General features: G+C 67.8%; 344 protein-coding genes, 4 tRNA genes, 2 rRNA genes and 2 pseudogenes (2 of these 352 running past the window's edge). 220 read left to right on the top strand and 132 right to left on the bottom strand.

Features of this window, described 5'->3' with window-relative positions; genetic code table 11:
- From J2S53_RS09610 to J2S53_RS09585, 6 genes are all read left to right on the top strand, one after another.
- Window positions 1-841: ribosomal RNA gene (locus J2S53_RS09610) — 23S ribosomal RNA — on the top strand; it begins 2,263 nt to the left of the window's first position.
- Between the two features lie 138 nt (window positions 842-979).
- Window positions 980-1,097: ribosomal RNA gene (rrf, locus tag J2S53_RS09605) — 5S ribosomal RNA — on the top strand.
- 102 nt (window positions 1,098-1,199) lie between these two features.
- The gene (locus tag J2S53_RS09600) at window positions 1,200-2,045 is read left to right on the top strand and encodes a GNAT family N-acetyltransferase (RefSeq protein WP_456240689.1); all 846 of its coding nucleotides are present in this window, start codon (window positions 1,200-1,202) and stop codon (window positions 2,043-2,045) included.
- 32 nt (window positions 2,046-2,077) lie between these two features.
- Window positions 2,078-2,830, top strand: a complete 753-nt coding sequence (locus tag J2S53_RS09595; RefSeq protein ID WP_456240688.1) for a type 1 glutamine amidotransferase — start codon at window positions 2,078-2,080, stop codon at window positions 2,828-2,830.
- Window positions 2,831-2,884: 54 nt separating this feature from the next.
- A complete protein-coding gene (locus J2S53_RS09590) occupies window positions 2,885-5,965 on the top strand; it encodes a bifunctional [glutamine synthetase] adenylyltransferase/[glutamine synthetase]-adenylyl-L-tyrosine phosphorylase (RefSeq protein ID WP_456240687.1) in 3,081 nt (1,026 codons plus the stop codon).
- Between the two features lie 151 nt (window positions 5,966-6,116).
- The gene (locus J2S53_RS09585; protein WP_456240686.1) at window positions 6,117-7,052 is read left to right on the top strand and encodes an NADP-dependent oxidoreductase; all 936 of its coding nucleotides are present in this window, start codon (window positions 6,117-6,119) and stop codon (window positions 7,050-7,052) included.
- Window positions 7,053-7,300: 248 nt separating this feature from the next.
- On the opposite strand, the gene J2S53_RS09580 is transcribed toward J2S53_RS09585, so the two are convergent.
- On the bottom strand, window positions 7,301-7,810 hold the full coding sequence (locus J2S53_RS09580; protein ID WP_456240685.1) for a DUF6194 family protein: 510 nt from the start codon (window positions 7,808-7,810) through the stop codon (window positions 7,301-7,303).
- 44 nt (window positions 7,811-7,854) lie between these two features.
- Between J2S53_RS09580 and J2S53_RS09575 the strand changes: the two genes are divergently transcribed.
- A complete protein-coding gene (locus J2S53_RS09575) occupies window positions 7,855-8,580 on the top strand; it encodes a MerR family transcriptional regulator (protein WP_456240684.1) in 726 nt (241 codons plus the stop codon).
- 115 nt (window positions 8,581-8,695) lie between these two features.
- On the opposite strand, the gene glnA is transcribed toward J2S53_RS09575, so the two are convergent.
- Window positions 8,696-10,120, bottom strand: coding sequence for a type I glutamate--ammonia ligase (glnA, locus tag J2S53_RS09570; protein ID WP_456240683.1), 1,425 nt, complete (start codon window positions 10,118-10,120; stop codon window positions 8,696-8,698).
- 193 nt (window positions 10,121-10,313) lie between these two features.
- Here glnA and J2S53_RS09565 point away from each other — a divergent pair, with 193 nt between their 5' ends.
- Window positions 10,314-10,769, top strand: a complete 456-nt coding sequence (locus J2S53_RS09565; RefSeq protein ID WP_456240682.1) for an RDD family protein — start codon at window positions 10,314-10,316, stop codon at window positions 10,767-10,769.
- 263 nt (window positions 10,770-11,032) lie between these two features.
- Here J2S53_RS09565 and J2S53_RS09560 read toward each other — a convergent pair whose 3' ends face one another.
- Window positions 11,033-11,758 (bottom strand): DUF4191 domain-containing protein, encoded by a 726-nt coding sequence (locus J2S53_RS09560; protein ID WP_130467934.1) that lies wholly within the window; start codon window positions 11,756-11,758, stop codon window positions 11,033-11,035.
- Between the two features lie 334 nt (window positions 11,759-12,092).
- Here J2S53_RS09560 and J2S53_RS09555 point away from each other — a divergent pair, with 334 nt between their 5' ends.
- Together J2S53_RS09555 and J2S53_RS09550 are read left to right on the top strand one after the other, a co-directional pair.
- A complete protein-coding gene (locus tag J2S53_RS09555) occupies window positions 12,093-13,319 on the top strand; it encodes a molybdopterin-dependent oxidoreductase (protein ID WP_456242757.1) in 1,227 nt (408 codons plus the stop codon).
- 1 nt (window position 13,320) lies between these two features.
- Window positions 13,321-13,806 carry a hypothetical protein gene (locus tag J2S53_RS09550; protein ID WP_456240681.1) on the top strand — a complete coding sequence of 162 codons (486 nt, stop codon included), beginning with the start codon at window positions 13,321-13,323 and terminating at the stop codon, window positions 13,804-13,806.
- A gap of 73 nt (window positions 13,807-13,879) precedes the next feature.
- Here the strand turns inward: J2S53_RS09550 and lipA are convergent, their stop codons facing one another.
- The 3 genes from lipA to J2S53_RS09535 all read right to left on the bottom strand — a co-directional run bounded on the left by lipA (window position 13,880) and on the right by J2S53_RS09535 (window position 16,555).
- The gene (gene lipA, locus J2S53_RS09545; protein ID WP_092979432.1) at window positions 13,880-14,881 is read right to left on the bottom strand and encodes a lipoyl synthase; all 1,002 of its coding nucleotides are present in this window, start codon (window positions 14,879-14,881) and stop codon (window positions 13,880-13,882) included.
- A 194-nt stretch (window positions 14,882-15,075) separates the two neighbouring features.
- Window positions 15,076-16,011 (bottom strand): oxidoreductase, encoded by a 936-nt coding sequence (locus J2S53_RS09540; RefSeq protein ID WP_456240680.1) that lies wholly within the window; start codon window positions 16,009-16,011, stop codon window positions 15,076-15,078.
- Between the two features lie 52 nt (window positions 16,012-16,063).
- A complete protein-coding gene (locus tag J2S53_RS09535) occupies window positions 16,064-16,555 on the bottom strand; it encodes a hypothetical protein (protein ID WP_456240679.1) in 492 nt (163 codons plus the stop codon).
- A gap of 105 nt (window positions 16,556-16,660) precedes the next feature.
- Between J2S53_RS09535 and J2S53_RS09530 the strand changes: the two genes are divergently transcribed.
- Window positions 16,661-17,269, top strand: coding sequence for a TetR/AcrR family transcriptional regulator (locus J2S53_RS09530; RefSeq protein WP_092979333.1), 609 nt, complete (start codon window positions 16,661-16,663; stop codon window positions 17,267-17,269).
- Between the two features lie 56 nt (window positions 17,270-17,325).
- On the top strand, window positions 17,326-18,273 hold the full coding sequence (locus J2S53_RS09525) for an LLM class F420-dependent oxidoreductase (RefSeq protein ID WP_456240678.1): 948 nt from the start codon (window positions 17,326-17,328) through the stop codon (window positions 18,271-18,273).
- Window positions 18,274-18,376: 103 nt separating this feature from the next.
- On the opposite strand, the gene lipB is transcribed toward J2S53_RS09525, so the two are convergent.
- The 4 genes from lipB to lpdA all read right to left on the bottom strand — a co-directional run bounded on the left by lipB (window position 18,377) and on the right by lpdA (window position 23,582).
- Complete coding sequence (lipB, locus tag J2S53_RS09520) at window positions 18,377-19,123, bottom strand: lipoyl(octanoyl) transferase LipB (protein WP_092979326.1); 747 nt, start codon at window positions 19,121-19,123, stop codon at window positions 18,377-18,379.
- Between the two features lie 112 nt (window positions 19,124-19,235).
- A complete protein-coding gene (locus J2S53_RS09515) occupies window positions 19,236-20,120 on the bottom strand; it encodes a TIGR01777 family oxidoreductase (RefSeq protein ID WP_456240677.1) in 885 nt (294 codons plus the stop codon).
- Window positions 20,121-20,339: 219 nt separating this feature from the next.
- Complete coding sequence (sucB, locus tag J2S53_RS09510; RefSeq protein ID WP_456240676.1) at window positions 20,340-22,145, bottom strand: 2-oxoglutarate dehydrogenase, E2 component, dihydrolipoamide succinyltransferase; 1,806 nt, start codon at window positions 22,143-22,145, stop codon at window positions 20,340-20,342.
- Window positions 22,146-22,211: 66 nt separating this feature from the next.
- A complete protein-coding gene (gene lpdA, locus J2S53_RS09505; RefSeq protein WP_456240675.1) occupies window positions 22,212-23,582 on the bottom strand; it encodes a dihydrolipoyl dehydrogenase in 1,371 nt (456 codons plus the stop codon).
- Window positions 23,583-23,813: 231 nt separating this feature from the next.
- Here lpdA and J2S53_RS09500 point away from each other — a divergent pair, with 231 nt between their 5' ends.
- A complete protein-coding gene (locus tag J2S53_RS09500; protein WP_092927014.1) occupies window positions 23,814-24,164 on the top strand; it encodes an oxidoreductase in 351 nt (116 codons plus the stop codon).
- A 47-nt stretch (window positions 24,165-24,211) separates the two neighbouring features.
- On the opposite strand, the gene J2S53_RS09495 is transcribed toward J2S53_RS09500, so the two are convergent.
- Entirely contained in the window at window positions 24,212-25,705 is a 1,494-nt protein-coding gene (locus J2S53_RS09495; protein WP_456240674.1) for a leucyl aminopeptidase, read from the bottom strand.
- Between the two features lie 413 nt (window positions 25,706-26,118).
- Between J2S53_RS09495 and J2S53_RS09490 the strand changes: the two genes are divergently transcribed.
- The 4 genes from J2S53_RS09490 to J2S53_RS09475 all read left to right on the top strand — a co-directional run bounded on the left by J2S53_RS09490 (window position 26,119) and on the right by J2S53_RS09475 (window position 30,139).
- Window positions 26,119-27,366: an amino acid permease gene (locus J2S53_RS09490; RefSeq protein ID WP_456240673.1), complete on the top strand. Its 1,248-nt coding sequence runs from the start codon at window positions 26,119-26,121 to the stop codon at window positions 27,364-27,366.
- Between the two features lie 155 nt (window positions 27,367-27,521).
- Complete coding sequence (locus J2S53_RS09485) at window positions 27,522-28,625, top strand: branched-chain amino acid aminotransferase (RefSeq protein ID WP_456240672.1); 1,104 nt, start codon at window positions 27,522-27,524, stop codon at window positions 28,623-28,625.
- Between the two features lie 96 nt (window positions 28,626-28,721).
- Window positions 28,722-29,807 (top strand): exo-alpha-sialidase, encoded by a 1,086-nt coding sequence (locus J2S53_RS09480; RefSeq protein ID WP_456240671.1) that lies wholly within the window; start codon window positions 28,722-28,724, stop codon window positions 29,805-29,807.
- A 47-nt stretch (window positions 29,808-29,854) separates the two neighbouring features.
- The gene (locus J2S53_RS09475) at window positions 29,855-30,139 is read left to right on the top strand and encodes a MoaD/ThiS family protein (RefSeq protein WP_456240670.1); all 285 of its coding nucleotides are present in this window, start codon (window positions 29,855-29,857) and stop codon (window positions 30,137-30,139) included.
- Window positions 30,140-30,279: 140 nt separating this feature from the next.
- Here the strand turns inward: J2S53_RS09475 and J2S53_RS09470 are convergent, their stop codons facing one another.
- The 5 genes from J2S53_RS09470 to J2S53_RS09450 form a co-directional block, all read right to left on the bottom strand.
- Window positions 30,280-31,023 (bottom strand): adenosylcobinamide-GDP ribazoletransferase, encoded by a 744-nt coding sequence (locus J2S53_RS09470; RefSeq protein WP_456240669.1) that lies wholly within the window; start codon window positions 31,021-31,023, stop codon window positions 30,280-30,282.
- A gap of 5 nt (window positions 31,024-31,028) precedes the next feature.
- Entirely contained in the window at window positions 31,029-32,183 is a 1,155-nt protein-coding gene (gene cobT / locus J2S53_RS09465) for a nicotinate-nucleotide--dimethylbenzimidazole phosphoribosyltransferase (RefSeq protein ID WP_456240668.1), read from the bottom strand.
- A 132-nt stretch (window positions 32,184-32,315) separates the two neighbouring features.
- On the bottom strand, window positions 32,316-32,873 hold the full coding sequence (locus J2S53_RS09460) for a bifunctional adenosylcobinamide kinase/adenosylcobinamide-phosphate guanylyltransferase (protein ID WP_456240667.1): 558 nt from the start codon (window positions 32,871-32,873) through the stop codon (window positions 32,316-32,318).
- The gene (locus J2S53_RS09455) at window positions 32,870-33,856 is read right to left on the bottom strand and encodes an aldo/keto reductase family protein (RefSeq protein ID WP_092927028.1); all 987 of its coding nucleotides are present in this window, start codon (window positions 33,854-33,856) and stop codon (window positions 32,870-32,872) included. The genes J2S53_RS09460 and J2S53_RS09455 overlap by 4 nt, the downstream gene beginning before the upstream one ends.
- A 57-nt stretch (window positions 33,857-33,913) precedes the next feature.
- Window positions 33,914-34,552 carry a DUF3043 domain-containing protein gene (locus J2S53_RS09450; protein WP_092927030.1) on the bottom strand — a complete coding sequence of 213 codons (639 nt, stop codon included), beginning with the start codon at window positions 34,550-34,552 and terminating at the stop codon, window positions 33,914-33,916.
- Between the two features lie 299 nt (window positions 34,553-34,851).
- On the opposite strand from J2S53_RS09450, the gene J2S53_RS09445 reads away from it, so the two are divergent.
- Entirely contained in the window at window positions 34,852-35,217 is a 366-nt protein-coding gene (locus tag J2S53_RS09445; protein WP_092979295.1) for a HesB/IscA family protein, read from the top strand.
- Window positions 35,218-35,302: 85 nt separating this feature from the next.
- On the opposite strand, the gene J2S53_RS09440 is transcribed toward J2S53_RS09445, so the two are convergent.
- The gene (locus J2S53_RS09440; protein ID WP_456242756.1) at window positions 35,303-36,607 is read right to left on the bottom strand and encodes a glutamate-5-semialdehyde dehydrogenase; all 1,305 of its coding nucleotides are present in this window, start codon (window positions 36,605-36,607) and stop codon (window positions 35,303-35,305) included.
- 80 nt (window positions 36,608-36,687) lie between these two features.
- Here J2S53_RS09440 and J2S53_RS09435 point away from each other — a divergent pair, with 80 nt between their 5' ends.
- Together J2S53_RS09435 and J2S53_RS09430 are read left to right on the top strand one after the other, a co-directional pair.
- A complete protein-coding gene (locus J2S53_RS09435; protein ID WP_456242863.1) occupies window positions 36,688-37,167 on the top strand; it encodes a hypothetical protein in 480 nt (159 codons plus the stop codon).
- Between the two features lie 213 nt (window positions 37,168-37,380).
- The gene (locus tag J2S53_RS09430; protein ID WP_456240666.1) at window positions 37,381-38,808 is read left to right on the top strand and encodes an FAD-binding oxidoreductase; all 1,428 of its coding nucleotides are present in this window, start codon (window positions 37,381-37,383) and stop codon (window positions 38,806-38,808) included.
- Between the two features lie 325 nt (window positions 38,809-39,133).
- Here the strand turns inward: J2S53_RS09430 and asnB are convergent, their stop codons facing one another.
- The gene (gene asnB / locus J2S53_RS09425; protein WP_456240665.1) at window positions 39,134-41,062 is read right to left on the bottom strand and encodes an asparagine synthase (glutamine-hydrolyzing); all 1,929 of its coding nucleotides are present in this window, start codon (window positions 41,060-41,062) and stop codon (window positions 39,134-39,136) included.
- 364 nt (window positions 41,063-41,426) lie between these two features.
- Here asnB and ctaC point away from each other — a divergent pair, with 364 nt between their 5' ends.
- From ctaC to J2S53_RS09410, 3 genes are all read left to right on the top strand, one after another.
- Window positions 41,427-42,368 (top strand): aa3-type cytochrome oxidase subunit II, encoded by a 942-nt coding sequence (gene ctaC, locus J2S53_RS09420; RefSeq protein ID WP_456240664.1) that lies wholly within the window; start codon window positions 41,427-41,429, stop codon window positions 42,366-42,368.
- Window positions 42,369-42,437: 69 nt separating this feature from the next.
- Complete coding sequence (locus J2S53_RS09415; RefSeq protein WP_092628695.1) at window positions 42,438-42,836, top strand: cytochrome c oxidase subunit 4; 399 nt, start codon at window positions 42,438-42,440, stop codon at window positions 42,834-42,836.
- Between the two features lie 70 nt (window positions 42,837-42,906).
- On the top strand, window positions 42,907-43,188 hold the full coding sequence (locus J2S53_RS09410; protein ID WP_456240663.1) for an Lrp/AsnC family transcriptional regulator: 282 nt from the start codon (window positions 42,907-42,909) through the stop codon (window positions 43,186-43,188).
- 302 nt (window positions 43,189-43,490) lie between these two features.
- Here J2S53_RS09410 and trpD read toward each other — a convergent pair whose 3' ends face one another.
- The 3 genes from trpD to J2S53_RS09395 form a co-directional block, all read right to left on the bottom strand.
- Window positions 43,491-44,543, bottom strand: a complete 1,053-nt coding sequence (gene trpD, locus J2S53_RS09405; protein ID WP_456240662.1) for an anthranilate phosphoribosyltransferase — start codon at window positions 44,541-44,543, stop codon at window positions 43,491-43,493.
- Between the two features lie 22 nt (window positions 44,544-44,565).
- Complete coding sequence (locus J2S53_RS09400; protein WP_092979279.1) at window positions 44,566-44,976, bottom strand: hypothetical protein; 411 nt, start codon at window positions 44,974-44,976, stop codon at window positions 44,566-44,568.
- Window positions 44,977-45,087: 111 nt separating this feature from the next.
- Entirely contained in the window at window positions 45,088-45,549 is a 462-nt protein-coding gene (locus J2S53_RS09395; protein ID WP_456240661.1) for a hypothetical protein, read from the bottom strand.
- 85 nt (window positions 45,550-45,634) lie between these two features.
- On the opposite strand from J2S53_RS09395, the gene ctaE reads away from it, so the two are divergent.
- The 5 genes from ctaE to J2S53_RS09370 all read left to right on the top strand — a co-directional run bounded on the left by ctaE (window position 45,635) and on the right by J2S53_RS09370 (window position 50,648).
- Window positions 45,635-46,246 (top strand): aa3-type cytochrome oxidase subunit III, encoded by a 612-nt coding sequence (gene ctaE, locus J2S53_RS09390; RefSeq protein ID WP_130467919.1) that lies wholly within the window; start codon window positions 45,635-45,637, stop codon window positions 46,244-46,246.
- A 115-nt stretch (window positions 46,247-46,361) separates the two neighbouring features.
- Window positions 46,362-47,168, top strand: coding sequence for a cytochrome bc1 complex diheme cytochrome c subunit (gene qcrC, locus J2S53_RS09385; protein WP_092979275.1), 807 nt, complete (start codon window positions 46,362-46,364; stop codon window positions 47,166-47,168).
- Window positions 47,169-47,179: 11 nt separating this feature from the next.
- The gene (qcrA, locus tag J2S53_RS09380) at window positions 47,180-48,364 is read left to right on the top strand and encodes a cytochrome bc1 complex Rieske iron-sulfur subunit (RefSeq protein ID WP_092979273.1); all 1,185 of its coding nucleotides are present in this window, start codon (window positions 47,180-47,182) and stop codon (window positions 48,362-48,364) included.
- Window positions 48,361-50,046 (top strand): cytochrome bc1 complex cytochrome b subunit, encoded by a 1,686-nt coding sequence (qcrB, locus tag J2S53_RS09375; protein ID WP_456240660.1) that lies wholly within the window; start codon window positions 48,361-48,363, stop codon window positions 50,044-50,046. Before qcrA ends, qcrB begins: the two co-directional genes overlap by 4 nt.
- Window positions 50,047-50,216: 170 nt before the next feature.
- A complete protein-coding gene (locus J2S53_RS09370; protein ID WP_456240659.1) occupies window positions 50,217-50,648 on the top strand; it encodes a PPOX class F420-dependent oxidoreductase in 432 nt (143 codons plus the stop codon).
- A 7-nt stretch (window positions 50,649-50,655) separates the two neighbouring features.
- Here the strand turns inward: J2S53_RS09370 and J2S53_RS09365 are convergent, their stop codons facing one another.
- Window positions 50,656-52,371 carry a DEDD exonuclease domain-containing protein gene (locus J2S53_RS09365; RefSeq protein WP_456240658.1) on the bottom strand — a complete coding sequence of 572 codons (1,716 nt, stop codon included), beginning with the start codon at window positions 52,369-52,371 and terminating at the stop codon, window positions 50,656-50,658.
- Between the two features lie 227 nt (window positions 52,372-52,598).
- Between J2S53_RS09365 and J2S53_RS09360 the strand changes: the two genes are divergently transcribed.
- Window positions 52,599-53,993 (top strand): NYN domain-containing protein, encoded by a 1,395-nt coding sequence (locus J2S53_RS09360; protein WP_456240657.1) that lies wholly within the window; start codon window positions 52,599-52,601, stop codon window positions 53,991-53,993.
- 444 nt (window positions 53,994-54,437) lie between these two features.
- Window positions 54,438-55,490, top strand: coding sequence for an NlpC/P60 family protein (locus J2S53_RS09355; protein ID WP_456240656.1), 1,053 nt, complete (start codon window positions 54,438-54,440; stop codon window positions 55,488-55,490).
- 104 nt (window positions 55,491-55,594) lie between these two features.
- Here J2S53_RS09355 and J2S53_RS09350 read toward each other — a convergent pair whose 3' ends face one another.
- Window positions 55,595-57,409 carry an AMP-dependent synthetase/ligase gene (locus J2S53_RS09350; protein ID WP_456240655.1) on the bottom strand — a complete coding sequence of 605 codons (1,815 nt, stop codon included), beginning with the start codon at window positions 57,407-57,409 and terminating at the stop codon, window positions 55,595-55,597.
- A gap of 236 nt (window positions 57,410-57,645) precedes the next feature.
- Here J2S53_RS09350 and J2S53_RS09345 point away from each other — a divergent pair, with 236 nt between their 5' ends.
- From J2S53_RS09345 to J2S53_RS09330, 4 genes are read left to right on the top strand one after another with little or no spacing between them, the layout of a single operon-like run.
- Complete coding sequence (locus J2S53_RS09345) at window positions 57,646-58,434, top strand: metallophosphoesterase family protein (protein ID WP_175530120.1); 789 nt, start codon at window positions 57,646-57,648, stop codon at window positions 58,432-58,434.
- Window positions 58,435-58,493: 59 nt separating this feature from the next.
- A complete protein-coding gene (locus J2S53_RS09340) occupies window positions 58,494-58,937 on the top strand; it encodes an SRPBCC family protein (RefSeq protein WP_092979251.1) in 444 nt (147 codons plus the stop codon).
- 53 nt (window positions 58,938-58,990) lie between these two features.
- Complete coding sequence (locus J2S53_RS09335; protein WP_456240654.1) at window positions 58,991-60,217, top strand: ArsA family ATPase; 1,227 nt, start codon at window positions 58,991-58,993, stop codon at window positions 60,215-60,217.
- Window positions 60,218-60,223: 6 nt separating this feature from the next.
- The gene (locus J2S53_RS09330; RefSeq protein ID WP_456240653.1) at window positions 60,224-60,742 is read left to right on the top strand and encodes a hypothetical protein; all 519 of its coding nucleotides are present in this window, start codon (window positions 60,224-60,226) and stop codon (window positions 60,740-60,742) included.
- Window positions 60,743-60,834: 92 nt separating this feature from the next.
- On the opposite strand, the gene J2S53_RS09325 is transcribed toward J2S53_RS09330, so the two are convergent.
- Complete coding sequence (locus J2S53_RS09325; protein WP_456240652.1) at window positions 60,835-61,326, bottom strand: DUF308 domain-containing protein; 492 nt, start codon at window positions 61,324-61,326, stop codon at window positions 60,835-60,837.
- A gap of 426 nt (window positions 61,327-61,752) precedes the next feature.
- Here J2S53_RS09325 and J2S53_RS09320 point away from each other — a divergent pair, with 426 nt between their 5' ends.
- The 4 genes from J2S53_RS09320 (at window position 61,753) to J2S53_RS09305 (ending at window position 66,095) form a co-directional block, all read left to right on the top strand.
- The gene (locus J2S53_RS09320) at window positions 61,753-62,520 is read left to right on the top strand and encodes a lysophospholipid acyltransferase family protein (RefSeq protein WP_092979243.1); all 768 of its coding nucleotides are present in this window, start codon (window positions 61,753-61,755) and stop codon (window positions 62,518-62,520) included.
- A 58-nt stretch (window positions 62,521-62,578) separates the two neighbouring features.
- The gene (locus J2S53_RS09315; protein ID WP_456240651.1) at window positions 62,579-63,082 is read left to right on the top strand and encodes a polyadenylate-specific 3'-exoribonuclease AS; all 504 of its coding nucleotides are present in this window, start codon (window positions 62,579-62,581) and stop codon (window positions 63,080-63,082) included.
- Window positions 63,083-63,337: 255 nt separating this feature from the next.
- On the top strand, window positions 63,338-64,375 hold the full coding sequence (locus tag J2S53_RS09310) for a 6-phosphofructokinase (protein ID WP_456240650.1): 1,038 nt from the start codon (window positions 63,338-63,340) through the stop codon (window positions 64,373-64,375).
- Between the two features lie 280 nt (window positions 64,376-64,655).
- Window positions 64,656-66,095, top strand: coding sequence for a class II 3-deoxy-7-phosphoheptulonate synthase (locus J2S53_RS09305; RefSeq protein ID WP_456242755.1), 1,440 nt, complete (start codon window positions 64,656-64,658; stop codon window positions 66,093-66,095).
- Window positions 66,096-66,231: 136 nt separating this feature from the next.
- Here J2S53_RS09305 and pknB read toward each other — a convergent pair whose 3' ends face one another.
- Entirely contained in the window at window positions 66,232-68,256 is a 2,025-nt protein-coding gene (gene pknB / locus J2S53_RS09300; RefSeq protein WP_456240649.1) for a Stk1 family PASTA domain-containing Ser/Thr kinase, read from the bottom strand.
- Between the two features lie 200 nt (window positions 68,257-68,456).
- On the opposite strand from pknB, the gene J2S53_RS09295 reads away from it, so the two are divergent.
- Window positions 68,457-68,822: an Rv2175c family DNA-binding protein gene (locus J2S53_RS09295; protein WP_217641598.1), complete on the top strand. Its 366-nt coding sequence runs from the start codon at window positions 68,457-68,459 to the stop codon at window positions 68,820-68,822.
- A gap of 172 nt (window positions 68,823-68,994) precedes the next feature.
- On the opposite strand, the gene J2S53_RS09290 is transcribed toward J2S53_RS09295, so the two are convergent.
- Together J2S53_RS09290 and J2S53_RS09285 are read right to left on the bottom strand one after the other, a co-directional pair.
- Window positions 68,995-70,116, bottom strand: a complete 1,122-nt coding sequence (locus tag J2S53_RS09290; RefSeq protein WP_456240648.1) for a polyprenyl synthetase family protein — start codon at window positions 70,114-70,116, stop codon at window positions 68,995-68,997.
- 176 nt (window positions 70,117-70,292) lie between these two features.
- On the bottom strand, window positions 70,293-70,919 hold the full coding sequence (locus J2S53_RS09285) for a DUF3153 domain-containing protein (RefSeq protein WP_456240647.1): 627 nt from the start codon (window positions 70,917-70,919) through the stop codon (window positions 70,293-70,295).
- Window positions 70,920-71,088: 169 nt separating this feature from the next.
- On the opposite strand from J2S53_RS09285, the gene J2S53_RS09280 reads away from it, so the two are divergent.
- Window positions 71,089-72,771: a DUF885 domain-containing protein gene (locus tag J2S53_RS09280; RefSeq protein ID WP_456240646.1), complete on the top strand. Its 1,683-nt coding sequence runs from the start codon at window positions 71,089-71,091 to the stop codon at window positions 72,769-72,771.
- Window positions 72,772-72,822: 51 nt separating this feature from the next.
- Here J2S53_RS09280 and J2S53_RS09275 read toward each other — a convergent pair whose 3' ends face one another.
- Both J2S53_RS09275 and J2S53_RS09270 read right to left on the bottom strand, forming a co-directional pair.
- The gene (locus J2S53_RS09275) at window positions 72,823-73,395 is read right to left on the bottom strand and encodes a GNAT family N-acetyltransferase (protein ID WP_092979228.1); all 573 of its coding nucleotides are present in this window, start codon (window positions 73,393-73,395) and stop codon (window positions 72,823-72,825) included.
- Between the two features lie 102 nt (window positions 73,396-73,497).
- Window positions 73,498-78,114 (bottom strand): ATP-dependent helicase, encoded by a 4,617-nt coding sequence (locus J2S53_RS09270; RefSeq protein WP_456242754.1) that lies wholly within the window; start codon window positions 78,112-78,114, stop codon window positions 73,498-73,500.
- A gap of 275 nt (window positions 78,115-78,389) precedes the next feature.
- Between J2S53_RS09270 and J2S53_RS09265 the strand changes: the two genes are divergently transcribed.
- Window positions 78,390-78,584 carry a DUF3046 domain-containing protein gene (locus tag J2S53_RS09265; RefSeq protein ID WP_092979224.1) on the top strand — a complete coding sequence of 65 codons (195 nt, stop codon included), beginning with the start codon at window positions 78,390-78,392 and terminating at the stop codon, window positions 78,582-78,584.
- Window positions 78,585-78,711: 127 nt separating this feature from the next.
- On the opposite strand, the gene J2S53_RS09260 is transcribed toward J2S53_RS09265, so the two are convergent.
- On the bottom strand, window positions 78,712-79,434 hold the full coding sequence (locus tag J2S53_RS09260) for a DUF4383 domain-containing protein (RefSeq protein WP_456240645.1): 723 nt from the start codon (window positions 79,432-79,434) through the stop codon (window positions 78,712-78,714).
- A gap of 320 nt (window positions 79,435-79,754) precedes the next feature.
- Between J2S53_RS09260 and recA the strand changes: the two genes are divergently transcribed.
- The 4 genes from recA to J2S53_RS09240 all read left to right on the top strand — a co-directional run bounded on the left by recA (window position 79,755) and on the right by J2S53_RS09240 (window position 84,497).
- Window positions 79,755-80,831: a recombinase RecA gene (recA, locus tag J2S53_RS09255; RefSeq protein ID WP_092927101.1), complete on the top strand. Its 1,077-nt coding sequence runs from the start codon at window positions 79,755-79,757 to the stop codon at window positions 80,829-80,831.
- Window positions 80,832-80,848: 17 nt separating this feature from the next.
- Window positions 80,849-81,505, top strand: a complete 657-nt coding sequence (locus J2S53_RS09250) for a regulatory protein RecX (RefSeq protein ID WP_456240644.1) — start codon at window positions 80,849-80,851, stop codon at window positions 81,503-81,505.
- Between the two features lie 1,165 nt (window positions 81,506-82,670).
- Window positions 82,671-83,351: an HAD family hydrolase gene (locus tag J2S53_RS09245; RefSeq protein ID WP_456240643.1), complete on the top strand. Its 681-nt coding sequence runs from the start codon at window positions 82,671-82,673 to the stop codon at window positions 83,349-83,351.
- A gap of 90 nt (window positions 83,352-83,441) precedes the next feature.
- Entirely contained in the window at window positions 83,442-84,497 is a 1,056-nt protein-coding gene (locus tag J2S53_RS09240) for an ABC transporter substrate-binding protein (RefSeq protein ID WP_456240642.1), read from the top strand.
- A gap of 123 nt (window positions 84,498-84,620) precedes the next feature.
- Here the strand turns inward: J2S53_RS09240 and eda are convergent, their stop codons facing one another.
- A complete protein-coding gene (eda, locus tag J2S53_RS09235) occupies window positions 84,621-85,244 on the bottom strand; it encodes a bifunctional 4-hydroxy-2-oxoglutarate aldolase/2-dehydro-3-deoxy-phosphogluconate aldolase (RefSeq protein ID WP_456240641.1) in 624 nt (207 codons plus the stop codon).
- 22 nt (window positions 85,245-85,266) lie between these two features.
- Window positions 85,267-87,138, bottom strand: coding sequence for a phosphogluconate dehydratase (gene edd / locus J2S53_RS09230; RefSeq protein ID WP_456240640.1), 1,872 nt, complete (start codon window positions 87,136-87,138; stop codon window positions 85,267-85,269).
- A gap of 182 nt (window positions 87,139-87,320) precedes the next feature.
- Here edd and J2S53_RS09225 point away from each other — a divergent pair, with 182 nt between their 5' ends.
- Window positions 87,321-87,989 (top strand): transporter substrate-binding domain-containing protein, encoded by a 669-nt coding sequence (locus J2S53_RS09225; RefSeq protein WP_245780226.1) that lies wholly within the window; start codon window positions 87,321-87,323, stop codon window positions 87,987-87,989.
- Window positions 87,990-88,143: 154 nt separating this feature from the next.
- Here the strand turns inward: J2S53_RS09225 and J2S53_RS09220 are convergent, their stop codons facing one another.
- The 4 genes from J2S53_RS09220 to J2S53_RS09205 form a co-directional block, all read right to left on the bottom strand.
- Window positions 88,144-89,010 (bottom strand): amino acid ABC transporter permease, encoded by an 867-nt coding sequence (locus J2S53_RS09220; RefSeq protein WP_092979197.1) that lies wholly within the window; start codon window positions 89,008-89,010, stop codon window positions 88,144-88,146.
- Window positions 89,007-89,657: an amino acid ABC transporter permease gene (locus tag J2S53_RS09215; protein WP_092628642.1), complete on the bottom strand. Its 651-nt coding sequence runs from the start codon at window positions 89,655-89,657 to the stop codon at window positions 89,007-89,009. The genes J2S53_RS09220 and J2S53_RS09215 overlap by 4 nt, the downstream gene beginning before the upstream one ends.
- Window positions 89,658-89,725: 68 nt before the next feature.
- The gene (locus tag J2S53_RS09210) at window positions 89,726-90,613 is read right to left on the bottom strand and encodes a glutamate ABC transporter substrate-binding protein (protein WP_456240639.1); all 888 of its coding nucleotides are present in this window, start codon (window positions 90,611-90,613) and stop codon (window positions 89,726-89,728) included.
- Between the two features lie 57 nt (window positions 90,614-90,670).
- Window positions 90,671-91,399 (bottom strand): amino acid ABC transporter ATP-binding protein, encoded by a 729-nt coding sequence (locus J2S53_RS09205; RefSeq protein ID WP_175496803.1) that lies wholly within the window; start codon window positions 91,397-91,399, stop codon window positions 90,671-90,673.
- A 538-nt stretch (window positions 91,400-91,937) separates the two neighbouring features.
- Between J2S53_RS09205 and miaB the strand changes: the two genes are divergently transcribed.
- Both miaB and J2S53_RS09195 read left to right on the top strand, forming a co-directional pair.
- On the top strand, window positions 91,938-93,422 hold the full coding sequence (gene miaB, locus J2S53_RS09200) for a tRNA (N6-isopentenyl adenosine(37)-C2)-methylthiotransferase MiaB (RefSeq protein WP_456242753.1): 1,485 nt from the start codon (window positions 91,938-91,940) through the stop codon (window positions 93,420-93,422).
- Between the two features lie 47 nt (window positions 93,423-93,469).
- Window positions 93,470-93,940 (top strand): Rv2732c family membrane protein, encoded by a 471-nt coding sequence (locus J2S53_RS09195; protein WP_456240638.1) that lies wholly within the window; start codon window positions 93,470-93,472, stop codon window positions 93,938-93,940.
- Window positions 93,941-94,068: 128 nt separating this feature from the next.
- Here the strand turns inward: J2S53_RS09195 and J2S53_RS09190 are convergent, their stop codons facing one another.
- On the bottom strand, window positions 94,069-95,391 hold the full coding sequence (locus tag J2S53_RS09190) for a DUF349 domain-containing protein (protein ID WP_456240637.1): 1,323 nt from the start codon (window positions 95,389-95,391) through the stop codon (window positions 94,069-94,071).
- A 418-nt stretch (window positions 95,392-95,809) separates the two neighbouring features.
- On the opposite strand from J2S53_RS09190, the gene miaA reads away from it, so the two are divergent.
- From miaA to J2S53_RS09170, 4 genes are all read left to right on the top strand, one after another.
- Complete coding sequence (gene miaA, locus J2S53_RS09185; RefSeq protein ID WP_456240636.1) at window positions 95,810-96,736, top strand: tRNA (adenosine(37)-N6)-dimethylallyltransferase MiaA; 927 nt, start codon at window positions 95,810-95,812, stop codon at window positions 96,734-96,736.
- A 92-nt stretch (window positions 96,737-96,828) separates the two neighbouring features.
- Window positions 96,829-97,707: a diaminopimelate epimerase gene (gene dapF / locus J2S53_RS09180; protein ID WP_092979405.1), complete on the top strand. Its 879-nt coding sequence runs from the start codon at window positions 96,829-96,831 to the stop codon at window positions 97,705-97,707.
- A 335-nt stretch (window positions 97,708-98,042) separates the two neighbouring features.
- On the top strand, window positions 98,043-99,413 hold the full coding sequence (gene hflX, locus J2S53_RS09175; protein ID WP_456242752.1) for a GTPase HflX: 1,371 nt from the start codon (window positions 98,043-98,045) through the stop codon (window positions 99,411-99,413).
- Between the two features lie 146 nt (window positions 99,414-99,559).
- On the top strand, window positions 99,560-100,054 hold the full coding sequence (locus J2S53_RS09170; protein WP_456240635.1) for a hypothetical protein: 495 nt from the start codon (window positions 99,560-99,562) through the stop codon (window positions 100,052-100,054).
- A gap of 124 nt (window positions 100,055-100,178) precedes the next feature.
- Here J2S53_RS09170 and J2S53_RS09165 read toward each other — a convergent pair whose 3' ends face one another.
- Both J2S53_RS09165 and lexA read right to left on the bottom strand, forming a co-directional pair.
- Entirely contained in the window at window positions 100,179-101,384 is a 1,206-nt protein-coding gene (locus J2S53_RS09165) for an MFS transporter (RefSeq protein ID WP_456240634.1), read from the bottom strand.
- Between the two features lie 1,144 nt (window positions 101,385-102,528).
- Window positions 102,529-103,260 (bottom strand): transcriptional repressor LexA, encoded by a 732-nt coding sequence (gene lexA, locus J2S53_RS09160; protein WP_456242751.1) that lies wholly within the window; start codon window positions 103,258-103,260, stop codon window positions 102,529-102,531.
- A gap of 1,114 nt (window positions 103,261-104,374) precedes the next feature.
- Here lexA and nrdR point away from each other — a divergent pair.
- The 6 genes from nrdR to J2S53_RS09130 all read left to right on the top strand — a co-directional run bounded on the left by nrdR (window position 104,375) and on the right by J2S53_RS09130 (window position 112,963).
- Window positions 104,375-104,917, top strand: a complete 543-nt coding sequence (gene nrdR, locus J2S53_RS09155; protein ID WP_456240633.1) for a transcriptional regulator NrdR — start codon at window positions 104,375-104,377, stop codon at window positions 104,915-104,917.
- A 157-nt stretch (window positions 104,918-105,074) separates the two neighbouring features.
- Window positions 105,075-107,918 (top strand): vitamin B12-dependent ribonucleotide reductase, encoded by a 2,844-nt coding sequence (locus tag J2S53_RS09150; protein ID WP_456240632.1) that lies wholly within the window; start codon window positions 105,075-105,077, stop codon window positions 107,916-107,918.
- A gap of 155 nt (window positions 107,919-108,073) precedes the next feature.
- Window positions 108,074-108,802, top strand: coding sequence for a hypothetical protein (locus J2S53_RS09145; RefSeq protein WP_456240631.1), 729 nt, complete (start codon window positions 108,074-108,076; stop codon window positions 108,800-108,802).
- A 173-nt stretch (window positions 108,803-108,975) separates the two neighbouring features.
- Window positions 108,976-110,778, top strand: a complete 1,803-nt coding sequence (locus J2S53_RS09140) for a Xaa-Pro dipeptidyl-peptidase (RefSeq protein ID WP_456240630.1) — start codon at window positions 108,976-108,978, stop codon at window positions 110,776-110,778.
- A 157-nt stretch (window positions 110,779-110,935) separates the two neighbouring features.
- Window positions 110,936-112,105 carry a DUF4192 family protein gene (locus J2S53_RS09135; RefSeq protein ID WP_456240629.1) on the top strand — a complete coding sequence of 390 codons (1,170 nt, stop codon included), beginning with the start codon at window positions 110,936-110,938 and terminating at the stop codon, window positions 112,103-112,105.
- 279 nt (window positions 112,106-112,384) lie between these two features.
- On the top strand, window positions 112,385-112,963 hold the full coding sequence (locus J2S53_RS09130; protein ID WP_456242750.1) for a dihydrofolate reductase family protein: 579 nt from the start codon (window positions 112,385-112,387) through the stop codon (window positions 112,961-112,963).
- A gap of 156 nt (window positions 112,964-113,119) precedes the next feature.
- Here the strand turns inward: J2S53_RS09130 and galE are convergent, their stop codons facing one another.
- From galE to J2S53_RS09115, 3 genes are all read right to left on the bottom strand, one after another.
- Window positions 113,120-114,079, bottom strand: coding sequence for a UDP-glucose 4-epimerase GalE (gene galE, locus J2S53_RS09125; protein ID WP_456240628.1), 960 nt, complete (start codon window positions 114,077-114,079; stop codon window positions 113,120-113,122).
- A 120-nt stretch (window positions 114,080-114,199) separates the two neighbouring features.
- Entirely contained in the window at window positions 114,200-115,381 is a 1,182-nt protein-coding gene (gene galK, locus J2S53_RS09120) for a galactokinase (protein ID WP_456240627.1), read from the bottom strand.
- A complete protein-coding gene (locus tag J2S53_RS09115; RefSeq protein ID WP_456240626.1) occupies window positions 115,378-116,073 on the bottom strand; it encodes a metal-dependent transcriptional regulator in 696 nt (231 codons plus the stop codon). Before J2S53_RS09115 ends, galK begins: the two co-directional genes overlap by 4 nt.
- Window positions 116,074-116,419: 346 nt before the next feature.
- Here J2S53_RS09115 and J2S53_RS09110 point away from each other — a divergent pair, with 346 nt between their 5' ends.
- The 5 genes from J2S53_RS09110 (at window position 116,420) to J2S53_RS09090 (ending at window position 122,884) form a co-directional block, all read left to right on the top strand.
- Complete coding sequence (locus J2S53_RS09110; protein ID WP_456240625.1) at window positions 116,420-117,277, top strand: sulfurtransferase; 858 nt, start codon at window positions 116,420-116,422, stop codon at window positions 117,275-117,277.
- Between the two features lie 44 nt (window positions 117,278-117,321).
- Entirely contained in the window at window positions 117,322-118,497 is a 1,176-nt protein-coding gene (locus J2S53_RS09105) for an acetoin utilization protein AcuC (RefSeq protein ID WP_456240624.1), read from the top strand.
- Between the two features lie 133 nt (window positions 118,498-118,630).
- Entirely contained in the window at window positions 118,631-121,318 is a 2,688-nt protein-coding gene (locus J2S53_RS09100; RefSeq protein ID WP_456240623.1) for a bifunctional acetate--CoA ligase family protein/GNAT family N-acetyltransferase, read from the top strand.
- A gap of 86 nt (window positions 121,319-121,404) precedes the next feature.
- Window positions 121,405-121,902, top strand: coding sequence for a hypothetical protein (locus J2S53_RS09095; protein ID WP_456240622.1), 498 nt, complete (start codon window positions 121,405-121,407; stop codon window positions 121,900-121,902).
- Window positions 121,903-122,155: 253 nt separating this feature from the next.
- Window positions 122,156-122,884 carry a tyrosine-protein phosphatase gene (locus tag J2S53_RS09090; RefSeq protein WP_456240621.1) on the top strand — a complete coding sequence of 243 codons (729 nt, stop codon included), beginning with the start codon at window positions 122,156-122,158 and terminating at the stop codon, window positions 122,882-122,884.
- Between the two features lie 124 nt (window positions 122,885-123,008).
- Here J2S53_RS09090 and J2S53_RS09085 read toward each other — a convergent pair whose 3' ends face one another.
- The 4 genes from J2S53_RS09085 to J2S53_RS09070 form a co-directional block, all read right to left on the bottom strand.
- Window positions 123,009-123,980, bottom strand: coding sequence for a sigma-70 family RNA polymerase sigma factor (locus J2S53_RS09085; RefSeq protein ID WP_456240620.1), 972 nt, complete (start codon window positions 123,978-123,980; stop codon window positions 123,009-123,011).
- Window positions 123,981-124,533: 553 nt separating this feature from the next.
- Entirely contained in the window at window positions 124,534-125,958 is a 1,425-nt protein-coding gene (gene rox / locus J2S53_RS09080) for a rifampin monooxygenase (RefSeq protein WP_456240619.1), read from the bottom strand.
- A 198-nt stretch (window positions 125,959-126,156) separates the two neighbouring features.
- On the bottom strand, window positions 126,157-126,582 hold the full coding sequence (gene dtd, locus J2S53_RS09075) for a D-aminoacyl-tRNA deacylase (RefSeq protein ID WP_092979153.1): 426 nt from the start codon (window positions 126,580-126,582) through the stop codon (window positions 126,157-126,159).
- Window positions 126,579-128,096, bottom strand: a complete 1,518-nt coding sequence (locus J2S53_RS09070; RefSeq protein ID WP_456240618.1) for a DUF7782 domain-containing protein — start codon at window positions 128,094-128,096, stop codon at window positions 126,579-126,581. Before J2S53_RS09070 ends, dtd begins: the two co-directional genes overlap by 4 nt.
- A gap of 171 nt (window positions 128,097-128,267) precedes the next feature.
- Between J2S53_RS09070 and J2S53_RS09065 the strand changes: the two genes are divergently transcribed.
- Window positions 128,268-128,594, top strand: coding sequence for a DUF3099 domain-containing protein (locus J2S53_RS09065; RefSeq protein ID WP_092979151.1), 327 nt, complete (start codon window positions 128,268-128,270; stop codon window positions 128,592-128,594).
- An 85-nt stretch (window positions 128,595-128,679) separates the two neighbouring features.
- Window positions 128,680-128,934 (top strand): DUF3039 domain-containing protein, encoded by a 255-nt coding sequence (locus tag J2S53_RS09060; protein WP_092628608.1) that lies wholly within the window; start codon window positions 128,680-128,682, stop codon window positions 128,932-128,934.
- A 20-nt stretch (window positions 128,935-128,954) separates the two neighbouring features.
- Here J2S53_RS09060 and J2S53_RS09055 read toward each other — a convergent pair whose 3' ends face one another.
- Window positions 128,955-130,181, bottom strand: a complete 1,227-nt coding sequence (locus tag J2S53_RS09055) for a YihY/virulence factor BrkB family protein (protein ID WP_456240617.1) — start codon at window positions 130,179-130,181, stop codon at window positions 128,955-128,957.
- A 226-nt stretch (window positions 130,182-130,407) separates the two neighbouring features.
- On the opposite strand from J2S53_RS09055, the gene J2S53_RS09050 reads away from it, so the two are divergent.
- Window positions 130,408-132,222 (top strand): DEAD/DEAH box helicase, encoded by a 1,815-nt coding sequence (locus tag J2S53_RS09050; RefSeq protein WP_456240616.1) that lies wholly within the window; start codon window positions 130,408-130,410, stop codon window positions 132,220-132,222.
- Window positions 132,223-132,545: 323 nt separating this feature from the next.
- On the opposite strand, the gene J2S53_RS09045 is transcribed toward J2S53_RS09050, so the two are convergent.
- From J2S53_RS09045 to ppgK, 3 genes are all read right to left on the bottom strand, one after another.
- Entirely contained in the window at window positions 132,546-132,740 is a 195-nt protein-coding gene (locus J2S53_RS09045) for a DUF7455 domain-containing protein (RefSeq protein ID WP_092628606.1), read from the bottom strand.
- An 848-nt stretch (window positions 132,741-133,588) separates the two neighbouring features.
- Entirely contained in the window at window positions 133,589-135,082 is a 1,494-nt protein-coding gene (locus J2S53_RS09040; RefSeq protein WP_456242749.1) for an RNA polymerase sigma factor, read from the bottom strand.
- Between the two features lie 327 nt (window positions 135,083-135,409).
- A complete protein-coding gene (gene ppgK / locus J2S53_RS09035) occupies window positions 135,410-136,168 on the bottom strand; it encodes a polyphosphate--glucose phosphotransferase (RefSeq protein WP_092979147.1) in 759 nt (252 codons plus the stop codon).
- Window positions 136,169-136,231: 63 nt separating this feature from the next.
- On the opposite strand from ppgK, the gene J2S53_RS09030 reads away from it, so the two are divergent.
- Entirely contained in the window at window positions 136,232-137,062 is an 831-nt protein-coding gene (locus J2S53_RS09030; protein WP_456242748.1) for an inositol monophosphatase family protein, read from the top strand.
- A gap of 129 nt (window positions 137,063-137,191) precedes the next feature.
- Here J2S53_RS09030 and cei read toward each other — a convergent pair whose 3' ends face one another.
- Window positions 137,192-137,899 carry an envelope integrity protein Cei gene (cei, locus tag J2S53_RS09025; RefSeq protein WP_456240615.1) on the bottom strand — a complete coding sequence of 236 codons (708 nt, stop codon included), beginning with the start codon at window positions 137,897-137,899 and terminating at the stop codon, window positions 137,192-137,194.
- 556 nt (window positions 137,900-138,455) lie between these two features.
- On the opposite strand from cei, the gene J2S53_RS09020 reads away from it, so the two are divergent.
- A complete protein-coding gene (locus tag J2S53_RS09020) occupies window positions 138,456-138,758 on the top strand; it encodes a DUF4193 domain-containing protein (RefSeq protein ID WP_092628599.1) in 303 nt (100 codons plus the stop codon).
- A gap of 203 nt (window positions 138,759-138,961) precedes the next feature.
- Here J2S53_RS09020 and J2S53_RS09015 read toward each other — a convergent pair whose 3' ends face one another.
- Window positions 138,962-139,501, bottom strand: a complete 540-nt coding sequence (locus J2S53_RS09015) for a DUF3093 domain-containing protein (protein WP_456240614.1) — start codon at window positions 139,499-139,501, stop codon at window positions 138,962-138,964.
- A 24-nt stretch (window positions 139,502-139,525) separates the two neighbouring features.
- On the opposite strand from J2S53_RS09015, the gene dut reads away from it, so the two are divergent.
- From dut to J2S53_RS08995, 4 genes are all read left to right on the top strand, one after another.
- Window positions 139,526-140,032: a dUTP diphosphatase gene (gene dut, locus J2S53_RS09010; protein WP_456240613.1), complete on the top strand. Its 507-nt coding sequence runs from the start codon at window positions 139,526-139,528 to the stop codon at window positions 140,030-140,032.
- A 4-nt stretch (window positions 140,033-140,036) separates the two neighbouring features.
- Window positions 140,037-140,672: a DUF3710 domain-containing protein gene (locus tag J2S53_RS09005; RefSeq protein WP_456240612.1), complete on the top strand. Its 636-nt coding sequence runs from the start codon at window positions 140,037-140,039 to the stop codon at window positions 140,670-140,672.
- A 150-nt stretch (window positions 140,673-140,822) separates the two neighbouring features.
- Complete coding sequence (locus J2S53_RS09000; RefSeq protein WP_456240611.1) at window positions 140,823-141,200, top strand: OB-fold nucleic acid binding domain-containing protein; 378 nt, start codon at window positions 140,823-140,825, stop codon at window positions 141,198-141,200.
- Between the two features lie 110 nt (window positions 141,201-141,310).
- Window positions 141,311-142,021, top strand: coding sequence for a DUF3159 domain-containing protein (locus J2S53_RS08995; protein ID WP_456242747.1), 711 nt, complete (start codon window positions 141,311-141,313; stop codon window positions 142,019-142,021).
- 130 nt (window positions 142,022-142,151) lie between these two features.
- On the opposite strand, the gene J2S53_RS08990 is transcribed toward J2S53_RS08995, so the two are convergent.
- Together J2S53_RS08990 and J2S53_RS08985 are read right to left on the bottom strand one after the other, a co-directional pair.
- Window positions 142,152-142,823 carry a potassium channel family protein gene (locus J2S53_RS08990; RefSeq protein WP_456240610.1) on the bottom strand — a complete coding sequence of 224 codons (672 nt, stop codon included), beginning with the start codon at window positions 142,821-142,823 and terminating at the stop codon, window positions 142,152-142,154.
- Window positions 142,823-143,488, bottom strand: a complete 666-nt coding sequence (locus J2S53_RS08985) for a potassium channel family protein (protein ID WP_092927184.1) — start codon at window positions 143,486-143,488, stop codon at window positions 142,823-142,825. Before J2S53_RS08985 ends, J2S53_RS08990 begins: the two co-directional genes overlap by 1 nt.
- Window positions 143,489-143,900: 412 nt before the next feature.
- Between J2S53_RS08985 and J2S53_RS08980 the strand changes: the two genes are divergently transcribed.
- The 5 genes from J2S53_RS08980 (at window position 143,901) to J2S53_RS08960 (ending at window position 151,531) form a co-directional block, all read left to right on the top strand.
- Window positions 143,901-145,937 carry an APC family permease gene (locus J2S53_RS08980; RefSeq protein ID WP_456240609.1) on the top strand — a complete coding sequence of 679 codons (2,037 nt, stop codon included), beginning with the start codon at window positions 143,901-143,903 and terminating at the stop codon, window positions 145,935-145,937.
- 172 nt (window positions 145,938-146,109) lie between these two features.
- Window positions 146,110-147,369, top strand: coding sequence for a class I SAM-dependent RNA methyltransferase (locus J2S53_RS08975; RefSeq protein WP_456240608.1), 1,260 nt, complete (start codon window positions 146,110-146,112; stop codon window positions 147,367-147,369).
- Window positions 147,370-147,647: 278 nt separating this feature from the next.
- Entirely contained in the window at window positions 147,648-149,591 is a 1,944-nt protein-coding gene (gene dxs / locus J2S53_RS08970) for a 1-deoxy-D-xylulose-5-phosphate synthase (RefSeq protein ID WP_456240607.1), read from the top strand.
- Window positions 149,592-149,642: 51 nt separating this feature from the next.
- A complete protein-coding gene (locus tag J2S53_RS08965; RefSeq protein WP_130467867.1) occupies window positions 149,643-150,359 on the top strand; it encodes a response regulator transcription factor in 717 nt (238 codons plus the stop codon).
- Between the two features lie 32 nt (window positions 150,360-150,391).
- On the top strand, window positions 150,392-151,531 hold the full coding sequence (locus J2S53_RS08960) for a HAMP domain-containing sensor histidine kinase (RefSeq protein ID WP_456240606.1): 1,140 nt from the start codon (window positions 150,392-150,394) through the stop codon (window positions 151,529-151,531).
- 55 nt (window positions 151,532-151,586) lie between these two features.
- Here J2S53_RS08960 and J2S53_RS08955 read toward each other — a convergent pair whose 3' ends face one another.
- From J2S53_RS08955 to J2S53_RS08930, 6 genes are all read right to left on the bottom strand, one after another.
- Entirely contained in the window at window positions 151,587-152,168 is a 582-nt protein-coding gene (locus J2S53_RS08955; RefSeq protein ID WP_456240605.1) for a Uma2 family endonuclease, read from the bottom strand.
- Window positions 152,169-152,453: 285 nt separating this feature from the next.
- A complete protein-coding gene (locus tag J2S53_RS08950; RefSeq protein WP_456240604.1) occupies window positions 152,454-154,562 on the bottom strand; it encodes a 3-hydroxyacyl-CoA dehydrogenase NAD-binding domain-containing protein in 2,109 nt (702 codons plus the stop codon).
- On the bottom strand, window positions 154,559-155,752 hold the full coding sequence (locus J2S53_RS08945) for an acetyl-CoA C-acyltransferase (RefSeq protein ID WP_092979126.1): 1,194 nt from the start codon (window positions 155,750-155,752) through the stop codon (window positions 154,559-154,561). Before J2S53_RS08945 ends, J2S53_RS08950 begins: the two co-directional genes overlap by 4 nt.
- Before the next feature lie 282 nt (window positions 155,753-156,034).
- Window positions 156,035-157,300 carry an HRDC domain-containing protein gene (locus J2S53_RS08940; protein WP_456240603.1) on the bottom strand — a complete coding sequence of 422 codons (1,266 nt, stop codon included), beginning with the start codon at window positions 157,298-157,300 and terminating at the stop codon, window positions 156,035-156,037.
- An 89-nt stretch (window positions 157,301-157,389) separates the two neighbouring features.
- Window positions 157,390-158,043 carry a response regulator gene (locus J2S53_RS08935; protein ID WP_017976119.1) on the bottom strand — a complete coding sequence of 218 codons (654 nt, stop codon included), beginning with the start codon at window positions 158,041-158,043 and terminating at the stop codon, window positions 157,390-157,392.
- A 532-nt stretch (window positions 158,044-158,575) separates the two neighbouring features.
- The gene (locus J2S53_RS08930; protein ID WP_456240602.1) at window positions 158,576-159,154 is read right to left on the bottom strand and encodes a DUF3000 domain-containing protein; all 579 of its coding nucleotides are present in this window, start codon (window positions 159,152-159,154) and stop codon (window positions 158,576-158,578) included.
- Between the two features lie 350 nt (window positions 159,155-159,504).
- Here J2S53_RS08930 and hemE point away from each other — a divergent pair, with 350 nt between their 5' ends.
- From hemE to J2S53_RS08910, 4 genes are all read left to right on the top strand, one after another.
- Window positions 159,505-160,584, top strand: coding sequence for a uroporphyrinogen decarboxylase (gene hemE, locus J2S53_RS08925; protein ID WP_456240601.1), 1,080 nt, complete (start codon window positions 159,505-159,507; stop codon window positions 160,582-160,584).
- 13 nt (window positions 160,585-160,597) lie between these two features.
- Window positions 160,598-162,007 (top strand): protoporphyrinogen oxidase, encoded by a 1,410-nt coding sequence (hemG, locus tag J2S53_RS08920; RefSeq protein WP_456240600.1) that lies wholly within the window; start codon window positions 160,598-160,600, stop codon window positions 162,005-162,007.
- A 59-nt stretch (window positions 162,008-162,066) separates the two neighbouring features.
- Complete coding sequence (gene hemQ, locus J2S53_RS08915) at window positions 162,067-162,765, top strand: hydrogen peroxide-dependent heme synthase (RefSeq protein WP_456240599.1); 699 nt, start codon at window positions 162,067-162,069, stop codon at window positions 162,763-162,765.
- 111 nt (window positions 162,766-162,876) lie between these two features.
- Window positions 162,877-163,029 (top strand): hypothetical protein, encoded by a 153-nt coding sequence (locus tag J2S53_RS08910; protein WP_456240598.1) that lies wholly within the window; start codon window positions 162,877-162,879, stop codon window positions 163,027-163,029.
- A gap of 40 nt (window positions 163,030-163,069) precedes the next feature.
- Here J2S53_RS08910 and msrB read toward each other — a convergent pair whose 3' ends face one another.
- The 3 genes from msrB to J2S53_RS08895 form a co-directional block, all read right to left on the bottom strand.
- Complete coding sequence (msrB, locus tag J2S53_RS08905; RefSeq protein ID WP_456240597.1) at window positions 163,070-163,498, bottom strand: peptide-methionine (R)-S-oxide reductase MsrB; 429 nt, start codon at window positions 163,496-163,498, stop codon at window positions 163,070-163,072.
- An 85-nt stretch (window positions 163,499-163,583) separates the two neighbouring features.
- Window positions 163,584-163,892, bottom strand: coding sequence for a hypothetical protein (locus tag J2S53_RS08900; protein WP_456240596.1), 309 nt, complete (start codon window positions 163,890-163,892; stop codon window positions 163,584-163,586).
- Between the two features lie 580 nt (window positions 163,893-164,472).
- Complete coding sequence (locus J2S53_RS08895) at window positions 164,473-166,020, bottom strand: alpha/beta hydrolase (RefSeq protein ID WP_456240595.1); 1,548 nt, start codon at window positions 166,018-166,020, stop codon at window positions 164,473-164,475.
- A gap of 306 nt (window positions 166,021-166,326) precedes the next feature.
- Between J2S53_RS08895 and J2S53_RS08890 the strand changes: the two genes are divergently transcribed.
- From J2S53_RS08890 to J2S53_RS08880, 3 genes are all read left to right on the top strand, one after another.
- Window positions 166,327-166,899 (top strand): IS607 family transposase, encoded by a 573-nt coding sequence (locus J2S53_RS08890; RefSeq protein ID WP_456240594.1) that lies wholly within the window; start codon window positions 166,327-166,329, stop codon window positions 166,897-166,899.
- Window positions 166,896-168,248, top strand: a complete 1,353-nt coding sequence (gene tnpB / locus J2S53_RS08885; protein ID WP_456240593.1) for an IS607 family element RNA-guided endonuclease TnpB — start codon at window positions 166,896-166,898, stop codon at window positions 168,246-168,248. The genes J2S53_RS08890 and tnpB overlap by 4 nt, the downstream gene beginning before the upstream one ends.
- Before the next feature lie 135 nt (window positions 168,249-168,383).
- A complete protein-coding gene (locus tag J2S53_RS08880) occupies window positions 168,384-169,280 on the top strand; it encodes an EamA family transporter (protein WP_456242746.1) in 897 nt (298 codons plus the stop codon).
- Window positions 169,281-169,293: 13 nt separating this feature from the next.
- Here the strand turns inward: J2S53_RS08880 and J2S53_RS08875 are convergent, their stop codons facing one another.
- The 10 genes from J2S53_RS08875 to J2S53_RS08830 form a co-directional block, all read right to left on the bottom strand.
- Window positions 169,294-169,920: an alkaline shock response membrane anchor protein AmaP gene (locus tag J2S53_RS08875; RefSeq protein WP_456240592.1), complete on the bottom strand. Its 627-nt coding sequence runs from the start codon at window positions 169,918-169,920 to the stop codon at window positions 169,294-169,296.
- A gap of 24 nt (window positions 169,921-169,944) precedes the next feature.
- Window positions 169,945-170,478: a DUF6286 domain-containing protein gene (locus J2S53_RS08870; protein WP_456240591.1), complete on the bottom strand. Its 534-nt coding sequence runs from the start codon at window positions 170,476-170,478 to the stop codon at window positions 169,945-169,947.
- A 28-nt stretch (window positions 170,479-170,506) separates the two neighbouring features.
- On the bottom strand, window positions 170,507-170,917 hold the full coding sequence (locus tag J2S53_RS08865) for an Asp23/Gls24 family envelope stress response protein (RefSeq protein WP_456240590.1): 411 nt from the start codon (window positions 170,915-170,917) through the stop codon (window positions 170,507-170,509).
- Window positions 170,914-171,093, bottom strand: a complete 180-nt coding sequence (locus J2S53_RS08860; protein WP_092979099.1) for a DUF2273 domain-containing protein — start codon at window positions 171,091-171,093, stop codon at window positions 170,914-170,916. The genes J2S53_RS08865 and J2S53_RS08860 overlap by 4 nt, the downstream gene beginning before the upstream one ends.
- A gap of 63 nt (window positions 171,094-171,156) precedes the next feature.
- Window positions 171,157-171,489 (bottom strand): hypothetical protein, encoded by a 333-nt coding sequence (locus tag J2S53_RS08855; protein WP_456240589.1) that lies wholly within the window; start codon window positions 171,487-171,489, stop codon window positions 171,157-171,159.
- Window positions 171,486-171,839 (bottom strand): hypothetical protein, encoded by a 354-nt coding sequence (locus J2S53_RS08850; protein WP_456240588.1) that lies wholly within the window; start codon window positions 171,837-171,839, stop codon window positions 171,486-171,488. The genes J2S53_RS08855 and J2S53_RS08850 overlap by 4 nt, the downstream gene beginning before the upstream one ends.
- Before the next feature lie 86 nt (window positions 171,840-171,925).
- Complete coding sequence (locus J2S53_RS08845) at window positions 171,926-172,465, bottom strand: Asp23/Gls24 family envelope stress response protein (protein WP_092979092.1); 540 nt, start codon at window positions 172,463-172,465, stop codon at window positions 171,926-171,928.
- A gap of 123 nt (window positions 172,466-172,588) precedes the next feature.
- Window positions 172,589-173,188: an anti-sigma factor family protein gene (locus J2S53_RS08840; protein ID WP_456240587.1), complete on the bottom strand. Its 600-nt coding sequence runs from the start codon at window positions 173,186-173,188 to the stop codon at window positions 172,589-172,591.
- Window positions 173,185-173,703: an RNA polymerase sigma factor gene (locus J2S53_RS08835; protein ID WP_456242745.1), complete on the bottom strand. Its 519-nt coding sequence runs from the start codon at window positions 173,701-173,703 to the stop codon at window positions 173,185-173,187. The genes J2S53_RS08840 and J2S53_RS08835 overlap by 4 nt, the downstream gene beginning before the upstream one ends.
- Before the next feature lie 62 nt (window positions 173,704-173,765).
- Window positions 173,766-174,536 carry a pyrimidine reductase family protein gene (locus J2S53_RS08830; RefSeq protein ID WP_456240586.1) on the bottom strand — a complete coding sequence of 257 codons (771 nt, stop codon included), beginning with the start codon at window positions 174,534-174,536 and terminating at the stop codon, window positions 173,766-173,768.
- Window positions 174,537-174,591: 55 nt separating this feature from the next.
- Between J2S53_RS08830 and zapE the strand changes: the two genes are divergently transcribed.
- Window positions 174,592-175,629: a cell division protein ZapE gene (gene zapE, locus J2S53_RS08825; RefSeq protein WP_456240585.1), complete on the top strand. Its 1,038-nt coding sequence runs from the start codon at window positions 174,592-174,594 to the stop codon at window positions 175,627-175,629.
- A gap of 79 nt (window positions 175,630-175,708) precedes the next feature.
- Here the strand turns inward: zapE and rocD are convergent, their stop codons facing one another.
- A complete protein-coding gene (gene rocD, locus J2S53_RS08820) occupies window positions 175,709-176,950 on the bottom strand; it encodes an ornithine--oxo-acid transaminase (RefSeq protein ID WP_456240584.1) in 1,242 nt (413 codons plus the stop codon).
- 317 nt (window positions 176,951-177,267) lie between these two features.
- Here rocD and J2S53_RS08815 point away from each other — a divergent pair, with 317 nt between their 5' ends.
- Window positions 177,268-178,095, top strand: coding sequence for an SGNH/GDSL hydrolase family protein (locus J2S53_RS08815; protein WP_456240583.1), 828 nt, complete (start codon window positions 177,268-177,270; stop codon window positions 178,093-178,095).
- Between the two features lie 36 nt (window positions 178,096-178,131).
- On the opposite strand, the gene J2S53_RS08810 is transcribed toward J2S53_RS08815, so the two are convergent.
- The 3 genes from J2S53_RS08810 to J2S53_RS08800 all read right to left on the bottom strand — a co-directional run bounded on the left by J2S53_RS08810 (window position 178,132) and on the right by J2S53_RS08800 (window position 181,726).
- Window positions 178,132-179,769 carry a serine/threonine-protein kinase gene (locus J2S53_RS08810; RefSeq protein ID WP_456240582.1) on the bottom strand — a complete coding sequence of 546 codons (1,638 nt, stop codon included), beginning with the start codon at window positions 179,767-179,769 and terminating at the stop codon, window positions 178,132-178,134.
- 168 nt (window positions 179,770-179,937) lie between these two features.
- The gene (gene lhgO / locus J2S53_RS08805; RefSeq protein ID WP_456240581.1) at window positions 179,938-181,134 is read right to left on the bottom strand and encodes an L-2-hydroxyglutarate oxidase; all 1,197 of its coding nucleotides are present in this window, start codon (window positions 181,132-181,134) and stop codon (window positions 179,938-179,940) included.
- Window positions 181,135-181,273: 139 nt separating this feature from the next.
- Window positions 181,274-181,726 carry a peroxiredoxin gene (locus J2S53_RS08800; protein WP_456240580.1) on the bottom strand — a complete coding sequence of 151 codons (453 nt, stop codon included), beginning with the start codon at window positions 181,724-181,726 and terminating at the stop codon, window positions 181,274-181,276.
- Between the two features lie 219 nt (window positions 181,727-181,945).
- Between J2S53_RS08800 and J2S53_RS08795 the strand changes: the two genes are divergently transcribed.
- Window positions 181,946-182,536 carry a type 1 glutamine amidotransferase domain-containing protein gene (locus J2S53_RS08795; RefSeq protein WP_456240579.1) on the top strand — a complete coding sequence of 197 codons (591 nt, stop codon included), beginning with the start codon at window positions 181,946-181,948 and terminating at the stop codon, window positions 182,534-182,536.
- Window positions 182,537-182,727: 191 nt separating this feature from the next.
- On the top strand, window positions 182,728-183,057 hold the full coding sequence (locus tag J2S53_RS08790) for a DUF2795 domain-containing protein (RefSeq protein ID WP_456240578.1): 330 nt from the start codon (window positions 182,728-182,730) through the stop codon (window positions 183,055-183,057).
- Between the two features lie 141 nt (window positions 183,058-183,198).
- Here the strand turns inward: J2S53_RS08790 and J2S53_RS08785 are convergent, their stop codons facing one another.
- Entirely contained in the window at window positions 183,199-184,431 is a 1,233-nt protein-coding gene (locus J2S53_RS08785) for a serine hydrolase domain-containing protein (RefSeq protein ID WP_092979066.1), read from the bottom strand.
- Window positions 184,432-184,740: 309 nt separating this feature from the next.
- Here J2S53_RS08785 and J2S53_RS08780 point away from each other — a divergent pair, with 309 nt between their 5' ends.
- From J2S53_RS08780 to J2S53_RS08770, 3 genes are all read left to right on the top strand, one after another.
- A complete protein-coding gene (locus tag J2S53_RS08780) occupies window positions 184,741-185,277 on the top strand; it encodes a hypothetical protein (RefSeq protein WP_456240577.1) in 537 nt (178 codons plus the stop codon).
- Window positions 185,267-185,971: a dienelactone hydrolase family protein gene (locus tag J2S53_RS08775; RefSeq protein ID WP_456240576.1), complete on the top strand. Its 705-nt coding sequence runs from the start codon at window positions 185,267-185,269 to the stop codon at window positions 185,969-185,971. The genes J2S53_RS08780 and J2S53_RS08775 overlap by 11 nt, the downstream gene beginning before the upstream one ends.
- Before the next feature lie 240 nt (window positions 185,972-186,211).
- Window positions 186,212-187,069 carry a 3-hydroxybutyryl-CoA dehydrogenase gene (locus tag J2S53_RS08770; RefSeq protein WP_092979369.1) on the top strand — a complete coding sequence of 286 codons (858 nt, stop codon included), beginning with the start codon at window positions 186,212-186,214 and terminating at the stop codon, window positions 187,067-187,069.
- Window positions 187,070-187,147: 78 nt separating this feature from the next.
- On the opposite strand, the gene J2S53_RS08765 is transcribed toward J2S53_RS08770, so the two are convergent.
- Window positions 187,148-187,804 (bottom strand): GntR family transcriptional regulator, encoded by a 657-nt coding sequence (locus tag J2S53_RS08765; protein WP_456240575.1) that lies wholly within the window; start codon window positions 187,802-187,804, stop codon window positions 187,148-187,150.
- A 316-nt stretch (window positions 187,805-188,120) separates the two neighbouring features.
- Here J2S53_RS08765 and J2S53_RS08760 point away from each other — a divergent pair, with 316 nt between their 5' ends.
- From J2S53_RS08760 to J2S53_RS08750, 3 genes are all read left to right on the top strand, one after another.
- Complete coding sequence (locus tag J2S53_RS08760; protein WP_456240574.1) at window positions 188,121-189,341, top strand: CaiB/BaiF CoA transferase family protein; 1,221 nt, start codon at window positions 188,121-188,123, stop codon at window positions 189,339-189,341.
- A 23-nt stretch (window positions 189,342-189,364) separates the two neighbouring features.
- Entirely contained in the window at window positions 189,365-190,555 is a 1,191-nt protein-coding gene (locus tag J2S53_RS08755) for an acyl-CoA dehydrogenase family protein (RefSeq protein ID WP_456240573.1), read from the top strand.
- A 134-nt stretch (window positions 190,556-190,689) separates the two neighbouring features.
- The gene (locus J2S53_RS08750; RefSeq protein WP_456240572.1) at window positions 190,690-191,883 is read left to right on the top strand and encodes an MFS transporter; all 1,194 of its coding nucleotides are present in this window, start codon (window positions 190,690-190,692) and stop codon (window positions 191,881-191,883) included.
- A 48-nt stretch (window positions 191,884-191,931) separates the two neighbouring features.
- On the opposite strand, the pseudogene J2S53_RS08745 reads toward J2S53_RS08750, so the two are convergent.
- Window positions 191,932-192,720: pseudogene (locus J2S53_RS08745) on the bottom strand (SAM-dependent methyltransferase); the annotation flags it as partial.
- Window positions 192,721-193,020: 300 nt separating this feature from the next.
- Here J2S53_RS08745 and J2S53_RS08740 point away from each other — a divergent pair.
- From J2S53_RS08740 to J2S53_RS08720, 5 genes are all read left to right on the top strand, one after another.
- Entirely contained in the window at window positions 193,021-194,106 is a 1,086-nt protein-coding gene (locus J2S53_RS08740; RefSeq protein ID WP_456240571.1) for an S-(hydroxymethyl)mycothiol dehydrogenase, read from the top strand.
- Window positions 194,103-194,735 (top strand): MBL fold metallo-hydrolase, encoded by a 633-nt coding sequence (locus J2S53_RS08735; protein ID WP_456240570.1) that lies wholly within the window; start codon window positions 194,103-194,105, stop codon window positions 194,733-194,735. The genes J2S53_RS08740 and J2S53_RS08735 overlap by 4 nt, the downstream gene beginning before the upstream one ends.
- Before the next feature lie 152 nt (window positions 194,736-194,887).
- Entirely contained in the window at window positions 194,888-196,207 is a 1,320-nt protein-coding gene (locus J2S53_RS08730; RefSeq protein WP_456240569.1) for a sensor histidine kinase, read from the top strand.
- A 20-nt stretch (window positions 196,208-196,227) separates the two neighbouring features.
- On the top strand, window positions 196,228-196,995 hold the full coding sequence (locus J2S53_RS08725) for a response regulator (protein WP_456240568.1): 768 nt from the start codon (window positions 196,228-196,230) through the stop codon (window positions 196,993-196,995).
- Between the two features lie 12 nt (window positions 196,996-197,007).
- Window positions 197,008-198,078, top strand: coding sequence for a Gfo/Idh/MocA family oxidoreductase (locus tag J2S53_RS08720; RefSeq protein WP_456240567.1), 1,071 nt, complete (start codon window positions 197,008-197,010; stop codon window positions 198,076-198,078).
- Between the two features lie 92 nt (window positions 198,079-198,170).
- Here the strand turns inward: J2S53_RS08720 and J2S53_RS08715 are convergent, their stop codons facing one another.
- Together J2S53_RS08715 and J2S53_RS08710 are read right to left on the bottom strand one after the other, a co-directional pair.
- Window positions 198,171-198,428: a hypothetical protein gene (locus J2S53_RS08715; RefSeq protein WP_456240566.1), complete on the bottom strand. Its 258-nt coding sequence runs from the start codon at window positions 198,426-198,428 to the stop codon at window positions 198,171-198,173.
- Window positions 198,429-199,101: 673 nt separating this feature from the next.
- Entirely contained in the window at window positions 199,102-199,890 is a 789-nt protein-coding gene (locus tag J2S53_RS08710; RefSeq protein ID WP_456240565.1) for a cupin domain-containing protein, read from the bottom strand.
- Window positions 199,891-200,095: 205 nt separating this feature from the next.
- Here J2S53_RS08710 and J2S53_RS08705 point away from each other — a divergent pair, with 205 nt between their 5' ends.
- Window positions 200,096-201,139, top strand: coding sequence for a D-2-hydroxyacid dehydrogenase family protein (locus J2S53_RS08705; RefSeq protein ID WP_456240564.1), 1,044 nt, complete (start codon window positions 200,096-200,098; stop codon window positions 201,137-201,139).
- Window positions 201,140-201,196: 57 nt separating this feature from the next.
- On the opposite strand, the gene J2S53_RS08700 is transcribed toward J2S53_RS08705, so the two are convergent.
- Together J2S53_RS08700 and J2S53_RS08695 are read right to left on the bottom strand one after the other, a co-directional pair.
- Complete coding sequence (locus J2S53_RS08700; RefSeq protein ID WP_092979037.1) at window positions 201,197-202,243, bottom strand: LLM class F420-dependent oxidoreductase; 1,047 nt, start codon at window positions 202,241-202,243, stop codon at window positions 201,197-201,199.
- Between the two features lie 265 nt (window positions 202,244-202,508).
- Entirely contained in the window at window positions 202,509-202,670 is a 162-nt protein-coding gene (locus J2S53_RS08695) for a DinB family protein (RefSeq protein ID WP_165400663.1), read from the bottom strand.
- Between the two features lies 1 nt (window position 202,671).
- Between J2S53_RS08695 and J2S53_RS08690 the strand changes: the two genes are divergently transcribed.
- Window positions 202,672-203,070, top strand: coding sequence for a phage holin family protein (locus J2S53_RS08690; protein ID WP_092979035.1), 399 nt, complete (start codon window positions 202,672-202,674; stop codon window positions 203,068-203,070).
- Between the two features lie 705 nt (window positions 203,071-203,775).
- On the opposite strand, the gene J2S53_RS08685 is transcribed toward J2S53_RS08690, so the two are convergent.
- A tRNA-Val gene (locus tag J2S53_RS08685) sits at window positions 203,776-203,847 on the bottom strand.
- 46 nt (window positions 203,848-203,893) lie between these two features.
- On the bottom strand, window positions 203,894-204,304 hold the full coding sequence (locus tag J2S53_RS08680; protein ID WP_456240563.1) for a TIGR02611 family protein: 411 nt from the start codon (window positions 204,302-204,304) through the stop codon (window positions 203,894-203,896).
- An 861-nt stretch (window positions 204,305-205,165) separates the two neighbouring features.
- Here J2S53_RS08680 and J2S53_RS08675 point away from each other — a divergent pair.
- The 4 genes from J2S53_RS08675 (at window position 205,166) to J2S53_RS08660 (ending at window position 206,035) form a co-directional block, all read left to right on the top strand.
- Window positions 205,166-205,591 (top strand): SsgA family sporulation/cell division regulator, encoded by a 426-nt coding sequence (locus tag J2S53_RS08675; RefSeq protein WP_092628535.1) that lies wholly within the window; start codon window positions 205,166-205,168, stop codon window positions 205,589-205,591.
- Window positions 205,592-205,772: 181 nt separating this feature from the next.
- Window positions 205,773-205,844, top strand: a tRNA-Gly gene (locus J2S53_RS08670).
- 46 nt (window positions 205,845-205,890) lie between these two features.
- A tRNA-Cys gene (locus J2S53_RS08665) sits at window positions 205,891-205,962 on the top strand.
- Between the two features lies 1 nt (window position 205,963).
- A tRNA-Val gene (locus tag J2S53_RS08660) sits at window positions 205,964-206,035 on the top strand.
- A 138-nt stretch (window positions 206,036-206,173) separates the two neighbouring features.
- Here J2S53_RS08660 and J2S53_RS08655 read toward each other — a convergent pair.
- Entirely contained in the window at window positions 206,174-206,734 is a 561-nt protein-coding gene (locus tag J2S53_RS08655) for a helix-turn-helix domain-containing protein (protein ID WP_092979031.1), read from the bottom strand.
- Window positions 206,735-206,803: 69 nt separating this feature from the next.
- On the opposite strand from J2S53_RS08655, the gene J2S53_RS08650 reads away from it, so the two are divergent.
- Complete coding sequence (locus tag J2S53_RS08650) at window positions 206,804-208,027, top strand: benzoate/H(+) symporter BenE family transporter (RefSeq protein ID WP_456240562.1); 1,224 nt, start codon at window positions 206,804-206,806, stop codon at window positions 208,025-208,027.
- A 211-nt stretch (window positions 208,028-208,238) separates the two neighbouring features.
- Here the strand turns inward: J2S53_RS08650 and J2S53_RS08645 are convergent, their stop codons facing one another.
- Window positions 208,239-209,165, bottom strand: coding sequence for a proline dehydrogenase family protein (locus J2S53_RS08645; protein ID WP_456240561.1), 927 nt, complete (start codon window positions 209,163-209,165; stop codon window positions 208,239-208,241).
- A 30-nt stretch (window positions 209,166-209,195) separates the two neighbouring features.
- Window positions 209,196-210,824 (bottom strand): L-glutamate gamma-semialdehyde dehydrogenase, encoded by a 1,629-nt coding sequence (gene pruA / locus J2S53_RS08640; protein WP_456240560.1) that lies wholly within the window; start codon window positions 210,822-210,824, stop codon window positions 209,196-209,198.
- Between the two features lie 130 nt (window positions 210,825-210,954).
- On the opposite strand from pruA, the gene J2S53_RS08635 reads away from it, so the two are divergent.
- From J2S53_RS08635 to J2S53_RS08615, 5 genes are all read left to right on the top strand, one after another.
- Window positions 210,955-212,664 (top strand): PucR family transcriptional regulator, encoded by a 1,710-nt coding sequence (locus J2S53_RS08635; RefSeq protein WP_456240559.1) that lies wholly within the window; start codon window positions 210,955-210,957, stop codon window positions 212,662-212,664.
- Between the two features lie 278 nt (window positions 212,665-212,942).
- Window positions 212,943-213,392 (top strand): universal stress protein, encoded by a 450-nt coding sequence (locus J2S53_RS08630; protein WP_092979023.1) that lies wholly within the window; start codon window positions 212,943-212,945, stop codon window positions 213,390-213,392.
- Window positions 213,393-213,396: 4 nt separating this feature from the next.
- A complete protein-coding gene (locus tag J2S53_RS08625; protein ID WP_245755459.1) occupies window positions 213,397-214,350 on the top strand; it encodes an adenylate/guanylate cyclase domain-containing protein in 954 nt (317 codons plus the stop codon).
- A gap of 116 nt (window positions 214,351-214,466) precedes the next feature.
- Window positions 214,467-215,852 (top strand): FAD-binding oxidoreductase, encoded by a 1,386-nt coding sequence (locus tag J2S53_RS08620; protein WP_456240558.1) that lies wholly within the window; start codon window positions 214,467-214,469, stop codon window positions 215,850-215,852.
- A 75-nt stretch (window positions 215,853-215,927) separates the two neighbouring features.
- The gene (locus J2S53_RS08615) at window positions 215,928-217,160 is read left to right on the top strand and encodes a class I SAM-dependent methyltransferase (protein WP_456240557.1); all 1,233 of its coding nucleotides are present in this window, start codon (window positions 215,928-215,930) and stop codon (window positions 217,158-217,160) included.
- 373 nt (window positions 217,161-217,533) lie between these two features.
- Here J2S53_RS08615 and J2S53_RS08610 read toward each other — a convergent pair whose 3' ends face one another.
- Both J2S53_RS08610 and J2S53_RS08605 read right to left on the bottom strand, forming a co-directional pair.
- A complete protein-coding gene (locus J2S53_RS08610) occupies window positions 217,534-218,976 on the bottom strand; it encodes a lipase maturation factor family protein (RefSeq protein ID WP_456240556.1) in 1,443 nt (480 codons plus the stop codon).
- A 149-nt stretch (window positions 218,977-219,125) separates the two neighbouring features.
- Window positions 219,126-220,472 carry an FAD-dependent oxidoreductase gene (locus tag J2S53_RS08605; protein WP_456240555.1) on the bottom strand — a complete coding sequence of 449 codons (1,347 nt, stop codon included), beginning with the start codon at window positions 220,470-220,472 and terminating at the stop codon, window positions 219,126-219,128.
- Window positions 220,473-220,881: 409 nt separating this feature from the next.
- Between J2S53_RS08605 and J2S53_RS08600 the strand changes: the two genes are divergently transcribed.
- From J2S53_RS08600 to J2S53_RS08585, 4 genes are all read left to right on the top strand, one after another.
- Entirely contained in the window at window positions 220,882-221,688 is an 807-nt protein-coding gene (locus J2S53_RS08600; protein ID WP_456240554.1) for an SAM-dependent methyltransferase, read from the top strand.
- A 4-nt stretch (window positions 221,689-221,692) separates the two neighbouring features.
- Window positions 221,693-223,882, top strand: coding sequence for a putative bifunctional diguanylate cyclase/phosphodiesterase (locus J2S53_RS08595; RefSeq protein ID WP_456240553.1), 2,190 nt, complete (start codon window positions 221,693-221,695; stop codon window positions 223,880-223,882).
- A 204-nt stretch (window positions 223,883-224,086) separates the two neighbouring features.
- The gene (gene thrS, locus J2S53_RS08590; protein ID WP_456240552.1) at window positions 224,087-226,150 is read left to right on the top strand and encodes a threonine--tRNA ligase; all 2,064 of its coding nucleotides are present in this window, start codon (window positions 224,087-224,089) and stop codon (window positions 226,148-226,150) included.
- A gap of 122 nt (window positions 226,151-226,272) precedes the next feature.
- Entirely contained in the window at window positions 226,273-226,797 is a 525-nt protein-coding gene (locus tag J2S53_RS08585) for an HIT domain-containing protein (RefSeq protein WP_207227656.1), read from the top strand.
- A gap of 119 nt (window positions 226,798-226,916) precedes the next feature.
- Here J2S53_RS08585 and J2S53_RS08580 read toward each other — a convergent pair whose 3' ends face one another.
- Window positions 226,917-227,456, bottom strand: a complete 540-nt coding sequence (locus J2S53_RS08580) for a YceI family protein (RefSeq protein WP_456240551.1) — start codon at window positions 227,454-227,456, stop codon at window positions 226,917-226,919.
- A 196-nt stretch (window positions 227,457-227,652) separates the two neighbouring features.
- Here J2S53_RS08580 and pgsA point away from each other — a divergent pair, with 196 nt between their 5' ends.
- Window positions 227,653-228,255, top strand: coding sequence for a phosphatidylinositol phosphate synthase (pgsA, locus tag J2S53_RS08575; protein WP_456240550.1), 603 nt, complete (start codon window positions 227,653-227,655; stop codon window positions 228,253-228,255).
- A gap of 317 nt (window positions 228,256-228,572) precedes the next feature.
- On the opposite strand, the gene J2S53_RS08570 is transcribed toward pgsA, so the two are convergent.
- Complete coding sequence (locus J2S53_RS08570) at window positions 228,573-228,893, bottom strand: hypothetical protein (RefSeq protein WP_456240549.1); 321 nt, start codon at window positions 228,891-228,893, stop codon at window positions 228,573-228,575.
- Between the two features lie 139 nt (window positions 228,894-229,032).
- Between J2S53_RS08570 and J2S53_RS08565 the strand changes: the two genes are divergently transcribed.
- From J2S53_RS08565 to J2S53_RS08555, 3 genes are all read left to right on the top strand, one after another.
- Entirely contained in the window at window positions 229,033-229,908 is an 876-nt protein-coding gene (locus J2S53_RS08565) for a helix-turn-helix domain-containing protein (protein WP_456240548.1), read from the top strand.
- Window positions 229,908-230,120, top strand: a complete 213-nt coding sequence (locus J2S53_RS08560; RefSeq protein ID WP_456240547.1) for a DUF397 domain-containing protein — start codon at window positions 229,908-229,910, stop codon at window positions 230,118-230,120. The genes J2S53_RS08565 and J2S53_RS08560 overlap by 1 nt, the downstream gene beginning before the upstream one ends.
- A gap of 65 nt (window positions 230,121-230,185) precedes the next feature.
- Entirely contained in the window at window positions 230,186-230,377 is a 192-nt protein-coding gene (locus J2S53_RS08555) for a DUF397 domain-containing protein (RefSeq protein ID WP_456240546.1), read from the top strand.
- Between the two features lie 110 nt (window positions 230,378-230,487).
- Here the strand turns inward: J2S53_RS08555 and J2S53_RS08550 are convergent, their stop codons facing one another.
- From J2S53_RS08550 to J2S53_RS08540, 3 genes are all read right to left on the bottom strand, one after another.
- Window positions 230,488-231,027 (bottom strand): DUF3558 domain-containing protein, encoded by a 540-nt coding sequence (locus J2S53_RS08550; protein WP_456242744.1) that lies wholly within the window; start codon window positions 231,025-231,027, stop codon window positions 230,488-230,490.
- A 2-nt stretch (window positions 231,028-231,029) separates the two neighbouring features.
- On the bottom strand, window positions 231,030-231,449 hold the full coding sequence (locus tag J2S53_RS08545) for a hypothetical protein (protein WP_456240545.1): 420 nt from the start codon (window positions 231,447-231,449) through the stop codon (window positions 231,030-231,032).
- A 655-nt stretch (window positions 231,450-232,104) separates the two neighbouring features.
- Window positions 232,105-232,320, bottom strand: a complete 216-nt coding sequence (locus J2S53_RS08540; RefSeq protein WP_456240544.1) for a hypothetical protein — start codon at window positions 232,318-232,320, stop codon at window positions 232,105-232,107.
- A 144-nt stretch (window positions 232,321-232,464) separates the two neighbouring features.
- On the opposite strand from J2S53_RS08540, the gene J2S53_RS08535 reads away from it, so the two are divergent.
- Complete coding sequence (locus tag J2S53_RS08535) at window positions 232,465-233,424, top strand: GlxA family transcriptional regulator (protein ID WP_456240543.1); 960 nt, start codon at window positions 232,465-232,467, stop codon at window positions 233,422-233,424.
- A gap of 20 nt (window positions 233,425-233,444) precedes the next feature.
- Here the strand turns inward: J2S53_RS08535 and J2S53_RS08530 are convergent, their stop codons facing one another.
- Window positions 233,445-235,547 carry an elongation factor G-like protein EF-G2 gene (locus tag J2S53_RS08530; protein WP_456240542.1) on the bottom strand — a complete coding sequence of 701 codons (2,103 nt, stop codon included), beginning with the start codon at window positions 235,545-235,547 and terminating at the stop codon, window positions 233,445-233,447.
- A 358-nt stretch (window positions 235,548-235,905) separates the two neighbouring features.
- Here J2S53_RS08530 and pdxS point away from each other — a divergent pair, with 358 nt between their 5' ends.
- Window positions 235,906-236,826 (top strand): pyridoxal 5'-phosphate synthase lyase subunit PdxS, encoded by a 921-nt coding sequence (pdxS, locus tag J2S53_RS08525; RefSeq protein ID WP_456240541.1) that lies wholly within the window; start codon window positions 235,906-235,908, stop codon window positions 236,824-236,826.
- A 102-nt stretch (window positions 236,827-236,928) separates the two neighbouring features.
- On the opposite strand, the gene J2S53_RS08520 is transcribed toward pdxS, so the two are convergent.
- On the bottom strand, window positions 236,929-237,489 hold the full coding sequence (locus tag J2S53_RS08520; protein ID WP_456240540.1) for a helix-turn-helix domain-containing protein: 561 nt from the start codon (window positions 237,487-237,489) through the stop codon (window positions 236,929-236,931).
- Between the two features lie 70 nt (window positions 237,490-237,559).
- On the opposite strand from J2S53_RS08520, the gene J2S53_RS08515 reads away from it, so the two are divergent.
- From J2S53_RS08515 to J2S53_RS08500, 4 genes are all read left to right on the top strand, one after another.
- The gene (locus J2S53_RS08515; protein ID WP_456240539.1) at window positions 237,560-238,285 is read left to right on the top strand and encodes an AzlC family ABC transporter permease; all 726 of its coding nucleotides are present in this window, start codon (window positions 237,560-237,562) and stop codon (window positions 238,283-238,285) included.
- Window positions 238,282-238,581, top strand: coding sequence for an AzlD domain-containing protein (locus J2S53_RS08510; RefSeq protein WP_456240538.1), 300 nt, complete (start codon window positions 238,282-238,284; stop codon window positions 238,579-238,581). Before J2S53_RS08515 ends, J2S53_RS08510 begins: the two co-directional genes overlap by 4 nt.
- A gap of 92 nt (window positions 238,582-238,673) precedes the next feature.
- Window positions 238,674-239,378: a pyridoxal 5'-phosphate synthase glutaminase subunit PdxT gene (pdxT, locus tag J2S53_RS08505; protein WP_456240537.1), complete on the top strand. Its 705-nt coding sequence runs from the start codon at window positions 238,674-238,676 to the stop codon at window positions 239,376-239,378.
- The gene (locus J2S53_RS08500; protein WP_456240536.1) at window positions 239,375-240,127 is read left to right on the top strand and encodes a YebC/PmpR family DNA-binding transcriptional regulator; all 753 of its coding nucleotides are present in this window, start codon (window positions 239,375-239,377) and stop codon (window positions 240,125-240,127) included. The genes pdxT and J2S53_RS08500 overlap by 4 nt, the downstream gene beginning before the upstream one ends.
- Before the next feature lie 132 nt (window positions 240,128-240,259).
- On the opposite strand, the gene J2S53_RS08495 is transcribed toward J2S53_RS08500, so the two are convergent.
- Entirely contained in the window at window positions 240,260-240,889 is a 630-nt protein-coding gene (locus J2S53_RS08495) for an SAM-dependent methyltransferase (RefSeq protein ID WP_456240535.1), read from the bottom strand.
- A gap of 304 nt (window positions 240,890-241,193) precedes the next feature.
- Between J2S53_RS08495 and J2S53_RS08490 the strand changes: the two genes are divergently transcribed.
- From J2S53_RS08490 to J2S53_RS08450, 9 genes are all read left to right on the top strand, one after another.
- Complete coding sequence (locus J2S53_RS08490) at window positions 241,194-241,703, top strand: DUF4262 domain-containing protein (RefSeq protein WP_456240534.1); 510 nt, start codon at window positions 241,194-241,196, stop codon at window positions 241,701-241,703.
- A gap of 76 nt (window positions 241,704-241,779) precedes the next feature.
- Window positions 241,780-241,944 carry a hypothetical protein gene (locus J2S53_RS08485; protein WP_456240533.1) on the top strand — a complete coding sequence of 55 codons (165 nt, stop codon included), beginning with the start codon at window positions 241,780-241,782 and terminating at the stop codon, window positions 241,942-241,944.
- Between the two features lie 142 nt (window positions 241,945-242,086).
- Entirely contained in the window at window positions 242,087-242,674 is a 588-nt protein-coding gene (ruvC, locus tag J2S53_RS08480; RefSeq protein ID WP_092927351.1) for a crossover junction endodeoxyribonuclease RuvC, read from the top strand.
- Window positions 242,671-243,309 carry a Holliday junction branch migration protein RuvA gene (gene ruvA / locus J2S53_RS08475; RefSeq protein WP_456240532.1) on the top strand — a complete coding sequence of 213 codons (639 nt, stop codon included), beginning with the start codon at window positions 242,671-242,673 and terminating at the stop codon, window positions 243,307-243,309. The genes ruvC and ruvA overlap by 4 nt, the downstream gene beginning before the upstream one ends.
- A 63-nt stretch (window positions 243,310-243,372) precedes the next feature.
- A complete protein-coding gene (gene ruvB / locus J2S53_RS08470; RefSeq protein WP_456240531.1) occupies window positions 243,373-244,488 on the top strand; it encodes a Holliday junction branch migration DNA helicase RuvB in 1,116 nt (371 codons plus the stop codon).
- A gap of 327 nt (window positions 244,489-244,815) precedes the next feature.
- Window positions 244,816-245,160 carry a preprotein translocase subunit YajC gene (gene yajC / locus J2S53_RS08465; protein WP_456242743.1) on the top strand — a complete coding sequence of 115 codons (345 nt, stop codon included), beginning with the start codon at window positions 244,816-244,818 and terminating at the stop codon, window positions 245,158-245,160.
- 607 nt (window positions 245,161-245,767) lie between these two features.
- The gene (secD, locus tag J2S53_RS08460; protein WP_456240530.1) at window positions 245,768-247,576 is read left to right on the top strand and encodes a protein translocase subunit SecD; all 1,809 of its coding nucleotides are present in this window, start codon (window positions 245,768-245,770) and stop codon (window positions 247,574-247,576) included.
- Between the two features lie 3 nt (window positions 247,577-247,579).
- The gene (gene secF, locus J2S53_RS08455; protein ID WP_456240529.1) at window positions 247,580-248,860 is read left to right on the top strand and encodes a protein translocase subunit SecF; all 1,281 of its coding nucleotides are present in this window, start codon (window positions 247,580-247,582) and stop codon (window positions 248,858-248,860) included.
- A 316-nt stretch (window positions 248,861-249,176) separates the two neighbouring features.
- Window positions 249,177-251,492, top strand: coding sequence for a RelA/SpoT family protein (locus J2S53_RS08450; RefSeq protein ID WP_456240528.1), 2,316 nt, complete (start codon window positions 249,177-249,179; stop codon window positions 251,490-251,492).
- A 302-nt stretch (window positions 251,493-251,794) separates the two neighbouring features.
- Here J2S53_RS08450 and J2S53_RS08445 read toward each other — a convergent pair whose 3' ends face one another.
- Window positions 251,795-252,655 carry a peptidylprolyl isomerase gene (locus tag J2S53_RS08445; RefSeq protein WP_456240527.1) on the bottom strand — a complete coding sequence of 287 codons (861 nt, stop codon included), beginning with the start codon at window positions 252,653-252,655 and terminating at the stop codon, window positions 251,795-251,797.
- Between the two features lie 228 nt (window positions 252,656-252,883).
- Between J2S53_RS08445 and J2S53_RS08440 the strand changes: the two genes are divergently transcribed.
- The 3 genes from J2S53_RS08440 to J2S53_RS08430 are packed head-to-tail and all read left to right on the top strand — an operon-like array spanning window position 252,884 to window position 255,521.
- Window positions 252,884-253,567 (top strand): MBL fold metallo-hydrolase, encoded by a 684-nt coding sequence (locus J2S53_RS08440; protein ID WP_456240526.1) that lies wholly within the window; start codon window positions 252,884-252,886, stop codon window positions 253,565-253,567.
- A gap of 50 nt (window positions 253,568-253,617) precedes the next feature.
- Window positions 253,618-254,880: a histidine--tRNA ligase gene (hisS, locus tag J2S53_RS08435; protein ID WP_456240525.1), complete on the top strand. Its 1,263-nt coding sequence runs from the start codon at window positions 253,618-253,620 to the stop codon at window positions 254,878-254,880.
- Window positions 254,877-255,521 (top strand): hypothetical protein, encoded by a 645-nt coding sequence (locus tag J2S53_RS08430; RefSeq protein WP_092981478.1) that lies wholly within the window; start codon window positions 254,877-254,879, stop codon window positions 255,519-255,521. Before hisS ends, J2S53_RS08430 begins: the two co-directional genes overlap by 4 nt.
- A 52-nt stretch (window positions 255,522-255,573) precedes the next feature.
- On the opposite strand, the gene J2S53_RS08425 is transcribed toward J2S53_RS08430, so the two are convergent.
- Window positions 255,574-256,971 (bottom strand): YibE/F family protein, encoded by a 1,398-nt coding sequence (locus J2S53_RS08425; RefSeq protein ID WP_456240524.1) that lies wholly within the window; start codon window positions 256,969-256,971, stop codon window positions 255,574-255,576.
- A gap of 823 nt (window positions 256,972-257,794) precedes the next feature.
- On the opposite strand from J2S53_RS08425, the gene J2S53_RS08420 reads away from it, so the two are divergent.
- Together J2S53_RS08420 and J2S53_RS08415 are read left to right on the top strand one after the other, a co-directional pair.
- Window positions 257,795-258,886 (top strand): Rv2578c family radical SAM protein, encoded by a 1,092-nt coding sequence (locus J2S53_RS08420; protein ID WP_456242742.1) that lies wholly within the window; start codon window positions 257,795-257,797, stop codon window positions 258,884-258,886.
- Between the two features lie 456 nt (window positions 258,887-259,342).
- Window positions 259,343-260,140: an AfsR/SARP family transcriptional regulator gene (locus J2S53_RS08415; RefSeq protein ID WP_456240523.1), complete on the top strand. Its 798-nt coding sequence runs from the start codon at window positions 259,343-259,345 to the stop codon at window positions 260,138-260,140.
- Window positions 260,141-260,270: 130 nt separating this feature from the next.
- Here the strand turns inward: J2S53_RS08415 and J2S53_RS08410 are convergent, their stop codons facing one another.
- Window positions 260,271-261,341, bottom strand: a complete 1,071-nt coding sequence (locus tag J2S53_RS08410) for a hypothetical protein (protein ID WP_092981474.1) — start codon at window positions 261,339-261,341, stop codon at window positions 260,271-260,273.
- A 369-nt stretch (window positions 261,342-261,710) separates the two neighbouring features.
- Between J2S53_RS08410 and aspS the strand changes: the two genes are divergently transcribed.
- The gene (gene aspS / locus J2S53_RS08405; protein WP_456240522.1) at window positions 261,711-263,519 is read left to right on the top strand and encodes an aspartate--tRNA ligase; all 1,809 of its coding nucleotides are present in this window, start codon (window positions 261,711-261,713) and stop codon (window positions 263,517-263,519) included.
- Window positions 263,520-263,871: 352 nt separating this feature from the next.
- Here aspS and J2S53_RS08400 read toward each other — a convergent pair whose 3' ends face one another.
- Entirely contained in the window at window positions 263,872-264,087 is a 216-nt protein-coding gene (locus tag J2S53_RS08400) for a hypothetical protein (RefSeq protein ID WP_456240521.1), read from the bottom strand.
- Window positions 264,088-264,165: 78 nt separating this feature from the next.
- Here J2S53_RS08400 and J2S53_RS08395 point away from each other — a divergent pair, with 78 nt between their 5' ends.
- From J2S53_RS08395 to J2S53_RS08375, 5 genes are all read left to right on the top strand, one after another.
- Complete coding sequence (locus J2S53_RS08395) at window positions 264,166-265,371, top strand: phosphotransferase family protein (RefSeq protein WP_456240520.1); 1,206 nt, start codon at window positions 264,166-264,168, stop codon at window positions 265,369-265,371.
- Window positions 265,372-265,927: 556 nt separating this feature from the next.
- Complete coding sequence (locus J2S53_RS08390) at window positions 265,928-266,311, top strand: hypothetical protein (RefSeq protein WP_456240519.1); 384 nt, start codon at window positions 265,928-265,930, stop codon at window positions 266,309-266,311.
- A 440-nt stretch (window positions 266,312-266,751) separates the two neighbouring features.
- A complete protein-coding gene (locus J2S53_RS08385) occupies window positions 266,752-268,269 on the top strand; it encodes a SulP family inorganic anion transporter (protein ID WP_456240518.1) in 1,518 nt (505 codons plus the stop codon).
- Between the two features lie 148 nt (window positions 268,270-268,417).
- Complete coding sequence (locus J2S53_RS08380; RefSeq protein WP_130467800.1) at window positions 268,418-269,806, top strand: replication-associated recombination protein A; 1,389 nt, start codon at window positions 268,418-268,420, stop codon at window positions 269,804-269,806.
- A gap of 156 nt (window positions 269,807-269,962) precedes the next feature.
- Complete coding sequence (locus J2S53_RS08375; protein ID WP_456240517.1) at window positions 269,963-270,928, top strand: 2-hydroxyacid dehydrogenase; 966 nt, start codon at window positions 269,963-269,965, stop codon at window positions 270,926-270,928.
- Window positions 270,929-271,003: 75 nt separating this feature from the next.
- On the opposite strand, the gene J2S53_RS08370 is transcribed toward J2S53_RS08375, so the two are convergent.
- Window positions 271,004-272,179: a hypothetical protein gene (locus J2S53_RS08370; RefSeq protein WP_456240516.1), complete on the bottom strand. Its 1,176-nt coding sequence runs from the start codon at window positions 272,177-272,179 to the stop codon at window positions 271,004-271,006.
- A gap of 231 nt (window positions 272,180-272,410) precedes the next feature.
- Here J2S53_RS08370 and J2S53_RS08365 point away from each other — a divergent pair, with 231 nt between their 5' ends.
- The 6 genes from J2S53_RS08365 (at window position 272,411) to J2S53_RS08340 (ending at window position 278,610) form a co-directional block, all read left to right on the top strand.
- The gene (locus J2S53_RS08365; protein ID WP_092927392.1) at window positions 272,411-272,815 is read left to right on the top strand and encodes a DUF948 domain-containing protein; all 405 of its coding nucleotides are present in this window, start codon (window positions 272,411-272,413) and stop codon (window positions 272,813-272,815) included.
- Window positions 272,812-273,168 (top strand): hypothetical protein, encoded by a 357-nt coding sequence (locus J2S53_RS08360; protein WP_092981444.1) that lies wholly within the window; start codon window positions 272,812-272,814, stop codon window positions 273,166-273,168. Before J2S53_RS08365 ends, J2S53_RS08360 begins: the two co-directional genes overlap by 4 nt.
- A gap of 85 nt (window positions 273,169-273,253) precedes the next feature.
- The gene (gene alaS, locus J2S53_RS08355) at window positions 273,254-275,932 is read left to right on the top strand and encodes an alanine--tRNA ligase (RefSeq protein ID WP_456240515.1); all 2,679 of its coding nucleotides are present in this window, start codon (window positions 273,254-273,256) and stop codon (window positions 275,930-275,932) included.
- Window positions 275,929-276,426 carry a Holliday junction resolvase RuvX gene (gene ruvX, locus J2S53_RS08350; RefSeq protein WP_456240514.1) on the top strand — a complete coding sequence of 166 codons (498 nt, stop codon included), beginning with the start codon at window positions 275,929-275,931 and terminating at the stop codon, window positions 276,424-276,426. Before alaS ends, ruvX begins: the two co-directional genes overlap by 4 nt.
- Before the next feature lie 12 nt (window positions 276,427-276,438).
- Window positions 276,439-277,650: an endolytic transglycosylase MltG gene (locus J2S53_RS08345; protein ID WP_456240513.1), complete on the top strand. Its 1,212-nt coding sequence runs from the start codon at window positions 276,439-276,441 to the stop codon at window positions 277,648-277,650.
- A gap of 66 nt (window positions 277,651-277,716) precedes the next feature.
- Window positions 277,717-278,610 (top strand): shikimate dehydrogenase, encoded by an 894-nt coding sequence (locus J2S53_RS08340; protein ID WP_456240512.1) that lies wholly within the window; start codon window positions 277,717-277,719, stop codon window positions 278,608-278,610.
- Between the two features lie 376 nt (window positions 278,611-278,986).
- Here the strand turns inward: J2S53_RS08340 and J2S53_RS08335 are convergent, their stop codons facing one another.
- Together J2S53_RS08335 and J2S53_RS08330 are read right to left on the bottom strand one after the other, a co-directional pair.
- On the bottom strand, window positions 278,987-279,256 hold the full coding sequence (locus J2S53_RS08335; protein ID WP_456240511.1) for an HPr family phosphocarrier protein: 270 nt from the start codon (window positions 279,254-279,256) through the stop codon (window positions 278,987-278,989).
- A 51-nt stretch (window positions 279,257-279,307) separates the two neighbouring features.
- A complete protein-coding gene (locus J2S53_RS08330; protein ID WP_456240510.1) occupies window positions 279,308-280,576 on the bottom strand; it encodes a PTS transporter subunit EIIC in 1,269 nt (422 codons plus the stop codon).
- A 306-nt stretch (window positions 280,577-280,882) separates the two neighbouring features.
- Here J2S53_RS08330 and J2S53_RS08325 point away from each other — a divergent pair, with 306 nt between their 5' ends.
- From J2S53_RS08325 to aroQ, 8 genes are all read left to right on the top strand, one after another.
- Window positions 280,883-281,119, top strand: coding sequence for a glucose PTS transporter subunit EIIB (locus tag J2S53_RS08325; RefSeq protein WP_092628458.1), 237 nt, complete (start codon window positions 280,883-280,885; stop codon window positions 281,117-281,119).
- Window positions 281,116-281,571, top strand: a complete 456-nt coding sequence (locus J2S53_RS08320; protein ID WP_130467792.1) for a PTS sugar transporter subunit IIA — start codon at window positions 281,116-281,118, stop codon at window positions 281,569-281,571. Before J2S53_RS08325 ends, J2S53_RS08320 begins: the two co-directional genes overlap by 4 nt.
- Window positions 281,572-281,700: 129 nt before the next feature.
- Window positions 281,701-282,390: a prepilin peptidase gene (locus tag J2S53_RS08315; RefSeq protein ID WP_456240509.1), complete on the top strand. Its 690-nt coding sequence runs from the start codon at window positions 281,701-281,703 to the stop codon at window positions 282,388-282,390.
- A 103-nt stretch (window positions 282,391-282,493) separates the two neighbouring features.
- The gene (gene aroC, locus J2S53_RS08310) at window positions 282,494-283,702 is read left to right on the top strand and encodes a chorismate synthase (RefSeq protein ID WP_092981415.1); all 1,209 of its coding nucleotides are present in this window, start codon (window positions 282,494-282,496) and stop codon (window positions 283,700-283,702) included.
- A complete protein-coding gene (locus tag J2S53_RS08305; RefSeq protein ID WP_456240508.1) occupies window positions 283,699-284,214 on the top strand; it encodes a shikimate kinase in 516 nt (171 codons plus the stop codon). Before aroC ends, J2S53_RS08305 begins: the two co-directional genes overlap by 4 nt.
- 251 nt (window positions 284,215-284,465) lie before the next feature.
- Window positions 284,466-285,020 carry an Abi family protein gene (locus J2S53_RS08300; protein WP_456240507.1) on the top strand — a complete coding sequence of 185 codons (555 nt, stop codon included), beginning with the start codon at window positions 284,466-284,468 and terminating at the stop codon, window positions 285,018-285,020.
- Between the two features lie 104 nt (window positions 285,021-285,124).
- A complete protein-coding gene (aroB, locus tag J2S53_RS08295; RefSeq protein WP_456240506.1) occupies window positions 285,125-286,234 on the top strand; it encodes a 3-dehydroquinate synthase in 1,110 nt (369 codons plus the stop codon).
- Window positions 286,231-286,662 (top strand): type II 3-dehydroquinate dehydratase, encoded by a 432-nt coding sequence (aroQ, locus tag J2S53_RS08290; RefSeq protein ID WP_456240505.1) that lies wholly within the window; start codon window positions 286,231-286,233, stop codon window positions 286,660-286,662. The genes aroB and aroQ overlap by 4 nt, the downstream gene beginning before the upstream one ends.
- A gap of 77 nt (window positions 286,663-286,739) precedes the next feature.
- On the opposite strand, the gene J2S53_RS08285 is transcribed toward aroQ, so the two are convergent.
- The gene (locus J2S53_RS08285; protein WP_456240504.1) at window positions 286,740-287,597 is read right to left on the bottom strand and encodes an alpha/beta fold hydrolase; all 858 of its coding nucleotides are present in this window, start codon (window positions 287,595-287,597) and stop codon (window positions 286,740-286,742) included.
- A 74-nt stretch (window positions 287,598-287,671) separates the two neighbouring features.
- Here J2S53_RS08285 and J2S53_RS08280 point away from each other — a divergent pair, with 74 nt between their 5' ends.
- The 10 genes from J2S53_RS08280 to J2S53_RS08235 all read left to right on the top strand — a co-directional run bounded on the left by J2S53_RS08280 (window position 287,672) and on the right by J2S53_RS08235 (window position 298,509).
- Window positions 287,672-288,304 (top strand): TetR/AcrR family transcriptional regulator, encoded by a 633-nt coding sequence (locus J2S53_RS08280; RefSeq protein WP_456240503.1) that lies wholly within the window; start codon window positions 287,672-287,674, stop codon window positions 288,302-288,304.
- Between the two features lie 269 nt (window positions 288,305-288,573).
- On the top strand, window positions 288,574-290,043 hold the full coding sequence (locus tag J2S53_RS08275) for an extracellular solute-binding protein (protein ID WP_456240502.1): 1,470 nt from the start codon (window positions 288,574-288,576) through the stop codon (window positions 290,041-290,043).
- On the top strand, window positions 290,040-290,966 hold the full coding sequence (locus J2S53_RS08270; RefSeq protein WP_456240501.1) for a carbohydrate ABC transporter permease: 927 nt from the start codon (window positions 290,040-290,042) through the stop codon (window positions 290,964-290,966). The genes J2S53_RS08275 and J2S53_RS08270 overlap by 4 nt, the downstream gene beginning before the upstream one ends.
- Complete coding sequence (locus J2S53_RS08265) at window positions 290,963-291,904, top strand: carbohydrate ABC transporter permease (protein ID WP_456240500.1); 942 nt, start codon at window positions 290,963-290,965, stop codon at window positions 291,902-291,904. Before J2S53_RS08270 ends, J2S53_RS08265 begins: the two co-directional genes overlap by 4 nt.
- Window positions 291,901-292,935, top strand: coding sequence for an NAD(P)-dependent alcohol dehydrogenase (locus J2S53_RS08260; RefSeq protein ID WP_456240499.1), 1,035 nt, complete (start codon window positions 291,901-291,903; stop codon window positions 292,933-292,935). Before J2S53_RS08265 ends, J2S53_RS08260 begins: the two co-directional genes overlap by 4 nt.
- A gap of 187 nt (window positions 292,936-293,122) precedes the next feature.
- Window positions 293,123-293,947: a DeoR/GlpR family DNA-binding transcription regulator gene (locus tag J2S53_RS08255; RefSeq protein WP_456240498.1), complete on the top strand. Its 825-nt coding sequence runs from the start codon at window positions 293,123-293,125 to the stop codon at window positions 293,945-293,947.
- A 16-nt stretch (window positions 293,948-293,963) separates the two neighbouring features.
- Window positions 293,964-294,989 (top strand): zinc-dependent alcohol dehydrogenase family protein, encoded by a 1,026-nt coding sequence (locus tag J2S53_RS08250; protein WP_456240497.1) that lies wholly within the window; start codon window positions 293,964-293,966, stop codon window positions 294,987-294,989.
- Complete coding sequence (gene xylB, locus J2S53_RS08245) at window positions 294,986-296,419, top strand: xylulokinase (RefSeq protein ID WP_456240496.1); 1,434 nt, start codon at window positions 294,986-294,988, stop codon at window positions 296,417-296,419. Before J2S53_RS08250 ends, xylB begins: the two co-directional genes overlap by 4 nt.
- Before the next feature lie 76 nt (window positions 296,420-296,495).
- A complete protein-coding gene (locus J2S53_RS08240; RefSeq protein ID WP_456240495.1) occupies window positions 296,496-297,590 on the top strand; it encodes an ABC transporter ATP-binding protein in 1,095 nt (364 codons plus the stop codon).
- Between the two features lie 205 nt (window positions 297,591-297,795).
- Window positions 297,796-298,509 (top strand): formylglycine-generating enzyme family protein, encoded by a 714-nt coding sequence (locus J2S53_RS08235; protein WP_456240494.1) that lies wholly within the window; start codon window positions 297,796-297,798, stop codon window positions 298,507-298,509.
- 116 nt (window positions 298,510-298,625) lie between these two features.
- On the opposite strand, the gene J2S53_RS08230 is transcribed toward J2S53_RS08235, so the two are convergent.
- The 8 genes from J2S53_RS08230 to J2S53_RS08195 all read right to left on the bottom strand — a co-directional run bounded on the left by J2S53_RS08230 (window position 298,626) and on the right by J2S53_RS08195 (window position 304,234).
- Window positions 298,626-298,934: a PTS transporter subunit EIIB gene (locus J2S53_RS08230; protein WP_165400659.1), complete on the bottom strand. Its 309-nt coding sequence runs from the start codon at window positions 298,932-298,934 to the stop codon at window positions 298,626-298,628.
- On the bottom strand, window positions 298,931-299,323 hold the full coding sequence (locus J2S53_RS08225; RefSeq protein ID WP_165400658.1) for a hypothetical protein: 393 nt from the start codon (window positions 299,321-299,323) through the stop codon (window positions 298,931-298,933). The genes J2S53_RS08230 and J2S53_RS08225 overlap by 4 nt, the downstream gene beginning before the upstream one ends.
- On the bottom strand, window positions 299,265-300,086 hold the full coding sequence (locus tag J2S53_RS08220; protein ID WP_092927432.1) for a hypothetical protein: 822 nt from the start codon (window positions 300,084-300,086) through the stop codon (window positions 299,265-299,267). The genes J2S53_RS08225 and J2S53_RS08220 overlap by 59 nt, the downstream gene beginning before the upstream one ends.
- A 1-nt stretch (window position 300,087) precedes the next feature.
- Entirely contained in the window at window positions 300,088-301,002 is a 915-nt protein-coding gene (locus J2S53_RS08215) for a phosphotransferase family protein (RefSeq protein ID WP_456240493.1), read from the bottom strand.
- Window positions 301,003-301,011: 9 nt separating this feature from the next.
- A complete protein-coding gene (locus J2S53_RS08210) occupies window positions 301,012-302,244 on the bottom strand; it encodes a glycosyltransferase (RefSeq protein WP_456240492.1) in 1,233 nt (410 codons plus the stop codon).
- On the bottom strand, window positions 302,241-303,140 hold the full coding sequence (locus tag J2S53_RS08205; RefSeq protein ID WP_456240491.1) for a glycosyltransferase: 900 nt from the start codon (window positions 303,138-303,140) through the stop codon (window positions 302,241-302,243). Before J2S53_RS08205 ends, J2S53_RS08210 begins: the two co-directional genes overlap by 4 nt.
- Before the next feature lie 3 nt (window positions 303,141-303,143).
- On the bottom strand, window positions 303,144-303,506 hold the full coding sequence (locus tag J2S53_RS08200; RefSeq protein WP_456240490.1) for a hypothetical protein: 363 nt from the start codon (window positions 303,504-303,506) through the stop codon (window positions 303,144-303,146).
- 326 nt (window positions 303,507-303,832) lie between these two features.
- Entirely contained in the window at window positions 303,833-304,234 is a 402-nt protein-coding gene (locus tag J2S53_RS08195) for a hypothetical protein (protein WP_456240489.1), read from the bottom strand.
- A gap of 294 nt (window positions 304,235-304,528) precedes the next feature.
- Between J2S53_RS08195 and J2S53_RS08190 the strand changes: the two genes are divergently transcribed.
- From J2S53_RS08190 to nusB, 5 genes and pseudogenes are all read left to right on the top strand, one after another.
- Entirely contained in the window at window positions 304,529-305,395 is an 867-nt protein-coding gene (locus J2S53_RS08190) for a helix-turn-helix domain-containing protein (RefSeq protein WP_456240488.1), read from the top strand.
- Entirely contained in the window at window positions 305,392-305,604 is a 213-nt protein-coding gene (locus tag J2S53_RS08185; protein ID WP_092927446.1) for a DUF397 domain-containing protein, read from the top strand. Before J2S53_RS08190 ends, J2S53_RS08185 begins: the two co-directional genes overlap by 4 nt.
- Window positions 305,605-305,801: 197 nt before the next feature.
- Entirely contained in the window at window positions 305,802-306,911 is a 1,110-nt protein-coding gene (locus tag J2S53_RS08180) for a M24 family metallopeptidase (RefSeq protein ID WP_456240487.1), read from the top strand.
- Window positions 306,912-307,003: 92 nt separating this feature from the next.
- The gene (efp, locus tag J2S53_RS08175; protein ID WP_092927456.1) at window positions 307,004-307,564 is read left to right on the top strand and encodes an elongation factor P; all 561 of its coding nucleotides are present in this window, start codon (window positions 307,004-307,006) and stop codon (window positions 307,562-307,564) included.
- Window positions 307,565-307,639: 75 nt separating this feature from the next.
- Window positions 307,640-308,059: pseudogene (gene nusB / locus J2S53_RS08170) on the top strand (transcription antitermination factor NusB); the annotation flags it as partial.
- Window positions 308,060-308,395: 336 nt separating this feature from the next.
- Here nusB and tnpA read toward each other — a convergent pair.
- Complete coding sequence (gene tnpA, locus J2S53_RS08165; protein WP_092974726.1) at window positions 308,396-308,815, bottom strand: IS200/IS605 family transposase; 420 nt, start codon at window positions 308,813-308,815, stop codon at window positions 308,396-308,398.
- A gap of 24 nt (window positions 308,816-308,839) precedes the next feature.
- Here tnpA and J2S53_RS08160 point away from each other — a divergent pair, with 24 nt between their 5' ends.
- Both J2S53_RS08160 and J2S53_RS08155 read left to right on the top strand, forming a co-directional pair.
- Window positions 308,840-309,082: a helix-turn-helix domain-containing protein gene (locus tag J2S53_RS08160; RefSeq protein ID WP_456240486.1), complete on the top strand. Its 243-nt coding sequence runs from the start codon at window positions 308,840-308,842 to the stop codon at window positions 309,080-309,082.
- Window positions 309,083-310,060 carry an RNA-guided endonuclease InsQ/TnpB family protein gene (locus tag J2S53_RS08155; RefSeq protein ID WP_456242741.1) on the top strand — a complete coding sequence of 326 codons (978 nt, stop codon included), beginning with the start codon at window positions 309,083-309,085 and terminating at the stop codon, window positions 310,058-310,060.
- Window positions 310,061-310,247: 187 nt separating this feature from the next.
- Here the strand turns inward: J2S53_RS08155 and bldD are convergent, their stop codons facing one another.
- The gene (gene bldD, locus J2S53_RS08150) at window positions 310,248-310,736 is read right to left on the bottom strand and encodes a transcriptional regulator BldD (RefSeq protein ID WP_043574581.1); all 489 of its coding nucleotides are present in this window, start codon (window positions 310,734-310,736) and stop codon (window positions 310,248-310,250) included.
- Window positions 310,737-310,999: 263 nt separating this feature from the next.
- On the opposite strand from bldD, the gene pyrR reads away from it, so the two are divergent.
- The 12 genes from pyrR to metK all read left to right on the top strand — a co-directional run bounded on the left by pyrR (window position 311,000) and on the right by metK (window position 324,804).
- Entirely contained in the window at window positions 311,000-311,677 is a 678-nt protein-coding gene (gene pyrR, locus J2S53_RS08145) for a bifunctional pyr operon transcriptional regulator/uracil phosphoribosyltransferase PyrR (RefSeq protein WP_456240485.1), read from the top strand.
- Window positions 311,677-312,609: an aspartate carbamoyltransferase catalytic subunit gene (locus J2S53_RS08140; protein WP_456242740.1), complete on the top strand. Its 933-nt coding sequence runs from the start codon at window positions 311,677-311,679 to the stop codon at window positions 312,607-312,609. Before pyrR ends, J2S53_RS08140 begins: the two co-directional genes overlap by 1 nt.
- Window positions 312,606-313,952 carry a dihydroorotase gene (locus J2S53_RS08135; protein ID WP_456240484.1) on the top strand — a complete coding sequence of 449 codons (1,347 nt, stop codon included), beginning with the start codon at window positions 312,606-312,608 and terminating at the stop codon, window positions 313,950-313,952. The genes J2S53_RS08140 and J2S53_RS08135 overlap by 4 nt, the downstream gene beginning before the upstream one ends.
- A complete protein-coding gene (locus J2S53_RS08130) occupies window positions 313,952-314,530 on the top strand; it encodes a PH-like domain-containing protein (RefSeq protein WP_456240483.1) in 579 nt (192 codons plus the stop codon). Before J2S53_RS08135 ends, J2S53_RS08130 begins: the two co-directional genes overlap by 1 nt.
- On the top strand, window positions 314,527-315,648 hold the full coding sequence (gene carA, locus J2S53_RS08125; protein ID WP_456240482.1) for a glutamine-hydrolyzing carbamoyl-phosphate synthase small subunit: 1,122 nt from the start codon (window positions 314,527-314,529) through the stop codon (window positions 315,646-315,648). Before J2S53_RS08130 ends, carA begins: the two co-directional genes overlap by 4 nt.
- On the top strand, window positions 315,648-319,025 hold the full coding sequence (carB, locus tag J2S53_RS08120) for a carbamoyl-phosphate synthase large subunit (protein ID WP_456240481.1): 3,378 nt from the start codon (window positions 315,648-315,650) through the stop codon (window positions 319,023-319,025). Before carA ends, carB begins: the two co-directional genes overlap by 1 nt.
- The gene (pyrF, locus tag J2S53_RS08115) at window positions 319,022-319,867 is read left to right on the top strand and encodes an orotidine-5'-phosphate decarboxylase (RefSeq protein WP_456240480.1); all 846 of its coding nucleotides are present in this window, start codon (window positions 319,022-319,024) and stop codon (window positions 319,865-319,867) included. The genes carB and pyrF overlap by 4 nt, the downstream gene beginning before the upstream one ends.
- A 936-nt stretch (window positions 319,868-320,803) precedes the next feature.
- Window positions 320,804-321,121: an integration host factor, actinobacterial type gene (gene mihF / locus J2S53_RS08110; protein ID WP_092628730.1), complete on the top strand. Its 318-nt coding sequence runs from the start codon at window positions 320,804-320,806 to the stop codon at window positions 321,119-321,121.
- A 38-nt stretch (window positions 321,122-321,159) separates the two neighbouring features.
- Window positions 321,160-321,747, top strand: a complete 588-nt coding sequence (gene gmk / locus J2S53_RS08105; RefSeq protein WP_092981539.1) for a guanylate kinase — start codon at window positions 321,160-321,162, stop codon at window positions 321,745-321,747.
- Window positions 321,748-321,962: 215 nt separating this feature from the next.
- Window positions 321,963-322,229, top strand: coding sequence for a DNA-directed RNA polymerase subunit omega (rpoZ, locus tag J2S53_RS08100; protein WP_342752576.1), 267 nt, complete (start codon window positions 321,963-321,965; stop codon window positions 322,227-322,229).
- Complete coding sequence (coaBC, locus tag J2S53_RS08095; protein ID WP_456240479.1) at window positions 322,226-323,494, top strand: bifunctional phosphopantothenoylcysteine decarboxylase/phosphopantothenate--cysteine ligase CoaBC; 1,269 nt, start codon at window positions 322,226-322,228, stop codon at window positions 323,492-323,494. The genes rpoZ and coaBC overlap by 4 nt, the downstream gene beginning before the upstream one ends.
- A 107-nt stretch (window positions 323,495-323,601) precedes the next feature.
- Window positions 323,602-324,804, top strand: a complete 1,203-nt coding sequence (gene metK / locus J2S53_RS08090; RefSeq protein WP_456240478.1) for a methionine adenosyltransferase — start codon at window positions 323,602-323,604, stop codon at window positions 324,802-324,804.
- 70 nt (window positions 324,805-324,874) lie between these two features.
- Here the strand turns inward: metK and J2S53_RS08085 are convergent, their stop codons facing one another.
- The gene (locus J2S53_RS08085; protein ID WP_456240477.1) at window positions 324,875-326,164 is read right to left on the bottom strand and encodes a serine hydrolase domain-containing protein; all 1,290 of its coding nucleotides are present in this window, start codon (window positions 326,162-326,164) and stop codon (window positions 324,875-324,877) included.
- A 541-nt stretch (window positions 326,165-326,705) separates the two neighbouring features.
- Window positions 326,706-327,161, bottom strand: coding sequence for a tRNA (cytidine(34)-2'-O)-methyltransferase (locus J2S53_RS08080; RefSeq protein WP_456240476.1), 456 nt, complete (start codon window positions 327,159-327,161; stop codon window positions 326,706-326,708).
- A gap of 260 nt (window positions 327,162-327,421) precedes the next feature.
- Between J2S53_RS08080 and J2S53_RS08075 the strand changes: the two genes are divergently transcribed.
- Complete coding sequence (locus tag J2S53_RS08075; protein WP_456240475.1) at window positions 327,422-329,473, top strand: primosomal protein N'; 2,052 nt, start codon at window positions 327,422-327,424, stop codon at window positions 329,471-329,473.
- Window positions 329,474-329,517: 44 nt separating this feature from the next.
- Here J2S53_RS08075 and J2S53_RS08070 read toward each other — a convergent pair whose 3' ends face one another.
- Window positions 329,518-330,609, bottom strand: coding sequence for a polysaccharide deacetylase family protein (locus J2S53_RS08070; RefSeq protein ID WP_456240474.1), 1,092 nt, complete (start codon window positions 330,607-330,609; stop codon window positions 329,518-329,520).
- Window positions 330,610-330,794: 185 nt separating this feature from the next.
- On the opposite strand from J2S53_RS08070, the gene J2S53_RS08065 reads away from it, so the two are divergent.
- The 7 genes from J2S53_RS08065 to J2S53_RS08035 all read left to right on the top strand — a co-directional run bounded on the left by J2S53_RS08065 (window position 330,795) and on the right by J2S53_RS08035 (window position 338,273).
- Window positions 330,795-332,453 (top strand): putative glycoside hydrolase, encoded by a 1,659-nt coding sequence (locus J2S53_RS08065; protein ID WP_456240473.1) that lies wholly within the window; start codon window positions 330,795-330,797, stop codon window positions 332,451-332,453.
- 172 nt (window positions 332,454-332,625) lie between these two features.
- Window positions 332,626-333,216 (top strand): peptide deformylase, encoded by a 591-nt coding sequence (def, locus tag J2S53_RS08060; RefSeq protein ID WP_456240472.1) that lies wholly within the window; start codon window positions 332,626-332,628, stop codon window positions 333,214-333,216.
- A 2-nt stretch (window positions 333,217-333,218) separates the two neighbouring features.
- Window positions 333,219-334,157, top strand: a complete 939-nt coding sequence (gene fmt / locus J2S53_RS08055; protein ID WP_456240471.1) for a methionyl-tRNA formyltransferase — start codon at window positions 333,219-333,221, stop codon at window positions 334,155-334,157.
- Complete coding sequence (locus tag J2S53_RS08050; RefSeq protein WP_456240470.1) at window positions 334,154-335,575, top strand: RsmB/NOP family class I SAM-dependent RNA methyltransferase; 1,422 nt, start codon at window positions 334,154-334,156, stop codon at window positions 335,573-335,575. The genes fmt and J2S53_RS08050 overlap by 4 nt, the downstream gene beginning before the upstream one ends.
- A gap of 45 nt (window positions 335,576-335,620) precedes the next feature.
- The gene (locus J2S53_RS08045) at window positions 335,621-336,037 is read left to right on the top strand and encodes an OsmC family protein (RefSeq protein WP_092981581.1); all 417 of its coding nucleotides are present in this window, start codon (window positions 335,621-335,623) and stop codon (window positions 336,035-336,037) included.
- Between the two features lie 118 nt (window positions 336,038-336,155).
- The gene (locus tag J2S53_RS08040; RefSeq protein ID WP_456240469.1) at window positions 336,156-336,608 is read left to right on the top strand and encodes a nucleoside deaminase; all 453 of its coding nucleotides are present in this window, start codon (window positions 336,156-336,158) and stop codon (window positions 336,606-336,608) included.
- A 255-nt stretch (window positions 336,609-336,863) separates the two neighbouring features.
- The gene (locus J2S53_RS08035; RefSeq protein ID WP_456240468.1) at window positions 336,864-338,273 is read left to right on the top strand and encodes an amino acid permease; all 1,410 of its coding nucleotides are present in this window, start codon (window positions 336,864-336,866) and stop codon (window positions 338,271-338,273) included.
- A 102-nt stretch (window positions 338,274-338,375) separates the two neighbouring features.
- Here J2S53_RS08035 and J2S53_RS08030 read toward each other — a convergent pair whose 3' ends face one another.
- The gene (locus J2S53_RS08030) at window positions 338,376-338,864 is read right to left on the bottom strand and encodes a nitroreductase family deazaflavin-dependent oxidoreductase (RefSeq protein ID WP_456240467.1); all 489 of its coding nucleotides are present in this window, start codon (window positions 338,862-338,864) and stop codon (window positions 338,376-338,378) included.
- 174 nt (window positions 338,865-339,038) lie between these two features.
- Between J2S53_RS08030 and rpe the strand changes: the two genes are divergently transcribed.
- The 7 genes from rpe to J2S53_RS07995 all read left to right on the top strand — a co-directional run bounded on the left by rpe (window position 339,039) and on the right by J2S53_RS07995 (window position 345,179).
- Window positions 339,039-339,716 carry a ribulose-phosphate 3-epimerase gene (rpe, locus tag J2S53_RS08025; protein WP_456242739.1) on the top strand — a complete coding sequence of 226 codons (678 nt, stop codon included), beginning with the start codon at window positions 339,039-339,041 and terminating at the stop codon, window positions 339,714-339,716.
- Complete coding sequence (gene ribD / locus J2S53_RS08020; RefSeq protein ID WP_456240466.1) at window positions 339,713-340,753, top strand: bifunctional diaminohydroxyphosphoribosylaminopyrimidine deaminase/5-amino-6-(5-phosphoribosylamino)uracil reductase RibD; 1,041 nt, start codon at window positions 339,713-339,715, stop codon at window positions 340,751-340,753. The genes rpe and ribD overlap by 4 nt, the downstream gene beginning before the upstream one ends.
- 143 nt (window positions 340,754-340,896) lie before the next feature.
- Window positions 340,897-341,547: a riboflavin synthase gene (locus J2S53_RS08015; RefSeq protein ID WP_456240465.1), complete on the top strand. Its 651-nt coding sequence runs from the start codon at window positions 340,897-340,899 to the stop codon at window positions 341,545-341,547.
- On the top strand, window positions 341,544-342,869 hold the full coding sequence (locus J2S53_RS08010) for a bifunctional 3,4-dihydroxy-2-butanone-4-phosphate synthase/GTP cyclohydrolase II (protein ID WP_456240464.1): 1,326 nt from the start codon (window positions 341,544-341,546) through the stop codon (window positions 342,867-342,869). The genes J2S53_RS08015 and J2S53_RS08010 overlap by 4 nt, the downstream gene beginning before the upstream one ends.
- On the top strand, window positions 342,866-343,366 hold the full coding sequence (gene ribH, locus J2S53_RS08005) for a 6,7-dimethyl-8-ribityllumazine synthase (RefSeq protein ID WP_092927825.1): 501 nt from the start codon (window positions 342,866-342,868) through the stop codon (window positions 343,364-343,366). Before J2S53_RS08010 ends, ribH begins: the two co-directional genes overlap by 4 nt.
- The gene (locus tag J2S53_RS08000) at window positions 343,363-343,824 is read left to right on the top strand and encodes a PH domain-containing protein (protein ID WP_456240463.1); all 462 of its coding nucleotides are present in this window, start codon (window positions 343,363-343,365) and stop codon (window positions 343,822-343,824) included. The genes ribH and J2S53_RS08000 overlap by 4 nt, the downstream gene beginning before the upstream one ends.
- Window positions 343,825-344,153: 329 nt before the next feature.
- Window positions 344,154-345,179: a dihydroorotate dehydrogenase gene (locus tag J2S53_RS07995; protein ID WP_456240462.1), complete on the top strand. Its 1,026-nt coding sequence runs from the start codon at window positions 344,154-344,156 to the stop codon at window positions 345,177-345,179.
- An 87-nt stretch (window positions 345,180-345,266) separates the two neighbouring features.
- Here J2S53_RS07995 and J2S53_RS07990 read toward each other — a convergent pair whose 3' ends face one another.
- Both J2S53_RS07990 and J2S53_RS07985 read right to left on the bottom strand, forming a co-directional pair.
- Entirely contained in the window at window positions 345,267-345,806 is a 540-nt protein-coding gene (locus tag J2S53_RS07990) for a hypothetical protein (protein ID WP_456240461.1), read from the bottom strand.
- Between the two features lie 531 nt (window positions 345,807-346,337).
- The gene (locus J2S53_RS07985) at window positions 346,338-347,168 is read right to left on the bottom strand and encodes a nucleoside-diphosphate sugar epimerase (protein WP_456240460.1); all 831 of its coding nucleotides are present in this window, start codon (window positions 347,166-347,168) and stop codon (window positions 346,338-346,340) included.
- A gap of 110 nt (window positions 347,169-347,278) precedes the next feature.
- Here J2S53_RS07985 and J2S53_RS07980 point away from each other — a divergent pair, with 110 nt between their 5' ends.
- From J2S53_RS07980 to J2S53_RS07935, 10 genes are all read left to right on the top strand, one after another.
- Window positions 347,279-347,704 carry a MarR family winged helix-turn-helix transcriptional regulator gene (locus tag J2S53_RS07980; protein ID WP_456240459.1) on the top strand — a complete coding sequence of 142 codons (426 nt, stop codon included), beginning with the start codon at window positions 347,279-347,281 and terminating at the stop codon, window positions 347,702-347,704.
- A gap of 508 nt (window positions 347,705-348,212) precedes the next feature.
- Window positions 348,213-350,549, top strand: a complete 2,337-nt coding sequence (uvrC, locus tag J2S53_RS07975; RefSeq protein WP_456240458.1) for an excinuclease ABC subunit UvrC — start codon at window positions 348,213-348,215, stop codon at window positions 350,547-350,549.
- A 3-nt stretch (window positions 350,550-350,552) separates the two neighbouring features.
- Complete coding sequence (rapZ, locus tag J2S53_RS07970) at window positions 350,553-351,431, top strand: RNase adapter RapZ (RefSeq protein ID WP_092927828.1); 879 nt, start codon at window positions 350,553-350,555, stop codon at window positions 351,429-351,431.
- Window positions 351,432-351,657: 226 nt separating this feature from the next.
- The gene (locus tag J2S53_RS07965; RefSeq protein ID WP_456240457.1) at window positions 351,658-352,656 is read left to right on the top strand and encodes a gluconeogenesis factor YvcK family protein; all 999 of its coding nucleotides are present in this window, start codon (window positions 351,658-351,660) and stop codon (window positions 352,654-352,656) included.
- The gene (gene whiA, locus J2S53_RS07960; RefSeq protein ID WP_092627633.1) at window positions 352,647-353,663 is read left to right on the top strand and encodes a DNA-binding protein WhiA; all 1,017 of its coding nucleotides are present in this window, start codon (window positions 352,647-352,649) and stop codon (window positions 353,661-353,663) included. The genes J2S53_RS07965 and whiA overlap by 10 nt, the downstream gene beginning before the upstream one ends.
- Window positions 353,664-354,229: 566 nt before the next feature.
- Complete coding sequence (gene gap, locus J2S53_RS07955; RefSeq protein ID WP_456240456.1) at window positions 354,230-355,240, top strand: type I glyceraldehyde-3-phosphate dehydrogenase; 1,011 nt, start codon at window positions 354,230-354,232, stop codon at window positions 355,238-355,240.
- A 99-nt stretch (window positions 355,241-355,339) separates the two neighbouring features.
- Entirely contained in the window at window positions 355,340-356,542 is a 1,203-nt protein-coding gene (locus tag J2S53_RS07950) for a phosphoglycerate kinase (RefSeq protein WP_456240455.1), read from the top strand.
- Window positions 356,539-357,330 (top strand): triose-phosphate isomerase, encoded by a 792-nt coding sequence (tpiA, locus tag J2S53_RS07945; RefSeq protein WP_456240454.1) that lies wholly within the window; start codon window positions 356,539-356,541, stop codon window positions 357,328-357,330. The genes J2S53_RS07950 and tpiA overlap by 4 nt, the downstream gene beginning before the upstream one ends.
- 163 nt (window positions 357,331-357,493) lie before the next feature.
- Window positions 357,494-357,733, top strand: a complete 240-nt coding sequence (gene secG / locus J2S53_RS07940) for a preprotein translocase subunit SecG (protein WP_092627637.1) — start codon at window positions 357,494-357,496, stop codon at window positions 357,731-357,733.
- Window positions 357,734-357,832: 99 nt separating this feature from the next.
- Window positions 357,833-358,186 carry an RNA polymerase-binding protein RbpA gene (locus tag J2S53_RS07935; protein WP_092981617.1) on the top strand — a complete coding sequence of 118 codons (354 nt, stop codon included), beginning with the start codon at window positions 357,833-357,835 and terminating at the stop codon, window positions 358,184-358,186.
- Between the two features lie 138 nt (window positions 358,187-358,324).
- Here J2S53_RS07935 and J2S53_RS07930 read toward each other — a convergent pair whose 3' ends face one another.
- From J2S53_RS07930 to J2S53_RS07905, 6 genes are all read right to left on the bottom strand, one after another.
- Entirely contained in the window at window positions 358,325-358,855 is a 531-nt protein-coding gene (locus tag J2S53_RS07930; protein WP_456242738.1) for an NADAR family protein, read from the bottom strand.
- A gap of 103 nt (window positions 358,856-358,958) precedes the next feature.
- A complete protein-coding gene (locus J2S53_RS07925; RefSeq protein WP_456240453.1) occupies window positions 358,959-360,533 on the bottom strand; it encodes a sigma-70 family RNA polymerase sigma factor in 1,575 nt (524 codons plus the stop codon).
- Window positions 360,534-360,540: 7 nt separating this feature from the next.
- A complete protein-coding gene (locus tag J2S53_RS07920) occupies window positions 360,541-365,361 on the bottom strand; it encodes a DEAD/DEAH box helicase (RefSeq protein ID WP_456240452.1) in 4,821 nt (1,606 codons plus the stop codon).
- Window positions 365,358-368,279, bottom strand: coding sequence for a hypothetical protein (locus J2S53_RS07915; RefSeq protein WP_456240451.1), 2,922 nt, complete (start codon window positions 368,277-368,279; stop codon window positions 365,358-365,360). Before J2S53_RS07915 ends, J2S53_RS07920 begins: the two co-directional genes overlap by 4 nt.
- A gap of 803 nt (window positions 368,280-369,082) precedes the next feature.
- On the bottom strand, window positions 369,083-369,880 hold the full coding sequence (locus J2S53_RS07910; protein WP_456240450.1) for a DUF4352 domain-containing protein: 798 nt from the start codon (window positions 369,878-369,880) through the stop codon (window positions 369,083-369,085).
- 464 nt (window positions 369,881-370,344) lie between these two features.
- Window positions 370,345-371,571 carry a DNA sulfur modification protein DndB gene (locus J2S53_RS07905; RefSeq protein WP_456240449.1) on the bottom strand — a complete coding sequence of 409 codons (1,227 nt, stop codon included), beginning with the start codon at window positions 371,569-371,571 and terminating at the stop codon, window positions 370,345-370,347.
- Between the two features lie 217 nt (window positions 371,572-371,788).
- Here J2S53_RS07905 and J2S53_RS07900 point away from each other — a divergent pair, with 217 nt between their 5' ends.
- From J2S53_RS07900 to J2S53_RS07875, 6 genes are all read left to right on the top strand, one after another.
- Window positions 371,789-373,945, top strand: coding sequence for an N-6 DNA methylase (locus J2S53_RS07900; RefSeq protein WP_456240448.1), 2,157 nt, complete (start codon window positions 371,789-371,791; stop codon window positions 373,943-373,945).
- A 163-nt stretch (window positions 373,946-374,108) separates the two neighbouring features.
- On the top strand, window positions 374,109-377,255 hold the full coding sequence (gene drmD, locus J2S53_RS07895; RefSeq protein ID WP_456240447.1) for a DISARM system SNF2-like helicase DrmD: 3,147 nt from the start codon (window positions 374,109-374,111) through the stop codon (window positions 377,253-377,255).
- Window positions 377,252-381,460, top strand: coding sequence for an Eco57I restriction-modification methylase domain-containing protein (locus J2S53_RS07890; protein WP_456240446.1), 4,209 nt, complete (start codon window positions 377,252-377,254; stop codon window positions 381,458-381,460). The genes drmD and J2S53_RS07890 overlap by 4 nt, the downstream gene beginning before the upstream one ends.
- Before the next feature lie 38 nt (window positions 381,461-381,498).
- Window positions 381,499-383,049: a 3'-5' exonuclease gene (locus tag J2S53_RS07885; protein WP_456240445.1), complete on the top strand. Its 1,551-nt coding sequence runs from the start codon at window positions 381,499-381,501 to the stop codon at window positions 383,047-383,049.
- Between the two features lie 121 nt (window positions 383,050-383,170).
- Complete coding sequence (locus J2S53_RS07880) at window positions 383,171-383,590, top strand: hypothetical protein (RefSeq protein ID WP_456240444.1); 420 nt, start codon at window positions 383,171-383,173, stop codon at window positions 383,588-383,590.
- A gap of 38 nt (window positions 383,591-383,628) precedes the next feature.
- Complete coding sequence (locus J2S53_RS07875) at window positions 383,629-384,132, top strand: DUF3558 family protein (RefSeq protein ID WP_456242737.1); 504 nt, start codon at window positions 383,629-383,631, stop codon at window positions 384,130-384,132.
- Between the two features lie 110 nt (window positions 384,133-384,242).
- Here the strand turns inward: J2S53_RS07875 and J2S53_RS07870 are convergent, their stop codons facing one another.
- Window positions 384,243-384,434 (bottom strand): DUF397 domain-containing protein, encoded by a 192-nt coding sequence (locus J2S53_RS07870; protein WP_456240443.1) that lies wholly within the window; start codon window positions 384,432-384,434, stop codon window positions 384,243-384,245.
- A 353-nt stretch (window positions 384,435-384,787) separates the two neighbouring features.
- On the opposite strand from J2S53_RS07870, the gene J2S53_RS07865 reads away from it, so the two are divergent.
- The gene (locus J2S53_RS07865; RefSeq protein WP_456240442.1) at window positions 384,788-385,333 is read left to right on the top strand and encodes a DUF3558 family protein; all 546 of its coding nucleotides are present in this window, start codon (window positions 384,788-384,790) and stop codon (window positions 385,331-385,333) included.
- Between the two features lie 110 nt (window positions 385,334-385,443).
- On the opposite strand, the gene J2S53_RS07860 is transcribed toward J2S53_RS07865, so the two are convergent.
- Window positions 385,444-385,635, bottom strand: a complete 192-nt coding sequence (locus tag J2S53_RS07860; RefSeq protein WP_456240441.1) for a DUF397 domain-containing protein — start codon at window positions 385,633-385,635, stop codon at window positions 385,444-385,446.
- Window positions 385,632-386,165, bottom strand: the 3' portion of a protein-coding gene (locus J2S53_RS07855) for a helix-turn-helix domain-containing protein (RefSeq protein ID WP_456240440.1). It continues 318 nt past the right edge of the window; 534 of the gene's 852 nt are visible here — the last part of the coding sequence; the start codon falls outside the window, past its right edge; the stop codon is at window positions 385,632-385,634. Before J2S53_RS07855 ends, J2S53_RS07860 begins: the two co-directional genes overlap by 4 nt.

Below are 386,165 nucleotides of genomic sequence, written 5' to 3'. Positions count from 1 at the left end.
CCCGGGACCTTTACTACAGCTTGGTATGGGCGTCTGGTTCGGCTTGTGTAGGATAGGTGGGAAACGGTGAACCACGCACGCCAGTGTGTGGGGAGTTGCTGGTGAAATACCACTCTGGTCGTTCCGGGCGTCTAACCTCGGTCCGTGACCCGGATCAGGGACAGTGCCTGGTGGGTAGTTTAACTGGGGCGGTTGCCTCCTAAAAGGTAACGGAGGCGCCCAATGGTTCCCTCAGCCTGGACGGAAACCAGGTGGCGCGTGTAAGTGCACAAGGGAGCTTGACTGTGAGACCGACGGGTCGAGCAGGTGCGAAAGCAGGGACTAGTGATCCGGCACCGGCATGCGGATGCGGTGTCGCTCAACGGATAAAAGGTACCCCGGGGATAACAGGCTGATCTTGCCCAAGAGTCCATATCGACGGCATGGTTTGGCACCTCGATGTCGGCTCGTCGCATCCTGGGGCTGGAGTGGGTCCCAAGGGTTGGGCTGTTCGCCCATTAAAGCGGCACGCGAGCTGGGTTTAGAACGTCGTGAGACAGTTCGGTCCCTATCCGCCGCGCGCGTGTGGAGACGTGCGGGGAGCTGTCCCTAGTACGAGAGGACCGGGACGGACGAACCTCTAGTGTGCCAGTTGTCCCGCCAGGGGCACGGCTGGTTGGCCATGTTCGGCACGGATAACCGCTGAAAGCATCTAAGCGGGAAGCCCACCCCAAGATGACGTCTCCCACCCCCCGTAAGGGGGGATAAGGCACCCAGCAGATGACTGGGTTGATAGGCCCGACATGTACGCACAGCGATGTGTTCAGTGGACGGGTACTAACCCGCCGAACGGCGACACCCCCCCAACACACCGCCCACACACGCACCAACCCGCAAGCACCCGCGATCTCGCCACCACTATACGGCTCCCAACACAGCCACCACCCCCACCAACTAACTACATACCGGCTGAACCCAAACAGCCCCCATAGTTCTTTGGGTCGGTGGCCACAGCGGAGGAGACACGCCCGGCATCCATCCCGAACCCGGCAGCTAAGCCCTCCAGCGCCCCAGGTACTGCACCCCCACGGGTGTGGGAGACACGGACACCGCCGACCCAACCCCCCAAAACCGGCCCCACCCACCAGGGTGGGGCCGGACTACTCTCTGCCCCGAAAAACCCGATTGCCCAGGGGCCGGATACCGACGATCATGCCGGTATGCACGTCGAACGCCACGACTCGTTCGCTTCCTTCCGGGAAACCGCCGAGCGGCTCTACCGGGCTGATCCCGTACGGCACACCATTCCCGCGACGGTTCTGGCCGCGGCACGTAGTTACGAAGCCGGCCCCGCTCCCGTACTGCTCACCCTGCACGAGGAACGAACCGTGCTGGGTGCTTATCTCCGCACGCCACCTTTTCCCGCGCATGTCGGTGCACTCCCCGAAACGGACGCCGCGGAACTCGTTGCCGCGCTGTGCGAACACGATCCGGATCCCGGAGCCCTGCTCGGCCCCACCGAACAGGTCGATCGGTTGGCGGCTGAATGGTGTCGCGTTACCGGAGCGACCCGCGAACTCCGGATACGACAGCGACTCTACGAATTGCACACCCCGGAATTCCCCACCGAAGTAGTGGGTGAAGAACGTGCTTTCTTCCACTCCGATCTTCCCTGGCTGGCGAACTGGCGAGCGGAATACGCCCGTGACGCCGGGGACGTCGGAGTCGGTACCGACGCATCGGAGCGGGAACTGCGGTCCTTCTTGGACAGCGGTCGGATTCCGGTGCTCTGGTCCGCCGGTGGCCGCCCGGTGGCGATGGCCTTCCACAGCACGCCGAAGTACGGGATGTCCCGGATCGGACACGTCTACACCCCCGCGCGGTTCCGCCGTAACGGATACGGAGCGGCTGTCACGTTGGCGGCTGCCCGGCGAGCCGTCGCGGCGGGCGCGGAGCGGGTCGTGCTGTTCGCGGACCTGGCCAATCCCACCTCGAACTCCGTATACCGGCGCATCGGTTTCCGGCCGGTGCACGACACCGACGAGATCGTGCTGCACCGGCTGTGACTCGGATCGCTCCCGTTCGTATCCTGGCAGCTATGACCGGAGTGCGGATTCTCGTGGTGCAACCGTCCGAAAACCTCCCGCTCGGCATGCTGGGGGACTGGTTCGTCGAACTCGGAGCCGAGCTGGAGGTGCGCGATCCGTATCGGGAGGAACTCCCGGAGACGGCGGAGGACTACGCCGGGCTGGTGGTACTCGGTGGTGAGACGAACGCCGGAGCCGATCTCGAACATCCCTGGCTGAGTTCGGTGCGGAAACTGCTCAGCACCGCCACGTCGGCCGGGAGCCCGGTGCTGGCGCTCGGTCTCGGGGCACAGCTGCTGGCGATGGCGACCGGTGGTCGGATCGCCACCCGCCGCGACGGCCCTGAAGCGGGGACGTTGCTGGTGGCGAAGCGGGACACCGCGGCCGAGGACGTACTCGTCGGGCCGCTGCCGCTCACCCCGGATGTGTTCCAGTTCCACCGGGACGAGATCAGTACCCTGCCCCCGACCGCTCAGCTGCTGGCCGCCTCACCCAAGGGCGAGAACCAGGCGTTTCGAGTCGGGGCGCGGGCCTACGGCTTCCAGTTCCACGTCGAGACCACCCCCGAAGTGGTACGTGGTCTCGTCGACGCGGATCCGGAGTTGGCGGGAGCGGCTCGGGCCGGTCAGTTCGACGCCGAGCATCTCCGTGAGTTCCACGCCGATCTCGCGGAGACCTGGCAGCCGGTGGCGCGGCGGTTCTACGAGCTCGCCGCCACTCCCCCGGAGGAACGAACCACCACACGTTCCCTGCCGCTGGCCTGAGCGAAGTCCACCACCGGGATCCCGCCGACCGTCGTTTCGGACTACGGTACGGACATGGCCCAAGCCAACTGGCAACGCTCCGGGGCGGTGCCGTCGCCCGCGCGGTACGGATTCAGCGACGTCGAACGAGCCGAGGCCCAGCTCCGCGCGGCGGGCTGGTGGGGGGACAGCGGTCCGCTGCCCGGGACTGAACCGGTGCTGGAGACCCTCTCCCGCACGCCCGATCCCGATCTCGCCCTGCACTCCGTGGATCGGCTGCGTGAGTCGTCCGCGGCGGAATGGACGGAACTCGAAGGTCGGTTGTCGGCCGACTCGGATCTGCGAGCCAGGCTCCTTGCCACCATCGGCTATTCGAGCGCGCTGGCCGACCACCTGGTCGCGCACCCCGCCGACTGGCGTCGCCTGGCGGGTGACGACATCCGGCAGCGCGGTGTCCGGGAATTCAGCGCCGAGCTGTTGCACAGCGTCGGCGCGATGACCACCTCCTCACCGGGAGGCGGAATCCCGGAACTGCCGGTGGCCACAGTGGATAGCAGTACCGCGGTGACCCCGCTTCGTGCCGCCTATCGCGGACTGCTGCTGGAGATCGCCGCCGCCGATCTGGCCGGATCCGTCGATCCGAGCATCACCGCTCCCCCGTACGAGGAGATCACCGGCAGGCTCTCCGACGCGGCGGTCGCGGCGTTGCGCGCGGCGTGGGCGGTGGCCGCCTCCGAGCTGCCCGGGCAGCACACGCCGCGTCTCTCGGTGATCGCGATGGGCAAGTGCGGCGGCGGGGAACTGAACTACGTCAGCGATGTCGACGTCGTGTTCGTGGCCGACTCGGAGGAGGACGTCGCACCTGCCACACGGCTGGCGAGCACGCTCATGCGCGTCGCGGGTGCCGCCTTCTTCGACGTGGATGCCGCCCTCCGGCCGGAGGGCAAGGCCGGGGCGCTGGTGCGGACTCTGGATGGACATCTGAGCTACTACCGTCGCTGGGCCCGTACCTGGGAGTTCCAGGCGCTGCTCAAGGCGCGCCCGGTGGCGGGCGACACCGAGCTGGGCGAGCGTTACTCGGAGGCGGTTCGGCCGTTGATCTGGACGGCCGCGGAGCGGGAGGACTTCGTCACCGACGTGCGCTCCATGCGGCAACGTGTCGAACAGCACGTCCCCGCCGAGCAGACCGATCGCGAACTCAAGCTCGGCAGGGGTGGACTGCGCGACGTGGAGTTCGCGGTGCAGCTGTTGCAGCTGGTGCACGGCAGGGGGGACGAAGACATCCGGTCTCGTTCCACCATGACGGCGCTTCGCTCGTTGGGCGAACGTGGGTACGTGGCCCGCAGTGACGCCGGTGCGATGGCCGATTCCTACGCCTTTCTGCGTGGCGTGGAACACCGGTTGCAGCTGCGCAGGTTGCGACGCACCCACCTGTTCCCACCTTCGACGGAGCGGGCCACGCTCCACCACCTGGCGCGTGCGTTGGGGATGCGTTCGCAGGGCAGCCAGGAGGCGGCCGACGTGCTGCTCGGTGAGTACCGCAGACAGGGCAACCGGGTGCGCAGGTTGCACGAGAAGTTGTTCTACCGGCCGTTGCTGGAGTCGGTCGCGAAGGTGCCCACCGAGGCGTTGCGGCTGACCACCGGGGCAGCGGTTGACCGGTTGGCAGCGTTGGGTTACACCTCCCCGGAAGGGGCGTTGCGCCACATCGCGGCGCTGACCTCGGGGATGACGCGTCGTGCGAGCATCCAGGGCACCCTGCTGCCGGTGCTGCTGGATCTGCTGGGCCGAACTCCCGATCCGGACGGGGGGCTGTTGGCGTACCGCAACGTTTCCGAGGCGCTCGCGGACACCCCGTGGTATCTGCGGTTGTTGCGGGACGAGGCAGTGGTTGCCGAACGGCTCGCCTTCCTGCTGGGCACTTCGAAGCTGGTTCCCGAGTTGCTGGTACGCGCTCCCGAAGTGCTGCGGCTGTTGGCCGACACCGCGGAACTGTCCGAACGGGATCCGGCGGAGGTGGCCGGTTCGCTGTGCAGCGCGGTGGCGCGGCACAGCGAACCGGAGCGGGCTGCATCGGCGGCACGTTCGCTGCGCAGGCACGAGTTGCTGCGGGTGGCGGCGGGAGATCTGCTCGGGGTGATCCAGCCGCACGACGTGTTCGCCGCGCTCTCCACGGTGTGGGTGGCGGTGTTGCAGGCCACGTTGGACGCCGCTGTCCGTGACGTGGCGGCCAGGTCGGAGTGGTCGGCTCCCAACGGTGGGGTCGACGGTGCCGCGCGGCCCGCCAGGATCGCCGTGATCGGGATGGGCAGGCTGGGAGGTGCCGAACTCGGCTACGGTTCCGACGCCGACGTGATGTTCGTCTGCGAGCCGCTCGGGGGAGCGGACGACAGTACCGCCGTGCGGTTCGCGACCGCTGTGGTCGAGCAGGTGCGCAGGCTGTTGGGCAAGCCGAGTCAGGACCCGCCGTTGGAGGTGGACACCGATCTACGGCCGGAGGGGAGGTCGGGGCCGCTGGTCCGGACGCTGGACTCCTATCTGAACTACTACCGGAGGTGGGCCCAGATCTGGGAGGCCCAGGCGTTGTTGCGGGCGCGTCCGGTGGCGGGGGATGCCGAGCTGGGGGAGAGGTTCCGCTCCGCCGTGGACCCGATCCGTTATCCGGAGGGTGGGCCGGACGCGGGCAGGGTACGTGAGATTCGACGTATCAAGGCGCGGGTCGATGCCGAGCGGTTGCCGCGCGGTGCCGATCCGACCACCCACACCAAGCTGGGGCGCGGCGGACTGGCCGATGTGGAGTGGACGCTACAGCTGTTGCAGCTGCGTTTCGCCCACGAGTTCCCCGAACTGCGCACCACCTCGACGGTCGGTGGGTTGCGCGCCGCTGCCGGTGCCGGACTGCTGACCGAAGAGGACGCGGCGACCCTGGAGAGCGCATGGACGCTGGCCATGCGGGCGCGCAATGCCGTGATGCTGGTGCGGGGCAAGGGGAGTGATCAGCTTCCCAAACACTCCAGGGAGCTCAACGGGGTGGCCGCGGCGTTGGGTTATCCGAGCGGCTCGGACTCCGGTCAGGTGATGGACGACTACCTGCGCGCGACCCGGCGTGCCAGGAGCGTGGTCGAACGGGTCTTCTACGAGGACGTGCTGAGTTGACCGGGGTTTCCGGGGGCGGGAGCCCGACAGGCGCGACCTCCCACGGGTTCTCGTCACCATCGAGCGGGCGGGCGGAAAGCTCGGCCGGCGGGCCGGACGCGCTGCTCCGAATGTCGGAATAAGATCGCGACGAAACGTCGTTGCAGGGACCATGAAGGCTATCGCGCTCACCGAATTCGGCGAACCCGACGTTCTTTCGTACCAGGAGTTGGACGATCCGCTGGTCGGTCCCGACCGAGTGCTCGTCGAGACCAGGGCGGCGGGGGTGAACCCGGTGGACTGGAAGATCCGCTGCGGTTACCTGCGCGGTCTCTTCCCGCACCACACGCCGTTGATCTCCGGTTGGGACCTCGCGGGCGTGGTCCGTGCCGTCGGGCCCGCCGTGACCGAGTACAAACCCGGGGACGAGGTCGTGGGCTACGTGCGCGAGGACCACGTGCAGCACGGCACCTATGCCGAGCTGGTCGCCGCTCCGGTGCGGACCCTGGCCCACAAACCGGGCGCGGCGGACTTCACGCAGGCCGCGGGACTACCGCTGGCCGGACTCACCGCGCTGCAGATGCTGCAGGCGGTGGAGACCGGCACCGACGATTCCGTGCTGGTGCACGCCGCGGCAGGCGGTGTCGGGCACCTCGCGGTGCAGATCGCGTTCGCGCTGGGGGCCTCCCGGGTGATCGGGACCGCCTCGGAACGCAATCATGACTTCCTGCGCGAGCTGGGAGCCGAGCCGGTCACCTACGGCCCGGGGTTGCAGGGGCGGGTCGCCGAGCTCGTCGGTGGTGACGGCAAGGTCGACACCGCGATCGACATGGCCGGTGGAACCGCGCTGCGCGAAACCCCGGAGATCCTGCGGGACAGCTCGCGGCACGCCTCGGTGGAGGATCCCGAGACCGTGCTGCAGCAGGGCGGGCACTACGTGTTCGTCCGACCGGACACCGAGGACCTGACCTGGTTGAGCAAGCTGATCGATCGCGGTCAGCTGCGGGTGGAGGTGCAGCGCACCTTCCCGCTGCGCGACGCGGCCCAGGCGCACGAACTGCTGGAGCAGGGCCACGTGCGGGGCAAGCTGGTACTCACCGTCGACTGAACCGAAGCCACCCACCCGTGAGAGTGCGTCGGGCGCGGTGCCGTGCTCGTGAAGCCCGCGCCGCGCCCGTCGTGGACGAATCCTGCCGCTCGGTTGTCCTCCGTGGGTGGGCTGCTGGGCCGAGCCCGGTGATGACGCTGCTTGTTCGGCGCCTGCCGCACGCGTTCAGCGGCAGGCCGAGCACCAGCGCTCGACATCACGGATGCCGAGCCGTTCCCCGATACCGTGGCAGCGGCTCACGCGGTGTCTCACTGCTCCGGTCCGCTGCTGTGATTGTGCTCGCTCTCGCGCGCTCGGCGGTCGACGTGGCGCCGTTGTTTTTCGTACGCGCCGTGCAGGAGATCAACCAGGGTGGCCACGGTCCGTTCCGCCGGGTTCACGACAGCCACCCAGCCGCGAGCACCGTACACGGGATGGGGCATGAACACGTCCGATTCACCGAATTCCCGCGATTTCTTGTCGCTCGAGTCGAAGTCGCGGGGGGTTTCGCCGGTGAGCTCGGTGAATGTCGACCGGCCGACATCGACATTCACGCGGTATCGGTCCGCTGCCCTCAGGTTCGACGGCGGCTCGCCGGGATAGTCCTTCGTGACGATCGTGGCGAACGGCTGGTGGTGCCGCGGGATTCGCCCGTCCGGTGAGTAGTAGAAGAAGTGATCACCCCAGGCGATCTCGGGAAACTCGCTTCCCGCGCCGGGTGCGAGCTCGAGGATTCCTTCGAATTCGCGGACCGCGCCGAGGATGTGGTGCATACTCATGGTTCGAGCGTGGCATTGAAGTGCTTGTGGAGGGTTCGACCGCTGTGAATGATTCGGGGGCACACCGGGGGAGTCTCAACACCTCCGCCGTTGCCGCGGCCGCGGGCTACTCACCCCAACAGGTCCGTGATCTCGAACGGCTGGGAGTCATCCCGGCTGTCCCTCGAGCCGTGAACGGATACCGTGAGTTCTCCAGCGTCCATCTGCTCGCGCTGCGCACCTACCGCAACCTGGCCGTCGCCATCGGCCCGGTGGAGGCGAGAGATGTTCTTCGGCGAGTGCCAACCCTTCCCACCGACGAGGCGGTGACGCTGATCAGTTCGTTGCACGGCAAGCTCGTCCGTGCGCGGGAGGACGCCCTCGAAGCCCAACGAGCGCTGCTGTCGATACGCGACGAAGCCGTGTACGACTCCGAAACCGGTGCGGCGGACACCATGACGATCTCGGAACTGGCCACGGCCCTCGGCGTCCGCACATCGACGCTGCGGTTCTGGGAACAAGCCGGATTGGTGGCCCCGGAACGCGTGACCAGTCGCAGCGTTCGCCGATATCCCTTGTCCGCGATTCGAGAGGCTCGCATCACCGCCGCGCTACGCGCAGCGAGTTACCGGATCCCCGATATCCGTAAAACCATGCACGACATCCGAGAGCTCCACGAGATCGACGATCCGATCGCGGCACTACGAGCCAGAATCGACGTCATCGCGCAGCGCACACTCGCCCTTCTCACAGCAGGAACCGATCTCACGGAAATCATCCGGAACGGCTAGCCCGGTACTTCCCTGGTACGACTTCCGCACCGAACAGGCGGCGAGCGGAACAGCACACGACAGAGTGGGCCCCGCCGCGGCGGGGCCCACTCGTGTCACGCGGTGCGTCGGTCGATCACACGTCGAAGTACAGCGCGAACTCGTGCGGGTGCGGACGTAGCCGGATCGGGTCGATCTCGTTCTCCCGCTTGAGCGAGATGAAGTTCTCCAGCAGGTCCTCGGTGAACACGCCGCCTTCCAGCAGGTACTCGTGGTCGGACTCGAGGTTGTCCACCGCCTCGCTGAGGCTGGAGGGAACCTGCGGCACGTTCCTGGCCTCTTCCGGCGGCAGCTCGTAGAGGTCCTTGTCGATCGGGTCCGCGGGCTCGATCTTGTTGCGGATGCCGTCCAGGCCCGCCATCAGCATCGAGGCGAAGCCGAGGTAGGGGTTACCGGACGGGTCAGGGCAGCGGAACTCGACGCGCTTGGCCTTCGGGTTCGTCCCGGTGATCGGGATGCGCATGCAGGCCGAGCGGTTCCGCTGCGAGTAGACCAGGTTCACCGGTGCCTCGAAGCCGGGTACCAGGCGGTGGTAGGAGTTCACCGTCGGGTTGGTCAGCGCCAGCAGGCTCGGGGCGTGGTGCAGGATGCCGCCGATGTAGTACCGCGCCGTGTCCGACAGTCCCGCGTATCCGGACTCGTCGTGGAACAGCGGCGAACCGCCCTGCCACAGCGACATGTGGCAGTGCATACCGGAGCCGTTGTCACCGAACAGCGGCTTCGGCATGAAGGTCACGGTCTTGCCGTGCCGCCAAGCGGTGTTCTTGATGATGTACTTGAACAGCTGCAGGTCGTCGGCGGCGTGCAGCATCGTGTTGAACTTGTAGTTGATCTCGGCCTGGCCGCCGGTCCCCACCTCGTGGTGGGCCCGCTCCACGTCGAACCCGGCCTTGGCGAGCTCGGTGGTCATCTCGTTGCGCAGGTCGGCGAAGTGGTCGTACGGCGAGACCGGGAAGTAACCGCCCTTGTAGCGGGTCTTGTAACCCAGGTTTCCGCCGTCCTCGGCGCGGCCGGTGTTCCACCAGCCCTCGATCGAGTCGACCTCGTGGAACGAGGAGTTCGCGTCCTCGGAATAACGCACCGAGTCGAAGATGTAGAACTCGGCCTCGGAGGCGAAGAAGGCCGTGTCGGCGATGCCGGACTCGTTCAGATACTGCTCCGCCTTGCGGGCGATGTTGCGCGGGTCGCGGCTGTAGGGCTCCAACGTGAACGGGTCGTGCACGAAGAAGTTGAGGATCAGCGTCTTCTCGATCCGGAACGGGTCGATACGAGCCGTGTACGGGTCGGGCAGCAGCAGCATGTCCGACTCGTGGATCGACTGGAAACCACGCACCGACGAACCATCGAAGGCCAGCCCCTCGGTGAAGGTGTCGTGGTCGAACGCCGAAGCGGGAACGGTGAAGTGCTGCATGACGCCCGGCAGGTCGCAGAACCGGACATCGACGAACTTCACGCCCTCGTCGGAGATGAAGCGTAGGACCTCGTCTGGATTCTTGAACACCCTCGCTGGCTCCTTCACGCATTGGTGCCGCTCACCGGCCATTCCTCGTCGCCGGCTCGTGAATGAGGCTAGGGGGGCGGTGTTGCCCGGTCGTCACCCGCGTGTTTCGCCGACGTTAACGAAACGGTCCGTTGTCCCCGGGGTGGAGCGGGCGTCGGTTCGGAGCGCTCGAACGCCCCCGTATGCTGGTCACGTGGGTAGAATACTCGGTTCCTGGCTCTCCGGCCCCGCATCCGTGCGGGAGTCGGGGCAACCGGAGCAACGCTGGCGGGGCGAACGTCTGGGACTGCCCGAGCAGGGCTCCGGATCGGTGGCGCCCACGGGGCGGCGAGCACTGGGTTTTCTGGTGGACATCGTGCTCGCGGCGCTCGTGGCAGGGCTGTTCACGGCTCCGGAGCTGCCCGGAAACTGGAGTCTGGTCTCGTGGGCGCTGATCACGGCGTTGCCGGTCGCGTTCTTCGGGTTCACACCCGGAATGGCGGTGACGCGGATCTGGGTGGCACGCGTCGACGCGACCCCGAGCGTGGGGTTGCCGCGTGCGCTGCTTCGCTGCGTGCTGACTGCCGTGCTGGTACCCGCCGTGCTGTGGAACCTCGACGGGCGTTCCTGGCACGACCGGCTCAGCGGCACCGTGGTGCTGTGTCGCTGACCTCGAACGGGTCGCTGACCTCGGAGGGGTCGCTGACTTCGGACGGGTCGCTGATCTCGGACGGCGTCGACTCGGCCGTGACAGCCGGTGTGCCGCTGAAACCGTGCAGCCGACAACCGCCGTGCGATCCCGACAGCCGCCGTGTAACCGTGTAACACCGCGGCGAATCGGTTCACTCCTTCGGAGGAGCTGAGTAATCCGCCCTTCATCGGTTGGAAAAGCGGGCGGAAAGCGCGGCACACGCCGCGCTCTGCCGTACTCGGTTACTTCCTGCGGCTCGCGCGCTGCATGTTGCGCATCTTCGCACCCTGCGGCGCGGGACCCTTCGGCATCGGGTTGGCCCTGTTGCCCAGCGCTTCGAGCTGCTTCTCCAACGAGTCGATCTGACCGGCGTTGATGTTGCGGGGCAACTTCATGATGTTGGACTGCAGTTTCCGCAGCGGAACCTGCTCCTGCCCGTCACCGACCATGATCTCGTAGATCGGTGTCTCGCCGACCAGCCGCGAGATGCGCTTCTTCTCCTGGGCCATCAGGCTCTTGACCCGGTGCGGTTCACCCTCGCCGACGAGGACGATTCCGGGCTTGCCCACGAGCCGGTGCACCGCGTCCAGCTGGCTGTTGCCGGTGATGCCCTGGGTCAGTTCCCACTTGCCGCGCATGTTCTCCAGCGCCCAGCCCGCCGCGCCCGGTTGGCCGCTGGCCTTGCTGTAGACGTTGCGCTGTACGCGCCTGCCGAACACGATCACCGCGCCCAACGCGCCGAGGGCCACACCCACGGGCAGGAAGAACCATTCCAACCCCCAGACGAGGCCGAGCAGAAACGCGACGACCGCCGCACCGAGCAGTACCGCCAGCATCAGCGGTACCAGCAGCCGGTCCTCTCGGCGTTGCATCTTGAACGCCTCGAACAGCTGTTTAAAACGACCGCTCGACGCCTGTCGTCTCTGTTTGGCCGCTTCTTTCTTCGCGGCTCGGTCCTGCTTGGCCATAGCTCCAGGATACGGCGCGGTCCCTCGGACGCGTCCATACGGTCCGGGGCGTTTCCCGCCGCGAAACGCGCCGGAGGGAGGCATCGCCGTCGTACACTGCCCGTCAGAATCGTCGCTCACGGAGGTGCTGCAGGTGTGCCGGGCTGCCGTGTTCCAACTGGACGTCACTTACCGGGCCGTCGGCTCGTCCCCACCGCCGGAGCTCGGGAGTATCCGGCCCGCTCCGCGTGAGGAGACACGTCGTGATCCGTGGGAGGAACTACCGTTCGGTTCTCCGGCCGGTGCGTGGCGATCGTTGGCCCGGCTCCGTCCCGCCGGGGTGCATCGGAACCGGATGTGGCGCAGTCCGCTGCGCGGGCCCTGGCTGACCTCGATGCTCGGTGCCGTGCTGCTGGTGACGCTACCGCTGGTGACCATCACCGGGCTGCTTTCCTACATCGCCTACGGCCCGCGGTTCGGCCAGGCGTTTCCCCGCGAGGTCGGTTGGTTGCGGCTGCCCGACTTCGACTGGCCGACCAGCCCGGCCTGGTTGTACGTGCTCAACCAGGGGACGCACGTGATTCTCGGGCTGGTGCTCATCCCGGTCGTGCTGGCGAAGCTCTGGTCGGTGGTGCCGAAACTGTTCGAATGGCCCCCTGCCCGCTCGCCGGCCAAGGTCCTGGAACGCCTCGCGCTGCTGCTGTTGGTCGGGGGCGTCCTCTTCGAGATCGTCACCGGTGTCCTCAACATCCAGTACGACTACGTGTTCGGTTTCAGCTTCTACACCGCGCACTACTACGGCGCCTGGGTGTTCATCGCGGGATTCGTCGTGCACGTGGCGCTCAAGATCCCCCGCATGCTCGCCGCGCTGCGATCACGCTCGCCGCGTTCCGTACTGCGAACCACGCGGGCCGAAACCCGCCCCGAACCGTTGGACAGCACCGGCCTGGTGGCCGCCGAGCCCGCCGCGCCCACCATGAGCCGTCGTGGCGCGCTCGGTCTGGTGGGAGCCGGATCCCTGCTGCTGGGGGTGCTCAGCATCGGCCAGGTGGTGGGAGGCCCCGCTCGTCGCGTGGCCCTGTTGTTGCCCCGCGGCAGAAGCTACGGTTCCGGTCCCAACGATTTCCAGGTCAACCGCACTGCCGAGGCCGCGCGGATAGATCCCGCCGATACGGGGGAGAGCTGGCGGCTGGTGCTGCGCTCCCGGAACGGGACCACCCGGTTCTCCCGAGGGGAGCTGCTGGGAATGCCGCAGCACACCGCGACCCTGCCGATCGCCTGTGTGGAGGGGTGGGCCACGACCCAACGCTGGAGCGGGGTACGGCTGCGTGAGCTGGCGGTGCTGGCCGGGATTCCCGATCCGACCTGGGCCAGGGTGAGTTCGATCGAGACCGTCGGTGCGTTCCGGGCGGCCACGCTGCAGTCCAACCAGGTGCTCGATCCCGACGCGCTGTTGGCGCTGCGGGTCAACGACGTCGACCTAGCCATGGACCACGGTTACCCGGCCAGAGTGATAGTTCCCGCGTTGCCGGGGGTGCACAACACCAAATGGGTACGTGACATCGAATTCGGGAGCGATTGAGATGCGCGTGTTGCTCCGCCGGTTCTCGCGGGCCTACGGTGCCGCTCCGTACCAGCTGCTACTGGTACTGGGGGCTTTCGCGCTGACCGCCTACGTGGTGGTGCTGCTCGTGCCCGGCCCGAGCTTCACTCGGATGTTGGTCTGGTTCCTGGGCGCGGTGGTGCTGCACGACCTGGTGCTGTTTCCCGTCTACGCGGGGGCGGATCGGCTGCTCCGCGCCGGTGCCCGTCGCGGGAGGACGGCCGTGGGGTGGATCAACCACGTACGCGTGCCGGTGCTCGGATCCGCGTTGCTGCTGCTGGTGTTCCTGCCCGGCATCATCGAGCAGGGGGAGTTCACCTACTACGCGGCGACCGGACAGACCCAGCAGCCCTTCCTGGGACGCTGGTTACTGCTCACCGCCGCGATGTTCGCGCTTTCCGCGCTGTGGTACCTGGTTCGCGTCATGCGCTCCCGGTACCTCGGCGTCGGCCGGGACGGGAATTGATCCACCAGCCACGAATCGCCGATGCCGTCCCCCGGAGCGCGTGGGGGACGCCCACGCGCTCCGGGGGAGCGGTTCAGCGGGAGAGCAGGTTGCTGGCCTCCTGGGCGGCGGTTCCCGCCTGCGCCAGGTGCGCGAGGTTCTCCGACAGCGGCATGCCGCGGTGCTCGGTCGCCTTGGCGTACAGCCGCCCCGCCCGGTAGCTGGAGCGGACCAGCGGACCCGCCATGACGCCCGGGAAACCGATGCGCTCCGCCGCCTTGGTGTGCTCGACGAACTCCTCGGGCTTGACCCAGCGGTCCACCGGGTGATGCCGGGGGCTGGGACGCAGGTACTGCGTGATGGTGATGATGTCGCAGCCCGCCTCGTGCAGGTCCCGCAGGGTGGGCTCGACCTCCTCGGGCGTCTCGCCCATACCGAGGATCAGGTTCGACTTGGTCACCAGACCCGCCTCACGCGCGAGGGTGAGGACCTTCAGCGAGCGGTCGTACCGGAACGCGGGGCGCATCCGCTTGAACACGCTCGGCACGGTCTCGATGTTGTGCGCGAGCACCTCGGGGCGCGACCCGAACACCTCGGCGAGCTGGTCCGGCTCGGCGTTGAAGTCGGGGATCAGCAGTTCGACACCCGTACCGGGGTTGAGCTCGTGGATCCGGCGCACCGTCTCCGCGTACAGCCACGCGCCGCCGTCGTCGAGGTCGTCGCGGGCCACACCGGTCACCGTCGAATAGCGCAGCCCCATGGCCTGCACCGACTCGGCGACCTTGCGTGGTTCGGTGGTGTCGAGCTCGGCGGGTTTGCCCGTGTCGATCTGGCAGAAGTCGCATCGGCGGGTGCACTGGTCACCGCCGATGAGGAACGTGGCCTCCCGGTCCTCCCAACACTCGAAGATATTGGGACAACCCGCCTCCTCGCAGACGGTGTTGAGGCCCTCGCGTCGCACCAGCCCCTTGAGTTCCTGGTACTCCGGACCCATGCGAGCGCGCGTTTTGATCCAGGACGGCTTCTTCTCGATCGGCGTCTGACTGTTGCGGGCTTCGAGCCGCAACAACTTCCGCCCCTCCGGCGCCACAGTCACGACCACAGGCTACGCCCCGACCACCGGTGCTCGACAATGACCGAACTCACCCGATCCCGCTCTTCACCGAAACAGCGTGCCGCCCCGGCGCGGCTGTTCGGCGGGTCCTTACCCGAGGTGTCCGTGCCGGAGCGAGAGCCGGTGGGAGGTTCCGCCAGGCGGGTAGCTCGCCAACCCGTCCGGAAAAACTTCGATCAGAACGGTTCGGGCGAGATCCCGGTCAGCTCCGCGGTGATATCCCACAGCCATCCCGCGCTCGTGTCGTTCCGCGCGGCCGGATTGAGCCGGGCCCGTTTGGGATGGCCGCGGACCTCGGCCAGTCGTGCCGGCCCGAAGTAGTCGCCGCCTGCCACGTTCGGTGCGGTGGCCGCGTACAGCTGTGGCAGTGCTCCGAGTTCCACCCGTTGGGTGATCAGTGTGTTGCCCTTGCTCACCGCGGCACTGACGACGCCGGGGAGCGCGCGGTGCCGTGCGGAGTTGGGGGCCAGTTCCGTGGCGGTCATACCGGGGTGGGCCGCGGTGCTGGTGATGTCGAGTCCGGCCGATCGGAGTCTGGAGTCGAGTTCCCTGGTGAACAACAGGTTCGCCAGTTTCGACTGGGAGTAGGCCCGCAGCGGCGAGTAACGGCGGCGCCGGAAGTTCGGATCAGTCGTGTCCAGCCCGCTGCCGTGGTGGGCGAGGCTGGAAAGCGTCACCACCCGGGAGTGCCGTCCACCGCGCAACGCTGGCATCAGCAGCCAGGTCAACGCGGCGTGCCCGAGGTGGTTGGTCCCGAACTGCAGCTCGAAACCGTCCGCGGTGTGCCGGAACGGTGTTGCCATCACGCCCGCGTTGTTCATCAGCACCTCGAGGCGGTCACCGGTGCGTTCCCTGATTCGCGAAGCCGCCTCGCGTACCGAGCTCAGGTCGGCCAGGTCGAGCTCGACGACCTCGGGGAGCACGTGCGCCGATCCCTCGATTCGCTCCGCGGCCTGCTTGCCGCGTTCGGGGTCCCGGCAGCCGAGCAGCACCCGTGCTCCCCGGGAGGCCAGCACCTGTGCGCTTCGCAGTCCCAGCCCCGAGTTGGCGCCGGTGATCAGCACCGTCCGCCCCGACTGGTCCGGTACGGCGGTCTCGTCCCATTTGGTCATGGCCGCATTTCTATATCCCGCCGAGGTTTCGAACAACTCTCGCGTTTCGGTTTCAGACCATGACCGGCGCCGGGGTGTGCGGTTCGGTGTGCTCAGCGGCGTGCAGCAGGCGCGACAACGCCGCTCCGGAGCGGCTTATCTCGGCATCCGGCTCGGAATGCTCGGCCACGCCGGCTGTCAGCGCCAGCAGGCGTCGCTCCCGTTCCACGGCTTCCCGCAGTTCGCCCTTCGGGGCAGTGGCGTGTCGGTCCAGCGCCGCGCGCAGCACGGGATTCTCGGCCGCGGTGTCCTGCCAGGCCAGCCGAGCGGCCTCCAGCCTGTCACCGCTGCTGCCGTCGCACTCGCTCAGTCGCGTGTCGAGTCGACCGGTCAGCTGCTGCGTCCATTTGTGCTGCAGCGCGCACAGCAGTCGCTGCCTGTCGGCGAACACGTCCGACAGTTCGTCGTGACTTCGGGGGTCCGGAAGCCGGTCCGGCGTTCGCGCCAGCCGCTCCAGCAGGAATCCGATCGCTTGTTGCCTGCGGTGGAACCGTTGCCAGGACATGCCTACCTCGCAAGTTGGCCGTACCTGTGGTGTGTGGCATACCGACGGTATGTCGCTTGTGGCGACGTTATCAGCCCGTACGTACCGACGGTATGGTGAAGCGATGTGAGTAGGGCGACAGAGCAACCACGCCGGGTCGAGTACTCGGAATCCACCCGTGCCGCGCTGGTGGAGTCCGCCGTGGCGCTGTTCACCGAACGCGGATACGCCCAGGCCTCGTTGGACGAGATCACCGGGCGTGCCCGCGTGACGAAGGGAGCCCTCTACCACCACTTCGGGGGCAAGCGTGCGCTGTTCGAGGCCGCCTTCGAGGAGGTAGAGATCGGTGTCGTCGCCCGGTTGGCCGACGTGATGCCCGGTGAACGCGATCCCTGGGAGGAGCTGCGTGCCGGTCTGGAGGCGTTCCTGCGGGTCTGTCTGGAGCCTGCCTTCCAGCGCATCGTCGCCCAGGAGGGACCGGTGGTGCTGGGATACCAGCGTTGGTACGACCTCGGTGAGCGCTACACGTTCGGCCTGGTGCGCGGAAGCGTCCAGCGGTTGGTGCACACCGGCCGTATCGAGGACTCGGTGTCGGTGGACGTGCTCGCCCGGGTGATCTTCGGTGGGCTTTCGTCCGGGGCCGCCACCATCGCCGGATCGGATGATCCCAATCGGACCAGTGTCGAGGTGGGGGAGGCGCTGGAACGGCTGCTGCGTGGCCTGCGCGACGGTTGACCGCCACCCCCGCACGTGTGACTCCCGAACTCGCACGGGCCGGTTAGCCTCGGGATGTGACCGAGGAATTCAAACTCAGAATCTTCACCGAGCCCCAGCAGGGCGCCACCTACGACGATCTGCTCCGCGTCGCCCGCACCACCGAGTCGGCGGGCTACGACGCCTTCTTCCGCTCCGACCACTATCTGCGGATGGGCGATTCGAGCGGCCTGCCGGGGCCGACCGACGCGTGGCTGACCCTGGCAGGACTCGCGCGGGAGACCTCCCGGTTGCGACTGGGGACGCTGATGAGCGCGGCGACGTTCCGCCTTCCCGGGCCGCTGGCCGTCTCGGTGGCCCAGGCCGATCAGATGTCGGGTGGGCGCATCGAGTTCGGAATCGGCAGCGGTTGGTACGAGGAGGAGCACACCGCCTACGGCATCCCGTTCCCCTCGCTGCGGGAGCGTTTCCAGCGTTACGCCGAGCAGCTGGAGATCGTCACGGGGCTGTGGTCCACGCCCTCGGGCGAGACCTTCGACTACTCGGGAACGTACTACCGGCTCGATGACTCGCCCGCGTTGCCCAAGCCGGTGCAACAGCCACGTCCTCCGGTGCTCATCGGAGGTGCCGGCAAGAAGAGGACCCCGGAACTGGCGGCGAGGTTCGCCGACGAGTTCAACCTGCCGTTCGTCGACCAGGAGACCGCGGCGGCGCAGTTCGACAGGGTGGGTCAGGCGTGCACCGCGATCGGCAGGAACCCCGACGAGATCGTGCGTTCCGCCGCGCTCGTTCTCTGCGTCGGCAAGGACGAGGCCCAACTGGCGCGGCGTGCCGAGGCGATCGGTCGTGACCCGGTCGAACTCCGCGCCAACGGCCTCGCCGGCACTCCCGAGGAGGTGGTCGACAAAATCGGCCAGTGGCGACGGAACACCGGCATCACCAGGCTGTACTTGCAGGTGCTGGATCTGTCGGACCTGGACCACATCGAGCTGGTCGCCGCCGAGGTCGCGAACCGGCTCGAATGATCGGACCCTCCCGTCCCGCATCCCGGTCGCGGGGAGGGACAACGGCGTGGTGGGTGAGCCGCTCGCCCACCACGCCGCGAGTGCTCGGCCGGAGCGGCGTCGGTCAGCGCAGCTCCGGATCCAGTGCGAACGTCACGCCCGCCGGGGCCTCCGACTGCTTCCTGACGTCGCGGTCGGTGACCGGAAGGGCACCGTCCAGGGCCTCCGGGACGGCCTGCTTCACCAGGGGCAACGCTTCGGCCACCGTGACGTCCCTGCCCAGCTCCGCCGACAGCGAGGTGACCCCGGCATCGCTGATTCCGCAGGGAACGATCCGGTCGAACTCGGCCATGTCGGAATCACAGTTCAATTCCAGGCCGTGCATGGTCACCCCACCCTGCACCCGGATGCCGATCGCCGCGATCTTTCGTTCGGGCCGATCGCCGTCAGCGGCGAGCCACACGCCGCTGCGCCCCTCGACCCGGCCGGTTCGCAGCCCGAACCGTTCGCACACCCGGATCAGTGCCTGCTCCAGCCTGCGCACGTAGTCGACCACGTCGATCGGATCGGACAGCCGCACGATCGGATAGCCGACCAGCTGGCCGGGGCCGTGCCAGGTGATCTTGCCACCGCGATCGACGTCGATCACCGGCGTGCCGTCCCGCGGGCGGTCCTCCGGTTCGGTTCGCTTGCCCGCCGTGTACACGGAAGGGTGTTCCAGCAGCAGCAGCGTGTCCGGTCCGGTTCCCGCCGCGCGGGCCGTGGCCAGTTCCTGCTGACGTTGCCAAGCCGTCAGATAGTCGATCGTGCCCAGCTCGAGTCTCTCGATCGGCTGATCCGAGGCCCTGCACGAGTTCTCACCGTGACTCACGGGCGCCACCCTACCGCTGTCGGTTTCGATCGCGATATCGCGCTTCGTGCTCGTCGCGGCACCGCGGCTCGTACATTTCGCGCGAAATCGTCGACCGCGGTGCGGTAGCCGGTCAGGCCGAGACCGCCGCTCCGAGCGCGGAACGAACCGTCGGGTGCTGGAAGGTGAAGCCGTGTTCCTCCAGCACGGCGGGCACCGCGCGTTGTCCGGTCAGCGCGACCTCCTGGGCGAACTCCCCGAGTACCCCTCGCATCGCGAAACCGGGAATGACCCACGGTGCCGGACGGCCGAGCGCCTCGCCCAGAGCTCTGGTGAACTCCGCGTTGGTCACCGGCTCGGGCCCCGTCATGTTGACCGGTCCCGAGATCTCCCGGTTCTCCAGTACGAACCGGATGGCGGCTATCTCGTCGTCCAGCGATATCCAGGGCATGTACTGGGTACCGTCGCCGAGCCTGCCGCCGAGCATCAGCGAGAACAGCGGTTTGAGCTGGCCGAGCAGTCCGCCGGAGGGGGAGAGCACCGGACCGGTACGCAACCGCACCACCCGGGCGGGACGGGCGGCGTCGGCCGCGGCTTCCCAGCGTTGACACAGATCGGCGAGGAAACCGCTGCCGGGACCGGCCGTTTCGGTGATCAGCCTGCCACCGGTGTCGCCGTAGAAATCCACCCCGGAAGCGTTGATCAGGGTGGGGATGCCGCGTTCCCCGATGGCCTCGGCGAGTACGGCGGTGGGTCTGGTGCGGGAGCGCAGTAGCTCCCGCTTGCGCTCGGCGGTCCACCTCTTGCCGCCGAGCGGGGCGCCGCAGAGATTGATCACGGCGTCGACGCCGTCCAGGGCGCCCGCCTCGATCTCACCGGACTCGGGGTCCCAGCCGCGCTCATCCGGGGCCTGTGCGGCGCGTCTGACCAGGCGAATCACTTCGTGGCGGGCGTGCCGGAGCGCCGGCACCAGATGGCTTCCGAGCAGGCCGGAGGATCCGGCGATAACCACACGCATGCCCCGATCTTGTCGCAATGATCGCCACAGTGCGAGACCGTCGCCCGATCGAGTGGGTAGCGCTTCGTTGTGGCGCGTTCTCCGGGATCGTCGCCACGGGGCTCGGGACGGTTCGCGCTTGGTCACCGGCCACGAGAACCGGGGCCGCCCACCGAGAGTGGACGGCCCCGGAAAGTCGAGCGGCACCGCCGCCTCACCGGTTGTGTTCGACCGGCGAACTCACAACCCGAGGTCGGCGTCGAAGGAGCCCTCCTCCAGCCGCTGCTTGACGGTGTTGAGGAAACGAGCGGCATCGGCACCGTCGACGAGGCGGTGGTCGTAGGACAGCGCGAGGTAGACCATCGAGCGAATGGCGATGGTGTCACCGCCCGCTTCGTCGGAGACGACCACGGGACGTTTGACGACCGTGCCGGTACCCAGCATTCCCACCTGCGGCGGGTTCAGGATCGGCGTGTCGAACAGGGCACCCCGGCTGCCGGTGTTGGTCAGCGTGAACGTGCCGCCGGACAGCTCGTCGGGTTTGACCTTGTTGTCGCGGGTGCGATCGGCCACGTCGCCGATCTTGCGGGCGAGCCCGCCGAGATTGAGGTCACCGGCGTCGTGGATGACCGGGCTCAGCAGCCCCCGGTCGGTGTCCACGGCGATCGCCAGGTGCTCGGCACCGTGGTAGGTGATCTCGTTGGCCTGCTCGTCGATCGAGGCGTTGAGCTTGGGGTGCAGCTTGAGCGCTTCCACCGTGGCCTTGGCGAAGAACGGCAGGAAGGAGAGCTTGACGCCCTCCGACGCCTCGAAGTCGTCCTTGGCGCGCTGCCGCAGTCGTGCGATGCGGGTGACGTCGACCTCGATGACGGTGGTCAGCTGCGCCGCGGTCTGCAGTGAGTCCACCATCCGCTGGGCGAGCACCTGTCGCAGCCGCGACATCTTCTGGGTGGTGCCGCGAAGCGCCCTCGCCTCGGCGGAGGGCTCCTCCTGTCCCGCGGTCGAAGCGGCCGGTTCGGCGGGGGCCGCTCCGGCGGGCTGCCCGTCGGGATGCGAGCCGGCGGCCGCGTCGGTCGACCGCTGCGTGATGGCCGCCTGCACGTCCTGCTTGCGGATGCGTCCGCCGACGCCGGTTCCCCGCAACGAGTGCAGGTCGATACCGTGTTCGTTCGCCAGCTTGCGTACCAGCGGAGTCACGTAGGGCGCCGATCCCTCCGCGTTCTGCTCGGCCGGGGCCTGCTGTGCCGGTGTGGCCTGGGCCGGGGCTGCCTGGGCCGGAGCCGGCTGTGCCGGTGTGGCCTGGGCCGGCGGAGCGCTCGGCGCGGGCTGCGGTGCGGCTTCCTGCCGCGGTGGCTCCGGGGCCGGCTCGGGGGAGGGGGTTGCCGCGGGCTGTGGCGTGGGCTCTGGCACGGCTGCCGGTTCCGCCGACTGGTCGCCGACCACCGCGAGTTTGGCACCGACCTCGACGGTGTCGTCCTCACTGGCCGACAGTTCCAGGATCGTGCCTGCCACGGGGGAGGGAACCTCGGTGTCGACCTTGTCGGTGGAGACTTCCAGCAGGGGCTCGTCGACCTCGACAGTGTCGCCGACCTGCTTGAGCCATCGGGTGATGGTGCCCTCGCTGACGCTTTCACCCAGCGCGGGCATGTGCACGTCGGTGCCCTGGGCCGCGGACGCCCGGGGCGGCTGTGCCGCGGGCTCAGGTTCGGGGGCGGGCTCCGAGGCTGGCTGTGGCGCGGCCGCCGGTTCCGCCGGTGTCTGCGAGGACTGTTCGCTCGCGGCCGGTTGCTGCGGTGCGGCCTGCTCACCGCTGTCGCCGATCAGCGCGAGTTCGCCGCCGACCTCGACGGTGTCGTCCTCGCTGGCGATGAGTTGCTGTACCACCCCGGCCGCGGGGGAGGGGATCTCGGTGTCGACCTTGTCGGTGGAGACTTCCAGCAGGGGCTCGTCGACCTCGACAGTGTCGCCGACCTGCTTGAGCCATCGGGTGATGGTGCCCTCGCTGACGCTTTCACCGAGTGCCGGCATCTGGACGGAGAAGGCCATCTGTTGCTGACTCCTCGTACTCGTGGCGTGTGATGGGCTCTGACGTGACCGGTTGAGCGGAATGCGTCAGCCGTGTACGTGGAGCGGTTTGCCCGCCAGGGCGAGATGCGCTTCGCCGAGCGCCTCGGACTGGGTCGGGTGGGCGTGCACCAGCGGAGCGACGTCCTCCGGCAGGGCCTCCCAGTTGTAGATGAGTTGGGCTTCGCTGATCAGTTCGCCCACCCGGTCACCGATCAGGTGCAGCCCCAGCACCGGCCCGTCCGCGGCACGAACGACCTTGGCGGCTCCCGCCGTCTTGAGGATCTGGCTCTTGCCGTTGCCCGCGAGGTCGTAGGTGAAGGTCTCCACCTTGTCGTACTGCTCCCGGGCGGCGCTCTCGGTCAGTCCGACCGAGGCGACCTCGGGGTGGCTGTAGGTCACTCGCGGGATGCCGGCCTCGTCGATGACCGGTGGGTTCAGCCCCGCGATGTCCTCGGCGATGAACACGCCCTGCTGGAACCCGCGGTGCGCCAACTGCAGCCCGGGGACGATATCGCCCACCGCGTACACGCCGGGGAGGTTGGTGCGCAACCGCTCGTCGGTGCGCACGAAACCGCGCTCCAAGGACACGCCCGCCTCTTCGTAGCCGTGCCCGGCTGTGTTGGGTCCGCGTCCCACGGCGACCAACAGCAGATCGGCGTCGATGGTCTCGCCGTTCTCCAGGCTGACTGTCACGCCGGACTCGCTCTGCTCCGCGCCGGTGAACTTCACGCCGGTGGAGAACTTGATCCCCCGCTTGCGGAAGGCGCGTTCGAGCTGCTTGGAGCAGTACTCGTCCTCGTTCGGCACCAGGTGGGGCAGCGCCTCGACGACGTTGACCTCCGCACCGAAGGAGCGCCACACGCTGGCGAACTCCACACCGATGACGCCGCCGCCGAGCACGACGACCTTGTCCGGTACGTAGTCGAGGTTGAGTGCCTGTTCACTGGCGATGATCCGGCCGCCGAACTCCAGACCGGGCAGCGTCTTGGAGTAGGATCCGGTGGCGAGCACCACATTGGTGCCCGTGTAGCGGGTGCCGTCGACCTCCACCGTGTTGGCGTCGACGAGGGTGCCCGCACCCTCAACGTAGTTGATCTCGTGGGCCTTGGCGAGCCCCTGCAGACCCTTGTGCAGTTTGGTGACGATGCCGTCCTTGTACGAGTTGACGCCATCGATGTCGATGCCCTCGAGGGAGGCCTTCACGCCGAACTGCTCGCTCTCGCGGGCCGAATCCGCGACCTCCGCGGCGTGCAACAGCGCTTTGGTGGGGATGCACCCTCGGTGCAGACAGGTCCCACCGAGCTTGTCCTTTTCGATGAGGGTGACGGAAAGGCCCAGCTCCGCCGCGCGGAAAGCGCAGGCGTAGCCGCCGGAGCCGCCACCGAGAATGACTAGATCGGCGGACGTGTCGGTCACTTCGCACTCCTCGACAGGCATCATTTCTTCAACTCGTTACCGGAGCCCGCGCGGAGCTCCGGCACCGGAAGCCATCTTGTCACCACGCGAGTCACGGGCGCGAGACGGGCTGCCCGTGTTTCCGGGACAAATGGCGTGAAGATCACACTCGCTACCGGGTGCAACGTCACGAAAGGTGGTTTTTATGCCCCGACTGGCAATATCGTGGTAACCGGTCAAGGAGGTAGAACCGTGGGCCTGTTCGAGCGTCTACGCCGTCGTGGTCGGTCGCGACGCACCCGCCCCGAGCGGAACCAGGACACCGAACACCTCCGGCAGTGGGCTGCGCAACGTCGCGGTGTCGAGGGGTTCCTGGAACCACCGACTCCGGTGACCGAGACGACGATCGTCTTCGTCGCCCACGACGGGGAGTGGACGCGGCGTCGGATCGAGGGACGGGACGCCGCGATCCGTTTCACGCATCGGCTGGGTGTCCCGTTCTACGAGGTCAACAAGGTCGGTTACCCGCAGCGGATGCGCGACTACCAGCGCAGGCAGCGCGTGCTGCGCCGTCGCGAGTACCGCCGCGGGCTCGAGAAGTGATCCCACGGCGGCACCCGCGCCCGGGTGAGCTCCACTGCTGGGCGCTCTCAGTTTCGTTCGGCGATATCCGCCAGCACCGCGGCCATCGTCCGCACCGGAACACCGGTTCCCCCCTTGGGGGTGTAGCCCCACGGGGAGTTCGAGTTGTACGCCGGACCGGCCACGTCGATGTGTGCCCAGGCGACGTCCTCCGCCACGAACTCGCTGAGGAAACGTCCGGCCACCAGCATGCCCGCCCAGCGCTGGCCGGTGACATTGGCGATGTCGGCCAGCTTCGAGTCGAGGTCGGCCCGCAACTCGTCCGGCAACGGCATAGCCCAACCGGCCTCACCGGTCGCCCTGGACAGTTCGGCCACGCGGTCCCGGAAATCTTCGCTTCCCATGACACCCGGTGTCCGCTTGCCCAACGCGACCAGCTGCGCACCGGTCAGGGTCGATGCCTCGATCAGGTACTCGGGCTCGTCCTCGCAGGCGCGGGTGATCGCGTCCGCCAGGATCAGCCTGCCCTCGGCGTCGGTGTTGAGAACCTCGACGGTCTTGCCGCCGTACATGCTCAACACGTCACCCGGCCGGTAAGCGGTGCCGGACGGCATGTTCTCCGCCATCGGGACGGTGGCGGTGATGTCGAGCGGGTAGTTGAGTTTGGCCGCCAGCACCATGGTGGCGATGACCGCGGCCGCACCGGACATGTCCGAGGTCATCTCGTCCATTCCCGCGGCGGGCTTGAGGGAGATGCCGCCGGTGTCGAAGGTCACGCCCTTGCCGACCAGCGCCACCTTCCGGGCACCCTTCTGCCCTTTGTGCCGCATCCGGACCAACCGCGGCGGCCGGGAGGATCCCTCGCCGACGCCCAGGATTCCGCCGTAGCCGTGTTTGCGCAGATCGTCGGCGTCGAGCACTTCGACGTCCAGCCCGGCCGAACGGCCCAGTTCGGAGGCGCGCTCTGCCATCGCGGCAGGTGGCAGGTCGTTCGGCGGGGTGTTGATCAGATCCCGGGCGGTGTTGACCGCCTCGCCGATCGCCGTGGCTCCCTTCAGCGCGGATTTCGCGGAGTCGTCCTTGGCCTCGGAGACCACCAGGTCCACTTTGCTCACCGGGTCGTCACCGGGCGAGGACTTGTACCGGGTGAACGCGTAGGAACCCATCACCGTTCCCTGCACCGCCGCTGAAACGTCCAGTTCGGACAGCGTGGTGGCCGCGTGCGAGACCCCGGTCATCGCGCGCGCCGCCGCGCCCGCGGCGCGGCGCACCGACTCGCTCGGGATCTCCTCATTGGGATCGCGCTTGCCGAGTCCGACAGCGAGCAGGACTTCCGCCCGCAACGACCCACTCGCCGCGAGTTTGACGACCTCCTCGGCCTTGCCGGTGGCGCCCAGCAGGGTCAGCGTCTCGGTCAGGTTGCCGTCGAACGCCGCGGCGATCTCGTTCGTTCCCGGTGCGAGTTCGAGGCCGTCCGCGCCTTCCACGGTTCCGATGACGAGGGTTTCCACCGTCAGCTTCGCCGCGGCGCCGTCGACCAGGGCGAGTTTGGGGGTTGTCACCTGTGGCTCCTCCCGGAGTTGTGTGCCGTCGGCCCGATGCTTCCAGCACCTGCCCACCGCATATCGCTTCCGCGGGCACTGTAGAACGGTGCCTCCGTCGGTGCGCGTACCAGCCCGTGTTCGTGTCGCCGTGTCGTCGGGAGATCACTCACGGCACACGGTTTCGCCCCGAGTCCCCGACTTCGCGGTTTCGTTCCCGAGTACCGTTTCGGTGAGCGTTCGATGCCGTCAGTGCGTTGTCCGGTGGTGACGTGCTCGTCGTGGCTTCCGTGTGCCCGCGGTGCGGCCCGCACCGAGCGGGAGCCGCGGCGTGGAGAACCGGCGGGACGTTCCTCGGGGCGAGTACGAGGTCTCATTACACGAGGATGGTTTGCTTGGCCGAACGATCAGGGCCCTCGGTTGGTTCGACAGTCGTGAGGCAAGCTGTTCCGCTCGCGCTCGGTGCCATGCTGGGTGCCGGGGTGTTCCTCGGCGTGGCACCGGCCGTGTCGATCGCGGGACCGTGGACGCCGTTCGCCGTGCCGGTGGCGGTCGTCACCGCCTGGTGCGCCGCGAGCGCCACTAGGCACCAGGCCGATTCCTACGGGCCTACAGGTGCCGGATACGCGTGTGTGCGGGACAAGCTGGGAGTGGTTCCCGGCCGAATCGCCGCCGGTACGGGATTGTTCGGTCATGTCGCGGCACTGACGGCCGTGGCGGGCGCGGCCGCCCGCTATCTACCGACCCCACAGCCGTTGGCCGCGGTCTCGCTCCCGCTGCTCGCGGTACTCGCCTCCACCGCCGGACTTCGGATCAGGGGATTGGCCGGTTGGCTCTGGCTGGCGCTGACGATCGCGGTGCTCGGTGTGGTGACCGCCGCGTGCCTGGCGATCACTCCGGTGGACTCCCCGTCGGTCTCGCCCCAGGGGCCGTTGGCGGTTTCCGGAGCGGCGGGAGTGCTGTTCTTCGGCCTCGTCGGTTTCGAGCGGCTGACCGCCGCCGCGGACAGGACGGATCGGTATCCGGCGGCCGTGCTGGACCGTGCCCTGCCCGCTGTGCTGCTCGCCGCCGGTGCGGTGCTGACGGTGGTGCTGGTGGCGGTGTCGTACCAGCTCGGCTCCGCGCGGCTGGCGTTGTCGCCGGCACCGCTGCTCGACGCGTTGCGTGCGGCCGACGCGGCAGCGCTGACCTCGGGAGTGGGGACGGCGGCCGCGCTGGCCATGTCGCCGGTGCTGCTCGCGGTGCTGGAATCGGCGCGTTCCACCGGTGCGGCTCTGGTCTCCGACGGTGAGCTGCCGGTGCTGTCGCGTCGTGCCGGTCCCGCCGGGACCCCCTACCCGTTCGACCTGGTGCTGGCCGTGGCGGCCGCGTCGCTGACGTTGTTCCTCGGGCCGGAACAGGCCGTCCCGATCGCCGCGTGCTGTCTGCTGGTCCACTACGCGCTGGTCAACGCGGCGGCGAGAGTTCTGTTGCTCGACGGCGGAAAACTGCCCAGGCGGACGGCCTGCCTGGGGATGGGCCTGTCGGTGATTCTGGCCATGAGCATGCCCGTGCCCGCGATGGCGGTCACGCTGGCGGTGGTGGTCCTGGTGCCGGTGACGGCGGGTTCGGTTCGCCGGTCGCGGGGTTCCGGGCGGAGCTCGCGCCACGAGCGCCCTCCCGAGGAACACGACGTCCGGTAACTCCGCGAACACCCGACGCCGACGAGCTCTCACGGTGCGTTCCGCGAGGTGCTTACGACTGTCGTACGACCGACCATAAGGGACGCTGATACTCGGTCGCCCAATCGTTACCGGTCAGGTTTCCACTGCTCTCGGGCGCGCGATACGGTACGTTCATGAGCCAACCCGTCGTTTTCACCCGGACCGAGACCCCGCGACCCGCGAGTGCGGAACATCGTTCGAAGGTACTCGCCGATCCCGGGTTCGGGAATTACTTCACCGATCACATGGTCACCGCACGGTGGAGCACCGAGCAGGGTTGGCACGACGCCAGGCTGGAGCCCTATCACCCTGTCGAGTTGGATCCCGCCACTACGGTGCTGCACTACGGACAGGCCATCTTCGAGGGGCTGAAGGCCTACCACCAGCCCGACGGCTCGATCGCCTCGTTCCGCCCGTGGGCCAATGCCGCCCGCTTCCAGGACTCGGCACGCAGGCTGGCCATGCCGGAACTGCCCGAGGAGGTCTTCCTCGACTCGCTGCGTGAACTGGTCTCGGTGGACAACCAGTGGGTGCCTACGGAAGGCGAGAGCTCGCTGTACCTGCGACCGTTCATGATCTCCACCGAGCGCACCCTCGGGGTCAACCGCCCGGCGAGCAGCTATCTGTACACGCTGATCGCCTCGCCCGCCGGTTCCTACTTCGCGAGCGGCGTCAAGCCGGTCACCGTGTGGCTCAGCAGGGAGTACGTCCGCGCCAGCCCGGGTGGCACCGGAGCCGCGAAGTTCGCGGGTAACTACGCCGCCTCGTTCGTGGCGCAGGCCCAGGCCGCCGAACAGGGCTGCGACCAGGTCGTCTGGCTGGATGCCGTGGAACGGCGTGCCGTCGAGGAGATGGGCGGAATGAACCTGTTCTTCGTGCTCGGTTCGGGTGCGGAGGCACGGTTGGTGACCCCGGAACTGACCGGCAGCCTGCTGCCCGGTATCACCAGGTCCTCGTTGCTGCGGATGGGCGAGCGGCTCGGGCTCGAAGTCGAGGAACGCCGCATCACCACCGACGAATGGGAACAGAAGGCCCTCTCCGGCGAGATCACCGAGGTGTTCGCCTGCGGGACCGCCGCCGTCATCACCCCGGTGGGCAAGGTCAGGCACAGCGGCGGCGAATTCACGATCGGGGACGGTGGGCCCGGAGAGCTGACGATGAAGCTCCGTGAGCAGCTGACGGGCATCCAGTACGGTGAACTGCCCGACCCCGAGGGCTGGATGACGAAGCTGGCCTGATCACCTCCTTTCGCTCCGGTTACCGCGACACGGCGATTGTCGGGGGTTCGGCGTACCTTCCCGATGAGAGTCCACTCACACCCACGGGAGGCAGTCGTGTCCTCGTCCGTATTGCTCGTGATCGGTACCCGGAAGGGGTTGTGGCTGGCACGCCGGAACGGTGGGCGCTGGCACCTCACCGGCCCCTGGTTGCCGATGACCGAGGTCTACTCGGTGGCCGTCGACACCAGGGGCAAACCGCGGGTGTTGGCCGGTACCGAGAGTCCGCACTTCGGCCCAACCCTGGTGACCAGTGACGATCTGGGGGACAGCTGGCAGGAGCCCGAGCACGCCCCGGTGGCCTTTCCCACCGACACCGGAACCTCGTTGCGGCGCGTGTGGCAGATCGTGCCCGGACCTTCCGGCGAGCCCGGAGTGGTGTACGCGGGGACGGAGCCGTCCGCGCTGTTCCGCTCCGAGGACGGCGGCAGCAACTACGAACTCGTGCGTGGGCTCTGGGACCACCCGCATCGCGCGGAGTGGTTCCCGGGGTTCGGGGGACAGGCGGTGCACACGGTCCTGCCCGACCCCCGGCACCCGAACCGGGTCCTGGTCGGTATGTCCACCGGCGGCGTTTACCGCACCACCGACGGCGGTGCCGAGTGGACCCCCGCCAACCACGGCATCCGTGCCTACTTCATGCCGGAGAACGAATACCCGGAATTCGGGCAGTGCGTACACCGGATGGCCCGGAACACCGCCACGCCCGACCGGATCTACCTGCAGAACCACCACGGCGTCTACCGCAGCGACGACGGCGCCGACACCTGGGAGTCCATCGCCGAAGGACTACCCGCTGACTTCGGTTTCCCCGTCGCGGTGGATCCCGCCGATCCCGACACGGTCTACACCTTCCCACTGGTCGCCGATGCGCACCGGTTCCCACCGGAGGGAGACTGCCGGATCTACCGCAGCAGGGACGCCGGCGCGTCCTGGGAAGGTCTGGGTGAAGGACTCCCCCGGCAGGGGTTCTGGTCCGCCGTCATGCGTGACGCGCTCTGCCTCGACGACGGTGACCCCGCCGGAGTGTACTTCGGATCCCGGTCCGGCGAGGTCTACGCGAGTTCCGACCGGGGGGAGAGCTGGACCCGGATCGCCGAGCACCTGCCGGACGTGCTGTCGCTGCGCGCGGCCGTGGTCTGACCACCAGCCGCGAACCGCTGCCCGCCCACTGCCATCGGGAGACGATCATGCGAATCACCCTGGTAATCCCGCAGATGCTTCGTTCCACGGTCGATGGGGCGGGCACTCTGCGGCTGTCCCTCGAAGAGGAGGCCACGCTGCGGCAGCTGCTCGACGAGCTTGCCCTCACCCATCCCGCCCTGGAACGCAGACTTCGGGACGAGACCCGAACGTTGCGCCGCTACGTCAACTTCTACGTCGACGGCACGGAGTGCCGTGCGCTGGACGGCGCCGCCACCGCGCTCGGCGACGGTGTCGAGGTCCGGATCGTGCCCTCCGTCGCGGGCGGATAGCTGCGTCGCGGGGCGTCGGCGATTTCGCGAGAAATCGACGACCCTTCTAACTACCCGATGTCGGGGCACCCGCAGCGAGGCACCCCCGGAGGTTCCGCCAAGCGACCGGCTACGCGAACCGAGTTGATAATCTCCAACGCTCAGCCGAGGGCGCATATGGCGAGCAGGAGGGTGGTCCCGAGTTCGCAACAGGCGCCGAGAACGTCGCCGGTGACTCCGCCGAACCTGCGTAGCACGTGCCTGCTCAGCACCCACAGCGAGCAGAAGGTCAGTACCACGGCGGCGAGACCGACCCACCACGTTCCCGGTGTGGCGAAACCACCGGCGAGCAGCAGCGCCGCCCACCAGGCGAACACGGTGCCGCGGGGTTGCGTGCCCGCCACCAGCGCGCCCATGCCCTCTTGCCGCGCCGCCGGGATCCCCCTGCGACAGCACAACGGAAAAGCGGCTCTCCCACCGGCGCAGGCGAGTACGACGACTCCCCACTCGCCGTGGGAGGCGGCAGCGGCGAATCCCGTGGCCTGCACTCCGATCGTCAGCACGAGTCCGGCCACCGCGAACGGGCCGGTGCTGCCGTCGCGCATCACCGAAAGCGCCCGTTCGGCAGGGCCGTAGCAACCCAACCCGTCCACGGTGTCGGCCAGCCCGTCGATGTGCATCCCTCTGGTGGCCAGTGCCAGCGCGGCCACGGTGAGCAGTCCCGCCAGCAGTGCGGGGGCTCCCAGCGCGAGCAACGTCCGGAGGAGGAGAGCGGCGAACACCCCGAGAGCGGCTCCCACCAGCGGAGCGAACGAGATGGCACGTCTGCCGGTGCGATCGTCGACGGTGTCGACCCGCACCGGCAGTACGCTCAACCAGGCGAACGCCAGTCGAAGCCCTTGCACGCCGCTCAGTCCGCGGCGTCGGTCGGGGAGACTCCCGCCGCCTCGTCGGCAGTGGGGCCCGCTATACCCGCTTCGGCGAAGCTCGCCATCTCGGCCAGCACCCTGATCGCGGCGTTGACCACCGGCAGGGCCGAGACGGCTCCGGAACCCTCGCCCAGTCGCATGTCGAGATCCAGCACCGGCCGCAGGTCCAGGTGCTCCAGCACCAGGGTCGCCCCCGGCTCGACCGAACGATGCCCCGCCATCCACCACTGAGTCGCTCCCGGAGCGAGCTCCTCGGCGACCATCGCCGCGGAGCCGACCACCACACCGTCGAGGATCACGGGAGTGCGGCGCACCGACGCCTGCGCGAGGAAGCCCGCCATGGCGGCGATGTCGGCACCACCCGCCGTGCGCAGCAGCGCCAACGGATCGTCCACCACTTTGCGCGCACGGCGCAGCGCATCCCGGATGGCCGCGGTCTTGCGCATCCACGCCGCGTCGTCGATCCCGGTGCCACGTCCGACCACCGCCACCGGCTCGTTCTCGGTCAGGGCCGCGATGAGGGTGGCGGCGGGGGTGGTGTTCCCGATACCCATGTCACCGGCGATCAGCAGATCGGCTCCGCTGTCGACCTCCTCGTCGGCCAGTGCCCTGCCCGCGGCGACAGCCTCGTGTGCCTGCTGGGCGGTGAGTGCGTCCTCGACGTTGAGCGAACCGGACGACTTGCGGACCTTGTGCGCCGAGATCGTCCGGTTCGTCTCGCCGTCCACGGCCATGTCGACGACGCGTACCCCAGCTCCGGCGTTGGCGGCCAGCGCGTTCACCGCGGCTCCGCCGGTGAGGATGTTCTCGACCATCTGTCCGGTGACCTCGCTGGGGTAGGCCGAGACGCCGTTGGTGGCGATCCCGTGGTCACCCGCGAAAACCACCACGCGGGGCCGGTCGAACGGCCTGGGTGGGCAGGTGCCCTGCCTGGCCGCCACCCAGACGCCCAGTTCCTCCAGCCTGCCGAGCGACCCGGCGGGTTTGGTGAGCCCGTCGTGCCGCGCCACCGCCTGCCGGTGTGCCTGTTCGTCGGGTGGCCGGACCACGCCGAATTCGATACCCGGCCGGTCCGTGCCGTCCGCCGGTTCTGCCGATGGGGTGTGCACCGGTTGTGGATCGGGCACCGTGGACAAGCCTTACCTCCGTAGTCGTTCGGCCGGAGTCGTGCTTGGTAACACCGCGCTCGGCTACGCACCGCCGTCGAGCTCCCACGTCGGGGTGTGCTCGCGGTGACCGACTCCGGGGCTTCAGCGTAGGTCAGCCACTCAGCGTAGTCGCAATGGTAGTCCCGCGACCAGCAGCAGCACGCCGTCGCAGACTTCGGCTAACCCGGCGTTGAGCGCACCCAGCTCGTCCCGGAACAGCCGACCCGCCCTGCTCTCCGGGACCACACCCAGGCCGACCTCGGCCGAGACGAGGAGCAGTCGTGCCGAACACGATTCGCTCGCGCGTCTCAGTTCGTCACGCTGTCCTCGCACGATTGTCAGCGCCGAGGTGTCACGCTCCCATGCCCCCGCGTCGTCCAGTGCGCCCGTCAACCAGGTCGCCAGATCGTCGACGAGGATCGGTGGATCCGTCGCCCTGGCGTTGTCCAGCAGGTCGACCAGCTCGTGCGGACGCGGAGCCTCCACGGTGTTCCAGTTCGCCGGACGGCGCGCGACGTGGTCGGCGATACGCCGGTTCCACTCCTCGTCGCGGGGGTCCCGCCGTGCGGTGGCGACGTAGGTGGCGGCACCCTCCCGAGGCAGCAGTCCCTCGGCATGGGCGGACTTGCCGGAGCGCGCTCCGCCCAGTACCAGGGTGCGGTGCTCGGAGCCGGTCACGGCGTGGTGGTGTGGCGGGGGTCGGTCTCTGCCACGTGCCCGATGACCTCGTCGATCTTGTCGAGCACGTCCTGGTCGAGTTTCACCCCTGCGGCCCGCACGTTGTCGGTGACCTGCTCCGGACGGGACGCGCCGATGATCGCGGCGGAGACGTTCGAGTTCTGCAGCACCCAGGCCACGGCCAACTGGGCCATGGACAGCCCCAGGTCCTCGGCGATCGGCTTGAGCTGCTGCACCGGTTCCAGCACCTCGTCCCGCATCCAACGCGAGATCATGTTCGCGCCGCCCGCCTCGTCGGTCGCCCGCGAACCGGTGGGAGCCTCCTGCCCGGGCAGGTACTTGCCGGTCAGCGCGCCCTGCGCGATCGGCGACCACACGATCTGGCCGAGGCCCTCCCGCTCCGAGGTCGGGATCACCTGGGACTCGATCACCCGCCACAGCATCGAGTACTGCGGCTGGTTGGACACCAGCGGTACGCGCAGTTCCCGTGCCAGCTCGGCGGCCCGGCTGATCTGCTCGGCGTTCCACTCCGAAACGCCGATGTAGAGCGCCTTGCCCTGGCGCACCAGATCGGCGAACGCGGTCATGGTCTCTTCCAGCGGAACGGTCCGGTCGAACCGGTGCGCCTGGTAGAGATCCACGTAGTCGGTCTGCAGCCTGCGCAGCGAGGCCTCACAGGACTCCATGATGTGCTTGCGGCCCAGACCGCGGTCGTTGGGCCCCTGCCCGGTGGGGAAGTAGACCTTGGTGAACAGCTCGATGCTCTCCCGGCGCACCCCCGACAGCGCGCGCCCGAGTACCGCCTCGGCCCGGGTGGCCGCGTAGACGTCCGCCGTGTCGAAGGTGGTGATTCCCTCGTCGAGAGCGGTCAGCACGCACGCCTGCGCCTGTTCCTCCTCGACCTGCGAACCGTGGGTGAGCCAGTTTCCGTAAGCGATCTCGCTGATGTTCAGGCCGCTGCGGCCGAGCCGACGAAACTCCATGGCATCCAGCCTAGATCCACAGCCCGGCGTGCGCCCAGCACTGTGACCGAGCCGTGCTCACCGGACCTCGTTGATGTCCTTCGGAGTGACCCGGGGGCGGGGAACACGCAGTTTGCGCAGCTGCATCGCACGGGTGAAGGCGTACCACCCCATGCTGATCCCCTTGTCCTTGGCGTCGGGGAACTTGGCGCGCACCTGTTTCGTGACGATCCGACCGAGCATGGTGCCCTCGAAGATCATCGTTATCAGCAGCGCCAGGCAGAACACCGTGGCGATCTGGACGACCATCTGGATCTGCACCAGCGTGGCCAGGAATATCACCAGCACCAGCGGCATGAACAGCCCCATCAGGTGCCTGCGGGAGTCCACGATGTCGCGAACGTGTGCCCGGACCGGTCCGCGGTCGCGCGGCATGAGGTAACGGTCGTCACCCGCCATCATCCGTTCGCGCCGTTCGGCCGCGGCCTTGCGCCGTTCCGGCTTGTTGCGACGCATCCGCTTGAACGCCTCGCGCTGGGTGCGCGGCGGCGGCGGAACCGGGCCCCGACGTTTGCTCTCGGACTCGCGACGTTTCGGGGTCGGCCTGCCCTTGGCCTGGCTCGAATCGTTCGCGTTCTCCCGCGTCGCCTCGCCACCGTGCTCGTCGCTGTCGACGGTGGCGGTTTGCTCGGCGGTGTTGCGACGGAGGAACTTCACACCACCAGCGTAAGTGACACCGTCCGTGTCACGAATACCGACTCCGCGGGTGGGTGCCGATCGTGGAAATCGCTCGTGGTGCGGTGGGCCGCTCCGGCAGCGGCACGTCGCGGCGTACCTCCCGTGCCGGGCCCTGGTCTCGTTCGCGACGCGCACCGTTTTCCGTGCGTATCATGTGCGGTGCTACCCGCGGGTGTCACAATCGGCGTGCGCGGGTTGGACCGCGGGAATACTCGCACTTACCGTGACCGTTGAGGTCGCGGGAACCTGCCAGCAGCCGCTAACCGCAAGGGAGAGCCATGACCGCCCAGGAAACAGCCGTGGAGACCGAAGCGCCCGCTCATGGCGTCACGTTGACCGACCCGGCGGCCAGCAAGGCCAAGACCCTGCTGGACCAGGAGGGGCGCGATGACATGCATCTTCGCATCGCGGTCCAGCCGGGTGGGTGTGCCGGATTGCGCTACCAGCTGTTCTTCGACGAGCGCACGCTCGACGGGGACGCGGTGCGCGACTTCAACGGCCTGGACGTGGTCGTCGACCGGATGAGCGCCCCCTACCTGCAGGGCGCCGTGATCGACTTCGTGGATTCGATCGAGAAGCAGGGCTTCACGATCGACAACCCGAACGCCGGCGGCTCGTGCGCCTGCGGTGACTCGTTCCACTGAGCGGACGCGATCGGCTTTTTCCGGGGATGGTGCGGCGAGGGATCTCGTCGCACCATCCCCGTTTTCGTGCGTCGCACGTCGCTGTTCAGGGGCGGGTGTGTCCGTCACCCCAGACGAGCCACTTCGTCGTGGTCAGTTCCGGCAGCGCCATCGGGCCGCGGGCGTGCAGCTTCTGCGTCGAGATCCCGATCTCGGCTCCCATGCCGAACTGGCCGCCATCGGTGAAAGCGGTGGACGCGTTGACCACGACCGCGGCTGAGTCGACCCGCGTGGTGAATCGGCGGACGGTGGAGACGTCCTCGCTGACGATGGCCTCGGTGTGCCCCGTGCCGTGTCGTGCGATGTGCGCCATCGCCTCGTCCGGGGAGTCGACCACCGCCACCGCCAGGTCCATCGACAGGTACTCGGTGTCCCAGTCCTGCTCGGTGGCGGGAGTGACCGGTGCCGCGTTCCCGATCGCCTCGGCAGCACGCTCGTCCGCGTGCAACGTCACCCCGGCCTCGACCAGTTCCCGGGCCAGCCCCGGCAGCAGCGTCTCGGCGACCTCCCGGTGCACCAGCAGCGTCTCCGCCGCGTTGCACACGCTGACCCGGCGCGTCTTGGCGTTGCGGACCACTTGCCGTGTCTTTTCCGCGTCGGCGGCGCGGTCCACGTAGACGTGACAGTTACCCACGCCGGTCTCGATGACCGGCACCGTCGCCTCCTCGACCACCGCGTTGATCAGTCCGGCACCACCGCGTGGGATCACCAGGTCCACGAGGCCACGCGCGGTGACCAGGTGCCCCACCGAGGAACGGTCCGCACACGGCAACAGCGTCACCAGATTCGGGGAGAAGCCGGATTCGACCAGCACGTCCCGCAGGATCGACACCAGCGCGGTGTTGGAACGTACCGCCGAGGAGGAGCCGCGCAACAACACGGCGTTACCCGATTTCAGGGTCAGTCCGGCCGCGTCCACGGTGACGTTCGGACGCCCCTCGTAGACGATGCCGACCACCCCGAGCGGCACCCGCACCTGTCGCAACTCCAGCCCGTTCGGCAGCATGCTGCCGCGCACCGTCTCCCCGACCGGATCCGGCAGCCCCGCCACCGTACGCAGCCCGGAGGCGACCTCCGCCACGCGTGATTCGGTCAGTTTCAGGCGATCCAGCATCGCCTCCGGCATCCCGGAGTCGCGTGCCGCCGTGAGGTCGAGCTCGTTGGCGTCGAGAACCTCTCCGGAGCGGCGTGCCAACGCGTCGGCCATCGCGTTCAGCAGGGTGTCCTTGGTGTCCCGGGTCGCGGCGGCGAACTCGGCGGCGGCCTCGCGGGCACCGCGCGCCGCGGCCAGGATCTCCTCCCGGCCGGTGTCCGCTCCGGCGGCGGAACCCGTGGGTGACTTTTCCGGCATAGTGGTGCTCACACCGCCCAGGGTAGAAGATTCACATTCGGCAGCGGGAGCGTGGTGAGGCGACTACCTCGCGTGATCCGGTGGTTCGCGGCGGCGCTCGGAATGCCCTTTTCGGAGTATCGCGGAAAAGCGCGGAAACCCTCTCGGCGTCTCCTTTTGGCGGTTCCGGTTCCTCCGGGGGTTTCTCGGACGGCGTTCCCGAAATTCTGAACAGCCGCAAGATGTCGTTTTCCAGGGGACTCTTCTTTATCGATTGCGCAAGTCCTGTTGCGTATGTAGAACACCGTCGCGGACGAATCGTCGGCCGGGCGTTGTGCGATGCCCGGGAAATGTTTCGCCGACCTTTCGAGCACTGGAAAGGAATCGATGATGGGATTACCGCCGAAGCGGGGAACGAGGAGGGCGGGCCGTTCGAAAACGGCTTCGTGTTCGGGGAGGGAACCGGATCGGCCACTCCGCTCGCGTGGTCCATGACCCAGTTCGTCCAGCTGGCGAACAACATGGACGCGGGCAGGAATCTGGAGACACCGGACGTGGTGGCCCGGCGCTACACCGACTGAACGGTGCGGTGGCGACCGACCGTGAGAGCCCGGTGCCCCGGTGGAGTTCCGGGCACCGGGCGGTGGCGGTCGAAGCCGGAGTACCTGCCGGGTGCTATGGACTTCGTGCTCTGTCCTCACCCGCCCGCACTCCTTAGTGTCCGTATAACGGGCGGCTCGATGCGGCCCGCCCGCGTCCCAGACGTAGTTCCCCGGGATCCGAGGTGACCGGACATGACAGTGCGGGATGTGGACCCGGCGACTGTCGATCGACTCCGCGGCGGTTTCCACGGTGTGATTCACACACCGCGCGACGCGGACTACGAGAGACAGCGTGAGATCTTCAACGCGATGATCGAATCGCGGCCCGCCGTGATCGCGGCCTGCGCCGACATCGACGACATCCGCCGGGCCCTGGACTTCGCCAGGGAACACGACCTCGAGCTCGCGGTGCGCGGCGGCGGGCACAGCGTCGCCGGTGCGGGTCTTGTCGACGGTGGGCTGGTCATCGACATGCGCCGGTTCAACCGGGTGACGGTGGAGCCGCAGAGCCGGTTGGCCACGGTGGGCGGCGGCACGCTCTGGGGAGAGTTCGACGGGGCGGGACGCCCCTACAAGCTCGCCACCACCGGAGGCCGGGTCTCCACGACCGGAGTGGCCGGACTGACCCTCGGCGGCGGTTCCGGCTGGATGGAACGGAAATGGGGACTGGCCTGCGACAGCCTGGTGTCGGTCGAGCTCGTCACCGCTTCGGGAGATCGGGTGACAGCCGACGCGGAACGGAATCCGGAACTGTTCTGGGCACTGCACGGCGGGGGAGGCAATTTCGGGATCGCCACCTCGTTGACATTCCGGTTGCACGAGATTCCGGAATTCTCGATGGCGTTGTTGCTCTGGCCCGCGGCACGGGGTCGCGCCGTGGCGGGCGAGTATCGCGATTTCATCGCGGGAGCACCGGACGAGATCAGCGGTGGGCTGATCTACCTGACCGGGCCGCCGGAGGATTTCGTGCCGCCCGAACTCGTCGACACGCTGTGCTGTGCCGTCCTGGTCACTTTCATGGGCAACGAATCTGAGCTGCGCGAGCGGATCCGGCCGCTGCTGGGGATGCGCCCCGCCGGACAACTGATCACCGACATCGACTACGCCGACCTGCAGTCACTGCTGGACGATCCACCCGGATACCGCAACTACTGGTCGGCCGAACACATGGCCGAGCTGCCCGACGAGGCGCTGGACCGGTTCTGCGCCCGGGCGAACGACATGCCGGTGCCGTCCCCGGCGCAGCACGCGCTGTTGCCGTGGGGTGGCGCGGTCTCGGCCAACGGGGTGGGTGCGGCGATGTCCGACCGCGCGGTTCCGTGGGTGGTCCACCCGCTCGGGCTGTGGTCGGACGCCGCCACCGACGAGCAGGCCATCCGCTGGGTGCGCGAGCTCCGTGCGGACATGCGGCCGTGGACCACCGGAGCCGTCTACCTCAACTTCATCGGTGACGAGGGGCACGAGCGGGTGGTGGCCGGTTACGGCGACGACAACTACCGGCGACTCGCACGGGTCAAGGCGGAGTACGACCCGGACAACGTCTTCAACCGCTGGCACGACATTGTTCCCGCTGCCGCGCCGGACCGGAGCACCGCGACGCCGACCCCGACCGCCGGCTGAACACCGCCACTCGACCGCCGCTGCGGCGTCGATTTCTCGCGAAATCGCCGCGCCGCTGGGAGAGCGAGCCCGGTGCGTGAGGTGGTCCGGCCCGGGTGGGCGTCGATTTCTCGCGAAATCGCCGCGCCGGTGCGACGTGGTGCCGAACTCCGACCACTCCCGCAGTCGGCACCGCCGCGGGTTCTCCGGTGCGGCTCTCGCGAGGACGGCCCCGACGTTGTGTAGTGACTACCCGATGTCGGGGCACCCTGCAGCGAGAGCCGTGCCAGAGGTTCCGCTGTCCGCACCGTCGCGCAAACCGAGCCGAGAGGAATCTAGAGATCCACTAGAGCTTCACGGGGTAGTGGGGCTCCGGCACCTGGGGCGTGAGCCGGTTCTCCACGAATATCCCGTGCCAGATCATGAACACCAGCAGCGCCCACAGCCTGCGACTGTGGTCCAGCACTCCGGAACGGTGCTCCTCCAGCAGCTGCAGCACCGCCGGTTTGTTCAGCAGGGCGTCGGTCTGGGACTCCTTGATGATGTCGCGTGCCCAGTCGTGCATCTCGTCCCGCAACCAGTGGCGGATCGGCACGGGGAAACCGAGCTTGCGCCGGTTGAGCACGTGGCCGGGAACCACCTTGGCCAGCGCACGGCGCAGCGCGTACTTGGTGGTGTCCTTGGTGATCTTCTGTTCCAGCGGGATCGTGCTCGCCGTCCGGAACACCTCGTTGTCGAGGAACGGGACCCGCAGTTCCAGGGAATTGGCCATGGTCACCTTGTCGGCCTTGACGAGGATGTCTCCCCGCAGCCAGGTGAACAGGTCCACGTGCTGCATCCGGGTCACCGGGTCCCAGCCCTGCGAGGTCCGGTAGGCCGCCGCCGTCACGTCGGTGTGCGAAACATGCGGGTCGTAGTCCGGCAGCAGGTTCCGCAACTCGTCGTCGCGGAAGATCCGCGCGTTGCCGTAGTAGCGTTCCTCCAACGGCAGCGCACCCCGCCGGAGCAGGTCCTTGCCGCGCACCCCTTCCGGAATCGCGGTCGAGACCCGACCCATCACCTTGCGCACGGATCCGGGGACCCGCTCGAACGGGGCCAACGAGAGCGGTTCCCGGTAGATCGAGTACCCGCCGAACAGTTCGTCGGCGCCCTCGCCGGAGAGCACGACCTTGACGTGCTTGCGCGCCTCCCTGGCGATGAACCACAGCGGAACGAGCGCGGGGTCCGCCACCGGATCGTCCAGGTACCAGATGATCAGCGGCAGCGTCCGCATCATCTCCTCGGCGGAGACCGTACGCACGACGTGCTTCACCCCGATGGCCGCCGCCGATTCCGCGGCCACGTCCACTTCCGAGTAGCCCTGCCGCTCGAACCCGGTGGTGAACGTGATCAGGTCCGGATTGTGCTCCTTGGCAAGCGCGGCGATCGCCGTCGAGTCGATTCCGCCGGAGAGGAAGGCACCGACGGTGACATCGGCACGCATGTGCTTGGCCACCGAGTCGCGCATCACGTCGACGATCTCGTTGTGCAGCCGGTTGGCCTCGCCGTCGTTGTGAATCTCACGTGAGGTGAAGTTGGGGGAGAAGTACCGCTCGGTGACCAGTTGCCCACCCGGGGCCACGGTGAACGAGGTGCCCGACTCGATCCGCCTGATCGAACGGTGCAGCGATTCCGGCTCCGGTACGTACTGCAGCAGCAGGTAGTGCTGCAGCGAACGCCGGTCGACGTCCTCGTTGATCCCCAGCGTCGCCGCGAGGTGCAGCAGACTCTTCTTCTCACTGGCGAAACCGACCCCGTTGGGGCCGGTCGCGTAGTACATCGGCTTGATCCCGAAGGGATCCCTGGCGCCGAACACCATGTGCCGGTCGTTGTCCCAGATCAGGAACGCGAACATCCCGCGCAGCCGCCCCACCATCGAAGTCCCGAGGTAGTGGTAGGCGACGATGATCGTCTCGCTGTCCCCGTCGGTGTTGAACGCGGCGCCGTACTGCTCGGTCAGTTCGGCCCGCAGTTCGAGGTAGTTGTAGATCTCACCGTTGAACAGGATCGTGTACCTGCCCGGTGATTCCGGCGGCCCCCAGCTCAGCGGCTGGTGCGAATGCTCGACGTCGATGACCGACAGGCGGTTGAAACCGAAGACGACCTCGCCGCCCTGCCACGTGTCACTCTCGTCCGGTCCTCGGTGCCGCTGACACGGCAGCGCGTTGGCCACCGCGTTCGTTGCGTTGCTTGCGTTCTCTTCGGTGGGACAAACCAGTCCAAGCAGGCCGCACACGCGTCTCGCGCACCTCTCGTGTCGCGGGTTGTCGGGTTTCGCTCAAGCCCAATAGGGGTGATCCGGTTCTACAGTATGCCGTGCGCCTGCGGGCGAACCGCACGCACGGGTTCATTGTGCCGGTGCTCCGGTCGACGGCGCCCGGTGTTCACCGCGCGTCGTACGGCGGAGTGACTGACTGGTGATCTTCGGTCACGGGCACGACCATGATTCGGGCGGTGTCGTGACCCCGGAGCAGTATCGCGGCTACTACTGGGCTAGGGTCGCTACAGTATTCCGGCGGCCGATCTTCCGTCCCGAACGCGAGGCGGGGATCAACGCCAGCGCCGTGCCGGTGAGTTTCACATGGAGGAGGCGTCGCGCAGTGGCCCTGAAGGACGGGACCCGAGTGCCACGGCTGGTCAAGGTCGGTGGACTGGTCGGCTTGGTGTGTGTCGTGGCCACGGGCTGCTCCCCTGACCAGGTCCTGCGGTTCGGCTGGCCCACCGGTGTCACCAGTGACGCCGAGTCGATGCGCCAGCTCTGGACCTGGTCGGTGATCGCGGCTCTCGCGGTTGGTGTGCTCGTATGGGGACTGATCTTCTGGACGGTGGCCTTCCACCGCAAGAAGAGTGACGAGCTGCCTCGTCAGTTCCAGTACAACAACCCGCTCGAGATCATATACACGGTCATCCCCTTCGTGATGGTCGTCGTGCTGTTCTACTTCACTGCCACGACGCAGCAGGAGGTGCAGGCCGAGGAGGAGCCGGACGTCGCCGTCGACGTGATCTCGTTCCAGTGGAACTGGGAGTTCCGCTACCCGGGTTACACCACCCCGGACGGTGAAGCGGTCAACACCGTCGGCACCACCGACTGGACGCCGCTGTTGGTGTTGCCGACCGACTCCAACGTCGAGTACCGGCTCAGCTCCAAGGACGTCATCCACTCGTTCTTCGTCCCCAAGTTCCACTTCAAGCGGGACACTTTCCCGCACCCGGACAAGAACAACCAGGACAACGTCTTCCAGAACGCGATCGACCGTGAGGGATCGTTCGTCGGACGCTGCGCCGAACTGTGCGGTACCTACCACTCGATGATGAACTTCGAGGTGCGTGCGCTCTCACCGGACAAGTTCGAGCGCTTCATGGACCTGCGTACGCAGGTGAACCCGAGCACGGGCCAGCCCTACACCACGGCCGAGGCGTTGACCGAGATGGACTGCGGTGAGCTCTGCAACCCGAACTCGGTGACGACTATCCCGTTCGATCCGGACCGGCAGAGCTCGAGTCCGCGGCAGGATGGTCAGGCCGTCGGCGCGGGTAACTGACGGTGTCGACGGGAAACCAGGTCACACGAGTGCGCCGGACGCGGCGTACGGGGTGAGAGTGAGGACTCCATGAGGGTCGAAGCCAAGATCTTCAACATCATTACCTTCTTCTTCTTCCTGTCGGCCCTGGTCTACGGGCTCTGGGCCAAGGAACCCGTGGGGACGGTGGCGCTGATCCTGGTCGGTGCGCTGTCACTGCTGATCGGCAGCTACTTCCAGTTCGTCGCTCGTCGCATCGAGTTGCGTCCGGAGGACCGTGAGGAGGCCGAGATCAGTGACGGTGCCGGTGACCTCGGGTTCTTCAGTCCCGGCAGCTACTGGCCCTTCGGGCTGGCGGCGGCCTCGGCCCTGACCGGTGTGGCCCTGGCCTTCGGCCACGTCTGGATGATCGTGCTCAGCGCGGGCGCGGTACTGATCACCGTCTCCGGGCTCGTCTTCGAGTACCACACCGGCCCCAACCACGAGTGAGCCCGAGTACGCTCCCTCACGTCCGGCCGACGCGAGGGAGCCGAGCCGCCGCCGCAGGAGGTCCGCAACCGTGATTACCGCGTTCGTGCTGATCCAAACCGCCGCTGATCGCCTGACGGAGGCCGCGCAGGAGATCGCCGACATCGACGGTGTCACCGAGGTCTACTCCTGTGCGGGCGACGTGGATCTGATCGCCGTGATCCGTGCGTCCGAGCACGAGCGGATCGCCGAGATCGTGCCGGGCGCGATCAACAAGGTCGACGGAGTGGTGGACACCGACACCCACATCGCGTTCCGGTCGTACTCGAAGCAGGACTCCGAGGCCGCCTTTTCCATCGGCCTGGAGTCCTGACGCCGAACTCTTCCGGTCGGTTTGCCGGCTCGATCGCGTGGCGGAACCTTTCGTGCGGCTCTCGTCGCGGGGGCCCGGCATCGGGTGGGGCGCGTCGATTTCGCGAGAAATCGACGCCGTACCGAGGTGTGCGCGTGCCCGCACAGCACCGCCGCTATCGCGGAGAACCGTGGAGTCACAGAGCACGAACAGCGCTCCGCCCGCCGCGGTCCAGGTGTGGATCGCTCAACTGTGCCACGACCAGCCGATCGGAGCAGCCGGTCTCGTCGGGGTAGTGCTGCCGGGGACGGATTCGTTCGTGCTTAGCCGTGCTCCCGCAGTTTTCCGGAGAGTTCCGCCCAGGAGTCGAGCAGCCGTGCGGCGGCGCCGGAGTCGATGGCCTCGGCAGCGCGCTCGATGCCGTCGGCCAGTTTTCCGTTCAGATCGGTGATGGGTCCCTCGTAGGCCGCGATCGCCCCCGCGGTGTTCAGCAGGACCGCGTCCCGCACCGGGCCTCGGGTTCCGTTCAGCAGATCGCGGACCACTCCGGCGTTCACCGTCGCGTCGCCCCCCTGCAGCTGTTCGGGTTCGGTCAACGACAGGCCCAACGCGGTGGGGTCGATCCGCTCTCCCCGGACGGCGCCCTCACCGATGACCCAGGCAGTGCTGGTCGTCGTCGTGGTGATCTCGTCCATCCCGTCGTCCCCGCTGACCAGCAGTACCGAGTGGCCCCGTCGGGCGAACACCTCGGCCATGACCGGTGCCAGCCTGCGGTCCGCGCACCCGATCAGACCACTGGTCGGGCGAGCCGGATTGGTCAGCGGGCCGAGCACGTTGAACGCGGTGGGAATGCCGATCTCCCGCCGGGGAGCGGAGGTGTGCTTGAAGGCGGGGTGGAACAGCCCCGCGAAGCAGAATCCGATCCCCAGTTCCGTCACACATCGCTCGACACCCTCGGGCGGCAGGTCGATCGCCACTCCGAGCTCTTCGAGCACGTCGGCGGTGCCGCACTTCGACGAGGCCGCGCGATTACCGTGCTTGACCACAGGGCCGCCGCACGCGGCCAGCACGATCGAGGTCATCGTGGAGATGTTCACCGTACCGGCACGATCGCCGCCGGTTCCCACCACGTCGACGGCACGAGTGGAGATGTCGAGCTGCCGTGCGTGCGAGAGCATCGTGTCGGCCATTCCGATGATCTCGGAAGAGCTCTCGCCCTTGGCGCGCAGCGCGACCGCGAACGCCGCGACCCTGGCTGGAGTGGCTTCGCCGGTCATGACCTGGTCCATGGCCCAGGAGGTCTCGGCGACCGAGAGATCCTCGTGGGAGACGAGCCGGTTCAGCAGGTCGGGCCAGGTCGTTGTCGCTGTCTGCACGTGGCGTCCTCGAAAGTCCGTATCAGCCGCCGGCGGTGGGCAGGGCGTGGGCGCGCAGCACCTCGGCCACCGACTCGGCCGCCGTCAACGGGTCGAGCGGGTGGACCAGTACCGCGTCAGCCTGGGACCAGGTTGCCAGCCACCGGTCGTCCTTGCGTCGTACGGTGACCACCGTCGGCGGGCAGGAGGCGAGCTCGTTCTTCAGCTGCCGCGACACTCCCATACCTCCGGTGGGCTGCGCCTCACCGTCGAGAATCAGGAGATCCACGTTGCCCGCGTCCACCTCGCCGATCACTTCGGCCACCGTCGATACCTCAATGTAGTGCACGCTTCGGATATCGGGGGAGGGGCGACGCCCGATGGCTGTGATGATCGCCTCACGGACTTCCTGGCGGTGGCTGAACACGAGGACGTTGCTCGTCGATGTGCTCATGGACACTCCTTGGCTGCCGGTGCGGCCCGCACGGACGGGGAGGTTCGTGTCGGGTGGTCACGAGTGCTCGTATCGTATCCGTAACGTCGCTCCGGAGGGTAATACACCTCACTAACGTGATCGATCACTCTCGTCCGGCAGCTGCAGCGCCTGCCATCCGGCCAGGTGGCCGCCGTGCCGCTGCGCCAGCCCCACCATCCGGGAGCTCTCTCTGGCGCATGTCATCGTGTCTATCCGGCGAACACACTGCGCGACGAGAACCGTGGACTCCGAGGTGGACGCGTCGCCCGAACCCGGGGTCATCGTTTCGGTGCGCAGTAGCCAGCCCTCGGCCTCGAGGGGCTCGCGGAGTTCGGGCACGGCGGCGGAACCGACCGCGATCCGGTAGCGCAGCACGGCGGGATATTCCGGGGTCCATGCAGGTGAACGGGCCAATACCGTGGAGACCGACTCCGTCTCGTCGGTCGCTTCCACCACCACCGTCAGCTCCGGATCGTCCGGAGTGGGCCATGCCGGTTCCCGGCTGCCGCGCCACGGGCGCAACAGTCGGGACAGACCACCGCGGATGCTCACGCGCGGTAACCTCCCGTCGATCTCGTAGTAGGCGAACGGGGCTGCGGCGGACCCGACCGGGCGTCCCGAAATCGTCCGCGACATAATGCGTCGCGTGACAACGGCAGCGCCCTCAATCAGTCAACGCGTGCACTCGCTGAACCGACCGAACATGGTCAGCGTGGGCACCATCGTTTGGTTGGCCAGCGAGCTGATGTTCTTCGCCGGGCTCTTCGCCATGTTCTTCACGGTGAAGGCCCAGCACGAGGGACCCTGGCCGCCGCCGCCCTCCGAACTCAACGTGGCCTACGCCCTACCCTTCACTGTGATTCTGGTGCTCTCCTCGTTCACCTGCCAGTGGGGTGTGTTCGCGGCGGAGCGCGGTGACGTCTACGGCCTTCGCCGCTGGTACATGCTCACGCTCGCCATGGGCACCATCTTCGTGCTGGGCCAGGCGGGTGAGTACCACACGCTGATCACCGAGCACCACACCACGATGGCCAGCTCGGCGTTCGGCACGGTGTTCTACATGACCACGGGCTTCCACGGTCTGCACGTGATCGGCGGACTGGTCGCCTTCGTGATCCTGATGATCCGTACCAGGATGAGCAAGTTCACACCGGCCCAGGCGGTGGCATCGATCGTCGTGTCGTACTACTGGCACTTCGTCGACATCGTGTGGATCGGCCTGTTCATGGTCATCTATCTGGTGCCGTGACGCGGCGGCGAGTATGTCGCGACAGAGCCATGGGTAGGCAGCTAGGCGAGAAGTCAAGCGTGATGTTGTTGCCGCTGAACCACCCCGAACATGACAGCAAGGGTTTTGCGCACTCATGACCACCAACAAGAAACGCAACCGCGCGGGTTCCAAGTTCCGGCGACGGCTTTCGGGTGTGCTGGCGCTCGGGATCGCCTTGGTGGCTGCGGGCGGCCTGTACAGCCTGCTGCTCCCCGAGCCGCAGACCGCCACCGCGGCCGAGGACCCGGCACTGATCAGGCAGGGTAAGGAGCTCTACAACAATGCCTGCATCACTTGCCACGGCGAGAACCTGCAGGGCGTTGAGGATCGGGGCCCCAGCCTGATCGGTGTCGGTGGTGCGGCCGTGCACTTCCAGGTCTCCAGTGGTCGGATGCCGCTGATGCGGCAGGAGGCACAGGCACAGCGCAAGCCTCCGAAGTACTCCGAGCAGGAGATCCAGGCACTGGCCGCGTACGCGCAGTCCGTCGGCGGCGGGCCCGAGCAACCGGCGGAAACGGGCGAGCAGCTCCAGGGGGACGACCCCGCACGCGGTGCGGAGTTGTTCCGGCTGAACTGCGCTTCCTGTCACAACTTCACCGGACGCGGTATCGCGCTTTCATCGGGCAAGTACGCCCCGAACCTGGATGCCGCGTCCGAGCAGCAGATCTACGAGGCGATGGAGACCGGTCCGGAGAACATGCCCAAGTTCTCCGAGCGCCAGCTCACACCCGACGAGAAGAAGGACATCATCGCCTATGTGAAGTCGGTGACCGACGGCAACAACAACCCCGGCGGCAACGCGCTCGGCGGTTACGGGCCCGGCCCGGAGACGGTCGTGGTCTGGGTCATCGGGCTGGGTAGTCTCGTCGGCCTCACGCTGTGGATCGGAGCCAGGGCATGAGTGAGCGGGATATGAGCGAACACAGCAGCGGACAGCACGACGAGGAACACACCTCCGGCGAGCAAGCGGCCGGGAACCGGGGCGCCAACCCGACGGACGCCGAGCTCGCGGAGATGAGCAGGGACGAGAAGGTCCGGCTCGGGCTGGCCCAGGACGACGTCGAGCTCGTCGAGTACCCGGACCCGTGGCCGGTCAAGGGAACCCGCGCCGAGCGGCGCGCCGAGCGCGCCGTGGCGGCCTGGTTCTCCCTGGCCGGACTGTCGGCACTGGCCTTCATCGGCGTGTTCATCTTCTGGCCCTGGCGCTACGTCAATCCGCTGGTCGACGAGCGGGGACACTTCCTGTACTCGCTGTACAACCCGTTGATCGGTTTCTTCCTCGGGTTGTCGATCCTGGCGGTGGGGATCGGCGCCATCCTGTACTCCAAGAAGTTCATGCCGCACGAAACTGCGGTGCAGCAGCGACACGACGGGCACGGTTCCTCGGAACTGGACCGGCAGACCACCGTCGCGGAGCTCGCGGACGCGGGAAACCGCAGCACCATCGCGCGTCGTTCCATGATCAAGCGGACCGCGGGTTTCGGCGCGGGTGCCTTCGGACTGGGAACCGGGGTGCTCGTGCTCGGCGGCATGGTCAAGAACCCCTGGGCGGAGACCGGTGCGGACTCGCTGCAACACACCGGCTGGTTGCAGACCAACGACGAGAAGGTGTACCTGCGGCGCAACACCGGCGATCCGCACGACATCTCCCTGGTGCGCCCGCAGGACCTCTCGCCGGGCGGTTTCGAGACGGTCTTCCCGTTCCGCGAGTCCGAACGGCACAATGAGGAAGCGCTGCTGCACGCGTTGCGTCGTTCCGACAACCCGACCATGTTGATCCGGTTGCGGCCGGGTGACTCGCCGGTGGAGCGCAAGGGCCAGGAAGACTTCAACTACGGCGACTACTACGCCTACTCGAAGATCTGTACCCACCTGGGCTGCCCCACCTCGTTGTACGAGGCGCAAACCGGCCGGCTGCTCTGCCCCTGCCACCAGTCGCAGTTCGACGTGGCCAACAGCTACGCCAAGCCTGTTTTCGGGCCGGCGACACGGGCGCTGCCGCAGCTGCCGATCACCGTGGACGAGGAAGGGTACTTCGTGGCGCGAAGCGACTTCATCGAGCCGATCGGCCCGGCTTACTGGGAGCGGAATTCATGAGTTCGATCACTACCCCGACCAAGTCGGAAGGTGCGTTGCAGCGTGCCGCCGGTCAGCAGGCCGACGAGGTCGACAAACGGTTCCAGGCAGCGCCGGGCCTTCGTCGGCAGATCAACAAGGTGTTCCCGACGCACTGGTCGTTCCTGCTCGGCGAGGTGGCGCTCTACACCTTCATCCTGCTGCTGCTGACCGGTACCTACCTGGCGTTCTTCTTCGACCCGTCGATGGCCGAGGTGCAGTACCAGGGGGCCTACACCAACCTGCGCGGCATCGAGATGTCCCGGGCGTTCGCCAGCACACTGGACATCTCCTTCGAGGTGCGTGGCGGAATGTTCGCCAGGCAGGTGCACCACTGGGCCGCACTGCTGTTCATGGCCTCGATCGTGGCCCACATGCTGCGGATCTTCTTCACCGGCGCTTTCCGGCGTCCCAGGGAGACCAACTGGATGATCGGCATCCTGCTGTTCATCCTCGGCATGTTCGAGGGCTTCACCGGCTACTCGCTGCCGGACGACCTGCTGTCCGGCACCGGTGTGCGGATCGCCTCGGGGATCACCATGTCCATCCCCGTCATCGGTACCTGGATCCACTGGGTCCTGTTCGGCGGGGAGTTCCCCGGCACCGAGCTGATCCCGCGCTTCTACATGATGCACATCTTCCTGCTGCCCGGGATCATCCTCGGGTTGATCGCGGTGCACCTGGCGCTGGTCTGGTACCAGAAGCACACCCAGTTCCCCGGGGTGCGCCGCAAGGAGACCAACGTCGTCGGCGTGCGGATCCTGCCGGTGTTCGCGACCAAGGCGGGCAGCTTCTTCGCCGTCGTCACCGGTGTGACCGCCATCATGGGTGGCATTTTCCAGATCAACCCGATCTGGCACCTGGGGCCGTACAACGCCTCGCAGGTCTCGGCGGCCTCGCAGCCCGACTGGTACATGATCTGGACCGACGGTTCCAGCCGACTGTGGCCGGCCTGGGAGGTCTATCTGTGGGGCGAGTACACGATCCCCGCGGTGTTCTTCCCGACGGTGCTGTTCATGGGGATGATATTCACCGTGGCGCTCGCCTATCCGCTCATCGAGCGCAAGCTCAGCGGGGATGAGGCGCACCACAACCTGTTGCAGCGTCCCCGTGACGTTCCGGTGCGTACCAGCCTGGGCATGATGGCGCTGACGTTCTTCTCGGTCCTGATGATCTCGGGTGTCAACGACATCGTCGCGTTCATGTTCGACATCTCGTTGAACGCGATGACCTGGATCGGCAGGATCGGGCTGTTGATCGCTCCACCCATCGTCTACTTCATCACCTACCGCATCTGTATCGGGCTGCAGAAGTCCGACCGCCAAGTGCTGGAGCACGGCATCGAGACCGGGATCATCAAGCGGCTGCCACACGGTGAGTTCGTCGAGGTGCACCAGCCGCTCGGTCCGGTGGACGACCACGGCCACCCGGAGGAGCTGGAGTACCAGGGTGCGCCGGTGCCGAAGAAGATGAACAAGCTCGGCGCCGCGGGCAAGCCCGTCGAGGGCGGTTGGCTCAAGCCGGACCCCTCGGTCGAGACCGCCGCACTGGAGCACGCTCGGGCCAAGGAACACGCGGTCACCTCGGAGGAGGAGTCCGTGGAGTCCGAGGAATCCGAGCGGGGCGAGCTCGTCGGTGGCAAGGCTCGCGAACCGGAGGAGTGAGCTCGCGGCGTTGAATCCGTGAGTACCCGTCCCGGGGGTGGTTCCCACACCCCCGGGACGTTTCTCGTTCGGACCCGTCTTCTCCGACCCCGTCTTCTCCGGACCCGCCTTGCCCGGACCCGCCGCCGTGCGGCGTGCCCGAGTCGTGCCGCGGCACTACCGTGGGAATCATGACGACGATCACTTCGGGCAGGGTTCGTTCCTTCCTCGACGAAGGGGGACGTACCGGCAAGGTCGGTTACCTGGGTGCCGACGGCAGGCCGCTGGTGGTGCCGGTGTGGTTCGCCGTGGACGGCGACCGGATCGTGTTCAACACCGCCGCCGACAGCGCCAAGGGGACGGCCATAGCGCGGGATCCGCGGCTGACGATGTGCGTCGACGAGCAGAGCGGCCGTACCTTCGTGCAGGTTCAGGGCATCACCGAGACCACGGCGGAGCACGGTGAGGTACTCCGGGTCGCCACCGCTGTCGCCGCACGTTACGTGGCCGAGGGCAAAGTGGACCGAGTGGCGGGCAAGATCGCGGGACCCGGCCAGCTGGCGGTCTCCCTGCGTCCGACGCGAGTGGTCACCAGCGGTGATCTGTCCGAACAGGACGCCTGAGCTCGGGTCAGTCCGCACCCTCGTAGGGGGTACGCGCCGTCGCTGCTGCTTTCGCCCACTCACGCCAGCTTCCCGCGGCACCGGCGGGTTCGGCCCAGGGGAGCTCGCAGCGCACCATGCGGGAGTCCTCGGCGGTGAGCCAGCGGTACACCGCCCCCAGCTCGTCCACCGGGGCGTCGCGCAGCGGGCCCGGCCCCGGCAACACCGTCTGGGCCGCGGCCTGGAGTCGGTCCACGACCGGCATGGGCGCGGTCCCGCGCGGAGCCGTTCCGGCCGAGGCCAGCCTGCCGTGCCGCACCACCGCGAACAGCCAGCCACCGGAGCCGTCCGGCCGTGCCGCCACGAGTTCCGGTATCGCCGCCAGCGCGGCCAGTCGTTGCCCGCGGTCCAGGGCCCGGACGAGCTCGACCAACCTGTCCCGATGCGTCGCCGCGTCCTCGAAGCGCTGTTCCTCGGCTAGGTCCCCGATCGTCGCCCGCAGCCGTCGCAGCGCGGAGTCGCCGCTGCCGGACAGCACCTCCCGTACCGGCACCACGTGTGCTTCGTACTCGGCCACCCCCTCGTGGCCGACGCACGGAGCCCCGCAGCGCCCCATCTCGTATGCGGCACAGGGGTGCTGCCGGGATCCCGCCACCGGAATGCGGTCGGTGCAGCCGCGCAACCGTGTGGCGTCCTGCAGTGCCTCCACCGCGTTCTTGGCCGTGTTCCTGCCGCGGAACGGACCCAGCGCGGCGGGCCTCGGTTTTCGGGTGATGGTCAGTCGTGGGAACATCTCATCGGTCAGCGAGACCCACCAGACCGCTCGTGGGAACTTGGACCGCCGGTTGTAGCGCGGCTGGTGCGCCTCCAGCAGCCGCAGCTCCCGAACCTCGGCTTCCAGCGCGTGCGCGCACTCCACGTGCTCGACCCGGTGTGCCAGCGCGACCATTTCGCGGATCCGGCCGCGTCGTTCTCCCGCCGTGAAGTACTGGCGCACTCGTCTGCGCAGGTTCGTGGCGGTGCCGATGTAGAGCACCTCCTCATTCGGGCCGCGGAAGAGGTAAACACCGGGTGTGTCCGGCAGCCCCTCGGCCAGCGTGCGGTTGCGCCGCTGCCGCGCGGTCACTTCCGGTAGGAAGTCGAGCAGGTCCTCGAGTGAGTACACGTGGTGTGTGCCGACCCGCTCCAGCAGGGCGTGCAACACGTCCACCGTGGCCCGCGCGTCGTCCAGTGCGCGGTGTCGCGGCGCGGTTCGCGCGCCGAGCACGTGGGCGAGCGTCGCGAGCTTGTGATTCGGTGTCTCCTCGCGGGAGAGCACCCGACGGGACAACCGGACCGTGCACACCACCGGTGGTTTGGGCCAGTGCAGTTCAGCGCGTTCGCACGCGGCCCGGAGGAATCCGGTGTCGAAGCTCGCGTTGTGGGCCACGAGTGTGCTTCCCGCGCAGAACTCCAGAAAGGAGGGAAGCACCGAGGTGACAGCGGGTGCCTCGGCGACCATCTCGTCGGTGATGCCCGTGATGGACACGATGCCGGGCGGGATCGGCCGCCCGGGATTGACCAGGGTGGAGAACTCGCCGACGGTTTCCCCACCACGCACCTTGACCGCCGCGATCTCGGTGATCTCGTCCGAGGAACCGCGACCGCCCGTGGTCTCCAGGTCCAGTACCACGAAACTGACGTCCCGCAGCGGCTGTCCCAGCTCCTCGAAGGACAGCTGCGGGTCCTGCGGCAACCGGCTCATCGACTACGACGGTATGCCCTCCCACGTGGGGGCCGGTGGGCAGGCCGTTCCCGGGGTTCGAGGAACGGCGTGGTTTCGAGGACCGGGAGTGGCTGAGGGTTGTGGCCGTGTTCCGTTCCCGCCGAGTGGAATCCGGAGTGCGTGCCGGGAACCTAGGCAGCAGCGGAACACGACACGGGAAACCGCCGGATGCGGGCATCCGCACGGGCAGCACTTAGCCTGGAAGAGTGATACCGCCGACATCGGGCGACAACGTCGACCCCCAAGCAGCCAACGAGGGTCCCGAGACGGCGAGCGACCTCACCGTGAGTCACGAGGAGCAGTCCGTCGACTGGGACGAGCTCCCCGGGCCGTTGCGGGGTCGGATAGCCGAGCTGGCCGCTGCCGCGCTGGGCGGCATGCGCCCCGGTGACGTCCCGATGCGGTTGCGTCCCGTCATGCGGTTCGCCGCCGCGAAACGCGCCAAACTCGGCCAGTCGGATCTGCTGGTGGCGATGCGGGACTCGTCGGTGTTCCGCGCGGCGGTACTGGACTGGTGCCGCAGGAAACAGCCCGCGGCGCTGGAACAGCAGCAGGCGGACCCGCTGGGGGCGGCCACGGCGGCCGTGCTGCTCAACAGCGTCACCGCCGCCCACTACGTCGAGCTCATCGGTCACCGCGTGGAACACGGGAAGTTGCGCGAGCAGCACGACGCCGCGGTGTCGCGCGCGGAGAGACTAGCCACCGACAACGAGCGGCTGCGTGGCGAGCTCGACGAGGCCAACCGGCTCGCGCGCTCGGCCGAACAGCACAACAGCTCCGATGCCGACCGGTTGCGCAACCGGCTGCGCCAGCAGGGCGTTCGGCTGAAGGAGCAGAAGGACGAGGTGGCGCGGCTCACCGCCGAATTGGAGCGGGTGGTCGAGGAGAAGGACCGCGAACTGGCCGACCTCGCCGCGGAACGGGACCGGGACCGGGCCAGGGCGGCCGACGAGCGTGCCAGGGCCGAGCGTTCCGACCACGAGGCCGCGACCGCACAGCAGTCCGCCCGTGAGGCCAGGCGAGGGGACGAGGTCAGGTTGTCCTTGTTGTTGGACACGTTGGAGGGATCGATCGCCGGTCTGCGGCGTGAACTGGGGCCCACCAGACGCGGGCAAGCCGGTGGCGGCCCACTGCCCGCGGAAACCGTGGGTGGGGTTCGGGCCCACACCGCCGTCACGGCGGACGTGCCGGATGCCGCCGCGCTGGACCGGTTGCTGGCGCTGCCCGCGGTGCATCTCGTCGTGGACGGTTACAACGTCACCAAGACCGGTTATCCGGACATCCCGCTGGCCGAGCAGCGTGACCGGCTGGCGCACCAGCTGGCCGTGCTGGCGGCCAGATCGGGCGCCGAGGTGACCGTCGTCTTCGACGGTGCCAACGTCGTCTCGGTCCCCAGGACGGGGCCGCGCGGGGTGCGGGTGCTGTTCAGCGAGCCCGAGGTCCAGGCCGACGACGTGATTCGCGATTTGGTCGACGCCGAACCCGCCGGGCGGCAGATCGTGGTGGCCACCTCCGATCGTGAAGTGGTCACCTCGGTGCGGAGGAGGGGGGCTTACGCCGTGGCGTCCGCCACGCTCCTGGAGCGCGTCAATCCACTCTGATACCGCATGATGGTGATTCCTTTAGCTTGGAGCGGTTCGCCGGGTGGTGAGCCGGTGCCGCTGGCATCGGCGGCGCGGCGATTTCGCGAGAAATTGACGCCGCCCGGAAGTTCAGCGACGTAAAATCTCACTCGGTCAGATGAATCGATCACATTCTGTCGTATTACGCCCCCCCGCTCTGGACTGTGCGGGCGACCTCTCGTAACCTAACCGAGACTTCGCGGCGATCAGTTGCCCAAACCGGGTGGCTCCGCGGAGTTGTCGCCTGATCGGCTCGTCGGGGGAGCCGGCCCGGGAACCCTCCCGGACGCGCCGTCGGCTCGAACGGCCCGCACCGTGGTGGTGCGCCGGTACGTCGTTCTCGCGTGCCCGCCGTCGCCGATGGATTCCAGCGTTCGCCGTGGAAGCGTTCTCCCGGAGGGCGACCGAGTGGACGAAGGAGCAATGCGCGACGTGGCCTCGCACGCACTCAAACGCTCTATGCGGGGAGCACTGACGGCCACGGCGGTTGCCACCGCCGTCACCGTGAGCTCCGCACCCGCCATGGCGGACCCCGAGCTTCCCGACAACAGTTCCGAGGCGCTCCAACAGCTGCAGGATCTCTCCCACAAGGCGGAGAAGCTCACCGAGAAGTACAAGCGGGCCAAGGACGACCACGAGGCTCGCCTCGCCGATCTGGAGAAGGCGAAGAAAAAGGCCGCCGAAGCGGAAAAGACTCTCCAGCAGGCCCACACCAAGGAGGAGCAGTTCCGCGGCAAGGTGGACGAACTGACCAAGTCCGTCTACCAGGGATCCAGGATGAACCAGATCTCGGCGCTGCTGTCGAGCGAGTCGCCGGACGCCTTCCTCGACCGCGCGTCCATCCTGGATGAACTGGCCCGCGACAAGCAGAACGCGGTCTCGGAACTCTCCGAGGCCACCCAGCAGGCCGAGGCCGCCAAGAAGAGTGCCCAGCAGGCCAAGGAACAAGCGGCCAAGGCAGAGGCCGACGCGAAGAAACTCCAGGACGAGATCGCCGAGAAGAAGGCGGCGATGGAGGATCGGATCGCCGAGGTCGAGGAGCAGCTCGCGGAGCTGACCGCCGAGGAGGAGCAGTCCTACACCGGCGGTGGGGAGACGAACTACGAGTACGCGGGTGGTGCCGGCTCGGCTTCCGGCGCCGTACAGGCGGCGCTGGGCAAGCAGGGCTCGCCCTATGTGTACGGGGCCGAGGGCCCCAGCCAGTTCGACTGCTCGGGCCTGATGTACTGGGCCTACGCTCAGGCAGGGGTGGATCTGCCGCGTTCCAGCAGCGCCCAGGCACAGGTGGGGCAGCCGATCTCCGCATCACAGCTACAGCCGGGCGATCTCATCTTCTACTACAGCCCGGTCAGCCACGTCTCCATGTACGTGGGCAACGGAAAGGCCGTGCACGCACCCACCAGCGGCCAGGTGGTCAAGGTGGTTCCCTACGGCGACATCGCTCCGATCAACCGGATGCGTCGCGTGGTGGGCTGATCCGGGCACACTCACCCGGAAGCCGCCCCTTCGGTGACGGACGAAGCGGGGCGGGGCACGTCATCGAAGTGCCCCGCCCCGCCGATCCGATCGGGAAACTTCAATCAGGAGTAGATGGCGGCTATCTCCGAGGCGTAGTTCTCGGCGACCTTGTTGCGCTTGACCTTCAGGCTCGGGGTCATCTCTCCCCGGTCCTCGGCGAAGTCCCTCGGCAGGATCCGGAACTGCTTGATCCGCTCCGCCTTGGAAACCGCCTGGTTGGCCTCGTCGACAGCCCGCTGTACCTCGGCACGCATCTCGGGGTCCTCGGCGAGGTCGCTCGCCGGGGTGTCCGTGGGACGCCCCCGCTCGGCCAGCCAGGAGGGCAGGAACTCCGGATCCAGCGTCACCAGCACACCGATGAACGGTTTCTGGTCACCCACCACCATGCACTGACTGATCAGCGGGTGGGCGCGGATGTGGTCCTCCAGCACGGCCGGTGCCACGTTCTTGCCACCCGCGGTGACGATGATCTCCTTCTTGCGGCCGGTGATGCGCAGGAAGCCGTCCTCGTCCAGTGAGCCGAGATCTCCGGTGTGGAACCAGCCGTCCTCGAGGGAGTTCTCGGTGGCCGCCTCGTTGTTCCAGTAGCGCCGGAAGACCACGTCGCCCTTGACCAGCACCTCACCGTCCTCGGCGATGCGGATCGTGGTTCCGGCGATGGGCTTGCCGACCGTGCCGATCCGGTAGTCCTCCTCCACGTTGACCGCCGCCGCCGCGGTGGTCTCGGTCAGGCCGTAGCCCTCCAGGATCGGGACTCCCACACCGAAGTAGAAGTGGGTCAGCCGCTCGCCGAGCGGGGCACCCCCCGAGACCGCGGCGACGCAGCGGCCTCCCAGTGAGGCACGCAGCTTGCTGTAGACCAGCTTGTCGAACACGAAGTGCTTGGCCCGCAGCACCAGTCCCGGACCGCCGCTGGATTCGGCCTTGGCGCGACTGTAGGCCACCGCGGTGGCCTCGGCGGCATCGAAGATCTTGCCCTTGCCCTCGCTGTGCGCCTTCTGCTTGGCAGTGTTGTAGACCTTCTCGAAGACCCGCGGCACCGCCAGCACGAAGGTAGGCCGGAACGAGCCCAGGTCGTTGACCAGATCCTTCACGTCGCTGGTGTGCCCCAGGGTCAGCCGGGCGTAGACGCTGGATATGGTGATCGCCCTGGCGAGCACGTGCGCCATCGGCAGGAACATCAACATCGAGTTCCCGGGCCGCATCAGCTGCGGGAACGCGTCGAGATCCCCACGGACCTCGGCGAGCATGTTGCGGTGCGTCAGCACGCAGCCCTTCGGCCTGCCGGTCGTGCCCGAGGTGTAGATCAGGGTGGCGGTGTCCTCGGCGCCGACCGAGCGCCTGCGTTCGTGGACTCGTTCGTCCTCGATCTCCGCGCCGGAGGAGGTGAGTTCCGCCACCGCCGTGGAACGGTCCTCCTCGACCGGCCCGTCGATCTGCCAGACGTGTTCCACGCCCGTGACGTTGCCGATGATCGTGTTCACCTCGGCGCGGTGCTCGGGCGTCTCCACGATCAGGGCGCGAGCCTCGGAATCGCCCAGGATCCACTCGATCTGGTCCGCCGAGGAGGTCTCGTAGATGGGCACGGTCACACAACCGGCCGACCAGATCGCGAAGTCGAACAGGGTCCATTCGTACCGCGTTCGTGACATCAAGCCCACTCGGTCGCCCTGTCGCAGACCCGCCGCGATGAGCCCCTTGGACACCGCGAGCACCTGCGCGGCGAACTCGGCCGTGGTCACATCCACCCAGGTGCCGTCCACCCTGCGGCGGAAGCCGACCGCGTCGCCGAATCGCTCGGCGTTGGCCCACACCATGTCGGTGAGGTTCTCCTCGGCGGCCACCGTGACAGTGGCGGGGGCGCTGAACTCTCGCACGTTACATCCTCCGAAAGCACGCCAAATTGTGATGGACAACCTAACCCCGAGCGCTACTGGGCGGTAGCCCCCCGTGCCCTCGACATTGTGCCGGGAGGCCGGAATGTGTCGTATCCCGCATTGTTGCCGCAAGCGTCGCGCCGCGCGCGTCCGGCTCCTCCCGGGTTGGTTCGTTCGAGCACACCTCGGGCGGTTAGGTTGGTCGGGTAGCGGACTCAGCGGCGAACGGAGACAACTTGCGGGTGCACGTGGTCTCGGATGTGCACGGGAACGTCGAGGACCTCAAACGGGCCGGAGAGGGTGCCGACGCGCTGATCGTACTCGGTGATCTGATCGACTTCGTGGACTATCTCGACCATGACAAGGGCATACTCGGTGCCGTGTTCGGGCGGGAGAAGGTCGGGCACTTCGCGTGGTTGCGTCGGAACAACCGGGGACCGGAGATCGGTGCTTATCTGCGTTCGTTGTGGGAGAGCCTTTCCGAGCCGGCCACCGTGGTGCGCCAAGCGGTCCGCGAGCAGTACGCCGAGCTGTTCGCCGCGATGACGGCTCCGACCTACGCCACGGCGGGAAACGTGGACGATCCGACCCTCTGGCCCGAGTTCACCGGGGACGGCGTCCGGGCGTTCGACGGCGAGAGCGTCGAGATCGGCGGGTTGCGGTTCGGATTCGCGGGCGGTGCCCTGCTGCCACCGGGCGGTACGCTGCGGCGCGATCTGCCGTGGGTGCCGAACCTGCGTACCGAGGCGGAGTTCGACGAGGTGCTGGACCGGATGGGTCCGGTCGACGTGCTCTGCACCCACGTGCCGCCGCGGATCCCCGAACTGGTTTACGACGTGGTGGCGCGCAGACCGGAGCACGGCTCCTCCGGTGCGTTGCGGCGGATCCGACACGACCGTCCCCGCTGGTCGCTGTTCGGTCACGTGCACCAGCCACTGGCCACTCGCACGCGTGTCGGGCCCACCGAGTGCGTCAACGTGGGGCACTTCAAGCAGCGGGGGCAGCCCTATGTGCTGCGGTGGTGAACCTTTCACCGCTCCCGCCAGTGCCGGTGCCCGCACGGTCGACATGTAATCTGCGCGGCATGGTCGACCAGTCCACCCAGTCCATCGTGATCGAGGCCCCGGCCACTGAGATCATGGCCGTGATCGCCGACTTCGGCGCCTACCCCGAATGGGCGGAGGCGGTCAAGGAGACCGAGGTGCTCTCACGGACGGACGAGGGGGTCGCCGAGCGGGTTCGCTTCGTGCTGGACGCCGGTGTGGTCAAGGACACCTACAAGCTCGCCTACCAGTGGAGTGCCGACGGTCTGTCGGTGAGCTGGGACCTGGTCGAGGGGCAGGTCCAGAAGGCGCAACGCGGTAGTTACACGCTGCGGCCGCTGGAGGCGGCACGTACCGAGGTGACCTACAGTCTCGCGGTGGACCTGTCCATCCCCATGATCGGGATGTTCAAGCGCAAGGCGGAAAAAATGATCATGGATACGGCGCTGAAGGAACTCAAACGTCGGGTGGAGTCCGTCGAATAGTTTTCCCGTGGGCGCGTGCCGCACGCCCGAGCTCGGTGGAGCGAGGCCCTGAGTTGCGAATTCTGATGTTCACCGGAAAAGGCGGGGTCGGCAAGACCACGCTCGCGGCGGCCACCGCCGCGCGTGCCGCCGCGCACGGACGCGAGGTTCTGGTGATCTCGACGGATCCCGCCCATTCGCTCGCCGACTGCCTGGACGCGGAACTCGACGACACACCTCGGCCACTGCGGCTGTCGGACGACTCCGACTCCGATCCGCTCCGGCTGCACGCCGCCGAGATACGAACTCGCGGACTGCTCGACCGAGCCTGGTCCGAGCTGCGGGAACATCTGCACACCGTGCTCGCCGGCGCGGGTGTTTCCGAAGTCGACGCCGCCGAACTCACCAGGCTGCCCGCGGTGGAGGAGCTGCTCGCGCTCACCGAGGTGCGGCGCATGGCCACCGACGGTCCGTGGGACACCGTCGTCGTGGACTGCGGCCCCACCGCGGACACCCTGCGCCTGTTGACCATGCCGGAAGCGCTGTCCGGGTATCTGGAGCGGTTGTTCCCCACCCACCGTCGGGTCGTGCGCGGCATGCTCGCGGGAATGGCGGGCAGTGATCTCACCGAGCGCTGGGACGCCGCCGCCGAGGCCCTCGGTGGACTCGCCGAGCGGTTGAACTCGCTGGCGGAACTGCTCGTTTCCCCGGCGACCAGTGTCCGGTTGGTCGCGACACCGGAGTCGTTGGTGGCGGCCGAGACCCGCCGTATCCTCACCTCGCTCGCACTGCAGCAGGTTCACGTCGACGGTGTGCTCGCCAACCGCGTGGTGCCGGATCCCGGCTCCGCCCGTGGCGCGGCGGCGGCGTGGCTGCGCACCCGCGCCGGGCAGCAACGTGAGGTGCTGCGTGAGCTGGCACAACTGGGGCTGCCGCTGCACACCGTCGAGCACCGCGCGACGGAGCCCCGCGGGGGCGACTCACTGCTGCGCCTGGGTGACGAGATCTACGGCGAAACCGACCCGACGTCGGGAGCCGAGCGCGCCCCGGTGATCGAGCTCGACGGGAGCGGAAGCGACTCGGAAGCTCGCTACACCCTGCGTATCGCCATGCCGCTGAGCAGACAGGCGGAGTTCGACCTCGCCCGGATCGGCGACGAACTGGCCGTGACCGTGGACGGACACCGACGGCTGATCACACTCCCCTCGGTGTTGCGGCGCTGCGTGGCGGTGGAGGCGGACGCGGGCGACGACGGTGTGACCGTGACCTTTCGGCCAGACCCGGCGCAATGGATGCGGTGATCGGTTTTGCACGAGGAACACACCGGTTCACGGACCGAGGGCGAGCACGAGCGGCTCGTCGAGGAGCTGCGTTCGTTGTTGCCCGCCCTCGCGGCGCGGGCGGAGGAGCTCCTGCTGGCGCTTTCCCGCGTTGAGAACCCCACCCGGCCGGTCGGTGGTGAGTTCGTCACGGGTGACTCCGCTGTCGGTGAGCCCGCGGCCGGGGACTCCGCGGCCGGGGACTCCGCGCGAGGGGCGGTGGGGTGTCCGTTCTGCACCCTCGCGGCGGTGCTGCGCGAGGCGAACGCGAAACGTCCGGCGGGTGGGCTGTACGAGTGGCTCCTCGTGCTGTTGACCTCGTTGCGTCAAGCGTTCACCGCCCCTGGCTGGGAAACCGGCGCGACCGACGCGGCGCACCGAGACGGAACGGGCGAGGCCGCCGAACGGCCGACGGACGAGCCGCGGGTTCGACCGATCACCGTCAACCGCGTGCGTGGCGACGTACTCGGCGGGAACTCCGCCCGTGGTCGGAACTCGGCGAGCTAGGGGCGGTGCCGGTCATCCGCTCCGGGCGGCCGTACCTGCGGACGAGCGAACCGCCCACCCAACGGTGGCGGGGCCGAACGAAGAAACCTCGGTCAGACCTGCGCCCCGTCGTCCCAGCCGGAGTCCTCGTCCTCCGGGGAGCCCTGCCGCAGCCGCAGCAGCAACCAGCCGATGCCGCAGCTGATCGCGATCAGTCCGACCGGCAGCGTCAGCGGCCCCAGCGAGCTCGCCGCGAAGGGCACGAACAGCGTCAGCAGACCCAGCACGATGAGCACGACACCACCCACGGTGCTCGCTCCGGGTTTGGGCAGCGGCGGTGGTTCCGGAGGCTCGTAGTGCCCCTCGTCCTCCTCCGCCTCGGTGGGAGCCCAGTCGCGGGGACCACTGTCCGGATCGGCTTCGGACGGTGGTTCGGTACTCGCGTCCCCCGTGGTCGCGGTGCCCCCCGAAGTCGTCGGGGAGGCGGTTCCGGACTCGCCGGGCCACTGCGGCAGTGAGGAATCGCGCTCCAACTCGGCCACGATTTCCGCGAAAGCCTTGTCGATGTCTTCGGGGCCGTCTGCGTTCTCATGGCGCGTGTTCATACGCATTCCCTGACGCGCTGGCGGTGGATGGTGGACTCGTCAGCGATCGGTACCGCCCCCGCGGTGCTCCGATCGTTCGGTGCGCCTGTGCTTGCAACGATTCGGTCGAACGCCGCACCGCCGAAGTGCGCCGCTCGCCCCCAGGGTCGCTGTTCGACGCCGAGTGGGCAAGGTCGTGTTCGGGGTGTGGCCCGAACCGACGCCGCGAATCCTCCCGGAATTCGTCCGCCCACTTCGTTCGCGTGTTCATGCACAATCACACTCTGCCATGCTCACCCGCGCGTACGTTCCGCCGTGGTGCGCCGGTTCCGTGATGTGCTCGTGTCCTCGTGTTCCCCGATCGTGAATGCCGCCCCGCGATTGTGTGGTGCATGGCGGCTCCGTACCCTGACAACGTAATCCGGCCGTGAGGGAGGCAGCGACGCGGTGCTGTACTGGGTGATGAAGTACGTTCTTCTGGGGCCCCTCATGAGGTTGTGGTGCCGTCCCAAAATCGAGGGCGCACACCATGTTCCGGAGTCCGGTGGGGCGATTCTGGTCAGCAATCACCTCGCGGTGGCCGACTCCTTCCTGATGCCGTTGATGCTGCCCCGCCGGGTGACCTTCCTCGCCAAACGCGAGTACTTCACCGGCAAGGGACTCACCGGCGCGTTGAAGCGAATCTTCTTCAGCGGCGTCGGACAGGTTCCGCTCGACCGCTCCAGTGGCGCGGCGGCCCAGGCCGCGTTGGACACCGGTATCCGCCTGCTGCGCGAGGGACAGTTGCTGGGGCTGTACCCGGAGGGCACACGTTCCCCGGACGGCCGCCTCTACAAGGGCAAGACCGGCGTGGCGCGCATGGCGTTGGAAGCCGATGTGCCCGTGATTCCGGTCGTGACCATCGGAACCGAGAAGGTCAATCCGATCGGCTCCAAGATGTGGCGCCCCTACAGCGTGCGGATCCGGGTCGGTCAGCCGCTCGACTTCTCCCGTTACGAGGGTCTGGCCGGTGACCGGTTCGCGGAGCGTTCCATCACTGACGAGATCATGTACTCGCTGATGGAACTTTCCGGGCAGGAGTACGTGGACATCTACGCCGACCGGGCCAAGGACGACATCGCCGAGAGTGGGCGCGTGATCAGCAAGCGCGAGCGGCAGGCGGCCAAGGAAGCCGGGAAGTCCGAGAAGCGGATGCCGGACTCGAAGGCCGGTTAGACCCCGCGGACTCGCGGGGTGTCTCCACCGGCGATCCGGGGACGCATACCCTTTTCCAGTGCGGTTTTTCTATGACTGCGAGTTCATCGAGGACGGTCACACCATCGATCTGGTGTCGATCGGTGTGGTCGACGAGACGGGTAGGGAGTTCTACGCAGTCTCCACCGAGTTCGCGGCGGAACGCGCCGGGCCGTGGGTGCGCCAGCACGTGTTACCGCAGCTGCCGTCCCCGGGATCCGGTGCCTGGCGTTCCCGGGCCACCATTCGTGACGAGCTCTACGGGTTTCTGACCGCCCACAGGTCCGACATCGAACTGTGGGCCTGGTACGCCGCCTACGATCACGTCGCGTTGGCGCAGTTGTGGGGGGCGATGCCGGCGCTGCCGCCGAAGATCCCCAAGTTCACCCGGGATCTGCGCCAGCAGTGGGAGGCCGTCGGAAAGCCCAGGCTTCCCTCGCCACCGGCCAACGCCCACGACGCACTGGCCGACGCCAAGCACAATCTGCGGCGCTGGCAGGTGATCGAACAGCGAATGCGGGAACTGGGCCATCCGGCTCGGTAGCGTGACCCGCTCGAACGCGTGAGGGGGGCAGGATCCGTGGTCGGCTCCCGTGGCTCTCGTGGTGGGGCCCGCGGCGGTGATCGACGTGAACCACGCGTCGTCCGAATCGGTTCGACCCGGGTGACCCCTTGCGTCGTTACCGCTGGTTACCTGGTGCGCCCGATCGGATACTTGCTGCACCGATTTAGTCCGTGAAAGGCTCTTCCGCTGAGATCAATATCACGCCTACGGCGTGACGTGTTTCGAGGAGGCGGGATGTCGGCTGCCGAACGTATCGGGGTGCTGACCGGTGGTGGGGACTGCCCCGGTCTCAATGCTGTGATCCGTGCGGTCACCCGGAAAGGGATCGAGGTGCACGGCAAGGAGATCGTCGGTTTCCGCAGCGGCTGGCGTGGACCACTGGAAGGGCTGACCATGCCGCTCGGGCTCGAGGAGGTCGAGCGGATACTGGATCGTGGTGGCACGATTCTGGGCTCCTCCCGGACCAATCCCTACAAGGAGGCCGACGGTGTCGCCCGGATAAAGCGAACCATGGCGGAGCAGCGGATCGACGCGCTCGTCGCCATCGGCGGGGAGGACACGCTGGGCGTCGCGAACGGGCTGCACGAGGAGGGCGTCCCGGTGGTGGGGGTGCCCAAGACCATCGACAACGACCTGGACGCCACCGACTACACGTTCGGGTTCGACACCGCCGTGCACATCGCCACCGAGGCCATCGACCGGCTGCGAACCACGGCCGAGTCGCACCACCGTGCGTTGGTGGTGGAGGTCATGGGAAGGCACGCGGGGTGGATAGCCCTGCACTCCGGCCTGGCCGGGGGAGCGAACGTGATCCTCGGTCCGGAGCAGCGCTTCAGCGTCGACTGGGTCTGCGACTGGGTCACCCGGCGGTTCGAGCGGCAGTACGCCCCGATCATCGTGGTCGCGGAGGGGGCTGTTCCCGAGGACGGTGCCGAGGTGCTGCAGGGGGGCGAGCGGGACGCCTTCGGACACGTGCGGCTCGGCGGTGTCGGCACCTGGCTCGCGGAGGAGATCTCGCAGCGGACCGGTAACGAGTCGCGTGCCGTGGTACTCGGCCACACCCAGCGCGGCGGGACCCCCACAGCCTACGACCGGGTGTTGGCCACCCGGTTCGGGCTGCACGCGATGGACGCGTTGACCGAGCGGGACTTCGGCTCCATGGTCGCGCTGCGCGGTACGGAGATCGTGCGTGTTCCGCTGGCGGAGGCCACCGCCCAGCTCAAGACCGTGCCGCTGCACCGCTACACCGAGGCCCAGGCGCTGTTCGGCTGAGGAGCGGTGCCTCGGCGAGAGCCCGTGGCAGCGTGCCTCAACCGCTCGGGCGTCGCCCGGCTGGGCGACGCCCTGCGGTTGTAGCTACAGCGGTCCCGGCAAAGCGGTCCCGGCAAAGCGGTCCCGGCAAAGCGGTCCCGGCCCGGCGGTTCGGGCACCGCGGGGCGGTAGATCGCCCAGGACCACCTGTCGCCGGTGTCCGCCCGCTCGCATCGAGCGTGCCGTTCAGCACTCGGGACAGCATCACAGCATGCGGGACGGAACCGCTACGCTGGGCAACATGCCCGTTGACCCCGAAACAGCAGCTCAGGGCGCGCCTTCGGACGGTCTCAAATCCTGGACCGTCGACGTGCCGGTGGACACGCTTCCCGAACTCCCGCCGCTACCGGCCGACCTGCGTACCCGTCTCGACGATGCACTGTCCCGCCCGGCAGCTCAGCAGCCGCGGTGGCCGGACCCGGAACAAGTGCGCAACGTGCGCTCGGTACTGGAGAGCGTACCGCCGGTGACCGTCCCCTCCGAGGTCCAGCAGCTGCGCAGCAATCTGGCCGCCGTGGCGCGCGGTGAAGCGTTTCTGTTGCAGGGCGGGGACTGCGCGGAGACCTTCGCGGACAACACCGAACCGCACATCCGCGCCGGTATCCGCACCTTGTTGCAGATGGCCGTGGTGCTGACCTACGGCGCGAGCACCCCGGTCGTCAAGGTCGGCCGGATGGCAGGCCAGTACTCCAAACCTCGTTCCAAGGACACCGACTCCCTCGGGCTGCCCGCTTACCGCGGCGACATGGTCAACTCGCTGGTGGCCAACGAGCAGGCCCGTGCGCACGATCCCTCCCGGATGATCCGCGCCTACGCCAACGCGAGCGCGACGATGAATCTCTCGCGCGCGCTGACCAACGGTGGTATGGCCGCGTTGGAGCAGGTGCACGACTGGAACAAGGACTTCGTCCTCAACTCCCCGGCGGGCGAGCGCTACGAATCCATCGCCGCCGAGATCGATCGTGCGCTTCGGTTCATGTCCGCCTGCGGCGTGGACGACACCAGCCTGCACGGCGTGGACTTCTACTCCAGCCACGAGGCTCTGGTGCTGGATTACGAGCGCGCGATGCTGCGGCTGGACACCAGTGGTCCGGAGCCGAGGTTGTTCGATCTCTCCGGGCACTTCCTCTGGGTGGGGGAGCGGACCCGGCAGCCGGAGGGCGCGCACATCGCCTTCGCCGAGCTGATCGCCAATCCGATCGGCCTCAAGATCGGACCGTCGACCACGCCGGAACAGGCGGTGGAGTACGTCGAACGGCTCGATCCGCACAACGAACCCGGCAGGCTCACCCTGATCAGCAGGATGGGCAATGACAAGGTCCGCGACACGCTCGGACCCATCGTCGAGAAGGTCACCGCTTCGGGACACCAGGTCATCTGGCAGTGCGACCCGATGCACGGCAACACCCACGAGTCCAGCACCGGTTACAAGACCCGTCACTTCGACCGGGTGGTCGACGAGGTGCAGGGCTTCTTCGAGGTGCATCACCGGCTGGGAACGCATCCCGGCGGCATTCACATCGAGCACACCGGTGAGGACGTCACGGAGTGCCTCGGAGGAGCGCAGGACATCTCGGACACCGACCTGGCCGGACGTTACGAGACCGCGTGCGATCCGCGGCTCAACACCCAGCAGTCGCTGGAACTGGCGTTCTTGATCGCCGAGATGCTGCGCGACTGAGGAGGTCCGCGGGGTGCCGAGCCGTCTCGGCACCCTCCCGTGCCGTCGTAGTCGGGGGTCGACGCGGACCGGTCCCCGACCTCGAAGAACCGGGTTCGGGTCGGTTCCCGACCCGGTTCCACCGCCGGGCGAGCCCTCAGAAGGCCGTGATCTTGACCTGCGATCCGCGTTTGACGGTGCTTCCCGGGCTCGGTTGTTGCCGCACCACCCGACCGTTGTCCCTGCCGAACAACGAGTCCACCCGCAGCGTCAGTCCGGCCTCCGCCGCTTGCTGTCGCGCCTGTTCCACGGTCTTCCCCCTGAATTCGGGCACCTCGACCGCGCTGGAGAGCACCACACCGACCCGCGGTTCACCGCTCATCGGCACTTCGCTGCCCGCCGAGGGGTCGGTCCGCACCACGTGGCCGTTCGCCACTCCTTCGGCGAACTCCCGCCCGGCCTCGTAGGGGTCGAAACCGGCCTCGCCGAGTGCGGTGAACGCCTGGTCGCGGTCCATGCCCTTCACATCGGGCACGGGTTCGGGAGCGGGGCCCCTGCTGACGATGATCGTGACCGAACCGCTCGTTTTCACCCTGCTCCCCGGTTCCGGTGCGACTCCGATCACCCGCCCTTTCGGCACGCTGTCGTGGTAACGGTTGGCCGAGGAGTCCAGTTCCGGGGACAACTTCGCGTTGCGGAGCTTGCTCTGCACCTCGCTGACCCGGCTGCCCGATTCGATCTCCGGAACGGTGGGGCGCCCCCGCGAGACACGCAACTCCACCTGGTCACCGCTGCGGATCCGGGTTCCCCCCTGCGGGGCGGCACTGATCACGGTGTCTTCGGGGACCGTGTTGTGATACGACTTCGAGACGTCGGCCCCCAACTCGTTGGCGCGCAGCGCTTCCTTCGCCTCGGAGAGGGAGGAGCCGGCCAGTTCCGGTACCCGCACGTACGAGTTTCCGCCCAGCAGCCAAGCACCCCCGGCGATCAGAGCGCCCAGCAGCACCACGACTCCGACCACGGCCGCCAGGCGGCTTCGACGGCGGGAACCGTCCCGGGAATCGTCGTCGTCCGGGACCGAGGCGAACTCGTTGGTGGTTTCGGAGGCTTCCGGGGTTGGTGCGGAGGTGGGGCGTCGCAAGGCGCGGGTTCCCCGTGGCCCGGGGTCGCTCGTCGTGCCGTTGCCGACAGCGGCGGGAGGTACCGGAGGGATCTGTTCGGTGGGCGGCCCGTCGGCTTCGGACGACTCGGTGCTGCCGGGGTGCGGCACCGGTACCGGAACACCGGCCAGCCCGATCCCGTCCCGGGTCTGCCGCAACTCGCGAAGCGCGGCTGCCCCGTCCGCGGGACGCCACGCGGGGTCACGACGGGTGAACCGCAGCACCAGCTCGTCCACGGCGGGCGGTAGCTCGGGAACCAGTTCGCTCGGCGGGCGGACATCGTCGTTGACGTGTCGATACGCCACCGAGAGCGCCGTGTCACCGGTGTAGGGGGGACGTCCGGTCAGCAGTTCGTAGAGCACGATCCCCGCCGCGTACACGTCCGACCGGGTGTCCGCGGCCCCGCTGGTCACCTGCTCCGGAGCGAGATAGGCCACGGTGCCCAGAATCACGTCCCCGCTGGTCGAGCCCGCGCCCGCGGCCGCTCGCACCAGTCCGAAGTCGGCCACCTGCACCGAGCCGTCGCGGCCGATCAGCACGTTCTCCGGCTTGATGTCCCGGTGCACCATGCCCGCGTGATGCGCCGCCGAGAGAGCGGCCAGCACGGCCTCCAGCACGCTCAGCGCCACCGACAGCGGCAGTGAACCCCGAGCACGCAATAGGTCCCGCAGCGTGCCGCCCTCGACCAGCCGCATGACCAGGTAGAGCCGGTCCTCGCCCGGTATCCCCCTGTCCACACCCTGGTCGTAGACGGAGACGATGTTGGGATGGTGCAGGCGCGCCGCCGACCTCGCCTCACGCTCGAACCGTTCGGTGAACGACTGGTCACCGGCGTAGCGGGTGTCCATCACCTTCAGGGCCACCGGCCGGTCCAGCCTGGTGTCCAGTCCGCGGTAAACCGTGGACATGCCGCCGTGGGCGAGCACGTCGTCCACGCGGTAGCGTCGTTCCAACAGGTGCCCGAGCGGCCCGTTGGCCCCGTTGTGCGGATCGGCCCCGTGGTTCGGATCGACCGGGCTCATCGTCTCGCCTCCGCCCGGGCGGAGCCCGTTCGGATCGGCTCGGTCTCGGTTGCCTGGACGGAAGTCATCACGTCGCAACTCGTGCGGATCCTCCCGAACTCACCCTCCAACACGCTACCGATGGTAGGCGAGGTCGCGGTGTCGTCGTGGACGGCATACCGAGGTGGAAATCTGATCGGCGTACTGGCAAGCTGGGTGGTGTGAGTTCGGTTCCTTCCGCTCCGGATGTGCTTTCCACCGACGTGGACGTGGTTTCCATCTCCGCCGTCGCGGAGCGTCTCGGTTATCCGTTGACGAGAGTGCACCAGCTGATCCGTGACGGTCAGTTGGTCGCGATGCGCCGGGAACGTGAGTTGGTGATTCCCGAGGCGTTCCTGACGATGGGCTCCGTCGTCAAGGGGCTTCCCGGCACCATCACGTTGCTGCGGGACAACGGCTACACCGAGGACGAGATTCTCGAGTGGCTGTTCACCCCCGACGACACGCTCCCCGGCACCCCGATCGACGCGTTGCGTGGTGACCGTGGCCGTGAGGTCAAACGGCGTGCGCAGGCCATGGCATTGTGATCGACAGGCCGGTGCGAACCGGCCGTGCGGGACTTCCGCGGCGGGATGACCCGCTTCGGGAGGGGCTCCGCTTCGTGTGAGTACCGGCTCCGGGGAGAGCTCCGACCGGGGTTCGACCGCGTTCGTGCCGGCGGCTCCCATACCAGTGGTGCCCATACCGGCGGCTGCGATGTCAGCGGTTGCGGTCGGTCACCGTGATCGCGAGTTCCTTGAGCCGGGTCGCGGCCGGTTCCGCGAGTTCGTCGGTGTGCAGCGCCGACATCGCGGACTCCGTCAGCTCGTCGATGCGTCGCTCCACGGCTTCGACCGCACCGATCCGGGTCAGTGCCTCCTGGACCAGTTCCACGCGGGGCCGGGTCAGCTCTGAATCGCCCAGTGCGGAACTCAGCAGCCGTGCGGCCGCCTCGTCGTGCTGCTGCCGGGCCCGTAGCATCCCCTCGGCCACCAGCACCGTGCGCTTGCCCTCGCGCAGATCGTCACCCGCCGGTTTGCCGGTGATCTCGGGGTCGCCGAACATGCCGAGCAGGTCGTCGCGCAGTTGGAACGCGATTCCGATGTCCGCGCCGAAGCCGCGCAGCGTCGACACCGTGGCCGGGTCGGCGCCCCCCACGCGTGCTCCGAACTGCAACGGACGTTCCACCGTGTAGGAAGCGGATTTGAGCTGGTCGATCCGCAGTGCCGAATCCGGGGACTCGTCCGCGCGGGCCTGCCCGAGCATGTCCAGGTACTGACCCGCGAGTACCTCGGTACGCATCGATCGCCAGGGCTCCAGGGCTCGCTGCAGTGCGTCCTGCGCCAGCCCCGCGGCGTGCAGCATGTCATCGGCCCAACTCAGCGCCAGGTCGCCCAACAACACGGCCGCCGCGAGCCCGAAGTGCTCCGGGGTTCCCGTGTAGCCGTTCTCCCGGTGCGTCGCCGCGAACCGCACGTGCACGGTCGGGCTGCCCCGCCTGGTGGCCGAGCCGTCGATGAGGTCGTCGTGGATCAGCGCGCATGCCTGGATCAGCTCCAGCGCGCTGGCCGCGCGCAGCATGCTCGCGGCGTCCCGGTCCCGCGCCTCTCCTCCGGCGGCGCGCCAACCCCACCACGCGAAGGTGGGGCGGATCCGTTTGCCGCCGCGCAGCACGAATTCCGACACTTCCTCGGCGGCTTCGGAGATGGCGGGATCCAGCTCGGCACACTCCCGGACCCGCACGCGAAGGTAGTCGGTCAGTTCCCGGCGTACGTGCTCCGCGACATCGTGATCCACGTCCGGTGTCGTCTCGTCTCCTGCCGGCGGGTTCTCCAGGGACATGTCCCAATCCTCCGTGACGAGCGGGTATGTCCGCACTACGGGGTGCGTCCGCGTCGCACGGGCACACCGCTGCGTACCGGCTCGGCGCACGTCGCCGCTCACCAGGGCCCACCGGCCGGCAGTACCGATTCACTCGTCGGGGGAACCGGTCACACGGGCGAGCTCCGTCCCGCTACTCAGCGTCTCCCGGAGTCGGCGCGGGCGCGTTGGCGGGTGACGAGTGCCAGTACCGCCACCAGCAGTGCCGTTCCGAACGTCACGCCGCCCAGTACCAACGACCAGCCGAACAGGCCCGCGCTCCTGGCATCGGTGAACTGGAAGGTCGCCGACATCTCGGTGACCTCCCCGGGCTGGGGTCGCCAGCTCACCATCCCCGCGTTCGTCTCGCCGTTGGTGGTGGTCACCTCGCCCGGCGCGCTGATTTCCACCAGCACCTCCGAATCGGTTTCCGCCAGCGGAGTCAGATCCGCCGAGCCCCTCACCTCGACGAGCGAGCCGGACCTGGAGATCGACAGTTTGTACCGTGAATCCGACCGGTTCAGCTCGGTCGCCAGCCGTTCCACCTCGTCGAAGCTCAGTTCGTCGAACTCCAGCTTGGAACCACGGGCCTCCCCCTCCCGGTACGGACTCAGCCGGACCTTGTCGGAAAGCTCCTCCGGTACCCGCAGTCGGAAGTCGTGCCGGTCCGAAGTCGGTGGGACGGCGACCATCACCTCACCGGAAACCTCGTCCTTGCCGTTGATACTCAGTGACACGGTCGCGTTCAGACACCCCGAGACGAGGATGCCCACAAGCATGATCATCAGCGACGCGCCCCATCGGGAACGAGTCGCGTTACCGGAACACCGCACACCCCGCACCTTTGTGATCGTGCCACGTCACAGCGTTTTTCACCGGCTGCGCGCGGTGGTGTGCCGTCCGAGGTGGCGGATCCGTGTTCGGTGCCGCGGCTCGGCGAGGTAGCGTGCTGCCATGTCAACCGAGGCCCGGGGCGTGCACGAGATCAGCAACCGTTACGTGGAGGAGCTCGCGGCGCTCGATCCCATAGCCGCGACCATGCTGGGGTTTTCCGTGGGGCAGCAGGAGCTGCCCGACTACTCGCCGGACGGCCATCGTGCGCGGGGTGACCTGGCCCGGCGTGCCCTGGCGGAGATCGCGGCCGCCGAGCCCGTCGACGAGTCGGAGCGGATCGCCAAGGCGGTGTTCACCGAACGGGTCGGTCTGGACGTCGAACTGCACGAGGCCGGTGCCGACATGTCGGCGCTGAACGTCATAGCGAGCCCGGTCCAGGAGCTGCGACAGGTCTTCGACCTGATGCCGGGCGAGACCGAGGGACACTGGGACGACATCGCCAAACGGATGTCCGCCATGCCCGCGGCCGTCAAGGGGCTGACCGCTGGCCTGTCCGAAGCGGCCGCCAACGGTGACGTCGCCGCGGCACGACAGGTCAAGCGCGTCGCGGAACAGTGCGACACCTGGTCCGGCAGGACCGACGGCAAGTCCTTCTTCGGGGACATGGTCACGCGTGCCGAAAACCTTTCCCCGGGACTGCGCGACGAGCTCAACGCCGCTGCCAACGTCGCCTCGGAGGCCTACGCCGGACTCGCGGACTTCCTGCGAGGTGAGCTGTTGCCGCAGGCTCCGGCCGAGGACGCCGTGGGGGAGGAACGCTACCGTCTCTGGTCGAGGTACTTCACCGGCGCGAAGCTGGACCTGCACGAGGCTTACGAGTGGGGCTGGCAGGAGTTCGCGGCGATCGAGGCGGACATGAAACGTGTCGCCGATCGGATCAAGCCCTCGGCCACGCTCGCGGAGGCGGCCGCGGCACTGGACGCCGATCCGCGTTATCGGGTGCACGGTCAGCGGGCTCTCGCGCAGTGGATGCAGCGGTTGTCCGATCAGGCGTTGCGGGATCTGAGCCGAACGCAGTTTGACATTCCCGAGCCGTTGCTGAACCTGGAGTGCCTCATCGCCCCGCCCGGTGGTGGAACGGGTGCCTACTACACGCCGCCGAACGACGACTTCAGCAGGCCCGGTCGGATGTGGTGGTCCGTTCCACCGGACAAGGACGAGTACTCCACCTGGCGTGAGGTTTCCACCGTGTACCACGAAGGTGTGCCGGGGCATCACCTGCAGGTGGCAACGGCGGTGCACCAGGCGGACAGGCTGAACAAGTTCCAGCGATTGGGCTGCTTCGTCTCCGCTCACGGCGAGGGATGGGCGCTGTACGCCGAGCGGCTGATGCGCGAGCTGGGCTACTTCGCGGACGACGGCAATCTGCTCGGCATGCTCAACGAGCAGTTGTTCCGAGCCGCCCGCGTGATCGTGGACATCGGTATGCACCTGCGGCTCCGCATTCCGGAGGGGACCGGCTTCCACGAGGGGCGGACCTGGACCCCCGAACTCGGGCTGGAGTTCATGCTCACCCGCACCATCACCGACACCGCTCTCGTGCGGGACGAGATAGACCGTTACCTGGGGTGGCCGGGGCAGGCCCCGTCCTACAAACTCGGTGAGCGGCTTTGGCTGTCCGCGCGGGACGAGGCACGACAGCGCCACGGCGAGGACTTCGACCTCAAGCGGTTCCACCGCGACGCGCTGGAGATGGGGCCCATGGGGCTGGACACCCTGCGGGAGCAGCTCTCCTACCTGTGAGTGGTTTCCGAGGGGCTGCCACGCCGAATCCGAGGGGCAGCCCCTCGGATGTCACGCCTCCAGCGGCAGGTCGCGCCCCAGCACGGCGAACGGGCGAGGGTCACCGCTGAATCGGTAGTCGCGCAGCACGTCGACGAAACCGAGCCGGCGGTAGAGTCGCCACGCCCTGGTGGGACCTTCCGGGGTGGACAGCAGTACCTTCGCGCCCGGCGCGGACGCCAGCAGGGTGCGCAGGATGCTTTCCCCCAGTCCGTGTCCCTGTGTGTCCGGGTGGACGTGCAGCTCGGTCAGCTCGAAGTAGTCGTCCAGCCACTCGTGTGCCCGTTGTTGGGGCAGGCGTTCCAGCATCCCGCGACGCACCTGCTCGTGCCACCACTGGCCGGTGGCCCCCGAGTAGCCGTAACCGACGCCGCTCACCTCGTCCCGGTCGTTGAACGCCACCACGCAGCGCCATCCGGCGCGTGACATGTGCGCCGACCAGATCGGAATACGCTGCTGCGTGGCCCAGGTGGGATAACCCATGGCCGTGACGTATACCCGCACGGCTTCGGGCAGTCTGGCACGCAGCTCGTCGGCGGAGAGTTCCACCACTCGTTCGCAACGCGGAGACGGTGCAGCGGTCACAGCCTCGCACCCTAGAGGATTCACCGCCGACCACGCTTCCCGGTGGGGTGTTCAGCGGGACGCGACGCCGCGGTGGCGCTGTGCGCGCGGCTCGCCGCCGCTTCAATTCCGCAGGCGCAGTCCCTGCGGAGTGGGCCGGAACCCGGCCGCGACGAGGATTCCCGCCAGCTCGCCGCCGATCGCGCTTTCCCCGTCGGCACGGCGGAACACCAACTGCTCCAGTTCTCCCTCCGTCACCGCCTCGGCCAGCCGTCCCGCGGCGGCACGCAGCGGCCGTTCCCGTTCGGTGAACGACAGCAACGACTTGCCGCCCCGCTCGATGTAGAACACCGGTTCCCCGTCGACGAGCACCACCAGCGCACCGGCTTTACGCCCCGGCCGGTGCCGGGTGTTCCCGGCCACCTCCGGCCAGGGCAGCGCAGCACCGTAGGGCTGGGCCGGGTCGGTCGCGGCGAGCAGCACCGCCCGATCGGGGTCCTGCTGTCGGGTCGAGCCGTCGAAGTCGCGCAATCGGTCGATGGCCCCGGGCGCAGCGAACTGCGCGGGGCCCAACCCGGCCACCACGTAGCCGCGCCCGCAGCCGCCCGCCTCCTCCACGATCCGCAGTACCCGGTAGACGGCCGCGAACCCACCCGTGACCCGTTCGATCTCCAGTGAGCCGCGGGTGAGCACGCCGTGGCGCTGTAGGAAGGTCTCGGTGCGCGCGCTCGCGCGGCTGGTGGTCTCCTCCGAGGGCGTCGGCGCCAGTGACCAGCGGCCCGTCACGCCGGGTGGCCCGGAGCCCGCCGTGGACACCGCCCTGACCGAAGTCGGTCTGGCGTAGCGCCCCCGTGGCACGCGTCGGGGACGACGGTTGGCGCGTCGGCCGGACAGCAGGGCGCGCAGCGGCGCCAGGGTGTCGTTGGTGACCTCACCGGACCACACCAGATCCCACAGCGCCGATACCAGCGTGGCCTCGCTCGTTCCCGTCCTCCCACGTCGGTCGAGCAGTTCGGTGGCGCGGTCGGCCAGCTGTCGGAAGAACAGCGCGCCGTCCTCCAGGGACTCCCGGACGGCGTCGTGGGTGTCCGAGTTCTCGTGGCCGCTCACCCGGTCCGGTAGCACCAGCTCGGCGATGTCGGACGGCGCCAGCGCCACCCAACCGTCGTCGTGCGCCAACGCGCCGGCTCCGACCCATACCACCTCGCCGCCGGTGGTGAGTTCGTCCAGCATGGCCGGTTGATAGCCGGGAACTCGGGCGGGCAGGACCAGTGATTCCAGCGAACCAGCGGTCAGCGGGACTCCCGCCAGCTGTTCGACCACCGCGAGCACGTCGGCCGCGGAACCGTTCCGCTGGGAGCCGACACCTCGCGAGCCGACACCGTTCGAGACCACGCCCTGCCAGACCGGCAGGAACCTGCCCAGCGCCGCCGGTTCGGCCGGTTCGATCTCGGAGCGGAGCTTGGCCAGCGAAGCACGTCGTAGCCTGCGCAGCACCTCGGCGTCGCAGTACTCCGCACCGCCGTCGCCGCCTACCTCGGCCGGACGCAGTTCGCCGCGCACCAACCGTCCGGAGCCCCGCAGTCGCTCCAGTACCTCCGTGACCACCGCCGCACCGAGCCCGAACCGCTCCGCGAGCGTGTCGGCGTGGAACGGTCCACGGCACCTCGCGAACCGTGAGACCAGTTCGCCCAGCGGGTCCTCGACCCGTTCGGTGAACACCTCGGGAACACGTTCGGGCAGGGCGACGCCCAGCCCGTCCCGGACCCTGCCCGCGTCCTCGACGGCGATCCACCTCGCTTCGCCCGCGACGTGTACCAACAGCGCACGCTGCTGTCGCGCCAGGTCCGCGAGCCACTCCCGCCGGATGCCCCGTGCCGCGGCCTCGTCCTCGGTGAGGTCCCCCAGCACCCGAAGCATGTCCGCCGTGTCCTCCGGACCGCGGGCGTGCCGTCGCCGCTCCAGCCGTTGCAGCCCGTTCTCCACCTCGACGACGACCTCGGCGTCCAGCAGCTGCCGCATCTCCTCCGAGCCGAGCAGTTCGGCCAGCAGCGCGGTGTCCAGACTCAGCGCCGCCGATCTGCGTTCGGCGAGCGGAGCGTCCGACTCGTACAGGAACATCCCGGCATAGCCGAACAGCAGGCTCCGCGCGAAGGGGGACGGGCCGGTGGTGGACACCTCGACCACCCGGATGCGGTGGCGGACTATCTCCGACATCAGCTCACGCAGCCCGGCGACGTCGTAGGCGTCGCGCAGGCACTCCCGCATCGCCTCCAGCACGATCGGGAAGCGTTCGTAACGCGCGGCCACCTCCAACAGCCGGGTGGCACGTTGCCGCTGCTGCCACAGCGGAGCGCGCCGTCCCGGGTCCCTGCGGGGCAGCAGCAGCGCCCGCCCCGCGCACTCCCGGAACCGGGAGGCGAACAGTGCCGAACCGGCTATCGAGTCGGTTACCAGCTGTTCCACCTCCTCCGGGGAGAGCACGACATCCTCGGCGTTCGGCACCACCTCGGCCCCGGAGTCGTCGAGTGCGTCACTGACGCGCAGCACGATCCCCTCGTCGGCGGAAACCGGTCGGACGTCCGCGCCCCCGCGTTCGCGCAGCCGCGTGCCGAGCGCCAGTGCCCACGGCGCGTTGACCCGCTCGCCGAACGGGGAGTGCACCACTATCCGCCAGTCGCCGAGCTCGTCCCTGAATCGCTCCACCACGATCGTGTGATCGTCCGGTACGTGGCCGGTAGCCGCCCGCTGCTCCGCCAGGTAAGCCAGCAGGTTCTCCCGCGCGGGGCGGTCCAGCCCGGCCTCGTGGGTGCGCTCGCGGGCCCCTTCGGAAGTGGCGGAGGAGATCTCGCGCAGAAACCCACCAACCGCGCGCCCCAGCTCCAGGGGACGGCCCGTCGAGTCCCCCTTCCAGAACGGCATCCTCGCCGGAGTCCCCGGAGCCGGTGTCACGATCACCTGGTCGTGAGTGATCTCGGAGATCCGCCAGGAGGAGGTGCCCAGCAGAAAAGTGTCCCCGACCCGGGACTCGTGGACCATTTCCTCGTCCAGCTCGCCGACCCGTTTCCGGCCGGAACCCCTCGCCGCGTCGGAGACCCGCGTGACCACGGTGAACAGTCCCCGGTCCGGTATTGTGCCACCGGAGGTCACGGCCAGTCGCCGCGTGCCGGGACGGGGACGCAGTTCGTCGGTGGTCCTGTTCCACACGATCCTGGCTCGCAGCTCGCCGAACTCCTCGCTCGGATAGCGCCCAGCGAGCATGTCCAGCACCGACCGGAACGCCGATTCGGGCAGTGCGGCGAACGGTGCCGACCGTCGCAGCAGCGTGGCGAGCTCTTCCACCCCGCGGACATCCACGGCCACCGCGGCCACGATCTGCTGTGCCAGTACGTCCAGCGGGTTGCGAGGTATCGACAGCGCCTCGATCGCTCCCGAACGCATCCGTTCCGCCACCACCGCACATCCGACGAGGTCCCCTCGGAACTTGGGGAAAACGACTCCGCGCGAGGGCTCGCCGACCCGATGACCGCCCCGCCCGATCCGTTGCGTCCCCGAGGCGACGCTGGGTGGTGTCTCGAGCTGTACGACCAGGTCCACGGCCCCCATGTCGATGCCCAGTTCCAGCGACGAAGTCGCCACCACGCACGGCAGCTCGCCCGATTTGAGCTCCTCCTCCACCGAAGCGCGCTGCTGCTTGGACATCGAACCGTGATGCGCACGCGCCACGACCGCTGCCACACCGCTGGTGACGCCCGAGGCCCCGACCGCCTCGGCGGGAAACGACCACGGTCCGTCCCGGGGCGTCGTGCTCGCCCCGTCCGCCTCGTCCGGACCGCCCTCCGTGGCGAGCTCGTTGAGGCCGGATGTCAGCCGCTCGGCCAGCCGTCGCGAATTGGTGAACACGATCGTGGAGCGATGCCGGCGCACCAGTTCCAGGATCCGTTCCCGCAGCGCGGGCCAGACGGAGGCCGCACGTCCGCCCGTGCCGTCCCCTTCGGCGGTCCCCGACTCGGGGCGCGCCATGTCCTCCACCGGAGCCCGCACCGAAACGTCGACCTGTTTCGGATCGGGCGGGCGGACCACCCGGACCGGCCTGCCCCCTGCCAGGAACTCGCTCACCTCGTCGACGGGGCGCACCGTCGCGGAGAGCCCGATCCGCTGTGCCGGACCGGGCAACAACTCGTCCAACCTGTCCAGTGATACCGCCAGATGCGCGCCGCGCTTGTCGCCGGCCATCGCGTGCACCTCGTCCACGATGACCGTCTCCACTCCGCGCAACGCCTCCCGAGCGGTCGAGGTCAGCAGCAGGAAAAGCGATTCCGGGGTGGTGACCAGGATGTCGCTCGGACGCCGTCCGAAAGCTCGCCGTTCGTCGGTGGGGGTGTCACCGGTCCGGGTGGCCACGCCGACCTCCGTGATCTCCTCACCCAGCCGGTGGGCCTCCCGCTCGATCCCCGCGAGCGGGGTGCGCAGGTTGCGGCGCACGTCCGCGACGAGTGCTTTCATCGGCGAGACGTAGAGCACCCGGCACCGCCGTTTCGGGTCTTCCGGCACGGCGGTGTGGGTCAGCCGGTCCAGGGCGGTCAGGAACGCGGCCAGCGTCTTGCCCGAACCGGTCGGTGCGATCACCAGGGTGTGCTGCCCGGAGGTGATCTCCCGCCATGCCTCCTCCTGCGAGGGGGTGGGAGCCTCGAACGTCTCGCGGAACCACCCCCGCGTAGGCGGCGAGAACCGTTCCATTGGATCCGTCACGGTTCCATGCTGAAGTCAATGTCCGACACGCGCGCTCGATGGACAACGACTCGCTCGGTGCGCGGGCACCACTTCCGTCGTCAGCGCCCCCGCTGGTTCCACAGCCTGCGCAGCAGCAGGATCACTATGATCAGCAGCATGGCGGCCAGCGCCGCCTGCCCCCACGCCGAGGACAATCCGGTCAATTCGGCCTGCGACATGGCACCAGCCTATCCGGCGGGCGCGGATCTCCTCATCCGTGCGGTACACGTAGCCTGGTCAGGATGCGTTACACGGTTTTGCGGCGGCGAATGGCCGAGGAGTTCGGCGATGTCCGGGCCGACACGTTGGCCAGGGACCACGTACTGGCCGCGTTGGGTGAGCGCACCGTCAATCAGGCACTGGAAGCGGGTTGGGAACCCAAGCGCGTCTGGTCGGTACTCTGCGACAGCTTCGAGGTGCCCAGCGGCAGGCGCTGAGCGGGCTCGCTGTTCGAATGGGCCCGCTGTCGCACCGGAGGCACCTACTCGATGTCTCCGGACCCGCTCACCAGGCGTGCGAGAGGTCTCGCCGAGCGAGCCGCCAAACCCGATCGGAAGACTTCAATCAGCCGCCGGAGCCGGTCTCTCCCGTTCCCGTCCCGGAGGGTTTCCGTTCGTTCCGCAGCGCCTGCTGGATGTGGGCGTAGTGCTCGTAGGCGCGTTGCCGTTCCGCCCTGGCCAGGCGCAGCGCTTCCGAGCGAACCAGCTGCTCCTGCTCCGGAGTGGCGTGTCCCTCTCCCAACGCGACTTCCGCGTCGGCCAGTGGTTTCAGCTCGTCGGCCCGCTGTTCCTCCGCGCCGCGTTGTTCGGGGACCTCGCCCTCCGGCGGCTCCCGGTGTCGGTAGCGCACGAACGGATTGTCCTCGGGCAATCCGCCACTGACCCGGCCGTAGAGCCCGACGAACAACAGCAGCATGCCCGCTATCAGACTGAACACCACGTTCTGCATCTCGAACGCGAGCAGGTTCCACCCGGTTTCGAGCACAGCCAGGTTGGCCAGGCCGGACAGCAGGAACAACGCGCCGATCGTCGTGGTGACCGTCGATGCCAACGGCCCTCCGATCGCGGCCGCCGCGATCAGCAACGCCCCCACCACGACGGAGATCAGCGAAAGCAGCCCGTTGCTGGAAAGCCCCAGGATCTGCTGACCACTGGTCGAGAAGAACCCGAGGTTGTTGGTGAATCCGAGCACGCCGAAGGCGATCAGCGCGCCGCCGAAGGCGGCGGCCCCGCCCCGGTAGACCTTGCTCAACCAGTGTGTCGGCGGCAGATAACGATCGATGCGCATCCGGCCACCTCCTGACGCCCGTCGCGCGGGCCGTAGTGGTCGTTCGTCCGGCCGAGCGGGCCCGGTGCGAGCTCCTGGGGCTTGCCCGGTGGAATGGCTCCAGTGTCCCCCGGGGGAACGACAGATCGCACCTGATCAGCAGGGGAGACGCGGCGGCCGTGGCGGTGTGTCGACAAGCTCTCGAACATTAGTTCGGTTAGAATGGGTCCACAGCCGGGCAGGTTGTCCACGGATCCGTGGACCCGGAGCCGGAATGTCGGCCCTGACCCGTAGCGTCGGCCCTGAGACCACGACCTTCGAACCGACCGAGGTGGACCCCGATGGCAGCAGCATCCGACAAGGGTGGCGACAAGAGCAACGACAAGAACAAGGCTCTTGAACTGGCCATTGCCCAGATCGACAAGCAGTTCGGCAAGGGATCGGTGATGCGGCTGGGCGAGGACAACCGCCCGGCGGTGGAGGCGATCCCCAGCGGCTCGATCGCGCTGGACGTCGCGCTCGGCATCGGTGGGTTGCCGCGCGGACGCGTGGTCGAGATCTACGGCCCCGAGAGCAGTGGTAAGACCTCGGTCGCCCTGCACGCGGTGGCCAACGCCCAGCGGGGTGGCGGTACGGCCGCGTTCATCGACGCCGAGCACGCCCTGGACCCCGAGTACGCCAAGGCGATCGGTGTGGACACCGACTCGCTGCTGGTTTCCCAGCCCGACACGGGTGAGCAGGCGCTGGAGATCGCCGACATGCTGATCCGCTCCGGTGCGCTGGACATAATCGCCATCGACTCGGTCGCCGCACTGGTGCCCAAGGCCGAGATCGAGGGCGAGATGGGCGACAGTCACGTGGGCCTGCAGGCGCGGTTGATGAGTCAGGCACTGCGCAAGCTGACCTCCGCGCTGTACACCTCGCAGACCACAGCGGTGTTCATCAACCAGCTCCGCGAGAAGGTCGGCGTCATGTTCGGCTCGCCGGAGACCACCACCGGTGGCAAGGCGCTGAAGTTCTACGCCTCGGTGCGGCTGGACGTGCGGCGCATCGAGACGCTCAAGGACGGTTCCGACGCGGTCGGGAACCGCACCAGGGTCAAGGTGGTCAAGAACAAGGTCAGCCCGCCGTTCAAGCAGGCCGAGTTCGACATCATCTACGGGCACGGCATCAGCCGCGAGGGCTCGTTGATCGACATGGGAGTCGAGCACGGCTTCGTACGCAAGTCCGGCGCCTGGTACACCTACGAGGGCGACCAGCTCGGCCAGGGCAAGGAGAACGCGCGCAAGTTCCTGCGGGACAACCCGGACGTGGCGAACGAGATCGAGAAGCGGATCAAGGAGAAGATGGGCATCGGCTCCGGTGCCGGTGCGGACACCGCCGAGCAGCAGAGCGAACCCGCGCCCGTCGAGTTCTGATCGGAGGAGTGACTTCCTTGGCCGAGACCGAATCCGTCGCGGACGACACCGCGCCTCGCCCCGAGGAGGTGTCGACTTCGGATCCGACTTCGTCCGCCGAGATCCCCGAAGCGGTGCCGGGCGACACCGCGGCGGACTCGGGCGACACCGCCGGCAAGTCCGCTGACGAGCGGACGGCACGCGAGACCGTCTATCGGTTGCTCGCGGTCCGGGCGCGCAGCCGTGCGGAGCTGCTGCGTGCCCTGCTGCGTGGCGGGGTTGCCCCGGAAACGGCCGAGGACGTGCTCGACAAGTTCGTGGCGGCCGGGTTGGTCGACGACGCCGCCTTCGCCGCGGAGTGGGTACGCGGCCGCCACCGGCAGCGGGGCCTGGGGCGCGGTGCGCTCCGGGAGGAACTCCGGGACAAGGGGATCGAGGAGGAGACCGCCGCCGAGGCGCTGCACGAGGTGGACACCGATTCCGAGGTGGAACGTGCCCGCGAGCTGGTGCGGCGCAAATCGCGCGGTATGAGCGGTGTCGAGCCGCGAGCCAGGATGCGTCGCCTGCTGGGAATGCTCGCGCGGAAGGGGTACGGTCAGGCGTTGGCCTTCCGAGTGGTGCGGGAGGAAATGGAGGCGATCGAGGCGGGAGAGTCCGTATCGGACGACGAGCCGTGGTTCGAGCCGGATGACTGATCCGGCCGCACGGGGTCGATCGTCGGTCCGGAGTCGTCGTTCCGCGGCGGGATCGTTGGTGCTGTTCAGCCTGGCGCGCGAGCTTTCCGGGATCGGTTGTTCCGGATGGATCGGTCCAATTTCCAAGTGTTCCGGTTTTCGGGAAAAAACTTCGCGTTCTCTCACGCGTTTGTGGGAAGGGTAGTACCCTTTCAGGGTATGCACGAATTGGCTCGGGTTTTGTTAATGTCTTTTCGTGTGAGGGTGGGCGGTCGCTGGGGTTCTGCGGTTCGGGGTGACTCGGTGACCACTCCGAATTTCTTTCGTGAGGAGATCGGCGTTGCGTTCCAAATTCTTCGTTTCAGCTTTTCTGGCCGCGGCGATGGTGGGTGGTTCCCTGGCTGCTTCCGTTCCTTCCTGGGGTGATTCCTCGGAGAGTGAGGCCACGGCGAAAGCCTGCCGACTAACAGTGTGGGAACCTTCGCAGAACGGTGCCTGGGTCGGTGGTAGAGGAGGAAGATCCGGTTGCGGAAATGTCGTCGGCTGGCTGGAGGTCCAAGTGTGGAAGGACGTCAACAACGGGTTCGACGAAAAGATAGGTTCTACTAGGTACAGCAATCATCACAACGGTAGTTTCGTGGCTAAGGGAAAGTGTCGTGGAGCTTCCGCTTACTACACGGTAGTGGTGACTTCCAAGGGCTACCGCAAGGAATCCGCACATCCCGCGATGTGCTGAAGTGGTGACTTGGTGACTCCGTTGTCACGGTTCCGGGCTATCACGATTCCGGAGTCACCACGGTGCATCCGTGGTGCTTCCGGCACGACTGAAACAGCGGCTATGAAATTCATTTCCGGCCAGAGGTGATTCGTCACGGGTCTTCGGGCGGTTCTGGGCTCCGATCGTCTCGGCGGTGATCTTCGTCGTGACACTGGCTGTCACCTGGTCATGCTCCACTGGCCTCATCCGAACTGGGCACTGACCTCGGCGCAGTTCCACCAGCGGTTCACTCCGGCCGGGCCCACGGCTGGAGTGTCTCCACCCGCTGTGCCGCGCTGCTGTCGCGACGACTCGTCAGATCCGTCGCCGCATGCGAGATCGGGCGCGAGGAACTGCCGAACCGCCAACGCTTCGCGGCGAGGACTTCGGCGCACGAACGCAGTCGGTGGACAACGATAGGATCCGCCGGTGAGCGTATCGAGTGAGCGGCCGCCGACGCGGCACATCGTCTGGGACTGGAACGGCACACTGCTCGCGGACAACGAGGCCGTGGTGGCCTCGGTCAACGCGGTGTGCGCGGCCTATGACGCCGAACCGGTCGATCTCCCCGGTTGGCGCGCCGTTTTCGGCAGGCCGTTGCGCGACTCCTACGAGCGAGTGCTCGGACGCGAGATCGACCAACGGGACTGGCGTGCCATCGATCGCATCTACCACGACGCCTACCGGCGGTTGCTGCACACCTGCGAACTCGATCCCGAGGCGCCGCACGCGCTGCGGGAATGGCGGGAGCGGGGTGGCAGCCAGTCGTTGTTGTCCATGTTCTTCCACGACGAGCTGGTGCCGCTGGTGGAGCGTTTCGGGCTGAGTTCGATGTTCGGTCGGATCGACGGGCTGCGCGATTCCGAGGTCGGCGGTTCCAAGGCCGCGTATCTGGACGCGCACCTGCGTTCGCTGCGACTGGAACCCTCCGAGGCGGTGGTCATCGGCGACGTCACCGACGACGCCCGTGCCGCGGCGGAGGTCGGGGCGGAGTGCGTGTTGGTGAGTACCGGCGTCATGTCGCGCGCGGCGCTGGAAAGCACGGGGCGTCCCGTGGCGGACTCGCTGCGTGTCGCTGTGTCCCGAATCACTCCGGCGATGGTGCGGTGAGTCCGCTCGCCGGGGTGGGGCGGTCTTGAACCGGGCATTTCGTTTTGTTTAGGCTAACCTAAACATCGACTCCGGTAGTTGAGGTACGCAATGCCACGCGACAAGTTCGGCCCCATCCGCTCCGAGATCAGCCGCAGAGGTCTGCTCGGTGGTGCGGGATTGTTACTGCTCACGGCCTGTGCTCCCGGCAACGGCGGCGGTTCCGGACCGGGCTCCGGTTCCGGTTCGGGTGCCTTCCCGGTAAGCGTCGAACACAAGCACGGCACCACCGAGATCACCAAGCGCCCCGAGCGTGTCGTCACGGTGGGACTGACCGATCAGGACACCGTTCTCGCGCTCGGTACCGCCCCGGTGGCCACCCGTGAGTGGTTCGGTGGACAGGACGGCGCGCTGTGGCCCTGGGCCCGGGAGAAACTGGGCGATCGCGAGATGCCCGAGGTGCTGGCGCGACAGGAGCTGGAGTTCGAACGGATCGCGGCACTGGAACCGGACGTGATCATCGGGGTCAACTCCGGACTGAAGAAGCAGGAGTACGACAAGCTCTCCGCGATCGCTCCCACGGTCGCCCAGCCCGGTGAGTACGCCGATTACGGTGTGCCCTGGCAGGACATGACCAAGATCATCGGTAAGGCTCTCGGCGAGAGCCGGAAGGCCGATCAACTCGTTACCGACATCGAGGGTGAGTTCGAAGCGGCCCGTTCGCGTAATCCGGCGTTCGACGGTGCCACCGGGCTGCTGGCCACATCGATCAGCGGGCAGGCATGGGTCTACGCCGAAGGTCCCGCCCCCAGGCTGTTGCGTTCCCTGGGGCTCCGGCTTCCCTCCGCCACCGAGAAACTGTTCTCCGGTGAGAACCGGGAGCCCAAGCAGCTCAGCAAGGAGCGCCTCGGACTGCTCGAAGCCGACGTGCTGCTGCTGGGTGTTTACGGTGCCCCGGAGGACAGCATCGCTCGTAAGCAGGTCTACAAGCAGCTCGACGTCGTCAAGCAGGGCCGGGATATCACCATGCAGCGTCAGACCACGCTCAACGGGGCGGTCTCCTTCTCCAGTCCGCTCAGCCTGCCCATAGCGCTCGACGGTCTGGTGCCGCGCATGGCGGCGGCGATCGACGGCGATCCGAGCACCAAGGTGCAGCCGGTGAAGTGATCCCGGTCCGCTCGGGCTCGGAACGGACACGGCCGGTGCGTGCGGTGACGCCTCGGAAAGCACCCGCCCACGCACCGGCGTACATTTCGCGAGAAATCGACGCCTCCCGCACCGAGCTCTCGGTCAGCCCAGCGCGACCGCCTGACGTGCCAACGCCTCGATGTGGCCCCAGTCGCCCTTGGCCAGTGCCTCCTTCGGGGCGAGCCAGGAGCCACCGACACAGCGCACATTGGGCAGCGCCAGGTAACGCCCGGCGTTGTCCGGGGTGATTCCTCCGGTCGGGCAGAAGGACAGCTCGGGCAGCGGGCTGCTCAGCGACTTGAGGTACGGCACCCCGCCCGCGGGCTCGGCCGGGAAGAACTTCAGCGCCCGCATGCCGCGTTCGGCCAGTCGCAGCGCTTCCGAGACGGTGCTTACTCCCGGCAGCGCGGGCAGTTCGGTGTCGGCCACCTCGTCCAGCAGCCGGTCGGTGGTACCCGGTGTCACCAGGTAACCCGCTCCCGCCCGGGCCGCCTCCTTGGCCTGTCCCGGCTGGGTGATCGTCCCGGCCCCGACCGTGATGCCCTCGACCTCGTCGTTGATCCGCTCGATCGCCTCCAGCGCGACCGGGGTGCGGAGGGTGACTTCGATGGTGCGGATACCGCCCCGCTGCAGCGCTTGGGCGAGTGGGGCGGCGTGGGTCGCGTCGTCGAGTACGACGACCGGGATGACCGGGCTGATATCGAGGATGTCGGTTGCGGCTCGCATCGTGGAATCCGTTCGTACTGGCTCAGGCGGAGATTTCGTCGCGGGACTGCTGTTGTGCCTGCGTCTGCTGTTCCGGTGTGGGGAAGACGCTGGCACCCTGGTCGGCCCTGCCGACCGCCTGCCGGAAGGTGGCGAACAGTTCGCGTCCCGTGCCGAACTGGTGCAGTGCCGCCGGTGCGGCGGGCTCCCGTGCGGCGAGCTCGTCGTCGGGAACGAGCGCCTCCAGGGTGCCCTGCTCGCCGTCGACCCGGAGCACGTCACCGTCGCGGAGTCTCGCCAGCCGGCCCCCCGCACTGGCCTCGGGAGTCACCTGGATCGCGGAGGGAATCTTGCCGGATGCTCCGGACATGCGCCCGTCGGTGACCAGCGCCACCTGGTAACCCCGGTCCTGCAGCACACCGAGGCCGGGACTGAGCCCGTGCAGCTCGGGCATCCCGTTGGCCTGCGGCCCCTGGTTGCGCACGACCACCACGACGTCGCGGTTGAGTTCGTCGGCCTGGAACGCGGCCTTGAACTGCTCCTGGTCGTCGAATATCCGAGCCTGGGCCGTCACGGAACGGTGCTGCTGCTTGACCGCCGAGACCTTCATGACCGAACGTCCCAGGTTGCCCTCCAGCACTCGCAGGCCGCCCTCGGTGTCGAACGGCTCGGAGACACCGCGCAACACGCTGGTGTCCAGGCTCCGGGCGGGGCCTTCCCGCCAGACCAGTTCGCCGTCCTCAAGGAAGGGCTGTTGGCGGTAGCGCTCCAACCCGTCACCGGCGACGGTTCGCACGTCCGGGTGCACCAGCCCCGCCTCGAGCAGTTCGGAGACCAGGGTCTGTACCCCGCCCGCGGCGGTGAAGTGGTTGATGTCGGCGGAACCGTTGGGGTAGACGCTGCCGAGCAGCGGCACCACCGAGGAAAGGTCGGAGAAGTCGTCCCAGGTCAGCTGGATCCCCGCGGCCGATGCCACCGCGGGCAGGTGCATCGTGTGGTTGGTGGAACCGCCGGTGGCCAGCAGCGCGACGACACCGTTGACGATGGCGCGTTCGTCGATGATCTCCCCGATCGAGGGGGCTTCCTCGGACTTCGCGGCCCGTACCGCGTTTCGGCCCGCCTCCTCGGTCAGTGCCCTGCGCAGCGGTGTTCCCGGCGGCACGAAGGTGGAGCCCGGCAGGTGCAGCCCCATCATCTCCACGACGAGCTGGTTGGAGTTCGCCGTGCCGTAGAACGTGCAGGTGCCGGGGGAGTGGTAGGAGGCGGACTCGGCCTCCAGCAGTTCCTCCCGAGTGGCCTTGCCCTCGGCGAACAGCTGCCTGATCCGGCTCTTCTCCCCGTTGGGGAGTCCGGAGGGCATCGGACCTGCCGGTACCAGTGTGATCGGCAGGTGCCCGAAGGTCAGTCCGCCGATCAGCAAGCCGGGTACGATCTTGTCGCAGATCCCCAGCAGCAGCGCGGAGTCGAACATCTCGTGCGACAGCGCCACACCGGTCGCCATCGCGATCACGTCCCGGGAGAACATGGAGAGTTCCATCCCGTCACGTCCCTGCGTGATGCCGTCGCACATGGCGGGAACGCCGCCCGCGAACTGCGCGACGCCGCCCTCGTGGCGGGCGGCCTCCTTGATCCAGTCCGGGAACTCCGCGTAGGGCTTGTGTGCGGAGAGCATGTCGTTGTACGCCGAAACGATCGCCACGCCCGGACGCACGAGTCCCTTCACGGACTCGCGATCGGTACCGCTGATGGCGGCGAAACCGTGGGCGAGGTTGCTGCAGGCCATGTTCGCCCTGGCCGGTTCGGTGCGTTTCGCGGCGCGAACCCGTTCCAGGTATTCGCGGCGCGTCGCGGAGCTGCGCTCGGCGATACGTTCGGTAATTTCGCGGACTACTGGATGCACGCTTGTCGGTGTCACTCATCGCCTCCCGGTGCGTACGGGGGTGCGGTACGGACGGGCGACGACATTGGCGCCTCGATTGGTATGAACCGGTTGCGGACCCTATCCGGTGTTAACCGTGTATCACAACCGATCCAGTCGGCCACGAGCCTACAGCAATGTTCTCCGAGGCAGGTGGACACCGAGTGACGAGCGGGACGATGATTACGTGCATGTGGCTACGAGCGGTACCCCGTGCGGTGCTCGGACTGGTTCTCGTGTCGCTGCTCTCGGCCTGTGCGGCCACCGACGGTGAGCGGGGAGCGGCGGTGCTCCCGCCCGAGCAACGCAGTGCCGAGCCGTCCGCCGGGACCGGGACCTCGGCGACGACGCCGACCGGGGGCGCGCGGCTGCCGGGCTCGCCCGCCCTCTCCGAGATCCGGCGACGCGGCGAACTGCTCGTGGGCGTGCCCAACGACTCAGCGGACTTCCTGCGCCGGACCGACGGGGAATACCGCGGTTTCGACGTCCGGCTGGCCGGTCTGCTGGCCGAGGGAGTGGGGCTGGATTCCGCGTCCGACGTCGCGTTCCGCAGACTGCCCGCCTCGCTGCGGAGCGGAGCCCTCGCACGCGGCAGCGTGGATGTGCTGCTCGGCGGGTTCGACCGGAAGGCGGACGGAGTGACCGTGGTGGCCCCCTACGTCGTCACCGGCCCCGAGTCACGGCCCGCGGAACGGCTGGTCGGAATCGCCGAGGGCGACGCGAGGTTCCGCGATCGGTTGCGTGCGGTCCTCGACGCCGCGATCGCCGACGGGCGCTGGGCCGAGGCGGCGGACGAGACGCTGCGCGAGAGGCGCCCCGAAGCGCGGGCCCCCGAGCTCTCCGGCTGAAACGTTCGTCGGCGGTCTCCCGCCCCGTGGTTCTTCCGGGGCGGGAGACCGGGCGTATTCCGCCACCTCGCCGGTGCCGCGGAGCGATTGTCGACGGTGGGGCACGTTCGCGGCCGTCGCGACGTGCCCCACCGGTCCTCCGCCCGGAATCGGCTCAGTCCCCGGTGGTGGCGGCGCTTTCCGGCTCCGCGGTCGCCGATGACTTGCGACCACGGCTCAACCTGCGCTCGGTGTACACCGCGAGCTTGCTCAGCGTGTAGTTGATGACGATGAAGATCAACGCGATGAACAGGTACAGCTGGATGGGATTGCCAAGGTTCTCGATGGCCGTCTCGCCCCGCTGCACGAACTCGGGATAGCTGATCGTGAAACCGAGCGAGGTGTCCTTGAGAACCACCACCAGCTGGCTGATCAACGCGGGCAGCATGGCCCGGAACGCCTGCGGCAGCAGCACGTTGAACATGACCTGGCCGCGGCGCATCCCCACGGCGTAGGCCGCCTCGCTCTGCCCCTTGGGCAGCGAGTCGATCCCCGCACGCACGATCTCGGCGATGATCACGCAGTTGTACGCGGTCAGCCCGATGACCAGTGACCACATCACCGGCAGGTCCAGGCCCATCACCGGCAGTGCCTGGTAGGCGAAGAAGATCAGCACGACCACCGGGGTGCCGCGCAGCAGCTCGATCACCCCGACCACGGCCCAGCGGTACCAAGCCGCTGCCGTAACCCTGGTCAGCGCGAGGATCGTGCCGATCACCAGTGAGAACAGGATGGACCAACCGGCCGCCAGCAGGGTGTTGCCCAACCCCTTGCCGAGCAGCGTCCACAGTGGGGTGAAGCTCTCGTTGGTGGGGTCGATCAGCGGACCCCACTTCTCGTAGGTGAACTCACCGCCCTGAGCCAGTCGGTAGATCACCCAGCCGAAGACGGCGAGCAGCACGAGACCGGTGATCACGCTCGCGTATCGGGCGCGGAGCCTGGCACGCGGTCCGGGAGCCTCGTAGAGCACGGAGTCGCTCATCGTGCGATCGCCACCTTCCGTTCCACGTAACCCAGCAGTAGTCCGGCCGGGATGGTGATGATCAGATAGCCCAGCGCCACACCCAGCAACACCGGGATGATCTCCTCACCCTGAGCGGAGGACTGCCGGATCCCCACCGCGTAGAGATCGCCACCGATTCCGAACGCCCCAGCGATCGCGGAGTTCTTGATCATCGCGATCATCACGCTGCCCAGCGGGGGGATGATGCTGCGCACCGCCTGCGGCAGGATCACCAGCCGCAGGGTCTGCCCGAAGCCGAGTCCCACGGATCGAGCGGCCTCCGCCTGGCCCGGTGAGACGGCGTTGATACCGCTGCGGATCGCCTCGCAGACGAATGCCGAGGTGTACAGCGCGAGTCCGATGGTGCCGAACACGAAGTACGAGGCGTTGATCCCCAGCGCCGGGATGCCGAACGCCATGAAGAACAGCACCACGGCCAGCGGACAGTTCCGGAACACCGTCACCCAGGCGGTGCCGAACGCACGCAGCGGGGTGAGCGGGGCGACGCGGCAACCCGCGATGAACGTGCCCACCACCAGGGTCAGCAGTCCCGCGTAGAGGCAGATCTGCAGCGTCGTGCCCAGCCCCCGCAGATACAGATGATAGTTGTCGATAAGGACTTGCACGTTTCACTCCAGCGAGCTGAAAGGGGGCACCGGGATCGCCGGTGCCCCCTCACACAGACGGATGAGGCTCAGCCGCAGGACTGCAGCTCGGGCAGTTCCGGTGTCTTATCCGAAACCTGGCCCGCGCTGGAGTTCCAGGCCTCCTGGTAGGTGTCGTTCTCGGCGGCGGTCCGCAGGCTGTCGTTGATGAACTGGCAGAAGTCCACGTCGCCCTTGACGATCCCGACGCCGTAGGGCTCCTCGCTGAAGGTGTTGCCGACCACCTTGAACTGGTTCTCGTTCTCGCTGACCAGGCCCATCAGGATCGAGTTGTCCGTGGTGACCGCCTGCGCCTGGCCGTTGCGCAGCGCGTCCGCGCACTTCGAGTAGGTGTCGAACAACACCAGCCGGGAGGAGTCGACGTACTCGCGGATCCGCTCGGAAGGCGTGGAGCCCCTGGCCGAGCACACCTTGGCGTCGCTGTCGCGCAGCGACTCCGGACCGGTGATCGAGTTGTTGTCCTGCTTGACCATCAGGTCCTGACCGGCCTCGTAGTACGGCCCGGCGAAGGTGACCCGCTCGGCGCGTTTGTCGTTGATCGTGTAAGTGGCCACGACCATGTCGACCTTGCCCTGTTCGAGATACAGCTCGCGGTTCTTGCTCGGGGTTTCCTTCCAGTTGATCTTGTCAGCCGGAATGCCGAGCTTGCCCGCGATGATCTCGCCGATGGCGACGTCGAAACCCTGCATCTCGCCGTTGAGGTTCTCCAGCCCGAACAACGGCTGGTCCTTCTTGGTCCCGATGGTGATCTCGCCGGAGTCGGCGTATTCGGCCATCGTGGTGCCCTGCTCGAACGAGGGGTTCTCGGCGACGGGAGCGGAGAAGCCCTCTTCGGAGCTCGAACCGCTGCCACAGGCGCTGAGCAGCAGGCCCGTCGCCGCCGCGATCGCCGCGGCGGTCAGCTTGCCGTTACGCATGGGTGTCCCTTCCAGTGGTGGTCGTGGAACCGATCGACGTCCGGGTGCGAACCGGATCTAGTGAGTGAGGATCTTGCCCAGGAAGTCCTTGGCGCGTTCCGACTCGGGCGAGTCGAAGAAGGTCTCGGGGGAGGTGTCCTCGACGACCTCACCGTCGGCCATGAACAGCACCCGGTGTGCGGCGCGGCGGGCGAATCCCATCTCGTGACTGACCACCAGCATCGTCATGCCCTCTTCGGCGAGCCCCGCCATCACCTCGAGCACCTCGTTGACCATCTCCGGGTCCAGTGCCGAGGTCGGCTCGTCGAAGAGCATCACCTTGGGCCGCATGGCCAGTGCCCGTGCGATCGCCGCGCGCTGTTGTTGCCCGCCGGAGAGCTGCGCGGGGTACTTCTCCGCCTGGTCGGCGATCCCCACCCGGCGCAGCAGCCGCATGCCCTCTTCGCGTGCCTCGTCCTTGCCGAGCTTTCGGACCTTGATCGGTCCCAGCGTGACGTTGTCGATGATGCTCTTGTGCGCGAACAGGTTGAACTGCTGAAACACCATTCCGACATCCGCCCTGAGCTCGGCGAGCGCGCGCCCCTCCTCGGGGAGCGGCACTCCGTCGACGGCGACGGCGCCCGAATCGATCGTTTCCAGCCGGTTGAGTACTCGGCAGAGGGTGGACTTGCCCGAACCGGAGGGTCCGAGAACCACCACGACCTGACCACGGGGGATTTCAAGGTTGATGTCCTTGAGCACGTGCAGTGACCCGAAGTACTTGTCGACCGCGGACACCCGGATCATCGGCGTATCCGTGGAAACTTCGGTCATTCGATCTCCAGATCGGTCGGAAACGGCGGACACGATGAAGGCAACCTAAGGCGCATGAAGCCGCTGAGTCCAGCACCGATCGGTCGACTGATGTTGCGACTCGATTACATTCACCGTTTTCGGGGTGTTGTGCGGGCGTCGAACGCGTCGACGGCTCGACCCGCCACGGACTGTGTCCGAGCCTCGTGGCCGGCAGGTGGCCGGTCCGGCACCGTACGAGGTTCACCCGATGGGTTCGATGCCGGCCGGTTCCAGCCGCCGTGCCGCTTCACCGGCACCGCTTCACCGGTGCCGATACGGCTGTCGGTCGCGGGCCGCGGTTGTTCCTGCCGACCGGGGCAGAGCGCGTTTCCGAGCTCGCCACCACTGTCCGACGAGTCCGACGAGCAGGACAGCGGACCCGGTGACCTGGACCGTGACCTCGGCTCGCCCCGGTCGACGCCCTCGGTTCCCGTACCACGAATGAGTGCTTTCCACCAGGGGATATGGTGGGAGCGTGACGGACAAGCGGGTGCCTCAGTCATTCGAAGTGCGCACGTATGGCTGCCAGATGAACGTGCACGACTCCGAGCGGTTGTCCGGGGTGCTGGAAGAGGCCGGTTACGTGCGAGAGGCGGGCGACGACACCGCCGACCTGGTCGTGTTCAACACGTGCGCGGTGCGGGAGAACGCCGACAATCGGCTCTACGGAAACCTCGGGCGGTTGCGTGCCGCCAAGCGGGAGAACCCCGGTATGCAGATCGCGGTGGGGGGTTGCCTGGCGCAGAAGGATCGCGGCGAGATCGTTCGGCGTGCGCCCTGGGTGGACGTCGTCTTCGGCACGCACAACCTGGGATCGCTGCCGACGTTGCTCGAACGTGCCAGGCACAACCAGGAAGCCGAAGTGGAGATCCTGGAATCGCTGGACCAGTTCCCCTCCACGCTGCCCGCGCGTCGCGAGTCCGCCTACTCCGGGTGGGTCTCGGTCTCGGTCGGCTGTAACAACACCTGCACCTTCTGCATCGTTCCCTCGCTGCGCGGCAAGGAGAAGGACCGTCGTCCCGGCGACGTGCTGGCCGAGGTGGGCGCGCTCGCCTCCGAGGGGGTTCTCGAGGTCACCCTGCTCGGGCAGAACGTCAACGCCTACGGCGTCGAGTTCGGTGACCGCTACGCCTTCGGGAAACTGCTGCGCTCCTGCGGCGACATCGAGGGGCTGGAGCGGGTGCGTTTCACCTCACCGCACCCCCGGGACTTCACCGACGACGTCATCGACGCGATGGCCGAGACCCCCAACGTGTGCCCCCAGCTGCACATGCCGCTGCAGTCCGGCTCCGACCGCATGCTCAAGGCGATGCGTCGCTCCTATCGCGCCGAGCGCTTCCTCAACATCGTGCACAAGGTGCGCGAGGCCATGCCGCACGCGGCGATCACCACCGACATAATCGTCGGTTTCCCCGGGGAGACCGAGGAGGACTTCGAAGCGACGCTCGACGTGGTGCGCAGGGCACGATTCGCCAGCGCCTTCACCTTCCAGTACTCCAAGCGTCCCGGCACTCCCGCCGCCGAGATGGACGGACAGCTGCCCAAGGAGGTCGTGCAGCAGCGCTACGACCGATTGATCGAGCTGCAGAACGAGATCTCGCTGGAGGCCAACCAGCAACTGGTGGGAAGCGAGGTCGAGCTGCTGGTCGCCGAGGGCGAGGGGCGCAAGAACGCGCACACCGAGCGTCGCTCGGGCCGCGCCAGGGACGGGCGGCTGGTGCACTTCACGCCCGAGGGGGAGACGGACGGGGAGCTCCGTCCCGGTGATCTCGTGCACACCACGATCAGCAGGGCAGCGCCCCACCATCTGCTCGCGGACGGTGGCGTGCACCGACACCGTCGCACCGTGGCCGGTGATCGCTGGGAGGCCGGACAACGTCCCAAGACCTCGGGAGTCGGTCTCGGCCTGCCCTCGTTCGGCGCTCCGAGCGACGCGAGCACCGAGAGCACCGCCGAGCAGGGGTGCGGATGTTGAGCGAGAATTCCGGTGCCGGGCGACCGCTTTCGGATGGAGACGAACAAGTGGACCAGGGCGACCAGCAGCGGTTCCGTACCGATTTGTCCCGTGCCGAGCGGGACATCGGTCGTGTGATCGATCCGGGGGTGCGGGCGCTGGTCATCACCGGGATCATGCTGGTTCTCGTGTTGACCGCGGTGCTGCCGTGGGTCGGCGGTGCTCCGGGGTGGCAGGTCCTGGCCGGGCAGGCGGATCCGGCGCTGGGTATCGGGCTGCTGCCCCGGCTGTTCTCCATCAACTCCGCCATAGCGGGAGTGCTGCTCGGGGCCCTGGCCCTGGTCACGCGTCGGTGGGCGATCGCGTGGCTGGCGGCGATGCTCTGCTGCGTGGTCACGGTGGAGGGAGTCATCGCCATCTGGTCCAGGCAGACGGCTGAGGCCGGAGAGCCTGGTCCCGCGTTCGGACTGTTCATCGCGGTGATCGCGATGGGGGTACTGGCTGGTCAGTGGCTGCGGATCGTCTGGTCCCGCGCCTGACCGAGCCGTTCGGAGCGCGGGTGCCGCGGTGATCGCTCGGCGGCACCGATCGGCGGGCACCGGCGTCGTCCGCTTCCCGGTTCGGGAGCGGTCGACCAGCTGCGCCCGCCGATCGGTTCACCCGACGCTCAGCGGTCCGTCAGGGCGTTCTGCGCGGCGGTGAGCCACTCCTGCCACTGCCGCGCCTGTTGCTCGGCCTCCTTGGCACGTTTCTCGTTGCCCGCAGAGCGTGCCTTGGCGGCCTGCTGCTCGTACTGCTCCACCCGCTCGCGGAACTGTTCGACCCTGGCCTGGGCCTCCGGGTCGGTGCGACGCCACTCGTGCTGGGCCGCCGAGCGCACCCGATCGTTGACCGCACGCAGCCTGCCCTCGAGCTCGCGGATGCGTTCCCGGGGGACCTTGCCGATCTCGTCCCAGCGTCGCTGAATGCGCTGCAACTGCGCCTGGGCCGCGTTCGGGTCCGTGTCGGCGTCGATTCGCTCCGCCTCCGCCAACAGCTCCTCCTTGAGCCTGGCGTTCTCGGCGAACTCGGCGTCGCGCTCGGCGAACGCCTCGGAACGGCGGGAGAAGAACTTGTCCTGCGCGGCACGGAAGCGCTTCCACAACGCTTCGTCGCTGTCCTTGGGCGCGCGCCCCACCGACTTCCACTCGCTCATCAACTGCTTGTAGCGGTCCGCGGTGGGACCCCAGTCGGTGGATTCGGTCAGCGATTCGGCCTCGTCGACCAGCTCCTGTTTGCGTTCCTTGGCGGCGTTGCGCTGCCGGTCCAGTTCCGCGAAGTGCGACCCCCGGCGGCGGTTGAAAGCGTCACGGGCCTTGGTGAACCGCTTCCAGAGCTGCTCGTCGGTCTTTCGGTCGACGCCCCGGACGCTCTTCCACTCCTCGAAGATGGCACGCAGCCTGTCTCCCGCGGCTTTCCAGTTGGTGGCTTCCGCCCCGATCTGTTCCGCCTCTTCGACCAGCGCTTCCTTGCGCGCCACCGCATCGGCGCGTGCCTTCTCCCGCTCGGCCTTGGCCTGCTCCACCGCGTGCTCGGCGCGCGTCACGATGTGTTCCAGCCGTGTGGCCAGCGAGTCGACATCGCCGACCACGGAGGCCTCGGGGAGCCCGTCACGCAGATGTTTGGCGCTGGACAACGCCTGTTTCGGATCTCCCGAACCCGAGGAGAGCCGCGTCTCCAGCAGCTCGGCCTCGGTGCGGAGATCGTCGAACCTCCGAGCGAAATGAGCCAGTCCTTCGTCGGCGTCTCCCGCCTGCCACGATCCGACGAACCGTTCTCCCTCGGAGGTTCGTACGTAAACCTCCCCCTCGGAGTCGACCCGGCCCCAGCGCGCCGGATCGCCGGAAGCGATCGGTACCGCGGGCGCGGCGCCACGTCCCGAACCGCTCGTTGTCGAGTCCGCGGCCGCCGACGCGTCGGCGGTGTTCGGCGTCGTGTCCTGGTCTGTCATGGCCGGCTTCCTCCTTCTGCCCGCTCAGTGCTCGTGCGGAGCACGAGCGCCCCGTCGTCGGACGGGGCCGAAGCACCCGGCGACACCTCGTCGGATGTGTCGCCGTCGGCGCATTCAAACAGCCCGGGCGCGTGTCGACCAGCCCGAGACGGCCGAAACTCCCGGTTCCCGGTGCCGACACTGCCGGTGCGGACCGGGTGGAATGCACACCGGTCGTAGAAACCCCTGGTCCGCACGGGCCGACAGCGCCCGCTGGCAGCTTCCGTCATGAATGTGCCTCTACCACGATATTGGACGGCACCACCCTGTTGGCGGTAGGAAGGCTTTTTCGTGACTACCGCGTGTCGGCCGCGCGTGCGCGGTAGGCGGGTCGGGTGTGCCGCTGCTCCGGCCGTGAAACACACCCTAGGCTGGAGGGATGCCCGCCACCACGCCACGCCCGGTGGCCGTTCTCGGTCCCACCGCCACGGGCAAGTCCGAACTGGCGCTGCGACTGGCCGAACGGCTGGGCGGCGAGATAGTCAACGTCGACGCGATGCAGCTGTACCGCGGGATGGACATCGGCACCGCCAAGCTCCCACCGGAGCGGCGACGCGGCGTACCGCACCATCAGCTCGACGTCCTCGAGGTCACCGAGACGGCCTCGGTAGCCGCTTATCAGCGGCACGCCAGATCCGATGTGGAACGGCTGCTGGACTCCGGGGTCCCGCCGATCCTGGTCGGCGGTTCCGGGCTCTACGCACAGGCGGTGCTGGACGAGCTGAACTTCCCCGGAACCGACCCGGTCGTACGGCAGCGCTGGCGACAGCGGCTGAACCTGATCGGCCCCGAAGCGCTGCACCGCGAACTCGCCGAGCTCGATCCGCCCGCGGCGGAGTCGATATCGCCGTCCAACGGCAGGCGAGTGGTTAGAGCGATGGAGGTGATCGAGATCACCGGACGTCGGTTCTCCGCCAATCTCCCCGAACCCGGCCCGCCTCGTTACGGCACCCTGCTCGTGGGGCTTGACCGTTCCGTGCCCGAACTCGACACCAGGGTCAACGCGCGAGTCGCCGAGATGTTCGACGAGGGACTGGTCGAAGAGGTTCGTGCGTTGGAGGATCGCGGGCTGCGGCAGGGCCGCACAGCTTCCAGAGCGCTGGGATACCAGCAGGTGCTGGCCGAGCTGGACGAGGCGGCGGACATGACGGCCGCCGCCGCCGAGACCGCGCGAGCCACCCGACGGTTCGTGCGGCGACAGCGTTCCTGGTTCCGCAGGGACAAGCGCATCCACTGGTTCGACGCGGCGCGGACCGACACCGTGCAGGAGGTCTTCCGGCTCCTGGGCCGCGCCGGTGCGGAATGAGTGACCGTTGGCGTGCCGTTTCGCCGACGAACGAGGTTCGGATTCCGCGGTGTGTCCCGGATGGGTGCGTACCCGGCGGCTAGACTGTGGCGGTGCAGTCTTACGCGGGACCGGAATTTCTCAAGGGGCACGGAACCGAGAACGACTTCGTCGTGTTGCCCGACCCCCGGGGCGAACTCGACCTGACGGCGGCACGGGTACGCGCGTTGTGCGACCGCAGGATCGGCCTGGGCGCCGACGGCGTGCTGCGGGTCGTTCCGGGCGGTCTGCTGGGCGAGGAACTCCCCTCCGACGTCCCCACCGACGCGTGGTTCATGGACTACCGCAACGCCGATGGTTCCGTGGCCGAGATGTGCGGCAACGGGGTGCGCGTCTTCGCGCGTTACCTGCTCGAATCGGGGCTCGCCGCGTCGGGGAACGTTCCGGTGGGCACGCGTGCGGGGCTGCGTGGAGTCCTCGTCGGCGAGGACGGACGCGTGACCGTTGACATGGGCGGTGCTGCCGTCACCGGGCACTCCAGCGTCACCGTCGCGGGTTACGCGATGTCCGCGCTGGCGGTGGACCTGGGCAATCCGCACCTGGTCTGCGTCACGTCCGGAATCGGTGACCTCGACCTGTCGGTACAGCCCGGTTACGACCCGGAGCTGTTCCCCCACGGCGTGAACATCGAACTGGTGGAGCCGCTCGACGAGCGGGAGCTGCGGATGCGGGTGTACGAGCGAGGCGTTGGTGAAACCCGTTCGTGTGGCACCGGGACCGTAGCCGCCGCCGTGGCCGCGCTGCGCGCCGACGGCGGTGAGAACGGTGTCCGTCTGGTGCACGTTCCGGGGGGAACGGTGGAGGTCGAGGTCACTCCGGAGACCACTACGCTGACCGGGCCGGCGGAACTCCTCGCCCGGGGTGAGCTCGACGCCGACTGGTGGCGGCGTATCGGCGAGCCCGTACTGGTCACTTCGGGTACGAACCGGTGAAAACCAGTGGACGGTCGTGCCATAATACAGGGTGGCAGGACCGAACCGACCACCCCCGAGGGGCGACCCCGAGTGGCGCCTCCCGAGAGCGGGGCCGACCGGGTCAGGGCCGCCCGCGGTTTCGCCGTGGGCCTTGCCCAGCCGCGGTTCGTTCGGAGCGGTCGGGCCACAACCGGATACCCCACTAGTGACTGAGTAAGGATTACTTGAGAAGCCGTTATCACACCGATGAGCGCCCCGAAGCGGCCGAGTGGAACACCGGCGCGGACGGCGCTGACGTACGGACGGCCGGTGAACACCTGAGCACGGACTCCCGGGAGCCCTCCATCGGCGAGATGGAGCGCGCGGAGCGTGCTTCGCTGCGCCGCGTTTCCGGTCTTTCCACCGAGCTGTCCGACATTACCGAGGTCGAGTACCGCCAGTTGCGACTCGAACGGGTCGTACTGGTCGGCGTATGGACGGAAGGTACCGCCGTACAGGCGGAGAGTTCACTCGCCGAACTCGGCAGACTGGCCGAAACCGCAGGCTCGGAAGTGCTGGACGGTGTGGTCCAACGCAGGGACCGCCCGGACCCCGCGACCTACGTCGGCCCGGGCAAGGTGCGCGAACTGCGGGACATGGCACTGGCGGCCGGAGCCGACACCGTCATCTGCGACGGTGAGCTCGCACCGGGTCAGCTCAGGCAGCTGGAGGAGAAACTCAAGATCAAGGTCGTGGACCGCACGGCCCTGATCCTGGACATCTTCGCCCAGCACGCCAGTTCCAAGGAGGGCAAGGCCCAGGTCGAGCTCGCCCAGTTGCAGTACTACCTGCCACGGCTGCGTGGTTGGGGTGACAAGATGTCCCGGCAGGCCGGTGGGCGCGCCGGTGGCGGCAACGGTGGTGTGGGTACCCGTGGTCCCGGTGAGACCAAGATGGAGACGGACCGTCGGCGGATCCACAAGCGCATCAGCAAGCTCCGCAAGGAGCTCGCCTCGATGAGCACCATCCGTGAGACCAAGCGCTCGCGCCGTGTCGCCAACGCCGTTCCCGGGGTGACCATCGCGGGTTACACCAACGCGGGCAAGTCCAGTCTGCTCAACGCACTCACGGGCAACGGGCTGCTGGTGGAGGACTCGCTGTTCGCGACGCTCGATCCGGCCACCCGCAGTGCCCGTACGCCGGACGGCAGGCCCTACACCCTCAGCGACACCGTGGGGTTCGTGCGGCACCTGCCGCACCAACTGGTCGAGGCGTTCCGTTCCACGCTGGAAGAGGTAACCAGGGCTGATCTGCTGTTGCACGTGGTGGACGGCACCGATCCCGCGCCACAGGAGCAGGTCAGCGCGGTGCGTGAGGTCGTCACCGAGATCAGTGCCGAGCAGGGCGGTACGGTCCCACCGGAGCTGGTCGTGGTGAACAAGGCCGACGCCATGGACAACACGAAGGTCGTCGAGCTACGCAGGCTACTTCCCGAGGCGATCTTCGTCTCGGCCCGTTCCGGAACGGGAGTCGAGGAGCTCAAGCGCGCTGTCGCCGACTGGATGCCCCAACCGGATGTCTACGTGGACGCGCTGGTGCCCTACACCAGGGGTGAGCTCGTTTCCCGCGTGCACACCGAGGGTGAGCTCGTCGCACGTGAGCACACCGCGGAGGGAACCAGAGTGCGTGCCAAGGTCCGGACGGATCTGGCCAACGCGCTCGAACCGTTCGCCACGACGGGATGAGCCGGTCCCGGCGCGTCGCCGCGTACTGCCGGTGACCGCCGGCCGGCTCCGCGTTGACCGGTGGGTACGCCTCCGGGCAGCCGAGCATCGGTGCGCCACCCGCGCCACGGGTTCGGTGCACGCCCGGGCAGGAGCGGCTCGCCGAGTTGTCGAGACCGGCGGTCGGGGACCGGAACTGGTTCGCCGTGGGAGACGCTGGTAGTCGGGTGCGCGTCTACGAACTCGACTCGTCTGACTGCTCGGTGGTCCGCTTCCACTCCGTCGAGACGGATACCTACGACGTGGTGAATCTCGGACGGCGGGCCGACGGCACGCTGTGGCTGGCCGACACCGGGGACAACAGCTCGCGCAGGGACACTGTGGCGCTGCACGTGATCGATCCCTCCGGCGCGACCGAGCTCTACCGGATGAAGTGCCCGGATGGCCCGCACGACGCCGAGGCGCTGCTGTTGGGCAGGGAGGGAAATGTCCACCTCGTCACCAAGAACCCGCTGGGTGCCGTCCCCGCCCCGGCTCGGGAGACCTCTTCCTCACGACTTCAGCGGCCCCCACCACCTCACTCTCCGAGTGGCGGTCCCCGCCAGGGCGGCGCGTCCTGCTCGGCCTCGGGGGAACAGTCCTCGTGCTGCTGCTCGTCGTGAGGGGCGATCCGGTATCTGGGCAGCCATCCAGCGGTTCCGATTGAGCGGGGGAGTCGTCACCACTGATGGTGACAGCGGCGATCACCAGATCAGCCGACTTTCCATGACCGCTGTTTACAGCCGCTCAGCTGACCGGGGTCCTGTATCCCGCTTCTTCCGTCGGTGTCGCGGCTGCGTGCTGCCGCACTCGTGGTGTCAACGAGAAGGCGACGAGCATCAGTGCCGCCCCTACGAAGGGAACGTAGCTGGCTCCCAGGGTGCCGACGACGACACCACCGATGGCGCCGCCCACACCGGTACCCAGGTACAGCCCCGATATGTTCAGAGCCATCGCCGTCATGCCGGCCTGTGGCGCCGCCGCGAGCACACTTCCCTGCATGGGCGGGTTGAGACTCCAGGCGAAAGTGGACCACAGTGCCACCAGGATTCCCAGCACAATCGCGCTCGTCACGCCGGAGACGCCGAACAGCCCGGCCAGGAGCAGCGCGGCCAGGTGGCCTCCGACCACCAGTTTCAGCGTGCGGTGGGGGCCGAGGGCGTCACTGACCCTGCCACCGAACAGCGCTCCCACGAGACCGAGCAGTCCCACGATGAGCAACATTCCCGCGCGCAGATCAGCACCGCCACCCACTGTCGCGGTGGTGAACGGACCGATGTAGTTGTAGAACATCAGACCGCCTGTTCCGCACAAGAACGTCACGGTCACCAGCCGTGCCACCGGTAGGCTGCGCAGTGGACTGAGCCGTTCGGCCAGCGGTGCGGCGGGACTGCCCGCGATCCTGGGAGCGGTGGCGAAAACACCGAGCGCCGAGAGTGCTCCCACGGCCGCGATGAGCCAGAACGTGGCGCGCCACCCGTAGAGCCCGCCGAGTAGCGTTCCCAGCGGAACACCGGTGAAAAGTGCCACGGTCATCCCCGCGGTGACCACGGACAGATAACTGCCCTGTCGACCTTCGGGTGCGCCGGAAGCCGCTGTGGCGAAAGCGGCCGAGGTGACGCTCGCCGCTGCCAGCGCGGCGACGATGCGAGAAGCCATCAGCGTCCAGTACTCGGGCGCGAGAGCGGCGGCAGCGTTGGCCACCGTGAAGACCGCGAGCCCTCCGCCCAGGACGAGTCGTCGCGGCAGCCTGTCGAGCACGACGGCCAGCGTGGGTGCTCCCAGGGCGTAGACCACTGCGAAAGCGGTCACCAGTTGCCCGGCCACACTCACGGTGACATCCAGGCTTTCGGCCACTTCGGGGAGAACCCCCGCGATGACGAACTCGTCGGTGCCCGTTGCCAGCAGCGCCGCAAACAGCACCAGCAACCAGGGCGGTATCCGGTGGGACACGGCGAACCTCCTTGCGTATCGCTCGTTAAGTCGAAGCTGGTGTCATGACGAGTGGCTGTGGGGGCCACCCCGGCACTTCGATCAGCTGTATTCGTCGAACGTCGGGTTCGAGTACTGTCATTCGCTGCTGCGTCAGGTGTTCGTGGTGCCTGACGAATTCCGTTCGTTGCCAGTCGGGGAGCACCGTTTTCGCGTTCGGACCCGATTCGGTTCGTCGGTCGCGATCCCGGTATTCCGTGTGGTCGTCGCGGGCACGGTCGCCGCGCGAGACGGCCGGGCCCGCGCGTGATCCCCGGACGGTTCGAGTCGTGCGAAGTGTTCGAAGGGCGCTCCTCCTCCGTCGTGCCGCTCGCGAAGTCCGGTCGAACCTTGCTCCGACATTAAAAAACCAACTGTCCCGTTTTGTCAAAGCGGATATATCGTGGTCCGAGTTACTCTTCGTGTTGGGTATCGATGACAGTATGTCGTTTTCGGAGGCCATGAGACAGCTGGGTGTTCGCGCTGGAACTGGGAGTTTTTCCGAGTTTTACCTGATGGTCCCGATGTTGGTCGTGGCTTGCGGGGTGAGCCGATCGTCATGTGTTCGGGGGTCGAACAGCTTGGCAACTAAGAGGGTAAATGGTCGGTTTTTGTCGCCGTAGGGGCGGTGGAACGGAGGAGGACATCCGAGCGGAGGGGAGATTCGAACGGAGAGTACGGACCGCCCTCGTCGAACAGGCCGTTCCGCGATGGTCACTCGCGGGGGATGTTCGTCCGCGTCCCTGGGGAATGGCGGAGCCGGGATCTCGTCCTACTGCCGAAGTTCGTGGCGGGCCCGCGGGAACGGCGTCTCCCGGGAGACGGAGGTAGGGCTCGGGTGATTCGAGCGGAGGAAGTAGTGGTGCCCGCTGTCGCGGGCAGGGGCATTGTCGCGGGCAGGGGCATTACGGATGGGGCTGCTACGGATGGGGCCGCTGCACCTTGAGTCGGGAAATCCGAGCGCCCCGGGAAATACGAGCGCCCCGGGAAATACGAGCGGAACTCGTCAACTGGTCCGACAGCGGGTACTTGAGCCAGCGCTGTTGTCGCTTTCCCGCCCCGATGAAACGGCTTCCGTGTCGAAGCGCTACGGCCGGGCCAGGCGCTACGATTCTCCGCCGAAGAGTCACATCTTGCGCAGCACAGCGACCACCTTGCCGAGCACGGTGGCCTGATCGGCGATGATCGGCTCGTACTCGTCGTTGTGCGGTATCAGCCACAGGTGTTCCGCCGTACGTTTGAAGGTCTTCACCGTGGCTTCCCCGTCGAGCATCGCGGCCACGACGTCGCCGTTCTCCGCGTCGGGCTGTTGCCGGACCGCCACCCAGTCACCATCCGTGATGGCCAGGTCCACCATGGAGTCGCCCACCACGCTCAGCAGGAACAGGGAACCCTCTCCGACGACCTCCCGCGGCAGCGGGAACACCTCGTCCACGGACTGCTCGGCGAGGATGGGCTCGCCCGCCGCGATACGTCCCACCACCGGCACGTAAGCGGGGTTCGATCCGTCGGGGAAAGTCGGGGATTCCGAGTCGTCATTGGTGACCACGCCGACCGTGCGGGGGCGATGCGGATCACGCTTCAGGTACCCGCGTCCTTCGAGTACACGCAGCTGGTATGCCACCGAGGAAGTGGACGTCAACCCCACGGTGTCGCCGATCTCGCGCACACTGGGCGGATAGCCGTAGTCCCGCATCCACTGTCGGATCGTGTCCAGCACGCTTCGCTGGCGCGAAGTGAGCTCGTCGTTCGGCTCCGAGGCGGTCTCGCCGTTGTTCTCGGAGTCGGTCGCCCGGGGTGTCGTGTCGGCTTCGCCGGACGTCCCGCCGTCGAACCGGTCGGAAGCGTAGCCGTCCACCACGCCCTCCTGTTCATCGCCGCTCGCGCGTGCACGCACATCTCCAGATTAGACGGCGCGCGGACTCGGATCAAACACTAGTTCGAGTGAATTCGTCGTGTTCTCGCCTCGAAAACGCGGTCGATCGGGCGGTTCCTCGGCCGCCGCGACCACGTGCGGGTGGATGGAGCCGTCAGGTGTGGCCGAGGCGCGCGAGGGCGTCCCAGCCCTCCAGCTCTCGCTGTTGCCGGAGGCGAGCGGGCCCGCCGGTGTCGATCACGGTGAACCTCTCGCGCTCGGACCGATTTGGTGCTAGACCGTTCGTACAGCAGTTCGATCGAACTCGTGTTCGATCGCGCTCGGATGTGTTGCGGACGGGTCGGTCGTCCCAGCGGGGAAGGCGTGCGGTTCCCGGTGATGGGGCTCCTGTGCCGGGCCGTGGATACCGAAGATTCGTACGGGGAGTCGCGATGCCGGTGTTTCGTGTTGCCAGGAGGCTCGAGGACCGCGAGTGCCGGACGGTGGTGGGACGCCGCGCTGCTTATGATCGCGGGGCGCGGTATCTTGCCGCTGCGTCCTCGCGCGCTCCCGCGGGCCCGCGCGCGTCGAGTACTGGGCCGCCAAGCGGCCACGAGAGTTGTCGTGGTGACTCGCGATGCTCGGTTGCCCGCTTCGAAGCGTCGTGCTCCGTTGTCGGGTGCCGGGGCGGCGCGCCCGGTGGTGAGTCGCTCTCCGGTCCGCCGCGCTCGCCTGTCGTCGAGATCGCCTTGCTCGTCGCGGCGGCCCTGGGGGCGGGTGCGTTCGTCTTGCTCGTGGGAGTGGCGCTTTCGCTCGGGTGAGGCGGGAGCCGGCGTGCTCCGTGGCGGCGTCCGTCCCCGAGCAGCCGGAGCGGCGTTGTGATCGCTGTCCGGGGGGTGGTCGACATCCTGCTTCCCGAGTTGCTTATGATTCGGGCCAGGATTAGGCTCAACCACAACATCTAGTAGTTGCATCGTTGTGATTAATCCATAGCTTGGGTGTGGCCGTCTTGTCGACGGCTGCTCACCCCCAGCGGTGTCAACCGTCCGCGAGGTACCGGGCGTCGCGTCGTGCGCGCCCTTGGACCATTGGGCTGTGTCGAGGGGATGACTGGCGATTGCGCTGTCCGTTCTGTCGAGGTGACGATTCGCGTGTCGTCGACTCCCGTGAGGTGGAGGAAGGGCAGTCGATCCGGCGCAGGCGGTCGTGTGCGGGCTGTGGACGCAGGTTCACCACTGTCGAGGAGCTGGTGCTCACGGTGGTGAAACGTTCGGGGGTGACCGAGCCCTTCAGCAGGGACAAGGTCGTGCGTGGGGTTCGCCGCGCGTGTCAGGGGCGCCCTGTGGCGGAGGACGACCTGCAGCAGCTCGCCCATCGAGTCGAGGAGACGATCAGGTCGCTCGGTGTTCCGGAGGTGCCCAGCCACGAGGTGGGGCTGGGGATCCTCGGCCCGCTGCGTGAGTTGGACGAGGTCGCCTACCTGCGGTTCGCCAGTGTCTATCGTTCGTTCACCTCGGTGGAGGACTTTGAACGTGAGATAGCCGAACTGCGCAGGGCGGAGGGGCCGGATCCGGAGAACTCCGGAGCCGGGGAGACCCCCGCGGACGGCGAGGAGAACGAATCCGCCGGTCAACAGGACGAGGCGAGTGCGAATGCCTAAACCGGGCAAGGGGGCGGCGCGCCGCCGAAAGGGCGGTGCGGAACGCGAGCGGGGCGCCCGTTCGGGCGATAACTCGCAGCGTGAGAAACCACCGGGACGGACGGGGAGCCCGGACGGTGGAAGTAGGAGAGCGAGCGACAAGGGAGAGGCCCGAATCATGACAGAAACCGTCGGTAACCCGACCGCCGTAGGGGAGTCGGAGTCGGGTAGCCGTGAGGCGGGCATCCGGGTGGAGCGTGTCTACACGACCGAGGGTGTGCATCCCTACGACGAGGTGAACTGGGAACGACGCGACGTCGTCATGACCAACTGGCGTGACGGCTCGGTCAACTTCGAGCAGCGTGACGTCGAGTTCCCCGACTTCTGGTCGCTGAACGCGGTCAACATCGTCACCAGCAAGTACTTCCGCGGCGCGCTCGGCACCCCGGAGCGGGAGAGCAGCCTGCGGGAACTGATCGACCGAGTGGTCAAGACCTACGCACGCAACGGTGCCGAGCACGGCTACTTCGCCACCGAGCTGGATGCCGAGGTTTTCGAGCACGAGCTGACCTACATGCTGCTGCACCAGGTGTTCAGCTTCAACTCGCCGGTCTGGTTCAACGTGGGGACCACCTCGAAGCAGCAGGTGTCGGCCTGTTTCATTCTTTCGGTGGACGACACGATGGAGTCGATCCTCGACTGGTACAAGGAGGAGGGGCTCATCTTCAAGGGAGGCTCGGGCGCGGGACTGAACCTCTCGCGTATCCGCTCCTCCAAGGAGCTGCTCTCCTCCGGCGGCACCGCGTCCGGGCCGGTGTCGTTCATGCGGGGAGCCGACGCCTCGGCCGGGACCATAAAGTCCGGCGGTGCCACTCGCCGTGCCGCGAAGATGGTCGTGCTCGACGTCGATCACCCCGACGTCGAGGAGTTCGTCGAGACCAAGTCCAAGGAGGAGCACAAGATCCGCGCGTTGCGTGACGCGGGATTCGACGTGGACCTCGGCGGCTCCGACATGGTCTCGGTGCAGTACCAGAACGCGAACAACTCGGTGCGGGTGAGCGACGAGTTCATGCGTGCCGTCGAAAGCGACGGCCAGTTCGGGCTGCGGGCCCGTACCGACGGCTCGACCACCGACAGTGTGCAGGCCAGGGATCTGTTCAACCGGATGGCTAGGGCCGCCTGGGAGTGCGCGGACCCGGGAATCCAGTACGACGACACGATCAACGACTGGCACACCAGCCCGGAGTCGGGCCGTATCACTGCCTCGAACCCGTGCTCGGAGTACCTGCACCTGGACAACTCCAGCTGCAACCTGGCCTCGCTGAACCTCATGAAGTTCCTCCGCGAGGACCTCACCTTCGACGCGGACCTGTTCCGGCGCACGGTCGAGCTCGTGATCACCGCCATGGACATCTCGATCAGCTTCGCCGATTTCCCCACGGAATCGATCGGGCGGACCACCCGTGACTTCCGGCAGCTCGGCATCGGTTACGCCAACCTGGGCGCGTTGCTGATGGCCACCGGACACGCCTACGACTCCGACGGTGGGCGGGCGCTGGCCGCCTCGATCACCTCGTTGATGACCGGTACCGCTTACAAACGTTCCGCCGAGCTGGCCGGAGCGGTCGGACCGTACGCGGGCTACGCCCGCAACGCCGAGTCACACCAGCGTGTGATGCGTAAGCACGCGGCCGCCAACGATCTGGTGCGGACGTACCACCACAACGACGTCGCCGTGCACGACCTGGCGACCCAGGTCTGGCAGCGCGGGCTGGAGATCGGCGGGCGCAACGGCTGGCGCAACGCCCAGGCGTCCGTGCTGGCACCCACCGGGACCATCGGTCTGATGATGGATTGCGACACCACCGGTGTCGAACCGGATCTGGCGCTGGTCAAGTTCAAGAAGCTGGTCGGCGGCGGCTCCATGCAGATCGTCAACCGGACCGTGCCCCGCGCGTTGCGTGCGCTGGGATATCCGGACGAGCAGGCCGAGGCGATCATCGAGTACATCTCCGAGCACGGTCACGTCGTCGACGCTCCCGGGCTGCGCCCGGAGCACTACGACGTATTCGACTGCGCGATGGGCCAGCGCTCCATCGCCCCGATGGGGCACGTGCGCATGATGGCCGCCGTGCAGCCGTTCCTGTCCGGATCGATCTCCAAGACCGTCAACATGCCGGAGCACGCCACGGTCGAGGACGTGCAGGAGATCTACTTCGAAGGATGGCGACTGGGACTGAAGGCCCTGGCCATCTACCGGGACAACTGCAAGGTCGGCCAGCCGCTGTCCGCGGGCAGCGGCGGCAAGGGCCAGAACGAGGACAAGGAGCAGGCCGAGAAACGGGTCGAGAAGGAGATCGAGTACCGGCCGGTCCGCAAGCGGCTGCCCAAGAAACGTCCCAGCCAGACCGTGTCGTTCACGGTCGGCGGGGCCGAGGGTTACCTGCACGCCGGGTCCTACCCGGACGACGGTCTCGGTGAGATCTTCATCAAGCTCGGCAAGCAGGGCTCCACGCTCGCCGGTGTGATGGACGCGTTCGCGATGTCCATCTCGGTCGGCCTGCAGTACGGGATTCCGCTGGAGTTCTACGTATCCAAGTTCCAGAACGTGCGTTTCGAGCCCGCGGGGATGACCGACGATCCGGACGTGCGGATGGCCAGCAGCGTGCTCGACTACCTGTTCCGTAGGCTGGCGCTGGATCACCTGTCCTACGAGAAGCGGGCGCAGCTGGGCATCTTCACCGCTCAGGAGCGCACCGAGCAGGTCAACGGCGCGGCGGAGGCGGAGACCACCAACCAGGTGGAGTCGATGCGCGAATCGGTCGACTACTCCCAGCAGCCCACCCCGTTGGTGCAGAATCACTCCGACGATTCCGAAGCGGGAAGTTCCACCGAGCTGTTGGAACTGAAGCTGGGCAAGGCGGCCGACGCTCCACTGTGCATGACGTGCGGCACCAAGATGCGGCCGTCGGGCTCCTGCTACCTCTGCGAGGGGTGCGGCGCCACCTCGGGATGCAGCTGACAGCCGCTCAGCGCCAGTAGGATTTCGTCGACTCGGGGTGAGTTCGGGGAGCCGGTCCGCCGACCGGCTCCCGATTCCTCGTTCGAACTCCGGGGCGGGACGGAGGTCGGGAAAACCGGTGGCGGCGACCGTGGTGCGGGCGTCACGCTTGATCGGTGACCGAGGAAACGAATTGTCTTGCCCTGCGAGTGATCGTTCCCGATCCGCCGGAGGTCGGAGCGACGGTCGAGGTGCGGCCATTGGTCGACGGCACGGACGTCGTCGCCACTGGGCTGCCCGGCGAACCGGCCGAACCCCCGTTCCGGTTGTTGGCGCCCGAGACTCCGCTGCTCGCGAGCAGCGAACCGCACGAGGTGCGGTTGGCCGAGGCTGTCTGCACCGAGGAGTGCTGCGGCGCGCTGTACGTGACGATCCGCCGCGACGGTGACCAGGTCGTCTGGTACGGCTGGCGCGATCCGGACAGTTCGGACCCCGAGCTGCCCGACTTCCGGTTCGACGCGCGGCAGTACCGGGCGGAGATCGATCGGGCCCGCTCCGATCGAAGCTGGGAGTGGACCGCGTACACCGTGGCTCGGCTGTTGTGGCGAGACCTCGAGCAGCGGCCGCAACCGTTCGAACGATGGAGCTGCCTACTCAGCGGAGCACATTCCTACCCCTGGGAGAGGGATCGGATCAACATCTTCTTCATGTATCCGTGTCGACCCTCTTCCGCCGAGCCGTGGCTGCAGTTCAGGATCGTGTGGCCCGTTACCGAGACCGACCCGTTGACCCAGGCGGCCGAGTTCGCCGAGCGAATTCGCACCGCGGATCCACGGGAGCTCGGTGAGATCTGCGGTGGATCTCCAGAGAACGCGAGGCAGCTAGGGTACTCCTGGCCCCGCTGACGCCGGTGCCGCGGACTCCCGCTCGGGAGGATGCCCCGTTTTCGCGCGGCCGGGAGAAAGCACTCCGATTCCTCGGCTACACATTGGCGCAAATCCGCCGCGCTTCGTGATTGACATTCCATCGGTGGGTGGCAAGCTGCTGGTTGACCTTGCAACCTGATCGTGGAGTTCGCATGTGGCGAGCGCGAGCGGCCGTTGTCTCCGCCCTGGTGGTCCTGCCGTTGACCGGTGCCCCCGCGAGCGCGGGAGAGGTCACACGACCACCGGAGCCAGTGATCGAGGACGGCGCGGCGCAACCGGTGTTCGACGCCTCGAACGCCGTGCGTGAGGACCTGTTCGTAACGGCCGATGTGGACAGTGACGGCGACGGGCGTGACGACCGGGTACACGTGCAGGTCGTCCGTCCGGAGGAGACCGAGCACGGGATGCGTGCTCCGGTTGTCTACCGGGCCAGCCCCTACTTCGCGGGCGGCAACCCGGTCACCAACCACGACGTCGATCGTGAGCTCTACGTTCCGGATCGGGCCGCGGCACGCGCCGCGGGAGTCGGAGCCTCCTCCGCCAGATCCGCATCCGCCGAGATCGACTGGGCTTACCAGGATTTCCTGCTGGAACGGGGATACGCGGTCGTCTACGCCGAGTCACTGGGAAGCGGGGCCTCCGAAGGGTGCCCGACCTCCGGTGGACGCAACGAGACCATCGGCGCCAAGTCGGTCATCGACTGGCTGAACGGGCGGGCCCCCGCGCACGATTCCTCCGGCGAGCAGGTTACGGCCGACTGGTCCACCGGGCAGGTCGCCATGATGGGTGTCTCCTACAACGGAACACTGCCCAACGCGGTGGCCACGACCGGTGTGGAGGGCCTGGAGACGATCGTGCCGATCGGCGCGATATCCAGCTGGTACGACTACTACCGCGCGGACGGGGCGGTGGTGGCGCCCGGCGGTTACCAGGGTGAGGACACCGATGTGCTCGCCGAGTACGTGCACACCAACGACCGGGACTGCTCGGCAGCCATCGACCGGTTGCGCGGAGAGCAGGACCGGCTGACCGGTGACTACAACGAGTTCTGGAACGAACGCGACTATCTCGACGGGGTCTCGAACATCGACGCCTCCGTGCTGACGGTGCACGGTCTCAACGACTGGAACGTCAAGACCAAGCAGGCGGCACAGTGGTACGAGGCGCTGCGTGAGAACGGCGTCGAGCACCGGATCTGGTGGCACCGGGGTGGGCATCTCGACCCCATCGGAGTACGCCGGGACGAGTGGCTGCGTACGCTGAACCACTGGTTCACGCACTATCTGCACGGTGTGAACAACGGAGTTCGCTTCGAACCCCGGGCGACCATCCAGCGCGCCGACGGCAGCTGGCATCGCGAGTGGGAGTGGCCCGCTCCCGCCGCCCGCGAGATCTCGCTGAGCCCGACTCCCGGTGGTTCCGAGCGCGGTGGTCTGCGGTTGTTCCGCCACGGTTCGACGGACGTCGTCGAGAGTCTGCGCGACGACGCGGGCGAGACGGCCGAGGAACTCGCGAGTGTGGAGAGCTCACCGCACCGGCTGGCCTACTTCACGCGTGACCTACCGCGCGGTGTCCGGATCAGCGGCACGGCGCGGGCCGAACTCGCGCTGTCGTTCGACCGTCCCGCCGCCAACGTCACGGCCGTGCTCGTCGATCGTGCTCCCGACGGCACCGTCACCCCCATCACCCGTGGCTGGACCGATCCGCAGAATCGTCGTTCCGTGGCGAGGACAACCCCGATCGAACCGGGTGAGCAGTACCGGATCGAGGTGAGCATGATGCCCGACGACTACGTCCTCCGGCGGGGGCACAGCCTCGGAATGGTCGTGCTCTCCAGCGATCACGACTACACGCTGCGCCCGTCCGCCGGAACCGGGCTGCGCCTGGACCTGTCGGACAGCGAGCTCCGTGTTCCCGTGGTGGTCGCTCGTGGTGAGCGCGATCGTTTCTTCTGAACCCGCGTAGCGGCACCGCTCGGTGCGGCTCGGTGACGCCACCACCGGGCTACACCGGGCGGCCTGCCGTCCGCTAGCCGTCCACATCTCCTCGAACCCTGCACAAGCAGCGGAATCCGGGTTTTCGCGTCAGCTCCGTGACGTCGACTTTGGAGGTATGGGTTCTACCGCGAAGCAACGCACTGTCCGACTCTCGGCCCCGGCGGAGTACCTGGCTGCGATTCCGCACCTGCTCGGCTTCTACCCGAGGGATTCACTGGTACTGACCACGCTGCACGGCGGTCCGGAGGTGGCGAGGCTGGGGATGACCGCCCGGGTGGATCTCCCCGAACCGAGCTGCCGTCGTGAACTGGCGGCGGAACTGGTGCGGGGGCCGGTTTCGCACGACGCTCCCGACGGTCTGCTGGCCGCCGTCGTCGCGACCCCGGCCGCCGATTCCGCCCCGGAGACCGATCCGGCCCCGGACATCGATCCGGCCCCGGACATCGATCCGGCCCCGGACATCGATCCGGCGGAGTCCGGAAGCGACGTTCCCGCAACCGTACGGCCGCCGGATCCCGTCACGGGGGATCCACCGCACTCCGGACTGGTGGAGTCACTGCGGCACGAGCTGCGCACGGCCGACATACCGCTCGTCCGAGCACTCTGGACGCCCGAGATCCGACCGGACGGGATCTGGCGGTGCTACGGCGAGCGTTGGGACGGAACGGTATCCGATCCGAGGTCCTCCCCGCTGGCGGCCGAGCTGGCCGTGGCGGGGGCGATCACGTTCTCCAGCAGGGAGGAACTCGCGGCGAGTATCGGTCCGGAGTCCCCGGAGACCACGGCCAGGTGGTCGGCACGGCTGAACCTGATGCAGGACGAGGCGGAGCCGCACCGGGGTGACGCGACGATGTGCGCCGCCGACACCGAGGCGGTGTTCGCCGCGATCCGCCGTACCGCGCGGGGCAGTCCGCTGACCGAGGAGGACCTGTTGCGAGTGCTGGTGGCGTTGTCCGATTACCGGGTGCGGGACCTGGCCATGGGAATCGCGCTGACCGTCTGGTCCCGTGCCGCCGAACAGCTGTGGTTCGCGCTGGTCAGAAAAGCGCCCGAACCCGAGGTCGCCGATGTGGCCGCACTGCTGGCGTTCTCCGCGTATCTGCGGGGTGACGGTGCCCTCGCGAGCGTGGCGCTGGACCGGGTCGAACGGACCAGGCCCGCGCACCGTCTCGGTGAGCTGTTGCGGCGAGCGCTGGACAGCGGGATAGGTCCGGAGGAACTCGCCGTCGTGGTGCGCGACACCGCGGTGGACGCGCGGTTGATGATCGAACAGGAGGAAACCTGAGTCCGGCCACCGGACTGTCCCCGGGCGGTGAACTCGAATGTGGGTGAGTTCCGCCGTACGAGCTTCGTTGAACGCAGGACACTTCCGCACACACGTGACCCGAGTGGGGCGTGCTCCCGGGAGCGACGAGGGAGCGGCTGGTCCGACATGTTGGGTCGTCACGTCGGCACGGTGTCTGCAGCGACCGTATGCTTACTCGTATCACGGCTCGATACGGCGAATTTCCCCTCATCGGCTGTCACTACCGCGACACCACACGATTCGGACGGGAAAAGCATCATGTCAAGTTTGATGGTGGACTTCATCGTTTCGCTCGACGGTTATGCGTCCGCGGACGGGTGGCCGGGTTACTGGGGCATGGCGGGACCCGAATACCTCGCCTGGATAGCGGAAGGAGCCGAACAAGAGCACACCGTGCTCATGGGTGCGACCACGTACAGGCTGATGTCCGATTTCGCGCCCGAGATTCCTGATGATCCCGGCATAGCCGCATTGACCGCGATGCCCAAAGTGGTGTTCTCCTCCACCTTGGAGACACCACTGTCATGGGCCAATACCGAGTTGGCCGAAGGGGACGCCGTTGAAGCCGTGCGGAACATGAAGCGGCGCGGTTCGCTGCCCATGCGCACCATCGGCAGCCTCAACCTGAGCAGGTCATTACTCGAAGCCGGTGTGGTGGACCGTTTCCGTCTCGTTGTTTTCCCGGTCATCACGGGCGCTACCGGGAAGGAGCGTATCTTCGACGGGTACCCCGATCTCGCCCTCGACCTGGTCGAAAGCCGTACGTTCGACGGTCGGATCCAGTTGCTCGAGTACGTTCCCACTGTGCTCGACGGCCCGCTCGGCGTTGGTGGCTGAGTGCGGCGTTCCGGGTGGAGCCGCTGCCGGGTGTCGTTCTCGGCTTATCGACCGAACCGGGGCCGCGTCCTTCACCATGGAGCGAACCGTTCCGAAGGGTAAGCACCGGACCATCGTCGAGTGGAAAAGCTCGGTCCGGTCCGCTGCCGTACTCGGTCAGTTCCTGTCGTCGCGGACGAAGTCCCACGCGTCGCGTACGATCTCCTCGATCTCGCGGCGCTGTGGGTACCAGCCCAACTCCTGCTGGGCCCGCTCGCTCGAGGCCACCAGCGTGGCGGGATCCCCCGGACGCCGTTCCGCCACTTCCGCGGGAATCTCCCTGCCGGTCACCGCACGGCACGCGTCGATGACCTGCTTGACCGAGAAGCCCGTGCCGTTACCGAGGTTGTAGATCCGGTGGTTGCCCGGCAGCGATTTCTCCAGGGCCAGTACGTGCGCTTCCGCCAGGTCCCGCACGTGGATGTAGTCCCGCAGACAGGTGCCGTCCGGCGTGGGCCAGTCGTCCCCGGCGATGTGGACGCGGTCGCGCAGACCGCGTGCCACTTCGAGAACGATCGGAATCAGGTGCGTCTCCACCGTGTGCCGCTCTCCCAGCCCCCCGTGGGCACCGGCCACGTTGAAGTACCGCAGGCTCGTGGCCGCGATGCCGTACGCGGTCGCGTAGGAGGTGATGGCGTGATCGATGGCCAGCTTGGTGGCCCCGTAGGGGTTGGTGGGCCGAGTCGGGGCCTCTTCGGTGATCGGAACCGAGTCGGGCTGCCCGTAGACCGCCGCGGTCGAGGAGAACACGATTCGCTCGACAGCGTGCTCGCGCATCGCGTCCAACAGTCGTACGGAGGTCAGCACGTTGCCGTGCCAGTAACGCGCCGGATCCTTAGTCGATTCCGCCACCAGCGACTTGGCGGCGAAGTGCAGCACCCCGTCGAAACCCTCCGCGAGAACCTCCGAGGCGTGTTCGGCGACGTCGCCCGTCACCAGCCGACAACCCTCGGGAACGGAGTCCGCGTGCCCGGTGGACAGATCGTCGAGTACCACCACCTGATGCCCCGCTTCGAGTAGCCGGGCGGCACAGACGCTACCCACATATCCGGCGCCTCCGGTTACCAGCAGTTTCACGTTGCATTACCTCCCGACAGTATCGATTCACAGCGTGGGCCGATCCCGGGCGCGCTCCACGATGAACCTCCGAGCGGCCATCCGCTCGTGCCACGGCGAGTGCGCCGGCCCTCGACGCGACTAGCGATCCCGTGCCGCTCCGGTGGAGGGAACGGCGGTGAACAGCCGAGGCGAGGCGAAACCGTGCCGCTCGAACGCTTCGGTGACGGCCTGCTCCGTCCGGGGACGCAGCTCGGTGGAGACCAATGCGATCGCCGACCCTCCGAAACCACCGCCGGTCATCCGGGCACCCGAGGCGCCCGATTCCAGCGCCGCCTCGACGGCGACGTCGAGCTCCGCGCAGGAGACCCGGTAGTCGTCGCGCAGGCTCGTGTGCGAGGCGGTCAACAGCTCACCGACCTCGGCGAGTTCGTCGCGCCGCAGCCGCCGCAACGTTTCCAGCACCCTGTCGTTCTCGGTCACCACGTGCCGAACCAGTGGACGCAACTCCTCGGGCAGCCGTCGCAGCGCATCGTCCAGCTCCGCCGCCGAGATGTCCCGCAGCGCGGAGAGCCCGAGCAGTTCGGCCGCCTGTTCGCACCCCTTCCGCCGGTCCCCGTAGCCGGACTCGCTGTGCGAGTGGTTCGCGCGGGTATCGACGACCAGCACTTCCAGCCCACTGCCCGCGGCGTCGAACGGGATCTGCTCGGTCTCTCCCGAGCGTACGTCGAAGAACAACGCGTGAGCCCGTTCGCAGCGCAACGAGGCCGTCTGGTCCAGCAGTCCAGTCGGGGCCCCGACGAACTCGTTCTCGGCCCGACGGGTCCAGTGCGCGACGTCCATGACGTCCGGTGCGTTCGGACCGTCCAGCGCTCGCCCCGCCGCGTCCAGCAGCGCCAACGCGGTGGCGCACTCCAGCGCGGCGGAAGAGGAGAGCCCCGCGCCGGTGGGCACCTCGCCGGAGATGACCAGATCCGCGCCGGGCAGCGAGATACCGGACTCCCGGAGAGCCCAGGCGGCTCCCGCCGGGTAGCTCGCCCAGCCGCTCGGCTCGCCCGCTTCGAGGTCGTCGATCCGGAACGTTCCGGCGCGCTGCAGCGTGTTGTCCGAACCGTGCGTGGCCAACGACAGCAAACCGTCGTCCCGCCGCCGCACGGCGACCGCGGTGCGGTGCGGCAACGCGAACGGAAAGACGTAGCCGTCGTTGTAGTCGGTGTGCTCGCCGATGAGGTTGACCCTGCCGGGTGCGGACCAGACCGAATCCGGTTCCACCTCGTGTTCCGCCACGAAAGCCTTCGTGGCTCGCTCCGCCGCCCCGCTCAACGCGGCCGAACCAGGACGGCGTGTGCGACGGACGGGGGCAGTTGGGTCGCACCGGAGCTTCCCCGCACGTCGATCGGCTTGTTGCTGCCGACCACGGAAACTATCTCGATGTCGTTACCCGGGACCACGTCCACCGTTTTCAGCGAGTTCATCAGCTCCGGGTCGAGTTGTACGTGTTCGGCGATCCTGCACACCAACGCGCGGCCACCACCGTTGCGGGCGATCTCGTCCACACGTTGCAGTTCGGTGTCCACCTCGGGAGCACCGTCGCCGACCCCCAGATCGTCCAGTCCGGGGATCGGATTTCCGTACGGCGAAGTGCTGGGGGTGCCGAGCAGGTTGACGAGCTTGCGCTCCACGGCCTCGCTCATCACGTGCTCCCAACGGCACGCCTCGCTGTGCACGTGCTCCCATTCCAGACCGATGACGTCGACCAGCAGTCGCTCGGCCAAGCGGTGCTTGCGCATCACACCGATGGCCCGTTCCCGGCCTGCCCTGGTCAGTTCCAGGTGCCGATCCTCGGCGACCGACAGCAGCCCGTCCCGCTCCATGCGGGCGACGGTCTGGCTGACGGTCGGCCCGCTCTGTTCCAACCGTTCCGCGATGCGGGCTCGGAGCGGGACGAGCCCTTCTTCCTCAAGCTCGTAGATCGTCTTGAGATACATCTCGGTGGTGTCGATGAGATCGTTCACGCCAGCTCCCCATTCGGTCCACCATCAATGCTAGCCCGAACGCGAGCCCCTGACTGGTGCCCGGTCGGAGTCTCGTTTCTCCGCCCGTTCCCTGCCGGGAGGGGCGGGCGGTCGCCCGGGAGCCAACGGCCTTCGGGAGAGGGGCGGACCGGTCCGTGACGATGTCGATACGGTGCTCCGACAGCCGCTGCCGAAGCGGCTGCGCTGCCGGTGGCTCGGCTTCCGAGCTGGGCTCGAGTCCTGCTCCGGCCGGATCACCGGGCCGCGGTGACGTTCGGCGGGCACGCAGTCGAACATCGGCACGTTCAACGTGATGAAGTCACCCGGACCGAGACCGGAGGTCGCGATGAGTCCGCTGATCAACCCCCGACAACTCGAGTCCGCGCTCGGCGGTACCGAGCCGCCCGTAGTGCTGGACGTTCGTTGGAATCTGCTCGGGCCTCCCGGGGAGCGGGAGTACGCCGAGGGGCACCTGCCCGGGGCGGTGTTCGTCGACACCGAGACCGAGCTGGCCGCCCCACCAGCCGGGGAGGCCGGTGGTAGGCATCCGCTGCCGGATCCCGAGGTGCTGCAGCGAGCGCTTCGTCGTGCCGGCGTGAACTCCGACCGGCGAGTGGTCGTCTACGACTCCGCGGACGGTTCGGTGGCCGCGCGCGCCTGGTGGTTGCTGCGTTGGGCGGGACACCCCGATGTCCACGTGCTCGACGGCGGATTCGCCGCGTGGTCCGCCGCCGGGTTGCCCGTCACCAGGGAGGTGCCGCGACCGGAACCGGGGGAATTCGTGGTCTCTCCCGGGAACATGCCGGTTACCGACGCGGAGGGGGCGCGGCGACTGGCTCGCACCGGGATTCTGCTGGATGCCAGGGCGGGCCAGCGGTACCGGGGTGAGACCGAACCCGTGGATCCGCGAGCCGGACACATTCCGGGGGCCTACAACGCTCCCGCCGGGGAACACGTCACCGCTGCCGGCACCTGGCGTTCTCCGACCGAACTGTCGACGCGGTTCACCGAGTTCGGCCTCACCGCGACGGGGGTCGCAGGAGCCTACTGCGGTTCCGGGATCAATGCCTGTTCGGTGGTTCTCGCGTTGGAGCACGCCGGGCTGCGCACTCCGGAGAACCCGGCGGTGCTCTACCCGGGGTCCTGGTCCGAGTGGTCCGCCGATCCCCACCGACCCACTGCCACCGGTGCCTGGCCGGGATGAGTCAACGGGTGTGTCACGTCCCTCCTGGCGGGTAGCTTCCCACCATGAGCAACGAGTGCGCCGTTGTCTGGGACGAGTCACTGCTCTCCTACGACCTGGGCGGTAACCATCCGCTGCACCCCGTTCGGCTGGACCTGACGATGCGACTGGCGCGCTCGTTGGGGGTACTCGACGGGGTGGTTCCACTGGTCCCCGGACAGGCGGCCGACGCCGAACTCGAACGGGTTCACACGCCCGGGTATCTGGCGGCCGTTCGAGCCGCTCCAACGGAGGGCCCCGACGTGGGACACGGGCTGGGCACCGATGACAACCCGATATTCGACCGAATGCACGAGTCGGCCTCGCTCGTCGCGGGAGGCTCCCTTACCGCGGCCGAACAGATCGTGTCCGGTCGTGCCAATCGTGCCGTCAACCTGGCGGGCGGCCTGCACCACGCGATGGCGGACAACGCGGCCGGATTCTGCGTCTACAACGACTGCGCGGTCGCCATCGCCTGGATGTTGGCCAACGGGATCGACCGGATCGCCTACCTGGACATCGATGTGCATCACGGTGACGGGGTGCAGACGGCGTTCCGGGAGGATCCCCGGGTGATGACGATCTCGCTGCACCAGCACCCCCACACCCTGTGGCCGGGTACCGGTTTCCCCACCGAGGTCGGCGAGGGTGCCGCGAAGGGCGAGTCGGTGAACGTGGCACTGCCCCCGGGGACGGGGGACGCGGGGTGGCTCCGGGCGCTGCACGCCGTGGTCCCCTCGTTGCTGGATACGTTCGCCCCGCAGGTGCTGGTTACCCAGTGCGGTGCTGATCCGCACCGGGAGGACCCGTTGGCCGACCTCGCGCTGTCCGTGGACGGGCAACGCGCCGCCCACCGTTCGTTGCGGAGCTTCGCCGATCGTTACGCGATGGGGAACTGGTTGATCCTCGGCGGGGGTGGTTACGCGCTGCACAGGGTCGTCCCCCGCGCCTGGACCCATCTGCTGGCCACGGCGCTCGATCGGGACGTCGCGGCCGAGCGCAACGTTCCCGCCGACTGGATCGCCCACGCGAGCAAGGTAGCGGGCAACGTGGCCCTGCCGACGTCGATGACCGACGGAGGTGAGACGGCATTCACTCCCTGGGACGGCACGGTCGAGTACGCGGTGGATCCGGCGATCCGGGACACCAGGAACGCGGTTTTTCCGCTGCACGGTCTGGAACCGCTGGACGGCCGCGACTGATCGAAGCCATCCGGTCGGTGGTGCCGCGCGGGGAACACCACCACTTGCGGGCGACAACACGACCGGGAAAGCTCTACGAGTTCCTTCGGTCGATAGTTCGGACAAGCGCACGGCAGTCGCTGAGAGGTTCACGGTGGACGATTCCGCGAGCGAACAGCAGCAGTGGGAACCGGAAGCCCACTACCCGCGCCACTGGGAGGCCGACGTCGTCCTCTCGGACGGCGGCACGGTTCATCTGCGGCCGATCCTGCCCGCCGACGCCGATCAACTCGTGGCATTCCACGGCAGGCTCAGCGATCGCACCCGTTACTACCGCTACTTCTCGCCCTATCCGCGGATGCCGCAGCGCGACGTCGACCGCTTCAGCCGTGTGGACTACGTCAACCGGGTGGCGCTGGTGGCGCTGCTCGGTGACGACATAGTCGCGGTGGGGCGTTTCGATCGGCTGCGTGAACCGGAGGAGTCGGCCGAGGTGGCGTTCGTGGTGCAGGACGGGCACCAGGGCAGAGGGCTCGGATCGATCCTGCTCGAACACCTCGCGGCCGCGGCGCGGGAGTGCGGCCTCAGCCGGTTCGTCGCCGAGGTCCTCGCCGAGAACTCCCAGATGGTCCGCGTTTTCCGTGACGCCGGTTACGAGGTCAAACGGGCCATGGAGGAGGGACTGGTCCACCTGGAGTTCCCGCTCGACCCGACCGAGGAGTCACTGGCGGTCGCACGCGCCAGGGAACAGGCCGCCGAAGCCCGCAGCGTGCACAACCTGCTGCACCCGCGTTCGGTAGCGGTGATCGGCGCCTCCATCGCCCCGGACAAGATCGGCCACACCGTGCTGGCTAACCTGCTCGGGGCCGATTCCGCCGCACCGATATACCCGGTCAATCCGGAGCACCGGGCGGTCCGGGGAGTGCGTTCCTACGCCTCGGTGCTCGACATCCCCGACGACATAGACCTGGCTGTGATCGCCATCCCCGCGGGCGGTGTCGCCGAGGTGCTGGACGCCTGCCTGACCAAGGGCGTCAAAGCGCTGCTGATCGTCAGCTCGGGTTTCAGCGAGGTCGGTCCCAGCGGTCGGGAGGCCGAGAGCAGCATGGTGCACCAGGCGCGGGTCTACGGCATGCGCGTGGTCGGCCCCAACGCGTTGGGTGTGGTCAACACCGACCCGGCTCAGCGGCTGAACGCCAGTCTGGCCCCGCGCCTGCCCGGACGCGGCAGGACCGGGTTCTTCTGCCAGTCCGGGGCGCTGGGAGTGGCGATCCTGGCCGCGGCCACCGAGCGCGGCCTCGGGGTCTCCACATTCGTCTCCGCGGGCAACCGTGCCGACCTTTCCGGCAACGACCTGCTGCAGTACTGGCAGACCGACACCGCCACCGACGTGGTGCTGCTGTACCTGGAGTCGTTCGGCAATCCGCGCAAGTTCGCTCGCCTGGCACGACGCCTGGGGCGCAGCAAACCGATAATCGCGGTCAAGTCGGGACGTCACGCCGTGCGTCCGGGACTGGCCGCCACTTCGGTACGGATCGACGAGACCAGTGTGCAGGCGCTGTTCGATCAGGCGGGCGTCATTCGGGTCGAGTCCGTGGCGCAGATGTTCGACGCCGCGCTGTTGTTGGCACACCAGCCACTGCCCGGCGGTGAGCGGGTGGCGATCGTTGGTAATTCGAGCGCACTGGGGATGCTGGCCGCCGACGCCGCCCTGGAGCAGGGGCTGCGTCCGGTTGTGGACCCGGTGGACGTCGGGGCCGCCGCCGGCCCCGAGGAGTTCGCCGCGGCGGTACGCTCCGCTGCCGAGAACAGCGAGGTGGACGCGTTGGTCACGGTGTTCGCCCCGCCCGTGGCCGTTCCGGGCACGGCTTACGCCAGGCAGCTGCGCACCGCGCTGCACGAGGCGGGAACGCTGCGAACCAAACCGGTGGTGAGCACCTTCCTCGCAGCCGAAGGAGTGCCCGACGAACTGGCGGTTCCGGGGCCGGACGGAACTCCCGGCCCCGGCTCGGTGCCCTCCTATCCCAGCCCGGAGCGGGCGGTGCTGGCGCTGGCCCGTGCGGTGCGGTACGCGAACTGGCGTGCCGCGCCGCAGGGTGAGTTCGTCCGTCCGGAAGGAGTCGACGTCGAACGGGCACGCCGGTTGGTCGAGGAATGGACAGGAACGGGGATCGGCAGGCTGTCCGACGAGCAGATGGTGCTGCTGCTGGAGTGCTACGGGATCGACGTGGTGGCGTTCCGACTGGTCACCGATGCCGATTCGGCGGTGGCAGCCGCCGAGGAGGTCGGGTTTCCCGTGGCGTTGAAGTCGGCCAGCGAACGACTTCGGCATCGTACGGATCTGGCCGGGGTGCGTCTCGACCTCGGTGGGCCCGACGCGGTGCGAACCGCTTACCGGGACCTGTACGACCTTTCCGGAACGGCCGAGCTCTACGTGCAGCGGATGGCCCCCAAGGGAACGTCGTGCGTGATACGGCTGATGGACGATCCCTCCTTCGGTACCCTCGTTTCCTTCGGCCTGGCCGGTCCCGCCAACGACCTCATCGGTGATCGTGCCTATCGGGCGGTGCCGCTGACCGACACCGATGTGGCGGAGCTGATCAGGGAGCCGCGCGCCGCGCCGATGCTCACCGGCTATCGCGGGGGCCAGGCGGCGGATCTCGACTCGATGGCGGACCTCGTGCTGCGGGTGGCCAGCCTGGCCGAGGATCTGCCCGAAGTGCGTGAGCTGGTGCTGGAGCCGGTGTTGGCCGCCCCGTCGGGTGCCTGGGTCACGGGTGCGGTGCTCGGGTTGGGGCCGACACCCGATTCTCCCGACTCCGGACCGCGCAGGCTCCGGTGAACTCCGCGCGGCGGTTCGGTGTGTCGCGTTGTCGCCAATCCGACACGCGGCGCAACCGGCGAATGGGGTGGCCACGTCCAGGTGGTATGAGACGACTGCCAACCCTGCTGGGTGCCGGTGTGATGCTGTTCGCGTTGACCGCCTGTGGTGAAGGGCGGTCCGATGTCGGGTTCGGTGCCCAGCCACCACCGCCGCCCTCCGAACAACAGCGGTCCAGGATCGCGCCCGACGACGGTGACGCGGGACCCCCAGGGCGAAAGCCGAAGGGCACCGAGGTTCCCGCCGAGCAGGTCGATGCCTCCGCGTTGCCCGAGGGCTACCCCAGTGAGCTCTGGACCAGGAATTCGGGCAGGAAACTCGTCGCGATCGGCCAGGAGGGAGGATGTGGCAGCGTGCGCGCCCAGGTGACCGGTCAGAGTGCCGAACGGGTGGAGTTGGTTCTCGTCGAGGAGAACCCGAATCCGTCCGGTCCGTGCACCATGGATCTGCGTTATCCACCCGTGGTCGCCCCGATCGACGAACCCCTCGGTGACCGGACCGTGGTTCTCACCGAGCGGGAGGTCGACGTCCCGAGCGACCAGTAGCGCTCGCGGGAGCCGCACCGAATACGAGGGCATCGCGCTCCGCTTCGCCGGATCACTCGTTCGCAGGGAATACGTGAGTCTTCGTAGGGGACACGCGAGTCCCGGCAGGGGAGACCCGAGTCACTGCGACGGGACTTCGTGTCTTCTCGGGACGAGCGAAGCCTTCAGGCTTGCCGGAGAACCTGCGATCCTGTCCATGATTACGTGCGCGGAAGGCTTCCGCGCACGGCTTGGAGGGAAAGGGCGCATTCCAATGGCAGAGCGGAGCGACGGTGTTCCGAACGGACTGGTCAACTTTCGGGATCTGGGGGGACTGCCCGTCGAGGACGGGGTGACCACCAGTCCCGGTGTGCTGTTACGCAGTGATGCGCCTTATCACGGGGACCAGGATCCCCCGGAGACTCCCCACTGGCCGCCCCGAGCGGTGATAGACCTTCGCGACACCGGTACGGAATCCGACGCGGTGCACCCGTTGGAAAACGTCAGCACGGTTCACCGGATCCCGCTGCTCGAAGGGCTGCGCGGGGAGTCGGGGCATGACCCCTGGCTGACGTTGCCGGAGCTGTACGGCTACATCCTGGACTTCGCCGCGAAACCGCTGCTGGAGGTCTTCCGGATCGCGGTGGAAACCGACGGTCCGGTGCTGGTGCACTGTGCCGCGGGCAAGGACCGTACCGGTGTGGCCTGCGCGATGCTGTTGCGTACGGCGGGAGTTCGCTACGACGCGGTGGTGGCCGACTACGTGCACACCGACCGCAACATGCGTCAGGTGCTGCGGCGGCTCCGGATAGAACCCGAGCTACCACCGGGAGTCGACGAATCCGATGTCGACGAGTTCGTTTCCGCGCCGGCGCACGCCATCGAACACGCGCTCGAACGCCTGGAGTCGCACGAGGAGGGGGTGGCCGGCTGGCTGATGCGGCACGGTGCCGCTCCCGAGGACGTCCGACGCTGGCGAGAGCGTCTGCTGGGCCCGCGGTGACCTTCTCCACCTGAAGGCCCCGTTCCACCTGAAGGACTCGCTCCACGTGGAGTGTTTCCCGCGAGGCCTTCGTGTCGCCGGGGTGAACGGGTTCACCCCGGCGACACGGCGTGCGAGTTCCGGCTCAGCTCGCGTAGGAGCGCAGCTTGTTCGCCCGGTCACCCTGCCGCAGCTTCGACATGACCTCACGCTCGATCTGGCGAACACGTTCCCGGGAGAGACCGAACGCCTTGCCGATCTGGTCCAGCGTGCGTGGCTGGCCGTCGTCCAGGCCGTAACGCATGCGGATCACCTGCTGCTCCCGACCTTCCAACGTGTCCAGCACGCGACGCAGATCGTCCTGCAGGAACCCGGAGATCACGGCGTTCTCGGCATCGGCGTTCTCGGAGTCCTCGATGAAGTCCCCGAGCGGGGCGTCCTCCTCCGACCCGACCGGCATGTCCAGGCTGACCGGATCCTTGGAGTGATCCATGAGGTCGATCACCTTTTCCACCGACATGTCCGCCTCGCCGGCGATCTCCTCCTCGGTGGCCTCCCTGCCGAGCTTCTGGTGCAGGTCCCGCTTGATCCGGGCGAGCTTGTTGACCTGCTCCACCAGGTGGACGGGTAGGCGGATCGTACGGCTCTGATCGGCCATTCCCCGTGTGATCGCCTGTCGGATCCACCAGGTGGCGTAGGTGGAGAACTTGTAGCCCTTGGTGTAGTCGAACTTCTCGACCGCACGGATCAGGCCCAGGTTTCCCTCCTGGATCAGGTCCAGCAGTGGCATTCCCCGCCCGGTGTAGCGCTTGGCCAGGCTCACCACCAGCCGCAGGTTGGCTTCCATCAGGTGGTTCTTCGCGTCACGGCCGTCGCGCACGACCGTCTTGAGGTCGCTACGACGCTCCCTGGTCATGTCCTCCGAAGTGTCCAGCAGGTGCTTGGCGAACACTCCGGCCTCGATTCGCTTGGCGAGGTCCACCTCGTCCTGGGCGCTGAGCAGTGCGGTACGCCCGATACCATTGAGGTAGACCCGCACCAGATCGGCCGATGGCCCCTGGTTGTCGAGGTCGGCCTCGTTGGTGACGTCCGGGGCTGTGGTCTGCGGGACGGTCATAGAGCTACCTCCCTGACGGGCTGGTTGTCGGGTGCCGGGGTACCGGCACGCCACCGCGCCACACGAAGGACGGGTACGCTCGGTGTGGTGGTAATGATTCGTCCTTCTTCGGTATCGTCGGTGGCGGATGGTGCCGGTGGTTGAGTCGGTTCGGTTCTGGTTCCTCGTCGGATCGACCGTGGGGTCGGATCGGCGGTACGAGATGTGGGGCTTCTCGTCTGGCTGATCGGAAGCGGCTGTTTCACGGCCTGTGGCATCTCGGTCGGCTGGTTCGCCGCCCTCCCGGCGGGTCCAACCTCCACCTGGGCGGTGGTTCGAGGGACGGCCGGTGACCGGCTGTGGAACCGGTGCTCGGGCGTTGTGTTGTGGTTTGGTTACCTGGAAAACGCACACGTTGCCGAAATCGTTCCCGAAATCGTCGGATGAGCGACGTCAGCGTCGTCACACTCGACGTGGCCGATGCCCGTGTGGGAGAAGATGCCAGGGGAGAGGCGGAAGCCGCGAGCGCGGTGTTCCGAGCGAGCTCCCCTCGGCGTTCGAACGAGCCGTGCGCTCAGCACGCGGCGCCGAACCAGGTGGGCAGCCGCTCGACCAGCTCCGGTTGGTCGTCGCCGACCCAGGCCACGTGGCCGTCCGGCCGCAGCAGCATCGCGGGCACGTCCGGTTCCTCGAAGTCGTCCACCACGTGTTCCACCCGGTCCGCCCAGCCCGCCACCGAGAGCCGACCGGTTCGGTCGAGCAACAGCCCGCGACCGTGGTGCATCAGTTCGTAGAGCCGTCCCCGTCCCAGCTTCACGTCCCGCATCCGACGGCCGAGCAGCTCGTGGCCCCCGCCGAAGTCGTAGCGGATCCCGGTAGCGGTGATCTTCTCGATCAGATACCGGTTGACCTCCTCGAAGTCCATCAGTTCCGACACCAGCTCGCGTACCGAGCGGGGGCCCGGCCCGGCGGACAGCAATTCCATCTGCGCGCGAGTGCTGTTCAGCACATCCACGGCCACGGGGTGCCGCTCGGTTTGGTAGCTGTCCAGCAGCCCCTCCGGCGCCCAGCCGTTGATCTCGGCCGCGAGCTTCCAGCCGAGGTTGAACGCGTCCTGGATGCCGAGGTTGAGTCCCTGCCCGCCGGTGGGCGGGTGCACGTGCGCCGCATCGCCCGCCAGCAGCGCCCTGCCGACCCGGTAGCGCTCGGCGAGCCGTGTGGCGTCGCCGAAGCGGGAGAGCCAGCGCGGTGAGTGCGCGCCGAAGTCGGTGCCCGCGAAGGTCCGCAACCGCTGCTTGAACTCCTCGAGGGTTGGTGGGACAGAGCGGTCCTCGGATACCCCCGCCGCGGGGACGACGACGCGGTACACCCCGTCCTCAAGGGGCCCGAGGCCGAACCGCGGTTGGGTCTTGCGGACTTCCGCGACGGTTGCGGCAACCGTCGCCGCATCCTCGGTCACTTCCATCTCACCCAACAGCGTCTCGGTGCTGGCGGGTTCACCGGGGAAGCCGACGCCGAGCAGTTTGCGCACCGTGCTTCGCCCGCCGTCGCAGCCGACGAGGTAGCGCGAGCGCAGCAGCGTGCCGTCCGCCACTTCGGCGGTGATCCCCGCTTCGTCCTGCTCCACCCCCACCAGTTCGCGGCCACGGGCGAGTTCGGCGCCCATCTCGGTGGCGTGCTCGGTGAGTAGGCGGTCGGTGATCGGCTGCGGGATTCCGAGGACGTACGGATGTGCGGTGTCCAACCGCTCCGGTGACGGTTTGCTGAGGCCCGCGAAGAAGCCGCCGACCGGATACTGCCTGCCGTGCCTCAGGAACCGCTCCAACAGACCGCGCTGGTCCATCACCTCCACGCTGCGCGCGTGCAGACCGAGTGCGCGGACCACCGGGGTCGGCTCCACCTCCCGTTCCAGCACGATCACGCGCAGGCCGTGCAACCGCAGCTCACCTGCCAGCATCAGGCCGGTCGGCCCGCCACCCGCGATGATCACGTCGATCACTGAAATCCCCCGTCTCCGTAGGCTCGGCGGACAAGCCTGCGCCACGACCCGGGTCTTGCCACAAGTCCCCGGGCGCGCTATACGTTGAGAACGGCGGGGTGGACGCTCTACCTACTCGATGTCTCCGGAACCGCTCACGAGCCGTGCGAGAGGTTCCGCCGAGCGGAGCGACCCACCGACCCGACCGGAAAACTTCAATCAGGTCTCCACGAGCAGTGTGAACGGGCCGTCGTTGGTGCTCTCCACCGCCATTTCCGCTCCGAACACTCCTGTCGACACCCGTGCGCCGCGGTCGCGCAGCCGCTCGACCACCGACTCCACCAGCGGTTCGGCCTGTTCGGGCGCCGCCGCGGCGCTCCAGGACGGTCGCCGCCCCTTCCGAGTGCTCCCGTAGAGGGTGAACTGGCTGATCACCAACAACGGTGCGTCAGCGGTGGCACAGGACCGCTCGTCCCGCAGCGCCCGCAGCTCGTGAAGCTTGCGCGCCATGACCTCCGCCTGTTCGGACGTGTCCGAGTGGGTCGCCGCCACCAGCACCAGCAGCCCCGGCTCGGTGATGCTTCCCACCACCTCGCCGTCCACGCGCACCGCCGCTTCCGAGACTCGCGTCACCACCGCTCTCATCGCTGTGCTCCCCACTCGGCGGGAAGCAGCATGCCGTGCCGGATCAACTCACGCAGCACCGGTTCGGCCGAACGGGCCAGCTCGGCGGAATCGGCCCCGTGTCCGGCGGCAAGCAGCTCCAGCAGTTCGTCGGTGGCGAGCGCGCCCTGGCAACCCGCGATCAGGTTGGCCCCGATCTCGTCGACCTCGTGCTGCCAGCCGGGTCCGTCGGTTCGGTGCAGCCGGTGTACGAAGGTGCTCCAGCCGTCCTGCTCGTGCGAGCTGACCTGCTCCAGCACCAGCCCCGGTGCGGTCACCAACGGACTGCGCAGCAGCTCCTCCCGGGTCGGGCGCTGCCGCAGCCACTCGATCCTGCGCAGCCACTCGTCGGCCTCGGCGCCGAGTGGGTCGTCGAAAGCCTGCCTGAGGTCCTCGCACACCACCTCACCTGGCTGTTGCCCCGGATTGCGGCGCAGCGTGACGAAGCCGAAACCGACGGCCGTGACACCGTTTGTCTCGAACCACTCCAGCCATTCGGCCGATTTGGTCCTGCCGGTTTCCGACTTCGGGTCGATCCCGGCGTCGCGCAGCCACGTGCCGACGTACAACTCCGGCTCGGCCACGTCGCGCTGCACGAACCAGGCGTCCACGTCGCTGTGGCGCAACCAGCCGGCGACCCGTTCCCGCCAGTCCTCGTCCTCCAGGTGCAACCACGAGGCGAGCACGTGTGCGGTGCCGCCCTCGTTGAGCAGTTCCGGAACCCTGCCCACCACGAGAGCGCTCGCGTCGTCGCCGGACAGTCCGGAGTCGCGATAGACGAAATCGGTTCGTGCGGGGCCGACCACGAACGGCGGGTTGCACACCACCTGGTCGAAGCGTCGTCCTGCCACGGGGTCGAACCAGTCGCCGTGGAGCGCCTCCACATCGATGCGGTTCAGTCGGAACGTGGCCTTCGCGAGCGACAGCGCCCGCTCGGAGACGTCGGTGACTGTCACCCGTTCCGCGTGCGTGCCGGCGTGCAGCGCCTGCACGCCGCATCCCGTCCCCAGGTCGAGCAACGATCCCACCTGCCTGGTCGGGGTGGCGCGTATCAGACTCAGCGAGGCGTGGCCGACTCCGAGCACGTGCTCGCGGGAAACCGGCAGGTTCGAGGGACGCGTGTCCGCGTCCAGGTCGGAGATGATCCACCACGAGTTGCCCGTGGCGGCGTGCGGTCGGATGTCCAGTCCCGCACGTACCGAGTCACCGTCGTGCACGAGGACGCCTGCCGCGACGGCCTCTTCCACGGTCAGCGGGTGCAGTGCCTGTTCCGCCGCGGCTTGGTCGACCGGGTGCCCGAGCAGGAATACGCGGATGAGCGTGTTGAGCGCGCCCGCTTCGGAAGTGGCCCGAATCGCCGGTTCGGGTTCCCCTCTTCCCAGGGCGGCGTGGGCCTGCGGCCCCAACGTGTCGAGCACGCCGTCGGCCGTGTAGTTCGCCGCGAGCAACGCCTCGCGCAGCCGGTCGATGCGATCGTGCGATAGTTCGGGAGTCACGTCCTCGATCCTCACACGTCGGTGTCCTCCGGATTCGGGCACACCCGTGATCCGGCGGCGTCGTCCGGGGTCGCCGGTACCGCGCGCTCGCCAGCGTCCTCCGGGACGAATCACGCCGGGGATGTGCGGTGGGACGGTCGAGTGGGACGATGTGAGTGTGGAGGTGGTGTCGTGAGTGGCTCCCAGCGTAGTGACGACACCCCGGTGCTCATCACCGAGGCAGAGCCGTCGTACGACGATCAGCAAGCGGCCAGGCGCAAGAAGTACGCGCTGATGATGTCCTTGCGCATCCCCTGTCTGGTGGCGGCCGTCATGGTTTACCCGATCTGGTGGCTGTCCCTGATCATCATCGCCGTCTCCATCCCGTTGCCCTGGATAGCGGTGTTGGTGGCCAATGACCGGCCTCCTCGTAAGAGCGAGCACGTCAACCGGTACCACCGCGATTCCCGGAAGCGTGAGCTGGAGGACACGGAGCACCGGGTGATCGACGGGGAATGACGGTCGTGGCCCTTCCGGGGCGGTTCCTCGGCTCGGCCGCTACCGGACGGCGTCGCGGTCCCACGTGGTGGGGCATCATGGTGTTATGACTACGACTACTCTTCCGGAGACCGATACCCGGCCGGAGAACACCGAGCAGACCAGTGACGACCGGCCCGAGGTTTTTCACTACGTCCAGAAGGACAAGATCGCCGAGAGTGCCGTGATGGGGAGCCACGTGGTCGCCCTGTGCGGCGAGGTGTTCCCGGTCACCAAATCGGCCAAGCCCGGCTCCCCGGTGTGCCCGGAGTGCAAGGAGATCTTCGAGGGGCTCCCGCCCGGTGGTGGCGACGACGAGTAGGGCCGATCTCGTTCCGTGCCTCATTCCGAATTCGGTTCGGTCGGCGGTCGCCCGCGGTGCGGAGGTTCGGTACCCGGTCCCGCGCCGGGTGAATCCGGCCCGCGGGCACCGTCGGAGTCCCCGGTTGTGGGAGCGGAATTCGTCGTGGCGCCGCAGTCCTCGGACGTGGTGTCGTGCTCCCGGTCCTGCGCTGTCCTGTCGTGCTCTGTCCTGTCCCGCCCTGTCCGCTCGTACTCCGTCCTGTCGTGCCCCGTACCGCCACGCCAGGCTTCGTAGCCACGTTCGGTGCGCAACCGCTGGGCGGCACGTTGCATCTCCAGGCGCCGCCAGCGCCGCCGTTCCCGTCGCGTCATCCCGGCGGGCCAGGTGCGTTGAATCGCGTTGTTGAACTGCGCTCCGCCCACCACCGCGAATCCGATGAAGAAGGCGAACAGCAGGAAGGCTATCGGAGTGGCCAACGCACCGTAGGTGTATCCGGTGCTGGTCACCCAGGTGATGTAGAGGCGCAGCCCCACGCTGGAGCACAGGAACACCACCATCGCCAGCAGCGCGCCGGGCAACCCGCGATGCCAGGGAAGCTTGCGGGGCAGCGCGAGTTTGTACAGCGTCGCCAGCGCCAGTACCAGCAGTACCCCGGTGACCGGGAAGTACAACAGCCGGATGAGCACGGTCACGTCCGCACGGAGCCACTCGGGCAGCACGTCGAGCAGCCAGCGCGGCCCCAGCGCGGTCAGCGGCAGGATGAGCATCGCGGCGACCAGGCTGACCAGGTACAGCAACAGTGCCAGTACCCGTTGCCAGATCGCGTTACGCACCATGTACTGGTCGTAGGCCAGCGTGATCGAGTCGATCAACGAGGCCAGGGCCGAGGAACCGGCCCACAGCGACAGCAGGAACGCCACCGAGACGACCCTCGTCCGCCCGCTGGTCAGGATGTCGGCGACCGTGGGATGGATGATCTGGTCGACGACGTTGTCGCTGAAGATCGTTCCGGCGAATCCCACGACTCTGCGCTGCATGGTCTCGACCACTTCGGGGCCCAGCCACTCACCCACGAACCCCAGGCTGCCCAGCAGTCCCAGCAGCAGCGGCGGCAGGGAGAGCGTTTGCCAGAACGCGGCGGCCGCCGACTCCGAGAAGATGTCGTCGTTCCACGACTTGCGCAGGGTTTGGACCACCAGGCGTCTCGGTCCGCTCGCTCGGCTGCGGGAGCGTTCCCGCCCGTCGCGGTTCGAACTCGGATTCATACCACCTCCAGTATGTCGTCGCCGGTGTCCGTAGTGCGCCCGGTAGTCGTCGCGGGGTTTCATTCTCCGGCGCCCCCGCCCCTGCGGGCTCGTTGGCGAGTGGTCGAGCGGTAGGCTCCCGGAGGTTCTTGGTGCCGCGCGGAAGTATCGTTGCCGAGGGTTTCGGCCGATCGGAGGCGGATGACTCCGGCCGCGGGTGTTGATCGGAAAGGAGTGGCAGACGAGCGTGTCCGAGGCGCAAGTTGACCAATCCGTTCGTTCGGTGCTCAGCGACCCGTCACAGGCCAACGAGAAGCCGCTGCGTGCGTGGCAGCGCAGAGCGTTGACGAGGTACCTGGCGAGCAAACCACGCGACTTCATGGCGGTGGCGACGCCGGGAGCGGGTAAGACCACTTTCGGGCTGCGCGTCGCCGCCGAGTTGTTGGCCGACCGGACGGTGGAGGCTGTGACGGTGGTTACCCCCACCGAGCACCTCAAGCATCAGTGGGCGCTCGCCGCGGGCGGCGCCGGGATCCCGATCGACTCCGAGTTCAGCAACTCCGACGGTACGACCTCCCGTGACTATCGTGGTGTCGCGCTCACTTACGCACAGGTCGCCTCGCATCCCAATCTGCACCGGGTGCGAACCGAGCGCAGAAAAACCCTGGTGATTCTGGACGAGGTCCACCACGCGGGCGATGCCAAATCCTGGGGCGACGCGGTTCGGGAGGCATTCACCCCCGCAGAGCGCAGGCTCAGCCTCACCGGTACACCGTTCCGTTCCGACGACAACCCCATCCCGTTCATCACCTACGAGCCCGACTCCGACGGGGCGCAGCGCAGCAAGGCCGATCATCTGTACGGCTATTCCGACGCGCTGCGGGACGGTGTGGTCCGGCCGGTCATTTTCCTCGCCTACTCGGGCGAGGCCCGCTGGCGCACCAGCGCCGGTGACGAGTTCACCGCCAGGTTGGGCGAGCCCATGACCGCCGAGCAGACCGCGCGCGCCTGGCGCACCGCGCTCGATCCCGGTGGGGAATGGATTCCCTCCGTCCTGCAGGCCGCCGACACCAGACTCACCCACCTCCGCCGCGACGGGATGCCGGACGCGGGCGGGTTGGTGATCGCCTCGGACCAGAAGAGCGCCCGTTCCTACGCCAAGACGCTGCGACGCATCAGTGGAACGGAACCGGTCGTGGTGGTTTCCGACGATCCGCAGGCCTCCGAGCGAATCGCCGCCTTCGCCGAGTCCGACGACCGTTGGATGGTGGCGGTGCGCATGGTCAGCGAGGGAGTGGACGTGCCGCGGCTCGCGGTGGGGGTCTACGCCACGAGTGCCTCCACCCCGCTGTTCTTCGCACAGGTCATCGGCCGGTTCGTACGTGCCCGCCGCTCCGGCGAGACCGCCAGTATTTTCCTGCCCAGCGTGCCCGTGCTGCTCGAACTCGCCAGCCAGCTGGAGGCCGATCGCGACCACGTGCTCGGCAAGCCGCACCGGGAGAAGGAGGGCTGGAACGACGAGGAACTGGTCGAGGCCAACCGGCAGCGCGACGAGCCGGGGGAGAACGAGCAGCCCTACACCTCGCTGGGTGCCGAGGCCGAGCTGGACCAGGTGATTTACGACGGCTCCTCGTTCGGTACCGCTGCCTTCGCCACCACCGAGGAGGAGCAGGACTACATCGGGTTGCCCGGTCTGCTGGAGCCGGACCAGGTGCGAGCGCTGTTGCAGCAGCGCCAGCAGGATCAGCTGCGCGAGGTTGACAAGCGCGAGAAGCAGTACAAGGCGGAGCAGGCCACGCCACCGAGGGGCGCTTCGCAGCAGGGTGGATCGTCCGGTGACGGGCAGTCCGGCGCCGACAAGCAGCGTTCGCAGAGTGTCCAGGAGCGCCTCAAGGAGCTGCGCAAGGAACTCAACAAGGTGGTTTCACTGCATCACCAGCGGACCGGCAAGCCCTACGGGGCGATTCACAAGGAGTTGCGTCGCGTCTGTGGCGGGCCGGCCACCGCCAGCGCCAGCATCGAACAGCTGGAGGAGCGCATCGCCACCCTTCGTTCCTGGTGACGTGCTCGGGCTTCCGGTTACGTGCCCGGGTTCCTGACGACGTCTCGGCATCCGGGCCGGTATCGGGGTGGCCGCCGGTGCCTCCCGCCGCTTCCGGTCCGGAGCCGTCCGGCTCCGGTGGGGCAAGGCCAGTGGGGCAAGGGCAGTGGGGCAGGGGAGCCAGCGGGGTGAGAAGGAACGAAACACGAAGTGCCCGGCCGGAGGAATCCGACCGGGCACTCGTTGTGGTTCCATCCCCGGAACCGGCTCCGGAGTTCGCCGGGTGGCCGGATTCACCGACTGCTCGGCTCGTCCGGCGTCCCGAGGGTCCGGTAACCGTGATCTCAGAGTTCGATCTGTTCGTCTTCCTGCAGATCCGCCTCGATCTCGCTGAGTCCCGACTTGAACTCACGGGCGTGGTGTCCGCAGAACAGCAGTTCTCCGCCGGACTGGAGAACTGCCCTGAGCTTTGCGGCGGCCCCGCAGCGGTCACAGCGGTCGGCGGCGGTCAACTCGGGGCGGGTGAGTGTGTCAGGCATCGGAATCTCCCTCCGTCCCGGCGTCGGGGGTACCCGACGCCTCGATCCTGCTGCAACCACCGGTAGCCCGCTGGCGACGGGGCCGGTGTCGCAAGTTCCACTCTTACAGACACTTGGGCTCGCGTCACTGTTCCAACCTCGATCAGCGACTTGCGTCACCCGGAAATGCCCGAATGGCGGAGTGAGCGGGAGCACACTGTAGCCCTGCCTGCCATTGGCATGCTGACCAGCGAAAACAATACTGTTGGTCGATCACGATCTGTGATGTGAATCAAAAAGCAATAGCTCTTCAGTATGTTTTTCGGCATATTTTCGCTTGCTGCGACGCCAAGGGTTCCGCTGTGGGCGAACGGGCTGAGTCGTCCTGTTCCCGACCTGTGGCACGAAAAATGTGTCCCCGATCACTTTTCGCGAGGGGTGTATCGCTCGGAGGCCTCTCCGGAACGGGTGGACGGACCGAACGACCCGGCCGAGGCCATTCACGATCAGGCTCCCGGCCTCGTGGCCGCGGTGTGGCCGCGGCGAGTGGCGCCCCGCCGTCCGTCACCCATGGGCGAGCGGCGGGACTTCGCTTCGGGCGGGTTCGGAGCCGACACGAAAAAGCGCCCGGCCCCGTTCGGGGCGGGCGCGGTTCCGGGGCTGCCGGAGTGAGTGTGATTTCGGGTGTTGGAACACGTTCACCCGGCCGCACGATCCCATTGGCCAGCCCCGTTCGGAAGACGGTGAACCGGAAGTACTGCCGGGCCGCGGGGCACACGGTGTGGTTCCCACGAAGTGCCCCGCCACGCCTGGCGGGAACCGCCCCACCCGGGAGAACCCCGAGCGGGCACGGGCCCGTAACGGATCACTCAGTCCAGGTAGTCGCGCAGTACCTGGGACCGCGAAGGGTGCCGGAGTTTCGACATCGTCTTGGACTCGATCTGGCGAATGCGTTCCCTGGTGACGCCGTAAACCTGTCCGATCTCGTCCAGCGTGCGTGGCTGTCCGTCGGTGAGTCCGAACCGGAGGCGGACCACACCGGCCTCCCGTTCCGAGAGCGTTTGCAGCACCGACTGCAGCTGGTCCTGCAACAGGGTGAACGAGACCGCGTCCACGGCCACCACGGCTTCGGAGTCCTCGATGAAGTCACCGAGCTGGCTGTCGCCCTCGTCACCGATGGTCTGGTCGAGCGAGATGGGTTCCCTGGCGTACTGCTGGATCTCCAGTACCTTCTCGGGGGAGATGTCCATCTCCTTGGCGAGCTCTTCCGGAGTGGGCTCGCGCCCCAGATCCTGCAGCAGTTCACGCTGGATACGGCCGAGTTTGTTGATGACCTCGACCATGTGGACCGGAATACGGATCGTGCGGGCCTGGTCCGCCATGGCGCGTGTGATCGCCTGTCGGATCCACCAGGTGGCGTAGGTGGAGAACTTGTAGCCCTTGGTGTAGTCGAACTTCTCGACCGCACGGATCAGGCCCAGGTTTCCCTCCTGGATCAGGTCCAGAAAGGCCATTCCCCGCCCGGTGTAGCGCTTGGCCAGGCTCACCACCAACCGCAGGTTGGCTTCCAGCAGGTGGCTCTTCGCACGCTCACCGTCGCGCACGATCCAGCGCAGGTCCCGCCGCAGCTGCAAGGGGGGCATCTCGCCCGCTTCCTCCGCCTGCCGCAGTCGCTCGGCGGCGTAGAGGCCCGCCTCGATTCGCTTGGCGAGTTCGACCTCCTCCTCCGCGTTGAGCAGCGCGACCTTGCCGATCTGCTTGAGATAGGCACGCACTGAGTCGGCCGAAGCTGTCAGCTCGGCATCCTTGCGGGCCTGCCGGAGAGCTTCGGACTCCTCCTCGTCCCAGACGAAGTCCGGGTCGGTCTTGCCTTCCTCGTCCTCGACGACCTCCGGCTCCTCGGGGATGTCGACCTCGATGTCGTCGAGCTCGCCGTCTCCGATGTTGGCCGAACTCAGATCGGTCTCGATCGGTTCGTCGATCTCCAGGTTCTCGCCGTTGGCCTGGTCCGGAGTCGACTCGCCCGTCGATTGGGACGCGGTGTCGTCACCGGCCGACTTGGCCGTCTTCTTCGTCGTCGACTTCGCCGACGACTTGGAAGCGCTCTTGCGGCCGGTCGATTTCGTCCCGCTCGACTTGGTTCCGCTCGACTTTGTCGTGGTCGATCCCTTGGAGCTCTTCTTGCCGGTGGACGAGGATTTCGGTGCTTCGTCGGTCTCGGCCTCGGGAGCCGTGTCCGCGTTCGAAGCGGTCTTCGTCTTGTTGGGCTCGGACCGGGCCCCGCCTGATGCTGCAGCGGAGCCGGAGCGTCGGGTTGCGGTTTCTGCGGCTGCCACGTACGCCCTTTCGCGACGGTCTGTCAGGGCTGGCCGGGGGCGCGAAACCTCGGCCGCCAGGGGTCGGGGACAACCCACCGTTCGAGCCCTACGAGGCGTGCCGGAAGGCCGTGAATTCGGTGGGACGTGTTCCATTGTAACTGCGTCAGGTGAGTGTGGTTCCGCTGCAAGGCTGATCAGAACACCGTGTCGTGTGCACGGGTCTCCGACGCCCCGAGTTCGTCGCGCTCGGAAGCCACATTCCCCATTCGGCGCACCAACCCCCGGGCCCGCGCCGCACGCTCCCGTCGCGGGAACGCCCGGTGCACGGCTCGGGAAGTCGCGGTGCGGTTGTCTTCGCACCGTAGCCGGATACTACGCGCGTCGCGCGGCGGCTGATGCCGCACCGACTATACCCGCGTCGTTCTTCAGCGACGCCGCCACGATCGGAGTTCTGTTCTGCAGCAGCGGCAGCCACTTGTGCGACTTCTTGCTGACACCACCCCCTGCGATGATCAGATCCGGCCACAGGAACTTCTCCAGACCCTGGATGTACCTGCTCACCCTGGGAGCCCACTCCTCGTAGCTGAGTCCGAGGTTGTCCTTGACCGAGGCCGCTGCCTCAGCCTCGGCGTCCTTCCCGGCGACCTCGATGTGCCCGAGTTCGGTGTTGGGCAGCAGACGCCCGTCCAGGAACGCCGAGCTGCCTATGCCGGTGCCGAATGTGAGGACGACTACGAGACCGGATTCGCGCTCCACTCCGGCGCCGAAGCGCATCTCGGCCAGCCCCGCGGCGTCGGCGTCGTTGAGCATTACGATTTGCTCACGAGCTCGCCCGAGCCGCTTGGCGAACAGCCCCTGAGCGTCTGTATCGATCCAGTCTTCGTCGATGTTGGCGGCCGTCAACGCCGTGCCGTTCTTGATCACGCACGGTAGTGTGATGCCCACCGGGCCGTCCCAGCCGAACTTGCCGACGATCTCGGCGACCACATCGGCCACGGCTTCCGGGGTGGAGGGGTGGGGAGTCGAGATGCGCAGCCGTTCGTCGGCCAGGACTCCACCCTCGACATCGACCGGGCATCCCTTGATGCCGGAGCCGCCGATGTCAATGCCGAATCCGCGGGCAGTGCCCATGCCTGATCCTTCCTATTCGATTCAGGACGAGGTGTGCAGACTTTAACCGCGCTGTGTTGCGATGTGAACGTGGGTTTGACACATCAGTATGACGCCGTGGGGCTGCGGGACACTTCGGTGCTCGTCGCGCGGGAGGCCGCCGACCTGGCGATGACCATGCGGAACGAGATCGTCACCACGGGTGCGGTGGACACGAAGAGTACCGAGACGGACGTGGTGACGGCCGCGGACCGGGCGGTAGAGAAGCTGATCAGGCGGCGACTCGCCGAACTCCGGCCTGGCGAGTCGGTACTCGGCGAGGAGGAGGGGGGTGAGGCCGAACAGGCGGGGCTGCGTTGGGTGGTCGATCCCATCGACGGAACCGTCAACTATCTCTACGGCTACCCCGCGTACGCCGTTTCGATCGCCGCGCAGCTGGACGGCGTCTCGTTGGCGGGTGCCGTGGTGGAACCCCCGTCGGGGCGTGTCTGGAGCGCCGCGGTGGGCCACGGTGCCGAGCTCGACGGTGAGCCCCTCCGGGTCGCCGATTCACATCGCCTCGACCTGGCGTTGCTCGGTACCGGATTCAGTTATCTCCGGCAACGTCGTGTCCGACAGGCTTCGCTGTTGTTGGAGCTGGCCGGTGAGATACGCGACATCAGGCGCGGTGGTGCGGCTTCCCTCGAACTGTGTGCTGTCGCCGCCGGATGGCTGGACGGTTACTACGAACACGGCCTGTCGCGATGGGACTGGGCCGCCGGTTCGCTGATAGCCGCGGAGGCGGGCGCGCGGCTGCGACTGCCCGCCACGGGAACCACCGACGGTCTGGGGGACGAGGCCATCGTCTGCGCTGCGCCCGGGATCGTCGACGGGCTCACCGGCAAGTTGTTCGAGCACGGGGCCGCCGATATCTGAGAACTTCGCGTGCCGCGCCATTCGCCCGGAGCCCGGGCGTGAACCGAGTCCGACGCCGTACCCGTGTCGCGGCCGATACGGGACCGGGAACATCCCCGGTCCCGTGTGGGGCCCGGGGAAGGGCAACGGTTAGCAGTGCACGTCACGGGCGGCGTCGAGCAGTTCCTCGGAGACGTTCGGTTGGTCCACCCGCTGCTGGTCGGCTCCGCTCCGGCGGTTCTCCTTGGCCCAGTTCTTGAGTTGTTGCAGTACCTGGTGTGCCTGCTGGGTGGCGCGCACCCCGTCGAACTCCGATCCCAGCGCCAGATCCACCGTCGTGCCGGGGCGTTGGTCACGGACCAACTGCGCGCAGGGGGCGATCAGACTCAGCGTGCGGGCGGCTCCGGCACCCGCACGGCCGTAGCGTATCTGGCCGTGGCATTTCAGGTTCAGATCCGTGTAGACCGGATCGTTGGCCGGGTCGCCCCCCTTGGCGAATCCGAGATTGTTCAGCTCCTCGGTGACCAGAGTGGCCTGATTGGCCTCACCGTTGGCGTTGAACACGTGCACCGAGACGTCCTGTGGGGGGCTCGGCGTGGTGTCGTCCAACGCGTCGCGGGACAGCATCGTGCCCGCCGGCGTCTTCGTAGGAGGTTCGCCGGGCTTCGTCGCCGAGGCGCCGGCTTCCGGCAAGTTGCAGCGAGTCGCCATTTCCACCGACTCGGTCGATTCGAACACCCTGGTCCAGACGAAACCCGACAACAGGGCGAGTACGGCGAGCAGGATCAACGCGGGCAATGGACGCCGGCGCCGATACCGCGGACCCCGCAGCCCTTTTCCTGTGCTCGCGGTGGACACGTTCTGCCACCCTCCCCTGATCGAGCCGTCATTCGTCCCGGTGAGTTAGATCGAAACGGTTTCATGCCGAATCGACTGTCCGCCCCAATCAGCTTAGGTGTTGATACGCGACTACGCGGCCTCGTGCGGACAGTCGTGTCGAAGTTGTTGCCCGGTGTGTCTTCGTCGTTGCCAGGTGTGCCGTTACGTCGCTGGGACAGATCGTGACAACGGTGGAGCGCCCCACCGTCTCCGCGGCCGACCGATGTCGTTCTTCGTGCCCGTTCGACCGTGTCCACCCTGCCATGTCGTTGCCCGGGTCACAGGATTCACCGGCGGCAGGGTGAAGCACATACCACACCTATGGGTGACCCGGTGCGTATCACGCTCCGGGATGAGCTACCCTTCCCGCGCTCCACGCTGTGAGGTTGAGGTCGGTCGCTCGTTTCGGGGGAACTTGGAGCGCAGGACAAACGGAGACCTCCGCCACTCTCGCGTGCGGGCACAAATTGGAGCCCTGGAACGTTGACCAGCGGCACACCATTGCAAATCTCCACAAATGCAGGGGTGAAACGAGATGGCCACCGACTACGACGCTCCGCGGCGCAACGAGTCCGAGGATCTTCCCGAGGACTCGCTGGAAGAGCTCAAGGCCAAACGCAACGATGCTCAGTCCGGGTCCGTGGACACGGACGAGGGTGAGATCGCGGACAATTTCGAGCTTCCGGGTGCTGACCTCTCCGGTGAGGAGATGACCGTCAAGGTGCTCCCGAAGCAGGCCGACGAGTTCACCTGCTCCAGCTGTTTCCTAGTGCACCACCGCAATCGACTGGCGGGGGAGCGGAACGGGAAATACGTCTGCCGCGACTGCGCGGCCTGAAACGCGTGGGTCGAGGACCCGATGGCGGGCTGGATGTGATGAATCGCACGTCCAGTCCGCTGTTCACGTTCGACGCGTGCCGCGGCGGACGCATCGCTCTCACCGTGGCGCACTTCTCGCCGGCCCGTTCGGCGCCGAGCCGATCCACTATCGCCACGGGCTGTCCGGATGCGGTGCGCGTACCCCGAGCACGTGTCCCCGGGCTACTCCTCTCGTAGGTCTCCGCCGGACTGCCGTTCGCCACGCCGCAGCACCTCGGCCAGTCGTTCCGGGTGCCGCGTGCTGATCACCCAGTAGGGGGTCGGGTCGTCGGGATCGTCCAACCAGATTCGTGCGGCGGTTGGTGCCCAGGGGCTGTGCATCATGAAAGCCGCCGGATCCAGCTCCGGGCCGAGCGCTCGTCGTTTCCGTTCCCGTGGGATCACCTCGACGTCGGAGACGAATCGCAGCGGTAGCCGCGCGTTGCCCGCCCGTAGTTCCCGCTCGGTGACCACGAGGCGCGTTCGGCTCAGCCAGACCGGCAGGGCTATCGACAACGGCAACAGCACCGCGTAGGGCAGCCACGCCCGAATACCCGGATACCCCATGTGCACCTCGGCGGCCAGCAGAGCGGCCGCTACGAGCGGCAACGGCCAACTCCACCAGGAGACGTGCAGCCGTTCCCGATAGCGGATTTCTCCGGTCGTGTCATTCAACCCGGTTGTGGGACCGCTTTCGGGGGCCGCTTCTGAACTATCCGACACGTCCTCAGGGTAGTCTTGCGCCCCGTGCCAAGCGTGAAGGTCCTGCTTACTCGTGTCGATCCCGAAATACAACCCCCGTCCTACGCCCGGACCGGTGATGCCGGTGCGGATCTCGTCACAGCGGAGGACCTGGTGCTCCATCCCGGGCGTCGTGCTGTGGTCGGAACCGGGATCGCCATAGCTCTCCCGGAGGGGTTCGCCGGTTTCGTGCACCCGCGTTCCGGGATGGCCGCCCGGTCGGGGCTCAGCGTGGTCAACGCCCCGGGAACCGTTGACGCGGGCTACCGGGGTGAGATCAAAGTGTGCTTGATCAATCATGATCCGGACCGGGAGATCGTACTGCGGCGCGGGGACCGAATAGCCCAGTTGGTGGTGCAGCGTGTCGAACACGCCGTTTTCGAGGAGGTCGTCCAACTGCCGGAGTCGGTACGCGGTTCCGACGGTTATGGTTCGACCGGAGTTCACAGTGCGTTGACGGGTTCGGCCGAGGTTGGCGACACAGGCAATACGACCGGTAGTACGGAGGTCTGACGGGATGTTCGGATGGCGCCGTCGCGACGGACGCGAGAATGACGCGGATGGTTCCGACGTCAGCGAGGACTATCACGACGGGGCGGATTCCGCGCCCGACGGCGGACCCTATGACAAGCACGAGGCGCCGCATGACGAGGTCGAACGGCTCGATCTCGGATCGGTGCGGTTGCCTGTGCCGGAGAACAGCCAGTTGCAGGTGGAGGTCGATCCCGAGGGGCCGGTGCGGGCCGTGCACCTGCTCACTCCCTCCGGGCGGCTCACCGTCAGCGCGTTCGCCGCTCCGCGAACCGGTGACCTCTGGCAGGAGGTGCGCCAGGAACTGATCGAGCAGTTGCGTTCCGACGGGGCCGACGTGCGTCACGAGCAGGGAATCTGGGACACCGAACTCGTGGCCGACACGGACAGGACCTCGTTGCGGTTCGTCGGCGTGGACGGGCCTCGTTGGTTGCTGCGCGGTGTGGCGGCCAGCCCGTCCGAGGACCTCGATGCGTGCACGAAGCTACTGTACGCGGTCATCGACGAGACGGTCGTCGATCGCGGTTCGGATCCCATGCCGGTCCGCACTCCGTTGCCGATCGAGCTTCCCGAGGAGATCGCACAGCACATTCAGCAGCAGCAGGAGCAGGCGGGAGCCTGAGAACGCTCGTACTCCGGCTGTGGTTCGAAGCCGGAAGTCGTTCGCTCGAACCGTCGTTACCCTCACGAGGCTGGACTACGAGACTAGGCTGAACTCGCACGGGTGAGAACCCGCGCGGGCACACTGGCCCACTGCGCACAGGAGCGCGAGATGAGCAACACCGGAGACGGCTACCTCCGCCGCCTCGTACGTCGCCTCACCAGCGACGTCGCCGAACTCGACGCCGACGACCTCTCCGAGAGGTCGCGGGCGAGCGGAGCCAGGCGGGCGTGCGACTGCAAGTGCGGTGAACAAGCGGAGGTGCTGGGCCGAGTCCGCTGCGTCGGTATGGCGCCCAAGGCTTCGGTCCCCACGTTGGAAGCCGAGCTGTACGACGGCACCGACGGGGTGACATTGGTTTGGCTCGGCAGGCGTCAGATCACCGGTATCGAACCCGGCAGAACTATAAAGGCCCGCGGTCGGATTGCCGATCGTGATGGTCACAAGGTTCTTTACAATCCCTACTACGAGTTGCAGAACATCGCATGACTGAATCCAGTTCATCCACTCCGGACGGGGCCGACCCCGTCCGGAGTTACGACGAGGCGTCCGACGGCGGGTCCGACGGGTCCGCCGGTTCGCCCAAGGCGCCGTTCGGGATGCGTGGTGCCCCCGCCGAGGGGGCAGACGGGGCCGAGCAGACACTGCTGCAGCAGATGGGCGGTGTCAGCGGTCTCGCCTATTCCGCAGTTCCCATCGTCGTGTTCGTCGTCGTCAACTCGTTGGTCGGGATGGTTCCGGCCATTTGGATCGCCATCGCGAGCTCCCTCGTGCTCGCCCTGGTGCGGATCGTCCGCAGGGAACCCCTGCAACCGGCTGTCTCGGGTGTGCTCGGGGTGGCGATTTGTTCCTTCATCGCCTACCGCACTGGGGATGCCAAGGGGTTCTTTCTGCTCGGGATCTGGACCAGCCTGATCTATGGTGGCGTCTTCCTCGTTTCGATGCTCGTGCGCTGGCCGCTGATCGGCGTCGCCTGGTCCGTGCTCAACGGGCACGGGTTCCGGTGGCGAGAGCAGCGAAAGGCCTTGACCGGTTACGATCTGGCTACGCTTGCCTGGACGATCGTTTTCGTCGCCAAGTTCGTGGTGCAGCAGTGGCTTTACGCCGCTGACGAGACGGGCTGGCTGGCCGTGGCGCGTATCGCCATGGGGTATCCGCTCACCGCGTTGGCACTGCTGGTGACGGTCTGGGCCATTCGACGCGCGGGCAAGGTCGCCGAACAGGCGCGCGAAGCCGATTCCGGGGGCTCCGACGGTGGTGCCGGTACCGGCGAGGTGACTCCGGCGCGTCCCCGGCACGAAATGGGATGACTCCGGAAATGGAATGACTCCGGCTGCCGGGAGGGCGGCCCCGCCGCGTGTTCCTCCCGGCCGTTCCTCCCGGCCGTTCCGCTCGGAGCTCCGACCGCTACGGGAGTGTCCCGCTCGCGGCCGGCACATCTCAGTCCAGGCCCGGCGGGTCGTGCACCAGTTCGCTGATCCGCCGTTCCACGTCGCCCGAGGCGACGAAGAGCATCTCGTCACCCACCTCCAGCGGGTCGTCGGACTGCGGAACGATGACCCGTCCTCCGCGAAGGATCGTGACCAGTGCGGCGTCTGCCGGGAGCGTCAGGTCACGGACCCTGCGGCCCGCCAGCGGAGCCCCTTCGGGCAGGGTCATCTCCACCAGGTTGGCCTGGCCCTGACGCAGTGTCATGAGTCGGACGATGTCACCGACACTGACCGCTTCCTCCACCATCGCGGCCAGCATGCGTGGGGTCGACACCGCCACATCGACTCCCCACGCCTCGTTGAACAACCACTCGTTGTGCGGATCGTTCACCCGTGCCGCGACTCGCCTGACCGCGAACTCCGTCTTGGTCAGCAGCGAGACCACCAGGTTGACCTTGTCGTCACCGGTGGCCGCTATCACCACGTCGCAGGTCTCGATGCCGGTCTCCTCCAGCGAGGAGAGCTCGCAGGCGTCCGCGTGCACCCACTGGGCTCCCGGAATGGCCCTGGGCTGGTAGTTCTGCGCCGAGCGCTCGATGAGCATGACCTGGTGCCCGCCGTCGAGGAGTTCGCCGGCTATGGACTGCCCGACCGCGCCTGCTCCGGCTATGGCGATGCGCATCACTGGGTCTCCTCGGGTGGGCGCTGCGCCGTCGCGGTTATCTCGGTGATCGTTCCCGACAGGGCCGCCACGTAGACGGTGTCGTCGGCCTGCACCACCGTGTCCGACTTCGGCAGCACACCGTTGCCGAACCGCATGATGAACGCGACCCGGCATCCGGTCGCGGTTTCCAAGTCACGGGTGCGCCTGCCCACCCAGCTCTCGTGCAACGGCAGGCGCAGCACGGCCACGCTCCCGGACGGATCCCGCCAATCCGTCGCGACCCCCTCCGGGAGCAGCATCCGCAGGAACCGGTCGGTGGTCCACGGCACCGTGGCCACCGTCGGAATCCCCAACCGCTGGTAGACCTCGGCCCGTTTCGGGTCGTAGATCCGTGCCACCACGTGATCCACCCCGAAGGTCTCCCGGGCCACCCGTGCCGAGACGATGTTGGAGTTGTCCCCGTTGGACACGGCGGCGAAGGAGCCGGCCCGTTCTATCCCGGCTTCGATCAGTACGTCCCGGTCGAAACCGTTCCCGGTCACACACTGGCCGTGGAACTGCTTGCTCAACCGGTGGAAGGACTCACCGTTCTTGTCCACGACTGCCACGGTGTGATCGAGCCGTTGCAGTGCGGCCGCGAGGGAAGCCCCCACTCGGCCACAGCCCATGATCACGACATGCACGACCGGTTTCCTCGCTCTCGGCTGGTTGCCGGACCCACTGTGTCGGGATCCGTGACCCTTCCCACAGCTCTGACAGTACCCGTCGGTGTGCCGAGTCTCCGTGTCTCGAAAGGGCCCGATCCGGTGAGGACGACGGAGCGGATCGACACGACGCGCTGAGTCGACGCGGGCCGGTGCACCGTATCGAGTGAGGCAGGGGTCGCTCATCCAGGGGGCCCATTGCGAACCCGGTGTTCGGTTTCCCGTGCGCAACGAGTTCGTGGTCACCGGTTCCGGCCCGGAGATCCCGGTAACGCCGCCGTCGCCGAGGGGCCATCGGCGGGTGCCGCGACGACCCGTCCCGGTGCGGGATGCGGTTCGGGCACGCGATCCCGCGGAAGCGGTTCGTGGGCGGCCTCCTACGCTCTTGGCCGTGTCCAAGCTCGCGACCGTGACCAAGCGTCTGCTGGTGGGCCGACCGTTCCGCAGTGACCGGTTGTCGCACACGCTGCTGCCCAAGCGCATCGCCCTACCGGTGTTCGCGTCGGACCCGATGTCCAGCGTGGCCTACGCGCCGCAGGAGATCCTGCTCACGCTGTCCGTGGCCGGTATATCGGCGTACGCGATAAGCCCGTGGATCGGCCTCGTCGTCGTCGCGGTGATGCTGGTGGTGGTGGCTTCCTACCGCCAGAACGTTCGCGCCTACACCTCGGGGGGTGGTGACTACGAGGTAGCCACCACCAACCACGGTCCCCGTTGGGGCCTCGTGGTCGCCAGCGCGCTGCTGGTCGACTACGTGCTCACCGTCGCCGTGTCCATCTCCTCGGCCGCCGCCAACATAGGCTCGGTCGTGCCGTTCGTGGCCACGCACAAGGTCGCCTTCGCGGTGGGCGCCATCGCCCTGCTCACGGCAGTGAACCTGCGGGGCGCCCGCGAGTCCGGCACCACGTTCGCCGTGCCCACCTACGCGTTCGTGCTGGGTATCCTGGGAATGATCGGTTTCGGGCTCTACCGCGCCTACGTGCGCGGTGACGAGTTGCGGGCTGAGAGCGCCGGCTTCGAACTGGCCCAGGAGCCCTCCCAGATCGCCGGACTCGGTTTCGTCTTCCTCGTGCTGCGCGCCTTCTCCTCCGGCAGCGCCGCGTTGACCGGCGTGGAGGCCATCAGCAACGGTGTTCCCGCCTTCCGCAAGCCCAAACCACGCAATGCCGCCACGACCCTGTTGTGGATGGGTCTGATCGCCGTGACCATGTTCATGGGGCTGCTCATGCTGGCTCGCATCACCGGTGTGGTCATCGCGGAGGACCCGCGGCACCAGCTCATCGGGGTACCGGAGGGCTACGAGCAGAAGACGCTGATCGCGCAGCTGGCTCACGCGGTGTTCGGCGGGTTCACACCCGCCGTGTACTACCTGATCTTCTGCACGGGGCTGATCCTGGTGCTGGCTGCCAACACCGCCTTCAACGGTTTCCCGTTGCTGGGCTCCGTCTTGGCACAGGACCGGTACCTGCCGCGGCAGCTGCACACCCGGGGCGACAGACTCGCCTTCTCCAACGGCATCCTGTTCCTGGCCGGGTTCGCCACCGTGCTGGTCCTCGTGTTCGAGGCCGAGGTGACCAAGCTGATCCAGCTCTACATCGTCGGTGTGTTCGTCTCGTTCGTCCTGAGTCAGAGCGGCATGATCAGACACTGGAACCGGCGGTTACGTACCGAGGAGGACCCCTCCGCCCGGGCCAGCATGCGCAGGGCTCGCGTGATCAACTCGATCGGGCTCGCGATGACCGCCACGGTCCTCGTCATCGTGCTGATCACGAAGTTCCTGCACGGTGCCTGGATCGCGATCGCCGCGATGGTCGCGGGCTACCTGCTGATGCGTGGTATCCGCAAGCACTACGACCGGGTCAGTGCGGAGCTGAGCCGCACCGACGGGCCGACGGTACTGCCCTCCCGAAACTACGGGCTGGTGCTGGTTTCGCAGTTGCACCTGCCGAGCATGCGGGCACTGGCCTACGCACGCGCCACCCGGCCCGACGAGCTGGAGGCCATCACGGTCAACGTCGACGACTCGGACACCAGGCAGCTGGTGGCGGCTTGGGAGGAACGTGACATCACGGTCCCGCTCAAGGTGCTCGAATCCCCTTACCGTGAGATCACTCGACCGATCGTGGACTATGTGAAGCGCATCCGGCGGGACAGTCCGCGCGATGTGGTGACCGTTTTCATCCCGGAGTACGTGGTCGGACGTTGGTGGGAGCAGTTGCTGCACAATCAGAGTGCGCTTCGCCTCAAGAGCAGGTTGTTGTTCGAGCCGGGTGTGATGGTCACCAGTGTTCCGTGGCAGCTGGAGTCCTCCACCAGGGTCGATCTGCGCGCGCCCACGCCCCGCCGTTCGGTGCGCTGGGGAGCCGGAAACGGGAACAAGGGCAACGGGGAGCGGAGCAGCGGGGGGAGGAGCAACGGGCAGCGTTGATCCTCTCCTGACGCACGTCCGTGCCGGGACGGTGCTACCGACCGGTGTGCACTGCCCGGTGTTCCCGACCCCACGCGCCGCGCTTCACGGGAAACCGTCGCTACCGTCGCCGCATCGGTTTCCGTGCCGGTCGTCCGCCGGAAGCCACCTTTGATTGGAGCCGTGAGACCTGGTGAATGACAAACCGGACTGGACGGGGCGACGGCTTCGTCTCGAGGTCGGTGCGGTGGCCCACGGCGGGCACTGTGTCGCCCGGTACGAGGGTCGGGTCGTGTTCGTGCGGCACACCCTGCCCGGAGAGACCGTGGACGCACTGGTTACCGAGGACCGTGGCGGTGGGTTCTGCCGCGCCGATGCCGTGGCGGTGGTCGAAGCCGCTCCCGGCAGGGTGGAACCGTCCTGCCCGCTGGCCGACATCGCACGCGGGACCGATCGTTGCGGTGGCTGTGACTGGCAGCACGTCGACCCAGCCGTCCAGCGGGAGCTGAAGGCCGCCGTGGTGGCCGAGCAACTCACCAGACTGGCGGGGGTCGAGTACCCGGTCGAGGTGTCGCCGCTGCCCGGTGGTCCGCTGCGCTGGCGCAGCCGTGTCCGGTTGGCGGTGGACGACGACGGCGCGGTCGGTTTTCGGGCGCACCGCAGTCACCGTGTGATACCGGTTCGGGACTGCCCGATCACGATGGAGGGCACGCTCGACGAGGTCGCTTCCCGTTCCTGGACGCCAGGGGCCGAGGTGGCCGTCACCCGGGACGGTTCGGGAGAGGTGCACGTCACCGAGCACTCGGTTCGGCCCCGGCGCTCCGGTCGTGGCGGTGGCCGTCCCATCCGGTCCGCCCGGAAGGTACGGGGAACGGGGATCGCTCACGAGGCCGCGGTGGGGCGGGAGTGGGGCGTCCGTTCGGAGGGCTTCTGGCAGGTGCACCCCGAGGCCGCCGATCGGTTCGCCGAAGTCGTCGCCCGGATGGCCGATGTCCCTTCCGGTGGCCGGGCATGGGACCTCTACGGCGGTGTCGGACTGTTCGCGGCCGTGCTCGGGCAGCAGGCCGGACCGAGCGGTGACGTACTGCTCGTCGAGTCCGGTGAGTCGGCGGTACGCGACGCCGAGGCCAACCTGGCCGATCTGCCGCAGGTTCGGGTGCGATCCGGCCGTGTGGAACGCGTGGTGACCGAACCGACCGTTCCCGCTCCCCACGTGGTGGTGCTCGATCCGCCGCGCAAGGGGGCGGGCAGCGAGGTGGTGGACGCGATCAGCCGTGCACGGCCGAGCCGGGTCGTCCACGTCGCCTGCGATCCCGCCTCCCTGGCACGCGACATCGGGCTCTTCCGGGAGCGGGGTTACCGGTTGAGCCGGCTGGAGTCCTTCGACGCCTTTCCGATGACGCAGCACGTGGAATGCATCGCTCTGTTGGAGGATACTGAACGGAACTCGTGAGTCAGCGCGTCGCTACGCCTTGTGGAATCACGTCGTTCGTGGCTCCGTAGACTGGCGAAGTCACGTGGTGACCCTGTATTACATAACCCCGTAGTGCATGATCCCGAAACACATGACGATGTAATGCATCACGGCAGGCACGTGATGTGCGAAGTGAGAGTTCGAAGCGCGGTTCCCGTGACGGGAACCGCGTGCCGTGGGCAGCGGGCCGCTCCGCGAACCGGAGCCGTGTCCGTGCCCCGAGACCTGTAGTCGGTCACGACGAGCGAGGTGGAGCGGTGACGCTGCTGGAGTCCGTGCACGATCCGGCCGATGTCCAGCGCCTGGAGCACGGTGAGTTGGTCGAGCTCGCCGCCGAGATCAGATCCTTCTTGATCGAGAAGGTGTCGCGTACCGGTGGTCATCTCGGTCCGAATCTCGGTGCGGTCGAGCTGACCCTGGCGTTGCACCGTGCGTTCGACTCACCGCGCGACCCCATCGTGTTTGACACGGGGCACCAGTCCTACGTGCACAAGATGCTCACCGGCAGGCAGCGGGGCTTCGACCGGCTGCGAAAACGCGACGGGCTGTCCGGTTACCCCTCGAGGGCCGAGAGTGAGCACGACCTGGTGGAGAACAGCCACGCCTCCACCTCGTTGTCCTACGCCGACGGCCTGGCGCGGGCGATCCAGCTGAGCGACTCCGGTCGCCACGTCGTCGCCGTGGTCGGCGACGGGGCACTGACCGGAGGCATGTGCTGGGAGGCCCTCAACAACATCGCGGCCGACCAGGAACGCCCGCTGGTGATCGTGGTCAACGACAACGGGCGTTCCTACGCCCCCACGATCGGTGGCCTGGCCGAGCACCTTGCCTCGCTGCGGTTGCGTCCCGGCTACGAGCGGGCGTTGGAGAACGGTCGTCGTACCGTGCGCAGTCTTCCGGTGGTGGGGCGGCCGCTCTACACCGGCCTGCACGCGGCCAAGCGGGGTATCAAGGACGCGCTGAGCCCACAGGTGATGTTCTCCGATCTCGGGATCAAGTACTTGGGGCCGGTGGACGGGCACGACCTCAAGGCACTGGACTACGCGCTGGGGATGGCCAAGACGTTCGGTGGCCCGGTGATCGTGCACGCTGTCACTCAGAAGGGCAACGGCTTCGCGCCCGCCGAGAACCACGAGGCCGACCAGATGCACCAGGTCAAGGTGATGGACCCGGCCACGGGCGCCCCCACCGGACCCACCGCGACCAGCTGGACCAACGTGTTCTCGGACGAGCTCGTCCGTATCGGTGGGGAACGCGACGACATCGTCGCGATCACCGGTGCCATGCTGGGCCCCACCGGTCTGGACAAGTTCGCCCGGAACTACCCCGATCGCTGCGTGGACGTGGGTATCGCCGAGCAGCACGCCATGACCTCGGCCGCGGGTATGGCGATGGGCGGGTTGCACCCGGTGTTCGCGGTGTACTCGACGTTTCTCAACCGCGCGTTCGACCAGTTGCTCATGGATGTGGCGCTGCACCGGCAGCCGGTGACGGTGACCCTGGACCGCTCCGGCGTCACCGGTGACGACGGGCCGAGCCACAACGGCATGTGGGACCTGTCCGTCCTGGGGATGATCCCCGGGATTCGGGTCGCCGCCCCGCGCGATGCGGCGACGCTGCGTGAGGAGCTGCGGGAAGCGGTCGCGGTGGAGGACGGCCCCACCGTGGTGCGGTTCTCGAAGGGAACGGTCATCGACGAGGTGCCCGCGCTCGAGCGGGTCGACGGCGTCGACGTGCTGCGCCGCCCCGCTGAAAACGAGGAACGGGACGTGCTGTTGAGCGCGGTCGGCGCGTTCGGCGAGCTCGCGGTCGCCGCCGCCGAGCGACTCGCCGCGCAGGGGATCGGCGTGACCGTGGTGGATCCGCGCTGGGTGGTGCCCGTTCCGGGTGCCGTGCTCGACATGGCCCGGCGCCACCGTCTCGTCGTCACGCTCGAGGACTGCGGTCGGCACGGTGGTTTCGGGTGGTCGTTGGCGGCCGCCATGCGTGACGCGGACATCGACGTTCCGCTGCGGGATCTCGCGATTCCGAATCGTTTTCTGGAACATGCCTCGCGCGGGGAGCTGCTCGCCGAACTCGGGCTCACCGAGCAGGACGTGGCCCGCAGGATCACCGAGTGGGTGGCCGACCGGCTCGAAGGGCAGTTGGACGAGGAGGAGACCGGTATCGCCACCGATCTGGACACACCGCGCGCCGAGTGATCCCGCGCTCCCTGATCGTCCGGAACGGCCGTGCTGTGGCACGGTGAACGCGTGCGGATCCTTGTGGTGGAGGACGAACAGCCGCTCGCCGACGCGATCGCGCGTGGGCTGAGACGGGAAGGGCTTGCCGTGGACGTGACCTACGACGGTCTCGATGCTCAGGAGAAGGTCGCGGTCACTCGCTACGACGTGGTGGTGCTGGACCGTGATCTGCCCTCGTTGTCCGGTGACCGGTTGTGCGCCGAGTTGGTCGCGTCCGAGGAGCTCACCAGGGTCCTGATGCTCACCGCGAGCGGCACGGTGGCCGACCGCGTCGAGGGGCTCTCGCTGGGTGCCGACGACTACCTCGCGAAGCCGTTCGCGTTCGACGAGCTCGTGGCCAGGGTTCGTGCGCTGGGTAGACGTTCCACACCTGCCACGCCACCGTTGCTGACCGCGCACGATCTCGAGCTGGACTCCGCCAGGATGCGGGTCAGCAGGAGCGGTGGCGAGGTCGATCTGACCCGCAAGGAGTTCGGGGTGCTGCAGGTGCTGCTGGCCGCACGGGGCGCCGTGGTCAGTTCCGAGGAACTGCTGGAACGGGTGTGGGACGAGTACGCCGACCCGTTCACCACCACCGTGCGAGTGACCGTTATGACGTTGCGGAAGAAGCTCGGTGACCCGAGCGTCATAGACACGGTGGTCGGTTCCGGTTACCGTGTGCCCTCCGCCGGTTCAGGGACCTCGTCCGACACGGACGCCGAAGTCTCCGGTGCCGGCGAGAAGTGATGCTGTTCCGGGCTCGTTCGGTGGAACGTCCCGTGCCCGCCGAATCCCCCGCGCGGCGCGGTCCCGGCCTGCGACTGCGGCTGACGCTGCTGTCGACCGTGCTGGTCGCCCTGGTCAGCGGTCTGCTGTTGTGGCTCGGCTGGTTGTTGGTCGGCGACGTGGTGGCCGCCGTGCCGCGCATGCCTCCCGGAACCACGGTGCGGGTGGACGGCGTGCCGGTCTCCGCGGGTGAACTCGCCGAGGCGCTGCGCGGCCGGGCGCGGGAGCGGGTGCTGCTGATCGGTGGTGTCGCCTTCGTGGCCGTCGTGCTGGCGGCCGCGGTGTCGGCGTGGACCGTGTGCGGCAGGGTGCTACGACCGCTGCACTCGGTCACCGGCACCGCGCGGAGGCTTTCCGCACGATCGCTGGGGGAGCGGATCGGGCTGTACGGCCCCAGGGACGAGGTCGCGGAGCTGGCCGACACCTTCGACGGGATGCTGGACCGACTCCAAACCGCTTTCGAATCCCAGCACCGTTTCGTGGCCAATGCCAGTCACGAGCTGCGCACGCCGCTGTCGGTGATCCGTACCGAGCTCGACGTCACCCTGTCCGATCCGAACGCCGACGCGGCCGAGCTGCGCCGGATGGCCGGAGTGGTGCGCGATGCGACGGCCAAATCGCAGCGACTCGTCGAATCGTTGTTGCTGCTCGCCCGTACCGAGGGGGCCGAGCTGCCGAGTCGTGAGCCGGTCGACCTAACCGAGCTGGCGCGTGCTGCGTTGCGGCCAATGGAGGAGCAGACGTGCGCGTCCGGGCTGCGTACGGAGGTCAGCCCCGCTCCGGCCTTCGCGATGGGGGATCCGGCGTTGCTGGAACGGGTTGCGGGGAACCTGCTGGAGAACGCGGTGCGCTACAACGTCGAGGGCGGCTGGATCGCCGTCGTCACCGCTGTTTCGGGGGAGTGGAGCTCGTTGACGGTTTCCTCTTCCGGGGCCGAGGTCTCCTCGGAGCGGGTGGACGGGCTGTTCGAACCGTTCCGCCGGGCGGGCGCGGAACGCACCGCGCGCACGGGCGCGGGGCTCGGCCTGTCCATCGTGCGGGCCGCGGCGAGCGCGCACGGTGGCACCGTCTCGGCGTGTCCGGTTCCGGGTGGCGGGCTGTCGGTGACCGTGTGGCTGCCCGCCGCGCGGTGAGCTCCGCGGGATCGCCCCCCGGAACTTCCCACCGGCGAGCCGCCGCGCGGATTTCTCAGAGCCGCAGGGTGGCGATGTCCAGTTCCAGCGGTGCGGGTGATTCCTCGATGTGTACCGGTCCGTCGCCCAGACGCACCGATGTGGCGGGGGTGTACCGTTCCCCGTCCAACCGGTATGCCACCAGCTCGGTCGGCCCGCGCCCGTCCTGGGCCACGCTCCAGAAGAACGGGATGCCCGCCTCGGCGCAGGCGTCCAGCTTGTCGCGCTGTTCCCGTGAGGTGTTGCCGGGTGACCAGATCTCCCCGGCGAGCCGTACGTGCTCGGCGCCGAACGAGTTGCCGAGGGGAGCGGTGTCCAGCACCACGAAGTCCGGGATCAGTGCCGTTCGCCGCGCGGTGCCGATCTCCACACCGATGCCGCCCACCGCGAACAGATCCATTCGTTCCGCAGCGCGGAGTGCGGTTTTGAGCAGGATGAGAAATTCGTTCTCGGCCCACTGATGCGGGCCGCTCGGTGGTGGCGTCACCAGCCAGTACCCCTCGAGCAGTTCCAGGCGCGACCCGTCGTCACGGGCGGGCAGCGCGTGCCAGTCGTCGATCGTGAACGGGCCGATCTCGTGCTGTACAAGCGCGGTCACCGAGCATCACCTCACCTCGTTCGTGATCCATCATGCCACGACCGGCGAGCCGCCGTGCGTGCGATTCGCCGTGCTCCGGGGACGGCTGTGCTCCGAGGATACCCACGCGGGCGCCGTCACCGGGAGCGAATCGGCACGGGCTCCGAGGGATCCGTGCGGAACGCCTTCCCCGCTCGGGGCGTCGCGGACCACTCCACACCAAAAGGGCCGGGACGGTGGGTACCGTCCCGGCCCTCGAACGCCGGTCATTCCGTGACTCCCGGCCGGAGTCTCCGGAGGGATCGCTCAGCTGCTGGGCAGGCTGGCCACTCCGGGTTGGTGGAAGCGCTTGCCGTTGACCAGCTCGGAGTAGCCCGAGCGGTCCAGGTACGGGGTGATGCCGCCCAGCCAGAACGGCCATCCCGCCCCGAGGAGCATGCACAGGTCGAGATCCGCGGCCTCGACGACCACGTCCTCGTCCAGCATGATCCGCGCCTCCTCCGCCAACGCGCGCAGCGCGCGGTCACGGACCTGTTCCTCGGAGAGCGGCTCGTCACCCTGCTGCCACAGCTCGGCGACCTCGGGGTCGACGATCTGGTTGCCCGCCTCGTCGGTGGTCCACACGCCCGTCTTCCCCGCGTCGACGAACCGCCGCAGGTTGTCGCTGAGACCGAACCGGTCCGGGTAGGCGGCGTGCATGGTCTCGTTGACGTGCTGGGCGATCGCGGGACCGACCAGCTGTAGCAGCACCATCGGACTCATCGGCAGCCCCAGCGGGTTCAGCGCCCGGTCGGCCACCTCGAAGGGGGTCCCCTCGTCGACCGAGGCGATGACCTCGCCGAGGAAACGGGTCAGCAGCCGGTTGACCACGAAGGCGGGTGTGTCGGCGGTCAGCACGCAGGACTTCTTGAGCTTCTTGCCGACCGCGAAGGCCGTGGCCAACGCGGTGTCGTCGGTCCGCTCGCCGCGCACGATCTCCAGCAGCGGCAGTACCGCGACGGGGTTGAAGAAGTGGAAGCCGACCACCCGTTCCGGATGGGCGAGCTTCGCCCCCATCTCGCCGACCGAGAGCGAGGAGGTGTTGGTGGCCAGCACCGTCTCCGGCGAGACGTGCTGCTCCAACTCGCCGAACACCTGCTGCTTGACCGACATCTCCTCGAACACGGCCTCGATGACGAAGTCGGCGTCGGCGAAGGCGCTCTTGTCCAGCGAACCGGTGACCAGCGCCTTGAGTCGGTTCACTCCGTCCGAGGAGAGCCGTCCCTTCGCACCGAGCTTGTCGATCTCGCCGTGTACGTAGGCCACGCCCTTGTCGATGCGTCCCTGGTCGATGTCGGTGAGTACCACCGGCACCTCCAGGCGGCGTGCGAACAGCAGCGCCAGTTGCCCGGCCATCAGCCCCGCGCCGACGACGCCCACCTTGTTGACGTCGTTGGCCAGGGACTTGTCCGGTGCTCCGGCCGGCTTCTTCGCCCGCTTCTGCGTGAGGTCGAAGGCGTAGAGCCCGGCACGCAGCTCGTCGGTCATCAGCGCGTCGGCGAGTGCTTCGGTCTCGGCCGCGTAACCGGCGTCGAGGTCGTTGTTCCTGGCGAGTTCGATCAGCTCGACGGCCTTGTTCACACCCGGCGAGGCGCCGTGCGTCTTGCTCGCCGCGATCTCCTTCGCCCGACTGATCGCCTCGTCCCAGCCCTGACCGCGGTCGATCTCGGCGCGCTGCACGGTGCTGGACCCGTTGATCACCCGCGCGGCCCAGCGCAGCGATTCCTCCAGGAAGTCGGGGGACTCGAGCTGGATGTCGAAGATGCCCATGCCGGTGGCCTTACCGGGGTTGAGCATCTTGTTCTGGTTGAGCGAGTTCTCCAGGATCACGGTCACCGCCTGGTCCGCGCCGACCAGGTTGGGCAGCAGCTGGGTGCCGCCCCAGCCCGGGAACAGGCCCAGGAAGCACTCGGGGAACGCGATCGCACCCGCGTTGTCGGCCACGGTGCGGTAGTGGCACGACAGGGCCAGTTCCAGCCCGCCTCCCAGGGCCGCACCGTTGACGAAGGCGAAGGTGGGGATCTCGGACTCGGTCAGCCGTCGGAACACGTCGTGTCCCGCCTTGGCGATCCGGTGGGCGTACTCCCGTTCGCTGAGCTGGCCCATCCCGGACAGGTCGGCCCCGACGGCGAACACGAACGGCTTACCGGTCACCGCGATGGCGGCAGGCTCCGCCGCGAACGCCTCGTCCAGCGCGGAGTCCAGCGAGGCGAGTCCGGCCGGGCCGAAGGTGGACGGCTTGGTGTGGTCGTGGCCGTTGTCGATGGTGACGAGCGCGACCCTGCCGTCCACTCCCGGAACCTCGACGAGCCGGGTGTGGGCGCGGGTCACGACCTCGTCGGGAAACAGTGCTGCGGAATCGCTGTCGATGCTCACTTGGCGCCCCCGGCGGTCTTGTCGTGGTTCGGGTTCTCCCAGATCACCGTGCCGCCCATGCCGAAGCCGACGCACATGGTGGTGATGCCGTAGCGAACCTCCGGATGCTCGGCGAACTGCCTGGACAGCTGGGTCATCAGCCGTACCCCCGAGGAGGCCAGCGGGTGTCCGCAGGCGATCGCTCCGCCCCACTTGTTGACCCTGGGGTCGTCGTCGGCCATTCCGAAGTGTTCGAGGAAGGCCAGCACCTGGACCGCGAACGCCTCGTTGATCTCGAAGAGTCCGATGTCGTCGATGGACAGCCCCGCCCGGTGCAGCGCCTTCTCGGTGGCCGGCACCGGTCCCACTCCCATGACCTCGGGCTCCACACCGGCGAAGGAGTAGCCGACCATGCGCATCCCGACGGGAAGCCCCAGTTCACGGGCGGTGTCCTCGTCGGCGACGACACAGCCGGTCGCGCCGTCGTTGAGTCCCGCGGAGTTGCCCGGAGTCACCCGGCCGTGCGGCCGGAAGGGGGTCTTGAGTCCTGCCAGGGACTCCGCGGTGGTTCCGGGGCGGGGAGGTTCGTCGGCGGTGGCCAGTCCCCAGCCGGACTCGCTGGAGCGGGTGGCCACCGGGACCAGGTCCGCGCCGATCCTGCCCGCGTTCGCCGCCGCCTCGTATCGCTGCTGGCTGAGCGCGGCGTAGGCGTCGGTGCGCTGCTTGGTCAGGTTCGGGTACCGGTCGTGCAGGTTCTCGGCGGTGGAACCCATCACCAGCGCGGAGGAGTCGACCAGGTTGTCGGACACGAATCGCGGATTGGGATCCACCCCCTCGCCCATGGGGTGATTGCCCATGTGCTCGACCCCGCCCGCCACGGCGATGTCGTAGCCGCCGAATCCGATGCCGCCCGCGACGTTGGTGACCGCCGTCATCGCACCGGCGCACATCCGGTCGATCGCGAAGCCGGGTACGGATTTGGGCAGTCCGGCGAGCAGGGCCGCGTTCCTGCCGATCGTCAGTCCCTGGTCGCCGATCTGGGTGGTGGCCGCGATGGCGACCTCGTCGATCCGTTCCGGTGGAAGATCGGGCTGCCGCCGCAACAGTTCCCGAATGACCTTGACGATGAGATCGTCAGCTCGGGTCTCGGCGTAGATGCCCTTGGTTCCTGCCTTGCCGAACGGCGTGCGGACGCCGTCGACGAAGACCACGTTCCTGAGGGCACGCGGCGTTCCCGCCGGTGCGGGGCCGCTGCTCTTGTCGGCTGCTGCCGACGCAGGTGCTGCCACGGCGTGCTCCTTGTCGATGTGGGTACGCGCCAGGCCGGGCGGCTCCGTTGCCCGACGGCGGGCTCTGCCGCTACCGGCCGGTAACGTGCACTCTAGCGCTCATTACCGGACGGTAACCAGTGGGATCGATGTCTGCTGAACCACAGCCGTGACACCGCCGTCGGACCAGTACGGACCGAAGCCGCGGACCGTGAATCGAGCGGATTATTTCACCTGGTCGGAAGCCTCGCCGCCGGACTCGCCCATCGCTTTCGCGATCGGTTCCGCCGTCAGTTCCACCTGCCAGGGCCGGGCGCCGCGTTCGTGCAGCTGTGCTGCTATCGATGCCACGCCGCCATCCGAGGGAGGTTGCCAGCAGAGCCTGCGCACCAGATCCGGCAGCAACAGGTTCTCCACCGGCAGGTTGTTCCGCTCGGCGATACCGGAGAGCACGTTCCGGACCGCGCTCAGCCGGGACGCAGCGGCCGTGTCCCGCTCCGCCCACCTGTTCGTTGGTGGTGGTCCGTCGTTCGGTGCGGTGATGGCGGGCAGTTCCTCCTTGTCCAGCTCGCGTGCGTCCCGCAGCGCCTCGAACCACTGCTCGGATCGTCTGCGCTGCTGCTTGCCGCCGAATACCGGCAGCGCGACGAGGTCCTCCCTGGTGGCCGGATTCTCCCGCGCCGCCCGGATGATCGAGCTGTCCGGCAGGATCCGTCCCGGCGCGATGTCCCGGCGGCGGGCGATGTCATCCCGCAGTTGCCACAGCGCGCGCACGATCGCCAGCTGTATCGGGGTCCGCAGCCGGTGGATTCCCGAGGTTCGACGCCACGGTTCCGGTCTTGCGGGTGGCGGCGGAGCCGTGCGAACCGCTTCGAACTCCTGCATCGCCCAGTCGAGCTTGCCCTGCCTGTCGAGCTCCGCGCGTAGCGCGGCACGTAGTTCGACCAACAGCTCCACGTCGAGCGCCGCGTACACCAGCCATTCGCGGGGTAGCGGTCTACGTGACCAGTCGGCCGCACCGTGTCCCTTCTCCAGCCGGTACGACAGCAGTCGCTCCGCGAGTGCGCCGAGTGACACTCGTTCGTAGCCGGCCAGTCGGCCCGCCAGTTCCGTGTCGAAGAGCCGGTCCGGACGTAGGCCGAGTTCGGCCAGACACGGCAGGTCCTGCGAGGCCGCGTGTAGTACCCACTCCGTGTCACCGAGTGCGGCGACGAGCGGCCCCGGATCCCCGTTCAGCGCGATCGGGTCGATCAGTACCGTGCCCGTGCCCTCGCGGCGTAACTGCAGCAGATACGCCCGCTGCGAGTAGCGGTACCCGGAGGCGCGCTCGGTATCGATCGCGATCGGCCCACTGCCCGCGGCGAGTGCCGCGGCAGCGAGACGCAGGGATCGGGGCTGCTCGACCACCGGTGGGACACCACCGGAGGGACGTGTCAGCAACACTGGTTCGGAGTGGTCCGGTTCGGCGGATTCGGGGTGAACAGCATCCACGGCTCACAGACGATACGTCCCTCTATCGGCTGAGGGGACCGAACGGTCCGATTCACCGTCCGCCGACCGGCTCGATGGTTGTTGTCAGATCATCGAATCACTCCGGCCCGCATTGCCAACGCGACCATCTGGGCCCGGTCTCCGGTGCCCAATTTGCGTCCGATCCGTGACAGGTGACTCTTCACCGTCAAAGCGGACAAATTGAGCGTTTCGCCGATCTCTTTGTTGGATCGGCCGTCCGCCACCAGTTGCAACACTTCGATCTCACGAGCGGAGAGCTCGCGCGGAGTGTTGTCGGTACCCGGAACCCGGGTACCGGCGGCCAACACCGGAGCCACGTTCGGATCGGCGTACACACCACCGTCCAGCACGCGGCGCACACCGTCCGTGACCACGGTCGGTGAGGCCGATTTCAGCAGGTATGCCTGTGCTCCCGCTTGAAACGCGGCCCGGACCGCATAGGGGTCATCGGACGAGGCGAGCACCACGATCCGTGGCCAGCCCTGGGTACGTAATTCCGTAACCAGGTCTACACCTGTCCCATCGGGCAGTCCCAGATCGAGGACTGCCAGGTCGCACGGACCGGTGGCCAAGGCGCGTGCCTTGGCCTCGGCCATCGATGCGGCTTCGTGCACCGTGCCGGCCCCCATCTGCAGCAGCCGGGAGGATATGGCCTCCCGGAGCAGCGGATGGTCGTCCACCACGAGCACCGTGAACAGCTCTTCCCGCGGGTGCGGAACCATGTTAGCCGGCAATGCACCGGCTGGCGTGGTACGAGCGGCCTGACCTAAGCCGACGGCAGCCACGTCACTACCTCCCTGGAGTCGGTCGTGCCCCCCGACCGGCACCGGGACTCTCGACCGATCAGCCGCGCCACTGATCGACCGAAAGTGGTGTCGTTCAGGTTGTAGCGTAACCGTCCGAGCGGATTATTGGGACGATCAAACGGGTATGTATCCCGATCGAGTTGCTCTCGATGTGACGCTGCCTACTTCTTTCGGGTGATATTAAAAAACAGTGTTAACGCCGAAACGTAGTGATTCGATACAGATCTTTCGATCTTCGCGTCTCCGACGACATCGGAAGGGTGCGAGACGGCCACCCCGTCGTTCCGCGTCCCCGGCCGCCACGACGGCCACTCGTCCCGACGGACGCCCTGCCGAGGTCTCCGGAGCTCACTCGATGGGAGCCCGTCCGGCAGATCCCGTTGGGCAGATCCCGTTCGGCGGCCCTCAGCCGACAGGCCCCGGCGGCAGCGATTCACTCGCCGAGGGGTCAGCCGTGCCTGCGACGCTCCGCCGTCCGGTTGCCCAACACGCTCACGCCGACCGGCGGCAGCCCGGCCGCGGTACCGATCACTTCCTGGAACGCGCGTGCGTGCGCGGTCAGTTCGCTGTCCGAAGGAGTCCAGGAACCCCGCAGCTCCAGTTCGTGCTCGCGCGCCGGTTCCGCTATGTCACCGAACCTGGCCGAGCAGGTCGCGGTAACCGTTCCACCCAGCGCCGTGTGGTTGGCGCGGCACGAGTGCAGCGCTCCCGTCAGCCACGACCAACCGAGCTCGGCCAACCCGGGGTCACCGGCCAGTTCGCTTCCCACGTCGGCCCGCAGGTATAGGACCAACCGCAGCACACCTTCCCACGAGGGCTGTCCCTCCGGGTCGTGCAGCAGTACGAGTCGGGCCGTGACGGCCGTGCCCTCGGGACCGCTCGTCTCGGCCGCCAGCGCGTAGGTCCACGGAGCGAGCCGTTTCGGTGGGCGTATCTCGCTGAGCTCTATCTCCCTGCGGGGAGGTGGGGCCTGCAGTGTTGCCACCGCGTCCCGAAAAACCATGGGAACAGCCGACATCTCGGTCACAGCAGGTGACTGTATGACCTGTTCGCAACCACGTGGCGACGCCACGCCGGAGATCACGGACAGTGGACCGGACGCTCGGCTTCCTCACACGGCGTGCGAACATGTGGTCGGATCCGTCCCAGGCGGATCCGACCACCCGGGTGTAGGGGCTCCGGCGTGCCCGAGACGTCGGTTGGCGTGCCGTTACCCGGCCACCCGCTCAAGCCGTTCCGCGAGGACTTCCGAGGAGCTCCATTGCGCTTGTCCGGACGTGGTCCTTCCGGCTCCGCGACAGTTCGTCACGTCGGCGGCCGGGGCCCGGAGTCGGCCCTACGGCGCCCCTGACCCCTTCGAATCGGCGGAGGATTCCGATGACCCATCCCACGCACGTCTCCAACCGACGCGGGCTCGACGATGCCCCGTTGCTGGTGGCCGCGAACGGCGGAACTCCCGAACACACCCCCGTGTGGTTCATGCGCCAGGCGGGGCGTTCGCTGCCGGAGTACCGCCGGGTCCGGGAAGGCGTTCCCATGCTGCGGGCCTGTCTCACGCCCGAACTGGTCTGTGAGATCACGATGCAACCCGTCCGCAGGCACGGTGTGGACGCCGCGATCCTGTTCAGCGACATCGTGCTTCCGCTCTACGCCGCCGGAGTGGGGCTGGACATCGTCTCCGGCACCGGGCCGGTGGTCAATCAGCCGGTGCGCGGTGCCGCCGACGTGGCTGCCCTGCCCGAGCTGGAGACCGAACACGTCGAAGGGGTTTCCGAGGCGATCCGGCTGTTGCTCGGCGAGCTGGGGAGCACACCGCTCATCGGGTTCGCGGGGGCCCCGTTCACACTGGCGTCCTACCTCGTCGAGGGCGGTCCGAGTCGCAACCACGAACGCACCAAGGCGCTCATGCACTCCGACCCGGAAACCTGGCACGCGCTGCTCGGCAAGCTCGCCGAGACCACGCTGAAATTCCTTCGGGTGCAGGTCGACGCCGGAGTCGACGCGATCCAGCTGTTCGATTCCTGGGCAGGCGCGCTTTCCCCCCGTGACTACGTCACCTACGTGCAGCCGCACACCAGCCGGATCCTGCGGGGCATAGCGGAGTACACCGGCGGCGAGGTGCCGCGGATCCATTTCGGGGTCGGGACGGGTGAACTGCTCGGAGCGATGCACGAGGCCGGCGCCAGCGTGACGGGGGTCGACTGGCGGGTCCCGTTGGACACGGCCGCGTCGCGGATCGATCCGTTGCAGCCCTCGCGCCCGGTGTTGCAGGGAAATCTCGACCCGGCGGTGCTGTTCTCGGACTGGGAGTCCGTGCGCGGCGAGACGGAACGGATACTCGCCGAGGGTGAGTCGGCCGGTGGGCACATCTTCAACCTCGGCCACGGCGTACTGCCCGACACCGATCCCGAAGTGCTGACCAGGCTCGTCGAGTTCGTGCACTCCCGCCGAGACTGACCGGAGCGGAAGCATGTCCAGAGTCGCTGTGATCGGCGGCGGTATCGCCGGGATGACCGCCGCGCACCGGTTGCGGAAGCTGCTGGGTGAGCACGCCGAGATCGTGGTGTTCGACCAGGCCGAGCGAACCGGCGGCAAGCTCTACACCGCTCGGCTCGCCGATCGCGGCTACGACCTCGGCGCCGAGGCGTTCCTGGCGCGGCGTCCGGAAGTCACCCGACTGGCCGCTGAGCTCGGGCTGGACGACGAGCTGGTTCATCCCGGTCCCGCCTCGGCGACGGTGCGCGCCGGGGGAGGGAATCGTTCGCTGCCCGCGGGGATGCTCATGGGGGTACCCGCCTCCGGACGGGCCGCCAGCGGGGTCCTCTCGGAGAGCGGGGTGCGTGCCGTCGAGCGGGAGGAGTCACTCGAACCGCTGCGGTTGTCCGGCGGCGATGCCTCGGTCGGTGCTCTGGTGCGGGAGCGACTCGGCCACGAGGCCGTCGAACGACTCGTGGAGCCGCTGCTCGGCGGGGTCTACGGGGGATCGGCCGACGCCCTGGGGCTGCGCGCCACCATGCCCGCGCTGGCGAACGCGCTGGACGCGGGCGCCGAGTCGCTGACGGCCGCCGTCAACGCGGCCATGCCCGAACCGCCGCCACCCGGTACGGACAGACCGCCCGTGTTCGGGGCGTTCCGGCAGGGCTACGACACGCTGCTCGACGAACTGCGGAAGCGCTCGCGAGCGAGTTTCGAGCTCGGCCTGCCGGTCCGTGCCCTGCGTCCGTTGTCCCGGGGCTGGAACCTGGCCATCGGTTCCGCCCCGAGTCCCCGGACGCTCGATGTGGACGCGGTCGTGCTGGCCGTGCCCGCTCCCGCCGCCCGCAAGCTGCTCGCCGACCCCGTTCCGGACGCCGCCGACTGCTTCGGTCGCCTCCGGCTCGCCTCCATGGCCGTGATCGGACTGGCGCTGCCGTCCCACGTCGAGCTGCCCGCGGCCTCCGGAGTGCTCATCGCCCGTGGCGAGCGCCACACGGACGGGACTCCGTTCACCGCGAAGGCGTTCACCTTCTCCAGTCGCAAGTGGCCGCACCTGCGTGGCGGCGAGGGCGAGTCGCTGGTCCGGGCCTCGGTGGGCAGGGGAGACCCCGCCGAACTGCGGCCGGACGACGAGGAACTGCTCCGCCGGGTACGCGCCGATCTGGCCGAACTCACCGGCGTGACCGCCCCGCCCTCGCAGAGCAGCGTCGTTCGTTGGGGCGGTGGGCTGCCGCAGTACGGCGTGGGGCACTCCGAGATCGTCGCCGGTATCGAGGACGCCGTCTCGCGGACACCGCGACTGGCAGTGGCGGGCGCCGCGCTGCACGGCGTCGGGGTCCCCGCGTGCGTCGGCACCGGCGAGTCGGCCGCGTCCACGATCGCGGAACAGCTGGCCGCGACCTGAGGCACACACCCGCCCACCTGTCCGCCTCGGGGCGGAAGAACGGTGGCAGACTGGTCGGCATGGCCCGCCTGAACTACGCCGAGTTGAACGATACGATCCGCTACACCATGTGGTCGGTGTTCCGCGTCCGCGCCGGGGAACTTCCCGAGGACAGGGAGAAGGCCGGGGCGAGCACCAGGCAGTTCCTGGAAGGGCTCGAGGACTCCTCGGATCTCGTGGTGCGTGGCGTCTACGACGTCTCCGGCATGCGCGCCGACGCCGACTTCCTCATCTGGTGGCACGCCTCCCGGATCGAGGACCTGCAGGCGGCCTACTCGGACTTCCGGCGCGAGACTCCGCTCGGCCGGGCCAGCGAGCCGGTGTGGAGCAATGTGGCCGTGCACCGTCCCGCCGAGTTCAACAAGAGCCACGTGCCCGCGTTCATCGCCGGCGAGGATCCGCGTGCCTACGTGTGCGTCTACCCGTTCGTGCGCTCCTACGAGTGGTACCTGCTCCCGGACGAGGAGCGGCGGGACATGCTCGTCGAGCACGGCAAGGAGGCCAGGGACTACCCGGACGTGCGGGCCAACACCGTTCCCGCCTTCGCGCTGGGCGACTACGAGTGGATCCTGTCCTTCGAGGCGGACGAGCTCCACCGGCTCGTCGATCTGATGCGTCACCTGCGTGGCACCCAGGCCCGGCTGCACGTGCGCGAGGAGACCCCGTTCTACACCGGGCCGCGTGTGGGGTCGGAGGACCTGGTCGCGCGGCTGCCATGAGCTCCGACGCCGTGTCGAATGCCTCGCCGTCGGAAAAGCTCCCCGAACCGGATGTTTTCGCTGAGCCGCACCGAGCGCTCGAGACGAGTACGGGAACCGGCGTGACCGTTGATGGCATCCTCGAGGACCTGGACGCGGATCGTCGGTGACGCCGCTGCTGCGAGTCGAGGTTTCGGTTGGCCCGCGCGGGTGGAAACTCTGGCCGAGACCGCGATCACCGGAAGCGGGGGCAGCGCCCGCTACTTCACCTTCCGGATGCGTTGATCCCGACCGGAGTTCCGCCCCGCCTGCTCGATCGCCTCGGTCAAGCGTTCTCGTCCGGCTCCAGCCGCAGCGCGATGGAGTTGATGCAGTAGCGCTGGTCGGTCGGGGTGGGGTAGCCCTCTCCCTCGAACACGTGGCCGAGGTGGCTGTGGCAGGACGCGCAAAGCACCTCCACGCGCACCATGCCGTGCGAGCGGTCCTCCCGGAGCAGGACCGCTTCCGAGTCGCTGGGGTCCCAGAACGAGGGCCAGCCGCAGTGCGACTCGAACTTGGTGCCGCTGCGGAACAGTTCGGCGCCACAAGCGCGGCACTCGTAGACGCCCTGGGTCTTCTCCTCCACGTAGTCACCGCTGTACGGCGCTTCGGTGGCTCCCTGTCGCAGCACGGCGTACTCGTTCTGGCCGAGTCGCTCCCGCCACTGTTGTTCCGACTTGACGACCTTGGGGGTGCTTCCCACTACCGGATCCATACCTCCACGATAATTCCGCGCGAGTGCGGCGGCACCGCAGGAGGCGCGGGCCCACCGAACGGCGAGCCCCACCGGACGGCGGGAGTCATCCGGAGAAAGCCGCCACCATGAAGACCAGGGCGTTCCATATCGTGAAGGCCACTCCCAGCAGGATCAGCGTGACCACGACGACGGCGAGCAGTCTCCGCTCACCCCGCAGTCGGTTCGCGCTCTGCGCGAAGTCGCCGACCCCCTGCAACATGCCCTCGACGGTCGCTCGGGAACCGCAGTGCTGCATCCGGTCCAGATGCGCGGCGAACGCCTGCGCCTCCGGGTCTTGCGGGTCCAGTCCGATCAGGTCGTCGGCGAAACGGCCGGCCGGCTCGTCCGGTTCGCCGTGCTCGGCGCGTGACATGTTTCCACGGTAACCCTCCGTGCCCTTCCACGCGCCCGTATCGAACGTTCACCGGAGCCACCTGATCGGTTCGGAAAGCGGCTGGTGGGGCTTCGTTCGAGCGGTTCCCTCGTTCCGGTCCGGGCGGAACCTCCCGCGGCTGGTCGAGTAGGGCGCGGCTGATCGCGGCCGGGGCGGACACCGACGAAGCGCCGGTACCGAACCGGAAATGGTTTTCGATCGCGGGTGTCGCCCGTCCAGCGGTATCCGTGGCGCGGACGGCGGGGCAGCATCGACGTGTCGATATTCCTGCGATCAGGAGGCCGTCATGGAGCAAGCCGTGGCACAGACCGCGACGGAAACACAGTTCGGTGGGTGCAGCTGCTGCGCCAGTTGCAGTGGTCCCTCCTGCGGGTGCTGCAGCAGCTGCTGACGGGACCCCGCGGACCCGGGTTCCGCATGTGCTCGCGGAACTGAGCCCCGCCGTCCGCCCTGGCTACGGGAAGGCCCGACGTCGAGTGGTCGGATACGCCACGTCGGGCCTTGTTCGCGAGGGCACCGCGAGCGAATCCGCGGGGGATTCCGCTCCCCGGGCGCGGCATCACGCCGGACAGGCCGCGTCGCGGGGCGGAACCTCGCCCTCGACCAGGAATCCGCTGACGAGTTCCGTGACGCAGTCGGACCGCCCCAGCGCACCGTGCCCGCTTCCCAGCCAGCTCACCTTGCTGCCGTTGGGCAGCGTGGCGGCCATGTTCTCACTGCCGGTCGCGGGGGTCAGGGGATCGTTCTCGGTGGCTATCACCGGTATGCGCGGCAGTCGGCCGTTGCCTGGCGAAGGCATCGCCTGTTGCGGTCTGGGCCATGTCGAGCACCTGATCAGTCGTTGTGCGAACACGCCGCCGAACAGTGGTCTGCTGTCGACCCATTCCTCGGCGATGTCGCGCGCTCGCTCCGGCGGGAGCCGTGACATCGTGTCGTTGCAGCGTGTCACCATGCGCTGTCCCAGCCGGTCGGCCCCGACCTCGGAGTCCCGGACGAAGCCCGCCAGCGCGCTGCCGTCGCCGTCCTCGGCCGCCGCGATGGCCCGCGTCAACCGGGGCCAGTCGTCCCGGTTCCCCAGACCGTGCAGCACCGCTCTGGTCAGTTCTCCCGAGGTGAGCGGCGCTCCGTCCGTCGGAAGGGCCTGTCCGCGGGTGCGTTCGATGAGCGAGTCCAGCCGTTGCCTCGGCGAGTCCCCCAGCGCGCACTCCTCGGAGTCGCGGCACCTCGCGGCGAACACGTCGAAGGTCCGCTCGGCGCCGTCGGCGCGCCGTTTCAGTTGCGCCAGGGTTTTCAGCGCCGGATCCGGGGCACCGTCGAAGACCATCCTGCCCACGTTGCTCGGACGGTCACGCGCGTAGACGCTCAACACGCGCGAGCCCTCGCCACGTCCGATGGCGTGCAGCCGGGGAACGCCGAGTTGCAGCCGCAGTTCCTCCAGGTCGTTCGAAGCGTGGCGCGTGTCGTAGGTCTGGGCTCGTCGCTCCAGTTCCAACAGGCACTTCTGGCTGGCCGTACGCACCGATTCCAACAACCTGTCCAACGCCGTGTCATCGGTCGCTCGCGAGTCGAACCGGGTGATGGCCTCGCGTTCCCGTTCGGGCACGCAGTTCGCCGGATCGGAATCCCCGGTGCCCCGGCGGTCCATTCCGATGATCCTGAACTCGCGCAGCATCCGATCGGGCAGCCGCGTGGCGAGGCGCGCGGCGAAGGTTGTTCCCGGTGCGCCGCGGATGTCGTTGACCACCACCAGTGGGACATCACCGGACCCGGCGGTCAGCAGCGCGATCCGCGTGGTGCCACCGCGCACGGCCCCGGGGGGATCGGTGTTGGTCAGCAGGTTCGCGCACGAGAACCGCATGTCTCCGGGGGAGTGGCTCGAATCCAGCTCACTTTTGGTAGCGGCGGTGCAGTCCGACCAGTCCAGCGCGTTGTGGCTCGACGGCCCCAGCGGCGGCACGGTTCGTGGCTCGGAGTTCCGCGGGGTTCGCGCACCGGAGTTCCCGTCGTCCCGATAGGCCACGGCCGGACGGTCGGACGGTCCCGCGGAACACGCCGTGAGCACCAGAAGCAGCAGGATGACACCGACTCTGCCGATGACGCGCGGCACGTGAACTCCTTCTCGGCGCGGTGTGCTGACTCGGACGGGCGCCTTCCCTCCCCTGTGCACTCCGGGAATCATCGCACGGTCGGTGTGAGAAGCGGGTGAACGGTCGCGGCGGTCATGTCGGTGGTACCGGTAAGGCGGTGTTGCAGTAGTCTGCCGTCCGGCCGGTCCTCCGGCAGTACCGACGGCCCCACCGCTCGTGGCGCTTCTTACTTCCCGGCAGCGGGACAGCACCACCGAGGCGGAACGGGGTATTCCGCTGTTCCAGGTTATGAGTAGATCCGCGTCAATGTGTGCTAAACTGTACGCATGAAGCTGAAGGAGTGGGCGCGCGAGCAGGGTGTCTCGTATCGAACCGCGCTGAACTGGTTCCACGCGGGCACTCTGCCGGTTGCCGCTCGTCAGCTTCCTACCGGCACGATCCTGGTCGAGCCGCCGAAGGAATCGACTGGCCGTACCGTCGCGTACTGCCGCGTGTCCAGCGCCGACCAGAAAGACGACCTGCATCGGCAGGCTGGCCGTGTCGCGGAAGAATGCAGCAAGCGCGGCATCACCCTGAACGCGACCATCACCGAGGTCGGGTCCGGCATGAACGGCGGTCGCGCCAAGCTCGCGAAACTCCTCGCCGACGCCGAGGTCTCCTGCATCGTGGTCGAGCACCGCGATCGGTTGGCCCGATTCGGCGTCGAGCACCTGGAAGCCGCACTGTCCGCGACCGGGCGCACCATTGTCGTGCTCAACAACGAAGAGGTCGCCGAGGATGTGGTGCGCGACATCACCGAGGTATTGACCTCGATGTGCGCCCGGTTGTACGGGCGCCGGTCGGCGAAGAAACGCGCTCAGAACGGTCTTGCCGCGTGCGCTGCGGAGCCGCGATCGTGACCGAGGTGATCCAGGCGTACCGGTTTGCGCTCGACCCGGACTCACAGCAGGAAGACCAGCTGCGGTCGCACTGCGGTGCTCAGCGATTCGCCTACAACTGGGGGCTCGCCCGCGTGAAAGCGGTCATGGACCAGCGCAAGGCCGAAGCGTCCTACGGCATCCCGGCCGAGGAGCTGACGCCGTCGATCTCGTGGTCGGCGTGCTCGCTGCGCAGAGACTGGAACGCGGCCAAGGACGAGGTGGCCCCGTGGTGGGGCGAGAACTCCAAGGAAGCCTACGCCACCGGGCTGGCCAATCTGGCTGACGCGCTGGGTAACTGGCATCAGTCCCGCACCGGCAAGCGCGCCGGGAAAACGGTGGGGTTCCCCCGGTTCAAGGGCAAGCGCCACACTTGGTCGTGTCGGTTCACCACCGGCTCGTTCGGTCTCGCCGATTCGGACCGTCGGCATGTGACGCTGCCGCGTATCGGTACGGTGCGCACCCACGAGTCCACCCGCACACTCGCCCGGCACGTGGAGCGCGGGTCCGCGACGATCCGGTCCGCCACGGTGAGCTTCCGGGGCGGCCGGTGGTTCGTGTCGTTCTCAGTGAAAATCCAGCGCAACGATCCTCCACCCGCCGACCCGGACAGCGCCGTGGGTGTCGACCTGGGCATCAAGTCCCTCGCGGTGCTGTCGACCGGCGAGGTTGTGCCGAACCCACGCCACCTCGAAGCCGCGCAGAAAGAACTACGCAGGCTGCAACGCCAGGCGTCCCGCCGCACCGGTCCGGATCGGCGCACTCGGCAGAAGCCGTCGAACCGGTGGCGTGCAACGCAAGCCCGCATCACCAAGCTGCACGCGTTCGTCGCGAACGCCCGCCGAGACGGGCTGCACAAGCTCTCCAGCCGATTCGTGCGCGAGCACGGTGCGATCGTGCTGGAAGACCTCAACGTCACAGGAATGATGTCCAACCGGCGCTTGTCCCGGCACGTTGCCGGGGTCGGCATGGGCGAGTTCCGGCGTCAGATCGAGTACAAGGCAGCCTGGTCCGGCGTGCACACCCACGTCGCGTCCAGGTGGCACCCCAGCTCGAAGACCTGCAACGACTGCGGCGCGGTGAAAGCCAAACTGCGCCTGTCCGAACGGGTCTACCGCTGCGAACATTGCGGCCTGGTCCTCGACCGGGACCTCAACGCAGCGCGTAACCTCGCTGCTCTTGTTGAGCACGACACCTCTTCGGCGAGTTGCGCCGTGAGGCTAAACGAGCCCGCTGGAAACCCGCTTAAGCCCACCCTCGGTGGCAATGGGTATCGCCACGGGAAGGCCCACGCGGGTCAACGTCAGCGCGGCAACGCGTTGACTCGGTGAACGTTCTTACACGTTTTCCGAACGGAGTTCCCCGTGTCCCGCGAGACGGGCACCCGCGCGGACACCGGTGGTGGCGAACGTCGTCGACCCGTGCAGCATCGATTCGGACAGGAATGGAACGCGACCGTGGCACAACTGGACGAGGCATCGTCAGCCGGGCGGCATCCCGACGGGCGGTTCGGCGCGCTGGCCACCCGTGCTTTCGGGGCCGTGCCACCTCCCGTGCTCGTGGTCACCGGCATGATCAGTCTGCAGGTTGGTGCCGCCTTCGCCAAGCAGCTGTTCGCCATGGCCGGTGCGTTCGGCGTGAGCGCGATCCGACTCACCTTCGCCGCGCTGGTGCTGCTGCTGGTGTGGCGTCCCGCGTTGCGGATGGACCGCAGGACCTTTTTCGTCGTCGCCGGATACGGCGCGATGCTCGCCGGGATGAACACCAGCATTTACCACGCTTTCGAGCGGATTCCGCTGGGTATCGCCGTCACCATCGAGTTCCTGGGGCCGCTGTCGGTGGCGGTTTTCGGTTCCCGTCGCAAGCTCGACGTGGTCTGGGCGCTGCTCGCCGCCACCGGCGTCCTGCTGCTCTCCCGCGTGGAGGGCGGACTCGATCCGCTGGGGGTCGCCTTCGCGCTGCTGGCGGCGGTGTTCTGGGCGGGCTACATCCTGATGGGGGCCAAACTCGGTGACCGCACCACGGGCGGAGGCGGGCTCGCCGTCGGGATGGCGGTCGGCGCTGTGCTGGTGCTCCCGTTCGGGGTGGTCGAGTCGAACACCGCACTGCTCGATCCGCACGTGCTGGCCGTGGGACTGGTGGTCGCCCTTATGTCCTCCGTCGTGCCCTACTCACTGGAGCTGGAGGCGCTGCGCCGTATTCCGCCGCGAGTCTTCGGGGTGCTGATGAGTCTGGAGCCCGCCGTGGCAGCCCTGGCCGGGCTGGTGGTGCTGCGGGAGGCGCTCGGCGCGGGACAGTGGCTCGCGGTGCTGTGCGTGGTGCTCGCCTCGATCGGAGCGACTCGCGGTGGTGGACGAGCTTGAGCGCCGGGACAGCTCACCGCACGCGTTGCGCCGGTGAGCTGTCCAGGTTCAGCCGGACAACGGTCGGCAGCGTCTCGACACGGAGCGCCTCGCGGGCTCGGGAGAGCACCTTCTCGTCCAGTTCCTCCCAGACCTGACGGACGTCGGTGCCGTGCTGCAACGACAGCACCATCCGCAGCCCGGGGTTCTCGGCGGTGCCGGTGGTACGCACCCGTGCTCGGGTCACACCGCTGACCTCGCGCGCGTCGGTCCGCACCGCGTCCGTGAACGCCGTCCCGGTGAGCGAGGTGGTTCCCGCGGTACCGCCGCCGATGTGGATGTCCGGGCGGTTCTCCGGACGCAACGCGTGGATCAGCCACCAGAGTCCCAGCAGCACCAGCAGCACGCCCAGCACGGCCACTGCCGTGAGGCTCAACCGGGGATTGTCCCGGATCCACCGCTCCAGCAGCGGGTCCAGTACCGGGCGGTCCGCCCGGTACACCCCGAGGACACCCGAGCCCACCAGCAGTGTCAGCGCACCCGCCAGTACCGCCAGCGTCCCGACCACGTGAACGATCGTCCGCTCGAAGGTCAGCGAGCGTCCCAGCCGGTTCGCGGTCCGCTCGGTGTGTCTCGGTGTGCTCGACTGCTCAACCGCCATGATCGCTCCTCGACAGCCTTGTGATCATCGCTGCTTCGCCGGTTTGACCGCGACCGAGACCTTCGGGGGCGTGACCAGCGGCAGTTCCTCCGTCGCGGCACGAGCGGTCTCCCGCAGTCTGGGTTCGAGGTCACCGACCTCGGTGAATTGGCTGACCGCGTTCACCCGCACCGCTTTGCGGCGCGCGACCACGGACGCGCTTGCCACCCCGTCCTGCTCCCGAACCCGGTGGCCGACCAGCCGTGCGAGTGACCGAGGACGGGTGACCACCACCACCTCCGGCGCGGGGTCGTGCAGCCTGATGTCTCCCCTACCGGCCCGGGCGGCCACGAAAATCAGCAGCAGGCCGAGCACGGCGGTGACGGCCGCCCCCGTTCGCACCAGCGTGTCCCGCCAGGAGACTCCGGCCAGTTCGTCTCGCATGGTGGCACGACCCACCAGCAGCGGATCCGCACCGGTAGAGACGGCGGCTCGTACCGCTTCGATCACCAGCAGCAGACCAGCGGCCAGGAACAGCAGTCCCAACAGCGTGGTGAGGATTCGAACGAACGCACGCATCGGTCGGCAGTCCTTCCAGTGGGAGCGGCTACTCCACTCGTGGGGCGGTGGGGTGTGGCACCAGCGCGGTGACCGTGACGTCCACCGTGGCGACCCGGCAGTCCGCCATGCGTTCCAGCTCGGTGCGCACTCGTTCGCGAACGGCGCTCACGGTCTCGGCGATCGGTGCCGGATAACGCAGCGCGAGGTCCAGACGTATCCGCAACTGTCGTTCCGGACCGGCCAACCGTGCCGTCGCTCCGTGCTCGCCCGTACCGAGTCCCGCCACGCGCCGTCGCGTCCGGACACAGTTCGACACGGAGTCCGCCGCGTGTTCGGCGATTCTGCGCAGCACTCCCCGGTCGATCCGCAGTCCACCGCGCTCCGACGGCTCGGTGATACCGCCGTGCTCGGAACGTGTCGTCGCGGCGCTCTCGGCGGTGCCCACTGTCCCGGTCACCGGTCCTTACCCCGTCCGAACAGGTCACCGAACTCCATGTCGCCGTCCACGAACCGGCCCACCACGAAGCCGATCAGACCGACCGCCAACGTGATCAGAAAGGCGGTGAAACCACCAGTGGTAACCGCTACGCCGAGAATCAGCCCGGCGATCAAACCGGTCTGTGTCGCGTTCATGGCACAACCTTCCTATTCGTCCCGCGAGCCGGCGTGTGTTCGGTCGGTACGTGACCGCCGCGGTCATACGACTCGCGGCCCGCGCCCGCGGCGTGCTCGCCATTCCCGTATCCGGGCCAGCAGCCCGCGCAGACCGTGCCGACGCACGAGCACCACCGGCCCGTCTCCCCGTTCGCCGGGCAGGGGAGTCGGTGGTTCGCTCGGCGAGCGCACTCCGTCCCGTGCCGACTGTAGTTCCGCGACACCGGCGGCGAAGACTTCGGGATCACCACCGACGTCGGGATGGTTCGCACGTACGAACTCCCGCAGTCGGACCCGCGCTTCACTGGCTTCATCAGAGGCGCGGCGCGAATCCGAACCCCGATGCGAATCCGCATCCCGGCGCGAACCGATCACCTCGCCTCACCCGTCCCGTGGTTCGACTCCGGTTCGTGTTCCGGTGCCAGCACGTCCGCGACGGTCACGTCGATCATCGTTTCATCGGTCACTTCGCGTATCCTCTCCCGGATCTCGGCCACTAGCTCGGGAACGGGACGTCGCAGCAGCAGCACGACACACACCTCGGTCGCGTCGCCGGTGTCCGCGGTGGTTCGGACGCCGGTCACCCGTCGCCCGGGCAGGTGGGTGGCGACGATTCCGTGTTCCCCGCCGTCCAGCCGGACCACACAGGGGTGTTCGAGGGCCGCTGCCGCTATCCGTTCGGCGACGTGCTCGTGCTCCCGTGTGGTCTCGTTCTCCGTGGTCATCCTCGTGCTCCCGTGCTGTCGTGGCGTGGTTCGGGACGCACAACGTTTTCGGACGGGGATACCGGGCAGAGTCACCGCTCAGCCGGTCACTGCACTCGTGATCCCGTCCCGTTCTGCTGGGTGGTCTCCTCCTCGTCCTCGGAGGGGAGGTGGATGTCGTTGACCGAGATGTTGACCTCGGTCACCTCCAAGCCGCACATGCGTTCCACACTGTGGATCACATTGCGGCGTACCGCACGGGCGAGATCCACGATCGCGGCACCATACTCCACGACGATGTCCAGATCGATCGCGGTCTGGCGTTCCCCGACCTCCACCTGCACGCCCGAAACGTTCGAACTCCCGGTGCCGCCGGGGATGCGTTCCCGCAGGGCACCGAAAGCGCGTGACACGCCGCCACCCATCGAGTACACACCGGAGATCTCCCGCGCGGCGATTCCGGCGATCTTCTGCACCACCGAGGAGGAGATGCTGGTCCTGCCCTGCGAGGTGTCGTCCGCCAGGCGCGCGGGTGTGTCCGGCGAACGGGACTCCGGGATACCGGTCACGTCCGTGCCGCCCGGCTGTTCCGACTGCGTGGACTCCGACTTGCTCGAACGGGTGGAGCTGCTGCCCGACTGCGTCATGCCGACTCCTTTCGGAAACACCGGTCGCCCCGCCTTCCGAGCTGATGACGGGGTTGGTCGGTGTGGACTGGTACCCGATCAGATGCTAATTCGTGCCGCGGTCTTCCGGCTCGATACGTGTTATCACCCGATTGGGGGAATGTCAGTTTCTTCCCCGGTTCCGTCCCACGGCGGAACGACATCGGCCAGTCGTACGGAGACATCCGGGGTTCCCGCGCCGAGATAGCCGTGCAGCGCGGCTACCAGCCTGCGACGGATCTCGGGCAGGAATTCGTGAGCGGCCGTCGGGTAGGCGGCCACCACATCGACGCGCACCGCCTCGTCCGCCATCAGGCACGAGCGCATCGCCATGCCGGAGAAGTCGTCCAGGACCTCCGCGCTCAGCCGTCGCGTCAGGCTCAGCGTCGCCGCTGCCTGGATGAGCAGTTTGCCGTGCTCCTGTGACAGTTCCAGCGGTTGGCCACCGTGCCTGTCGCGCAGTCCGCGCAGGGTGGTCAGCGTTCGGTCCACCAGGTCGTTCGAGGGGACCGCGTGACTCCGTGCCAGTCGTCGCACCGGTCGCCAGCGCCGGGATATCTCCGCCAGCTCCGCCCGACAGTGCGGGCAGTCCCGCAGGTGCTCCTCGAACGCCGGGGGTACACCGTCCAGGTGATATCCGATCAGCTCGCCGACACGTTGACCGCAGGGCAGGCGCCGATCCGAAGCGAAGTTCTCTTCGTTCAAGGCACCTCCTTCAATTCGGCCAACAGTGCCAGACGTGCCCGGTGGAGCCGAGACCGCAGCGCGGTGACGTTCACCTCCAGCACTTCGGCGACCTCCTCGTAGTTCATCCCCTCGAGCTCACGCAGCACCAGTGGCAGTCGTTGGGAGGTTTCGAGGCGGGATATCGCCGCGTGCACTCGTCTGGTCTCCTCCTCGCGTAAGGCCGTTCCCTCCGGGTTCCCCGTATTCCCCACCGGGGTCATGGATTCGTCGGTCGGGTCCAGCGGAACCGTGGGGCGCCGTTTGCGGACCTGGCTCAGCGCCGCGTTGGTGACCACCCGGTAGAGCCACGTCGACGCGGCGGAGTCACCGCGAAACGTGGCCAGCGAGCGCCAGGCGGAGACCCAGGCGTCCTGCACGGCGTCCTCCGCCTCCGCCGGATCGCCCACGATCCGCAGTGCCACGCGGTAGAGCTTGTCGGTGTGCGTGCGAACGAGGGAGTCGAACGCCGAGGTGTCGCCGTTCCTGGCCGCCATGAGCAGTGCGCTGTCTTCGCGGACGCGCTCGTCGAGCTGTTGGTCGGAATCGACCCCGTCGGTCACTCGGCCAGTCTCCCGTAGCGGAGCAGAAGCATCGATTCGTCGGCGTACAGCGCCGAGAGCAGCCGCATGCCACGCGGTGTTCCGGCCACTGGGCCTGTGGCGATCCTACTGGTGTCCCCGCTGGTCAGCAGTGGTGACACGGTGAGGCAGAGTTCGTCGACCACGTCAGCGGCGATCAGGGCTCCGAACAGGCCGGGACCACCCTCGCAACCGATGCGGTACAGCCCGCGCCGTGCCAGCTCCCGCAGGGCCGTCGGGAGGTCGACCTCGTTCCGCCCGGCCGTCACCACATCGGCGCCCGCCTCGGTCAGCGCGGCGACGCGCTCGACGGGCGCGGCCTCGCTGGTGAGCACGATCGGGGTGGTGACCGTGTCGGTGAGCAGCGGCGATGCTGGGTCGATCGAACCGCTGCCGGTGACCACCGCTATCGGGGGCACTTCACCCAGACCGCGTTCGGCACGTCGTCGGGTGCGCGCCTCGGTGCGCCGCAATCCCCGGTATCCCTCGGCCGCCGCGGTTCCGGCCCCGACCAGCACGACATCCGAGAGATCCCGGATCAGCGAGAGCACGCGTCGGTCCACGGGGCTGGACAACCCGCGTGAACCGCCGTTCACCGCCGCGGCGCCGTCCAGGCTGGAGACGAAGTTCACCCTCACCCACGGGCGACTCAGCTCCGAGGGGTACTCGTAGAAACTTTCCAGCTCGTCGGCCGTTTCCGGCTCGCTGTCCACCTGTTTCGTCTCTGGAACGGGCCACAGCTGCTGCATGGTCCCATCACAGCACGCCCACGGGCAGCCACGAGCCTCCGGTTACAGTTCCAGCATGAGCATGCCGCGCCTGGTCGACCGCCATCCCGAGCTCGGTTCCGACGAACTGGTCGCCGCGCTGACTCCTCCACCGCGCTTCGACGAAGTACGGTTCGACAACTACCTGCCCAACCCGGCGGAGCCCAGTCAGGCCGCGGCGGTCGCCGCCTGCAGGGAGTTCGCCGCCGATACCGGACGCTCCGCCTCCGGTGGAGGGTCCTGGTTGCGCTCGTTGTTCGGCCGGGGAGGCAGGAACGGCCACTCCGGTGGCCTGCCCGGGCTCTACCTGGACGGCGGTTTCGGCGTGGGCAAGACGCACCTGCTCGCCTCGCTCTGGCACGAGGTCGAGCAGCCGAAGGCTTACGCCACGTTCGTCGAGCTGACCAATCTCGTGGGTGTGCTCGGCTTCAACGAGGCCGTGCGCAGGCTCTCCGGCCATCGACTGTTGGCCATCGACGAGTTCGAGCTCGACGACCCCGGGGACACGATGCTGGTCACCCAGCTGCTGAGCAGACTCACCGACGCCGGAGTGAGGGTGGCCGCGACCTCGAACACACTGCCCGACAAGCTGGGCGAGGGCAGGTTCGCCGCCGTGGACTTCCTGCGGGAGATTCACGCGATGGCCGAGCGGTTCCGCGTCGTGCGCGTCGACGGTCCCGACTACCGGCACCGCGATCAGCCCGAACCACCTGAACCGCTCGAGGAGACCGAGCTCGCCGAGCGGGCGCGTGCCACCCCCGCTGCCACCTTCGACGACTTCGAACAGCTGTGCGCCCACCTGCAGCGGGTGCATCCCTCCAAGTACGGCCGAATGGTCGACGATGTCGCCGCGGTTCACCTGAGCGGGGTGCACACCGTGCCGAATCAGGGGGTGGCGCTGCGGGTGGTGGCGCTCGCCGATCGGCTCTACGACCGCGCGGTACCGGTGCGCGTCTCCGGCGAGCCGTTGTCCGTACTGTTCGGCGAGGAGATGCTGGCGGGGGGTTACCGCAAGAAGTACCTGCGTGCGCTGAGCAGGCTCACCGCGCTCTCCAGGGAGCTGGCCACCTCCTGAGCCGGGCGGGTTCCTGAGCCTGGCTGGGCGGTTCCGGTGCACCGGTAGCCGGCCGCCCTGTCCTGTCAGCCCTGTCCTGTCAGCGTTCGGTGGTGAGCACGTGTGCCACGGCGTCCAGGCCGGAGTCCAGCTCCTCCGGGGTGATCACCAGCGGTGGGGCTATCCGCAGCGTGTTCTCCTGGGTCTGCTTGCAGAGCACACCGCGCCGCATCAGTTCCGTGGCCGCGGTGAGTCCTTCGGGGCCGCCCGGCGAGATGTCGACGCCCGCCCACAGGCCGCGGCCGCGGACCTCGGAAACACCGTTACCGACCAGCTGGTTCAAGCGGGCGTGTAGCCGGTCACCGAGCTCGCGCGCCCGATCCTGGAAGTATCCGCTGGACAGCAGGTTCACCACCGCTCGACCCACCGCGCAGGCCAGCGGATTGCCGCCGAACGTCGAGCCGTGCTCCCCGGGACGCAGCACACCGAGCACTGCGCGGCTTCCCACCACCGCGGAAACGGGGAGGATTCCCCCGCCGAGGGCCTTGCCCAGGGTGTAGAGGTCCGCGTGTACCCCCTCGTGCGAGGTCGCCAGCAGCTCGCCGGTCCGGGCCAGTCCCGATTGGATCTCGTCCGCGATCAGCAGCACGTTGTTGTCGTCGCACAGCCTTCGCAGTTCGCGCAGGTATCCCTGCTCGGGCACGATCACCCCCGCCTCGCCCTGGATGGGTTCGACGAGGACGGCAGCTGTGTCGGGGGTGATAGCCGACTCGACCGCGGCGGCGTCGCCGTAATCGGTGACGACGAAGCCGGGGGTGTAGGGGCCGTAGTCGGCGCGCGCCTCGGGGTCGGTGGAGAACGACACGATCGTGGTGGTGCGGCCGTGGAAGTTGGATCCCGCCACGACGATCTCCGCACGGTCCTCGGCGACCCCCTTGACCCGGTAGGCCCACTTGCGGGCGACCTTGATCGCCGACTCCACGGCCTCGGCCCCGGAGTTCATGGGCAGCACCATTTCCGTGCCGGTCAGTTCGGCCAGCTCCCGGCAGAACGGCCCGAACTGGTCGTGGTGGAACGCTCTGCTGGTCAATGTCACACGTTCGAGTTGTTCCGTCGCGGCAGCGACCAGGTCCGGGTGGCGGTGCCCGAAGTTCAGCGCCGAATAGCCCGCCAGGAAGTCGAGGTACTCGTTACCGTCCACATCCGTCACCCACGCTCCGGTGCCCTTCGAGAGCACCACCGGAAGTGGGTGGTAGTTGTGCGCGGAGTAGGTCTCGTCCAGTGCCAGGAACTCGGATGTCTCGGTAGGCGTGCCACGCACGCTCGGTACGGCCGCGGTCATGGCAACAGACTATGTCGTCACGGCAACACTTTCAGCCGCGACACATTGCTTCCTTTGGTTGTTCGTTGCGTCGTGGTTCCGGTGTGCACGTCTTCGTTGTGCGCTTTCACCCGTTGGGGTGGGAAGCCTCGCCTGCTGTCCTCCCGTGCCTCGCCCGCCGCGGGGCTGCTCCGTACGGGCCCCGGCCCGTTCCGACTTTCCGGTGAGGGGGTCTCACACGATCGCAGCCAATTCCGGCGGATTTCCCGTGTTCGCCTTTCGTGACCTTCGGTGTGTTGATAATCACGGACGGTCGATCAAGGCCACCGGAGGTATCCGTGCGCAAATCCGTGCTGTCGAACAGCTGTTCCGCCGTCCTGGCTGCCGCCCTGCTCCCACTGCTGGCCCCCGCCGCGAGCGCCGCGAACGACCTCGCCGATCCGGTCGAGTACGCGGCCCTCGGCGACTCCTACGCGTCCGGCGTGGGAATCGGAAACTACACCTCGGAGAGCGGTGACTGCCTGCGGAGCCCACAGGCTTATCCGCGACTGATGGCGGACCGGGGAACGGTCGATTCCCTGGACTTCGCCGCGTGCGCGGGGGCGCAGACCCCGGATGTCCTGAACGAGCAGGTCAACGCGCTGAGCGCGAGTACCGATGTGGTCACCGTCTCGATCGGCGGCAACGACGCCGGATTCGTCGATGTGATCACCACCTGCAACGCCGGCGGCGACCAGACCTGTGACGACGCGGTCACCGAGGCGGAGAACTACGCCACCCAACAGCTTCCCGCCGAGTTGGCCGAGACCTACGACGCGATCGCCGCCGCGGCTCCGCAAGCCCGAGTGGCCGTCGTGGGCTATCCGAGGCTGTTCGAGCTCGGCCCCTGCCTGTCCCTGCTGAGCGAGTTCGAGCGGGGCAGGCTCAACGACGCCGCCGACACGCTCGACAGTGTGATCTCCGAGCAGGCGGCGGCCGCCGGTTTCTCGTTCCTCGACGTGCGCGACGACTTCTCCGGACACGGCGTGTGCGGTGCGCAACCCTGGATCAACGGGCTCTCCTACCCGGTCGAGGAGTCCTTCCACCCCAATGCCACCGGCCACGAGCAGGGCTTCTTGCCCGATGTTTCCGGCTTCGTCGCCACGCGGAGCCAGTTGGCGAGCTGAGCGCTCGGAGTTACCGGCGATCCCGGTCCGGGGAGCTCAGAGCAGTCTCGCGTCGTAACTGCGCGGCGCGTACTGCTGCAGGGCGGTGCGAAGCCTGCGGGCCTCGCGCCGCCTGGCCCACCATCCGCCGGTGGCGCCGACGGGGAAGATCTTGTTACCGCCGTAGTACTCGCGGGTGCGGTGCCACCACTTGGAGTGCGGAGTGAACTCCTGGTGCGCCCACACCGTCAGCGCCTGCTTCTTGCCGTTGCCCACCAGGCCCACTCTGCCGACCTGGCTCCAGGGGATCTCGCGGTGCAGCCCCATGCGGGATATCCGCAGGCCATCGCTGTTGATCTTCAGGCTGATCTCCGGTGTCAGTGCCTGCGCCAGGCACAGCACGCAGCTGAGCACGAGCAGGAACACCCCGAGTGCCAGCAGGGCCCGGCTGGGACCGTGGGTCACGGCATTCGCGCCGATCATCACCGTGCCGTAGGCCAGTGCTCCCGAGAACGCCGCCCACAACAGCGCGTTGACCCGTCTGCCGCTCCGGAACACCGGCCCCGCCAGGTCAGGCCGCACCAGCGGCCGTTCCGTCCGGCCCCGTTCCGGGCCGCCGGTCGCGACTCCGGGACGCTCGTTCGCGGTCGCGGCGCGCGAGCCCTCGGCGGGTCGGGAACCGTCCCGTGGCGTGCTCGAAGGTCCGGCAGCGGCGGCTCCCGAAGCGGCAGCGGCGGGTGTCGCCCCGGCCGCGACCGAGCCACCCCGCTCTTCCACCCGGGTGCCGTCGTTGCCCGCCGAGAGCGGTTCGCCCCGGAACACCCGGTCCAGCTCCGCGGTGTGCGCCGAGATCAGCGTCGTCACGCGTCGCGGAAGCCACTCGCCGGTGGGTGAGCCCGAATGGCCGAGGTGATCGAGCAGTTCGCCGGTGCTCGGGCGGACGTTGGGGTCCTTGGCCAGGCAGGAGGCGATCAGCGGACGCAACGTCTCCGGGACCGGCCCCAGGTCCGGTTCGGCGTGCACGACCCGGTAGAGCATGGCGGCGCTGTTCTCGTTGCCGAACGGAGCGTTCCCCGTCGCGGCGAACACCAGCACCGCCCCCAGCGAGAACACGTCGCTGGGAGGGGCGACCTCACCCCCGGTGGTCTGTTCCGGGGAGAAGAAGCCGGGGGTGCCGAAGAACATCCCGGTGGCCGTCATGCCGGTGGCGGCCATCGCCCGGGAGATGCCGAAGTCGATCACACGAGGACCGTCCGGACCGAGCAGCACGTTGGCGGGCTTGAGGTCGCGGTGGACCAGCCCCGCCCGGTGAACCGCTTGCAACGCCTCGGCCAGACCGGCTCCGAGCCTGCGCACGGTGTGTTCCGGGAACGGCCCGTGCTCCTTCACCGCCTGGTGCAGCGTGGGGCCGGGTACGTACTCGGTGGCCAACCAGGGGTGCTCCGCCTCGGGATCCGCGTCCACCACGGTCGCGGTCCAGAACCCCCCGACGGACGCCGACATGCTGGCCTCGCGGCGGAACCGTTCACGGAAGTCGGCGTCCTCGGCCAGTTCCGGCTTGGCCACTTTCACCGCCACCGGACGTCCCCCTCTGGAACACCCGAGGTATACCGCGCCCATCGCCCCCTTGCCGATTCTGGCGAAAAGCCGATAGTCGCCGACCTTGCTCGGCTCGCTGGTCAGCAGCGGCTGCACTGAGTTCCCCCTTCACCGTCTCGGTCACCAAGCCTAATGGTTCGGGCCGGGCGCGTGGTCCCAACCGGGTGACGTGCGGTCTCGTGCCGAGGTTGCCTTTCGGTGCTGGTGACGGTCAGGCGGGTTGTCCTCGGCTCTGCCGCGGAGCTCGGCCGTTCCGAATCGTTCTCAGTTCGCCGCCACGCGATCGACGATGTGCTCGGCTATCGCCAGGCTGGAGGTGGCCGCGGGAGACGGCGCGTTGCGCACCGTGGTGATGCCGTCCTCGTGGTTGATCCGGAAATCGTCCACCAGTGAACCGTCCCGATCCACGGCCTGTGCCCGGATTCCTGCGCCCGCGCGCCGCACATCGGTGACGCCCACCTCGGGCACGTAACGGCGTGCCGTGCGCATGTAGGCCCTTACCGAGAGGCTGCCCAGCATCTCCACCGCACCGGTGCGCCAGTGTTCGCGGGCCATCCGCCAGAATCCCGGCCAACCCGCCATGCCGCGCAGCTCGTCCAGGGACACGTCACGACGACGGTAGCCCTCCCGGTGCGGTGAGAGGACCGCGTTCGGCCCGACCTCGACCTCCCCGGAAACACGGCGGGTGAAGTGCACCCCCAGAAACGGGTAACGCGGGTCCGGAACGGGATAGATCATGCCGCGGACCAGCTCGCGCACCGACGGGGCGAGCCGCATGTATTCGCCCCGGAACGGCACGATTCGCGGTCCGTCGGCACCATCGGCCCAGCGGGACACCCGGTCCGCCCGCAGGCCGGCGCACACTACGAGCCGATCCACTGAGTGGATCCCGTCCGCGGTCTCGATGTCCACACCCCCGACCCGCCGCCGCACTCCGGTCACGGCCGTGGAAAGCAGGACGCTGCCACCCGCCCGCTCGATGTCCTCACCCAACGCTCGGGCCACCGCCGCGTAGTCGGTGATCGCGGTTTCGGGGGAGTGCAGCGCGGCCACTCCGGCGGCATGGGGCTCGATCTCGGTGATCTCCGAACCGGCCACACGTCGCAGTCCCGGAACACCGTTGCGCCGCGCGTTCGTCTCGAGCGCGTCGAAGCGGGCGAGCTCGGAACCGTCGACAGCCACCACGAGCTTGCCGCACTCCACATAGGGCAGTTCCCGCTCGGAGCAGTACTCGCGCAGCATCGACCGACCGCGAGCGCACAGTTCCGCCTTGAGACTGCCTGGTTCGTAGTACAGGCCCGCGTGCACGACACCGGAATTGTGCCCGGTCTGATGCGCACCGAGCCGGTTCTCCTTCTCGAACACGACTACCCGGGTGCTCTCGTGACGTCGAGTGAGCTCGCGCCCCACCGCCAGGCCGACGATGCCGCCCCCGACGATGCCGACGGTCCGTTCGGTCAAGTGCGTCACGTCCTCTCGCGCGTTGCTCGACGTCCTGGGAAGGGACGTTCCGTGTGCTTCCCGGAGCACGACCGTCCCGGTGGCCTCGCGTGTGGGACGACACAGTGCACCCCGGGAGCGTGCGAGCCACGACCGGATGTCAGCCGCGTTGCCGCAGGAACTCGACCGCCCTGTCCGCGTGGACCCCCATGCGGAACTCGCTGCGGATCACCCGCAGGACACGGCTGTCGCGATCGATCAGGAAGGTGTGCCGTTTCACCGGCAGCGGACCGAAACCGCGACGGACGCCGAAGGAACGCGCCACCGTACCGTCCTCGTCGGAGAGCAGGGGGAATCCCAGTGAGTTCCGCTCCGCGAACCGGGCCTGTTCGTCCACCGGGTCCGGGCTGATACCGACCGGCTGGGCGTCCAGCACGGCGAACTCGGTCGCCAGGTCCCGGAAGTGACAGCTCTCCGTGGTGCATCCGGAGGTCATGGCGGCCGGGTAGAAGAACAGCACCACGATGCCGCCGGTCAGCAGTTCGGACAGCGTGCGCTGCGCTCCGCGCTGATCGGTCAGTTCGAAATCCGGGACGAGTTCGCCAGACCGCACCAGGACTCCTTTCGAGATGCCGTTTCGGCTCGCGTGCCCGGATCGATCGGAGCGAGTCGTTCCACCACGAACTCCCGACGTCTCCGATGATCGGCTTCGGCCCCCTACCGAACCTACCCTTTCGGACGGTCCCGTTGGTCGGTGAGGTTTGAGCCCCCCTGCCACGGGGTAACGCGAGGCCACACGGATCGCCCGATGCCGAGTGGAGGTGTTTGACGAATGGCCGGGAGCCTGAGCGGACTGCGCGTGGCTTTCCTGGTCGCCGGTGAAGGAGTCGAGCAGGTGGAGTTGACACGTCCCTGGCAGGCGGTCGAGCAGGCCGGTGGGCTACCGGAGCTGGTTTCGGTTTCCTCCGGTTCCGTTCGGGCGTTCCACCATCTCGACAAGGCGGACACCTTCCCGGTGGACCGGATAGTCACCGATGCCGATGTGGCCGATTACGCGGGGCTGGTCCTACCCGGTGGTGTGGCGAACCCGGATGCCCTGCGCAGGGTGCCGGAAGCCGTTCGTTTCGTCGCCGAGTTCTTCGCCGACCAGAAACCGGTCGCAGCGATCTGCCACGCCCCGTGGACGCTCATCGAGGCGGACGTAGTGCGTGGTCGGCGAATGACCTCGTATCCGAGCCTGGCCACCGATCTGCGCAACGCCGGAGCGGAGTGGACCGACGAGCGGGTCGTCGTCGATTCCGGGCTGGTCACCAGCCGTAATCCCGATGATCTCGACGCCTTCTGCGAAAAGGCGGTCGAGGAGTTGGCCGAGGGCAGGCATCGTTCCCAGGCCCGCAGCGCTCCCGGCTCCGGAACCGGATGACCGGCGGGGCCGGGCCCCACGCGAACTCCGTGCCGGGGGTGTCGGCCCACCGAACGGTTCGCGCTCGGCCAGAGCCGAGCGCCCACGGTGACGGGGCGGTGGCGACTGACTCTCCTACCCAGGGGACCTCACCCGAGGACGACCCCATTACCCGAGGACAACCTCATCACCCGAAAGGGAAGGAGCCGACCGTGGCTGTGGATCGAGCCGAGCTGAAAACGAGTCTGTCCGGACTGGATTTCCCGGCGAGCAAGGACCGGATCGTCGAGTACGCGGAGAACAACGGTGCCGACGCGGAACTGCTCGCCGCGTTGCGTGCCATGCCGCGTGCCGACGAGTACGAGAACCTCACCGAGGTGGGGCGTTCGCTCCAACTCGACCCGGCTTCCCAGCAGGGGCAGACCGATGCCGACAAGGCCGACCAGAACACCCGGCGTACCGCGGACGGACTGGCCGAGCACGAGACCGAGACCACCAACAACCCCATCGTGGAGGAACTGGGGGAGAACCGCGGCAGTTGAGCGCGTTGCCACGTGTCCTCGCTCGCGGTCAGGGGCCGACATCGGACAGCCAACACCCGACTTCGGCCCTCCGCGAGGGGCGGCGGGTAGCCGCTTCCGGAGCCGCCTCGTCCAGCACGGTTGGCGCCGGACCGTGTGGAGTCAGTCGACCAGCGCCTGGTACACCAGCGCCTGCAGCCGTGTCCTGATCGGATGAGCGCTGGAGGGCATCAGCTGGGTCAGGAAGAGCACGGTCAGGTCCTCGCCGGGATCCACCCAGAACGCGGTGCTCGCCATCCCGCCCCAGGCGTACTGTCCCTGCGAGGACAGCACCTTCGATGCCTGCGGGCGGTCGGTTACCGAGAACCCCAGCCCGAAACCCTTCCCCGCGTTGGTGGACTCGGAGAACGACCCCATCGCCGTCTCGGCCAGATCAGCTCCGCCCGGCAGGTGGTTGCGGGTCATGAACCCGACCGTGCGGTTGCTCAGCAGCCGGTTGCCGTCGAGCACTCCGCCGCCGAGCAGCATCTGCGTGAAGCGGTGGTAGTCGCGTGCGGACGAGACCAGGCCGCCACCTCCGGAAAGTACCCGGGGGCGGCTGGTGCTCACCCGGTTCAACCGTTCGTTGCGTACGGCGCGGCGCGTGCGGTCCACGCTGTAGAGCGCGGCCAGCCGGTCCAGCTCCGACTCCGCCACCGCGAAATCGGTGTCGCGCATGTCCAGTGGTTCGAAGACGTTCGCCCGGAAGAACTCGTCGAGCGTGCTGCCGGAGATCACCTCTATCACGCGTCCGAGCACGTCGGTCGCCACCGAGTAGTTCCAGGCCGTACCGGGGTCGAACAGCAGTGGCAGCCGGGCCCACGCGGCACACGCCCCGGCCAGATCGAGCTCCGCCGGGTAGCCGTTCTCGAACCCCTGCTCACGATAAATCTGGTCCACCGGGTGGATCCGGTGGAAGCCGTAGGTGAGCCCCGCGGTGTGGGTGAGCAGGTGCCAGATCCTGATCGGTTCGGTGGCGGGGCGCGTCTGTGCGGCGGCGGCCGAGCCCCCGGTGTAGACGCGGGGCTGGTCGAACTCCGGAAGGTAATCGGCCACTGGGTCGGTGAGTTCCAGCAGTCCCCGTTCGTAGAGCATCATCGCGGCCACCGAGGTGACCGGTTTGCTCATCGAGTAGATCCGAAAGATCGTGTCCGTCTCCACCGGGAGTCCTGCTTCCAGATCACGCATCCCGTGGGTGCGGAGGTAGGCGATCTTTCCGTGCCGCGCGATCAGCACCAGCCAGCCGGGCAGCCTGCCGTCGGTGACGTAGTCGGCGAAATGCTGTTCGATCCGTTCCAGCCGCGTCGGGCAGAGTCCCACATCGGTGGGCTCGACCTCGGTTTGCAGTTGCCCCACGCCGAACTCCTCTCCGCATCCGCCCCGTTGCTTCGACGCCCCGTTGCTTCGACCCCGCGTTGCTTCGGCCCTGTCCGCCGAGGACTCACGGTGGAACGGTGTCGTCCCGAAACGCCGGAAAACCACGGTCCCACCGCATTCTGATACATCCCGCCCGGTCGCGACAGCGACGATCCGAGTGCGTCGTTCTCGCCCGTTCGGTCGAGGGCGCGTTCCGCGTGGTTTGCGTGCGACGCGCTCGCGGGTAGTCGTGCTGGCAACCGTTCCCACCGGTTCGGGTGAAGCAATGGAAGCGAGACGGAGGCGACCATGTCGGATCCGTTCGACGGTGAGACTCCTTCGGCGGACGAGACGGTCTCCGAGGGGGACCGGACCAGAGACCCCGCCCAGCTGCAGTCGGCCGCTGATCTGGACGAGGACGAACTCGCCGCGGACCCGTTGGAGGAGGGGATCGAACCCCCCGATGACTGGTCCCCCGTGAGCCGGCAGCGCCCGACACCGAGCGAACAGGCGGAGGGGAGCGGGTTGGAGAGCAGGTTGGCGGAGCAACGCCCCGACTTCGACGCGGGTGGTGCGGACGTGCTCGACGCATCGTCGGTCACCGACTCGGCGGAGTCCCGTGACGAGCCCGGTGAAACCGGTGAGCACGGTGAGATCGGTGGGGAAGGGGCTGCCGAGGAGGAGCGTCCGATACGGACCTTCCACGCCGACGTGCTGGAAGCGGAACGGGTGGAGAGCACCGGGCGCAGCGCCTCGTCAACCGAGGGCATCGAGGCTACCGACTCCGGAGTCGTGCAACGGGCACCGGAAGAGGACGCCGAACGGGTGGAGGACGATGGACGCTGAGCGGGACACCACAGCCGCGACTTCCTCGGGGCGAGAGGTGTCGTTGCCCGCGAAGGAGACCAGCGGTGACGAGGAGTTGACCGGTGATCTGGCCGGGCTCGACAACCCGGGTGGACTCGTGGTGTTCGTGCACGGCAGTGGTTCCTCGCGGCACAGTCCGCGCAACGTCGCCGTAGCCGAACGGTTGAACGGGACGGGGTTGGCCACGTTGCTGTTGGACCTGTTGACGCCCCGGGAACGGCTCCAGGACGAGCTCGACGGCAGGCTCCGGTTCGACGTCGAGTTGCTGACCGCCAGGGTGCTGGGGGTGCTCGACTGGATCTCCGAGCGTGGCGAACTGCGGAATCGCCCGTTGGGGTTGTTCGGTGCCAGCACCGGGGCGGCCGCCGCCCTGGGAGCGGCCGTCCGCAGACCGCACGACGTGCGTGCGGTGGTATCGCGCGGCGGACGTCCCGATCTGACCACCGAGCGGGTCGCCGCCCTGCGGGCACCGACGCTGTTGATCGTGGGCGAGCGCGACAGCGAGGTGTTGCGGCTCAACGAGAACGTGGCTCGACACATCCCGATCGACCACGAGGTACACCGGGTTCCCGGTGCCACTCACCTGTTCGAGGAGAACGGTGCGCTGCGGCAGGTCGCCGAGGTCGCCGGTGCCTGGTTCTCCCGTTATCTGTCCACCACGGCCACCGCATGAATCGGGGGTGTCGTCCCGGCCGTGGATTTCTGGCCGTGGATTCCCGGCCGTGGGATTCGCGGCACCCCGGATTCGCCACGCCGCGGAGCGGGGCCGTTCGTCGCGCGGCGCGGGCTGTTTTCGTGCCGTTGTCGAACTACTAGGGTAACCAGGGTTACTGTTCGGTAATTCTCGGTCGAGTACTTCCCGAACGTCGAGCCCCCGCTCGACGTTCGGTCGTTGCGCGAAAGGACGTAAGTGGTGGGGCAGATCCAACGTGTCGGTGTCGTGGGTGGCGGTCTGATGGGGTCGGGTATCGCCGAGGTCAGTATCCGGGCAGGTCTCGACGTGGTGCTTTCCGAGATCGACGAGAGCGCGGCGGAGGCGGCCCGGGCGCGGATCCGGAAGTCCATGGACCGCGCGGTCGGCAACGGCAAGCTCGCCGAGGAGGACCGGGACGCGGCACTGGGCCGGTTGCGCATCACCAACGAACTGGCCGAACAGGCCGACCGGCAGCTGGTGGTCGAGGCCGTGGCCGAGAACCCGGACATCAAGACCGGCGTGTTCGCCGAGCTCGACAGGGTGGTCACCGACCGGGACGCGGTGTTGGCCTCCAACACCTCGTCCATTCCGATCGCGAAGCTGGCGGGAGCCACCGAGCGGCCCGGCAGTGTCATCGGTGTCCACTTCTTCAATCCGGTCCCGGTGCTCAAACTCGTCGAACTGGTGCCCGCGCTGGTCACCTCGGAGGAAACAGTGCGGGTGGCCTCGGCGTTCGCCACCGAACAGCTCGGCAAGCAACCCATCAGGGCGCAGGACAGGGCCGGTTTCGTGGTCAACGCGCTGCTGGTGCCGTACCTGCTCTCCGCGGTGCGGATGTACGAGGGCGGCTTCGCAGCTGCCGAGGACATCGACAACGGGATGGTGCTCGGCTGTGCTCACCCGATGGGGCCGTTGACGCTGGCCGACATGGTCGGGCTGGACACGATCGTCGCCATCGCCGACTCGATGCACGCCGAGTACGGCGATCCCGGTTACGCGGCCCCGCCGTTGCTGCGGCGCATGGTCGACGCCGGACTGAACGGCAAGAAGTCGGGGCGGGGATTCTACGACTACTGAGGTCCGGCTGCCACCGGAGCTCGCCCGAGGGCATGTGGCGCGGACTCGCACCGCGTGTCCTCGACCGGTGGTGCCCGGTCAACCGTTCGCGGTCTCGTCCAGCGTCGTCCGCAACGCCGCCACGGCGTGTTCCCGGTGTCGTCGCAGCAGCTCGGCCAGTTCCGCGCCGTCGCGCGCCTCGAAGGCACGCACGATCGTCTCGTGCTCCTCGAGCACGCGACTCCGGTTGTCGGGGGCGTTGTAGTACACCGCCCGGTAGGCGTCGGTGGTGTCCCACAGCGTGCGCACCATGCGCATCAGCCACGGCATGTCCGCCGGTTCCAGTATCGCGAAGTGGAACCTGCGGTTGGCCGCGATCATCTCCACCAGGTCGTCGTTCGCCGCGGCCTCGGCGACCGCACGCAGCTCCGCCCGTACCGCCGCGGAGTCGGCCTCATCGGCCTTGGTGGCCGAAACCAGGGCGGCCTCGGTCTCCAGCAGTTCGCGTAACCGGTAGACCTCGAGCAGGTCCGCCAGTGACAGCTCGGCGACCGTGTAGCCCCGGTGCGGGCGGTAGACCACCTGCCCCTCCGCCTCCAGCGTTTTGAGTGCCTCGCGGAGCGGTACCCGACTGACCCCCAGTTCGTGCGCCACGCTGTCCTGCCGTATCGGCTGGTTCGGCGCCAGCTGACGGGACAGGATCGCTCTGCGCAGCTCCTCGAGCACGAACTGCTGGGTTGTCGGCGGTCGTGGCATCTCACTCCCGTGATCCGCTGTCGGAGTCGAGTGTCCGTGGAACCTCTTCGTGTGCCCGACGGGCCCGTGGTCTCCGGGAAAGCCGTTACTGGACCGATGCGGTCGGAGGGGTAGTCCCTCTCACGTTCGGTTCGGCTTGACCGGCGCCCGCTCAACTGTATATTGGATCCAACCTTACGCCGCCGCAAGCCTTCCGTACCACCGAAGCCGTTGAGGTGATCACACTCGGCCACTCGAAAGGCTGTCGTACGGCGGTGACGGAGGACACCGACAGGACGCGGTACGCGCCGCGAACGCGAGAAAAGGTGAGAGCCGAATGGCGCGGACTCTGCCGCTGGAGGGGGTGCTTGTCGCGGACTTCAGCCGGGTGCTCGCGGGGCCCTACGCGACGATGCTGCTCGCCGATCTCGGCGCCACCGTCGTCAAGGTCGAACGCCCCGACACCGGGGACGACACCCGGTCCTGGGGGCCGCCGTGGACCGAATCGGGCTCCGCCTACTTCCAATCGCTGAACCGGGGGAAACACAGCGTCACCCTCGATCTGACCGCGGAGCGCGACCGTGCTGCCGCGATCGAGCTCGCGCGCCGCGCCGACGTGCTGGTGGAGAACCACAAGCCGGGCTCGCTGCGGCGGTTCGGGCTCGACTACGAGAGCCTCCGAACTGACAACCCCGGTCTGCTCTACGTCTCCGTCTCCGGTTTCGGCAGTGCGGAAGGAGCGGAGCTGGCCGGGTACGACTTCGTGGTGCAGGCCGTCGGCGGGCTGATGAGCATCACCGGAGAACCGGACGGGCCGCCCAACAAGGTGGGCGTGGCCGTCGTCGACGTGCTCACCGGCAAGGACGCGGCGCTCGGTGTCCTGGCCGCGCTGCGGCAGCGCGAGTCCACCGGCCGCGGGCAGCACATCGAGGTCAATCTGCTCTCCAGCCTGCTTTCCGGGTTGGTCAACCAGATCGGCGGCTTCCTGGTGACGGGTGAGAGCCCGGAACGCATGGGCAACCGGCATCCCAGTATCGCCCCCTACGAGACACTGCGTTGTGAGGACGCGTCGCTCGCGGTGGCGGTGGGCAACGACGAGCAGTTCCGCAGGTTCACCGAAACGCTCGGGCTCGTCGGAATGGCCGACGACCCGCGGTTCGCCAGCAACGCGGACCGGGTGCACAACCGCGAGGAGCTCGTGGTGGAGCTGGAGAACGTGCTGGGGGCACGTCCGGCAGCCGCCTGGCAGCACCGACTGCAGCGGGTGGGAATCGCCTGCGGGCAGGTCAACGACCTGGCCGGTGCGGTGCGCTACGCGGAGTCCCTGGGGCTGGACCCCACGATTTCCCCCGGCAGTGGGTACGCACCGTCGGTGCGCAACCCGATAGGGCTGTCCGAGTCCGGCCACGCCGACCCAACCCCGCCACCGCGATTGGGCGAACACAACACCGAGATCCTCGACTGGCTGCTCGGCCGCGGGACGCCGCCGGCCGCGCCCGAACCGGGCTCGCGCGCTCGCGATCTCACCGGTTCGGGGATGGACATTCACCCGATCTGACGCGTCCTTGGAGGCATGAGCAGATGAACGCCGGATCCCGCCCGGACTTCGATCCCCGCGACCCGCTGGGTATCGACGACGAGCTCAGCACCGAACAACTGGCCATCCGGGACAGCGTTCGCGCGCTGTGTCGCGACCGGGTGCAGCCCTACGTGGGGGAGTGGTTCGAGAACGGTGAGTTGCCCGCCGCGCGCGAGCTGGCACGTGAACTCGGTGGGCTCGGCGTGCTCGGCATGCATCTGGACGGTTACGGCTGCGCCGGGATGTCGGCTGTGGACTACGGCGTGGCCTGCGAGGAGCTGGAGGCGTGCGACTCCGGTCTGCGCTCGCTGGTGTCGGTGCAGGGCTCGCTGGCGATGTTCGCCCTCTGGCGTTGGGGCTCCGAGGAGCAGAAGCAGCACTGGCTGCCGAGCATGGCGGCCGGTGAGGCCATCGGCTGTTTCGGGCTGACCGAACCCGACCACGGCTCGGATCCGGCCTCGATGCGCACCTCGGCACGTCGGGACGGTACCGACTGGATCCTCAACGGTCGCAAGATGTGGATCACCAACGGCACGATCGCCGATGTCGCGGTCGTCTGGGCGAGCACCGACGAGGGCATCCGCGGCTTCGTCGTGCCCACCGACACACCGGGATTCGCCGCGCCGGAGATGCGACACAAGCTCTCACTGCGCGCCTCCGTGACCAGTGAACTCGTCCTCGACGACGTGCGCTTGCCGCGGGACGCCGTGCTGCCGGAGGTGACCGGGCTGCGTGGTCCGTTGAGCTGTTTGAACGAGGCCAGGTACGGCATCGTCTGGGGAGCCAACGGTGCCGCGCACAGCTGTCTGCGTGCGGCGCTGGACTACTCCACCTCGCGCGAGCAGTTCGGCAAACCCCTGGCCGGGCACCAGCTCACCCAGTCCAAGCTCGCCGACATGGCGGTGCGGGTGCACAACGGACGGTTGCTCGCGCTGCACCTCGGCAGGCGTAAGGACGAGGGCAGGCTGCTGCCGCAGCAGGTCAGCTTCGGGAAGCTGGACAACGTGCGCGGCGCGCTGGAGGTCGCGCGTACCGCGCGGACCGTGCTGGGTGCCAACGGCATCTCGTTGGAGTACCCGGTGATGCGACACATGACCAATCTCGAGTCGGTGCTGACCTACGAGGGAACCTCCGAGATGCACGCGCTGACGATCGGTGCCGCGATGACGGGGGTGCAGGCCTTCCGGGACTGATCGGGGCGGCGTCGATTTCTCGCGAAATGTGCGCCGGGGCGAGGGATCGGTCACTAGTCCGTTCGGTGCAACGGCGCGGAGTGCTATGACGCTCGGGTGCCCCTTACCGGAGCCGACGAGGGACTGGTGCCGTGATGCCGGAAGCGATGCCGCTGACACGTGACCCCGTGGTCCGACTGCCCAAACGGGCGATGTCGTCGGTCGCGGTCGTGGTTACGGTGGGAATCCTGCCCGCGTTCCTCGTCGGAGGTCTCGGGGTTCAGCTGCAACAGGACTTCGGATTCGGCCCCGCTGTGCTCGGTGCCGGCGCCGCCGGATTCTTCGCGGTGGCGGCGCTCTCCTCCCGGTTGATGGGGTGGCTCTCCGAGCGGATAGGGCCCGTTCCGGCGATGCGGCTGGCCGCGGTGGGCAGCGCGGTTTGTGCCGGGGGTATCGCGAGCTCTCGGAACCTGGGCTGGCTGCTGGCGATGTTGTGGCTGGCCGGGCTTCCCAACGCTCTGGGGCAGCCCGCCTCCAATCTGCTGATCGCGCGATGCGTACCCGCGAATCGCCGCGCCACAGCCTTCGGCATCAAGCAGTCCGCCATTCCGGCATCCACCCTGCTGGCGGGGTTGGCCGTTCCGGCCGTGGCGCTGACGTTCAGCTGGCGTTGGGCCTTCGCGGGTGCGGCGCTGGTCGGAATGTGTGCCGCGTTGGCCGTGCCGAGGAGCGTGACCGGACACGGCGGTTCCGCCATCGCCGCTGGGCGGGAGTCGGTCGAGCCGGGCAGGGGCGTGCTGCTGCTGATAACCCTGGCAGCGGGTCTCGCCTCGGCGGCGGCGAACTCGCTGGGGTCCTTCGTGACCACCACCGGAGTGCAGGTCGGGTTCGGCCCCGGTGCCGCCGGGCTGGTGCTGGCTGTGGGGTCGGTCGCCGGGCTGTGCATGCGGTTGGCGATGGGGGTGCTGGCGGACCGCAGGAATCCGAACCCCATAGCGGTGATCACGCTGCTGCTGTTGATCGGATCCGCGGGATTCGTGCTGATGGCGCTGCCGCTTCCGGTGGCATTCCTGATCGGAGCCGTCGTCGGTTTCGGGGCGGGCTGGTCGTGGCCGGGACTGCTCAATTTCGCGGTGGCCGGGCTGTACCCGCGACGGGTCGCCGGCGCGACCTCGGTCAGCCAGACCGGCGTCTACATCGGCGGTAGTGCCGGGCCGCTGCTATTCGGGGTGGTGGCCTCGCACGCCGGATTGGCCGAGGCGTGGTCCGCCGCTGGAGTGGTGGCCCTGCTCGCCGCCGTTTCGCTGTGGATCGTGTGGCGCCGCACCACCGTGCGGCGTGCCCACTGATCCGGTGGTCGCCGAAACGCCTTCCGCTGGCTCGCGTTTGCGGCCGATTCCGCCGTAGAGCATCCGACAGCGCTCGGTGCCCCCGGTTTCCCGGGGTTCGGGGCGCCAGGCCGCGAGCGGCCCCGTACCGGGATCCAGTATCTCGAAATCGCCGAACAGCGTGTCGATCCAACCGGTACCGCGGGCGAACACCGGATCCGAACTCTCCGCGTACAGCCGCTGCAGGGTTCGGGCCCGCTCCGGTTGGACGCTGTCGGTCAAGTGGGCCAGCACCAAGTGGCTGCCGGCCGCCAGTGTCCGCCGGTAGGAACTCACCAGTGATCGCGGGTCCGAACTCTCCGGCAGGGAGTGCACCACACCGGTCAGTACCAGCGCCACCGGCTCGCTCAGGTCTATCAACCGTCGCAGTTCCGGCGCGGCGAGTACCGAGTCGATCTCGCGGCAGTCCTCGTGCAGCAGCGCCGTGTTCGGTTCGTCCGTCAGGAGTCGAGCCCCGTGTGCCGCGGTCAACGGTTCGTTGTCCACGTAGACGACCCGGTAGTCGGAAGTCAGCCTGCCCGCTATCTCGTGAATGTGGCCCACGGTCGGCAGTCCCGAACCGAGGTCGATGAACTGCCTGATCCCCGATGCGAGGGAATGGTCGACCGCGCGACGCAGGAACACCCGGCTCTCCCGCATCGTGGCGGTGATGCCGGGTATCCTCCGCTCGGCACGTTCCACGAACTCTCGCTCGACACCGAAGTTGTGGCAGCCCCCGAGGAAGGCGTCGGTGATTCGTGCGCCGCAGGGGCGCGTCAGGTCCAGTTGCCGTCGGTATCGGGAATCGTCCCAGATCATGCCCACATCCTGTTTGTCTCCTCCGGGGGCGCGGCGTTACAGCACTACCTGTCGAAGTGTTCACCGTGAGTTCGGGACGCGTGCCGGCTCCGGCCGAGACGAATGCCGCAATCGCAGCGTGATAACACGGTGACTCAGCGTGCTTACCGGTGTGATCGGTCGCTGATGGCGTCGGCAGTATGCCTGTCGGTCCTCGACAATTCGATCGAGCGACGGTCCCGGTGTCACGGTTGTGCTCGTGGCCCTGCCGTACGACGATGATCAGGTCGCGAGGTTTCGCTCGATTACCGGAGGTTGTTGGTGGCGACTGAGGTTCGTGGGGTGGTCGCGACCGGCGCGGAGCGGCCGGTGGAGGTCACCACTGTCCGGGTCCCGGAACCCGGACCCGGGGAGGCGCTGGTGCGCGTGCAGGCGTGCGGCGTCTGCCACACCGATATGCAGTACCGCGACGGCGGGGTGAGTGACGAATTCCCCTTCCTGCTGGGGCACGAGGCCGCCGGTGTGGTGGAAGCGGTGGGTTCCGACGTCACCGATCCGGTGGTCGGCGATTTCGTGGTGCTCAACTGGCGCGCCGTCTGCGGTCGGTGCCGGGCGTGTCGCCGAGGACGTCCGCAGTACTGCTTCGACACCCACAACGCGACCCAACCGATGACACTGCGCGACGGCACCCCGCTGTCCCCCGCCCTGGGAATCGGCGCGTTCGCGGAGAAAACCCTGGTGGCAGCGGGACAGTGCACCAAGGTCGATCCGTCCGCTCGTCCCGCGGTGGCCGGTCTGCTCGGCTGCGGCGTGATGGCCGGTATCGGCGCTGCCGTCAACACCGGGGCCGCGGGTCCCGGGGACTCGGTGGCCGTGATCGGTTGTGGCGGTGTGGGCGACGGTGCGGTGACAGGTGCTGTCATGGCCGGAGCACGCCGGGTGATCGCCGTCGACACCGACCCACGCAAGTTGGAGTGGGCCCGTGAATTCGGCGCCACCCACACCGTGGACGCGAGCCGGACCGACCCGGTCGTGGCGATCCGCGAAGTCACGGACGGATTCGGCGCGGATCTGGTTGTCGAGGCCGTTGGCAGTCCGCGCACCTACGAACAGGCCTTCTACGCCCGCGACCTGGCGGGCACGGTCGTGCTGGTCGGAGTCCCCACGCCCGACATGCGGCTGGAGCTACCGCTGCTGGACGTGTTCGCCAGAGGTGGTGCGTTGAAGTCGAGCTGGTACGGCGACTGCTTGCCCACCAGGGACTTTCCCGCGTTGATCGAGATGTCGCTGCAGGGCAGACTGCCGTTGGAGAAGTTCGTCACCGAGCAGATCGAGCTGGGCGAGGTGGAATCCGCCTTCGGCAGGATGCGCAGTGGCGATGTCCTCCGTTCGGTGGTGGTGTTGTGAACGCGCGTATCGACCACACCACCACTTCAGGTACGTTCTCACTGGACGGGCAGACCCACGAGGTCGACAACAACGTCTGGGTGATCGGCGACGACCACGAGTGCGTGGTCGTGGACGCCCCGCACGACGTGAGCGCGATCCTGGAACTCGTCGGGGACCGTGACGTGTCGGCGATCATCGCCACCCACGGCCACGACGACCACGTCCGGTTCGCTCCTGAACTGGCCGACGCCGTGGGAGCGCCGATTCTGCTGCATCCCGATGACTCGGTGCTGTGGCGGATGACGCATCCGAACCGGGAACCGGACCGGATGCTGGCCGATGGCGAGGTGATCGGTGTAGCGGCCGGGACCGGCCTGCGGGTGTTGCACACGCCGGGGCACGCCCCCGGTGCGGTGAGTCTGTACTCGGCGGAACTGAACACGGTGTTCACCGGCGACACCCTCTTCGCGGGGGGACCGGGAGCCACGGGGCGTTCCTACTCGGACTTCGACGTGATCATCGAGTCGATCTCGAACCGGTTGTTCACGCTGCCGGAGGACACCATCGTCCGTCCAGGGCACGGCCCCAGCACCACGATCGCCACCGAGCGGCCGCAGTTGCGTGCGTGGAAGGATCGAGGTTACTAGCGGACCTTCCTGGCCGGATTCCCGTGGGGATCGCCTCCTGACCCGGACATCGCCCTGACTCGGCGACAGAAGTCGTTTCGCCCGGGTGATCGGAACCGCGTGGGCAAGTACTGTTGTGCATCCCCACGCCGGTACTCCGAAAGGGCTCCCTGTTGCGCGACGGGAATTCCGAGGCGATCTCCTTACCGGTCCCGATTCCGAAGCGGTGGCGCAGAGCACTGCTGGAGATCGGACTGGTGGCCGTTTTCGTCTGCTGTCACCTGCTCGTGGTCTTCCTGCCCTCGCATCAGGGAGAGACGTTTCGCTGGTCGTTGTCGCTCGGGCTGCCCGCGTTGGGTGTACTGCTGTTACGGCGGTTCCTGCCGTGGGTGAGTCTGGTGGTGCTGGTGACGGTCACCATCGTGCTCACCCGGCTCGAAGAGCCGGTGGGGCCGTTGAACCTGGCCATCCTGATCAGCGTCTACTCGGTGTGCGTGCGGGGCGAGCTCCCCACCACGGTCGCCGCCGGGGCGGTGGCGATGATCTGGCCCCTCAGCAGGTTGCCCTCGATGTCGCCGTACGCCGCCACGGTGATGCTGCTCGGCGCACTGGTCAACGTGGTCATGGTGCTCGGCTGGGGGAGGGCCATGCGGATCAAACGCAGGCAGGCCGCACAGCTCGAACAGGCGGTGAATCTGCTCGACCGGGCACGGGACCAGCTCGCCAGGGAAGCGGCGGCCGTGGAACGGGCCCGCATCGCCCGCGAGTTCCACGACATCGTCTCGCACAATCTCTCGGTGGTGGCGCTGCGTGCCGGAGTGGCTCGCTCGTTGGTGGATCGCGATCCCGAGCACGCCAGGGACACGCTCCGGGAGCTCGAGAAGACCTCACGTTCCTCGTTGGAACAGATGCGTCAGCTGGTCAGCGCGTTGCGCGCGGTTCCCGGCGGAGAAACCGAGGACGGTGCCGTCACCGACGGCAGGGACGGTTCCGAGGACGGATCCGGTTCCGATGAAGGTGCCTTCTCCGAGAGCGGCGCCGATCGCGCCCCCGCGCCGCGGCTGGCGCAGTTGGACGAGTTGATCGATTCGGTGCGTGGGACCGGTGTCACCTGGCGACTGCAGCGCATCGGCCGGGTGCGCGAGCTGGATCCAGGGGTGGAGATGACGGCTTATCGGGTGGTCCAGGAGGCGGTGACCAATGTGCTCAAGCACGCCGGGCGGGGGTACGCGCGCGTGTCGTTGAGCTACCGGGCATCCGGACTGGACATCGAGGTGAACAATCACAGCAACGATCTCCTCGGGCGGGCTCGTTCGACGGACAATGGTGCGGGCCCGGTGGCGCAGTGCGATTCCGGTTCCACCGGGCACGGTTTGATCGGACTTCGTGAGCGGGTGTCGTTGCTCGGCGGGACCTTGACGGCGCATCCTGTTCCGAACGGGTTTCACTTGTCCGCCGTGCTACCGTGCCCGGAAATTTCGGACCCGGGGTGATCCGAGGAGGTCCGTAGGTGGTGACGCAGTCGGTCACGGACGTGCTGGTCGCCGATGACCAGGCGATGATTCGTGGTGGGTTGGTGGCCCTGCTGTCGGCCGAGCCGGATCTTCGGGTGACAGCCGAGGCGGATGACGGGCGCAGTGCCGTGGCCGCCGTTCGGCGACGCATGCCGGACGTGGTGCTGATGGACATACGGATGCCCGGTACCGACGGCATCGTCGCAGCGGACGAGATCGTCCGTACCACGCACGGACGTACAGCCGTGATCATGCTGACGGTCCACGACCTGGACGAGTACGTCTACTCCGCACTGCGGGCCGGAGTCAGCGGTTTCCTGCTCAAGGACGCGCCGCCGGAGGAACTGCTCCGCGCCGTTCGCACCGTGGCATCCGGTGACGCCCTGCTCGCCCCGAGCGTCACGCGCAGGTTGTTGCACCGGTTCGCCGCGTTGGAGATGCGCGACGCCTCGCTCGAACTGGCGCCGCTGACCGATCGGGAACGAGACGTGCTGCTCCAGGTGGCGCGCGGGGGATCCAACGCCGAGATCGCCGAGAACCTCGGACTGGCCGAGTTGACCGTCAAGTCGCACGTCTACCACGTGATGCAGAAACTCAATCTGAGTTCGCGCACCCAGCTCGTCATCCTGGCCTACGAAACCGGGCTGGTCCGCCCCGGACGCGACCTGTCGATGCCGGGAACCGCCCTCGACCCGGAAATCCCCGTCCGCCGTGCGAGCGGCGACTCCGTCCGAGACGGGCACAGCGGGGACCGGTGGCCCGCTTGATGTAATGGGGACATGGATTCGGAGGGACGATTTCGGGTCGGTCTGTTCGGTTACGGTCTGGCGGGCTCCGCCTTTCACGCCCCGCTCATCGCGGCGCAGCCGCGATTGCGGCTGGATGCCGTGGTCACATCCAGCGGGCAACGGGCGGAGCAGGTGGCGTCACAGTACCCGGACACCCACGTGCACTCCGATGCCACGGAGCTGTTCCGGCGGGCGGAGGAACTGGATCTCGTCGTAATCGCCACTCCGAACAGCAGCCACGCTGAACTGGCCGCGCGTGCGCTCGACGCCGGAGTTCCGGTCGTGGTCGACAAGCCGTTCACCCCCACAGCGGAAGAGGCCAGGGAACTGATCTCGCGTGCCGAGGACCGCGGGGTGCCCCTGACCGTCTTCCAGAACCGTCGCTGGGACAACGACATGCTCACCGTTCGGGAACTCCTCGACTCCGACTCGCTGGGACGGGTGCATCGGTTCGAGTCCCGGTTCGAACGCTGGGTTCCCGAGGCCAAGGACTCCTGGCGCGATCAGGGAGGTCCGGGCGAGGCCGGTGGTGTGCTCTACGACCTGGGCAGCCATCTCATCGATCAGGCACTGTGTCTGTTCGGCGACGTCGAATCCGTCTACGCGGAGATGGACACCATTCGGCCCGACGTGGCCGCCGATGACGACACCTTCGTGGCGCTGCGGCACACCGGTGGTCAGCACAGTCACCTCTGGGTGAGCAAACTCGCCGCCCAGCAGGGGCCACGGTTTCGGGTCCTGGGAGATCGAGCGGCGTTCACCAAGTACGGACTGGATCCGCAGGAGGCGGCACTGCGGCAGGGGAGTCTTCCCGACGAGCCTGGGTGGGGCGAGGAACCGAGGGAGAACTGGGGCTCGATCGGTGTCGGCCCCGAGACCCGTCCCTGGCCCAGCAGGCCCGGCCGCTATCAGGACTTCTACGCCGGAGTCGTGCGAACACTGGACTCGGGGGTCGCCCCGCCGGTCGATCCGGCCGACGCACTGCGGGGACTCGAAGTGATCGAGGCGGCACGCCGTTCGGCCGGTGACGGTTCGGTGGTCACGCTTCCTCGGACACGGTGAGCTTCTCGTCCCCTCGGACCGATCGGTTACGGCGGTGCCTTCCCCAGGGCACCGCCGTACGGGCGCCGATTCCCCCCCCGGGGAGAGGTTTTTCAGCGCGTTCCCGGTTCCGGCAGGGTGCGGCGTCCCCGTGAGTCACGTGAGCCACGCGGCGCGGCGGAAGCTCGTTCGCGCCGGAGGTGGCCCGCCTGCAGTGCCAGCACCCCCAGCGCCACGACCAGTGCCAGCAGTGCCAACCATCCCGCGGCGGCGTTGCCGTCGAACAACCACAGCCCGGTCGCGATCCCACCGGCGAGCCCGGCCAGCACGACGAGCAGATGGCAGATCAGGTGGACCGCGTAGTTCCGCACCGTGTCGCCCCTCTCCGGCGAGGTGTTCGGCGGTGGCGAACGATTCGGGAGCTCACTCGCGATTCGCCGGGAAGATGTTACCGCCACGAGTCCCGGCGCGCTCGTCGTCGAGCCGCCGGGAGCCGCGGGAACCACTCGCTGCCCCGGACGGGCGTTCCCCCGTGACAGCGTTCCCGTGACAGCCTGCCCTTGAGAGCAGGGTGGGGCTCTCGTGAGCGGACAACCGGTGACTTCGGTGAGGTGGCCGACACGATGCCGATGTTCGCGCTCCGCGGCGCGATGATCCGCTACTCACCTGATCGCGAGAGTCCAGTTTCCCGGCCAGCGATGTTCCACGTGAGCCGTTACCGTTGTCGAGGAGTCGACACGCTCGAAACGGTCAATTCTTCCGACCGGAATTCCCGCGTCAGCCCTCGCGGGAGTCGCTGCGCGAGCGCGGACACACGAGCCGAAGCATCCTCGGGGGTGGTTGCTGGTGAATTCTCTTGCGGTCTTCGCGGTCACGGCCACCACGGGCACCGGAACGATCGTGATCGCCCTGCTGGCGATGAGCTGGGTCGAGAAACGGTTCGTCGGCACCGAACCCTTCAGACCCACCCGACTCAGCGCCACACCGGCACACCGGGCATCGAACCGATCGCTCCCGGAGCCCCGAACTCCATCGACGGCGGAGTCAGATCATTCGGAAGTCCGCGAAGTCGAAGCCGGGCGATACCACGCAACTGACCAGGATGTCGGCGTCCCCGGTGTTCTCGGCACACTGCCAGCTGCGGGCGGGAACAAGTGACTGGGGCAGCTGGCCCGCCGCCAGGTCGGCCCCCAGCGTGACCGTCTCCGTCCGGTCCGCCGGCTCCGCACCGTCGCCCGCGCCGTGCAACAGCAGCGCCGGCCCCGCGTGCCACATCCACAACTCGTCCGACTCGACCCGGTGCCACCGCGAGCGTTCCCCGGCGGGCAGCAGGTAGTGGATCGCCGTCGCGCTGGGGCGTGGACCACGATCCGGTGGACGAGCGGTCGTGGCGCAGGTCCAGGTGCGCCGGTACCAGCCGCCCTCCGGGTGCGGCAGCAGATCCAGCAGTTCGGCGGTGGCACCCCTGGCTTCGAACGAGACGAAACGCCCGTCGGTGTCCCGCCGCGCGTAGCGCACTCCACGCACCGCCGCCCGGTCCAGTGGGCCGTAGACGTGGGGGAACAGGGTTTCCGACGTCACGCCTTCCGGGGGTGCCGGTGTGGGAGGTTCCCAGCGTACGGGCGCGGACAACGCCGTGGCGTCGAGTTCGAGCAGCACCAGCTGCTCCTCGGCGGAACGGTAGAGCGTGTTGGCCACGGCCAAGGTCGTCTCCGGATCCGGTGAGCAGTGCACGAACCCATTTCGCTCCAGTGAGTCCGCGCCGATGGCCTCCTCCGGGCTCGAGTGGTAGGACCCCGAGGGAAGCAGGTGGAACAAGGTCGACGTATTCACGAGGACCAGTCTCCCGGGGCGCGCCCCGGCATCGACGGACGGTCCCGTGCGTGCGTCCGGCCCCGGAGATCGTCGCGGCCGGTGATGATTCCGAGATCGGTGACCGTTCCGAGAACTTCGCTCCCTACGGCGGGCGGTAGTGTGGCCGGTCGAGCGAACGAGCAACCGGACACCCGCAGAACTCCGATCACCAACCGGGAGCCACATGCGAGCCGACAGCACACCAGACCGGGACGGTTCCGCCGTCGAGGACCTCACCGCGAGTGCGGACACCACTGTCAGGATCGCCGTCCTCGACGACTATCAGCACGTCGCCCGCGAGTTCGGTGACTGGCACACCCTGCCCGCGAACACCGAGGTGACCGTGTTCGACGAGCACATCGCTGATCCGGCGGAACTGGTACGCGGGCTCGAACCGTTCCACGTGATCGCGGCGATGCGGGAACGGACCGCCTTCCCCTCGGAAGTGCTGCGAGCGTTGCCGAACCTGAAGCTGCTGGTAACCACCGGTATGGGAAACGCGGCCATCGACACGGCGGCAGCGGCCGAACTGGGTGTGACGGTGTGCGGTACCGGTAACGGCATGCGAGCCGGAGCCGACTGGAGCACCACCTCGGAACTCACGTGGGGGTTGATCCTGGCGGTGGCCAGAGCGATCCCGAGGGAGGACCGGGCCGTGCGTACCGGTGGCTGGCAGCACACCGTCGGCAAGGACCTCGCGGGCGCCACGCTCGGCGTCCTCGGGCTGGGACGCGTCGGTGCGCAGGTCGCCACGGTGGGACGTGCGTTCGGCATGGAGGTACTCGCCTTCAGCGAGAACCTCACCGCGGAGCGTGCTCGGCAGGCGGGTGCCAGGGCCGTGGACAAGCGGGAGCTGTTCGCCGCTTCCGATGTGGTCACCGTGCACACCAAACTCGGTGAGCGAACCCGCGGACTCGTGGGGCGCGCCGAGCTCGACCTGCTGGGACCGGACTCCATACTGGTCAACACCTCCCGCGGCCCGATCGTCGACGAGCGGGAGCTGCTTTCCGCGTTGCACGAGGGGCGTATCGGCGGGGCCGGGATCGATGTCTTCGAGCGCGAGCCGCTCCCCGAGGACGATCCGTGGCGCCACGCGCCTCGCACGGTGCTGACTCCACACATCGGTTACGTCTCGGAGAACACCTATCGGGCGTTCTTCACCGAAACGGTCGAGGACATCCGGCAGTTTCTGGCGGGCACACCGGTACGGGTGCTCAACGCGGACTGAGCGGGTCGAACCGCCTCCCGCGCCTGCCGGAGTTGACAGGCGCGGGAGGGAGGTCGTTCAGGCCTCGTCCGCGAGGTGGCGCACCCGCTCGATCAGCGCGGTGCGCTCGGCGGCGCTGCCCGCCAACGGCGTCACGTTCAGGGTGGTCACGCCCGACTCGCGGAACGCGGCGATGCGCTCGCGCACATGGCTCTCCGGTCCGATCAGCGAGGTCTTGGTCAGCAGCTCGCGGGGCACCGCCGCTGCCGCCTCGTCCTTCTTGCCGTCCAGGTAGAGGTCCTGGATTCGTTCCGCCTCGGCCTCGTAGCCGTAGCGCCGGGCCAGGTTGTTGTAGAAGTTCTTTCCCTTGGCGCCCATGCCGCCGATGTAGAGCGCCAGCATCGGCCGCATCGAGTCGAGCAGCTCGTCCAGGTCCTCACCGATGGCCAGTGGTGCCTGTACCACCGTGTCCAGCTCCGGCAGTGTGGCGTCCCGCTTCGCGCGGCCCTCGGCCAGCGAGTCCCCCCACACCTCGGCGGCCTTCTCCGGGACGTAGAAGATCGGTTCCCACGCCTCGGCGATCTCCGCGGTCATCGCCACGTTCTTGGGGCCGATCGCCGCGATCATGATCGGGATCCGTTCCCGGACCGGGTGGTTGACCAGCTTGAGTGGTTTGCCGAGGCCCGTGCCCTCTTCGGCTGGCAGGGGAATGTTGTAGTGCTTGCCCTCGTGGGTGACCTTCTCCCGCCGCCACACCTTGCGGCAGATCTCGACCAGTTCCCGGGTGCGTCCCAGCGGTGCCTTGTAGGGCAGCCCGTGGAAGCCCTCGATCACCTGTGGTCCGGAGGCGCCGATGCCCAGCGTGAACCGTCCGCCCGAGACGAAGTCCAGTCCGGCCGCGGTCATGGCGGTGAGCGTCGGTGTCCTGGTGTAGACCTGCAGAATGCCGGAAGCGATCTCCAGGCGTTCGGTGCGCGCCGCGATGAACCCCAACTGGCTGACCGCGTCGAACGAGTACGCCTCCGGAACGTAGACGATGTCCAGTCCGGCCTTCTCGTAGTCGACCAGCTCGTCGACCGTCTCCTTGAATCCCCCGCTGTAGTTCAGCGGCATCCCGATCCGCATACTGCTCGCTTCCTGCCGGTTGTGTTGCCCGTGGGGGTTCGCGCACCCGCGCTCGACACTCGGAACGGATGTGTCGGACCACCGAATCGCACACAGGTTACCGACGAGTATGGCGATTCGGCAGTCCCCGCCCGGAATACCCACCGCGGAGCCGTGTTCCCCCGCGCATCGAGTCCACCTTCCCACCACGCGAAGCCAGGGGCATTCGGCAGAGCCGCCTCGGCGCCGCGTGCGGGCACCTGGCTCGGAACGGGCACGGTGCCGGTCAGGTCGAGGTTCGTCCGTCGAGCGTTTCGCGCAGGATGCCCGCGTGCCCGGCGTGCTGGGTGGTTAGCACGACCGAGGGAATCGCCGTGGTGCCTCGGGACATCGTGATCTCTCCGCGTAGCGTGTGCGGTGCGAACGGCAGCAACCACGGGAGGGACATCGTGGCGCTCGTAGTGCACATACTTATCACCGCCGTGGCGGTCTGGGTGACCACGGCACTGCCCGGGATCGCGCTGGGCGACCAAGGGGGAGGAACCGATGGTGTGGCCACCCAGGCGTTGACACTGCTCGTCGTGGCCGTGGTGTTCGGCATCGTCAACGTGGTGCTCAAGCCGGTCGCCAAGACATTGGGGTGTCTGCTCTACATCCTCACTCTCGGGTTGTTCGGGCTGGTGGTCAACGCGCTGTTGTTCTGGCTGACCAGCTGGATAGCCGGGAACCTCGATCTCCCGTTCCACGTCGACGGTTTCTGGCCCGCCTTCTGGGGGGCGATCATCGTCACCGTTGTCAGCAGTGCGCTGCACGGACTGGTACGCCGGGCCACCTCGTTCGGCGACTGATCGCGAGCGCCTTGCCGGCTGTCCGGTACGGGACAGCCGGCCGGCTCGTTCGATCTGGCGAGACCGAAGCGGGCGCGGGGCGACTTTCGGAGGGCTTCACAGCGGAGGGCTTCGTGGCTTCGTGAGCACGGAGTGAAACACTTCCTGCTCTCGGATTCGTGTCGGAATGCTCGTTCGCGGTGCAATCATCAATCGCTCGTCACCGGCACGGTCGTCGGCACCGACATCGGTGGAACCGATCCGTTCGCGTCGGTGAACGGGTGATCCCACGAAATCTTAAAGTCACATTCGGTTCTCAGGTGAACACGAAGAGTCATAGAGTGATGATTCGAAGTACGGTATCGAACGGGACTCGGAGAGATGATCCGAAGTCCTGTCGATCGACCCCGTACCGATGTCGGAAATCCTCATCCAAAACGACTTGTGTGAAAATCGGGAACAACGCCGGTGCCGGGAGGAATCATGAGTCGGCGCCCACTCGTTGCCGGGTACCGGTTGAAGATTGACTTCAGGAGTACGTGACCACGTTCCGTCCGATATCACTCACGGACGCGGATCGTTGCGAGTTGTCAACACTCGTCCGAGTCACGGAAGACGAATAAAACACACACATTACAGTGCGGTGCCGCACACTACCCGAAAGAAGGAGAGAAAATCTCCGGAAAGCGTACGGCCCGAGGCGGGGTCGCCTCGGGCCGACTTCGGTGGGCGATGCTGGGTTCGAACCAGCGACCTCTTCGGTGTGAACGAAGCGCTCTCCCGCTGAGCTAATCGCCCGTTGCCGCCCTGCCGCAGCGACAACAAGAAGCTTACACGATCCTTTTCACGCCTGGAACAGGGGGGAGGCCAGCCAGCTCCACTGCAGACCGAGGAAGTCTCCGACCAGGTCAAAAGCGCCGATGAGCCAGAGGGTGGCCACCACTATGAGTCCGGTGGCCGTCATCACCGCCAGTCTTGTCGCCGGATGCTGCCGGGACAGCCAGCGGACCCAGCGTTGGTAGTGGTGCTTGGCGAACATGTTCACGTGTCGCGCCCAGGCGAATTCCGTCGCGAGCAGTCCCAGGCCCGCGAACACGCACAGCCACCCGGGGCCCGGATAGGGAATCATCACTATGCCCAGCAGGAGCACTACCCCGCCGAGCAGTCCCAGGCCGAAACGGTAGAGGGTGTTCAGCGCCGGTCTGGCGCGTATTCGCTCCCGGCGCGCGCGGAAGCGCTCCCGTAAGCGGTGCACACGTGCGCGCCAGCCCGAGAGGTGTGCGTGTGGCGGTTCGTTCTCGTGGTGTCGTGAACCGGGCTCTGCTGTCCTACTCAGAACACACCTGCCTGCTGACCGATCCTGCTTCCCGAGTGCTCTCGGCCCCGTGTCGCTCTGCCGGAGCCACATGGGGCTCCCCGTCAGTGTCTCAGCCTACGTGGTGCGGCAGTGCCTGTAGAGTGGCTCGTGCGGCGCATATTTTCGTTCCGGGCGTTCGTCACGGGCGCTACGACGATGTGATCGTGTATATCACACTGTGACGCCGGTCTCGCTTTTGGGTTTCGGACGCAGGCGTGAAAACCCGAGAGTGGAGTATTTGATATTAGCCCGTTTCGGTGAACATTTGTGGTGCGCCTCTCCCGGGGCTCTTGTGTGAAACGGCTTGTCGTACAACTATCGACTATCCTGAAAACAGCGTCCCGTGGTGGCCGCGAGGCATCGATCGGTTCAGTCCTTGAGCGTTGTGGTGGCCGTCCGGGGGCGTCGTCGACGGGTTCGTACACGCGCCTGACGGGGGTGGTGCGAGTGGGCCGCACGAGAGGGTTCGGAAGCATTATTTCGGCTTGCCGCGGAACCGGCCGGGACGCCGATTGCGGATCGGCGGGATCGGTGGTTTTCTTCGAGGTGGTGAGGCTCGTGTTGATGAATCGCGGAATTTCTCCGGCACCCGGAGTTGTTGGCTACGCTACGGAGTTCTGCAGTAGCGCAGCGAATTAATTCTCCCCCGTACGGGTGATCTATTCGTTGGTTGCGAGCGAACGGCCCCGGATAACCGTCACAACTGTGTAGCTCGGTCGACTTCGCTGCGACCGGGAGGGAGTTAGGAAGGCGAGGACGATGCGTAACGATCATGTGACCCTTCGTTCGACAGCGGTGTTCGATCTGCTTGCCCCGCAGACGCCCGCCGTTCCGGTTCAGGTGGAGCTGCGGTACGACACTCGGGATCCCTACGCCGTCGTCGCGGCGTTCCGCACCGGCCGTGCCGGCTGGGTCGAGTGGGTGTTCGCCCGTGATCTGCTGGCCGACGGATTGATCGCGCACGCGGGCGAGGGCGATGTGGCGATCAGGCCCGCCGCCGACGACCCCGAGGTCGTGGTGATCGAGCTGAGCTCACCCTCGGGACACGCCGTGTTCGAGGCGTCCGCCCAAGAGCTGGCGGACTTCCTGGATCGCACCTACGACGTGGTGGTGCCGGGCAACGAGGGACTCTGGGTCAGTATCGACGAGGCGATCACGAGGCTGCTGCCGCACGACCTCTCGTGATCGTGCGTCGCCCGTGATTCCGCGTTGTGACGGCTCGTGGTGGTGACGGCGGGCTCCGGCCCGCTGTCGTGCTGATTGTCGGCAGGGGACCCCCGGTTCGATCGCCGTTCACGGCGTGGTCTAGAGTTTTGACCGAACACGGCGGAGGCGCCGAGCGGAGGATTTCGGTCCCGTCGTGAGTGCGGATGTAGCGCAGCGGTAGCGCATCACCTTGCCAAGGTGAGGGTCGCGGGTTCGAATCCCGTCATCCGCTCTGTGGCCGAGCGGCTCGTCCGAACGACGTTGTCGCCGGTGGCTTCGGCGGAGTGGCCGAGTGGCTCAGGCAAGGGCCTGCAAAGCCCTGTACGCGGGTTCGATTCCCGCCTCCGCCTCGCGCGATTAGCTCAGCGGGAGAGCGCTACCTTGACACGGTAGAGGTCACTGGTTCGATCCCAGTATCGCGCACCGGTTCCACCACGGAACTCAGCGGTTGTCACGAGGCCGCGGCCGCCGTCTCGGGGGTCGCGGCCTCGTTCTGTTCCGGGTCGTGTGGCTGCTCTTGATCGGTCCCCGTCCGAATGCTCGGGCGGGATGGGGCGTCATTCAACCTTCCCCGTAGCGCATGACGAGTGTGCCGTGCACATCGGTGTGAGGCGCCTCGTAGACGTGGTCCACGCCCCCGTCGAAGCTGATGTAGTCGCCGGGCCCGAGCGTTTCGGGGGTCGACACCGGGCCGGTTGTCAGTGTTCCGGAGTGCACCAGGAGCTGTTCGACGACCCTGGGGCGGTGGGCGGGGGAGACGTAACGCTTCCCGGCTCGCACGTGGATTCGGTAGATCTCCAGGATCTGACCACCACTGCCTGTCCGGTCGACCAGTCGTACGTCGACCGCCTGTCCGGATAGCTCGGCGTGATCGGTCCCTCGTACGACCAGCGTTGTCGCCGTCGGGGATTCGGTTTCCGCTATCAGCAGCAGGCCCAGCGGGACACCGAGCACCGTGGCCAGGGCGTAGAGGGTTTCCAGTGTCGGGTTGCGCTGCCCGGCCTCGAGTTCGGACAGGGTCCCCTTGCCGAGATCGGCACGACGGGCGACCTCGGACAGCGAGAGGCCGCGATGCTCGCGCGCCGCACGCAGGTTCGCCCCGACGACCTTGACCATCTCCATCGCGCCCTCCTAGCATGACTGCGTTCTATAAACAGAACGAATTGCTTTCGACGATCGGACTGATCGCCCGTGCGCTTGCGTCAGCGTCTGACCAACACGCTTCCGATGACCGCGGTGGTTTCAGGAGGTGTGACGACACTGGTCGGTGTCACGAGCTCGGTGGCCCTCGTCTTCCAAGCGGCCAGAACTGTCGGCGCGAGCCCGGCCCAGATCTCCTCGTGGATCCTCGCGCTCGGTGTCGGCATCGGCGTCACCTCGATCACGTTGTCCTTACGCTATCGAGCGCCGGTGGTCATGGCCTGGTCGACCCCCGGCGCCGCCATGCTCGCCGCAAGCGCACGGGATGTCCCGCTGTCCGAGGCCGTCGGGGCCTTCCTGATCGCTTCGGCTCTTACGATGCTCGTCGGAGTCACGGGATGGTTCGAACGCGCTGTGAACCTCATCCCGGCGCCGATCGCCTCGGCACTGCTGGCAGGCATACTGCTGCGGTTCGGCATCGACCTGTTCACCGCGATGCGCGCCCACCTCTGGCTGATCCTCGCGATGCTGGTGACCTATCTGCTCTGCAAGCGGCTGCTACCGCGCTACGCGGTGCTCATCGCGCTGGCGACGGGGACACTGCTTACGGTCGTCCAGGGCTCTTTCCAGCTCGATACCGTGCGCCTGGCCGTCGCTACGCCGGTTTTCGTGTGGCCCTCCTGGTCGCCTGCCACGACCATCAGTCTCGCGATCCCGCTGTTCGTCATCACGATGACCTCGCAGAACCTGCCAGGTGTGGTGACGCTGCGGGCTCACGGGTACCGGACACCGGTATCACCGATCCTGTCCTGGTCCGGCCTCGCGAACTCGGTACTCGCCCCGTTCGGCTGTTTCGGTATCAACCTCGCCGCGATCACGGCCGCTCTGTGCATGGGGCCCGATGCTCACGAGGATCCGGCCCAGCGCTACCGAGCCGGCATCGTATCGGGGGTGTTTTACTTGGTACTCGGTCTTTTCGGCGCCACTCTCGGAAGTCTCATCGCCGCGTTGCCCGGCGCGCTCATCACCGCGATCGCCGGGATCGGACTGCTGGACACCATCGGGGGGTCGCTGGCGACCGCGACCGCCGAGCCCGCGACCAGGAACGCAGCGCTGATCGCCTTCCTCGTCACCGCCTCAGGGGTGTCGATCCTCGGTATCGCTTCGGTTTTCTGGGGACTGATCACGGGAGTCAGCGCTCACTCGATCCTCGGCCGACCCGCACCGAGTCCCCCGGTGACTGGGCAGACGGCGGATCAGCCGAACGAACGGTGAGGGGCGCGCGTTCGAACGGTGACAGGCGGCGGGAGATCTCGGACGGCGACGAGTTCGCGCGGAACGCGGTGCCGTGCCCGCACCGTTCCCTCCGGCGCTCGTTCTCCCCAGGAATCGCGCGCCGCCCCGTTGGCGGAAGCCACCTACCAAGAACCCGCCCGACCGTCCCCGGGCGACGATGACCGGGCGACAGCCGGGCGGGAGCGCGGAGTCAGCGCGTCAGCAGGGAGCGCAGGAAGAACCCGATGTTGGCGGGCCGCTCGGCCAGCCTGCGCATGAAGTAGCCGTACCACTCCTCGCCGTATGGCACGTAGACCCGCAGGTTGTGCCCCGCCGCGGCGATGCGGCGCTGCTCGGCGGGCCGGATGCCGTAGAGCATCTGGAACTCGTAGCTGTCGGCACCACGCCCGTGACGCTGGGCCAGCTCGGTGGCGATGGCGATCATGCGGGGATCGTGGGTGGCGATCATCGGGTGTCCCTCGCCCGCCATGAGCGCCCGCATGCAGCGTACGTAGGACCGGTCCACTTCCTGCTTGTCCTGGAAGGCCACCGAGGCGGGCTCGGAGTAGGCCCCCTTGCACAACCGGACCCTGGAACCCGCGGTGGCCAGGTCCCGGCAGTCCTGCTCGGTGCGGTGCAGATACGCCTGCAGGACCGCTCCGACCCAGGGGAAGTCCACGCGCAGGTCGGACAGCGTCCGCAACGTCATGTCCGTGGTGGTGTGGTCCTCCATGTCCAGGGTGACGGTGGTACCCACGGCGGCCGCGGACTCGCAGATCCGGCGGGCGTTGTCCAGCGCGATCTTCTCCCCGTCCGGGGAGAGCTGCTGCCCCACCGCCGAGAGTTTGACCGAGACCTCCGCGCGGTCGGCCAGTCCGGCGTGGTGCAGCTCCGAGAGCAGCCCCTGGTAAGCCCGCACCGTGTCGTCGGCCCGCATGACGTCGGTGGTGTCCTCACCGAGGTGGTCCAGGGTGACGCGCAGCCCCTCCTCGGCCAGCCGAGCGGTCATCCCGATCGCCTCGCGGGAGTCCGCCCCGGCCACGAACCGGTCCACCACCGTCCGGGTGAGTGGATTGGCCTCCACGAGCCCACGCATCGCACCGGACCGGGCCGCGGTCAGCATCACACTGCGCAGCATCTTTCATCTCCTCGCGGATCGTGGCCGGGCTCAGCCCTGGTGCGGGTACGTGTGCTCGGTGGGGGCGTCGAAGGTCTCCTTGACGGCGCGGGGGTTGACCCAGCGCTGCAGGTTGAACATCGAGCCGGCCTTGTCGTTGGTCCCGGAGGCGCGCCCGCCGCCGAACGGCTGCCTTCCCACGATCGAGCCGGTGGGCTTGTCGTTGACGTAGAAGTTGCCCGCCGCGTGGCGCAGCTGCTCGTGGGCCTGCCCGATCGCGCTCCGGTCGTCGGCGAAGACCGCTCCGGTCAGGGCGTAGGGGCTGGTCTCGTCCACGATTCCCAGGATCCGCTCGTAGTCGTTGTCCTCGTAGACGTGCACCGCCACGATCGGTCCGAAGTACTCGGTCGTGAACGCCTCGTCGTAGGGGTCGGTTCCCACCATGACGGTCGGTTGCACGAAGTAGCCCACCGAGTCGTCGTACTCGCCGCCCGCGAGGATCTCCAGCGACGGCTCGTCCGCCACTCGGTCGATCGCGGCCTTGTGCTTGGCGAAAGCGCGGTGGTCGATGACCGCCGCACCGAAGTGCGAGAAGTCGGTCGGGTCGCCGTAGGTGACACGTCGGGTGGCTTCGACCAGGTTCTCCCGCATGCCGGATTCCCAGAGCGAGCGCGGGACGTAGGCCCGCGAGGCCGCCGAGCACTTCTGCCCCTGGTACTCGAAGGCGCCGCGAACCAGGGCCGTGACCACCTTGTCGGAATCCGCGGAGGGGTGCGCGACGACGAAGTCCTTGCCACCCGTCTCACCGACGATGCGCGGGTAGCTCCGGTAGCCGTCCAGGTTCTCGCCGATGGTCTTCCAGAGCTTCTTGAACGTGGCCGTGGAGCCGGTGAAGTGCAGTCCAGCCAGGTCCGGGTCGGTGAGCGCGACCTCGCCGACCGCCTGTCCGTCGCCGGTGACCATGTTGATCACTCCCGGCGGCAGCCCGGCCGCCTCCAGCATGCGCATGGTGAAGTGCGCGGCGAACTGCTGGGTCGGAGTCGGCTTCCAGACCACCGTGTTTCCCATCAGCGCGGGCGCGGTCGGGAGGTTGGCCGCGATCGCGGTGAAGTTGAAGGGGGTGATCGCCGTGACGAACCCGTCCAGCGGGCGGTACTCCATCCGGTTCCACTCGCCGGGTACCGAGTTGGGCTGCTCGGCGAGGATGCGGCGTGCGAAGTGCACGTTGAACCGCAGGAAGTCCGCCATTTCGCAGACCGCCTCGATCTCGGCCTGGTGCACCGACTTGGACTGCCCCAGCATGGTGGCGGCGTTGATGGTGTCCCGCCACGGGCCCGAGAGCAGGTCCGCCGCGCGCAGCATCACGGCGGCGCGCTCGTCGAAGGGCATCGCCGCCCAGTCCGCGGCCGCGTCCTTGGCTGCCTGCACCGCCTCGGCGACATCGGCGTTGGTCGCTTGCGCACAAACGCCCAGAACGCGGGAATGATTGTGCGGTTGGACAACGTTGAACCGTTCACCACTCGCCATCCGCTGTTTGCCCGCGATGGTCGTGGTCAACTCGATCGGCGCTGCCTGCAGCTCGGCGAGACGCCGCTGCAGCGACTCCCGCTCGGCGCTTCCCCTGGCGTAGGACTTGACCGGCTCATTGGCCGGCACCGGGACCGAAGTGATGGCATCCATGACCTTACGCCTCCTCGCGCGACGTCGGTGTCGATCGTGGGCCGGACGTGTCGCTACCGGCCCCTCCAATTGCCGAGGATAGAAGTTCGAGCGCCCGGTCGGCTTGTACGAGCGGCTATCGTTGACGGTGATGGATTGGTCGATCGAACAACCGGTTGCCGATGGGTGGTATTCGGCGAGTGCGGGTGGCAACGACGAGCAGCCGGGTACCACCGGGGTGGCGCTGCGGCAGCTGTTGATCGCGGTGGGCGAACCGCTGGTCGACGTGCTGGCTGCCCCGGGCGGGTTCGACGTCGCCGTTCACGACGTGGTCATCCTCGATCCGGAGGAGGCCCCGGGAACGGGAGCCGGAGATCTCGTGCTGGTGATCGGTACCCGTGGCCGCTCGGCGGTGCCACTGGTGCGACGGGTGGCCCGTTCGGGTGCAGCGGCCGTGGCGGTCAAGGTCGACGCGGATCAGGACGCTCGTGCGCTGCGGGAGGCGGCCATCGGCGGCGGCATCGCGCTGCTCGGGGTGCGTCCCGATGTGCGGTGGGAGCAGCTGGAGTCGTTCGCCCGCTCGGCGGTGGAGAACGCCCGGCTGACCGGTGAGGCCGATGTCGGGGAAGCGCTGGGGGACCTGTTCTCGCTGGCCCAGACCGTGGCGGCGCTGACCGAGGGCATCGTCAGCATCGAGGACACCGCCAACCGCGTGCTCGCCTATTCGCGCTCCGACGACGAGGTCGACGAACTGCGCAGACTGTCCATTCTCGGCAGACGCGGTCCGGAGTCCTACCTGGCCATGCTGCGGGAGTGGGGGATCTACCAACGGCTGCGCGGCGGGGAGGAGGTCGTCCGGATCGAGCCGCGCCCCGACCTGGGGATTCGGCGAAGGATGGCCGTGGGCATCCACGCCGGTGCGCAGCCGCTGGGAACCATCTGGGTGCAGGAGGGCGCTCGCGGGCTCAGCGAGCACAGTGACCGTTCGCTGATCGGGGCGGCGCGGGTGGCCGCGCTGCAGTTGATCCGCCAGCGCAGCGAGTCGACCATGGCTCCCCGGTTCCGGGAGAACCTGCTGACCGGTTTGCTGGAGAGCCGCATCGACGGGAACTCGGCCGCGGCCAACATCGGCGCCGATCCCCGAAAATCCGCCGTGGTGGTGGTACTGACCCTGCGCCCCAGGGAGCACACCGGTGTGTCCAACCGTTCCGAGATCGAGCTGGAACGCGCCGAGATGACCAGTCTGATCTCGGTGCACGCCGCTTCCTACCGGCGCAGCGCGCTGGTGACCACCATCGGTTCCCGGGTGTACGTACTGCTGCCCGATCTGCCGGATCGGCACGCCGAATCGGCGGTTTCCGGACTGGCCCAGGAGATCGTCACCGCGGCGCGGAGCCAGCTCCGCTCCGGTGTCCAGGCCGGCATCGGTTCGGTCGTCGCCAAGCTGGACGACGTTCCGGTCTCCCGCATCGAGGCCGACCGCATCCTCGACGCGCTCGGGCACGACCACACCGCCGAGGTCGCCACCATCGACGACGTCCGCTCCCGGGTGCTGCTCAGCGAGGTGCTGACGATGCTGCGGGACAACGAGCGGGTGCGCGATCCCAGGCTGGCTACCCTGCGCGCCCACGACGCGGACAACGGCACCGAGTTCGCCCGCTCCCTGCTGTGCTACCTGGAGTTCTTCGGCGATGTCCGAGGTGCCAGCCTGTCGCTGCACGTGCACCCGAACACGTTGCGCCACCGTGTCCGGCGGGCCGCCGAGATCAGCGGCATCGACCTCGACGATGCCGCGGAGCGGCTGAGTGTTCAGCTGCAACTGGCGCTGTTCCGACAAACCGAGTCCCGGCCACGGGGCTGAGCTGGCCGTGCCCGCCCCGCCCGGCGTTCCGGGTTTCCCGGTTGGTGATGGGTGAGGTGACTACGGCGCGAAACCACCGTGACGATTCCGAGGCGCGGTCGTTGAGCTATTGATGTTTCCCGATCGAAACGTTGACCGGGCGTGTGCTCCCCGGGCGCGTCCGGTGCCGCACCGACCGCTCGTGCGGTCGTATCCGCCGCGCGACCCGTCCGGTGAGCCGATCGGCGAACCTCGTCGAACGTCCGAGCAGTCCTGGTGGGGCGGAGAGTGATAGATCGATGACTGGTTACCGCAAGGTGGTCGTCGGAACCGACGGATCGTCCCCTTCGATGTACGCCGTCCGGCGCGCGGCGCGGTTGGCGGGTGACTCCGCCGAACTGGTGATCGTCTGCGCGTACTATCCCAACAGCAGGCGCGACGTGGAGCGCGCGCGGGACGAGATGGGGCAGGAGGCCTTCCAGGTGGTCGGTTCCGCGCCCGCCGAGGACAGCCTGCGTGACGCCATCGATCACGCCCGTTCCGCCGGAGCGGGCAGTGTCGATACCGTGTCCGTGTTGGGGCCGCCTATCGACTCGCTGATCGAGACCGCCGAGAGCCACTCGGCCGATCTGCTGGTGGTCGGCAGTCGCGGTCTGAACACGCTGAAAGGACGAATCCTGGGATCGGTGCCCTCGGAGGTATCCCGACGTTCGGAGTGCGATGTGCTCGTCGTTCGAACCACACGATGATTTGGTGGCGCCGGACAATCCGGTGGAGCGGGCGTTGCTCGGCGGCGAACCCCGCTACCGCAAGGCCGATGTGGCCCGGTTGGCCGGCGTCGAACTCGCCAGGGCCGAGCGGCTCTGGCAGGCGATGGGCTTCGCGCACGTCGCTCCCGAAGCCGTGGTGTTCACCGATTTCGACGTCGATGCCATGCGAACGGTGGACAAGCTCGTATCGGCCGAGGTGATTCCACCGGAGCTGGAGACCGCGGTCGCGCGTTCACTGGCCCAGACCATGTCGCGGTTGGCCGAGTGGCAGCTGGGGATCTTCAAGGCCGTGCTCGGTGACACCTTCGCCACCGACATCGAAACCACCGCCGAGGTCGCCGAGGCGATCCTGCCGGTGATGGAGAACCTGCAGGGCTACGTCTGGCGCAGGCACCTCTCCGCCATCGCCGCACGGGAACTCGACGAGGCCGACACCGGGCCGGAAGAACCGACAGTGGTGGTGGGCTTCGCCGATATCGTGGGCTACACCCGGTTGGTGCGCGACTACAGCGAACGCGAGCTGGCGCGGCTGATCGACGACTTCGAGGACCTGGTCACCAGGGTGATCGCCGAGAACCACGGTCGAATCGTCAAGACCGTGGGCGACGAGGTGCTGTTCGTGGCGGACACGGTCCGCGACGGGGCGGAGATAGCGCTGTCGCTCAACGAGAACGTCGCGCGGGAACCCGACCTGCCACCGCTGCGGATCGGTCTGGCCCACGGCACGGTGCTGGCCCGGTTCGGTGACGTCTACGGCTCCACCGTCAACATCGCCAGCAGGCTGACCACGCTGGCCAGGCCCTCGTCGGTGCTGGTGGACCGCGAGTGCGCGGCCGGCTTGCGCTCCGAGTCGGATTTCGTGCTGACCTCGCTCGGACCGAACAAGGTATCCGGTTTCCGTGGCCTGCGGGCCTGGGCGCTGCGCCGCTCCGAGTGATGTCGGACAGGGCTTGGTGCCCCCGGAGTAGCACCGCGTGGACGGTTCGCGTACTCTGACGCGTTCCTCGCGAATCGGGATGCCCGCATCGGCGGTGCGGCTTAGAGTCGTAGATCATGGAGAGCGATCCGCCCGCCGCACCCGATCGTGTCGAACACTCCGACGAAGTCGCCGCGCTGGCCGCGCGCTACGGCCGTATCCCCGCGTCCGAACGGGTTCGACTGGCCAAGTCCACCTCGAATCTGTTCCGGTTCCGCGCGCCGGTCAGCGGCGGCGGGCTCGACGTCACCGGCCTGGACAGGGTACTTCGGGTGGATCCGCGACGGCGGGTCGCCGACGTCCAGGGCATGACCACCTTCGAGGACCTGGTCGCCGCTACGCTGCCGTACGGGCTGATGCCGCTGGTCGTGCCACAGCTGAAGACGATCACCATCGGCGGTGCCGTGGCGGGTCTGGGGATCGAGGCTTCGTCGTTCCGCAACGGGCTGCCACACGAATCCGTGCTGGAGATGGAGGTCCTCACCGGTGACGGCAGCGTCGTGCTGGCGCGGCCCGACAACGAGCACGCCGAGCTGTTCCGCGGCTTCCCGAACTCCTACGGCTCGCTCGGCTACGCGCTGCGGTTGCTGATCGAACTCCAGCCGGTGCGGGACTACGTGCGGCTGCGGCACGTACCGTTCGACTCCACAGCGGCCTGCGCCGAGGCGATCGAGCGCATCGGCCGTTCGGGGAACTGGAACGAGCAGCGGGTGGACTTTCTGGACGGCACCGTGTTCGGCGCGAACGAGCTCTACCTGACGCTGGGCACCTTCACCTCGCGAGCGCCCTACACCAGCGACTACACCGGTAACCGGATCTACTACCGCTCGATTCGCGGCCGCGAGGTGGACCACCTGCGTACGCACGACTACCTGTGGCGCTGGGACACCGACTGGTTCTGGTGTTCCCGCGCTTTCGGCGCGCAACACCCCGCGATCCGCCCGTTCTGGCCCCGCCGGTTGCTGCGGTCGGACGTCTACCGCAGGCTCGTTTCCCTCGACCAGCGTTACGGACTGTCCGAACGGTTCTACCGGCTCCGCGGCCGCCCCAGCCGCGAACCGGTGATCCAGGACGTCGAGATCCCGCTCGACCGGTTGGCAGAGTTCCTGGAGTTCTTCCACCGCGAGATCGGCATCAGTCCGGTGTGGCTGTGTCCGGTGCGGCTGCGCGACGACCAGGGCTGGCCGCTCTACCCCATGGACCCGGCGACGCTGTACGTCAACGTCGGGTTCTGGGCCACCGTGCCGCTGGGGGAGGGGCAACCCGTCGGCACGCACAACCGGGCCATCGAGACCAAGGTGAGCGAGCTCGACGGGCACAAGTCGCTGTACTCGACCGCGTACTACGAGCCCGAGGAGTTCTGGCGCCGTTACGACGGAGCCACGTACCAAGGGTTGAAGCAGCGCTACGACCAAGCGGGCAAGCTGCCCGATCTCTACGACAAGTGTGTGCTGGGTACCTGAGCACACTCGGTCGCTACCACGACTTCCGGCCCGAGTCCCGGTAGTCGCTGTCAGGTCGATATGGAGGGTTCGACAATGGCATTGGCAGCCGTGTTCGCACGTCTGTTCGGTGAGGATCCGCCCATCGAGTTCCGCGGCTACGACGGTAGTCGCAGCGGGCCTGCCGGTTGCTCATCGGCCGTAGTGCTCAATTCTCCGCTGGCACTGGCACACCTTGCCGCGGCCCCAGGGGAACTGGGGCTGGCGCGGGCCTACATCAACGGTCACATCGAAGTGCGGGGTGACATGTACACCGCGCTGGCGGCGTTTCCGTCCGTGGTGATGTCCGATGCTTCCCGGAAGCTGCGTGCCGAGCTGGCGGTGAGGCTCGCGGGGTACCGCTTCTGGTGGCCCGTTCAACCTCCGCCGCAGGAGAACCGGGCGAAGAACGGCAGAAGACACTCCAAGCGCAGGGACAGCGAAAGCGTCTCGTACCACTACGACGTGTCCAATCTGTTCTACGAGTGGGTGCTCGGGCCCTCGATGACCTACACCTGCGCGGTGTTCGAGCGAAGCGACGCGACCCTGGAACAGGCGCAGTACGCCAAGCACGATCTCGTCGCCCGCAAGCTCGGGCTCGAACCGGGCATGCGGCTGCTGGACATCGGCGCGGGCTGGGGCGGCATGGTGCTGCACGCCGCCGAGCACTACGGGGTGCGCGCCATCGGGGTCACGCTCTCGCGGTCACAGGCCGAGTGGGCGCAACGGGTCATCGCCGACCGGGGACTGGGTGAGCTGGCCGAGGTCCGCTACCAGGACTACCGAGACGTGCCGGAATCCGGCTTCGACGCGGTGAGCTCGATCGGGCTCACCGAACACATCGGGCGGGAGCGGCTGCCGGAGTACTTCAGCTTTCTGCGGGAGAAACTGCGCCCCGGTGCGCGACTGCTCAACCACTGCATCACGCGTCCCGATGGTTCCTACCCGGCAAATGCGGGCAAGTTCATCAGCCGCTACGTCTTCCCCGACGGCGAGCTGGAGCCGCCGGGCGAGCTCGTTTCCCGGATGCACGACAACGGCCTGGAAGTCCGGCACGAGGAGAACCTGCGTGAGCACTACGCGCTGACGCTGGCGCGTTGGTGCGAGAACCTCGAGCGCAACTGGCACAAGGCCGTGGCCGAGGTGGGGCACGCCCGCGCCCGCGTGTGGCGGCTGTACATGGCTGCGTCCCGGCTGGCCTTCGAGAGCAATCATATCCAGCTGCACCAGATGCTGGGAGTGCGTTCGGAGGGCGGGACCAGCTCCATGCCGCTGCGTCCGGACTGGTGAGTCGCCGCCGCTCCCGTGCCGATCGAAACTCGCTCGTGATGTCCTCGACGAGGAGGATCGAACCGCCTTCGAGTGAGAGTTTCGGGGCGCGTTGTGAGAAGTCGCCCGGGACTTCGACACCTCGCACCTCGACGACGTCCTCATCCGGTGGTGGGGGCGGGCCGTCGATGCGGCACAGCCGACCAGCCACGAGGAACGGGACGCCGTCGAACGGCCGAACGCGGTGATTTCTCGAAAGATCAGCGGATACGCCCCGAAGTCGGATCGTTGGATGACAACGAGCGCCAACGGGATGATCCTGATTACGTTCGTTCTCGGTGAGAACGTGCTTCAGGTAAACATACTACGAGTGCAGGATCTCTGAACGCTTCGATCAGTCGTTCGGTGAAACGTCGTCCAGCGATACCGCGGGGATCAGTTCGGAAACCGGGGTACGCACCCACCAGACGCCGGACTCGCGCTTCTCGGCGGCGGTGCTGAACCGGTAGCGGAACAGTCGGGCGCGAACGTAGCGCGGGGCGGTCTCCCGGAACGGGTTGTGCCGCAGCAGCGAGAGGATCCGACGTTCGTCGCGCAGCATCGCCACCAGCAGCCGTTCCAGCCATCCTCTCCCGTAGGACGGCGAGATCGCCACGAACCACATCAGCCAGTCCAGCCGCAGGTGATACGGCGCCACCTGCGGCGAACGCTTCGTCACGTCCCCCGGCTTGCCCCGGAAGCCGTACTCCCGCCACTCGTCGTCCTCGCCGCGGCCCTCCAGTACCACCTCGAACCGAGCCCGGGTAACACTGCCGAAGGCGCCGTAGGTGTTGGCCAGGTGCAGCTTGTTGAAGCTGCGGTTCATCACCTGGCCGCGCCCGATCATGTTGCGGATCGGCCAGTAGCTGAGCACGGCGACCAGCACGGTCAGGGCCAGCACCGTCGCCCGATACCACATCGGACCGGCGGTTCCGAGTGCTGAACCCGGTGTGAGCGCGTCCACCGGTATCCAACCGAGCAGCGTGGTGTCCATCGCCGCGAACGCCAGCGTGATGGTGATCAGGTTCAGCCAGGCGAAGTTGCCGCTGAGCATCAGCCAGCCCTGCGTCACGATCATGATCAGCGCGGCGATCGTGGCCACCGGCTGCGGTAGCAACAGCCCGAACGGCACCACCAGCTGGGTGAAGTGGTTGGCCAGCACCTCCACTTTGTGCAGCCCGCCGGGCAGCTGGTGGAAAACCCGGCTCAACGGGCCGGGCATCGGCTGTGTCTCGTGATGGTGGTGCAGCGCGCTCAGGTCGCGCCAGGCCGGGTCACCCCGCATTTTGATCAGACCGGCACCGAACTCGACCCGGAACAGCAACCAGCACAGCAACCAGATCACCAACACGGGTGGTTCGGTGTGGGGCGGTCCGAGGAACACCGCGAGAAAACCGGTTTCCAGCAGCAGCGATTCCCAGCCGAAGGCGTACCAGATCCGGCCGATGTTGACTATGGACAGATACAGCGCCCACAGCACGAACCACACCGCCATCGAGCCCCAGAGCGGGAGCGGGTCGGCCAGCCCGCAGAACGCGGCCACGCTCAGCGACAGCCCGAACCAGCCGCAGCACAGCACGAACCGATCGGAGTAGTGCAGGTGGAACAGGCTGGGTGCGCGACGGAATCCCACGTGGCGCAGGAACCGCGGGGTCGGGGTCAGCCCCCGTGAGCCGAGCAGGGCGGGAAACTGGTTGATCACGCACAGGAAGCCCATGGCGTAGCACAGCGCGAGCAACCGCCGCACCACGAATCGCGCCGGGCCGTACTCCGGTGCCCAGAACCAGTCCCACCCCATCGCCGCTCCGCTCCACGGTCCGACCGGCCCGCGCACGTGTGGGCACGGCGCGCGCGTACCTTCCGGTCGGACCGTAGGAGCGTTACCGACTCCGGTCGAGCTCCCGGCGCACGGTGGCGCGCCGTGTCACCGCGTCAGGTGGTGCGCCGTCAGCTGTCGCCGTCGCGGCTGACACGCACCATCTCGTCGCGTTCGACGACCTTCATCCGCTCCCGACCCCGTTGTTCTCCGAGGGCGCGTTCGTGCTCGTCCAGCAGGTTCCAGCCCTGCCAGGTCGTGTAGGCGACCCCGCGCTCCGACAGCATGCGCGGGACGGCCTCCCCGTCGTGGCCCGCACCCTCGGTGACGTCGGCCAGCATGTTGTTCACGGTTTCCAGCGCGTCACCCTTGGTGTGCCCGATGAGTCCCACCGGGCCGCGCTTGATCCAGCCGGTCGTGTAGACGCCGGGAATGTGCTCCCCGTCCATGTCCAGTACCCGGCCCCCGTCGTGCGGGATGGTGCCGGAGCGGTTGTCGAAGGGGACGTCGGGCAGCGCGGAGCTGAGGTAGCCGACCGCGCGGTAGACCGACTGCACCTCGACGGTCTCGAACTCGCCGGTACCGTTCACCGAGCCGTTGCCGTCCAGTTCCATGATCTCGGTGCGCAGTCCCTCAACCCGGTCTGTCCCGAGTACCTCGACCGGCCGCCGGAGGAAGTGGAAGTGCAACCGCCGCCGGGTGTCGCCCTTCGGATCCCGCAGCGCCCAGTCCTGCAGCGTTTTGACCACGGACTTGACCTGGTTGTTGGTCCTGATGGCCTCTTCGCTGGCCTCGTCGAGCTCGAATCCCTCGGGATGCACGATCAGTTCCATCTCCGACTGGTGGTCGAGCTCGCGCAGTTCCAGTGGAGTGAACTTGGTCTGGGCGGGACCGCGCCGTGCGAACAGGTGCACGTCGGTCACCGAGGAGTCGCGCAGCGCCCGGTACACGTTGTCCGGGATCTCCGTGCTCAGCAGGTCGTCCGCCTGCTTGGCGAGCACGCGCGCGATGTCCAGGGCCACGTTGCCCGCGCCGAGCACGGCCACCCCGCTCGCGTCGAGGTTCCAGTCGCGGGGTGCTTCCGGGTGCCCGTCGTAGAACGAGATGAACTCGGAAGCGCCGTGGCTGTGCGGCAGGTCGATCCCCGGGATGTCGAGTTCCCTGTCGTCGGCGGCTCCGGTGGAGAACACGACGGTGTCGTAGTGCTGCCGCAGATCAGCCAGCTTGCAGTCCACGCCGTACTCCACGTTGCCGAAGAACCTGATCTCCGGTTTGTCCATCACCTTCTGCAGGGCGCTGACGATGCCCTTGATGCGGGGATGGTCGGGTGCGACTCCGTACCTGACCAGTCCGTACGGTGCGGGCATTCTGTCGAACAGGTCGATCTCGACCGGTGTCTCCGACTTGGTCAGGATGTCCGAGGCGTACACGCCGGCGGGGCCGGCTCCGATCACTGCTACTCGAAGCGGATGGCTCACGGCGGTCCTCCTGGGCGCGGTGCCCTCGCGTTGCTGACTGAGGTCGGTTCGTGGGCGGGGCCTGTACAGCGTTCGTTCCGACCCGCCGAGAACCTCGGCTCGCGGTCGGCCGCCCGGCGAATACGACCCTCCCCAAACAGCTTAGGCATACCTAAACGCCTGGCCCGCGATGTGGACGGGTGACGCTGGTTACACCCCCGATCGGAGTAGTGGCGTATCGATTGAGTGCCCAGTACCGACCGTGAGTGATCAGGCGCGACGGGTGAGGATAGGATTCGTGTTGATCTCTCGGTGGTGCTTCCGGTGAAGCCGGGGCGGGGTGGGCGCACCGTGGACCGAACGGACCAATCACGAACGGGCCGAGGTATCGGGGGGGTGCCATTGGTGGCCCACGACCAAAGGAGCTTCCATGACCGACCCGAGTCGGTTGCCCTCGGACGTGGATCTCGAGACAGCCAGTGCCGCGCGGTGCTACGACTATTATCTGGGCGGCTCGCACAACTTCGAAGTGGATCGCGAACTGGCCCGGAAAGTCGAGTCCCGCGTCCCGCACGTCAAACCGCTGGCGCAGGACAACAGGGCCTTTCTGCGCAGGGCCGTTCGGTACTGCCTGCGGCAGGGGATCAGGCAGTTCCTCGACATCGGCTCCGGCATCCCCACCGTCGGCAACGTGCACGAGATCGCCCAGGACCTCGACCCGGAGGCCCGCGTGCTCTACGTCGACAACGAGCCGGTGGCCGTGGCACACAGTCGCACGATCCTTGAGGGCAACGACCGTGCCGACGTGGTCCAGGCCGACCTGGCCGAGATCGACGGGATCCTCGGGTCGGAACAGGCCGCGCGGCTGTTGGATCCGGAACAGCCGATAGCCGTGATGATGGTCGCCCTGTTCCACTTCGTGCCCGACTCGGCGCGTCCGGCCGAGATTCTCCGGAGTTACCACGAGTGGATGGCTCCGGGCAGTTTCCTCGGTTTCTCGCACGTCACCAGTGACCACTATCCCGAATTACTGCAGAGCATCATCGATCTCTACGCCGGCAGCAGCAATCCGGTCACTTCGCGGAGCCACGACGAAATCCGTGAGCTGCTGGCGGACTTCGAACTGGTGGACCCGGGCCTGGTCTACGTGCCGGAGTGGCGCCCGGACACCGAGGAGGACCGTTGGCAGGACCCGGCGCGCTCGCTGGTCTACGGCGGGCTCGGACACAAGGTGTAGCCCGATGAACGACACTTCTTCGGAAGCGCGTGGTTCCGATCCCGAGGAATCCGCGGCCGTGCCCGAACGGGACTCTCGGGTGGCCGAGTTCGCCCGCGGGTGGGCACGCGTGGTGCTCGGCACGAGTTACGTGCCGATGGGGCGCCCCGAACTGTGGGACTTCCTGGAAGAGCGCACCGAACGATTGCTGCGAACGCTGGCAGCGGATTCGTTCGACGCCGGCAGCGTGAACGAGCTGGCCGCCGATCTGGTCCGGGTTCACCTCGTCGATCCCCTCGCACTGCGTCGCACGCTCGAACTGCTCGGCTCGCGGTTGCCGGGGTTGGCTCGAGAACTGGGACTCGTGCACGGCGACACCGCCGAGCGGCTGAACGAACTGTTGGCTTCGTTCGGTGAGGGGTTCGCCGCCGCCGCCAAGCGGCGTGTGCTAGCCGATCAGGATCTCGTGCAGCGGGCCGTGCGTGACGCGCGGGACGGTGCCGAGGAAGCGCTGCGGGCCAGCGAGGCACGTTTCCGGGCCGTGTTCGACTCCTCCGCGCTGGGGATCGCCATCGTGGGGCTGGACGGTCTGATACAGGATGTCAACGACTCGATGGGAGTGATCTTCCGCACCACCGGCTCGGAGCTGCTCGGGAGGGACGTCCTGGAGCTGTGCGACGCCGAGTACGGCGATGCCCTCCGCGAGAAGGAGGACGAACTCGTCGCCGAGGTGTCCGAGCAGTTCATGGTGGACGTCCGCTACACCGCCCCGGACGAGACGCTCGTGTGGACCCAGGTCTCCGGTGCGCTGGTAAGGGACGGGAACGGTGCGCCGGAGTACCAGGTGCTGCTCTACGCCGAGGTCACCGAGCGACACCTGCTCTACGAGCGGCTCACCCTGCAGGCGAGCACCGATCCGCTGACCGGGTTGGCCAACCGCACCCGCCTGGGCAACCGGATGGAGGAGGCGCTCTCCCCCGTTCCCACGGGTCGGCGGGTGGGGATCTGCTACTTCGACCTGGACGGCTTCAAGACGATCAACGACAGCCTCGGCCATCCGATCGGCGACGAGCTGCTGCTCGCCGTGGCGCGGCGGATGGAGGCCGTCGCCGAGCGGTGGGGTGCGCTCGCCGCCCGGATGGGCGGTGACGAGTTCGTGCTGCTCGTGCCGGACACAGCGGGTCCGCCGGACATGGTGCCGCTGGTCGAGCGGACGCTGGAGGAGGTCCGTAGGCCCGTGCGGATCGGCAACCACGAGTTGAAGGCCTCCGCCAGTGCCGGGGTGGTGGAACAGCCGGTCGCGGGCACCGACGCCGAACGGCTGCTGCGCGAGGCCGACATCACGCTGTACCGCGCGAAGGAGGAGGGCAAGGCGCAGTGGGTGCTCTACGACGCGGAACGCAACAGCGCGGCGCGTCGCAGGTTCGAACTCTCGGCCACCATGCCCGCCGCGCTGGACAACAACGAGTTCTTCGTGGAGTACCACCCGGTGCGCAGTCTCGACGACGATCACGTCGTGGCCGTGCACGCCGAACCGCGCTGGGATCACCCCGATCTCGGCGAGCTCGCCCCGGAACGCTTCGTCGAGCTGGCCGAGAACACCGGGATGATCACTCGGTTGAGTGATTGGTTGTTGCGGCAGGTCTGTGACCACGCCCGTGGCTGGCTGCGCGGGTTGGGCGAGCGCGCTCCCGTCGTCGCCGTCGACCTGTCCGGCAGGTACTTCCGCGACCCCGACCTGGTGAACGATTTCCGGAGTATCCTCGCCGACAGCGGAGTCACCGCGGATCGGTTGCGGCTGGGAGTTCCGGAGGACGCGCTGTTCGACGAAGTCGGCGACCCCGTGGACACCGTCGACATCGTTCGCGAGTTCGGGGCGGGGCTGGCGGTCCGCGATTTCGGTACCCGCTACACCGACATACGCAGATTGCGGGAACTGCCGGTGACCTCGGTGCACATCGCGGGCGATTACCTCGCCCGGATCGCCGAGTGGCCGGAGTCCGACCCGTTGGACGAGCACCTGGCCGACAGCGTGATCAACGCGGCCCGGTTGCTGGGGATGTCGGTGGTGGCGGGTGGAGTGGACACCCGCGGGCAGGCCGAACGGCTGCGCGAGAAGGGGGTCCACGCCGTGCGGGGACGCCACGCGGGTGAACCGTTCTCCGCCGGTGAGGTGGAACAGGTCCTCGCCGACTCGTTGGAGGGGTCGGGGTGAAAGCGTCACCAGCGGTTGGCCGCCGGTCCGGTGCGGGGCCGAGCCGGCGTGGGGAGGCCCACGAGCCGGATGGCGGTGGCCGTGGAGCTGGCCGATAGCATCGACAGGAGGGTTTCCTCGGCCCGGCGGTGGGGTTTCCCGTGAACTCCGCCGGACCGGGTTGCCGACAAACGTTCGTTCGAGCAGCAAACCGTAGGAGTAACCGTGTCAGTCTCGCCGTCCCAAGCCCAGCAGGAATCCCGGGTGAAGGTACCGGCGGGCACTACGGCCGGCGACGCCGTCCAGCAGGCGGGGTTGCCTTCCAAGGGCCCCGAGGCGGTCGTCGTCGTGCGCGACGACGAGGGACGGCTGCGTGACCTGGCCTGGGTGCCCGAAACCGACACCGAGGTGGCGGCCGTGGCGGCCGACACCGAAGAGGGGCGCAGCGTCATCCGCCACTCCACCGCCCACGTGCTGGCGCAGGCCGTGCAGCAGCTGTTCCCGGAAGCCAAGTTGGGTGTCGGGCCGCCGGTCAAGGACGGTTTCTACTACGACTTCGACGTCGATCGGCCGTTCACCCCGGAGGACCTGCGGGCGCTGGAGAAGCGCATGAAGCAGCTCGTCAAGTCGGGGCAGAAGTTCCAGCGTCGCGAGTACACCTCGCTGGACGACGCGCGTGCCGAACTGGCCTCGGAGCCCTACAAGCTCGAACTCGTCGATCTCAAGTCCGGCTCCGACGAGGTCGACACCAGCGAGGTCATGGAGGTCGGCGACGGTGAGCTGACCGTCTACGACAACATCGACCGCCACGGGGAGACCGTGTGGGGCGACCTCTGCAGGGGGCCGCACGTGCCGCACACCCGTTTCCTGCCCGCCTTCAAGCTGACCCGGGTCGCGGCCGCCTACTGGCGCGGCGACCAGAGCAACCGGCAGCTGCAGCGGATCTACGGGACAGCCTGGGAGTCCAAGGAAGCGCTCGACGCGCACCTGGAGTGGTTGGCCGAGGCGGAACGCCGGGACCACCGCAGGATCGGGGCGGAACTGGACCTGTTCTCCTTCCCCGAGGAGGTCGGCTCCGGTCTGCCGGTGTTCCACCCCAAGGGCGGCATCATCCGTCGCGAGCTGGAGGACTACTCCCGGCGCAGGCACGAGCAGGCCGGGTACCAGTTCGTCAACTCGCCGCACATCACCAAGAGCGCGCTGTTCGAGACCTCCGGGCACCTCGGGTGGTACGCCGACGGCATGTTCCCCCCGATGCACCTCGACGAGGAGTACGACGAGAACGGGGAGCTGCGCAAACCCGGGCAGGACTACTACCTCAAGCCGATGAACTGTCCGTTCCACAACCTCATCTACCGCTCACGCGGGCGCTCCTACCGTGAGCTGCCGCTGCGGTTGTTCGAGTTCGGGTCGGTGTACCGCTACGAGAAGTCCGGGGTGGTGCACGGCCTCACCCGGGTGCGCGGCATGACCCAGGACGACGCGCACATCTACTGCAGCCCGGACCAGCTGCAGGACGAGCTGAAGTCGCTGCTCGGCTTCGTGCTGAACCTGCTGCGCGACTACGGCCTGGAAGACTTCTACCTGGAGCTGTCCACCCGCAACGAGGAGAAGTACTCGGGCACCGACGAGCAGTGGCAGCGTGCCACCGACTCGTTGCGGGAGGCCGCCGAGAGCTCGGGGCTGGAACTGGTTCCGGACCCGGGCGGCGCCGCCTTCTACGGCCCGAAGATCTCCGTGCAGGCCAAGGACGCGCTCGGCAGGAGCTGGCAGATGTCGACCATCCAGGTCGACTACGACCTGCCGGAACGGTTCGATCTGGAGTACACCGCCGCCGACGGTTCCAAGCAGCGCCCGATCAAGATCCACCGTGCGCTGTTCGGTTCCATCGAGCGCTTCTTCGGTGTGCTCACCGAGCACTACGCCGGAGCGTTCCCCGCCTGGCTGTCGCCGGTGCAGGCAGTGGGGATCCCCATCGCCGACGAGCACCTGCCGCACCTGGAGCGCGTCTTCGACGTGCTGCGCTCCAAGGGGCTGCGGGTCGAGATCGACAGCGGCGACGACCGGATGCAGAAGAAGATCCGCAACCACACCACCCAGAAGGTGCCGTTCATGGTGCTGGCGGGTGGTAAGGACGTCGAAGCCGACGCGGTGTCGTTCCGCTTCCGCGACGGGAGCCAGCTCAACGAGATACCGGTCGAGCAGGCCGCGGCGGCCCTGACCAACTGGGTGGAGCGTCGCGAGAACGCTTCGCCGAGCGCGGAGAACTTCGGAGCGGAGCTGGCGTGACACGACTGCCCCACAACGGCACCGACGACGAGCCGGAGGAGCCCGCGAGCGGTGCGGGAACCTCCGGCCTCGGGGAATCCACGGCGGGCGAACCGGGCCCGGAGACGAGCACGCAGCACGGCATCGGTGTCCCCGACGCGTTGCAGCGGTTGTGGACCCCGCACCGGTTGACCTACATCCAGGGCGAGAACAAGCCCACCGGGGAGAACAGCGACGGATGTCCGTTCTGCCACCTGCTCGGCGATGATCGTTCCGACGAGGACTCGCTGATCGTGGCGAGGGACGAGCTCGTGTTCGCGGTGCTGAACCTGTACCCGTACAACCCCGGACACCTGATGGTGCTGCCGTACCGGCACGTCGCCGACTACACCGAGCTCACGCCGGGGGAGACCGTGGCCGTAGCGGAGTTCACCCAACGCGCCATGCGGGTGATTCGCAGCGTTTCCGCGCCGCACGGGTTCAACATCGGGCTGAACCAGGGGCCGGTGGCCGGTGCCGGGATCGCCGCGCACCTGCATCAGCACGTCGTCCCGCGCTGGGGTGGCGACTCCAACTTCATGCCGGTGATCGGCCACACCCGGGTATTGCCCCAGTTGCTGGGCGACACCCGGGAGTTGCTCTCCGACGCCTGGCAGCGGGTGGAGTGAGTTCACGGGGCCGCGCGTTTCTCCGCGCGGCCCCGATGTTTCAGAAGCGGAAAGACCCACGCCCCGCGACGACACGGCGGGAGGGCATCGGCCGACTCCGCGAGCTCGGTTCCCCGGGGTCAGTTCCGCAGGGTGGCCTCGATCTCCAGCGTGATCTTGACCTTCTCGCCGAGCATGGCCCCGCCGTCGGGTCCGACCTTGAAGTCGGTGCGGTTCAGCGTGGTGCTCGCCGAGAGCCCCAGCAGCTTGCCGCCGTCGGGGGTGTCGGTGAAGCCGCCCGGCTCGGTTTCCAGCGACACCGGAACGGTGACCCCGTGGAGGGTGAAGTCACCGTCGATGATCCAGTCCTCGCCGTCCTGGCGGATGCCGGTGGACCGGAAGGTCGCGGTGGGGTAGTTGTCCGTGTCCAGGAAGTCCTCGTTGCGGACGTGGGCGTCCCGGTCGGCGTTGCCGGTGTTGATCGAGGTGGCGTCGATCGTGGCGGTCACGCTCGACTCCAGCGGGTCCGCCGCGGTCACGATCTGCCCCTCGAACTTGTCGAAACGCCCGCGCGAGCGACCCACCCCCATGTGTCGCAGGGTGAACTCGATGTCGGAGTGCACCGCGTCGATGTCCCAGGTGCCCACGGTGTAGCCGGGAATGGTAGCGGTTTCGGTCATGTCGGGACCTCCGGAGGGTGTCGGGGAAATTGTTTCCGAGCGAGACAACGCCTTCCCCGTTCGGGGCAATCCAGGTTGTGACGGAAATCATCCGGTGCGAGCTGTTGTCGCGTGGTGCGCTTCGGCCCGCTGATCTACGCCGGTTAAGCTGCGCTGTGCGGGTGACTGCCCGTACGGCGGCGGATGAAACGAAGCGATGTTGAACGTTTTCGCGCGACCCTCGGTTTCCAGGATCACCGACCCGGTCGGTGCATGGTTGGTACGACATCGTGTGTCACCCAATGTAGTGACAGTGGTGGGGACCGTGTGCAGCGTCGCCGCCGCCGTGACGCTGTTCCCGCGCGGCTGGCTGCTGACCGGAACCCTGGTCGTCACGGTTTTCCTGCTGTTCGATCTGCTCGACGGCGCGGTCGCCCGTGCCTCGGGGCACGGCGGTGACTTCGGGGCAGTGCTGGACGCCGGCTGCGACCGCATCGCCGACGGCGCCGTGTTCGGTTCGCTGCTGTGGTGGGCACTGGTAACTACCGGGAACGAGACGCGCGGCCTGGCGCTGCTGCTCTCGCTGGTGGCGGCCCAGGTCATCTCCTACGTCAAGGCCAGGGCGGAGGCCCAGGGGCTCTCCGCCACGGCCGGGGTGGCCGAGCGGGCCGAACGGCTGGTGGTGCTGTTGGTGGGGACGGGGCTGCACGGGATGGGGGTGCCGTACGTGCTCGACGTCGCGCTGTGGGCGCTGGCCGCGGCTTCGGTGTTCACCGTCGGTCAGCGGCTGGTCGGCGCTTACCGGTCGCGGGCGGGATAACTGTCCCGGCCTCGGAGCGGCGTCGATTTCTCGCGAGATCGTCGCGTCAGTACAGCAGTGCGGTGGCACGGCCCCAGCCTCCGTCGATTTCTCGCGAAATCGCCGGCCTGCGATGTTCCCGAGGCCGAACTCCAACCACCCTTGCGGGCCGCACTCCGACCACTCCCGCAGTCGGCACCGCTGCGGGTTCTCTGGTGCGGCTCTCGCGAGGAAGGCCCGACGTGGCGTAGGTGGCTACTCGATGTCGGGTCTCCCGGAGCGAGAGCCGTGCCAGAGGTTCCGCCGAGTAACCACTCACGCAACCCGGCCGGACGAGCTCAACCACCCGAGACGGGGACGAGTTCGGAGCATCCGGACCAGCAGAGGTAGTCCTCGATGACCTCGGTGTCGTCGGCGATCAAATCGTGGAAGGCGTTCTCGTCGGGTCTGTGGTGCTGGTCCAGCGGCATGATCGCGATCTGATACATCCCGAAGCGTTCCTCGGTGCGGTAGAGCACGGCCAGCGCCCACTCGCGCAACCGGGACAGGGCTTCAGCGTCGTCGACTGGATGCTCGGTGGGCTGGTGGTGCAGCAGCTCGGTGTAGGACCCGAGCGAGTCGGGGTTGACCACCCGGTACAGGGTCATGGTGTTACGCATGGTTACCTCTTCGACGGTGTTCGTGACAAGTGGTGCTGACTTGGTTGTCGAGTCAGCAATAGTCAGATTGACTTAGTCAATTTGACTTCACAATCGCTCGATCGGGTAAGCGGTTTTGCTGTCATTCGAAGAGGTGAGTATGAACAGTTCGGGGCCGGCGATCCCGGAGCCGATCAGCCCCACTGTCGGAAGACGGTGGTTGTCGCAGGAGGTCCGCAGACTTCGTGAGGAAGCAGGGCTGAAACAGTCCGATGTGGCAAAACGACTTCGTTGTAACGCGGCGAAGATCGCCCACATGGAGAGCATGCGCAACACGATCAGCGGCCCTGACCTGGAGGTGATGCTCACGCTCTTCGAGGTGCCCGACGAACGCGTCGCGTGGTATCTGCGGCTGGCCGAACTCGCCAAGGAGAAGGGTTGGTGGGACGCAAATCGCGCGGTGCCGGACTGGTTCTCGATCTACGTCGGCCTGGAGTGGGGCGCCGATCGGATCCGGGAGTGGGAGCTGGGATATCCGCCCGGCATCCTGCAGACCCGCTCCTACATCGAAGCCCTGGTGCGTGGTGAGGACGGGCCCTTCGAGGTCGGGATTCGCGAGCTGGTCGAGGCACGGCTGCGGCGGCAGGAGGCACTGTGGCGTTCCGAGGATCCACTGTGGATGCACGCGGTGATCGACGAGGCGGCGTTGCGGCGACAGGTGGGCGACACCGAGGTGATGCGTGAACAACTGCACTACCTGGCCGAGGCGGGCCAATGGGAGAATGTCACCGTCCAGGTAATGCCGTTCGCCGTGGGACCACATCGCGGTCATCTCGGCTCTTTTCAGTGGCTGGGATTTCCACGCGTTGGTGATCCCGGCGTGGTGTATCTGGAGAACCAGCGGGGTGGGATCTATCTGGAGGAGGTCGACGAGGTGGCCATGTTCAACGGGGTCTTCGAGTCGTTGGCCGAGCAGGCGTTGTCCCCGGCGGAGTCAGCCGATTTCCTCGCCGAACTCGTGAAGGAGTTGACATGATGCGTTACGACAGTGTGCCGAACGCGGCAGAGCTGACCGGTGTGTCCTGGCGGCGGAGCAGCCGCAGTGGTCCTAATGGAGGCTCGTGTGTGGAAGCCGCTTCCTTGTCGGGCGGTGAGGTCACCGCTGTGCGGGATTCCAAGTGTCCGCACGGCCCGGCGCTGTTGTTCGACCGTCGAGCTTGGGCTGCTTTCCTCGGTTCGCTGCGCTGAATCAGGTTGCGGGGGTGAGTCCGGGCGCTCATCTCCAAGAGCAACGACGAGACGGAAGAGCGAGTATGACGATGCCCCCGCGAGGTTGGCGCAAGTCGAGCCGGTCCGGGCCGAACAGCAGCTGTGTGGAGGTCGGCCGAGTCGGCGACGGCGCGGCGGTCCGCGACACCAAGGACCGCTCGCTCGGCTACTTCACCACCACGAGCGCGCAGTGGCAGACGTTCCTGCACGCGGTCAAGACCGACCGGTTCAGCTGAGACGGACCCGGCGACACAGCGCCTCCGACACCACCGGAGGCGCTACCCGCGCCCTCACTCCCGCTGAGAACGAAGCTCACCTACCAGCGCAGCGTGCCGCGACAACCCGCTCACGTGGGCTCAGGAACGTTCGGCTCGATCTTCTTCGCGAGCTCCAGTCCTTTGGCGCACTCATCAATCTCGTCAAAGCGACCAACTTCAAGAGCTTGAACCTGGATAAGTCCCTGGCCAGCATCAAACATCACGTTGCAGATTCGGGCCTGAGTTGAGCCCTTGGTAATTGCCGTCGCTCCGGGGCGCCCGTTCACCTTCGTCCGATCAAACTTGGCCCAATTCGATTCTCCCTCAGAAGATGAAACCGTCTGACGTTTATTTTTGATGATAGTAGCGTCAACTGGATCTCCCTCATACTTGCACGCAGGTTTCCATGGAAGCATTTCTTCGGGTTTTCCAGGAAGTTGCAATCCGAAGGACTTCAAGGTTTCCGATGAGAGGATCTCGCAAGGCTTAACACTCGCCAATACTTCCCCCGAAGGCGATTCCCCTGTGGTCTCCGAGGAGCCGTCACCAGCGCCTTCACTTGGCGAACACGCGGAAGCGCTGACCAGCGCTACGCCCGCAACAATAGTCATCAATGACCGCTTCCACATGCTCACTGTGCGCCCCTCCGCAGATCCCCGGCAATCTGCTCATCGGTAGCCTGATAGTTCTCCTTGGCCTGCTCGAACAGACTCGCCTTGCGTCGCAACTCGTCAGCGAACTGTCTAAGCAGATCCGCCGCACCGGTCGAACCATTACTCGCTTTCTGACCGAACTTGGCAGCCAGCTGTTGGCCTGAGGTATAGGCCCCCAAACCAGGAACCTGCTGCAAACGGTCTGCCTTACCAGCAAGCGACTCAGCTTCCTCGGCCTCACATCTGTACACCTCGGCCGCCTTGTCGGCGGCTTGTGGTTCCATGCTCAGCCCACCGCCCGAGATCTGCTGCTGGATCCAGGAGTTCTCGTCCCGGATCGACTGCAACGCCGCCCCAGCTCCTTCGAAACCGGACGGTTCGGCACTCTGCTCAGCCATCACGGCTCCCTTCGTGCCCCGGACAACTCACCACTGCTCGGCGAAGTCGCCTCGTACGCCACGTAAGCCACCGGCGTGAGCGAGAGGTGACCCTCCGCTCGTTCCCGCGTCTCTCGGGTCTTCCCCGGCTCCGAGTAGCCAGCTCTCAGAACAGCTGGAGCAACGGTCTCGTCCTGGTCGCCACTACCCGCCATACGTGGCGGCATAGGCTCCTCCACGCTCGCAATCGAAGCGATCTCCCAGCCGGTCTCGAAGTGACATCATAAGGGTGACAAGCGGCAATTTGGAGCCACTCGAATCAAATTCACCCACATGGCATCGGATAGCGAATAACGGCGAGTGGTGAGAGTGCTGCTCGGTAGCACCGAAATCGATCCGCACAACTACACATTATGGTGATTTCAATAGGGCATTCGGCGGAATTTCGAATGCCGTCAAAGTCGTATCGTCGTTCCATGGCCTCGATGTCGGTCCTGCCGCGGCGAGCGCCGTGCGAAAGGTCCGGAACGCGGCCGGGCCGGTTGGTTTCGCGCGACCCGTACCGCGCACCGGCGAGGCGGTGATGGGTGAGTGCCCGCCCCGCCGGTTGTCGTCGTACCGTGTCGGCTTTCCGTGAGCTTGCTAAAAGCACCCGGTACTCCGGGCGGCCGGTGGCTCAGCCGACAGGTGTCGGCGTCTCGGCGTTCGCGGGACGTTCCGATCCTCGTGCGGCGTCGTCCGGTGCTGCCGTCCGAACCTCCATCCGAACGTCCGCCGCGCCGTCCCGCGTTGTTTCCCACGGCCGCAGCGAGCTCAGGTAGCGCTGCCACAACCACACGTTGTCGGCGTTGAACTCGCGGAATGCGTGCCGGAAAGCCCTCAACCGTCGCATGATCGCTCTCCTCGTTCGTGGTCTTCGAGTGCTCCGGCCGGCCGCTGGTAGCGGGTGATCACACCTGACAGCATGCGCCGCCCCGGCGAGGTCCACGAGTGGCAGATATGTCGATCGTCGATGATTTACTGCCACAATCGCGTCGTGCCTCATTCGTGGAACGTGGCGGTGCTGGTGGAGAACGGCGTGGCTCCGTTCGAGCTCGGAGTGGCCTGTGAGGTCTTCGGCACGGACCGTGGTGAGCAGGGACTTCCGACGTACGAGTTCGCGTTGTGCTCCGAGAGCCCGGGGCCACTTCGTACGAAGAGCGGTTTCCGGTTGATCGCCACGCACGGGCTGGAGCGGCTGCGGGAAGCCGATCTGGTGATCGTGCCGCCCATCGACGAGCCCACTCCGCCGGAGGTCTCCCGCTCCGTCATCGACGCGCTGTCGGAGGCGGTCGAAGCGGGTTCCTGGGTGGCCGCGCTGTGTTCCGGCGTGTTCGTGCTGGGGGAGGCGGGGCTGCTCGGCGGCGGCAGAGCGGCGGTTCACTGGTACAAGGCGGCCGATTTCCGCAGTCGGTTCCCCGGGATCGAAGTGGACGAGTCGGTGCTGTACACGGCGAATCCGCCGATCTTCACCAGTGCTGGAACGGCTGCCGCGATCGATCTGTGCCTGCACCTGGTACGGGTGCGGTCCGGTACTCGTACCGCGAACGCCATCGCCCGCCGGATGGTCGTGCCACCGCACCGGGAGGGTGGTCAGGCGCAGTACATCGAGCTGCCGGTGCCGACCTCGACCGACACGATGGGGCCGGTGCTCGATTGGATGGAGCACAACCTCCGCCGCGAGCTCACCGTCACCGAGCTCGCCCGCAGAGCGCGGATGTCACCGCGCACTTTCGCCCGCCGGTTCAGAACGGAGACCGGGACCACGCCGCATCACTGGCTCACCACGCGACGGGTCGCGCGTGCCCAGCAACTACTGGAGGACACCGACAGCACCCTCGAAGCCGTCGCCGACAACTGCGGATTCGGCAACGCCGCCGCGCTCCGGCATCACTTCCTGCGCAGGTTCTCCGTAACTCCCACCGAGTACCGCCACACCTTCCGGGAGAGGGGATAGTCCACGTTTCCTCCCGCGGTTCACCGCGGCAGCGGTTCGTAGCCCGCGAAGCTGCGGCTGAAGCTGGCGCTGCCCGAACTCAGCGAGCGCACGTTGATCGCGTAGCGCGTCAGTTCCGTGCTGGGCACGTGCGCCCGGACCACCGTCCAGCCGGTGTCCTCGGGTTCGGTGCCGATCACCCTGCCCCTGCGGCTGGACAGGTCACCGAGCACCGCCCCCAGGTGGTCGTCCGGGATGTGCACCTCCACCTCGTCCACCGGTTCCAGCGTGAGCAGCCCCGCCCGCTCCGCGGCGGACTTCAGCGCGAGGGCTCCGGCCGCCTGGAAGGCCGCGTCGGAGGAGTCCACGCTGTGCGTCTTGCCGTCCACCAGCGTCACCCGCAGATCCACGATCGGGCACTCCGGCTCGATCCCGCGCTCCAGCTGTGCACGGACGCCCTTCTCGACACTGGCGATGAACTGCTTGGGAACGGCACCACCGACGATCCGGTCGGCGAACTCGAACCCCGCACCTCGCTCCAGCGGCTCCACCTCGATGTCGCAGACCGCGTACTGCCCGTGCCCGCCCGACTGCTTGACGTATCTGCCGTGTCCCTTCGCGGGGCCGCGGAAGGTCTGCCGGAAGGCCACCCGCACCGGTTCGGTGTCCACGTCCACACCGTTCTCCCGCAACCGCTGCAGGATCACCTCGGCGTGCGCCTCGCCCATGCACCACAGCACCATCTGGTGCGTCTCGGTGGAGCGATCCAGCCGCAGCGTGGGGTCGGCGGCCAGCAGCCGGTTGAGGTTGCGGGCGAGCGCGTCGTCGTCGCCGTGCCCGGTGACGGCCATCGGCAGCAGCGGGTCGGGCATGTCCCACGGCTGCAGCAGCAGCGGGTCCTTGGGGTCGGAGACGGTGTCGCCGGTCTCGGCCGAGGCCAGCTTGGTCAGCGCGCACAGGTCGCCCGCCACGCAGTACGGCACCTCCCGCAGTCCGGCGCCCAGCGGGCTGTGGATGTGGCCGATGCGTTCGGCGGAGTCGTGATCGGGATGTCCCCGTTCCGCCAGGCCGTGACCGGACACGTGCGCCGGACGGTCCGGCGACAGCGTTCCGGAGAACACGCGCAGCACCGAGACCCGTCCCACGTAGGCGTCCACCGAGGTGTGCACCACCTCCGCCGCCAGCGGGCCGCTCGGATCGCACTCCAACCGGCGGGGGTTGCCTCCGTGCGGATCGGTGAACTCCGGGAGCACGTGCTCCAGCGGGGAGGGGAAGGCCCGGACGATGCCGTCCAGCAGTTCGGTCATCCCGATCCCGGTCTCGGCCGAGACCGGGATCACCGGCTGCAGCCCGCCGCGGGCCACCGCCGCCTCCAGATCACCGATGAGCGTCGCCTCCTCGATGTTCTCGCCGCCCAGGTAACGCTCCAGCAGGGTCTCGTCCTCGCTGCCCGCGATGATCCCCTCCAACAATCGGTCCCGGCCCGCCCTGGCCGACTCGTCCGGCGGTTCGGCGCTCGCTCGCACTATCGGCGTGCTGCCCTGCGAGTAGTCGTAGCTGCTACCGGTGAGCAGTCCGAAAAGCTCGGTCGGCGATCCACCGTGGTAGCGCGGCAGGTACAGCGGAACCACCCCGCTGCCGAACGCGGCCACGCAGGACTCGATCGCCGCCGTGGCGTCCGCGCGCGGCTGGTCCATGCGGGAGATCACCACCGCCCTGGGCATGCCGACCCTGTCGCACTCCTGCCATATCGTCCGGGTCGCGGAGTCCACCTCCTCGGTGGCGGCCACGACGAACAGCGCCGCGTCGGCCGCACGTAGTCCCGCGCGCAGCTCGCCGATGAAGTCGGCGTATCCGGGCGTGTCCACAAGGTTGATCTTGGTCTCGCGGTGCCACAGCGGAGCCACCGCCATGCCCACGGAACGCTGTTGCTCCACCGCGGCGGTCTCGTGGTCGCAGACCGTGCTTCCCTCGGTGACCGAACCACGTCTGCTGATGGTCGACGTGGTCGCCAGCAACCGTTCCACCAGTGTGGTCTTGCCGGAACCGGACGGGCCGACCAGCACCACGTTGCGAACGGCGGCGGGATCGGTCGCCGCCGGGACCGACTGAGCCTGCCCGTTGCCCGTGCGCTTGTTCCCCATCACTGCCCCCTGCCGCGTCGCACACCGGACTCGGATGTGGTGCCGAGCACACACCAGCTGGGAGGACTCCGCAAGGTCGAACCCGTGCGCACGGCGGGTCGTGAGTCGTTCGCGCGCCGAAAGTGGACTGGCGAGAAAGCCACGCAGTGGCCCGTTCGCCGTGCCGCGATCGCTCCTAGGCTCGGTCCTGTCGACCCCACCCGGCGTGTGTCGGCGACACCGTCGTGTTCGGGCGGCCCTGCTGTGCTCGGGCGGCCCTGCCGAGCCCTTCGGACGACGGTCGGCACCTCGCCGGTGGTCGGGGCGAGTTCTTCCCGGAAAGCACGTGCCGGGAGTCAACCGCGCGAAAGGATCGAACGTGACCAACGGCGACACGACCAGCCCGTCCGCCGGCACCCAGACGACCGGAACCGACGGTGTCAAGCGAGGCATGGCGGAAATGCTCAAGGGCGGCGTGATCATGGATGTCGTCACGCCGGAACAGGCGAGGATCGCCGAGGAGGCGGGGGCGGTCGCGGTCATGGCGCTGGAACGTGTGCCCGCCGACATCCGCTCCCAGGGGGGTGTCGCCCGGATGTCCGACCCCGAGATGATCGACAGCATCGTGCGTTCCGTGTCCATTCCGGTCATGGCCAAGGCACGTATCGGCCACTTCGTCGAGGCCGAGGTGCTGCAGTCGATCGGGGTGGACTACGTCGACGAGTCCGAGGTGCTCACCCCCGCCGACGAGGACAACCACATCGACAAGTGGCCCTTCACGGTGCCGTTCGTGTGCGGTGCGACCAACCTCGGTGAGGCGTTGCGTCGGATCTCGGAGGGCGCGGCGATGATCCGTTCCAAGGGAGAGGCCGGTACCGGCAACGTCGTCGAGGCGACCCGGCACATGCGGCGGATCCGCGCGGACATCCGCAGGCTGTCGGTGCTGGACGGCACCGAGCTCTACGCCGCCGCCAAGGAACTGCGGGTGCCGGTGGAGCTCGTGCGCGAGGTCGCTCGCACCGGCGAGCTGCCGGTGGTGCTGTTCACCGCGGGCGGGATCGCCACCCCGGCCGACGCGGTGATGATGCGCAGGCTGGGTGCCGAGGGAGTCTTCGTCGGCTCGGGCATCTTCAAGTCGGGGGATCCGGCGGCGCGCGCCGAGGCCATCGTCAAGGCCACCACCCTCTACGACGATCCCGAGCTGGTCGCGAAGGTCTCCCGTGGGCTCGGTGAGGCGATGGTCGGCATCAACGTCGACGACCTTCCGGAGGAGCAGCACTACGCCCAGCGCGGCTGGTGACGCCGCACCTCGATGTATCGGGGAACCGTCGCGCCGGATCCGGTCCGCTTTCCGGGACGGATTCCGTGGGCGGTTTCCCCGTACGAACCCACGAGCACCGGCTCAGGAGTGCTCCATCAGCAGCACCGCCGTGGTCGGACCGTCCACAGCCTGGTAGAGGTGCGGCACCGCTCCGGAGAACGTGGTGTAATCGCCCGGTTCGAGTTCGGCGGGCTCGTCGGCGGGGCCGCCGCGCATGCTTCCCGACACCACGATCAGGTGCTCGACCGTGCCCGGCTGGTGCGGCTCCGCCCGCCGGATCTCCCCGGCCTCCAGGCCGATCTCGTAGATGTCCCGGCTCGCCCCGGCGGGGCAGGCGGACAGCAGCCCCGCCGCGAAGCCGGCGTGTTCCGCCCGGATCTTGGGAGCCTGTCCCGCTCGGATCACCCTCGTGTGGGGGGTCGGCAGCTCCACGAGCCTGCTGAACGGCACGTTCAACGCGACGGCCAGCGCCCACAGTGTTTCCACCCCCGGGTTTCCCTCCCCGGATTCCAGCTGCGACAGCGTCGATTTGGCCACTCCGGCTCGCTTCGCCAGTTCGGACAGCGAGATTCCCGCGCGTTCGCGGTGGTGGCGCAGCGCGATCGAGATCGTCTCGATCGCCTCGGTCTCGGAGCCCCGCATAGTCGTTCCTTCTGGACTATCGATCGTTCGTCTTGACGAACGAAGTTCGTTTTGTTCATTATAGGAAACGATGCGTTCGACCAAAAGAACGAACCGTGCTTCCGACACCGCGCGATTACTGCCCGCAGTAACCTCCATGGCCCTCGCGCTCGTCGTGGTGGGAGCCTCGCTGGGAGCTATCGCGGTATCGAGTGGAGCCCCGCTGTGGCTGGTCACGGTAATGGCCGCGCTCGTCTTCGCCGGCGGTTCCGAGTTCCTGGTCGTGGGCCTGGCCACCGCCGGAGCCGCACCGCTGACCGTGCTGCTGGGCGGTTGGCTGCTCAACGCCCGTCATCTGCCTTACGGGCTGGCGATGGGCGACGTCCTCGACGGCGGTCTCTGGCGCAGACTGCTCGGGAGTCACCTGCTGGTCGACGAGGCCGTGGCCTTCGCGCTGGCCGAGTCCGAGCCGCGCCGCAGGCGACGTGCCTACTGGGTGGCGGGGACGACGCTCTACGCCGTGTGGGCGCCCTCGGTGCTGCTGGGCGGGCTGCTGGGACGCGGCCTCGGCGATCCCCAGCTGTTCGGACTCGACGCCGCACTGCCCGCCGGGCTGCTCACCCTCGTGCTGCCCGCCGTGCGGGACCGTCCGACCGCGCGTGCCGTGCTGCTCGGCTGTCTGCTCGCCGTGCTCACCGTCCCACTGCTGGAGGAGGGGCTCGCGGTGCTGGTCGCACTGCTCGGCACCGCCGCAGCACTGCTGCCCGTACCGGGCGTGAGGCGGGGAGCCGACGTCTCGGAAGGGGAAGCGGTATGACACTGGGCCTGGTACTGGCACTGGCCGCCGGGACCTACGCGATGCGTGCGGCGGGTCCGCTGCTGCGCGGCGGACTGCGCGTCTCCGAGCGCGGCAGGTGGATGCTCTCCGTGGCCGCGGTGACGCTGCTCGCCGCGTTCGTGGCCGTCAGCGCGTGCTACGAGTCGGGCTCGTTCGCGGGGTGGCCCCGCGTGATCGGGGTGCTCGTGGGTGGTGTGCTGGCATGGCGCCGGGCGCCCTTCGTGGTCGTGGTACTCGTCGCGGCTGGTGTCACGGCCGGGCTGCGCGCTCTGTGAGCGCGGCGACGGCTCGCGGGCAGTGCTGCCACGGCGCGGGACGGAGCTGACCCGGACGTTGCTCGTTCGCGCCACTGCCGGACAATCGTGGTGTGAACCCAGCTCAACCGGTCGTCGGCGTGCTCGCCCTGCAGGGCGGCGTCGCCGAGCATCTCGCCGCGCTGCGGCGCATCGGGGTGACCGCGTGCCCGGTGCGTCGTCCCGAGGAGCTCGCCCGAGTCGACGCCCTCGTGCTGCCGGGCGGGGAATCGACCACCATGACGCGGTTGTTGGACACCTTCGAACTCTTCGAGCCGCTGCGTGCGCGGCTGCGGGAAGGCATGCCCGCCTACGGTTCCTGCGCGGGCATGGTGCTGCTCGCGGACAGCGTGCTCGACGACCGCTCCGAGGTTCGGGGTAGTCCCGGCGTCCGATCGTTGGGGGCGCTGGACGTGGTCGTCCGCCGCAACGCCTTCGGGCGGCAGGTGGATTCCTTCGAGGCGGATCTCGACTTCGCCGGGATCGAAGGCCCGGCGTTGCGCGCCGTGTTCATTCGGGCCCCCCTCGTCGAGAAGGCGGGCGCCGATGTGACCGTGCTGGCCGACGTGCCGTCTCCCGCCGGGCCGCCGGACGGACGACCGGCGGAGACGGGTGCGGGTACCATCGTCGCGGTTCGGCAGGGACCGGTGCTCGCCACGGCTTTCCATCCCGAGCTGGTCAACGGTGACGACCGCGTGCACCGGCTGTTCGTGCGGATGATCAACGAGAACAGCGGGCATACCGGCCCGGTACGACCTGATACCACGGAGGAGAAATGAGCGGCCACTCCAAGTGGGCCACGACCAAGCACAAGAAGGCCGCCCTCGACGCCAAGCGCGGCAAGCTCTTCGCGAAGCTGACCAAGAACATCGAGGTCGCCGCGCGTACGGGTGGGGGCGACCCGGAGGCCAACCCCACGCTGTTCGACGCCATGCAGAAGGCGCGCAAGTCCTCGGTACCGCAGGACAACATAGAGCGCGCCCGCAAGCGCGGCGCCGGTGAGGAAGCAGGCGGCGCCGACTGGGAGACGGTCATGTACGAGGGCTACGCCCCCAACGGGGTGGCCGTGCTGATCGAGTGCCTGACCGACAATCGCAACCGCGCCGCGGGCGATGTGCGTACCGCCATGAACAAGCACGGCGGTTCGATGGCCGACGCCGGGTCGGTGGCCTACCTGTTCAACCGGCGTGGCGTGGTGATCCTGCCCAAGAACGGTCTCAGCGAGGAGGACGTCCTCGGCGCCGTGCTGGATGCGGGCGCCGAGGAGATCGAGGACCTCGGCGAGAACTACGAGATCCTCTGCGAGCCGAGCGACCTCGTGCCGGTCCGCAAGGCCCTGCAGGCCGAGGGCATCGAGTACGACTCCGCTGAGCCCAGCTTCCTGCCGTCGGTCAACGTTCCGCTGGACAGCGAGGGCGCACGCAAGGTCTTCAAGCTCATCGACGTGCTGGAGGACTGCGACGACGTGCAGAACGTCTACTCGAACTTCGACGTCAGCGACGAGGTCATGGCCCAGGTCTCGGGGTGAGCCGGGTGGAACTTCCGGACAGCGGGGTCCGGAAGTTCCCGTGCGTGCTTGACGGCGGCCCGTGCGGGCCGCGGGATCCGTGCGAGGGGCGTGGTCGGGCGGATCGCGTCCCGGCACGGTGCCCACGAACGCTCAGAGCCTGCGGACCCGTGCCAGCCAGGCCGCCGTGTCGACCTGCTCCTCGGGCGAGACGTCGAACCGTGCGGCGTACTCCTCGCCGGCGACCCCGCGGTAGACGTGCGGCTCCAGGGACTCGACGGTCCAACCGTCATCGAACGAGTTCCGCACCTGCTCGGCGCTCAGGCGCGGCCCACCGGCGTCCTCGGCGTCCGACAGCGCGAGCACGTGCACCACGGCCCCCGGCCCGCACACCGCGTGCAGGCTCCTGGTGTAGCGGCGCCGCTCCGCTTCGCCGAACACGTGCAGCAGGGCGCTGTCCACGACGGTGTCGAACCGCGGTTCGCTGCCGAGATCGAACGCGTCGGCCACTTCGAAACGCGCGGCCACCCCGCGTTCGGCCGCGTTGTCCCGTGCCCGCGCCACGGCGGTCCGGGAACCGTCCACGCCGAGCACGTCGTAACCGAGCTCCGCCAGCAGGATGGTGTGCTCGCCCTCGCCGCAACCGGGATCCAGCACCGGACCCCCGATCCACCCCTGTTGCTCCAGTTCGACGATCGCGGGCTGAGGGCCGCCGATCACCCACGGCGGGTTGCCCTCCCGGTATGCCTGCTCGAAGTGATCCCGCGAGATCGAAGTGTCCATGATGTTCTCCCAGTCGTCCGTTCGTCCCCGGTTCGGGTGTGCCCGATTCGTGCGCGCGGTGTCGTTCGTGCCCGGTGCGTCGTTCCTGCCGGCGTCGCGCTTTCGTACGGCACCGCCGAGCATGCGAGTTCGAGTGAACTCGAAGTCAAGATCGCTCGTATCTTCCGCCGAACTTCCCGTTTCGCGACCGACGACGGCGTGTCTCCGGCACCCACCCGTGAACTAGGCTTCGCCCCGACGCGGCGCTCGCCGGGTACGCGCGGTCGCGCCGGGAACGACCCCGTCGACGAAGAGGTGACACGTGATGACCGGAACTGCGAACTCGACGGAGGGACTGCGGCGCTGGTTGGTCGAAACCTCGGAGCGGTACGGGGCTGCCGTGCTGCACGTTCCAGAGGAGGAGGACCACGCGCCGTACTCCTTCTCGGTGGGCGCGTGGCGGAGGTTCGGCAAGCCGGAGCTCGTGGTGATCGGGCTGCCCGAGCATGTGGGTCGGAGCGTGGTGGACACCTACATCGAGCGCGTCGGCCGTGGCGAGCGGTTCATCACCGGCAGGCTCTACGAGGGCTTCCTGGCCGAACAGCCCGTCACCTTCGAGCGCGTGGCCGGGATGTACTACCCGGAGTACCTGGGAAGCGCGATGCTGGTTTACGGCGACGACGACTTCCCCGCGCTGCAACTGCTGTTACCCACCCCGGACACCGGGCTGTTTCCCTGGTCCGAGCGGGCTCCCGAGGGCTTCGCCGATTACCAGCCGGTGCTGACCCGAAGTGGTGTTCCGGAGAGCTGGAAACCCGGCCACGACGGAGCCTGAGAATCCCGCTGCCGAATGCCGGGTGGCCCGAGAAATCGTTGGACACGACCGCGTGCCCGTTGCGTGAATACGTGCCGTGACCGGCGCGGGGACGCGCATCGAGGCGCTGCACGAGCACGACAGCACTCCCCGGGTGCTCCCCCGGCCCGGCGACAGTCGGGACGCCCACTGGGACCGCCTGCCGCGGAGTGCCCCGCTCATCCCCCTGCTGTTCACGCCGCGGGTGAGCCTGCCCGGCTGACTCCCCGTCCGCGCCGCCTCGTCCGGTCGGTCCGGTCTCGTCCGGGTGATACGGCGTGCGTGTCGCCGTGGTCGGGCCCGTCCGGCCTGCCGTTATCATTCGAACGCGTGTTCAAAGCGGGCTCGCGCGAGAGGATGTGGGTGTGCGCATACTGGGAGTCGATCCGGGACTGACACGCTGCGGAGTCGGTGTCGTCGAGGGCGGGCAGCGGCGCGGGGTGAGCTGTCTCGGGGTCGGTGTGGTGCGCAGTCCCGTGGACGACGAGCTTCCCCGGCGCCTCGTGGCCATCGCCGACGGGGTGGAGGAGTGGATCGACCGGCACGAACCGGAAGTCGTGGCGATCGAACGGGTCTTCAGTCAGCAGAACGTGCGCTCGGTCATGGGAACCGCGCAGGTGTCCGGCATCGTGGCGCTGGCCGCCGCTCGGCGGGACATCCAGGTGGCCTTCCACACCCCGAGTTCGGTCAAGGCCGCCATCAGCGGTTCCGGCAAGGCCGACAAGCGACAGGTCACCGCGATGGTGAGCAAGGTGCTGGGCATGTCGAGCCCACCGAAACCCGCCGACGCGGCCGACGCGCTGGCGCTGGCACTCTGTCATCTCTGGCGGGCTCCCATGGTCGGCAGGCTCGCCGAGGCGGAGCAGCGCGCGGCCGAACTCGCGCGCAATCATCAACAACGGCTGCGGCAGGCAGCACGAGACTCGTCCGGTACAAGGGGGAACCACCGATGATCGCTTCGGTGCGGGGTGAGGTGCTTTCGGTCGGACTGGATCACGCGGTGATCGAGGTCGGCGGCGTGGGAATGGCCGTGTACGCGACACCGGCGACGTTGGGTGGACTGCGGCGCGGCTCCGAGGCGAACCTGGCCACCTCGCTGATAGTGCGGGAGGACTCGCTGACGCTCTACGGATTCGCCGACGCGCAGGCCCGTGACCTGTTCACGCTGCTGCAGACCGCATCGGGTGTGGGACCGAGGCTGGCGCTGGCCGCGCTGGCGGTGCTCGACCCCGCCCAGCTGCGCGACGCGCTGAGCCAGGGCGACATCGGGGCGCTGACCCGTGTTCCCGGCATCGGCAAGAAGAACGCCGAACGGCTCACCCTGGAGCTGCGGGACAAGGTGGCGGCGCTGTCCGTCCAGCCCGGCGTCGATCCCGCGTGGGCGACCACGGAGGCGGGTGCTGCTCCCGGGGGTGCCGTCGTGGACACCGCCGGTATCCGTTCCGAGGTCAGCGAGGCCCTGGTCGGGCTCGGGTTCTCCGCGAAACAGGCGGAGCATAGCGTCAACGCGGTGCTGGCCGAGAACGGCGGCGAGACCGACACCTCCACCGTGCTGCGCAAGGCGCTGGCCGGTCTCGGTCCCAAGTAGTGCGCCCCGGGAGCACAGCGGCGCGACAATCGAAAGTGGCACGAGCGAAGTTCTGAGGAAACGATGCACGAGGACGGGCCGGTGGAGCCGGAAGCCGAGACCCCGGACGCGACGGATGCCTCCGAGGAAACCCTCTCGCCGCACCGCGCCAATGGTGAACAGGAGATCGACGCGAGCCTACGCCCGCGCAAGCTCGACGACTTCGTGGGCCAGCAGCGCGTCCGCGAGCAGCTGCGCCTGGTGCTGCAAGGTGCCCTCGGGAGGGGGGAGCAGCCCGATCACATCCTGTTCGCGGGGCCACCGGGGCTCGGCAAGACCAGCCTGGCCATGATCCTGGCGACCGAACTGGGCTCTGCCATCAGGGTGACCTCGGGCCCGGCACTGGAACGTCCGGGGGACCTGGCCGCGATGCTGTCCAACCTCACCGCCGGGGACGTGCTGTTCATCGACGAGATACACCGCATGGCGCGCCCGGCAGAGGAGATGCTCTACCTGGCGATGGAGGACTACCGGGTCGACGTCGTCGTCGGCAAGGGGCCGGGCGCCACCAGCATCCCGCTGGACATCGCCCCGTTCACCCTGGTGGGGGCGACCACTCGTTCGGGTTCGTTGACCGGCCCGTTGCGGGACCGGTTCGGGTTCACCGCGCACATGGAGTTCTACGAACCCGCCGAGTTGGAGGAGGTCATCAACCGTTCGGCCGGGATTCTCGGTGTGGACCTGCGCCCGGACGGTGCCACCGAGATAGCCCGGAGGTGTCGGGGGACGCCGCGTATCGCCAACCGGCTGCTGCGGCGGGTCCGCGACTACGCCGAGGTGCGCTCCGACGGAGTGGTCACCGTCGAGGTGGCCCGCGCCGCGCTGGAGGTCTACGACGTGGACGAGCTCGGACTCGACCGCCTCGACCGGGCGGTGCTCGGCTCACTGGCCCGCTCGTTCGGGGGCGGACCGGTGGGTGCCTCGACGCTGTCGGTGGCCGTGGGCGAGGAGCAGAGCACCATCGAGGAGGTGTGCGAGCCGTACCTGGTCCGTGCCGGCATGTTGGCCCGGACACCGCGTGGGCGGGTCGCCACCGCCGCGGCCTGGCAGCATCTCGGCATGGTGGCACCGGCTAACGCTTTCGGTGCGGCGCCCGTGGCCGAGTCGGAACCGGTCGAACCAGGGTTGTTCGACGAGTGACCCGGGATTTTCGGGAGTGCGGCGCTGAGCGGTTCGGTCCGGGAATCCTGCCGGTGGGCTGTCGACCGGATGCGACGTTGTGCGCTGCATCACTGGTCGATCCGTCCGGGGCGGTGTGCCCACCGGAAGGGCAGGGGCGGTTATGTGCTGGTGAACCTGGCACACTGGGGGGCGGTACATCCGAATAGTCCGGGCGCCGGTGGGGCACGGCTCCGTTGTCGCGGTCGCCGCGCTGTCCGGGTGACGTCCGTGGATGGAGCAAGATTGTCGACAGAGTATTTGATCCCGATTCTGTTCGTCGCCTTCGCGGCGCTGCTGTTCTTCCAGATGCGCAAGCAGCGCAAGGCGATGAATGAGCAGCAGAAGCTGCAGAACTCGCTGACGGTCGGTGACCGAGTGATGACCACCTCCGGATTGTTCGGCACCGTGGTCGAGACCGAGGACGACTCGATCGAACTCGAGATCGCCGACGGTGTGGTCACGACCTGGCTGCGTCAGGCGATCCGTGAGCGGGTCGACACCGAGGTCGACGAGGACGAGCTCGACGAGGATGACAACGACGAGGACGACGAGGACGTTGTCGACTCCTCGGAGCGGACTTCCTCGGACGAGGACTCCGACGTCACCGAGAACGCGGATACCCAGAAGACGGAGACCCAGAAGACGGGCTGATCGGGATTTCCCGCCCGGGCGGCAACCGGGAGAGTGTCTCTCGGCGCAAAAGGCGTCGGGCTGAGCACTCGCTCGGCCCGCGTGGTCGTGAGGTCTGCCGCGTCGCGCTCCCACGAGGAAGCCGCACACGTGGCGAACTGGATCGCCACGTCGTGGTCACCGCGGGTGACGGCGGACGGCGGGTGCCGCGCGGTGGGCACCGCCAGGGGCGGACAGCGAAAACTCAATGAGAGTCGCGTTCGACGGTCCGTTCGAGGTCGTGCGGCGTGCGGTGAGGTCCGGCGCGTGCTTTCGGCGGCGACCCCCGCGTCGCCGCCGAGCGTGCCGCCCGCTGCACGGTAGTGTCGACCATTCGCTCATTCCGGGGAGGCCCCGCCGTGCGTGGGAGCACCACCGGGACGTGCGGTGCCGATCACCCGTGCCGTGTCCGGCGAGTGGATCACGATTCAGTACCTGCGCGACGCCGTCGGGATGTGACCTGTCAAACTGGACGCCGTTGTCGCGTCAGCCACGTGCGGTGTCGGCACCGTGAGGGCCGGGCGCGACGGCGGCTTTGGACGACTGCCGGACCTTCGGCACCGACCCCGGACGAGGAGACGGACCTAACGTGGCACCTCCACGCGGGCAGATCCGGCCGGCGCGTTATCTGCTGGCCTTCGTGGCGATTCTGCTGGGCATATACAGCCTTGTGTTCTTCACCGGTGACCGCAAACCAGTTCCGGAGCTGGGCATCGACCTGCAGGGCGGTACCCGGGTGACGCTCACGGCGCGGACCCCCAACGGTAAACCCCCCACCGACGAGTCGTTGCAGCAGGCTCGCGAGATCATCGAGCAGCGCGTGAACGGGCTCGGTGTCAGCGGATCCGAGGTCACCGTCGACGGCACCAACCTGGTGATCACGGTGCCCGGCAAGGACGGTGAGCAAGCCAAGCGGCTCGGGCAGACCGCGGAACTGAATCTGCGCAAGGTCAACCAGGTTGTTCCGGTCAGCGCGTTGCAGGGCAACCAACCCGGCCAGGGCAACCAACCCGGCCAGGGCAACCAGCCTGGGCAGGGCGATCAGTCGGGGCAGAGCGGGGACTCCAGCCAGAACGGCGGGTCGAGCGAATCCGGGGACCAGTCCTCCGACACCACGCCACAGGCGGTGGGCGCGCAGCAGGCTCCGGCGCAGGACCAACCGGACGAGGACTCCCAGTCCGGCGATGGTGAGCAGCAGTCCGACAACCAGCAGAGCGGTAACCAGCAGAACGGTAACCAGCAGAACGGGGACCAGCTGACCAGGGCCGAACGGATCGAGCAGGCCAAGCAGCTGCGCCAGAGCGAGAACCCGACCATGCAGCGGCAGGCACTGCTGACGCTGGACTGCAACGCGCCCGACCCGTTGCGCGGCAACGCCGACCCCGAACGCCCGTTGGTGACCTGTGGTGACGACGGTGAGCGCAAGTATATCCTCGACCCGGTACTGATTCCCGGTACCCAGATCAGCGACGCCAACTCCTCTCCACCGGGGCAGCGTAAGGCGGAGTGGACCGTAAACCTGGAGTTCAAGAACCAGGGCAAGAACACCTGGGCCGACTTCACCTCGCAGAACGTGGGTGAGCAGGTGGCCTTCGTGCTCGACAACGGGGTGGTCTCCGCCCCGTCCATCAACGACGCGATCGTCGGCGGAACCACCTCGATCTCCGGCAACTTCAACCAGGAGACGGCCAGCAACCTCGCCAACACGCTCAAGTACGGCGCGCTGCCACTCGCGTTCGACCAGTCCACCGCCGAGACCGTCTCGCCGACACTGGGGATCGCCTCGTTGCAGGCCGCGTTGCTGGCAGGTGGCATCGGACTGATCCTCGTGGCGGTCTACTGCCTGCTCTACTACCGGCTGCTGGGATTGCTGACGATCCTTTCGCTGGTGCTGTCCGGTGCGGTCGTCTACGGCGTACTGGTGCTGTTCGGCCGTTGGATCGGGTTCACGCTCGACCTGCCGGGCATGGCCGGTTTCATCATCGCGATCGGTATCACCGCGGACTCGTTCATCGTCTTCTTCGAACGACTCAAGGACGAGATACGCGAGGGCAGAACGTTCCGATCCGCGGTGCCGCGTTCCTGGGCCCGTGCCCGACGGACGATTCTCTCGGCCGACGCGGTCAGCTTCCTCGCGGCGGGTGTGCTGTACCTGCTCGCGGTCGGCCAGGTGAAGGGCTTCGCCTTCACTCTCGGGATGTCGACGGTGCTGGACCTGATCGTCGTCTTCCTGGTCACCCACCCACTCGTGGCGCTGGCCTCGCGCAGCAAGTTCCTCTCCCGCCCGGGGCTGACCGGTCTCGGCGCGGTCCAGCGGATGGGCGAACGCGCCAGGGCACAGCGGAAGGGCGTCAACCGGCAGCAGAGTGCTTCCAACGGCACTCCGAAGGAGGCGTGAGTCGTGGACACGACCGGCAGCAACGGGAGCGATCCCGCCGCGACCGACGCGAGCGGCACCGAGGCCAAGCGTGGGGTGCTGCAACGGCTCTACACCGGTACCGGTGCTTTCGACATCGTCGGCAAGCGCAAGTACTGGTACGCCATCCTCGGGCTGCTGATGCTGGTCTCCGCCCTTTTCGTCGGCGTCAAGGGCTTCAACCTCAGCATCGAGTTCGAGGGCGGGACCAACATCTCGATGCCCGCGCAGGGCTCCTCCGGACAGATCAGCACCGAAGAGGCCGAGGACTCTTTCCAGCAGGCGCTCGGCTCCGAGCCGTCCTCGGTGCAGCTGGTGGGCAGCGGTGACAGCCAGACGCTGCAGATCAACACCGAGAAGCTGTCGCAGGCCGACCTGGTCCAGGTCAAGTCGGCCCTGTTCCAGGATCTGCAACCGCTGGGAACCAACGGTCAGCCCAGCGCGGACGCGATCAGCGACAGCGCCGTCAGCGGTACCTGGGGCAGCGAGATCACCCAGCAGGCGTTGATCGCCCTGGCCGTGTTCCTCGTGCTGGTGACCGTGTTCCTGGCGTTCTACTTCGAGCGGTGGATGGCGGTCGGCGCCCTGGTGGCGTTGCTGCACGACGTGCTCGTCACCGCGGGCATCTACTCGATGACCGGGTTCCAGGTCAGTCCCAGCACGGTGATCGGTCTGCTCACGATCCTCGGTTTCTCGCTGTACGACACGGTCGTGGTCTTCGACAAGGTCAAGGAGAACACCACCGGGCTGCTGAGCACCACCAGGCGTACCTATCCCGAGGCGGCCAACCTGGCCGTCAACCAGTCCCTGATGCGTTCGATCAACACTTCGGTGATCGCGTTGCTGCCGGTGCTCGGCCTGCTGGTCGTCGGTGCCGGCCTGCTGGGCGTAGGTGTGCTGCGGGATCTCGCGCTGGTGCAGGGCGTCGGCATGCTGGCGGGTGTGCTCTCCTCGCTGCTGCTGGCCACCCCGCTGTTGGTCGACCTGAAGATGCGCGAGTCCAAGTACCGCGTACACGCCGACAAGGTCGCCCAGCGCAGGAGCAACCGGGGCGGTGACGCGACCGCCACGGTCAACGGGGCCACCACCGATGACCGGTCCGACTCCGAGTCCGAGGTGAGCACGACCGGGAAGACGCGCTCCGCCCGCGACAAGACCAACGGGACGGGTGGTGCGAAGCTGGCCGGTGCGGGTGCCGCCGGTTCCGGCGGGGCGCAGCCTTCGGGGAAAGCGGGACGTCGTTCCGCCGGACGCAAGCGGCGGTGACCGAGCGCCGATCATCGCGGGCCGGCTCCTGATGTGATCCGTGTCCGCGATGATCGGTGTACTGGTGATCACGCCGCCCTGTGGTCACGCCGCCTTGTGGTCACGCCGCCCGGTGATCGGCGCGGCCGATCATCCGGGGGTTCGGCTCACAGCCGCGTCGGGACCGCTCGGCGCGGCGTCGCCCCTCCCGGGAAGGCGCACGGGGGTCGTAGCGTTATGCTCAATGTCCGGGTCGCCGCACCGAGCGCCACGGGCGTTCTCGCGTGCGGAGAACCGACCCGGGCCGAGCGGATCCTCGAACACCCGGGAGCGTGCTGTGAGCCAAGAAGTCGAGTCTCCCGCGAGCGGGGCGGACTCTGCCGCGCAGCGGCCCGCCTCGGCCACTCGGCGGGTTCGCGCGCGGTTGGCCCGGCGAATCACCGCGCAGCGTCCTACCCAGGTCAAGCAGGTCCTCGAGCCGTTGGCCTCGGTGCACCGCGAGATGCACCCGCAGGCTGATCTGGCGTTGCTGCAGTACGCCTACGACATCGCCGAGGAACAACACAGCGACCAGCAGCGCAAGTCCGGTGATCCCTACATCACGCATCCGCTCGCGGTCGCCACCATCCTCGCCGAGCTGGGTATGGACACCACCACGCTGGTGGCCGCGTTGTTGCACGACACCGTCGAGGACACCGACTACCCGCTGGACAAGCTGCGGTCCGACTTCGGTGAGGAGGTCTCCCACCTCGTCGATGGCGTCACCAAGCTCGACAAGGTCAAGCTGGGAAACGCCGCCGAGGCCGAGACCATCCGCAAGATGGTCATCGCGATGGCCCGTGATCCCCGCGTCGTGGTGATCAAGCTCGCCGACCGGTTGCACAACATGCGCACCATGCGGTTCCTGCCGCCGGAGAAGCAGGTGCGCAAGGCGCGCGAGACCCTGGAGGTCCTGGCGCCGCTGGCACATCGGCTGGGCATGGCCACCATCAAGTGGGAGCTGGAGGACCTGGCCTTCGCGATCCTGCAGCCCAAGAAGTACGACGAGATCGTGCGACTGGTGGCCAACCGCGCGCCCTCCAGGGACACCTATCTGCGCACCGTGGTCGACGAGTTGTCGTCGAACCTGGACGCGGCTCGGCTCTCCGCGAAGGTGGAGGGGCGCCCCAAGCACTACTACTCGATCCACCAGAAGATGATCGTTCGGGGCCGTGACTTCGACGACATCCACGATCTGGTCGGAGTGCGCATCCTCGTCGACCAGGTGCGGGACTGCTATGCCGCGATGGGTGTGGTGCACGCGCTGTGGCAGCCGATGCCCGGCCGGTTCAAGGACTACATCGCCCAGCCCAAGTTCGGGGTGTACCAGTCACTGCACACCACGGTGATCGGTCCCGAGGGCAAGCCGCTGGAAGTGCAGATCCGTACCGAGGAGATGCATCGTACCGCCGAGTACGGCATCGCGGCCCACTGGCGCTACAAGGAGACCAAGGCGCGTGGCCGAGGCGGCGCCGGTGTCGAGATCGACGAGATGGCCTGGATGCGCCAGCTGCTCGACTGGCAGCGGGAGGCCGCGGACCCAGGGGAGTTCCTGGAGTCGCTGCGTTACGACCTCAACACCAGAGAGATCTTCGTATTCACCCCCAAGGGTGACGTGATCACGCTTCCGGCGGGATCGACGCCGGTCGACTTCGCCTACGCGGTGCACACCGAGGTAGGGCACCGTTGTATCGGATCCAGGGTCAACGGCAGACTCGTCGCGCTCGAACGCAAGCTGGAGAACGGCGAGGTCGTCGAGATCTTCACCTCCAAGGCCGAGGGATCCGGTCCGAGCAGGGACTGGCTTTCCTTCGTCGCCTCGCCGCGCGCCAAGACCAAGATCAAGCAGTGGTTCGCCAAGGAGCGGCGCGAGGAGGCGATCGAGTCCGGCAAGCAGGCCATCGCCAAGGAGCTGCGCAGGCTGGGTCTGCCGGTGCAGCGGTTGGTCTCGGCCGATTCCATCGGATCCGTGGCCAAGGAGCTGCACTACACCGATGTGACCGCGTTGTACGCGGCGGTCGGGGAACGACAGGTCTCGGCGCACCACGTGGTGCAGCGGCTGGTCGCCTCGTTCGGCGGGGTGGAACAGGCCGAGGACGAGATCGCGGAACGCTCCACCCCCTCCACGGTGCAGCAGCAGCGCCGCAGTTCCGGCGATTCCGGTGTACGCGTGGAGGGCGCCAACGCGGGTGAGGTCTGGGCGAAGCTCGCGCGTTGCTGCACCCCGGTGCCCGGCGACGAGATCCTCGGCTTCGTCACGCGCGGTGGTGGCGTCAGCGTGCACCGCACCGACTGCAACAACGCGGACGACCTGCGCTCCAAACCCGAACGGTTGGTGGAGGTCTACTGGGCCCCGTCGAACTCCTCGGTGTTCCTGGTGGCCATCCAGGTCGAGGCGCTGGACCGGCACCGGTTGCTCTCGGACGTGACGAAGGTGTTGGCCGACGAGAAGGTCAACATCCTGTCCGCCTCGGTGACCACCTCCAAGGACCGCGTCGCGGTGAGCCGGTTCTCCTTCGAGATGGGCGATCCCAAGCACCTGGGGCACGTCCTCAAGGCCGTGCGCAACATCGAGGGAGTCTACGATGTCTACCGCATGACCTCCGCTGCGTGACCGTTGGTCGGTCCGGCTGCGTGGCGGTACGGGCGGCGGAACCTCTCGCGGGCTCTCGCCGCGGGTCCGGAGACATCGGGTAGTTACACACAACGTCTCCGGCGTCCTCGCGAGAGCACCACGAGAGAACCCGCGGCGGTGCGGGCTGCGGCAGTGGTGGGAGCTCGGCCCTGCGTCGAAGCGGCGCGGCGATTTCGTGGGAAATTTACGCAGTCCGCCCCCCGCCACACCCGCGTGGCCGGGGCCACGCGGGTGTTCCCCGGTACTTCGCGGCCCAGGATTTCCGGGCCGGATTTCCCGGATCAGGACTGCACGGTCACCTTCTCGAAATTCACCTTCTTGTTCGGATGACCGCCACCCGCGCTCGAGAACGAACCGTCGTGGCCCGCCCGAGCGACCTTGTCCACCACTTCCAGGCCCTCCTTCGACACGGTGCCGAACACCGTGTAGTTGGACTGCAGCGGTGCCTCGCCGTACACGATGAAGAACTGGCTGCCGTTGGTGTCGGCCCCCGAGTTGGCCATCGCCAGGTATCCACGTCCGTACTGGATGTCGGAGTAGGTCTCGTCGTCGAACTGGTATCCGGGGCCGCCGGTGCCCTCACCCGTCGGGTCACCGCACTGCAGCATCTGCAGTCCCGAGGTGGAGATGCGGTGACAGGGGGTGTCGTTGTAGAACCCGGACTCGGCCAGGTGGACGAAGCTGTTCACCGTGCAGGGGGCCAGCGAGTGGTCCAATGTGATCGGGATGGTGCCCACATTCGCCTCGATCGTGGCCTGCACGGTTCCCTGCGAGGAGACCTCGCCGTCCTCGGGGGGATCCACCGGTTTGGCGGGCTCCCCCTCCGAACGGTAGGTGCAGGAAACCTGGTTCGGCAGCGGTTCAGGGCGGCTCGGAGCGGGGGCGAGTTCGGTCGGTATGGATATCTGCTCCGAGTTCGACTGTTCGGAGGTCGTCGTGGAGCTCGGTGGAGGACTCGCGGCGCCGTCACCCCCGCCGCCCGTACGGGTGAGGAAGTAAACCCCCACCACGGCCGCGATCACCACGACGATCGTGGTGGTCACCGCCACGGTCCTGCGTTTGCGGGCTTGCTCCTCCCTGCGGGCGAGCTGACGCTCGAGCTTGCTCTTGGCCGCCTGGCGACGTTGTTCGTTGCTGGACACCTGTTCCCACTCCGCGGTCGGGGTCGGTCGGCTTCGTCCCGAGGAAACAACACGGGATCACGTTTTCGGGGAGTGTAGAACGGCCCGGTGTGCGAAAACTGTGAGACCGCACGACTAGGCTGGTAGCACTGGAGTGATCGGGGTGGCCTGTCGGCCAGTGGTGCGGCAGGTTCTTACACGCCGCGGGCCCCGGTCGCACGTCCCCGAACGCTGAAGAGGTAGCACTCCGTGCTTGTTGTTGGTTTCCCCGTCGGACAGCTCCAGGCGAACTGCTACGTGCTCGCACCGCACGAGGGCGGCGACTGCGTAGTGGTGGACCCGGGCCAGGATGCCGTCGAGCCGGTGCGCAAGCAGCTGGACGAACACGGGCTCACCCCCGTGGGCGTGCTGTTGACGCACGGCCATTTCGACCACGTGTTCTCCGCCGGGGAACTGTGCGAGTCCTACGGGATACCCGCCTGGGTGCATCCCGAGGACCGCTACATGCTCGCCGACCCCGGTGCCGCGCTCGGCCCGGAGGGAAGCCAGCTGTTCGAGGGTGTCCCGGTGAACATGCCGGAGGACGTGCGTGAACTCTCCGGCGACACCGTGCTGAACCTGGCGGGCATGGAGTTCGACGTGCGGCCCGCTCCCGGCCACACGGGCGGTTCGGTGCTGTTCGGGACCGGCACCGTGGAAGGTGGTCGACTGCTGCTGACCGGCGACACGTTGTTCACCGGAGCCATCGGTCGCACCGACCTGCCCGGCGGTGACCACGAGCGGATGCTGCGCACGCTCCGGAACGAGATCCTGTCGCGTCCCGACGACACGGCCGTGCTCCCGGGACACGGCTCCACCACGACCATCGGCCGGGAGCGCGAGAGCAACCCCTTCCTACGGGGGCTCGCCGCATCCGACGAAGCGGCCGACTGACCGTCCTCGACAACCAGCACCAGGACCGACGAGACCAGAAGAAGCCAGCGATGAGCACGTTTGCCGCCCCCAAGGGCATCCCCGAGTACTACCCCCCGGGATCGGCACGATTCCTCGCGGTGCGCGACACCCTCGGCGAAGCCGCTCGCCGCGCCGGGTACGGCTACATCGAGCTGCCGGTGTTCGAGGACACCGCGCTGTTCGCACGCGGTGTGGGCGAGTCCACCGACGTGGTCAGCAAGGAAATGTACACCTTCCCCGACCAGGGGGGACGTTCGATCACGCTGCGCCCCGAGGGCACCGCGGGTGTGATCAGGTCGGTCATCGAACACGGTCTCGACCGGGGCCAGCTGCCGCTCAAGCTGTACTACAGCGGGGCGTTCTTCCGGTACGAGCGGCCGCAGGCCGGTCGCTACCGACAACTGCAGCAGGTGGGTGTGGAGGCCATCGGCGTGGACGATCCGGCGCTGGACGCCGAGGTGATCGCCGTGGCCGACGAGGGCTACCGCAGGTTGGGACTGACCGGGCACCGCATCGAGCTCACCTCGCTGGGCGACAGCACGTGCCGACCGGAGTACCGGGCCAAACTGCAGGAGTTCCTGCGCGGGTTGCCGCTGGACGAGGAGACGCGTCGTCGGGTGGAGCTCAACCCGCTGCGGGTGCTCGACGACAAACGCCCGGAAGTCCGCGAGATGGTCGCTGATGCCCCGCTGATGGCCGACAACCTCTCCGACCAGGCCGCCGAGCACTACGAGCGGGTCAAGGAGCACCTGCGTGACCTCGATGTCCCCTTCACCGAGAATCCCAGGCTGGTCAGGGGGTTGGACTACTACACCAAAACCACCTTCGAATTCGTGCACGACGGGCTCGGTGCGCAGTCCGGCATCGGCGGCGGCGGTCGGTACGACGGGTTGATGGCCGATCTCGGCGGCGCGGAGCTCTCCGGCGTGGGATTCGGACTCGGCCTGGACCGCACCATGCTCGCCTGCGAGGTGGAGGGAGTGCGGCCCGGTGACCAGTCCCGTTGCGACATCTACTGCGTACCGCTCGGCGAACAGGCCAAGCGTCGGCTGGTGGCGCTGGCGGGTCAGCTGCGGCACGCGGGCATCAGGGTGGAGATCGCCTACGGTGGCAAGGGACTGAAGGGGGCGATGAAGGCGGCCGACCGTTCCGGTGCCCGCTACGCGCTGGTTCTGGGAGAACGGGATCTGGCCGAGGACTCGGCGCAGCTGAAGGACCTCTCCGGTGGGCAGCAGGAGAGCATACCGCTGTCCTCGGTGGTCGAGAAGGCGCGGACGGTGCTGTCCGGATGAGCGAGGAACAGTCCCAGGAAAGCGTGACGCTGGATCTGCTCGATCGTCGCGTCGTCCGCAGGCGGGCGATCAGTGTCGCCGTCGCCGCTGTCGTGATCGGCGCGGCCATCGGTGGCATCGCGGGGCTGTTCGCGGGGACGGCCGGTTTCTTCGTCCCATTGGTCGTGCTGGCGCTGCCGCTGCTGCTGATGGCCTACAGCGAGGCGCGCAAGACTTACTGGCTGCGTGGCACCGAAGTGGCGGCACGCGCCTTCGGCACGCGCCGGGTCGATCTGTCGACGGCCACCGCGCTGGACGTGCTGATCACCGATATCCGTGGCACCCGCACGATCAGTCTGGTCGTCACCGGGCCGCCCCGGCATCGCACGTTGAACGTGGCGCTGGCGATGTACGCGGGTACCGGTGGGAAGGAACTCGGTGTCTACGCGCTGCGGCGGCTGGCCGACACGTTGGCCGGTACCGGAGACACCCGTGCGCTGGTGCTCTCGGAACTGATCGTGGCACAGCTCAAGGCCGAGGCGCGTGGCGACGCCGCGGCGGACCGGCCGCTCTACAAGTTGGCCTCCGCGGTCCCCGGAGGCGGGGTTGCCCGGCGAGTGGCCAACACCGACGTGGCGAAGTTCGTCGCCATGCTGGACTAAGGGGCGGAACGTGCTGCTCGTCCCGAACTGGCGGGGAAGCGGCGGCGGGTTCTCAGTGGCGCGAGCGGGATCCGCGACGTGATCTCGCCGCGCCGAGCACCGCACGGGTGGATCCCGCCGCGGCGGCTCGGTGCACCACGTCGAGCACCCCGGAGGTGGCCGCTCGCTGCTCCTCGGAGTGGGTCGCGGAGTCGTCCACCCGCCGACTGCCGTTCTCGCTCAGTACCACCGTCGCGGCGATGGCGGTGGTCAGTGGGACGGCGGCGATCAGGCCCAGACTGCCCACCAGGGTTCGCACGATTTCCTGGGCCACGTCCTGTGTGGTGGCGATGTCCCCGAACGACTGGCCGGACAGCTTGTAGGTCAACAGCAGCGGGAGTGCCGTTCCCGCGTAGGCCAGCACGAGCGTGTTCACCGAGGACGCCACGTGGTCCCGACCGATCCGCAGCGCGGCCGAGTACAGTTCCCGCCAGCGCATCCGGGGATTGGCGTGGTGCAGTTCCCACACCGCGCTGGTCTGCGTGACGGTGACGTCGTCGAGCACTCCCAGCGCCCCGATCACGACTCCGGCCAGCAGTAGTCCTCGGGCGTCGATGTCGTGGCCCAGGGCGCTTATCAGGGACGAGGTGGACTCGTCCAGTCCGGTCAGTCGGGTCAGTGCGGCGAACCCCGCGCTGAGCAGACCGATCAGGCTCAGACTCGCCAGGGTGCCCAGCACGGCGGTCGATGTTCGTGCCGAGACGCCGTGCGTCGCGTAGAGCACGCAGAACATGATCAGTCCGGCGGCCACCACGGCGACCAGCAGGGGGTCGGCCCCGGAGAGGATGGTGGGAAGCATGAACCCGAGCAGCATGGTCAACGTCAACGTCAGCGCCAGCAGGGAGGCGGCTCCCTTGCGACGTCCCAGCGCGATCACCGACGCGGCGAACAGCCCGACCAGCACCAGCAACCACCCACTCCGCTGGTAGTCCACTATCCGGTACGAGGTGGACTCGCGTGGCGAGTCGCCCGAGTAGGAGAGCACGATCTCGTCTCCCACGCCGAATTCCGGGGTGGTCGGCTCGTCTGGGACTCGTTGTTCGATCGTGCGTCCCGACGCGGGGCCACTGTGCAGTTCGACGCGAAGCAGCACGCAGCTTCCAGCGCCTCCGGCGCCCTGTCCGGACGTCCCGCCCGTGGTGCAGGAGGCGGTGCGTGCCGCTACCACGGCACCGTCCACCGGGTTGCGGGTGAAGCCCGGTTTCGCCTCCGGAGCGGAGTGCTGTCCGAAGGGGTACAGCAGTACCGCACCGATTACGGCCGCCAGTGCGAAAGGCGTCAGCACAGCGGCGAGTAGCCGCCGGGTGCGCCGGGAGGCGGTCGGAGCTGGATGGCCGTGACCGTGTCCGTGTCCGTGTCCGGTGGGGGGAGCGTTCGTGATGCCGCTGGCGGAATCTTCGGGTGACGGCACCGCATCATGGTACGACTGTCCGCCTCCCCTGCTTCCGCCGCTTCGGGGCCGCTCGTCGTATGTGGTGTGTCGGCCGCCGGTCAGCTCGCCGTGTCATCACGGAGGAGGAACACCGGAAGTCGAGCGAAGGAGACGTCACGGGAGTCAACGAGAATGCTCGTTTCTCCGAGGGGCCGCGTCTTCATCGTTTTCGGGGTTTCGTCCGCGACCGGTGGATGATTTTCGTCGTGTCGGTCAGAGTAACGCGATGCTGTGTTCTGGTTGCTTTCGCGTTTTCTCGACGAGATGTACCAAACTTTTTGGCCGTCTGGAAGGGGACGCGTTTCGGAGTGCGGGGCTGTCGCTCGGGGAGCGTGCGGTATCGATGCCGAGGGGGCTGCGCTTCGACTTTCCGGAAGTCGTTTCGGGTGCTCGGTTCGCGTCGGTTGGGTGAGCTCGGTCTGGAGGTTTTCGATATGCCCCGTTCCGGGGGCGGGAGGTTTCCGAAAACGATCCGGCCGGAAGGTGGAGGTCGTTTCCCTGCTCCGCGGAATGCGATCAGAAATGGTGGAGCAGTTCGGGGCGGAGCCTTCGGCCGGGCTCAGCAGGACTGTTCGACGCGTACCGGAGGATGATCTCGTCGTCGAAAGAGGCTTCCGCTCCGTCGAACCGTGATTCTCGGATGCCCCGTGGTCGCCGAGCTGATCACATATGTGGTCCCGAGGGGCGTGCTCCCGGTTCCGACGGTCTGGGGGCTCGTTCCGGTGCGCCGGGCGGGGCCCGTCGACTGGACAGCTGTTCGAATAAGTGTTCGAATGAGGTTGTGCGTTGGGAGAAACAGCGGATCACTCCGCCGAACAGTCCTTCGGGGGAAGCGGGTGCCGCCGCCGACATCGCAGGCGAGACGGCCGAGCTGGACCTGGGGGTGTCACCGGAAGCCCCGAGGAGCGGTGACCACCGGATCGGTGCGGGCCTGCGACTGCCCGAGCCGGTGCCGATCGAGGCGGGCACGGAGGACGCCTACGCCATCGAGATCCGGGCGAAGTCGATCCTCAACCGGGTGCCGGGTGAGTCCGGTGTCCCGTTCGAGTGGACCCTGAACCCCTACCGGGGGTGTGGTCACGCGTGTCGTTACTGCTTCGCGCGCAACACTCACACCTATCTCGACCTGGACAGCGGACACGACTTCGACAGCAAGATCGTGGTCAAGGTCAACGCGGGGCAGCTGCTGCGCCGTGAGCTGGCGAATCCGAAGTGGCGCGGTCACCCGGTGGCGATGGGAACCAACACCGATCCCTATCAGCGTGCCGAAGGGCGTTACGCATTGATGCGGGACATCCTCACCGCGCTGACCGAGCGTGCCAACCCGTTCTCGATCCTCACGAAATCGACGCTGATTCTGCGCGACCTCGATCTCATCGAGTCGGCGGCCGCGGTGACCGATGTTTCGATCGCGGTATCCATCGGCTCGCTGGATGAAGGGCTCTGGCGAACGGTCGAGCCGGGTACTCCCGCCCCCGCCCGACGGTTGGAAGTGGTCCGGCGGTTCGCCGAGGCCGGGATCGGTTGTTCGGTGTTGCTGGCCCCGATCCTTCCGGGACTCAGCGACTCCTGGGAGCACATCGACCGTACGGTGGGGGCGCTGGTCGAGGCCGGTGCGAAGAGCATCACTCCGTTGCCGCTCCATCTGCGCCCCGGTGCCCGCGAGTGGTACCGCGCCTGGTTGCAACGCGAGCACCCGTCGTTGGTCCCGCTCTACGCGCGGCTGTACCGCGACAGCTCCTACGCCCCCGAGTCCTACCGACGAGAAGTGGTGGAGCTGGTGGAGCGGGCCTGCCGTGCGCACGGGATGCACCGCGAATCCTCCAGCGGGGCGCGCGACACCCCGAAACGCGCCGCTTCCGAAACCGCGAACGAGCAGCTTTCGTTGCTTTGAGTTTCCAGCCCGCGAATACCGGCGTCACAGTGGCTGTTTTGCCGGTACGGAAACGGATCCTCGACAGCGTCGCTCGTCGGCGCGGCGTCATCCCGATGCCAGCGTGGACTTTCCCGACATAATATCATCCCCCTGGTGGAATATTCCAGACGTGACGGAATATTCCGCAGGATTTTGCCTCACGCATTTGGGGGATGGTCCTCTGGTTGTTCCGTTCGTAGTATTCATTTCGCTCGATGTCCGGTTAGAGTAAAATATCTGCATTACCGCGCTATCGGCGTGGACAGTCCAAAACGGATTCCCGCGGTGAAGAGGCACCCCAATACCCACCGCTGTCCTGGGCATAGTCGCCAAGCTCACCTCGGAGTTCAGGTGCCGTGGTGTCGTCACTTCGGCAAAATCCGCGACCAACGGTGTGGTCGTGGCCCGTTGATTACCTTCGATCGGAGTGAGCCGATGATCCGATTCCGAGTCCTCGGGCGGGTACGGATGTACGACGATGATAATCGGCCGACGGAGGTTCCCGGACTGCAGCGAAGAACCGTACTGGCGGTGTTGCTGCTCAACTCTGGGCAGGTGGTTCCTCGCGAGCAACTCGTCGAACAGCTCTGGCCCGACGGCCCGCCGAGGGGAGAGACGAACGCGCTGCAAGCACACATCGCGCGGCTGCGCCGCGACATGGACCGTTGCTTCGGTGCGGGAAACGGAGCCTGCCGGTTGTCCACCAGCGATCTCGGCTACGCACTGCGCCTCGAACAGGGCGAACTCGACCTGGAGGTGTTCGAGACGTTACGACTCACAGCACGCCAGATCGCCGAGGCCGACCCGTCGGCAGCCACGGACATGCTGCAGCAGGCGATCGAGCTCTGGCGGGGCCCTGCCTTGGCCGAGGTCAGACAACGCGGCGAACGTCTCTACGCCGCCGCCGTGCAGGCCGAGGAGCACTACGTACTGGCTCTGGAGGAGTTCGTCGAACTCAACCTGGAACGTGGTCACTACGACTGGGTGATCGGTCGTCTGAAGGCGCTGACGGCGCAGTATCCCTACCGGGAGCGACTGTTCGAACAGTTGATCATCGCGCTCGGTAGGACCGGACGTCGTGCCGAGGCGGCCGCGCTGTTTCGGAGGATCCGTTCGGAGATGGTCAACGAGTTCGGGCTCGAACCCTCGGCCGAACTCAATCGTGCCGTCCAGTTCGTGCTGGAGGACGGTACGGACGAGTCCGGCCGCCGTTCGGAACGCGGAGCTCGATAATCGAACCCGGTAGCTGGACTTCTTTCCGGAGCGAGCCGCTCGGCTGGGCCTCCCGCCGGTTCTGGCCGGGGAGGCCCAGCGTATCGCCGACACGAACCCGGGCCTCCGCCGCGTGAGCGCGTTACACGCTTCATCTGAGTCGTTGTGCCAGCGCCGCGGGGGGTCGGCTCGCGAGACCGGGAACTCCGTTGGGTCTCGGCGTCGGCTGAACGGGTTGCCATCTCACGCAGAACGCGCCGAGGCCGAAGTCCAGTGCCACGGCATGGGTACGTCCGCGCGGATCGATCGACATCGGCTTGGCGGTCCCCAGCTCCGAACCGTCCGGCCGGGCGGTGAAACTCTCGCAGTGTGCGGGTGGATTGTCCGGGTCGAACCACAGCTCCACCAAATACTCCCGCACGGGGAGCCGGAACCTGCGCGAATAAGTGTGGTCCTGTTCGGTACCCACCAGGCCGTTCGGGCCGTGGGTGATCTCGTACTCCAGCAGCGCGGTCTCGCCCTTTTCGAGGCAGTGGTCGAACAGCAATTCCGCCGCGACCACCCCGTTGCGGTGGTCCGAGAGCGTTTGACCGAGGGTGCAGCCGTGCGAGGCGTTGATGTTGGGCGGCGCCACACCGCTGCCCGCGTTGTCGAAGACGGTCACCCAACGATCCACCCCGTTGCGCTCCGCCTGGACCAGCTGTCGTACCCGCAGACTCCGTTGTTTGCCGGCCGAGTCGATCTCGAGCACGTCGTGCTGGCTCAGCCGTGTCAGGTGACCGTCCGCGCTGGTGTCCAGTCTGCTGAGCAGACCGGCGGCCGAGGCGTTGTCGGACCAGAGCGTGGCCAGCGTCGGCGCCGAGGGTTCCTCCCGGTTGCGGCCCCTCGGCTTCGGTGGTCCCAACAGCGTCGACAGCGCGCCGTCCGGTACACCGAGCACGTCCTCCAGCTCGCGCAGTGCCACCAGCGAGTCCGGTCGTTCCGGCCTGCGACGTCCGGATTGCCAGTAACTCAGCGCGGTGATGCTCACCGGCGTGCCTCTGGCACGCAGTCGATGCTGAATGCGCTCCAGGCTGAGTCTGCTCGAACGGATCGCGGCTCGCAGCGCGACGTCGAACGGGCCGGTCCGCAGCAGCTTGGACAACTCGGGGGACAGTTGTCGGTGCTCGTGTCCGGTTAACGGGGATGCTGTGGAGGGTGTTCGGGTACGGGGGACGACCATTACCACTCCTCGTGCTTGCTGACCTCCCGCGGAACGCTAATTGCACTGATCACGTTCGTGCAACGAGATTGCGGGAATTCGACGTCCCCTGGGGATGAACGTTACCGATTCGGTCGCGGCGGTGACGTTTTCCGCGGTGTTGCCGGGAGTTACGCGGTGTCGCCGGCAGCGCGGTTCGCGCCGTGCGGGAGATAACCGCCGAATTCCTCGTCCCTTCTCGCTCGTTGTGGTGTTCGGGTGCGCCTCGCCGGACCGCGCCGTCGGTGGCGGCCCGAAACCTGGTGCACGGTCGACGGCCGCCGTTGGCTAACCTGGAGTGGTCCTGCTCCGGACGACCACCCGTTTCACACCCTAAGGAGATCAGCAGCCGTGATGCGCACGCACGAGGCCGGCTCGCTCCGTGCCGACCAAGCCGGGCAGTCCGTCACCCTCGCCGGATGGGTGGCGCGTCGCCGTGATCACGGTGGAGTGATCTTCATCGATCTGCGTGATGCCTCGGGAGTTGCTCAGGTGGTCTTCCGCGAGGGAGAGATGGCAGAGCGCGCCCACCGGTTGCGCGCCGAGTTCTGCGTCCGCGTCACCGGGGAGATCTCGCTCCGGCCGGAGGGCAACGAGAACCCGGAGATCGCGACGGGCGCCATCGAGGTGACCGCCACCGACCTCGAAGTCCTCTCCGAATCGGCTCCGCTGCCCTTCCCGGTGGACGAGCATCTCGACGTGGGCGAGGACGTTCGGCTGCGGCACCGCTATCTGGATCTGCGCCGTTCCGGGCCCGCTAAGGCGATCAGGATGCGCAGCGAGGCCAACCGCATCGCGCGTGAGGTGCTGCACGGTCGCGAGTTCGTCGAGGTGGAGACCCCCACGATGACGCGCTCCACTCCGGAGGGCGCCCGTGACTTCCTCATCCCGGCGCGGTTGCAGCCCGGCAGCTGGTACGCGTTGCCGCAGTCGCCGCAGCTGTTCAAGCAGCTGTTGATGGTCGGTGGTCTGGAGCGTTACTTCCAGATCGCCCGCTGCTACCGCGACGAGGACTTCCGCGCCGACCGCCAGCCGGAGTTCACCCAGCTCGACATCGAGATGAGCTTCGTCGACGCCGAAGACGTCATCGACATCAGCGAGCGGGTGATCCGTGCGCTGTGGCGCGAACTGGCCGACCACGAGATTCCCGCTCCGATCCCCCGGTTGCCCTACGCCGAGGCGATGGCGCGCTACGGGACGGACAAACCGGACCTGCGGTTCGGTGTCGAGTTGACCGAGCTGACCGACTACTTCCGCGACACCCCCTTCCGGGTGTTCCAGGCTCCCTACGTCGGCGCCGTGGTCATGCCGGGTGGTGCCGACCAGCCCCGCAGGCAGCTGGATGCCTGGCAGGAGTGGGCCAAGCAGCGCGGCGCGAAGGGGCTGGCCTACGTACTGATCGGCGCCGACGGCACGCTGTCCGGTCCGGTGGCAAAGAACCTCTCCGAGCAGGAGCGTGACGGGCTGGCCAAGGCGGTCGGCGCGTCTCCCGGCGACTGCGTGTTCTTCGCGGCCGGGCAGCCCGCTCCCTCGCGTGCGCTGCTCGGCGCGGTCCGGCTGGAGATCGCCGAGAACTGCGGACTAGTCGATCACGACGCCTGGTCGTTCGTGTGGATCGTCGACGCCCCCATGTTCGAGTCCGTCGCCGACAGCGACGACGTCGCCGTCGGCACCGGTCGCTACACCGCTGTGCACCACCCCTTCACCGCGCCGGTACCCGAGTGGTCCGACAGTTTCGAGCAGAACCCGGATAAGGCTCTGGCCAGCGCCTACGATCTCGTGTGCAACGGTAACGAGATCGGCGGTGGTTCCGTCCGTATCCATCGCTGGGAGATGCAACAGCGGGTGTTCGACGTGCTCGGCATCTCCAAGGAGGAGGCCGACGAGAAGTTCGGCTTCCTGCTGGAGGCATTCCGGTACGGTCCGCCGCCGCACGGTGGTGTGGCCTTCGGTTGGGACCGCATCTGCATGCTGCTGAGTGGCGCGGAATCGCTGCGTGACGTCATCGCCTTCCCGAAGAGCGGTGGCGGGTTCGACCCGCTCACCGGGGCTCCCGCGCCGATCACCGCGGAGCAGCGCAAGGAGGCCGGGGTGGACGCCAAACCCACCCGTCGTGGCGCCGGTGAAGCCGACCAGGCGGCCGACTCGCGAAGCTCCTGACTCCGGTGAGTCCGCCCACCCGGTCGTGGAGTGTTGATCTGTGTGGCCGCCTGTTGCTACCCTGAGTGCATGGTCGTAGCGGTGAGTCGTTTCGTGTCACCCCGTTTGGAACACGATCAGTCGAGCTCTGGGTGAGTACGGTCTCACCCGGCTGTCCGACCAAGGAAGGTGTTCTCCTCGGCACTGGGACGTCAGGGGAAGAGCTCCCCGGCTCGGGCGGTTTCACAGCGTCAGCCGATGCTCCGATCGCGTGAAAAATCGTTACGTCTCCCGTGGTACCCGTCTACGGTCGGTGGCGGACTACCGTCCGTTCACCGTTCGGAGTGCTTTCGTCTTTCGGGGCGTATTCATCTTACGGATCCGCCTGTGGTCGGTCTCCGTCCTGCTGTCCACGAGCCGACGGCAGGTAGTGCGCCGGGCAGTGACGAGTGGAGAACATCGTGCAACCACCGTGGTGATTGATTCGTCGTCGGAACGGGTAGTTCACCTCGGTGGCAAGGGTTGCCGAGCGCTCGGTGGCCGCGTAACCGTTGAGGGTGGTGTTCTTGTGGGTACCGTCGGTACGCAAGGCCGTTACCCGAGTCGGGTGTAACTTAACCGGTCAGGCCCGTGGAGCAGCGGGTGGTGGCGGTAGGGTCTGGAGACGATGAGCGTGGAAATCACCACCGGTCCGCCGGAGGTTCGTGTGCCCGCGAGTGCGGAGGTTACCGATACGCTCGGTACTGCCGAGACCGTGCTCACCCGGAGAATGGGGGCACCCGTCCGGCTTGCCGACCCGGAGGATCTGGGCGGTAGTGGCCGGTCTGTCGTGATGCGGGTTCGTGTCGCCGAGACACCGTTCGAGTTGCCGCGCACACTCGTGATCAAGCATTACGGAACGGTTCCCGGCAAGGGCCATTCGGATCCGTTCGCCCACGAGGCGGCGAGCTGTCAGCTGGCCACCGCGCTTCCACCGGAACTCCGCGTCGGGCCGGAACTGATCGCCCAGGACACCGAGAAGCGACTGTTGGTTCTGGAGGATCTCGGCCGGGGCGCGAACCTGGCCGATGTGTTGTTCGCCGACGATCCGCGCGCCGCCGAGCGCTCGTTGTTGGCCTGGGCACGTGCGCTGGGCAGACTGCACACCTCGATGGCGGGCAGGGAGGCCGACTTCGACGCCCTGATGCGCAGGCTCGGGCTCGAGTCGTGGACCGATCCGGTCGCCGACGACATCCGGCGCTCGTTGCGGGAGCTTCCCGAACTGCTGGCCAACACTCTGGATCTCTCGTTGCCCGAGCAGGTGCGAGCACGGCTCGATTCCGCCGCCGGACTGTTGGGCTCGACCAAGTACCGTTCCTTCAGCCCCTCCGACATCTGCCCGGACAACAGTCTGGTGACGGGCAACGGGGTGCGGTTTCTGGACTTCGAGTGGGCGTGTGTCCGTGACATCGCGCTGGATGCCGCCTACCTGCAGTTCCCGTTCCCGTCCTCCTGGTGTTCCTACGCCATGCCGGCGGGGTTGGTGGACAACATGCTCGCCACCTGGCGTTCGGAGATCGTCGAGGTGTGGTCGGACCTGGACGACGACGCCGTGCTGATGCCTCGCCTGCTGGACGCGCAGCTGCTCTGGGTCTGGGTGTCGACCTGGTGGTTCCTACCGCGGGACGGGCAGTTGGACGGTCCCATCGACGCCCACATGCCCTCGCCGCGTCGAAGCACCGCTCTCGCTGATCGCTGGCAGCGCTTGGGCAAGGACGCCGAGGCCAACGATATGCCGGAGATCGCCTCCTACGCGGAACGAATGGTCCAGGCGCTGGTGGAACGATTCGGTTCCGGAGCGCTGGAGCTGCGGCCGTACCCGGCCTTTCGCTGAGCGTGACCACTCACGCGGCGAGCGGCCGCGTTTTCGTCCGTCACGGGTGGGAGGCACCTTGTTCGGGGTCGGTTCCGAACGGGATCCGGCCGTACCGATGGCCTCGTGCTCGCCACCTCGTCCGTTTCCAGCGGGGGAATTCGTCGCTGACCTCCGCTGTCGCCACGTCGCTCCGGGGCTGTAACGGGGATCCCCACGCGGCCGTCGTTGTCGGGAATCCTCCCTGGGGAATCGTTTCCCGGTGCCTCGCTTCCACTCCGAGCGGGAAGCCCGCCGGGGATATCCTCTTTTCGGGTATTCCTATTCTCTGAGAAGGACTCACTTGTGCGCTGTGTGATAACTTACACCCGAAGGTGGTATTGATTTTTCTGTCATCGCGCTGACCTGAGCAAATTTTCGTGTTTGGTGCGATCGCTGTCTCCTGCCGTGTTTTTCCACCTTTTCGGGTTACTTTTGGTTTACTCCGAGTACACATTTCTCGGGTAGTATCGGAAATGTCCGCTTCGGGTGGCGGTTCGGTACGTCCGGTCGGTAGTCGGAGGTAGCAGTGTCGGGGGTGACAGTGAAAGCCGGGATGAGTTCGGCGCTGCGGGCGGCGTTGTTCCTGCTGTTCGCTGTGGTCCTCATCGTGCTTTCCCCGCTCCACGCCACCGGTGCCGTGGCGCACGTCGGCAGGGTCGCTTCGGGGGAGTACAAAACCGAGCAGAGTGCTCCCTGCGAGAGCGAGAAACTCCGCAAGCGCCCCAGCGTGGCCGAATTGGGCAGAAGGATCGGGCGGCGCACCGAACGGTCGTGCAGCAGACGGAACCGCACGGCTCTTCCCGCCAGACAGCGCTTCGACACCGCGGAAGACGCGAGAAACATTCGCAATGCGGTCGACTCGACTGTGAAATGCAGATCAGCCCATTCACAGGCGAGACTCCAGGTGTACCGCAGGTGATTCCTCGGCCGATTCGGTTCGACGGGGACCTGCGCTGCTCGCGAGGTCCCTCGCCTCGTCTTCGCGGCAGCGGCGGTTGGAGTCGGGTCCACGTTCGGTTCGATTACCGGGCCGAGCTGTAGAACCTTCCAGTCCACAGGGCACAACGCTCGCGGGCATCCTCGCCGAATTCACCTCGCATCGACGCGAGTCCGTTGGAAATCCATTCCGAGTAGCCGTCCGAGACACGGTTCTTCCGAGCGTTCTCCACTCCGGGAGAGCGTGGTTCGGGGAAACCAGCAGCGGTACGGACGGCGAGCCGATCGAGTAGTCCGAATACCCGACCGGGACTTCCGGAACGGATTCCCACTCGTACCAGCGACACATTTCGACCGACGCCCCTGCGGGCCCACGTGTGTCCGATCGCGGACACGGGCCTGTCGACCCTCACGGAGTGAATCGTGACCACACAACTCGAATCGCCTCGGCCCACCCGGCCGGGCTCTCTCGGCGAACACATCCGCCGGAACAAGTCGGTGTTCGGCTTCGACCTGGGTGCTTCGCTCGTGGTCTTCCTGGTGGCGTTACCACTGTGCGTGGGCATCGCCGTTGCCTCCGGCGTGCCCGCCGAACTGGGCATCGTCACCGGCATCGTCGGCGGCATCGTCGTAGGTTGCATGCCGGGAAGCACCATGCAGGTCAGCGGCCCCGCGGCAGGTCTGACCGTGCTGGTCGCCTCCACGATCGCCGATCACGGTCTCGCCATGTTGGGCGTGGTCGTGCTCGGAGCGGGCCTGCTGCAGATCGCGATGGGGATGACCGGAATCGGTACCTGGTTCCGCGCGATCTCTCCCTCAGTGGTGCAGGGACTGCTGGCCGGGATCGGGCTCGTACTGATCCTCGGCCAGATCTATCCCATCGGAGGGCTGGACCAGCCCTCGCACACCGGTGCCAAGTTCGCCGGGCTGCCCGAACTGTTCCGGGCCGTGTTCACCACCCCAGCGGGACGGGCCGGGGTCGCCATCGCGGTGGTGACGCTGCTCAGCATGGTGCTGTGGGGGCGATTGCCCCAACGCCTCCGGACCGTTCCCGCACCGTTGGTGGGAGTCACCGTCGCGTCGGCGCTCACCTACGCGTTCGGGCTTCCGCTGGAGACGATCCGGGTCGGTTCGCTGCTGGAAACCATCAATGTCACCACCCCCGGTGACCTCGGCGCGGTTACCAGCTTCGCGGTGCTCGGATCGATTCTCACTTTCGCACTGATCGCCTCCGCGGAGAGCCTGTTCAGCGCGGCGGCGGTGGATCGGATGCACGACGGTCCCAAGACCCGCTACAACGCTGAGCTGGTGGCGCAGGGTACCGGGAACGCGGTCTGCGGAGTGCTCGGCGCGCTGCCGATGACCGCGGTGATCGTGCGCAGTACCGCCAACGTGCACGCGGGAGCCCGAACCAAACTCTCCCGTGTGCTGCACGGGTGCTGGCTCCTGCTGTTCGTGATGCTGCTTCCCCAGCTACTCTCCTTCATTCCGCTGGCTACCCTCGGAGCGCTGTTGGTGCACGCGGGATGGAAACTGCTCGGGATACGCCAGGTCGCCACCTTGATCCGGGAACAGCGTTCGGAGGCGTTCATCCTGCTGCTGACCGCTGGGACGATCCTGGCCACCGACCTGCTGATCGGTGTGCTCACCGGCATCGCGGCCGCGGTGATCAAGACTGCTTGGGAGGTTTCCGGACTTTCCGTGGAGATCGAACACGACGAGAACCATGCCCGGGTGCGGTTGCACGGCAACGCCACGTTCCTGCGGTTGCCGCAGCTGCAGGACAGGCTGGAACAACTGCCACACACCAGTAGCGCTCATGTCGACATGACGCCGCTGCGGCATCTGGACCGAGCCTGTCATCAGACCATCGAGCACTGGGCTGAGCAGCGGCGCAAGAACTCCTGCGCCGTGGAGCTGGCCATGCCGGGCGCGCGCTGACAGCTCGATGCGCACTGGTCCTCGCCGTGCTGTCACGGGGAGGACCAGCTATCAGCGGGATCAGTAACCGCGAGATCCGCTGGAAGGTGGCGATGTCCCGCGCCGTCCCGCACGACCGGTGCCACACGGCGCGGGTAGCGTCGGTAGCGTGACTGATGGCCTGTTCGACAACGGTTCGTTCCACAGCGGTCTGCTGGACGGCGGCCTGTTCGGTGCTGATGCCGAGGACCGCGCCGAACAGCGACTCGCCGAGAACGCGCCGTTGGCGGTGCGGATGCGTCCCCGGACGCTCGACGAAGTCATCGGGCAGGATCACCTCCTCGGCTCCGGAGCGCCGCTGCGCCGTCTCGTGGAGGGGGCGGCCCCCGCCTCGGTGCTGCTGCACGGGCCACCCGGTACCGGCAAGACCACCCTGGCCGGACTGGTCTCACAGGCCACCGGACGTCGTTTCGTGGCGCTGTCCGCGCTCTCGGCGGGTGTCAAAGAGGTGCGCGGGGTGATCGAGGAGGCACGGCGCAGGCTCGGGCACTCGGGTGAGGCCACCGTGCTGTTCATCGACGAGGTACACCGTTTCTCCAAGACACAACAGGATGCGCTGCTCTCCGCGGTCGAGGACCGGACCGTGCTGCTGGTGGCCGCCACCACCGAGAACCCCTCGTTCTCCGTGGTCTCACCGTTGCTTTCGCGTTCGCTGGTGCTGCAGCTGCGACCGCTCGGTGAACAAGAGGTCCGTCAGCTGGTGCTGCGCGCCGTGACCGAACAACGCGGGCTGGACGGCGAGTTCCGCCTGGAGGAGGAGGCCGAGCAGCATCTGGTGGCGCTGGCAGGGGGAGACGCGCGCCGCGCGCTGACGGCGCTGGAGGCCGCTTCCGAAGCGGCGGCCGCCACCGGCTCCACCACCATCGACCTCGCCACCGTCGAGGCGACGGTGGACAAGGCGGCCGTGCGCTACGACCGCGACGGTGACCAGCACTACGATGTCGCCAGCGCGTTCATCAAATCCATCCGCGGTTCGGACGTGGACGCCGCGCTGCACTACCTGGCCAGAATGATCGAGGCGGGGGAGGACCCACGTTTCATCGCACGCAGGCTCGTGGTGCACGCCAGCGAGGATGTCGGCATGGCCGATCCCACCGCGATGCAGAGCGCCGTGGCGACCGCCCAAGCGGTGCAGTTCATCGGAATGCCGGAGGGCAGGTTGGCGCTGGCACAGACCACGGTGCATCTGGCCACCGCCCCCAAGTCCAACGCCGTGATCACGGCCATCGACGCCGCGCTGGCCGATGTCCGTGCCGGCAGGGCCGGAACCGTGCCCGCGCATCTGCGGGACGGGCACTACGCGGGTGCCGAGCGACAGGGGAACGCCATCGGGTACCGCTATCCGCACGATCGCCCGGAAGGAGTGCTCGAACAGCAGTACCCGCCCGATTCGCTGGTCGGCAGGAACTACTACGAGCCCAACGGGCGTGGTGAGGAACGAACACTGGCGGAACGGCTGCCGAAACTGCGCAACATCGTTCGCGGGGATCACCAGTAGTGCCGGACGAAGTCACCGGCCCCTCCCGTCGTGGTTCACGGTCGTCCCGGAACGTCGGCTTCGGAGCTGTTCTCGGGTAATGTGCCGATTCGGCCGGACAGGCCACGAGTCGACGACCCGGCGCTCGTCACGGCCGGGTTCGGAAGGGACGGATGAGTGAGTTCTCGGATCCTGGTCACCCGCTCGATTCCCGATTCGGCGTTGCGACTGCTGGACTCGGTGGGTGATGTGCGGCTCTGCAGTCAGAGTCGAGCGATGACCCCGGCGGAGCTGCACGAGGCCGTGCACGGTGCCGAGGCGGTGGTCACCATGCTGCACGACCGGATCGACGGCGAGGTCCTCGACGCGGCGGGGCCGTCGTTGCGCGTGGTCGCCAATGTCGCGGTGGGCTACGACAACGTCGATGTGTCCGCACTGGACCGACGTGGGGTACTGCTGACCAACACGCCCGGGGTGCTCACCGATGCCACGGCGGATCTGACGTTCGGGCTGTTGCTGATGGCCACCCGCAGGCTCGCGGAGGGGGAACGGTTGATCCGCTCGGGTACCCCCTGGGCGTGGAACTTCTCTTTCATGCTGGGCAGCGGTTTGCAGGGCAAGACGCTGGGAATCGTCGGGATGGGCCAGATCGGCCGTGCCGTGGCACGCAGAGCACGTGCCTTCGGCATGGATGTCGTCTACACCGCTCGGAATCGCGTGGAGTCCGAGGTCGAGCGCGAGCTGGACGCGAGTTTTCTGCCGCTGTCGCGGCTGCTGCGCGACTCGGACGTGGTGTCGCTGCACTGCCCGCTGACCGAATCCACCAGGCACCTGATCGACGGTGCGGCCCTGTCCGGCATGAAGTCCTCGGCGGTACTGCTCAACACCAGTCGTGGTGCCGTGGTCGACGAACGTGCCCTGGCACACGCTCTCCGGGACGGCACTATCGGCGGAGCCGGACTGGACGTGTTCGAGAACGAGCCGGCGGTGGAGCCCGAGCTGCTCGAACTGGACAACGTGGTGATGGTGCCGCACCTCGGCTCGGCCACTGCCGAGACGCGTACGGCGATGGCCGAGTTGGCCGCCCGCAACGTGGTCGGTGTGCTCGACGGTAGTGGCCCGGTTTCACCGGTCAACGGTTGACCGGTCGCTTCCGGCACCGTCGTTACGGGAAACCGGAAGCGCCGGGCTTGCGGGCGGGTACGGCTTTGCTCCGCGTCAACCGCGGCGGAACCGTCCGCTCGCTCGTTCGCCCACCACCCCCGCGGCGGCGGCGAGCGCGGGGAGCAGTATTCCGAGCAGCACCCACACCGGGCTCGGCAGCAGCATCCAGTGGTCGATCCGCAGCCCCAGGAACTCCTCCAACGGAGCACGCAACACCAGGGCCCCCGGGATTCCCAACGCGGTCGCGGGGACCGCCCCGGCGAGTGCGACGGCCGCTGCCGTCGTCGTCCTGTGCTCGACCCGCTCTCGGGAGCCGTTCCGCCTGGCGGTGAACACCCCGAACAGCGCCGCGCCACCCAGCAGCCCACCGAGCGCGATGTAGCGCCAAGTGTGCACTGTGGCGATCATTTTCTGCTCCCGCAGCGGCATCCGGAAGGCGCCGAGCCCCATCTCGCGTAGCCGGGAAGCCACCGCCCTCGGTTCGTGCGACTCGTCGACCAGCACGCCGACCCGTTCGGCGTTGCTGGTCTCTCGTAGCTGGGAAACGGTCTTGCCCTCGTTCGCAGCGGCCAGCCGTGCGGCGGTCACCGGCGCGAGGTAGGCGGTCTGCGGCCCGTCCGCGTGCCACCGGTGGTCGTAGGTGGCGATCACCTCGAGCTCGATGACCGCCGAGTCAGTACGGAGCGGGCGCGGGTCGTCCGCGACCTCTTCGATTCCGGCCTCCGAGACCGGGGGCGCCGGGATCTTGTCGCTGTAGCCGAAGTTCAGCGTGCGTCCGAGGTAACGAGTGAAGTCCACTCCCTGGCTCCGGGCGGGTAGCACCACCTGGCCGGGGAGCACACCCTCGGCCACCGAGCCTCCCGTGATCGGAGGGGAGACGTAGCTTCCCCAGGAGTGCGTGGCCAGCGAGAGTCGTGGCATGCCGGTTCCCACCGGCGTCCGGATCGCCGAGGGGTAGTCCGCGACCGCGTACTCGACCCCGGGAACGGAGCGGATCAACTCCATCCGTTCGTCGTCGAGGGGGCCGAACGTGCCCTTGCTGTCCAGCGAGGAGATCACGATGCGCTGTGTGCCGTCGGCACGAAGGACGTCGCGTGCCGTCGCGGTCTGTATTCCGCCGCTGATTCCGACCAGTGTGCTGACCAGAAACGTGAAAACCAGCGTCACCAGCAGCGGCGTGCGGCTGTTGACCCCTGCCCTCAGTGCGGCCGATACGGCCCGCTTGCGCATTCGACGCGTCCCCTCGTGCTCGTCCGGCGGAGCCCAACCTGGCCGGAAGAGCAATCTATCGTGCGCCTCGCACGCTTTCACACCGACCACCCGTGCCGCGCCGCGTCCACGTCTGTCAAAGCCGCACACGAGCCGGTGACCGCGACGCGATAGCCTGGCCGCGATCATCGCCGCCGTTTCGAGGGGATCGTCACGGTGGCCGCACGAATCGGCTGGAAATCGGGAGGACACGTGACGCCCACCGAGATCGCCGCGCTGATCGCAGCAGGTGCTTTCGTGCTGCTGGTCGTGCTGCTGGCGATCCCGTTGGTCAAGCTCGGCCGCACCCTGGACGAGGCGACCAACGCGATCCGCAAGGCGCAGGAGAATTCCGACCCGCTGTTCACCGGTGCGAACACGACGTTGGACCATGTGAACACGCAGTTGGAACGTGTCGACGGCATCACGGCCAACGCCCAGTCGGTCTCCAGCAATGTGTCGGCGCTGTCTTCGCTGTTCACCGCTACACTGGGAAGTCCGCTGGTGAAGTCAGCCGCCTTCACCTACGGCGTGAGCAAAGCCCTGCGCGCCCGCCGAAAGCGCGACGAACAGGCCGCGGGCAAGCATTCCCGCAGGCGCAAAGGGGGTCGTAAGTGAGCCGTCTGTTCTGGCTCGGCGCCGGTGTCGCCGCGGGCGTGGCGCTGAGCCGCAAGGTCAATCGGACCGCGCGGAAGGCCACCCCGGCGGGTGTGGCCGATCAGCTGGGCGACGCCGTTCGAGAACTGGCGGAAGCGGTCGGCTCGTTCGGAGCGGACGTGCGCGCGGGCATGACCGAACGCGAACGCGAGCTCCACGAGGACGTCGCCGAGCGCACCGGTATCGTTACCGGAGGCCGTGAGCAGCGGACCATTACGCTGCCGGACAATGGGAACCGGCAGGTGACACGGATGGCGGGGACGCTCGAGGAGACCGGTTCACAGGGACGGCGAGCTCGCAGGGCGGGGCGCTGACGTTCGTCGCGAGTCTCCGCTCACGCCGACCGGTGTCCCGCCTGCTCCGTGCCGGTAGCCCGCATCCGCGTAGAAGGACTTCATCGTGCAGACCCACGAGATAAACAACCGTTTCACCGAGCATTTCCGTGGTCGGGGGCACACCGTCGTTCCCAGTGCCTCGCTGATCCTGGACGACCCCAACCTGTTGTTCGTCAACGCCGGGATGGTGCAGTTCAAGCCCTACTTCCTCGGTGACGCGCCCGCTCCCTACCCGCGTGCCACGAGCATCCAGAAGTGCGTGCGGACCGCCGACATCGACGAGGTCGGCAAGACCACCAGGCACAACACCTTCTTCCAGATGGCGGGCAACTTCTCCTTCGGCGACTACTTCAAGGAGGGGGCCATCGAGCACGCCTGGAGCCTGGTGACCAATTCGCGGGACTCCGGCGGGTTCGGCTTCGACCCCGACCGCATCTGGGTGACCGTCTACGAGCACGATCCGGAGGCCGAGCGGCTCTGGCAGCGGATCAGCGGGCTGCCCCCGGAACGGATCCAGCGCAGGGACGCGCACGACAACTACTGGGACATGGGTGTTCCCGGCCCCGGTGGCCCCTGCTCGGAGATCTACTACGACCGTGGTCCCGAGTACGGCAGGGAAGGCGGCCCCGTCGTCGACGAGGACCGCTACATCGAGATATGGAACCTGGTGTTCATGCAGGACGTCAGGGGGGAGGGGAGTCCCAAGGACGGTTATCCGGTCCTGGGCGAGCTTCCCACCAAGAACATCGACACCGGTATGGGTGTCGAGCGGGTCGCCTGCCTGCTGCAGGGCGTGGAGAACGTCTACGAGACCGACCTGGTGCGTCCCGTGATCGCCAAGGCCGAGGAGTTCTCGGGCAAGCGCTACGGCGACGAGCACACCGACGACGTGCGGTTCAGGGTGATCGCCGACCACATGCGTTCCGGCATGATGCTGGTCTCCGACGGTGTCACCCCCAGCAACGAGACCCGGGGTTACGTGCTGCGGCGACTGCTGCGCCGTGTCGTGCGTTCCACCCGGCTGTTGGGTGTGCACGAGCCCGTGCTGGGAGAGTTCACCAAGGTGGTGCGGGACGCCATGTCGCCCGGCTACCCGGAACTCGCCAGTGATTTCGACCGCATCGACTCGGTGATCCGCAACGAGGAGGAAGCCTTCCTCGGCACCCTGTCGGCCGGTTCCAAGATCTTCGACACGGCGGTGGAGCAGACCCGGGAGAAGGGGGCCGCGCAGCTGCCGGGCTCGAAGGCGTTCCAGCTGCACGACACCTACGGCTTTCCGATCGACCTGACGCTGGAGATGGCCGCCGAGCGCGGGCTCTCGGTCGACGAGCAGGGTTTCCGCGAGCTCATGGAGCAGCAGCGGCAGCGCGCCAAGGAGGACGCGCGCTCGCGCAAGACCGCGCACGGCGACCTCTCCACCTACCGCACCCTGCTCGATGAGCACGGTGCCACCGAGTTCATCGGCTACACCGATCTGCGGTCCACCAGCCGGGTGCTCGGGCTGTTGCGGGACGGTGCTCCGGTGCCGGTCGCGGGTGAGGGAAGTCGGGTCGAACTGGTTCTCGACCGGACCCCCTTCTACGCCGAGGGAGGTGGCCAGATCGCCGACACCGGCAGGCTGGTCGGTCCCGGTGTGGAGCTGGAGATCACCGACGTGCAGCAGGCGGTGCCCGGCCTGTCCGTGCACCGTGCCAGGGTGCTGGGCGGTGAGGTCGCGGTCGACACCCGCCTGGAGGCCAGTGTCGACGAGGAACGCAGGCACGCCATCGCCCGTTCCCACTCCGCCACCCACCTGGTGCACGCGGCCGTGCGCAACGCCTACGGCAAGCGTGCCGCGCAGGCCGGTTCGTTGAACTCCCCGGGCCGGATGCGGTTCGACTTCACCGCCCCCTCGGCCGTCTCCTCCGACGTGCTCGGTGGTGTCGAGGAGGAGGTCAACGAGTACCTGCAGCAGGATGTCGAGGTGAACTCCTACAACACCTCGATGGACCGGGCCATGGAGCTCGGGGCCGTCGCCCTGTTCGGTGAGAAGTACGGCGATCGGGTCCGCGTGATCGACATGGGCGACTACTCCAGGGAGCTGTGCGGCGGTACCCACGTGGGCAGCATCGGGCAGCTCGGTGTGGTCAAACTGGTCAACGACTCCTCGGTCGGTTCCGGGGTGCACCGCGTCGAGGCCCTGGTGGGTATGGACGCGATGCGCTACATCAACAAGGAGCACATGCTCGTCAACGAACTCGCCGACAGGTTCAAGGTCAAGGCAGAGGACCTGCCCGAGCGCATCGACAGCATGGTCACCCGGCTCCGGGATGCCGAGAAGGAACTCAAGCAGCTGCGGGTGGCCAAGGTGCTGCAGTCGGCGGGCGAACTCGCGGGCGGTGCTGTCGACATCGACGGTGTCAGCCTGGTGGCGGTCCGGGTCGCCGATGGCGTGGACGGCAACTCGTTGCGGGCCCTGTCCGGCGAGGTTCGCGGTAAACTGGGATCCCGCCCCTCGGTCGTGGCGCTGTTCTCGACCGACCCGGAGACCGCCAAGGTCGGTTTCGTCGTCGCGGTCAGTCCGGGTGCCCAGGACCGGGGTGTGGCAGCGGGCCAGTTGGTGCCCTCCTTCGCCGCGCACATCGGCGGCCGGGGCGGCGGAAAGGCCGAGATGGCCCAGGGCGGGGGAACCGACCCCTCGGGCATCGACACCGCGATCGAAGCGTTGCGCAAGGAGCTGGAGCAGGTGGTGGCACGGGCGTGAACCCCGAACGCTCCGAAACCGAGCCGAACCGGGGCGGCACCGGCCGTGACCGGAAGGACCCGGGCCCGGGCAGGCGTATTTGTGTGGACGTGGGGCAGGCACGGGTGGGCGTCGCGGTCAGCGATCCGGCGCCCATCCTCGCCAGCCCGCTCACCACGCTCAAGCGGGACAAGTCCCGCAAGTCCGATCTCGACGAGCTGGCCGAGTTGGTGCGCGAGTACGAGGTCGTCGAGATAGTGGTCGGCCTGCCGGTCACCCTGGCGGGCAGGCACGGCCCCGCGGCCGACATGGCACGTTCCTATTCCGACGCGCTCAATGCCAGGACCGGCGATGTTCCGGTGCGGCTCAGTGACGAACGACTCACCACCGTGACGGCCACCAAGGTGCTGTCCGATCGCGGGATTCGTGGTAGGCGTCAACGGGACGTGGTGGATCAAGCCGCCGCGGTCGAGATCCTGCAGTCCTGGCTCGACGCACGCGGCCGGAGCGAATGAGAGGACCCCGGCGTGAACGATGATCTCGGTCTGTTCACCGATGACGCTGGAGACGCACCACGTGGCGGCCGTGCCGAGGAGCGTGAACGGCTGCACCGTCGACGACGTCGACGCATCGTCACGGCGTTCTCCGGAATACTCGTACTGCTGATCGTCGTCGGCGGTGCCGGGTACGGCGTGCTGCAGTTGCTGCGGCTCGGCAGCTACGAGGACTACGAGGGGACCGGTAACGGACAGGTCGTCATCGAGGTCCAGCCCGGTGAAACCACCAGTGCCATCGCGGGCACCCTCTCGGAGCGGGACGTGGTGGCCTCAGCCGCCGCCTTCGTCCAGGCCGCCGAGGGAAACAGTGAGATCAAGGGCATTCAGCCGGGTTTCTACCTGATGCGTTCCCGGATGTCCGGTCAGGCGGCCGTCGAACGCATCGTCTCCGACAAGGCCAGAGCGGGCATGGTGGAGATCCGCGGGGGCATGCAGCTCGCCGATCACAACCTTCCCGGCGGGAAGGTCAAGAAGGGTATCCTCGCCCGGCTGGCCGCGGCCACCTGCGCCAGGGAGGGGAACTCCCAGGGATGCATCAGCAAGGAGGAACTGACCCGGGCCGCCACCGAGACCCCGGCTGCCGAACTCGGGCTCCCCGACTGGGCCGCCGGCGCGGTCTCGGACGTTCCTCACCCCAGGCGACGCCTCGAGGGACTTCTGCTGCCGGGGATCTATCACGTCCAACCCACCGCCGGACCCGTCGAGGTGCTGCGCTCGGTGCTGTCGGACTCCTTCGACAAGCTGCGTGCCGTGGGGCTGTCGAATCTGGCCTCGGAATCCGGCCACTCGCGCTACGAACTGCTGCGGATCGCCTCACTGGTGCAGAGCGAGGGCATCACCGAGGACTTCGGCAAGGTGGCGCGTGTGATCGAGAACCGGTTGGCCATCGACATGCGGCTCGAGCTCGATTCGACGATCAACTACGTTGTCGAGGACCCGCAGCTCTACACCGACGACGAGGACAGGGCCGAGAAGGGTCCGTACAACACCTACAACAGAACCGGGCTGCCACCCACACCGATCTCCGCGCCCAGCACGGCGGCTGTCAGAGCGGCGGCCAATCCCGCCGAGGGCGACTGGAAGTACTTCGTCAAATGCCGCAAGGACGGCACCTCGTGCTTCTCCAAGACGTTCGAGGGGCACAAACAGGCCCAGGACAAGGCCGAGAGTAACGGTGTGTGACGTTCGCCCGTGAGCGGGTCCGCGACGTTCGTACGAGAGTCCGGTTTCGAAAGGGAGCTTCCGGGAATGTCCGCTCAGTCAGCCGAGTCGGTGGAGTCCCGTGCGGTGCGAGCCGGAGTGGTGGGCTCACCGGTGGAGCACTCGCTCTCCCCGGTGCTGCACGGAGCCGCTTACGCGGCTCTGGGGCTGCGGGACTGGTCGTACCAGCGCATCGAACGGGACGCCGAGGGGCTGCGGGATCTGGTCGGTGAGCTCGATCCCAGCTGGCGCGGACTGTCGGTGACCATGCCGGGCAAGCAGGTGGCGCTGGAGCTGGCATCGGAGGCCAGTGAGCGCGCCGCCGCCGTCGGTGCCGCCAACACGCTGGTCCGGCGTTCCGACGGTGCGTGGTACGCGGACTGCACCGATGTCGACGGCATCACCGGGGCGCTGCGTGCGGCCTGCGGATTCCACGGTGCGGCGGACGCGGGGGAGCGCACCGGGCTGGTGCTGGGTGCCGGTGGCACCGCCCTGGCCGTGATCGCCGCGTTCGCCGAGTTGGGGGTGCGTACCGCGACCCTGGCGGTACGCGATCCCGCCCGGGCCGGTTCGGCGCTGGCCACGGCCGAGCGCATCGGTGTGCGGGCCGAGGGCCGGGCGCTGGGTTCGCTGGATCTGGCGAAAGCCGCCGCCGAGGCCGATGTGGTGGTGTCCACCCTGCCTGCCGGAGCGGTGGATGACCACGTTCGGGAGCTGGCGGCGGCGGGCCGCGTGCTGGACGTGGTTTACCATCCCTGGCCCACGCCGCTGGCCGGGGCAGTGCACGCGGCGGGCGGTCGACTGGCGACCGGGCTCGACATGCTGTTGCACCAGTCGTTCGGCCAGGTCGAGTCGTTCACGGGGAAACGGGCTCCGCGAGCGGCGATGCGGGACGCGCTGTCCGAGGCCACCGGCGGGAGGGTGCCGCTCCCGCTGCTGTGAGCGGGTGGTTCGTCGCGGTGGACGTGCGGACTGTGAACCGCCCTGGTTCCATGGTGCTTCGCACGAGAGTGGGCCGGCCCCCGTACTCCCCGGGGGCGGCCCACAGTTGCATGTGCGGATCTTCGGATTTCCGACGCTGTCGATTTCCCACGAAATCGCCGGGCCGCTTCGTCGAAGGTGAACCCCGACCACCCTCGCGGGGCGAACTCCGACCGTTCTCGCAACCTGCACCGCCGCGGGTTCTCCGGTGCGGCTCTCGCGAGGACGGCCCCGACGTTGTGTAGTGACTACCCGATGTCAGGGCACCCGCAGCGAGAGCCGTGCCAGAGGTTCCGCCAAGCGACCCACTGACGAGACCGGGCCACTACAGTTTCCATCAGGAGCCGTCCATCTCACTGTTGACGAGCTCGGCGATCCTATCCAGCGCGTCGTCGGCTCCCTCGCCATCGGCGGCGAGCACGACTTCGTCGCCGTACGCGGCTCCCAGGGTCATCAACCCCAGGACGCTGGCGGCCTCCACCGGGTCCGTCTCCTGCTTGCGGATGGTGATCTTCACCGACTGCGCGGCCGCTTCCTTGGCCAGCATGGCCGCGGGCCGTGCGTGCAGACCGACCTTGCTCGCGACGGTGACGTGTCGTTCAGGCATCTCCTCGTCCGTTCTCGTCGTTGCCTACCGATCCTCGTGAGTCGTCGAGAATCAGGTCTTGCTCCCGCTGGTGGTGGAATCACCGGTTTCCGCGGACCCCGTGCTCGCCGTTGTCGCCGAAGCGGTTTCGGTCTCGGACTGCTCGGTTTCCGCGTCGTCCTCCCTGCCCGGCGTGGGCAGCTTCATCTTCGTGATGATGATCCGGAACAGGAAGTAGTAGATGACGGCGTAGACCAGCCCGATCGGGATCAACCACAGTGCCTTCTGCGCGATTCCGAAGTTGAGCAGGTAGTCGATGGCCCCCGCCGAGAATCCGAAACCGTGGTGGATGTCCAACGCGTTGACCAGCGCCAGCGAGCTCCCGGTCAGAACCGCGTGCACGATCAGCAGTGGCCAGGCCACGAAGATGAACGAGAACTCCAACGGCTCGGTGACACCGGTCAGGAAAGCGGTCAGCCCCGTGGAGAACATGATACCGCCGACCAGCTTGCGCTGGGAGGGCTTGGCCGAGTGGTAGATCGCCAGCGCGGCGGCGGGCAGCGCGAACATGAAGATGGGGAAGAACCCGGTCATGAAGGTTCCCGCGCTGGGGTCACCCTCGAAGAACCGGTTGATGTCGCCCTGGGCGCCCTGGTACTCGCCGGTGCTGAACCACAGGATGGCGTTCGGGATGTGGTGCAGGCCGATCGGCAGCAGCAGTCGGTTGACCACGCCGTAGATCCCGCCGCCCGCGACGACACTGCCGGTCACCGCGTCACTGAACGCCGTCAGTGCCTGGTCGAAGTAGGGAAAGACGAAGCCCAGCACCACGCCGATGACCAGCATGACCACCGAGGTGATGATCGGGACGAACCGACGTCCGCCGAAGAAGCCCAGGTACGAGGGCAGCTTGATCCGGTGGAAGCGCTGCCACAGCGTGGCGGCCACCAGACCGGCGATGATACCGCCGAGCACCCCGTAGGGCCCCTTGTTGTAGACGGTGTCGCCCTCGGTGCCGGTCATCTGGTACAGCACCCCGGCCAGGACCAGATAGCCCACCGCGCCCGCGAGGGCGGTGGAGCCGTCGGCCTTTCGCGCGAACCCGATCGCCACGCCGATCGCGAACAGCAGCGGCAGGTTGTCGAACAACGCCCCGCCCGCGGAGCTGATGACGCTGCCGACTTCGGTCAGCCCGGGGATGGCGCCGATCAGGTCATCCTGTCCGAGCCGGAGCAGCAGTGCCGCCGCCGGCAGCACTGCGATGGGGAGCATCAGGCTTTTGCCCAGCCGCTGTAGCTGCGCGAAAGTCTTGCTGCCGCCCGAGGACGGGCTGGTGCTCATCGAGTACCTCCTGGATACACCGGTGCGTTGGAACGGTTTCGACACGTCGCGGCCAGTTCGACCCGGTGTTCCCGGTCGGGGGGTGGGATCACCTGTCGCTTACTGTCCGCCGAATCACTCGTACCTTCGCCAGACTGTTGGTACGGTAAGGTCTAAACCAGTTGGAGGGAACCTTGCGCTTCCGGGTGAACAGGTGTCAAGCGGGTGGCCGATTCGTTGCCGGTTCGACATCGGACGTGCCCGGGGCGACGTGGTTAGCTGTGTGGGGACACTCGATGTGCGAGTGATCGAGAGTGGAGGATTTCGGTGGCTGATGACAAGGCTTCGGCGATCCTGGCCGCGCTGGGCGGTCAGGGCAACGTCGTCGAGATCGAGCCGTGCATTACGCGACTGCGTTGTGAGCTGGAGGACGGCGCCAAGGTCGACGAGCCCGCGTTGAAGAAGGCGGGTGCGCACGGCGTTATGCAGCAGGGCACGGTTGTCCAAGTCGTGGTGGGGCCGGAGGCGGACACCATCGCGAGCGATATCGAGGATTTGTTGTGAGTGTTCAAGTGCTCAGTCCGGTGACGGGGCTGGTGGCCCCGATAAGCGAGGTACCGGACCCCGTTTTCTCCCAGTCGATGGTCGGCTCCGGCGTGGCGGTCAAACCGAGCGGTGGAGAGTCGCAGGCCGTGGCGCCGGTGGAAGGCATCCTGGCGACTCTGCACCCGCACGCCTTCGTCATTTCCATCGACGACGACAAGGCCGTGCTGGTGCACCTGGGGATCGACACCGTCAAGCTAGAAGGTGCGGGCTTCACGTTGCACGTGGCCAAGGGGGAACGTGTCACGGCAGGCAGCCCGGTCGTGACCTGGAACCCCACCGAGGTCGAACAGCAGGGCTACTCCTCGGTGTGTCCCGTGGTGGCACTCCAGACCGGGCAGGACGCGTTGTCGGACATGGCCGACGACGTGCGGGTCAATCACGGAGACCCGCTGTTCACCGTCGACTCGTGATGTACTCCGCACGCTGTCGCCGTTCGTGAGTCGGGAGTCGCGGCCGATTCGGCGGTCGCGGTTCCCGACACGCCGGTGACATCGTCGTACTCGCGTGCGCGTCGGGGAGAAGGCCCCGACGCTGCTGATGTGTTCGACGATTCGCTCGCCACTCCGCTACCGGTTTTCCTGGCGGTCGGAGTGCTCTTCCCACTGGGGTGGTCCTGCGGCGCGGAGTGCGCTCGTCTCGCCGCCCGGGCGCTGGGAGGCACGACACCGACCGGGGTGTTGCCGTGCCGGGCGGCGCTGGCGGTTCTGTGGGCTTCGCTGGCCCCCGCCGTGTGCTACGGCGGCCTCGACCTCCGGTGGTTGCCGGTTCCGATGTTGGTCGGTTGGTTCGGTGTCGTGCTCGCCACCTGCGACTTGATCGCTGCCCGGTTGCCGGACCGGTTGACGTTCGCCGCTCTCGTTCCACTGCTGGCGGTGCTGTGCCACTGGTCAGTGGTGGCCCAGCGTTGTGCGGCACTGTGGTGCGGTCTGGTGGGATCGTTGCTCTTCGGTGGTTGTTACGCGCTGGTGCGGCTGGTCCGGCCCGCGATGCTCGGTCCCGGCGACGTGAAACTCGCCTGCGTGCTCGGTCTTCCGCTGGGTGCGGTGGATCCGTTGGCCGTGCCCGCCGTGATGCTCGCCGCGGCGTCGCTGACCCTGTTGGCCGCGGCCCTGACCCTGCGGTGGCGGATACCGCACGGACCGGCGATGCTGCTGCCGGCCTGGTTGGTCACGGCGCTTCCCGCCCCGTCTCTTCCCATGCTGCCCCTCACCGGAGCTCCAGCGGGTTGAGCCCGGACGTCCCGCCGGTTGAGACGGTGGCGATCCTCGGAACCTGACGTACTTTTTACCCCGTGCTGTCCGTAACGCGGCACGCCGTGGCAGGATCGCGGGCGTGCTGCGCTGGATGACCGCCGGGGAATCACACGGTCCCGCATTGGTGGGGATTTTGGAAGGAATGGTGGCCGGCGTCGAGGTCACCACCGAGGACATCAACGCCCAGCTCGAGCGTCGCAAGCTCGGGTTCGGACGTAGCCCTCGGATGAATTTCGAGTCCGACGAGCTGGAAGTGATCGGTGGCATCCGACACGGCCTCACCCAGGGGAGCCCGGTGGCCGTGCGGATCGGCAACACCGAGTGGCCCAAGTGGCAGCAGGTGATGGCCGCTGATCCGGTCGATCCCGAGGTGCTCGCCTCGTTGGCCCGCAACGAACCGCTGACCCGGCCACGGCCGGGCCACGCCGATCTTCCCGGCATGCAGAAGTACGACTTCGACGAGTCCCGGCCCGTGCTGGAGCGCGCCAGTGCCAGGGAAACGGCCGCCCGAGTGGCCGTGGGAACCGTGGCGCGGCACTTCCTGCACCAGCTGCTGGGAGTGGAGCTGGTCAGCCACGTCGTCTCGCTGGGGGACGTGGACGCAGCGCACGAGACGCTGCCCACGGCCGCCGACCTGCCCACCATCGACGAGAACCCGGTACGGGCCTTCGGCGATCATGCCACCGAACGGATGATGGCCGAGGTCGAGGCCGCCAAGTCCGAGGGTGACACGCTGGGCGGTGTGGTCGAGGTGGTCGCCTACGGGTTGCCGCCCGGGGTGGGTTCGCACGTCCACTGGGACCGCAAGCTCGACTCCAAACTGGCGCGGGCGCTGATGAGCATCCAGGCCGTCAAGGGCGTGGAGATCGGTGAGGCCTTCGCCAACGCGCGCCGCAGGGGCAGCGCCGCCCACGACGAGCTCTATCCCGCCCACGGCCCGAACTGGGTGCACCGTGCCAGTAACCGGGCAGGTGGGCTGGAAGGCGGCATCACCAACGGGGAACCGTTGATCGTGCGGGCCGCCAAGAAACCGATCTCCAGCCTGCCCCGCGCGCTGTCGACCGTCGACGTGCGCACCGGTGAGCAGGCGCAGGCCATGCACCAGCGGTCCGACATCACGGCCGTGCCCCGCGCGGCGGTGGTGGCCGAGACCATGGTGGCGCTGGTGCTGGCCGAAGCGGTGCTCGAGAAGTTCGGCGGTGACTCCATCGGTGAGACCCGGCGAAACGTGCGGGGCTACCTCACGGCACTGCACGAGCGCGCCGAATCCCGGGGGGAGAACTCATGAGTCCGCGACTGGTGATCGTCGGACCACCCGGTGCGGGCAAGACCGAGGTGGGGAGGTCGCTCGCCGAACGCCTCGGGGTGCCGTTCCGGGACACCGATGAGGACGTCGAGGAACTGGCGGGCAGGACCATACCGGAGATCTTCACCCATGACGGGGAACCGGCCTTCCGGGAACTGGAGACACGCGCCCTGACCGCCGCGCTGGCCGAGCACTCGGGCGTGCTCGCGCTGGGCGGGGGAGCCGTGACGACCGAGCGGAACCGGTCGCTGCTGGCGGGGCATCCGGTGCTGTTCCTGTCGGTGGGCCTGGCCGAGGGAGTTCGTCGAACCGGCCTGTCCGCTCCCAGGCCGTTGCTGACCGGTGTGAATCCCAGGGCGACGTTCCAGGCGTTGTTGCGGGAGCGACTGCCGCTCTACCGCGAGATCGCCGTCTGGGAGGTCGACACCGACGAGTCGTCCCCGGCCGAGATCGTCGACGACCTGCTGCTCCGCATCGGCGGCACCGACAGCTAGGTGTAGGTGCCTGCGGTAACGAGTATCGGCCTCGGCGGGTACGGCCCGAGCCGCGACGGGTACCGTGGGATGATCGGAATCATCTCCGCATCGCGGTGTATCTCAGCGATTCCATGACCGGGTCATGTCCTGCTGGTAGGGCCGGAAACAGTGGCATGGCCTGGTCGTAGTGGCGTTCAGTACGGGGAGCCGCGGTCGACGGACATCTTCTGCTACCATATTCAGTAACATGGCCAGCCCCTCTGATCTTTGTGATCACGGGCTGGTTTTCTTGTGTCCGGACGTATGACGGTTGGCTGCCGACATGGGTCGTGACCGAGGTTCTGGATTTCGGCGGGATCTCCACCCGCTACAGCGGCCTCAAGAGACGTGACCGGGACGAGATCGCGGGCGACCTCGGCGTTGTTGACTCCACTGGCGCGGGCAACGGCTCAGCTCTCGCCAACTGGCTACAAGTGATCAACTACCTGCGCAACGTCTGCGCCCACCACTCGCGGCTGTGGAACCGTAATATGGACGTTCAGATCGCTTCGAAACATCTGGGGCCGATCGAGCTTTTAGCGCCACTGCGTACCGGGGCGACCACGCAGCTCTCCCGAGTCTTCGGCCCGCTGTGCCTCGTGCTGTTCCTCCTTGCCGAGAGTGCCGACGCGAACACGTGGCAGCGGTGGCGCGACCATCTCATCGACCTGCTGATCACAGTCCTCCCACCTACCGGACGCTCCCTGAACGAGATGGGCTTCCCGCCTGCCTGGTGCGACTGGTCGTTGTGGCGGTGGCGCGACTGGCAAAGCGCCGTCAGGTGACGCCGTGTACCCGGTCGCGCTACTTCGAACGCCCACCCTGTGCGTGGCGGTGCGGCGACTCGCGGGACAATGCGGGACGAGCCCGTTGAGAGCGAGAGGACACGATGAGCGAGCCCGAGCGAATCCCCGTCAATGCCGAGAAGCCCTACGATGTGCTGGTCGGACGCGGACTTCTCGGTGAGCTCGTCGAGTTCCTCGGCGACGCCTCGGTTGTCGCGCTGCTGCACCAACCCACGCTCACCACGACGGTGGAGACCATTCGGGAGGAGCTGAGCGAGGCCGGGGTGGACGCCCACCGGGTGGAACTTCCCGACGCCGAGGACGGCAAGACCTTCGCCGTGGCCGGCTTCTGCTGGGACGTGTTCGGCAAGATCGGCATGGACCGCGGCGGTGTCGTCGTTTCCATCGGTGGTGGCGCGGTCACGGATCTGGCGGGCTTCGTCGCGGCCACCTGGATGCGGGGTGTCCGGGTAGTGCACGTGCCGACCACGCTGTTGGGCATGGTCGACGCCGCGGTGGGTGGTAAGGCCGGGATCAACACCGATGCGGGCAAGAACCTCGTCGGGGTCTTCCACGAGCCGTCCCGGGTGTTCGCGGACCTGGCCACACTGGATGAACTGAACCGCAACGAGCTGATCGCGGGGATGGCCGAGGTCGTCAAGTGCGGTTTCATCGACGATCCCGAGATCCTGCGGCTCATCGAGACCGACACCGACACCGCGCTGGACCCGGCGGGCGACGCGCTGGCCGAGCTGGTCGTGCGTGCGGTGCGGGTCAAGGCCGCTGTCGTCGGTGCCGACCTGCGCGAATCCCACCACCGCGAGATCCTCAACTACGGGCACACCCTCGGTCACGCCATCGAGCGCCGGGAGCAGTACCGCTGGCGCCACGGTGCGGCCGTGAGCATCGGGCTGGTCTTCGCCGCCGAGCTGGCGCGACTGGCGGGCCGTCTCGACGACGAGACCGCCGATCGGCACCGTGCCGTGCTGGACCGGCTGGGGCTGCCGGTCTCCTACGACGAGGACGCCCTCAACGACCTGCTCGAACTGATGCGCACCGACAAGAAGACCCGCACTGGAGTGCTGCGCTTCGTGGTGCTGGACGGTTTGGCCAAGCCGGGCAGGCTGGAAGGGCCGGACCCGTCGTTGCTGGCGGCGGCCTACTCCGCGCTCGCCGAGGGCGGCGCCAAGTCGGGGCAAGAGGTTCTGCTTTGAACGTGCTGGTGCTCAACGGCCCCAATCTGGGACGACTCGGTACCCGGGAGCCGGACAAGTACGGTCACGACACCTATGCCGACCTCGTCGAGCTGTGCCGGAGTACGGCCGCCGAGCTCGGCATCGAGGCGGAAGTGCGCCAGACCGACCACGAGGGCGAAATGGTCGGGTGGCTGCACGAGGCCGCCGATTCGCGGCGTCCCGTCGTGCTCAACGCCGCCGCCTGGACGCACTACTCGATCGCCGTGCGGGACGCCTGCGCCCAGCTGCGCGCGCCGTTGCTGGAAGTGCACCTGTCCAATGTGCACAATCGTGAGTCGTTCCGGGGACACAGCTACATCTCCGACATCGCCACCGGTGTGCTGGTGGGGCTCGGGGTGCGCGGTTACGCGCTCGCGCTGCGTTGGTTGGCCGACACCGCGGCCTGAGCGGAACTCCGGGGGCTCGCTCGACTGGCTGTGTCCCCGGCACGTCGAACGCGGGCACACCCGCGGCTACGGTCGGCTCAAGCCCTCTCCTCCTCGGAGGTCGCGGCGGTGTTCGAGGGGCTGCCGAACGGTGACGTGAGATGGGCCAGCAGCTGTGCCGGTGCGTCTTCCTGCAGCACGTGGCCCGCGCCTTCTACCCAGTGCAGCTCGGCGTGCGGGATCCGCTCGTGCAGCCACCGCGCGTAGTGCGGCGGGAGGATGCGGTCCTCGGTGCCCCAGATCAGGCGCGTCGGGATGGTGATCTCGCCGAGCAAGTGCTCGTAGGCCGCCGTGTGCTCCTGCTTGATCTGGCTGTACTGGCGGTAGAAGGCGGCCTGTCCGGTTTCGCCGCGCCAGGGGTCCAGGAACGCGTCGAGGACCGCGGGCGGGTAGCCGAGGTTCGTGGCGTGGCGCATGTGACCGGCGACCACCTCCCGGTGGGCGTAGCCCGGAAGCCGATGGAACACCTCGGCGTGTTCCAGGATGAGCTGGAACAGTCCGCGTTCCCATTCGCCACCGCTCACGGCGTCGAACAGTGTGAGGTCTCGGAAGCTCGCCCCTTCCAGCAGCATGCTGCGCAACGTGACCGCGCCACCGATGTCGTGCGCCACGACACTGGGGTTCGACAGTTCCCAATGATCGAGGAGCCGGGCCAGGTTCCGGGCGTGCGCGGCCAGGCTGAGGTCCTGTCCCTCGCGTTGCTCGGACCGGCCGAAGCCGAGCAGGTCGAATGCGTAGACCCGCCGCGTTCGGGCGAGCGCGGGCGCGAGGTCGCGCCAGAGGAAGGACGAGTACGGGGTGCCGTGCACGAGTACGAGCGGCTCCCCGCTTCCCAGGGCCGTCCACCGGATCATTCCGCCCGGTGTCTCGAACTCGTTGTCCAGTGACCAGGTCATCGCTGTATCTCCTACACTGATCTGTGAAGTTGCCTGTACGACTATAGGTACACAGACCTGTGAAGTCAATTGGGATGACGATGAGCACTGGCACGCACTCGGAACAATCGCTGACACCCGGCGCGCGGCGGATCCTCGACGTCGCCTCGGAGCTGTTCTACTGGCGCGGCATCAACGCCGTCGGGGTGGACACCATCGCCGCCGAATCCGGCGTGACCAAGCGGACCCTCTACGACCGGTTCGGTTCGAAGGACAACCTCGTCGCCGCCTATCTGGACGCCCGGGATCGGCGTTGGCGCGACACGATCACCGCTCGCCTCCACGACGCGCCCCCTGGGCCGGTGGCCCGCGTGCTGGTGCCGTTCGACGCGCTCCCGGAATGGCTCGCGCCGAGTACCCGAGGCTGCGGCTTCAGCAACGCCTTCGCCGAGCTGTCCGACGCCGATCATCCCGGCAGGCGAATCGCCGTCGCGGAGAAGACGTGGTTACGCGCCCTGTTTCGCGACCTGCTCACCGAGGCGGGCGCGGCTGACGGGAACGAGCTCGAGACGCTCGCTACGCAGCTGCTGAGCCTGCACGAAGGTGCCATCATCAGCTACGCCGTCGCGAATGACGACTCGGCCGTGGCTGCCGCTCGTGCGGCCGCGAAGGTGCTCGTGACCGGCGTGCTACCCGGCCCGCTGGCCGATCAGCCCTCCTCCTGCTAGCCGAACCCGCACTTAGGTACAGCAGGGGACCTGTGCCCGTATCCGCCGTCGACTCGGCAGGCGGGCCATGGCCGGACCCACGGCGTCGCGATCAGCCCGGCCCTTCGCCGCCGCTCGGGACGGCCGCCGGAGTGCGGGCCTCGTTCCGGTGATCAAGAGCTGCTGGGAGAGCTGTCTGCCAATAGATACCGCAGAAAGTGTTAACAAGATGGGTTCTCTCTGCTAAGAATGACTCCAGTCACACGGACGGGTGAGTAGCGGGAGAGCCCATGGTCGATCCGAAACCAGCGGCCGTCAGCAGAAGACGCCTGCTGACGGGAACACTCGCCGGAGGAGCCGCCATAGCCGGTGGCGGTGTGCTGAGTGGTTGTTCCACTCGACAGGACGTGCGACGCCGCGACACGGCCGATCCCTGGCGGCAGTTCGCCGGATGCACCCTGAACTTCGTCTCGGAGAACACGGCGCCCACCAGCGCCATCGCCGCCGACGCGCAGCGCTTCACCGAGCTGACCGGTATCCACATCAACATCGTGACCCTGGAACTGTCCGCCCTCGTGCAGAAGGTGGCGCTGGACCTGGCTTCCGGCCAGTCGCAGTACCAGGTGCTCTACGCCGACTCCTACCAGGTGCTCGCGCCCTACGCCGAGGGGCTGGTCGATCTGCGGGAACCCGCGGGAGATCCGTCACTGCCCGGAGATACCTCGCGGTTCGACGAGTTCGTTCCGCTGCAGATGGACGTTTCCGGGCGTTTCGGCGACGGGGAACGAGTCCTGGCGCTGCCCTACGACTGCGCCACGATGATCTGGCAGTACCGAAAGGATCTGTTCGAGACCTACCACGACCGCATGGCAGCCGATCTGGGATTCGATCCCACCCCCGGACCGCAACGGACCTGGGAGGAGTACTTCCGCATAGCCAAGTGGTTCAACGACAACGTCGACGAGGTCGCCTACGGCACCGGACACCAGGCCAAACAGCACGACTCGCTGATGTGCGACTTCTCCAACGTGCTGTTCGCCCACGGCGGGCAGTACTTTCCCGACGGGGAACGGGTCGGGCGCTACGGCGCCGTCGACCCCGGGCCCTGCCAACTGGACTCCGATGCCGCGCTGGAGGCCGCGGAGTTCTACCGGCGCCTGCTCTCGGTCGCCGACCCGGCCTCCCGGACCTGGGACTGGACCGGTGTGGGCGCCGCCTTCGCCGCGGGCAGGGTCGCGATGTGCCCGAACTGGCACGAGTTCGCCGCGGACAACGAACGGGCGCTGCCCGGCAAGGTGGGCTACGCGGCCCTGCCGAGCGGTCCGGTCAAGTCCGCCAACATGTACGGCGGCGCGGGTATCGCCGTCAACGGCAACACCGCCCCCAACGAACGCAAGGCCGCCTGGTTGTTCCTGAACTGGGCGACCTCCCGGCGGACCCAGCTGCGCAATCTCACCGGCGAGGTCGGTGGGGCCACCCCCACCCTGAGTTCCATCTACCAGCTGCCGGAAGTACGCGGTGCCCAGCAGCGGCCCACCGATATGCCCACCATGCTCACGGCTCCGGCGGTGCGGCGGGCGTGGCAACCGGAGTACTCGGGTATGCGGCCGAAGATCCCGATGTGGAGCGAGTGCGACACCGCCATCTACACCGAGCTGTCCCGGATGCTGGCCGGTGACGCCACCTCGGCCCAAGCCATGCGCGACACGACCGAGCAGGTGGACCGGATCGTCTCCAGAGGGTGGGTGGCAGCGCGATGACCACCGACACCGAATCATCCACGACGAAGACCCACTCGGCCGAGCCCGCACCGCCACGGCGCCGAATCGGATTCACCGGGCGCATGATGGCCCCCGGGATCGCGCTGCTCGCCGCGCTGACGGTGCTGCCGTTCGTCACCATCGTCGTGATGAGCTTCTCCGAGGTTCATCTGCTCGGCGGACTGAGCCTGGACTTCGCCGGACTGAGCAACTGGGCGCGGTTCTTCACCGACCCCGACATGGGCTGGTTCTGGCTGCGAACCGGGCTGTACTTCGTGCTGACCCTGGGACTGGAGATGGTGCTCGGGGTGCTGCTCGCGCTGTGCGTGTGGCGCCTGATCCGTGGCCGGAACCTGGTGCTGAGCATGTTGCTGCTGCCCATGTTCGTCGCCCCGGTGCTCGTCGGTCTGCTCGGCAGGTTCCTCGTCGACCCGACGATCGGTCTGTACAGCTGGGTGCTGGAACAGCTCGGTTACGGCGGGGACGTGCTCGGCGGAACCTTCTCCGCGTTCGCGGCCGTGGTTGCCATGGACGTCTGGGAGTGGACACCGCTGATCGCGTTGATCACGCTCGCGGGACTCACCTCGGTGCCGCTTCCGCTGCGGGAGGCGGCGGCGCTCGACGGGGCCGGACGGTGGCAGACGCTGCGTCACATCGTGCTGCCCTCGATCTCCAACGTGCTGCTGGTGGCCCTGTTGATCAGGGCGATGGACGCGATCCGCTACTTCGACATCATCTGGGTCACCACCAACGGTGGTCCCGCCAACGCCACGAAGATAGTCCCGGTGCGGCTGTACGAGACGGCCTTCCGGTTCTTCGACTTCGGCTACGCCGCCGTCATCGGGCTCGCCATGCTGCTGGCCTCCATCGTGATCGCCCGAACGTTCGTACGCATGTTGGACAGGAAGGGGCTCGCCCGATGAGCGTGGTCGACACCGCGGACTCCCGCGCCGCATCGGCCCCCGGCGGGGGAACGGACGACAACCGGGGCGGCCCCGCGGGCACCCGCGGTTCACGACTGAGCCCGCTGGAACGAACCGGCACCGGAACCAGGGTCGTGATCGGTGTCGCGCTGGCCCTGGCGCTGCTGTGGACCCTCGTCCCGCTGGTGTGGATGTTGTTGTCCTCGTTCAAGCCGAGCGAGGCCATCAACTCCGCCGATCCACAGTGGCTGTTCGACCCGACCCTGCGGCACTACACCGGACTGTTCACCGGTGGCAACGAACTGCTGCCCTACCTGTGGCACAGCGTCGCCGCCGCAGGGGGCTCCGCGGTGCTCTCCGTGATCCTGGGAGCGTTGGCCGGTTACGGGCTCGCGCGCAGCGGGATGCGGGGCAAGAGGCACCTGTCGTTCTGGATCATCTCGACCAGGATGGCGCCCATCGCCGCGGTGGTGCTTCCGCTGTTCCTGATGTTCCGCCAGGTCGGGCTGATCGACACCGTCCCGGGACTGATACTGGCCTACCTGACCTTCAACCTGCCCTTCGCCATCTGGCTGCTGAACGCCTTCTTCGCCGATGTTCCGCAAGCGCTGGAGGAGTCGGCCCGAGTGGAGGGGTGCACCAACTGGCAGGCTTTCCGGTACGTGGTGCTGCCGTTGACCAAGTCCGGGCTGGTGACGACTTTCGTGCTCTGCCTGGTGTTCGCCTGGAACGACTACGCGTTCGCCCTGGTGTTCAGCGGTCCGCACTCACAGACGTTACCGATAGCCGCCAGCCAGCTGGTCACGCAGTCCGGTATCGACTGGGGACAGCTGTGCGCCATCGGCACGTTCGTCGTGGTGCCGATGATGCTGGCGGGACTGGCAGTTCGCCGGTGGTTGGTCACCGGCCTGACACTGGGAGCAGTGACCGGAGAATGAACGAACTTCCGACATCGATGCGCGCTTCCGTGCTGCGTGCGGTCGGCGACATCGCCGTCGAGGACCGCCCCGTGCCGGAACCCGGCCCGCACGAGGTGCTGGTACGGGTCTCCGCTGTGGGCACGTGCGGTTCCGACACCCACTACTACGAACACGGTCGGGTCGGTGGGTTCGTGGTCCGCGAGCCCCTGGTCCTCGGGCACGAGGCGTCCGGCACGGTCGTCGCCCGCGGGGCCGAGGTGACCGGGCACGCTCCTGGAACCCGGGTGTCGCTGGAACCGGGCGTTCCCTGCGGCAGCTGCCACGAGTGCAGGTCGGGGCGCTACAACCTGTGTCCCGACGTGCGGTTCTTCGCCACTCCACCCATCGACGGCGCGTTCTGCGAGTACGTCACGTTGCACGAGCAGTTCGCCTACTCGGTGCCCGAGGAGATGTCCGACGAGGCCGCCGCACTCGTCGAACCGCTCTCGGTGGCGGTGTGGGCGTGCCGCAAGGCAGGGGTCTCACCCGGCAGCCGGGTGCTGGTGACCGGAGCGGGGCCGATCGGACTGCTCGCCGCGCAGACCGCACGGGCTTTCGGCGCCACCGAGATCGTGACCACCGATGTGTCCGAGCGCAGGCTGCGGATGGCCGCCGAACTGGCCTCGGCCGAGACGATCGACGTCCGTGCGAGCGGGCTGGCCGGCAGTGGCTACGAGCCGGACGTGCTGCTGGAGTGCTCCGGCAATCCCAAGGCCGGTGCCGAGGCGGTCGGCACGCTCGCCCGCGCGGGGCGCGGCGTGTTCGTCGGACTCGGCGGTGACGAACTGCCGATCCCGCTGGCGCACGTGCAGACCCGGGAGATCGAGCTGACCGGCACCTTCCGCTACGCCAACACTTGGCCCACCGCCATAGCACTCGCCGCTTCCGGTGCGGTCGAGCTCGACAGACTGGTCACCCACCGGTTCGGGCTGGACCGGGTTCCGGAGGCGCTCACCGCGTCCGCACGCGACGAGACGGCGGTCAAGTCGGTCGTCCGCCCCCAGGAATGACGTTCGGGACATGTCCCGCGTACCCGCACGGTCGTTTCCCGACGAGACGAACCCGGGATTCGACCGGGCCGTCGCTACCCGATGTCGGGTCTCTCCGCAGCGAGAGCCGTGCGAGAGGTTCCGCCACTGGACCGGCCGGGCAAACCGGGCCGGTCACCCCGAAATCAGCGAAGCGAAGGGAGGGGAGATGGCCGCGGCCCGCCCGTCCGAGGCAGCAGTCGAGCAACGTAGGCAGGAGGTACTGCGGTTCGTCGTCGACCGCGGCAGGGCACGCATCGACGAGCTGGCCGAGCACTTCGGTGTCAGTCTCATGACGATGCACCGCGATCTCGACGATCTGGCCGCGAGGCACCTGCTGCACAAGTTGCGGGGCCGGGTGGAGTCCTTCCCGTCGCTGACGATGGAGACGGCGACCAGGTTCCGTGTCGGGCTGCACGTCGCGGAGAAGGAGGCCCTGGCGGCGGTGGCCGTCGACGAGGTACGCCCGAACACCACCGTCATCCTGGACGACTCCAGCACACTTTTCCCCTGCGCCCGCAGGCTCACCGCGGTCGAGAGCCTCACGGTGGTGACCAACTCGTTCGGAGTGGCGCGGACCCTGTCGGGAGCCGAACGCGAAGTGCTGTTGCTGGGAGGAAGGTTCCGGGGCGAGTTCGACTCCTGCACCGGGCCGGACGTGTTGCGCGGGCTCTCCCGGCTGCGTGCCGACCTGGCCGTCATGTCGGCGACCGCGATCACCGACGGGCGGCTGTTCCACCCGATGCAGGATTTCGCCGAGATCAAGGAAGCCATGTGCGCGGCGGCCGAACGCCGTGTGCTGCTCGTCGACCACTCGAAGTTCGGCAAGACGGCCACCTACTCCCACGGCACCGTCGCGGCATTCGACCTGGTGGTCACCGATGAGGCCACCCCGGAAGAAGAAATAGCGGCCATCCGGGAATTCGGTACGGAAGTGCGGGTCACGCCCGCCGATCCGGCCGCGGAGTTCCCCGGAGAGACCGTCCGAGATTGAGAAACGAGGCACTCCAGTGCGCGCAGCGGTTATCGAAACACCCGGAAAACTGTCGGTCACCACGGTGCCCGATCCCGAGCCCGGCCCCGGCGAGGTCGTCGTCGAGGTCGATGCCTGCGGTATCTGCGGCACCGACATCCACATCGTCGACGGCGACTTCGCACCGGCTCCTTACCCGATCGTGCCCGGTCACGAGTTCGCCGGCAGGGTGGCCGCCCTCGGGCACGGGGTGACGTCGCTGCGGGTCGGCGACGCGGTGGCGGTGGACCCCTCGCTGTTCTGCGGCAGCTGCCACTACTGCTCGCTGGGGCACGGCAACCTGTGCGAGGACTGGAACGCCATCGGCAACACCCGCGACGGTGCCTGCGCCGAGTACGCGGTGGCTCCCGTCGCGAACTGCCACCGGTTGCCGGAAGGGGTGACTACGGCGCAGGCCGCGCTCATCGAACCGCTCTCCTGCGCCGTGCGCGGTTTCGACCGGTTGCCCCGCAAGCTCGGTGAGCACTACCTGATCTACGGCGCTGGAACGATGGGTCTGCTGATGGCCCAGCTCGCCCGCAGGGGCGGCGCCACCTCGGTCTCGGTCGTCGACCTCAACGAGGAGCGCCTCAAGGTAGCCGAACAGCTCGGTGCCGACGCTACGGCGACCACGGCCGACTCGTTGAGCCACCGCCACGGCTGGGAGGTCGTGATCGACTGCACCGGCGTCATCGCCGCGATCGAGGACGGGCTGAGCAGGGTTCGCCCCGGCGGCACCTTCCAGCAGTTCGGAGTCGCCCCGGGCGAGGCCACCGCCTCGTTCTCCCCCTTCCGGGTCTACAACGACGAGATCACCATCGTGGGAAGCATGGCCGTGCTGCACAGCTACTCACGCGCCGTGGAGCTCATGGGCAGCGGCGCGGTCGACGCGGACACCATGATCAGCGACGCCTTCCCGCTGGACTCCTACGAGGACGCGGTCCGCAAGTTCCGCGCCGGGACCGGTCGCAAACTCCAGATCCTTCCGAACTCGACGCATCAGTCGCAGGATGGCAGTCGATGAACAACGACGATTACGAACCCACGTTCGATTCCGGCGAGCTGGTCGCCGGAATCGACTCCTCCACCCAGTCCACCAAGGTGGTGGTCTGCGACGCGGCGAGCGGCAAGGTCCTGCGTACCGGCACCGCCGAGCACCACGGCGGGACCGAGATCGACCCGGCGGTCTGGTGGGACGCCCTGTGCGACGCCACCGACGGCCTGCTGGACGGCGTGACGGCCCTCGGCGTCGGTGCCCAGCAGCACGGCATGGTCGCGCTCGACTCCGCCGGGGAGGTGGTGCGTCCCGCGCTGCTCTGGAACGACACCCGTTCGGCTGAGGCGGCCGAGCAGCTCATCACCGAGTACGGGGGTGCCGCCGCTACGGCCGAGCTGACCGGAACCATGCCCGTGGCGAGCCTGACGGTCACCAAACTCCGCTGGATGGCCGAGCACGAGCCGCTACTGGCCGATCGGGTCAGCGACGTGCTGCTGCCGCACGACTGGCTCACGGCCAAGCTCACCGGAGGGGAGTACGTCACCGATCGCGGTGACGCCTCCGGCACCGGCTACTGGTCCCCGCGCGAGGAACGCTACCGCCACGACCTGCTCGCCCGCGCCTTCGGCGGACGTTCGCCGAACACCCCGCGCGTGCTCGCCCCGGGGGAGGCGGCCGGGACCACACCGTCCGGCAGGCTCGTCTCGGCGGGCACCGGCGACAACATGGCCGCTGCGCTCGGCCTCGGCATCACCCCCGGTGACGTGGTGGTCTCGCTGGGAACCAGCGGCACCGTGTTCGCCTGCTCGGAAACGGCCACCAGCGATCCGGAGGGCACGGTCGCCGGGTTCGCCGACGCCACCGGCAGATTCCTGCCGCTGGTGTGCACGCTCAACGCGGCCCGGGTCCTGACCGCCACAGCGGACCTGCTCGACACCGACAGCGCGGGCTTCGACCGGCTCGCCTGCGCGGCCGAGCCCGGCGCGGGCGGGCTGACGCTGCTGCCCTATCTGGACGGTGAACGTACCCCGAACCTGCCGGACGCCACCGGGACGCTGCACGGGCTCCGCAGGGACAACATGACGCCCGAGAACCTGGCCCGCGCAGCGGTGGAAGGGATGCTGTGCGGCCTGGCCGACGGGCTGGACGCGCTGCGGGAACAGCACGTTCCGGTGCGCCGCGTGCTGCTCATCGGCGGTGCCGCCCGTTCCGAGGCCGTGCGCCGCGCGGCGCCGCGCGTATTCGACGTGCCGGTCACCGTCCCGGCCCCCGCCGAGTACGTCGCCATCGGCGCGGCGCGGCAGGCCGCCTGGACGCTGGCGGGCACCGACCGACCGCCGGAATGGGCGGTCGACACCGAAGTGGAACTGCCGGTTTCCGAGGCGTCGGACGGCGCACGAATCAGACGGACACATCGTTCGGCGCTGCACCGGATGCACCCGGACGTCCACGGTTGAAATTCACCGCCCGGGGGCCGTAGGTGGTGGAACCTCCGAGCACCGGGCGGACTCTCCCCGCAGAGGAGTGTGCGAGATGGCCACGATCACCTACGACGACGCGACGCGGCACTACCCCGGAGCCGACACCCCGGCGGTCAACGCTCTCGACCTCGACATCGCCGACGGCGAGTTCCTGGTGCTGGTCGGCCCGTCCGGCTGCGGCAAGTCGACCAGTTTGCGCATGCTGGCCGGGTTGGAGGACGTCGATCGGGGCGGTATCCACATCGGCTCGCGTGAGGTCACCCGACTGGCACCCCGGGACCGCGACATCGCGATGGTCTTCCAGAACTACGCGCTCTACCCCCACATGTCGGTGGCCGACAACATGGGCTTCGCGTTGAAGATCGCGGGAATGAGCAAGCCCGAGATCAGGGAGCGGGTCACCGATGCCGCCCGGCTGCTCGACATCGAGGAGTTCCTCGACCGCAAACCCAAGGCGCTGTCCGGCGGTCAGCGACAGCGCGTCGCGATGGGACGGGCCATCGTGCGCCAGCCGCAGGTCTTCCTCATGGACGAGCCACTGTCCAATCTCGACGCCAAGCTCCGCTCCGCCACGCGTGCCCAGATAGCGGCGTTGCAGCGCAGACTGGGAGTCACCACCGTCTACGTCACCCACGACCAGGTGGAGGCGATGACGATGGGCGATCGGGTCGCGGTGCTGCACGAGGGCGTGCTGCAGCAGTGCGACACCCCGCGTGCGCTCTACGACCACCCGGTTAACTCGTTCGTGGCCGGGTTCACCGGATCTCCCGCCATGAACCTGCCCCGGGCGGTGCTGCGCGAGGACGGCGCCGAACTCGGCGGTACCACGGTGCCGCTGTCGCGGGAGGCGCTGCGTGCCGCCGCCGAGGAGGGAGCCGGGACGGTGCTGCTCGGGATGCGCCCCGAATCGCTGCACCTGGGCAGTGAGGGAATCCCGATGACCGTGGAGCTGGTGGAGGAGCTCGGCGCCGAGGCGCTGTGTCACGGCGTGGTCGACGACGGCGAGGGTGCCGGGGATTCGGAACGACTCATCGTGCGGCTGGACGCGCGCACCCCGCCGAAGGTGGGGGAGCGGGTCACCGTGGGATTCCGCGCCGACGAGGTGCACGTCTTCTCCGCCGACAGCGGGGAGCGGTTGGCGGGGTAGGAGCCGCCCTCGAAGCGATTCGCGTGGGTGATCGCGTGGTGGAAAACGGTTTGCCGTCCCAGTACCGGGAGCCGGTAGTCTCCAGCAGTCGCCCACGCCACATCGGATTTCACCAATCGCCGTGCTCGTTCCCACCGGGGCGGGAACGGCGATTGCCGGGCGGGGTGACACCTTCGAACGAACGTACTCGTCGAAACGAGCGCCCGTGACTGTCGGTACCGAGATCGAGCTGATCGACCTGCCGGCGGGGCGGGCGGTGCTCACGGATCGCCGGACGCGGCGAAGCTGGTCGGTCGATCTGGCCCCTTACCGCCTCGCCGCGACCCCGATCACCCAGGCCCGCTATGCCGAGGTCACCGGACTGCGGCCCAGCGCGGTACGAGGTGATCAGCTCCCCGTCGAAAGTGTTTCCTGGTGGGATGCCGTCCGCTGCTGCAACGCGCTGTCCCGGCTGCGGGGGATCGAGCCCGCCTACCGCCTGCACGAGCAGGACGACTCAGTCGAATGGGACACCACGGCCGACGGCTACCGGCTGCCGACCGAAGCGGAATGGGAGCATGCCTGCCGCGCGGGTACCACCGGGCCGCGGTACGGACCGCTCGACGAGATCGCCTGGTACCGCGACAACTCCGACGAACACGTGCACGAAGTGGGCCGCAAACAGCCGAACCCGTGGGGCGTGCACGACATGATCGGCAACGTCTGGGAGTGGTGCTGGGACTTCTACGATCCCGAGGTCTACGGCACCTACCGGGTGCTGCGCGGCGGCGGCTGGTTCGACGAGCACTGGAGCTGCCGCGCCTCGGTGCGCCGCCGGACCCACCCGACCAACCGGCTCGACGACATCGGCTTCCGCGTAGCTCGCGGGGCGGTGCCGGAACGTGAGAACGGTTGGACGCGCGTACCCCACCACGGGTGAGCGAGCGGGTCGCGGTGGGGTTCCGGCCCGAGGACATTGTGCGTCTTCTCCACCGACAGCGGGGAACGGCTGACCGGTAGAGGTTCGGTCGGCCCGGTTTCAGTGGGAAGTCTCCGTCAGCGTCGTTCGTCGCCCCAGCGGTCCTTGCATCCGGTGAGGAGCGTGACGCAGGCGAGTGTGAGTGGTTCGACTGCGGCCGGACCGACGAGAAGGTGGAGGGTTTCGCCGTCGTCGAGGCGTCCGAGAACGGCGGGGTGGTCGCGTAACGCGGTGCCGTCGACGGCCTGGTGGTCGGCCAGGGTGATGCGTAGGCGGGTGACGCAGTGGGTCATTGTGATGATGTTTTCGGCCCCGCCGAGCAGGGTCAGCAGCTCGTTGGCGGTGCGGGTGTAGGGGTCCGAGGTGGATTGTTCTGGTGGTGTCATCGGGCTCCCCAGAGGTAGCGGGGCACGTCCATGTCGGCGTAGGCGACCTGGTCGGCCTCGTTCCAGTACGCCTTGGCGAGTACGTGGGCGATCAGGGATCGCAGCCGTAGCAGGGAGTCCAGCCACGTGCCGGGGTACTGCCAGTGTTGCCATAGAGCGGGGTCGGTGGTGGCGAGGTGGTCCAGGGTGGTGTCGAGGTCGCGGCGCCAGCGGTGTAGTTCGGTGAAGGTCACCGTGGTGTGCCTGTGCTGGGTGGCGTCGATGAGGTGTTCGCGGATCGCTGTGGCGGTCTGTCGGGCGGGGGCGCTCCAGGCTGTCGGGGTGTGTGGGTCAGGGTCGTTGGCCAAGGTCGCCAGGAGGGTGCGTGCGGTCGCGGTGTCGTCCTCCATCGAGGTTCCTTTCTACATGGTCGGTGATCTCGGTGGCGCTGGTCAGGCAGTACACGGGCCCACCGTGGGGTTGGTGGTGCAGGGCGCGGCTGAACAGTTGTGTGCGTCCGTGCGGGCTGGTCACGCTCGTCGAGCGCGGTCGGCCGCAGTCGCCGCCGCAGGCCAGGTCGGCGTTCGACACGGCCGGTGTGGTCGTCGAGGCGGGCAACAGGGTGGCCACGGTGGCGGTCAGGTCGGTGTCGGTGACCTGGTGGTGTTGCCAGCTGGGCCCGGGGCTGATCCACCGGGTGAGCTCGCGGAAGAACTCGCCGTAGGCGGTCAGAAAGTTCGTGTCGTACCAGAGGCGATAGCGGGGATCGTCGGCTCGGTCGCGGCGGCGGTGTCGTGACTCGTCGGGTTCCAGGTGCAGGATCAGCACGGTGTCGTCGTGGTGGCGCTGGTCGAGGGCGAGCTCGCGGCTGCGGGTCAATGCGAGATGGAAGTCGTGCCACTGGCCGGTGAGTCGGGCCAGGGCGTAGCGGTAGGCCAGCACGCCGAGGTGGCAGCGGTCGGAGGCGATCACCCGCTCCGGACTGTGCGTGTGCAGCCGGGCGGTCTCGGTGGTGCGCGCGTGGTCCTCGGCCAACAGGTGCCGCAGCACGGTCTCGTCATCGCCCTCGGCCGGTGGGCGGGCTTCGGGAAAGACCACGGCCTGCCACTGGGTGAGCAGTGTTCCGAGGAGCGTGGTTTTGCCCGCCCCGGGCATTCCGTCGAGGATCAGCACGTCACAGCACCTGTCCGGTGTCGTGCAGGCCCGCCAGCAGCCACGGGACCAGGGCGGTGACCTGTTCGGCGAGTTCGGGGTCGAGGTCGATGGCCCATTGCAGGATCCAGCGGGCGCGCAGGGCTAGGTGGTAGGCGAGGTGGTCACCGCTGACCGGGGCGGCGGTGGGGATCCAGCGGCGGCGCTCGGTGTCGTAGGCGGCCAGCAGCACGCGCCGGTCGTGCGTGCCGAGCAGGCTCTCGTGCAGCACCAGCGTGCCGAGGTCCTCGTAGCGGCAGCCGATGCCGGAGCCCTCGAAGTCGATGACGCCGGGGTGCTCGCCGTCGGTGAGCAGGATGTTGCGGCGGGAGAAGTCCCCGTGCACGAATCCGCGCTCGCGGGTGCAGCGCGTCTCGGCCGCCGGTGTCGCCTCGGCCAGTGCGGTGTCGAGCTGTGCCCCGGCCCGGTGGGTGGGGCTGGTGCCGTCCGGCAGCTCACGCAGTCGTCGGCGGTGTTCGGGCATTGCCGCGAGGAGCTCACCGGGCAGGCTGTGCAGCTGGGCGGCGACTTGGCCGAGCGTCGTGGTCGCCTCGTGCGGAGACGGTTGGGTGCCGTTCAATCGGGTGGTTGCCAGCCAGGGCAGCTGTCCGGCCTGTTCGTCGTGGGCCAGCACCTCGGGCACGCGTAGTTCGGGAGCGTGGGCGGCCGCGCGCAGCCCGGCGGCCTCACGGTGGCACCGTTCCTGCCCCCGGTGGGTGTAGACCTTCAACACCGCGTGCTCGGCCAGGAAGATCGCGGAGCGTCCGCCGTAGCCGACCAGGGCGTGGGAGGCGAATGTCGTGCCTACGGCCGCGGTGGCGGCGAGGCGTGCACAGTCGATGGCTTCGGCGAGCTCGCTGCTGACGTCCTCGTCGCTGTTGGTGGTGTCGTCGTCCATGTCGGATCCTTACTCGGAAGCATGCGTGCGAGGAGTGGTGTGGCCGCGCCATTCCCGCAGCCAGTACGGTGGCTCGGTAGCCAAGGCTCGCGTCTCGGGGTCGGGAACGCTGCCGCGTGTGCCGGCGCGGTGCTGCTCGAGGATGGCGCTGTAGGCCGCGTGTGCGGCCCGCGCCTGGGCCGACCAGGAGTAGCGCTGTTCGACCAGGTGCCGTGCGCGTCTGCCCAGACGGTGGCGGCGCACCTCGTCGCCCAGCAGCGCGGTCACGTGTCCGGGCAGCTCGGCCAGGTCGGCCTCGACTGCCCACTGCTCGGTCTCGGCGAACCCGACGAACGCCTCGGCCGTGCCGACCACGGGCAGCCCGGCGGCGCAATAGTCGAGGACTTTGAGTTTCATGCCCCCGCCGGTCTCCAGCGGAGCGACGGCCACGGTCGCGCTGTCCAACGCCGAACGCAGGTCGCGCACCGGGCCGCGCAGCCGCACACGGTCAGCGAATTCCCGCAGCGAAGCGGGATAGCGGCCGATCACCTCGATCACCGTCCCGGGCGGCAGGCTCGGTGCGAGCACCTCGTGCAACCACCGCATCGCACGGCGGTTCGGCTCGTAGTAGCCGTTGCCGACGAACACCACCCGCGACTCGGCACTCGACTGCGGTCTCGGGGCAGGCCCGGGGTCGACTCCGCAGGGCACTACGTGCACCGTGGTGGCGCCGAGTCTTCGCGCGGTCGGGGTATCGCGGTCGGTGAACGTGATCACTCCGTCGGCGGCGGCCACGGCGGCGGTTTGCAGCACCGCCGCGGTGTCCTGCCCCGCATCGCCGATCGAACGCAGCAAGGCGGGCTCGTCGTCGTGCATCTCGTAGACCAGCGCTGCCCCGGCCTCCTCGGCCAGCTCGCGGCCGTAGCGCACGGTCAGCTGGGTGTTGGACAGCACCAGCACGTCCGGTGCCAGCTCGGCCAGGTGCAGCCGCAGCCGGTCGGTGTGTTCGTAGACGCTGGCATAGGGCAGGTAGCGCACCGGTAGCGGCCACGCCCCGCTCGGCCGCGAGGCCGGGTTCAGATCGCACAACAGCAGGGTCGTCTCCGCGCCTTGCTGGTGCAGCCACGCGTTCAACCGTGCCGTGCGCGCGGCCGCGCCGGTCAGCGGCAGGGTGCGCAGAAACCCGGCCGTATCCAGCAACACCGCCACGGTCGGGTCGCTGCTTGCCGCGCTGGTCGACAGTGGCCACGGTGGGGCGCTCATCGGCTCTTCACCCCCTCGTCCTTGCCGGCTGATACCCGTCGCGTTGGCCGGAGCGTTTCCAGTCGCCAGCCGGTGATGCGGGCCAGATGCGTTGCCACGGTGCGCCAGTGCTCGCGCGGGACCGCGCCGAGCACATCGGACAGCCGCACGCTGTCGTAGATCACTGCCTCCGGGTGGCTGCGGCGCAGTCGTGCGGCCGATACGCCGTGCCAGAAGCCACGCGCCAGCAGCCGAGGGAGACGCACGTCGGCGGCGTGGATGGCTCGGTGCGCGATCGCGTTCGGGGCCACGACCACTCCGAGTCCGGCGTGCTCGGTGCGGACGGTCAGCTCCAGGTCCTCGCAGGACAGATGTCGCCACGGGCGGACACCGAGCTGCTCGTCGAACACCGGAGTCGGGGTGGAGCGGGTGGCCAGGTTGCATCCGAGCAGCCAGAACGGCGGGCGCAGCTCGCACGGCTCGCTCGGCCAGTCGGGTGGGACGAAGAACTGCGCGAGGCCCGGTTCGAGCGCGGGTGGTTCGGAAAAACCCACGAAGCGGGGGACGACTCGGCCACCCGCGCAATGGGCACCCGTCTCGATGAGAGTTCGAACCAGACCACTGGCCCAGCCCGGATGAGGACGCGAGTCCGGATCGGTGAACAGCACGAATTCCCCGGTAACGTGCTCCACCCCGGTGTTGCGGGCCCGGCTCAGCCCGGGGCGGGGCTCGTGGACCACGGTTCCGGCCAGTCCCGCCTCGACCAGCACCGACGGTGAGATTCTGCGGCGACGGTGGTTGTCCACCAGGATCACCTCGATCCGCCCGGTGAAATCCTGGACGGCGATGTGCCGCAACAGGCCCGCGAGCTCCCGGTGATTGCCGCGGACGGCGACCACGATGTTCGCTGTGCACATCGTTCAGCCCTGCCGCGAGTGGTGACTCGTGGAACGGCTGGTGGCCTGCCACCTGCTCACGAGCGCGACGATGCGGTCCCACAGCGGACCGCCGTACTCCTTGAGCGTGGATCGCTTCTCGGCACGTTCGAACACGATGACCCAGTCCCCTGTTCGACGATCTCGATAACCGTGCACGGTCTCACCGTGCGTGGGGTGTGGTCGGTGGATCTGCTCCAGCTCGGGATGCGCCGCTGTGATCAACGCCCGGAGCTCGTCGTTGTCCAGGTTCGGGGGTACGTGGGCCGGGCGCTCGGGACGACCGGCGTGCCGCAACGACAGCAGTGGGACTTCCAAGTCCGTTCGTGGCACTTCGGCAGCGGTCATGACGACTCCTTTCCGGGATGGGAACAGGGGGAGGTGGTCCGAGCGCGGGGGGAGGGAAGCCGCGCCCGGACCACCGGCTCTCGGCCGCTCACCCGGTGTTCGCGCCGGATGCCTCGGCGTCGAGGTGGATTCCCACGCATGTGGCACAGATCCGAGGGCCGCGCTCGATGTCGTGGTCGGGACCGGCGTTGAGTCCGCACAGCGTGCGGCCGGTATCTCGCGTATGTCGTTCGTGCACCGTTCCGGTGTGGTCGATCCACACTCTTACGGTGCGGGTGGGATCCCCCGCTGACTCCGTGTTCGTCGGGCCGGACCACAGGGGGTTATCACTGGCCATAGTGGTCTCCCCAGGCCGTCAAGCAGTCCGCGCAGGGGCCGTTCGTGTCGTGGGATTTCGGCTGGGAGAGCAGCGGCCGAGCACGCTGGTCGAACCAGAGACCACACGCAGTGGGCGTGTGTGTCGCGACGTGCTTCCGCGACGCGAACCACGCCACGTGCACGAAAAGTCCGAGCGCGACGAACGCGTACGGCGTCTCGGCGAACACCCCGATCGGTTTCCAGTGAGCGCTCAGCCCGTAGTCGCGGTCCAGTACGGACACCGAGGCCGCTGCTCCCGGAATCCCCGCCACGGAGATCGTGAACGAGCTCGTCGTGATCAGACAGGGGACCGTCCACGGCCTCGGACTAGGTCGTGTCCACAGCAGTGGTGGCGATTCGTCGTCGATCATCTCTGACTTTCCGTTGCCGGGCAGTGCGGCGGCGAGCCCGGCGCTGTCGGGGGAAACGTCGGGATCGCCGCCATCGGCGGCCGGAGAAGTACCGGGGTTCCACTCATGGCGATCTTCTCGGCCACATTCTCTGTATTCGCTACTCTGTAGCGGCTACATAAAAAAGCTACAATGTAGCTGCTACAGATCCAAGAGTTGTGCATGCCCCCGTTCGGGTGATCTTCTTCTTGGAAGCCGACCATGAGCTGTATGCCGAGGGCGGGACCTTGACCAACAGGCGAAGGAGATCATCACGTGGTTGCCACTTCGAGCCCCGCACTACTCAGACGCTGGATCGGCCTCAACCTGCGCCAACTTCGTGAAGAAGCGGGCAAGGAACGCTCCGAGGTCATGCAGCGGCTCGGGCTGTCGTGCGCCCAGGTGGGACACCTCGAGACGGCAGAACGGCTCCCTTCCAAACCCGTGCTGGAGATCCTGCTCGACTTCTACGGCAAGCCCGATCGGCTTCCGGACTTCTTGCGGATCGTCGAAGCGGCTCGCAAAGGCAAGAACTGGTGGGACAAACTCAGTGGCGCGGTACCGTCATGGTTCGACCTGTTCTTGGGGCTGGAAGCGGGAGCCACCGAGGTATTCAGCTTCGACGCCTACGTTGTCCCTGGCCTGCTGCAGACACCCGCCTATGCCGAAGCCGTGATCCGTGCCGATCCCGAACTCACCGACGAGCAGGTCCAGCAACGTGTCGAACTTCGACTCGGACGTCAAAACATCCTGGATCGCACCGAGGAACCGGTTCGGTTGTGGGCTATCATCGATGAGTCGGTACTCCATCGTCCTCGTGGCAACACCGAGGTGATGGCCGAACAACTCGATCATCTGATCAAACTCGGTGAGCGCCCTCGCATCGATCTGCAGATACTCCCCTTGAACGCGGGAGCGCATCTGGCTCAGTCCGGTGGTTTCCAGATCCTGAAGTTTCCCGGCGAGATGACTGGAGACCCTGGAATCGTCTATCTGGAAGGGCTCGTCGAAGGCCGTTACTACGAAAAGCCCGACGAGGTCGCACTGTACGAGCGGGCTATGACCCGCCTCCGGGTGCAGGCCGCGAACCAGGAAGACTCGCAGGCGATGTTGCGCCGAGCAGCACAGGAGGTGCACAAGTGACGCGATCCCCACTCGACTTCCCCCCGGACGCCGAGTTCCGCAAGAGCAGTTACAGCAATGATCACCAAGGCTGCGTCGAGGTGGCCGTGGCCGCCGACGGTGGTCGCTGGCTGCGTGACACCAAGGACCGCAGCGGGCCCGCGCACTACTACACGCCGGTCGAGTGGCAGGCGTTCGTCGCCGGTGTGAAGGACGGCGAGTTCGGCTGACCATCCGGCCGTTCGGCCCTCGAACGCGGAAACGTCCTCCCGCTCCCTCGCCGGAGCCGGGAGGATTTTTCGTCACCGGCTCCGACGCACACGCCACCGATGCGAGGCAGCGCACACGCGGAGTGGTGGACTCGCGGCACAGCCCGCACCCCCACATGCCCGGGCGGCGGTTCCCGCCCGGGAACTAAGCTGCCCGCATGCCCGAATCGCACGTACATCGCCGTGAATCCCTTCGGGGCCACCTGCGTGACCGCGAGGTGGACGCGATGCTGGTGAGCGACCTGCTCAACATCAGGTACCTCACCGGCTTCACCGGCTCCAACGCGTCCCTGCTGGTGCACGCGGCCGATACCGCGGCCGACGAGACCCGCACGGTGTTCTGCACCGACGGTCGCTACGAGACGCAGGCCGCCGCACAGGTCCCCGAGCTGGAACACCTCATCGACCGGGCCAGCGTCGCCGAGCTGGCCCGACGCGCCGAATCGCGGAGCGCGACCTACCGGCGGGTGGGCTTCGAGAGCCAGCACGTCACGGTGGACGGGCTGGACGAGCTGAGCCGCACCGCCCCCGGGGTGGAGCTGGTCCGCGCCCCCGGCCTGGTGGAAACGCTGCGCCTGATCAAGGACGAGAGCGAGATCGAGGCGCTGCGCATGGCGTGCGCGGCGGCCGATCGCGCGTTGGCCGGGCTGATCGAGCACGGTGGGCTGCGTCCGGGCCGTACCGAGCTCGCCGTGGCGCGCGAGCTGGAGAGCCGGATGCTCGACCACGGTGCTGCAGGCCCCTCCTTCGAGACGATCGTGGCGACCGGGGAGAACTCGGCCGTGCCGCACCACCGCCCCACCGATGCCGAACTCGCCCCGGGTGACTTCGTCAAGATGGACTTCGGCGCGCTCGTGGACGGCTACCACTCCGACATGACCCGCACGGTCGTGCTGGGCCGACCCGCCGACTGGCAGCGCGAGATCTACGAGCTCGTCGCGACGGCGCAGGCAGCCGGACGGGATGCCATCCGCCTCGGAACCGAGGTGGCCGACGCCGACACGGCTGCCCGTGACGTCATCACCGAGGCCGGTTACGGGGAGCGGTTCTCGCACGGTCTGGGGCACGGTGTGGGACTGGAGATCCACGAGGCACCGGCGTTGTCCCAACGCGGAGCGGGTACCATCGAGGCCGGAATGGCGGTCACCGCCGAGCCCGGTGTGTATCTGCCTGGGCGGGGCGGCGTCCGCATCGAGGACACGCTGGTCGCGCGTGCGGACACGCCGGAGTTGCTCACCTTGACGACGAAGGAGCTCGTCATTCTCTAGGTGTGACAACGTGCGCTCGATCCCGCTTCTCGGTCGCGCGCCAGCTCGAATCGGCGAACATCTGTAGCCTTAGCACAGGAGAGACTCCGACCGTGGCCACCACGAACGACCTGAAAAACGGAATCGTGCTCAACATCGACGGGCAGCTGTGGACCGTCACGAGTTTCCAGCACGTGAAGCCGGGCAAGGGCGGTGCCTTCGTGCGCACCACCCTCAAGAATGTGCTCTCCGGCAAGGTCGTGGACAAGACCTTCAACGCCGGGATCAAAGTCGAGACCGCCAACGTCGACCGCAGCGAGATGACCTATCTCTACAACGACGGCGTCGACTACGTGTTCATGGATCCCCACACCTACGACCAGGTCAGCGTCTCGCCCGAGACCGTGGGCGACTCGGCCGGTTACATGCTGGAGAACAGCACCGTCACCCTGGCCCGCCACGAGGGCGAGCCGCTCTACGTCGAGCTGCCCGCCTCGGTGGAGCTGACCATCGCCCACACTGACCCCGGTGTGCAGGGGGACCGTTCCACCGGTGGCAACAAGCCCGCCGAACTCGAGACCGGCGCGACCGTGCAGGTCCCGCTGTTCATCGAGTCGGGCGAGAAGATCAGGGTGGACCCGCGCGACGGGCGTTATCTGGGACGCGTCAAGTGACCGGCTCACGGTCGGCCGGTATGCTGGTCCGGTTGGGCTGTCCAGGACCGCGCGCTGCCGAAAAGAGGGTGTGAGTTGGGCGAACGGAGCAAGGCCCGCAAACGCGCGGTGGAAGTGCTTTACGAGGCCGATTTACGCGAACTTGCCCCCGACGCGCTGCTCCGGCAGCGCGTCGGTTCCACCGAGGCACCGGTCGTCGGTGACTACGCCGTCACGCTCGTCTCCGGGGTGGCCGAACACCGCGAACGGATCGACGAGCTGATCGTCGAGTACTCGCAGGGCTGGGCGCTCTCCCGGATGCCGGTCGTGGACCGGGCCGTGCTGCGCCTTGGTTTCTTCGAGATGTTGTGGGGTGACGACATCCCCCCGGCCGTGGTCATCGACGAAGCCGTGCAGCTGGGCAAGGCGCTCTCCACGGACGACACTCCCCGGTTCGTCAACGGGGTGCTCGGCAGGTTGGCCGGTATCGACGAACAGCAGCGGGAGTCGCTGCGTGATTCCCCGGAGAGCTCGGCCGAGGAAGACGAGACGGTCGCGGCCGAGCGGGACTCGGCCGCCGAGGCGGAGTCCCCCGCGGCTTCGGAGCGCTGACCGCGATTTCCCGTTCCGGCCTCCGCCGGAGAGTGACGGAGAACCTCAAACGGTGCGGCCTGTCGTGTGGTGCCCGCAACGGGCACCAACCTCGGCGCGGGCACGAAATCGACCCGGTCCGGGGCCGAACGGTTCCCCGGCCGGGTCGTGTTGTCACCGGGCGAACGTAGTGTGGATGCCTCGCCCTTCAGGGCGGGGAGGAAGCGCATCAACTTCCCGCTCAACCGGCCCAGCGGTGGCCTACACAACCGGCCGCGCCTGCTGCTCGATGTACTGCCGCACCACCGAGATCGGCGCCCCGCCGACTGACCCGGCGAAGTACGAGCCGGACCACAGACGGACACCTTTCCAGTAGGCGAACCGCAGATCCTCGAACTCCTTGCGCAGCATCCGTGACGAGACGCCTTTCAAGCTGTTGACCAGCTTCGATACCGCGACCTTCGGCGGGAAGTTGACGAGCAGGTGCACGTGGTTGGCCTCGCCGTTGAACTCTTCGAGCTCGGTCTCGAAGTCCTCGCACACCTGCCGCATGACCTCGTGCATCCGCCGCAGGTGCGTGTCGGTGAAGACCGGGTGCCGGCATTTCGTGACGAAAACCAAGTGCGCGTGCATCGCGAAAACCACATGTCGACCAGTGCGGAAGTCCCCATCTGTACCCATAAACCAAATGCTACAATGATCGGCATGGACATGACACCGCAGGAAACAGACACCGCCAGGGCGCGGTACCTGTTCCGCCTGCGCGTGTCCAACACCGCCGAGAAGCAGCTCCGCGAGGAGTGGGGACGCTGCCGGTGGGTATGGAACGAATGCGTAGCCATGTCCCGCAAGGTCTATCGCGACAACAAGGCCACCGGGGCGGACGACACGTGCGGCCCGGCCTGGCTGGACAAGCTTCTGACCGAAGCGCGGCAGGCAAACCGGTAGCTGCGTGAAGGTGCGACAGTGCCGCAGCAGCAGACCATCCGCGACTTCGGGAAGTCTCGCGCGAAAGCACTCAAGGACATCAAGGCCCGCTTGCCGATGAAGCAGCGCGCCGGAATGCCCCGGATCAAGCGGGACAAGGACACCCGTCCCAGCTTGGCCTACACCAAGCGCGGCTTCCGCGTGAAGGACGGGCGTCTGTACCTGGCGGGCGGGATCGAGCTGACCGTGGTCTGGTCCCGCGACCTGCCGTCCGAACCGTCGTCGGTGCGGGTGTATCAGGACAACCTCGGGCACTGGTACGCGTCGTTCGTCGTACAGGTCGCCGCCGAACCACTTCCGGGATCCGGCCGAGCGATCGGTATCGACTGGGGCGTGACCGAAACCGCCACCACCACCGATGGCGCCTACGATCTGCCGCACGCCCAGCACGGCAAACGCGCTCAGCAGCGTCTCGCGCACTACCAACGCCAGATGTCGCGGCGTGAGCGCCCACGGAACAAGCCGCAAACCAAGGGTTACCGCAAGGCGCAACGCCAAGCGGCGAAAGCGCACAAGAAGGTCGCCCGTCAGCGGCAGGACACCGGCCGTAAGTGGGCGAAGAGTGTTGCCCGCCACCACGACCAGATCGCCGTGGAGGACTTCAAGCCGAAGTTCCTCGCCAAGACCACAATGGCCCGCAAGGCCGCCGATGCCGCGATCGGCGCGACCAAGACCGCGTTGGTCGAGCAGGCCCGTAAGCACGGGCGGGACCTGCGGTTGGTGGACCCGAAATACACAACGATGGACTGCGCGCACTGCGGGGCGAGAGCCAAGCACCGCCTGCCGCTGTCAGAACGAACGTTTACCTGCACCGCGTGCGGAGCCTCATCCCCGAGGGACAAGAACTCCGCACGCGTGATGCCGGTCCGGGCTGGTTTCACCCCGGCTGATGTTGAGGGCGTGAGACCCGGTCACCTGCTGCGTGACCGGGCTGCCTGAGTCAGGAATCCCCCGCCTCCAGACGGGGGAGGATTCAAATCGTCCGATCGAGCCCGGTTCCCGTCGGCCGGGGATCATCTCCCACTCGACGAGAACCGGGCTGGTCGGTGGACGTTTCCGTCCCGACGATCGGCGGACATCGGTGTGGTCCGCACCCGTGTCGGAACGAGTGCGGACCACGGGTTCGTCACTCCTCGCGGGCCGGACGGGCCTCGGGGGGAAGGACGCCCCAGTCGATGAGCTGCTCGGTGAGTTCTCCCGGCGACATGTCGTAGATGATGGCCAGGGAACGCAGGTCCTCGGTGCGGATGGACAGCACCTTGCCGTTGTAGTCACCCCGCTGACTCTGGATCGTGGCCGCATAGCGGGCCAGCGGCCCCACCTTCTCAGCGGGAAGCTGTTGCAGCCGTTCGAGGTTGATCACAACCTTCGTCGCGGGCTCCGCGCTGGAGGGAACCCGCCCCTCCGGCAGCAGTTCGGCTACCGGAACACCGTAGAAGTCGGCCAGCTCGGCGAGTTTCTGCACAGTGACCGCACGGTCACCTCGTTCATAAGACCCGACGACCACGGCCTTCCACCGCCCGCCTGACTTCTGCTCGACGCCGTGCAGCGAAAGACCCTGCTGCTGGCGGATAGCGCGGAGCTTGCTGCCCAGCGCCTTGGCGTAGTCGCCCATGTGGCGGTTCTCCGTTTCATTCGCCCCGTCAGCCTAGTTCAAGTTGCCGGGGAGGAACGCTCAGTATTGATACGGAGAGTAATATTCGCTCGCGAGCGTCACCAGGTCAAGCTGCTCTTGGAGTGAGTGTGGCACGAATCCCGTTACACCACCCCGGCGGTTGACCCCCCGACGCTGATAGCGTACAAGGCAAGCCCGGTAGCTGCCGGGCTCCTGGCGTCCTTTAACGGCCCGTCCAGTGAGGCGGGGAAGGAGGTCCTTCCGTGGCGTCACGCCAATCGGCGGACGCGGCGGTTCCGGCCGGAGAGCGCGAATTGCTTTCGGCCGGTGACGTCGCGCGCACCGTCGCCCGAATGGCCCATCAGATCATCGAGAAGACCGCGCTCGACAGCGGCGCCGAACACGTCGTGCTGCTGGGGGTTCCCACCAGGGGAGTGCCGCTCGCCCGACGTATCGCGGAGCGCATCGCCACCTTCAGCGGTGTCACGGTTCCCACCGGGGCGTTGGACATCACGCTGTACCGCGACGACCTGCGCCAGCAGCCGAACCGGCCGCTGGAACCGAGCAGCGTGCCCACCGGGGGCGTCGACGACGCGCTGGTTGTGCTCGTCGACGACGTGCTGTTCTCCGGCCGCACCGTTCGTTCCGCGCTGGACGCGCTCCGCGACCAGGGGCGCCCCCGTGCGGTGCAGCTGGCCGTGCTGGTCGATCGCGGGCACCGCGAGCTGCCCATCCGCGCCGACTACGTGGGCAAGAACGTGCCGACGGCGCGCAGCGAGGACGTCGCGGTGCGGCTCACCGAGGTGGACGACACCGACGCGGTGCTGCTGCGTCGCCCGGATAGCTCGTCGGGTGCCACCTCGTCGACTGCCACCTCCGGGCGGGAGCCGGACACCGAATCGGGAACCGAAACAGCAGAATCGGCCGGAGGAAAACAGTGATACGGCATCTGCTCACGGCCGACGGGCTGGACGGCGAGACCGTGAACACGGTGCTCGGCACCGCGGACACGCTCAAGCAGACGCTGCTCGGCAGGGAGGTGCGCAAGCTTCCCACCCTGCGTGGTCGCACCGTGATCACCATGTTCTACGAGAACTCGACCCGCACCAGGGTCTCGTTCGAGGTGGCGGGCAAGTGGATGAGCGCCGACGTGATCAACGTGTCGGCCTCGGGCTCGTCCACCGGTAAGGGCGAGTCGCTGCGGGACACCGCGCTCACGCTCTCGGCGGCGGGCGCGGACTGCGTGATCCTGCGGCACAGCGCCTCCGGTGCCCCGCACCGTCTCGCGGAGTGGCTGGACCACACCGGAACGAGGGTCGTCAACGCGGGCGACGGGATGCACGAACACCCCACCCAGGCGCTGCTGGACGCCGCCACACTGCGGGAGCGACTCGGCGAGCTGTCCGGCAGACGCGTCGGCATCGTCGGTGACCTGCTGCACAGCCGGGTGGCGCGTTCCAACGTGCACCTGCTGCGCACCCTCGGAGCCGAGGTGGTGCTGATCGCGCCCCCCACGCTGGTTCCCGACGGGATCGAGAGCTGGGGAGCCACCGTCACGCACGAGCTGGATCCGCAGCTGCCCACCCTCGACGCGGTGATGGCGCTGCGGGTGCAGTCCGAGCGCATGAACGGCGGGTTCTTCCCGACGGCCAGGGAGTACTCGATCGGTTACGGCCTCAACGTCGCGCGCACCGCGAAACTGCCCGAGCACGCGGTCGTGCTGCACCCGGGACCGATGCTGCGCGGAATGGAGATCGCGCCGCGAGTGGCCGACTCGCCCAGCGCTGCCGTGGAACAGCAGGTTCGGAACGGGGTCCACGTGCGAATGGCCGTGCTGTACCACCTGCTGGCCGGAGAGGAGAGCACGGCGTGACCGAGCACGAACACCCCACGGGCGCTTCCGGGCGGCGGGTACTGCTGCGCGAAGTACGCCCCTACGGCACCGGTGATCCGGTGGACCTGTTGATCGACGACGGCGTCGTGGTCGGAATCGGACAGCACTCCGGTACCGACGCCGACGAGATCGTCCACGCCGGAGGCGCGGTACTGCTTCCCGGCTTCGTGGATCCGCACACCCACCTGCGGGAACCGGGCGGGGAGGACGCCGAGACAGTCGAGAGCGGCTCGACGGCCGCCGCGCTCGGTGGTTACACGGCGGTGCTGGCCATGGCCAACACCGATCCGGTCGCCGACAACGCCGTGGTCGTCGAACACGTGCGGCGCCGTGGCCGCGAGGTCGGTCTGGTCGACGTGCGCCCCGTCGGCGCGGTCACGGCCGGACTGGAGGGGAAGCGGCTGGCCGAGATCGGTTCGATGGCGCGTTCCCCCGCGGAGGTTCGCGTGTTCTCCGACGACGGGCACTGCGTGGACGATCCGCTGCTGATGCGGCGGGCGCTGGAGTACACCCGCGCCTTCGGCGGTGTGGTGGCCCAGCACGCCCAGGACCCGAGGTTGACCCCCGGTTCGCAGGCCCACGAGGGGCCGAACGCCGCGCGGCTCGGGCTGGCGGGTTGGCCCGCGGCGGCCGAGGAGTCCGTGGTGGCGCGGGACTGTATGCTCGCCGAGCACACCGGCGGCTCGCTGCACGTCTGCCACGTCTCCAGCGCGGGCACCGCGGAGTTCCTGCGGTGGTGGCGGTCCCGTTCGACGGCGGGCTCGGTCTCGGCGGAGGTCACACCGCACCACCTGCTGCTGACCGACGAACTGCTGGAGACCTACGACCCGCTCTACAAAGTCAATCCGCCGTTGCGCACGGACGAGGACGTGCACGCGTTGCGCACGGCGCTCGCCGAGGGCGTCGTGGACTGCGTCGCCACCGATCACGCACCGCACGCCGACCAGGACAAGGACTGCGAGTGGTCGGCCGCCAGGCCGGGCATGCTGGGGTTGCAGACCGCGCTGTCGGTGCTGGTGCGCACCATGGTCCGTCCCGGTCTGCTGGACTGGCGGGGTGTGGCTCGGGTCCTGAGCGAGACACCCGCCCGCGTAGCTGGGCTCTCCCGGCAGGGGCGACCGATCGAGGTCGGGGAACCGGCCAATCTCACCCTGGTAGATCCGGACACCGAGTGGACGGTACGCGGCGCCGAGCTGGCGAGTACCGCGGTCAACACGCCCTTCGAGGGGATGGTGCTGCCGGGGCGCGTGCTGGCCACGATCTCCGAGGGACGGATCACCGCACGCGACGGCAAGGTCGAACCGATCGGAGGACGGTCCTGATGGCACGCACGCTCTGGGTGATCGGGCTGGCCGCCCTCGCTGCCCTGGTCATCTACGGGATGCGCAAGGGTTGGAACAAGCGCAAACGCGGGCACGACGAGCTGGCGGGCTCGTTGCCGGGTGTCCCGCCGGAACTGGACTCGCTGCCCGAGCTGTTGCCCGCCTCGGTGGGGCTGTACGTGGGCACCACCGTCGCCGGTGACTGGCAGAACCGGGTCACCGCGGCGACGCTCGGCAACCGGGCGAACGCCACCGCCAGGCTCTACCGCACCGGGGTACTGCTGGACCGAGCAGGCGATGAGCCGCTCTGGATACCGGTTTCGGCGCTGCACGACGCCCGTGTCGATCACAAGCTGGCCAACAAGGTGGTCCCCGGTGTCGGCATGCTGGTGCTCACGTGGCGCCCGGACGGGTATTCCTCGTCGACCGAGGCGTTCGACAGCGGTTTCCGCCACGGCGACGAGACCGACCCCGCCGAGTGGGTGAGCGCGATCAGGGCGCTGCTGCCCACCACGAACACCGATTCCGATTCCGAGCACGACGACGAGGCCGCGGTTGAGCGGCAGGAGGAAACATGACCGCGCAGGCCCCCGCCGCCCTGGTGTTGGAGGATGGCCGGATCTTTCGCGGCGAGGCCTTCGGCAGTGAGGGCTCTTGCTTCGGTGAGGTTGTCTTCAGCACCGGCATGACGGGCTATCAGGAGACGTTGACCGATCCCTCGTACCACCGGCAGATCGTGGTGGCCACCGCGCCCCAGATCGGCAACACCGGCTGGAACGACGAGGACGACGAGTCCGGACGGATCTGGGTCGCGGGATACGCGGTACGCGACCCCGCGCGCAAGCCTTCCTCGTGGCGTGCCACCCGCTCGCTGCAGGACGAGCTGCGCGACCAGGGCGTGGTGGGCATAGCCAACCTGGACACCCGTGCCCTGACGCGGCACATCCGGGAACTGGGCGCGATGCGCGCCGGCATCTTCTCCGGCGCGGAGGTCGCCGACGACCGGGAGATGATCGACCGGGTCGTCTCCGGCGATCGGATGCTGGGTGCCGACCTCGCGGGCGACGTCACCACCACCGAGCCCTACGTGGTGCCCGCGGTGGGGGAGCGCCGGTTCACGGTCGCGGCGCTGGACATGGGGATCAAGTCCAACACGCCCCGGATGCTCGCCGAACGCGGCATCGAGGTGCACGTGCTGCCGCTGTCCTCCTCGATGTCCGAGATCACGGCCGTGGCGCCCGACGGTGTGTTCTTGTCCAACGGCCCGGGTGATCCCGCCACCGCCGACCACGCGGTGGAGGTGACCAGGGAGATCCTGGCGCGGCGCCTGCCGCTGTTCGGGATCTGCTTCGGCAACCAGATCCTGGGGCGCGCGCTCGGCAGGGGAACCTACAAGTTGCCCTACGGGCACCGCGGCATCAACATCCCGGTGATCGACTCCGACAGCGGTCGGGTCGCCATCACCGCGCAGAACCACGGGTTCGCCGTGCGCGGCGAGCCGGGCGAGCACTTCGACACCGAGTTCGGTAGCGCGGTGGTCAGCCACCACTGCGCCAACGACGGCGCCGTCGAGGGGCTGCGGTTGCTGGACGCTCCCGCGTTCAGCGTGCAGTACCACCCCGAGGCCGCCGCCGGGCCGCACGACGCGGCAAACCTGTTCGACTCCTTCGTACGACTGATGAGCGAGGCACGCTGATGCCGAAGAGGACCGACATCAACCACGTTCTGGTCATCGGCTCCGGTCCGATCGTGATCGGCCAGGCGTGCGAGTTCGACTATTCCGGAACCCAGGCCTGCCGAGTACTGCGTTCCGAGGGGATCCGGGTCAGCCTGGTCAACTCCAATCCGGCCACGATCATGACGGATCCGGAGTTCGCCGACGCCACCTACATCGAACCCATCACCCCTGAGTTCGTGGAAAAGGTGATCGACGCCGAGCGTCCCGACGCCCTGCTGGCCACGCTGGGCGGGCAGACCGCGCTGAACACCGCCGTGGCGCTGTACGAGCGGGGTGTGCTCGAGAAGTACGGCGTGGAGCTGATCGGCGCCGACGTCGACGCGATCCAGCGCGGCGAGGACCGGCAGCGGTTCAAGGACATCGTGCGCTCGGTGGGCGGCGGCGTCCCCGAGAGCAAGGTGTGCAACTCGATGGACGAGGTGCGCGACTTCGTCACCGAGCGCGGGCTGCCGGTGGTGATCCGGCCCAGCTTCACGATGGGCGGGCTCGGCTCCGGCATGGCCCACACCCACGAGGAACTGGAGCGCATGGCCTCGCTGGGGCTCACGGAGTCCCCGGTGCACGAGGTGCTCATCGAGGAGAGCGTGCTCGGCTGGAAGGAGTACGAGCTGGAGCTGATGCGCGACCACGCCGACAACGTGGTCGTGATCTGCTCCATCGAGAACGTCGACCCGATGGGCGTGCACACGGGTGATTCGGTCACCGTGGCCCCGTCGATGACGCTGACCGACCGCGAGTACCAGCACATGCGCGACGTGGGCATCGACGTGCTGCGCGAGGTGGGCGTGGACACCGGTGGGTGCAACATCCAGTTCGCCATCCACCCGAGCACCGGCCGCATGGTCGTCATCGAGATGAACCCGCGGGTGTCGCGCTCCTCGGCGCTGGCCTCCAAGGCCACCGGCTTCCCGATCGCCAAGATCGCGGCGAAACTGGCCATCGGCTACTCGCTGGACGAGATCCCCAACGACATCACCGAGCAGACCCCGGCCAGCTTCGAACCCACGCTGGACTACGTCGTGGTCAAGGCGCCCAGGTTCGCCTTCGAGAAGTTCCCCGGAGCCGACACCCGGCTGACCACCACGATGAAGAGCGTGGGTGAGGCCATGTCGCTGGGGCGCAACTTCACCGAGGCACTGGGCAAGGCGATGCGTTCGCTGGAGTCCTCCCGCGCCGGGTTCTGGACCGTCCCGGACCCCGAGGGCGTGACGCTGGACTCCACGCTAGACGAACTGGGCGACGGGCACGACGGCAGGCTCTACACCGTCGAGCGGGCGTTGCGCATGGGTGCCACGGTGGCCCAGGTGCACGAGGCCTCCGGGATCGATTCCTGGTTCATCGACCAGATCGCCTCGCTGGTGGAGCTGCGCGAGCAGATCCTGGCCGCTCCCGTGCTGGACTCCGAGCTGCTGCGCAGCACCAAGCGTGCCGGGATCTCCGACCGGCAGATCGCGGCGCTGCGCCCCGAACTCGCGGGTGAGGACGGGGTCCGCTCGCTGCGCCACCGGCTGGGCGTGCGCCCGGTCTACAAGACCGTGGACACCTGCGCCGCCGAGTTCGCCGCGGCCACGCCGTACCACTACTCGGCCTACGAGTCCGATGCCGCCGCCGAGTCCGAAGTGGACCGGCAGCGCGAGAAGCCGAAGGTGATCATCCTCGGTTCCGGCCCCAACCGGATCGGCCAGGGCATCGAGTTCGACTACTCCTGCGTGCACGCCGCCATGGGGTTGCGTGACGCCCCCGACAACGGCGGCAGCGGGTACGAGACGGTCATGGTCAACTGCAACCCGGAGACGGTCTCCACCGACTACGACACCTCGGACCGGCTCTACTTCGAGCCGCTGACCTTCGAGGACGTCCTGGAGGTCGTGCACTCCGAGCAGGCATCGGGCACCGTCGCCGGGGTGGTGGTCCAGCTCGGCGGCCAGACACCGCTGGGGCTGGCGAGCAAGCTCGCCGAGGCCGGGGTGCCCGTCGTGGGAACGGCGCCGGAGGCCATCCACCTGGCCGAGGACCGCGGTTCGTTCGGCGAGGTGCTTAACCGGGCGGGACTGCCCGCTCCGAGCTACGGCACCGCCACCTCCTTCGAGGGCGCCAAGCGCATCGCCGACGACATCGGCTATCCCGTGCTGGTGCGCCCGTCCTATGTGCTCGGCGGTCGCGGCATGGAGATCGTCTACGACGAGACCTCGCTGGAGAACTACATCGCCCGGGCCACCGAGGTCACACCGGAACACCCGGTGCTGGTGGACAACTTCCTCGACGACGCGATCGAGATCGACGTGGACGCGTTGTGCGACGGAACCGACGTCTACATCGGCGGCGTGATGGAGCACATCGAGGAGGCCGGGGTGCACTCCGGTGACTCGGCCTGCGCGTTGCCGCCTATCACCCTCGGCCGCCAGGACATCGACAAGGTCCGTCGCTGCACCGAGGCGCTGGCCGAGGGGATCGGGGTGCGCGGGCTGCTCAACGTGCAGTACGCGCTCAAGGACGACGTGCTCTACGTCCTGGAGGCCAACCCGCGCGCCTCGCGCACCGTGCCGTTCGTGTCCAAGGCGGCGGCCGCTCCGCTGGCCAAGGCCGCTGCCAGGGTCATGTTCGGTGCCAAGATCGCCGACCTGCGGGCCGAGGGCATACTGCCGCCACACGGCGACGGTGCGGACCTCCCGCCGCACGCCCCGGTCGCGGTCAAGGAAGCCGTGCTGCCGTTCCACCGGTTCCGCACCCCGGAGGGACACGGCATCGACTCGCTGCTCGGGCCGGAGATGAAGTCCACCGGCGAGGTGATGGGCATCGACACCGCGTTCGGCCAGGCGTTCGCCAAGTCCCAGAGCGGTGCCTACGGCTCGCTGCCCACCTCGGGCCGTGTGTTCGTCTCGGTGGCCAACCGGGACAAGCGTTCGATGGTGTTCCCGGTCAAGCGCCTCGCCGACCTCGGGTTCGACATCTGCGCCACCTCGGGAACGGCCGAGATCCTGCGGCGCAACGACATCGCCTGCACCGTGGTCCGCAAGCACAACGAGGATCCGGCCTACGCCTCCGCGCCCTCCGGGACCGACCCCGAAGGGGACCGCGACGTCATCGACCTCATCAAGGCGGGCGAGATCGACATGATCTTCAACACCCCCTACGGCAACCCAGGGCCCAGGGTGGACGGTTACGAGATCCGGACCGCCGCCGTCTCCCGGGACGTCCCCTGCATCACCACCGTGCAGGGAGCCGCGGCGGCGGTGCAGGGCGTGGAGGCCGCCATCCGCGGCAACATCGGCGTGCGGCCGCTGCAGCGGTTGCAGGCGGCGTTGCGGAGCGATCGGAGTGGTGAGACCCGATGACAGTGGTTCACGCGGCCTTCGGGCAGCGGCTCGCCGAGGCCGTGCACGCTCGGGGGCCGCTCTGCGTGGGGATCGATCCCCATCCCGCGCTGCTGCACGCGTGGGGGCTGGAGGAGACTCCCGCCGGGTTGGAGCGGTTCGCGATGACCGTGCTCGAAGCCGTGGGCGAGGAGGTCGCTGTGGTCAAGCCGCAGTCCGCCTTCTTCGAGACCTACGGCTCCCGCGGGCTCGCGGTGCTGGAACGGGTGGTGGCCGAGTGCGCTCAGACGGGCACGCTGGTCGTCCACGACGTCAAACGTGGCGACATCGGGTCCACCATGACCGCCTACGCCACCGCCTACCTCGACGACTCCTCACCGCTGGCGGCGGACGCGATAACCGTCTCCCCCTACCTGGGGTACGGATCGCTCGCGCCCGCCCTGGGCATCGCCGCGCAGACCGGTCGGGGTGTCTTCGTGCTCGCCCGCACCTCCAACCCGGAGGCGGTCGGGTTGCAGCGCTCGGTCACCTCGGAGGGGAAGACGGTGGCGCAGTCCATCGTGGACGCCGCCGCGGAGAGCAACGCCGGGGCGGAGCCGATGGGGCACGTCGGTGTGGTCACCGGTGCCACGGTGCGGCCGGGCGAACTCGATCTGACCGCACTGAACGGCCCCGTGCTCGCTCCCGGCCTGGGCGCGCAGGGGGCCACCGTGCAGGGGCTGCGCTCGGTCTTCGGTGGGATGCTGCCCAACGTGCTGCCCGCGGCCGCCCGCGAGCTGCTGCGGCACGGCCCCGACGTCGCGGAGATCCGCGCCGCCACCCGGCGGATGCGGGCCGATCTGTCCGGTGTGTTCGGACAGTGAATCTCGCGGGACGCCCGTGTGCCCGGGGTTCGTGGTGATCGAATCCCGGCCGTGTCCTCCGACACAGCCATCCCTCGACAGCACGAACCGTTTCGATCGAACGAGAAGCGCCGACAGCCGAACCGACGCGTCGCCGAGTTCCTCCGTGCGTCGGTGGTTCGGCGTCGGCGCGCCTCTCTCGTGCTCGCCTCGTTGGTGCTGCCGCTCGTCCTGAGCGCGCTGTGTCTCGTCTACCTGTTCGGCGGAGGCGACAGCGACCAGTCGGTCATGGGCGCGTTGGCGCGGCCCGTGCCGAACTCGTCCTGGTTCCCTGTCACTTCCTGCCGCACGGACAACGCCGTGAACTGGCCCGGACGCCGGCGCGGCATTCGATCGGGGATTGTTATGTGCTGCTCGCGGTCGTGGCGCTGCTGTCGCTCTGGTGGTGTATCCGGGGTGTGGATCCCGCCGTTCGGCGGTGAATGTCACTCGTTCGCTCGATCGCAGGTCGCGCGAACTGTCGCCACGAGGCGTGATATCGGCCACTCTTCGGTGGGAGGTGCTCGAACGGACGGGGTGGCCCACCGCCGTCCGGCGGTGGTTCGAGGCCGCCGCGCCGGTTCCCGTTCTCCGGTGTTCGCGGTCACGTGCGAGCCTCCGCCGACTGCCCGTCGTCGCGGTTACTGACCTGCGATGAATCGCTCAGCGTCGCTCAACCGCCCGGAAATCGAACAGTTGGGGCCAGTTTTGCCCCGGGTTAGTGCACTTCAGCCTCGTTGTTGGTAGTACTTGCAACGGCCGGTGGTCGTCAGCGTCGTGGGCGAGCCACCCGACAGGCCGGGCGACGGGAGAACCGATGAAACCGACTCGAAAAAGGCGGACCCGCGTTGTAGCGAGCTGACCTGGGTCGGTACCGTCGCCGCACCGATCAAGAAAACCCACATCACGGAGGACATGGTGGCCCTTCCCCAGCTGACCGAGGAGCAGCGGGCTGCGGCACTCGAAAAGGCGGCTGCCGCCCGTCGCGCCCGCGCTGAGCTCAAGGAGCGCCTCAAGCGCGGTGGGACCAGCCTGGCCGAGGTCTTGGACAGTGCCGACAACGACGAGACCCTCGGAAAGATGAAGGTCTCCGCGCTGTTGGAGGCCCTTCCCGGCGTGGGCAAGGTCCGCGCGCAACAGATCATGGAGCGGCTGGAGATCGCTAGCAGCCGCAGGCTTCGTGGTCTCGGTGAGCGTCAGCGCAAGGCGTTGCTCGCCGAGTTCAACGGGGCGTGATCGACGCGGACGACGGCGTGCTGCCGGGGCGTGCCTCGATGGGTACGCCCCGGCTCACCGTCGTATCCGGACCTTCCGGTGTGGGCAAGTCGAGCGTGCTCGACGAGCTGCGCAACCAGGCACCGGACATCTACTTCAGCGTGTCCGTGACAACCCGTCCGGCCCGTTCCGGGGAGATCGACGGGGTCCACTATCACTTCGTCGACCGTGCCGAGTTCGAACGCATGGTCGCGGCGGGCGAGATGTTGGAGTACGCCCGGTACGCGGGCAACTACTACGGTACTCCCCGCGCGCCGGTCGAGCGTGCGCTCGCGGCCGGTCGTCCCGCCGTGCTGGAGATCGAACTGCAGGGCGCTCGTCAGGTGCGGCGGAGCATGCCCGACGCGCGGCTGGTGATGCTGCTGCCACCCTCCTGGGACGATCTGGTTCATCGGCTCACCGGGCGGATGACCGAGGACTCCGAGGTGGTGCGCCAGCGCCTGGAAACGGCCCGTGCCGAACTGGCCGCCCGTACCGAGTTCGATGCCACCGTGGTCAACGCCGATGTGCGGAAAGCGGTGGACGAGTTGGTACGATTGATAGTCGGTCCCCCTCCCGGGCAGCCGCTGCCCTCGAACGATCGGTAGACGTCGCGCGATCCGGTCGCTTCGGCGACGCCGCGGGGCGGAGTGTTTCACTCGAGCGGTCCCTTCGAGTGCCGTCCGGTGGTTCGATACGGTTCCGCGCGCCGGGCCGTGGGGACTCGGACCGACCAATTTGATCGCCGTCGGAGAGCACAGGAGCCACACACGTGAGCATCCCCAACTCGCTGACCGCCTTCCCCGGCGGCCAGTCTGCCAACATCCAGTCCCAGTCGAGCAGCGGCGCGGCCGAGGGAATCACCGATCCGCCCATCGACGATCTGCTGCACAACGTCAGCTCCAAGTACGCGCTGGCCATCTTCGCCGCCAAGCGGGCCAGGCAGATCCAGGACTACTACGCCCAACTCGGCGAGGGGCTGCTGGAGTACGTGGGGCCGCTGGTCGAGCCGGGTCCGAGGGAGAAGCCGCTGTCCATCGCGCTCCGCGAGATCCACGCGGGTGTGCTGCAGCACTCCGAGGGCGCGTGAGCGACGAGCAGGGGGCGCGTGACGCGCCCCGCGTCGTTCTCGGGGTGGGCGGTGGCGTCGCCGCCTACAAGGCATGCGAAGTCCTGCGCGGGCTGGCCGAGAGCGGGCACGACGTTCGGGTTACTCCCACCGCCGCCGCGTTGCGCTTCGTCGGAGCGGCCACGTTCGAGGCGCTGTCCGGGCATCCGGCGCGGACCGACGTGTTCGACGACGTGCCCGAGGTGCCCCACGTGCGGCTGGGTCAGCGGGCGGATCTGGTGGTGGTCGCTCCCGCCACCGCTGACCTGCTCGCCCGGGCCGCCAGCGGGATCGCCGACGATCTGCTCACCTCGACGCTGCTCACCGCGCACTGTCCGGTGCTGTTGGTTCCCGCCATGCACACCGAGATGTGGGAACATCCCGCGACCCGGCACAACGTCGAGCTGCTGCGTTCCAGGGGAGTCGTGGTCGCCGAACCGGACAGCGGGCGACTGACCGGGTCCGATTCGGGTAAGGGGCGCCTGCCCGATCCCGGTGAGATCGTCGATCTCGCGCGGTTGCTGCTGGCCGAGCCCGCCGGGCTACCCCGTGACCTCGAGGGGCGGCGTGTCGTCGTTTCGGCCGGTGGGACACGTGAACCGCTGGACCCGGTGCGCTACCTGGGCAACCGTTCCAGCGGTAGACAGGGGTTCGCCCTGGCTCGAGTCGCGGCGCATCGCGGTGCCGATGTCACGCTGGTCGCCGCGAACACGGCCGATCTCGTGGTCCCGGCCGGGGTCCGACTCCGACGGGTCGGCACCGCCGAGGAGCTCCGCTCGGAGCTGCTCGAGGTCGCCGACGGCTCCGACGCGGTGGTGATGTCGGCGGCCGTGGCCGACTTCCGGCCCTCCGAGAGTGCCGAGCACAAGATCAAGAAGAACGCGGGCGAACCACCATCGGTCCGTCTCGAGCGTAATCCGGACGTGCTGCGGGAGTTGGTCGAGCAGCGATCGAGCGGTCGGCTGCGTGCCGGGGTGATCGCCGGATTCGCGGCCGAAACCGGAGACCCGGACACCACGGTGCTGGAGTACGGTCGCAAGAAGCTCGCGCGCAAGGAGTGCGACCTGCTGGTGGTCAACGCGGTCGGCGACGGTCGTGCTTTCGAGGTCGAGGACAACGCGGGATGGCTGCTGGCCTCCTCGGGCGTGGATCACCCCGTGCCGCACGGCTCCAAGACGTTGCTCGCCTCCAGGGTGTGGGACGCCGTTGCCGAGCAGTTCGCTGCGGCCCCGGATCACCGAGCCTAGAATTCGTACCGAGACGTCGGATCGCTCGGCCACGTGAGCGGGTGCTCTCCTGAACTCGCGGGCCGATGCCCGACGTCACCAGCCGCGCGGTGCGATGAGGTTTGTCGATGGGATCCGACCAACGTCGATTGTTCAGCAGTGAGTCCGTGACCGAGGGCCACCCGGACAAGATGGCCGACTCGATCAGTGACGCGATCCTGGACGCGATGTTGGCGCAGGACCCGCGTTCGCGTGTGGCCATGGAGACCATGATCACCACGGGTCAGGTGCACCTGGCCGGTGAGGTCACCACCGAGGCTTATGTGGATCTGCCCGCGATCGTGCGGGAGAAGGTCCTGGAGATCGGGTACGACAACTCGGTCAAGGGCTTCGACGGCGATTCCTGCGGCATCAACGTCTCGATCGACGCGCAGTCGCCGGACATCGGTCAGGGTGTCGACAGTGCGCACGAGTCCCGTGTCGATGGTGTCATCGACGAGATCGCCCAGCAGGGTGCCGGTGACCAGGGGCTCATGTTCGGCTACGCCTCGAACGAGACTCCGGAGCTGATGCCGCTGCCGATCGCCCTGGCGCATCGGCTCTCCAGGGGACTGGCGCGGGTTCGGCACGACGGCGTGCTGCCCCAACTGCGGCCCGACGGCAAGACCCAGGTTACGGTCGAGTACGCCGGGGACCAGCCGGTCCGGTTGGACACCGTCGTCGTTTCGACCCAGCATTCCGAAGGCGTCGATCCGGGCGAGGGAGTGGCCGCGGACGTACGGGAGTACGTGGTCCGCCCCGAGCTTTCCGAACTGGCGCTGGAGGCCTCGGACACCATGTTGCTGGTGAATCCGACGGGTCGGTTCGTCACGGGTGGTCCGATGGGTGACTGTGGTCTGACGGGCCGCAAGATCATTGTGGACACCTACGGTGGTATGGCGCGGCACGGTGGTGGCGCGTTCTCGGGTAAGGACCCGTCGAAGGTGGACCGGTCGGCGGCTTATGCCACTCGGTGGGTGGCCAAGAACGCGGTGGCCGCGGGGTTGGCGAACCGGATCGAGGTGCAGACGGCGTACGCGATCGGTAAGGCGGCTCCGGTGGGGCTGTTCGTGGAGACGTTCGGCACCGAGAACGTGGATCCGGTCAAGATTCAGGCCGCGATCAACGAGGTGTTCGATCTGCGTCCGGCGGCGATCATCCGTGATCTGGATCTGCTGCGGCCGATCTACGCGCCGACGGCGGCCTACGGGCACTTCGGGCGTACGGATGTGGACCTGCCCTGGGAACGCACCGAGCGGGCCGAAGCGCTCCGCTCGTTGGCGGATCGGTGAGCGCTCGACCCGGAACGGTGCTCTCCTCACCGACCCCGGCCGGGAGGAATCCCCGCTCGACTCGCTCCGGTCACCGGTTCAGCCGGTGAAGATCCGCGAGCAGCGCGACTCCCGAACCGCTGGGAGAAGCGGCGCTCGTGGTGTCGCTCGCACCGCAGACGGCGTTGACCTGCAGCGTGCCGAGCCGTCGGTCGATCGGATGGATCAGCGGCAGGCCGTTCTCGTCGAGCCGCTGGTACTTGGTCAGGTTCAGCCCGTAGCTGAGCTGTCGTTTCCCGTCCGCACTGTGCAGCGACAGTGTGGACATGCCCGGCACCGTGCCCTCGTGGCCCCACAACGTTGCGCACGCGGGCGTTTCGAACCGCATCAGCCCCAGGCCGTATCGCAGGGTCGGACTGTTCGGAACCGCCACTGTCTCACGCATCTCCGCGAGCACCGACTCGTCCAGCAGTTCACCACCCAGCAGCGCGTCGTAGAACCGGTTCAGATCGGTGGGCGTCGAGATCAGTGCTCCGGCCGTACGCAGCGCCGTGGGGCTGTAGACGCTGTACTCGCCACGACGCTCCGGCTGGTGGTACAGCGCTTCGTACGCCTTGCTGTTCGGTCCCGGGATGAACGGGTTGAGGTGGGGAAAGTAGGTGTCCCGCAGCCCGAGGGGGCGAATGATTTCGCGGGTGATGTAGCGCTCCGGCGATTGTCCGGTCACCTCGCGCAGCAGTTCACCGGCGATGATGTAGTTCGTGTTGGAGTAGGCCCAGCCCTGCCCCGGCTCGTTGGTGGCGGGTTGCTCCAGTCCGGCCGTGATCAGTTCCTCCGGGCTGTGGTAGCGAAACCTGTTCCGCTCCAGATCGGCCAGCGACCCTCGGGTGAGTGAGCTGAAGACCACCGGAAAGTAGTCCGTGATACCGCTGGTGTGGTTCAGCAGCATTCGAACCGTGATCCGTTCACCCCGCTCTCCCGGGACGAGTTTAGGCAGATACCGCCCGATCGGGGCGTCCAGCTCCACTCGCCCCGCCGAGACCTGCCGCAGTACTGCGGTGGCGGTGAACGTTTTCGTGACGCTGCCGACCCGATGGCCGAAACCGGCTTCCAAAGGGCGATCGGTGTGGGTGTCGGCCACTCCCGCCGCCCCGGTCCAGCTCCGCCCCTTCCTACTAACCGCCGCCTGGATACCGGGCATACCGGCCTCGTGCACGGCTTCGAGGTTTTCCCGGAGTTCCGCCGAACTCACCTCGGCGGCCTTGTGCTGCGAGCTGATCAGGGCCGTGGCCGCCACTGCGGTGACACTGCCCGGCAGTGCCACCACAGCGGCCAGCCCCACCGCGGTCAGTCCGCGTCGGAGTCCGCTTGTTCCGTTCATAACGCTCCTCATTCGTGGGAGATCGTTCCCGATTGAAACCGATCTCCCACCAGTTCCGCAGCGTTATCGCCGAATCACGTCGCGGGAATCAGGGGTTCTTGGCTTGGGGCTGCTGTGGCGGAACCTCGCGCACGACTCTCGCTGCGGGTGCCCCGACATCGGGTAGCGACCTACACAACGTCGGGGCCGTCCTCACGAGAGTCGCACGCGAGAACCCGCGGCGGTGCCGATTGCGTAAGTGGTCGGGGTTCGCCCCGCGGGGGTGGTGAGGTTCGCCACCGAGCCGAAGTGTCCCGGCGATTTCGTGGGAAATTGCTGGCAATTTCGTGGGAAATTGACAGAGCTGCGGCCACGCAGCCGTCGTGGACCGTCAATTTCTCGCGAAATCGCCGCCGCCGAGACCGCCGTCGGGAAGCGACTTTGAGCGAGGCGCCGACTCACGGGCCGGCTCCGCGACCATGCTGTACACGTGACCAGTAACCCGATCGAGAGGTTTCGCCACCCGTGCCCGCGTCGGGCGTCCCGACGGAGTCCTGCTTTCCTAGGCGAAGCCCTGTTGCCGCCATGCTTCGTACACCGCCACGGCCGCCGAGTTGGCCAGGTTCATCGAGCGGATTCCCGGCACCATCGGGATGCGTACCCGGCTCGTCTCGGGTTCGGACGGCAGCACCCCCTCGGGCAGACCGACCGATTCGGGGCCGAACAGCAGCACGTCGTCGGGACGGTAGTCGACCGTCTCGTACGATCGCTCGGCCTGGACGGTGAACGCGATGATCCTCCTCGGTCGGATCGCCCCCCACGCGGATTCCAGGTCAGGATGCACTCGCAGCACCGCCTTGTCGTGATAGTCCAGCCCGGCGCGTTTCAGATCCGCGTCGGTGACCCGGAACCCCAGCGGTTCGATCAGGTGCAGTGCGCTGCCCGTGCCCGCGACCATTCGGATCGCGTTCCCGGTGTTTCCGGGAATCTCGGGATGGTAGAAGACGACGTGGAACACTCGGCTTCCTTTCGGCCCGTCAGCGGGGTGAACCGTGGGAGGTGGCGCACGGACGTCGACCGAAACGTCCGAACCGGCGCGACCGTTCGCCCGTCAATACTAGAAGTGCTCCGGTGGCGGGATTCGTTCGGTGCTCGAGGTTCGGGTGTAGCCGGCCCGAAGCGTCGCCGTGTGTGCCGAACAGCACGTGCCGAAAACCGATAGAGTGGCTTGTCGGTCGGTAGCGGCGCCCCGCGACGGGCGCGTGTCGGGAGGTGGACGTGTCGGCAACCGGGGGTGAACGCGCCCGATCCAAGGGCGGTTCCGGTTCCGGATCCCGTGATCGGTCCACCGGGCCCGCCGTCGAACTTCCGGTCGCCCGGGTGCTCGTCGACGTGTCGCCGCATCATCTCGATCGGCCGTTCGACTACCTGGTGCCGAGTCGTTTCGACACCGACGCCGTGCCGGGCTGCCGGGTACGCGTGCGGTTCAACGGCCGGTTGCTGGACGGTTTCCTGCTGGAACGGGTCGCCGAGTCGGACTACGCGGGCAGGTTGGCCTGGCTGCAGCGGGTCGTCTCGTCCGAGCCGGTGCTGGTCGGGGAGCTGCTCGAACTGGTCCGCGCGGTCGCCCGTCGCTACGCGGGCACCCTGAACGACGTGGCGCGGTTGGCCGTACCACCGCGACACGCCAGGGTGGAGAACGAAGCCGTCGCGGCCAGGCCGAGTGAGTCACCGTCGCCGCCCGACAGTGCCGCCTGGTCCCGGTACGGTCACGGCGCGGCGTTCCTTCGGGCGGTACGGGAGGGTAAACCCGCTCGTGCCGTGTGGCAGTCACTGCCCGATGAGGACTGGTCGAACAGGCTGGCGGAACTCGCCGCCGCGGCGGCTTCCGAACGGCGCTCGGCGATCCTGGTGGTGCCCGACCACCGCGATCTGGCTCGGCTGACGAAGTCCTGTGCCGCGTTGCTGGGTGACCGGCGCGTGGTCTCGCTGTCCTCCGAACTGGGGCAGGCCGAGCGCTACCGCCGCTGGCTGGCCGTGCGGCGCGGTGACGTGCGGATCGTGGTGGGCACCCGCGCGGCGATGTTCGCACCGGTGGTGCCCCCGTTGGGGCTGGTGGTCGTCTGGGACGACGGCGACGACCAGCATCTCTACCCGACCGCGCCCTATCCGCACGTCCGGGACGTGTTGACCCATCGCGCCCACTCGACAGGGGCCGCGCTGTTGATCGGCGGCTTCGCGCGCACGGCGGAGGCGGAGATGCTGGTCGAGTCGGGCTGGGCGGGCGAGATAGTAGCGGGGCGGACCGAGGTGCGTTCCGCCGCGCCCCGGGTGACCGCCATCGGAGAGGACGACGCGCAACTCGCCAGGGACCCCACCATCCGTTCCGCGCGGCTTCCCTCGATCGCCTTCCAGGCGGCCAGGCAGGCGTTGCGGAACGGCACCCCGGTGCTGGTGCAGGTCCCGCGGCGGGGATACATGCCCGCGCTGGGCTGTGCCAGGTGCGGTGAACGAGCCACGTGCCGGAAGTGCGCCGGCCCGCTGGCGGTTCCCGTCGGGACGGGCGATACCGCGCGACCGCCCTCCTGCCGTTGGTGCGGCGCGATCGAGCACGCTTTTCGGTGTGTGAACTGCGGAACCGACCGGCTGCGCGCCATCGTGATCGGTGCGGCCCGTACCGCGGAGGAGCTGGGGAAGGCTTTCGGTGGGGTGACCGTGCGGACCTCGGGTGGTAACGAGGTGCTGGATCGTGTTCCCGAGGCTCCCGCGTTGGTGGTCGCCACCCCCGGGGTCGAGCCGGTGGCGGCGGGTGGCTACGGTGCGGCGTTGCTGCTGGACGCGCGAGCCATGCTGTCCCGTCCCGAGCTGCGAGCGGGTGAACAGGCACTTCGCCGTTGGTTCGCCGCCGCGACCCTGGTACGTCCCTCGGACAGCGGCGGACGTGTGGTGGTATTGGCCGAATCCGAGCTACCACCGGTGCAGGCCCTGGTGCGTTGGGACCCTTCCTGGTACGCGGCACGGGAACTCGCCGGGCGCGCCGAACTCGGTTATCCGCCCGCCAAGCGGGTGGCCTCCGTGGGCGGTTCTCCGGAAGCGGTCAACGAGCTGCTCGACGGTGTCGAGCTGCCCGGCAGCGGCGAGGTCCTGGGGCCGGTGCCGTTGGGTGAGGTCGACGCGGAGGGGGAGTCCGAACGCGAGCGGGCCCTGCTGCGGGTCGATCGCGCGCACGGCAGGCTGCTGGCCGACGCGCTGTACGAGGCGCAGGTGAGGCGGGGACGCGGGGGCAGTGGCCCCGTACGTGTGCAGTTGGATCCGCTCGAACCGATCTGACGTGGGGTTTCGGTGCTCGGGTGGTGGGCTGGTTCGTGGTCGCTTCACTCGCGTGGTTGATAGCTCTCGGCGCGCTCGGCGTACCGCTTCGACGGTTTCCGGGAGCTGTCCGAGGGGTAGGAGATCACGTCGGGATCACCGTCGGAGGTGTAGCGTGCGGAGGGGTTGGCCGCGAGTTTGTCCAACCACACCGTCGAGCCGAACTTCGCGGAGTCACCGCTGCCGCCCTGCGAGCGGATCCGGGGAACGTTGAGCGGGTCGAAACGCCGCGTGAACGGTGCCGGGGCGGGCCTGGCGCCGACCAGCAGCACCGCGTCGTGCTCGTACCGGACGCCTTCGGACTCACCGGAGCGGGCCAGTTCTTCCCGGTCGGGATGTACCCCGTGCGGTAACGCGATGGTGCTGACCTCCGCGTCGGGCGTCGCCTCGGTGATTCGCCGCCGCAGTCCGGCGATCTGGTGCCGCACCTCGGACGGTGACTCCGAGGAGAGCGTGGGGTGGTCCAGCGTGTGGTTGCCCAACTCGAAACCGTGTTCGTGCAACCAGCGCAGGCTCCGGGCGACGTCGTTGCCGCCGAAGGGCGGAGTGGTGATGTAGAACGAGGCGGTTGCTCGGAAACCCGGGTGCTGTGCGGCCACTTCGCGCATGATGGCCACGGCGGTGTTCGCCGCGGGTTCTCCCGAGGAGTCGAGCCGGAACTGGCTGGTCGAGGCGTCGTCGAAGGTCAGCACGACCGGATGGGTGCCCGCAGGTGTGTCGATCCGGCCCGTGGCGTAGTCGGCCGTGGTGATCGGAACGTAGTTCTCCTCGGCCAGCCGCCGTAGCTCGGCCCGGAACGCTTCGGGGGTGCGGTCGTAGACGCTCTTCGGGTCGGGCGTGATCCGGTGATACATCAGGATGGGGATCTTCCCCAGCTCGTTGGCTCCCACCTCGGCGGGCGGGGGCGGCTTCGAGCTGGGCGCCGCACTCGACGACGCGGCCGGTGTGGACGCGGTGGTTTCGGCGTCCGTCCCGGACGAAGCTCTCGAGGAGTCACCGGAGGCGCAGCCGCTCGCGGCCAGCAGTCCGAGCGCGACGGTCGAGACGAGCAGCGCACGCAGTCGGTTGGACACCAGATGTCTGGATGGCAAGCCCATGCCGTTTAATTCCCTCGTAAGTGCCATAGATTTCACACTGTAGAGAAAGGCAAGCCGGTTTTGGTTACTCCATGCCGGTCATTGCTCGAACCGGTATTACCTGCCACCGTGAATCACGACGTTTTGCCGCGATCTGCGAGCGGCACCGCGTCGGCCTACCGTGGTGGATCAGATGAGGTGACACGATGGTTGATCCGACGCCAGAAGACAGCGAAGAGACCGAGAACTCCGACGCCGGGAACCACGACGAGGATCCGCGATCCGACTCCGCCAAGGGGCGTGGCAGGCGGGCGTCCTGGATGAAGATCGCGCTGACCGTGGGCGGGCTGCTGCTCGTGGTCGGCGGTATCTGGATGGCGAACCTGCTCACCATGCAACGGCCCGAAGTGCGTGGACTGCCCGACCATCCGCTCACCCCGGCGGCGGTCGCCGACGGTGCGATCCGGGTGGAAACCGAGTCCCCGGACGAGGTCAAGGCCGATGTGGACGGAAAATCCGTCTCGGTCCGAGCGCGGGACGGTGCGGCTGTGCTGCGGCCGGATGAGTTGACCGAGGGGTCCCACCGGTTACGGGTGGAAGTCCCCTCCGGAGCGCTGCCCTGGGGCAGGACGCTGCGCGAGAACTTCGAAGTGGACGCCACTCCTCCCGAGATCCTGGTGCCGGAGAAGGTCAGCAGTGAGTCCTTTTCGGATCCGGTTGCCGTTTCCGGTAAGGCGATTGACGCCTCTCGGGTCACCGTCGCCGGGGAACGGGTCTCACTCGACGGTTCCGGAGAATTCAGTCGCGAACTCGGCGACGCCGCGTCGAGCGTGACCGTGAAAGCGACCGACCGGGCGGGCAACACCTCCTCGACAGAGGTCAGGATCGAGGTGGACCACCCCGGTATGCGTGCGGTGCACATGACCGGTCTGGCCTGGTCCAGCGAGCAACTCCGCGAGCCGGTGCTGCGCATGGCCCGCCAGGGGCTCATCGACACCGTGGAGCTGGACATAAAGGACGAGAGCGGGGAGATCCAGTACGACTCCGAGGTGCCGTTGGCCGAACGGATCGGCGCCGACAAGGGATACTTCGACGCCCGTGAGGCCATAGATCGGCTGCACGGGATGGGCGTGCGAGTGGTCGGCAGGCTGGTGGCCTTCAAAGACCCCGTCCTGGCCGAGTCCGCCTGGAAGTCCGGCAACCGCGACCGGGTGGTCCGCACCGCGGCGGGCGGACCCTACAACGGTGGCTACGGTGATTACTCGTTCACCAATTTCGCGAATCCCGCGGTGCGCGACTACAATATCGATATCGCCGTCGAAGCGGCCCGGCTCGGATTCGACGACATTCTTTACGATTACGTGCGCAGGCCGGACGGCGATCGCGGTGGAATGCGTTTCGCCGGGTTGGGAAAAACGCCCTCGGAAAGCATCGCCGGATTCCTGCGAGAGTCCCGCCAACGGCTGCGCGAACACGATGCCTACCTCGGTGCCTCGGTGTTCGGTATTACCGTGACCAGGCCGGAATCGGTGGGACAGAACATTCCGAAGATCGCGGAACACGTCGATTACGTGTCCCCGATGATCTATCCATCGCACTGGGGTCCCGGTGAGTACGATGTCGCCGATCCCAACAACGAACCCTACAAAATCGTGAACCGCTCGCTGCGGGACTGGCTCGGCACCACAGAGGGAACCGGATCCCAGGTGATTCCCTGGTTGCAGGACTTCAGCCTCGGGACGCACTACGGTCCCGGCAAGGTGTCGGCCCAGATCGATGCCACCAAGAACAACGACATCGATTCCTTCCTGCTGTGGTCGCCGACCTGTGACTACACCGCGGCGGCCCTTTCTGCCGGTCCCTGATTCGGGTTTTCCGATCGGGCTGTCCACGGCCGTCGCCGTGGCGAGATCGCGTCCGTCCGGGCGTGCCGAGGGCCGAGCACGGCTCCGGAAGCGCCCGGACGGTTCGGTCCCGTCGAACTCGACGGGTGGTCGTTAGACTGAACCCGGCATCCCACGACCCTGGAGAGCACGTGTGAGCGTCCGGCCGATCCGGCTGTTCGGGGACCCCGTGCTACGCGGGGGCTCCGCCGAGGTCGTCGACTTCGACAGCGGGCTGCGTGCGCTCGTGCGCGATCTCTGGGACACGATGGAGAGCCACGGTGGTGCCGGGCTGGCCGCCCCGCAACTGGGCGAACCGGTTCGGGTGTTCGCCTATCACTGCGCCGGTTACGCCGGACATCTGGTGAACCCCTCACTGCGTCCGCTCGACGAGCAGCCGCGAGTGGGACCCGAGGGGTGTCTGTCCGTCCCGGAGGTCGATCGGCTGTGCCCGCGGTACCGCACCGTGCTCGTTCGGGGCTGGAACATGCACGGCGAACCCGTCGAAGTCGTCGGTTCGGACCTGCTGGCGCGTTGTCTGCAGCACGAGACCGATCATCTCGACGGGTTGGTCTTCCTCGACCGACTCGACGAGAGTTCCGGCGGTCCGGCCCGACACGAACCGGCTCGACACGAACCGGCCCAGCACGATCAGGCTCGGAACGACCGGGGAGATCGTTCGTTCGATCGCGCCCGGCCTGCGACGGAGCAGGACCCCTACTCGTCCTTCGGAGGAGCACACTAGACATGCGCGTGGTATTCGCGGGCACTCCCGAACCAGCCGTGCCCGCACTTCGTCGACTGCTCGACTCGCAGCACGAGGTCGTGGCGGTGGTAACCAGGCCCGACGCTCCCGCCGGACGCGGGCGCAGGCTGGTCCCCTCACCGGTGCGCGAGTGCGCCGAGCAGCACGGTATCGAGGTGCTGACACCCTCGCGGGCCTCGGATCCGGATTTCCTGCGGCGGTTGTCCGAACTGGAGCCCGACTGCTGCCCTGTGGTGGCCTACGGAGCGCTGCTGCGGCAGGAGGCACTCGACATCCCCCGGCACGGCTGGATCAACCTGCACTTCTCGCTGCTGCCCGCCTGGCGCGGCGCGGCGCCGGTGCCCGCCTCGATCAGGTACGGCGACGACGTCACCGGTGCCAGCACGTTCCGGATCGTGCCCGAGCTCGATGCCGGACCGGTGTTCGGCGTGGTCACCGAGGGGGTCGGTTCCGACGACACCGCCGGTTCGCTGCTCGACAGGTTGGCCGTGTCCGGCGCCGAGCTGCTCGTGGCGACCCTCGACGCCGTCGAGGACGGGACCGCGCACGCCGAACCGCAACCGACCGACGGGATCACCTACGCCCCCAAGATCACTTCCGAACAGGCCAAGGTCGATTTCGGGATGCCCGCCCAGGCCGTGGAGCGGGTGATCCGCTCGGTGACCCCTGAACCGGGGGCCTGGGCATGGCTGGCGGAACACCGGCTCAAACTGGGACCGGTTACCGTGGTCGGGGCCGACTCCCCGGAACTGCGTGCGCTGCGACCGGGCGAGCTCCTCGTAGAGCGCAAGCGAGTGCTGGTGGGCACAGCCACCGATCCCGTCCGGCTCGGTGAGGTGCAGGCCATCGGCAAGAAGCGCATGCCCGCCACCGACTGGGCACGCGGTGTGCATATCGAACAAGGAACCGTGCTGAAGTGAACCGCAAGCGTCCTGGCGCCAACTCCCGTCCGAAGAACTCCCGGCCGCCGAACCGGCGCGCCGAGCGTGCGAAACCGCCGACCGACGATCCCGCCCGCACGGCGGCGCTGGAGACACTGCGTGCCGTGCGGGAACGCGACGCCTACGCCAATCTCGTGCTGCCCGGGCTGTTGCGGCAGTACCGGGTCAGCGGCAGGGACGCGGGACTGGCCACCGAACTCGCCTACGGCTCGGCCAGGGCGCGGGGACTGCTGGACGCGGTCATCGCCGAGTGCAGCGATCGCGCGCTGGACGAAGTGGATCCGCTGTTGCTGGACGCCCTTCGGCTCGGCACCTACCAGATGCTGCGTACCCGTATCCCCGGTCACGCGGCAGTCGCGTCGACGGTCGACCTGGTGCGCGGCAATCGTGGTTCCAGACTGGCCGGTTTCGCCAACGCGGTGCTGCGCCGGGTCGGGGAGCGCACGGAGTCGGAGTGGGTCGAACTGCTGGCTCCGGACGTGGAATCCGATCCCGTGGGCCACACGGCGTTCCGCAACGCCCATCCTCGCTGGATCGCGCAGGCGTTCGCCGAGGTGCTGGACGACACCGGTGCGGAACTCGACGCCGCGTTGGCCGCCGACGACGCCCGACCGGCCGTGCACCTGACGGCGCGCCCCGGCGAGATCAGCGCGGACGAGCTGGCCGCGATCACCGGCGGTGATCCCGCGCCCTACTCGCCCTACGGCGTCCATCTCGAAGCCGGTGCGGGCGACCCCGGGGAACTGGAGCCCGTCCAGGAGGGCTTCGCCGCGGTGCAGGACGAGGGCAGCCAGCTCGCGACGTTGGCGCTGACCGGTGTCGAACTGGACGGCCGGGACACCCGGTGGCTGGATCTGTGTGCCGGTCCCGGTGGCAAGGCGAATCTGCTGGGGGCGCTGGTCACCCTGGACGGTGGAGCGCTCGACGCCGTCGAGCAGGCCGAGCACCGTGCCGAACTCGTCAGATCGGCCACGCGGGGGCTGTCGGTGAACGTGCGCGTCGCTGACGGGCGTGCTCCCGGCCTGTCCGGGACCTACGACCGGGTCCTGGTGGACGCGCCCTGCACCGGGCTGGGGGCGCTGCGGCGCAGGCCCGAGGCACGTTGGCGCAGACAGCCCGAGGACGTCGCCGATCTCGTGCGGTTGCAGCGCGAACTGCTGTCCTCCGCTGTGCGCCTCACCAGGTCCGGTGGGGTGGTGGCCTACGTCGTCTGCTCCCCGCATCCGGCGGAGACGAGCGGTGTTGTCTCCGAGGTGGTCGCCGAAACCGGTGTGCGACAACTGGACGCTAGGCCGTTCTTTCCGGAGGTCCCCTCGTTGGGCGATGGGCCGTCCGTGCAGCTGTGGCCGCACCGGCACGGCACCGACGCGATGTTCTGCGCGCTGTTGCGGGTCTGACCGTCTCTCGTATTCGCAGCCGAGCAACCGCTACGGAAGGTGGTTATGTCCTCCAGTCCCGTCGAGGTCACCCGAACAGGTGCGTCCACGTTCACCGCGAGCAACGGTCGCGGCGGCACGGTCGAGATCGCGGCCGGTGGTATGCCGGACGCGTTCACGCCGGGGGAGCTGTTGTTGGCCGCCATCGCCGGCTGCGCCCAACTCACCGGGCAGAACCTGCTGGTGCGGCGACTCGGTGACGACGCGCCGATCACCGCCCGGGCGGAGCGCACGGTCGACGAACAGGATCCCGAGACCTTCGAGTCGGTGGGGGTTTCCTTCGAGGTGGATCTGTCGGCGATCACCGACGAGGCCGAGCGGACGAAACTGGTCGAAGCCGTGCGACGTGCCATCGGGCGTCACTGCACGGTCAGTCGCAGTGTCGAGCGCGGTACTCCGATAACCTTCACGTTGCCGAGCTGATCCGCCGGCGTCCGGCCGTCGATCGCTCCACCGGCCGGATACGGTTGGTGCGCCGGTGTGGTCCCGGCGGGACGACGTTCTTACCCGGGTGCGGAGCGGAAGACGGGCGATGGAGTCAGTGACGAGGTTGGAAGAGTACCGGAGCTGGTTGGCCGCCGCCGTGGAGCAGGCCCGTGCGGGCGAGGCGGCGGGTGGCGTACCGATCGGTGCGGCGTTGGTCGGCGAGCGAGGCGACATCCTGGGGCGCGGCCACAACCGGCGGGTGCAGGACGGTGACCCCACCGCCCACGCGGAGACCACGGCTTTTCGGGCGGCGGGCAGGCACCGGGGGTACGGCGCGACGACGATGGTGACCACTCTCTCGCCGTGCTGGTTCTGCAGTGGGTTGGTGCGGCAGTTCGGGATCGGCCGGGTCGTCATCGGCGAGGCGCGCAACTTCTACGGCGGGCATGAGTGGTTGGCCGAGTGCGGCGTCGAGGTCATCCTGCTCGACGACGGCGAGTGCGTGCGCATGATGGCCGATTTCATCGAACGGTCCCCTCGACTGTGGTACGAGGACGTGGGCAGCTGAGGTCCCATCGAAGTCGGGGTCCCACCGAACCCCTCCCGGCCCGGCGATTTCGCGAGAAATTGACGGCCCCTCGGGGGTACGTGGCTCCGGCCCGCCTCCGCGCGGCGATTTCGCGAGAAATTGACGCCGTGACGCCGTGACGCCGAACCCGAACGGGCAATCCGCATCCAACCGGCGGAACCGTTCGTGGGCTCCCTGCCTTAGATTGTGGACCGTTTGTTCCGCGGTTTCCGGACGATACGGGAGGAAAACGGAGTGCGGCAGCGAGCCGACGAGACCGAGACCGGGTTACGCAGGGATCTCAGCAGTCGACAGGTCGGGATGATCGCCGTTGGGGGAGCGATCGGTACCGGACTGTTCCTCGGCTCCGGGCTGGCGATCTCCATCGCCGGTCCTGCCGTGCTGCTCGCCTACGTGGTGGCCGCGCTGGCCGCGCTGGCGCTGGCCTACGCGCTGGCCGAGATGATGGTGGTACATCCCGAGGCCGGTGGTTTCGGAGCCATCGCGCATCGCTACCTCGGTGGAATGGCCGGATTCGTGCAGCGGTGGATCTACTGGGCCGCGCAGGTGGTCAACATCGGCAGCGAGGTCGTCGCTGCCGGGATCTACTTCCGGTTCTGGTACCCGGAAGTGCCGCTGTGGCTGCCGGTCGTCGCCTTCTCCGTGATCATGCTCGTGGTCAACGCGTCGGCCGTGCGCTACTTCGGCGAGTTCGAGTACTGGTTCGCCATGATCAAGGTGGTCACGATCGTGGTGTTCATCCTGCTCGGCGCCGTCTACATCGTTTTCGGCCTGCCGGGCGAGCCCGCGACCGGTGTGGGCGCGCTCACCGCGCACGGTGGTTTCCTGCCCAACGGCATCGGTGCGGTGTGGCTGGCATTGACCGTGGTCACCTTCTCCTATCTGGGGACCGAGGCCGTCTCGGTGACCGCCTCCGAATCGCGTGACCCCACCCGCGACGTCCCCCGCGCCGCCCGGGGCATGGTGCTGCGGCTCGCGCTGTTCTACGTGCTCGGCATGCTCGTGATCGTGTCCATCCTGCCGTGGAACAGCGCCTCCGGCGGTGACGAGCTGACGCAGAGCCCGTTCGTGCGACTGTTCGAGATAGCCGGGGTTCCCGCCGCGGCGGGCGTGATGAACTTCGTGATCCTGACCGCGGCGCTTTCGGCGATGAACACGAATCTCTACGTCACCGCCCGCATGACCTACTCGCTGGCCCGCGACGGCTACGCGCCCCGCTGGTTCGCCGGACTCAGTAGCCAGGGCACACCCCGTCGGGCGCTGCTGCTCTCGGCGGTCGGGCTGGCGCTGGCAGCCGCGGTGTCGGCGTTCGCGCCGAGTTCGGCGTTTCCGGTGCTGCTGGGAATCGCACTGTTCGGCGCGCTGTTGACCTGGCTGATCATCTTCGCCAGCCAGCTCGTCTTCCGCCGCAAACGTGCCGCGGCAGGCCTGCCGAGTTCGCCGGTGCGGCTGCCCGGAGCCCCGCTCACCACCGTGCTCGCCATGCTCTTCGTGCTCGCGGTGCTGCTGACGACACCGTTCACCGCCCAGTTCGGCATGGCCTGGAAGGCCGGACTGCCCTTCGTGGCGTTGCTGCTGCTGGCCTACTGGTTGATCAGGCGCCGGGAGAGTCGCCGAACCACCGAACAACGCGTGGATGTCTGAATCCCGCCCGGAGACTCGCTCGGCTCGCTCGGGCCGAGCGAGCCGGTCCGGAACACCGGATCGCGAACGGGCTTCGTGACCCCGGTGGTGCGACGCGGTGGTTCAGACCGAGCCGCTGTGGTCGCGCGGGGTGAACGAGATCGCGGGCAGTGTCCGCGCCAGTTCCGCGCGGCCCTCCTCGCTCAGCAGCGGCCAACCGGTCACCCTCGCCAGCACCCGCGCCACGTGGGGATGTCTGCGCACGTAACCGGCCAGCAGGTCGGCGGTTTCGGACTCGTCGAGCACGCGCTGCCGCGGGTACCGGTAGTGCTGTCTGCCGACCCGGATCTCCACGGCGGGTGACCTGGTGATGTTGCGGTACCACTGGGACCTGTCACCCCAGCCGGAGACCACCACCACCTCACCGGAGTCCGGTTGGTGTCGCACCACTTCGAGCACGGTCTCCCGCAGCACGCCGGTGTCGCGACCGCGGTGGACCAGGTACAGGAACCGGTGGCCGAGCAGCCAGCCTAGATCCCTGCGGTACAACCGGACGGGGGCGCGCAGCACCCCGCGCAGCAGCCCGCCGGGGCAGTGTTTCGTGATCGGCACTTCCCGCCTCCGTCCGTTCGGTTTCGCTCGTCGGGAGCGCTCCGCGGTGACTCGGAGAACAGCGCGGTCACCCGGACACTACGTGACTTTCCGGTTCGCGGCCGGTGTCTTCCACCGGGGAGCACCGCCCTCGTCTCACCCGAGGGCTATCATCCGATTGTGTCGAACCAGCCCATGATCGCGCCGTCCATCCTGTCCGCGGATTTCGCAAGGCTCTCCGAGGAGATGGCCGCTGTCGGCGGCCCCGGTCGTGGGGCCGACTGGCTGCACGTCGACGTTATGGACGCACACTTCGTTCCCAACCTCACACTCGGCCTGCCGGTTGTCGAGTCGCTGTTGCGCAGTACCGACACCCCGCTCGACTGCCACCTCATGATCGACGCCCCCGATCGCTGGGCACCCGGTTACGCCGAGGCCGGTGCGCACAACGTCACCGTGCATGCCGAAGCCGCCGAGGACCCGGTGGCGCTGGCCAAGAACCTTCGCGCCGCCGGTGCCAAGGCCGGGCTGTCCGTCAAACCCGACACCCCGCTGGAGTCCTACACCGACGTGCTCAAACACTACGACACCTTGCTGGTGATGTCGGTGGAACCGGGATTCGGCGGCCAGAAGTTCATCGAGCGGGTACTCGAGAAGGTCCGCGCGGCGCGCCGCATGGTCGACACCGGCCACCTCAATCTGCTCGTCGAGATCGACGGCGGCATCAACAGCGACACGATCGAACAGGCGGCTGAGGCGGGCGTGGACTGCTTCGTGGCCGGTTCGGCCGTATACGGGGCCGAGGATCCAGTCCGTGCGGTCGAGGGACTGCGTGCCCGGGCGCTGGACACCTCCGCGCACGGTTCCGCATGAGCGGTTCGGACTGGTCCCGTGACCCGGTGGTCCTCGACGCCATGCGTCGGGCCGCCGAGCTCGGGCAACGCGTACTCGGCAGCACCAGCCCCAACCCCGCGGTGGGCTGCGTGGTGCTGGACCGCCACGGGCACGTCGCCGGCACCGGGGCGACTCGCCCCGCCGGTCGGGAGCACGCCGAGGTCCTGGCGCTGCGAGAGGCCGGTGAGGCCGCCGTCGGTGGCACGGCCGTGGTCACGCTGGAGCCGTGCGTCCACACCGGCAGGACCGGGGCCTGCGCGGTGGCGCTGCGGGAAGCGGGCGTAGCCAGGGTGGCCTACGCGGTGGCCGACCCCAATCCGGCCGCTTCCGGTGGTGCCGCCCTGCTCCGCGAGGCCGGGGTGGACGTCGTCGGCGGCATCGACGAGCAGGAGGTCGCCACCGGGGCGCTGCGCCCCTGGCTGCACGCCACGCGAACCGGCCTTCCCCACGTGACCTGGAAGTACGCCGCGAGCCTCGACGGTCGTTCGGCCGCTTCCGACGGCACGAGCCAGTGGATAAGCTCCGAGCCCTCGCGCGCCGAGGTGCACCGCATCCGGGCACACCGCGACGCCGTGCTCGTCGGTACCGGCACCGTGTTGGCCGATGATCCCCGGCTGACCGCCAGGGACGAGCGTGGTGTCCCGCTGCCGGAACAACCGCTGCGGGTGGTCGTGGGTGATCGCGATCTCCCGGAGTCGGCCAAGGTTTTCGACGACTCCGCCCCCACGATCCGGCTCCCCGGTGGCGATCCGGATCACGTGCTGCGCTCGCTGGCCGAGCGGGGAGTGACCGCGGTACTGCTGGAGGGCGGTCCGACCCTGGCGGGTGCGTTCCTGGCGGCCGGACGGATCCATCTCGTAGAGGCCTTCGTGGCGCCGGCCCTGCTCGGGTCGGGCAGCGCCGCGCTCGGCGACGCGGGAGTGGCGAGTATCTCGCAGGCGTGGCGCTTTCACTTCGAACGGGTCAGGATGTGCGGGCGGGACGTGTGGATCAGCGCTGTTCCGTCCGAGGGCTAAAGTGGGGGCAGCGAACGCGGTTCGTTACGTCGTACGGGTAATGACTTCTCGCTCGGAACACGTTGGGTACGGTTACCTCGCGGGAGAACTCCCGACCGACGTCCCCCGAACGGCCGATTGGAACGCCCAAAGGAGGGTGCCACGTGTTCACCGGGATCGTGGAGGAACTCGGGGAGCTCGTCGCGGTCGAGCGATCCTCCGACGGCGCCCGACTCTCGCTGGCAGCCTCGGTGGTTACCGGTGACTCCTCGCCGGGCGATTCCATCGCCGTCAACGGAGTCTGCCTGACCGTGGTTCGGCTGACCGAGGACGGATTCGACGTCGACGTCGTCGACGAAACCCTGCGCCGTTCCACCCTGGGGGAGCTCGTCGCGGGCGACCGCGTGAACCTGGAACGTGCCATGGCGCTCGGCGATCGGCTCGGCGGGCACATCGTGCAGGGGCACGTCGACGACACCGCGACCCTCCTCGCGGCCGACGCCGACGGTCGCACCGAGTTCTCACTCCCGCCCCACCTGGCGCACTACCTGGTGGAGAAGGGCTCCATCACCGTGGACGGGATCTCGTTGACGGTGGCAGGTCTCACCGAGGGCGGTTTCAGCGTGGCCCTGATCCCCACCACCCGGGAAGTGACCACACTGGGGCTGCGCTCACCCGGCGATCGGGTCAACATCGAAGTCGACGCGCTCGCCAAACACGTGGAGCGGCTGATGGCCCCACAACTCGACCGGCTCACCCGCACGGGAGCACCGCGTGCGGCGGACAATGGTGACAGTAGGGAGCAGGCGCGGTGAGTTCGAAGGATTCCGTCCCGGACGGCCCCCCGGACAGCAGGGACGCCGAGCAGGTCGGCAACACGACTTTCGCCGATATCGAGCGGGCACTGGCCGACATCGCCGCGGGCAGGCCGGTGGTCGTGGTCGACGACGAGGACCGGGAGAACGAGGGTGACCTGATCTTCGCCGCGGAGCTGGCCAGCCCGGAGCTGCTCGCGTTCATGGTCCGCTACACCTCGGGATACGTCTGCGCCGCGCTGACCGGCGAGGACTGCGACCGCCTCAACCTGCCGCCGATGTACCACGCCAACCAGGACCTGCACGGTACCGCCTACACCGTCACCGTGGACGCCGCCTCCGGCGTGGGCACCGGCATATCGGCCTCCGACCGCGCCCACACCATCAACGTGCTGGCCGCGCCCGACTCCACGGCCGAGGACCTCAACCGGCCTGGGCACGTGGTGCCGCTGCGCGCTCGTGAGGGCGGGGTGCTGCGCCGCTCCGGCCACACCGAGGCCGCCGTCGACCTCGCACGACTGGCCGGGCTGCGGCCCGCCGGGGTGCTCTGCGAGATCGTCAGCGAAAAGGCCGAGGGCGAGATGGCCCAACGCGACGAGCTGGAGGTCTTCGCCGCCGACCACGAACTCGCGCTGATCACCATCGCCGACCTCATCGCCTACCGCAGGCGGTTCGAGAAGCAGGTGCAGCTGGTCGCCGAGGCACGCATCCCCACCGCGCACGGCACTTTCCGGACCTTCGGCTACGACAGCCTGCTGGACGGGATCGAGCACCTGGCGCTGGTGTACGGCGACATCGGCGACGGCGAGGACCTGCTGGTGCGCGTGCACTCCGAGTGCCTGACCGGTGACGTGCTCGGTTCGATGCGCTGCGACTGCGGTCCGCAGCTCGACGCCGCGTTGGCAAGGGTGGCAGAGGCGGGCCGGGGCGTGGTGCTCTACATGCGCGGCCACGAGGGCAGGGGCATCGGCCTGATGCACAAGCTGCAGGCGTACCAGCTGCAGGACGCGGGAGCCGACACCGTCGACGCGAACCTGGCGCTGGGCATGGCCGTGGACGGCCGTGACTACGGGCAGGGGGCCCAGATCCTGGCCGATCTCGGTGTCCGATCGATGCGGCTGCTGACCAACAATCCGGACAAGCGGGTCGGGCTGGAAAGCTACGGCCTGCGTATCGTCGGCCGCGAGCCGCTTCCCATCCGCCCCAACGCGGAGAACCTGCGCTATCTGCGCACCAAGCGGGACAGGATGGGACACGAACTGCAGTACCTGGATGAGGGGGAGGACTCCTCGATCGGCGGTGGCTCGGAGGTGACGGCATGAGCGGGGAAGGACGACCGCAGGTCTCGGTGCCGCACGCGCCCGACCTGCGAGTGGCGATCGTGGCCATTCGCTGGCACGCGGACATCGCCGAGCAGATGTTGCGACGTGCCCTGGAGGCGGCCGAACAGGCCGGCACCGCGGAGCCGAGAGTGGTTCGGGTGCCGGGCTCGATGGAACTTCCGGTGGTCTGCCAGCAGCTCACCCACGCCTACGACGCCGTGGTGGCGCTCGGAGTGGTGATTCGCGGTGGAACTCCGCACTTCGACTACGTGTGCGAGTCGGTGACCTCGGGGCTGACCCGGGTCACCCTTGATGAGTCCACCGCTGTCGGAAACGGTGTGCTGACCGTGGACAGTCGTGAACAGGCGACGCTGCGCGCCGGGTTCGACGATTCGATCGAGGACAAGGGGTTCGAGGCCACCGCGGCCGCGCTGGAGACCGCGCTGGTGCTGCGTGGGCTCCGCGGCGACTACAGCAGCGAGCGAGGCTTCCTGTGAGCGCCTCGACCGGTACCGACGGTTTCGTGCAGGTGCGCCCCAAGCGGGTGCGCAACGTGGCCGTGCCCGCGGCTGTCGTGGTGTTCGTGGTCTGCGGGGTGGCCGCGGTGATGCTGCGCAGAACCTCGAACGGGTTGCTGCTGACGGTCTCCGACCAGGTGGCCATGGTCGGCATCGGCGCGGTGTTGGCCGGGCTCATCCTGCTGTCGATCCGGCCGCGGCTGCGTGCCGACGAGAACGGCGTGGAAGTGCGCAACTCGATCCTGACCCGCCGCTACTCCTGGTCCGATGTGCGGGGAGTGAGCTTTCCCGAAGGGGCCAACTGCGCGCGGCTGGAACTGCCCGACGACGAGTACGAATCCATCTCGGCGATCCAGTCCTTCGACGGTGAGCACGCGGTCCGCGCCATGCGAGACCTCCGCGCCCTGCGGCGCGAGATCGGCCACATCGATGGGTGATTACTCCCCGTCCGGCCCGTAGGGGGTCGGGTGGCGGAACCTCTCGCACGGCTCTCGCTGCGGTTCCCCCCGACATCGGGTAGTTACTACACAACGTCGGGGGCGTCCTCGCGAGAGCCGCACGGGAGAACCCGTGAGTGCGGTGGGTGGTGTCGGCGCTTTCGCGCCGAGGAACGGTGCGCGACCTGGCGTTGCCGGAGCCGGGGCACACCGACAACTTGAACGGGAAATCCCTGTACACCCACCGCGTGTGCCGCCGCTCGCCGATGCGCGAGAATGAGCACGGTGACATCGAATCGGTCATCGCGCACACGGTGAGGGGAGAGATCGTGAGCTTGGCTCAGGAGCGCAACCTGCGGTTGGTCCGTGCCGACGAGACGGCGGGGCCGCACGTCCGGCTCGGGGACATCCGACTCCGCAACCGGTTGGTGACCTCTTCGAGCATACTCGGCTACGGCGTGGCCAATTCCAAGCTCATCCCCTACGGCATGAGCCCTGTCTCGCAGTTCGTGCCGCTGGACCGGTTCGGCGCCATAACCACCCGCACGGTCACCGTCGAGCCCCGCGAGGGGCACTTCACCACCCGCGACGTCTGGCCGCTGCGGGAACTGCCCGGTCTGCTGAAGCGCTACGGCAGGGCGCTGCAGCGGGTCGACGGCGGCTGGCTCAACGCCTTCGGCTGGTGCAACGTGGGAATCGACTCCTACCTGCGGGACTACTATCCGCGAACTCGCGGGCAGAACACGATCATCTCGGTCGGGGGATTCTCCACCGAGGAGTTCACCACGTTGGTGGATAAGATCAACAATGCCGTCCCGGCGGGCGACATCGCGGCTGTGGAGTTCAACGTCTCCTGTCACAACGTCAACTTCGACTTCAACGCGATCATCGAGTCGGTACTGGCCGAGGCGGTGCCGCGCAGCAACCACCCGGTGATCCTCAAGCTCTCCCCGGACTACGACTACCTGCAGCACGCCCGGCTGGCCGCGCGGCACGGAGTGTCGGCGCTGACCGCCATCAACACCGTCAAGGGGCTGCGGCTGGATCCGGAGACCGGGAATCCGCTGCTGGCCAACGGTTTCGGCGGGCTCTCCGGACGGGCGATCAAACCGGTCGGGCTGCGGGTGGTCTCGGAGCTGCGCGATGCCGGTGTGACCCTGCCGATCATCGCCACCGGCGGCATCCGCAGCTTCGACGACTGCCGGGAGTACTTCTGGGCCGGTGCCGACGCGGTGAGCCTCGGCAGTGCCGGTTGGTTCGCCAGTTACCCGGGCTACGCGCTGTCCCCGCTGTACGCGCTGCGCATCAGGGCGCTGCTGCGGCGGATCGAGAACTACCGTCCACCGCGCCGGTGAGTTTCCGAGGTAACCGGAGTGCCGGGTGAGTCGGGTGGGGTGTAGGTCGCTGCGGGGCACCACAGCGCGAGGTGCCCGCCCACTCCCTCAGAGCTTGATTTCGATTCCCGACCACCGCTCGTCGTAGACGATGTGTATCTCCTGGTCGTACCGGCCGATTTCCGGCCACCGGATTTCGTTGCAGTAGTGCTTCCTCGGGTTCCACGAGTGCGATCCGGGGCCGTTCTCGGCGATGTCGAGGAAGTACGTGCTCAGCTCTCGGAAAAGCGGGGCGTTCCCGGTGAGTAGCAGCGTTTCCGCGTGTACGTGCTGCCGCAGCGGGTATCGCTTTATCCAGTGGAATTCGAAGGGCTCACTCCCGAACTCCGGAGCATCGCTCGCGGGGATTTCTGCCGTCTCCGGCGTGCCGTCGTCCAACCGGGCACGCACCTCCTTCCATCGCGAAGGGCGGAACTGCAGGCTGTGATGCAGCAACAGCAGGTCCAGCGGCCTTTCCGCTGTGCTGTACGGGCACTCCTCCTGCCGGAAGCATTCCGGCTCGCACCTCGCCGAGGCCGGTGATCGGCTGTTTCGCAGCGGGAGGTGCACCAGCGATCGCGGTGATCGCGCGGCCAGCAGCCAGGCCACCCCGATCCGGTGGGCGGCGCGGGCGTCGAGCCGGATGTCGGGGTCTGGGGAAGCGGCGTGAGAAGTTGATCCGGTGGAACTGGCCCGATCTGCTGCGTGTGGCCGGCTCGCTGTCCATAGGGGCGATGAGGGCCTCGGAACTGATGCGTATCACCCGAGGCGCCGCATCCACACCCAAAGTCCCGCCACGCGCTGGCTCGGAGGAGCTTTCACGGCAAACGCGGCCAGCTGTATGACCCCTGTCGGAAAGGCCAGGAGAACCAGCTCGGCGCGCTCGGGCCGGTGCTGAACACGGTCGTGCTCGTCGAGCACCGTCTATCTCGACGCAGTTTCGCACGTCCAGTTTGCACGGGATCGTGACGTACCGTCGACGGTCCTTCGAACAGGAACAGCCGCTCGGCGATCTCGTTGTCGGACAGACCTTGGGCCCAGGAGGGTGGTGCCTCACGTTCACGGGTCGGCACGGTCGGCGATCTTCGGGCCGGAAGAGGGCCGGGTACGCATCGGTCAGTCCACGGCGTCTTCGATGGGCTACGCTCCCAGCTCGACGCGATGCTCCGCCAGGAACTCGTGAAACGAGCGGGCCGGCCGCCCTGTGACTCGTTCCACGCCGTCGGTGACGGCGTATACCCCGGCCTGTACCCGCTCGTACGTCGTGGCGAACTCCCAGCGCTCGAAGCCGTCGACGCCGGCCACGGCGTCCTCGATCGTTACCTCGAGGTGTTCGATGGGTCGTTCCAGCACCTCGGACAGGGCCGCGGCGGTCTGGGGCAGGGTGAGGGCCTGGCGCCCGGACAGTTCGTGGACCGTGCCGGCGAGCCCGTCGTCGAGCAGGGCTCGTTCGGCGACGGCTGCGATGTCACGGGTGTCGATCCAGGCCAGGGCGGCGCCGCCTGCCGGGAACGGCAGTCGCCCGACGGCCACGTCGGCGCGCAGATAGCGATCGTCGGTAAAGACCTGGGCGAACCAGCCCGGGCGGAGGATCGACCAGCTGCGGCCGCTTTCACGGACCGCCCGCTCGACCTCGGGCGCCCAAGTGCCGGGCGCGAACGAGTCGGCGTTCTGCTCCGAGAGCAGCACGACACGGGTGTGCGCCGCCGTCTTCCGCAGCAGATCGGCCACGAGTTGGGGCGCGTCCTCGCGATCGGGGCGGACGACGTAGATGGCGTCGACACCGTCGGTGGCTGCCGGCCAGCCGTCCTGGTCGTCCCACGAGAACGCCGTCGGGCGTACGCCGGGGAGGTCGACGGACGACGGGTCAGAGCTGCCGCCGAGCACCTCGACGTCGTCGTGAGCGGTGAGTAGCCGGGCGAGCGGAGCACCGGTCTTACCGCGGACGCCGGTGATGAGGACACGGGGCATGGTGGGACTCCCTGGTGCTTGAGCGAATAAAGGAACAACCGTGTCCATGTAAGCATCAAAGCATGAGGGAATCAAGCATCTTGCGTGATTGAATCAAGTACCCTGACGTAGTGGCGCTTGAGGACCAGCTTTACGACTTCGTGTACGCCTACGAGGCGGCGTTCGAGCGCGCCGCCCACCCCGCCGGACTCAGTGGACCGCAGGCATGCCTATTGGTACAGCTCAGGCGGGAGAGCCGCACGATGGGTGAGCTCGCGGTCGAGCTCGTCTGCGACGCGTCCAACGTCTCCCAGATGGTGGCTCGTCTTGAGTCGCGTTGTCTGGTTGTCCGGCAGCCCGACCCCGACGATCGCCGCACCCGCCGGGTGTCGATCACCGAAGCCGGTGTCGAGGTCATCCGGGACATCGAGGGGCGGTTCAGCCTGCCGTCCGAGGGGGTCGCCCGGCTGACCGAGGCCGAGTGCGAGCAGCTGTCGACGCTGCTGGCGAAGGCGTTCGGACCGTCTCGCGTCGACGCCGATCCCGTGGGCGGCTGAGCCTTAGGATAACCAGCCCATCCTTCTGGGATGCGCCGATAACGTGCGCGTTGGTCGACTGAGGGTCACGCGTCTGCTCTTCCTTCCTGGGCGGGGCAGTGTTCAGGACTGCCTCCTCACCCTCCCAAGAGTGGGCCGCCCTCGATCCAGGTTCGTGGGTCTCGACCGTCACGGCTCGTCCGAGAGCGGACCCCCCGAGACAGCGCCCCCGGGCCGACACGGACACGAGACGAAGTCACGAGCTGGCGTTCCTCTGACCAGGGCTGTCTCAGTAACCCAGTATGGTGACTCTCTGAGAGGGAGGTGGGTAGGCAACCGTCACGCTGCCGAGCATGTCCGGCGCTCTGGTCGGCTACGCCCGCTGCTCCACCGACGGACAAGAACTCACCGCCCAACGCGGTAAGGCGCCGACTCACGTGCCGGCCAACCGACCACGCGGCACGAGTACCGCTGTGGATTCTCCTACCGGCTTGGTCAAGAGGGTGGTGAGCGCACGTAGGCTGGGGGCGTGGCCGATCCGTCCACCTACCGACCAGCTCCCGGAACCATCCCGGACTCCCCGGGTGTGTACCGCTTCCACGACGGCGATGGCCGCGTGATCTACGTCGGCAAGGCGAAGAGTCTGCGCAGCAGGCTCTCCAACTACTTCGCCGATCTCTCCGCGCTGCATCCGCGCACCCGCCAGATGGTGACCACCGCCACCGGGGTGCACTGGACCGTGGTCAACACCGAGGTGGAGGCGCTGCAGCTGGAGTACTCCTGGATCAAGGAGTTCGACCCCCGCTTCAACGTCCGTTACCGCGACGACAAGTCCTACCCGGTGCTGGCGGTCACGCTGCACGAGGAGTTCCCCCGGCTGCACGTCTACCGCGGTCCCCGGCGCAAGGGCGTGCGCTACTTCGGGCCCTACGCGCACGCCTGGGCGATCCGCGACACCCTCGACACGCTGCTGCGGGTGTTTCCCGCCCGCACCTGCTCCAACAACGTGTTCAAGCGCCACGCCCAGATGGGCAGGCCCTGCCTGCTCGGCTACATCGACAAGTGCTCGGCTCCCTGCGTGGGCAGGGTGGAGGCCGATGAGCACCGCCGCATCGTGGACGAGTTCTGCGATTTCCTGTCCGGCCGCACCGACGCGATCACGCGCAGGCTGCGGGAGCGGATGGAGCAGGCATCCGAGCAGCTGGACTTCGAGCGTGCCGCCAGGCTGCGCGACGACCTGGAGGCGTTGCGCCGTGCGATGGAGAAGCAGGCCGTGGTGCTCGGGGACGGCACCGACGCCGATGTGGCGGCCTTCGCCGAGGACGAGCTCGCCGCCGCGGTGCAGGTCTTCCACGTGCGTGGCGGTCGGGTGCGCGGCCAGCGCGGCTGGGTCATCGACAAGGCGGAGCGCACCGAGACTCCCGAGTTGGTCGAACAGTTCCTCACCCAGTTCTACGGCGAGCAGGCCGCGCTGGCCGACCAGGCGGACGCGGGCGGGACCCCGGTGCCCCGCGAGGTGCTGGTCCCCGAGCTGCCGGAGGACTCCGAGGCGGTGGCGCAGTGGCTCGGCAGGCTGCGCGGCAGCAAGGTCGGACTGCGCGTCCCGCAGCGGGGTGACAAGCGAACGTTGTTGGAGACGGTGCGCGCCAACGCGCAGGAGGCGTTCAAGCAGTACAAGTTGCGCAGGGCGGGTGACATCAGCGCCCGATCGGCCGCGTTGCAGGAGCTGCAGGAGTCGCTCGGGCTGGACAGCGCGCCGCTGCGGATCGAGTGCGTGGACGTCAGCCACGTGCAGGGCAGCGATGTGGTCGCCTCACTGGTCGTCTTCGAGGACGGGGTGGCGCGCAAGTCCGAGTACCGTCGGTTCTCCGTGCGGGGTGGCGGAGACGGCGGGGACACCGCCGCCATGGCCGAGGTGGTTCGGCGCAGGTTCAACCGGTACCTGCGCGAGACCGGCGCCGAACAGTCCGAGCAGGGGCCCGGCTCCGCGGCGGAGGCCGTGGACGCGGGCCCTGTCGCGGACGCCGGCTCTCTCCCGGGCACCGGCTCGGTCGAGGCGAGCGACGGTGCCCAGGCCGGTCACGGCATCGGGGAGAGCGACGGCACGGGGGAGAGCGAGGAGCTCGATTCCGCCGGGAGCGAGCAGCCACCGGGAGTGGATTCCGAGACCGGCAGGCCGCGCAAGTTCGCCTACCCGCCCAACCTGCTGGTGGTCGACGGTGGGGCGCCGCAGGTCAACGCCGCCGCCGACGAGCTGGCCGAGCTCGGTATCACCGATGTCGCCGTCATCGGACTGGCCAAACGCCTGGAGGAGGTGTGGCTGCCCGCCGAACCGGAGCCGCTGGTCCTCTCCCGCACCAGCGAGGCGCTCTACCTGCTGCAGCGGGTCCGGGACGAGGCGCACCGCTTCGCGGTCGCCTACCACCGCAAGCAGCGCTCCAAGCGGATGACCGACTCCGAGCTGGACGCCGTGCCGGGGTTGGGGCAGGTCAAGAAGAAGGCGTTGCTCAAGCACTTCGGCTCGCTGCGCAAGATCCGGGCTGCCACGATCGAGGAGATCAGCGCCGTACCGGGTTTCGGCAGGCGAACGGCCGAGGCGGTGCACGGCGCGTTGTCCGGTGCGGCGGGGACCGGAGCCGCGTCGGACGCGGCGGGGGCGGATGTAGCGGGATCGGATGTATCGGGGGCCGAAACCGCGGTGAACGAAGCCACCGGAACCGGGTCCACGGGGAAGGTGGACGAGTCGTCGGATCTCGACGGCTCACAGGGAAGGAACATTTCCAGCACCGTCGCGGAACCGACGGACGGCGTCCGGAGATCCGGATCGGACGCCACGAGGGACGGCGACGGTACCGCAGGGGGTTGAACAGTGACCGAAGAACACGGCGGCATCGAGGTGGCGGTCGTCAGCGGCTTGTCCGGGGCGGGCCGCAGCACCGCCGCGAAGTGCCTGGAGGATCTGGGCTGGTTCGTGGTGGACAACCTGCCACCCGAACTGATCTCGACCATGGTCGAACTCGGTGCGCGTTCCAGCGACGCCATAACCCGGGTGGCCGTGGTCATGGACGTCCGCAGCCGGGCGTTCACCGAGGATCTCGGTTCGGTGATCAAGGATCTCGACGCGCGGGGCTACAAGCCGAAAGTGCTGTTCCTCGAAGCCACCGACGAGGTGCTGGTCCGCCGGTTCGAACAGGTCCGGCGCGGTCATCCGCTGCAGGGTCAGGGCAGACTCGCCGACGGCATCGCCGCCGAGCGTTCGCTGCTGTCCAAGCTCCGTGCCGAGGCCGATCTCGTGCTGGACACCACGGGGTTGTCGGTGCACCAGCTGCGGACCAAGATCGAGGACGCGTTCGGCACCGAGGCGGGGACCAGAACGCAGGTGACCGTGCTGTCCTTCGGTTACAAGTACGGCCTGCCGATGGACGCCGATCTGGTCATGGATTGCCGGTTCCTGCCCAACCCGTTCTGGATACCGGAGTTGCGTGAGTTCAACGGCAACGACGACGAGGTGCGCAACTACGTGCTGGGGCAGGAGGGGGCCGAGGAGTTCCTCGACAACTACCAGCGGTTGTTGCGGCTGGTGGGGACCGGCTACCAGCGCGAGGGCAAGCGCTACCTGACCCTGGCGATGGGCTGCACCGGCGGCAAGCACCGCAGCGTGGTGCTCACCGAGGAGCTGGCCCGACGACTTTCCGACGACGACGGGATGACCGTCAAGACGGTGCACCGTGATCTGGGACGCGAGTGAGCGTCCCACCGCGGTCGCCTCCCGGCTTCCCGGCCCGTTCGGGGCCGGGGACGTTTCGGGGATCGCCACGTCCCGGGCGATGAGCACGTCACACCTCACTGTCTCGTGTGTAGCTGTCTCGTGTGTCGCCCGATCGTGACCCGTGGTGAAGTGCTCGGCGTGGCCCGCGAACCCGGCGCGCTACCGGGTTCCCGATCGGTCCGCCCGAGTTTGTGAAGGGAGCAGCGTGGAGACCAGTGATACGACCACGTGGCCGGATCGGCCGCGAGCCGTCGCCCTCGGGGGAGGACGGGGGCTGCAGGTGAGCCTCGCCGCGTTGCGGCGGATAACCACCGACATCACTGCCGTGGTGACCGTCGCCGATGACGGTGGTTCCTCGGGAAGGTTGCGTCGTGAGCTCGGCATGCTGCCACCGGGTGATCTCCGCAAGGCGCTGTCGGCGCTGGCGGCCGACTCGGGGACGGGTCACACCTGGGCGCGGCTGTTCGAGCACCGCTTCGGTGGCAACGGCGCGCTGGCGGGGCACGCGGTCGGCAATCTGCTGTTCGCGGGGTTGTTGGACGTGCTGGGCGATCCGATAGCAGTGCTGGACGAGGCGTGCCGACTGCTGGATGTCCAGGGGCGCGTGCTGCCCATGTCCGCGGAGCCGTTGGACATGGAGGCGGATGTCACCGGGTTGGACGAGGATCTCACCGCGGTGCGCACGATCCGGGGGCAGGTGGCCATCGCCAGTACTCCGGGCCGGGTACGCCGGGTGCGGCTCAACGCGGTCAACGGGCAGCCGCACGAACCGCGTGCCGCTCCCGAGGCGGTTCGTGCGGTGCTGGACGCCGACGTGGTGCTGCTGGGACCCGGTTCCTGGTTCACCAGCGTGCTGCCGCACCTGCTGGTTCCCGAGCTGCGCGACGCCTTGGTCAACACTTCTGCTCAGCGGATCGTGGTACTCAATCTTGTCCCGCAACCGGGTGAAACAGCGGACTTCTCACCGGAACAACATCTGGACGTGATCTCCGAACACGAGCCAAAACTGCGGGTAGACGCGGTATTGGCCGATTCGGAAGCGGTACCGACGCCCGATCGGCTTCGTGCTGCGGCAACCGGACTTGGTGCGCAGACTTTGCTTGATCGAGTCGCTGCCGCACCCGGTTCGGCGAAACACGAACCGGATGCTCTCGCGGCGAGTCTGAAAGCCGCACTGGAGAGGAGGACGGACCGGTGGCTATGACCGCGGCGGTCAAAGACGAACTGAGCAGGTTGCCGACGACCAAGGCGTGCTGCCGCAGAGCCGAGGTGTCCTCGCTGCTGCGTTTCGCGGGCGGGCTGCACCTCGTCGGCGGGCGTGTGGTGGTGGAGGCCGAACTCGACTCCGGCTCCACCGCGCGCAGGTTGCGGCGCGAGCTGCACGAGCTCTACGGCTATCACTCCGATGTGCACGTGATCACCTCCGGTGGACTCCGCAAGGGAACCCGCTACGTGGTGCGTGTCGTTCGCGACGGTGAAGGACTGGCCCGGCAGACCGGGTTGCTCGACCCGCGCGGCCGCCCGGTGCGGGGACTGCCCTCGCACGTGGTCTCGGGCGGCGTGTGCGACGCGGAGTCCGCCTGGCGGGGTGCGTTCCTGGCGCACGGCTCGCTGACCGAGCCCGGCCGCTCCTCGGCGATGGAGGTCACCTGCCCCGGCCCGGAGGCCGCGTTGGCACTGGTCGGGGCGGCCCGTCGACTCGAGGTCCAGGCGCGCTCCCGCGAGGTGCGCGGCACCGACCGGGTCGTGGTCCGCGACGGCGACGCCATCGGGGCGCTGCTCACCCGACTCGGCGCGCACAACAGCGTGATGACCTGGGAGGAGCGGCGAGTGCGCCGCGAGGTGCGCGCCACGGCCAACCGACTGGCCAATTTCGACGACGCCAACCTGCGGCGCTCCGCGCGTGCCGCCGTGGCCTCGGCCGCGCGGGTGGAACGCGGCCTGGAGCTGCTCGGCAGCTCCGTTCCGGAACACCTGATGGTGGCGGGCAGGCTCCGGCTCGCGCACCGGCAGGCGTCGTTGGAGGAGCTCGGTCAGCTCGCCGATCCGCCGATGACCAAGGACGCCGTGGCCGGTCGGATCCGGCGACTGCTGGCGATGGCCGACAAACGGGCCAGGGAGCTGAACCTGCCCGACACCGAGTCGGCGGTGACCACCGAACTTTTGGAGTCCGGTGTGGACGGAATGCTGCGCGAGGAACAGCACGACTGACCGCGGTCGTTCGAGTCCGTCCGCTCCGAGAGTGCCGAGCGCGGTGATAACTCGGCCGAGGCGGCAGTGGGATAGGGGTGCTGCGAGACCGGAGAGCTACCGACAGGAGAGCGGCACCGAAGAGCTCGTCGATCGACTCCCGCGGCCGGTGAACCCTCTATTCGCCGGCCGCGATTCGTCGGAGTTCGGTTTCGTCCGCGCGAAGTCACGTCGTATGATGCTTTCGGGTGAGTACCGGTGGTGCGGGTGCTTTCCGGTACGGTTTTTCGTCACCCGTGGAAGTGATTTTCCACCGATGTTTGTGAATCGTTACAGTCGTGTTTCCCATCGGTTCCGTCCGGATCGGCCCGTCCCGTGGAGTGGGAAATTCGATGTCGGGCGGCCGTTCGTCCCGGGGTGACTCCGCGGCCCGTCGGCCCGCGAGCCGATGAGTGGCGCGGCGACGCCGTGGTGTGGCGTCTCCCGAGTTCGTAACCGGGGCGAGTCGGGCGATAGGGTCGATGACGAGTCCATATGACCGCCACCTGCCGACGACTCGGCAGGGTAAGTCGCGAGGAGAGATCGGCGTGACCGTTCGCGTAGGTATCAATGGCTTCGGCCGGATCGGACGCAACTTCTGGCGTGCGGCAGTTGCCAGCAAGCACGATATCGAGGTCGTGGCCGCCAATGACCTGGGCGACGTCGCAACCATGGCGCACCTGCTCAAGTACGACAGCGTGCTCGGCCAGGTCCCCGAAGAGGTCAGCGTGACCGACGAGGGGATCAGGGTCGGCGGCAAGACCATCAAGATCCTCGCCGAGAAGGATCCGGGCAAGCTGCCGTGGGGGGACCTCGGTGTCGACGTCGTGGTCGAGTCCACCGGACTGTTCACCCAGGCCGAGCAGGCCCGCAAGCACGTGGACGAGGGCGGCGCGAAGAAGGTCATCGTCTCGGCCCCGGCCAAGGGCGAGGACCTCACCGTCGTGCTCGGTGTGAACGACGACTCCTACGACGGCACCCAGACCGTGCTGTCCAACGCCTCGTGCACCACCAACTGCCTGGCCCCGATGGCGAAGGTCCTCAACGACAGCTTCGGCATCGAGCAGGGCATGATGACCACGGTGCACGCCTACACCGCCGACCAGAACCTGCAGGACGGTCCGCACAAGGATCTGCGCAGGGCGCGCGCGGCGGCCGTCAACGTGATCCCCACCAGCACCGGTGCGGCCAAGGCGATCGGCCTGGTGCTGCCCGAGCTCAACGGCAAGCTCGACGGTTACGCCATGCGCGTGCCGGTCCCGACCGGTTCGGTCACCGACCTGACCGCCAGCCTCAAGACCAACCCCACCGAGGAGCAGGTCAACGAGGCTTTCAAGGCGGCGGCCGCCGACGGCCAGCTCAAGGGCATCCTCCGCTACAGCGAGGACCCGATCGTGTCCAGCGACATCGAGGGCGACCCCGCCTCGACGATCTTCGACGCCCCGCTGACCAAGGTCATCGGCAACGAGGTCAAGATCGTCGGCTGGTACGACAACGAGTGGGGCTACTCCAACCGCCTGGTCGATCTGGCCGACCTCGTGGGTTCCAAGCTCTCCTGATCTCCAATCGGCCCCCGGGCGACCCGCCCGGGGGCCGAATTGTCCCATCACCCCTTGTGACCCCTCACATCTTGTGATTCCCGGCGAGGAGCAACAGGCTTGAAGAATCTCGACGACTTGCTCGGCGAGGGGGTTCGGGGCAGGTACGTCCTGGTGCGTGCCGACCTGAACGTCCCGCTGGACGGCGAAACCATCACCGACGACGGCCGGGTCCGGGCCGCCCTGCCGACGATCGAGAAGCTGACCGGCGCTGGCGCCCGCGTGGTGCTCACCGCGCACCTCGGCAGGCCGGACGGTGCCCCGGACTCCCGCTACACGCTCGCCCCGGTGGCGCGCAGGCTCGGTGAGCTGCTGGGATCCGAGGTCGCGCTGGCCGAGGACGTGGTCGGCACCTCGGCGCAGCAGGTGGTCGGCGGACTGGCCGACGGCGGCGTCGCGGTACTGCAGAACGTGCGCTTCGACCCGCGCGAGACCAGCAAGGACGACGCCGAGCGCGGTCAACTCGCCGACGCTCTGGTCGAGCTGGTCGGAACCGGCGCCGCCTTCGTCTCGGACGGTTTCGGAGTGGTGCACCGCAAGCAGGCCTCGGTCTACGACCTCGCCACCAGGCTGCCCTCCTACGCCGGTGGACTGGTGCTCAGCGAGGTCGAGGTGCTGCGCACCCTGACCGGCGACCCGCGCAGGCCCTACGTGGTGGTGCTCGGCGGCTCCAAGGTCTCCGACAAGCTCGGCGTCATCAACGCGCTGCTGCCCAAGGTGGACCAGTTGGTCATCGGCGGCGGCATGGCCTACACCTTCCTCGCAGCCATGGGCAATTCGGTGGGCGACTCGCTGCTGCAGCAGGACCAGATCGCCACGACGAAGCAGCTGCTCGACGAGCACGGTGACAAATTGGTGCTGCCGCTCGACATCGTGGCCGCCGACCGGTTCGCCGCCGACGCGAACACGCAGGTCGTGCCGTCCGACGCCATCCCGCAGGGCTGGCAGGGCCTGGACATCGGCCCGCGTACCGTGGAGCGCTACGCCGAGATCCTCGGCTCGGCCGCGACGGTGTTCTGGAACGGCCCCGCCGGTGTGTTCGAGTTCCCCGCCTTCGCCGAGGGAACCAGGGGCGTCGCGCGCGCCATCGCCGATTCCGACTCGTTCAGCGTCGTGGGTGGCGGCGACTCCGCCGCCGCGGTTCGCACGCTCGGACTGGACGAGCAGCGGTTCTCGCACATCTCCACCGGTGGTGGGGCTTCGCTGGAGTTCCTGGAGGGCAAGGACCTGCCGGGAGTGGCCGTACTGGAGGGCCGGGCATGAGCAAGTCCAGGCAGCCGCTGCTCGCGGGCAACTGGAAGATGAACCTCAACCACCTCGAAGCGATCGCGCTGGTGCAGAAGATCGCCTTCGCCCTGCCGGAGAAGTATTTCGACAAGGTCGAGGTGGCCGTGATCCCGCCGTTCACCGATCTGCGCAGTGTGCAGACGCTGATCGACGGTGACAAGCTGCTGCTGCGGCACGGCGCGCAGGACGTTTCGCAGCACGACTCCGGTGCCTACACCGGTGACGTGTCGGCCCCCATGCTGGCCAAGCTCGGCTGCGACTACGTCGTCGTCGGCCACTCGGAGCGCCGCGAGCACCACGGCGAGACCGACGAGCTGATCAACCGCAAGGTTCGCGCCGTCCTCAAGCACGAGATGTCGCCGATCCTGTGCGTCGGTGAGGGATCGGACGTGCGGGAGGCGGGCGATCACGTCTCGTACTGCACGAACCAGCTCATCGAGGGCCTCAAGGGGCTCAAGCAGGAGCAGGTGCGGCGTGCGGTGATCGCTTACGAGCCGGTCTGGGCGATCGGCACCGGCAAGGTGGCCACCGCCGAGGACGCCCAGGAGGTCTGCGGGGCGCTGCGGGCCGCGCTGACCGACAAGTACGGCGCCGAGATCGCCGAGGAGGTGCGCGTGCTCTACGGCGGTTCGGTCAAGTCCAGCAACATCGCCGATCTGGTCGGCCGGGACGACGTGGACGGCGCACTGGTCGGCGGTGCCAGCCTCAACGGTGACGAGTTCGCGAAGATGAGCGCGCTGGCCGCGGGCGGGCCGCTACCCTGACCCCGTTCCCGTGGAAATTCGTCCGGTCGGTTTTCGTGCGGGCTCGCCCGGCGGAATACCGAGCCGGCGGATGCAACTCGAGAGCCTACGATGCCAACGGTGGTCCACGGCGGCGAGTCGGTTCGGTAGGCTTGTCACGAACCGTGGTGCGAACGAGGACGTTATGACACTTTTGTTGCAGATCATGGTCCTGCTGACCAGCATCCTGCTGGTGCTGCTCGTGCTGCTGCACCGGGCCAAGGGCGGCGGGCTCTCCTCGCTGTTCGGCGGCGGAATGCAGTCGAGCCTGGCCGGGTCCAGCGTCGCGGAGAAGAACCTGGACAGGATGACGTTGTTCGTCATCGCGCTGTGGGTGATCTCCATAATCGGCACCGGCTTGCTGATCAAGATGGGTGCCTCCTGACGAGCACGCGCGGCCGGGGTGTGCCCCGGCCGCGTACTCGTGCGGTCTCGGTCCACACGATGTCTGCCCGAACGACGGTGAGACGGTGGGTGAAAGCGGATGACTGGTGGTAACGCGATACGCGGCATGCGCATCGGGTCGAGCCCGAGCGGTGCCGAGATCGAGCGCGGCGAGTCGGCTCCCCGGCAGCGGGTCGCCTACTGGTGTGACAAGGAGCACCTGACCGAGCCCTCGTTCGCGATGGACGCGCGGGTTCCGGACACGTGGGAGTGCTCGCACTGCGGGCTGCCGGCCGGGCGGGACCGGGAGAACCCACCGCCGCCGAAGCGCAACGAGCCCTACAAGAGCCATCTCGCCTACGTCAAGGAACGGCGCAGCGACGAGGACGGCATGGAACTGCTCGACGAGGCGCTGCGCAAGCTGCGGCAGCAACGCGGTCGCCCCGAGGAGTGAGCCGCCGACGCCCCGCCGTCACCACTTCCTGTTGATTCTTTCCGCCGCGGTTCGGGTGTCGCCACGGGGCCGTTTCCGGGGACTCGTTTCCCCTGGTGATGCCGTAGATGAGCCAACGACCTTCGTGCCGGGACGGGGTCAGTCGGCCTGTTCCCGATCGCGCAGCGTTTCGCGTACTTCCATGAGCGCGAAGCCGAGCAGGTTCAGTCCCGGCCACCGTTCCGGCTCGCCCGCCGCCGGCTCGTCGGCGGCTAGGCCGATGCCCCACACCCTGTCGCGCGGGCTGGCCTCGACCAGCACCCGGTCCCCGGTGTTGCGCAGGAAGTGGCGCGGTTCCTCGTGCTGGGCGAACTTCGCCACGTTGCCCGCCACCACGGCGGCGAACCGTTCCCGCTCCCACTGTTGTTGGTCGAAGCCGCGCACCTTTCGGCCCAATGTTTTCGCGCGGTGCGGGTGCTCGGCGGCCAGGATCCGCTCGGTCATTTCTTCGTCGCCGAACAGCCGCGCCTTGCGCCACATCATGTAGTGCTCGGCGGTGGCGAAGACACGATCGTGCGCGGTGAACGGCGCGGGCCACCACTGGCTCAGGCACCCGCGTCCCGGACTGCCGTCCCGCTCCGGACCATGTCCCCAGAAGAACACGAACTTCGTCCGCACGCCCAGCCGCATCCGCTCGACCAGCTCGGCGACGTCGCGCGGGCGGCGCGCCGAGTCGGTCGCTGCGTCGTTGTGCCCGTGCGTGGCGGGATCGTTGATGGACATGTGGATGATGCTACTTTCCCTCGTCCTCGGCAGGGGCGGTAGCGCTCTTGGCGTTCTCGGATTCCACTCCACCGTGCGGCGGGTTTTCGTCGTACAGCAATGGTGCGAACCGCCTGAGCTTCTTGATCGCTTTGCTCTCGATCTGGCGGATTCGTTCCCTGGTGACTCCGTACTCCTGCCCGATGGTGTCGAGCGTGGCCGGTTCCCCGAGGAAACCGTGCCGCCGCCGCAGGATGTCGCGCTCGCGCTCTTCGCACCATCCCAACGCCCGTTCCACGTCCTCGAACTCGAGGCCGAACAGATCCGGCTCGACCGCGTCCCGATTGCGCTCCGCCGCTTCGTGCAGCGTCACCGCGTCCAGCTTCTCCAGCAGTCCTTCCAACGAAGTACTGGTGGGCAGTTCGGTCAGCAGCCGCCGTACTTCCTCCTCGGAGGTTTCGAGCCGTTCGGCGACGGCTGAGTATTCGACCACCGCACCGGAGCCGCGGAGCGTCTCGATCGCTGCGAGTACCGGATTCAGCCGCTCGACGACGTGAACCGGATACCTGATCATGCGAGGCTGGTCGGCCAGCGCTCGGGTGATGGCCTGCCGGATCCACCAGGTCGCGTAGGTCGAGAATTTGTTGCCCTGCCGGTAGTCGAACTTCATCACCGCGCGTAGCAGCCCGAGATTACCCTCCTGCACCAAGTCGGCCAGATCCAGACCGTGCCCTTGGTACTTTTGGGCGTTGGAAAACACCAATCGCAGGTTGGCGTTGACGAATTCGTCGAATGCCTCCCTGCCTCGCCGAACCAGTGTTCGTAGTTCCCGCGCGTGTGAATCGTGCTCCGCCCGCTGCTCCAGACGTTGTTCGGCGAACAGCCCTACCTCGATCGTCTTCGCGAGTTCCACCTCCCGCTCGGCCGACAGCAGCTCGTGTTTCGAGATCTTCTCGCGGTACTGCCACACCGAATCCCTGGGGGAGTCAACGGGATCCGCGGGTTCCGAATGCTCCTGCTCACGCGTTTCGGGAGGCTCCTGTGCGGGGCTCGCGGGGTGGTGCATCTGTCCCCGGGCAGGAGGCGGGACGCTCGCTCGAGGTGATACCGACGCCGGTTTCGCCTCCTCCTCTTCTCGCTCCTCCGAGACGTCCCCGGACCGCTGTTCGATGGGAACGATTCCGAGATCGACGAGCGAGATCCGCGAGAGGTCCAGTACCTCGTCCCCGCGCAGTGCGAGCTCCGTACGCGGTTTCGGGACTCCCGCCCCGTTCCGGGCCGGGTCGTACGATCCGCTCCGCCGATCCGGATGGGGAGCGGTTTCCGGAGCGGAGGTCGATTCCGGTCGAGGAGTCGTTTCGGGACGGGGGCCAGCGGGGGCCGGTACTTCCTGTCCCGCCAGGCTCGCGGGCAGTCGTATCCCGGCCCGCGCCAGTTCGCTGAGCAGTAATCGGAATTCCGTTCGTGGGATTGCGTACTCGCGGAGCACTGACTGTACGTCGGGGAAGCCGAGCTCGCGTTGTGCGGCGAGTTCTCCCAAAGCGGTGACGGCGGCACCGCGGGATGTCGCGTTCGCATCCGATGTTACGGATTCGGTGCTTTGCATGGCGGTCTCACCTCGGCGTGGGGTGGTTCGGAGCGACGCTGTCCGGGAAGGTGCCGTTCGTGCCCGCGTCGTCGGACGCCGCGTTCTCCGAGGCAGCACCCTGCGAGGCAGCGTTTCCCGCGACGGGAACGAACTCGTGCAGCAGTTCCAGCGCTGCCCCGCGCGAGAGCAGTTCGTGGTAGCGCTGGTTGCGGAATCCCCGCAGGCAGCCGTAGCAGCTCGTTTCCGGTCCGCACTCGCAGTCGTGCATGCGTTTCGCGGCGGCGCGTACCACGTCGACGAGACCGTGGGCGATGCGCTGTGTGCTGCCCGCACCGCCCGGGGTGGTGTCGAACAGCACCAGCGAGGGCACACCGTCCTCACCGCGGTGCACCGTGCCGTCGATGTCGTCGCGGCTGATCTCCAGCGCTACGGCCGCTCCTTCCAGCAGTGCGTACAGCGCCGAGCGCAGCGTCTCCTGGTCGTGGTCCAGCAGCAACATCGGCGGGAAGCGCAGTTCCACGAAGTCGGTCTCGTAGCGGTGTGCCAGCGAGAATCTCTGCAGCGGACCCTCGCAGTCGCCGTCCTTGAGCAGGTGGCGGTGTGGTCTCGGCGGCTTTTCCGAGCCCACCGGCCGGCCCCAGCCGCACCGTTGGCACAGCTGGAAACCAGTGCGGTTCGGGCCTTCGTTGACGACCACGAACTGCCCGCGTGTCCCGGAACGCCACTCCAGCATCTCTCCCGTGGGAAAGGTGAGGCTGTTCTCCTCGACGTCCGCGTGCGAGTCGACGATGTAGGTGGCACCCGTCCACGAGCGTCGGGGAGCCTGACTCGCTTTCTGCTCGGTGTGTTCGGAGGCGACGAATCCGTAGGAGGGCTCGACGTACTGTTGCGTCTTGCGGGTGTTTTCCTGGTGGCAGGCGGGGCATTCGGTGTCCGGGACCTCGACGGATTCCCGGTAGTGCCCGCACGCTTCGCACACCGCGTAGTACCGGCTGACCAGGTCCCGCCCCGGCAGGCGGTACACCCCGCCCGACGTCCACCGCCTGCCACCGGCGATGACCTCGGATCCCGGCGCGTACTCGCTGATGGCCATGCTCAGATCTCTGGTCAGTTCCAGACCGGGGTTCCGCCCGCCTTTCGCGTGGTCGGTGCGCAGTTCGACGGTGTCCACCGGGAAGCCGTACTTGGGCAGCACGTTGTGGGTGGCCAGGAAGTTGATCAGGGGGCGCTTCCGAAGTGTTTCGAGTACTTTCTTGTACTGTTCGGCAGCCCGGTAGTTCTGCTGCCGTACGGCTTCTTCCCTGCGTTCCTCGAAAGCGGTCACATCCTGGACCAGTTCCTGGCGGGTGCTTTCCAGCAGTCGTTCGAGTTCGGCGACCCAGGAGTCGGTGGCTACTCCGAGCTCCCGGTGCACGCTTTCGGGCAGGATCTCGTCCATACTGGCACGCACCGGGTCCGGCACCGGACGGAGGAACTCCGAAAGCCTCGCGACGGGCAGCACGAAATCGGGCGGCGTGGGATCCGGTGGCAGGAAGAATTCGCCCGCCGTGCGCCAGCTCTCCCCGTATCGCTGCTTCATCGCGCGGAAGAACGCTGCCAGGGCCACCGAGTGGGCGTGCCTGCGGTCGATGCGTGCGTTCTCCAGCGGCACGACGGGTGGCCGGGTCTCACCCGCGATCATCTTCTCCGGTTCGCTGAACCGGAACAGATCGTGCGAACGCCGCTGGGCGTAGGTCAACGCCAGTGCCGCCGAGTCAGCACGTCGACCGGCGCGGCCCGCGCGTTGCACGTAGTTGGCCGTGGTCGGTGGCATGTTGCGCAGCACGACCGTTTGTAGCTCGCCGACGTCCACGCCGAGTTCGAACGTGGTGGAGCAGGACAGTGCGTTCAGCTCGCCCCGGACGAACTCGCCCTGGATCTCGGCGGCCTTCTCGTTGCTCCACTGCGCGGTGTGCTCCTGCACGCTCATGGGCACCGGATCGGACTTCTGGTACAGGTGTCGGTAGTGGTCACGCTCCTCGGCCTCGGCGGGGCGATACCAGGGTTCGAGGGTCCCGTCACAGCGCAGGGTGGGACAGACACCGCGTACGCCGAAGCCGAGAATCCGACGACAGCGGTCGCAGCGGAACAACCGTTCCGACTCCCGCACCGGGCGCAACCGCAGTTTGCGGTGGTCGATCCGGCGTACCGTTCCGAGCCGGGGCAAGGTCTCGGAGCACAACCAGCCGGCGGGACCGTCACCGCTCTTCGCCGGGGTGAGTTCCTGCCACAGCTCTTCCAGCAGCTTACGCGGGTCCGTATCGCTGCCCATCCGTCGTAGCACTCGGGTCAGGTAGTCCAGGCGCCGGTTGGTGCCGGACGTCGGCAGCCAGCTCAGCACTTTCCGCTTGGCGTCGGAACCCGACATACGCACGTGGATCGGCCCGCGTCGAGGTGCGAACGCCTCGTCGTCGGCGTCGACGTCCTCCGGCATGTCCACCGCACCCTGGGTGCGCAGTGTGCGCAGCAGTTCCTGCAGCAGGTTCCAGCTCTCCTCCTGGGTGAGCCCCAGCTCCAGCAACTGCTGTGGGGGCCGCCAGTGGGGTTTGCGTGCCAGTTCCACCCGGAGCAGCCCCACACCTTCCAGAGACTGGCGGTCGTGGTAGCTGATCACTTCCCGCATCGTCCACAGCGCGGCGTGACGTTCGCGGTTTCGGCGGGAGGTGTCCTCCTCGAATACCCGGGCGCGGTTGGCTGTCCGGGCGGTCTGGGGTACGAGGTCGTCGATCGTGGCGGGTTCGCCTTCCTCCTCTTCGTCCCAGCTACGTAGGCTTGACAGCAGCAGTCCGCGGTGCGCGAGGCTCTCGTGGGTGTCCTTGAGATAGGGGGCGAAGTAGGCGGCGGTCTGCCTGCTGTCGCTGAAGAACAGCAGCTTGCGTCCCTGCCCCGGCAGGTTCACGGTTTCGTCGCTGGTATCGGGTGGCAGTGCCTGGTACAGGGAGGTTGCCAGCACCGAGGTGGCCGCTTCGGCGCCGCTTTCCAGCAGCCTGATCAGCCCGCCGCCTCGCGCTCCGCAGGCCAGGCAGTGCTCCAGCACCCCGGACTGGGAGTGGATCAGTCGAGCCGGGCGCAGCTCGGTACCCGGGCACTCGTCGACCGGGCATTCGCTCGCGATGCTCTGGTGCAGCGATCCGCAACCGACACACAGGTGGTACGGACTGTCCTCGGTGGTCTTTCCTTCCTCCAGCAGCGCGTCGTCCTCGTCCACGTGCCGTGGATCCGCGCTGTCGTGGTCCTCCAGCAGCAGCCAGGCGTGCCGGTGGTCCACCCCCGCCCGCCAGGGGACGTGGCGCGGCAGCAGTCCAGTTTTGTCCATGGCACCGTGCAGGTGCACCGCTCCGCACCGCTGGCAACCTCCCAGCTCGAACACCACCCTGGGACAGCGTTCGCACCGCTCCCGGCGGTTCAGGCTCAGATGTTGCTCCTGGTCGGTTCCCAGACAGCTGAACGCGCCCTCGGTGGCGCGTACGAAGAAGTGGAACCTGGTGGAAAGCACCGGCGTCCGGTCCGAGTCGTGCACGCTCCCCGCGAGCGTGACCAGGGCGGTGGCGGTTTCGGTGGCCTCGTCGCCGTGTTGTTCCGGGACGAGTTCCGCGGCGATGTCCCGGATCGGTCGCGGGTGTTCGTCGAGCAGCTCGTGCAATCGTCGCAGCCGTGCCTCGCATCGCAGCGCTTCGGCGGCGTCGTCGCCCTCCCAGCCGTGTTCGCGCGCGGTGCGCAGCAGCTCGGTTCGGGGATTCTCCGTGGCCAGCAACTCGGCATAGCTCGACGGTGGCAACGGTCCCCATCCGGCCGTCGTCGTGATTCGCACCGGTTTCACAGCGGTGACCAGATCCTGCCGCTCCGAGTTGTCGGGATCCCAGTCGAAGGGCAGTCCGAACAGTCGGGTGGCGAAGTCGGTGACGGCCGTCGGATCGCGGTCGGCTCCCACGGTGGCGCTGGTGGCTATCGCACGCGGCTCCTCGGTCACACCGACCCGGTCCCGCAGTCTGCGCAGCAGCATCGCCAGCTCGCTGCCCTTGGCTCCGTCGTAGACGTGCGCCTCGTCTACGACCACGAAGCGCCAGTGGGAGGAATCGGTGTTGGCGAACAGTTCCGTGTCCTGCGGACGCAGCAGCAGGTATTCCAGCATCGCGTAGTTGGTCAGCAGCAGGTGCGGCGGTGCCGCGCGCATTTCCTCCCTGCTGAGCAGCTCGTTGGGCAGCCGCTGCTCGCCCGGGTTGAGTCGGTGGAAGGAGTCCTCGGCCTTGGACCTGCTTTCCTCGGTGTCGCCGGTGTAGCGGCCGAAGGTGACATCGGGAATCGCGGCCAACAGCCTGCGTAGCCGTTTCATCTGGTCGTTGGCCAGCGCGTTCATCGGGTACAGCAGCAGCGCTCGAACCCCCGGCCCGAGAGTTCCCGCCGCTCGCTGTTCGGCCAGGTGCGCCAGGATGGGCAGCAGGAAACTCTCGGTCTTTCCGGAGCCTGTCCCGGTGGCCACCACGAGATTGCGGCCCGCCCGTGCTTTCCGTACCGCGTTCTCCTGGTGCCGATGCAGTGGTCGATTCGCGGGCAGCTCCGGTCCGGTGAAATCCAGGAAGGACTCGGGCAGCACTCCTTCCGCGATCAGCTCGGTGATGTCCGCGCCTGCCTCGTAGCTCGGGTTCGCTTCCAGCAACGGGCCGTTGGACAGCAGCGGGCTGCTGGTAATGGCTTCGTCGAGTGCGCCTGCCAGCGCGGAGTCCCGCAGTGGGAGCAGCGAGCGCAGGTAGCGGCGGTATGCCTCGTTGATCTGTGCGCTGGCGTGCAGTGGGTTGAATCGGCTCACGAAGGATTCTTTCTGCTGTGTTGTGGTGTCGGGGAGGGCTCGTTCGACTGCTGTTCCTGCCCAGCCTGCTGCTCTTGCCTCGCCTGGTGCGCCACCGTCAGGAACTCGGCGAGCACCAGATCGGTGGCGACCCGGTCGGGGGCGAGTTCGGCGAGGTGGGTCCAGCCGGGGCGCACCAGTCGTTCGACCGCCGTCGCGTCGCGATCCCGTTGCGCGGCCAGTCGTGCCGTCAGGGCGAGTTCGAGGGACAGCCGTTCCAACGGAAAGTCGGGATGTGGAGCGGCGGTACGACGTCGCGAGGCGATCTCGAAGAGTTCGGGATATCGCTTGCGATAGATGAGCCGTTGCAGCTCGTTGCGGCAGTTCCGCAGTTCGTCGAGCGATTCCGCGGTCAGGGTCAGCTCGCCACTCGGGGTGGGGTGCTCGGGTGCCTGCTCGCCCAGCAGCGGGGGTGTGCTCTCGTCCGGATCGGTGCGGTCTCCGGTGAGCAGTTCGAGTGCTCGCGGCGCGCACCACTGATCAATCGTGTCCAGCAGTGCCGTTTCCGTCGTGTCCAGTTCGTCCTGTTCCCAGCCCGCCGATCCGGTGCGGTAGAACAGCAACGGGCCGGTCAGCAGCAGCGCGGGGAGCGGTCTGTTGGGCCAGATGGCACGGACCCGCTCGGGATCGGCCACCTGGCGCGAGGCGTGCGCGGCGATTCCGGACCGCACGATTACCGGTACGAGGTCGCGCGCGCTCGTTCCGCTGCCGGAACTGGCCAGCAACGCGGCCACGGGATCGTCCCCCAGCTTTATGGCGCATTCCTGTGCCGTGGCGCGGCCCGACGACGGTTCGAGTAGCTGTTCGGCGTGCGCGGCCGAGGCCCACAGCAGCGGTAACGCAGTGGTGGTGCGGGGCAGCGATCCTTGCCCTGCGAGATAGCCCGCCGTTTCTTGTTCGACCGGTTCGGCGAGTTCCGGAATACGGCGCTCGTCGCCCAGGCGGAAGACGCTGCCCGCTCCTGGGGGTGTGACTCCGCCGGTCCGGTTCGGTCGCGCCCAGGAGTGGTGCACCGTGACCAGTAGTGGTGCTTCGGTATCGAACCGGGGCGGCAGTTGGACGGTGTCCTCGGAGTCGGCCAGCTCGACGGTATGTGTGGGTTGCCAGGGTGTGTACGGGCAGTCCACCCGGACCCGCAGCCGTTCCCGAACCGCCCGCTCGGTGATCAGCAGCCGGGCTCCCTGCTTCCGTACCCCACTCGCCGGTTTCGGGAGTCGTACGGTGGCGAGCTCTGCCCCCTGCCGTGGCAGGTCCAGTCGGAGCCGCAACGAGCCGTGCGCGCGTACGGTGTCGATCAGTCCGGCGAGTTTGTAGCGGATCACATCGTTGGCGGGCAGCTGCTGTCCACGCAGCTGTTGCAGCGTTCCGGTCCCGTCGTGGGCCAGCAGTACGGGAGCCCTGTCGTGCGCCTCGCGCGCCACCTCGGGTAACGCGAGGTCCAGGCACGCGTTCTCGGACAGCTGCCCCAGGGTGTAGTGCAGCCGATTGATTCCCCAGTCCTGGTTGTGCGTGCCCAGCCGTTTCCGCACCGCGGCGTGCTCGGGCTCGACGCGCAGCGTCAGCCGTCGCGTGTCGTCGGCCGCGCGCAGCTCCACTTCGGCGCTGCGAGTGCTTTCGCTCAGCTGTACGGTTTCCGGAACCGCCCGGACGTGCTCCGGGGTGCGGATCGAAACTCGTGCCCGGTAGAGCTGCCCCGTTTCCCGGAACATCCGCACCCGTGGGGTGGGAGTGGCCACGATGCCTTTCACGAGGGTGAACGTGGTGCTGTTCGCCTGCCTGTCGGAGTTGACCGCTCGGATCCGGAACCGCCCCATGGCGAGGTGGGGCATCAGTTCGTTCAGCTCCACCGGGCCGTCAGCCGCGTTCACCTCCCACGAGGCGCTTTGCTCGGGTGTCTCACCTGTGATCTCCACCGTCCACGGCTGGGTGTCGCTGCCGGTGAGGTGCAGGACCGGCGCGGCGGAATAAACCGAGTCCCCATCCCGGTCGCGTAGCGTCGGAACCGGGGCGTCGAAGGCGAACTCGGCGTGTGCCGCCAGGTTCACGGCACGCCAGTCACCGAACCGCGTGCCGGTCGTGCCGTCGCCGATCCTGGGACGCACGCCTCGGGTCTCGTCGAGCAGTACCCGTCCCAGCCACCAACCGGTCCAGCCGTTCGGCGGTACGAGCTCCTCCAGCACTTGCCGCTTCCCGTCGAAGCACCCCGGCCCCGGTTCGCCGCGATGCAGCAGCCACACCTCCCCTGCGGGGATCGGTTCTCCCGCCGGGATGAGCGCCCCCTCGGCGTCGAAGACCAACAGCGGGTCGTCGGGATTGACCAGCGGCACCCACTGCGACTCTCCGAAAGGATCGTGGCACTCCACCGTCTCGGCGGGTCGTGTCACCAACCAGTGGTTCTCGACCAATGGGCACACGGCGCTTCCGGCTCGAACGCGCCACAGTCGCGGCAATGCGACCTCGGAGGCCAGCACCACCGTCCTCCGATCCGGATCGAGCCCCGCCTCGAAAGTCGCCGCCTGTGGTTCACCGATGCCAGCGGTAGAGAGCAGCGCGGTCAGAGCGGTGGTGTGCCGCTCGCCGCGGTGTGCCGTGAGTTCGTTCCGGTCTCGTTCGGTCAGGGTGTGCCAGGCGGAGGCGAATGCGCGCAGCCAGGTGTCGGCATCGATCGTGACGGGTGTCTCCGCTGCGGGACCCAGTGCCGCTTCGACGGCCGGTGGGGATAGCGCGTCACGTGGCTCCCCGGGCTCGGGCGAGTCGGCGACCAGCCGCACCAGCGTGACCACGGTGCAGCACGGCCAGCGCCGGAACACGGTGTCCGGATCGGATTCGGGGGCGTACTCGGCGCGAAGCCGCTCGTAGGCTTGCAGTGCTACAAGCACCAGATTCCGGCGATGTTTTCCGGCCGTGGGATTTTCCGCTGCTCGCGCCGCGTGCGGGGTGTTCCGCCAGCGACGCTCGCTGTCCTCGAGCAGTTTCAGTGCGGGCAGGGTCGGTGCCGGTTCTTCCGCTGGTGCGATGCCCGTGGTCGTCGGTGTCTCGTCAGCTGTCTCCGGTAAGGGGATTACCCCTCGCAGGGTGTACCGCCGCACCGACGGTTCGGCATCGGTCTCGGCTGGCGTTGGGACCGTTTCCGGAGAGGTAACCGGAGGACCGATGGGAATCGGAACCGTTTCCGGGTCGAGGAGTGAATGCTCGCTGGGTGGGTGGGGCTCGCTGGGCGGGCGGGGCGTTTCGGGAAGTGGTTTGCTGTGCATCGGCTGCCGGGACGGTGGTCGGGGGTCGATGACCGCTGCGGGAATCGGTTGGGTGGGATACGAGTCCGGTGGATCGGAGAAAGGGGCGTGCTCGTCGGTTCGATCCTCGTCATGGGAATTCGGCGACTGTCCTTGGCGCGGTTCCGTTCCGGGCGATTCTTCGTCTCCAGTGGTTCGGAACAGTTGCCGGAGGGTCGTCACGAGTTCGCTGAGTCGATCCCTGAATCGCAAGGTTTTCCCGGATGGTTACGTCGGTGTGTGCCGGAGCGATCCCGCTGGTTTCGTGATGGCTCGGGATCCGAGATTCGGGAACGCGTTTCCCGAGCCGGTGACGAAAGTGATTATCCGGCGTGGCCGCTTTGCGGCAGTCTAGTTCACTGTCCGTTCCGTGCGGGTTGTTTTCGGATAACAACGGTGGTTCGCACCGGTCACACCTTGCCCGTGAAGTAGACCGTGTTCGCGGCGAACACGTTCGGCTGCACGCTGACCTGCAGCTCGCCCGGTTCCTCGGAGACCGTGAAGACCATGGTGTAGGTGACGTCGCCGCCCGGTGGCAGTTGGGTGTTCGGGAGCTGGTCACCGGCGGCGTAGTTCTGCTGGGCGACCTTGCCGGCGTGCTGTGCGGTGATGTCCACCGAAGCGACGTTGTACTCGGCGTCGCCGTTGTTGACCACGTGGACGTCGAACTGGACGTATCGCTTGCCCGTCTCCGGCTGGAGGAACTGGTTGCTCTCGGTGTAGGGGCTCGGTTTCGAGACGGAGATCGTTTCGCCACCACCCCAGGTGTGCTTGTCGCCGAACCCGAGTTTCTCGGATGAGTCGGACGAGCCCGACTCCGTTGAATCGGCCTGGGACGAGCCGGACTGTGAATCGGACGAACCGTTCGAGCTCGGGGCGGGCTGTACGGATATCTCCGGTTCGTTGTTGGCGGAGCCCGCGGCTTCTCCACCGCTTTCGAGGGTGCTGACCAGCGCTGCTTGGACCACCACGGTGATCACGATCGCCAGTACGCCCAGCCCCGTGCCGATACCGGCCATCACTTTCCTGGTGCCGAACAGGGCGATGGCGCCCAGGACGATCCCCACGAAAGCTGCTACGGCGGTCAGGTTGTTCAGAATCGGGATTATCGAGCCGCATGCGCCGATGATTCCCAATATCAGGCTCGCCAGTGCGAGTCCGCTGAATTTACCGTTTCGTTGCTGCGGTGGTACCGGTGTGTAAGTCATTTGGTTTTCCTTTCGTCCACTGCGGACCGTCGGTCAGAGGGGGCGTCGATTTCTCGCGAAATCGCCGCGCCCTTGGGATGAGGTGGCTTTGTGCTCGTCGATTTCTCGCGAAATCGTCGTCGCACCGGTGCCGCTGTCGAAGCGCAACCATGCGGCTGAACAGCGCGGGTATCCCAGCTGCGTGAGTCGGATGCGCTGCCGTGTGGCGGTCCTTTGGCGCGTCGGCGCCGAAACGACCACCTACGCAGCCCGCACCGCTGCGGGTTCGAACCGCCACTGCTCCGGTATCGCGACGATGAGCGGCACCATGCCCGTGTCCCCGGTGCGTGAGTCGGATGCATTGCAAGGCCGGGCCGCTCGCCGCGTAGGTCGCTACTCAAGAGCCGGCCCAACACAGCAAGGCGCCGACTCACGTGCCGGCTACCCGGCCACGTGATCAAGCTCCACCGTGTGCTGCTTCCCGTTCATCGGCCGCGGATCCTTCGTCCGTACTGGCTCTCTGGGTGGATGACGGCGTCGGCCACGCGCCCCCCGGCGTCCTTGGCGCCGCCCGCGAAGTTCAGCGTGCCCTTGGCGTTGGCGCTGGCCGCCACGCCGTGCCAGTACCTGGCTTCGCGTTCCCAGCACACTGTGGACAGCAGGTGGAGCAGTTCGTCCTCGGTTAGCGTGCTGCCGGTGGTGGCCCAGCCGGTCGCCTGGTGTGCCGCGATGCCGATTCCCGCCAGCACCGCCGGGGCGGACACGGCCGAGCGCGCGAGGAAGTGCTCCCGCAGCGTCGAGATGACCGTCGACAGCAGCGGCACGAGCCTGCGGGTGGCCTGCTCGGCGGTGACTCCCTCGGGTAGTTCCTCGTCTCGCAGGGTCGATCCCGAACGAGTGAGCCCAGCCCGGCCGAACAGCGTGCACACCACCAGCACGCGCAGCGCCGAGAGGGTGACGACCTCGGGCGAGGAAGCCTTGAGCTGCCTGCCACGGGTCTCGACGAACTTGCCGAACGGCACGGACTCGCCGTCGCGTTCGATCCGCACGGCGTCGATCACCAGATGCGCTAGCCGGGTGCCGAAGTCGCGCTGGTCCATCGACATGGCCAGGTTCTTGGCGACCGTGATGCCCTCGACGTTGCGGTCGTAGAAGATCTGCCGCGCCTCCTTGACCTCCAGTCCCCAGAACAGTTCGAAGGGCACCCGTATCCGGGTCAGCGCGTCGATGGTGAGTCCGTAGCGCTCGGGTGAGTCGTAGAGTTCGTGCCAGGCCGCGACCTGCGTCTCGCCGTCGATGGCCACCACGGGCGAGCCGGGGGCGATGGACACCGTTCGCATGCCGGTTCCCGCGACGAGTTCCTCGCCGATCGAGGCGAGCTGCGAACCCAGCCAGAGCGTGACCGGTGGTGTCGACCACGCGGCCCCCAGATCGCCTTTCACTCCGGCTGCCATGTACCCGGCGTACGACGCGACGTTGCGGCCCTTGCTGGTGGATCGCAGCATCCGCTGCACCAGCCCGCGTACCTCGGCGTGCCTGCGCAGCGTGCCGGAGGCGTGTTTGAGCGCCTGCTGGTTCTCCTGCGACTTCGGGGAGGGGACCAGCTGCAGCAGGGTGGGCAGGCCGAGCGCGCCGATCACCGCTTCCGGGCGGAACGGGGTGACGTGCAGCCGGATGCCCTCCGTTTCGCTGGTGGGCATGGGGATGGACATGGTTTTCCTCTCTCGTGGAGCGGGTCTGGACTCTCTCGGTGAAGGGCTCTGGCTTCTCTCGTAAAGCAGGTCTGGGGTGCGATCGCCTGACACCCCGCCGCGTTGAAAGCGTGATCATAAAACCATAAGCTGAAAGCACTGTCAAACGTGTTTACAGATTTGATCGATGTTGTAGGCTGTTTACGGCTCGGCTCCCGGAACAGGACAGGACCTCGCGATGCCCCAATCAGCCGCGCAGCTGACCGCTGCCGAAATCTCCCGCATCGCGGGGGTGACGCGGGCGACGGTCAGCAACTGGCGCCGACGCCACCCGGACTTTCCGGCGCCGGTGGGTGGAACCGACAGCAGTCCCGCCTACGACGCCGAACAGGTGCGGAGCTGGCTGTCGGAGCGGGGCCAGCTCCCGCGACGAACACCACGGGAGGAACTGCGCGACACGCTGCGCACAACCGGGGACGAGATCGGCGGCCCGGCCGTCCGATTGCTGCCGCTGCTGTCGGCGTTGGCCGGGCTTGACGACTCCGAACGCGCCCTGATCGCGGGTTCGCCCGAACCGAGGCAGTGGGAGCTGCTGGACCGGGCGATGACCGAAAACCTCACCGAGAGCTCGGGGGTACGCGGGCCGCTTCCGGACGAGGTTCCGGCGACGGTGCTGCGCTCGCTGCTGGAGTGCGTGGCCGCCGAGGGCGTGCTCGCCGCGCTGGACGTGCTCACCGAGCTGATCACCGAGGACCCGGAGACCGGCACCACCCCGACCCCTCGGCCGTTGGCCGAGCTGATGGTCTCGCTATTGGCTCCCGGCGAGGAGCGGTTCCCGAAGTCAGTCTTCGACCCGGCCTGCGGGGCGGGCGGGTTGCTGCTCGCGGCGGCCGAAGCCGGTGCCGCCGAGGTGTCCGGCCAGGACGCGCACGACCCGCTGGCGGCGTTGAGCTCGGTTCGGCTGGATCTCGCGACTTCGGCCGAGCGGTTGATCCGCACTGGGGACAGCCTCCGCGCGGACGCCTTCCCGCGGCTGCGTGCCGGGGGAGTGGTCTGTGGCCCGCCGTACGGCGTGCGGGACTGGGGCCACGAGGACGTCGCCTACGACCCCCGCTGGGTCTACGGGCTGCCGCCGAAGTCGGAGTCCGAACTGGCCTGGGTGCAGCACTGCCTGGCCCACCTCGAACCGGGCGGCCGGGCGGTGCTGCTGCTGCCTCCCGGCGTGGCGGAGCGGGCCTCCGGGCGTCGGATCCGTTCCCAGCTGGTGCGTTCCGGCGCGCTGCGGGCGGTGATCGGGTTGCCGCCGGGCGCGGCGGTGCCCTCGCACCTCGGGCTGCACCTGTGGCTGCTGGCCGCGCCCGACCCCGAGCACCGCGAGGTCGCCCCCGTGCTGTTCCTGCAGCCACCGGCCGAGGAAACGGCGTTGCCCCCGGACTCCTCGGGCGAGCAGCGCGTCTCGGGGCGTGCCGCGTTGTCCTGGGAGGCGCTGCGGGAGCGGGTGTTGCCAGCTTGGCGCGACTTCCTGGCCGACCCGGAGGGTTTCGAGGCAGTGCCGGGAGTCGCCTGCGCCCGCCCGGCCGTGGACGTGCTCGACGAGAACGTCGATCTCACGCCGCGACGCCAGGTGCACACCGGTGCGGGTGCGGTCGATCCGGCGCGCAGGCACGATCAGGTGCTGCGGTCGTGGCAGCGGCTGCACCGCGCCGGTTCGGAACTGCTCGACTCGCTCGACGTTCCGGAGTGGCGTTCCGCCGGTTCGGAGCCGGTCGCCTGGCAGTCGGCCACTGTGGCCGATCTGCTGCGGGGCGGGGCGCTGGAGTTGCACCGGATCTCGACCTCCGGTGCGGCGGAGGAGACCGCCGGTGCCGAAGTGGCGCGGCGGGTGCTCACCTCCGCCGACGTCTGGGAGCACGCGGTGCCTTCCGGCTCGACCGGGCAGCCGCCCTCGGAGACGGTGGAGATCGCCGAGGGCGACGTGATCCTGCCGGACACGCTCAAGGGGTTGCGGCGGGTGCCGGTGCGCGTGGCAACGGCCGAGGACGTGGGGGCGTTGCTGGGCCGGCAGTTGTATCTGCTGCGGCCGGATCCGGAACGGTTCGACGCGTGGTTTTTGGCCGGTTTCCTCGGTTCGGAGGAGAACACGCACAGCGCCACCACCGGCAGTTCGATCCTGCGGCTGGACGCCAAGCGGTTGCGGGTACCGCTGGTGCCGCCGGAGCGGCAGCGCGGCTACGGCGATGCCTTCCGGCGGCTGCACGAGATGCGGGAGTCGGCCCGCGCGGTGGACCGGATCGCGGCCGAGGCGCTCCGCGAGACCACCGCCGGACTCACCGAGGGCGCGCTGCTGCCGCCGACCGACGACTCCGAAACGGAATCCGATGTGGACTCCCGATGACCACCGGCGACCCCGCGATGCCGGGCGCGACATCGTCCCGGCTTCGTCGTTGCGAATCCGATACCCGAACACCTGTCAGTGAATGATCATTCGTCAGTAGTATTTCCGCAGGTCGCGTTCGTGCGACGACTGCGGGGAAACCGATCCGGCCGGGGGAAAGCCGATGACAACGACCAGTGAGGGACTGGAGACCGGTGCGCTGGTCTCGGTCCGTGGGCAGAAGTGGGTCGTCAGCGAGGTCGACCAGGGCGAGACCAGCACCCTGGTGGGGCTGCAGAGCGTGGAGGACGGCCGTTACGGCGAGATGCTGGAGGTGCTCTGGGAACTCGAACCGGGCAGGCAGGTGCTGCCCGCCGGTTCGTTGCCGGAGCTGCCCGAACAGGACTTCGATCCGCCGGAACGCCTGGCCGCGTTCCTGGACGCGGTGCGCTGGTCGGCGGTGACCTCGGCCGACGTGAAGACGCTGCAGGCGCCGTTCCGCTCGGGCGTGGCGATCGAGGACTACCAGCTCGAACCGGTCGCCCGCGCCATGGACTCCCCGCGCGTGAACCTGCTGCTGGCCGACGACGTGGGCCTGGGCAAGACCGTCGAGGCCGGTCTGGTGGCCCAGGAGCTGCTGCTGCGCCAGCGCGGCAAGCGCATCATGATCGTCTGCCCGGCCGGGTTGACCGCCAAGTGGCGCGACGAGATGGCCGAGAAGTTCGGCCTGGACTTCACGGTCATCGACTCCGAGTGCTGCGCGCGGGTGCGCCGCGAGTACGGCAGCGCGGCCAACCCGTTCAACATCTTCCCCAAGGCCATCGTCAGCCTGCCCTGGCTGCGTGGCGCCAAGGCGCAGCGGCTGCTTAACGAGGTGCTGCCCGCCGGAGGACCGACCTACCCGCGCACCTTCGACCTGCTCATCCTGGACGAGGCCCACCACGCGGCCCCGGCCGCGCCGAAGCAGGTCTACGCCGTGGACTCGCAGCAGACCAAGCTGATCCGCACGCTGGCCCCGCACTTCACGCACCGGCTGTTCCTCTCGGCCACCCCGCACAACGGCTACCAGGCGTCGTTCACCGCGCTGCTGGAGATCCTCGACGACCAGCGGTTCGCCCGCGGCGTGGAGCCGGATCGGGCGGCGGTGGACGAGACCGTGGTGCGGCGGCTCAAGACCGAGATCACCGACGCCGAGGGCAATCCGCGCTTCGCCCGCCGCCACGCGATGGCGATCCCGGTGGAGTACCCGGACAGCGAGCGCGAGATCCACGGCCTGCTGACCCGGTTCGCCGCCGCTCGCCGCGACAAGCTCGCCTCCCGCCGGGGCCGCAAGGCCACCGACCTGGTGACGCTGCTGCTGAAGAAGCGGCTGTTCTCCAGCCCCGCAGCGTTCGAGCACACCGTGGGGGTGTATCTGGACACGCTGCGCTCGCGGTCCGGCTCGGCTCAGCTCGACGACGACGTTCCGGAGTGGATGGACGAGTTCTTCGACGAGCTCGCCACCTACGACGACGAGCACATGGCCGACGCCGAGGACGACGCGCTGGACCGCACCCGCCCGATGCAGCCGGACCCGGCCGAGGACGAGATCGGGCTGCTGGAGCGGATGCGGGAGTGGGCGCGCTCGCACGAGGCCCAGCCCGACGCCAAGGCCCGCGAGCTGATCAAGCACCTCCAGTACGTGTGCAAACCGGACCGGGACTGGACCGACGAGCGCGTCGTGGTGTTCACCGAGTACCGCGACACCCAGCAGTGGCTGGCCAACCTGCTGCGGCAGGAGGGCCTCGGCGGTGACAAGCTGGCCGAGCTGCACGGCGGCATGAGCACCGAGGAGCGCGAGCGGCTGCGGCTGGCCTTCCAGAAGCACCCGAGCGAGCACCCGCTGCGCATCCTGCTCGCCACCGACGCGGCCAGCGAGGGCATCGACCTGCAGAAGCACTGCCACCGGCTGGTCAACTACGACATCCCGTTCAACCCGAACAAGCTGGAACAGCGCATCGGCCGCATCGACCGCTACGGCCAGAGCCGGGTTCCCGAGGTCCGGCACTTCGTCGGCACGGGCTGGGACGGCGCCGTGGACTCCTACGAGGCGGATCTGGAGTTCCTCGCCCGGGTGGCCGACAAGGTCGCCCGCATGGCCGAGGACCTGGGGTCGGTCAACGCGGTGCTCTCGGACAAGGTGCAGCGCCGGATGCTCGGCCAGACCGTTCGCGACGACGAGGTGGACAGCGCGGGCAGCACGAAGGACCGGCTCGTGGTGGAGTCGAACGTGCGCGAGCAGGTCCGCAAGCTGCGGCAGAACCTCGACCGCACGGTCAGCGAACTGGGAACCACCCCGCGGCGCGTCAAACGCGTGGTCGACACCGCGCTGGAACTGGCCGGGCAGCAGCCGCTGCGCGAGCACGTCGACGACCGCGAGGCCCCCGTGCCCGGGACGCTGTACGACGTGCCCGCACTGACCGGCTCCTGGACCCGCGCCACCGAGGGGCTGACCGAGAAACCGGTCGAAACCGACCGGTCGCGAACCGCCGAGCAACCGCGCCAGCTGCCGGTGACCTTCGACCCGGCCGTGGCCGAGGGCCGCGACGACGTGGTGCTGGCTCACCTCAACCACCCGCTGGTGTCGATGTCGACCGGCCTGCTGCGCTCGGCGGTGTCCAACGAGAACTCGGAGCTGCACCGGGTGACCGCGGTGGTCAGCGACGATCCCGAACTGGAGGACGTGCTCGTCGGCGCGTACTCGCGGTTCGTGCTGGTCGGCGCCGACGGGGTGCGGCTGCACGAGGAGGTCATCCACGCGGGCGGCTGGGCACCGGCCAACGGGCGGTTCCGCAGGCTGGAGAACCTCAGCACGCTCGGCGGCATCCTGGACCGCGCGCTGACCGACGGCACCCCCGCGCCCCCGCCGGTGTGGAACCGGATCGTGGGCCGCTGGCCGAAGGTCCGGGACGGTCTGCTCTCGGCCATCGACTGGCGCACCAACACCCGGCGGGACTCGCTGCGGCGCACGCTGGCCCAGCGCGAGGAGGCCGAGCGGGAGCGCATCAACACCGTCATCGACCAGTTCGCGAGCACGCTGCGCGCCAAGCTGGCCGAGGACGAGGACCAGGCGGAGGAGGCGCTGTTCAGCCGCGCCGACGTCAGCCGCAGCCGGGAGGAGCGCGCCCAGTACCGCCGCGACCGGCAGAAGTGGCAGCAGCGGCTGGATCAGCTCGCCACCGAGCGGGACCGCGAGCTCGGCGTGATCGCCGAGCGCTACCGCGAGCAGGAACCGCACCGTTTCCCCGTAGCCGTGATCGTTGTCGTGCCGAAGCGAGAGGCGACCCGATGAGCCCGAAACCGTTCCACCGCAAGGCACCGGACGCAGCCGAGCAGCACCGCGAGTGGCTGGACCTGGTCGAGGTGAGCGGCCCGTTCCTCTCGCTGCCGGTGCTCAAGCGGCACTGGCCGAGCGGGCCGGACGCGCTGGACAAGCCCACCAGGCAGCGGCTGCGTCGCGCGCACTCGGCCTGGCAGGCCGACGTGGCCGCGGGGCAGCGGGACTGGATCGACTACGTGCTCGGCGAGCTGCTCGGCTGGGGCGAGCGGCTGCGCCGCGAGGGGCTGGAGGGGCTCTCGCTCGACGTGGCCGAGCACGACACCCGGCTGGCGCCCTCCTTCGCGCTGGTCGAACCCGACGAGCACGTCGAGCAGGGCGGGCGGGCCGAGCCGGGCGAGCGGTCCGAATCGGACGAGCGAGTCGAGCCAGCAGAGTGGGTCGAGCCAGCCGAGTCGGTCGAGCCAGGCGAGCCGGACGAGTCGGCCGAGCAGGTCAAGCCGGACGCGGTGCGGCTGCTCGGCATGGTCTGCGAGCCGGGCCAGCAGCCCACCGCCCGCCTCGCCGGTTCCAGCTGGGCCGCCACGCCCGCCGATCGGCTGGCCCAGCTGTGCCGCCACCACGGCGTCGAGCTCGGCCTGGTCACCGACGGCCGCTGGTGGGCGCTGGTGCGCGCCCCGCGCACCGGGGTGACCACCACGGCCGTGTTCGACGCGGTGCCGTGGCCGGAGGCCGCCGAACGCGACGTGGTGCGCGCCTTCGTCTCGCTGCTGGGGCGCAAGCGGTTCTTCGCGGTGCCGGCGGGCGAGCGGTTGCCCGAGCTGCTCCAGGCCAGCGAGGACTCGCAGGAGGAGATCACCGAGGCCCTGGGCGTGCAGGTGCGTGAGGCGGTGGAGCTGCTGGTGGCGGCGTTCGGCCGGGCCAGCACCGAGCAGCGCCGCCGTGGCGAGTCCGAACTGGACTCGGTGGCCGCGCACGAGGTCTACCGCGGCACGGTGTCAGTGATGATGCGCGTGGTGTTCCTGCTGTTCGCCGAGGAGCGCAGGCTGCTGCCCTCGGACAACGAGCTGTATGCCACCACCTACTCGGCGGGGCGGCTCTACGACGAGTTGGAGCGGCGCGAGCTGGAGTCCAGCGAGGAGGACCTGCAGCAGACCTACACCGGCTGGTACCGGCTGCTGGCGCTGTTCGAGGCGGTCTACCGGGGCGTGACCCATCCCAGGCTGACGATGCACCCGCACGACGGTTCGCTGTTCGACCCGGACGCGTTCCCGTGGCTGCCGCTGAACATCGACGACCGCACCGTGCTGCACATGCTGCGCTCGGTGCAGCACGTCTGGGTGGGCAGCGGCAAGTCGCGCGAGCGGCGCACCCTGTCGTTCCGCACGCTGGACGTGGAGCAGATCGGCTACGTCTACGAGGGCCTGCTCTCCTACGACGGGTTCCGCGCCGAGGACACCACCGTGGGGCTGGTCGGCAAGCAGGGCAGGGAGGCCGAGGTGCCGCTGCGGCGGCTGGAGGAGCTCGCCGCCGCCAGCGCCGACACCACTGAGCTGGCCGAGACGCTGGCGGCCGAGTTCAAGGACTCCGGCATCGGCACGGCCAAGCAGCTGGCCAAGCGGCTCGCCCCGCCGGACGCGGTGGAGCGGGAGGAGCGGCGCAAGAAGCTGCTCGGCGTCACCAGGGGCGATGCCGCGCTGACCGAGCGGCTGCTGCCGTTCCGGGGCGTGATCCGCGACGATCTGCGCGAGCTGCCGGTGGTGGTGCTGGGCGGGGAGCTGTTCGTCACCGAGTCGCCGCTGCGCGCCAACACCGGCACGCACTACACGCCGCGGTTCCTGGCCGAGGACGTGGTGCGCCACGCGCTGGAGCCGCTGGTCTACGAGCCGGGGCCGTTGACCACGGCCGAGCAGCGCGAGTGGCGGCTCAAGCCCAGCGGCGAGATCCTCAAGCTGCGGGTGGCCGACATCGCGATGGGCTCGGCCGCGTTCCTGGTGGCCGCGGCGCGGTATCTGGGCGGCAGGCTGCTGGAGGCCTGGATCGCCGAGGACGACGAGCGGGTGCGCGAGTACCAGCCGCAGGAGCACGCCGGGGACAGCGAGGAGGACCCGGCGGTGGTGGAGGCGCGCAGGCAGGTGATCGAGCACTGCCTGTACGGCGCGGACATCAACCCGATGGCGGTGGAGATGGCCAAGCTCTCGCTGTGGTTGGTGTCGATGGATTCCCAGCGGCCGTTCACCTTCCTGGATGACCGGTTGGTGGCGGGGGACTCGTTGTTGGGGATCACCTCGCTGGAGCAGCTGGAGTACATGCACCTGGACGCCAAGAAGGGCAGGGCGATCCACGAGCGGTCCCCCGTGGACTTCACCGCCGATGTTCGTTCGCTGGTGTCCGAGGTGGCCGAGCAGCGTCGCGAGCTGCGCGAGATCGACGGCACCACCCTGGAGGGTTTGAACCGCAAGCGGGCGCTGCTGGCCGAGGCCAACCTCAAGGGCAGGCGGGCCGAGCTGGCCGCGGATCTCACCGTCGGCGCCGCGCTGGCGCACGCCGGGCGTGGCGAGAAGGGGCTGCGTGACGGCTCCATCGCCGCCGCCGACCACGCGCGGCGGATGCACACCGACGAGGCCCGCGCACGCGAGCAGGCCCGCGAGTGGCTGGACACCGACCTGCCCGCGGGCAACTTCGGCCGCGACACGCTGCACTGGCCGCTGGTCTTCCCCGAGGTCTTCGAGGACGGTGGTTTCGATGCGGTGGTGGGGAACCCGCCGTTCTTGGGTGGGCTGAAGCTACAGACCGCATTGGGAGACAGCTACCGGGATTATCTGGTTAACCACCTGGGGCGTGGCGTACGAGGAGTTCGTGGCACCGGTGATCTAGTTGCTTATTTCGCACTCCGACTTCATCAGTTGCTCAACGAATGCGGTCAATCCGGCATCATCGCCACAAACACGCTGGCTCAAGGTGACAGTAGACGTGTCGGGCTGGATCAGATCGTTGGTGACGGAAACACAATCAGGCGTTCTGTGAAGTCTAAGCCGTGGCCATCGAGGTCGGCGATGCTGGAGTACTGTGCCGTTTGGATAACTAGTTACACTGTTCCTGGTTCAGCAAGTATTATTTCTGACGAAATTCCGGTTTCTGGGATTGAATCTTCGCTCGATCCTAAATCTAGAGCTCAAGGAAACCCTGAAAGGCTCGTTTCAAATCAAGGCATCGCTTTTCAAGGGAGTAACATACTTGGCACTGGTTTTACGATGGATGTCAGTAGTGCGAGAGATCTTATTGAGAAAGATCACAAAAATAACGATGTTTTGTTTCCGTATCTCAATGGAAGCGATCTAAATTCGAATCCTGATACTTCCCCCAGTCGTTGGGTTATAAACTTCCATGATTGGCCTGAGTGGAAAGCTAAAGAGTACAAGGACTGCTATAATCAAGTTGCACGGCTAGTGCGTCCAGAGCGCGAAAATAATAAATACAGCTCTAGTGCACGTGAGCGATGGTGGCAGTTCCTTGCTACAAGGCCCAATCTTCATTCGGCTATCGCTGATTTAGAGCGAGTGGTGGCGATTGCTCAGACAAGCCGGACAGCAATGCCTGTTATGGTTCCTGAAGGGCAAGTATTTTCTCATATGTTGATTGTATTTGCTTTCGATGATCCTGGAAGATTGGCGATATTGTCAAGCGCGCAACACTACTTGTGGGCAAAGGCGTACGGCTCGAAGATGAAGGCTGATTTTCGCTATATTCCTTCTAACGTATTTGAAACATTCCCGCTGCCGGAACTCACTCAGGAACTCCGGGATCTCGGTGACGAGTTGGATCGCTATCGCCGGGACGTGATGCTCACGCGGGATTCTGGGCTTACCAAGACCTACAACCTGGTGTTCGATCCGGAGTGCACGGATTCGGACGTTCGAGAGCTGCGACGGATTCATCGCGAGATCGACGAGGCCACGGTGCGCGCCTACGGCTGGCAGGATCGCATCGACGCGGTCGGCGGCCTGGACCACGGCTTCCACCCGGTCGGCCGCGAGACCCGCTACACCATCGGCCCCGCGGCCCAGCGCGAGATCCTGGACAGCCTGCTCGAACTCAACCACGAGCGCTACCAACAGGAAGTCGCCCAGGGCCTGCACGACAAGAAAAAGGGCACCACCAAAAAAGCCACGGCTAAAAAACCCACCAACCAGGATGACGAGCCGAAGCTGTTCGAGTGACCCGAATCCCCTTGCCAAACCGGAACGGAGGCCCGGTTGTGTTCACTTTCGCTTATACCAAACTCACCCGCAAGCAGGGGGTGGACCCGCGTGGTCTGACTTTCGCGGTGCTCGATTTCGAAACCACCGGGCTCCATCCGAACAAGGGATCTCGGGTCTGCGAGGTCGGCGTCGTCCGAATGCGTGGCGACGGCACGGTGCTGGACGAGTACTCGACCCTGGTGAATCCGGGTGTGCGGATCAACAACGAGGAACACCACGGCATCACCAACACCGAGGTGAAAACCGCGCCCACGTTCGAGCAGATAGCCGGAGATCTGCTGGCTTTTCTCAGCGACGCGGTGGTGGTCAGCCACAACCTGCCGTACGAGGAAAAGTTCCTCTCCGCCGAGTTCGGCCGCCTCGGTATGGACATTCGGAAAGTGCCGGGATTGTGCAGTCTTGTTCTGGCGCGGTCCCAGCTCGACCGCTACGGTTACCGACTGGAGAACGTCGTCAACCTCGTGACCGGCGAGTGGCCCAGCGCCTGGCATTCCGCGCTGGGGGATGCTCGTTCTCTCGCCGCCACCCTGGCGCGTCTCATCAACGAAGCACCGCAGCAACTTTCGTGGGATGGGAAATCGCCGGTCACGTTACCGGAGCATCCCCGGACCGGAAGTATCGCTCCGCGCGCTGCCGGACTGCGCAAAGGCACCGAAGGATGGCTTGCCACACTGACAGCGCGCCTGCCGTACATGACAAACCCACCCGTACCCAGAGCCGAACAACTGGCCGATTACCGCTCGATGCTCGGCCACGCACTCAGCGACGGTCGTGTGGTGGGGGAGGAAGCCACTCAGCTCGCCGTGTTCGCTGCTCGTGCGGGGCTCACCCAGAGTACGGCTCGGCAGGTACACGAGGATTTCCTGACAGAAGCCCGTGCGCAGGCGGAAGCGGACGGAAAAGTTACCGCTACGGAACTCAAGGAACTCACTCGCGCTGGTAAGGAACTCGCTGCCAGTCATCTGATCAGCGATCTTGAGGCGGCGGCGGCCGCTGACAAGGCCAGACGCAACGGTCCGCTCAAAGGGTGGCGAATCCTTCCGGTTGGCGAGTCGGAGCGGATCAGCGCCGTCATGGACATGGCGGCATCCCACGGGGCCGCTGTTGCGATCAATCCCACCAAGACTGTCCGGATGGTCATCGCCGACGAGGTATCAGGTGATGATTCCCGCCTGGCCAAAGCGCGCGATCAGGGCATCGAGGTACTTTCTCCTGATGAGGGGGAACGGAAGCTGCGGGATGTGATCGAGCAATCCGCGGGTTCCCTGTTCAACGATTCCGATGGTCAGCAGGCAGCCGAACGGTTGAACGCCGAAAAAGCAGCTGAAACGCAGCAGGGACCTCCAGAGTGGCACCAGTTCTGGCGTCGCCGGGAGCTCAACGGAGGGCAGTACTACAGCATGTTCCTCCAGCCCTACGAGCGGCGTGGCGGTGCAAGCGATTCCGAGAAAGCAGCCGCCGGTGGCGGCGGATGCGCAAGCGCGGCCGTGCTCGCCGGGGCTGTCACTCTCGCCGTGGCTGAGGCTATTCGCCAGATCGTCGCATGAGAGTGCGGTCACGCTCGGGTTCACTGATTGCGGGCCAACGTGGGGGCTGGTTCGGCTAGGGTGATCGTGAGTGAGTGGGGTCGTGCACGGTGAGCGTGCCTGTGATGTGAAGGGAGCCGTGATGGCGGAGCAGAGCGCCGATGCGTCCGGTTTCGTGGGTGCTGGGGCGGCGTTGCAGTCGATCCGGGACGAGAACTCCTGGATCCAGCAGCAGATCTCGGGCGGCGGCCTGAGCATGGAACCCCAAGCCGCCGACCACGCGGCCAAGGTGTACAGGCGTGAGGCCAAAGTAGCCGATGAGCTCGCTGTTTCAGCCGGTAGGTTGCAGCAGGTTCCAGGTCTGGGGGCTTACACCTCTGGACAGCAGTTGGCGGCCAAATTCGGAAACAAGGCTCAAAACGGTTCGAGTGGTGCGGCGGATTTGTTGGGGCAGTTCGCTGAAGAGCTGCGGCGCAAGGCGAATCTGTTCGAGCAGGCAAAGAAGAACTATCAGGCTACCGATGAGCAGGTTGCCGACGATCTGCGGAGGGGTGCACAGTGAGGTTGTGGACGCGATCGTTGTTGGCGGCTGTTGCCGGAATGGCGCTGATCGGAGCCACTGCGTGTTCGCCGAGCGAAGGTGCTGGTAACGGCTCTTCAGAGACGACTGGGAGTTCACCGTCAGGTGAAGCATTGGCGACTGTGAAGCCGTGCGAAATGTTGTCTTCGGAGGCTCTGAAGTCATTCGGTCTGGAAGTGCCGGGGGAACCTAAGGACCAGCTACCTTGGGCACCGGGATGCTACTACTCTGGTGAACCGGTTTCAGTGAGGATGGAAAAAAATACGCGTGAGACAGTCTCTTCTTCAGAGGAGAAATCTGTTTGGGTTGAGTTCGAGCGCCTTGAGGTAAACGGCCGTACCGGAGCTCGGGCTATTAACCAGGGGACTACGAAGGCTCGACTGTGCAATGTGATGTTTGACGCCGGTCAGGGATTAATCCAGGTTCAGGCTCGCGAAAATCAACTGCCTGACGATGTGAACGAATGTCAGAAGGCGTTGGAGATCGCGAAGAAGATCGAGCCGAATGTTCCTGAGCCCGCGTGAGCGGGTGTCGTCGACACGCCGCGCTGATAGGCGTGCTTCGGTCTCGATGTGAGTGAGGGCGCGGGTAGCGCCTCCGGTGTTGGCGGAGGCGCTGCGTCGCCGAAACTGTCTCAGCTGAACCGGTCGGTTTTGACCGCGTGTAGGAACGTTTGCCACTGCGCGCTTGTGGTGGTGAAGTAGCCGAGCGAGCGGTCCTTGGTGTCGCGGACCGCCGCGCCGTCGCCGACCCGGCCGACCTCGACGCAGGCGGTGTGCTTGCTTGACCGACTGGACTTACGCCAGCGCGTAACAGTTTCCGTCACGATGCCTTCTCCTCGTTGCTGCTTGTCCGGTCCGCGATGAAGTCCTTCGTCTCCTCCGGGCGCATCGCCGCATCGAAAAGGCTACCCAGTGACTGGCGGTGCTTTTCAACTCGAAGAGGGCGAACTCGCTTGAGTGAGTGAATTTCCAGTGGTTCGCTTGGGGGAATATTTGTCGGACCAGCAATTGACTACCAAGTTTAGAAGAAGGAGAGCAACGGTTCGACTGGCGCGGCGGATCTCTTGAAACAGTTCGCTGATGAATTGCGTCGCATGGCGGATCTGTTCAAGCAGGCAAAGAAGAACTATCAGGCTACCGATGAACAGGCTGCCGATGATCTGCGAAGGGGTGCGCAGTGAAATTGTGGACACGCTCGTTGTTGACCGCTGTTGCTGGGGCGGCGTTGATTGCGGCTTCCGCATGTTCGCCGAGTGAAGGTGCTGGTGACGGCTCGTCAGAGACGAGTGGGAACTCGCCTTCCAGTGAGGCATTAGTGAGTGTTAAACCGTGCGAAATGCTTTCCTTGGATACCCTAAGATCATTCGGGCTGGAAGTGCCGGGAAAGACCAAAAGTGAACTACCATGGAAGCCGGGTTGCTACTACGAAGGTGATCCGTTCACTGTGAGGATGGAGAAAAACACCCGTCAAACGGTGGATTCATCCGCGCAGAAATCAGTTTGGGCTGAGTTCGAGCGTCTTGAGGTCAATGGTCGCTCCGGAGCCCGAGTGATCACCAAAGGAGCAACACAGACGCGGGCTTGCGGCGTTATGTTCGACGTGGGAGAAGGAATCGTCCAAGTCCGAGCCCGTGAGATCCGTTTGCCTGACGACGAGGATGAGTGCGCTGAGGCTTTGAAGATCGCGAAGAAGATCGAGCCGAATGTTCCTGAGCCCGCGTGAGCGGGTGTCGTCGACACGCCGCGCTGATAGGCGTGCTTCGGTCTTGGCAGGAGTGGGGACGCGGGTAGCGCCTCCGGTGGTGTCGGAGGCGCTGTGGCGCCGGGGTTGTCTCAGTGGAACCGGTGGGTTTTGACCGCGTTCAGGAATGTTTGCCACTGGGCGCTCGTGGTGGTGAAGTAGCCGAGCGAGCGGTCCTTGGTGTCGCGGACCGCAGCGCCGTCGCTGACCCGGCCGACCTCGACGCAGCTGCTGTTCGGTCCAGACCGGCTCGACTTCCGCCATCCGCTTGGTGTGGTCCTCATTGGGAACTCCCTTCGAACTGGTCAGCTATGGAGACCATGAGTTCGTCCGAGTCCTCTTGGCTCATGGCCGCTTTCATGAGCGTATCCGTCTCCTCGCGATATGCTTTCACATCCTGCACGTCATACAGGAAAGCTGGCCCACGGAAGTGCTCCAGATGCACGATCGGATCAGCTTTGGCGAATTCGTAGAACACAAACGCGCCGTCATGGGCCAGAGTCCAGCGCCGTAGCTTGCTCGGTAGGACGCGTACCTCGATGTTCTCCTGTTGCGACAGAGCGAGTACGTGACGTACCTGCTCTGCCATCAGCGCATCACTGCCGAACGGTTCGCGTAGTGCTCGTTCGGCCAAGATCACCCCTACCTGGCACGGCGTATTCAGGACGGCTGCTCGTGCCATTCGCAGTTCGACACGGACGTCCTGCTCATCGGGCGGAAGGCTGATCATCATCTCGCGGGCATAGGACCGGGTCTGCATCGGACCGGGAATCAGCATCGGAGCCACGTGCAGGACCCGCTCGGCAGTCCTGTC

The sequence above is a fragment of the Actinopolyspora lacussalsi genome (assembly GCA_030803735.1).
In the GTDB taxonomy this organism is placed as follows: Bacteria; Actinomycetota; Actinomycetes; order Mycobacteriales; family Pseudonocardiaceae; genus Actinopolyspora; species Actinopolyspora lacussalsi.
Note: the sequence above shows the minus strand (reverse complement) of the source record. Positions and strands in the feature narration are given on the sequence as shown.

Excerpts from the sequence above, each read along its gene's own strand:
- J2S53_RS09600 (WP_456240689.1), top strand. The coding sequence starts at position 1,200 with ATGCACGTCGAACGCCACGACTCGTTCGCTTCCTTCCGGGAAACCGCC.
- J2S53_RS09595 (WP_456240688.1), top strand. The coding sequence starts at position 2,078 with ATGACCGGAGTGCGGATTCTCGTGGTGCAACCGTCCGAAAACCTCCCG.
- J2S53_RS09590 (WP_456240687.1), top strand. The coding sequence starts at position 2,885 with ATGGCCCAAGCCAACTGGCAACGCTCCGGGGCGGTGCCGTCGCCCGCG.
- J2S53_RS09585 (WP_456240686.1), top strand. The coding sequence starts at position 6,117 with ATGAAGGCTATCGCGCTCACCGAATTCGGCGAACCCGACGTTCTTTCG.
- J2S53_RS09580 (WP_456240685.1), bottom strand. The coding sequence starts at position 7,810 with ATGAGTATGCACCACATCCTCGGCGCGGTCCGCGAATTCGAAGGAATC.
- J2S53_RS09560 (WP_130467934.1), bottom strand. The coding sequence starts at position 11,758 with ATGGCCAAGCAGGACCGAGCCGCGAAGAAAGAAGCGGCCAAACAGAGA.
- J2S53_RS09555 (WP_456242757.1), top strand. The coding sequence starts at position 12,093 with ATGTGGCGCAGTCCGCTGCGCGGGCCCTGGCTGACCTCGATGCTCGGT.
- J2S53_RS09550 (WP_456240681.1), top strand. The coding sequence starts at position 13,321 with ATGCGCGTGTTGCTCCGCCGGTTCTCGCGGGCCTACGGTGCCGCTCCG.
- J2S53_RS09540 (WP_456240680.1), bottom strand. The coding sequence starts at position 16,011 with ATGACCAAATGGGACGAGACCGCCGTACCGGACCAGTCGGGGCGGACG.
- J2S53_RS09535 (WP_456240679.1), bottom strand. The coding sequence starts at position 16,555 with ATGTCCTGGCAACGGTTCCACCGCAGGCAACAAGCGATCGGATTCCTG.
- J2S53_RS09515 (WP_456240677.1), bottom strand. The coding sequence starts at position 20,120 with ATGCGTGTGGTTATCGCCGGATCCTCCGGCCTGCTCGGAAGCCATCTG.
- sucB (WP_456240676.1), bottom strand. The coding sequence starts at position 22,145 with ATGGCCTTCTCCGTCCAGATGCCGGCACTCGGTGAAAGCGTCAGCGAG.
- J2S53_RS09485 (WP_456240672.1), top strand. The coding sequence starts at position 27,522 with ATGAGCCAACCCGTCGTTTTCACCCGGACCGAGACCCCGCGACCCGCG.
- J2S53_RS09475 (WP_456240670.1), top strand. The coding sequence starts at position 29,855 with ATGCGAATCACCCTGGTAATCCCGCAGATGCTTCGTTCCACGGTCGAT.
- J2S53_RS09455 (WP_092927028.1), bottom strand. The coding sequence starts at position 33,856 with ATGGAGTTTCGTCGGCTCGGCCGCAGCGGCCTGAACATCAGCGAGATC.
- J2S53_RS09445 (WP_092979295.1), top strand. The coding sequence starts at position 34,852 with ATGACCGCCCAGGAAACAGCCGTGGAGACCGAAGCGCCCGCTCATGGC.
- J2S53_RS09440 (WP_456242756.1), bottom strand. The coding sequence starts at position 36,607 with ATGCCGGAAAAGTCACCCACGGGTTCCGCCGCCGGAGCGGACACCGGC.
- J2S53_RS09430 (WP_456240666.1), top strand. The coding sequence starts at position 37,381 with ATGACAGTGCGGGATGTGGACCCGGCGACTGTCGATCGACTCCGCGGC.
- J2S53_RS09415 (WP_092628695.1), top strand. The coding sequence starts at position 42,438 with ATGAGGGTCGAAGCCAAGATCTTCAACATCATTACCTTCTTCTTCTTC.
- J2S53_RS09400 (WP_092979279.1), bottom strand. The coding sequence starts at position 44,976 with ATGAGCACATCGACGAGCAACGTCCTCGTGTTCAGCCACCGCCAGGAA.
- ctaE (WP_130467919.1), top strand. The coding sequence starts at position 45,635 with ATGCGTCGCGTGACAACGGCAGCGCCCTCAATCAGTCAACGCGTGCAC.
- qcrC (WP_092979275.1), top strand. The coding sequence starts at position 46,362 with ATGACCACCAACAAGAAACGCAACCGCGCGGGTTCCAAGTTCCGGCGA.
- qcrA (WP_092979273.1), top strand. The coding sequence starts at position 47,180 with ATGAGCGAACACAGCAGCGGACAGCACGACGAGGAACACACCTCCGGC.
- qcrB (WP_456240660.1), top strand. The coding sequence starts at position 48,361 with ATGAGTTCGATCACTACCCCGACCAAGTCGGAAGGTGCGTTGCAGCGT.
- J2S53_RS09370 (WP_456240659.1), top strand. The coding sequence starts at position 50,217 with ATGACGACGATCACTTCGGGCAGGGTTCGTTCCTTCCTCGACGAAGGG.
- J2S53_RS09365 (WP_456240658.1), bottom strand. The coding sequence starts at position 52,371 with ATGAGCCGGTTGCCGCAGGACCCGCAGCTGTCCTTCGAGGAGCTGGGA.
- J2S53_RS09355 (WP_456240656.1), top strand. The coding sequence starts at position 54,438 with ATGCGCGACGTGGCCTCGCACGCACTCAAACGCTCTATGCGGGGAGCA.
- J2S53_RS09340 (WP_092979251.1), top strand. The coding sequence starts at position 58,494 with ATGGTCGACCAGTCCACCCAGTCCATCGTGATCGAGGCCCCGGCCACT.
- J2S53_RS09325 (WP_456240652.1), bottom strand. The coding sequence starts at position 61,326 with ATGAACACGCGCCATGAGAACGCAGACGGCCCCGAAGACATCGACAAG.
- J2S53_RS09310 (WP_456240650.1), top strand. The coding sequence starts at position 63,338 with ATGTCGGCTGCCGAACGTATCGGGGTGCTGACCGGTGGTGGGGACTGC.
- J2S53_RS09305 (WP_456242755.1), top strand. The coding sequence starts at position 64,656 with ATGCCCGTTGACCCCGAAACAGCAGCTCAGGGCGCGCCTTCGGACGGT.
- pknB (WP_456240649.1), bottom strand. The coding sequence starts at position 68,256 with ATGAGCCCGGTCGATCCGAACCACGGGGCCGATCCGCACAACGGGGCC.
- J2S53_RS09290 (WP_456240648.1), bottom strand. The coding sequence starts at position 70,116 with ATGTCCCTGGAGAACCCGCCGGCAGGAGACGAGACGACACCGGACGTG.
- J2S53_RS09285 (WP_456240647.1), bottom strand. The coding sequence starts at position 70,919 with ATGATCATGCTTGTGGGCATCCTCGTCTCGGGGTGTCTGAACGCGACC.
- J2S53_RS09280 (WP_456240646.1), top strand. The coding sequence starts at position 71,089 with ATGTCAACCGAGGCCCGGGGCGTGCACGAGATCAGCAACCGTTACGTG.
- J2S53_RS09270 (WP_456242754.1), bottom strand. The coding sequence starts at position 78,114 with ATGGAACGGTTCTCGCCGCCTACGCGGGGGTGGTTCCGCGAGACGTTC.
- J2S53_RS09265 (WP_092979224.1), top strand. The coding sequence starts at position 78,390 with ATGCGTTACACGGTTTTGCGGCGGCGAATGGCCGAGGAGTTCGGCGAT.
- J2S53_RS09260 (WP_456240645.1), bottom strand. The coding sequence starts at position 79,434 with ATGCGCATCGATCGTTATCTGCCGCCGACACACTGGTTGAGCAAGGTC.
- recA (WP_092927101.1), top strand. The coding sequence starts at position 79,755 with ATGGCAGCAGCATCCGACAAGGGTGGCGACAAGAGCAACGACAAGAAC.
- J2S53_RS09240 (WP_456240642.1), top strand. The coding sequence starts at position 83,442 with ATGCCACGCGACAAGTTCGGCCCCATCCGCTCCGAGATCAGCCGCAGA.
- eda (WP_456240641.1), bottom strand. The coding sequence starts at position 85,244 with ATGCGAGCCGCAACCGACATCCTCGATATCAGCCCGGTCATCCCGGTC.
- J2S53_RS09225 (WP_245780226.1), top strand. The coding sequence starts at position 87,321 with ATGATTACGTGCATGTGGCTACGAGCGGTACCCCGTGCGGTGCTCGGA.
- J2S53_RS09220 (WP_092979197.1), bottom strand. The coding sequence starts at position 89,010 with ATGAGCGACTCCGTGCTCTACGAGGCTCCCGGACCGCGTGCCAGGCTC.
- J2S53_RS09210 (WP_456240639.1), bottom strand. The coding sequence starts at position 90,613 with ATGCGTAACGGCAAGCTGACCGCCGCGGCGATCGCGGCGGCGACGGGC.
- J2S53_RS09205 (WP_175496803.1), bottom strand. The coding sequence starts at position 91,399 with ATGATCCGGGTGTCCGCGGTCGACAAGTACTTCGGGTCACTGCACGTG.
- J2S53_RS09190 (WP_456240637.1), bottom strand. The coding sequence starts at position 95,391 with ATGACAGACCAGGACACGACGCCGAACACCGCCGACGCGTCGGCGGCC.
- miaA (WP_456240636.1), top strand. The coding sequence starts at position 95,810 with ATGCCCGCCACCACGCCACGCCCGGTGGCCGTTCTCGGTCCCACCGCC.
- hflX (WP_456242752.1), top strand. The coding sequence starts at position 98,043 with ATGGAGCGCGCGGAGCGTGCTTCGCTGCGCCGCGTTTCCGGTCTTTCC.
- J2S53_RS09150 (WP_456240632.1), top strand. The coding sequence starts at position 105,075 with ATGACAGAAACCGTCGGTAACCCGACCGCCGTAGGGGAGTCGGAGTCG.
- J2S53_RS09140 (WP_456240630.1), top strand. The coding sequence starts at position 108,976 with ATGTGGCGAGCGCGAGCGGCCGTTGTCTCCGCCCTGGTGGTCCTGCCG.
- J2S53_RS09135 (WP_456240629.1), top strand. The coding sequence starts at position 110,936 with ATGGGTTCTACCGCGAAGCAACGCACTGTCCGACTCTCGGCCCCGGCG.
- J2S53_RS09130 (WP_456242750.1), top strand. The coding sequence starts at position 112,385 with ATGTCAAGTTTGATGGTGGACTTCATCGTTTCGCTCGACGGTTATGCG.
- J2S53_RS09110 (WP_456240625.1), top strand. The coding sequence starts at position 116,420 with ATGAGTCCGCTGATCAACCCCCGACAACTCGAGTCCGCGCTCGGCGGT.
- J2S53_RS09105 (WP_456240624.1), top strand. The coding sequence starts at position 117,322 with ATGAGCAACGAGTGCGCCGTTGTCTGGGACGAGTCACTGCTCTCCTAC.
- J2S53_RS09095 (WP_456240622.1), top strand. The coding sequence starts at position 121,405 with ATGAGACGACTGCCAACCCTGCTGGGTGCCGGTGTGATGCTGTTCGCG.
- J2S53_RS09090 (WP_456240621.1), top strand. The coding sequence starts at position 122,156 with ATGGCAGAGCGGAGCGACGGTGTTCCGAACGGACTGGTCAACTTTCGG.
- J2S53_RS09085 (WP_456240620.1), bottom strand. The coding sequence starts at position 123,980 with ATGACCGTCCCGCAGACCACAGCCCCGGACGTCACCAACGAGGCCGAC.
- dtd (WP_092979153.1), bottom strand. The coding sequence starts at position 126,582 with ATGAGAGCGGTGGTGACGCGAGTCTCGGAAGCGGCGGTGCGCGTGGAC.
- J2S53_RS09060 (WP_092628608.1), top strand. The coding sequence starts at position 128,680 with ATGACTACGACTACTCTTCCGGAGACCGATACCCGGCCGGAGAACACC.
- J2S53_RS09055 (WP_456240617.1), bottom strand. The coding sequence starts at position 130,181 with ATGAATCCGAGTTCGAACCGCGACGGGCGGGAACGCTCCCGCAGCCGA.
- J2S53_RS09045 (WP_092628606.1), bottom strand. The coding sequence starts at position 132,740 with ATGCCTGACACACTCACCCGCCCCGAGTTGACCGCCGCCGACCGCTGT.
- ppgK (WP_092979147.1), bottom strand. The coding sequence starts at position 136,168 with ATGGGCACTGCCCGCGGATTCGGCATTGACATCGGCGGCTCCGGCATC.
- J2S53_RS09020 (WP_092628599.1), top strand. The coding sequence starts at position 138,456 with ATGGCCACCGACTACGACGCTCCGCGGCGCAACGAGTCCGAGGATCTT.
- J2S53_RS09005 (WP_456240612.1), top strand. The coding sequence starts at position 140,037 with ATGTTCGGATGGCGCCGTCGCGACGGACGCGAGAATGACGCGGATGGT.
- J2S53_RS09000 (WP_456240611.1), top strand. The coding sequence starts at position 140,823 with ATGAGCAACACCGGAGACGGCTACCTCCGCCGCCTCGTACGTCGCCTC.
- J2S53_RS08995 (WP_456242747.1), top strand. The coding sequence starts at position 141,311 with ATGCGTGGTGCCCCCGCCGAGGGGGCAGACGGGGCCGAGCAGACACTG.
- J2S53_RS08990 (WP_456240610.1), bottom strand. The coding sequence starts at position 142,823 with ATGCGCATCGCCATAGCCGGAGCAGGCGCGGTCGGGCAGTCCATAGCC.
- J2S53_RS08935 (WP_017976119.1), bottom strand. The coding sequence starts at position 158,043 with ATGGTTCCGCACCCGCGGGAAGAGCTGTTCACGGTGCTCGTGGTGGAC.
- hemE (WP_456240601.1), top strand. The coding sequence starts at position 159,505 with ATGACCCATCCCACGCACGTCTCCAACCGACGCGGGCTCGACGATGCC.
- hemG (WP_456240600.1), top strand. The coding sequence starts at position 160,598 with ATGTCCAGAGTCGCTGTGATCGGCGGCGGTATCGCCGGGATGACCGCC.
- hemQ (WP_456240599.1), top strand. The coding sequence starts at position 162,067 with ATGGCCCGCCTGAACTACGCCGAGTTGAACGATACGATCCGCTACACC.
- J2S53_RS08910 (WP_456240598.1), top strand. The coding sequence starts at position 162,877 with ATGGCATCCTCGAGGACCTGGACGCGGATCGTCGGTGACGCCGCTGCT.
- msrB (WP_456240597.1), bottom strand. The coding sequence starts at position 163,498 with ATGGATCCGGTAGTGGGAAGCACCCCCAAGGTCGTCAAGTCGGAACAA.
- J2S53_RS08900 (WP_456240596.1), bottom strand. The coding sequence starts at position 163,892 with ATGTCACGCGCCGAGCACGGCGAACCGGACGAGCCGGCCGGCCGTTTC.
- J2S53_RS08890 (WP_456240594.1), top strand. The coding sequence starts at position 166,327 with ATGAAGCTGAAGGAGTGGGCGCGCGAGCAGGGTGTCTCGTATCGAACC.
- J2S53_RS08875 (WP_456240592.1), bottom strand. The coding sequence starts at position 169,920 with ATGGCGGTTGAGCAGTCGAGCACACCGAGACACACCGAGCGGACCGCG.
- J2S53_RS08870 (WP_456240591.1), bottom strand. The coding sequence starts at position 170,478 with ATGCGTGCGTTCGTTCGAATCCTCACCACGCTGTTGGGACTGCTGTTC.
- J2S53_RS08860 (WP_092979099.1), bottom strand. The coding sequence starts at position 171,093 with ATGAACGCGACACAGACCGGTTTGATCGCCGGGCTGATTCTCGGCGTA.
- J2S53_RS08850 (WP_456240588.1), bottom strand. The coding sequence starts at position 171,839 with ATGACCACGGAGAACGAGACCACACGGGAGCACGAGCACGTCGCCGAA.
- J2S53_RS08845 (WP_092979092.1), bottom strand. The coding sequence starts at position 172,465 with ATGACGCAGTCGGGCAGCAGCTCCACCCGTTCGAGCAAGTCGGAGTCC.
- J2S53_RS08835 (WP_456242745.1), bottom strand. The coding sequence starts at position 173,703 with ATGGCGGCCAGGAACGGCGACACCTCGGCGTTCGACTCCCTCGTTCGC.
- J2S53_RS08830 (WP_456240586.1), bottom strand. The coding sequence starts at position 174,536 with ATGCAGCAGCTGTGGCCCGTTCCAGAGACGAAACAGGTGGACAGCGAG.
- zapE (WP_456240585.1), top strand. The coding sequence starts at position 174,592 with ATGAGCATGCCGCGCCTGGTCGACCGCCATCCCGAGCTCGGTTCCGAC.
- rocD (WP_456240584.1), bottom strand. The coding sequence starts at position 176,950 with ATGACCGCGGCCGTACCGAGCGTGCGTGGCACGCCTACCGAGACATCC.
- J2S53_RS08795 (WP_456240579.1), top strand. The coding sequence starts at position 181,946 with ATGGCCGGGAGCCTGAGCGGACTGCGCGTGGCTTTCCTGGTCGCCGGT.
- J2S53_RS08780 (WP_456240577.1), top strand. The coding sequence starts at position 184,741 with ATGTCGGATCCGTTCGACGGTGAGACTCCTTCGGCGGACGAGACGGTC.
- J2S53_RS08775 (WP_456240576.1), top strand. The coding sequence starts at position 185,267 with ATGGACGCTGAGCGGGACACCACAGCCGCGACTTCCTCGGGGCGAGAG.
- J2S53_RS08765 (WP_456240575.1), bottom strand. The coding sequence starts at position 187,804 with ATGCCACGACCGCCGACAACCCAGCAGTTCGTGCTCGAGGAGCTGCGC.
- J2S53_RS08760 (WP_456240574.1), top strand. The coding sequence starts at position 188,121 with ATGGCGCGGACTCTGCCGCTGGAGGGGGTGCTTGTCGCGGACTTCAGC.
- J2S53_RS08755 (WP_456240573.1), top strand. The coding sequence starts at position 189,365 with ATGAACGCCGGATCCCGCCCGGACTTCGATCCCCGCGACCCGCTGGGT.
- J2S53_RS08750 (WP_456240572.1), top strand. The coding sequence starts at position 190,690 with ATGCCGGAAGCGATGCCGCTGACACGTGACCCCGTGGTCCGACTGCCC.
- J2S53_RS08720 (WP_456240567.1), top strand. The coding sequence starts at position 197,008 with ATGGATTCGGAGGGACGATTTCGGGTCGGTCTGTTCGGTTACGGTCTG.
- J2S53_RS08705 (WP_456240564.1), top strand. The coding sequence starts at position 200,096 with ATGCGAGCCGACAGCACACCAGACCGGGACGGTTCCGCCGTCGAGGAC.
- J2S53_RS08700 (WP_092979037.1), bottom strand. The coding sequence starts at position 202,243 with ATGCGGATCGGGATGCCGCTGAACTACAGCGGGGGATTCAAGGAGACG.
- J2S53_RS08695 (WP_165400663.1), bottom strand. The coding sequence starts at position 202,670 with ATGTCCCTCCCGTGGTTGCTGCCGTTCGCACCGCACACGCTACGCGGA.
- J2S53_RS08675 (WP_092628535.1), top strand. The coding sequence starts at position 205,166 with ATGCGTAACGATCATGTGACCCTTCGTTCGACAGCGGTGTTCGATCTG.
- J2S53_RS08655 (WP_092979031.1), bottom strand. The coding sequence starts at position 206,734 with ATGGAGATGGTCAAGGTCGTCGGGGCGAACCTGCGTGCGGCGCGCGAG.
- J2S53_RS08645 (WP_456240561.1), bottom strand. The coding sequence starts at position 209,165 with ATGCTGCGCAGTGTGATGCTGACCGCGGCCCGGTCCGGTGCGATGCGT.
- pruA (WP_456240560.1), bottom strand. The coding sequence starts at position 210,824 with ATGGATGCCATCACTTCGGTCCCGGTGCCGGCCAATGAGCCGGTCAAG.
- J2S53_RS08635 (WP_456240559.1), top strand. The coding sequence starts at position 210,955 with ATGGATTGGTCGATCGAACAACCGGTTGCCGATGGGTGGTATTCGGCG.
- J2S53_RS08630 (WP_092979023.1), top strand. The coding sequence starts at position 212,943 with ATGACTGGTTACCGCAAGGTGGTCGTCGGAACCGACGGATCGTCCCCT.
- J2S53_RS08620 (WP_456240558.1), top strand. The coding sequence starts at position 214,467 with ATGGAGAGCGATCCGCCCGCCGCACCCGATCGTGTCGAACACTCCGAC.
- J2S53_RS08615 (WP_456240557.1), top strand. The coding sequence starts at position 215,928 with ATGGCATTGGCAGCCGTGTTCGCACGTCTGTTCGGTGAGGATCCGCCC.
- J2S53_RS08610 (WP_456240556.1), bottom strand. The coding sequence starts at position 218,976 with ATGGGGTGGGACTGGTTCTGGGCACCGGAGTACGGCCCGGCGCGATTC.
- J2S53_RS08600 (WP_456240554.1), top strand. The coding sequence starts at position 220,882 with ATGACCGACCCGAGTCGGTTGCCCTCGGACGTGGATCTCGAGACAGCC.
- J2S53_RS08595 (WP_456240553.1), top strand. The coding sequence starts at position 221,693 with ATGAACGACACTTCTTCGGAAGCGCGTGGTTCCGATCCCGAGGAATCC.
- J2S53_RS08580 (WP_456240551.1), bottom strand. The coding sequence starts at position 227,456 with ATGACCGAAACCGCTACCATTCCCGGCTACACCGTGGGCACCTGGGAC.
- pgsA (WP_456240550.1), top strand. The coding sequence starts at position 227,653 with ATGTTGAACGTTTTCGCGCGACCCTCGGTTTCCAGGATCACCGACCCG.
- J2S53_RS08570 (WP_456240549.1), bottom strand. The coding sequence starts at position 228,893 with ATGCGTAACACCATGACCCTGTACCGGGTGGTCAACCCCGACTCGCTC.
- J2S53_RS08565 (WP_456240548.1), top strand. The coding sequence starts at position 229,033 with ATGAACAGTTCGGGGCCGGCGATCCCGGAGCCGATCAGCCCCACTGTC.
- J2S53_RS08560 (WP_456240547.1), top strand. The coding sequence starts at position 229,908 with ATGCGTTACGACAGTGTGCCGAACGCGGCAGAGCTGACCGGTGTGTCC.
- J2S53_RS08555 (WP_456240546.1), top strand. The coding sequence starts at position 230,186 with ATGACGATGCCCCCGCGAGGTTGGCGCAAGTCGAGCCGGTCCGGGCCG.
- J2S53_RS08550 (WP_456242744.1), bottom strand. The coding sequence starts at position 231,027 with ATGTGGAAGCGGTCATTGATGACTATTGTTGCGGGCGTAGCGCTGGTC.
- J2S53_RS08545 (WP_456240545.1), bottom strand. The coding sequence starts at position 231,449 with ATGGCTGAGCAGAGTGCCGAACCGTCCGGTTTCGAAGGAGCTGGGGCG.
- J2S53_RS08540 (WP_456240544.1), bottom strand. The coding sequence starts at position 232,320 with ATGCGACGGTTGAGGGCTTTCCGGCACGCATTCCGCGAGTTCAACGCC.
- J2S53_RS08530 (WP_456240542.1), bottom strand. The coding sequence starts at position 235,547 with ATGGGGAACAAGCGCACGGGCAACGGGCAGGCTCAGTCGGTCCCGGCG.
- J2S53_RS08520 (WP_456240540.1), bottom strand. The coding sequence starts at position 237,489 with ATGCGGGGCTCCGAGACCGAGGCGATCGAGACGATCTCGATCGCGCTG.
- J2S53_RS08515 (WP_456240539.1), top strand. The coding sequence starts at position 237,560 with ATGCGTTCGACCAAAAGAACGAACCGTGCTTCCGACACCGCGCGATTA.
- J2S53_RS08510 (WP_456240538.1), top strand. The coding sequence starts at position 238,282 with ATGACACTGGGCCTGGTACTGGCACTGGCCGCCGGGACCTACGCGATG.
- J2S53_RS08500 (WP_456240536.1), top strand. The coding sequence starts at position 239,375 with ATGAGCGGCCACTCCAAGTGGGCCACGACCAAGCACAAGAAGGCCGCC.
- J2S53_RS08495 (WP_456240535.1), bottom strand. The coding sequence starts at position 240,889 with ATGGACACTTCGATCTCGCGGGATCACTTCGAGCAGGCATACCGGGAG.
- J2S53_RS08490 (WP_456240534.1), top strand. The coding sequence starts at position 241,194 with ATGACCGGAACTGCGAACTCGACGGAGGGACTGCGGCGCTGGTTGGTC.
- ruvA (WP_456240532.1), top strand. The coding sequence starts at position 242,671 with ATGATCGCTTCGGTGCGGGGTGAGGTGCTTTCGGTCGGACTGGATCAC.
- ruvB (WP_456240531.1), top strand. The coding sequence starts at position 243,373 with ATGCACGAGGACGGGCCGGTGGAGCCGGAAGCCGAGACCCCGGACGCG.
- yajC (WP_456242743.1), top strand. The coding sequence starts at position 244,816 with ATGCGCAAGCAGCGCAAGGCGATGAATGAGCAGCAGAAGCTGCAGAAC.
- hisS (WP_456240525.1), top strand. The coding sequence starts at position 253,618 with ATGAGCACGTTTGCCGCCCCCAAGGGCATCCCCGAGTACTACCCCCCG.
- J2S53_RS08430 (WP_092981478.1), top strand. The coding sequence starts at position 254,877 with ATGAGCGAGGAACAGTCCCAGGAAAGCGTGACGCTGGATCTGCTCGAT.
- J2S53_RS08415 (WP_456240523.1), top strand. The coding sequence starts at position 259,343 with ATGATCCGATTCCGAGTCCTCGGGCGGGTACGGATGTACGACGATGAT.
- J2S53_RS08410 (WP_092981474.1), bottom strand. The coding sequence starts at position 261,341 with ATGGTCGTCCCCCGTACCCGAACACCCTCCACAGCATCCCCGTTAACC.
- J2S53_RS08395 (WP_456240520.1), top strand. The coding sequence starts at position 264,166 with ATGAGCGTGGAAATCACCACCGGTCCGCCGGAGGTTCGTGTGCCCGCG.
- J2S53_RS08370 (WP_456240516.1), bottom strand. The coding sequence starts at position 272,179 with ATGCGCAAGCGGGCCGTATCGGCCGCACTGAGGGCAGGGGTCAACAGC.
- J2S53_RS08340 (WP_456240512.1), top strand. The coding sequence starts at position 277,717 with ATGTCCGCTCAGTCAGCCGAGTCGGTGGAGTCCCGTGCGGTGCGAGCC.
- J2S53_RS08335 (WP_456240511.1), bottom strand. The coding sequence starts at position 279,256 with ATGCCTGAACGACACGTCACCGTCGCGAGCAAGGTCGGTCTGCACGCA.
- J2S53_RS08330 (WP_456240510.1), bottom strand. The coding sequence starts at position 280,576 with ATGAGCACCAGCCCGTCCTCGGGCGGCAGCAAGACTTTCGCGCAGCTA.
- J2S53_RS08305 (WP_456240508.1), top strand. The coding sequence starts at position 283,699 with ATGAGTCCGCGACTGGTGATCGTCGGACCACCCGGTGCGGGCAAGACC.
- aroB (WP_456240506.1), top strand. The coding sequence starts at position 285,125 with ATGAGCGAGCCCGAGCGAATCCCCGTCAATGCCGAGAAGCCCTACGAT.
- J2S53_RS08285 (WP_456240504.1), bottom strand. The coding sequence starts at position 287,597 with ATGACCTGGTCACTGGACAACGAGTTCGAGACACCGGGCGGAATGATC.
- J2S53_RS08280 (WP_456240503.1), top strand. The coding sequence starts at position 287,672 with ATGACGATGAGCACTGGCACGCACTCGGAACAATCGCTGACACCCGGC.
- J2S53_RS08275 (WP_456240502.1), top strand. The coding sequence starts at position 288,574 with ATGGTCGATCCGAAACCAGCGGCCGTCAGCAGAAGACGCCTGCTGACG.
- J2S53_RS08270 (WP_456240501.1), top strand. The coding sequence starts at position 290,040 with ATGACCACCGACACCGAATCATCCACGACGAAGACCCACTCGGCCGAG.
- J2S53_RS08265 (WP_456240500.1), top strand. The coding sequence starts at position 290,963 with ATGAGCGTGGTCGACACCGCGGACTCCCGCGCCGCATCGGCCCCCGGC.
- J2S53_RS08260 (WP_456240499.1), top strand. The coding sequence starts at position 291,901 with ATGAACGAACTTCCGACATCGATGCGCGCTTCCGTGCTGCGTGCGGTC.
- J2S53_RS08255 (WP_456240498.1), top strand. The coding sequence starts at position 293,123 with ATGGCCGCGGCCCGCCCGTCCGAGGCAGCAGTCGAGCAACGTAGGCAG.
- xylB (WP_456240496.1), top strand. The coding sequence starts at position 294,986 with ATGAACAACGACGATTACGAACCCACGTTCGATTCCGGCGAGCTGGTC.
- J2S53_RS08240 (WP_456240495.1), top strand. The coding sequence starts at position 296,496 with ATGGCCACGATCACCTACGACGACGCGACGCGGCACTACCCCGGAGCC.
- J2S53_RS08230 (WP_165400659.1), bottom strand. The coding sequence starts at position 298,934 with ATGACACCACCAGAACAATCCACCTCGGACCCCTACACCCGCACCGCC.
- J2S53_RS08225 (WP_165400658.1), bottom strand. The coding sequence starts at position 299,323 with ATGGAGGACGACACCGCGACCGCACGCACCCTCCTGGCGACCTTGGCC.
- J2S53_RS08215 (WP_456240493.1), bottom strand. The coding sequence starts at position 301,002 with ATGGACGACGACACCACCAACAGCGACGAGGACGTCAGCAGCGAGCTC.
- J2S53_RS08210 (WP_456240492.1), bottom strand. The coding sequence starts at position 302,244 with ATGAGCGCCCCACCGTGGCCACTGTCGACCAGCGCGGCAAGCAGCGAC.
- J2S53_RS08205 (WP_456240491.1), bottom strand. The coding sequence starts at position 303,140 with ATGTGCACAGCGAACATCGTGGTCGCCGTCCGCGGCAATCACCGGGAG.
- J2S53_RS08200 (WP_456240490.1), bottom strand. The coding sequence starts at position 303,506 with ATGACCGCTGCCGAAGTGCCACGAACGGACTTGGAAGTCCCACTGCTG.
- J2S53_RS08195 (WP_456240489.1), bottom strand. The coding sequence starts at position 304,234 with ATGATCGACGACGAATCGCCACCACTGCTGTGGACACGACCTAGTCCG.
- J2S53_RS08180 (WP_456240487.1), top strand. The coding sequence starts at position 305,802 with ATGCCCGAATCGCACGTACATCGCCGTGAATCCCTTCGGGGCCACCTG.
- tnpA (WP_092974726.1), bottom strand. The coding sequence starts at position 308,815 with ATGGGTACAGATGGGGACTTCCGCACTGGTCGACATGTGGTTTTCGCG.
- J2S53_RS08160 (WP_456240486.1), top strand. The coding sequence starts at position 308,840 with ATGGACATGACACCGCAGGAAACAGACACCGCCAGGGCGCGGTACCTG.
- bldD (WP_043574581.1), bottom strand. The coding sequence starts at position 310,736 with ATGGGCGACTACGCCAAGGCGCTGGGCAGCAAGCTCCGCGCTATCCGC.
- J2S53_RS08130 (WP_456240483.1), top strand. The coding sequence starts at position 313,952 with ATGGCACGCACGCTCTGGGTGATCGGGCTGGCCGCCCTCGCTGCCCTG.
- carA (WP_456240482.1), top strand. The coding sequence starts at position 314,527 with ATGACCGCGCAGGCCCCCGCCGCCCTGGTGTTGGAGGATGGCCGGATC.
- carB (WP_456240481.1), top strand. The coding sequence starts at position 315,648 with ATGCCGAAGAGGACCGACATCAACCACGTTCTGGTCATCGGCTCCGGT.
- pyrF (WP_456240480.1), top strand. The coding sequence starts at position 319,022 with ATGACAGTGGTTCACGCGGCCTTCGGGCAGCGGCTCGCCGAGGCCGTG.
- gmk (WP_092981539.1), top strand. The coding sequence starts at position 321,160 with ATGGGTACGCCCCGGCTCACCGTCGTATCCGGACCTTCCGGTGTGGGC.
- metK (WP_456240478.1), top strand. The coding sequence starts at position 323,602 with ATGGGATCCGACCAACGTCGATTGTTCAGCAGTGAGTCCGTGACCGAG.
- J2S53_RS08085 (WP_456240477.1), bottom strand. The coding sequence starts at position 326,164 with ATGAACGGAACAAGCGGACTCCGACGCGGACTGACCGCGGTGGGGCTG.
- J2S53_RS08070 (WP_456240474.1), bottom strand. The coding sequence starts at position 330,609 with ATGGGCTTGCCATCCAGACATCTGGTGTCCAACCGACTGCGTGCGCTG.
- J2S53_RS08065 (WP_456240473.1), top strand. The coding sequence starts at position 330,795 with ATGGTTGATCCGACGCCAGAAGACAGCGAAGAGACCGAGAACTCCGAC.
- fmt (WP_456240471.1), top strand. The coding sequence starts at position 333,219 with ATGCGCGTGGTATTCGCGGGCACTCCCGAACCAGCCGTGCCCGCACTT.
- J2S53_RS08045 (WP_092981581.1), top strand. The coding sequence starts at position 335,621 with ATGTCCTCCAGTCCCGTCGAGGTCACCCGAACAGGTGCGTCCACGTTC.
- rpe (WP_456242739.1), top strand. The coding sequence starts at position 339,039 with ATGATCGCGCCGTCCATCCTGTCCGCGGATTTCGCAAGGCTCTCCGAG.
- ribD (WP_456240466.1), top strand. The coding sequence starts at position 339,713 with ATGAGCGGTTCGGACTGGTCCCGTGACCCGGTGGTCCTCGACGCCATG.
- ribH (WP_092927825.1), top strand. The coding sequence starts at position 342,866 with ATGAGCGGGGAAGGACGACCGCAGGTCTCGGTGCCGCACGCGCCCGAC.
- J2S53_RS07985 (WP_456240460.1), bottom strand. The coding sequence starts at position 347,168 with ATGCCCCGTGTCCTCATCACCGGCGTCCGCGGTAAGACCGGTGCTCCG.
- tpiA (WP_456240454.1), top strand. The coding sequence starts at position 356,539 with ATGAGCAAGTCCAGGCAGCCGCTGCTCGCGGGCAACTGGAAGATGAAC.
- secG (WP_092627637.1), top strand. The coding sequence starts at position 357,494 with ATGACACTTTTGTTGCAGATCATGGTCCTGCTGACCAGCATCCTGCTG.
- J2S53_RS07935 (WP_092981617.1), top strand. The coding sequence starts at position 357,833 with ATGACTGGTGGTAACGCGATACGCGGCATGCGCATCGGGTCGAGCCCG.
- J2S53_RS07930 (WP_456242738.1), bottom strand. The coding sequence starts at position 358,855 with ATGCGGCTGGGCGTGCGGACGAAGTTCGTGTTCTTCTGGGGACATGGT.
- J2S53_RS07925 (WP_456240453.1), bottom strand. The coding sequence starts at position 360,533 with ATGCAAAGCACCGAATCCGTAACATCGGATGCGAACGCGACATCCCGC.
- J2S53_RS07910 (WP_456240450.1), bottom strand. The coding sequence starts at position 369,880 with ATGACTTACACACCGGTACCACCGCAGCAACGAAACGGTAAATTCAGC.
- J2S53_RS07905 (WP_456240449.1), bottom strand. The coding sequence starts at position 371,571 with ATGTCCATCCCCATGCCCACCAGCGAAACGGAGGGCATCCGGCTGCAC.
- J2S53_RS07900 (WP_456240448.1), top strand. The coding sequence starts at position 371,789 with ATGCCCCAATCAGCCGCGCAGCTGACCGCTGCCGAAATCTCCCGCATC.
- drmD (WP_456240447.1), top strand. The coding sequence starts at position 374,109 with ATGACAACGACCAGTGAGGGACTGGAGACCGGTGCGCTGGTCTCGGTC.
- J2S53_RS07890 (WP_456240446.1), top strand. The coding sequence starts at position 377,252 with ATGAGCCCGAAACCGTTCCACCGCAAGGCACCGGACGCAGCCGAGCAG.
- J2S53_RS07880 (WP_456240444.1), top strand. The coding sequence starts at position 383,171 with ATGGCGGAGCAGAGCGCCGATGCGTCCGGTTTCGTGGGTGCTGGGGCG.
- J2S53_RS07875 (WP_456242737.1), top strand. The coding sequence starts at position 383,629 with ATGGCGCTGATCGGAGCCACTGCGTGTTCGCCGAGCGAAGGTGCTGGT.
- J2S53_RS07860 (WP_456240441.1), bottom strand. The coding sequence starts at position 385,635 with ATGAGGACCACACCAAGCGGATGGCGGAAGTCGAGCCGGTCTGGACCG.